367 protein-coding genes, 9 tRNA genes, 5 pseudogenes and 3 riboswitches (2 of these 384 only partly in view) are annotated in these 461,373 nt (G+C 60.8%); of the genes and pseudogenes, 137 read left to right on the top strand and 244 right to left on the bottom strand.

Annotated elements, in window-relative coordinates; translation table 11 throughout:
* From H3U89_RS07620 to lepA, 7 genes are all read right to left on the bottom strand, one after another.
* Window positions 1-1,552 carry the 5' portion of an ABC transporter ATP-binding protein gene (locus H3U89_RS07620; protein ID WP_198179708.1) on the bottom strand. The gene continues 212 nt to the left of window position 1, outside the view, so 1,552 of the gene's 1,764 nt are visible here — the first part of the coding sequence; the start codon lies at window positions 1,550-1,552; the stop codon falls past the left edge of the window.
* A 142-nt stretch (window positions 1,553-1,694) separates the two neighbouring features.
* Window positions 1,695-2,534 carry an ABC transporter ATP-binding protein gene (locus tag H3U89_RS07615; RefSeq protein ID WP_198179717.1) on the bottom strand — a complete coding sequence of 280 codons (840 nt, stop codon included), beginning with the start codon at window positions 2,532-2,534 and terminating at the stop codon, window positions 1,695-1,697.
* A 2-nt stretch (window positions 2,535-2,536) separates the two neighbouring features.
* Window positions 2,537-2,989 (bottom strand): tripartite tricarboxylate transporter TctB family protein, encoded by a 453-nt coding sequence (locus H3U89_RS07610; protein WP_198177753.1) that lies wholly within the window; start codon window positions 2,987-2,989, stop codon window positions 2,537-2,539.
* A gap of 45 nt (window positions 2,990-3,034) precedes the next feature.
* Window positions 3,035-4,582 (bottom strand): glutamate synthase subunit beta, encoded by a 1,548-nt coding sequence (locus H3U89_RS07605; protein WP_198179719.1) that lies wholly within the window; start codon window positions 4,580-4,582, stop codon window positions 3,035-3,037.
* Between the two features lies 1 nt (window position 4,583).
* Window positions 4,584-9,158 carry a glutamate synthase large subunit gene (gltB, locus tag H3U89_RS07600; RefSeq protein WP_198179721.1) on the bottom strand — a complete coding sequence of 1,525 codons (4,575 nt, stop codon included), beginning with the start codon at window positions 9,156-9,158 and terminating at the stop codon, window positions 4,584-4,586.
* 123 nt (window positions 9,159-9,281) lie between these two features.
* Complete coding sequence (hemW, locus tag H3U89_RS07595) at window positions 9,282-10,625, bottom strand: radical SAM family heme chaperone HemW (RefSeq protein ID WP_198179723.1); 1,344 nt, start codon at window positions 10,623-10,625, stop codon at window positions 9,282-9,284.
* A 4-nt stretch (window positions 10,626-10,629) separates the two neighbouring features.
* On the bottom strand, window positions 10,630-12,507 hold the full coding sequence (lepA, locus tag H3U89_RS07590; protein ID WP_198179725.1) for a translation elongation factor 4: 1,878 nt from the start codon (window positions 12,505-12,507) through the stop codon (window positions 10,630-10,632).
* Between the two features lie 145 nt (window positions 12,508-12,652).
* Here lepA and rpsT point away from each other — a divergent pair, with 145 nt between their 5' ends.
* Window positions 12,653-12,913, top strand: coding sequence for a 30S ribosomal protein S20 (rpsT, locus tag H3U89_RS07585; protein WP_015021872.1), 261 nt, complete (start codon window positions 12,653-12,655; stop codon window positions 12,911-12,913).
* A 40-nt stretch (window positions 12,914-12,953) separates the two neighbouring features.
* Here rpsT and H3U89_RS07580 read toward each other — a convergent pair whose 3' ends face one another.
* The 3 genes from H3U89_RS07580 to H3U89_RS07570 all read right to left on the bottom strand — a co-directional run bounded on the left by H3U89_RS07580 (window position 12,954) and on the right by H3U89_RS07570 (window position 15,858).
* Window positions 12,954-13,736, bottom strand: coding sequence for a trimeric intracellular cation channel family protein (locus H3U89_RS07580; RefSeq protein ID WP_198180550.1), 783 nt, complete (start codon window positions 13,734-13,736; stop codon window positions 12,954-12,956).
* A gap of 183 nt (window positions 13,737-13,919) precedes the next feature.
* Window positions 13,920-15,047, bottom strand: coding sequence for a branched-chain amino acid aminotransferase (locus tag H3U89_RS07575; RefSeq protein WP_198179727.1), 1,128 nt, complete (start codon window positions 15,045-15,047; stop codon window positions 13,920-13,922).
* Window positions 15,048-15,234: 187 nt separating this feature from the next.
* Entirely contained in the window at window positions 15,235-15,858 is a 624-nt protein-coding gene (locus H3U89_RS07570) for a 50S ribosomal protein L25/general stress protein Ctc (protein ID WP_198177747.1), read from the bottom strand.
* Window positions 15,859-16,093: 235 nt separating this feature from the next.
* On the opposite strand from H3U89_RS07570, the gene H3U89_RS07565 reads away from it, so the two are divergent.
* Window positions 16,094-18,115 carry an AMP-dependent synthetase/ligase gene (locus H3U89_RS07565; protein WP_198179729.1) on the top strand — a complete coding sequence of 674 codons (2,022 nt, stop codon included), beginning with the start codon at window positions 16,094-16,096 and terminating at the stop codon, window positions 18,113-18,115.
* 6 nt (window positions 18,116-18,121) lie between these two features.
* Here H3U89_RS07565 and era read toward each other — a convergent pair whose 3' ends face one another.
* The 6 genes from era to H3U89_RS07535 form a co-directional block, all read right to left on the bottom strand.
* Complete coding sequence (era, locus tag H3U89_RS07560; RefSeq protein ID WP_198179731.1) at window positions 18,122-19,075, bottom strand: GTPase Era; 954 nt, start codon at window positions 19,073-19,075, stop codon at window positions 18,122-18,124.
* Window positions 19,072-20,484: a hemolysin family protein gene (locus tag H3U89_RS07555; RefSeq protein ID WP_198177744.1), complete on the bottom strand. Its 1,413-nt coding sequence runs from the start codon at window positions 20,482-20,484 to the stop codon at window positions 19,072-19,074. The genes era and H3U89_RS07555 overlap by 4 nt, the downstream gene beginning before the upstream one ends.
* Window positions 20,477-21,031, bottom strand: a complete 555-nt coding sequence (ybeY, locus tag H3U89_RS07550; protein WP_198179733.1) for an rRNA maturation RNase YbeY — start codon at window positions 21,029-21,031, stop codon at window positions 20,477-20,479. Before ybeY ends, H3U89_RS07555 begins: the two co-directional genes overlap by 8 nt.
* The gene (locus H3U89_RS07545) at window positions 21,028-22,212 is read right to left on the bottom strand and encodes a PhoH family protein (RefSeq protein ID WP_198179735.1); all 1,185 of its coding nucleotides are present in this window, start codon (window positions 22,210-22,212) and stop codon (window positions 21,028-21,030) included. Before H3U89_RS07545 ends, ybeY begins: the two co-directional genes overlap by 4 nt.
* A gap of 40 nt (window positions 22,213-22,252) precedes the next feature.
* Window positions 22,253-22,600, bottom strand: a complete 348-nt coding sequence (locus tag H3U89_RS07540) for a histidine triad nucleotide-binding protein (RefSeq protein WP_198179737.1) — start codon at window positions 22,598-22,600, stop codon at window positions 22,253-22,255.
* Between the two features lie 89 nt (window positions 22,601-22,689).
* Window positions 22,690-23,490, bottom strand: a complete 801-nt coding sequence (locus H3U89_RS07535) for a 16S rRNA (uracil(1498)-N(3))-methyltransferase (RefSeq protein ID WP_198179739.1) — start codon at window positions 23,488-23,490, stop codon at window positions 22,690-22,692.
* A 118-nt stretch (window positions 23,491-23,608) separates the two neighbouring features.
* Here H3U89_RS07535 and H3U89_RS07530 point away from each other — a divergent pair.
* Together H3U89_RS07530 and H3U89_RS07525 are read left to right on the top strand one after the other, a co-directional pair.
* Window positions 23,609-23,697 (top strand) — tRNA-Leu (locus H3U89_RS07530).
* Window positions 23,698-23,862: 165 nt separating this feature from the next.
* Entirely contained in the window at window positions 23,863-24,738 is an 876-nt protein-coding gene (locus H3U89_RS07525; RefSeq protein WP_232345595.1) for a TrmH family RNA methyltransferase, read from the top strand.
* A gap of 230 nt (window positions 24,739-24,968) precedes the next feature.
* Here H3U89_RS07525 and H3U89_RS07520 read toward each other — a convergent pair whose 3' ends face one another.
* From H3U89_RS07520 to aroC, 12 genes are all read right to left on the bottom strand, one after another.
* On the bottom strand, window positions 24,969-26,285 hold the full coding sequence (locus H3U89_RS07520; RefSeq protein ID WP_198179741.1) for a uracil-xanthine permease family protein: 1,317 nt from the start codon (window positions 26,283-26,285) through the stop codon (window positions 24,969-24,971).
* A gap of 101 nt (window positions 26,286-26,386) precedes the next feature.
* Window positions 26,387-27,109 carry a metal-sulfur cluster assembly factor gene (locus H3U89_RS07515; protein WP_198179743.1) on the bottom strand — a complete coding sequence of 241 codons (723 nt, stop codon included), beginning with the start codon at window positions 27,107-27,109 and terminating at the stop codon, window positions 26,387-26,389.
* Complete coding sequence (gene sufU, locus H3U89_RS07510; RefSeq protein ID WP_198179745.1) at window positions 27,106-27,693, bottom strand: Fe-S cluster assembly sulfur transfer protein SufU; 588 nt, start codon at window positions 27,691-27,693, stop codon at window positions 27,106-27,108. Before sufU ends, H3U89_RS07515 begins: the two co-directional genes overlap by 4 nt.
* A 60-nt stretch (window positions 27,694-27,753) precedes the next feature.
* The gene (locus tag H3U89_RS07505; RefSeq protein ID WP_198179747.1) at window positions 27,754-29,028 is read right to left on the bottom strand and encodes a SufS family cysteine desulfurase; all 1,275 of its coding nucleotides are present in this window, start codon (window positions 29,026-29,028) and stop codon (window positions 27,754-27,756) included.
* A 21-nt stretch (window positions 29,029-29,049) separates the two neighbouring features.
* Window positions 29,050-29,829 (bottom strand): Fe-S cluster assembly ATPase SufC, encoded by a 780-nt coding sequence (gene sufC, locus H3U89_RS07500; protein WP_198177736.1) that lies wholly within the window; start codon window positions 29,827-29,829, stop codon window positions 29,050-29,052.
* 1 nt (window position 29,830) lies between these two features.
* Complete coding sequence (gene sufD / locus H3U89_RS07495) at window positions 29,831-31,057, bottom strand: Fe-S cluster assembly protein SufD (protein ID WP_198179749.1); 1,227 nt, start codon at window positions 31,055-31,057, stop codon at window positions 29,831-29,833.
* A complete protein-coding gene (sufB, locus tag H3U89_RS07490) occupies window positions 31,057-32,511 on the bottom strand; it encodes a Fe-S cluster assembly protein SufB (RefSeq protein WP_081581024.1) in 1,455 nt (484 codons plus the stop codon). Before sufB ends, sufD begins: the two co-directional genes overlap by 1 nt.
* A 259-nt stretch (window positions 32,512-32,770) precedes the next feature.
* Window positions 32,771-34,435: a CTP synthase gene (locus H3U89_RS07485; protein WP_198179751.1), complete on the bottom strand. Its 1,665-nt coding sequence runs from the start codon at window positions 34,433-34,435 to the stop codon at window positions 32,771-32,773.
* Window positions 34,436-34,500: 65 nt separating this feature from the next.
* The gene (locus H3U89_RS07480) at window positions 34,501-37,044 is read right to left on the bottom strand and encodes an excinuclease ABC subunit UvrA (protein ID WP_198179753.1); all 2,544 of its coding nucleotides are present in this window, start codon (window positions 37,042-37,044) and stop codon (window positions 34,501-34,503) included.
* On the bottom strand, window positions 37,041-37,511 hold the full coding sequence (gene aroQ, locus H3U89_RS07475) for a type II 3-dehydroquinate dehydratase (protein WP_198179755.1): 471 nt from the start codon (window positions 37,509-37,511) through the stop codon (window positions 37,041-37,043). Before aroQ ends, H3U89_RS07480 begins: the two co-directional genes overlap by 4 nt.
* Before the next feature lie 3 nt (window positions 37,512-37,514).
* The gene (locus H3U89_RS07470; protein ID WP_198179757.1) at window positions 37,515-39,146 is read right to left on the bottom strand and encodes a bifunctional shikimate kinase/3-dehydroquinate synthase; all 1,632 of its coding nucleotides are present in this window, start codon (window positions 39,144-39,146) and stop codon (window positions 37,515-37,517) included.
* Window positions 39,147-39,159: 13 nt separating this feature from the next.
* Window positions 39,160-40,353 carry a chorismate synthase gene (gene aroC, locus H3U89_RS07465; RefSeq protein ID WP_198179765.1) on the bottom strand — a complete coding sequence of 398 codons (1,194 nt, stop codon included), beginning with the start codon at window positions 40,351-40,353 and terminating at the stop codon, window positions 39,160-39,162.
* Window positions 40,354-40,415: 62 nt separating this feature from the next.
* Between aroC and H3U89_RS07460 the strand changes: the two genes are divergently transcribed.
* Complete coding sequence (locus tag H3U89_RS07460) at window positions 40,416-40,889, top strand: peptidase A24 (protein ID WP_198179767.1); 474 nt, start codon at window positions 40,416-40,418, stop codon at window positions 40,887-40,889.
* A 30-nt stretch (window positions 40,890-40,919) separates the two neighbouring features.
* On the opposite strand, the gene mltG is transcribed toward H3U89_RS07460, so the two are convergent.
* The 7 genes from mltG to rpsD form a co-directional block, all read right to left on the bottom strand.
* Window positions 40,920-42,116, bottom strand: coding sequence for an endolytic transglycosylase MltG (mltG, locus tag H3U89_RS07455; protein ID WP_198179769.1), 1,197 nt, complete (start codon window positions 42,114-42,116; stop codon window positions 40,920-40,922).
* The gene (ruvX, locus tag H3U89_RS07450; RefSeq protein ID WP_198179771.1) at window positions 42,117-42,599 is read right to left on the bottom strand and encodes a Holliday junction resolvase RuvX; all 483 of its coding nucleotides are present in this window, start codon (window positions 42,597-42,599) and stop codon (window positions 42,117-42,119) included.
* A gap of 8 nt (window positions 42,600-42,607) precedes the next feature.
* Complete coding sequence (gene alaS / locus H3U89_RS07445) at window positions 42,608-45,289, bottom strand: alanine--tRNA ligase (RefSeq protein ID WP_198179773.1); 2,682 nt, start codon at window positions 45,287-45,289, stop codon at window positions 42,608-42,610.
* A 166-nt stretch (window positions 45,290-45,455) separates the two neighbouring features.
* Complete coding sequence (locus H3U89_RS07440) at window positions 45,456-45,695, bottom strand: hypothetical protein (protein WP_024627396.1); 240 nt, start codon at window positions 45,693-45,695, stop codon at window positions 45,456-45,458.
* Window positions 45,695-46,126, bottom strand: a complete 432-nt coding sequence (locus H3U89_RS07435; protein WP_045924514.1) for a DUF948 domain-containing protein — start codon at window positions 46,124-46,126, stop codon at window positions 45,695-45,697. The genes H3U89_RS07440 and H3U89_RS07435 overlap by 1 nt, the downstream gene beginning before the upstream one ends.
* A gap of 92 nt (window positions 46,127-46,218) precedes the next feature.
* Complete coding sequence (locus H3U89_RS07430; RefSeq protein ID WP_198179775.1) at window positions 46,219-46,887, bottom strand: histidine phosphatase family protein; 669 nt, start codon at window positions 46,885-46,887, stop codon at window positions 46,219-46,221.
* A 105-nt stretch (window positions 46,888-46,992) separates the two neighbouring features.
* On the bottom strand, window positions 46,993-47,619 hold the full coding sequence (gene rpsD, locus H3U89_RS07425) for a 30S ribosomal protein S4 (protein ID WP_015021916.1): 627 nt from the start codon (window positions 47,617-47,619) through the stop codon (window positions 46,993-46,995).
* Window positions 47,620-47,937: 318 nt separating this feature from the next.
* Between rpsD and H3U89_RS07420 the strand changes: the two genes are divergently transcribed.
* Together H3U89_RS07420 and H3U89_RS07415 are read left to right on the top strand one after the other, a co-directional pair.
* Window positions 47,938-48,624: a TetR/AcrR family transcriptional regulator gene (locus H3U89_RS07420; RefSeq protein WP_198179777.1), complete on the top strand. Its 687-nt coding sequence runs from the start codon at window positions 47,938-47,940 to the stop codon at window positions 48,622-48,624.
* The gene (locus tag H3U89_RS07415) at window positions 48,621-49,898 is read left to right on the top strand and encodes an MFS transporter (RefSeq protein WP_198179779.1); all 1,278 of its coding nucleotides are present in this window, start codon (window positions 48,621-48,623) and stop codon (window positions 49,896-49,898) included. Before H3U89_RS07420 ends, H3U89_RS07415 begins: the two co-directional genes overlap by 4 nt.
* 114 nt (window positions 49,899-50,012) lie before the next feature.
* Here H3U89_RS07415 and H3U89_RS07410 read toward each other — a convergent pair whose 3' ends face one another.
* The 4 genes from H3U89_RS07410 to H3U89_RS07395 all read right to left on the bottom strand — a co-directional run bounded on the left by H3U89_RS07410 (window position 50,013) and on the right by H3U89_RS07395 (window position 54,221).
* A complete protein-coding gene (locus H3U89_RS07410) occupies window positions 50,013-50,585 on the bottom strand; it encodes an NAD(P)H-dependent oxidoreductase (RefSeq protein WP_198179781.1) in 573 nt (190 codons plus the stop codon).
* 121 nt (window positions 50,586-50,706) lie between these two features.
* Window positions 50,707-52,044 (bottom strand): ABC transporter permease, encoded by a 1,338-nt coding sequence (locus tag H3U89_RS07405; RefSeq protein ID WP_332460540.1) that lies wholly within the window; start codon window positions 52,042-52,044, stop codon window positions 50,707-50,709.
* Window positions 52,031-53,224: an ABC transporter permease gene (locus H3U89_RS07400; protein ID WP_198179785.1), complete on the bottom strand. Its 1,194-nt coding sequence runs from the start codon at window positions 53,222-53,224 to the stop codon at window positions 52,031-52,033. The genes H3U89_RS07405 and H3U89_RS07400 overlap by 14 nt, the downstream gene beginning before the upstream one ends.
* Before the next feature lie 40 nt (window positions 53,225-53,264).
* Window positions 53,265-54,221 carry an ABC transporter ATP-binding protein gene (locus tag H3U89_RS07395; RefSeq protein WP_198179787.1) on the bottom strand — a complete coding sequence of 319 codons (957 nt, stop codon included), beginning with the start codon at window positions 54,219-54,221 and terminating at the stop codon, window positions 53,265-53,267.
* Between the two features lie 179 nt (window positions 54,222-54,400).
* On the opposite strand from H3U89_RS07395, the gene H3U89_RS07390 reads away from it, so the two are divergent.
* Complete coding sequence (locus H3U89_RS07390; RefSeq protein ID WP_198179789.1) at window positions 54,401-55,663, top strand: sensor histidine kinase; 1,263 nt, start codon at window positions 54,401-54,403, stop codon at window positions 55,661-55,663.
* Entirely contained in the window at window positions 55,660-56,313 is a 654-nt protein-coding gene (locus tag H3U89_RS07385; RefSeq protein WP_198179791.1) for a response regulator transcription factor, read from the top strand. Before H3U89_RS07390 ends, H3U89_RS07385 begins: the two co-directional genes overlap by 4 nt.
* Window positions 56,314-56,364: 51 nt before the next feature.
* On the opposite strand, the gene H3U89_RS07380 is transcribed toward H3U89_RS07385, so the two are convergent.
* Together H3U89_RS07380 and H3U89_RS07375 are read right to left on the bottom strand one after the other, a co-directional pair.
* Window positions 56,365-58,869 (bottom strand): UvrD-helicase domain-containing protein, encoded by a 2,505-nt coding sequence (locus tag H3U89_RS07380; protein ID WP_198179793.1) that lies wholly within the window; start codon window positions 58,867-58,869, stop codon window positions 56,365-56,367.
* A 206-nt stretch (window positions 58,870-59,075) separates the two neighbouring features.
* Window positions 59,076-59,369 (bottom strand): hypothetical protein, encoded by a 294-nt coding sequence (locus H3U89_RS07375; RefSeq protein ID WP_198179795.1) that lies wholly within the window; start codon window positions 59,367-59,369, stop codon window positions 59,076-59,078.
* 247 nt (window positions 59,370-59,616) lie between these two features.
* On the opposite strand from H3U89_RS07375, the gene H3U89_RS07370 reads away from it, so the two are divergent.
* Complete coding sequence (locus H3U89_RS07370) at window positions 59,617-60,207, top strand: xanthine phosphoribosyltransferase (RefSeq protein ID WP_198179797.1); 591 nt, start codon at window positions 59,617-59,619, stop codon at window positions 60,205-60,207.
* A 39-nt stretch (window positions 60,208-60,246) separates the two neighbouring features.
* Here the strand turns inward: H3U89_RS07370 and H3U89_RS07365 are convergent, their stop codons facing one another.
* Window positions 60,247-61,239, bottom strand: a complete 993-nt coding sequence (locus H3U89_RS07365) for a D-2-hydroxyacid dehydrogenase (RefSeq protein WP_198179799.1) — start codon at window positions 61,237-61,239, stop codon at window positions 60,247-60,249.
* 82 nt (window positions 61,240-61,321) lie between these two features.
* The gene (locus H3U89_RS07360) at window positions 61,322-62,494 is read right to left on the bottom strand and encodes an aminotransferase class I/II-fold pyridoxal phosphate-dependent enzyme (RefSeq protein ID WP_198179801.1); all 1,173 of its coding nucleotides are present in this window, start codon (window positions 62,492-62,494) and stop codon (window positions 61,322-61,324) included.
* A gap of 740 nt (window positions 62,495-63,234) precedes the next feature.
* On the opposite strand from H3U89_RS07360, the gene H3U89_RS07355 reads away from it, so the two are divergent.
* The 3 genes from H3U89_RS07355 (at window position 63,235) to H3U89_RS07345 (ending at window position 70,716) form a co-directional block, all read left to right on the top strand.
* Window positions 63,235-64,059: an oxidoreductase gene (locus H3U89_RS07355; RefSeq protein WP_198179802.1), complete on the top strand. Its 825-nt coding sequence runs from the start codon at window positions 63,235-63,237 to the stop codon at window positions 64,057-64,059.
* A gap of 1,225 nt (window positions 64,060-65,284) precedes the next feature.
* Entirely contained in the window at window positions 65,285-67,387 is a 2,103-nt protein-coding gene (locus tag H3U89_RS07350; RefSeq protein WP_198179804.1) for an Eco57I restriction-modification methylase domain-containing protein, read from the top strand.
* Window positions 67,388-67,389: 2 nt separating this feature from the next.
* Entirely contained in the window at window positions 67,390-70,716 is a 3,327-nt protein-coding gene (locus H3U89_RS07345; RefSeq protein WP_198179806.1) for a DEAD/DEAH box helicase family protein, read from the top strand.
* A 137-nt stretch (window positions 70,717-70,853) separates the two neighbouring features.
* Here the strand turns inward: H3U89_RS07345 and H3U89_RS07340 are convergent, their stop codons facing one another.
* Window positions 70,854-71,882 (bottom strand): alpha-L-fucosidase, encoded by a 1,029-nt coding sequence (locus H3U89_RS07340; protein ID WP_198179808.1) that lies wholly within the window; start codon window positions 71,880-71,882, stop codon window positions 70,854-70,856.
* Window positions 71,883-72,837: 955 nt separating this feature from the next.
* Here H3U89_RS07340 and H3U89_RS07335 point away from each other — a divergent pair.
* From H3U89_RS07335 to H3U89_RS07320, 3 genes are all read left to right on the top strand, one after another.
* A complete protein-coding gene (locus H3U89_RS07335) occupies window positions 72,838-73,134 on the top strand; it encodes a hypothetical protein (RefSeq protein WP_198179810.1) in 297 nt (98 codons plus the stop codon).
* A gap of 1,277 nt (window positions 73,135-74,411) precedes the next feature.
* Complete coding sequence (locus H3U89_RS07325) at window positions 74,412-74,837, top strand: TetR/AcrR family transcriptional regulator (RefSeq protein WP_198179812.1); 426 nt, start codon at window positions 74,412-74,414, stop codon at window positions 74,835-74,837.
* The gene (locus H3U89_RS07320) at window positions 74,834-75,190 is read left to right on the top strand and encodes a hypothetical protein (protein ID WP_198179814.1); all 357 of its coding nucleotides are present in this window, start codon (window positions 74,834-74,836) and stop codon (window positions 75,188-75,190) included. Before H3U89_RS07325 ends, H3U89_RS07320 begins: the two co-directional genes overlap by 4 nt.
* A 135-nt stretch (window positions 75,191-75,325) precedes the next feature.
* On the opposite strand, the gene guaA is transcribed toward H3U89_RS07320, so the two are convergent.
* Entirely contained in the window at window positions 75,326-76,888 is a 1,563-nt protein-coding gene (guaA, locus tag H3U89_RS07315; RefSeq protein WP_198179816.1) for a glutamine-hydrolyzing GMP synthase, read from the bottom strand.
* Between the two features lie 339 nt (window positions 76,889-77,227).
* On the opposite strand from guaA, the gene H3U89_RS07310 reads away from it, so the two are divergent.
* From H3U89_RS07310 to H3U89_RS07300, 3 genes are all read left to right on the top strand, one after another.
* Complete coding sequence (locus tag H3U89_RS07310; protein WP_045935456.1) at window positions 77,228-79,702, top strand: phosphoketolase; 2,475 nt, start codon at window positions 77,228-77,230, stop codon at window positions 79,700-79,702.
* A gap of 126 nt (window positions 79,703-79,828) precedes the next feature.
* Complete coding sequence (gene pta / locus H3U89_RS07305) at window positions 79,829-81,517, top strand: phosphate acetyltransferase (protein WP_332460541.1); 1,689 nt, start codon at window positions 79,829-79,831, stop codon at window positions 81,515-81,517.
* Window positions 81,518-81,707: 190 nt separating this feature from the next.
* On the top strand, window positions 81,708-82,934 hold the full coding sequence (locus H3U89_RS07300; protein ID WP_046323002.1) for an acetate/propionate family kinase: 1,227 nt from the start codon (window positions 81,708-81,710) through the stop codon (window positions 82,932-82,934).
* A gap of 147 nt (window positions 82,935-83,081) precedes the next feature.
* Here the strand turns inward: H3U89_RS07300 and hisN are convergent, their stop codons facing one another.
* Both hisN and aroA read right to left on the bottom strand, forming a co-directional pair.
* On the bottom strand, window positions 83,082-83,882 hold the full coding sequence (gene hisN / locus H3U89_RS07295) for a histidinol-phosphatase (RefSeq protein ID WP_198179820.1): 801 nt from the start codon (window positions 83,880-83,882) through the stop codon (window positions 83,082-83,084).
* 32 nt (window positions 83,883-83,914) lie between these two features.
* A complete protein-coding gene (gene aroA / locus H3U89_RS07290) occupies window positions 83,915-85,273 on the bottom strand; it encodes a 3-phosphoshikimate 1-carboxyvinyltransferase (RefSeq protein ID WP_198179822.1) in 1,359 nt (452 codons plus the stop codon).
* 116 nt (window positions 85,274-85,389) lie between these two features.
* On the opposite strand from aroA, the gene H3U89_RS07285 reads away from it, so the two are divergent.
* Window positions 85,390-85,463 (top strand) — tRNA-Pro (locus H3U89_RS07285).
* Here H3U89_RS07285 and H3U89_RS07280 read toward each other — a convergent pair.
* The 9 genes from H3U89_RS07280 to H3U89_RS07240 form a co-directional block, all read right to left on the bottom strand.
* Entirely contained in the window at window positions 85,455-86,741 is a 1,287-nt protein-coding gene (locus tag H3U89_RS07280; protein ID WP_198179824.1) for an MFS transporter, read from the bottom strand. The two genes, H3U89_RS07285 and H3U89_RS07280, sit on opposite strands and share 9 nt — an antisense overlap.
* A gap of 13 nt (window positions 86,742-86,754) precedes the next feature.
* Complete coding sequence (locus H3U89_RS07275) at window positions 86,755-87,450, bottom strand: ABC transporter permease (protein ID WP_198179826.1); 696 nt, start codon at window positions 87,448-87,450, stop codon at window positions 86,755-86,757.
* A 1-nt stretch (window position 87,451) separates the two neighbouring features.
* Window positions 87,452-88,183, bottom strand: coding sequence for an ABC transporter ATP-binding protein (locus H3U89_RS07270; RefSeq protein WP_198179828.1), 732 nt, complete (start codon window positions 88,181-88,183; stop codon window positions 87,452-87,454).
* Between the two features lie 117 nt (window positions 88,184-88,300).
* Window positions 88,301-89,014, bottom strand: coding sequence for a TetR/AcrR family transcriptional regulator (locus tag H3U89_RS07265; protein ID WP_198179830.1), 714 nt, complete (start codon window positions 89,012-89,014; stop codon window positions 88,301-88,303).
* Window positions 89,015-89,142: 128 nt separating this feature from the next.
* On the bottom strand, window positions 89,143-89,826 hold the full coding sequence (locus H3U89_RS07260; RefSeq protein WP_198179832.1) for an NUDIX hydrolase: 684 nt from the start codon (window positions 89,824-89,826) through the stop codon (window positions 89,143-89,145).
* A gap of 35 nt (window positions 89,827-89,861) precedes the next feature.
* Complete coding sequence (locus tag H3U89_RS07255) at window positions 89,862-90,779, bottom strand: Nif3-like dinuclear metal center hexameric protein (protein ID WP_232345589.1); 918 nt, start codon at window positions 90,777-90,779, stop codon at window positions 89,862-89,864.
* A 48-nt stretch (window positions 90,780-90,827) separates the two neighbouring features.
* On the bottom strand, window positions 90,828-93,722 hold the full coding sequence (polA, locus tag H3U89_RS07250) for a DNA polymerase I (RefSeq protein WP_198179834.1): 2,895 nt from the start codon (window positions 93,720-93,722) through the stop codon (window positions 90,828-90,830).
* A 7-nt stretch (window positions 93,723-93,729) separates the two neighbouring features.
* A complete protein-coding gene (locus H3U89_RS07245) occupies window positions 93,730-94,377 on the bottom strand; it encodes an ANTAR domain-containing response regulator (protein WP_110413020.1) in 648 nt (215 codons plus the stop codon).
* Window positions 94,378-94,426: 49 nt separating this feature from the next.
* A tRNA-Leu gene (locus tag H3U89_RS07240) sits at window positions 94,427-94,500 on the bottom strand.
* Window positions 94,501-94,621: 121 nt separating this feature from the next.
* Between H3U89_RS07240 and H3U89_RS07235 the strand changes: the two genes are divergently transcribed.
* Window positions 94,622-95,215, top strand: coding sequence for an NUDIX domain-containing protein (locus H3U89_RS07235; RefSeq protein ID WP_154313024.1), 594 nt, complete (start codon window positions 94,622-94,624; stop codon window positions 95,213-95,215).
* A gap of 152 nt (window positions 95,216-95,367) precedes the next feature.
* On the opposite strand, the gene pyk is transcribed toward H3U89_RS07235, so the two are convergent.
* The 6 genes from pyk to H3U89_RS07205 form a co-directional block, all read right to left on the bottom strand.
* Window positions 95,368-96,810, bottom strand: a complete 1,443-nt coding sequence (gene pyk / locus H3U89_RS07230) for a pyruvate kinase (RefSeq protein ID WP_045935465.1) — start codon at window positions 96,808-96,810, stop codon at window positions 95,368-95,370.
* Between the two features lie 111 nt (window positions 96,811-96,921).
* A complete protein-coding gene (locus H3U89_RS07225; RefSeq protein WP_045935466.1) occupies window positions 96,922-97,923 on the bottom strand; it encodes a TerC family protein in 1,002 nt (333 codons plus the stop codon).
* Between the two features lie 174 nt (window positions 97,924-98,097).
* On the bottom strand, window positions 98,098-100,209 hold the full coding sequence (gene uvrB, locus H3U89_RS07220) for an excinuclease ABC subunit UvrB (protein WP_198179836.1): 2,112 nt from the start codon (window positions 100,207-100,209) through the stop codon (window positions 98,098-98,100).
* Window positions 100,210-100,247: 38 nt separating this feature from the next.
* On the bottom strand, window positions 100,248-100,895 hold the full coding sequence (gene coaE / locus H3U89_RS07215) for a dephospho-CoA kinase (protein ID WP_232345587.1): 648 nt from the start codon (window positions 100,893-100,895) through the stop codon (window positions 100,248-100,250).
* 71 nt (window positions 100,896-100,966) lie between these two features.
* A complete protein-coding gene (rpsA, locus tag H3U89_RS07210; RefSeq protein WP_198177695.1) occupies window positions 100,967-102,472 on the bottom strand; it encodes a 30S ribosomal protein S1 in 1,506 nt (501 codons plus the stop codon).
* A gap of 103 nt (window positions 102,473-102,575) precedes the next feature.
* A complete protein-coding gene (locus tag H3U89_RS07205) occupies window positions 102,576-103,496 on the bottom strand; it encodes a bifunctional methylenetetrahydrofolate dehydrogenase/methenyltetrahydrofolate cyclohydrolase (protein ID WP_198179838.1) in 921 nt (306 codons plus the stop codon).
* A 211-nt stretch (window positions 103,497-103,707) separates the two neighbouring features.
* Here H3U89_RS07205 and H3U89_RS07200 point away from each other — a divergent pair, with 211 nt between their 5' ends.
* On the top strand, window positions 103,708-104,583 hold the full coding sequence (locus tag H3U89_RS07200) for an ABC transporter ATP-binding protein (protein WP_198179840.1): 876 nt from the start codon (window positions 103,708-103,710) through the stop codon (window positions 104,581-104,583).
* The gene (locus tag H3U89_RS07195) at window positions 104,580-105,407 is read left to right on the top strand and encodes a metal ABC transporter permease (RefSeq protein ID WP_045924561.1); all 828 of its coding nucleotides are present in this window, start codon (window positions 104,580-104,582) and stop codon (window positions 105,405-105,407) included. Before H3U89_RS07200 ends, H3U89_RS07195 begins: the two co-directional genes overlap by 4 nt.
* Window positions 105,408-105,413: 6 nt before the next feature.
* Here H3U89_RS07195 and H3U89_RS07190 read toward each other — a convergent pair whose 3' ends face one another.
* Together H3U89_RS07190 and H3U89_RS07185 are read right to left on the bottom strand one after the other, a co-directional pair.
* Window positions 105,414-105,893, bottom strand: a complete 480-nt coding sequence (locus H3U89_RS07190; protein ID WP_198179842.1) for a 2-C-methyl-D-erythritol 2,4-cyclodiphosphate synthase — start codon at window positions 105,891-105,893, stop codon at window positions 105,414-105,416.
* A gap of 14 nt (window positions 105,894-105,907) precedes the next feature.
* Entirely contained in the window at window positions 105,908-106,528 is a 621-nt protein-coding gene (locus H3U89_RS07185; RefSeq protein ID WP_198177690.1) for a CarD family transcriptional regulator, read from the bottom strand.
* Between the two features lie 223 nt (window positions 106,529-106,751).
* On the opposite strand from H3U89_RS07185, the gene H3U89_RS07180 reads away from it, so the two are divergent.
* From H3U89_RS07180 to H3U89_RS07165, 4 genes are all read left to right on the top strand, one after another.
* Window positions 106,752-107,495, top strand: coding sequence for a response regulator transcription factor (locus H3U89_RS07180; protein WP_045935473.1), 744 nt, complete (start codon window positions 106,752-106,754; stop codon window positions 107,493-107,495).
* A gap of 9 nt (window positions 107,496-107,504) precedes the next feature.
* A complete protein-coding gene (locus H3U89_RS07175) occupies window positions 107,505-108,644 on the top strand; it encodes a sensor histidine kinase (RefSeq protein WP_415873558.1) in 1,140 nt (379 codons plus the stop codon).
* A gap of 70 nt (window positions 108,645-108,714) precedes the next feature.
* On the top strand, window positions 108,715-109,332 hold the full coding sequence (locus H3U89_RS07170) for a LexA family protein (RefSeq protein WP_198179846.1): 618 nt from the start codon (window positions 108,715-108,717) through the stop codon (window positions 109,330-109,332).
* On the top strand, window positions 109,329-110,681 hold the full coding sequence (locus H3U89_RS07165; RefSeq protein ID WP_198179848.1) for a Y-family DNA polymerase: 1,353 nt from the start codon (window positions 109,329-109,331) through the stop codon (window positions 110,679-110,681). Before H3U89_RS07170 ends, H3U89_RS07165 begins: the two co-directional genes overlap by 4 nt.
* On the opposite strand, the gene H3U89_RS07160 is transcribed toward H3U89_RS07165, so the two are convergent.
* Window positions 110,678-111,457 (bottom strand): ComF family protein, encoded by a 780-nt coding sequence (locus tag H3U89_RS07160; protein ID WP_198179850.1) that lies wholly within the window; start codon window positions 111,455-111,457, stop codon window positions 110,678-110,680. The two genes, H3U89_RS07165 and H3U89_RS07160, sit on opposite strands and share 4 nt — an antisense overlap.
* Window positions 111,458-111,554: 97 nt before the next feature.
* A complete protein-coding gene (locus tag H3U89_RS07155; protein WP_415873559.1) occupies window positions 111,555-112,394 on the bottom strand; it encodes an HAD-IIB family hydrolase in 840 nt (279 codons plus the stop codon).
* A 65-nt stretch (window positions 112,395-112,459) separates the two neighbouring features.
* Here H3U89_RS07155 and H3U89_RS07150 point away from each other — a divergent pair, with 65 nt between their 5' ends.
* Window positions 112,460-112,894 carry a metallopeptidase family protein gene (locus H3U89_RS07150; RefSeq protein WP_029678500.1) on the top strand — a complete coding sequence of 145 codons (435 nt, stop codon included), beginning with the start codon at window positions 112,460-112,462 and terminating at the stop codon, window positions 112,892-112,894.
* Window positions 112,895-112,904: 10 nt separating this feature from the next.
* Here the strand turns inward: H3U89_RS07150 and H3U89_RS07145 are convergent, their stop codons facing one another.
* From H3U89_RS07145 to H3U89_RS07135, 3 genes are read right to left on the bottom strand one after another with little or no spacing between them, the layout of a single operon-like run.
* A complete protein-coding gene (locus H3U89_RS07145) occupies window positions 112,905-114,428 on the bottom strand; it encodes a DUF5719 family protein (RefSeq protein WP_198179852.1) in 1,524 nt (507 codons plus the stop codon).
* On the bottom strand, window positions 114,425-117,565 hold the full coding sequence (locus tag H3U89_RS07140) for a glycosyltransferase (protein WP_198179854.1): 3,141 nt from the start codon (window positions 117,563-117,565) through the stop codon (window positions 114,425-114,427). The genes H3U89_RS07145 and H3U89_RS07140 overlap by 4 nt, the downstream gene beginning before the upstream one ends.
* 58 nt (window positions 117,566-117,623) lie before the next feature.
* Complete coding sequence (locus H3U89_RS07135; protein ID WP_029678496.1) at window positions 117,624-117,881, bottom strand: WhiB family transcriptional regulator; 258 nt, start codon at window positions 117,879-117,881, stop codon at window positions 117,624-117,626.
* 305 nt (window positions 117,882-118,186) lie between these two features.
* Here H3U89_RS07135 and H3U89_RS07130 point away from each other — a divergent pair, with 305 nt between their 5' ends.
* The 4 genes from H3U89_RS07130 to H3U89_RS07115 all read left to right on the top strand — a co-directional run bounded on the left by H3U89_RS07130 (window position 118,187) and on the right by H3U89_RS07115 (window position 123,415).
* Window positions 118,187-119,653, top strand: coding sequence for an LCP family protein (locus H3U89_RS07130; RefSeq protein WP_198179856.1), 1,467 nt, complete (start codon window positions 118,187-118,189; stop codon window positions 119,651-119,653).
* Window positions 119,654-119,726: 73 nt separating this feature from the next.
* On the top strand, window positions 119,727-121,007 hold the full coding sequence (locus H3U89_RS07125; protein ID WP_232345585.1) for an LCP family protein: 1,281 nt from the start codon (window positions 119,727-119,729) through the stop codon (window positions 121,005-121,007).
* Window positions 121,008-121,094: 87 nt separating this feature from the next.
* Window positions 121,095-123,059 carry an FtsK/SpoIIIE domain-containing protein gene (locus H3U89_RS07120; RefSeq protein WP_198179858.1) on the top strand — a complete coding sequence of 655 codons (1,965 nt, stop codon included), beginning with the start codon at window positions 121,095-121,097 and terminating at the stop codon, window positions 123,057-123,059.
* A 77-nt stretch (window positions 123,060-123,136) separates the two neighbouring features.
* Entirely contained in the window at window positions 123,137-123,415 is a 279-nt protein-coding gene (locus tag H3U89_RS07115; RefSeq protein WP_015021978.1) for a WhiB family transcriptional regulator, read from the top strand.
* Window positions 123,416-123,545: 130 nt separating this feature from the next.
* Here H3U89_RS07115 and H3U89_RS07110 read toward each other — a convergent pair whose 3' ends face one another.
* Window positions 123,546-125,033 carry a sensor histidine kinase gene (locus H3U89_RS07110; protein ID WP_198179860.1) on the bottom strand — a complete coding sequence of 496 codons (1,488 nt, stop codon included), beginning with the start codon at window positions 125,031-125,033 and terminating at the stop codon, window positions 123,546-123,548.
* A 168-nt stretch (window positions 125,034-125,201) separates the two neighbouring features.
* On the opposite strand from H3U89_RS07110, the gene trhA reads away from it, so the two are divergent.
* The gene (gene trhA / locus H3U89_RS07105) at window positions 125,202-126,122 is read left to right on the top strand and encodes a PAQR family membrane homeostasis protein TrhA (protein ID WP_154312421.1); all 921 of its coding nucleotides are present in this window, start codon (window positions 125,202-125,204) and stop codon (window positions 126,120-126,122) included.
* A 177-nt stretch (window positions 126,123-126,299) separates the two neighbouring features.
* Here the strand turns inward: trhA and H3U89_RS07100 are convergent, their stop codons facing one another.
* The 13 genes from H3U89_RS07100 to H3U89_RS07040 form a co-directional block, all read right to left on the bottom strand.
* Complete coding sequence (locus H3U89_RS07100) at window positions 126,300-126,779, bottom strand: GreA/GreB family elongation factor (RefSeq protein WP_024627331.1); 480 nt, start codon at window positions 126,777-126,779, stop codon at window positions 126,300-126,302.
* 105 nt (window positions 126,780-126,884) lie between these two features.
* Entirely contained in the window at window positions 126,885-127,292 is a 408-nt protein-coding gene (locus H3U89_RS07095; protein WP_024627330.1) for an FKBP-type peptidyl-prolyl cis-trans isomerase, read from the bottom strand.
* Between the two features lie 90 nt (window positions 127,293-127,382).
* Window positions 127,383-127,468, bottom strand: a tRNA-Leu gene (locus H3U89_RS07090).
* A gap of 24 nt (window positions 127,469-127,492) precedes the next feature.
* Entirely contained in the window at window positions 127,493-128,494 is a 1,002-nt protein-coding gene (locus H3U89_RS07085; protein ID WP_198179862.1) for a Ppx/GppA phosphatase family protein, read from the bottom strand.
* A gap of 11 nt (window positions 128,495-128,505) precedes the next feature.
* Window positions 128,506-129,096, bottom strand: a complete 591-nt coding sequence (locus tag H3U89_RS07080) for a DUF501 domain-containing protein (RefSeq protein WP_232345772.1) — start codon at window positions 129,094-129,096, stop codon at window positions 128,506-128,508.
* Window positions 129,097-129,298: 202 nt separating this feature from the next.
* Window positions 129,299-129,883, bottom strand: a complete 585-nt coding sequence (locus H3U89_RS07075) for an FtsB family cell division protein (protein ID WP_198179866.1) — start codon at window positions 129,881-129,883, stop codon at window positions 129,299-129,301.
* Window positions 129,884-129,978: 95 nt separating this feature from the next.
* Window positions 129,979-131,274, bottom strand: coding sequence for a phosphopyruvate hydratase (eno, locus tag H3U89_RS07070; RefSeq protein WP_024627326.1), 1,296 nt, complete (start codon window positions 131,272-131,274; stop codon window positions 129,979-129,981).
* Between the two features lie 43 nt (window positions 131,275-131,317).
* Window positions 131,318-134,920 carry a transcription-repair coupling factor gene (gene mfd / locus H3U89_RS07065; protein ID WP_198179868.1) on the bottom strand — a complete coding sequence of 1,201 codons (3,603 nt, stop codon included), beginning with the start codon at window positions 134,918-134,920 and terminating at the stop codon, window positions 131,318-131,320.
* On the bottom strand, window positions 134,910-135,509 hold the full coding sequence (pth, locus tag H3U89_RS07060) for an aminoacyl-tRNA hydrolase (RefSeq protein WP_198179870.1): 600 nt from the start codon (window positions 135,507-135,509) through the stop codon (window positions 134,910-134,912). Before pth ends, mfd begins: the two co-directional genes overlap by 11 nt.
* Window positions 135,510-135,549: 40 nt before the next feature.
* Complete coding sequence (locus H3U89_RS07055) at window positions 135,550-136,080, bottom strand: GNAT family N-acetyltransferase (protein ID WP_288804418.1); 531 nt, start codon at window positions 136,078-136,080, stop codon at window positions 135,550-135,552.
* The gene (locus H3U89_RS07050; RefSeq protein WP_198179872.1) at window positions 136,077-139,283 is read right to left on the bottom strand and encodes a UPF0182 family membrane protein; all 3,207 of its coding nucleotides are present in this window, start codon (window positions 139,281-139,283) and stop codon (window positions 136,077-136,079) included. Before H3U89_RS07050 ends, H3U89_RS07055 begins: the two co-directional genes overlap by 4 nt.
* A gap of 9 nt (window positions 139,284-139,292) precedes the next feature.
* The gene (locus H3U89_RS07045) at window positions 139,293-140,456 is read right to left on the bottom strand and encodes a glycosyltransferase family 4 protein (RefSeq protein ID WP_198179874.1); all 1,164 of its coding nucleotides are present in this window, start codon (window positions 140,454-140,456) and stop codon (window positions 139,293-139,295) included.
* Entirely contained in the window at window positions 140,453-141,085 is a 633-nt protein-coding gene (locus H3U89_RS07040) for an NAD(P)H-dependent oxidoreductase (protein ID WP_045935486.1), read from the bottom strand. Before H3U89_RS07040 ends, H3U89_RS07045 begins: the two co-directional genes overlap by 4 nt.
* A 133-nt stretch (window positions 141,086-141,218) precedes the next feature.
* Window positions 141,219-141,377: riboswitch (M-box (ykoK) riboswitch) on the top strand.
* 97 nt (window positions 141,378-141,474) lie between these two features.
* On the opposite strand from H3U89_RS07040, the gene H3U89_RS07035 reads away from it, so the two are divergent.
* The 4 genes from H3U89_RS07035 (at window position 141,475) to H3U89_RS07020 (ending at window position 145,610) form a co-directional block, all read left to right on the top strand.
* Window positions 141,475-143,214, top strand: coding sequence for an ABC transporter permease (locus H3U89_RS07035; RefSeq protein WP_198180561.1), 1,740 nt, complete (start codon window positions 141,475-141,477; stop codon window positions 143,212-143,214).
* Between the two features lie 20 nt (window positions 143,215-143,234).
* The gene (locus tag H3U89_RS07030) at window positions 143,235-144,587 is read left to right on the top strand and encodes an ABC transporter ATP-binding protein (protein WP_415873560.1); all 1,353 of its coding nucleotides are present in this window, start codon (window positions 143,235-143,237) and stop codon (window positions 144,585-144,587) included.
* 47 nt (window positions 144,588-144,634) lie between these two features.
* A riboswitch (Fluoride riboswitch) is annotated at window positions 144,635-144,707 on the top strand.
* Window positions 144,708-144,723: 16 nt separating this feature from the next.
* Window positions 144,724-145,233 (top strand): fluoride efflux transporter FluC, encoded by a 510-nt coding sequence (locus H3U89_RS07025; protein ID WP_198179878.1) that lies wholly within the window; start codon window positions 144,724-144,726, stop codon window positions 145,231-145,233.
* Window positions 145,230-145,610, top strand: coding sequence for a fluoride efflux transporter FluC (locus H3U89_RS07020; RefSeq protein ID WP_198179880.1), 381 nt, complete (start codon window positions 145,230-145,232; stop codon window positions 145,608-145,610). The genes H3U89_RS07025 and H3U89_RS07020 overlap by 4 nt, the downstream gene beginning before the upstream one ends.
* A 33-nt stretch (window positions 145,611-145,643) precedes the next feature.
* On the opposite strand, the gene H3U89_RS07015 is transcribed toward H3U89_RS07020, so the two are convergent.
* The 6 genes from H3U89_RS07015 to H3U89_RS06990 form a co-directional block, all read right to left on the bottom strand.
* Window positions 145,644-146,651 carry a bile acid:sodium symporter family protein gene (locus H3U89_RS07015; RefSeq protein WP_198179882.1) on the bottom strand — a complete coding sequence of 336 codons (1,008 nt, stop codon included), beginning with the start codon at window positions 146,649-146,651 and terminating at the stop codon, window positions 145,644-145,646.
* Between the two features lie 106 nt (window positions 146,652-146,757).
* Entirely contained in the window at window positions 146,758-147,561 is an 804-nt protein-coding gene (locus H3U89_RS07010) for a L,D-transpeptidase (protein WP_198179884.1), read from the bottom strand.
* Between the two features lie 54 nt (window positions 147,562-147,615).
* Window positions 147,616-148,416, bottom strand: a complete 801-nt coding sequence (locus H3U89_RS07005) for an alpha/beta fold hydrolase (protein WP_198179886.1) — start codon at window positions 148,414-148,416, stop codon at window positions 147,616-147,618.
* Complete coding sequence (ychF, locus tag H3U89_RS07000; protein WP_045924585.1) at window positions 148,413-149,519, bottom strand: redox-regulated ATPase YchF; 1,107 nt, start codon at window positions 149,517-149,519, stop codon at window positions 148,413-148,415. Before ychF ends, H3U89_RS07005 begins: the two co-directional genes overlap by 4 nt.
* Before the next feature lie 42 nt (window positions 149,520-149,561).
* A complete protein-coding gene (gene proC / locus H3U89_RS06995; RefSeq protein WP_198179888.1) occupies window positions 149,562-150,365 on the bottom strand; it encodes a pyrroline-5-carboxylate reductase in 804 nt (267 codons plus the stop codon).
* Between the two features lie 10 nt (window positions 150,366-150,375).
* Window positions 150,376-151,755, bottom strand: a complete 1,380-nt coding sequence (locus H3U89_RS06990) for an alpha/beta fold hydrolase (RefSeq protein ID WP_198179890.1) — start codon at window positions 151,753-151,755, stop codon at window positions 150,376-150,378.
* 625 nt (window positions 151,756-152,380) lie between these two features.
* Between H3U89_RS06990 and H3U89_RS06985 the strand changes: the two genes are divergently transcribed.
* The 5 genes from H3U89_RS06985 to H3U89_RS06965 all read left to right on the top strand — a co-directional run bounded on the left by H3U89_RS06985 (window position 152,381) and on the right by H3U89_RS06965 (window position 162,301).
* Window positions 152,381-155,305: an RCC1 domain-containing protein gene (locus H3U89_RS06985; protein ID WP_332467178.1), complete on the top strand. Its 2,925-nt coding sequence runs from the start codon at window positions 152,381-152,383 to the stop codon at window positions 155,303-155,305.
* Between the two features lie 479 nt (window positions 155,306-155,784).
* Window positions 155,785-156,819 (top strand): LacI family DNA-binding transcriptional regulator, encoded by a 1,035-nt coding sequence (locus H3U89_RS06980; protein WP_198179897.1) that lies wholly within the window; start codon window positions 155,785-155,787, stop codon window positions 156,817-156,819.
* Between the two features lie 54 nt (window positions 156,820-156,873).
* Window positions 156,874-157,857 carry a ribokinase gene (locus tag H3U89_RS06975; protein ID WP_373564659.1) on the top strand — a complete coding sequence of 328 codons (984 nt, stop codon included), beginning with the start codon at window positions 156,874-156,876 and terminating at the stop codon, window positions 157,855-157,857.
* Between the two features lie 666 nt (window positions 157,858-158,523).
* Window positions 158,524-161,286, top strand: coding sequence for a sensor histidine kinase (locus tag H3U89_RS06970; protein WP_198179899.1), 2,763 nt, complete (start codon window positions 158,524-158,526; stop codon window positions 161,284-161,286).
* Between the two features lie 325 nt (window positions 161,287-161,611).
* The gene (locus H3U89_RS06965) at window positions 161,612-162,301 is read left to right on the top strand and encodes a response regulator (RefSeq protein ID WP_198179901.1); all 690 of its coding nucleotides are present in this window, start codon (window positions 161,612-161,614) and stop codon (window positions 162,299-162,301) included.
* A gap of 19 nt (window positions 162,302-162,320) precedes the next feature.
* Here H3U89_RS06965 and H3U89_RS06960 read toward each other — a convergent pair whose 3' ends face one another.
* From H3U89_RS06960 to H3U89_RS06940, 5 genes are all read right to left on the bottom strand, one after another.
* Window positions 162,321-164,972 (bottom strand): ABC transporter permease, encoded by a 2,652-nt coding sequence (locus H3U89_RS06960; protein ID WP_198179903.1) that lies wholly within the window; start codon window positions 164,970-164,972, stop codon window positions 162,321-162,323.
* Between the two features lie 34 nt (window positions 164,973-165,006).
* Window positions 165,007-165,852, bottom strand: a complete 846-nt coding sequence (locus H3U89_RS06955) for an ABC transporter ATP-binding protein (protein ID WP_198180565.1) — start codon at window positions 165,850-165,852, stop codon at window positions 165,007-165,009.
* 443 nt (window positions 165,853-166,295) lie between these two features.
* Entirely contained in the window at window positions 166,296-168,989 is a 2,694-nt protein-coding gene (locus tag H3U89_RS06950) for an ABC transporter permease (RefSeq protein WP_198179905.1), read from the bottom strand.
* Between the two features lie 11 nt (window positions 168,990-169,000).
* The gene (locus H3U89_RS06945; RefSeq protein ID WP_232345580.1) at window positions 169,001-169,891 is read right to left on the bottom strand and encodes an ABC transporter ATP-binding protein; all 891 of its coding nucleotides are present in this window, start codon (window positions 169,889-169,891) and stop codon (window positions 169,001-169,003) included.
* A gap of 195 nt (window positions 169,892-170,086) precedes the next feature.
* On the bottom strand, window positions 170,087-171,406 hold the full coding sequence (locus tag H3U89_RS06940) for an O-acetylhomoserine aminocarboxypropyltransferase/cysteine synthase family protein (RefSeq protein ID WP_198179907.1): 1,320 nt from the start codon (window positions 171,404-171,406) through the stop codon (window positions 170,087-170,089).
* Window positions 171,407-171,672: 266 nt separating this feature from the next.
* Here H3U89_RS06940 and H3U89_RS06935 point away from each other — a divergent pair, with 266 nt between their 5' ends.
* The 4 genes from H3U89_RS06935 (at window position 171,673) to H3U89_RS06920 (ending at window position 177,072) form a co-directional block, all read left to right on the top strand.
* Window positions 171,673-172,569 (top strand): pyridoxamine kinase, encoded by an 897-nt coding sequence (locus H3U89_RS06935; RefSeq protein WP_198179909.1) that lies wholly within the window; start codon window positions 171,673-171,675, stop codon window positions 172,567-172,569.
* Window positions 172,570-173,175: 606 nt separating this feature from the next.
* Window positions 173,176-173,823, top strand: a complete 648-nt coding sequence (locus H3U89_RS06930; protein ID WP_232345578.1) for a YraN family protein — start codon at window positions 173,176-173,178, stop codon at window positions 173,821-173,823.
* Window positions 173,823-175,409 carry a YifB family Mg chelatase-like AAA ATPase gene (locus H3U89_RS06925; protein ID WP_198179911.1) on the top strand — a complete coding sequence of 529 codons (1,587 nt, stop codon included), beginning with the start codon at window positions 173,823-173,825 and terminating at the stop codon, window positions 175,407-175,409. The genes H3U89_RS06930 and H3U89_RS06925 overlap by 1 nt, the downstream gene beginning before the upstream one ends.
* A 49-nt stretch (window positions 175,410-175,458) precedes the next feature.
* Window positions 175,459-177,072 carry a DNA-processing protein DprA gene (locus H3U89_RS06920; protein ID WP_198179913.1) on the top strand — a complete coding sequence of 538 codons (1,614 nt, stop codon included), beginning with the start codon at window positions 175,459-175,461 and terminating at the stop codon, window positions 177,070-177,072.
* Here the strand turns inward: H3U89_RS06920 and H3U89_RS06915 are convergent.
* Window positions 176,988-177,332: an MGMT family protein gene (locus H3U89_RS06915; protein ID WP_198179915.1), complete on the bottom strand. Its 345-nt coding sequence runs from the start codon at window positions 177,330-177,332 to the stop codon at window positions 176,988-176,990. The genes H3U89_RS06920 and H3U89_RS06915 overlap by 85 nt on opposite strands.
* A gap of 78 nt (window positions 177,333-177,410) precedes the next feature.
* Here H3U89_RS06915 and H3U89_RS06910 point away from each other — a divergent pair, with 78 nt between their 5' ends.
* The 3 genes from H3U89_RS06910 (at window position 177,411) to H3U89_RS06900 (ending at window position 181,411) form a co-directional block, all read left to right on the top strand.
* Window positions 177,411-179,312 carry an FAD-dependent oxidoreductase gene (locus H3U89_RS06910; RefSeq protein ID WP_198179917.1) on the top strand — a complete coding sequence of 634 codons (1,902 nt, stop codon included), beginning with the start codon at window positions 177,411-177,413 and terminating at the stop codon, window positions 179,310-179,312.
* A gap of 208 nt (window positions 179,313-179,520) precedes the next feature.
* Window positions 179,521-180,660, top strand: a complete 1,140-nt coding sequence (locus H3U89_RS06905) for a succinate dehydrogenase/fumarate reductase iron-sulfur subunit (RefSeq protein ID WP_332460552.1) — start codon at window positions 179,521-179,523, stop codon at window positions 180,658-180,660.
* Between the two features lie 73 nt (window positions 180,661-180,733).
* Window positions 180,734-181,411, top strand: a complete 678-nt coding sequence (locus H3U89_RS06900) for an O-methyltransferase (protein ID WP_198179921.1) — start codon at window positions 180,734-180,736, stop codon at window positions 181,409-181,411.
* Between the two features lie 18 nt (window positions 181,412-181,429).
* On the opposite strand, the gene H3U89_RS06895 is transcribed toward H3U89_RS06900, so the two are convergent.
* The 6 genes from H3U89_RS06895 to H3U89_RS06870 all read right to left on the bottom strand — a co-directional run bounded on the left by H3U89_RS06895 (window position 181,430) and on the right by H3U89_RS06870 (window position 189,313).
* Window positions 181,430-182,197, bottom strand: a complete 768-nt coding sequence (locus H3U89_RS06895) for a TIGR00730 family Rossman fold protein (RefSeq protein ID WP_198179923.1) — start codon at window positions 182,195-182,197, stop codon at window positions 181,430-181,432.
* A gap of 600 nt (window positions 182,198-182,797) precedes the next feature.
* Window positions 182,798-183,463: an ABC transporter ATP-binding protein gene (locus H3U89_RS06890; protein WP_198179925.1), complete on the bottom strand. Its 666-nt coding sequence runs from the start codon at window positions 183,461-183,463 to the stop codon at window positions 182,798-182,800.
* Entirely contained in the window at window positions 183,463-184,686 is a 1,224-nt protein-coding gene (locus H3U89_RS06885; RefSeq protein ID WP_198179927.1) for an ABC transporter permease, read from the bottom strand. The genes H3U89_RS06890 and H3U89_RS06885 overlap by 1 nt, the downstream gene beginning before the upstream one ends.
* Window positions 184,683-185,225: a hypothetical protein gene (locus tag H3U89_RS06880; protein ID WP_198179929.1), complete on the bottom strand. Its 543-nt coding sequence runs from the start codon at window positions 185,223-185,225 to the stop codon at window positions 184,683-184,685. Before H3U89_RS06880 ends, H3U89_RS06885 begins: the two co-directional genes overlap by 4 nt.
* A gap of 311 nt (window positions 185,226-185,536) precedes the next feature.
* Window positions 185,537-187,294 (bottom strand): ABC transporter ATP-binding protein, encoded by a 1,758-nt coding sequence (locus H3U89_RS06875; protein WP_198179931.1) that lies wholly within the window; start codon window positions 187,292-187,294, stop codon window positions 185,537-185,539.
* On the bottom strand, window positions 187,295-189,313 hold the full coding sequence (locus H3U89_RS06870; protein ID WP_198179933.1) for an ABC transporter ATP-binding protein: 2,019 nt from the start codon (window positions 189,311-189,313) through the stop codon (window positions 187,295-187,297).
* Between the two features lie 176 nt (window positions 189,314-189,489).
* Here H3U89_RS06870 and H3U89_RS06865 point away from each other — a divergent pair, with 176 nt between their 5' ends.
* From H3U89_RS06865 to H3U89_RS06855, 4 genes are all read left to right on the top strand, one after another.
* Window positions 189,490-190,464, top strand: coding sequence for a helix-turn-helix domain-containing protein (locus H3U89_RS06865; RefSeq protein WP_198179935.1), 975 nt, complete (start codon window positions 189,490-189,492; stop codon window positions 190,462-190,464).
* A gap of 2,119 nt (window positions 190,465-192,583) precedes the next feature.
* The gene (locus tag H3U89_RS08420; RefSeq protein WP_232345576.1) at window positions 192,584-193,246 is read left to right on the top strand and encodes a cytosine permease; all 663 of its coding nucleotides are present in this window, start codon (window positions 192,584-192,586) and stop codon (window positions 193,244-193,246) included.
* 9 nt (window positions 193,247-193,255) lie between these two features.
* Window positions 193,256-194,047 (top strand): purine-cytosine permease family protein, encoded by a 792-nt coding sequence (locus H3U89_RS08415; protein ID WP_232345574.1) that lies wholly within the window; start codon window positions 193,256-193,258, stop codon window positions 194,045-194,047.
* Between the two features lie 58 nt (window positions 194,048-194,105).
* Window positions 194,106-194,681, top strand: a complete 576-nt coding sequence (locus tag H3U89_RS06855; protein ID WP_198179937.1) for a cysteine hydrolase — start codon at window positions 194,106-194,108, stop codon at window positions 194,679-194,681.
* 634 nt (window positions 194,682-195,315) lie between these two features.
* Here the strand turns inward: H3U89_RS06855 and H3U89_RS06850 are convergent.
* Complete coding sequence (locus tag H3U89_RS06850; RefSeq protein WP_269748839.1) at window positions 195,316-196,551, bottom strand: MFS transporter; 1,236 nt, start codon at window positions 196,549-196,551, stop codon at window positions 195,316-195,318.
* 1,463 nt (window positions 196,552-198,014) lie between these two features.
* Between H3U89_RS06850 and H3U89_RS06845 the strand changes: the two genes are divergently transcribed.
* The 4 genes from H3U89_RS06845 (at window position 198,015) to H3U89_RS06830 (ending at window position 203,850) form a co-directional block, all read left to right on the top strand.
* Window positions 198,015-199,154, top strand: coding sequence for an MFS transporter (locus H3U89_RS06845; RefSeq protein ID WP_198202420.1), 1,140 nt, complete (start codon window positions 198,015-198,017; stop codon window positions 199,152-199,154).
* 448 nt (window positions 199,155-199,602) lie between these two features.
* On the top strand, window positions 199,603-200,895 hold the full coding sequence (locus H3U89_RS06840; RefSeq protein ID WP_198179943.1) for an MFS transporter: 1,293 nt from the start codon (window positions 199,603-199,605) through the stop codon (window positions 200,893-200,895).
* Between the two features lie 882 nt (window positions 200,896-201,777).
* The gene (locus tag H3U89_RS06835; protein ID WP_198179945.1) at window positions 201,778-202,491 is read left to right on the top strand and encodes an Ltp family lipoprotein; all 714 of its coding nucleotides are present in this window, start codon (window positions 201,778-201,780) and stop codon (window positions 202,489-202,491) included.
* A gap of 492 nt (window positions 202,492-202,983) precedes the next feature.
* Window positions 202,984-203,850, top strand: coding sequence for an Ltp family lipoprotein (locus H3U89_RS06830; protein WP_198179947.1), 867 nt, complete (start codon window positions 202,984-202,986; stop codon window positions 203,848-203,850).
* 146 nt (window positions 203,851-203,996) lie between these two features.
* On the opposite strand, the gene H3U89_RS06825 is transcribed toward H3U89_RS06830, so the two are convergent.
* From H3U89_RS06825 to H3U89_RS06730, 20 genes are all read right to left on the bottom strand, one after another.
* Window positions 203,997-204,073 (bottom strand) — tRNA-Arg (locus tag H3U89_RS06825).
* A gap of 105 nt (window positions 204,074-204,178) precedes the next feature.
* A complete protein-coding gene (locus H3U89_RS06820) occupies window positions 204,179-204,988 on the bottom strand; it encodes a TlyA family RNA methyltransferase (protein WP_415873561.1) in 810 nt (269 codons plus the stop codon).
* Window positions 204,985-205,128: a hypothetical protein gene (locus H3U89_RS08410; RefSeq protein WP_232345572.1), complete on the bottom strand. Its 144-nt coding sequence runs from the start codon at window positions 205,126-205,128 to the stop codon at window positions 204,985-204,987. The genes H3U89_RS06820 and H3U89_RS08410 overlap by 4 nt, the downstream gene beginning before the upstream one ends.
* 182 nt (window positions 205,129-205,310) lie before the next feature.
* Window positions 205,311-206,375, bottom strand: a complete 1,065-nt coding sequence (locus H3U89_RS06810; protein ID WP_198179957.1) for an HAD-IIA family hydrolase — start codon at window positions 206,373-206,375, stop codon at window positions 205,311-205,313.
* On the bottom strand, window positions 206,375-208,498 hold the full coding sequence (locus tag H3U89_RS06805) for a helicase (RefSeq protein WP_198179960.1): 2,124 nt from the start codon (window positions 208,496-208,498) through the stop codon (window positions 206,375-206,377). Before H3U89_RS06805 ends, H3U89_RS06810 begins: the two co-directional genes overlap by 1 nt.
* A gap of 23 nt (window positions 208,499-208,521) precedes the next feature.
* Window positions 208,522-209,853, bottom strand: coding sequence for a tyrosine--tRNA ligase (tyrS, locus tag H3U89_RS06800; protein WP_198179962.1), 1,332 nt, complete (start codon window positions 209,851-209,853; stop codon window positions 208,522-208,524).
* A gap of 225 nt (window positions 209,854-210,078) precedes the next feature.
* On the bottom strand, window positions 210,079-210,810 hold the full coding sequence (locus H3U89_RS06795; protein WP_198179964.1) for an SGNH/GDSL hydrolase family protein: 732 nt from the start codon (window positions 210,808-210,810) through the stop codon (window positions 210,079-210,081).
* Window positions 210,811-210,903: 93 nt separating this feature from the next.
* Window positions 210,904-212,370, bottom strand: a complete 1,467-nt coding sequence (gene argH / locus H3U89_RS06790) for an argininosuccinate lyase (protein WP_198179966.1) — start codon at window positions 212,368-212,370, stop codon at window positions 210,904-210,906.
* Window positions 212,367-213,602, bottom strand: a complete 1,236-nt coding sequence (locus H3U89_RS06785) for an argininosuccinate synthase (protein ID WP_198179968.1) — start codon at window positions 213,600-213,602, stop codon at window positions 212,367-212,369. The genes argH and H3U89_RS06785 overlap by 4 nt, the downstream gene beginning before the upstream one ends.
* Window positions 213,603-213,661: 59 nt before the next feature.
* Window positions 213,662-214,198, bottom strand: coding sequence for an arginine repressor (locus H3U89_RS06780; protein ID WP_198177529.1), 537 nt, complete (start codon window positions 214,196-214,198; stop codon window positions 213,662-213,664).
* Window positions 214,198-215,172, bottom strand: coding sequence for an ornithine carbamoyltransferase (argF, locus tag H3U89_RS06775; RefSeq protein ID WP_198179970.1), 975 nt, complete (start codon window positions 215,170-215,172; stop codon window positions 214,198-214,200). The genes H3U89_RS06780 and argF overlap by 1 nt, the downstream gene beginning before the upstream one ends.
* A 48-nt stretch (window positions 215,173-215,220) precedes the next feature.
* A complete protein-coding gene (locus H3U89_RS06770; protein WP_198179972.1) occupies window positions 215,221-216,537 on the bottom strand; it encodes an acetylornithine transaminase in 1,317 nt (438 codons plus the stop codon).
* Window positions 216,524-217,471, bottom strand: a complete 948-nt coding sequence (gene argB / locus H3U89_RS06765) for an acetylglutamate kinase (RefSeq protein WP_045935516.1) — start codon at window positions 217,469-217,471, stop codon at window positions 216,524-216,526. The genes H3U89_RS06770 and argB overlap by 14 nt, the downstream gene beginning before the upstream one ends.
* A gap of 64 nt (window positions 217,472-217,535) precedes the next feature.
* A complete protein-coding gene (gene argJ / locus H3U89_RS06760; protein ID WP_198179974.1) occupies window positions 217,536-218,705 on the bottom strand; it encodes a bifunctional glutamate N-acetyltransferase/amino-acid acetyltransferase ArgJ in 1,170 nt (389 codons plus the stop codon).
* On the bottom strand, window positions 218,702-219,793 hold the full coding sequence (argC, locus tag H3U89_RS06755; RefSeq protein WP_198179976.1) for an N-acetyl-gamma-glutamyl-phosphate reductase: 1,092 nt from the start codon (window positions 219,791-219,793) through the stop codon (window positions 218,702-218,704). The genes argJ and argC overlap by 4 nt, the downstream gene beginning before the upstream one ends.
* A 74-nt stretch (window positions 219,794-219,867) precedes the next feature.
* Window positions 219,868-220,470, bottom strand: a complete 603-nt coding sequence (locus tag H3U89_RS06750) for a DJ-1/PfpI family protein (protein WP_232345570.1) — start codon at window positions 220,468-220,470, stop codon at window positions 219,868-219,870.
* A gap of 264 nt (window positions 220,471-220,734) precedes the next feature.
* Entirely contained in the window at window positions 220,735-221,346 is a 612-nt protein-coding gene (locus tag H3U89_RS06745; RefSeq protein ID WP_198179980.1) for a DUF4190 domain-containing protein, read from the bottom strand.
* Between the two features lie 25 nt (window positions 221,347-221,371).
* Entirely contained in the window at window positions 221,372-223,978 is a 2,607-nt protein-coding gene (pheT, locus tag H3U89_RS06740) for a phenylalanine--tRNA ligase subunit beta (RefSeq protein WP_198179982.1), read from the bottom strand.
* Window positions 223,979-223,985: 7 nt separating this feature from the next.
* Entirely contained in the window at window positions 223,986-225,053 is a 1,068-nt protein-coding gene (gene pheS / locus H3U89_RS06735; protein WP_045935521.1) for a phenylalanine--tRNA ligase subunit alpha, read from the bottom strand.
* Between the two features lie 69 nt (window positions 225,054-225,122).
* Window positions 225,123-226,043, bottom strand: a complete 921-nt coding sequence (locus tag H3U89_RS06730) for a TrmH family RNA methyltransferase (protein WP_198179984.1) — start codon at window positions 226,041-226,043, stop codon at window positions 225,123-225,125.
* Window positions 226,044-226,278: 235 nt separating this feature from the next.
* Here H3U89_RS06730 and H3U89_RS06725 point away from each other — a divergent pair, with 235 nt between their 5' ends.
* The gene (locus tag H3U89_RS06725; RefSeq protein WP_015022073.1) at window positions 226,279-226,899 is read left to right on the top strand and encodes a superoxide dismutase; all 621 of its coding nucleotides are present in this window, start codon (window positions 226,279-226,281) and stop codon (window positions 226,897-226,899) included.
* A gap of 112 nt (window positions 226,900-227,011) precedes the next feature.
* Here the strand turns inward: H3U89_RS06725 and H3U89_RS08570 are convergent.
* The 5 genes and pseudogenes from H3U89_RS08570 to H3U89_RS06710 all read right to left on the bottom strand — a co-directional run.
* Window positions 227,012-227,740: pseudogene (locus H3U89_RS08570) on the bottom strand (energy-coupling factor transporter transmembrane component T family protein); the annotation flags it as partial.
* A gap of 309 nt (window positions 227,741-228,049) precedes the next feature.
* Window positions 228,050-228,733, bottom strand: a pseudogene (locus H3U89_RS08565) (energy-coupling factor ABC transporter ATP-binding protein); the annotation flags it as partial.
* 213 nt (window positions 228,734-228,946) lie between these two features.
* Window positions 228,947-229,507 (bottom strand): annotated as a pseudogene (locus H3U89_RS08560) (energy-coupling factor ABC transporter ATP-binding protein); the annotation flags it as partial.
* Between the two features lie 10 nt (window positions 229,508-229,517).
* A complete protein-coding gene (locus H3U89_RS06715; RefSeq protein WP_198179994.1) occupies window positions 229,518-230,192 on the bottom strand; it encodes an ECF transporter S component in 675 nt (224 codons plus the stop codon).
* A gap of 168 nt (window positions 230,193-230,360) precedes the next feature.
* Complete coding sequence (locus tag H3U89_RS06710; RefSeq protein ID WP_198179996.1) at window positions 230,361-231,737, bottom strand: dipeptidase; 1,377 nt, start codon at window positions 231,735-231,737, stop codon at window positions 230,361-230,363.
* A 66-nt stretch (window positions 231,738-231,803) separates the two neighbouring features.
* Between H3U89_RS06710 and H3U89_RS06705 the strand changes: the two genes are divergently transcribed.
* From H3U89_RS06705 to H3U89_RS06685, 5 genes are all read left to right on the top strand, one after another.
* A complete protein-coding gene (locus H3U89_RS06705) occupies window positions 231,804-232,430 on the top strand; it encodes a DUF3043 domain-containing protein (protein ID WP_198177517.1) in 627 nt (208 codons plus the stop codon).
* Window positions 232,431-232,571: 141 nt separating this feature from the next.
* Window positions 232,572-234,059, top strand: coding sequence for a dihydrolipoyl dehydrogenase family protein (locus H3U89_RS06700; RefSeq protein WP_198179998.1), 1,488 nt, complete (start codon window positions 232,572-232,574; stop codon window positions 234,057-234,059).
* Window positions 234,060-234,107: 48 nt separating this feature from the next.
* The gene (locus H3U89_RS06695) at window positions 234,108-234,842 is read left to right on the top strand and encodes a DUF4191 domain-containing protein (protein WP_198180000.1); all 735 of its coding nucleotides are present in this window, start codon (window positions 234,108-234,110) and stop codon (window positions 234,840-234,842) included.
* Window positions 234,843-234,986: 144 nt separating this feature from the next.
* Window positions 234,987-236,423: a type I glutamate--ammonia ligase gene (gene glnA / locus H3U89_RS06690; protein WP_198180009.1), complete on the top strand. Its 1,437-nt coding sequence runs from the start codon at window positions 234,987-234,989 to the stop codon at window positions 236,421-236,423.
* A 200-nt stretch (window positions 236,424-236,623) separates the two neighbouring features.
* On the top strand, window positions 236,624-237,970 hold the full coding sequence (locus H3U89_RS06685; protein ID WP_198180011.1) for an MFS transporter: 1,347 nt from the start codon (window positions 236,624-236,626) through the stop codon (window positions 237,968-237,970).
* A 131-nt stretch (window positions 237,971-238,101) separates the two neighbouring features.
* On the opposite strand, the gene H3U89_RS06680 is transcribed toward H3U89_RS06685, so the two are convergent.
* The 3 genes from H3U89_RS06680 to H3U89_RS06670 form a co-directional block, all read right to left on the bottom strand.
* On the bottom strand, window positions 238,102-239,298 hold the full coding sequence (locus H3U89_RS06680) for an Mrp/NBP35 family ATP-binding protein (protein ID WP_198180013.1): 1,197 nt from the start codon (window positions 239,296-239,298) through the stop codon (window positions 238,102-238,104).
* A gap of 69 nt (window positions 239,299-239,367) precedes the next feature.
* Entirely contained in the window at window positions 239,368-241,932 is a 2,565-nt protein-coding gene (ligA, locus tag H3U89_RS06675) for an NAD-dependent DNA ligase LigA (protein ID WP_198180015.1), read from the bottom strand.
* Entirely contained in the window at window positions 241,925-245,329 is a 3,405-nt protein-coding gene (locus H3U89_RS06670; protein WP_232345568.1) for a tetratricopeptide repeat protein, read from the bottom strand. The genes ligA and H3U89_RS06670 overlap by 8 nt, the downstream gene beginning before the upstream one ends.
* A 50-nt stretch (window positions 245,330-245,379) precedes the next feature.
* On the opposite strand from H3U89_RS06670, the gene H3U89_RS06665 reads away from it, so the two are divergent.
* Window positions 245,380-247,638 carry a hypothetical protein gene (locus tag H3U89_RS06665; RefSeq protein WP_198180017.1) on the top strand — a complete coding sequence of 753 codons (2,259 nt, stop codon included), beginning with the start codon at window positions 245,380-245,382 and terminating at the stop codon, window positions 247,636-247,638.
* A gap of 18 nt (window positions 247,639-247,656) precedes the next feature.
* Here the strand turns inward: H3U89_RS06665 and H3U89_RS06660 are convergent, their stop codons facing one another.
* The 4 genes from H3U89_RS06660 to ppgK form a co-directional block, all read right to left on the bottom strand.
* Complete coding sequence (locus H3U89_RS06660; protein WP_198180019.1) at window positions 247,657-249,894, bottom strand: exo-alpha-(1->6)-L-arabinopyranosidase; 2,238 nt, start codon at window positions 249,892-249,894, stop codon at window positions 247,657-247,659.
* Between the two features lie 70 nt (window positions 249,895-249,964).
* Entirely contained in the window at window positions 249,965-251,341 is a 1,377-nt protein-coding gene (locus H3U89_RS06655) for an MFS transporter (protein WP_232345566.1), read from the bottom strand.
* A gap of 131 nt (window positions 251,342-251,472) precedes the next feature.
* Window positions 251,473-252,654: a pyridoxal phosphate-dependent aminotransferase gene (locus tag H3U89_RS06650; protein ID WP_198180021.1), complete on the bottom strand. Its 1,182-nt coding sequence runs from the start codon at window positions 252,652-252,654 to the stop codon at window positions 251,473-251,475.
* 75 nt (window positions 252,655-252,729) lie between these two features.
* The gene (gene ppgK / locus H3U89_RS06645; protein WP_024626544.1) at window positions 252,730-253,500 is read right to left on the bottom strand and encodes a polyphosphate--glucose phosphotransferase; all 771 of its coding nucleotides are present in this window, start codon (window positions 253,498-253,500) and stop codon (window positions 252,730-252,732) included.
* 173 nt (window positions 253,501-253,673) lie between these two features.
* On the opposite strand from ppgK, the gene H3U89_RS06640 reads away from it, so the two are divergent.
* From H3U89_RS06640 to H3U89_RS06625, 4 genes are all read left to right on the top strand, one after another.
* Window positions 253,674-254,453 carry a nitroreductase family protein gene (locus H3U89_RS06640; RefSeq protein WP_198177507.1) on the top strand — a complete coding sequence of 260 codons (780 nt, stop codon included), beginning with the start codon at window positions 253,674-253,676 and terminating at the stop codon, window positions 254,451-254,453.
* A 52-nt stretch (window positions 254,454-254,505) separates the two neighbouring features.
* Window positions 254,506-255,279 carry a histidine phosphatase family protein gene (locus H3U89_RS06635; protein WP_198180023.1) on the top strand — a complete coding sequence of 258 codons (774 nt, stop codon included), beginning with the start codon at window positions 254,506-254,508 and terminating at the stop codon, window positions 255,277-255,279.
* Between the two features lie 137 nt (window positions 255,280-255,416).
* Window positions 255,417-255,551: riboswitch (FMN riboswitch) on the top strand.
* Between the two features lie 5 nt (window positions 255,552-255,556).
* Window positions 255,557-256,162 (top strand): ECF transporter S component, encoded by a 606-nt coding sequence (locus H3U89_RS06630; protein ID WP_198180031.1) that lies wholly within the window; start codon window positions 255,557-255,559, stop codon window positions 256,160-256,162.
* Window positions 256,163-256,183: 21 nt separating this feature from the next.
* On the top strand, window positions 256,184-258,628 hold the full coding sequence (locus H3U89_RS06625) for an energy-coupling factor transporter ATPase (protein ID WP_232345564.1): 2,445 nt from the start codon (window positions 256,184-256,186) through the stop codon (window positions 258,626-258,628).
* Window positions 258,629-259,045: 417 nt separating this feature from the next.
* Here H3U89_RS06625 and H3U89_RS06620 read toward each other — a convergent pair whose 3' ends face one another.
* The 6 genes from H3U89_RS06620 to H3U89_RS06595 all read right to left on the bottom strand — a co-directional run bounded on the left by H3U89_RS06620 (window position 259,046) and on the right by H3U89_RS06595 (window position 266,661).
* On the bottom strand, window positions 259,046-261,694 hold the full coding sequence (locus H3U89_RS06620) for an ATP-dependent Clp protease ATP-binding subunit (protein ID WP_198180033.1): 2,649 nt from the start codon (window positions 261,692-261,694) through the stop codon (window positions 259,046-259,048).
* A gap of 102 nt (window positions 261,695-261,796) precedes the next feature.
* Window positions 261,797-262,810 carry a DUF3027 domain-containing protein gene (locus tag H3U89_RS06615; protein ID WP_198180035.1) on the bottom strand — a complete coding sequence of 338 codons (1,014 nt, stop codon included), beginning with the start codon at window positions 262,808-262,810 and terminating at the stop codon, window positions 261,797-261,799.
* A gap of 67 nt (window positions 262,811-262,877) precedes the next feature.
* Entirely contained in the window at window positions 262,878-263,267 is a 390-nt protein-coding gene (locus H3U89_RS06610; protein ID WP_015022102.1) for a cold-shock protein, read from the bottom strand.
* Window positions 263,268-263,389: 122 nt separating this feature from the next.
* Window positions 263,390-265,168, bottom strand: coding sequence for a sensor histidine kinase (locus H3U89_RS08465; protein ID WP_269748838.1), 1,779 nt, complete (start codon window positions 265,166-265,168; stop codon window positions 263,390-263,392).
* Between the two features lie 130 nt (window positions 265,169-265,298).
* Window positions 265,299-266,057: a response regulator transcription factor gene (locus tag H3U89_RS06600; protein ID WP_198177501.1), complete on the bottom strand. Its 759-nt coding sequence runs from the start codon at window positions 266,055-266,057 to the stop codon at window positions 265,299-265,301.
* A 4-nt stretch (window positions 266,058-266,061) separates the two neighbouring features.
* Window positions 266,062-266,661, bottom strand: coding sequence for a TPM domain-containing protein (locus H3U89_RS06595; RefSeq protein ID WP_198180044.1), 600 nt, complete (start codon window positions 266,659-266,661; stop codon window positions 266,062-266,064).
* 261 nt (window positions 266,662-266,922) lie between these two features.
* Between H3U89_RS06595 and H3U89_RS06590 the strand changes: the two genes are divergently transcribed.
* Window positions 266,923-267,216 (top strand): WXG100 family type VII secretion target, encoded by a 294-nt coding sequence (locus tag H3U89_RS06590; protein WP_015022106.1) that lies wholly within the window; start codon window positions 266,923-266,925, stop codon window positions 267,214-267,216.
* 198 nt (window positions 267,217-267,414) lie between these two features.
* On the opposite strand, the gene groL is transcribed toward H3U89_RS06590, so the two are convergent.
* From groL to H3U89_RS06575, 3 genes are all read right to left on the bottom strand, one after another.
* Window positions 267,415-269,034 (bottom strand): chaperonin GroEL, encoded by a 1,620-nt coding sequence (gene groL / locus H3U89_RS06585; protein WP_024626575.1) that lies wholly within the window; start codon window positions 269,032-269,034, stop codon window positions 267,415-267,417.
* Window positions 269,035-269,351: 317 nt separating this feature from the next.
* Entirely contained in the window at window positions 269,352-269,555 is a 204-nt protein-coding gene (locus tag H3U89_RS06580) for a cold-shock protein (protein ID WP_015022108.1), read from the bottom strand.
* A gap of 168 nt (window positions 269,556-269,723) precedes the next feature.
* Entirely contained in the window at window positions 269,724-270,368 is a 645-nt protein-coding gene (locus H3U89_RS06575; protein ID WP_198177499.1) for a LytR C-terminal domain-containing protein, read from the bottom strand.
* 150 nt (window positions 270,369-270,518) lie between these two features.
* On the opposite strand from H3U89_RS06575, the gene H3U89_RS06570 reads away from it, so the two are divergent.
* From H3U89_RS06570 to H3U89_RS06515, 12 genes are all read left to right on the top strand, one after another.
* Complete coding sequence (locus tag H3U89_RS06570; protein WP_232342454.1) at window positions 270,519-271,307, top strand: uracil-DNA glycosylase; 789 nt, start codon at window positions 270,519-270,521, stop codon at window positions 271,305-271,307.
* A gap of 45 nt (window positions 271,308-271,352) precedes the next feature.
* The gene (locus H3U89_RS06565; protein ID WP_373564665.1) at window positions 271,353-272,408 is read left to right on the top strand and encodes an AAA family ATPase; all 1,056 of its coding nucleotides are present in this window, start codon (window positions 271,353-271,355) and stop codon (window positions 272,406-272,408) included.
* Complete coding sequence (locus tag H3U89_RS06560; RefSeq protein WP_198180048.1) at window positions 272,405-273,337, top strand: DUF58 domain-containing protein; 933 nt, start codon at window positions 272,405-272,407, stop codon at window positions 273,335-273,337. The genes H3U89_RS06565 and H3U89_RS06560 overlap by 4 nt, the downstream gene beginning before the upstream one ends.
* Window positions 273,334-273,867: a hypothetical protein gene (locus tag H3U89_RS06555; protein WP_198180049.1), complete on the top strand. Its 534-nt coding sequence runs from the start codon at window positions 273,334-273,336 to the stop codon at window positions 273,865-273,867. The genes H3U89_RS06560 and H3U89_RS06555 overlap by 4 nt, the downstream gene beginning before the upstream one ends.
* Window positions 273,864-274,940, top strand: coding sequence for a vWA domain-containing protein (locus tag H3U89_RS06550; protein WP_198180051.1), 1,077 nt, complete (start codon window positions 273,864-273,866; stop codon window positions 274,938-274,940). Before H3U89_RS06555 ends, H3U89_RS06550 begins: the two co-directional genes overlap by 4 nt.
* Window positions 274,937-275,965, top strand: a complete 1,029-nt coding sequence (locus H3U89_RS06545) for a vWA domain-containing protein (protein WP_198180053.1) — start codon at window positions 274,937-274,939, stop codon at window positions 275,963-275,965. Before H3U89_RS06550 ends, H3U89_RS06545 begins: the two co-directional genes overlap by 4 nt.
* Window positions 275,962-276,513 carry a DUF6466 family protein gene (locus H3U89_RS06540; protein WP_198180055.1) on the top strand — a complete coding sequence of 184 codons (552 nt, stop codon included), beginning with the start codon at window positions 275,962-275,964 and terminating at the stop codon, window positions 276,511-276,513. The genes H3U89_RS06545 and H3U89_RS06540 overlap by 4 nt, the downstream gene beginning before the upstream one ends.
* A 202-nt stretch (window positions 276,514-276,715) precedes the next feature.
* On the top strand, window positions 276,716-277,042 hold the full coding sequence (locus H3U89_RS06535) for a hypothetical protein (protein ID WP_198180057.1): 327 nt from the start codon (window positions 276,716-276,718) through the stop codon (window positions 277,040-277,042).
* Window positions 277,039-278,466, top strand: coding sequence for a PGAP1-like alpha/beta domain-containing protein (locus H3U89_RS06530; protein ID WP_198180059.1), 1,428 nt, complete (start codon window positions 277,039-277,041; stop codon window positions 278,464-278,466). Before H3U89_RS06535 ends, H3U89_RS06530 begins: the two co-directional genes overlap by 4 nt.
* A gap of 72 nt (window positions 278,467-278,538) precedes the next feature.
* Complete coding sequence (purB, locus tag H3U89_RS06525; protein ID WP_198180061.1) at window positions 278,539-279,984, top strand: adenylosuccinate lyase; 1,446 nt, start codon at window positions 278,539-278,541, stop codon at window positions 279,982-279,984.
* Window positions 279,985-279,986: 2 nt separating this feature from the next.
* Window positions 279,987-282,458 carry a lysylphosphatidylglycerol synthase transmembrane domain-containing protein gene (locus H3U89_RS06520; RefSeq protein WP_198180063.1) on the top strand — a complete coding sequence of 824 codons (2,472 nt, stop codon included), beginning with the start codon at window positions 279,987-279,989 and terminating at the stop codon, window positions 282,456-282,458.
* A gap of 168 nt (window positions 282,459-282,626) precedes the next feature.
* Window positions 282,627-282,914 carry an HU family DNA-binding protein gene (locus tag H3U89_RS06515; RefSeq protein WP_015022121.1) on the top strand — a complete coding sequence of 96 codons (288 nt, stop codon included), beginning with the start codon at window positions 282,627-282,629 and terminating at the stop codon, window positions 282,912-282,914.
* Window positions 282,915-283,014: 100 nt separating this feature from the next.
* Here H3U89_RS06515 and H3U89_RS06510 read toward each other — a convergent pair whose 3' ends face one another.
* From H3U89_RS06510 to rpoZ, 10 genes are all read right to left on the bottom strand, one after another.
* Window positions 283,015-284,448, bottom strand: coding sequence for a proteasome accessory factor PafA2 family protein (locus tag H3U89_RS06510; protein ID WP_198180065.1), 1,434 nt, complete (start codon window positions 284,446-284,448; stop codon window positions 283,015-283,017).
* Window positions 284,449-284,451: 3 nt separating this feature from the next.
* Window positions 284,452-284,655 carry a ubiquitin-like protein Pup gene (locus tag H3U89_RS06505; RefSeq protein WP_198177487.1) on the bottom strand — a complete coding sequence of 68 codons (204 nt, stop codon included), beginning with the start codon at window positions 284,653-284,655 and terminating at the stop codon, window positions 284,452-284,454.
* 24 nt (window positions 284,656-284,679) lie between these two features.
* A complete protein-coding gene (locus H3U89_RS06500; protein WP_045935548.1) occupies window positions 284,680-285,516 on the bottom strand; it encodes an inositol monophosphatase family protein in 837 nt (278 codons plus the stop codon).
* Window positions 285,517-285,606: 90 nt separating this feature from the next.
* On the bottom strand, window positions 285,607-287,115 hold the full coding sequence (gene dop, locus H3U89_RS06495) for a depupylase/deamidase Dop (protein WP_198180075.1): 1,509 nt from the start codon (window positions 287,113-287,115) through the stop codon (window positions 285,607-285,609).
* A complete protein-coding gene (gene arc / locus H3U89_RS06490; protein WP_198180084.1) occupies window positions 287,112-288,674 on the bottom strand; it encodes a proteasome ATPase in 1,563 nt (520 codons plus the stop codon). The genes dop and arc overlap by 4 nt, the downstream gene beginning before the upstream one ends.
* 65 nt (window positions 288,675-288,739) lie before the next feature.
* Window positions 288,740-289,714 (bottom strand): methionyl-tRNA formyltransferase, encoded by a 975-nt coding sequence (gene fmt / locus H3U89_RS06485; protein WP_198180086.1) that lies wholly within the window; start codon window positions 289,712-289,714, stop codon window positions 288,740-288,742.
* A gap of 45 nt (window positions 289,715-289,759) precedes the next feature.
* A complete protein-coding gene (locus tag H3U89_RS06480; RefSeq protein WP_198180087.1) occupies window positions 289,760-290,464 on the bottom strand; it encodes an HAD family hydrolase in 705 nt (234 codons plus the stop codon).
* Window positions 290,465-290,565: 101 nt separating this feature from the next.
* On the bottom strand, window positions 290,566-292,869 hold the full coding sequence (locus H3U89_RS06475; protein WP_198180089.1) for a primosomal protein N': 2,304 nt from the start codon (window positions 292,867-292,869) through the stop codon (window positions 290,566-290,568).
* Window positions 292,870-292,961: 92 nt separating this feature from the next.
* The gene (metK, locus tag H3U89_RS06470; protein WP_198180091.1) at window positions 292,962-294,182 is read right to left on the bottom strand and encodes a methionine adenosyltransferase; all 1,221 of its coding nucleotides are present in this window, start codon (window positions 294,180-294,182) and stop codon (window positions 292,962-292,964) included.
* A 61-nt stretch (window positions 294,183-294,243) separates the two neighbouring features.
* Window positions 294,244-294,528: a DNA-directed RNA polymerase subunit omega gene (rpoZ, locus tag H3U89_RS06465; protein ID WP_015022131.1), complete on the bottom strand. Its 285-nt coding sequence runs from the start codon at window positions 294,526-294,528 to the stop codon at window positions 294,244-294,246.
* Window positions 294,529-294,706: 178 nt separating this feature from the next.
* On the opposite strand from rpoZ, the gene ilvD reads away from it, so the two are divergent.
* Entirely contained in the window at window positions 294,707-296,566 is a 1,860-nt protein-coding gene (gene ilvD / locus H3U89_RS06460) for a dihydroxy-acid dehydratase (protein WP_045935555.1), read from the top strand.
* Window positions 296,567-296,641: 75 nt separating this feature from the next.
* On the opposite strand, the gene gmk is transcribed toward ilvD, so the two are convergent.
* From gmk to H3U89_RS06410, 10 genes are all read right to left on the bottom strand, one after another.
* Window positions 296,642-297,265: a guanylate kinase gene (gmk, locus tag H3U89_RS06455; RefSeq protein ID WP_198180587.1), complete on the bottom strand. Its 624-nt coding sequence runs from the start codon at window positions 297,263-297,265 to the stop codon at window positions 296,642-296,644.
* Window positions 297,266-297,362: 97 nt separating this feature from the next.
* The gene (gene carB, locus H3U89_RS06450) at window positions 297,363-300,737 is read right to left on the bottom strand and encodes a carbamoyl-phosphate synthase large subunit (protein ID WP_198180101.1); all 3,375 of its coding nucleotides are present in this window, start codon (window positions 300,735-300,737) and stop codon (window positions 297,363-297,365) included.
* Window positions 300,730-301,959 (bottom strand): glutamine-hydrolyzing carbamoyl-phosphate synthase small subunit, encoded by a 1,230-nt coding sequence (gene carA, locus H3U89_RS06445; RefSeq protein ID WP_198180109.1) that lies wholly within the window; start codon window positions 301,957-301,959, stop codon window positions 300,730-300,732. Before carA ends, carB begins: the two co-directional genes overlap by 8 nt.
* Window positions 301,960-302,155: 196 nt before the next feature.
* The gene (nusB, locus tag H3U89_RS08555; RefSeq protein WP_198180111.1) at window positions 302,156-302,860 is read right to left on the bottom strand and encodes a transcription antitermination factor NusB; all 705 of its coding nucleotides are present in this window, start codon (window positions 302,858-302,860) and stop codon (window positions 302,156-302,158) included.
* Between the two features lie 22 nt (window positions 302,861-302,882).
* On the bottom strand, window positions 302,883-303,446 hold the full coding sequence (efp, locus tag H3U89_RS06435; protein WP_015022137.1) for an elongation factor P: 564 nt from the start codon (window positions 303,444-303,446) through the stop codon (window positions 302,883-302,885).
* Between the two features lie 236 nt (window positions 303,447-303,682).
* Complete coding sequence (gene tuf / locus H3U89_RS06430; protein WP_198180113.1) at window positions 303,683-304,882, bottom strand: elongation factor Tu; 1,200 nt, start codon at window positions 304,880-304,882, stop codon at window positions 303,683-303,685.
* Between the two features lie 195 nt (window positions 304,883-305,077).
* The gene (fusA, locus tag H3U89_RS06425; protein ID WP_198180115.1) at window positions 305,078-307,204 is read right to left on the bottom strand and encodes an elongation factor G; all 2,127 of its coding nucleotides are present in this window, start codon (window positions 307,202-307,204) and stop codon (window positions 305,078-305,080) included.
* A gap of 26 nt (window positions 307,205-307,230) precedes the next feature.
* Window positions 307,231-307,701 carry a 30S ribosomal protein S7 gene (gene rpsG, locus H3U89_RS06420; protein ID WP_015022140.1) on the bottom strand — a complete coding sequence of 157 codons (471 nt, stop codon included), beginning with the start codon at window positions 307,699-307,701 and terminating at the stop codon, window positions 307,231-307,233.
* A 3-nt stretch (window positions 307,702-307,704) separates the two neighbouring features.
* A complete protein-coding gene (gene rpsL / locus H3U89_RS06415) occupies window positions 307,705-308,076 on the bottom strand; it encodes a 30S ribosomal protein S12 (RefSeq protein ID WP_198177476.1) in 372 nt (123 codons plus the stop codon).
* Window positions 308,077-308,663: 587 nt separating this feature from the next.
* A complete protein-coding gene (locus H3U89_RS06410) occupies window positions 308,664-309,032 on the bottom strand; it encodes a DUF488 domain-containing protein (protein WP_198180117.1) in 369 nt (122 codons plus the stop codon).
* A 112-nt stretch (window positions 309,033-309,144) separates the two neighbouring features.
* Here H3U89_RS06410 and H3U89_RS06405 point away from each other — a divergent pair, with 112 nt between their 5' ends.
* From H3U89_RS06405 to H3U89_RS06380, 6 genes are all read left to right on the top strand, one after another.
* Window positions 309,145-310,143, top strand: coding sequence for a YwiC-like family protein (locus H3U89_RS06405; RefSeq protein WP_198180119.1), 999 nt, complete (start codon window positions 309,145-309,147; stop codon window positions 310,141-310,143).
* Entirely contained in the window at window positions 310,140-310,715 is a 576-nt protein-coding gene (locus H3U89_RS06400; RefSeq protein WP_198180121.1) for a DNA-deoxyinosine glycosylase, read from the top strand. The genes H3U89_RS06405 and H3U89_RS06400 overlap by 4 nt, the downstream gene beginning before the upstream one ends.
* Entirely contained in the window at window positions 310,705-311,163 is a 459-nt protein-coding gene (locus H3U89_RS06395) for an ASCH domain-containing protein (RefSeq protein ID WP_198180123.1), read from the top strand. Before H3U89_RS06400 ends, H3U89_RS06395 begins: the two co-directional genes overlap by 11 nt.
* Window positions 311,164-311,283: 120 nt before the next feature.
* Window positions 311,284-311,356, top strand: a tRNA-His gene (locus H3U89_RS06390).
* A 2,288-nt stretch (window positions 311,357-313,644) separates the two neighbouring features.
* Window positions 313,645-314,121, top strand: coding sequence for a hypothetical protein (locus tag H3U89_RS06385; protein WP_198180125.1), 477 nt, complete (start codon window positions 313,645-313,647; stop codon window positions 314,119-314,121).
* Window positions 314,122-315,061: 940 nt separating this feature from the next.
* Complete coding sequence (locus tag H3U89_RS06380) at window positions 315,062-315,718, top strand: DUF1643 domain-containing protein (RefSeq protein WP_198180127.1); 657 nt, start codon at window positions 315,062-315,064, stop codon at window positions 315,716-315,718.
* Window positions 315,719-315,904: 186 nt separating this feature from the next.
* Here H3U89_RS06380 and H3U89_RS06375 read toward each other — a convergent pair whose 3' ends face one another.
* Window positions 315,905-316,288 (bottom strand): VOC family protein, encoded by a 384-nt coding sequence (locus H3U89_RS06375; RefSeq protein WP_198180129.1) that lies wholly within the window; start codon window positions 316,286-316,288, stop codon window positions 315,905-315,907.
* 304 nt (window positions 316,289-316,592) lie between these two features.
* Between H3U89_RS06375 and H3U89_RS06370 the strand changes: the two genes are divergently transcribed.
* The 9 genes and pseudogenes from H3U89_RS06370 (at window position 316,593) to H3U89_RS06330 (ending at window position 325,515) form a co-directional block, all read left to right on the top strand.
* Entirely contained in the window at window positions 316,593-316,862 is a 270-nt protein-coding gene (locus H3U89_RS06370) for a carboxymuconolactone decarboxylase family protein (RefSeq protein WP_198180131.1), read from the top strand.
* A gap of 219 nt (window positions 316,863-317,081) precedes the next feature.
* Window positions 317,082-317,473, top strand: a pseudogene (locus H3U89_RS06365) (NAD(P)H-dependent oxidoreductase).
* A gap of 227 nt (window positions 317,474-317,700) precedes the next feature.
* Window positions 317,701-317,943, top strand: a complete 243-nt coding sequence (locus H3U89_RS06360) for a hypothetical protein (RefSeq protein WP_198180135.1) — start codon at window positions 317,701-317,703, stop codon at window positions 317,941-317,943.
* Between the two features lie 695 nt (window positions 317,944-318,638).
* Window positions 318,639-319,571: a hypothetical protein gene (locus H3U89_RS06355; protein WP_198180137.1), complete on the top strand. Its 933-nt coding sequence runs from the start codon at window positions 318,639-318,641 to the stop codon at window positions 319,569-319,571.
* 561 nt (window positions 319,572-320,132) lie between these two features.
* On the top strand, window positions 320,133-321,323 hold the full coding sequence (locus tag H3U89_RS06350; RefSeq protein ID WP_198180139.1) for an NAD(P) transhydrogenase subunit alpha: 1,191 nt from the start codon (window positions 320,133-320,135) through the stop codon (window positions 321,321-321,323).
* The gene (locus H3U89_RS06345; protein ID WP_198180141.1) at window positions 321,320-321,688 is read left to right on the top strand and encodes an NAD(P) transhydrogenase subunit alpha; all 369 of its coding nucleotides are present in this window, start codon (window positions 321,320-321,322) and stop codon (window positions 321,686-321,688) included. Before H3U89_RS06350 ends, H3U89_RS06345 begins: the two co-directional genes overlap by 4 nt.
* Window positions 321,685-323,094 (top strand): NAD(P)(+) transhydrogenase (Re/Si-specific) subunit beta, encoded by a 1,410-nt coding sequence (locus tag H3U89_RS06340; RefSeq protein ID WP_198180143.1) that lies wholly within the window; start codon window positions 321,685-321,687, stop codon window positions 323,092-323,094. Before H3U89_RS06345 ends, H3U89_RS06340 begins: the two co-directional genes overlap by 4 nt.
* Before the next feature lie 81 nt (window positions 323,095-323,175).
* The gene (locus H3U89_RS06335) at window positions 323,176-324,201 is read left to right on the top strand and encodes a threonine aldolase family protein (protein WP_198180152.1); all 1,026 of its coding nucleotides are present in this window, start codon (window positions 323,176-323,178) and stop codon (window positions 324,199-324,201) included.
* A gap of 264 nt (window positions 324,202-324,465) precedes the next feature.
* Window positions 324,466-325,515 carry an NAD(P)-dependent alcohol dehydrogenase gene (locus H3U89_RS06330; RefSeq protein ID WP_101432632.1) on the top strand — a complete coding sequence of 350 codons (1,050 nt, stop codon included), beginning with the start codon at window positions 324,466-324,468 and terminating at the stop codon, window positions 325,513-325,515.
* A 190-nt stretch (window positions 325,516-325,705) separates the two neighbouring features.
* On the opposite strand, the gene H3U89_RS06325 is transcribed toward H3U89_RS06330, so the two are convergent.
* Window positions 325,706-326,611 (bottom strand): sensor histidine kinase, encoded by a 906-nt coding sequence (locus H3U89_RS06325; protein ID WP_198180154.1) that lies wholly within the window; start codon window positions 326,609-326,611, stop codon window positions 325,706-325,708.
* Window positions 326,612-326,660: 49 nt separating this feature from the next.
* Window positions 326,661-327,353: a response regulator transcription factor gene (locus H3U89_RS06320; protein ID WP_198180156.1), complete on the bottom strand. Its 693-nt coding sequence runs from the start codon at window positions 327,351-327,353 to the stop codon at window positions 326,661-326,663.
* Window positions 327,354-327,510: 157 nt separating this feature from the next.
* Between H3U89_RS06320 and H3U89_RS06315 the strand changes: the two genes are divergently transcribed.
* A complete protein-coding gene (locus tag H3U89_RS06315; RefSeq protein ID WP_198180158.1) occupies window positions 327,511-328,443 on the top strand; it encodes an ABC transporter ATP-binding protein in 933 nt (310 codons plus the stop codon).
* The gene (locus H3U89_RS06310; protein ID WP_198180160.1) at window positions 328,440-329,216 is read left to right on the top strand and encodes an ABC transporter permease; all 777 of its coding nucleotides are present in this window, start codon (window positions 328,440-328,442) and stop codon (window positions 329,214-329,216) included. The genes H3U89_RS06315 and H3U89_RS06310 overlap by 4 nt, the downstream gene beginning before the upstream one ends.
* 12 nt (window positions 329,217-329,228) lie before the next feature.
* On the opposite strand, the gene H3U89_RS06305 is transcribed toward H3U89_RS06310, so the two are convergent.
* The 5 genes from H3U89_RS06305 to H3U89_RS06285 all read right to left on the bottom strand — a co-directional run bounded on the left by H3U89_RS06305 (window position 329,229) and on the right by H3U89_RS06285 (window position 334,009).
* A complete protein-coding gene (locus H3U89_RS06305; RefSeq protein WP_198180162.1) occupies window positions 329,229-330,401 on the bottom strand; it encodes a glycosyltransferase in 1,173 nt (390 codons plus the stop codon).
* A 77-nt stretch (window positions 330,402-330,478) separates the two neighbouring features.
* Window positions 330,479-331,342: a MetQ/NlpA family ABC transporter substrate-binding protein gene (locus tag H3U89_RS06300; RefSeq protein WP_198180164.1), complete on the bottom strand. Its 864-nt coding sequence runs from the start codon at window positions 331,340-331,342 to the stop codon at window positions 330,479-330,481.
* Window positions 331,343-331,375: 33 nt separating this feature from the next.
* Window positions 331,376-332,257 carry a MetQ/NlpA family ABC transporter substrate-binding protein gene (locus tag H3U89_RS06295; RefSeq protein WP_198180166.1) on the bottom strand — a complete coding sequence of 294 codons (882 nt, stop codon included), beginning with the start codon at window positions 332,255-332,257 and terminating at the stop codon, window positions 331,376-331,378.
* Between the two features lie 25 nt (window positions 332,258-332,282).
* Window positions 332,283-332,963, bottom strand: coding sequence for a methionine ABC transporter permease (locus H3U89_RS06290; RefSeq protein ID WP_198180168.1), 681 nt, complete (start codon window positions 332,961-332,963; stop codon window positions 332,283-332,285).
* Complete coding sequence (locus tag H3U89_RS06285) at window positions 332,960-334,009, bottom strand: methionine ABC transporter ATP-binding protein (RefSeq protein WP_198180176.1); 1,050 nt, start codon at window positions 334,007-334,009, stop codon at window positions 332,960-332,962. Before H3U89_RS06285 ends, H3U89_RS06290 begins: the two co-directional genes overlap by 4 nt.
* Window positions 334,010-334,150: 141 nt before the next feature.
* Between H3U89_RS06285 and purT the strand changes: the two genes are divergently transcribed.
* The 6 genes from purT to purD all read left to right on the top strand — a co-directional run bounded on the left by purT (window position 334,151) and on the right by purD (window position 344,049).
* The gene (gene purT, locus H3U89_RS06280) at window positions 334,151-335,452 is read left to right on the top strand and encodes a formate-dependent phosphoribosylglycinamide formyltransferase (protein ID WP_198180178.1); all 1,302 of its coding nucleotides are present in this window, start codon (window positions 334,151-334,153) and stop codon (window positions 335,450-335,452) included.
* A gap of 77 nt (window positions 335,453-335,529) precedes the next feature.
* On the top strand, window positions 335,530-336,282 hold the full coding sequence (purC, locus tag H3U89_RS06275; protein ID WP_198180180.1) for a phosphoribosylaminoimidazolesuccinocarboxamide synthase: 753 nt from the start codon (window positions 335,530-335,532) through the stop codon (window positions 336,280-336,282).
* A 79-nt stretch (window positions 336,283-336,361) separates the two neighbouring features.
* Window positions 336,362-340,141: a phosphoribosylformylglycinamidine synthase gene (locus H3U89_RS06270; protein ID WP_198180588.1), complete on the top strand. Its 3,780-nt coding sequence runs from the start codon at window positions 336,362-336,364 to the stop codon at window positions 340,139-340,141.
* A gap of 17 nt (window positions 340,142-340,158) precedes the next feature.
* The gene (gene purF / locus H3U89_RS06265) at window positions 340,159-341,664 is read left to right on the top strand and encodes an amidophosphoribosyltransferase (protein WP_198180182.1); all 1,506 of its coding nucleotides are present in this window, start codon (window positions 340,159-340,161) and stop codon (window positions 341,662-341,664) included.
* Between the two features lie 45 nt (window positions 341,665-341,709).
* Window positions 341,710-342,762, top strand: a complete 1,053-nt coding sequence (purM, locus tag H3U89_RS06260) for a phosphoribosylformylglycinamidine cyclo-ligase (protein ID WP_198177448.1) — start codon at window positions 341,710-341,712, stop codon at window positions 342,760-342,762.
* Between the two features lie 15 nt (window positions 342,763-342,777).
* The gene (gene purD / locus H3U89_RS06255; RefSeq protein ID WP_198180184.1) at window positions 342,778-344,049 is read left to right on the top strand and encodes a phosphoribosylamine--glycine ligase; all 1,272 of its coding nucleotides are present in this window, start codon (window positions 342,778-342,780) and stop codon (window positions 344,047-344,049) included.
* Here purD and H3U89_RS06250 read toward each other — a convergent pair.
* Window positions 344,046-346,193 (bottom strand): LTA synthase family protein, encoded by a 2,148-nt coding sequence (locus tag H3U89_RS06250; RefSeq protein ID WP_198180186.1) that lies wholly within the window; start codon window positions 346,191-346,193, stop codon window positions 344,046-344,048. The genes purD and H3U89_RS06250 overlap by 4 nt on opposite strands.
* A gap of 127 nt (window positions 346,194-346,320) precedes the next feature.
* Window positions 346,321-347,241, bottom strand: a complete 921-nt coding sequence (locus H3U89_RS06245; RefSeq protein WP_198180193.1) for a metal ABC transporter solute-binding protein, Zn/Mn family — start codon at window positions 347,239-347,241, stop codon at window positions 346,321-346,323.
* A gap of 190 nt (window positions 347,242-347,431) precedes the next feature.
* Between H3U89_RS06245 and H3U89_RS06240 the strand changes: the two genes are divergently transcribed.
* Both H3U89_RS06240 and H3U89_RS06235 read left to right on the top strand, forming a co-directional pair.
* Window positions 347,432-348,796: an alpha/beta hydrolase gene (locus H3U89_RS06240; protein ID WP_198180195.1), complete on the top strand. Its 1,365-nt coding sequence runs from the start codon at window positions 347,432-347,434 to the stop codon at window positions 348,794-348,796.
* Window positions 348,797-348,850: 54 nt separating this feature from the next.
* Complete coding sequence (locus H3U89_RS06235; protein ID WP_198180197.1) at window positions 348,851-351,436, top strand: bifunctional lysylphosphatidylglycerol flippase/synthetase MprF; 2,586 nt, start codon at window positions 348,851-348,853, stop codon at window positions 351,434-351,436.
* Here H3U89_RS06235 and H3U89_RS06230 read toward each other — a convergent pair.
* The 3 genes from H3U89_RS06230 to purE form a co-directional block, all read right to left on the bottom strand.
* The gene (locus H3U89_RS06230) at window positions 351,408-351,851 is read right to left on the bottom strand and encodes a Fur family transcriptional regulator (RefSeq protein WP_198177442.1); all 444 of its coding nucleotides are present in this window, start codon (window positions 351,849-351,851) and stop codon (window positions 351,408-351,410) included. The genes H3U89_RS06235 and H3U89_RS06230 overlap by 29 nt on opposite strands.
* 69 nt (window positions 351,852-351,920) lie before the next feature.
* Window positions 351,921-353,087 carry a 5-(carboxyamino)imidazole ribonucleotide synthase gene (gene purK / locus H3U89_RS06225; protein WP_198180199.1) on the bottom strand — a complete coding sequence of 389 codons (1,167 nt, stop codon included), beginning with the start codon at window positions 353,085-353,087 and terminating at the stop codon, window positions 351,921-351,923.
* Window positions 353,071-353,577 (bottom strand): 5-(carboxyamino)imidazole ribonucleotide mutase, encoded by a 507-nt coding sequence (gene purE, locus H3U89_RS06220; protein ID WP_024626635.1) that lies wholly within the window; start codon window positions 353,575-353,577, stop codon window positions 353,071-353,073. Before purE ends, purK begins: the two co-directional genes overlap by 17 nt.
* Window positions 353,578-353,756: 179 nt before the next feature.
* On the opposite strand from purE, the gene H3U89_RS06215 reads away from it, so the two are divergent.
* The gene (locus tag H3U89_RS06215; RefSeq protein WP_198180201.1) at window positions 353,757-355,640 is read left to right on the top strand and encodes a 1-deoxy-D-xylulose-5-phosphate synthase; all 1,884 of its coding nucleotides are present in this window, start codon (window positions 353,757-353,759) and stop codon (window positions 355,638-355,640) included.
* A 38-nt stretch (window positions 355,641-355,678) separates the two neighbouring features.
* Window positions 355,679-355,755, top strand: a tRNA-Arg gene (locus H3U89_RS06210).
* Between the two features lie 14 nt (window positions 355,756-355,769).
* Here the strand turns inward: H3U89_RS06210 and H3U89_RS06205 are convergent.
* Both H3U89_RS06205 and H3U89_RS06200 read right to left on the bottom strand, forming a co-directional pair.
* Window positions 355,770-356,255, bottom strand: coding sequence for an NUDIX hydrolase (locus tag H3U89_RS06205; protein ID WP_198180203.1), 486 nt, complete (start codon window positions 356,253-356,255; stop codon window positions 355,770-355,772).
* A 156-nt stretch (window positions 356,256-356,411) separates the two neighbouring features.
* Window positions 356,412-357,968, bottom strand: coding sequence for a hypothetical protein (locus H3U89_RS06200; RefSeq protein ID WP_198180205.1), 1,557 nt, complete (start codon window positions 357,966-357,968; stop codon window positions 356,412-356,414).
* 450 nt (window positions 357,969-358,418) lie between these two features.
* Between H3U89_RS06200 and H3U89_RS06195 the strand changes: the two genes are divergently transcribed.
* A complete protein-coding gene (locus tag H3U89_RS06195; RefSeq protein WP_198180207.1) occupies window positions 358,419-358,988 on the top strand; it encodes a TM2 domain-containing protein in 570 nt (189 codons plus the stop codon).
* Between the two features lie 25 nt (window positions 358,989-359,013).
* Here the strand turns inward: H3U89_RS06195 and H3U89_RS06190 are convergent, their stop codons facing one another.
* Window positions 359,014-361,668 (bottom strand): multicopper oxidase domain-containing protein, encoded by a 2,655-nt coding sequence (locus H3U89_RS06190; protein ID WP_198180215.1) that lies wholly within the window; start codon window positions 361,666-361,668, stop codon window positions 359,014-359,016.
* Window positions 361,669-361,726: 58 nt separating this feature from the next.
* Here H3U89_RS06190 and H3U89_RS06185 point away from each other — a divergent pair, with 58 nt between their 5' ends.
* From H3U89_RS06185 to H3U89_RS06175, 3 genes are read left to right on the top strand one after another with little or no spacing between them, the layout of a single operon-like run.
* Entirely contained in the window at window positions 361,727-362,479 is a 753-nt protein-coding gene (locus tag H3U89_RS06185) for a helix-turn-helix transcriptional regulator (protein ID WP_198180217.1), read from the top strand.
* Entirely contained in the window at window positions 362,476-362,862 is a 387-nt protein-coding gene (gene fdxA, locus H3U89_RS06180; RefSeq protein ID WP_198180219.1) for a ferredoxin, read from the top strand. The genes H3U89_RS06185 and fdxA overlap by 4 nt, the downstream gene beginning before the upstream one ends.
* On the top strand, window positions 362,859-363,464 hold the full coding sequence (locus H3U89_RS06175; RefSeq protein ID WP_198180221.1) for a DNA-3-methyladenine glycosylase: 606 nt from the start codon (window positions 362,859-362,861) through the stop codon (window positions 363,462-363,464). Before fdxA ends, H3U89_RS06175 begins: the two co-directional genes overlap by 4 nt.
* 45 nt (window positions 363,465-363,509) lie before the next feature.
* Here the strand turns inward: H3U89_RS06175 and H3U89_RS06170 are convergent, their stop codons facing one another.
* From H3U89_RS06170 to H3U89_RS06150, 5 genes are all read right to left on the bottom strand, one after another.
* A complete protein-coding gene (locus tag H3U89_RS06170; protein WP_198180223.1) occupies window positions 363,510-364,757 on the bottom strand; it encodes an MFS transporter in 1,248 nt (415 codons plus the stop codon).
* Window positions 364,758-364,811: 54 nt separating this feature from the next.
* Window positions 364,812-365,993 carry an SLC13 family permease gene (locus tag H3U89_RS06165; protein ID WP_198180225.1) on the bottom strand — a complete coding sequence of 394 codons (1,182 nt, stop codon included), beginning with the start codon at window positions 365,991-365,993 and terminating at the stop codon, window positions 364,812-364,814.
* Between the two features lie 249 nt (window positions 365,994-366,242).
* Window positions 366,243-367,691 (bottom strand): uridine transporter UriT, encoded by a 1,449-nt coding sequence (gene uriT / locus H3U89_RS06160; protein WP_442859368.1) that lies wholly within the window; start codon window positions 367,689-367,691, stop codon window positions 366,243-366,245.
* Window positions 367,692-367,696: 5 nt separating this feature from the next.
* The gene (gene uriH / locus H3U89_RS06155) at window positions 367,697-368,641 is read right to left on the bottom strand and encodes a uridine-preferring nucleoside hydrolase UriH (RefSeq protein WP_198180227.1); all 945 of its coding nucleotides are present in this window, start codon (window positions 368,639-368,641) and stop codon (window positions 367,697-367,699) included.
* Between the two features lie 105 nt (window positions 368,642-368,746).
* Window positions 368,747-370,900, bottom strand: a complete 2,154-nt coding sequence (locus tag H3U89_RS06150; protein WP_198180229.1) for a DUF2075 domain-containing protein — start codon at window positions 370,898-370,900, stop codon at window positions 368,747-368,749.
* A gap of 67 nt (window positions 370,901-370,967) precedes the next feature.
* On the opposite strand from H3U89_RS06150, the gene H3U89_RS06145 reads away from it, so the two are divergent.
* On the top strand, window positions 370,968-371,300 hold the full coding sequence (locus H3U89_RS06145; RefSeq protein WP_198180231.1) for a nucleotide pyrophosphohydrolase: 333 nt from the start codon (window positions 370,968-370,970) through the stop codon (window positions 371,298-371,300).
* A gap of 10 nt (window positions 371,301-371,310) precedes the next feature.
* Here H3U89_RS06145 and H3U89_RS06140 read toward each other — a convergent pair whose 3' ends face one another.
* Window positions 371,311-372,066 carry an HAD family hydrolase gene (locus H3U89_RS06140; protein WP_232342733.1) on the bottom strand — a complete coding sequence of 252 codons (756 nt, stop codon included), beginning with the start codon at window positions 372,064-372,066 and terminating at the stop codon, window positions 371,311-371,313.
* 66 nt (window positions 372,067-372,132) lie between these two features.
* A complete protein-coding gene (locus tag H3U89_RS06135) occupies window positions 372,133-372,357 on the bottom strand; it encodes a helix-turn-helix domain-containing protein (protein WP_269748672.1) in 225 nt (74 codons plus the stop codon).
* Between the two features lie 312 nt (window positions 372,358-372,669).
* On the opposite strand from H3U89_RS06135, the gene H3U89_RS06130 reads away from it, so the two are divergent.
* Window positions 372,670-372,921: a hypothetical protein gene (locus tag H3U89_RS06130; protein ID WP_198177428.1), complete on the top strand. Its 252-nt coding sequence runs from the start codon at window positions 372,670-372,672 to the stop codon at window positions 372,919-372,921.
* A gap of 93 nt (window positions 372,922-373,014) precedes the next feature.
* Here the strand turns inward: H3U89_RS06130 and dnaG are convergent, their stop codons facing one another.
* The 6 genes from dnaG to H3U89_RS06100 all read right to left on the bottom strand — a co-directional run bounded on the left by dnaG (window position 373,015) and on the right by H3U89_RS06100 (window position 380,232).
* Window positions 373,015-375,105, bottom strand: coding sequence for a DNA primase (gene dnaG / locus H3U89_RS06125; protein WP_198180235.1), 2,091 nt, complete (start codon window positions 375,103-375,105; stop codon window positions 373,015-373,017).
* Window positions 375,106-375,162: 57 nt separating this feature from the next.
* Window positions 375,163-376,446, bottom strand: coding sequence for a deoxyguanosinetriphosphate triphosphohydrolase (locus tag H3U89_RS06120; protein WP_045935605.1), 1,284 nt, complete (start codon window positions 376,444-376,446; stop codon window positions 375,163-375,165).
* 18 nt (window positions 376,447-376,464) lie between these two features.
* A complete protein-coding gene (locus H3U89_RS06115) occupies window positions 376,465-376,923 on the bottom strand; it encodes an Ohr family peroxiredoxin (protein ID WP_045935606.1) in 459 nt (152 codons plus the stop codon).
* A gap of 70 nt (window positions 376,924-376,993) precedes the next feature.
* Window positions 376,994-378,352 carry an alanine racemase gene (gene alr, locus H3U89_RS06110; RefSeq protein ID WP_198180237.1) on the bottom strand — a complete coding sequence of 453 codons (1,359 nt, stop codon included), beginning with the start codon at window positions 378,350-378,352 and terminating at the stop codon, window positions 376,994-376,996.
* 42 nt (window positions 378,353-378,394) lie between these two features.
* Window positions 378,395-379,045, bottom strand: coding sequence for an N-acetyltransferase (locus H3U89_RS06105; protein WP_415873562.1), 651 nt, complete (start codon window positions 379,043-379,045; stop codon window positions 378,395-378,397).
* Between the two features lie 131 nt (window positions 379,046-379,176).
* Window positions 379,177-380,232: a LacI family DNA-binding transcriptional regulator gene (locus H3U89_RS06100; protein ID WP_198180239.1), complete on the bottom strand. Its 1,056-nt coding sequence runs from the start codon at window positions 380,230-380,232 to the stop codon at window positions 379,177-379,179.
* Window positions 380,233-380,382: 150 nt separating this feature from the next.
* Here H3U89_RS06100 and H3U89_RS06095 point away from each other — a divergent pair, with 150 nt between their 5' ends.
* The 5 genes from H3U89_RS06095 (at window position 380,383) to H3U89_RS06075 (ending at window position 385,517) form a co-directional block, all read left to right on the top strand.
* Window positions 380,383-381,666: an enolase C-terminal domain-like protein gene (locus tag H3U89_RS06095; protein ID WP_045935610.1), complete on the top strand. Its 1,284-nt coding sequence runs from the start codon at window positions 380,383-380,385 to the stop codon at window positions 381,664-381,666.
* A gap of 81 nt (window positions 381,667-381,747) precedes the next feature.
* A complete protein-coding gene (locus tag H3U89_RS06090) occupies window positions 381,748-382,539 on the top strand; it encodes an SDR family oxidoreductase (RefSeq protein WP_045924701.1) in 792 nt (263 codons plus the stop codon).
* Between the two features lie 8 nt (window positions 382,540-382,547).
* The gene (locus tag H3U89_RS06085; protein ID WP_198180241.1) at window positions 382,548-383,816 is read left to right on the top strand and encodes an MFS transporter; all 1,269 of its coding nucleotides are present in this window, start codon (window positions 382,548-382,550) and stop codon (window positions 383,814-383,816) included.
* Between the two features lies 1 nt (window position 383,817).
* Window positions 383,818-384,615 (top strand): amidohydrolase family protein, encoded by a 798-nt coding sequence (locus H3U89_RS06080; RefSeq protein ID WP_198180243.1) that lies wholly within the window; start codon window positions 383,818-383,820, stop codon window positions 384,613-384,615.
* Window positions 384,616-384,617: 2 nt separating this feature from the next.
* Window positions 384,618-385,517 carry a dihydrodipicolinate synthase family protein gene (locus tag H3U89_RS06075; RefSeq protein ID WP_198180245.1) on the top strand — a complete coding sequence of 300 codons (900 nt, stop codon included), beginning with the start codon at window positions 384,618-384,620 and terminating at the stop codon, window positions 385,515-385,517.
* A 78-nt stretch (window positions 385,518-385,595) separates the two neighbouring features.
* Here the strand turns inward: H3U89_RS06075 and H3U89_RS06070 are convergent, their stop codons facing one another.
* From H3U89_RS06070 to H3U89_RS08390, 3 genes are all read right to left on the bottom strand, one after another.
* Window positions 385,596-386,078, bottom strand: coding sequence for an S-ribosylhomocysteine lyase (locus H3U89_RS06070; RefSeq protein ID WP_029678668.1), 483 nt, complete (start codon window positions 386,076-386,078; stop codon window positions 385,596-385,598).
* Between the two features lie 78 nt (window positions 386,079-386,156).
* The gene (locus H3U89_RS06065; RefSeq protein ID WP_198180247.1) at window positions 386,157-388,160 is read right to left on the bottom strand and encodes a RecQ family ATP-dependent DNA helicase; all 2,004 of its coding nucleotides are present in this window, start codon (window positions 388,158-388,160) and stop codon (window positions 386,157-386,159) included.
* A gap of 90 nt (window positions 388,161-388,250) precedes the next feature.
* Complete coding sequence (locus H3U89_RS08390) at window positions 388,251-388,625, bottom strand: hypothetical protein (RefSeq protein ID WP_232345562.1); 375 nt, start codon at window positions 388,623-388,625, stop codon at window positions 388,251-388,253.
* A gap of 190 nt (window positions 388,626-388,815) precedes the next feature.
* On the opposite strand from H3U89_RS08390, the gene H3U89_RS08385 reads away from it, so the two are divergent.
* Window positions 388,816-389,118 (top strand): hypothetical protein, encoded by a 303-nt coding sequence (locus tag H3U89_RS08385; RefSeq protein WP_232345560.1) that lies wholly within the window; start codon window positions 388,816-388,818, stop codon window positions 389,116-389,118.
* A 91-nt stretch (window positions 389,119-389,209) separates the two neighbouring features.
* Here H3U89_RS08385 and H3U89_RS06055 read toward each other — a convergent pair whose 3' ends face one another.
* The 7 genes from H3U89_RS06055 to H3U89_RS06025 form a co-directional block, all read right to left on the bottom strand.
* Window positions 389,210-390,070, bottom strand: coding sequence for an ATP-binding cassette domain-containing protein (locus H3U89_RS06055; RefSeq protein ID WP_198180251.1), 861 nt, complete (start codon window positions 390,068-390,070; stop codon window positions 389,210-389,212).
* Window positions 390,067-390,432 (bottom strand): GntR family transcriptional regulator, encoded by a 366-nt coding sequence (locus H3U89_RS06050; protein WP_045935617.1) that lies wholly within the window; start codon window positions 390,430-390,432, stop codon window positions 390,067-390,069. Before H3U89_RS06050 ends, H3U89_RS06055 begins: the two co-directional genes overlap by 4 nt.
* A gap of 247 nt (window positions 390,433-390,679) precedes the next feature.
* Window positions 390,680-391,528 carry an ABC transporter ATP-binding protein gene (locus H3U89_RS06045; protein WP_198180255.1) on the bottom strand — a complete coding sequence of 283 codons (849 nt, stop codon included), beginning with the start codon at window positions 391,526-391,528 and terminating at the stop codon, window positions 390,680-390,682.
* Window positions 391,515-392,309: an ABC transporter ATP-binding protein gene (locus tag H3U89_RS06040; RefSeq protein WP_198180256.1), complete on the bottom strand. Its 795-nt coding sequence runs from the start codon at window positions 392,307-392,309 to the stop codon at window positions 391,515-391,517. The genes H3U89_RS06045 and H3U89_RS06040 overlap by 14 nt, the downstream gene beginning before the upstream one ends.
* A complete protein-coding gene (locus H3U89_RS06035) occupies window positions 392,300-393,271 on the bottom strand; it encodes an ABC transporter permease (RefSeq protein WP_232345752.1) in 972 nt (323 codons plus the stop codon). Before H3U89_RS06035 ends, H3U89_RS06040 begins: the two co-directional genes overlap by 10 nt.
* 77 nt (window positions 393,272-393,348) lie before the next feature.
* Complete coding sequence (locus H3U89_RS06030; RefSeq protein WP_198180257.1) at window positions 393,349-394,326, bottom strand: ABC transporter permease; 978 nt, start codon at window positions 394,324-394,326, stop codon at window positions 393,349-393,351.
* A gap of 2 nt (window positions 394,327-394,328) precedes the next feature.
* A complete protein-coding gene (locus H3U89_RS06025; protein ID WP_232345558.1) occupies window positions 394,329-395,975 on the bottom strand; it encodes an ABC transporter substrate-binding protein in 1,647 nt (548 codons plus the stop codon).
* A gap of 145 nt (window positions 395,976-396,120) precedes the next feature.
* On the opposite strand from H3U89_RS06025, the gene H3U89_RS06020 reads away from it, so the two are divergent.
* On the top strand, window positions 396,121-396,918 hold the full coding sequence (locus H3U89_RS06020; protein ID WP_198180258.1) for a type III pantothenate kinase: 798 nt from the start codon (window positions 396,121-396,123) through the stop codon (window positions 396,916-396,918).
* Here H3U89_RS06020 and H3U89_RS06015 read toward each other — a convergent pair.
* From H3U89_RS06015 to ftsX, 9 genes are all read right to left on the bottom strand, one after another.
* On the bottom strand, window positions 396,875-398,977 hold the full coding sequence (locus H3U89_RS06015) for a beta-galactosidase (protein ID WP_198180259.1): 2,103 nt from the start codon (window positions 398,975-398,977) through the stop codon (window positions 396,875-396,877). The two genes, H3U89_RS06020 and H3U89_RS06015, sit on opposite strands and share 44 nt — an antisense overlap.
* Window positions 398,978-399,088: 111 nt before the next feature.
* A complete protein-coding gene (locus H3U89_RS06010) occupies window positions 399,089-399,841 on the bottom strand; it encodes a pseudouridine synthase (protein ID WP_198180260.1) in 753 nt (250 codons plus the stop codon).
* Between the two features lie 9 nt (window positions 399,842-399,850).
* Window positions 399,851-401,743, bottom strand: a complete 1,893-nt coding sequence (glmS, locus tag H3U89_RS06005) for a glutamine--fructose-6-phosphate transaminase (isomerizing) (RefSeq protein WP_198180595.1) — start codon at window positions 401,741-401,743, stop codon at window positions 399,851-399,853.
* Between the two features lie 87 nt (window positions 401,744-401,830).
* On the bottom strand, window positions 401,831-402,643 hold the full coding sequence (locus tag H3U89_RS06000) for an amino acid ABC transporter ATP-binding protein (protein ID WP_198180261.1): 813 nt from the start codon (window positions 402,641-402,643) through the stop codon (window positions 401,831-401,833).
* Between the two features lie 16 nt (window positions 402,644-402,659).
* The gene (locus H3U89_RS05995; RefSeq protein ID WP_198180262.1) at window positions 402,660-403,634 is read right to left on the bottom strand and encodes an amino acid ABC transporter permease; all 975 of its coding nucleotides are present in this window, start codon (window positions 403,632-403,634) and stop codon (window positions 402,660-402,662) included.
* A gap of 107 nt (window positions 403,635-403,741) precedes the next feature.
* On the bottom strand, window positions 403,742-404,680 hold the full coding sequence (locus H3U89_RS05990) for an ABC transporter substrate-binding protein (RefSeq protein WP_198180264.1): 939 nt from the start codon (window positions 404,678-404,680) through the stop codon (window positions 403,742-403,744).
* A gap of 286 nt (window positions 404,681-404,966) precedes the next feature.
* The gene (gene smpB / locus H3U89_RS05985) at window positions 404,967-405,443 is read right to left on the bottom strand and encodes an SsrA-binding protein SmpB (RefSeq protein ID WP_198180273.1); all 477 of its coding nucleotides are present in this window, start codon (window positions 405,441-405,443) and stop codon (window positions 404,967-404,969) included.
* Window positions 405,444-405,535: 92 nt separating this feature from the next.
* Window positions 405,536-406,960 (bottom strand): CHAP domain-containing protein, encoded by a 1,425-nt coding sequence (locus H3U89_RS05980; protein WP_198180281.1) that lies wholly within the window; start codon window positions 406,958-406,960, stop codon window positions 405,536-405,538.
* An 85-nt stretch (window positions 406,961-407,045) separates the two neighbouring features.
* On the bottom strand, window positions 407,046-407,969 hold the full coding sequence (gene ftsX, locus H3U89_RS05975; protein WP_154312669.1) for a permease-like cell division protein FtsX: 924 nt from the start codon (window positions 407,967-407,969) through the stop codon (window positions 407,046-407,048).
* A 15-nt stretch (window positions 407,970-407,984) separates the two neighbouring features.
* Between ftsX and H3U89_RS08550 the strand changes: the two genes are divergently transcribed.
* Entirely contained in the window at window positions 407,985-408,104 is a 120-nt protein-coding gene (locus H3U89_RS08550) for a twin-arginine translocation signal domain-containing protein (protein WP_155805034.1), read from the top strand.
* Window positions 408,105-408,739: 635 nt separating this feature from the next.
* Here H3U89_RS08550 and ftsE read toward each other — a convergent pair.
* The 3 genes and pseudogenes from ftsE to H3U89_RS08460 all read right to left on the bottom strand — a co-directional run.
* A pseudogene (gene ftsE / locus H3U89_RS05965) lies at window positions 408,740-409,771 on the bottom strand (cell division ATP-binding protein FtsE); the annotation flags it as partial.
* 97 nt (window positions 409,772-409,868) lie between these two features.
* A complete protein-coding gene (gene prfB / locus H3U89_RS05960) occupies window positions 409,869-411,002 on the bottom strand; it encodes a peptide chain release factor 2 (RefSeq protein WP_198180283.1) in 1,134 nt (377 codons plus the stop codon).
* A gap of 107 nt (window positions 411,003-411,109) precedes the next feature.
* Entirely contained in the window at window positions 411,110-411,241 is a 132-nt protein-coding gene (locus H3U89_RS08460) for a hypothetical protein (RefSeq protein ID WP_258326683.1), read from the bottom strand.
* A gap of 147 nt (window positions 411,242-411,388) precedes the next feature.
* On the opposite strand from H3U89_RS08460, the gene dapD reads away from it, so the two are divergent.
* Window positions 411,389-412,348: a 2,3,4,5-tetrahydropyridine-2,6-dicarboxylate N-succinyltransferase gene (gene dapD / locus H3U89_RS05955; protein WP_198180285.1), complete on the top strand. Its 960-nt coding sequence runs from the start codon at window positions 411,389-411,391 to the stop codon at window positions 412,346-412,348.
* An 18-nt stretch (window positions 412,349-412,366) separates the two neighbouring features.
* On the opposite strand, the gene H3U89_RS05950 is transcribed toward dapD, so the two are convergent.
* The 3 genes from H3U89_RS05950 to H3U89_RS05940 form a co-directional block, all read right to left on the bottom strand.
* Window positions 412,367-413,656, bottom strand: coding sequence for a citrate synthase (locus tag H3U89_RS05950; RefSeq protein WP_198180598.1), 1,290 nt, complete (start codon window positions 413,654-413,656; stop codon window positions 412,367-412,369).
* Between the two features lie 347 nt (window positions 413,657-414,003).
* Window positions 414,004-414,780, bottom strand: a complete 777-nt coding sequence (gene map, locus H3U89_RS05945; protein ID WP_029678693.1) for a type I methionyl aminopeptidase — start codon at window positions 414,778-414,780, stop codon at window positions 414,004-414,006.
* A 103-nt stretch (window positions 414,781-414,883) separates the two neighbouring features.
* Window positions 414,884-415,597: a DUF308 domain-containing protein gene (locus H3U89_RS05940; RefSeq protein WP_045935632.1), complete on the bottom strand. Its 714-nt coding sequence runs from the start codon at window positions 415,595-415,597 to the stop codon at window positions 414,884-414,886.
* A 175-nt stretch (window positions 415,598-415,772) separates the two neighbouring features.
* Here H3U89_RS05940 and H3U89_RS05935 point away from each other — a divergent pair, with 175 nt between their 5' ends.
* Complete coding sequence (locus H3U89_RS05935) at window positions 415,773-417,866, top strand: M13 family metallopeptidase (protein ID WP_198180287.1); 2,094 nt, start codon at window positions 415,773-415,775, stop codon at window positions 417,864-417,866.
* Window positions 417,867-417,985: 119 nt separating this feature from the next.
* On the opposite strand, the gene H3U89_RS05930 is transcribed toward H3U89_RS05935, so the two are convergent.
* Window positions 417,986-418,510, bottom strand: a complete 525-nt coding sequence (locus H3U89_RS05930) for a single-stranded DNA-binding protein (RefSeq protein ID WP_198180289.1) — start codon at window positions 418,508-418,510, stop codon at window positions 417,986-417,988.
* A gap of 368 nt (window positions 418,511-418,878) precedes the next feature.
* Here H3U89_RS05930 and H3U89_RS05925 point away from each other — a divergent pair, with 368 nt between their 5' ends.
* Window positions 418,879-419,733: an exodeoxyribonuclease III gene (locus tag H3U89_RS05925; RefSeq protein WP_198180291.1), complete on the top strand. Its 855-nt coding sequence runs from the start codon at window positions 418,879-418,881 to the stop codon at window positions 419,731-419,733.
* Between the two features lie 128 nt (window positions 419,734-419,861).
* Here H3U89_RS05925 and H3U89_RS05920 read toward each other — a convergent pair whose 3' ends face one another.
* On the bottom strand, window positions 419,862-421,676 hold the full coding sequence (locus H3U89_RS05920) for a proline--tRNA ligase (RefSeq protein WP_198180293.1): 1,815 nt from the start codon (window positions 421,674-421,676) through the stop codon (window positions 419,862-419,864).
* Between the two features lie 378 nt (window positions 421,677-422,054).
* Between H3U89_RS05920 and H3U89_RS05915 the strand changes: the two genes are divergently transcribed.
* From H3U89_RS05915 to H3U89_RS05895, 5 genes are all read left to right on the top strand, one after another.
* Window positions 422,055-422,390 (top strand): hypothetical protein, encoded by a 336-nt coding sequence (locus H3U89_RS05915; protein WP_198180295.1) that lies wholly within the window; start codon window positions 422,055-422,057, stop codon window positions 422,388-422,390.
* A gap of 66 nt (window positions 422,391-422,456) precedes the next feature.
* Entirely contained in the window at window positions 422,457-423,242 is a 786-nt protein-coding gene (locus H3U89_RS05910) for an ABC transporter ATP-binding protein (protein ID WP_198180304.1), read from the top strand.
* Window positions 423,242-424,741 carry a hypothetical protein gene (locus H3U89_RS05905; protein ID WP_198180306.1) on the top strand — a complete coding sequence of 500 codons (1,500 nt, stop codon included), beginning with the start codon at window positions 423,242-423,244 and terminating at the stop codon, window positions 424,739-424,741. The genes H3U89_RS05910 and H3U89_RS05905 overlap by 1 nt, the downstream gene beginning before the upstream one ends.
* A gap of 278 nt (window positions 424,742-425,019) precedes the next feature.
* Window positions 425,020-425,520, top strand: a complete 501-nt coding sequence (locus tag H3U89_RS05900; protein WP_198202418.1) for a hypothetical protein — start codon at window positions 425,020-425,022, stop codon at window positions 425,518-425,520.
* Window positions 425,521-425,772: 252 nt separating this feature from the next.
* On the top strand, window positions 425,773-426,243 hold the full coding sequence (locus tag H3U89_RS05895; protein WP_198180311.1) for a GNAT family N-acetyltransferase: 471 nt from the start codon (window positions 425,773-425,775) through the stop codon (window positions 426,241-426,243).
* A gap of 45 nt (window positions 426,244-426,288) precedes the next feature.
* Here the strand turns inward: H3U89_RS05895 and H3U89_RS05890 are convergent, their stop codons facing one another.
* The 8 genes from H3U89_RS05890 to rpmE form a co-directional block, all read right to left on the bottom strand.
* Complete coding sequence (locus H3U89_RS05890; RefSeq protein WP_198180313.1) at window positions 426,289-427,695, bottom strand: PIF1 family DEAD/DEAH box helicase; 1,407 nt, start codon at window positions 427,693-427,695, stop codon at window positions 426,289-426,291.
* Window positions 427,696-427,735: 40 nt separating this feature from the next.
* Complete coding sequence (orn, locus tag H3U89_RS05885) at window positions 427,736-428,437, bottom strand: oligoribonuclease (protein ID WP_198180315.1); 702 nt, start codon at window positions 428,435-428,437, stop codon at window positions 427,736-427,738.
* Between the two features lie 195 nt (window positions 428,438-428,632).
* A complete protein-coding gene (gene guaB / locus H3U89_RS05880) occupies window positions 428,633-430,180 on the bottom strand; it encodes an IMP dehydrogenase (RefSeq protein WP_029678705.1) in 1,548 nt (515 codons plus the stop codon).
* A 66-nt stretch (window positions 430,181-430,246) separates the two neighbouring features.
* Window positions 430,247-431,437, bottom strand: a complete 1,191-nt coding sequence (locus H3U89_RS05875; RefSeq protein ID WP_198180317.1) for an MraY family glycosyltransferase — start codon at window positions 431,435-431,437, stop codon at window positions 430,247-430,249.
* Entirely contained in the window at window positions 431,434-432,081 is a 648-nt protein-coding gene (locus tag H3U89_RS05870; protein ID WP_232345556.1) for an L-threonylcarbamoyladenylate synthase, read from the bottom strand. The genes H3U89_RS05875 and H3U89_RS05870 overlap by 4 nt, the downstream gene beginning before the upstream one ends.
* Before the next feature lie 64 nt (window positions 432,082-432,145).
* Window positions 432,146-433,063, bottom strand: coding sequence for a peptide chain release factor N(5)-glutamine methyltransferase (gene prmC / locus H3U89_RS05865; RefSeq protein WP_198180599.1), 918 nt, complete (start codon window positions 433,061-433,063; stop codon window positions 432,146-432,148).
* Between the two features lie 41 nt (window positions 433,064-433,104).
* Window positions 433,105-434,193 carry a peptide chain release factor 1 gene (gene prfA, locus H3U89_RS05860; protein WP_110413257.1) on the bottom strand — a complete coding sequence of 363 codons (1,089 nt, stop codon included), beginning with the start codon at window positions 434,191-434,193 and terminating at the stop codon, window positions 433,105-433,107.
* Between the two features lie 103 nt (window positions 434,194-434,296).
* Window positions 434,297-434,509 (bottom strand): 50S ribosomal protein L31, encoded by a 213-nt coding sequence (rpmE, locus tag H3U89_RS05855; protein WP_015022244.1) that lies wholly within the window; start codon window positions 434,507-434,509, stop codon window positions 434,297-434,299.
* Window positions 434,510-434,716: 207 nt separating this feature from the next.
* Between rpmE and H3U89_RS05850 the strand changes: the two genes are divergently transcribed.
* Complete coding sequence (locus tag H3U89_RS05850) at window positions 434,717-435,490, top strand: (S)-acetoin forming diacetyl reductase (protein WP_198180321.1); 774 nt, start codon at window positions 434,717-434,719, stop codon at window positions 435,488-435,490.
* Window positions 435,491-435,578: 88 nt separating this feature from the next.
* Here the strand turns inward: H3U89_RS05850 and H3U89_RS05845 are convergent, their stop codons facing one another.
* Window positions 435,579-436,790: a MalY/PatB family protein gene (locus H3U89_RS05845; protein ID WP_198180323.1), complete on the bottom strand. Its 1,212-nt coding sequence runs from the start codon at window positions 436,788-436,790 to the stop codon at window positions 435,579-435,581.
* A gap of 140 nt (window positions 436,791-436,930) precedes the next feature.
* On the opposite strand from H3U89_RS05845, the gene H3U89_RS05840 reads away from it, so the two are divergent.
* Entirely contained in the window at window positions 436,931-437,686 is a 756-nt protein-coding gene (locus tag H3U89_RS05840) for a helix-turn-helix transcriptional regulator (protein WP_198180325.1), read from the top strand.
* 634 nt (window positions 437,687-438,320) lie between these two features.
* Here the strand turns inward: H3U89_RS05840 and H3U89_RS05835 are convergent.
* From H3U89_RS05835 to H3U89_RS05825, 3 genes are all read right to left on the bottom strand, one after another.
* Window positions 438,321-438,394 (bottom strand) — tRNA-Ile (locus tag H3U89_RS05835).
* Between the two features lie 70 nt (window positions 438,395-438,464).
* Window positions 438,465-440,093 (bottom strand): peptide ABC transporter substrate-binding protein, encoded by a 1,629-nt coding sequence (locus H3U89_RS05830; protein ID WP_198180327.1) that lies wholly within the window; start codon window positions 440,091-440,093, stop codon window positions 438,465-438,467.
* A gap of 79 nt (window positions 440,094-440,172) precedes the next feature.
* A complete protein-coding gene (locus H3U89_RS05825; protein WP_045935647.1) occupies window positions 440,173-440,799 on the bottom strand; it encodes an ECF transporter S component in 627 nt (208 codons plus the stop codon).
* A gap of 304 nt (window positions 440,800-441,103) precedes the next feature.
* Here H3U89_RS05825 and ettA point away from each other — a divergent pair, with 304 nt between their 5' ends.
* Both ettA and H3U89_RS05815 read left to right on the top strand, forming a co-directional pair.
* Complete coding sequence (gene ettA / locus H3U89_RS05820; protein WP_198177384.1) at window positions 441,104-442,780, top strand: energy-dependent translational throttle protein EttA; 1,677 nt, start codon at window positions 441,104-441,106, stop codon at window positions 442,778-442,780.
* Window positions 442,781-442,819: 39 nt separating this feature from the next.
* The gene (locus tag H3U89_RS05815; protein ID WP_198180329.1) at window positions 442,820-443,734 is read left to right on the top strand and encodes an acyl-CoA thioesterase; all 915 of its coding nucleotides are present in this window, start codon (window positions 442,820-442,822) and stop codon (window positions 443,732-443,734) included.
* A gap of 101 nt (window positions 443,735-443,835) precedes the next feature.
* Here the strand turns inward: H3U89_RS05815 and H3U89_RS05810 are convergent, their stop codons facing one another.
* The 10 genes from H3U89_RS05810 to H3U89_RS05765 form a co-directional block, all read right to left on the bottom strand.
* A complete protein-coding gene (locus tag H3U89_RS05810; protein ID WP_198180331.1) occupies window positions 443,836-444,390 on the bottom strand; it encodes a DUF3180 domain-containing protein in 555 nt (184 codons plus the stop codon).
* Complete coding sequence (locus tag H3U89_RS05805; protein ID WP_198180333.1) at window positions 444,387-445,469, bottom strand: dihydroneopterin aldolase; 1,083 nt, start codon at window positions 445,467-445,469, stop codon at window positions 444,387-444,389. Before H3U89_RS05805 ends, H3U89_RS05810 begins: the two co-directional genes overlap by 4 nt.
* Before the next feature lie 79 nt (window positions 445,470-445,548).
* The gene (gene ftsH / locus H3U89_RS05800; RefSeq protein ID WP_198180335.1) at window positions 445,549-447,663 is read right to left on the bottom strand and encodes an ATP-dependent zinc metalloprotease FtsH; all 2,115 of its coding nucleotides are present in this window, start codon (window positions 447,661-447,663) and stop codon (window positions 445,549-445,551) included.
* Window positions 447,660-448,262: a hypoxanthine phosphoribosyltransferase gene (gene hpt / locus H3U89_RS05795; RefSeq protein WP_024626706.1), complete on the bottom strand. Its 603-nt coding sequence runs from the start codon at window positions 448,260-448,262 to the stop codon at window positions 447,660-447,662. The genes ftsH and hpt overlap by 4 nt, the downstream gene beginning before the upstream one ends.
* On the bottom strand, window positions 448,249-449,358 hold the full coding sequence (tilS, locus tag H3U89_RS05790; RefSeq protein WP_198180343.1) for a tRNA lysidine(34) synthetase TilS: 1,110 nt from the start codon (window positions 449,356-449,358) through the stop codon (window positions 448,249-448,251). The genes hpt and tilS overlap by 14 nt, the downstream gene beginning before the upstream one ends.
* Window positions 449,359-449,377: 19 nt before the next feature.
* Window positions 449,378-450,805, bottom strand: coding sequence for a D-alanyl-D-alanine carboxypeptidase/D-alanyl-D-alanine endopeptidase (gene dacB, locus H3U89_RS05785; protein ID WP_198180345.1), 1,428 nt, complete (start codon window positions 450,803-450,805; stop codon window positions 449,378-449,380).
* A 110-nt stretch (window positions 450,806-450,915) separates the two neighbouring features.
* Window positions 450,916-452,547, bottom strand: a complete 1,632-nt coding sequence (locus H3U89_RS05780) for a hypothetical protein (RefSeq protein ID WP_198180347.1) — start codon at window positions 452,545-452,547, stop codon at window positions 450,916-450,918.
* Complete coding sequence (locus tag H3U89_RS05775; RefSeq protein ID WP_198180349.1) at window positions 452,544-453,389, bottom strand: ABC transporter ATP-binding protein; 846 nt, start codon at window positions 453,387-453,389, stop codon at window positions 452,544-452,546. The genes H3U89_RS05780 and H3U89_RS05775 overlap by 4 nt, the downstream gene beginning before the upstream one ends.
* A gap of 52 nt (window positions 453,390-453,441) precedes the next feature.
* Window positions 453,442-454,668, bottom strand: coding sequence for a glycosyltransferase family 2 protein (locus H3U89_RS05770; protein WP_198180351.1), 1,227 nt, complete (start codon window positions 454,666-454,668; stop codon window positions 453,442-453,444).
* Entirely contained in the window at window positions 454,668-456,107 is a 1,440-nt protein-coding gene (locus tag H3U89_RS05765; protein ID WP_198180353.1) for an AI-2E family transporter, read from the bottom strand. Before H3U89_RS05765 ends, H3U89_RS05770 begins: the two co-directional genes overlap by 1 nt.
* Window positions 456,108-456,197: 90 nt before the next feature.
* Here H3U89_RS05765 and H3U89_RS05760 point away from each other — a divergent pair, with 90 nt between their 5' ends.
* Window positions 456,198-457,091, top strand: coding sequence for a glycosyltransferase (locus tag H3U89_RS05760; RefSeq protein ID WP_198180355.1), 894 nt, complete (start codon window positions 456,198-456,200; stop codon window positions 457,089-457,091).
* Between the two features lie 60 nt (window positions 457,092-457,151).
* Window positions 457,152-457,223: transfer RNA gene (locus H3U89_RS05755), tRNA-Glu, on the top strand.
* Between the two features lie 95 nt (window positions 457,224-457,318).
* On the opposite strand, the gene H3U89_RS05750 is transcribed toward H3U89_RS05755, so the two are convergent.
* The 3 genes from H3U89_RS05750 to H3U89_RS05740 form a co-directional block, all read right to left on the bottom strand.
* Complete coding sequence (locus H3U89_RS05750; RefSeq protein WP_415873563.1) at window positions 457,319-458,842, bottom strand: xylulokinase; 1,524 nt, start codon at window positions 458,840-458,842, stop codon at window positions 457,319-457,321.
* A gap of 66 nt (window positions 458,843-458,908) precedes the next feature.
* Window positions 458,909-459,295, bottom strand: coding sequence for a VOC family protein (locus H3U89_RS05745; RefSeq protein ID WP_198180359.1), 387 nt, complete (start codon window positions 459,293-459,295; stop codon window positions 458,909-458,911).
* A gap of 111 nt (window positions 459,296-459,406) precedes the next feature.
* Window positions 459,407-461,373: the 3' portion of an elongation factor G gene (locus H3U89_RS05740; protein ID WP_198180361.1), read on the bottom strand. Its footprint extends 55 nt past the window's final position; 1,967 of the gene's 2,022 nt are visible here — the last part of the coding sequence; its start codon lies beyond the right edge, outside the window — the gene reads right to left on this strand; it ends in the stop codon at window positions 459,407-459,409.

The raw sequence follows: 461,373 nt of genomic DNA, 5'->3' as shown, positions 1-461,373 counted from the left end.
GGGTGACCGGCACCAGGGCCGCATGCAGGGCGCGGTCGGTGGTCATGTCCAGTGCGGAGAAGGAGTCGTCGAAGGTGTAGATGCAGGGATTGCGCAGGATGGCCCTGGCCATGCAGAGCCGCTGCTTCTGCCCGCCGGAGAAGTTGGTGCCGCCCTCAGCCACGCGGGCATCCAGGCCCTCGGGAATCTCACGGACAAAGTCCTCGGCCTGGGCGATGCGCAGGGCTTGCCAGATGCGGTCGTCGTCAGCCTTGGGGTCCCCATAGTGCATGTTGTCGCGGATGGTGCCGGTGAAGAGGGTGGCCTTCTGCGGGACCGGCCCGAAAATCAGCGCCAGCTGGTCGGGGTCGTACTCGCGCACGTCGTGGCCATCCACCAGGACCTGACCGTCGGTGACGTCGAACATGCGGTTGGCCAGCCGGATAATGGTGGACTTGCCGGATCCCGTGGCCCCGATGATGGCCGTCGTGGTGCCCGGCCGGGCGGTGAAGGAAATGTCAGAAAGGACGGGATCCTGGGCACCCGGGTAGCTGAAGTCCACATGTCTGAACTCAAGCAATCCCTGGGGGTGCTCGTTGCGGTAGGGGTGCTCGGGAGCTGCGATCTCGCTGGTGGCCTCCAGGACCTCGTTGATCCTTCGGGCGGCCACAGCGGCCCTGGGCAGCATGACCGACATCATGGCGGCCATCATCAGGCCCGACAGGATGATCATCAGGTACTGGATGAAGGCCTGCAGGGCGCCGATCTGCATGGCACCGGAGTCGATGCGGCGTCCGCCGAACCACATGATGGCCACGTTGGACATGTTCAGCAGGAACCACATGAGCGGCACCATCATGCTCATCAGCCTACCGGTGGAGATCAGGACGCCGTAGACGTCGCGGTTGGCCTTGTCGAAGCGGGCTGCCTCGGTCTTCTCTCGGACGAAGGCACGGATGACCCGCACGCCGGAAATCTGTTCGCGGACCAGACGGTTGACCGAGTCCAGCATGTTCTGCAGGCGGGTGAACAGGGGTCCCATCCTGCCCATGAGCACCAGGGCCACCACCAGGATCAGGGGGACAATGACCGCCAGGGACCAGGTCAGGGGGCCGTCCTGGCGCAGGGCCAAAACCAGCCCGCCGATCAGCATGACCGGGGCCTGCAGGATGATCATCAGGGTCTGCATGGTGGTCATCTGCATCTGCTGGACGTCGTTGGTGGTGCGGGTGATCAGGGAACCGGCCGAGAAGCGCTCGATCTCGTTGAGGCTGAAGCCCTCCACTGAAGCGAACAGGTCCCTGCGCAGCTCGTAGCCCATCCTCATGGACAGCCGGGTGGCGCAGTAGACGGCGACCACGTTGGCCACAATCTGGATGGCGGTGATGCCCATCATCTGCCAGCCGATCCGATAGATGGCATCCTGGTCGCCTACGGCCACGCCCTTGTCGATGATGTCCGCCTGCAGGTTGGGCAGGTAGAGGTTCAAGGCCGTCTGCGCCACCTGAAAGAGCACCAGAACGGCCACCTGGAGCCAGTAAGGCCGCAGGTAGCGAGTCCATATTTTGATCACGTCAACATCCTTCACGCATACAGGTCTGCCGCGGTCCCCGGGCAGACAAACCACCACAGTCTATACCTGCGTCTGGGCTGATGAATTTGCTATTCCTTGAGCTGATACGGGCATGTCAGAACAGGTCCGCAGGCATTGGCGTTCAGACGGCGAAGGCACCCCAGCGGCCGTCGCGGTGGACCACGGTCAGGTCCAGGCCGAAGAGCTCGCTCAGTCGCGGACCGGTCAGTCCACCCTCCAGCGGCCCCTGGTAGACGATGGTGCCCGGATCCGGGTCGCCGGTGTCTGCAGTGTCGGCAGGACGCCGGCCCATCATCGCTATCCGATCGAACCCCAGAGGTATCTCCTCAAGCCGGTGGGTGACCAGGATGACCGTACGGTCCTTGTCTTCACGGCCGATGTCGCTCAGGGCCCTGAGCACCAGCTCCCGACCGCCCAGGTCCAGCCCGGTGGTCGGCTCGTCCAGGATGAGCAAATCGGGATCGGCCATCAGCGCCCGGCAAATCAGCACCCGGCCACGCTCCCCCTCGGAGAGCCGGTACATACGCTTGCCCTTGAGGTAGGCGATGCCGAACCGGTCCATCAGGGCCAGGGTGGCCTCCTCCTGTTCGGCAGTGAAGGTCTCCCTCCAGCGGCCGGTGGTGTCACTGAAGGCGGTCAGCACCACGTCGTAGGGATCCTCCTGGGGACTGATGGTCTTGGCCAGGCCGGCCGAGGCCAGACCTATCCGATGCCGGTAGGAGAAGACATTCACCTTACCCAGCCGGTTGCCCAGAATCTCCACGCTGCCGGTGCTGGGGAAACCCCGGGTGCTCATCATGGCCACCAGGGTTGATTTGCCCACGCCATTGGGCCCGAAGAGCACCCACTTCTGCCCCTGGCCCACCTCAAGGTTGACATCGTCCAGTATGACCCGGCCCTGACGGCGGAATCCCACGTGCTGCATGAGCACGGCCTGCTTTTCTGCCACGCTTTCGCTCATGGTCACAGGGCCGTTCCGTATGAGTCCAGACGGGGATTGTCCCGGTTGCCTCCCACCAGGAAGAGTCCCAGCACACCCAGGCAGAAGACCGCCGCGATGGCGATGGTGGCCCAGATGGGAACATGAGGCAGCCACATGCAGACCAGGAAGGCCAGGCCTGAGCAGATGATCAGGGCCCAGACCAGGATTCGCAGCCACTGACGCAGGCCGCTGGGAGCCTTCAACAGACGGGGGTTGCGGTCGTTGGGATCCACGGAGTCCTTCTGCACCAGGTCATCGGTGTGCCCGGTGGGCTTCCACTCGGCTCCCTGGCCAGCCTCCAGCCGACGGGAGCGCTCCTGCAAGGCCCGTTCGTCCATCACTCCGGCCCTGCCCTTGGCCGTCATCCTCCGGTCATCACTGCCGCCACGGCGGCTCCGCTTGGCCTGCGCCCTACGTTCAGCGCGGTTGGTCATATCCCACTGCCTCCATCCCTTCGATCGGCACCATTCCTTTTCATATTAGCGTGGGTACCGGTCGGCCGCTGGCAGGGTCATCGCGCGCTCATCGGCTCGAATGGGGGCGGGCAGTTCGGTGGCGCCTGTCAGATACCGATCCACGGCCGCAGCGCAGGAACGACCCTCGGCCAGGGCCCAGACCACCAGGGATTGGCCGCGTCCGGCATCACCGCAGACGAAGATACCGTCGCGGTCGGTGGCGTAGTCGGCATCCCGGGCCACGTTGCCGCGAGGGTCCAGGCCTATGCCGGTCTGTCCGGTCAGGGTAGCCGTCTCCGGATGGGCAAAGCCAATGCTGATCAGCACCAGGTCGGCGGGCAGGACCCGCTCGGTGTCGGGATGGGGAATGATTCGGTCCTGGTCGTCCCGGCTGACGTCCACCACGCGAACACCGCGCACCCGTCCCTCATGATCCCGATCGAAGCCGGTGGGGGCGCTGGTCTGATCCAGGTTGATCCGGTCATCGGAACCGTCGCCCAGGTACTCCAGGCTGTCCACCGCGTACTCGTAGCGGCCGCCTTCCTCCATGGAGGAGGTGGGATTGTAGAGCCGGGCGTAGGTCGGCCAGGGCCGGTTATCGGGCCTGGAAGAGGGCTCCCGGGGCCGGATTTGCAGGACGGTGACCGACTTGGCACCCTCTCGCAGGGCCGTGCCCAGGCAGTCCGACCCGGTGTCTCCACCGCCGATGATGATGACGTCCTTGCCGGCCGCATCGATGTTGTTGATGGGCTCGCGGCCCATGAGTTTGCGGGTGGGGTCGGGCAGGAAGTCCATGGCGTAGTGGATGCCCTTGAGCTCCCGTCCTGGCAGGTCGACCCGACGGGGCTCGGTGGAACCGATGGCCACCACCAGGGCGTCATAGCGGGCCCGCAGCTGATCCCAGCCCAGGTCTCGGCCGATTTCGACACCGGTACGGAATCGGGTCCCCTCGGCCTCCATCTGCTCCAGCCGGCGGTCCAGCAGGGACTTCTCCAGCTTGAAGGCGGGAATGCCGTAGCGCAGGAGCCCTCCAATGGCATCGGCGCGCTCGTAGACCACGACCGTGTGCCCTGCCCGGGTCAGCTGCTGGGCGCAGGCCAGCCCTGCGGGACCGGAACCGACCACGGCCACGGTCATGTCGGTCAGCCGCTGCGGAGGCCGGGGCTTGACCAGACCCAGGGACCAGGCCTGGTCGATGATGGTCTGTTCGTCCAGCTTGATGGTGGTGGCCGGCTGGTGGATGGAGAGCACGCAGGAGGACTCGCAGGGAGCCGGGCAGATCCGTCCGGTGAACTCCGGGAAGTTGTTGGTCAGGCTCAGCCGCTCGTAGGCCTCCTCCCAACGGCCTCGGGACAGCAGGTCATTGAACTCGGGGATCAGGTTGCCCAGGGGGCAGCCGGTCATGCAGAAGGGGGTGCCGCAGTCCATGCAACGGGCGGCCTGCTCGGCGGTCCAGGGCCCGGGGCCAGTGGTCTGGTGCACGTCCCGCCAGTCCTTCAGGCGTTCAGCGACCGGGCGCTCGGCGAGCTCGTGCCGGGTGCGTACCTTGAGGAATCCCTTGGGGTCGACCATATCAGTGCGCTCCTTCCATGACCTGGGCGTAGGTGGCGTCCCAGACACCGGGCGCGTTGAAGTCCACCTGCTCGCGTTCGGCCTCTTCCATGGCCTTCTTCATGGCCAGATAACGACGGGGAACCAGATGGGTGAACCGGGCCAGCGCGCTCGGCCAGTCCTCCAGCAGCCCGGCCGCAGCCTTTGACCCGGTCAGCCGGACATGCTCCCCTATGAGTTCCTTGAGCATGGCCGCCTGGTTCTGGTCGGGCTCCAGGGCCAGCAAGGAGCCGTCATTCCAGGCTTCAGGATTGAGCCGGGAGGTGTCCATGTCCAGCAGGTAGGCATCCCCTCCTGAGAAGCCGGCGCCGAAGTTGCGCCCTGTGGGACCCAGAACCACTACCAGGCCGCCGGTCATGTATTCGCAGCCGTGGTCGCCCAGGCCCTCGACCACGAAGCGGCCGCCCCCGTTGCGCACGGCAAAACGCTCCCCGGCCCGGCCCGCCACGAACATGTCGCCCGAGGTGGCGCCGAATCCGGCCACATTGCCGCAGATGACAGTCTGATGCGGATCGTAGCGGACGCCCTTGGCGGCGTGGAGGACCAGACGACCACCGGACAGACCCTTGCCTGCATAGTCGTTGGCCTCGCCGATCACCCGGATGGTCTCGCCCCTGGGGATGAATGCACCCAGGGATTGACCGGCCGAACCTGTCAGCGTGATGTCCACGGTGTTCGGAGGCAGGCCGGCCGCACCGTATTCGCGGGTGATCCTGTAGCCCAGCATGGTGCCCACGCTGCGATTGACATTGCGCACGGTTGTTTTGATGGCAACCGGCCGACCCTCGTCCAGGGCGTCGACAGCCTGGTTGATCAGGTCCACATCCAGGGACTTGTCCAGTTCGTGATCCTGGGCCTGGGTGTGGTGCAGCACCGTGCCCGGGGTGGGGCCCGGCTTGCGCAGGATGGCATCCAGGTCGATGCCCTGGCTCTTCCAGGTGCGCACGGAAGGGTCCCGGCGCAGGCACTCCACGTGGCCGACCGCCTCCTCCAGGCTGGCGAATCCCAGGGAGGCCAGGATCTCCCGCACCTGGCGTGCCATGAGCATGAAGAAGTTGATCAGATCCTCGGGCCGGCCGGTGAAGCGCGAGCGCAGCTCCGGATCCTGGGTGGCTATGCCCTGGGGACAGGTGTTCTTGTGGCAGGCCCGCATCATGACGCAACCCTCCACCTGCAGCGCCGTGGTGGCGAAGCCGAACTCCTCGGCCCCCAACAAGGCCGCTACGACCACGTCGCGGCCGGTCTTGAGCTCCCCGTCGCATTGGACCACAATCCGCGAGCGCAGATCGTTCATGACCAGGGTCTGCTGGGTCTCGGCCAGGCCCAGCTCCCAGGGGGTGCCCGCGTGCTTGATGGCGTTGAGCGGGGCCGCCCCTGTTCCGCCGTCCTGGCCGGAGATGAGGACCACGTCGGCATGACACTTGGCCACGCCTGCGGCCACGGTTCCCACCCCGTGCTCGGAGACCAGCTTGACGTGGATACGGGCCCTGGGGTTGGCCATCTTAAGGTCATGGATGAGCTGCTTCAAGTCCTCGATGGAGTAGATGTCGTGGTGGGGCGGAGGCGAGATGAGTTCAACCCCGGGTGTGGAACGCCTGACCTGGGCGATCCAGGGCGGAACCTTGGCGCCGGGAAGGTGGCCGCCCTCCCCCGGTTTGGCTCCCTGGGCCAGCTTGATCTGCAGATCGGTGGCCGAGACCAGGTAGTCGCTGGTCACCCCGAACCGTGCCGAGGCCACCTGCTTGATGCGGCTGGTCCGGGCCGGGTCTGCAATCCGGTCCGGGGATTCACCGCCCTCGCCCGAGTTGGACCTGGCCCCCAGCCGATTCATGGCCAGGGCCATGGTCTCATGGGCCTCCTGGGAGATGGACCCGTAGCTCATGGCGCCGGTGGAGAAGCGGGTGACGATGGACTCGGCGGGCTCAACCTGATCCAGCGGTATGGGTGCCCTGTCGGAGTGCAGCTCCATGAGGCCGCGCAGGGTCATACCGCGCTTGGCCGCCGCGTTCACATGGTCGGTGTAGGCCCTGAAGAGTCCATAATCCCCGCGCTTGGTGGACTGCTGGAGCAGGAAGATGGACTCCGGGTCGTTCAGGTGGTCCTCTCCGGTGCGACGCCAGTGGTAGTTGCCGCCTGTCTCCAGGTCATGTCCGGATCCGGCGGTCCACTCGATGGGGTAGGCCACCCGATGGCGCTGGGCCACCTCGGCGGCGATCTCGTCCAGGCCTATGCCGCCCACCAGGGAGGTGGTGCCGGTGAACCAGCGGTCGATGACCTCACGGCTCAACCCAACGGCCTCGAAGAGCTGGGATCCCCGGTAGGACATGATGGTGCTCACACCCATCTTGCTCATGATTTTCAGGACCCCGGTGCTCAGGGCCCGGACCAGGTTGGCGGAGGCCTTTTTGGCATCCACGTGCAGGTCCCCGCTGTTGGCCAGGTTCTCCACCGACTCCAGGGCCAGGTAGGGGTTGACGCAGGCGGCTCCGTAGGCAATCAGCAGTGCCACATGGTGGACCTCGCGCACATCGCCGGCCTCCACTGCCAGCGAGACCTGGGTGCGAGTGTGCCGACGGAGCAGGTGGTGCTGGACGGCCCCGGTCAGCAGCAGGGAGGGTATGGGCCCCCAGATGTGGTTGGAGTCCCGGTCGGACAGGACGAGTACATTGCAACCCTCTTCAATGGCCTGATCCACCTCCCCTTCGATGGCCTCCAGACGCTCCTCAAGGGCCTTGCCGCCCCCGGCCACCTGGTAGAGGCCGCGGATCAGACGGGGGCGGAAGCGGCCTTCCAGGACCGGTGCCCGGTCCAGGCGCTTGATCTGGGCCATCTGCACGGAATCCACCACAGGCAGGTCGATGTGGATCTTCCAGGCGTGCTCGGGGGTGTCCTCCAGAAGGTTGGGCTCGGGGCCGATGGCCGAGGCGATGCTGGTCACCAGCTCCTCGCGCTCCCAGTCCAGGGGCGGGTTGGTGACCTGGGCAAACTTCTGGGTGAAGTAGTCGAAAAGCATGCGGGACCGGCGTGAGAGTACGGCGATGGGTGCGTCATTGCCCATGGATCCGATGGGCTCGCCGCCGGTTTCGGCCATGGGCCCCAGCAGCATGGTCAGGTCCTCCCGGGTGTAGCCGAAGGCCTGCTGTCTGCGGTGGACCGAGATGCGCGAGTAGTTGACATGCTCGCGCTCGGGCAGGTCGTCCAGACGGACGGTCCGCTCCGAAACCCACTTCCGGTAGGGGTGCAGACCAGCCAGTTGGTGCTTGATCTCGCTGTCGGGCACTATCCGGCCCTCTTCGGTATCGGCCAGGAACATGCGTCCCGGCTCCAGCCTGCCCTTGGCGACAATGGACTCCTGGGGCGTATCCTCCAGGACGCCGGCCTCCGAGGCCAGGACCAGGTGGCCGTCCTCGGTCAGCTGCCAGCGACCCGGGCGCAGGCCGTTGCGGTCCAGCTGGGCGCCCACCAGGGTCCCGTCGGTGAAGACGATGGCCGCCGGGCCGTCCCAGGGCTCGATCAGGGCGTCGTTGTACTGGTAGAAGGCCTTCAGGTCCGGGTCCATGTCCGGATCCTGCTGCCAGGCCGGAGGCATCATCATGGAGACGGCGTGGGGCAGGGACCGCCCGGCCAGGTGGAGCAGCTCAAGGGTCTCGTCGAAGGTGCCCGAGTCCGAGGCTCCGGGGGTGTTGACCGGCAGCAGCGGGGCCATGTCGCCCAGCAGCTCCGAACTCAGCTTTCCCTCGCGGGCCGACATCCAGTTGCGGTTGCCCTGGATGGTGTTGATCTCCCCGTTGTGGGCGATCATCCGGAAGGGCTGGGCCAGAGGCCAGGAGGGGAAGGTGTTGGTGGAGAAGCGGGAGTGGACGATGGCCAGGCGGGCCTTCATGGCCGGATCGCTCAGGTCGGGGAAGAAGCCCTGCAGCTGCTTGGTGGTCAGCATGCCCTTGTAGGTGACGGTCCTGCAGGACAGGGAGGCAAAGTAGACGCCCAGCTCGTGCTCGGCCCGCTTGCGGACCCGGTAGCCCAGCCGCTCGAGGTCCAGTCCCCCTCGGCCTTGAGGCCCGGCGTCGCACATGATGGGCATGAGGAAGCGGGGCATGGAGGCCAAGGCCTGCAGACCCAGTCCGTCAGGATTGGTGGGCACCGCCCGCCAGGCCAGAACGCGCAGCCCCTCCTGGCCCGCAATCGAGGCGATGGCCTCCTCCTGGCTGGCAGCCTGTGCCGGATCCCTGTCCAGAAAGGCCATGCCCGCCAGATAATGGCCGGCTTCAGGCAGATCCCGGTAGACACGGGTGCGCATGAACTCGTCAGGCATGGAGAGCATGATGCCGGCACCATCGCCGGTGTTGGGCTCGGCACCCACGGCTCCTCTGTGGTCCAGGTTGACCAGGACGCGGATGCCCTGCTCGACGATCAGTCTTTCATCCCGTCGGTTGAGGGTGGCCACCATGCCGAAACCGCAGGCATCGTGTTCCGTATCAGGGTCATAGAGCCCTTGCGGGCCGTGAACGTGCAGATCGAGAGGGGCCGTGAATGACACCGCAATCACCTCATTCGTGGACGCGGGCGGGGCCGGCATGCTCCACCCATGAAGAGCCTGATCATTAGTGACTCAACAGGATAATGCATCCACAGGTGACATCCGTGTAACGTTCCGCGGTGTCTAACGAATTCCTACCGCCTCCAGGACCTGATCGATGACCAGATCGTTGAGCAGGCGGCCCCGACGGGTCACCTGGATTCTGTCACGCACGGGCAGTAGGAGGCCCTGGTCGACCAGATCCTCAAGGATCTTCGGGTCGGCCGGACGGCCCGCCTGTTTGGTCAGCCGGTCCAGCCCCAGGCCTTCGGGCAGTCGCAGGGCCAGCATGACCGTCTCCTCCAGGTCCTGCCTGAAGCCTAAAAGCTCGGCATCCTGCCAGGGCACGTGTCCGGCGTCCATGGCGGCGGCCCAGTCCCTGGGGTGGGCGATGTCCCAGGAGCGAATGGCCCGGGCGCGCCGCTCCCCCGGACCGGGCTCCGGCGAAAGCCACCAGTGTGCCCCGGAATCGGCCTCCTGCGCTGCCGCTGTTCCTGTGGCCCTGAACCCGGGCGAGACGGAGCGAACGGGCTCCTGCTCCCGGGCCTCTTCCACCGGTGCCATGCCCATATCCTGGCCTTCCACAGCACGATAGTGGGAGTGGGCGCCGGGCCCGATGCCGGCCCAGTCCACGTTGTGCCAGTAGCCCAGGTTGTGACGGCTCTCCTGGCCGGGGCGGGCCCAGTTGGAGATCTCGTACCAGTTGAGGCCTGCCTGGGAGAGCATGTCGTCGGCCATCTCGTACTTGGCCGCCTCGTCATCGTCATCGGGGGCGGGCAGCTGGCCCCGGCGCACGGCTCGGCCCATCTTGGTGGTCGGTTCCAGGGTCAGGGCATAGGCGGAGACATGGTCCACGCCCAGGTCCAGGGCCGCCTGCAGACTGGTCCGCCAATCCTCGAGCCGCTCCCCCGGCGTTCCGTAGATCAGGTCCACACTGGTCCTGAGCCCCAAATCCTGGGCGGCGGCCACATCAGTGGTCACATTGGCCGGAGTGTGGGTGCGGTCCAGGGTGGCCAGGACGCTGGGCACCGCCGACTGCATGCCGAAGGACACCCGGTTGATGCCGCCCTTGAGCAGCTGCTCCAGGTAGGCCCGATCCACGGTGTCGGGGTTGGCCTCGGTGGTGACCTCGGCCCCCGGGGACAGACCCCAGAGGTCGGCCACGGCCTCGACCATGCGCACCAGATCCCGGGCAGGCAGAATGGTGGGCGTGCCTCCGCCGAAGAAGATGGTGGACACGGGCGGCTCTATCAGACCTCGGGAGGTCTGCCAGTCGCGGACCATGCGCATCTCCTGGATGGCCAGGTCGGCGTAGTGCTCCCGGCTGGCGCCCCCGCCCAGGTCGCGGGCCGTGTAGGTGTTGAAGTCGCAGTAGCCGCAGCGGCGCATGCAGAAGGGCACATGGATGTAGACCTGGTAGGATCCCACCCGTTCAGCCCTCCTTCTTGGCGGCGGCCCGGATCTTGTCCTTGGTGTCCCGATCCTGGGTCTGGCCGGTGCTCAGGGCGGCGATGAAGGCTTCCTGGGGCACTTCGACGTGGCCCAGCATCTTCATGCGCTTCTTGCCGGCCTTCTGCTTCTCCAGCAGCTTGCGCTTGCGGGTGATGTCGCCCCCGTAGCACTTGGCCAGCACGTCCTTGCGCAGGGCGCTGATGGTCTCCCGGGCGATGATCCGCGACCCTATGGCGGCCTGGATGGGGATCTCGAACTGCTGGCGCGGGATCAGCTTGCGCAGCTTCTTGGTCATCATCACCCCGTAGGCGTAGGCCTTGTCCTTGTGGACGATGGCCGAGAAGGCGTCGATCTTCTCCCCCTGGATGAGGATGTCCACCTTGACCAGGTCTGCGGACTGGGTGCCGTCGGGCTGGTAGTCCAGGCTGGCGTAGCCCTTGGTCCGGCTCTTCAGCTGGTCGAAGAAGTCGAAGACAATCTCGGCCAGGGGCATCCGGTAGTGCATCTCGACGCGCTCTGGGCTCAGGTACTCCATGGTCCCCATCTGCCCGCGGTGGTCCTGGCAGAGCTCCATGACCGGCCCGATGAACTCCTTGGGGGTGATGATGTCGGCGCTGACCACGGGTTCCTGAATCCGGCGAACCTTCCCGTCGGGGAACTCGCTGGGATTGGTCACCGTGTGCTCGCTGCCGTCCTCCATGGTCACCTGGTAGGTGACGTTGGGGGCCGTGGCGATCAGGTCCATGCCGAACTCCCTGCTCAGGCGCTCGGTGACGATCTCCATGTGCAGCAGCCCCAGGAAGCCGCAGCGGAAGCCGAAGCCCAGGGCCACCGAGGTCTCCGGCTCGTAGACCAGGGCGGCATCGTTGAGCTTGAGCTTGTCCAGGGCGTCGCGCAGCTCGGGGAACTGGGCGTTGTCGATGGGGAAAAGCCCGGAATAGACCATGGGCTGGGGGTCCTGATAGCCGGGCAGGGGCTCCTTGGCCGGGTTGGCCTCGGTGGTGACGGTGTCGCCCACCTTGGATTGGCTGACGTCCTTGACGCCGGTGATCACGTAGCCGACTTCCCCGGCACCCAGGGCCTTGGTGGGGGTCATGTCCGGGCTGATCACCCCCAGCTCGATGGGGTCGTGCACGGTCGCCCGGCCCATCATGCGGATTTTCTGCCGCGCCTTGAGCTCGCCGTCCACCATTCTGATGTAGGTGACGATTCCCCGGTAGGAGTCGTAGACCGAGTCGAAGATCAGGGCGCGGGCCGGAGCCTTGGGGTCCCCCTTGGGGGCCGGCACCTGGTCCACGATGCGGTCCACCAGCTCCCGGATCCCCTGGCCGGTCTTGCCTGACACACGGAGCACCTCGTCCGTGGAGCAGCCTATCAGGTTGGCGATCTCCTCGGCATGCTTGTCCGGCTCGGCCGAGGGCAGGTCGATCTTGTTGAGGACAGGGATGATGGTCAGGTCATCCTCCAGGGCCATATACAGGTTGGAGAGGGTCTGAGCCTCGATGCCCTGGGTGGCGTCCACCAGCAGAACCGCGCCCTCACAAGCCTCCAGGGCCCGGGATACCTCGTAGGTGAAGTCCACATGGCCGGGGGTGTCAATCATACCCAGGGTGTATTCGACGCCGTCCTTGACCCAGGGCAGGCGAACGGCCTGGGACTTGATGGTGATGCCGCGCTCCTGCTCGATGTCCATCCTGTCCAGGAACCGGTCGTGCATCTCGCGCTTGGGCACGATCCCGCTCAGCTGCAGGATCCGGTCGGCCACTGTGGATTTGCCGTGATCGATGTGGGCGATGATGCAGAAGTTGCGGATCAGCGATTGGTCAGTGAATCCTGGTTGGTTCTTGGCTTCCTGCACCGGTCTGCTCTCCTCACGTATGTCTGGTCTAACGATTCTAGACGATGCCCTGGGCCGAAGCGCCCGCCCCTGGCGGATTCTTCTCCCGGTCGGGTGCTACTATGGTGGGTTGTCTGTACAGATACATTCATCGTTTGGAGCAACATTGGCAAACATCAAGTCGCAGAAGAAGCGGGTCATCACCAACGAAAAGGCGCACCTGCGCAACAAGGAGGTCAAGAGCGCAATCAAGACCTCCGTGCGTTCCGTGCGCAAGGCCGTGGATGCCGGTGACAAGGAGGCCGCTCAGGCTGCCTACCAGGTGGCCGCCCGCCGTCTGGACAAGGCCGCCGGCAAGGGTGTGATTCACCGCAACCAGGCCGCCAACCGCAAGTCCGGTCTGGCCAACGCCGTCAACGCCCTCTGAACCGGGTGCCCCACAAGGGCCGGTGATCCAAGCGCTTGGATCACCGGCCCTTTTTGGTATCCGTGTCCTCGTCGTCGTGCTTGATGGTGACGCTGATGTCGGACCGGCCACGCATCAGGTGACGAATGGCCCTGGCCAGCTGGGCGTCGTTGAGCGGCAGCCGGGCCGAGCGCCGGTCCATCGCCCCTGGCACGAGGATGTCGAATTTCACCGAGATGATGCGCAGGACTACCACCAGGGCCACGATGGCCAGGTCCAGGATCATGTCGACACGGGCCGGATAGAGTCCGTGCTGCTGGGCGCGCGTGGAGACCAGCGTCAGCAGGCATCCGATCAGGGAGGGCAGCGCGTACCAGTGCTGGTCCTGGATGACCGCAGGCACCTGGTTGAGGAGGATGTCTCGTAACAGGCCGCCGACCAGGGCCGTGGCCATGCCCATGAAGATGGCCGTCATGCCGCCGGTTCCGCACATCAGAGCCTTGGCGGTCCCGTTGACGGCGAAGGATCCCAGCGCCATGGCATCGGTGACCAGCATGGACCAGGTCATCCTGCTGATTTCGGGATGGGCGACGGCCACCACCAGGCCGGATGCCAGGGTGACGATGACCGAGCCCTTGTCGGTGATGCCGCTGGGCGGCACCTGGCCCAGCAGGACATCGCGGACCACCCCGCCTCCCAGTGCGCTGATCCAGGAGACCAGCAGGATGGCGATGATGTCGTAGCCCTTGCGCACGGCAGCCAGACCGCCCGAAAGCCCGCAGCTGAGGATGCCCAGGTATTCGATGACCATGAAGATCAGGTTCCCCTCCAAGGCCGTCTTCATCCCGCGCTTCTCCTCCCTGAATCGTCCCGCACTCAAGTCTGTCTACAGACTAGTCAAGCACCCAGCAGAACAGGCCGGTGATGTGCCCAAGACCACAAAGATGACAAAAGGCGGCCCGGGACGGAATGTCGCCCTGAAGCCGCCTTCCTTTCAAGACCTGTCAGGCAGGAATGGGGTGGGTACTCAGCAGACCTTCCACATCCAGTCGTGCGGATCCTCGATCTCGCCCAGCTGGATGCCCAGGAGCTCGTTGCGCAGGTCCATGGTGACCTTGCCTGAACCACCGTCGGCCACCTGGACGTCGAAGTTCTCGGACTTGAAGCGCCCGATCGGGGTGATGATGGCAGCGGTCCCGCAGGCGAACACTTCGGTGACCTCGCCGGAGCGGATGTCCTCCAGCAGGGTATCCAGACGGATCATGGTCTCCACCACGTCACGACCGTGGTCCTGGGCCAGGGCAATCAGGGAGTTGCGGGTGACGCCGGGAAGAATGGTCCCGGTCAGGCTGGGGGTCTCCAGGTGGCCGTCCTTATGGACGGTGAACATGTTCATGCCGCCCAGCTCCTCCAGGTAGGTCTTGGTGGCCGCGTCGACGAAACAGACCTGCTCGCAGCCATGCTCGGCACCTCGGTTCTCACCAAGCAGGGAGGCCGCGTAGTTGCCGCCGCACTTGGCGAAGCCGGTGCCGCCGGGGCCGGTGCGGAACCACTTGTCCTCCACCCAGATGCTGACCGGCTTGACACCGCCGGCGAAGTAGGGTCCCGAGGGCGAGGCGATGACGCAATAGTCCACCGCATGCGGGGCACGCACGCCCAGGAAGGGCTCGGAGGCGAACATATAGGGGCGCATATAGAGCGTGTACTCGCGCCGCCTGGGCACCCAGGCCGCGTCACGACGGACCAGGGCCGCCACCGATCCCAGGAAGTCATCGGGCTCAAGCGGGGGCAGGGCCAGACGCTTTGCTGAGTTGTAGAAGCGCTGGGCGTTGGCATCGGGCCGGAAGAGCCAGATGGAGCCGTCGTCGTGGTAGTAGGCCTTGAGCCCCTCGAAGGCCTCCTGGGCGTAGTGAAGCACCGAGGCCCCCGGATCCAGGCTCAGCGGTCCGTAGGGCTCAACCCTGCGATCCTTCCAGCCGTCATCCGAAGTCCATCCCATGTGGGTCATGTTGTCGGAGAAGAGCTGGCCGAAGGCGGGCTTGTCAATCAGCCGGGCACGTTCCTCGTCAGAGGCGGGATGATCGTTGGGAATGACCTTGAAAGCGTCCGCCAACTCATTGAGTGCCTTCGGGTCGTGATGTGATTGCTCTGCCATTGTCTACCACTTCTTCTTGCTACTGTACTTGGTTGCTCGGGTGCAATGCTTATGGCGATGCCCGGTACCCGAACTATCGCATAGGCAGGCGCCGACCTGTTCATCCCATTTCGCATAGTGACCGTCATACGCAAAAAGGCCACAGGATCCTGATGATCCCATGGCCTTGCACAACAAACCTCTAAGCTCACTCGCTCTGGGCGTCGGCCTCCGGAGCGGCTTCCGCATCGGCCTGCTCGGTCTCCTCGGTGGGGGTCTCCAGGCTCTCCTCCTTGGGGATCTCGACGGAGACGATGGATTCCTCCATATCGTCGATGACCAGCTCGGAGCCCTCGGGCAGCTTGATGTCCTTGGCCAGGATCTTATCGCCCTCGGCCAGGCCCTCCACGCTGATGTCGATGCGCTCGGGCAGGTTGGACACATCGGCCCGGACCTGCAGGTTCTGGGTGTCGATCAGGGCCACGGCAGCGCCCTTGGTCTCGCCGCTGACGAAGACAGGCACCTCCACGGTGACCTTCTCGCCGGCACGGACCTCATAGAAGTCGATGTGCTCCACCTGGCGCTTGACCGGGTTGCGCTGCACGTCCTTGACCACGGCGGTCTTGGTCTGCCCGCCGAAGCTGATGGAGAAAAGGGCGTTGGCGCGGCGCAGGGCCAGTGTGGTCTCGCGCATGGGCAGCTTGATGTAGTCGGGCTGGGCGCCGCCGGCGTAGATGGTGGCGGGAATCTGCTGGGCCACGCGCATGCGGCGTGCCGCCCCCTTGCCGAATTGGTCGCGGACTTCGCCCTCGAGCTTAATTGTGTTGGCCATGTTGGCTTCCTTCCTTGTCTGGTTCCTCAAGACCGACCTGGGCCGGTCCTGGCGCATCGCCGCGTCGGATTCCGGACCGCCCATAAGGAATGGCCGCCGATGATCCAGCCGAGTCGATAACGGAGGCCGTGAAGCCTCCCTCGCCAAAGCAACGTGCCTACTTTAGCACCGGGCCCGCCCTTCTCCAAGTAGGCGGCTATTCTGGACATATCCCGCGATTATTGAAGGAGACAACGTGTCGTTACTAGCATCGGTCAAATCTTTTGTGGCACACCAGGTGGGTCATGGGGAGGGACCGACTGGCGAGGAGAATGAGGATCCGTCGCAGGCTACCCCCCGGGCCGCCGAGGAGTCACTCGCCCTGCCCAACACGCATTTCTGGTCTGCCGATTACGCCACCACCACGCGCATGGATCCGGCCTCGGGACTGCTTTCGGCCACCACCGCCGGCATGGGACCGGTGCCAGACGACATGACCGTCTATGACATCTATGCCGACCGGGCCCGCCGCACACCCGACCAACCGGTGCTGCACTTCGTCGAAAACGGCAGCTGGACCTACCGGACCGGCCGGGAGATCCTGCACGACATCAGGACCACCGCCAAGGGCTTCCTGCACTACGGGCTGAAGAAGGGCGATGCCGTGGCCTTCATGTGCAGGACCAGTTACGAGTGGGACATCGTGGACGCCGCCGTCCTGTCCATCGGCGGGGTCATCGCCACCATCTACGACACCGATTCGGCCGAGCAGATCCGATTCATCGTCAACAACTCCGATGCCAGGCTGCTGGTGGTGCAGACCGCTGAGATGCGGGCCAAGGCCGAGGGTGCCGACAAGGAGTGCCCCACCCTTGAGCGGATCGCCTGCCTGGAGTCCGGGGCCCTGCAGGAGCTGCAAGCCTATGGGGAGTCGGTCAGCGATGCCGAGCTTGACGAGCGGATCAATTCCATCCATAAGACCGACCTATGCTCCATCGTCTACACCTCGGGTTCCACGGCGGCGCCCAAGGGCGTCGAGATGACCCATGAGCATTATTGCCAGCTGGCCAGGAACCTGAACGCCTTCATCCCCAATCTGACCCACGACCCGGATGGATCCATCCTGCTCTTCCTGCCCCAGGCACACACCTTCGCCCGGGCCATCAGCTACGGGGTCGTCTACGGAACCATGCACGTGTACATCTCCTCCGGACTGGCCACCCTGCTGTCCGACCTGCAGGAGTCCAAGCCCACGGTCATCATCGGCGTGCCCAGGGTTTTCGAGAAGGTCTACAACGCCGCCTCCCAGAAGGCCGGGCACGGCATCAAGGGCAGAATCTTCAACGGGGCTGCACGGGCGGCTCGCGCCTACATGGAGGACATCTCACGCCAGGGCTGGCCGACCAGGCGCAGCGCCCTGCGGCGTGCTCTCTACGACCCGCTGGTCTATTCTTCTTTGCGCCAGGTCCTGGGCGGACGGGCCAAGTGGATAGTCTCAGGAGGCGCTCCCCTGGACCCCGAGCTGCTGGGGTTCTTCCGCGGATCCAATGTCCCGGTCTATGAGGGCTACGGCCTGACCGAGACCACCGCACCCTGCGCCTTCAACCCCCTGGGCACCCCCTACCACAGGGGCTCGGTGGGCATCCCCTTCCCGGGATTCACCATCCGCATCGCCTCGGACGGCGAGGTGCAGATCAAGGGTGTCTGTGTATTCCACCGCTACCACAAGAATGAGGAGGCCACCCGCGATTCCTTCACCGAGGACGGCTGGTACGCCACTGGCGACCTGGGGCGGCTCTCCCGAGACGGGTTCCTCTTCCTGACCGGGCGCAAGAAGGACCTGATCATCACCGCCGGCGGCAAGAACGTCTCCCCCAGGCCCATCGAGGAGGTCATCGAGCGTTCCGAGATCGTCTCCCAGGCCCTGGTTCTGGGCGATAAGCGGCCCTTCATCTCGGCCCTGGTCACCCTGAACGAGTCCGCCCTGCGGCCCTGGCTGGCCTCCAAGGGACTGGATCGGAACATGTCCCTGCAGGAGGCGGCGCAGAACGCCGTGGTCCGGGCCGAAGTCCAAGGGTACGTGGACCGGGCCAATGAGGGCGTCTCCCGGGCCGAGTCGGTGCGCAAGTTCATCATCCTGCCCGAGGAGTTCACCCAGGACAACGGGCTGATGACACCTTCAATGAAGGTGATCCGGCCCAAGGTCATCGAGCGTTACGCCGACCTGCTGAACAGCCGGATGTACACGGCCAAGCGCACCCCGGCGCCCCGCCGCTGAACAGGATCAGAACCCCAGGCGCTCCAGCTGCTTGGGGTCGGTCTGCCAGTTGCGGGCCACCTTGACGTGCAGATCCAACCGGACCTTGCGGCCCATGGTCCGGTTTACGGCGGTGCGCAGCTTCTTCTTCACCCGCACCAGGTGCTCGGCCCCACGCCCGATGACGATGGGCTTCTGGGAGTCGCGCTCCACATAAATGCCTATATGGACCGTATCGCGCCCGCCATCCGGATCCGGCTCGATGGACTCCACGCGGACGGCCAGGGAGTGGGGCAGCTCGTCGTCAAGCTCCTCCAGGTAGGCTCCACGGACCAGCTCGGCGATCATGTCCTCGGGACGCTCCTCGGTCAGCTGGTCGTCAGGGTAGAGTTGAGGGCCCTCGGGCATGGCATCCATCAGCACCTGGGCCACCTCGTCCACGTTGTCAGCCTCCAGGGCGCTGACCGGAACGATCTGGGAGAAGTCGGCGAAGGCGCCGATCTCCAGGAGCTTGTCCACCAGTTGACCCTTGTCCAATTGGTCGATTTTGGTCACTACGGCAATCAGGGGCTTTCGCCAGATCCATTTGCCGTCCTTGTCCTTGCGGGCGAAGTCGGACCGTAGCCGGCTCAAAATGCGGCGGTCTCCGGGGCCGATGGCCTGGTCGGCGGGCAGCAGAAACGCAATGGCGTCCACGTCCGATAGGGAGGCCTCGACCACGTCGTTGAGCCGTTGGCCCAGCAGGGTGCGCGGACGGTGGATGCCCGGGGTATCCACCAGGACCACCTGGGCCTCAGGGCGGGTCATAATCCCCCGGATGGCCTTGCGGGTGGTCTCCGGCCGGGAGGAGGCGATGGCGATGGGCCTGCCAACCAGGGCGTTCATGAGGGTGGACTTGCCCACATTCGGCCGGCCCACTACTGCCACAAACCCCGATCGGTGGACCGGCACCTTGGCGTCGCTGTGTTCTTCCTTGGTCATGAATTCTCCTGACTGTCCTGCTCGGGTTGTTCCCCGTCGGTCTGTTGGTCTTCCTGCTCCACACCGTCCTCCAGGGCGATGCTGGATCCGTTGGCCGGCTCGACCACGATGGTGGCGATTTTCTTGCGGCGGCCAACCGCTTCGCCCGCAGTCAGCCTGATTCCCCGGGTCACCGCCGATGAGCCTGAGACCGGCACGGAACCCAGCAGCTTGGTCAGCAGGCCGTAGACCGTATCCACATCGTCCTCGTCGATGGTTATCTCGTAGAGCTCCTCCAGGTCGGCGATGGGCGTGCGGACCGGCAGCTGCCAGGTATGCGGGCCGATCTGCTTGGGCTCGTCGTGCTGGACCCGGTCATGCTCGTCCTCCAGCTCCCCCACGATCTGCTCGATGGCGTCCTCAATGGTAACCAGGCCTGCGATGCCCCCGTACTCGTCCACAACCACGGCCAGGTGGTGGCGGGAGCGCTGCATGTAGTGGAAGAGGTCGTCCACCGGCTTGGACTCAGGCACCAGAACGGGCCGACGGATGATGGAGGCGACCGATCTGTCGCCCTTATGGCTGAAGGCCAGGGCCCGGACCACATCCTTCAGGTAGACGATGCCGACCAGGTCATCCACGTCCTCCCCAATGGCGGGTATACGGGAAAATCCCGACCGGGAGAAGAGCTTCAGGGCCGAATCGAGACTGGCGTCCTTGGAGATGCAGATCATGTCGGTGCGAGGGACCATGATCTCTCGGGTCAGCGTGGTCGACAGGGTCAGCACGTTCTTCAGCATCTCGGAGATCTCCGGATCGAAGGCGCCGGCCTCCACCAGCTGGTCGACCATGGCACGACCCTGCTCGATCTGGATCTTCTCCAGCTCCTCGTCGTCGGAAAGATCACCGCGATGGTTTATGCGGGAACGGGCTTGTGCCTGCCGCCGACGCTTGAAAGGCGTCAGGAGGACAGCCAGCCCGACCAGACGGACGTGCTTGAGCAGTGCTTCCATGGGCTGGCGGGAGCGGCCATGAGGACCCAGGGTGACGGAAACGGCGGCCACCAGGATGGCCATGACCACTCCGCACAGCAGTTGCTCCCAGAAGGGCAGGCCGCCAAGAGCAGCCATGCAGGCCACCAGGACGCCGACCATGATGTCGCAAATGATGCGGAAAAAGGCACAGGCGCTTCCGGTCACCTGCCGTTGGGAAATCAGGCTCTGGGCCCGGTGGATGCGGTCAATCCGCTTCATCCTGGAGAACTGGCTGAGTTCCTGGTCGGTCTGCAGGCCCAGGATCAAATTGTTGAGACTGGATCGGGTCACCCGGTTGAGCGCCCCCTGGGCCTCGGCAAGCGCCAGGGAGAGCACGACCAGGGCGATGACGGCCAGAGCCATGACCACCAGGGCGGCGATGGTCCGCTCACTCATGGGATCTGCCTCTCCGGTGGGCATCACGGCCGTACCGCTCGTAGATTTCCAGCACATTGGTGGCCCCGGCCGGCAGCGCGGCATCCGCAATGGGCCCCTGGCGCAGCGCCAGGAAGGTCAGCAGGAGTTGGCGCTGCAGTCCGAACATCTGCGCCTCCTGCTCCCTGCTGGCGTGGTCGTATCCCAGCAGGTGCAGGGTGCCATGGATGGCCAGCAGCAGCATCTCCTCCATGGTGGAATGACCGGCAGCCAGAGCCTGCTGTGCCGCCACCCAGGGGCAGATGACGATGTCGCCCAGGATGCCCTCCTGCCGATGGTTCTCGTCCCCGGGGCGCAGCTCGTCCATGGGAAAGCTCATGACATCGGTTGGCCCGGCCAGGTTCATCCAGCGCTCGTGCAGCACCGCCATGGGCTCGGGATCATTGAAGATGATGGTCATGTCGGACTGGGTGCTCACCCGCATCTGGTCCAGCACCCACACACCCAGGTCGGAGAAGGTCTTGGCGTCGATCAGCCACTGGGTCTCGTTGGTCACCTCTACGCTCATGCCTGCTCCCGTCCCCGGCTGCGGGCCTGATCGGCGCGGTCGTAGGCCCGGACAATCTGCCCGACCAGCCGATTGCGCACCACGTCGGCCGCCTGCAGGTGTACGAAGGCGATATCGTCGATGCCGTGCAGAATCTGTTCGATGGTGGCCAGACCGGATGCGGGTCCGCCCAGATCCACCTGGGTGACGTCGCCGGTGATGACCATCTTGGTGTTGAAGCCCAGACGGGTCAGGAACATCTTCATCTGCCTGCGGGTGGTGTTCTGCGCCTCATCCAGGATGACGAAAGCATCGTTCAGGGTGCGTCCGCGCATGTAGGCCAGCGGAGCCACCTCAATGGTCTCATCGGCCAGAAGTCGGTGGAGCCGCGAGGTGCCCAGCATGTCAGCCAGGGCATCGTAGAGGGGCCGCAGATAGGGATCGACCTTCTCATTGAGGGTGCCGGGCAGGAAGCCCAGGCTCTCTCCCGCCTCCACGGCAGGCCTGGTCAGAATGATTCGCCCGATGCGCCCGGCCCGGAATTCCTGAACGGCCTTGGCCACCGCCAGATAGGTCTTGCCTGTGCCGGCCGGACCGATGCCGAAGGTGATGGTATGCGTTTCAATGGCCGCCACATAGGCGGACTGGCCAGCCGTCTTGGGCCTGATCGGACCCTTGGAGGCCTGGGTCAGGGGGCGGCGACGAACTGCAGCAGGAGCTGCCTGACCCGACTGGTCGGCGTCTTCCAGGGCGTTGGCCCTCGCCGGTTCTGCAATGGCTGTCCCCCGATAATTGCGGCCTACGGAAGTACTGTCTGTCGTATTGGGATCCTCGGATTTTCGACCTACGGAGGTTTGGTCTGCCTTATCGCTGTCTGTAATTTTCTGCTCTTCCGGGTGGGAGTAATCGTCTGCCTCGGCGGTCCCCAGGCGGCGATGGTCCAGTATCCGCCCCACCTGATCGGCATCCAGGGGAACCTGATCCGCGGTCTGCATGAGTTCATTCAGTAGATCCCGGATCTGGGCCGCCTGAACGTCGCTCTGCCGGTCCTGGGCCCGCAGCATGATCCGGTTGCCACGAACCAGGATGGACACAGCCGGGAAGGCGCGCTCAATCCTGTCGATGACTGCATCCTCCGGCCCCAGCACCTGAACCGGGTCGATCCCCTCCGGAATCTCCAGGGTTCGCGTAGTTACCGCCACGGGTTCCCTTCCTGCACGATGACGATGGTGAACATGGGCCTCACTCGGGCAATACCTGTCCGGTCAGGACATGGGCGTGGACGTGGAAGACCGATTGGCCGGCGTCCTCCCCCGTGTTGAAGATCAGTCGGTAGGCTCCATGGAATTCCTGGTCGGCGATCTGCTGCGCCACCTGGACGATGTGGGCCAGAGCCTCAGGATCAGCTTTGGCCAGTTCGGCCACCGACGCGTAGTGGCGGCGCGGGACGATCAGGACATGGACGGCGGCCTTGGGATTGGCATCCTTGAAAGCGTAGACGGTCTCATCCTCGTAGACCTTTTCGCTGGGAACCTCCCCTGCCACGATTCTGCAGAAGATGCAGTCCTCCTGTCGATCGTCATCGCTCATGACCACTCCTTACTGTTTGCCGACATTGTTGTTTTTGGTGTTTTCGCTGTTTTCCATCTTATTGTCGAGGTTGTATATTGTGCGCGACTTCATGCGCTGGGCTCAGGGGCTTCCGACTGCCAGCGGCCCAGCATGTCCGCCAACAGGGTCAGGGCCACAGGTCCGGCCAAAGCGGCCCGGAGGATGTTGCCGCCCAACCGGACCGGCAGAGCCCCCTGCCTCATCATGGTCTGAACCTCCTGGTCGGCAATCCCGCCTTCCGGGCCCACAACCACGGCAACAGGCGAGCTCGCTGGAAGCTTGTCTACGCGCTTGCGGACCGCATCCCACCCAAGGTCGGCATCCTGGTGAAGGACCAGGACCAGGCATCCCTGATCAGTCGCCTTCCGGCACCAGGAGGCAAGACCACGGCTGTCCACCTTGTCCAGCAGTCGAGGACGGTAGGCCCTCCGGCTCTGCTCAGTGGCTGCATCCAATGTGGCCTGCCAGTGCCGGTCGTTGCGGCCCGGCCTCCATTTGGCTATGGACCGATCAGCCTGCCAAGGCATGACCTGATCCACCCCGATCTGCGTGGCCATGTCGATGGCCTGCTCGTCCCTGCCGCCCTTGGCCAGGGCCTGAACAAGAATCAGTTCCTTCTCGGGAGGCGCCTGCCGCCCCACAGCGGTGACCTCCACCAGGCCGGTCGAGGCGTCCCTTACCAGGGCGCTGATGCGCAGTCCGCCCCCGTCAGAAAGATCCAGCTGGTCCCCATTCTTCAGCCTCATGGAGCCCAGGGCATGGCGACGAATGTGCTCGGGCAGGGTCAGGCGCCAGCCGGTATGGAGCTCGTCGCTGGCCAGTGGGGAATCATCGTGGTCGGGATCCAACAGGAAGAGGGGTGCGGTCATGGTGTTAGGCTACAGCCCGCCGCCGAAAAGCACTCACTGCGACGACACGCTCCCCTGATCGCCCAGTGCACGATGTCGCCTAAGATGCTATGATTGTCTCCGTTGCGATTACGCACCTGTCCGGGTGGCGGAATGGTAGACGCGCTAGCTTGAGGTGCTAGTGCCTATATATATACAGGCGTACGGGTTCAACTCCCGTTCCGGACACTCGATTCCACATCGTTGGGGGCTTCTACGATTCGTACCTTCCCTGCTTTCCGTATTTGATCAACACGGCTCTTTCTGACCTGTTATCCACGCTCTCCGTCGAAAATGACTCATGTTCGGTTTTCGGTTGCTTTGCCTATGCTGTTGACAGAACCAGAAGGAGGTATGGCAGACGTGCTCAAGGTGAGAATCGGCTCCATCGACGATGACAGGATCGAGGCCTACACCAGGCTGACCGAGCCGCAGCTGCGCAATCGTCTGGAGCCCGCCAGGGGCTTGTTCATCGCCGAGTCCCCCAAGGTCATCGCCCGCGCCCTTGATGCCGGGGTTGAGCCTATCTCCTTCCTGGTGGAAGAGCCCTGGCTGGAGGGGATGCGCTCCATGTTCGACCAGGTGGACGCAGCCTTCGGACCCAACATTCCCGTCTACGTGGCCAGCCCAGCACAGCTCAAGACCATCACCGGCTACCGGCTGCATCGAGGCGCACTGGCCGCCATGAGACGCTGGCCTCTGCCCACTGTGGAGCATATCTGCCGCTCGGCAAAACGGATAGCCGTCATGGAGAACATTGTCGACCACACCAACATCGGCGCGCTGATGCGTTCGGCGGCAGCCCTGCAGGTGGATGCGGTCCTGGTCACCCCTTCCTGTTCCGACCCCCTGTACCGCAGGGCCGCACGGGTCTCCATGGGCACGGTCTTTCAGGTTCCCTGGACAAGAATTGGCGGCGACGACGTCCACGCCTGGCCCGACCAGGGGATGAAGCAGCTGCATGATTTGGGTTTCACCACGGCGGCCATGGCCCTGAACCGGGATGCCATCAGCCTGGACGAGCTGTCTGAGCGTCTAGGACACGGGCCCGACCGGATCGATCGCCTGGCCCTGATATTCGGTACCGAAGGGGACGGACTGAGCCACAGGACCATCGCCCGGGCGGACCTGACCGTGCGGATCCCCATGAGCCATGACGTGGACAGCCTGAATGTGGCTGCCTCGAGCGCCGTGGCCTTCTACGCGACCAGACCTCAGCAAGCCGGCTGAGCCTCGCAAACTGAGCCCTCAACTATACAGCAAATTTCTGCTGCCCTCCGCTGCCTTACTTCATGGCTGAGTACCTAATATCGGGTTGGTGTCGGGTGACCCTGACATCCGGCAATCTTCCGCATCAGGCAAACCTTGGCAACGGGCAACCCTTGGCATCAGGCGATATCTGACCGCAGACAACGTTCGAGTATCGAGTAACTATCGCGGGTCGGGCGACTCTGGCGCAATCAGCTCTCCTGGGAGACGGCCTGCGAATGCTCATGGATGTAGTCGTCCGGGTCGATGGTTCCACGCCAGCGGCCGATGGCCTTGAGGCCGTGGTACATGACCAGCGTGGCCACAGAGCCGATGGCGATGCCGTTGAAGCTGACCCCGGCCACCGCGAAGGTGAAGTCCGCGATACCCACGATCATGACGACGGCGCCCACGGTCATGTTGACGGACTTGCCGAAGTCCACCTTGTTCTCCACCCAGATGCGGATACCCAGCATGCCGATCATGCCGTAGAGCATGGTGGTGACCCCGCCCAGAACGCCCGTGGGAATGGTGTTGATGATGGCCCCGAACTTGGGGCAGAGGGAGAGCAGGAAGGCGAAGATGGCGGCGCACCAGTAGGCGGCCGTGGAGTAGACCTTGGTGGCGGCCATGACACCGATGTTCTCCGCGTAGGTGGTGGTGCCCGAGCCTCCGCCCAGCCCAGCCAGCGTGGTGCCCAGTCCGTCGGCCATCAGGGCGGTGCCGATCTGATCGTCATAATCGCGTCCGGTCATCAGGGCCACGGACTTGACGTGACCAATGTTCTCGGCCACCAGGACCAGGACCACGGGGATGAACATGGCCAGGACGGACGGGTCGGCCTGCGGGGTGTGGAAGTGAGGCAGACCGAACCAGGCGGCCTTTTCCACCGCTGCGAAGTCGACCTGGCCCTGGGTGACCGCGAAGATATAGCCGACGATGACGCCCAAAAGGATGTTGAGTCGGCCGATCAGACCTTTGAAGAGCACGGCTATCAGCATGACGGCCACCAGGGTGACCAGGGCGGTCAGCGGGGCCGACTTGAAGTTCTTCCAGGCCGAGGGGGCCAGATTGAAGCCGATGATGGCCACGATGGCACCGTTGACCACCGGTGGCATGATCATATCAATCCATCGCGAACCGGCGAAGTGGACGATCAGGCCGATCAGGAAGAGCAGGGCGCCGGTGACCATGATCCCGAAGGAGGCCACGGCCAGACCCTTGTGGGCGGTGGTCACTGCCAGGACCGGGGCGATGAAGCCGAAGGAGCTGCCCAGGTAGGAGGGCAGACGGTTGCGGTTGATCAGCAGGAAGAGGGCCGTGGACATGGCCGTGAAGAAGAGGGTCGTAGAGGGATCGAATCCGGTCAGAATGGGGACCAGGAAGGTGGAGCCAAACATGGCTATGACATGCTGGGCACCTATGCCAGCCGTACGTGGCCATGTGAGTCGCTCATCGGGTTCCACCACTTCGCCCGGAGCCAATGTTTTCCCGTCGCCGTGCAGTTTCCAGCCCATGGACAATGCCATTTCACTGTGCTTTCTCTCGTGCGCCGTGCCGGTCACGGCGGACCGGAATCATCAGTATATTCGCATGGGAGGACCCGGGTTGGTCTACAGGGCGGATGGCCTCACTGATAGGTGGGCATGTTCTCGAAGTTGAAGCCGATGGCGGCCAGCTGCTCGCGACCCTCAGGAGTGATCATGTCCAGGGTCCAGCGCGGCGACCAGGTCCAGTCGATGCGGAACTCCTCGACCAGGCCCGCCAAAACACTGGCACACTGGTCCTCGATCAGGTCAGTCAGCGGGCAGGCCGGCGTGGTCAAGGTCATGGTGATGATGGCCCTTCCCAGTTCGTCGATTTCAATGCCATAGACCAGCCCCAGGTCGACCACATCGATGCCCAGCTCGGGGTCGATGACCTGGTGCAGGGCCTCCCTGACATCCTCCGCGGTGGCCCGGCCGATGTCGTCGACGGCCTTGAGAGGGATGGCCTCCTCAGCGGCAGCCTCAGCATCAGCGGCATTCTGGGCCGCGGTTTCCTCGCTATCTGCGACCGGCTCGCTGCCCGAGGTGTGGTCATTCGAACCCTGGTCCGCTGACAAACTTTCAGGGGTGACTTCAGGGGCATCTTGGTCGGCAGGCTGATCGTCAGACTTGGCCAAACCGGACTTCTTGTCCGCCTGGCCATCGACTTGGCGCATGGAACCGCCCTCTGCCGATTTCAGTACCGTTTCGGCGCCCAAGGGGTTGCTGGCCAGAGCCTGTGCCGTGCCAGGATCGCTGATGGCCCTGCCCACCGAGGCCAGGATGGAGTCCTGGGGCTCGGGCACCAAATTCGTATTGCCACTCATACCTGCTCCTCCTTCTCACCTTTGTCGCTCTCTCGCCCAGCTGACAGGGCCTGGGCCACCGAGGCCTTCATACCCTCCCAGCCCAGCAGGGCGCACTTGATTCGCATGGGATACTTGGACACGCCCTGGAAGACCATGGCATCACCAAGGGCGTCCTGCGCCTTCTCGTCCTCGATTCCAGCGCCGCGCGATTCCATAAGCTTGCGGAAGTCGGCAGCCAGATCCATGGCATGGTCAACGGTCTGCCCCTGGACCAGATCCACCATGATGGACAGACTGGCCTGGCTGATGGAGCAGCCTGAACCCTGCCAGACGATTCGCTGGATGAGGTCGGGACCTCCCTGCTCGCCAGGCGCCACCTCCACATGGATGGTGGCCTGATCCCCGCAGGTGGGATTGAACTGGTGGGACTCGGCAGCCAGGCAGGCCTCGTGCTCCACCCTGATGGTCACGCCGTCACCGTCAGAGTCTTCTCCCCCATCAGCCTGATCCCCTACACGCCCGTGAGGATCCCGGGCTGCGTCCAGGATCACCTCCTGGTACATCTGCTCCAGTTCCTCGTCATCCATCCCGAAATCCGCCATGTCCTTAAACCTACCAGTATGTCTTTGCCAAAACCGTCGATGCGCTGCCGGTGAAGACCCTTATGCCACCCGGAAGAACTTGCGGACTCCGGAGACGGCATCCAGCAAGGCATCCGCGTCGGCCACGGTATTGTACACGCCGGTCGAGGCCCGGTTGGAGGCCATCAGACCGAAGTGTCGATGGACCGGCTGAGCGCAGTGGTGTCCAACGCGGATGGCAATGCCGCGCGAATCCACATACTGGCCCACGTCATGGGGATGGACCCCCTGCACGTCGAAGGCGACCGTGCCGATCCGGCCCTCGGGAGTGGTCGGCCCGAGGATGCGTACCCCGTCCAACGCCCCCAGCCTCAACAGACCAGTGGTGATGGCTTTCTCGTGTTCGGCTACGTTCTCCATGCCCAGATCCATCAGCCAATCGGCGGCTGCGCCAGCACCTATCATCTGGGCCACCGGCTGGGTGCCGGCCTCGAACCGGGCCGGAGGATCCATATAGCTGGCCGGACGGTCCAGATAGGCCAGTTCCACCATGGATCCGCCGAACGATGCCGGAGGCAACGCCTCAAGAAGTTCTCGGCGGCCATAGAGGAAGCCCACGCCAGTGGGGCCATACATCTTGTGCGCACTCCAGGCGGCGAAGTCCACATCCATGGCGTGCAGATCGATAGGCAGGTGAGGCACCGACTGGCACACATCCAGCACCACCAGGGCACCCACCTGATGGGCACGGCGGACAATGGGCTTGATGTCAGTGATGGCACCGGTCACATTGCTGACGTGGGTGACGGCGACAACCTTGGTCCGTTCGGTGATGACCTGGTCGGCGGTATCGGCCAGAATACGGCCCTCCGGGTCCAGATCGAAGTACTTGAGGACTGCTCCGGTCCGGTAGCAGAGCTCCTGGAAGGGCAGGAGGACCGAGTGGTGCTCGGCCTTGCTGACCACCACTTCATCGCCAGGCTTCAGGGCGAACCGACCTGCCGCCTTGCCTCCGCGGCCCATGCTGGCGTTGCCGAAGGCGGTGGCCAGCAGGTTCAGAGCAGCCGTGGCCCCGGCTGTGACGACAATCTCCTCGCCGCCCTCCTGGCCCTCTGCGCCGACCAGGGCGGCCACGCGTGAGCGAGCATGCTCGAAGGCCACGGTGCTGCGGGCGGCCAGTTCGTGGGCGCCCCGGTGCACCCCTGCGTTGTCCTTCAGGTAGAAGTCCCGAACGGCATCGATGACCGCCAGTGGCTTCTGGGCAGTGGCAGCCGAATCCAGATATACCAGGGGGTGGCCATGCACCTGCTGGTCCAGAATCGGAAACTGCTGCCGAATGCTGTCATCGATGACCATTGCAGACCTCTTCCCTTATCCTCAGGCCAGGGCTGATTCCGAGTCGGCGCCCTCGGGCAGGTACTGGTCGTACCCGGTCTCCTCCAGGGTGTCGGCCAGCTCGGGACCGCCGGTCTTCACGAAGCGACCGTCGGCGAAGACATGGACGATGTCAGGCTTGATGTACTTGAGGATCCTGGTGTAGTGGGTGACCATGAGCACGCCCATGCCGGTGTTCTCCTTGGCCCTGTTGACCCCCTCGGAGACGATGCGCAGGGCGTCCACGTCCAGACCGGAGTCGGTTTCGTCCAGGACGGCGAACTTGGGCTTGAGCAGCTCCAGCTGCAGGACCTCGGCCCGCTTCTTCTCGCCGCCCGAGAAGCCCTCGTTGACTGAGCGCCGGGCGAACTTGGGATCCATGCGCAGCCGCTTCATGGCATCGTTCAGATCCTTGGTCCACTGGCGGATGGCCGGGGCCTTGCCGTCGACCTCGGTCTTGGCGGTACGCAGGAAGTTGGTCATGGACACGCCGGGCACCTCGACCGGGTACTGCATGGCCAGGAAGAGCCCGGCCTTGGCCCGCTCGTCCGGGGTCATCTTGAGCAGATCCTGCCCATCCAGCAGGGCCTGGCCCGAATCCACCTCATACTTGGGATGGCCGGCCAAGGTATAGGCCAGGGTGGACTTGCCGGACCCGTTGGGCCCCATGATGGCGTGGGTCTCGCCGGAGTGGACGGTCAGCGTGGCCCCCTTGAGGATCTGCTTGCGACCCTCCTTGGTCTCCACTGAGACGTGCAGATCCTTGATTTCCAATGTGGACATGTCAGTTCTCCTCCAAAACGTGCTGCATCTCTTGATCCTCGCCGGCCGCCAGCCTGCGGTCGATGACCCCCATCAGGTGCCCGGAGACGCTGGGGACGTCGATCTCCTCCACCAGTTCGCCGAAGAAGCCTCGGACCACCAGCTTGCGGGCCTCCTGCTCGGGGATGCCGCGGGACTGCAGGTAGAAGAGCTCCTCGTCGTCGAAGCGTCCGACCGAACTGGCATGGCCGGCCCCGATAATGTCGCCGTTCTCGATTTCCAGGTTGGGCTCGGAATCAGCGATGGCCCCAGGGGTCAACACCAGGTTCCGGTTGAGCTCGTAGGAGTCGGTTCCAGGCGCGGTGGGCTGAATGAGCGCGTTGCCCACCCAGGTGGTGTGCGCGCCGATGCCGTCCAAGGCCCCCTTGTATACCACACGGGACTTGCAGTTGGGATGGTTGTGCACCACCATGGTCCGGTGCTCCATGTGCTGGCCGGGATCGACGAAGTAGATGCCCAGCATGTTCAGGTCGCCCTGCTCGCCGCCGAAGTCCTGGTCCATGCGCAGCCGCACCACATCGCCGCCCAAGCTGACCACAGAGTGGCGCAGGGAGGCCTCGGCTCCCAGGTGAATGCGGTGGTTGCCTACATGCTTACTGCCCTTGTCCCACTCCTGGATGAAGGTGGTCGACATCCGCGAATTGTCACCGATGTCGATTTCAACGCCCTCGGCAAGACGCGCCTGACCCTGGTGCTCGACCACCATATCGGCCTTGGTGCCCGCCTCTGCCTTGATGACCAGGTGGAAGGCATCCAGCTCGGGGCCACCGCCGATGACGCGAACCAGCACGGGCTGATCCAGAGTGCCCTTGAGGTTGACCACGGTCGCCTGCTTGCCGCTGGCCCACTCCACAGCGGCTGCTCGGTCGCTGGGCTTGAGGACGGTGCCGCAGGGAGTCTGATCTATGGGAATCCGGCTGAAGCTGACCTGATCCGCGGGCGGTTCGGACCCGTCGATCATGGTGACTGAGACCTTGGTCAGACCGCTGGGATTGAAGACGGTGAAGAACTCCTCCATCCGGTCGATGGGGGTGAACCGCCAGTCATCCTGCTTGCGGGTGGGCATGGGGAAGTCGTCAGGATTGAAGGATCGGGGCTCCTTGTCGGCGCTGGACGGCATGGTGGCCGGGAAAGCATAGGGATCCTTGGGATCCGCATGCGGAATGGTTATTTCGCTCTTCTGTGACATCAGCCTACCGAACCCTCCATCTGCAATTCGACCAAGCGGTTGAGCTCCAAGGCGTACTCCATGGGCAGCTGCCGGGAGATGGGCTCCACGAACCCGCGCACGATCATGCCCATGGCCTCCTTCTCCTCAAGGCCGCGGCTCATCAGATAGAAGAGCTGGTCCTCGGAGACCTTGGAGACGGTGGCCTCGTGGGCCATGGAGACATCGTCCTCGCGAACATCCACATGCGGGTAGGTATCCGAGCGGGAGTAGTCGTCCACCAGCAGAGCGTCGCAGACCACCGAGGAGGAGGACTTCTCGGCGCCCTTGATGATCTTGACCAGGCCTCGGTATGCGGCCCTTCCCCCGTTGCGGGAGATGGACTTGGAGACGATGGTGGAGGAGGTGTGGGGTGCCAGGTGGATCATCTTGGCGCCCGTGTCCTGGTACTGGCCCTTGCCGGCGAAGCCCAGGGAGAGGGTCTCGGCCTTGGCGTAGGGCTCGGCCAGGATGCAGGCCGGGTACTTCATGGTGGCCTTGGACCCGATGTTGCCGTCCACCCACTCCATGGTGCCACCCTCACGTACATAGGCGCGCTGGGTGACCAGGTTGTAGACGTTGTTGGACCAGTTCTGGACCGTGGTGTAGCGCACACGGGCGTGAGGCTCGACCACGATCTCCACGTTGGCCGCATGCAGGGAGTCGGTGGAATAGATGGGTGCGGTGCAGCCCTCCACGTAATGGACGTAGGAACCCTCGTCGGCGATGATCAGCGTGCGCTCGAATTGGCCCATGTTGGGCGTGTTGATACGGAAGTAGGCCTGCAGGGGGATGTCCACATGGACCCCCTTGGGCACGTAGACGAAGGAGCCGCCCGACCAGGCCGCCGTGTTCAGGGCGGCGAACTTGTTGTCGTCCGGAGGGATGACCGTGGCGAAGTACTTGCGGAAGAGGTCCGGGTACTCCTTGAGGGCCGTATCCGTATCCAGGAAGATGACCCCTTGCTTGCGCAGGTCGTCGCGGATGGAGTTGTAGATGACCTCGGACTCGTACTGGGCGGCCACTCCGGAGACCAACCGCTTCTTCTCGGCCTCGGGGATGCCCAGCCGGTCATAGGTGGTGCGGATGTCGTCAGGCAGGTCCTTCCAGTCCTTGGCCTGCTCCTTCAAGGGCTTGACGTAGTACTTGAAGTCGTCGGCATCGAACCCGCTCAAATCCACGCCCCACTTGGGCATGGGCTTCTCCATGAAGGCCCGATAGCCCTTGAGACGCATCTGCAGCATCCAGTCAGGCTCGCCCTTGTCGGCCGAGATGGCCCGGACCACGTCCTCGTCGATGCCCTTGTGGGCGTTGCGCCCCGCATCGTCGGAGTCGTGCCAGCCATAGGTATAGTCGCCGAACTCGGAGATGATCTGGTCGTCTTTTTTGATTTTCTCTTCATTTACGCGGGAGCGGTCGGCCACATACTGGCTCATTTCCACATCCCGCGATGTGTCTGTCCGCTGCGAGGTGCTGTCCACGAGCTGAGACCTCCTAACACACGCACGGCCGCCATATGCGGCCGATCACACCATTACAGGATAACCGGGGCACTGGTGAACCGCCAGACCCGGGCTTACGCTCTCTAAGGAATCCGACCCCTCCTCTTGACAAAGCGCCGATATGGACAATCGCCCGCCTCCCTATGAGAGGGAAACGGGCGATCATAGCGAAAGAGTACGCAAGGAATCGACCTCAGGCCGCCTCCTGGCCTCCGTGCTCCAGGCTGGCCTTGACCAGGCCGGTGAAGAGGGGGTGCGGCTTGGTGGGCCGGGACTTGAACTCCGGGTGGGCCTGGGTGCCCACATAGAAGGGGTGCTGGTCCTGGGAGAGCTCCACGAACTCGGTCAGCTGCCCGTCCGGGCTGGTGCCCGAGATGTGCAGGCCGGCCTTGTCCAGCCGCTCCTTGTAGGCCACGTTGACCTCGTAGCGGTGGCGGTGACGCTCGGAGATCTCGGTGGAGCCGTAGAGCCGGGCCACCAGCGAATCGGGCTTGAGCACTGCCGGGTAGGCGCCCAGCCGCATGGTGTGGCCCATGTCGCCATGGCCGGCCACGATGTCCTTCTGCTCCTCCATGGTGGCGATGACCGGGTTCTCGCAGTCGGGCTCGAACTCCGAGGAGTTGGCATCCTCCAGCCCGAGGACGTGGCGTGCGAACTCGATGACCATGGACTGCAGTCCCAGGCAGAGACCCAGGGCGGGCAGGCCGGTCTCACGGGCGTAGCGCAGGGCGCCGATCTTGCCTTCGATGCCACGAATGCCGAAACCTCCGGGGACCACGATGCCGTCGACACCCTCCAGGGCCTTCCGGGCGCCATCCATGGTCTCGCAGGTGTCGGCCGCCACCAGCTTGACCTGGACCTGGGACCGGTTGGCGAAACCGCCGGCCTTCAGCGCCTCGATGACCGACAGGTAGGCGTCGGGCAGATCGATGTACTTGCCCACGATGGCGATGGCCACCTTGGTGCGGGGGTTGTGGACCCGGTCCAGCAGGTCCTCCCACTCGTTCCAGTCGACGTCGTGGAAGGGCAACCCCAGCTTGCGCACAACGTAGGTGTCCAGACCCTCCTTATAAAGGATCTTGGGCACGTCGTAGATGCTGGGCGCATCCACGCAGTTGACCACGCCCTCGGCATCCACGTCGCACATCAGGGAGATCTTGTCCTTGATGCCTTGGTTGAGCGGCCGGTCCGAACGCAGCACCAGGGCATCGGGGGCGATGCCCAGCTGGCGCAGGGCCATGACCGAGTGCTGGGTGGGCTTGGTCTTGAGCTCGTGGGCGGCGGCCACGTAGGGAACCAGGGAGACATGGACGAACATGCAGTTGTCCGGGCCGATGTCCCGACGCACCTCGCGGGCGGCCTCCATGAAGGGCTGGGACTCGATGTCTCCCACAGTCCCGCCGATCTCGGTGATGATTACATCCACGTCGTCGCTGGCCTGGGCCCGCATGCGGCTCTTGATCTCGTTGGTCACGTGAGGAATGACCTGGACACACTGGCCCAGGTACTCCCCCGCCCGCTCTTTGCGCAGCACGGACTGGTAGATCTGGCCGGTGGTCACGTTGGCCTTCTGGGAAAGGAAGACGTCGGTGAAACGCTCATAGTGGCCGATGTCCAAGTCGGTTTCGGCCCCATCCTCGGTCACGTAGACCTCGCCGTGTTGGAAGGGGTTCATGGTCCCCGGATCGACGTTGATGTAGGGATCCAGCTTCTGTTGAAGAACGCGGATTCCGCGGCTTCTCAGCAGTCGGCCCAGAGATGATGCGGTAAGTCCCTTGCCCAGTGAAGAGACCACGCCGCCGGTGACGAAAATGTGTTTGGTGATATGCCCTTGCGAATTTCCATGTTCTCTGACCATGGAACTTCAGCCTATCAGGCAGGAGCGACCAGAAACCGGCCAACACTCGAGAAGGAAGGTCGGATTCAGGGACGGCTCAGCTGCAGGTGGTCGGCCAGGTAGCGACCGGTCACCGAGCGCGGGTTGCGGGCCACGGATTCGGGGTCGCCCTGGGCCACGATTCCTCCACCTCGATCACCGCCGCCCGGGCCCATATCGACCACATGGTCGGCGTTGGCGATCATGTCCAGATCGTGCTCGATGAAGACCACGGTGGCCCCCTTGCTGACCAGGCGCTCCAGCACGCTGATCAGGACACGCACATCCAGGGGATGCAGGCCGGTGGTCGGCTCGTCCAGGACGAACATGGAGCCATTCTGCCTGCGGCCCAACTCATTGGACAGCTTCAGCCGCTGGGCCTCCCCGCCCGACAGGGAGGGGGTGTCCTCCCCCAGGGTCAGGTAGTCCAGGCCCAGGTCCTTCAAGGTCTGCAAGCCTCGGCGGATGGCTGTGTACTCTCGGCCCTGTGCGAAGACCTCCAGGGCCCGGCCCACCTCCATGGCCAGCAGATCCGGCAGGCTAAGCGGCTCAGGGTGGGCCGGGGTGGACAGACGGTAGTGCTCGGCCTCCGGACGGTACCGACGACCATGACAGCTGGGGCAGGTGATGGGGATGTCGGGCAGGAACTGCACATCCAGACTGATCTGGCCGGTTCCGTCGCACTGGGGGCAGCGCAGGGAGCCGGTGTTGTATGAGAATGCCGAGAGGCCCAGCTTGTCCCTTTTCGCCTGGTCAGTGGCCGCGAAGAGGCGGCGCAGCCGGTCCATGAGCCCTGAGTAGGTGGCCACTGTGGAGCGCACGTTGATACCTATGGGCGAGGAGTCCACCAGGCGTACCCTGTCAATGTCGGCCGGGTCCAGACTCTGCACGTGCTTGGGCATGGGGTCGCCCTGGATGCGGGCCTGCAGGGCCGGGACCAGCGACTCCAGGATCATGGTGGTCTTGCCGGAGCCGGATACGCCGGTCACAGCCGTCATGCATCCACGCGGAATGGCCAGGTCCAGGGGATGGACCGTGTGAATGGGTCCTGACTGCATGCGGATCCACTCATTCCCTGCAGGCATGGGATGCCGGTCCCGTACCAAAACGGACTCGCGGCCATCCAAAAAACCGGCGATGCGGGAATCCTGATCAGCGGCGATTTTTTCAGGGGTCCCCTGGGCAAGTATCCTGCCGCCGCGCTCCCCTGCTCCGGGACCCATTTCGATCAGATAGTCGGCTGATTGCAGGACCTTGACGTCGTGGTCGACGAAAACCACCGAATTGCCGTCGGCCAGCAGGTCGCGCATGACCCCTATCAGCCCCTCCAGGTTGGCAGGATGCAGGCCGGTCGAGGGCTCATCCAGCACATAGAGCACGCCGGTGGTCTCGTTACGCACGGCCCTGGCCAACTGGGCCCGCTGCCGCTCCCCTGTGGACAGGGAGGCGCTGGAGCGGTCCAGGGTCAGGTAGCTCAGTCCCAGCTGGATCAACCGCCTGCCCATCTCGTCCAGGGTCTTGCAGAGGGCCGAGGCCATGGGCCGCATGGGTTCGTGTAGCGTGGGCGGCAGCTTCCGACCCCAGTCCAGCACCTTATCCAGGGGCCATGAGGTGACCTCGGCCAGGTTGTCCCCGTTGATCTCGGGCAGACGCGCCCGCTGGTTGAGCCGGGTGCCCTTGCAGTCCGGGCAGGTCCGTTCGGTCAGGAACTTGGCGACCTTGGCCAGGCGCTTGTCATCGTTGGCCCTCTTGAGCTCCTCGGTCACTGTCAGCCGTGCGTTGCGGAAGGTGAAGTCCAGCTCGTGGACACCCTTAATCGAAGTGATGGTGATGTGCTTCTTCTCGGCCGGCCCCTCGAAGACGATCTTCCGCTCCCGATCGGTCAGATCCCGCCAGGGCACGTCGGTGCGGACTCCGAATTCGCGAACGATGTCGGGCTGTACGTTGAAGCCGAAGGTCCGCCAGGGCACCACGGCCCCCTGGTCGATGGTCAGGCTGTCGTCGGGAACCAGGGTGGCGTCGTCCACCTCGCGCACAGTCCCGGTCCCCTGGCAGGTGGGGCAGGCTCCCAGGGAGTTGAAGGCCAGCTCCTCGGCGCTGGGAGGCTCCACCGTAGCGCCGCAGATCGGGCAGGTGATGGGCATCTCGGCCGCCACAGCCAGGGTGGGCTCCTGGCGATGGCCATTGGGGCAGACGTGGCTGGCCAGCCGGGAGAACATCAGCCTGAGCACGTTGAGCAGCTCGGTGGCGGTGCCGAAGGTGGAGCGCATGCCGCCCACGCCCGGGCGTTGACGCAGGGCCAGTGCGGGGGGCAGGAAACGCACCGAGTCCACCTGTGGGCGCTGGGCCTGGGTCATCCGCCTCCTGGTGTAGGTGGACAGGGATTCCAGGTAGCGCCGGGAACCCTCGGCATAGAGGACCCCCAGAGCCAGGGAGGACTTGCCGGAGCCCGAGACACCGGCGATGCCCACCAGGTGGTTCAAAGGAATGTCGACATCCAGATTGCGCAGGTTGTGGACCCTGGCGCCGCGGACAAGGATGGCCTTGGGCGGTGCGGGGAGTTTCCTGCCGGTCTCCCCGCTCTCGCTCATGCGTTCTCCAGCAGGTGGGCCACAGCTTCCAGGGCCAGCCTGTAGCCGTAGAAACCCATGCCGGTGATGGTGCCGGTTGCCACCGGCGAGATGACGCTGCGTCGGCGGAAGGCCTCCCGGGATGAAGGATTGGAAATATGGACCTCCATCAGCGGCAGCCCTGCCTGGGTGACCTGGACGGCGGCATCGGCAAGTCCATAGCTGTAGTGGGTGAAGGCGGCGGGGTTGAGTACCACCGCGCTGCCCTGGTCCACGGCCTGATGCATCCAGCGGATGACCTGGCCCTCGTCGTCCGATTGCAGCACCTGGACATCCAGACCCAGCTGCCGACCCCAGTCTTCGCAATCCCTGGTCAGCGTCGCCAGATCCTGACGACCGTAGACATCGGGGTCGCGCACACCCAGCCGACCCAGGTTGGGTCCGTTGACCACCAGAACCTTCCGCCTGCCCTTGTCGGCATCCGCCATCTGTCATTCCTCCTTGCGTATGGCCTGGAAGGCCTCCTTGATCGCCGAGACCGGCGGGTCGTCCAGGTGGGTGGGTTTGCCCAAACCATCAAGAATGATAAACCGCAACTTGTTGCCACGGGCCTTTTTGTCCCGATGCATGAGGGCCAACACTTGATCGAAATCTCCCCCATTCCACCAGGTTCTCAGTCCCAGCGAAGACAGAAGCCTCCTGTGGTAGTCGACCGCCTCCTGATCCAGATGGCCGGTGATCCTGGCCAGCTCGGCTGCGAAGACCATGCCCACGGACACGGCCTGACCATGCCGCCAGGTGAAATGTTCGATCTTCTCGATGGCGTGGCCCAGGGTGTGCCCATAGTTGAGGAACTCCCGCAGGCCGGACTCCTTGAGGTCCACCGAAACGTGCCGGGCCTTGACCTCGACGGTGCGTTCGATCAGATCCTGGACCACCGTGCCCAGCCATTGGTCGGACTCCTGACCGTCAAAGGCGCGTAGGGATTCGGCCCGCTCCTCCAACTCGCGCAGGATGCCGCCGTCCATGATGAAACCGGACTTGGCCACCTCGCCCAGCCCCTCTACGAAGATCTCATTGGGCAGGGTCCGCAGGGTCCGCAGATCAGCCAGGACACCTGCTGGAGTGTAGAAGCTGCCGACCAGATTCTTGCCCTGCTCCAGGTTGATGCCGGTTTTGCCGCCGGTGGAGGCATCTACCATGGCCAGTAGGGAGGTGGGGCAGTTCACATAACGGATGCCCCGCATCCAGGTGGCGGCGATGAACCCGGCTTGGTCTGTGGCCGCTCCCCCGCCCAGTCCCACCACGGCGTCGGAACGGGTGAAGCCTTCGGTTGCCAGGCGCTCCCAGATACCCTGGCTGACCTGGATGGTCTTGCCGGCCTCCGCGTCGGGAATGGTCAGATCCACCACCTGATACCCGGCCTGGCGAAGTAGGGCCCGGGCATGGTCGGAATGGCGCTGGACAGGCTGGGTATGAATCAGGGCCACCCTCATGGTTTGGTCTCCAAGCAACTCATGCAGTCGCCCGGTCACCCCGGCGCCGATCCTCACATCGTAGGGGTCGGGACCGCTGACGTGAACCACCCGCTCAGTCAGGGCATCGGCCAGCCGTCTGGCCAGGGCCCGGGGGGTGGTGTTCCTGGATTTGAGGGTGATGGTGGCCAGCTCCTGATAGACGCTGCGGCGCTCGCGATAGAGAGCCATCCAGCGCTCCGATGCGCCGCCGCGAAGAAGGGGGCGATGATCCGACCGTGCCGCCCGGCTGACCCCCTCCTCCGGGTCGATCTGTAGGTAGACCACAGCACCGCCTGCCCGCCGATAGTCCTGCAGCGCCTGGAAGACCTCGGTGCTCATGGGAGCCCCTCCCCCCAGGGACAGGATGCCGCCGGGGAAATCCTTCAAAAGGTCCTGGATCGCCCGGGTCTCCATTTCACGGAAAGCCTGCTCGCCCTGAGTGTCGAAGATCTCGCTGACCGACCGACCTGCTTCTTGTTCGATGCACTGGTCGGTATCCCGGAAGGGCGCCTTGATCAGGGCGGCCGTCTCCCTGCCCAGCCGGGTCTTGCCCGCACCCGGCATGCCGATGACGACGGCCCTGGGCATACTGCTGCTTTCAATCATGCGATTCCGCCCCTCACCGCAGATGCTCGGGCCAGGACTTGAGGTAGGCCTGGGCGTTGCGCCGAACCTCCTCGAGCGAGTCACCGCCGAACTTCTCCAAGGCGAAGCGCGCCAGTGTCAGGTTCATCATGGCTTCGCCGATCACCGCGGCGGCAGGCACGGCGGTCACATCGGAACGCTGATGGATGGCCTGGGCAGGCTGGCCGGTGGCCACATCCACCGTGCGAAGGGCCCGGGGCACCGAGGAGATGGGCTTCATGGCGGCCCTGACCCTGATGGGCTGGCCATTGGATGTGCCACCCTCCAGACCGCCTGCATGGTTGCTGAGTCTGCGGATGGTACCGTCAGGACCGGGCTCCATCTCGTCATGGGCCTGTGATCCCGGGCGGTCAGCCTCCCTGAATCCATCGCCGATTTCCACGCCCTTGATGGCCTGAATGCCCATGAAGGCGCTGGCCAGGGCCGCATCCAGACGTCGGTCGTCCTCCACGTAGGTGCCCAGCCCCGCAGGCACACCATAGGCAATGACCTCGAAGACCCCACCGGCGGTGTCGCCGTCCTTCTTGATCTGGTCGATTCTGGCCATCATCCGCTTCTCGGCATCCTTGTCCAGGGTCCTGACCGGAGAGGCATCTAGGGCGGGTCCGTCCTCAGGGCCGGGCGTGACCTCATGCCCCTCCAGGCCGACCCCGGCTATGGAGATGACATGGGAAACGGTCCGTATCCCCAGGGCCTGCTGCAGGAAGTCGGCGGCCACCGATCCCAGTGCCACTCGGGATGCGGTCTCCCTGGCAGAGGAGCGCTCAAGGACCGGACGCGCATCCGTAAACCCGTACTTGCGCATGCCGGTCAGATCGGCGTGACCGGGCCTGGGCCTGGTCAGGGGGGCGTTGCGACCGGTCGCCGGGGGCTCCTGATCAGCAGGCAGCTCGTCCACGCTCATGATGCGCTCCCACTTGGGCCACTCCGTGTTGCCGATCTCGATGGCCACCGGTGAACCGAGCGTGCGTCCATGCCTGACTCCGGTCAGCAGACGCACCTTGTCCTGCTCAAAGCCCATCCTAGCCCCGCGACCATAGCCCAGCCGACGACGGGCCAGGGCCGATTCGATATCCTTGGTGGATACGGCGACCCCTGCGGGCAGACCCTCCATCATGGCCACTAGGGCCTCTCCGTGGGATTCCCCTGCCGTCTGCCAGCGCAACATATTCAAGCTCCTCGTTCGTTCCTCGTTTGCCAGGTTAGGGCTACCTATGATTATCTTAGAAGATGGTCTACCTCATCCCAGCGCCGGGACTGCTGACCGCCCTCCTCCTGGCCCTGATCGACATCCGCTTCCGGCGAGTCCCACGTCTTCTGGTGCTCTTGGGACTGGTGCTGCAGGCTGTGACCCTGCTGGGTTTCTCCCTGATCCAGGGTCGTCCTATGCTGCTGGCGCAGTGCCTGCTGCTGACTCTGGCATGTACAGGCCTTCAGCTCCTGCTGGCCCTGGTCCGACCCGGCGCCCTGGGACTGGGCGATGTGACGGCAACGGGTCTGGTGGCCCTGAGCCTGTCTGTTCTGGGATGGACGGCCATCCTGGTCTGGTGGCTGATGATGGGCCTGCTGGGGCTGGCTGCCCTGGCTCTGGTCTGGTTGGTTCGTCGTCGCGGGTCGGCCAGGACAGACAGCCCTCTCTCGCTGGCCTATGTCCCGGTCATCCTGGCCGCAGCGGTGGTGGCCCTGATCATCGAAGCCCTCTAGGACCGGCAACTGGGATCCAGGGACAAGGCGCTACCTGCCCTGCTCGTTGTGCTGGGACTCCCAGGCCTTGTACTCCTTGACGTCGCGGTTGAACTGATCCGGGTTGTCGCTGAACCTGGTCTCTCCCGTGTCCATGTTGACGGTCACGAAATAGAGCCAATCGCCTGACTCGGGGTGCATGACCGCCTGGATGGCCTCGTCTCCCGGGCTGCCGATGGGGCCTGGTGGCAGACCCTGATGGACCCTGGTGTTGTAGGGGTCGTTGGCATTCTTCAGCATGGCATCGGTCAGTTTCAAGGCAGAGACATTGTTGGAGTAGGCCACGGTGCTGTCCATGCCCAGGGGCATTCCCTTGGCCAATCGGTTATCGATGACCCGGGCCACCTTGCTGTAGTATTCCGACTTGTTGACCTCGGCCTCGGTGATGGAGGCCGTGTTGAGTATGGTCTGCCGCTCCTGGCCACCTGGCACGCCCAACTGGTCCAGGTGCTCGATCCGCTTGGAGACCAGGTTGCCCAGGATGGCCTTGGCCGAACCTGCCTTGCGTACGTCGTACTCGCCAGGCTGCAGCCAACCCTCGAAGTTGCCCTGCGCCTCCTGGGGCAGGATGTCCTCGCCCTTGGCCTGGATCAGGGCGTCGAATTCGCTCTGCGGAACCCCGGAGAGCTGGGCGGCCCGGGCGACCACATCGCGGACCCGCTCGCCGGCCCTCACCTGCAAAAACCCTCCGGCCTTGCTTCGGTCGGTCAGAATGGCCACCACGTCAGAGGCCTTCATCCGCAGACGCAGATCGAAGGTGCCGGGCAGGAGCCTGGATTCGGACTGTGTGCTGGTGATGGCGTGCAGGAAGGCAGCCGTGGATTTGACCACCCCGGCCTTGACCAGGTTGGCACCCACCTGATCAGCCCCCTGGCCACTCTCGACCGTGAACTCCAGGGGCTGTCCGCCCGGGCCTGGATAGTCGGGGGCGACCTCCTTGGTGGCTACGATCCGTGGGGCGCCATGGCGCAGTCCGCCCATCAGAATCACCACGCAGGAGGTGGCCAGCACAACAGCCAGGGTGACGATGACGATCATGATCTGCTTGCGATGTTTGCGTCTCTCCCGCCGACGGCGCATCTCACGACGTGAACGAGGAGGACGCGGCGGCATAGCGGAAACCGGGGCCTGCCCGTCGGCAACCCACTGGACCTTGTCCTGGAAGAAATCCTGCATGTCGTCGGCCAATTAGCACTCCTTGTCGGCACGTTGGTCGTCCAGGGCCGACTGCAACAGCACAACAGCGGACTGCTGATCGACCACGGGACGATGTCTTCGCCCGTCCACGCGGGCATCATACAGCTGACGATGGGCGCTGACGGTCGTCAGTCGTTCGTCTCGCAATACTACACTGGGCAGCTGCTCAGGGGCAACGCCAGCATCGTGTGCATCCTCCTGCAGACGACTGGTCAGGGCACGCACCCAACGGGCCGCCTTTTTGGCACTGCGACCAGCCTGGCCGCTCAGAAGCAGGGGGTGTCCGACCACGACTCGGGACACGCACTTGTCCATAATCAGGTCTTCCACCTGGTCCAGGGCCTGAAAGTAGTCGCCCTGAACCCTGATATTACCGGCGGGAAAGGCCAGGGTCAGCTCCGGGTCCGACAGGGCCAGACCCACCCTGGCTTCGCCAAGATCCACCCCCAGCCACACGGCTGTCTGTGATCCCACGGGAGAGCTCAGCCCTCTCGGACCTGATCACTCAGGTCTTTCAAGGCCCGATCGATGGCCGAAGCATCCTGGCCGCCGCCCTGGGCGAAGTCAGGCTTGCCGCCGCCTCCTCCTCCCAGGACCCTGGAGGCCGTCCTGACCAGGTCGCCAGCCCTGAGACCGCGGTCACGGGCCGCCTGGTTGGTGGCTACGAAGATGACTGGCTTCTCATCCTCGCTGACTCCGGCCAAGGCGACCACAACGGGATATTCATCGCCCATGCGGCCCCTCAGGTCTGTCACCGCCTTGCGCAGGGCATCGACCGAGCCGAAATGCCCCATATTCCGGGATGCGATCTTGACTTCGCCCGGAGCATGCAGGGCCTGGTTGGCCAACTCGGGCACAGCCTGGGCCATCTGCTGCTCATAGGTGGCCGCCAGTCGGCGGTCGGACTCCTTGAGCTTGGCCAGCAGGGCAGAGATCCTGGACTCAAGCTCGTCAGGGCGGGCGTTGAGCTTGTCGGAGAGCTGAGAGACCAGGGCGTGCTCACGGGCGTTGTATTCGTAGGCCCCCTGACCCACCACGGCATCGACACGACGGACGCCGGTGCCCACCGAGGCCTCGGACATGATGGAGACCGCGCCGATCTTGCCCACGTGGTCCACATGGGTTCCCCCGCAGAGCTCACGGCTCCAGCCGTCCTCGCCGATCGAGACCACACGGACCACGTCGCCGTACTTCTCCCCGAACAGGTGCATGGCGCCCAGGGCGATGGCGTCGTCGTATTTCATCTCCTGAGCGGTCACGGCCAGGTTGTCCCGCAGACGATCGTTGACACGGGCTTCCACAGCATCCATGGCCTGGCGGCTGGGGGCCTGCGACCACTGGAAGTCGAAACGCAGCCTGTTGGGTGCATCCTCGGAACCGCGCTGCGTGGCCTGGGGACCCAGTTCCTCTCGCAGGGCCTTGTGGACCATGTGCGTGGCGGTGTGCGAACGGGCGATGGCACCGCGCCGGTTCCGGTCGATGGTTGCCGTGACCTTGGCCTGCAGGGTCAGCGTTCCTTCGGTCAGTCGGCAGCGGTGGATGGTCAGCCCCTTGATGGGCCTCTGCACGTCGTCCACTTCCAGTACGGCCCCATCGTCGGTCAGTATCTCCCCCTGGTCGGCCAGCTGGCCGCCGGCCTCGGCGTAGAAGGGAGAGCGGTCCAGAATCACCTCAACCTGGGCGGGCGCCTTGACGGCCGGAACCGCTCCCTTGCCCTCCTGGATGATGCCCAGGACGGTCGAGCGGCTGGAGAAGTCGGTGTAACCCAGGAAGACCTGAGGCTCGTCAAGGTTCTTGCGCATATCGTCGTAGACGCTCAGATCCACGTTGTGCCGCTTCTTCATGGCATCGGCGCGGGCCCTGGACTTCTGCTCGTTCATGAGCTTCCGGAACTCGTCCTGATCCACCTTGACGCCCTGCTCGGAGGCCATCTCCAGGGTCAGTTCGATGGGGAAGCCGTAGGTGTCATGCAGGGTGAAGGCATCCTTGCCGGAGACCTCGGGTTCGCCCTTCCCGCTCTTGGCCTTGTTGACGGCCGTATCCAGAATGGTGGTTCCCTTGTCCAGGGTCCGACGGAAGGCCAGCTCCTCGCCATAGGCCGATTCGGCCACCTCGGAGAAGGTGTCGTTGAGCTCTGGGTAGCTGGGGGCCATCGCATCCTTGGAGACTGGGAAGAGTTGGGGCAGGACCTCCTGGTCCACGCCCAGCATCTTCATGGAGCGGATGGTCCGGCGCAGCAGACGGCGCAATACGTAACCACGGCCGACGTTGCTGGGGCGGACGCCGTCGCTCATGATCATCAGGGCCGAGCGGACATGGTCGGCCACCACACGGAAGCGCACGTCATCCTGGGCATCGTCGCCGTAGTGCCGACCAGACAGGCTCTCGGCAGCCTGGATGACGGGGTAGACCTCGTCGGTCTCGTAAATGTTCTGCTTGCCTTGAAGCAGATAGGCCAGGCGCTCCAGGCCGGCGCCGGTGTCGATGTTCTTGTGCTCTAGCTCGCCCACGATGTGCAGGTCGGTCTTGGAGCGTACGTTGTCGACCTCGTAGTTTTCGAAGACCAGATCCCAGATCTCGATGTACCGGTTCTCGTCGGCCGATGGGCCGCCCTCCTTGCCATAGGCAGGACCGCGGTCCACATAGATTTCGGAGCAGGGGCCGCCGGGGCCAGGGCCGCCGGTGGTCCAGAAGTTGTCCTCCATGCCCAGAATCTCCATGTGCTCGGGGTCGAAGCCCTCGTTCTTCCACAGGGAGCGGGCCTCATCATCGTCGGTGTAGGTGGTCACCCAGATCGTTTCGGGGTCGAAGCCGTAGCCGCCCTGGTCCTGGGGCTTGGTCAGCAGGTCCCAGGCATAGTGGATGGCCTCCTCTTTGAAGTAGTCCCCGAAGGAGAAGTTGCCCAGCATCTGGAAGAAGGTGCCGTGACGGGTGGTCTTGCCCACCTCGTCGATGTCCAGGGTGCGCACGCACTTCTGGTTGCTGGCCATACGGCTCCTGGGCGGGGTCTGCTCCCCCAGCAGGTAGGGGATGAAGGGGACCATGCCGGCGATGGTGAAGAGCGTGGTGGGATTGGGCGAGATCAGGGAGGCGGAGGGAACCACCAGATGATCCTTGTCCTGGAAATAATCGAGGAAACGCTTGGCGATTTCCGATGTGCGCATGCTGCTTCTGCTCCTTCAGACCCGGTGAACGCCGAGGGGATAACGGGTCGTCCAAATGACTCGGTTGTCCGGGGTGCGAACAGGTCGCCCGCACTCCGGACTCTTAGCTGAATATGGTGATTTTACACCGGCCAGGCGTATCTGTCCTGGCCTGTCCGCCCCAGGCTCAGCCCTGGAAACGGTCCAGATAGCGGCGGTCCAGCTCGTCCTGCCGCTGGTGCATGGTCTGGGTGAACTGGCGCACCAGGCCGGACAGGGTCCGTGAGGCCACCTGGTCCTGGTCCTCGCCCAGCACGAATTCCCTTGCACGCTTGGGGGTATTGGCCCTGACATAGGCCTCGGCCTTGGTCACCAGGACTACGCCTGCCGTGACGCCCAGGCCCATCCAGAAGATCCGTTTGAACATCAGCGGGTACTCCCCTCGTTCCCTTGGCCGTCATTGGCCTTTTTTGCTGTGGAGGACTTGGATTCGGCGCTGTTGCGGCCACCAGAAAGGAATGACGAGATCGTCTTGCGCAGGGCATAGAGGAAGGCTGCCACTTTGATGACCGGCTTGCCCAGCATGGATCCGTACAGGTCGGTCAGGGCGCCGACGTTGCCTGCCGTGGTCGAGGCCGCTGCGGAGATGCGATTGACGTCGGTCAGGGTCTGGTTGAGCTGGGTGACCGTGCTGGTGGACTCGTCCAGGGTGGGCACGACATGGTCGCCCGCCTGCTTGATGGTCTGTGCCAGCTGGTCGAAGAGCTTCCCCAGACGAATCAGGGGATAGATCAGAAACCCTGCCAGGATAGCGAAGGCAATGGCCGCTATCAGGCCGGCAATCTGTCCTACGTCCATCTGCTACCTCTCTTCCATTGGTACGATACTGGGGACAACGCTAGCACGCGCCGTCTATCAGACCAGGCCATGACCGGCCGGTTGAAGCCGGTTCAACGGTTGAAGGACCGAACCTGCAGGGCGCGCTCAAAGGGGGCCTCCGTATCGAAGTCGAATATGGTGACGCTTCCGTTGCTCGGGCGGCTGCTGGTGTCATAACGCCCGCCGCCGAATCGGTTGACCAGACTGAGCAGGGTGTTGCCGTGCGAGATCAGCAGGACACGGTCGCCATCTTTCAGATGCGGGTTGGCGGCAATCAGTGCGAATCCGCCGGCAATGCGCGTCCAGTACTCGCTGTCGGACTCCGCATCACCGAAGGGATCGGCCTCCTTGAGGAAGTCCCTGGTAGCCGCAAGGCCGAACTGATCCACAATCTGCTGGTAGGTGCCCGCCCCATGAGGCGCGCCTGCGGCCCACCAGGCCATGGCCATGTCCTGCCCCTCGAAGTAGCCGTAGAACTGCTCGCGGAAGTGGCTGTCGCTGACCGGCTCAGGCTTCTTCTCCGACTGGTTCTGGTCCAGGATTCTGCGGACTGTCTCCTGGGCGCGGGTGGTGTCCGAGCAGTAGGCGGCAGCAAAGTTCACCTTGCTCAATTTATGGCCCGCACGGTCGGCATCCTCCAGCCCCGATGCAGTCAGCGGCGAGTTGGACCAGCCTTGAAGACGGTTGTAGCGGTTGAAATAGGTCTGCCCATGGCGGACGGCATACAGATGGAGCAACATGCCCCCATTATCCCACCCATGTCCCAACAGGCTCGGCAGATCCTGACATGCAAAAGGCCCCGGACGGACCGGGGCCTCAAAGTTACTAGTGGAAGTTCCTAGTGGTCAGCGAGCGTAGAACTCGACCACGTACTGGATGTTGATCTGAACCGGGATCTCCTCCGGCTCGGGCTTGCGGACCAGGCTGGCCTTCAAGGAGGCCAGGTCCACGTCCAGGTAGCCGGGGACTGCGGGCAGCACATCCCGGTGGACGCCTTCAGCAGCGATCTGGAAGGGCACCATGGTCTGGCTCTTGGGCTTGACCTGGATGGTCTGGCCGGGCTTGACCCTGTAGGAGGGGCGATCCACGATGTTGCCGTCGACCAGGATGTGGCGGTGAACCACGTACTGGCGAGCCTGGGCGGTGGTGCGGGCGATGCCGGCGCGCAGGACCAGGTTGTCCAGGCGGCACTCCAGCTCGCGAAGCATGGCGGCACCGGTCTGGCCGGACTCATGGGTGCCCCGCTCATAGGCGGCACGCAGCTGCTTCTCGGAAACGCCGTACTGGGCGCGCAGTCTCTGCTTCTCACGCAGACGGACGGCGTAGTCGGACTCGGTGCGACGGCGGCTGCGGCCGTGCTCGCCGGGGCCATAGGGGCGCTTCTCGAACAGGCGCTGGGCCTTGGGAGTCAGGGCGATGCCCAGAGCGCGGGACAGGCGGACCTGGCGACGCGCACGCTGAATGTTAGTCATTGATGCAATCCTTACTTGCTTCTGTCGTTATCTGAACGAAGACGGCCGGAACCGTCGAGTCAGGCCTCTCCAATGCTTCACCGTGCCAAGCACGAACGACCTTGCGGCCGCCGACCCATTGATGGGCTGAGACTCCAGATAGGTTCGCGCACAAATGCGCAAACCAAGTGTTTATTAAACCACATGTGCCCGACCTGCGGGGACGAGTATGTTGTGATATATTCATACCAACGGTCGGAATGTTATTTAATCAAGGATGACCGACTTCCCCAACCGATCAGCGACGACTCGTTTCGGCAAACTGAAAGGAAGGCTAGCATGGCCCGCAATGCGCATCCCGAGTTGACGCAGGAGCGAATCATCAAAGCCGCGACCGAGCTCTTCACCAGCCAAGGTTACGACAAGACCAGCATGCAGGACATCATCGATGCAACCGGAGGCCTGAGCAAGGGGGCCGTCTACCACCATTTTCGATCCAAGGAAGACCTCTTCGATGCCGTGGCCGACAGGTTGATGAAGGCCATGAGCGAGACGACCGGCAAGAACCATGCCCGCTCGAAGCAAGGCACGGCTTTGGAGCAGCTGCAGTCGCTCTTCTCCCCCAAGCGAGCGCAAAAGAGGCTGGAGGCCGCGAATCTGATGTTCCGCAAATTCAACCCAAAGGCCAATCCCAAGATGATCGGCATGGAATTCACCGCCTTGGTGGACGAGCGGGACGACTTTGTCGACCTGATCACACAGGGCAATCAGGACGGATCAATGCATGTGAACCAGGTCGAACAAGCCGCGGAGATCCTCCGCCTGCTGGCCAACATGTGGCTGCTGCCCTTCTTTCGCCAAGGCACGCAAGCTGAGCTGCGCACCAGAGCCGCCTGTTTCTTCACGATCATGCAAAGCTTGGGCATCCCCCTGCAAGATCAGGGATTCTCGGACCTTCTGGCATCCTTCGGCACCGACGCCAAAAGCAACGACCATGAGAAGACTGAAAGCGAAGTCGCGATATGAACCCGCCCGCTCACGACCAAGCTCCAAGTAGAGACCGCTCCAAGGGCAGAGGGCTGCTGACACTGCCCTTCATTGCTCTTCTGACGACTGAGATTCTCTCCAATCTGGGGCAAACATGTTTGGTCTTCGCCCTTCCGCTTCACCTGCTCAACATCTCAGGATCGGCATCCCTCTATGGCATGGTCTCTGCTCTGGCGGTCCTTCCATCCATACTCCTGACCCCCCTGGGCGGAGCTCTGGCCGACCGGCTGCACAAGCAGTCCACCATGGCGGTGCTGGACATTCTGTCAGCATTGACCGCCTTCTTGTACATCCTGATAAGCCAGAAGATTGACCCGGTTTTTTTGACCGTGGCCTGCATGATGCTGGTCAATGCCTACAGGGCCTGTTACAGCCCAACCGTGCAAGCAGCCCTTCACTGCCTGGCGGACAGCAAAGACCTGACCCGCGCCTCAGCCCTGGTTTCCCAGGCGATCTCCCTGGTGGGAATGATCGGGCCAGTGTTGGCTGGCATGGTCATGGGCTTCTTCGGAATCATGCAAGTGGTCGGGGTTGCCGCTCTGGTCTGTCTTCTCTCTGCCGTCTGGATCAGAATTGCCGTCAGGATTCCTGAACCAGCACAGGACACCTCCCAAGGTCCGAGAGCACTGGTGGGCCATCTGGTCGCGGACACCAAAGCCGCTGCACAATTTCTGGTCAGGCACAGCAACCTCAAAGTGGTCATAGGACTCAGCCTGGCGGCCAACCTGATCTTTGCCTCGTACATCAACGTGGCCCTGCCATATATGATCACTCGGACACTGGGTCTGAGCAATGCCATGCAGGGGCTGGCCGAAGGGATACTGGCCTGCGGGAGCCTGCTTGGAGCCATCCTGGTGTCCATCCGCCCAACCTGGTTCTATCTGCAACGGATACCCATGCTGCTTTCCGGCAGCGCCCTGGTCCTCCTGCCCATTGCAGCAGGACTGCTTCTGCATTTGCCGACTTATGTCCTCTTCGCCCTGGTAACCGGATGCATGGCTCTGGCTGCGGGAATGGTGCAGACGGTCAACATCACTTCCATGTCCTACGAGCAGATTCATACCCCTGCAATGCTGATAGGCAAAGTAATAGGGCTGACCAACAGTCTATGCATGTGCGCGATTCCGCTGGGACAGGCCACCTTCGGCCCGCTGATCGACCACTGCCCCATGACCCTGATCATCACTGGGGTGGTCACGGTGACACTACTGACATGTCTGATTGCCAGACTGGCCATGAAGCCGGATGAATGATCAACGAAGTGAAGGCCTTTTGAATGCCGCGCCGGCGCTTTTTCGCCATTGACGACCAGGGATCCATCGCTTAGCGACATAGACACAAAAGCGTCTCAATAAGGCTGACAGGCCTTACTTTGCTGAGGGGACTGTCTCGCAAATCCTCCGAGTGAAGGCGTCGCGGCGTTCAGGTGTATCAATCTTCGAATCTATGCAGCCCAGAATGCTGGCCCCGGTGAATTTGATACCGCAGAATTTCAGGATGGAGTACTTCCATCGGGTCACGGTGGAGCCATACATCTTGGAGACGAAGGCCGGCCCATGGCTGCTACTGATAATTTGCGCCGTCTTGCCTCTGAGCAGCCCCTCCGACTTAAGGCTGCTCTCATATCTGTAGGCAAATTGGGGCGTGAGTACCCTATCCAGCCAGCCCTTGAGGATGGCCGGTTCGCCCGCCCACCAAATGGGGAAGACGAAGACCAGATGATCGGCTCGTGCAACCATGTTTTGATAACGCTTAGGTGCTGATTCGTCCTCCATGTGCTTGACATAGCCGTAGCGAAGCACTGGGTCAAAGTCTTCCTGGCTGAGGTCGATCATTTCGACCGTGTGGCCTTTACGCCGGGCAGCTTGTGCATAAGCCTGGGCGTTGGTGTGGCTGAAACTACCTCCATAGGGTGATCCTTGAATAACGAGTATGTTCATATCATTTACTTCTTCAGTTGTGCTGCATTCGGTTTTGGCTCTATTCTCCAAAATTATTTTATATTCGGTAGATTACCATAAGCAAAACCGTTGACAGAAAGATGATATGAATGCGGAAAAACTACCCGATCATGCTGGGGTCGGAACTGACAGGAGCGACCAGGGTGGCCCGCGTGCGCATCAGGCGGGAGACCATGAGACCGAGGCAGGCATAAGCCAGTGCAAACAGTGCGACCACGGTCAACGGAAGACCCCAGGAGGCCGGACCTGCTGCGCTGGAATCCATGATTGATTGGACTGCTGTGTTGTACCACCAGCCCGGCGTCAATTTGCCGATGGTCTGCATGACCGGAGGCAGGGGGCCTCCCGAACTTGACCCGGAGGTGAACATAACCACCAGGCCGAAGATGACCCCTACCGAGTTTATGAGAGAAGAGGAAGGATTGAACTGAGCAAGCATGAATCCAAAGGAGGCCGCCGACACAGCGAATATCAGCATGACGAAAAAGCTCAGCAGCACCCTCCCCCAGCCAAGCGAAACCAAGGACACCCCTGACGCCGCCATGCTGAAAGCGACGAGTGCCACGTAGTATAACCAGGAGAAGCCCGCCAGGATGAGGGCTGCTGTGAGCTCCTGTCCGTTCAGGCTGCTTGATCGCATTGGAGAGGCAAGCATGCGTCGATGTCGGTCGGGAGAACTGAAGGCTCCGAAAAGCGTAGCAACACAGACCGTCAGCGCTGTCATCAGGGGAAAGGCAGCCAGGCCGACGGTGGTGGCGAAGCCTTCCAAGAGGGCGCCATGGTCATCATCCTTTGGGCTGGCATGGATGCCCACATGTGGCTGGCTGCTGGCATAGTGCGATACTGCATAGGCAGCCGCATCCTCGATCGCTGCAGACGAATGCAGCTTCATGGGACCGTTTTGACCCAGATCTGGTAGCAGAGCAGTACGAAGAGCATCGAAATAACTGTCCACCTGCAGTTGTGCCAAACTGCCGCGGCTGGAATTATAGGAGGCAGCTGTTTCAACTTTAGGGAAATCAGTGGCTTTGCTACCGCTGTGAGCTTGGGCAGCAGTATCTTCAAGCGCATCAAGAAAGCGTTGGCCATATCCCGCTGGAATGATGACGGTCAAATCGCTTTTGCCGGATACATTGGCGTCCTGCAAGGCTTGAGGCTTATCTTCGACTGTCACCAGTTGGGCCGACTTGCCCAGGTACCGCTCCAGACCTTGGCCCAGCTCACAACCGACCTGGTTGCCACGGTCCCTGTTGATAACGACTATTTTCGCCTTCGCGGGTTCAAAGCGCCCAACCGAGCTTGAGGCATTGGCACGTACCGCGGCCTGCATGTTTGTGGAACCGATGACGATCATGATGAGGCTCATCCCCACCAGGTACAGGAGGAGGTAGAACTTATGCGCCCAGATGACGCGCAGTGCCGTTTTACAAGTATTCATAACGTTGTTTCCTTAGGAACAGACCACAGATGGCCAGGAAGACGGCGGCCATGATAGCCAGGATGCCGCAGGTCCGGGCGAAGGGTGCCAGGCTGTCGTAGTAGACGATGTCGTAGAAGAGGTTGGAGACCTGCTTGACGGGGTTGATCAAGTGAAGGATCGGAGCGTGCTCCTGGATGGCGTTGTTGAGGTCCATAGCCAGGCTGCCGTAGAGACCGATGAAGGCGCTCAGCGTGCAGTCGATGCCTATGACCAGGCCAACCTTCGTTTCGGTGGAAAGTTTGGGAATGGCGCCCATCATAGAACCGAAAGCAGTGGCCATGAAGGTGCCCACGGCAATGGCTATGAGGGCTATCGGGTCACGGCCGCCGGTTTGCACGCCGCAGACTGTGCGGACGAAGATGTAGGCGACCAGGAGGCTGACTGCGGAGAAGAGCCAGGAGGCCAGGAAAGCACCTGCTGCCTGCCGCCACTTGGGGCTGGGAGAACTGGCCCGTCGGGCTCCCAGGGCTGAAAGGTTGGGCTGGGTCCTGGCAATCATCTCTGCTGCGGTGCTGGCGCCGATAAGGCAGGCCATAGCGAGCACGGCAAAGAAGTAAGGTGCGGTCATCGAAGGATTGATATGGGTCAGACGGATTTGCTTAGTGTAGGTCTGCTGGCCGGATTGCAGCAGTATTTGAGTATTTGGCAAGGCCAAGGTTGAGCTTGCCGAGTTGGCCTGATTGAAGCTGACTAGCGAGGCGGAGAGAATAGAGACCGTTATGCCTTCTGAGGCAGTTGAGTCGGATTGGATGTTGGCGGCTTCACGATCGGACAGGACCATGTTGACCCGTCCGTCAGAACCCGCGTACAGGTAGCCGATGTCCTTCTGACTATCCAGACGCGCGTTCGCTTCATCCCTTGAAGCCACTGTCGTCGGGATAAGCAGCTGAGTCTCATCGGACCCTGCCTTGGGTTTCTTCGATAGTGATGAAACCAATTCGTCAGCGCCCAGGCTGGCTTTCCAGTTGGCGTCAGAGACTATGGCGAAATGTTGCGCCTCGGCAGAGTAACCGTCTTGCAGGTTGCCCATGATGCCCAGCATCAGAGCGGCCAATATGACTGGAAATGCCAGTACCCAGAAGAGGGAGGAGGTGTTGCGTATCGAGGTCTTGACGTTGATCAGGAATGAGTTCCACATGAATAGGTGCTCCTTACGGCAATTGAGTCTGGGACCGCGCTCAGTCGCGCAGTTCCTTGCCGGTCAGTTCCAGAAACACGTCGTTCAAGGATGGCGGACGGCTGGTCAGGTGGCCGTAGCTGGTCTGGGTGGACTCCAGGACCGTCAGCACATCCTGCAGGTTGTGCTCGCCCTGGCGGCAGTGGATGACCAGCTCCTTGCCGTCATAGTCGACGGACTGGGTCAGAGGCAGGGCGCGGATCTTGGCCAGGGTGGACTCCTGCAGGTCCAGGGTCTCGACGGTGACCTGCTCGCCGGCCTGGACCATGCCCTTGAGCTCCTCGGCAGTGCCTAGGGCGATCTGTCGGCCGTGGTCCATGATCATGATCCGCGTACAGATCTGCTCCACCTCCTCCATGTAATGGCTGGTGTAAACCACGGTGGCCCCCTGGGCGTTTAGCCGCTCGATGCCTTCCAGGATGGCGTTGCGGCTCTGGGGATCCACGGCGACGGTGGGCTCGTCGAAGAAGATGAGGTCGGGCTGATGGGCGATACCACAGGCGATGTTGAGCCTGCGCAACAGACCGCCCGACAGCTTGCCGGGACGGAACTTGCGGAAGTCGCCCAGCCCTACGAAGTCTATGGCCTGTTCCACCAGCTCCTTGCGATCGGCCTTCTTGGGCACATAGAGGGAGCAGAAATAGTCGATGTTCTCCTGCACGTTCAGTTCGTTGAAAACAGCCACATTCTGAGGAACCACGCCTATATGACTTTTGAGGTCATAGGAGGTCGGGGTCATCTCCTGCCCGAATATCCGAACCGTCCCCGATTCAAAGCTGAGCAGTGCCAATATGCAGTTGATGGCGGTTGACTTACCTGAACCATTGGGGCCGAGCAGTCCGAATACCTCACCTCTGCTGACTTCCATATCGAAGTGGTCCAAGGCCACCATGTCACCGTAGCGCTTCACCAATACGCTGACCTGCAAGGCCGGCTCCTGCTCACCTGAACTGTTCATGTTTCCATCATCCCAGCTACGGCTGGCCCAACACCGTGACAGCCGTCATCGATATTGTGGATGTTCGAATCAGACCTATGACATTTGTCATGGGTACTCCCGCATGCGGATAGGCGCAGGAAGGGGTAGCCCGCCAATTATTATTTGAGACAATAGGGCAACAGGGCGAGGAGACGTTCATGGGCAGGATAGCTGGTTGGCTGGTCCTGCTTGCTTTGGGGACCTTATGCGGATCATGGTATGGTTCAGGGGTTTCAGCAACCCTGATCGCCGGCCTCCTGGCCTCTCTAGCCGCAGGGGCCCTGTGTGAATGGCTGCTGCCGGCGCCAGGTTCCATGTGGGGCGGCGCTCTGGTGTCGCTTTTGGCAATGTTCATACCTGTCTGGCTTTTCTTCTTGCCGGCTCTGGCCTTCGAGGCAGGAGTCGGACTCGGAACCATGGTTCCAGCTACCGGATCAGCCGACATGGAAGACACCCAGGCCAAAGACTCTGTGCTGGCCTCCCTCAGGCAGCTCTTGGCCTTGCTGCCTGCATTCTTCTGGCTGATACCTGCCATCACTGACCTCATACTGTCCAGAGGCCTCACCCAAGGCTATGCGCTGCTTGCTTTGTTGACATCAGCACTGACGCAAGGCGGCGGACTGGCATGTGCGCACTTGGCCGTGGCTAAGGGTCGTGAATGGCGGATTGAGGACACCGAACGCTACCGGATTCGCCAACTGCGCGGCCGCATCAACGACCTGGACGAGGAGCGGGCCCAGGCGACCCGAATGGCGCACTTATCCGAGCGGACCCGGATCGCCCGAGATATTCATGACAATGTGGGCCACCTGCTCACCCGAGCAATCATGCAAATCCAGGCTGGCCGGGTGGTTGCGCAGAGCAGGGGCGATCAGAGTACCGAGCGGATACTGGATGATGTCGGCAAGACCCTGAATGAGGCCATGACCACAATCCGTCGTTCGGTGCATGACTTGGAGGATGAGGGCACCGACTTCGCATCCCAGATGGAGGATGCCAGCTCCGAGGCTTCTATGGGGCGGCTGAAGGTCGATCTGAACAACGGCATCGAGACAGCCCCTGCACCAGTGTGTCGTTGCCTGGCCACCATTGTTCGCGAGGCCCTTGCCAATACGGTCCGGCATTCTTCAGCCAGGTCGGCACAGGTCATTCTGCGCGACCTCCCGGCCTTCTGGCAGATGGTGGTGCAGGACGACGGCGGGTCTCAGCAATCGCAGCCTGACAGCTCGCGCCTAAAGAAGCCAGAGCTCCAGCGTGGCATGGGGCTGGCCGATATGGAGGCCAGGGCCAGAGCCTTGGGAGGCACGGCCAACAGCGGCCCCAACCGACAAGGATGGAAGGTTTTCGTATCCTTGCCCAAGGAACCCTGGTCCGACCAGAGCGCAGCTGAGCACGGAGAGGATAGGAAGGTTATGGCATGAAAGTCGCTATCGCTGATGACGATCCGATTGTCTGCTCGTCCCTGTCAACGATTCTGACGGCAACCGGTACTGCAGACGTGATCTGGACAGCCAATGACGGCCAGTCAGCCCTCAAGTGTTTCCAGGCGGCTGGCGGCAGGCCTGACGTGCTGCTGCTCGATGTACAGATGCCCGGCATGGACGGCCTGGAGGCGGCGGAGCGCATCATCGCTGTGGATCCGGCTGCTCGGGTGCTCTTTCTGACCACTTTTGCAGACAAGGAATATATTTCCCGCGCCCTGGCCCTGGGAGCCAAGGGGTATGTGATCAAGCAGGACGTGGCCTCGGTGGTGCCGGCCCTCCAGGCCGTCATGGCCGGGCAGACGGTTCTCGGAGCCGAGGCCGTGGCTAATCTGTCGCTTGGCAAGCAGGAGGAGCAGACGCGAAAGGCCCCGTCCAAGCCTGTTCCCCGGCGCTTCCAAACCTTGACCGACCGCGAACGTGAAATCGTCGCTCTGGTGGCCGATGGCCTCGATAACCAGGCCATCGCCAGGCGGCTCTGCCTCAGCGAAGGCACCGTCCGCAATCACATCTCCGCCATCCTGGCCAAGACCAACCTGGCCAACCGCACCCAGCTCGCCGTGGAATGGCTGTCCTCGCAAGAGTCATGAACGCATAGATTCTGTGGTCCCGTCCGTGGGTAGGCCCTGAGTCTCGATCGTTCAGAGCTTTTCGATCGGCGCCAAGCGCAGCATCAGCCGCTTGGTTCCCTCGGAACCGAAGTCCACGGTCAGGACCGAGTTGTGCCCCTTGTCCTGAATATCGACCACCTTGCCCAGGCCATACTGGTCGTGGGCCACCCTGTCACCCAGGGAGAAGTCCTGAATGGACAGTCCGTTCGACTTAGGCTGGGCCGAGGCCCTGCCAGCGTGTGAGGTTGACGACGGGTTTGTCGTGCTCCGCCTGGTCGTGACCCTTCCATTTCTGGAGGAGGAGCCGAACGACCGCTGCGAGGAGGTCCGCGAGCGCCCGTATCCATTGCGGGAAGAGCCAAAGCCGGAGCCGAAGCCGCCGAATGAACGATGGCCGAATGCACGGCCGTCGCTTTCATCCTCGAAGCCGCCGAATTCGTCCTCGTCGTCACCCAGGTCCCAGCCTGCACGCATCCGCTCGTTGCCGGCCTGCCTACGCTTCCAGTCGATCAGCTCGTCAGGGATGTCATCCAGGAACTGGCTGGGCAGCATCTCATTGACCTGCCCCCACTGGGAGCGGACGGCCGCCCGGGTCAGGTAAAGACGCCGCTTGGCACGGGTCACGCCCACATAGGCCAGCCGACGCTCCTCCTGCATCTCGTCGGCATCCTCCAGGCAGCGGGAGTGAGGGAAGGTTCCCTGCTCCATGCCGGTCAGGAAGACCACCGGATACTCCAGGCCCTTGGCCGTGTGCAGGGTCATCAGCGTCACCTTGCCCGAGTCGTCGCCCAGGCCCGGCAGCTGGTCCGAGTCGGCCACCAGTGCCGTGGTCTCCAGGAAGCCCGCCAGCGTGGCGTCGGGAGTCTTCTGCTCGAACTCGGCGGCCACTGACTGCAACTGACCGAGGTTCTCCAGCCTGGAGGCATCCTGCGGATCGACCGACCTGCGCAGCTCGTCCAGCATGCCGGAGTCCTCCAGCACCTTCTCAACAATCTGGGACGGCTTGGTATCGTGCTCTGCGGCAAAGCCGGTCAGGGAGGTGATCAGATCTCTGAAGGCCTTCATCCGCTTGACCATCAGCGTGGAGGCCCCGGGCACCTCCTCGATATGCTGCACCCCCAGCCAGAAGGAGACCTGATGCAGATCCGCATAGGAGGTTGCCGCCGCCTCGGCACGTGCGGCCAGGCCGCGCTTGGGCACGTTGAGTATCCGGCGCATGTTCACGTCGTCCTGGGGATTGGCGATGGCGTGCAGGTAGGCCAGGGCGTCCTTGATCTCCTTGCGCTCGTAGAAGCGGGTCCCGCCCACCAGCTGATACGGCAGGCCGGCGTTGATCAACCCCTCCTCCAGGGCGCGGGACTGGGCGTTGGCCCGGTACATGATGGCCATATCGGAATAGGGAATGCCCTCCTCGCTGCGCAACCGGGCGATCTCGGTGGCGATCCAGGCGGCCTCCTGCTGGGCATTGTCGGCTGCGTAGCCCACGATGGGCTCCCCCTTGCCCAGGGCGGTCCAGAGTTTCTTGGGCTTGCGGCCCTCGTTCTTGACGATGATGGCATTGGCCGCATCCAGAATGGTCTGGGTGGAACGGTAGTTCTGCTCCAGAAGGATGGTCCGGGCTCCGGGGAAGTCCTTCTCGAAGTCCCTGATGTTGCTGATGTCGGCCCCTCGGAAGGCATAGATGGATTGGTCCGAATCGCCCACCACGGTGATCCAGGCCTGGTCCTGCATGTCGGCATCGGCACCGGCCAGCTCGCGCATGAGCACATACTGGGCATGGTTGGTGTCCTGGTACTCGTCCACCAGCACGTAGCGGAAGCGGTGGTGGTAATACTGGGCCACCATTGGGGACTGCTGGAGCAGCTGGACCGTGCGCACGATCAGATCGTCGAAGTCGACGGCGTTGGCCTGAGCCAGCCGGTGCTCGTATTCGGCGTAGACCACGGAGTAGAGCTCCTCCTCGTTGCCGAAGCGGGCGGTGATCTGCTGGCCGCGCTGCCCGGGCCGGTAGTCGGGGGCGTACTCCTGCAGCTGTGTGCGCCAATCCTGCAGGTTGTTCTTGTAGTCGGAGATGTGGCTGAGAATGTTTCTGGGTGTGTAGCGCTTCAGATCGATGTTCAGATCCTTGCCGATCAGTTTGATCAGGCGTTCGGAATCGGCTGTGTCATAGATGGTGAAACCCGATCGTAGGCCGATTTCCTTGCCGTCCCGTCTCAGAATGCGCACGCAGGCCGAGTGGAAGGTGGACACCCACATGCGGTCGGCCACGGGCCCGATCAACCGGCGCAGGCGTTCGCGCATCTCGGATGCCGCCTTGTTGGTGAAGGTGATGGCCAGAATCTGGCTGGGCCAGGCGCCGAACTGACTGAGGATCCAGGCGATTCTGCGGGTCAGCACCCTGGTTTTGCCCGAGCCTGCGCCTGCTCCGATCAGCAGGGCCGGGCCCTGGTATTGAACCGCCTCGGCCTGCCGATCGTTGAGCCCCTTGAGCAGCTCCTTGGCGCTGCGCTGGATCAAGTCCGGTTCCTCGTTCACAAGCCACCTCTTGCCATCTGGTCTCGGTCACCGTCTCAGGCCGGATGGCGCACACCCGGCAAACAACCATTTCTACCACAAAGCGGTGTCATCGATCTTGGCTCATGGGTTAGCCAGCAAGCATACCAACAGAAATAAAAGACCCCGTCCGCCTTGAGAATAGGGAAAGCGAACGGGGTTTAGTCGGGGAAGTCGAGATGACCCGGTCAGTTGCGCACTTGGTCCTTGGCGTTGTTAACAGCCTCGGTGGCGCCCTGCTCAGCCTTGGCCTTGCCGACCTTGGCATCGGCCTTGGCCTGGTCCATCTTGTCGGAGGCGGCGTCCTTGGCGTCGCCCATCTTGTCCTGGGCAGCGTCCTTGACGTCGCCCATCTTGTCGGCAACGGCGTCCTTGGCATCGGATGCCTTGTCCATAACGGTGTCCTTTACATCGCCAGCGACATCGGAAATCTTCTCGCCGGCAGACTTCATGGCATCCTTTGCATCATCCAGAATCCCCATATGGTCCTCCTTAGGTCCTTGAACGCACCGTGACGATGCGTGACCATTGCGGTCAATTTTCACTGTAACAGTCAGGGCTTTGAATCCGCGGATTGACGGGCTGACACGCCAGGAAGACACTCCAATCCGCTGGAGGTGAAACCTGGCGGATCACGGCGGCCGGACAACAGTCCCAGAACCGGGTTATCTTGGTGTCTATCCGTCGGGACCATAGGGGCCCCGCATTCATGACGACAAGGACGATGACATGCAGGAACTTGAGGAGCGAATCCGCCGCCAGGGCACGGTCAAGCCTGGCAATGTACTCAAGGTGGACGCCTTCCTCAACCATCAGTGCGACGTGCGGCTCTTCGACCACATGGGCGCTGAATGGGCCCACCTGTTCGCTGGACACCAGATCGACAAGATTCTGACCATCGAGGCATCCGGCATCGGCATCGCCTGCCTGGCCGCCCGCCACTTCGGGGACGTGCCGGTGGTCTTCGCCAAGAAGACCCAGTCCATCAACCTTGACGGCGACCAGTACACGGCCCGCATCTACTCCTTCACCAAGCAGCGTGAGTACCCCGTCATCGTGGCCAAGCGCTTCCTCAAGGAGGGCGAGCATGTGCTGATCCTTGACGACTTCCTGGCCAAGGGCAACGCCCTGCACGGTCTGATCGACATCTGCCATGATGCCAAGGTCGTCATCGAGGGCATCGGCATCGCCGTGGAGAAGGGCTTCCAGGAGGGCGGCCGCACCCTGCGCAAAGAGGGCTACAACCTCAAGTCCCTGGCCATCGTGGAAAGCATGGACCCGGACCGGGGCACCATCACCTTTGCTCCCAATCCTGCCTGAGTAGGTCGGCACCCGGTCCGGGTCGCATAAACAATGGACTCAGTCCACCTGATGCTCGCTGGTGCCGCCCTCAAGAATGGTCTTCACGTCGTTCAGCGAGATGTTGACCATGGCGGTCACGGCGGCATCGGTGTAGAAGCCGATGTGGGGCGAGACCTCCACATTGGGCATGGCCTTGAGGGTCTCCAGGGCCTGGTTGTCGACCTTGGTTCCGCTCAGATCATTTTCGAAGATGCCGGCCTCCCCCTCGATGGTGTCGATGGCGGCACCGGCAATGGACTTGGTCTGCAGGGCCTTGATCAGGGCCGGGGTGTCCACAATGGGGCCACGGGCGGCGTTGATCAGGAAGGCCGAGGGCTTCATGGCTTCCAGGGCCTGCGCGTTGATCAGATGGTGTGTTGTCTCGTCAAGCGGCGTATGAACGGTGACGATGTCGGCCCGCTGCAAAAGGATGGGCAGGTCCACGTAATCCAGGGTGTCCGCCAGCTCGGGGCGGTGAACCGGATCGTTGGCGATGACGGTGGAGCCCAGGGCCCGGAAGATCCTGGCCACTGCCGATCCGATCTTGCCGGCTCCGATGATCCCCACGGTCAGATTGTGGATCTCGTGGGCCTGAAGCCCAGCCCAGGTATAGTCGTCCTTGGCCTCGCGAGCGCTGGCCTCCCCCAGATGCCGGACCAGACGCATGACCTGGGCCAGGACCAGTTCGGAGACCGACCGGGGCGAGTAGGCAGGCACGTTGGTGACGACAAGCCCGTTCTCCCGAGCGGCCTGCAGGTTGACGATGTCATAGCCGGTGATCCGCAGGGTCAGCTGCTTGATGCCATACTCCTTGAGCCGCTGGTAGAGCTCGGGCTCGGGCAGGGCCGCGTGCTGCTGGATGACGATGCCGTCGTATCCCTTGATCATGTCCACGGTCTTCATCCCCAGATCGTGGTCGGTGGTGTCCACCTGAATGTCATTGGCTTGCGCCCAGGCCTGAATGGCCTCCTGCTCGTCGGGGCGTACTGAATACATGAGAATGCTGGTCATTTTCTAGTCCTTGGTAACTGTCCTCGTTGATTTTGTTACTAGATGATGGTTGTGATGATCGCCGAGTGAATCGCCGGAGGGATCAGCCGCGATTTTGAGCGCGCATATAGTCGCCGATCCGCTCCACTGCGGTATGCAGATCCTCCATGGAGGCAGCATAGGAGATGCGGACGTAGCCTTCTCCCCCAGGCCCGAAGCTTGCTCCGGGGATTACCGCCACCTTGGCCTTTCGAGCCAGGTCGTAGACGAAGCTCCAGCTGTCGCGCATGCCCTCGGGCAGCCGGGCGAAGATGTAGAAGGCGCCCTTGGGATCGATGACGTCCAGACCGACCTCGGGCAGGGCCTTGACCAGATAGTCCCGCCGCTTGCGGTAGGCCTCGCGCATCGGATCCGTGTCATTCATGCCCTTGGTCAGAGCCTCCTGGGCCGCATACTGGGCATTGGTGGTCACCGAAGTGATGGTGAACTCGTTGACCTTGCTGATCTGATCAATGACGTCGGCCGGGCCAGCGGCGATGCCGACCCGCCATCCAGTCATGGCATGGGACTTGGAAACCCCGCCAAGAACGACCGTTTGTTCGGGCAGGATGGTGCCCATGGACACATGGGTGCCTTGGTAGGTCAGCTCGGCGTATATCTCATCGCTGAGCACGAAGAAGCCGTGCTTGCGCGCCACCTGGGCCAGAGCCTCCAGATCCTCACGGGCGTAGGTCACTCCGGTGGGATTGGTCGGATAGTTCAGCACCAGGGCCTTGACCGGACCATCGCTGTGTTCGATGGCGGCCTCCAGCTTGTCCGGCCTGAGAATGAAGCCGTCATCGGATGTGTCGACGAAGACGGTCTTGGCGCCGCTCAGCTGGGCGATGGGGATGTAGAGCGGGAAGATGGGCGTGGGCAGAATGACCGTGTCGCCCGGGTTGATCATGGCGGTAAGGCCCGAGAAGATGCCCCCGGTGGCCCCGGCCGTAATCACCATCTGCGTGTCAGGGTCGTAGTCCAGCCCGTACTTGGCGTGTAGATAGCCGGCCGCCGCCTTGCGCAGACTGGGCATGCCGCGACTCTCGGTGTAATGACTGTGGTTGTCCCGGATGGCCTGGATGCCCGCCTGCTTGACGTGCTCGGGGGTGAAGAAGTCCGGCTCCCCCAGGGTCAGCTTCACGATGCCGTCTATTCCGGCGATCTCCTTGTTGAACTCGAGAATGTCGCTCGGTGCCAGGGCTTTGACCCTGGCATTCATATGATCCGCCAATGTCATTGGCTTGTCCTTTCCCATGCGGTTACTACAACCATTGTCGCTGGTGCCGCCCTACCGACTATGCGGTGACGATGCACGGGAAATGCTGTCGACGACTGCAGGGCCGGTGGGTTCCGATCCATGCAACCGTTCCTACAAGGCACGCGGCGTCACAGATCGAATCCGTGCCACCAATAGGTAAATCGTGTGCCCTGCATGCTGAAACCTCCTACGGAATCTGCAATCAGCATTGTTAAGAAGCGTACAGCGAACTTTCGGCAATCCTATATACCCGACCATTATTTGACCATGCGCTTCCATTTTACGGACGCGACAAGCATCCAAAAATAAACGTGCTCATGGCAAGCGACCTGGTGCCAAGCCATATTAATCTTGAGTTTTCCGAGATCTAGCTTGATGTTTCCTGTAAGGTTTCCTCGGGTCACTCATTCACAAGGCTGGCCAACCGCAGCAGGCGAATCTTTTATAAGTAAATTGAAATTGCCGCCCTCCACACGCAATCTTTCATCTCATTCCGCCTCATCCCATCCTGGAGCATTGACCGCTCGTATCCTAAGTTCAACCCCTTCACTACGGTCGAAGTCATAATCAGCAAGAACGAGTTTCGGTAAAAAGGCATGCCAAAGTTGTACCGCACTCGCCAAAAGTTGCGTCCTTGCATTGAGATCTCTGTCATATACTTTGCTTCAAAGACAGGCAAGAGACAGGATTCTTGAATGTCGGTCAAAAGGGGTGAGGAAATGACCAATCGAGTAGCGCTGGTCACTGGAGCCACCAGCGGCATCGGGTATGAAACCGCCCGGATGCTGGCCGAACATGGATACCGGGTGTATGCGGCAGGACGACGCATTGAACGACTGAAGCCACTGGCCAACAAGGGGGTAACAGCCGTGCAGATGGACCTGACAGACTCTGCCTCCATCGAGAAGGCAGTCGGACGAATTCTGCAGAAGGAGAAGCGGGTCGATCTGCTGGTCAACAACGCCGGCTACGGGTCCTATGGCCCGGTAGAGCAGGTCTCCATTGACGAGGTCCGTCGACAATTCGAGGTCAACCTCTTCGGCCTTGCCCGATTGACCCAGCTGATACTGCCTGCCATGCGCCGAGTCAAACGCGGCCGAATCGTCAACACCTCATCCATGGCAGGACGAATGGTCACTTATATGGGTGCCTGGTATCATGCCACCAAATACGCCCTCGAAGCCTTCAGTGACGCCCTGCGTATGGAAATGCGTCCCTTCGGCATCGATGTGGTCCTGATCGAGCCCGGAGCCATTGCCACCAACTGGGGCTCAATCGCCGCCGATCATCTCCAAACGGTCACCCGCAAAAGCGTCTATCAAAAGTCAGGATCCCGTGCTGCTGCTGGGTTGCGCAAACTGTACTCCAGCAGGCATTTGACCCAACCATCAGCCATCGCCAAGGCCATCGTCCATGCCTCGACGGTACGCCATCCCCGCCCACGTTACCTTCTAGGCTTCGGCGCCAAACCTCTGGTTGCCCTTCATGCCCTGCTACCCACTCGTGCCTGGGATTACTTGATGGTCCATGCCAAGGACTTGTAAAACATTAAAATTCTTCAATTTAGCTTATAAGTTTATTGCGAACTACTGGCTTTACAGGCCAACTGCAACAACCAAACTTGGTCAATGATCTATCATTTCAAAAATATCTAGCGAAATGCAATATTCCGCTCCGAAATAGTATACTCTGAGGCTACAAACATGGATGCATGTTATATATTTTGAGAATTAAGTTGGAAACAACAATGCTAAGAGAGCAACTGAAGACTATTTTTAATTTTACTTACTAAGTATGCCGACCATAACAAGTTAAACGCTCCGTGCACTAGGATGAGACCTGCATAGTCTGATTAAATATAGTGGATACCTTCTAATAACGCCATAAAAGAGCAATTAATAACAATTGTTTTTATATTTTATATTATGTTTAGCATTGATAAATGTAGTTTCTTTCCTGTTAATAGATCAAATAACTACTAAAAAGCTTAAAAACGCTGGCAAATAAACATCAGCATCCTCAAATATTAAAGTAGGCCGACATTTTCCTTTAACGCCCGTGATGCTGTCGTAACTGGATTTAAGTAATTTTGGTAGCTTCCTTTTAGTTGTAATATAACTCAAACAAGAGATACTGGACTATAATGATTTGAGATATCAAACTAGTGAAAACTGAAGATCGTTTCGTTCAAGGTAGTCGTACTTGTGCCGGTTTCTAGACACAAGCTATATCTTTCAACTGCTACTCTAGATAACGTTACAACGATTACTGTCTCGAAGACAAAGCAAAAGCCTCTATGGGGTACATTATCAAATTGTGCATCGGCAGAGTTATTGTTCGATCTTTCTTAAGATAGAATACCATCATAACGATACTACGAATTTCGTTAAATCAGCAGATCAACTAGGAAACTACCAATTCGTATAAATTAAAATTTCTTTATTCATTAGATGAAATATACGCAAACGATAAAACCTGATAATAACAAATCTAGTATCGCCAACCTAGAGTGATAAAATAGCATTTAATGTACGGATATACGATTCTTATGGAGAATGTGTGATAATGATTTTTGCCCTCTTTGAGAATGATGTGAGAGCTGTTGCGGACCAGCACTTCCCCATTAAGAATAAGAATACTATCATGATTAGTGTCATATTTGGCTTAAGATTCTTTTGCAAGAAAGTGAACAACCACTCGACTGTAATCCTCACCGCCAATTTACATTTAAATCAATTTGCTGAGCTCACGAATAGAGGACTGTAGGAAATGGGGCTCGACAAACTAAATGTAGATGGTTTTGGCTTCATTGAGAGTTTTGATTCACGTTATCCGACACGAATATTGGAAACTCTCCTGAAAGATCGCTCCAACGATCGAAATATCATATGGGCAGATAACGAATATGAAGATCTCGGTCAGGGATATATGCGCGACGATTGGGTTACTGTTGATAAAATAACAGGTTTCTACTCAGGGGTTATTAAGCCTCGAATTGCAAAAGAAAATAGCCGCCGGTTCCACCGAACCAAGATACATGCTGAAGTGTTTACACCCTCCTGGTTATGTAATCAGATGAACAATGACATTGACGCCGACTGGTTCGGCACTAGGAGCGCCTTCAATGTCGAAAACAAGCAAACTTGGACAACTACTTCGAGTCCGGTATCCTTTCCAAAGAAAAAGGGTCATGGGTGGCACGCATATGTAGAAAGTCCTCGGATAGAAATCGCCTGCGGCGAGGGACCATTTGTATGCTCTCGCTATGATGCTGTTTCGGGTGAGCAATTGCCGGTAGGTAAACGCATCGGATTCCTTGATCGCAAACTGCGCATCGTAACTGAAAAGACGAAGACTCGCAAGGAATGGGTGAATTGGGCACTTACTGCGCTCAAAGCTTCATATGGCTTTGAGTATCAGGGAGACAATCTTCTACTGGCACGTATTAATGTTTTTGAGACATTCTGTGAACACCTGCAAAAGCGTTGGAATACTGCACCAACTACCGAGGAAATGATCGAAGCCGCATATGTCATATCGTGGAATTTCTGGCAGATGAATGGCATAACATGCGCTGCACCAGGCAACAAGATGGATCGGATAGTTCATTCAAAACTCTTCGACTACCGGGAACTCAAGCCTGACTTGATACAACCGCAGCTCTTCGGCTTCGTTGAAAAAACGCTATTCGATCAGAACGCGACTACCCCTAAAAGGTATGCTTCTCCGAAAAAGGTACCTCTGTGCGTTATTTATGATTGGCTAAATAACAAACCAATTGAATTCGCGTCTTTGAAAGGTGGAACTGGTTCCGTGAATAAAAAATTCTATGCTGTAATAGGCAATCCTCCATATCAGGAGGAGTTCAACGATGACGGCAACAGAACATATGCAAAGCCCGTTTACAACGACTTTATGGATGCAGCTGAAGATGTAGCAGACAGGGTCGAACTTATTACGCCGGCGCGATTCTTATTCAACGCTGGCAGTACGCCAAAAGCTTGGAATACTAAAAAGCTAACTGATCCTCACTTTAAAGTTCTTCAGTATGAGGCAGATGCATCCAAGGAATTTCCCAACACTGACATTAAGGGAGGTGTGGCAGTAACTCTCCGTGACCGAACAAAGCTATTTGGTCCAGTAGGGACTTTTATTCCTGATAATAACTTACGTTCTATTTATAAAAAAGTCACTCAAAGCGCCGATTTCGAGACATTAGAAAGAGATGTGCATAGCCGTACAGAATACAGACTCACGGATGCTATGCATAGAGATAATCCATTTGCTCAAGAACGACAGAGCAGCGGACATCTTTACGATATGTCAACAAACATAATTACATTATTACCTGAACTTTTTTCTGATAAAAAGCCCGAAGACAGTCACGAATATATCAAGATTCTAGGTCTTCTGAAGATGAAACGCGTTTATCGCTATATCAGACGTGATTACGTGAACGAACCGGATAGCCTCTTTAAGTGGAAAGTATTTCTTCCCAAATCAAATGGCTCTGGTGCTTTAGACGAAGTTCCTTCCACACCACTAATAGGTCAGCCCTTAATTGGTCAGCCTTCGACAGGCCATACGGAAACGTTTATTAGTATTGGCTGCTTTGAAACAGAACAAGAGGCTCAATCTCTACTCAAATACATCAAGACAAAGTTCGCTCGAGTATTACTCGGCATTCTAAAAACTACACAGGATAATCCTCCAGAAAAGTGGAAGTTCATACCTCTTCAGAACTTCACCATCACTTCTGACATCAATTGGCAACAACCCGTCAGCACGATCAATCAACAGCTTTATTCAAAGTACAAGTTTGATCAAGAGGAAATTAACTTCGTCGAGTCACATGTTAAGGAGATGGATTAGAAATGGCCATCACCGATATCAGCAATTTAGTCAAGTCAACTCGTCCTGCCCTGCCGCAGATATATGCCTACACTACGCCCGGAATCCCCTGCCACGACGGGTGGACCAAAATCGGTTACACCGAGCAGAATATCGAAACGCGAATTGCGCAACAAACGCATACTGCTGACATCGCCTACAGGCTCGAGTGGTATGGCAATGCTACATATGAGGGCACAGGAGAGACCTTCCATGACACAGACTTCCATAGCTATCTGCATAAACTCAAAATAACAAGAAAGTCAGGCACCGAGTGGTTTAAAATAGAACCTGTTCCAGCGCACCAACTTTTCTATGAATTCCGCGATAACCACGGAATCTTGGAAACCCCCACTCCTGTTGGTTATGACTTACGTAATGAGCAGACAAAGGCGTCAAAACAGACAGCTGAATATGCACGTGATCACGAAAATGGGGAGTTCCTTTGGAATGCCAAGCCTCGGTTTGGTAAGACACTTACCAGCTATGATTTATGTAAACGTCTGGGCGCGCAAAAGATACTTATAGTGACTAACCGGCCAGCAATAGCAAACTCCTGGTATGACGACTATGTCAAATTTTTTGGTGCTGAATCTGGATTGTTGTTTATCAGCTCTGTAGATGCTCTACAGGGTAAGCCATATTGCATCACTCGAAAGCAATATTTGGAGAAACTCAACAATGATGGCCCAATAGGTTGTATTGAATTCGTGAGCCTGCAAGATCTCAAGGGAGCTATTGACTTTGGAGGCAAATATGAGAAACTTGCCCATGTTGCCGAGCTCGAATGGGACATACTTATTATTGATGAGGCACATGAGGGTGTAGATACCTTCAAAACTGATGTGGCATTCGACCATATCAAGCGAAAGTTCACTTTGCATCTGTCTGGCACGCCGTTCAAAGCTATAGCTAACGAAAAGTTCCCAGAAGATGCAATATTTAATTGGACTTATGCCGACGAACAGAAAGCAAAGCATGAATGGAACGACGAGGAGCTGCCTAATCCTTATTCAGATCTACCTCGTCTTAATTTGTTCACCTATCAGATGTCCGACATCCTTCAGGATGAAGTGAGACAAGGCATCGAAATCGATGGTGGCACGGTTGACTATGCCTTCGACCTGAACGAATTCTTTGCCACGAAAAACAATGGCCAATTTATTCATGACGCTGAAGTGGACCGATTCCTTGATGCGCTTACTTCACAAAAGAAATTCCCGTTTTCAACGTCTGAACTTCGCGACGAGTTGCGCCATACGTTCTGGATGCTGAGCCGAGTAGACTCCGCTAAAGCTCTAGCAAGAAAGCTCCAAGCACATCCGGTTTTCAAAGACTATGAGATTATACTTGCTGCGGGCGATGGCAGAATCGACGACGAGGATGAGAACGAGAGAGCATTTGATAAGGTACGACAAGCAATAAAATCTAAGGAACGTACTATTACACTTTCAGTCGGGCAATTGACTACTGGGGTGACCATTCCAGAGTGGACTGCTGTCCTCATGCTCTCCAACATGAAAAGTCCTTCGCTATACATGCAGGCTGCCTTTCGAGCACAGAATCCTTGCCTCTTTAACATACACGGTAAGTTCCAACGCAAAAAGAATGCTTATGTCTTCGATTTTGATCCAGCACGAACACTTACCATCTTCGAGGAGTTCGCGAACGACCTGTACACTGACACTGCTTCGGGTGGAGGCACAATTGATGACCGAAAGCAGCGTGTTCGTACCCTTTTGAACTTTTTCCCTGTAATTGGTGAAGACAGCAATGGTGAGATGACTCAGCTCGACGCAGAGCAGGTGCTAACCATACCGCGAAAGATTCGCTCACGCGAGGTAGTGCGTAGAGGCTTCATGAGTGACTTTCTTTTTCAAAACATCAGCAATGTCTTCCATGCACCTGCGGAAGTGCTCGAGGTGCTGCAGAGTTTCGAGCCTTTCAAAGCCCCCAATAAACCGATCAGCATTCAAGAAGATACCGTCGATAGCCTTAATCTTGATGAGAACGGCGAAGTTCGTATTCCTCAGGAAAAAGTTATAGGCCTCGCCAACGACTTGTTTGGCGACAAGGTATACAGCCGTATAGAAGATCAATTAACCGACACAATTGAATCAATCGACATCGGTTCGACGAGTGATTCTGAAGAAGATAGATTCCTGAATCAGCTGCAGGAAGACTTCAAGAACCAGATAACAGAACCTCTTATAGAGGCTGCTAGCAAGAATTACGGTGACAAGTTCAGACCCTCCCAACAGAAGCAGGTAAAACGGCGGATCAAAGCGGATGTGGACATTACATTTAACCGCGAGGTGGGCAACTATACTATTGAAAAGAATCGGATAAATAGAGCTCGCAAAAAAGCTGTCGAGACGGCCCAATCACCGGCGGAGGCTGACCAAATAGATCGTAAGTACCAGGATCAACTCAATGGAATCCGTCAGAACCTTGTGAGCTGTCTCAAGGATTCTCGTGGGCAGTTGGTGAAAAGTGCCGGCGAGACTGTCGTACGGGAAGTTGAAACTTCTCAAAGAGAAGCAGAAAAGCAGAACATCGAGAGCGGTATCCGTGACCACCTGCGCGGTTTCTCACGAACCATTCCGTCATTCCTTATGGCATATGGTGACGAAAACACTTCACTGGCGACATTCGATAAGAACATACCGGCTGACGTCTTCAAAGAAGTAACTAGCGTTAGCATAGAGCAATTTCGAATGTTACGCGACGGCGGCGATGTAACTGACCCTGCAACAGGTAAATTGGTTCACTTCGATGGCCAACTCTTCGATCCAGTCGTCTTCGATGACTCTGTTCGCGAATTCATTAATCTTCGCACAAAGCTCGCCGATTACCTTGACGAGGAACAAGACGAGGATATTTTCGACTATGTGCCCCCACAAAAAACGAATCAGATTTTTACCCCACGCGAGGTTGTCGTGCGGATGGTCAATCAGTTCGAGGAGGAAAATCCCGGATGCTTTGACGATCCTGAACACACGTTTGCAGACCTTTATATGAAATCAGGACTCTACATTACAGAGATCATTAAACGACTTTATAACAGCAGGAAGATGAAAGAGCTCTTCCCCAACAATCGAAAACGGCTGGATCACATCCTTGAACGGCAAGTATTCGGCCTGGCGCCTACAAAAATCATTTATCAGATTGCGACGCATTACATTCTCGGATACAACGATGAGGTCGGTAAGGGTCACGGCGCAAACTTTATCAAGGCCGATGCAGCTGAATTATCCAAGAACGGGCAGCTTGCCGAGTTTGTTGAAAAACAATTTGGGAACAAACTATGAGAAACCTTTTGTGCGTCTCTGCATTTATATGCAAAGTCACGTATAAGACTGAATGGCAAGTCCGCAAAGGGCTTTGTCAGGAGTAAGTAACATTAATCCTATAAGGCCCTTTGGTTGATTCTCGAGGTTCCGAATTCTTAGACCTCCAAAGCTCGCGCTCCCAAGAGCACCTGCTCAGCCGCCATCGGAACGCGTCCCAGGCCATCCAGACCGACATTGAGCAGGTAATTGATGCCGTACTTGTTCAGATGGGCCTTGTAATCGTGAATGGTCTGCGGGCTCTTCCAGTTTTGGTCATGGTACGAGAATCCCCAGGAATCGTTGATGGTTCCGGCTGTCTCATAAAGGCCGAGCTTTGAGGGTTTGAATCCTTCGACGGAATTGTAATCGACATCTTCCACCGAGGTGGCCTTGGCGCTGGCATCCGAATCCTCAGGAATCTCGTTGTCCCCCAACGAGACATAGTCGTATCGTCCGTTACCCAGTCTGGAATTGATCAGACATTCGGGCTGCAGGTTCTTGACCGTCTCGTAGATGGTCTGGCTCTGCTCGTCGCTGAGAGTCATGGGCATGTCGAACCAGGCGACCGATATTTCCCCGTAGTTGCTCATGATCTCTTCGATCTGCGGCATGATCTTGTGCTTGAAGGCCCGATTGTAGTTCTTCTCCCCTGTGAAGTCCCAGCTATTGTCCCAAGTGGTGCCTGCCGTCTCGATATCATTTGACAGGTATCCGCCGCCATCAGGTTCATGCCAATCCAGATCCTGGGAATAGTAAATGCCAAATCGCAGACCAGCCTTGCGGCATGCCAGAGACAGCTCGCCAATTACATCCCTGTGGAATGGCGTCGCATCATAGACATTGTAGGGATCCACCAGTGACCTGTACATGGCGAACCCGTCATGATGCTTTGCGGTGACGACCAGATATTGCATGCCACAGCGCTTTGCCAGGTCGACTATGGCATCGGCATCAAAATAAATCGGGTTGAAAGCTTGGGCCAGGCGTTCGTACTCCTTGTTGGGGATCTGGAGCTTGGATTGGATCCACTCTGCATAATTGCTTGACGACTTCCCCTGGTACTCCCCTGCCAGGAGTGAATAGAGACCCCAGTGGATCATCATGCCGTACTTGGCCTGCTTGAACCATTCCACGGTATCGCTCATTATTATTTACCTCTGTTCTGCTGATTAACACGAAACGTCCGAGCCGGACCTCAATTGGTCAGCTTGCCCCTCCTGACAACGAAAATATCATCAAGGGTCAGGCGCACGTAGCAGACTGCTACACACGTGATCTTGAAGCCGGTTTTTCATGACGAGTATCCAAACCAAGACAAGGAGACAAGGCTGATCGGAACGATCAGGAGGAGGAATGTCAGGTAAGCGAAATTCCAGGAGATGTTGGAAAAGTGCCGCTTCATCAGTGTGGCGGTCGCTAAGACAGCATTGCCGACCGACACCAGAAATGATGTAGATGAGACGCCTGGCATCAAAATCGTGGACCGCCCTTCACTGTATCCCTTTTGACTTCATGAAGGTCCCTTCCTCGGGGCTGTCGTCGCTCTCCCTCCCATTCGCAATGGCGAATGATCGTTTCACTCATGTACTGCAAACAACTAGATTCCATGAACCATCTTGGTCCTCAGGTACTTCGACAGATGATATTTTGTTAGCAGTATATACATAATTAAGAATTGTACATGCCGAAGACGTTACGCCAGTCTGAGTTAACGGAATCTGCCATCCGGCGATCACCAAGTAAATTGTTGGGACCCAGACTTCAAGGCGAACTTACCGCATGTAAGCAAAAGTTGATGCCAGTCAAACTATTAAGAGCACCAATATGACATTAAGCAAAACAAGAAGTATCTCTAATAATTGTCACTGCCGGAAGGCTTGGGAGTTGACAGCTGCCAAGGCCGTGACAGTCTGCCAGCCGCAACGTGAAACCAATAGTGGAATGTTGTTATACAATTGCTGGACAATTGAGTCACAGGCGATTCATGGAAGCGTTGGGTTTCGGCGAGTTCTGTGAAGACGAATCTCTCGGTTGGATTCTTGAAGTGGTCAGCACTCCAGCGGCCAAAAACAAGCACCAGGAATTGTGAGAGGAAAAGCCATGAGCTTGACGAACGACAACAATCCGAGGGTTGAAGTCACAATGATATTTGCTGACTACGAAGACCCAATGGCTGCTGCAGTGGAATGGGCTCAAAGCATCGCTACATCTAGGCGAATAGATCCCCGCAAGAATCAAGTTGTGTTTATCCGTGAACTTAGGCGTGCAGAGCCGAGTCTAAGTCTGAAATCAGTCGTGTATCTTGCCCAGATGACAGCGCGAGATTACCGAACTGAAGGCAACACAGATGGAACAGGCATCAAGAGTCTGCTGGACACCGATCGCAATATTCCATGAGCCCCACCAGTCCCATTCAAGCGAACTGGGCATATGGGTATTCCTCGAAGTCATCTAAGACAATATATTCGGCTCACTGTGATTGAGACTCTTTTGTTTTGGCCTACCTTCTGTCCCAAGAGGATAATGCTCCTCGCCTTCTCCGCTGCTTTGTGGCAATGAGCCGCCTGCCCTCTGACCAGGTGTAACACCAGTATGGCCATACCGTGGTCTTGATGATTCTGATGGTGTTTGCCAGAACGCTTGCGTGGATTGCTGAAGATCTCGGTCCGACTTGGCTTAGAGCGCTTGCCAACCTTACCTACGCATTATTCGGAGCCAATGAAGCATTCCCCAATTGCGCTATACAAGACTTCGAATCATCTCGTGTCTTTCCTGCAGGATTGATCTCATCGGCAATTATGTCGATTTTTGTTTTGCCGCAGCTACTGTAGGTCTATGCCATTGGGCATTCATATAAACCAAAGAATATTGAAATGCGGTCAAAGAAAATACAAGCTGCTGGCCCCAGTACCAACAAGCGCGTCAGCGGCACTGATGTCGGTGTTACTAAAACGGCTAGCACCCCAGAACCCACTACAACTGCGCAGAAGCCAATAATTGAACAGGTTCCAACTAGAGAAGATGCCCCCAATGTACTGTTGGGAATAATTGGGATTTGACTGCCTAATACGGTGCTGCTTCAGCTGATTTATGCTCTGAACATTTGCAATTCTGGCAAGGACTGACATTAAAAACGTTGGCAGTCGCCAACTTTACGTGTAATTAAAGTGTATCGAATGGAACCAAGAAGAGACGCGGAGCGGTTTCGGCCTTCACTTATCGATATCTGGATTGGCAATATCATCCTTAACGGCGTTGAGGGGGTGATATTTACACTGATCTTTCTCGTTATAACCATTTTTTGAAAAACTACGCATATTAGTTCAACAAAGCTCATGACTACCCAGCTAGTACTCGTATTTCTGATCGGTTCCCTGGAAGCCCGAATATATTCATTCAATCAAAAAACAGAATATGGACAATCCTTTAGGGCCAGCGGTGTCATTGAGATTCGTAATTATTACACTGGTTATCACTCCCTCCTATCACAATCTTCATGCTCGGATGGGGGCCATTTTCATGGCTCTTAATTCTTGTGTTCATTACGGGTATCTTAGCCAGCGAATTACTATTCCCAGCACCGGCAGCTTCAAAAAAGAAGGAACGATGATTATGAGAATAACTACCATTTATTATTCTTGACTATTTAGTCAAATAATGCTATCTTGGCGTGCATGGGTCGCAAGAGAAGTTTCGATGATGATGAGGTACTTGCCCGTGCCCGCGAGGTTTTCCTGGAGCATGGCTATGAGGGCACGTCGATTGATGCTCTCGTCAAGGCCACGGGTCTGCTCCGGGGCAGTCTCTACGGTGCCTTCGGCAGCAAGCGTGGCATGTTCGTGGCTGCGCTCCGTGATGCAACGGATTCGGAGTCGCACGATTCAGGAGTGCTCAATCTGGTATTGGTGGCACTCATGGAGCTGTCGGATCATGATCTAGAGGTTCGCAGACTGGTCAGGGATTACCTTGTAAAGCTGTCCAGCTCAGGATCTGACGATACCAATGCTGTGACCGTTGATGTCGCCACGCTCCTTGGCGAGACGCTGCTGCAGCGTGCACATATTCGGTTTCAGTCTGATAATGAAAGAAGCAAGTCATGAACAACAAGGTGGCAATTGTCGGGCGGACGCTGGAAGTTGAACCGCAGGGCTTGGATAAGATGTGGTCGTTCAAGGGGAAACTGGTGGTGCCGCTCGAGCATGTTCTCGGTGCCAGCGAGGATCCGGGCATTCTTGATGATACCAAGGGGCTGCGTGCGCCCGGCCTTCATGTCCCCGGTAAATGGGCTGGCACATACATTGAGCATGGGGAAAAGACATTCTGGAATGTCACCAGACCTGAAATTCCCATTGTCATTCAACTCAAGGACGAGCACTATGACCGGCTTGTGCTCGGGGTGGAGCAACCCCGCGAGCTGGTCAACCGGATCAATTCGGCCATAACAAAGCAATAAACAATGAATTGCAGCAACTGAGTTCTTCTATCGACTATCGACATTCAATAGCCCAAGAACCAATAAATGCGACGACATGCCATATGACCGTACTGTCTTTGGACGTATGGCCATATGGCATGTCGGCCCGGATGCTCACTCCCACTCGATGGTTGCCGGAGGCTTGGAGGTGCAATCCAGGACCACGCGGTTGATGCCCGGGCACTCGTTGGTAATGCGCGTGGAGATGGTGGCCAGCACGTCGTAGGGCAGACGGGTCCAGTCGGCAGTCATGGCATCCTCGGAAGAGACCGGACGCAGCACGATCGGCGAACCATAGGTACGCTCGTCGCCCTGCACACCTACTGAATGCACATTGGCCAGCAGCACGACCGGGCACTGCCAGATCTGCCGATCCAGCCCGGCCTTGGACAACTCTTCGCGAGCGATGGCGTCGGCCTCACGCAGGGTCTCCAAACGTTCGCGGGTGATCTCCCCGATGATGCGGATGCCCAGACCGGGGCCCGGGAAGGGCTGACGCCAGACAATCTGGTCAGGCAGGCCCAGTTCGGTGCCGATGGCCCGGACCTCGTCCTTGAAGAGGGTGCGCAGGGGCTCGATCAGCTTGAACTTGACGTCCTTGGGCAGACCACCCACGTTGTGGTGGGACTTGATATTGGCCGCTCCGTCTCCGCCGCCCGACTCGACCACGTCGGGGTAGAGCGTGCCCTGCACCAGGAACTTGACCTCCTTGCCGGTCTTGCCGGCCTCCTCAATCACCTGACGCTGGGCCTTTTCAAAGGTGCGGATGAACTTCTCCCCGATGATCTTGCGCTTGCGCTCGGGCTCGGAAACGCCCTTGAGGGCGGTCAGGAAGTCCTGCGAGGCATCCACGGCGATCAGCTTGATGCCAGTGGCGGCAACAAAATCATGCTTGACCTGCTCGGCTTCCCCCTTGCGCAAGAGCCCATGATCCACGAAGACGCAGGTCAGCTGGTCGCCGACGGCCCTGTGGACCAGAGCAGCCGCCACAGCTGAATCGACGCCGCCCGACAGGCCGCAGATGACCTGGTCGTCACCCACCGTGCTACGGATCTTCTCCACCTGCTGCTCGATGATGCCCGAGGCGTTCCAGTCCGACGGCAGTCCGGCACACTGATGCAGGAAGCGGTCAATCATGTCCTGCCCCAGAGGGGTGTTGGTCACCTCAGGATGCCACTGGACCCCGTACAGTCCACGGGAAGGATCCTGCATGGCCGCCACCGGAGCACCCTCGGTATGCGCCAAAACCTCAAAGCCTTCGGGCGCACGGTTGACGGCGACGCCATGGCTCATCCATACATCCTGCCGCGCCGGCGAATCCTGCAGTATTCCCTTGGCGCTGTCGATGAAGGCCTCGGTCTTGCCGTACTCCCCCAGGGCCGCCTTGTCCACCTCGCCGCCCAGCTCATGGGCCATGACCTGGAAGCCGTAGCAGATGCCCAGCACGGGCACCCCCGCCTCGAAAATCCTCTTGTCGATGGTCGGCGCCCCGTCCACGTAGACGGAGGCCGGTCCGCCGGAGAGGATGACCGCCTTTGGATCCTTGGCCAGCATCTGATCCAGGCTCATCGAATGAGGCACCAGCTCGGAGTAGACCCCCGCCTCCCTGACTCGACGAGCGATCAGCTGGGCGTACTGCGCACCGAAATCGACCACCAGGACGGGACCCTGTGCCATAAGACTCCTTATATATATATGTATGCTGTATCTGCCACGGATGTCCGGGAGCGACGATTCAACGCTCGCGGACAAGTCCAGTATGGTTGCAGTTTTCGACAATGCTACCGTCATTGAGCCCTCATCGGCACCCCCGGCGGAAATTCATGTCTGCAAGCAGACAATTCTCTCGCATTTTCTCACAAGAGCGAACACACACTGCAAGAAAACGTTCAGAAAAGTCTGCTCGTTCACGTACCATGTAGGCATTGGGTACGAACCCGACGGATGCCTGAAATGACACCGTACGAGCCCGTAACCGAAGTAAATAAACAATCGCACTATAGTGCAGGAGTACACATGACGAATCCTGTTATCGGCACCCCTTGGGCGAAGCTGGAGACCCCAATCGCCGAGGAGACCCTCGAGGCCGTCGACAAGTATTGGCGGGCGGCCAACTATCTTTCCATCGGACAGATTTATCTTCGCAGCAACCCCCTGATGAAGGAGCCCTTCACCCGGGAGGATGTCAAGCATCGTCTGGTCGGCCACTGGGGCACCACCCCCGGCCTGAACTTCCTGCTGGGCCATATCAACCGTCTGATCGCCGACCATCAGCAGAACACCGTTATCATCATGGGCCCCGGCCACGGCGGCCCCGCCGGCACCTCGCAGTCCTACCTGGATGGCACGTACAGCGAGTACTACCCCAAGATCACCAACGATGAGGCCGGCCTGCAGAAGTTCTTCCGCCAGTTCTCCTACCCGGGCGGCATCCCCTCCCACTTCGCGCCTGAGACCCCCGGGTCCATCCACGAGGGCGGCGAGCTGGGCTATGCCCTCTCCCACGCCTACGGCGCCATCATGAACAACCCCAGCCTCTTCGTGCCCTGCATCGTGGGTGACGGCGAGGCCGAGACCGGCCCTCTGGCCACCGGCTGGCAGTCCAACAAGCTGGTCAACCCCCGCACCGACGGCATCGTCCTGCCCATTCTGCACCTGAACGGCTACAAGATCGCCAACCCGACCATCCTCTCGCGCATCTCCGACGAGGAGCTGCATGAGTACTTCCATGGCATGGGCTATGAGCCCTTCGAGTTCGTTGCAGGGTTCGACGACGAGGACCATCTGTCCATCCACCGCCGCTTCGCCGACATGCTGGAGACCGTCTTCGACAAGATCTGCGACATCAAGGCCCGGGCCGAAACCGACGACATGACCCGTCCCTTCTACCCCATGATCATCTTCCGCACCCCCAAGGGCTGGACCTGCCCCAAGTTCATCGACGGCAAGAAGACCGAGGGATCCTGGCGCGCCCACCAGGTGCCGCTGACCTCCGCCCGCGACACCGAGGCCCACTTCCAGATCCTCAAGAACTGGCTGGCCTCCTACAAGCCCGAGGAGCTCTTCGACGAGAAGGGCACCCTGCGTCCCGAGGTCACCAGCTTCATGCCCAAGGGCGACCTGCGCATCGGCGAGAACCCCAACGCCAACGGCGGGCGTCTGCTCAAGCCGCTGGAGCTGCCCGACATCCACGACTACGAGATCGACATCAAGAAGCACGGCCATGGCTGGGGCGCCACCGAGGCCACCCGCGTCCTGGGCTACTACACCCGCGACGTACTGGCTAAGAACCCCACCGACTTCCGCATCTTCGGACCTGACGAGACGGCCTCCAACCGTCTGGCCGCCGCCTATGAGGTGACCAACAAGCAGTGGGATGCCGACTACCTGTCGGAGCTGACCGACGAGCACATGGCCCACACCGGCCAGGTCATCGAACAGCTCTCCGAGCACCAGATGGAAGGCTTCCTGGAGGGCTACCTGCTGACCGGGCGCCACGGCATCTGGAGCTCCTACGAGTCCTTCGTGCACGTCATCGACTCCATGATCAACCAGCACGCCAAGTGGCTGGAGGCCACCGTCCGCGAGATCCCGTGGCGCAAGCCCATCGCCGGACTGAACCTCCTGGTCACCTCGCACGTCTGGCGTCAGGACCACAACGGGTTCTCCCACCAGGATCCCGGCTTCGTCGACATCCTGCTGAACAAGAACTTCAACAACGATCATGTGGTCAACATCTACTTCCCCGCCGATGCCAACATGCTGCTGAACGTGGGCGAGCGTTGCTACAAGTCGACCAACTGCATCAACGCCATCTTCGCCGGCAAGCAGCCCGCCGCCACCTACCAGAGCGTGGACGAGGCCGCCGCCGAGTTGGAGAAGGGGGCCGCCCGCTGGGATTGGGCCTCCAACGCCAAGAATGCCGAGGATGCTGATGTCGTCATCGCCACCGCAGGCGACATCCCCACCCAGGAGGCCCTGGCCGCCGACGACATGCTGCAGAAGCTGGGCGTGAAGGTCCAGTTCGTCAACGTGGTCGACCTGTTGAAGATCCAGGACACCGAGGAGAACGATCAGGCCCTGTCCGACGAGGAGTTCACCGAGCTCTTCAGCAAGGACAAGCCGGTCCTGTTCGCCTTCCACGCCTACCCCGGCTCCATCTACCGCCTGATCCACGGACGTCCCAACCACGACAACTTCTCCGTGCACGGCTACGAGGAGCAGGGCTCCACCACCACGCCGTTCGACATGGTGCGCGTCAACAACATGGATCGTTGGTGCCTGGCCGCCTCCGCCCTGAAGCTGGTGGATGCCGGCAAGTACGCCGACCAGATCGACAAGTGGACCAAGTTCCGCGACGAGGCCTTCCAGTTCGCCGTGGACAAGGGCTACGACCACCCCGATTACACCGATTGGGTCTGGCCCGATGCCAACCGCGCCGGACAGGAGACCATCTCCGCCACCGCCGCGACCGCCGGAGACAACGAGTGATACGCTGATCCGACCCTGAAACCGCCCGTCATGCGCAGCCCGCATGGCGGGCGGTTTCTGTATACTGGACAAGGTTGTGAACAAAGCAGTCATCAAGGCAACCAATTCCGGACAGGAGAAGACACAGTGAGTCTTGCAAGCATCACCATCATCAGCCCCGAAGCCGCCAACGGCCGCAACGTCGTGGCCTACGGCCTGACCAAGGCCTTGAGCGCCAAAGCCAAAACGGCCGTATTCAGACCAATCGCCTGCAGGAAGCACCCATTGACCCCGGAACTGGTTGCGGCCAGCTCTTTCCCCGATACAGATCCGGAAATCTGCCGCGGCAAGTGCCCCTGTCACGCTACTGAGGACCCCATGCAGACCCGGGCCGATGTCCTCAACGCCTATGACGAGCTGGTGGATGCCGCCCATCCCGAGCGTGTCCTGATTGTGGGCAGCGATGCCTCGAAACTCTTCGACCCCGGCCTGTTCGCTCTGAATGCACAGATCGCCGCCGACCTGAGGTCCCCGGTCATGCTGGCCGTCTGCACCATCGGCAGGGAACCCGGCCAGGTCATGAAGACCGTGGCCGCCTGCCGCAGGACCATCGAGGCCCAAGGAGCCGTGCTTGCCGGAGTCTTCATCACCGGATGCCAGCCTGAACAGAAGGCGCCTCTTACCCAGGCCTTCCAGGAGTATGATCTGCCGACCTGGACCGTCTCCAAGATGGACTTCGACACGGATCCGTCCGCCGAGCAGGCCCGCCAGGCCACCAGCCAGACATTCCAGCAGGAGGTGGACGTCGACCAGGTGCTGAAGGCCGCCGAAGCCGCCAGGCCCAAGGCCACCACGCCTGTGGCCTTCCAGAATGATCTGTTGGCCAAGGCCAAGGCCGACAAGAAGACCATCGTCCTGCCGGAGGGCGGTGAGGACCGCATCCTCAAGGCGGCCGACTACCTGCTGGCCCGCAACATCGTCGACCTGATCATCGTGGGCGACAAGGATTCCATTCTGGCGCGGGGCAAGGAGCTTGGCCTCAACCACCTGGACAAGGCCTCCTTCCAGCCCATGGACGACGAGCAGGTGCTGGCACCCATGGTCGATCGCCTCTGCCAGCTGCGTGCCAAGAAGGGCATGACCCCGGAGCAGGCGCGTAAGCAGCTGGCGGATCCTTCATACTTCGGCACCATGCTGGTCGTCCTGGGCAAGGCCGACGGCCTGGTGTCCGGCTCCATCAACTCCACAGCCAACACGGTCCGCCCAGCCCTGCAGGTGATCAAGACCAAGCCGGGCGCCTCGCTGGTCTCCGGAGCCTTCCTCATGTGCTTCCCCGACCATGTGGCGGTCTTCGCCGACTGCGCCATCAACCTCAACCCATCGTCCGAGCAGCTGGCCGACATCGCCATCCAGTCGGCCCAAACCGCTCGCTCCTTCGGCGTGGACCCGCGCGTGGGCATGCTCTCCTACTCCACCCTGGGATCAGGCAAGGGCCCGGATGTGGACCTGGTCGAAGAGGCCACCCGCCTGGCCAAGGAGAAGGCGCCGGACCTGCCCATCGTGGGCCCCATCCAGTTCGACGCGGCCTGGTCCCCCACTGTGGCAGCCACCAAGGCCAAGGGTGATCCGGTTGCCGGGAAGGTCAACGTCTTCGTCTTCCCCAGCCTGAGCGCCGGAAACATCGGCTACAAGGCCGTACAGCGAACCTCGGGCGCCCTGGCCATCGGACCGGTCCTGCAGGGTCTGAACAAGCCGGTCAACGACCTCTCCCGCGGCGCCCTGGTGGCCGACATCATCAACACCGTGGCCCTGACCGCCGTCGAGGCCCAGGACTGATCAGCGTCCCCGAAACGTCCCTATAAACCTCAGGGGCTGTTGCTGGTTCCTATCTGCAAAACGGATCCGGCAGCGGCCCCAAAACCATGTCGGCCCGGCAATATACCGCGCCTTGTAAGGGCCGACGAGTAATCTTGAAGACTGATTGAGGAGCGCAGGCTCTATACAAGCACATCAGGAGGATGCCCCAATGGCGAAAACCGTCCTAGTCATCAATTCGGGTTCAAGCTCGATCAAGTACCAGCTGGTCGATCTGGAGACCAGCCAGAGCTTGGCCTCGGGTCTGGTCGAGAAGATCGGCGAGCCCACCGACGGCCATTACAAGCACGAGGTCAACGGCGAGAAGCATGAGCTTGAGGAGCCCATCCACGATCATGAGGTCGGGCTCAAGCGTGTCCTGGGCTTCTTCAAGGAGTATGGCCCTGATCTGGACAAGGCCGGCATCATCGCCGTAGGCCACCGTGTCGTCCAGGGTGGAGCCATCTTCCCCAAGCCCGCCCTCCTGACCAAGAAGACCCTGAGCCAGGTCAAGGATCTGGCCGTGTTGGCCCCCCTGCACAATGGACCCGAGGCTGAGGGCGCCGAGGTCATGAGCCGGCTGATGCCGCAGACCCCCCAGGTCTTCGTCTTCGACTCCTCCTTCTTCTTCGAACTGCCCAAGAAGGCCTCCACCTACGCCCTCAACAAGGACATCGCCAAGCAGTACCACATCCGTCGCTACGGCGCCCACGGCACCAGCCATCAGTATGTGGGCCAGCTGGTTCCCGGCCTGCTGGGCAAGCCTGCGGAAGGTCTGCGGCAGATCGTCCTACACATCGGCAACGGGGCTTCCGCTTCGGCGCAGGTTTCCGGACATCCCGTCGAGACCTCCATGGGCCTGACCCCTCTGGAGGGCCTGGTCATGGGCGGCCGTACCGGCGACATCGACCCTGCCGTTGTCTTCCACCTGATCCGCAACGCCCACATGAGCGTGGATGAGCTGGACACCCTCTTCAACAAGCGTTCCGGCATGACCGGCCTGACCGGCCATGGCGACATGCGTGAGGTCCATAAGCTGATCGCCGAGGGCGATGAGGACGCCAAGCTGGCCCTGGACATCTACATCCACCGCATTGTCGGCTACATCGGCAATTACACGGCCCAGATGGGCGGCCTGGATGCCATCACCTTCACGGCCGGCGTGGGCGAGAACGATGAAATCGTGCGCCGCCGGGTCATCGAGCAGTTGGAGCCCTTCGGCGTGAAGCTGGACCAGGAGAAGAACGACCAGCGCTCCAAGGAGGCCCGGATCATTTCCACCCCCGACAGCACGGTCGCCGTCTGCGTCATCCCCACCAACGAGGAGCTCTCCATCGCGCGTCAGGCCGAGGTCGTCGCCAGCCAGGGCGACGCCTACGGCAACAAGTTCCAGGCCTGACCGCTGACCCGACCTCTTCTATCATCTCAATCCGATTGGTGGTTGAATGGTGGATGATTGAGATTCGGGTTTGGTCCTAAGGATTTGGCCTTAAGAACCAAATAGGCCGGTGACCACATACTGTGGTTGCCGGCCTTCTTCTATATGTCAGTCACCCAGGGCCTCCAAGGCCTCCTTGTGCAGAAGACCGTTGCTGGCAAGACCATTGCCTCCCCAGGGACCCGGGTTGCCTGCCAGATCGGTGAAGCTGCCCCCTGCCTCGGTCACTATGGGGACCAGGGCACCCATGTCGTAGAGGTCCAGCTCCGGCTCGGCCGCCAGATCGATGGCACCCTGGGCCAGGAGCATGTACTGCCAGAAGTCGCCGAATCCGCGCAGACGCCAGATCCGGTCAGTCAGGTCGAGAAGCCGATCCCGGCGGCCTATGGCCTTCCAACCGGTCAGCGATGACAAGGACATGGAGGCGTCCTCCATCCGGTCCACTCCTGATACGTGGATGGCCTTGGGAGCTTCACCCTGGCGCGCCATGTAGGCTCCCTGACCCTGAGCGGCGTACCAGCGGGTGCCCAGCATGGGGGCCGATACCGCACCGACCACCATCTGATGGTCTGCCTCCAAGCCGATCAGGGTCGCCCATACCGGGACCCCGCGCACATAGTTCTTGGTCCCGTCAATGGGATCGATGATCCACCGCCTGCCGTTGGACTCCTGCTTTCCCAGCTCCTCGGCGTAGATGGTATCGTTCGGCCTAGCCCGGGCCAGCACGCGACGGATCACCGCCTCCGCCTCCCTGTCAGCCTGGGTGACCGGAGTATTGTCCGCCTTGCGTTCCACGTGAAGATCCGGCGACTTGAAGTAGCCCATGGTGACCTGATCCGCCTGGTCGGTCATGGCGATGGCCAGGTCCAGATCCTCCTGCCAGTTCTGCCCTTCAGCCTCAATGCTCATAACTCGGCTCCTTTCGCTCGAATCGCTCTGGCTCAGCCTTGGCCCTCACCTGCCAGCATCCGCTTCCACATACCCGGGAAGTCGGGCATGGTCTTGGCCGTCGTGCCGATGTTGCGAACCCGGATGCCAGGTATCTTGAGCCCAACCATGGCTGCGAAAGTAGCCATTCGATGGTCGGCATAGGTCTCCATAACAGCCCCGTGCATACTCTGAACAGGCACAGGCTCGATGTCTAGACCATCATCCAGTTCACTGGCTCGGCCGCCTATCCTGGTGATTTCCATGGCTAGCGCCTTCAGCCGGTTGGTCTCATGACCACGCAGGTGGCCGATGCCGTGCAGGCGGCTGGGGCAGTCGGCAAAGACCAGGATGGCCGCAATAGAGGGCACGATCTCCCCTGCCGGGGACAGATCGAAGTCGCCGAGTCCATGGATGGCTTCCCCGCCGGTCACCCTGCAGGTGGCGCTGCCCTGCCCGTCGGGAACCATCTCCACCTTCGCGCCCGTAGTCTCCAGATACTTGGGCAACAAGCCGCCTGGCTGGGTGGTCCGGTCTGGCCAGTTGGGTACGCTGACTTGTCCGCCTCCTATCAGGGCCGCTCCTAGGAAGGGAGCAGCATTCGACAGGTCGGGCTCCACCTGGACCCGATCGGGCAGCTGCGTCCCAGCAGATCCCCTTCCTTTGACGCTCCACCTGCAGCGGTCGGGATTGGCCTGGACCTGGACTCCGGCCTGACGCAGGTCCTCAACGGTCATGGCAATGTGTGGAAGGCTGGGAAGATGTAGGCCAGAGTGGACGATGGTCATAGTGCCCTCAGATCTGGCAGCCAGGAGCAGGAGGCCGGAAATGAACTGCGAGGATGCCGAGGAGTCTATGGTCACTTCCCTGCCCACCAGGCAATCCGGCGGTGTGAGCACAAAGGGCAGGAAGCCCTCCTGGCCCAGGTACTCGATTCTGGCCCCAAGCTGGGTCAGGCCGTCCAACAAAGGCCTCATTGGGCGCCGATAGGCCTGCTGGTCTCCGTCGAAGTGGGTGGGACCATCAGCCAACATGGCCAGGCCCGGCACGAAGCGCATAACGGTTCCAGCCAGCCCGCAGTCCACCCGGGCACCGCCACGGAAACGCCCGCCCGCCGGTGGGATGACGGTCACATCCGTGGGGTTACCCGAATCAACCCGGCAGTCCACACCAAGGGCCTCCAAGGCTCCAATCATCAGATCGGTATCACGCGACCTGAGCAGACCGGTCAGCCTGACAGGGCAGCTTCCCAGGGCCGCCAAAATCAGATACCTGTTCGAGAGGGACTTGCTTCCCGGTATTGTCACCGTTGCATCCAAGGGCCCATCGGCCTGCGGTGCCGCCCATGTCTCTTCCGCTGTCATGGTAACCATGGTAACCGCAGGCGCAGAGCTGTTCCCACTCCCTGTTCACCCGCCAAGGGTCCAGCAGGGACCTGGCCCTGTGCTATATTGATACACTGTGCTCATACGTTGATGCTTATGAGCGCCGGGCTATAGCGCAGCTTGGTAGCGCGCCTGCTTTGGGTGCAGGATGTCGCCGGTTCAAATCCGGCTAGCCCGACTTTAGCCTTCGTCCCATTTCGGGAGTCGGATCCTTGGCGTTCATGCCCAGCAATCCCGTAATGAAAATCACGAGAGCCAGAAGGCCCGTCAAGCTCGCATAAATGGACATGGTGATGGCGATGCCGACCAGATTGCCCAGCGTCAGAAAGACCATCTGCCCCAGAGGCGCCCCTATCATCATGACAGTCTGTACCACTCCCATAGTTGCAGCCAGGTGGTCCTCACCCACTGTGCTGATGAGCATGGTCATGAACCGAGGGTTGATCTTGCCCAAAAGATAGTTCATGACCAGGAGCGGGAGGAACAGCAGGGTAGGCATGTGCAGCCATACCAGGTTGATCCCTACCATGGCGGCTGCGGCCATGACTCCGGTCAGCAGATGGGCTATGGGCAGCCGTCGGAGCGGATCTGCGGCAAGGAGTGCACCAAGGATGAGTCCCAGGGAGTAGATGCCGTTGACGACGGCTATGGTCGTGCCGTAGCTTCCCCACCAGACCCCGGGCATGGAAATCAGCCCCAGATTGAGCAGGGGCTGCAGAGCCGTCCCCAGAAGGTTGACCAGGCAGCCGAAGCCCACAATCAGAATCAGGAAGGTAGAGCTGTGGAACTCCCCCAAGGTCACGCGGAGACTGGATGCCAGGCCCGAAGGCTTGTCCGCCGGTGAACCATTGCTCGCAACCTCAACCCTCGTGAATTCCCGATAGCCGATGGCCACCAGAATCCCCGCCAGAAGGAAGGTGGCGGCGTTGATCAGCGCAAATACAGCGAATCTGTTGCCCAGGAGGGCAATCAACACTGCGCCTCCGCCTGCACTGATGACGGCCGCAACACTGGAGGCGGCCGAAGTGATCGAAGTAGCCTGGTGAAGCTGGCCAGGCAGGACCAGATGTTTGAGGACAGGCATCCACAGACTGCCTGCATACCCCTCCAGCATGGAGGATGCCATGTCCATGGCTACCAACAGCAGAAAGACAGGCAGGCTCTTGGACCTGCCAATCGTCATGGCCATGACAAGATAGACACATACCTGAATCAGCTTGATCACCAGCTGCATCCGCGTCTTGTGCACGGTCCTGTCGGCCAGGTATCCGGTCAGGATGGCCGTCAGGGCTGGAGCCACCCAGGCCATTGAGGCTATGGAGACAGCCAGTCCGGCGAAGGGCATGGTCTGGGCATAGACGATGAAGACGATGTTGAAGAGCTCGCCTCCGACCGTATTCAACAGACTGGCCAGAACCATGGTCACGAAAGGCTTGTTCTTCAGAAGCTCCTGCATGGTCAGCCGCCGATCAGGGCAGTTCGATCTTCATGAGGGTCCGATGAAGCAGCCACCATGCCGGCAGGGAGGCCAGAAAGATGATCAGAAGCAGCAGAGCAGACAGTAGCGGGGATTGGGAGAGCAAGTTGCCCACTACAGCGTCCAGCAGGAGCAGGACCGCGAACATGATGGGCAGCGAACGCTTCCAGAAGCCTATAGAGAGGGCGATGCCAACCAACCCCACCAGTCCGGCAAGGCTGGTAACCAGCATGAGGAGAACCTGTTCAAGCAGACTGCTTGGCGAGCCCGTTCCAAGCGAACCCACAAGACGGTCGATCAGTAGCATGACGGTCAGGGTGATGGCCGTCCCAGCCAAGTAGGAGAGCGCAGTGAAGAGGCCGACGAAGATCAACTTGGCCAGCAGGATTCGGCTCCGCGATATGGGCAATGAGAGGGTGAGCGCCAGGTTTCTCCCCGTATAGGGCTCAATGAAGACCAGGTTGCAGAGGGCAGCAGCCACCAGGGAAAAGCCCACCAGAAGGATGACCATGGCCATCTGCAGCACGAAGGCCAGGCTTGACAACCGAGGATCTGACCGTCCGCTAGTGTGGCCAATGGCCAGGAACATGCCTCCGATGGCCAAGGCTGCGGCCACTACTGCCAGTCCTCCGAAGATACAGGGCCATAGCCTGGTCTTTTTCAGTTCTAATTTCAGCAGCGTCTTCATATCAGCCCTCCATGGCCTTGACCAGGGTTCGCTCGGCGACCTCCTGGCCCTGATTGAGGAGCTCCGGCACGCTGGCCCGCAGGCTGACTCTGCCGTCCGCCACGACCATCACGTGGTCGGCCGTGCGCAACACTTCGGAGAGAATGTGGCTGGAAAAGAGGATTGCACTCCCCTGGGCTGCCAGGCTGCGCAGGCTATCTCGCAGCTGTCCGATGGCCACAGGGTCCAGTCCGTTGAGCGGCTCGTCCAGTAGGTAAAGGTCAGGATGATGGCCCATGCACCTGGCCAGGGCCAGCCTCTGCCTCATGCCCATGGAATACCTGCCGACAGGCGTGGCTGAATCGGCAGTCAATCCGACGTTCTCCAAGAGTTGGCTGATTCCGGCGAAATCAACGGCTCTATGCTCCCCGCTTGCCAACGAATGGTAGGACAGGTCGATCTCCAGGTTCTGCCTGGCACTGAGGGACTCATAAAATACGGGCTCGTTGATGGACACCCCCATCCTTGCCAAACTGCCCGGGTAGCCTTCGCTGAGAGGTTTCTCCAGAAAACGGACCTGTCCGCCGGCAGGTCTCTGCATTCCGGTCAGAATCTTCAACAGCGTGGACTTACCAACCCCGTTGGCACCTAGCAAGCCCAGAATCTCGCCCTGCCCCAGGGTCAAATCCAGTCCGGACAGCACCTCCCTGCCGTCAAACACTTGGACAATTCCGTCCGCCTTCAGCACCTGCATAAAACTCCTTTCAAAAATACCGATGGTATGTTTGGTGGAAACAAAAAACATTACTCGTTGAGTGCCCGAATCTTGCTAGTAGACTAAGCCCTCTTGGCCTTAAGATATCTATCGGCTCTAAGAGACCCCTTGATCCTGATTCTTGTCAGATTCCTCTTGCGTGGACTCCCCGCTGGTGGCAGTCAAAGGATTGCTCTTCAGATGTGCGTGCAAATGCACAGCCGCACGAATAACCCGATCATCGACGACAGGCGCCCCTATTCCCTTGAGCATATCGGCCAACAGAGTGAACTTGGAAACTACTTGGTCCCGGGTCATGGTCGAGAACCGGATCCCTATCCACATGTTGAGCAGGATATAGAGCACCTGGGCCAGATCCTCGGGATTGCAAGGGGCAATGGAGCCGTCCTCCACGCCTTCTCGAACGTAGGGGGTGATCACGTCCACAATCCTGTCCATGGATTTCAGGTACATCTCCCCGACCATACGGGGGCTCTTCAACAGGGTTCTGGCTGAAAAGGTGACATCGAGACGCGAGTATGCCGACAGGGAGGCGATAAGCTCATTTCGCAGCTTCTCCAACCCGGTCTCGCCAGGCCAGTCCCCCAGCCAGTCTCCCTGGGAGGAGGACGAGGCCATACGCTCGGTAACTGCGTGGAAAATAGCCGTCTTGGAGGGGAAATGGTAGTAGACCGCCCCCTTGGTCATGCCGCCCAGGCCGTCGACGATGTCCTGGATGCTGGTTCCGTCGTAGCCCTTTTCCAGGAAGAGCCGCTGGGCTACATCGAGGATCTGATTGCGATGTCCTTCGGGATCCTTCGGCGTGCCCATGCAGTGCTCCTCTTCCTGTCAGCGCAACAATGCCTGATCATTCTGACCTGACCATCTTTTCTGACAAGAACCTATCATACCACCGGTATGTTCTACTCGCCCAATCACAGGCGTTGATGCCAGGGACCTTAATCCTTCTGCAGGCGACGGATGGCCTCATGCTGAATGGCCACCACAGCCTTGGCATCTGCGACTCCAGCTGCACAAAGCTCCTGCCAGGAGACCCAGGCCGACTGGATATGCTCACCCGGGTCAAAGTCGGTGGGCCCCTGATGCCAGCGACGCAGATGCATGACCACGATGTGGCCGAGCTCGTCGCTCATCCCCAGAGAGGAGTAGACATCGGGAGCAGCATCGATCCAACCGTCCTCCGGATCCAGGTGGCTTTCTGAGCCCGGCGCACCCTCAGGCCCGGGCACCAGACCGGTCTCCTCACGCAGCTCGCGCAGGACGGCCTTGACCGGGCTCTCCCCCGGGTCGATGAAGCCGGCTGGCAGGCCGAATACGTAGGCCTGGGCGCCCACCCGGTACTCGCGGGTCAGCAGATAGGCATCGGAAGCGCAGTCGTGCACCAGCATGACCACACAGGGGGCGTGACGGATAAGCTGCCGGTCGATGGTTTCCTTGGAACCATCACGCCGGAACATGGCCACCTGCTGCTGGTCAATAACGAATATCGGACCCCGGAAGACCTCCCTGTCATCCACCAGCTCGGGGGCGCGGGTCATATCGATACCCTTGGGTCCCTGACCATCGCGGCCATCCAGTCTGGCGGCCAATCGTGCCTGCAGATCCTGCGCTTCGTCGCTCATGCAATCATTCCTCCTCAACCACCAACCCTCGGCAGTCAGCGCACCACCATGATCCAGGGATCGGTGACGATGGATGAGACCTCCACCTGTGGACGAACACCGGTAGCCGTCTCCAAGGCCCTGGCAATATCCCCCTTGGCGTAGCGGAACCAGAGACTCTCGATGGCGGAATGCGGGGTGTTGATCAGCATGGGTCTGGGCTGATTGGGCCGACCGGCCATCCTGGCCTCATAGAGGGCCTGTTGGTAGGCGTCCGTGGCAGGGTGATGGCGCAGATCGCTGGTGATGTAGACGTCGGCCCCCGTGGACCGGACCAGGTCGAATTCGGAGTCCCCTGAGCCGGGAAGCAGGGCGACTGTGGAGACCATGGCCTCGGACGGACCGACCGCCTGAACACCCAGAGCCGTCCTGGGCAGGAGGCCCGCCACAGTATGGACCAAATCCTCAAAAGGCGTGGGCTTGGGAAGCCTTCCCCAACGACCCAGGCCTACCTGAATCCCCTGATCGGCATGCAGGTCGCGCCTGGAGACCGGCTGAGGAGCCAACGGTCTCGCATCCTGCAGGTCCAGGGCATCGGCAGCCGCCTGGGCCACGCCACGGTAGGCGGCATCAGCGTTGGTATGCCCCACCCAGAGCCCGCAGTGGCCCTCGATCAGCCTGGTTATCATATCCCCGCGGAAGTCCAGGCCGGAGACCTGGTGGACTGACCTGAAGAAGAGCGGATGATGGGTGATCAGCAGGTCGGCCTTGTGATCCAGAGCCTCCTGAACCACATCGGGCCGAGGGTCCACAGCGCACCAGATCCGTCTGACCGGCCAGGACGGATCCCCCGCCACCAGACCCGGATGATCCCAGTCCTCCGCGTAGTCCAGAGGGTAGAGCCCCTCCAGCAGATCCACCACCTGGCCCAGGGGCACTGAACGCCCCTGAACCTCATCCTGTCGGTCAGACATGACGATCCCTCCTCGGATCCTGCTGGTCCCAGGCCACTCCATGTCAGGTCAGTGAGCAGCCAGCTCCCAGTCCTGGCCGATGCCGGTGGACACGTCCAGGGGCACGGCCAATTCAACGGCATGTTCCATGGAATCCTTGACCAGTTTGGTGGCCTTGTCGGTCTCTCCGGGAGCTATTTCCACCAGCAGTTCATCGTGGATCTGCAGGGAGATGCGGCTCTTCAGCCCCTGGTCGGACAAGGCACGGCTGGCCTTGATCATGGCGATCTTCATGATGTCCGCAGCCGATCCCTGGATGGGCGCGTTGAGGGCGGCCCTCTCGGCGGCCTCGCGGGTGGGACGACGCTTGGAGCGCAGCCCAGGGAAGTAGCGCCGCCGCCCGAACATGGTCTCGGTGTAGCCCTTCTCCCGGGCATCGGCCACCAGGGACTCCAGGTACTCATGGACCTTACCGAAGGTGGCGAAGTACTTGGCGCGCAGCACGTCAGCCGCAGCCGGGCTGATCTTGAGTTGCTGGGCCAAGCCGTAGGTGCTCAGACCATAGGCCAGGCCGTAGCTCATGGCCTTCACGTGGGAACGCTGGTCCCCGGTGACCTCCTCCATGGGGATGTCGTAGACCAGGCTGGCCACGTACCGATGGAAGTCGGCGCCCGACTTGAAGGCGTCGATCAGGGCCTGGTCCCCGGAAAGATGGGCCATGATCCGCAACTCCACCTGTGAGTAGTCCGAGGAGAGCAGCGCCTCATACCCGCTGCCGGGCACGAAGGCCGAACGAATCTCGCGGCCCCGGGCATCCCTGTTGGGGATGTTCTGCAGGTTGGGATCGACCGAGCTCAACCGGCCAGTGGCGGCCACGGTCTGCTCGTAGGTGGTGTGCAGCCGCCCATCCCGGGGGTTGACGGCCTCGCGCAGGGTCTGCACGATCTGCTTGAGCTTGTTGGTCTCCCTGTGTTTGAGCAGGGCGCCCAGGAAGTCGTTGGCACGCTCGTTGTTGACCGATTTGATGTAGAGGTCCTGCAGGACCGAGACGTTGGTCGAATAGGACCCGGTCTTGGTCCTGTGGGTGGGCACCAGGCCCATGTCATCGAAGAGCACCTTGCTCAGTTGCTTGGGGCTCTGCAAATTGACACGGCTGCCGGCCCTGTCCCAGGCGATTTCCTGAGCCTGGCGGGCCTCAGCGGCGAACCTGTCGTGCATCTCCTTGAGACGGGCATCATCCACCTTGGCGCCCTCGGTCTCCATCTGCGCCAGGACTGCGGAGGTGGGCAGCTCTATGGTGCGCAGCAGGCCGTACTGGTGGCGCTCGTCCATAAGCTCCTGCAGACGCTCGGAGACCATCATGACGTACTGGGCCTGGCGAAGAATCCGGGTCCCCCGCCGACGTTCGTCCTCATCCTCTCGCCCGTCCAGGGCCAGGGCCCCCTGTGTGGCCTCTGGCTCCTCCTCTACGGGGATGGCCAGGAAGTGGGCTACGGCCTGTTCCAGATTGTCGGCATGGAAATCAGGCTCAGCCAGATAGCCTGCCAGCTTGGTGTCGAACAGGGGCAGGGGCATGTGCAGCCCCTGGCTTTCCAGGAAGTGCAGATGCTCCTTGTAGCCATGGACCACACAGGTCCCGATCCGCTGGTCGATCAGCTCCTGGATGGCCGCACGCATGTCTTCGTCAATGTCTTCCGCCATGAAGACCAGACCGTGGCCATCCATGGAGAGAATGGCCAGCTCCTCCAGGCCATAGTCACCGTGCTTGGCCCAGCCGATGGCGTGGAGAACCCAGTGCTCCTTCATGGCCTCGCTGCAGCGCATGGCATTCTGGTCGGTATCGCCGATGTCCTTGACGTTATCCAGGGAATCGGCCATGGCCTTGACATGGTCCGCCGACTGTCGGCAAAGGGCCTTATCCGGCAGATGCTTCTCGCACCAGTCCCGCAGCTGGTCGGCCGACTCCGCCTTATCACGCTCGGGCTGGGTGAACTCCTCCTGCTTGTTGCTTACATCGACCAGTGCCGAGGCTGGAGAGTAATCGTAATCGGCTACCGTGTTGAATCCGCGCAGGATTTTCTTACGGGTCTGCGGGCCGAACTGCAGCTGCTCGAAGATGGGCAGGACCTGATCCGTGTGGATGGTGCCGAAACGCAGATCCTCCACCTTCACGCCCAGATCCAGGTCGCGCACCAGGGCGTTGACCTTCCGGTTGAGCCGGACCTGGTCGGCGTTCTCCGCCAGGGCCTGGCCCTTCTTGCCGCCGATCTCGTCGGCGTGCTCCAGAATGGAATCCAGCGATCCATACTTATTGATCCACTTGGCGGCATAACCGTCGCCCACGCCCGGTACACCAGGGATGTTGTCGGCTCCCTCGCCGCGCATGGCGGCCAGATCCGGGTACTGCTGCGGGGTCACCTTGTAGCGATCCATGATGGCCTGGGGCGTCATGTGCTTGAGGTTCTTGAAGTGGTGGCCGGGGTAGAGCACCGTGATGTCGTCGTCCACCAGCTGGAATGCATCCCTGTCCCCGGACAGGACCAGGGTCTTGAACCCAGCCTGCTCGCCCATGGTGGCCAGCGTCCCGATGATGTCATCACCCTCGTAGCCCGGCTTTTCGATATAGGTGATGCCCAGACCCTTGAGCAGGTCCTGGATCAGGGGCAGCTGGCTCAGCAGTTCCTTTGGCGCGGCCTCACGCGTGCCCTTGTACTGGGGCAGCATGGCGTTGCGGAAGGTGCCGCCTTTGACGTCAAAGGCCACGCCCATATGAGTGGGCTTCTCCTTGGCCATGACATCCGCCAACATGGTGGCAAAGCCCCATACTGCGTTGGTGGGCTGCCCTGTCGAGGTGGTGAAACTCTCGACGGGAAGGGCATAGAAGGCCCGGAAGGCCAGCGAATGTCCATCGACGACCAACAAGGTGCGGTCGTCCTTGTCCTGCTTCTTCGTCTGGTCTTCCATAGGCGGGCTAACGGTCGTTCTGGTTGGCCACGTTGTTGATGACCACGTCGGCCACCTCCTGCATGGTCAGCCTACGATCCATGGAGGTCTTCTGGATCCAGCGGAAGGCCTCGGACTCGGTCATCCCCATGTTCTCCATGAGCAGGCCCTTGGCTCGGTCCACCCGCTTGCGGGCCTCGAAACGGGCCTTCATGTCGGTGACCTCGTCCTTCAGGGCGTTGATCTGATCGAAGCGGGAAATGGCCACCTCAAGGGCCGGCAGCAGCTTTTCCGGAGCGAAGGGCTTGACCACGTAGGCCATGGCTCCTGCATCAGCCGCCTTCTCGACCAGGCTCTGCTGGGAGAACGCCGTCAGCATAACCACCGGAGCCAGATTCTCCTTGCCGATCTCAGTGGCGGCGGTAATGCCGTCGGTGCCGGGCATCTTCACATCCATAACGACTACATCGGGCCTCAGCTCGCGGGTCAGATCAATGGCCTCCTGGCCGCTGGCCGCCTGGCCGACCACGTCATAGCCGGCATCCTCGAGAGCTTCGACGGTATCGAGCCTGATCAAAGCCTCATCCTCCGCCACAACCACGGTCCGCCCCTCGGGTGAATCGCTGCGGTTCTTACTCTCTGAAGCCACTTTCAACCTCGTTTCCTGAAAGTCCATCCGATCCTCACCGAAAGCCGATGAGGGACGGATGGGGTTCGCTTTATCGTGCCCCCGGTGAGACTCGAACTCACACTGCACGGATTTTGAGGCCGTTTCCTCTGCCAATTGGGATACGGGGGCTTTTCATTACCACAGAGAATCTACCATACTTTGGCGACGACGCAAGGTTATTCGTGTTGAATCTGCCTTAGAATGAAGACAGTTATGTATACAGGCACATCAGCAGTCGAAGGAGAGCATGATGACCACTCAGATCTATCGGCGGTTCGATCCTTGGCGCACCTCCCCCGTCCAGGAGAAGGCCCGCAAGCAAATTATGGACAGCCACTACTTCAGCGTCGACAGGGTCACCTTTGAATCCAGCGACAGTCAGACCTTCGACCGCAGCATCGTCAGCGAGAAGCATGGGGATACCATCGCCGTCCTGGCCATCACCGACGACGGAAGGATACCCCTGGTCGAGCAGTACCGTCTGCCCACCCACCGTTGGACCCTTGAGCTGCCGGCCGGCCATCCGCTCAACGACAAGGAAGCCCCCATCGATGTAGCCACCAGACGACTGCGCGAGGAGGCCGGATACAAGGCCGCCTCCTTCAACCAGTTCGCCAGGTTCATCAACACCCCCAGCTTCTCCACGCAGCACACCACCCTCTTCTATGCCGAGGGCCTGACCCCGGTCCAGCCTGCCAGCCTGGCACCGGAGACCCCCCACCAGAATGTGCGACTCTTCACCGTGGACGAGGCCTACGACATGGTGATCGCAGGAACCATACTGGATGCAAAAACCACCATCGCCATCCTGCGGGCGAAAATCGGACTGTCGGACCTGCACTGATGCAGGAACCCCCGCACGACGAACCGGTGGCCTCTCCCCTACCTTGGCGGGCGGGGGAAAGACCACCGGTTTCTTGCTCTATCAGTACCGAATGAACCTGACGGCCACCCGCCTGGCTGACTCAGTCGACAGCCAGGCGGCATGCCGGAGAATCAGTCGTTGGCGCCAACCGTGTGCACGTAGATGCAGTCGGTGTTTCCTGGCTCATACTCGCCCTGGGCGCTGCTCAGCACCACCAGGCAGTCGCCGTCGGAGACCTTGCCCTGCTTCTTCAGGGTGGCGTCCACGAAGGCCATTAGGCCTGCACGGTTGAAGTCGTGGTAGTCCTGCTCGCACATGAAAGCCTCGGTGCCCCAGCTCAGGGCCAGCCAATGATAGGTGTGCTCATCGGTGGTCAGCGCATAGATGGGGGCGGCCGGACGCTCACGGGAGACGCGGTGCACGGTGTTGCCGGTCTGGGTAAAGGCCACGATGGCCTTGGCGTTGATCTTGTCGGCCAAATCCACAGCGGCGGAGGAGACGGCACCGGAGTTGGACATGTCCAGGTCGTGCATATCCGGGATGCGGTCGAACCCGTGGGTGGTGGCGTACTCGGAAATCCGGGCCATGGTGGAGACCGTGGTGTCGGGGTAGTCGCCCACGGCGGTCTCGTTGGAGGTCATGGTGGCATCGGCACCGTCCAGGACGGCGTTGGCGCAGTCGGAGGCCTCGGCGCGGCTGGGGATGGGCGAATGAACCATGGAGCCCAGGACCTCGGTGGCGACGATGACCGGCTTGGCATACTGACGGGCCAGTTCGATGCAGCGCTTGGTCACCAGGGGGACCTGCTCGAAGGGCATCTCCACGGCCATGTCACCACGGGCCACCATGATGCCGTCGAAGGCCTTCACAATCTCCTCCAGGTTCTCAACCGCCTGGGGCTTCTCGATCTTGGCCACGATGGGAATGCGGCGACCCTCCTCGTCCATGATCTCATGGGCGCGGTCGATGTCAGTGGCGAAGCGGACGAAGGACATGGCGATGATGTCGGCGCCGGTGCGGATGCCCCAGCGCAGGTCCTCCTCGTCCTTGGGGGTCAGTGCCGGCAGGCTCACGGCCACACCGGGCAGGTTGATGCCCTTGTGGGAGGAGACCGGGCCGGCCACGACCACCTTGGTGTGGACCTGGTTGCCCTCGACCTTGGTGACCTCCAGACGGACCTTGCCGTCATCGATCAGGATGGGATCGCCGGGGTGGCAGTCCCCGGGCAGGCCTTTGAAGGTGGTGGAGGTCATGTGCTCGTCACCCTCGACATCGTCGGTGGTGATGGTGAACTCCTGGCCCTCCTTGAGGATGACCTTGTCTTCGCCCTGCTCGTTCTTCTTGAACCAACCGCAACGAATCTTGGGACCCTGCAGATCGACCAGGGCCGCCACGTTGCGCCCAGTCTCCTTGCTGGCCTGACGCACGTTGTTGTAAACCTTGAGGTGATCTTCGGGGGTGCCGTGGGACCGGTTGAGCCTGGCCACATCCATGCCGGCCTTGACCAGCTTGGTGATGTTTTCCAGCGACTCCGAAGCCGGCCCGATGGTATCGACGATCTTGGCTTTGCGCATATGCTACCTGCCTGTTCTTTTTCTTACTTACCGTTCCATTGTACAGACTCAGGCCGCTGGGAACCAGTATTTACCGTTAGCGCTAACAACCCTTGTGCTTCAAGGCTTCCCTTATTGCTTTGCTCCCTGGGGAGCAGCTGCAGAGGACATATGGCGGCTCTTGAGCACTGAAGCCAGGGCCGCGATGCCCACGGCCAAAACGATGACCAGCAGAGATGCCCAGGTCGGTATTTCCGGCACTGCTTCCAGGGGCCGCCCGCCGTTGATGAAGGGCAGCGTGTTGCCGTGCAGAGCCTCCATGATCAGCTTGACCCCGATGAAGGCCAGGACCACGGCCAGCCCCAGGGGCAGATACTCCAGCTTGTCCAGCAGGGATCCCAGCAGGAAGTAGAGCTGCTGAAGGCCCAACAGGGCGAAGACGTTGGAGGTGAAGACGATGAAGGGATCCTTGGTCAGTCCGAAGATGGCCGGAATGGAGTCAAAGGCGAACATGACATCGGTGGTGCCGATGGCCAGAAAGACCACCAGCATGGGCGTGAAGTAGCGCTTGCCCTCGAAGGTGGTCCGCAGGCGCTCACCGTCGTAGTGGCTGGTGATGGGGATGACCCGGCGCAGGACCCTGATCAGCCCGTTCTCGTGGTACTCCTCCTGCTTGCCTCGGCTGGAGACCATGTTCCAGGCGGTATAGAGCAGGAAGAAGCCGAAGATGAAGAAGACCCAGGTGAAGCGGGTGATCAGCGCCGTTCCGGCCAGGATGAAGACCCCGCGCAGCAGCAGGGCGATGGTGATGCCGACGCTGAGCACATAGCGCTGAAGCCGCAGGGGCACGGCGAAATTGCCCATGATGATGACGAAGACAAAGAGGTTGTCGATGCTGAGCGAGTACTCGGTCAGCCAGCCCGAGTAGAACTCGATGGCCGGCTTAGATCCGGCCACCTTCCAGATCAGCGCCCCGAAAATCAGGGCCATGACCACAAAGAAGCCGATGTGCCTCACGCATTCGCCGGTCGAAGGGACGTGCGGCCGCCGCCCGATGACCAGAAGATCAACCACGAAGAAAACGGCCAGCACAACCAGGCTCACAACCATGAACGGCAGAGGTGTCTCGGACATATCACCTGACTTTAGCGGCAAGATATGACGTGCTCATCTGCCCCTCCGCATGTCAGAACATCCTCACAGAGAGCGGTCAGCGGATCGGGCCTGTGATGCTCTCGCCTGGCATCACAGGCCCTAAGCATAGCCGGGGCAGGCCACTGGTCAAGATCTCCGGACCAAGGAGCAAACTTACTTTTTGGCCTCGGTCATCTGTCTCAGTTCCTTCTTCAGATCCTTGATTTCGTCGCGCAGGCGGGCTGCGAGCTCGAACTGCAGCTGTTGCGCAGCCGTGTGCATCTGGTCGCTCAGCTGACGGATCAGGTCGGCGAGGTCCTGCGCCGGCAGACCGGCCTGGAGGATCTCCTGATGCCGCTTGTCGGCCTCCTCCTTGTCGTAGAGGGGCACGCCCAGGTGGGAGTTGCCGGCCTTGTTGGCGTTGCGGTAGCCGCCCGCCAGCAGGGTCTGTGTGTCCACATCCTCCTTGGCCAGCATGTCGTTGACGTCGCTGATCTTCTTGATCAACGGCTTGGGATCCACGCCGTGTTCCTTGTTGTAGGCGATCTGCTTGGCCCGGCGACGGTTGGTCTCGCTGATGGCCTTGTCCATGGAGTCGGTGACCTCGTCGGCATACATGATGACCTTGCCGGACACGTTCCTGGCGGCACGGCCGATGGTCTGGATCAGGGAACGGTAGGAACGCAGGAAGCCCTCCTTGTCCGCATCCAGTATGGCCACCAGGGAGACCTCGGGCAGGTCCAGCCCTTCACGCAGGAGGTTGATGCCCACGATGACGTCGATCTTGCCCTCGCGCAGCTCCCGCAGGAGCTCCACACGCCGCAGTGTGTCCACATCAGAGTGCAGGTACTCCACCTTGATGTCGCGCTCCAGCAGGTAGTCGGTCAGGTCCTCGGCCATCTTCTTGGTCAGCGTGGTCACCAGGACCCGCTCGTGACGGGCCACCCTGGCCTTGATCTCGTCCAGGAGGTCGTCCACCTGCCCCTTGACAGGCCTGACCTCCACCTCGGGATCCAGCAGACCGGTGGGGCGGATGACCTGTTCCACCACCCCGTCTGACAGACCCATCTCATAGTCGCCCGGCGTTGCCGACAGATAGACGGTCTGGCCCACCTTGTCCAGAAATTCGGGCCACTTCAGCGGACGGTTGTCCATGGCCGAGGGCAGACGGAAGCCGTGCTCGACCAGGGTCCGCTTGCGGCTGGCATCCCCCTCGTACATGGCTCCGATCTGGGGAACGGTCACATGGGACTCGTCGATGACCAGCAGGAAGTCGTCGGGGAAGAAATCCAGCAGGGTGTGGGGCGGCGTCCCGGGCTCGCGCCCGTCGAAGTGGCGGGAGTAGTTCTCCACTCCGGAGCAGGTGCCGATCTGGGTGAGCATCTCCAGGTCGTAGGTGGTGCGCATGGTCAGCCTCTGGGCCTCCAGCTCCTTGCCCTGCTTGCGCAGCTGGCCCACACGCCAGTCCAGCTCCTCCTTGATGGTCTTCAGGGCGCGCTCCATCCGCTCGGGACCGGCCACATAGTGGGAGGCGGGGAAAATATGCACTGAGGTTTCGTGGGCTATCTCGTCCCCGGTCAGCGGGTGCAGGGTGGAGATGCGGTCGATCTCGTCGCCGAAGAATTCGATGCGAACGGCCAGCTCCTCATAGACGGGGATGATCTCGACCGTGTCGCCGCGCACGCGGAAGGTGCCTCGGGTGAAGGCGATGTCGTTGCGCTTGTACTGCATGTCCACGAACTTGCGCAGCAGGTCGTCCCGGTTGATCCGGTCCCCCTCGTGCAGGAAGAGCATGCGCCCGGCGTACTCCTCGGGCGTGCCCAAGCCGTAGATGCAGGAGACGGTGGCCACCACCACGCAGTCGCGCCTGGTAAGCAGATTAGCCGTTGCGGCGTGACGGAGCCGCTCCACGTCGTCGTTGATGTTGGAGTCCTTCTCGATATAGGTATCCGTCTGGGGAATGTAGGCCTCAGGCTGGTAATAGTCGTAGTAGGAGACGAAGTAGGAGACCGCATTGTCGGGCATGAGCTCGCGGAACTCGGCGCAGAGCTGGGCGGCCAGGGTCTTGTTGGGCTCCAGAATCAGGGTGGGCCGCTGCAGGCGCTCGATCAGCCAGGCCGTGGTCGCGGTCTTGCCGGTGCCGGTGGCGCCCATGAGCACCACGTCGTTCTCGCCGTTCTCGATCCGCGTGGCCAATTCCTCGATGGCCTCTGGCTGGTCGCCGGAGGGCTTGTAGGGAGACTTGACCACGAAGGGCTTATTGGTCCGCTCAATGTTGAACCCCATGAAACTCCCTTCCAGGATGCGTCATTCACCAAGGCCCGTCAGTCGCTGCGCGAGGATCCCTTGGCCAAGGCCTTTAACTCTTCATATATTCTATCAACAGACTCGAACATTTGTTCGATAGGCTGGGACCCGTCCACCAGCAGATCGGCCTGGGCGCGTCGCGAACTGCTGCTGGTCTGGGAACCGATGCGCTCAACAGCCTGGCTTCCAGTCATATGCCGCTGATTCACCATACGCGCAATCCTCACCTGGCTGGGGGCCTCCACCACCAGGACCCTGTCGAAATGAAACGGTATGGCTGATCCCACCTCGGTCAGCAGAGGCACCTCATGGACCACCACATCGGAACCGTCCAGCCAGGGCTGCTCGGCCTTGGAAGCCAGGTCATAGACCAGCGGATGGATGATCTCGTCCAGGTCCCTGCGATCCCGGTCGGCCGTCGGCCCGCCGAAGACCCTTGCCGCCAAGGCTGACCTGTCCACACCACCATGACCGTCCCCGCAGTCCGAACCGAAGCGCTCCAGGACCGGTCCCACGCCGGGTCCGCCCGGGGCGATGACCTCATGGGAGAGCCGGTCGTAGTCGATGACCCTGGCCCCGTCCTGGGCCAGCCGAGCCGCCACCGTGCTCTTGCCAGCCGCTATTCCGCCGGTCAATCCCACACGTATCATCCCGACCTCCCGCATATACCTTATGGCAGCAGATACAAATGGAGGGGCCCGACCGAGGCCGGACCCCTCCATTCACCGCTTGATGCTCACTTCTTTTCCTTGAGCAGCTGCTCGCGCAGAGCGGCCAGCTGGTCGTCGGAGGCCAAAGTGCCCTCGGAGCTGGACTCCGAGCTGTAGTTGGTGGTCTCCTCGGAGCTCTGACGACGAGAGCGCGAACCGGAGGCGGGCGCCTGGGAGGACCGGCTGTCCTCGGCGGCCGAAGCCTCGGCGTTCTCCAGCTCCTTGGCCACGAAGGCCTTGTGCTGCTCCCAGAGGTCGTGGGCGGCCGCATACTGGGACTCCCACTCCTCCCGCTGCTTCTCGTAGCCGGCGATCCACTCGTTGCTCTCGGGGTCGAAGCCCTCGGGGTACTTGTAGTTGCCCTCCTCGTCGTACTCGGCGGGCATGCCGTAGATGGCCGGATCGAAGTCCTCGGAAGTCGGATCGACGGAGTCGTCGGCCTGCTTGAGGGACAGGGAGATACGGCGGCGATCCAGGTCGACGTCGATGACCTTGACGAAGATCTCCTCGCCCTGCTTGACCACGGTCTCGGGGTTCTCCACGTGGCGATTGGCCAGCTCGGAGATGTGGACCAGGCCCTCGATGCCGTCCTCGACGGAGACGAAGACGCCGAACTGCACGATCTTGGTGACCTTGCCCTTGACGATCTGTCCGGGCACGTGGGTCCGGGCGAAGCGCTGCCAGGGGTCTTCCTGGGTGGCCTTGAGGGACAGCGAGATGCGCTCGCGGTCCATATCGACATCCAGCACCTCGACGGTGACCTTGTCGCCCACCTTGACGACCTCGCTGGGGTGATCGATGTGCTTCCAGGAGAGCTCGGAGACGTGGATCAGGCCGTCCACACCGCCCAGGTCGACGAAGGCGCCGAAGTTGACGATGGAGCTGACCGTACCCTCGCGGATCTGGCCCTTCTTGAGCTGGGCCATGAAGGTCTCGCGCACCTCGGACTGGGTCTCCTCCAGGTACTGGCGGCGGGAGAGGACCACGTTGTTGCGGTTCTTGTCCAGCTCCAGGATCTTGGCCTTGATCTTCTGCCCGATGTAGGGAGACAGGTCGCGCACGCGGCGCATCTCGACCAGGGATGCGGGCAGGAAGCCACGCAGGCCGATGTCGACGATGAGTCCGCCCTTGACGGCCTCGATGACGGTGCCCTCAACGACGCCGTCAGCCTCCTTGATCTTCTCGATGTCGCCCCAGGCGCGCTCGTACTGGGCGCGCTTCTTGGACAGGATCAGACGGCCTTCCTTGTCCTCCTTGGTGACGACCAAGGCCTCGATGGTGTCACCGACCTGGACCACATCGTCGGGATCGACATCCTTCTTGATGGAAAGCTCGCGGGAGGGAATCACGCCCTCGGTCTTGTAGCCGATGTCCAGCAAAACCTCGTCATGGTCGATCTTAACGACCGTCCCCTCGACCAGATCCCCATCGTCGAAGTTCTTGATGGTGGAATCGACTGCCTTGATGAAGTCTTCCTCGGACCCGATGTCATTGACCGCGACCTGGGGGACTTCCTTCTTGTTCTCTGCCATTAATTGAATTGTTTCTTGTATAGTTGGTGGATATTTTTTCCGTATTGAGTTATGCGTTCCCGCCGGCAGGCGCGAACATTCTCCATGATAGGAGACACCACGGTCATTGTCGCCGGGAGACCTCGGGCGTGTCGCAGGCAGGGATTCCGGCGGCCCGCTCGGCGGATTCGACCACATTGACCAGGAGCATGGCCCGGGTCATGGGCCCCACCCCGCCGGGATTGGGCGTGTAGGCGGCTGCAGACAGCCTGGCGGCCGGATCGATGTCGCCCTTGATCCGCCAGCGCCCCTCCTGCTGATCCCAGATCCGGGAGACGCCTACATCCATCAGGACGGCACCCTGGCGAACCTGGTCCGGGCCAACCAGCCCGGCTCGTCCCACGGCTGCGATGATCATGTCAGCCCTGCGCAGATGGGCATCGATATCCCTGGTGTGGGTATGGCAGAGGGTCACGGTGGCATCCACCCCGCGGTTGGTCAGGAGCAGTCCGATGGTGCGGCCCACGGTCAATCCCCGGCCCAGCACGCAGACCTCCTTGCCGGCCAGGTCAATCCCGTAATGGTCCAGCAGATACAGGATCCCCCGTGGGGTGCAGGGCAGTGGGGTCCGCACCCGGCCGTCGGTATGCAGGACCAGCTGGCCCAGGTTGTATGGATGCATGCCATCGGCGTCCTTGGCCGGATCGATACGATCGATGATCTCAGTGGGATCCACGCCCTCGGGCAAGGGCAGCTGGACGATGTAACCGGTGCAGTCGGGATCCTGGTTGAGCTGATCCACTGCAGCGAGAATCCGCTCCTTGCCGGCATCGGCGGGCAGATCAATCCTGATCGACCGGATGCCCACCTGGCCGCAGTCCCGATGCTTGCCCTCCACATACTTGAGCGAGCCGGGGTCCTCCCCCACCAGGATGGTACCCAGGCCGGGAGTGCGTCCCATGGCCGTCAGCCTCGCCACGCGAGCGCGCAGGTCCTCTTTGAGTTCCGCAGCCGCCGCCTTGCCGTCCAGTTTCACTGCAGTCAATACATCTCCATCATTCAAGCGGGCGCAAACCCTTGTCGAAGTCGTCTGGGCCAGCCTAGCGCAGATTCCTCCCCGACCGGAAGCTCCGTCCAAGGGCCGGTACAGGAGGACTCGACTGCTGAAGTTGCGCGCTGTCCCCTCCCCAACAATAATGAGAATCATGCTCAATAAGAGCAGGTTCACCTTGTGAGCCCTTGCAGGAAAGGAAGCCATGGATACGGACACGGACAGCACATCCACGCAGGCCTGCATCGTCTTCGACCATGCCGCCATCCGCCGATCCGGGCGGCTGATCTGGTCGGAGGGGACCTTCACCATTCCTGCAGGGACCGTGACAGCCATCGTGGGCACCAACGGCACCGGCAAAACCAGTATGATGCAGGCAGAGCTTGGTCTACTCCCCCTGGATGCAGGAAGTCTGCAGGTCCTGGGGCAGCCGGCCGGCCAGGCCAACGACCGCATCGGCTACGTACCCCAGAGCTACACCTCTGACATCGACTCCAACCTGACGGCCGAGCAGTCCGTCCTGCTGGGGCTGACCGGCACCCGCTTCGGCATCCACCCCGTCACCCGGCAGGACCGCGAGCGCGCCGGAAAGGCCATGCGCTTCATCGGCATGGAGGACAGGGCCCACCTGCGCCTGTCCCAGCTCTCCGGTGGCCTACGACAGCGGGTGGCCATCGCCCAGGCCCTGGTCTGCGATCCTGACCTGCTCATGCTGGACGAGCCCCTGGCCAATCTGGACCTGGCCGGTCAGCGAGCCACCGTCCACCTGCTGGCACAGCTCAACAGCCGTCTGGGCATGACCATCCAGGTGGTGGCCCACGACCTGAACATGCTGCTGCCTGTGCTGACCGGGGCGGTCTACCTGCTGGACGGGCATCCGCACTACGCCCGCATGGACGACGTGCTGGACTCGGACCTGCTCACCCACCTCTACGGCACCAAGGTGGAGGTGGTCACCACTCCCCAGGGGGACATGTTCGTGGCCCCCGACATGGACGAGCCGATCGGCCCCGTCCACAATCGCTACCAACCCAGCCAGGTGGCCCGCCTGCACGGGGCGGACCGGGAAAGGACCTCATGACCACGCCAGTCTTCGACCCACATTGGACGGAGATCCTCGCCGCCCCCTTCATGCGCAACGCCATGGTGGCCGGATTGTGCATCGCCGTGGCCGCCGGAGCCATGGGCTACTTCACCATCGCCAGACACTCCACCTTCGCCGCCCATGCCCTGGCCCACATCGGCCTGCCCGGCGCCACGGGGGCCGTCCTGCTGGGGCTGCCGGTCTCTGCCGGCATGGGGCTGTTCGCCCTGGGCGGGGCGCTGGTCATCGGAGCCCTGGGCAAGCGTGCCTCCCAGAGGGAGATCGCCACGGGCACGGTCCTGGCCTTCGCCACCGGTCTGGGGCTCTTCTTCGCCAGGATGTCCAGCTCGGCCTCCCAGCAGATGCAGGCCATCCTCTTCGGATCCATCCTGACCATCACCCGGGGCCAGGTCGTCGGCTTCATAATCTTCGATGCAATCCTGCTGATCCTGCTGGCCCTGATCTACCGGCCCCTGCTTTTCAGCTCCCTGGATGAGCAGGTGGCCCAGGCCCGTGGCGTGCCCATCGGGCTGATGAACCTGACCTTCATGGCCATCATGGCCGGGGTCATCACCATCGCCGTGCCGGCAGTGGGAACCCTGCTCATCTTCGCCCTGGTCGTCACCCCGGCGGCCACTGCCAACATCCTGGTGGCCTCTCCCCTGCGGGCCATGCTCCTGTCGGGACTGATCTGCCTGGCTTCCATCTGGGGAGGCCTGGTGATTTCGGCCATGGTTCCCGCTCCTCCAAGCTTCGTCATCGTGACCCTGTCCACCCTCTTCTGGGCTCTGGCCAAGGGGTGGGCGGCCCTGCGCGCCTGATGCCGGTCAGTCCACCAGGGCGGTGGCCATGACGGCGATGCCCTCGTCGTGACCAGTGAAACCCATGCCATCGGTAGTGGTAGCGGTCAACCGAACCGGTGCACCAACAGCCTGGCTCATAGCCTGCTGGGCCAGGTGACGACGGGAGGAAATTCTGGGACGCTGTCCGACGATGACCAGGGAGGCGTTGAGCAGCCTACGACCGTGTTCATGCAGGCAGTCCATGGTCTTCTCCAGCATGTCCGCCCCATGCATGCCCGCTCCGGGGGACTGTGATCCCAGGCCGAACAAGGTGCCGATGTCGCCCAGGTCGGCGGCTGACAGGATGGCATCAATCAGGGCATGGGCGGCCGCATCGCCGTCAGAATCGCCCAGCAGGCCGGGGGTTCCGTCATTCCAGGACAGGCAGGCCAGCCAGAGGCGACGCCCGCCGGTCGGGTCGAAGCGATGGGCGTCAAAGCCCAGTCCGACGCTTGGATGGCACATGACCGGATCCGGCCTCAGCGCTTGGCCTTGGTCTTGCCCTTGGCCTTGTTCTTGGCGGCCTCCTGGGCCACCCGTGCCAGGGTCTTGGAAGCCGGCTCCTTGGGGGACTTGGTATGGTGCTTGTCGTCGCCGGGCATGGGCTCCGCATAGCCCAGGTTGACGTCCAGCAGACGCTGGGCCTCGTCCTCGTCCAGCTTCTCGGACAGGGCGATCTCGGAGGTCAGAATCTTGCGGGCCTTGATCAGCATCCGCTTCTCGCCCGCCGAAAGTCCATGCTCGTCCACGTCACGCTGGGAGAGGTCGCGCACGACCTCGGCGATCTTGTTGACCTCGCCGGTGGCGATCTTCTCCACGTTCAGCTTGTAGCGGCGGGACCAGTTCATCTCCTTCTCCTCGACCACCGGGGTGCGAAGGATCTCGAAGACCTTGGCCACCGCCTTGGCGTCGACGATGTCCCTGACGCCCACCTTGGCCGCGTTCTCGACGGGGACGTTGATGACCAGTCCGTCAGAGGAGAGCACGGACAGCTGCAGGTACTTGCGGGTGACGCCCTTGACGGTCCGTTCGGTGATGGCATCCACCCTGGCGGCCCCATGACGCGGATAGACGACCATGTCACCGACCTTGTAACCCATATGTCCTCCAGAACGAGTCGATAAAATACCATATAATAATGTCATTGCGCATGGACTTGCCGATGGGGCTCGGAGGCGACGCGATTCTCTGCGAGCACACTTCCCCTGGAGGCTCTGAAGACTATTCTGGAAGAAACGACGGTGGTGGAACGAATGCCGGCAAGGCTCCACCCCGCATGACGAGCATCGTTTTGCGGATCAGTGATCGAAGACAGAGGTAGGCATGATCAAAAACACAAGCCGCTACACTACACCCAGCACCATCCTGGTGGTTGAGGATGAACCCACCCTGGCCACCGCCATCGCCCAGCGCATCACCGCCGAAGGGTGGACGGCACGGGTGGCCTCGGACGGTGCCAGCGCCGTGCAGGCCGCATCCCAGATCAAACCTGACCTGGTCATCATGGACATCATGCTGCCCATCATGGACGGACTGGAGGCCACCAAGCGAATCGTGGCCGAGCGGCCGGTGCCGGTGCTGATTCTGACCGCCCGGGACGACGAGGCCGACAAGGTGACCGGTCTGGGCGCCGGGGCCGACGACTACATGACCAAGCCCTTCTCCATGCGCGAGCTGATCGCCCGCTGCAAGGCCCTCCTGCGCCGGGTGGAGCGGGCCAAGGTCATCGCCAAGAACTCCGAGAACGAGAAGGTGCTGGACTTCGGATCCCTGGTCATCGACCCGGCCCAGCGCATCGTGACCCTGCGCGGGGAGCAGATCCACCTGACCCCCACCGAATTCGACCTGCTGGCCACGCTGGCCCGTCGGCCCAAGTCCGTACTCACCCGCGAGAAGCTGCTGGAGGAGGTCTGGGACTGGGTGGATGCCTCGGGCACCAGGACGGTGGACTCCCACGTCAAGGCCCTGCGCCACAAGCTGGGTTCACAGATGATCCGCACCGTGCACGGAGTGGGCTACGCCTTCGAACCGCCCGAGGACCAGGAGCAGGAGAAAGATCAGCGGTAGCGACCGCGGATGTACGCCATGAACAAGGACGGCAAAAGCCGGCGCAAGGGGCCCGGTCTGAGTGCGCGGGTGGACCGCGAACGGCCCATCGGATCCTTCGCCTCACTGAAGGTGGAGCTGAGTGTCCTGATCATCATCTCCACAGCCATCGCCTTCGTCATGGCCTGGTTCCTGCTGAAGATGGGCTGGAGCGGCTGGATCGCCATGCCGCTGACCCTGGTGGTGGCCCTGGGGATCACCTACTTCTTTTCCCGAGGGCTCACCGCCCCCCTGCGGCAGATGCGGGATGCGGCCGAAGCCATGGCCGACGGGGACTACACGGTCCGGGTCCACGCCACCACGACCAGCCATGACGAGGTGGGGCTCCTGGCCCAGTCCTTCAACGAGATGGCCGAGGAGCTCCAGCATGCCGACCAGATGCGCCGGGACATGGTGGCCAATGTCAGCCACGAGCTGCGCACCCCCGTCTCGGCCCTACAGGCCATGGTGGAGAACATGGCGGACGGGGTGACCGAGCCCACGCCAGCCAACCTGGAGGGGATTCTGGAACAGACCCACCGGCTGTCCGACCTGATCGCCTTCCTGCTGGACCTGTCGAGGATGGAGGCCGGGGCCGCCAGCCTGCAGATCGAGGACTTCGACTTCGGGGACTTCATCGACGAGACCCTCCAGCCACTGGCCATAGCCGACGCCGGGCACGCCCACGACATCCAGGTGGATCTGGAGAAGGGCCTGAGAATGGAGGGCGACCAGGACCGACTGCGCCAGCTCTTCACCAATGTCATCAGCAACGCCCTGAAGCACTCGGCCGACGGAACCACGGTGCTGATCCAGGCCCACGAGGACCGGCAGCAGGAGGCCATAGTCACCAACGTGGTCAACTTCGGCTCGCAGATACCCCCCGAGGCCCGTACCGACATCTTCCGGCGCTTCGTCAAGGGCAAGGCCGGGCCTGGTACGGAGTCCGGCGGCACCGGGCTGGGGCTGTCCATCGCCCGCTGGGCGGCCCAGCTGCATGGAGGCCAGGTACAGGTGGTGGACGATCCGCGCGGAGCGGACTTCGAGATCACCCTGCCCAGATATCACCGCGAACCCGACGAGGACGAGGGGGACGGGAGCCGCTCCGGCGGGTCCGACGCGCCGCATTGACGGGGAGGCGCACTTCGGCTCATAATGAAATCGAACATTTGTTCGAATGCCATCGAGTTCGAGGTGTGCCATGGTCGCTACCATTCATGGGTCGCCGGATGCGGCCCCTGCTTCCCTGCCGGAGTGCCGGGTCGATGCCCTGAGCCTCTTCCGAGGACACCCCAGCCCTGTCCCCCAGGCCCTGGAGGCCGTCCACGCCGGTTTCCCCTCAGTGGCCCAGGACTACTTCAGCGGCGACTTCAGCTTCGACCAGAACGTCATCGTCCACCCCGACTCCACTTTCATCATCCATGTGGCCGGTGATTCCATGACCGGCGCCGGCATCTTCGATGGGGACCTGCTGGTGGTCGACCGTTCCCTGGAGCCGCGCGAAGGGGACATCGTCATCGCCATTCTGGACGACGAGCTGCTGGTCAAGCGTCTGGCCAGGCGCAAGGGAAGGACCATGCTGCGGGCCGAAAACCCCGCCTACCCCGACTTCATGCCCCAGGAGGGCGAGGAACTGGTCATCTGGGGGGTGGTCATCGGCAACTACCACTGGCAGCGGGTGGATACCAAGGGCGAATCCCGGAGCGGCTCTCCCCTGCCTCAGGTCACCTATCCCGGACGCAACCCGCACGGACATGGGCGCACGGGAAGTCAAGGCCGGAAACCCGTCTATCCTTCCACGGGCTGGGGGTCGGCATGAGCGCGCAGAGACCGACCGATCCTGCTGCCGGGACCGCTCTGACAGGCCAGGTGGTCCTGGCCGACGCCAATTCTTTCTTCGCATCCTGCGAGGCCGTCTTCGACCCCTCCCTGGCTGACCGCCCGGTGGTCGTGCTATCCAACAACGACGGCTGCGTGGTGGCCCGCAACCGCCCGGCCAAGGCCCTGGGCATCACCAACGGCACACCCTGGTTCACCATTCGTGAACGGGCCCTGCAGGACGGAGTGGTGGCCCGTAGCTCCAACTATGAGCTCTACGCCAGCCTCTCCAGGCGCATGATGGCCATCATGGCCCATTTCCTGCCCAACCAGGAGGTCTACTCCATCGACGAGTGCTTCATGGACAGCATCTGGAACGACAAGCGCACCATTGAAATCTGCCGGGATCTGCGCGCCGCGGTCCTGCAATCCACCGGCATTCCCGTCAGCGTGGGGGTGGCGCCCACCAAAACCCTGGCCAAGGTGGCCAACCACTGGGCCAAGGACCATCCCTCGACCGAGGGGATCACCCTCTGGAGCCAGGTGGAGGCCCAGTATGGCGACCAGGCTCTGGCATCGGTGCCCGTCGACCAGGTCTGGGGGGTGGGCCGACGGCTGACCGGCAGGCTCATGGGCATGGGCATCACCACTGCCCTGGATCTGCGCGATGCCGATCCCTCGCTGATCCGTCACCGGTTCTCCGTCATGTTGCAACGCACCGTCCTGGAATTGAGAGGACGGCCCTGCATCGAGCCCGAGACGGATGCCGCCAGAGGCGTGCGCACCGATCAGATTCTATGCTCGCGCATGTTCTCCCATCCCGTCGAGGGCTACACCACCCTGGCCCAGGCCTTGAGCATCTACGCCCAGAAGGCCTGCCGCCGGCTGCGTCGGCAGCACGGCCTCTGCGGCAAAGTGCGGGTCTTCTGCTCCACCAGCCCCTATGCCCCCCAGCAGTTCTGCGCAGCCGGCCGGACTGTCGTCCTGGAGGATCCCAGCGACGATCCCCTGGTCATCGCCGGCGCAGCCAGCCGGGCGCTCAAGGGCCGGGTGGATCCGCACGCCCGCTGGATCCGGGCCGGGGTGGTTCTGCTGGACCTGACCGATGCCGACCACTTCCACACACTGGAGGGCCTGGACGCAGCCCGGGACACCCATGGCCTGGGGGATGTCCTGGAGGATGCCACCCGTCGTTTCGGCCCCTTCCGGGTGGGCGTAGGCTACGGAGGCATCCGCGGCCAGGGCCGCGGCGACGAGGACACGGGAGCCGACTGGGCCATGAACCGGGGCATGCTCTCCCCCAGGTCCACCACCCGCTGGGACGAGATGGCCGTGGCCCAGGCCCGTTAGAGGTCCTCATGGCCTGGAGGAACGGCCGCCAGAGCCAAGGCAGCCACCGGCAGGGCGCCTGCGGCCTCCAGAGCACGGGCGCACTGACGGATGGTGGATCCCGTGGTGATGATGTCGTCCACCACCAGAACAGGATGACCGGCCAGCTGTGAGGGATCCGCAACCGCGATCCGGCCTGCCAACCGACGAGAACGATTCCGGCGGCCGCCCGCCTGGACCGACTTGGTTCTCACGGAGTTCATGATCAGCGCTGGTTCCACCCGGGCGTCCAAACCCTGCCGCTGCAGAGCCTGGACCAGGGACAGAAGGATCGGCTGCAGATGAACCCTCCCCCGCCTGCGCAGGGAGGCAGCCGAGGAGGGGGCGGGAACCACCAGAATCGCCTTCGCAGGCTTGGACCGGAGCAGAGGATCAATCAGCCTGGACAGGGTCGGGGCCAGACCGGCCATGGCTTGGCCCAAGGGTCCATCCAAAGGCCTGTTGTCATGGTCCTTCCATGCCAGAATGATCCGCCGGACGGGTCCGCGATATGGAGCGCAGGCCAGGGCCAGACCAAGGGCATAGGCGGGCGCAGGTACCCACAGGGGTCGGAAGAGCAGGGATCTGCAACTGAGGCAGAGCAAGCAATCAGGACGGCCACAGCCGGCGCAGGCCCGAGGAGCCAGCAAATCCATGACCGAGCCGGCCAAGGCCGAGACGACAGCGTAAGCGGCTTGTCGGAGCCGGCCGTATGCCGATGAAAGGTTGCGCATATGGCCCAGCCAACCTTCAAACATTGAGGATAGGCAAGCAGGGGAAGGCCATGTGCATGAACAGGCTAGCTGTTCACGGAATCACTGTTCACAGGCTCGTCCGTGGACAGGTTCAGCAGGTTCAGGCCAGGTCAGCCTCCAAGGCCCGGATCAGGTCCAGTGCATCAGCGGGATTATGCACACGCAGAGCCATGGCCCCGGCCTCAGCGGCCGGATAGTCGTTGCCGTCCGGATCCATCCGGTCGCCCACGAAGGCGATCTGGCCGACGTCCACGCCCAGTATCTTGGCCAGGGAGGTCATGGCATAGGCCTTGTCGATGCCCTTGGCTGAGATGTCCACGCTGGTGGAGCCGCCGGAGCGCACCTGCAGATGGGGCAGGTCAGCAGCCACGGCCCGGGCCAGGGCATCCTTGCGGCTGTTGTCGGGATCCCAGGCTTCCTTGGCATCGACAGGAGCCTGCTGACCCAGGGCTGAGAAGGTTATCTGGCTGCCGCGATCCTCGATGCGCGGCCCCCAGACCTGCTCCTCCCAGTCGCCCAGCTGCTTGGCCCTGCGCTCAAGGCTGGCCTCGGCGGCCTGCCGGTCCTGGGCACTCAGGTCGTGGGCGTAGACGCAATTCCAGCTTCCGTCCTGCCAGCGGTAGTAGCGGGTGCCGCTGGTGGGCATCAGATGCAGCTGGTCGAAACGGGTGTCGTCGGGCAGGGCGTCCAGCACCTGGTCGCGGAACTGGCTGAACCGTCCGCCTGAGACGATGGCCACCGGCCGAAGCCGAGTCAGGGCGGCGAAATGGACGGCCATGGTCTGGTCCATGCGGGTCTTGGACAGCGCCAAGGTATTGTCCAGATCGAAGGCCAACACCCGTGCCCGTGCGCAGATGAACCTTATGTCTTGGCTACCCCACCAGGCCACATTCACCGCACCGTCCTCCGCCATGATTGCTCCCATCCGCTTGTCGATCATCGCTCCATGCTACAAGACACCCTGAATCGAAACTGCCACAGACCTGAGGGGTTATGGTGAGTGTCATGATCAACGATCAGCCGCCTTGGGCCCGCACCGTTTACCGGGACAGTCATGGCCGTGGAATCCGTCGGCCCACCTTCGGCACCCGCCTACCCCGCTATCGCACCAGATGCGGAATCTTCGACGATCTGACCGCGGCCCAGATCCGGCGGCTGGGCGCCGGCTGGCCTCAACTGGTCAAGCCCGTCCAATTCGCGGTCGAGGATGTGCCGCCCTCCGACCCGACCCCCTGGGAGGACCGGTCCGACCTCTTCTCACGCAGTTTTCCGGCGGGCCGCGGCATCCCCGCAAGAATCGTCCTCTACCGGATGCCCATCCAGAGCAAGACCCGGGACCGCACGGAGCTGGAGCTGATCATCCGTGACGAGCTGGTCCTGCAGCTGGCTGACCTTTACGGGCGCGACCCCGAGGAGATCGACCCCATGTGGGGACGCTGAGGGCCGAATCTCAGGGCAGGACGGTGGAGTCCGGTCCGGAACGGATCACGGTGGTGGTGGGCATGAGCCCGTCAGGAGCCATGACCGCCAGACCCGCCAGGCCAGCCTGGTTGACCGCGTCCACGCTAAGACGGGCATTCCAGATCAGCCGGGATGAACCATGCCCGGAGTCCTCGTTCAGCCGCACGGCGGCCACCTGATCGCCCAAATCGTGAGTCGAAAGCTCATTGGCTCGGCCTGCCTCGACAGTCAGCGAGCGCTCGCCCAGCTTGTTGCCCTTGTCATCGAATCCAACCAGTTCGGCCTTGACCGGATCCGCCGATGGGTTGACCAGGGTCAGCGCGGCCTGGGCAGGCTGGGATATGGTCAGGGCCGAGGAGGCGGCGGCAGTTCCCGCAGGAATCAGAGCCAGGTCGGACTGCGACTGGTCCTGACTGCCCTGGGCGGTCACCTGCAGGACTGCATGGACAGACCGGTCGGCATGCAGCTGTAGAGCCAGCTTGCCATCCGGCACACCGCCAAGGTCCACCGCCGTGGCCTGAGAACCCTGCAGATCCACCCGCCGCAGGGATTGCTGACCGCCTTCATCCACCCAGGACAGGTCCACCGCCGTGGCATGGGAGGCCTGCAGAAGGAGGGTGGCCTGGTCTGCACCTCGCAGGCCGGGAATGACCAGATCACGGCCGGGAGCCGCCAGGGCAGTCACCTGGTCCGACCCACGCGGATCAAGTCCCGACATGACATTGACCGAGACCGACATGGCCACCGGGGCCTGGGAGCTGCGAGCCCGGACGTAGATGGCCTGCTGGCCAGGAGCCGCCGCAGACAGGTCATATGAGGCGTGGCCGCCAGGAGCCACGGTCATGGTCTTTCCGGTCTCCAGGGACAGGTGGCCCGAGGAGTGCGAACCCTGGACCTCAAGGCTGATCACCGTGGCCTTGGATGAGGGGTTGTAGACCACCAGCCGCTGGGTGGTCCCTCTACTGGTGGCAGGCAGCAGGAAGTCCGCATTCATGAAGGCCCGGGGGCAGGCCAGCGCCTGGATTCCTCTAAGATCGCCCTCGGTGGCCCAGGAGACCATGCCGACAGCAGCCCCCGTGCCCGGCTGGGACTTGAGCATCCGTGAATCGAGGGCAGTGGCCGAAGCGCCAGGGTCGAGCGATGCGGCCATGGCCTTCTGCCCGTCCAAGAGATCAGGATCAGTCACCGTGGTGCGTTGCCCACCCCCCATTGGAATCAGGCTGGAGCCGCCGATGGATCCGAAGGCGGCGGCGGTGACACGGGAGCTCAGATCGCCCTCTGATGCCTTGAACTGGTCATCGCCGACCTTGTCCTCGTCCGCTACCGCCAGGCGGGCCGGACAGTAGGCCGCCACCTCCCGCTGGCTGACCCGGCTGGCTACGACAGTCGAGCCCTTGGCCCCATCAGCCAGGGAGGCAGGAGGCGTCCAGAGCAGCAGCGCTGCAATCAAAACCGCCACCAGGGGTGCCGTGACCAGAGCGGCCACCAGGGATCCCTTGCTTCGTCCACTCATAGTTGCTCCCCTCCGAAATAGCCCGGACGCGGCAGCGCCACCAGGCAGTATCCCAGCAGGATCAGACCCAGGGTCCACAGCCAGACCCTCCTCCAGGTACTGGCCTCTGCTTGATCGACCCCGGCCATATCAACGCCCACATCCTTGCCGGACTGCGAGCTCAAACGGAAATAGGTTCCCTGGGTGTTGGCCACCACCAGCTGCGCGCCATCGCTGGCAGTGATGTTGGATACCAGGTCATCGTTGGGCGCGGACCCCAAGCCCGCTGCCCCGGAACGGTCGACGGGCACGTAGATTCCGCCGAAGCCCAGGTCGGTCACCGCGGCTACGGCCTTGGAGTCGGCATTGGCCATCAGAGACGCCGCCGAATGCGAGAGGACATCCTCGCCGATCATCCGCCCGCCGTTCACCCGCTGGGCACGCAGGGCAGGCGAGGCATCGATCAGATCCCCTCGTGAAGTGTGCAGACCAGTGTAGGCCACGCGGCCATGGGAGGGCGAAGTCAGCACCAGCACCCGATGGGATGGATCCTTGTCAAGGTAGTCCACCGCAACTGCCGGAAGCTGTCGGCCCTCAGCCGACAGGGGCCCGCCGGCAGGCGCAGCCAGACCGGCCACCGCCACGCCTGCAGTGACCAGGGTCAGGAGCAGGCCCAGGAGGAGCCTTAAAACCCTTCCGCCACCACCGACTGCAACCGCTGACGTCGGGGATGACTGCGCAGGAGGCAGGGGCGGACGATAGACATCGTTGTCGGGGGCCTGGTCATGCCCGGGAGCAAGGGGCGAGAAGGGACGGACGGCCCTGCCTGCCAGGAGGCCCAGACAGGTCAGCAGCCCCATGAAGGCCATCATCACGCCGGGCAGGACCGAACCAGCCACTGGACCTGTTTCATCCAGACCTGTGCAGACCGCCTGCGAGACCAGCGCCAGGACCAGACCCAGCAGTACCGTGATCCACAGAATCCTGGCCGCCTTGAGCGCCCGAGGCACAACCAGGGCAACAAAGGCCAGCAGGGCAACCGCCAGCAGACAGCAGACCAGCGTGGCCGGACGCCAGAGTTCAGCCCGCCACCTGATAGGCCACAGGGCCGAAGTATCCAGGCCCAGCAGGCGGGCCAGCATCTCCCCCAGGCTCCCGGTTCGAGGCTGGCCAGTCAGGTCTGCCGAAGGAACCATCAGGTCTGCGAAAAGCTGCCTCCAAAGCCCATCCTTGGCATGATGCAGGGAGTTGACCAGGGTGGGCGCCAGGGCCAGCACCGAAGGCAGGGGCATCAGCAGCAACATGATCCGATGGGAGGGCACCAGGCAGATCGCCATGATGAAGAGCGGAATCATGGCCAGTATGAGCTGAGGTTCGGCTGCCAGGACCGGCAGAAAGCAGATGGAGGCCAGAGCCGCCTGCTGCACCGAAGCCTTGGGGTGCACGGGAGCCTCGGTCTGATACAGCCCCACGGCCTTGAAAACGAAGGCAAAGGCAGCGGGCATGAAGGCCATGACCGTCAGCATGGGCAGCTGCAGACCATCCACCATGCCCAGGGCGAATGCCAGGCTAGCCCAGAGCAGCCCCAGCAGGACGCGGATGGGATTGGACCTGGTGACCACGCCGACCAGCGCCCAGAAAGACAGAGCGGCCAGTCCCGTCTCTGCCAGGAGCATCAGGGCCATGGCCTGGGCCACATGACCGCCGGTGAGCAGAGCGAAGGGCAGAAGGACCAGAAGGAAGGGGGCAGGAACTGCGGGCTGTCCCACGCCCCCGGCCCAGGACCAGGAGGTGGTTGCCGCCTCCAGCAGGCGGGACCAGTCGGCTCCCGACGAGGGCAGGGAGGGCGCATGGATGGCCCCTCCTGAGAAGATGGCACGACACAGGGGCCAGTGGGTGGCCACCAGGGCCACCAAGACCGCCAGGGTCATGCCTGTCGCCCAGGCCAGGCGACGCAGAAACTGCTGGCGCAGATGGGCCAGGGCCAGGTGGCTGAGCATGGGGTGCTCCTGCTGGTCGCGGAAGGCCTGCCTGCGCTGCCGCCACTGCCGGATCTGCTGACCGTTGGCCTGAAGAACGTCCAATCGACGGGGACCGCCATGGCAGGCGGAAGTCAGACGACGACGCATGGTCAGCAAGGCCGCGGGACGAGCCAGAATCCGCCAGGGCGCGCACAGACGGCAGATGGCCCTGTAGGGCCGCTTGCCGATAAGATCAACGGCCATGAACCACAGTGCCGCCAGAACCCGCCAGAGCCAGACCAACGGCCACCAAGGCAGGGCAAAATCGGTCAGCAGGTAGCGTTCCCGAGCCAGTACGGGACCCATGGAGGCATCCAATCGGTGGTCAGGCGGCACCGGCCGTCCATTCCGGTCACGCAATCCGCTTATCCGGGCGCTGGCATGGGCCATGCGAACGCTGGGCACCACCACCACCCGTCCTCCCGACAGGCAGATGCGACGGCAGAGGTCGTCGGCCTGGCCGAAAGTGCCAGCCCAGGCGCCTGGTCCACCCAGGTCATTCATGGTCTGCATGGGCACCAGAGCGCCAGCCAGGCTCACCGCGAAGACATCCTGACGCGCGTCATACTGCTCCTGGTCGGGCTCGCTGTCCACTACCAGGCTCACCGTCCGGTGGTGGTAGGCATACCGACCCACGTCACGCAGTCCCTCGCCCTGCCAGTCATACTGCTTGGCGCCCAGCAGGGAGGCAGTGGGATTGCTGTGCCAGGTGTCCACCAGCTTGTCCAGGCAATGGTTATCCAATGGACGGCAGTCGTCGTGCAGAAGCCAAAGAGCGCGGATCCGACCAGGCAGACGGGCATAGCCAAGCGCCTTGTCCACGGCATCGCCGAAGGAGGAGGCGCCTCGGGCGCGAACCACCTGCACCTCCACCCGCGCGGGTCCGTCCACCGGGAACTGCGCATAGAGAGGCTCCACAGTGGCCCCCGAGCAGTCGGCGATTACCAAGACCCTGGGCAAGAGGCTCTGTCGCAAGAGGGCACGCAGGGTATCCGGCAGGTAGGTCAGGTCATGCTCGACCGTGATCACCGCAGCCACCGCATCCTCAACATGAGGGCTGGCGGCAGGCGAACATTCGTTCATGACTGCAGAGAGGACCTGCCGGACATCCTGGGCTTGAGACGCGACGAAACTCATGCGTTCCAGTCTACGCAATCCAGGTCACCGGATGCCCTGCTCGGGCACCTGCGGCGATTCAGACCTGACGCTGTGCGCGCATCCTCTTCTTGTAACGGCGGCGCTCCCGTTCACTCATGCCGCCCCAGATGCCAAAGCGCTCGTCGTGCTCGACCGCCCAGTCCAGGCACTGCTTTCGGACGGTGCAGTCGGCGCAGACCCGTTTGGCCTCCTGGGTGGAGCCTCCCTTGCCCGGGAAGAATGCTTCCGGGTCGGTCTGTGCACAGAGCGCCTCGCTCCGCCAGGATGGTCCGATGTTGACCTCGAACCATTGCATCAGCGGCGTCAGCCTGTTTTTAGTTGTATTGCTGTATCGAGTGTCTACAAAACCACTCATAGCGACCCCCCAGTCCCTAGTGTGTTTACACACTTTTATTACAGACACTGCCGGGGTCTTCTGTCAACCCCTAAATGCCTGCAAGCGCAACTTAACAACACTTTGGGGGATCCGTATCGCCCGAAGAGGAGCTGAGGATGGGGGGTCAGACTATACTGTGACTGGTTCAAGCACGCGCCAGGGCCATCCCGGTTCTTCCCGCCGGAATGGCCCCTACAGCGACAGCCGATGAGGAAGGCATACCATTGACGTCCCCAACCAGAAAGATGGGTCTGCCCAACATCAAGGCGGGCAGGAACGGCAAGCCCCAGCACAGCGATGGGTTCCGCAGCAGCCACTCCCTGCGCACTGGCATCTGTCTGGCCCTCACCTTCGTTCTTTGCTTCCTGGCCTCGACGGTGGCAGCCTTCTGGACAGACATCAATGGGCATATGCACGTGCTCGAGCCCATCAACCTGACCCAAGCCCACAAGGCCCCTGAAGACATCTACAAGGGCAAAACCCTGAACGTCCTGGTGCTGGGCCAGGACACCCGCGACGGCAAGGGCAATTCGGAAGTGGGCGGCAGCGGGGATGGCCTGGAGGAGAACCACCAGTCCGACACGGCCATGGTGGTCCAGATCGCCGCCGACCGCTCCTATGTGAACGTGGTCTCCATCCCCAGGGACTCCATCGTGAACGCCCCGGCCTGCGTCACCAGCAAGGGCGAGACCATCCCGGCCCGCCGCCAGGTCATGTTCAACTCCATCTTCGCTGAGGGCTACAACCAGGGCGGCGATGCGAATTCGGCCGCCAGCTGCTCCCTGGCTGCGGTCCGCTCCCTGACCGGCCTGGACATCCAGCAGTTCGTGGTGGCCGACTTCAATGGATTCAAATCCATCATCGATGCCCTGGGCGGGGTCGACGTATGCATCCCCAAGGACACCAAGGACAGCTACACCGGCATTGATCTGAAGCGGGGACTGCACCATCTGGACGGGACCCAGGCCACCGAATACGCCCGCATGCGCCACGGAACCGGAGCCGACGGATCGGACATCATGCGCACCACCCGCCAGCAGTACCTGATCAAGAGCCTGGTCAACGAGGCCAAGAACGTCGATATCTATTCAGACCTTCCCAAGGCCTACCGTCTGGCCACCACCTCCATGTCGACCCTGCAGCTGAGCGAGGGCCTGGGCAGCTTCCAGACCCTGCTGGGCCTGGGCAACTCACTCAAACATATCGACACCGCCCACATCTACGCCCGGACCATTCCGGTCAAGGAATGGTCCCAGGACCGGTATCGGGTGGTATGGACCGAGCAGGCCGAAACCATCTGGCGCCTGCTTCGCCAGGGCAAGCCCTTGACCCAGGCCAATGAGGAGGCCGCGGAGGCCTCCCTGCCAAGCACCTCCTCGTCAGCCGCCTCCTCGCCTGATAATCAGACCCAAGGCACCCAAAGGGAGCAGGGCAGGACTCAAAACCGGAGCAGGAGCTCTGAAACCCGGTCCTCCACCCAGACCCCCTCTGCCTCCGCCACTGCCCTGCCCGATCCGGATCCGCGCACAGGACTGATTACCATGCCCAATAAGACCCTGATTGATCCGAGCACAGGCGGAATCGTCGATCCGAACGACGGGACCATCAAGGACGCGAACACCGGACAGTACATCGGCATGGCCGACCGCTATCTGTTCGCCACGGTCTGTGCGGTTCCGGCGCAGAGATAGCCGTTCAGATCCCTCGGGTCGTTCAGGCATGCTATTGCTTGCCTAGTCGGTCAAAGCTATGGAGGTTGAAGGCATGCGGACTGGTTCAGACCAAGGCGGACAAGAGCAGGAGCCACCCAGCTTCATGCCCTCCAGACATCGTCGTCCCGAAACCGCTGCCAGCGCTCCCGCCGCCCCGGCCAGGCACAGCCGCAGACAGCAGGAACCTCCCAGCTTCTCGCCCTCCTCAAGGGGCGCACAGCCGGCGCAAGTCGGCAGGCCCCGAGCAGCCAGACGCACCAGCGGCTCCTCGCGGACCACGCCCATGCCAGCCGCCCAGGCAGCTCCCAGCGGGAATGGCTGGGGCAATGGCGGCAACCGAGGCCATCGGGTCAACCGTGGTCTGCGGTCCGGCAATGCCCTGGTACGCAAGCATCCAGTGCGCAGGTTCATAGGCATACTGCTCCTGGTCATCCTGATGGCCTTGGTCGTACTGGCAGGAGGCGGATGGTTCTGGATCAATGCCAGGCTCAACCGCGAGCAAATGCTGACGGACGCCCCAGGCTCCGGGGCCACCACCTGGCTGCTGCTGGGGTCGGACCAGCGTGACGGCTCCCCCGGGGCCGGCCAGGACACCAGCATCACCGGTTTCCGGACCGACACCATACTGGTGCTGACCAAGCCCCGGCACGGAGCTGCTTCACTGATTTCAGTCCCCCGCGACTCCCTGGTCAAAGAGGACGGGAGATACATGAAAATCAACGCCGTGGCCTACACCTCGGGCTACCGGTCCCTGACCAGCCAGATCGAAGACATCACGGGCCATAAGGTCGACCATGTGGCTCTGATCCGCTTCGGAGGCCTGAGCAAGGTGGTCGATGCCATGGGTGGCGTCAATCTCTGCTATGATGCCGATGTCAACGATCCCAGATCAGGCATGGTATGGTCCAAGGGCTGTCATCAGGCCGATGGCGGCATGGCCCTGGCCTTCACCCGCATGCGCTACTCGGATCCCAAGGGTGACTTCGGGCGGGCCGAGCGGCAGCGTCAAGCCATCTCGGCTATCACCTCCAAGGCCCTGCAGCCTTCGGTCCTGCTCAATCCCGTCACGGCCGGCAAGGTCCTTTCGGCAGGTCTGGATTCCCTGGTGGTGGATGAGCGGGCCAACGCCATAGATCTGGTGCACATGGTCCTGGCCTTCCGCAGCGCCAGCGGCCCAAAGGGCGTCACCGGAAGCCTGTATTGGACCAACCCCAACTACTTCCCCAACAGGCGCGTCGGCTCCACCGTTCTGTTGGATCAGGCCCGCAACACCGAGCTGTTCGACCAGTTGGTCCAGGGCAGTCACGAGCCGGGCACCGTCGGGGGCGTCTGACCGCCCAATTCGGCAGGCGCCATCCACATTCGACCACATGCCAGGTTCGCCCTGGCATTAAGGCACCGGTCCTTTCATGCTGGAAGCATGACCAAGGCCCATTCGATAGCAACTGCGCCCCCCTCATCGGGGGCGGTCGGCCCCGAGCCTTCGACCGAGACCGAGGATGGCAATCCACGCTCTGCCAACACGGGTAGGTTCCAGGTCATTCTGACCCTGGTTGCCCAGACGGCTCCGGCCCTAGCCCAGGCGGGCATGATCTGGTACGTGGTCGGCCAGGGCCGTTGGATGCTGCTCCTCCTGCTGCTGCCCAGCCTGACCGGCACCCTGGCCATGGTGCTTTTGAGCCTGCTGCGAGCGCATCGCCAGCCATTGACTGCACCTTCTGCCCGCGCGCAATTGGGATACGGCGCAGCATCGGATCGCGCATCCCTATCTACGACCACAGAGGACCGGACCCGGCAGGACTTGACGGAGCTGGCTGCTGACCCAGGCCCTCGGCTTGAGTCCCGGCTGTCAGGATCAGGGGCCTCGGGAGCACATGGTCAGCTCTGGCAGGGCATCGTCCATGCCTGGCTTTCAACATCAGGTTCTGCAGCCCCGGCAGTCATTGGTATCCGTCCTGATCACGGTCCGCTGACCATCGATCTGCCACGCGACGGACCCCACGCCCTGGTGGCAGGCACCACCGGATCAGGCAAATCGGTTTTTCTGCAGACCTGGTGTCTGGCCCTGGCCGCCAGCCAGCCGCCGGACCGGCTCAACCTGGTCCTGCTGGACTTCAAGGGTGGTGCCGGTTTCGGCCTGCTGGCCCGACTACCGCACACCGTGGGCTGCGTGACCAATCTGGATCTGGACCGGGCCGTGCGCGCGCTGAACGGCCTTCAGAGGGAGCTGGAACGCCGCCAGCGCCTGGTTGCCAGGGCAGGGGTCGAGGACGCTGCCCTGATGGCCGACCCACCAGCGCGCCTGGTGGTGGTCATCGACGAATTCCAGGCCCTGCGCCAACTCCTGCCCGACTATCTGGACAGGCTGACCTCGCTGGCCTCCCAGGGCAGGTCCCTGGGTATGAACCTGGTGGCCTGCACCCAGCAGACCATGGGGCAGGTCAGCGCCCAGATGCGGGCCAACATGAACCTGGGAATCTGCCTGCGGGTACGTGACCCCCTGCAGTCCAGGGAGCTGCTTGGGTCCTCCTACGCCACGGCGATCGACCCGGCCTGTCCAGGTTTGGGCTTCCTGGAGCAGGGCCGGGGCCCCCAGGCCTTCCGTACCTGCCCAGCGGCTGATCCGCAGGCCCTGGTGGAACAGATCATCAAAGCCGGTCGCTTCTGCGGCTGCCGTCCACCGGCACCACTCTTCTCCCCTCCCCTGTCCGAGCACGATCCGGCCTGTGGAAAGATCCTCTGGCGGTCAGGACGGCCCCTGATACCCCTGGGGCATATGGATGACGGGGTCCTGCTCCACCTCTATCGCCTGCCGCTCAAAGGACATACGGCCCTGATCGGACCACCAGGACGAGGCAAGAGCACCCTACTGGCCCTGCTGGCTCGTTCCCTGCTCCCCCTAATGCAGCCGGGGGCCCGACCAGAGCCCTGCTTCGACCTGCGTATCACGCGTCGGACAGGCCATGGCTACAGCAGCCGGGACTTCCCAGGTCCGGTGCCGGCACCGCCTCATGACCGTCAAAATAGCAACCTTGGCAACCGTAGGCTGGTCTGGATCCTTGACGATGCCCAGGATCTGCTGGATCCGCTCTGCCGAGATCCTCTGGCCCCGCTTCTGCAGGAGGCTCTGGGGCAGGAGGGAACCACCGTGGTCCTGGCTGTGGATACGGCCAATGCCCTGCGCAGACCGGAGCGTTTCAGCCGCCGTCTGGTGTTCCCCTGTGGCGAACGGGGGGCCGACCTGGCAGCTGGCATCCCCGCCGATCAGCTGGCCACCCTATCCACCCGGGTCAGCGCCATTCCTGGACGGTGTCTGATCCTGGAGGCAGGTCTCGCCATTCCGCTACAGGTGTTCTCTTTAGCCGTAAAACGAATGAACCCTTGAAAAAAGTCACTCATCGTGCTTATCTTGCATAGGGTAGTGATAAAGCACCGATAAAAACTTCTTGGAGGCTTAGGTAGATGAGTAATGCGTTCGATTGGCGCGCCAAGGCTGCTTGCCGAGACAAGGACCCTGAGCTGTTCTTCCCCGTCGGCAACACAGGTGCAGCCTATCAGCAGATCGAGGAGGCCAAGGCTGTCTGCCGGACCTGCAAGGTCATCGACGCCTGTCTGAAGTGCGCGCTGGACACCAATCAGGATTACGGCGTCTGGGGCGGACTGAGCGAGGACGAACGCAGGGCTCTGAAGCGCCGGGCCATGCGTGCACGCAGGTCCCAGGCCATGCAGATGCAGTCCTGAATCTTCTTGATTGCGCCAAACAGCAGAGGGGCGATGGCTCGATGCCATCGCCCCCTTCTTTTTTTCCGAAAAGCACTCCTCGCAAAAGGAGTCCGGACTGTAAGGTGTACGGGTTGCAAGATGCCCGGTATCACACGTCCTGGGCAACGCGCAGCTTGATGTTGATGACCACCCGGGTGCCGCCATCCCGACGGGGCTCCCACTTGACCGTGCCGCCGAAGTCGTTGGTGACGAAAGTGTTGATGATCTGTGTCCCCAGACCGGACCCGGTGGAACGAGCCTGGCCCTGATCCGACTCGGTGCTGTAACCGTTGCCGTCATCCTCGACCACCACGTTGAGGTTGTTGCCGCCACGGCCCACCGATATGGTGATATGCCCCTCGTCACGGCCCTCAAAACCATGCTCGACCGCGTTGTTGACCAGCTCGGTCAGCACCAGGGACAGAGGTGTGGCATCCTGGGCAGGCATCATCCCGAACTTGCCCACGTAGGAGATGGTGATGTGCTGGTCGCTGGTGGTGGCCAGGTCCACGCTCATCTTCAGCAGGTTGGCGATCACTTTGTCGAAGTCCACAATCTCGTCGGCGGTCTGGCTGAGCCCCTCGTGAACCACGGCGATGGTCTGGACGCGGCGCTGGGCCTCCTCCAGCTCCTTGCGGACCTCCTCGGATTTGGTGCGCCTGGCCTGCAGTCGCAGCAGGGCCGACACGGCCTGGAGGTTGTTCTTGACCCGGTGGTGGATCTCGGAGATGGTGGCATCCTTGGTCCGCAGCTCCTTCTCCCGGCGGCGCAGCTCGGTCACGTCCCGGCAGAGCACGATGGCGCCCGTCCTTCCCTGCTTGCCGTACAGGGGCAGGGAACGCATGGAGACGGCCGACCCGTTGGCGTCCAGTTCCGAATCAACAGCCGCCTTGCCCGACAGGACTAGCGGCAGGGAGTCGGGCACCGGATCGTTCTCCTTGAGCAGGGAGGTTCCGATCTCGCTCAGGTACTGGCCGATCATGGTCTCCACCGAGCCCAGTCTGCGGAAGCAACTGATGGCGTTTGGAGAGGCGTAGCGCACCACGCCGCTTGCCGTCAGCACAAAGAAACCGTCGGCCACCCTGGCGTTGTGCCGCTGGTTGAGCACCGAATCCGCGTAGGGGAACTCGCCGCGGGTGATCATCTCGAAGAGCTCCTTACCCGCGTTGATGCTCTCGCTCTCGTAACGGCCGTTGGACTCGCGGGTGGCCATATTGGTCTCGCGGACCACCAGGCCCAGGGTTTTGCCCTGGTGTCGGATGGGAGCGTAGACATCGCAGACCGTGGCGCGGCCGATGGTGCGCAGCTTGTTGGACCGCAACACCCCCTTGGACCGCATGGCAGCCTCCAGCTCCTCACGTTGATCCGCCGGGAAGTGCTCCCCCACCACATCCTCGGTCCGCAGGGACATGACCGTAGAGGGCCGGCACTGCTCGGCCACGGTGAACTCCCCCTCGCCGGTGCGCAGCAGGAGCAGCAGGTCGGCAAAGCTCAGATCGGCGATGACCTGCCAGTCGGCCACCAGGTGGTGGAGCCACTCGCGGTCCTCCTCATTGCAGTCGTCGCAGGATGCCAGAATCTCGGAAAAATCAGCCATGCCCTCCATCATACAAAGGGCCTTCGGAAGCAGACAGGCGGGTCATGCCCAGGGCGATGATGACATGCGCGTCCAATACACAGGTCTGGGGTAGGGTGGTTCACGGACGTTTCGCCCCGGCGGCCGGACCCGACAGGCCCGGACCAGCCAAGGGGCCAAGGGAGGGCCATGGCAACCAGGACCAGCGAGGACGGCAGACCGCCCGAAGACCAGGAGGTCGATCCCGATCTCGAACGCCGACGCCAGCAGCGCCGCCAGGAGCTGACCTACCTGCGCCGGGACGCAGAGGTGGCCCACGAGGCCCATCTGCAGGCCAGGGCCGACGCGGTGCGCGCCAAGGCCAGGGCCAAGGCTGCACGGATCATGGCCAAGGCCGAGATCAAGGCCTCACGGATCGAAGGCATCCCCGACATGGAGATCGAGCGCAAGGTCCGCCTGGATGTACACGGCCGTCCCAAGCCCCTCCTGCGCGGGTGGATCCACGCTGTGGCCGCCCCGCTGGCCCTGGCCGCCGGCATCGTGCTGATCTGCCTGGCTCACGGCACTGGCCTGAAACTTGCCTGCGCGGTCTTCATGGTCGCCTCACTGGCCCTCTTCGGCAACTCGGCCCTCTACCACCTGGGCGACTGGACCCCGGGGACCACAGATGTGCTGCGCCGCCTGGACCATGTCAACATCTTCCTGCTCATCGCCGGCACCTACACGCCGATCTCCTTCGCGCTGGACCCCTTCTGGCGGCGGATCATCATCCTGGGCATGTGGGGGGCCAGCCTGGTGGCCATGATCGTCCACGTCTTCTGGATCGATGCTCCCCGCTGGCTCTACACCCTGGTCTACGTGGTCTTCGGAGTCTCGGGCGTGGGCTTCCTGAAACTCTTCTGGGACTCCCCCATGGCCGGTCCGCCGGTGGTGTGGCTGATCGTGGCCGGTGGCCTGGCCTACATCCTTGGGGCGATTGTCTACGGTCTGCGCCGGCCGGACCCCTGGCCCCGGGTATTCGGCTTCCACGAGATCTTCCACTGCGGCACGGTCATCGGCTACGCCTGCCATATCGTGGCCATCTACCTGGTGGTCTGCAATCTGCGCTGAACAAATGGCCAGCCTGGCGGTCTATTCATCAAGCTCCGCCCAACAAAGACCATCGGTCTGCCTTACGAATCAAGCGGTCGCCCATAGAGCGGTCTCTTATAGAAGAAGCCGCCTCCGTCGACCATGGCGGGGAGCGGCTTCATTCAGGCCGGGCTGGGATGGTGAGGGGTCGTCCCGCTACTTGAGGGGCTGGGCATCCTTGACGGTGACCGAGATGTCCTTGCCATTGGGAGCCTTGTAGGTCACGGTCTGGCCCTTCTTGGCGCCCATCAGGGCCGCGCCGATGGGCGACTCGGGGCTGATGACATCGTAGTCGGTGGCCACCGTCAGATCCCTGGAGCCCAGCACATAGACCATTTCGTTGCCGGCCATGGTCAGGGTGACCAGGGAGCCATTGCCCACCGTGCCCGCCTTGGGGGCCTTGAGGATCTTGGCGTTGCGAAGCTTGACGATCAGCTCGTTGATCCGCCCCTCGTTCTTGCCCTGCTCCTCGCGGGCAGCCTGATAGCCGCCGTTCTCGCTCAGATCGCCCTCGGCCCGAGCCGCCGCGATGCGTTCGGTGATCTCGTCGCGGTACTCGCCCTGACGGTGGTCAAGCTCCTCCTTCAGCTTGTCGTAAGCGGCCTGTGTCAGCAGAATCGTCTTTTCCTCAGCCATGTGATTCCTCCTTGTTTGATGCACTTGTCTCGTGGCCCGACCTGAACTGCAAAGTCAAGGGTATGAAAAAGGCGCCGGCCCTCACCGGCGCCTGGAGACCTTTGTCTACCGTGTCGATATGATGTCAATCACGAAAACCAGGGTATCGTCGCCGCCGATGCCCGCCTGGGGCATCCCCTGACGACCATATCCGTACTCCGGCGGAATGGAGACCACCAACCTGGACCCCACGTTGTGACCGGGCACCGTCTGGTCCCAGCCGCGAATGACCTGCCCCACGCCGATGCCGAAGCTGGCCGGCTGATGACGCTGGAAGCTGGAGTCGAAGACCTGGTCCGAACCCCAAACGACGCCGTGATAGTTGACGGTGACGGTATCGCCCTTGCGGACGACAGGCCCGTCCCCCTCGACCAGCTCCACGGCGCGCAGCCCGCTGGGTGCCGGACCATGGAAGGTTATGGTCGGCGTGGCGCCGAATTCGGCGTTCACCTCGGGCATGGATTGGTCACTCATGACAACTCCTTTGGTTTTCTTGCGTACCAGAGTATCGGTTCGTCGGCCGGGTGACAAGTTGCGACACTGCCGTCCAAGCCGATGAGGCCTTGGTGCCCCGGGTGGGAATCGAACCCACAAGCCGGTGAAGGCGGCGGATTTTAAGTCCGATGCGTATACCATTTCGCCACCGGGGCCGTAACCCATAACGCCTTAGTATATCATTCGCGCAGGAGGGTCCGACCGTAGTCCAGGACCAGGCCGTCCAGGAGGCCGTGCTCGCTGGCCACATAGGTTCCCGAAGCCAGCGCACTGGGACTGGCCCGACCGAGACGCTCCAGCAGACGGCTCCAGATCAGGGCACCGCCGCCGATCACATCCACACGCCCGGGATGGATGGCCTTGAGCTCCCTACGTTCCTGCCGGCTCATGTTCAGCACCTGGTCGTCAACCCGGCGGGCCGCATCGACCGGAATGGACCGGCCATCGACAGCATGGCGATCGTAGACCTTGCATCCCAGGGCCAGTGCGCTCATGGTGGTGACCGTGCCGGAGACCCCGATCAGACTGCCTACACCGGCTACAGGGACCTGGTCGAAGGCCCGGTCGATCCAGCCGTCAACATCCTCAAGCGCCTGGTCGATCTGCTCCTGGGTAGGCGGATCGTCCAGCAGATGGCGCTCGGTCATCCGCACGGAGCCGATGTTCATGGAGTAGGAGGCCTTGACCTTGTCGACAGGCAGATCACTCCCGTCCCCGCCCAGGACCAACTCGGTGGAGCCGCCACCCAGGTCGACCACCAGGTAGGGCGCAGGTGGCATGTCGTCGCTGCCGCGCTGCTCAAGCACGCTGACCGCGCCCAGAAAACTCAGGGAGGCCTCCTGAGAGCCACTGATGACCTCGGGCGTGACCCCCAGGATGGAGCGCACACCCTCTTCGAAACTTTCTCGGTTGTCGGCATCCCTGGTGGCCGAGGTGGCCACAAAGCGCAGACCATCCACAGGGTGCTCCTGCAGCTGCCGGGCGAAGAGCCGACAGGCCTCAAAGGCGCGCTCAAGGGCCTGGTCGGAAAAGCGGTGGTTGCGGTCCACGCCCTCCCCCAGCCTGATGACCCGCATCAGCCTGGGCGCCACCGGATGGAGCCCCTGTCGGTCCACCCGGGCTATCAGCAGACGTATGGAGTTGGTGCCGCAGTCCACGCCCGCCACCGTCACCTGATCCATGGAAACCCCCTTCATAGCTTCTCTTGTCGATCCTCTTGCCGGGATGCCTCACTCCAGGGCTGGGCACACCTGCAGACCTGCGGATCGAACACCTGACGCACCAGACCCAGAACCCGGTCACCCAGGGGATTGACCCCGGGGCCCATAACCAGGGACTGGGCGGTCAGAGCGTGCAGACACTTGACCCGCTTGGGCATGCCCCCGGCCGAGATTCCCGCGATGTGCCCCTCGTCGTCGCCCAGCCGCTGGGCCAGGGCAGAGCGGAAGGCTAGATAGAGCTCGTGGGCCCTGCGGTAGGCGCTGGCCAGGTTCGCATCCGAACCCAATTCGGTGTTCCAGTCGGCCATGATGCCGTCGGCCTCAAGTCGTGAGACGGCCTTGACGGCCTCGGGGCTGGTCAGATAGCAGGTGGTCGGAAAGGGCGTGCCATCCTCCAGCCGGGGCCGGGTGACCACAGCCAGGGGGTTGCCACAGACACAGCGGGCGCCGACGGCCACCATGCCCCGCGGATAGCGGCCAAGCTGCCGGTTCACGACGGCTATCTGATCCGGTGTGGCCGGAGTCGCCAGAAGCTCCTGGACTCTTCCTCTTACCGCGGCCAGATCCCGGTCAGCAACCTGGCCGGAAATTTCGACCTTGTCCTGCCCAACCTGTGGCTCGACCCGGGCCTTGTCGCCGGCTTGAGGTTCCACTGCTGCCTGGGGCCTTCCCTGGGCCTTGATCACGCTGTCCTCGTCTTTCCTGATTGTTTGCCGATGATGGCTTCATTGACTGTTGACGCAACGGAATCCGAACCTTCGGAGTTCACTGCGCTCCCCCGCCCTTGGATGGAGAGGGACTGTCAGAGCCACCTGGACTGTTGGAACCAACTGGACCAGCAGATCCGCTCGGACTGGCTCCGTCACCAGGTTGCTGACCTGCGCTCCCCTTGCTCCTATTGCCCACCGGGTCCTGGTCGGCCTTGGCGAAGGAGTAGGCCATCTCCTGATACCAGGGCAGGGAGTTCCTCCTGGGGGCCCGAACCCCCTTGCTCCCGGCCTGGTCCTTGTCCATGCTGCCCGTGACCGCCTCCGGATGCAGGACCCGGATGGCCTCCTCGTCGGGGAAGACGAATCCCAGACGGTCCCGGGCCTGGGCGGTCACATAGGCCTTGTCGTCCCAGCGGCGGATCTGGTTCTCCAGGTCACGCTTGTGCTCTACAAGCTGGGCCTGCTGGTTGCGCAGGCCGTTGAGCTGGGAAAGATTGATGGCGTAGGCGTGGAAGGTGGAGACCAGCTGGATCAGCCCCAGGGCCACGACGATGACCGCCACAAAGAAGGTGATGGGTCCCGACGACCGCCTGCTTGTCCGCCGGTCGGCGCCGTCACGTTTGTTCTTGGCCATACCCATAAAAATACCCGCGGCAGCCGACGCGGACCGCCACGGGTGAAAGACTTCACGGTCGGGTCAAAACCTGCAGAGGCTCCGACCCGACCGACAGGACCTTACTTGGTGTACTTCTTGCAAGCCTTGAAGGCGCTGTAGCCGGCGTACTCGGCGGTGGAGCCCAGCTCCTCCTCAATCTCCAGCAGACGGTTGTACTTGGCGATGCGCTCGCCACGGGCCGGGGCACCGGTCTTGATCTGGCGGGTGTTCTTGGCCACAGCCAGGTCGGCGATGGTGGTGTCGGAGGTCTCGCCGGAACGGTGGGAAACCATGGAGGTGAATCCGTTGGCGGTGGCCAGCTCGATGGCGTCCAGGGTCTCGGTCACGGTGCCGATCTGGTTGAGCTTGACCAGCAGGGAGTTGGCGGCCTTCAGGTCGATGCCCTTCTGCAGCCTCTTGGGGTTGGTCACCAGCAGATCGTCGCCCACGAACTGCAGGCGGTCGCCCATGGCGGCGGTGATCTTCTGCCAGGCGCCCCAGTCCTCCTCAGCGAAGGGATCCTCGATGGAGACCAGCGGATAGCGCTCGACCAGACCCTGGTAGTAGTCCAGCATGTAGTCGGCGTCGCGGTCCTCGCCGTCGAAGTGGTACTTGTCGGTGTCCTTGTTGTAGAACTCTGAGGAGGCCACGTCCAGGCACAGGCCGATCTGCTTGCCGGGCTCGTAGCCGGCGGCTTCAATGGCATCGACGATGTACTTCAGGGAGTCCTCGTTGGACTTCATCTTGGGGGCAAAGCCGCCCTCGTCGCCTAGGCCGGTCTCGTGGCCGTCCTTCTTGAGGATGCCCTTGAGGGTGTGGTAGACCTCGACGCCGGCGCGCAGGGCCTCCCGGTAGGAGTCGAAGCCGTAGGGGGAGATCATGTACTCCTGGATGTCGGTGGCGAAGTCAGCATGGGCGCCGCCGTTCATGATGTTCATGTTGGGCACAGGCAGGATGTGGCCGTTGGTGCCGCCCAGGTAACGGTAGAGAGGCAGTTCGGCGGACTCGGCAGCCGCATAGAGCGCAGCCAGGGAGACGCCCAGGATGGCGTTGGCGCCCAGCTTGCCCTTGTTGGGGGTTCCGTCCAGGTCAATCATGGTCTCGTCCAGGGCGCGCTGATCGGTGGCGTCCATGCCGATGACATTGGGAGCGATAGTCTCATTGACCGCCTTGACGGCGTCCAGCACACCCTTGCCCTGATAGCGCTTCTTGTCGCCATCCCTACGTTCCCAGGCCTCGGCCTCGCCGGTGGAGGCACCGGAGGGAACCAGACCACGCCCCTCGGCGCCGTCCTCGGTCTGCAGAACGACCTCGACGGTCGGGTTGCCACGGGAATCAAGAATTTCGCGCGCGAACACGCTTTCAATTGCTGCCACAACTGCTCCTTCAATAAGTTGTTGTGATGTCTCTTACAGGATACTAGTTTTGTTGGACGGGCGCGGGACCCGCTGGCGTGCCATCATCGGAGGACTTGGGCAGCCCCCAGGCCAGGTCGTCCAGCAGGGTGTCCACCCAGGCGGTCATAGCCGCCGAATCCATGGGTCCCGAACCCAGGGAGCCCGCGAAGGGCGCCGGGATCAGCAGGGTCTGCATCACCGGGCGGTACTGGCTGCCCTTGTAGATGCGTGCAATCCTGGCCTGGAGGGAGTCGGGCATGGTCACGGGCCTGATCCGCACCCTGGAGCCCTGGGAGGCGATCTCCGCAATGCCCAGGGAACGAGCCTTGGCCCGGAGCCTGGCCACTGCGAAGAGGGTGTCGAACTGGGCCGGCGGACGACCGTAGCGGTCGGTCAGCTCCTCGTGCAGGTCGCGCAGGTCCTGCTCGTTGCGGGCCGAGGCCAGCTTGCGGTAGGCCTCCAGACGCAGCTTGTCCGAGTCGATGTAGTCCACCGGAATGGAGGCCTCCAGGGGCAGGTCGATGCTGACGGTGACCGGCTCTGTCCGCCCGGGCTCCTTGTACTCTTCCACCGCCTCGGAGACCATGCGCACATAGAGGTCGAAGCCTACCCCCTCGATGTGTCCGGACTGCTCGTCGCCCAACAGGTTGCCTGTGCCGCGCAGCTCCAGGTCCTTCATGGCCACGTCGTAGCCGGACCCCAGGGCCGTGTTCTGGGCGATGGTTGCCAGCCTGTCGTGTGCGGTCTGGGTCATGGGCTTGCTGGGGTCATAGAGGAAGTAGGCGTAGGCGCGCTCCCGGCCACGTCCCACCCGGCCGCGCAGCTGGTGGAGCTGGGAGAGCCCGAAGCGGTCGGCCCGGTCCACGATCAGCGTGTTGGCGTTGGGTATATCCAGGCCGGTCTCGACGATGGTCGTGCAGACCAGCACATCGATGTCCCGGTGCCAAAAGTCGCGGATGACCCCGTCCAGCTGCTTCTCCCCCATCTTGCCGTGGGCCACGCCCACCTTGGCCTCGGGGACCAGGGTCTGGACCTTGGCCGAGACCTTGCCGATGTCCTCCACCCGGTTGTGGATGTAGAAGATTTGCCCCCCGCGCAGGAGCTCGCGGCGAATGGCCGCAGTCACCTGGGCGTCCTCGTAGGCGCCCACATAGGTCAGCACAGGCAGGCGGTCCTCGGGGGGCGTGGCCAGGGTGGACATCTCCCGGATGCCGGTCACCGCCATCTCCAGGGTGCGGGGAATGGGCGTGGCCGACAGGGACAGGACGTCCACGTTGGTCCGCAGGGCCTTGAGGGTCTCCTTGGCCTCCACGCCGAAGCGCTGCTCCTCGTCCACGATCATCAGGCCCAGATCCTTGAAGCGGATGCGCGGGTTGAGCAGCTTATGGGTACCGATGACCACATCCACGGCCCCGCTGGCCAGGCCCTCCATGGTGGCCTGGTTCTCCTTGGCGGTCTGGAAGCGGCTCATGGCGGCCACATCCACCGGGAAACCCTCGAAGCGCTCGGTGAAGGTCTGGTAGTGCTGCTGGACCAGCAGGGTCGTGGGTACCAGGACCACCACCTGCTTGCCGTCCTGGACGGCCTTGAAGGCGGCACGGATGGCTATTTCGGTCTTGCCGAAGCCCACGTCCCCGCAGATCAAACGGTCCATGGGCACCGGCTTCTCCATATCAGCCTTGACCTCGTCGATGGCGGTCAGCTGGTCGGGGGTCTCCTGGTAGGGGAAGGCGTCCTCCAGCTCCTTCTGCCAGGGTGTGTCTGGGCTGAAGGCGAAGCCCTTGGTGCGCTGCCGGGCCGAGTAGAGCTTGACCAGGCCCTGGGCGATCTTGTGGACGTGCTTGCGGGCCTTGGCCTTGGTGGCCGACCAATCGGATCCGCCCAGCTTGTTGAGCCTGGGGATCTCGGCACCGATGTAGCGGCTGACCTGGTCCAGCTGGTCAGCCGGCACGAAGAGCTTGTCAGGCGGGGCATTGCGCTTGGAGGGGGCGTACTCCAAAACCAGATACTCCCGGCTGCCCTTACTGGGACCCACGCCCACGCTGCGCTGGCGCATGCCCAGGAAGCGGCCGATGCCGTGCTGGTCGTGGACCACGTAGTCGCCGGGCTTGAGCTCGTCCAGGTCGATGGCCTTGCGCCGGCGGTTGGAGGTCTTGCTGCCTGCGGCCACGCTGGTGCGCCCGGTCAGATCCCGTTCGGTCAGCAGGGCCAGATGGGCGGACTGGTCCACGAAGCCGTCCACAGCCAGGGAGCGGTGGTACTCCACCCCGACAACACCGGTGGTCTGCACGGCCCGACGCAGACGGCTGAGCGTCCCCTGGGCCGGAGCGGTCACCACAACCCGGTCGCCGCGCTCCAGCAGGGAGGCGATGCCCGAGGCGGCCCGGTCCTCGTCGCCGCGGTACTGGTCAGGTGCCAGGGCATCCAGACGCTCGGCGCCCTCCCGGTCCGGATCCACCGACAGATCGGTCAGCTTCCAGACCTCCCCCTTGCGGTACTCCAGGGATGAGATGACCTCGTCGTAGTCCAGGAAGCTGGCCCTGTCGAAGCTGATGGGTGCGCCCGAGCCCTGCCCGGAGGCGGCCACATGCCAGCTGGCGGCCAGGAACTCGTTGGCGGTCTTGACCAGGTCCTGGGCGGACCGGGCCAGCAGCTGCGGTTCCGACAGCAGAATCAGAGCGTCCTCGGGCAGCATGGACCCCACCGGCACCAGGTCGTCGACCAGGGCAGGCAGGAGGGACTCCATGCCCTCCACCGGAATGGCCTGGGCGATGGACTCCAGCATGTCGTCGGCGTTGGGGATGCTCCCGATCAGGGAGCGGGCACGGGCGCGGACCTGGTCGGTCAGCTGCAGCTCGCGGCAGGGCGGCGCCCAAATCCGGTCCAGGTCGTTGCCGTAGGTGCGCTGGTCGGAGGCATGGAAGCTGCGGATGGTGTCCACCTCGTCGCCAAAGAACTCGATGCGCACCGGGTGGGCCATGGTGGGGACGAAGACATCCAGGATGCCGCCTCGGACGGCGAACTGGCCGCGCTCCATGACCAGGTCCACCCGGGTGTAGGCATTGCGGACCAGGGCTTGGACCGCCTGGTCCAGGGGCAGCTCCTGGCCGCGCAGGAAGACCAGGGGCTCCACATCCTGCAGACCCTTGACCACCGGCTGCAGCAGGGAGCGCACGGGCATGACCAGGATGCGGATGGGTCCGAAGTCAGGGTCGTCCTGGACCGGATGGGCCAGCCGCCTGAAGACGGCCATCCGGGAGGCCACGGTGTCTGCCCGGGGCGAGAGCCGCTCGTGAGGCAGGGTCTCCCAGGATCGCAGCAGGGCTACGTCACCCGGGTCGCCCTCATACCAGGAGCGGATGGCACCGGTCATCTCCTGGGCGTCACGTTCGGAGGGGACCACCAGGACGACCGGTGCCCGTCCGGCTGCTGCGGCGGCCAGGGCTGGCCTGATGCCCTGGGGAGCCTGGACCATAAGGGAGGTGTCGGTGTCAGCCGCAGGTTCGGAGTCCCCCTGGACCAACCTCTTGAAGGCAGCATCCGCCTGCAGGTCGTCCAACAGAGGACGCAGGGACCCGTTCAACGATTCCTTGGGCTCCGACTTCTGGGTATCCTCATCGACCATTGAACTGCTCCTGAGCCTGGCTGAGGCCCTTGGTTATCACGGTTTCTGCGGCATCCGCACCGTCGGCCAGAAATTCGGGCAGACGCTTGCGCTGATCGCCGACAAAGGTGCCCAGGACCCAGTCCACAGTGCGGCGGTGGGCCTCCGGGCCTCTCCGGGCATGCCCCACGCCCATGCGAACCCGGGCGTATGCGTTGCTGCCCAGGGAACGGTCGATGGAACGGATGCCGTTGTGCCCGCCCGAGGACCCACCGGCCTTGACCTTGATTCGGCCGAACTCCAGGTCCATGTCGTCATGGATGACCACGACCCGGCCAACCGGTATGTGGTAGTAGGAGCAGATGGAGGCCAGGGCGTCGCCGGAGTCGTTCATGAAGGTCAGCGGCTTGGCCAGGAAGAAAGGTATGCGCCGTCCGTCAAGGTCCAGGGTGCCACGGCCCAGTTGGGCCAGACCCTTGTGGTCACGCAGGTTGACCGACCATCGTTCGGCCAGCAGATCGGCGCACATGAAGCCCATGTTGTGCCTGGTGCCCTCATACTCGTCACCCGGGTTGCCCAGTCCGGCTATCAGCCAGAAATCGGATGCCATGTAGGTGATACCTCCTGCTCTCAAACGGGACGGTGAGATTCTACACAGGCTCCCCGACCCCGTTTCGCTCAAGGGACAGGCTCCAGTAGGAGACAGCATGCAGGGCGAACCGGTCCCAGGCGGCCTGGGGCAGGAGGCCGAAGCGGCTGAACCCGAACCGCTGCAGCAGGGCCTTGGAGGCCGAGTTGTCATCGAAGATGATGGCCACGGCCAGACGCATGCCCTCCTGCTGGGCGCACTCCAGCAGGGAATGGACCATCAGGGCCCCCAGGCCCCGGCCACGGCTGTCGCGGTCCACGTAGTAGCCCAGCTCGCAGGTCTCCTGGTAGCCGGGCCGGTCGTAGTAGGCCGACAGGGAGCCGAAGGCCAGCACCTTGCCCTCCTGCTCCAGGACCAGGACCGGATGGCCCTGGTCCGGCTCGTGGCCCAGCCACCACTGCAGGCGCTGGTCCAGGCTGACCGGGGCCGTATCCGCTGTGGAACCACCGTCCATGACCGCCTGGTTGTAGATGGCGGTGACCGCCTCCAGGTCCCCGCGACGGCAGAGCCGGATGCGCGGGGTGGCGCTCACTTGTTGCCGCCCTCCTGGTCGGAGGCCTCCTTGAGGGCTTCGCGCAGGCGGTTCTGCGCCTCGCCGTAAGCGCTGAAGTCGCCCTTCTTCAGGGCGGCATCGCCGTCGCTCATGGCCTGGTTGGCCTTGTCCAGGGCCTGTTTCATGGCCTGCCCTCCTGTCGCCGATGCCCCGCCGGACCCGGTGGTCTTGTCAGGGGCCTTACCGGATTGCCCGCTCTGGTCAGCGTCGGCATTGGTGCGCCCGGTGTTGTCGGCATCGCCTGCCGATGCACCCGAGTTGCCCTGGAAGGTCTTGTCAAGGGCCGCATCCAGGGTGGCCGAGGAAGACACCTTGTCGCCGAAAGCCACCAAAACCCGCTTGAGCAGGGGGAAGCTGGTGGCACCGCTGGACTGCACATAGACCGGCTGGATGTAGATCAGTCCGCCGCCTATGGGCAGGGTCAGCAGGTTGCCTCGTTTGACCTTGGTTGACCCGGACTGGAGCAGGTTGAGCTCGGTGGAGACCGCAGCATCCGAGTTGAAGTTGTTCTGCGCCTGCCCAGGGCCTGGCACATTGGAATTCTTGGGCAGCTCCATCAGCCGGATGGTCCCGTAGTCCGGGCCTATCACCCCCTTGGTCGATCCGGCGTCGGAATCCACGGACAGGAACCCGGTCAGGATCTCCCTGGTGGAGGTGCCGGCAGGAATGAAGGTGGAGGTCAGCGAGAAGGCGGGCTTGTCGGTCCCCGGGGTCTGCAGGGTCAGATAGTAGGGAGGTTGCTTGATCCCCGCTGTCTGCTCCTTGCTGGTCCCGGTCGGATCCACAGGGGTCTGCCAGAAGTCCTCGCCGGAGAAGAACTGGCTGGCCGAGTTGACGTGGTACTGGGACAGGAGCTGGCGCTGCACCTTGAACAGGCTCTCCGGGTAGCGCATGTGGCTCATCAGGTCGCCCGAGATGGACGAGAGCGGCTTGAACTGGCCGGGGAAGACCTTCTGCCAGGCCTTGAGCACCGGATCCTTTGCATCCCAGGCATACAGGTCCACCGAACCGTCGTAGGCATCGACCGTAGCCTTGACGGAGTTGCGGATGTAGTTGGCCTTCTGGGAGCCCAAGCCCTTGACGGCCTCCGAGCTCAGGGTGGTCGTGTCCTGGGTGATGGGACCCAGGTCCACCTTCTGGGAGTAGGGGTAGGCGTCTGAGGTGGTGTAGCCGTCGACGATCCACTTGACACGTCCGTCAACCACAGCCGGGTAGACGCGCCCGTCCAGGGTCAGATAGGGGGCGATCTGGGCCACACGCTCCTTGGGTGAGCGGTTGTAGAGGATCTGCGAATCGGGGGTGACGCGGTCCGAGAAGAGGATCTGGTCGGATCCGAAGCGGATGGCGTAGAGGACCCGGGCCAGGAAGTTGCCCACCGAGGGACCGCCGTTGCCCTTGAAGGTGTTGGTGGCTCCCTTGGAGCCGGTGGGATAGTCGAACTCCCAGCCCGACGAGCCCTGTGGCGCGCCGACGATGGAATACTCGGGCGCGTTGGGCGAGAAGTAGATTCGCGGCTCGTAGTGCTGGCTGTCGGTCAGCTTGCCCTTGGTGGGGATGTCCTGCTCGAAGAACTCGGGCTGCCCGTCCGGGGTGACCTTGTTGCCGTAGGCGGCCACGATGCCGTAGCCGTGGGTGAAGACCGTGTGGTCGTTGACCCAGTTGCGGTTGTCGTTGCCCTCCAGGTCCAGCTCGCGAGCGCCGATGACCGTGTCCTGGCTGACTCCGTCGATGTCGTACTTGTCGACGGCCAGGGTGTCCTCGAAGGTGTAGTACTGCTTGGACTGCTGCAGCTGGCGGAAAGTGGGGGAAACCACCTGGGGATCCAGCAGACGAATCTGGGCGGTGGTCTCCGCATCACGGGAGAGGGCGCCCGACTGGACCTCGGTGGTGGCGTCATAGGCCTCGGTCTTGAGCTTGTCCAGACCATAGGCCTTGGTGGTGGCGGCGATGTTGCGCTGGATGTAGGCGGACTCCATCTCCTGGGCGTTCGGGTTGACCCGGAAACGCTGGACCAGTGCCGGCCAGAAGACGGTCAGCAGCAGGGACAGGACGATGGTGACGGCCACGGCCAGGACGGGCACCCGCCATTGCTTGACGGCCGAACCCAGCGACCCTGCATGGACACGGCCGGGTTCAAGGGTGTGTGAGCACAGAATCCAGACAGCCAGGATGATGCCCAGCAGGGCCATGACCACGGCCATGATGAGGGTTACGGGGATGGCCGCCTTGACCGAGGTGTAGGAGGCGCCGGTGATCCGATCGCCTTCCTCGGTCAGCCTGCCGAAGACGCCCAGGGCGGTATCACCGGCCCAGACCAGCATGAACAGGACCAGCCAGACGGCCACCTGACGACGGGCGGGACGGGTCATCTCAAGAATGCCGCGTCCATGCACGGGCATGGTCAGCCGAATGCCGCCCATAAGGAAGTTGGTGACCAGGCTGAAGACCGTGGCCGCCAGCAGCATCATCAGCAGGGAGGAGACCAGCAGCTGCAGGCCGGGCAGGATGAAGACATAGAAGCCGTTGTCCAGGCCGAACTGGGGGTCGCGCACCCCGAAGGACTGGGCGTTGAAGAGCAGGAGCACCTGCTTCCAGTCCGCGTTGAACTGGAAGCCGAAGAAGACGCCGACGACCAGGGAGACCACCACGGCCCCCTTGAGCGCCGTGCGCGAGGAGACCCCCTTGCCTACCTCAATCAGATCGCCCTTGACCCTGATGGTGGACCCGTCAGGCGAATCGGGACGGCTGCGAATGGCCAGGATGGCCGAGAGCAGGGTCACCGCGGCCAGCAGCAGGGCATATGCCAACCATAGGCCCACCTTGATGCCCAGCTGGGTCCAGACGATCCGGGCCGCCCCCAGCTGGGAGAACCACATGACATCGGTGATGAAGCGGCTGAGCGCGAACAGGAGCAGGAAGACGACCAGGACGACTGCCACAACCACGGCAAGGATCCGCGAACCCCGCGAGGGCCCGTCATTGCCCTTTCTGCGGGAAGTCAGCCGTGGGTCACCTGGTCCGGGGAAGCGAAAACGGGATGTGCCGCCGCCCCCCTGGCCGGGACCCTCCCCATCGGTTTGCACGTGCAGGATGACCGGGTCGTCTTCATTGCGACGCCGGCCTGGTCCTCCTGGACCGCCCTCAGGGTCGAACATGGAACCGAAGAAATCAAAGAATGACATGTACCTAGCCTACATGAGACGGCGGTCTTGAATGGCTTGCCGGTAGACCTCCTCCACCTGATCGGCCACGGTGGTCACGTCGTAGCGGTCCAGGAGCGCGAGCTGGTCATGGTGCACCTTCCGCCTCCAGGAGGGGTCCCCCAGAGCCTGGGCAACTCGCCGGGCCAGCAGTTCGGGGGTGTTGGGCGAGTCGACGGGCACCAGAGCCCGCTCATCGCCCATCAGGGTGGACCGGTAGCCGGGATTGTCCCCGGCCAGCACAGGAGCCGTGCCCGAGGCGATGGCCTCCAGCAGGACGATGCCGAAGGACTCGCCCCCGGTGGAGGGAAAGACGGTCAGGTCGGAGGAGGCCAGCAGGGCGGGCTTGTCCTTCTCGTCCACAAAACCGGGGAAGGCCACCGGGGTGTGCAGGGCGGCGGCCTGTCGACGGCAGTCCTCCAGCAGCGGACCCTTGCCGGCCATGGTCACATGCAGGCCTTCGGGCAGGATGCCGGCCCGCTCCCCCGCCCGGAGGGCCGAGAGCAGGATCCCTGCCCCCTTGCGTGCCACAAATCGTCCCAGAAAGACCAGATGCGGCCCCTGGCCGTGCAGGCGCGCCACCTCCTGGTCGCCGGCGGCCTGACGGGCCTGGCGCAGGGCGGCCACGTCCACGGGGTTGGCCACCACCCTGCTGGGCACGCGGGCAGTCTGCTTTGCATAGCCGGCCGCCACAGGTGAGACCGCGATGACCCTGTCGATGCGTCTATGGGTCCGGCGGTTGATTATCCCCAGCAGCCGTCCGCCCAAGAGCTGCAGGTCTCCCGTGGGGGCGATGTGATAGGTGGCCACCAGGGCCGTTGCCGGGTCTGCGGCGCGGATGACCCGCCCGGCCAGGAATGGACTGTAGGGTGCCTGGACGTGCAGCAGGTCGAAGTGCCCGGCCTCCAGGGCCCGGCGGATAGGCGCCTTGGGCGCAGGCAGCGGTATGCGCATCCTGTTGCCGTTGAAGGAGACCATGACGTTACGGGATAGGGAGTGAACCCCGTCAACCGGCGGATGGGCGGTCTGCCCGACCAGGTACTGGACCCTATGGCCCCGCCTGCCCAGCTCCCGTCCCAGGGTCAGAATGTGCTGCTGAACCCCGTCAAACACATCCAGGGTGTCATCGAAGACGAACCCGATGTTGAGCGTCACTGAGCGTCCTGGCCTGCTCCGGGCTCGGTCCCTGCAGCCAGCTGACGACCCTTCAAGGCCAAGGCCACCAGGTGCCGGTCGGCGGCCTCCCGCGCCTGCTGCTCGTCGTTGCCCGAGTCCAGCTTGTCCACATAGATGGTCTCCACCTGGGCGACCTGGCAGTACTTGAGGAAGGTCTGTCTGCGCAGCTGGTTGTCCAGGGCCTCACCGACGCCGCTGGACTGGTACCATTCCTTTTCCCCGCCGGTCAGCATGATCAGCTCCACCCGGCGCCCGGCCAAGGCCCCCGGGGTTCCGTCAGCGTGGTAGGCGAAGCCCCGGCAGATGACCCGGTCGATGAAGCCCTTCATGATGGCCGGCATGCTGTACCAGTAGACGGGGAAGACCAGGGCCAGCACGTCCGCATCCTTGATGCGCTCCTGCATGGCCTGGGCATCCTCGGGCATGGGTCCCTGGCCCAGGTAGTGGGTCCTGTCCTCCATGCCGAAGACGGGATTGAACCCCTCGGCGCAAAGGTCGATCAACTCGGTGCGAGCCCCGCCCTCGGCCGCCCCGTCCAGCAGGGCATTGCCCGCCGCATCGGTCAGGCTCTTGGGTTCGGGGTTGGCCGTGACTGCCACGATCTTCATGGGGATTCGCTCCTTACATTCCATTTCGCGCCTGCACCGACTGCGTGCAGACCCCTGTCATTGTCAGTCCTGGCAAGGACGGCAACACTGGTTCGGCAAATGCTTGACACTGCTCCTGGGCCCATCTATGTTATTGGGTGGTCGGTAGGTGAAGCTACCGCATGGACAAGGCATGCTGCCGCAAAGTGGTGGAGACACCCCGCGCAGGTCAACAGTCCCCGTCGGATCAAGGCAGGGACTAATGCAGGGCCAAATACCATGCGAAGCCGAAGCTTGAACGATGACAATGATCGGCGCATGGCCGATCGCCACGCCGTCTTCGAGGCTGCCGACAGGGATGTTCCGCACCTTGGAGGGAGGCCATCGTGAATACTGTCGCACTGCCAGGAATGCTCCGTTCTCCATTGAACGACGACCGCAGCCAGGCATCGCGCTCAACCCGTATATGGACGGGTCTGGCCGTAGCCATAGGCGCTCTGGTCCTATTGGGGGCCCTGGCCTATCTGCTGCCGGCCCTGGGCGCGCCCATCGGCCCGGCCGGGGTACCCTCGCACGTCTCCACCGACCCGGCCAATCTGCCCTATTACGCGCTTCGCTCCCTCTTCCGCATGTTCACGGCCCTGATCATCTCCCTGGTCTTCGCCTTCCTCTACGGACTGGCCGCCGCACGCTCCCGCCGCCTGGGCTCCGTACTCATCCCCCTGCTGGACATCCTGCAATCGGTGCCCGTCCTGGGCTTCCTGTCGGCCACCATCTCCATCTGGCTGGTCCTCTTCCCCGGGTCCATCATGGGCGTGGAGGCGGCCTCCATCTTCGCCATCTTCACCAGCCAGGCCTGGAACATGGCCTTTTCCTTCTACAACTCCCTGACCAACGAGCCCTCCGACCTGGACGAGGCGGTGAGGCTGATGCGCCTGACCCGTTGGCAGCGCTTCTGGAAGCTGGACGTGCCCAACTCCATGATCCCCCTGCTCTGGAACTGCATGATGAGCATGGGCGGCGGCTGGTTCTTCCTGACCGCCTCCGAGATGATCTCGGTCAACAACAGGACCCTGGCCCTGCCCGGCATCGGCTCCTTCGTGGAGGAGGCCACCGCCGAGCAGGACCTGGGCAAGGTAGGCCTGGCCATCCTGACCATGATCGTGGTGGTCCTGTTGATCGACTTCCTGCTCTGGAAGCCGCTGACCGCCTGGGCCGAGAAGTTCCGCTACACCAGCAGCCAGTCCACCGAGCCCCGGCGCAGCCTGGTGCTGACGGTCATCCGCCTGTCCGGGGTCAAGGACCTCCTGGGCCTGGTGGGCCATCCCCTGGCCGACCTGCTGGACCGGATCACCCGCCCCATGGGCCGCACCGGGGCACGCTGGAGCCGTGGCGGCGGACACAGGCGGACAGGCGACCTGATCTGGTGGGCCTGCCTGGCCCTGATCGGCCTGTGGGGACTCTGGCAGCTGGACCGCCTGGTCATCCGCCCGCTGGGCCTGGGCGAGGTCGGCCACGTCTTCCAGCTGGGTCTGCTGACCTTCCTGCGGGTGCTGATCCTGATGGTGGTCTGCACCATCGTCTGGGTGCCCATCGGCGCCCTGATCGGCATGAACCCGCGCATCTCCCGCTACCTGCAGCCCCTGGTGCAGATCCTGGCCTCCTTCCCGGCCAACTTCATCTTCCCCTTCGTCACCATGGTCTTCATCGTCTGGCGAATCGACATCAACTGGGGCAGCATCCTACTCATGGCCCTGGGCACCCAGTGGTACATCCTCTTCAACGTCATCGCCGGGGCCTCGGCCATCCCCGACGACTTGCTGGAGATGTCGCGCAGCCTGGGCCAGAACCGCTGGCAACGATGGAAGACCCTGATCCTGCCGGCCCTGTTCGGCTCCTGGTGCACCGGCGGCATCACAGCGGCCGGCGGAGCCTGGAACGCCTCCATCGTCTCCGAGGTCGTCTCCTACGGGAAGACCGAACTGACGGCCAAGGGCCTGGGTGCCTACATCGCCCAGGTGACCGCCACCGGCGACACCCCACGCATCATCCTGGGGGTGGCCGTCATGAGCATCTTCGTGGTCCTGGCCGACCGGTTCTTCTGGTCCCCCCTGCAATCACTGGCACAACGGCGCTATTCCCTGACATGAGAAGTCTGAGAGGTTCGACAATGACCAAGATCAATTCCAACGGGATCATCACGGCCGAGCACGTGACCAAGACCTACCAATCCGACAAGGGCGCGGAGCTGACCGTCCTGGACAACATCGACTTCACCCTGCACGAGGGCGAGGTGGTGGCCATCCTGGGCCGCTCAGGCGCCGGCAAGTCCACCCTGCTGCGCATCCTGGCCGGCCTGGTCCCGGCCAGCGAGGGCAGCGTCGAATACCGGGGCAAGCAGCTGGACGGGCCCAACCCCGGCGTGGCACTGGTCTTCCAGAGCTTCGCCCTGATGCCCTGGCTGACCGTCAAGGACAACGTGGAACTGGGCCTGCAGGCCCGGGGCGTGCCCAAGAAGGAGCGCGAAAAACTCTCCCTTGCCGCCATCGACGCCATCGGCCTTGACGGTTTCGAGAGCGCCTACCCCAAGGAACTCTCCGGCGGCATGCGCCAGCGCGTGGGCATCGCCCGGGCCCTGGTCCTTAAGCCGGACGCCCTCTTCATGGACGAGCCTTTCTCGGCCCTGGACGTGCTGACCGCCGAAAACCTTCGCCAGGAGGTCCTCAAGGTCTGGTCCGAGGAGGCGGGCAGCGTCAAGTCGGTCCTGATCGTCACCCACAACATCGAGGAGGCCGTGGAGATGGCCGACCGGGTCCTGGTCCTGGACTCGCATCCCGGCCGGGTCATCGCCAACGTGCCCATCAACCTGGACAGGCCTCGGGACAAGCAGTCCGACCTCTTCCAGTCCTGCGTGGACTACCTCTACTCCATCCTGACCGGCCAGCGTGACAGCGAGGACATCCGCCGCCGTCTGCAGACCAAGGTGCGCAACCGTCAGGCCGTGCGGGACTCGGTGCGGGACGAGGACACCGCCGAGCGCAACCTGCCCGACGCCACCCCCGGCGGCCTGGCCGGTCTGGCCGATGTCATGGTCAACCAGCCCAACGGCATGGACCTGGCCGACCTGGCAGCCAAGCTCTCCTTCGAGGTGGATGACCTCTTCCCTCTGATCGACGCCGGGCTCATGCTGGGCATCTTCCAGGCGGACAATGGGCACGTCAGGTTGACCGACCAGGGCCGGGCCTGGCACGACGCGGACATCCTGGAGAGCAAGGAGATGTTCTCGCGGATGCTGATGGATCACGTCCCGCTGATCCGCATCATCGACCGGGCTCTGAAGAACAGCGACGACAAGAGTCTGCATGGCTCCTTGATTCTGGACCTGCTGCGGGCCCACCACTCGGACAAGGAGGCCGTCCAGCAGTTCGACACCGCCATCACCTGGGGCCGCTACGGCGAGCTCTTCGACTACGATGCCGACGACGACCGGCTGACCCTGGACCCGGAGAACCACACCGAGTGAACAACTGCAGCAAGTACGGAAATCACGGTCCTCTGGCGCCCCTAGAATGAGCCTCGGGCGATGGAACCCGCCCGGGGCTTGAGCCCCGAACCGCAAACTGCTGATAGTTCCTGCACCATGATTCGACGACCCGTCTGTGGGCCAGGTGCAGGCACATGCCATCCAGCCCGACCCTGCGGATGCTGATCCGTCGGGAACCGAGACCTCAATGACCAAACCTCCTACCGGACCTGACATGGCCACAGCCCTGGTGGTGATGCTGGGTGGAACCCTGGGCACCGGCTGCCGGTACGCCTTGAGCCTGCTGCCGGGCCAGAGCGGCCCACTGCATCCGGGAACCCTCCTGGCCAACCTGATCGCCTGCGCAGGCTACGCCCTGCTGACCGCTTTCCTGGCCGGGCTGCCAAAAAGCGCACACGCGCGCCGAAGGCAACTGAGCAACAGGGGCCTGGGCATGGGCCTGTGCGGAGGGCTGTCGACCATGTCCACGCTCTCGCTGGAACTGGTCCAAGGACTGTCGGGCGGCCAAGTCCGGGCAACCCTTGCCTACCTGCTGATCTCCTTTGCCGGAGGCCTGATGGTCTCCTGGGCCATGGCCGCGCTGGGAGCACGTCTGGCCGCACACATCCAGGCAGGTGCGCAATGACCATTGCATTTACCGGGCTGATCTGCCTGTGCGGCGGCCTGGGTGCCGGACTTCGCTACCTGTTGGATACCCTGGTCAAGGCCCGCTGGCAGGTGGACCTGCCCCTGTCGACCATGATCATCAACCTGCTGGCCGGATTTGCTGCAGGACTGGTGGCCGCCCTGGCCGCCTTCCACGGACTGCCCGCCTGGGGACGGCTGCTGCTGGCCACAGGACTGCTGGGCGGCTTCTCCACCTTCTCGACAGCGGTCAACGAAGTGTTGGCCCTGACCCGGCAGAGACGGCATCTGGCGGCTCTTGGCTATCTGGCAGCCTCAATGCTCCTGCCGCCCCTGCTGACGGCCCTGGGTTTCCTGCTGGCAGGACCGGGCATGTAGCAGATCCAGCCAGCAATCAAGGAGCTGCGGAACCTAGGCGCGAGCCGGTTCCGGACGACCCTGGGCGGAGTCGGCGGCAATCCCCAGACGGTCGTCATGCCGACGCCACCAGGCGGACAGCACCGAGCCGGAGATGTTGTGCCAGACGCTGAAGAAGGTGGAGGGTATGGCCACAATCGGATCGGCGGCGAAGGCCTGCAGGGCCAGGGTCGCGCCCAGTCCGGAATCCTGCATGCCCACCTCGAAGGTGATGGCCTTCTGCTGGGCGTAGCGGAACCCCTTGGGGTAGATGCGGTACATGAGCCGGCTGAAGAGGAAGCCCAGCCCGTACCCGCACAGGTTGTGGAGCATGACCACCGGCAGGACCAGGGCGGTGGCGGCGGTGAAGAGCTTGGCATGGTTGACCGAGACCACCACGCCGATGATGACCAGGATGGCAATCTGCGAGACGGCCGGCAGGGCCACGGTCACCTTCTGCACCTTCTCCTTGAAGAAGGCGTGGACGGCCAGGCCCAGGGCGATGGGGATCAGCACCACCTCAAGGGCGGTCAGGAAGAGCTGCTTGGTGGGGATGGCCACATACTGGCTGGCCAGCAGGTTCATCAGCATGGGGATCATGAAGGGCGCGCAAAGCGTGGAAAGCAGGCCTATGGACACGTCCAGGGCCACATCGCCACGCGACAGGTAGGACATGACGTTGGAGGAGGTCCCCGAGGGGCAGCAGCCCACCAGGATGACTCCCACGGCGATCATGCCGTCCAGCCGGAAGATGCGGCAGAGCAGCACGGCCAGCAGGGGCATGATCAGGTAATGGGCTATGGTGCCGACGATGACCATGAGCGGCATTTTGACGATTCGCTTGAAGTCGTCCAGGCTCAGGGTCAGTCCCATGCCGAAGAGAATAATGCTCAGGAAGTAGTTGGTGTAGCTGCGGGCCCAAATGCTAATCTGCGGGACAAAGAAGTTGATGGCGGCCCAAACTAGGACCACCAGAATGAACCACTTAGTCAACCAGTCACTGAACCGCTGCACCTTTTGCATGATTCCTGACCACTTCCTCTCGATAGTTCTCTCTGTTGTAGGGGCAAAATTAGGAAACCCAAGTCGAGAGCGCAGGTGAATGGTCACATTTTGGACGTGCTGAAATTCACTTGACCAGGACGGGTGTGCCGGCGGGCACGGACTGCATGATCCATAGGGCGTCGGGCGCGGTCAGTCGGATGCAACCGTGGGAGCTAGGGCGGACACCCAGCAAGTCAGCCTCCTCCTTGATGTAGCTGCCGCTGGAATCAGTGGGGACCGAGTGGAAGAGGAAGACCCCGTGGTTCAGAAAGCTGGTGTAGTAACGGGCGCCCATCCCCTCCCTGGGGTTGTAGAAGTGGTCGCCGCGCTCAGACTGGATGCGGAAGCTGCCCTTGGGCGTGGAATCGTCCATGCCCGTCGAGGCGTACATGGTGTAGAGCAGTTGAGACCCGTCGCGCACATAGACCCGCTGATCCTGAAGGCTGACCTCCAGGGAGAGGCCAGGATGGACCGCAGGATCCGGGTAATCGACCTGCTGCGAAGGCTTGAGCCAATCGACAGGCTGAGCAGATGCGCCAGCAGGCTCGGTCTTCTGAACCTTTGTCCGCTCCCCTGCTTGTTCTTTTTTCGCTGATGAAGCGGAGGACTCGGATTTACCGGAATGATGCGCCTTGGGAAATTGTCTCGCCGAAACGGTGGCTGTGCTGGAAGCGCTCGCACCTGCTGAACGTTCCGCATGGGCCGCATCCGCCGGCTGGATCAGGTTGACGATCAGGACTGTCAGCAGCAACGTCAGCAGGGCGGTTATCACTACTACAGGCGTGCGGCGGACAGGGTCCAGCAACCAAAGGAGCATGGCAAGCACACGCCGCTTGAGGCGTTTGCTATCCAATCCCCAGACAGCCATGTCCTTCCCCTTCGTTGCCATCGAACGAACCTATATGCACAGTTCATTTTAGCGGCAGAAGGAAATAGGGAGGACTCAACCTTTCAGCACTTGCCTGGCCCAATCCTCCAGCAGGTCGCACACCAGGGCCGTCTGCTCGATCTGCACATTGTGGCCGGCCTGGTCCAACACCGAGTAGGAGGCTCGAGGGAAGCGGCAGGCCAGGTCGAACTGGTCCAGGTAGCCCACACGGTCGTCCTGGCGGCCGCAGACGAAGAGCACAGGGGCTATGAACCCGGACCAGACCTGGTCGAAGTCCATATCCAGCCGGTAGTGCCCCTCCATTCGAGCCACCGTGTCGGCATTGGCCGAACGAATGCCGGGCATGATGGTGCGTTGGTAGGCCTCAAGATGCTCCCGGGACTCGACCACAGCCATCTGCCGGTAAGCATGCCTGGTGAACTCGTCCACATCGGCCAGTCCCTGGTCGTCCCGGACCAGCACCTGACGCGGGGGCAGGCGCCTGTGGGCGGTCACCGGGTCGACCACCGAAGAGAGCAGGGCCATCCCCCGGCAGCGGTCCAACCGGCCGGCGGCAGCATGGCGACTGAGCAGCCCGCCCAGGGAGTTACCCACCAGGGCGAAGGGGCCGCCACCGCTGAAAATGTCCACCTGGTCATCCAGCCACCGGGCCAGACCGTCCAGATCGAGGATGGATGAATCGGGCGGTGTGCGGCCGAAGCCGGGCTGGTCCAGGTAGATTCGCTCAAAGCCACCCACCCGCTCGAAGGCGGGGTCCAGGTCGTCGAAGATGTGGTGGTCCACGCCGGACCCATGCACGAAGATCAGCGGCATCCCATGACCCCGACGAATGGCGAACCCGGGCCTGGCGCTCACTTCTTGGAACCGGAGGGAATGCCGGTCTTGAACTCCACGATGTCGCCGTCCTGCATGACGTAGTCCTTGCCCTCAAGGCGCATCTTGCCCTCTTCGCGCACCTTGGCGTAGGACCCGTCGGCGGCCACGAAGTCGTCGTAGGAGACCACCTCGGCCTTGATGAAGCCCTTCTCGAAGTCGGTGTGTATGACACCGGCGGCCTGGGGGGCGGTCCAGCCCTTGTGAATCTGCCAGGCGCGCACCTCCTTGACCCCGGCGGTCAGGAAGGTCTGCAGGCCAAGGATGTCGAAGCCCACCCGGGCCAGCTGGTCCAGGCCGGACTCCTTGAGCCCGGCATCGGTCAGCATCTCGCGGGCGTCGGCCTCGTCCAGCTCGGTCAGCTCGGACTCGAATTGGGCATTGAGGAAGATGGCGGGCGCAGGAGCCACGGAGTCGGCCAGCTGCTTCTTCAAGTCCTCGTTCTGCAGCTCGTCGTCGTCCACGTTGAAGACGTAGATGAAAGGCTTGGCGGTCATCAGATGCAGGTCGTAGAGCTCATCCTTGTCGATGTCCCCGGCCTGGGCCGCCTGGTCGATGGTCCGCCCCTGGCCCAGAATCTCCTTGGCCTTGCGGACGGTGTCCAGGTAGGCGGGCTTGATCTTGCCGCCGCGCTGGTCCTTTTCCAGCTTGGGCAGGGCCTTGTCGATGGTCTGCATGTCGGCCAGGATCAGCTCGGTGTTGATGGTGTCGATGTCGTCGGCCGGATCCACCTTGCCGTTGACGTGGACGATGTCGTCGTCATTGAAGGCGCGGACCACCTCGCAGATGGCGTCGGCCTCACGGATGTTGGCCAGGAACTGGTTGCCCAGCCCCTCCCCCTCCGAGGCCCCCTTGACGATGCCGGCGATGTCCACGAAGGTGACCGTGGCGGGCACGATCTTGTCTGTGTGGACCAGCTTGGCCAGGACAGGCAGCCGGTCGTCGGGCAGGGGGACGATGCCGGTATTGGGCTCGATGGTGGCGAAGGGGTAGTTCTCCGCCAGAACGTTGTTGCGGGTGAGGGCGTTGAAGAGAGTGGACTTGCCAACGTTGGGCAGCCCGACGATTCCTATGGTTAACGACATATGCACCAGTCTATTGCCCGGACTGCCCCGGCGTGGCTCCCCCTAGTCGCCGCGCTCCACCGCATCGATGGCCTCGATGACCGCTCCACGGAAGCCGTGCTTCTCCAGGGAGGCGACCCCCTTTATGGTGGTTCCGCCCGGCGAGCAGACCGCGTCCTTCATGGCCCCGGGGTTGGTGCCGGTGGCCAGGTAGAGGGCTCCGGTCCCCTGAACCATGCGAGCCGCCAGCCGGTAGGACGCCTGCCTGGACAGCCCGTGCTCCACCCCGGCGTCGGCCAGGGCCTCCATGTACATGGCCGTGTAGGCGGGCGCGCATCCGGCGATGGTCGTGCCCACCGAGACCAGCTCCCGGGGCAGCCGTTCGATCATGGCCACCGGGTCGAAGACCTGGGTGAAGAGCTTCCGCTGCTGGTCGGTCAGGGTGTCGTCCTCCTGGGTGACCAGAATCCCCTGCCCTACCGAAATGGGGGTGTTGGGGATGGCGCAGATCAGGTGGGTGCCCTCCTCCAGGATGTCGGCATAGTCCTCAAGGGTCATGCCGCCCACCACCGAGAGGACCATGCGGTCCGGGTCAGCCAGCTCGTGGCGGATGGGCTCGCAGACCTGGGCCACCTGCCCAGGCTTGACGGCCAGAATCACCAGGTCGGCGGCCGCAGCCACCTCGGTGCCGGAGTGCATGGGCCGCACCCCCAGCTGGGCCGTCCGCTCCACCAGCCGGTCGTAGTGGGCTGCACAGGCCACAATCCGGCCGCCGGGCAACACGCCTGCGTCGACCAGGCCCTGGGCAATGGCCTGGGCCATGTTGCCGTATCCGATGAATCCGAGAGTCAATGAGTCCGTGTTCATGCCCTCAAGTCTAGCCGCGCGCCGGGAAGAGCCCCTCCAGATCGCCGCGCTCCAAGGCCAGCCGGTAGAGGTGGGCGAAGACCCTGTCCCCGTGCAGCCCGTCGTGCTCGAACTCGTTGGTCACCCAGGCATGGGCGTGGCCCACGCGCGAGAGGGTGTCCAGCTGAAGCTCGGAGGGCACGTAGAGGTCGTCGGCATAGACCGCGGCCTGCAGGGGAACCTGATTGCCGGCCAGGCGCTCGGGATCGTACAGGTGGCCCCAGGAGCCCTCCTCCATGAGCAGGCTGACCGCCGGGCCGAAGGGGCGCAGGGCCGCCTCCTGCTCGAACATCCAGGGGAAGATCGCCTCCCCGGTGAACATGAGCGGACGGGCAGCAGTGTTGAATTCAGGACGGACATCGCGTACCCGCTGTGCAGCCCAGCGCAGGGGTTCGCGGTCCCCATCGGCGTAGATGAACTCCTGCAGGGGCCAGTAGAGCGGTGTGACGGCAGTGGCCGACCGCACCCCCTCCAGGAAGGCCTGCGAGAGGGTGGCCCGGGAGCTGCTAGCGCCGGAAGCGGGCAGGCTGCCGTCGCCGTTCAGGAAGGCCGTGTCCAACAGCCAGTGGAGACGCTCGAACCCGCCGCTCTTGCCCAGGTCGGCGCCAAGGGTCTGCAGCCGCTCCACGCTCAGGGGGTCGCCTCCGGGCAGGACCACATCGCCCTGGGACAGCCGGTCGGCAATGGCCGCCACACGGTCTTGATCCCCCGGATAGCGCTGATAGAAGGCCTGGGACCGCTGGGCCATCTTGGTAAAGGTGTGGGAGAAGAGCTCGTATGCATCAGTGGGGATGTGGGGCACGCCCCCGGCAGTGAAGGCCGCAGCCAACCCTTCTGGAAAGTTCGACAGGTAGGCCAGGGTCAGATAACCGCCAAAGCTCTGCCCCAGGGCGACCCAGGGATGGCCGGCGAAGACCGTGCGACGCAGGTGCTCGAAGTCCCGGATGATGGAGTCGGCCAGAAAATGCTTCAGATAGTCGGCCTGGGCCCGAGGCTCGCCCAGGGAGGCCATGGTGGAGCCGTCGATGGCGCTGGACCGGCCCGTACCCCGCTGGTCGGGCAGGACAATGCGGAAGTGGCGCAGGGCCTCGGTCATCCACCCGTCGGCAGTGGCGTTCAGCGGCCGTGGGGCGCCCGAGCCGGGTCCGCCCTGCAGGTAGACCAGCAGCGGCAGGTCATCGTGGATGTGCTCGGGGGCGCAGACCACGCGGTAGAAACAGCGAATGACCGCCTGGTCCGAATGATCTTCGGCTCGCCAGACGCCAGGTTCACTGCCCGCCCAGTCCAAGGGAACGGGGATGGATCCCTCCCGAACGTAGAGTCCCGGCAGATAGTATCCCTGGTTGGTCATACGCCGGCTCCTTTCTTTGAGATCAGTCGGGTTCATTGTCTCCGGGCGGTTGGACCGGCTTGTGTGTTGTTTTCTGACCGGGTGGTAGGGTGAGAAGCGGGGGATGTCGAGAAGACGGCTGATTCGGCTATGGCTACTGTAATCCGATGCAGGGCTGGCATTGACAGGCAGCACGGCTTTCCGACAGGAAGAACTTTATTAGGCAAGCGGTTTTTATCCCGCTTGGTGTTTGGTGAAGGGGTTTTGGTTTCATGCATCTGGTTTCCCGTCTGCATCGCATCATGGCGATGATGACCGTCCTGATCAGCCTGCTGGCAGGCCTGGGCGTCGCGTCCGCCCAGGCGGACGCTCCCATACTCCCCGGGGGGGGGGGGGTCGTCAGACCCCTCGCGTAGCTAACCAAAACCCCGGCACCCTCCTCAGCAACGCAACCAGCACACCACTACCCACACCCTCACCGATACAAACCACCACACCATTAAGCCCTACTTCGGGCACCCTGTCATCGACGACGGGAACACCTGACAGCGCAGACTCCGCTCCGGCCAAATCAATAGAGAAGACGGACGATCAAGCCACACATGTAGTGCGCTTCGACCCAGCCGACGGCAGCACATCCACACCGGTGAGCGTGAAAACCGGCACCCTCGCCACTCCCCCGCAGCACAATCCGCAGCGTGATGGCTTCCGGTTCGACGGGTGGACACTCGACAACCAGCCTTTCGACTTCCAGACCCCCGTCCTCCAGAACACGACCCTGAAAGCCAAGTGGTCGAAGACCACGGACTGGACGCTGAGCCCGGACCACGGGCCCGCCACCGGCGCCAGGCTGACCATCAACCCACCCAACAAGAAGGAACCTCGATTCGCCAGTGTTCATGCCGCTGAAGACCAGGCAGTCGGCCTGACCGGCGACGGCCATATCTACACATGGACGCAGGATGGAACAACCGTGCGGGTGCCCTCCCCTGCCCAGGCTCCCGACGGGTTCCACTACCTGCAGGCCGCAGCCGGCAGCCGACGGCAAGCCGCACTCGGATCCGACCAGCACATCTACACCTGGAACAGCCAACAAACCACACCCACCATCGTCGACACCGGTCGGAACGCCGAGTTCACTAGCATCAACATAAGCGGCGACCGGCTCCTGGCCGTGGACCGGCAGGGACAGGTCAACACCTATCAGGCCAGTCAGAACCCGAACCCGAAACTGATAGAGCAGGCCGCAACCAGCCTGCCCGGAGAGGCGCAGGCCGTCACCGCCATCGCCTCCGGCAGCCGAATCCTCTCTTTGGACTCGGACGGACAAGCCTGGACCTGGGACACGGGCAAGACTGGCAACATCAAGCCCACACGCATAAAACAAGACACAAAAACCCGCATCATCCAAGCCCAAGCCCTCAACCAGGGATTCCTCCTTTTAGATGCGGACGGTCACGCCTATCATCTGGCCGACAGCATGACCAGTCTTACAGCCATCAACCTGCCGGAAAGCATGAAAGCCAGTTCGGCCACCACCAACAAGAACCAGGCCATGATCACCGGCAAGGACGGCCACATCTGGGCCTGGAAACCCGGCGAAGCGCCCACGCGCGCGGACAACGGGAGCAAGCAATACACGCAGGCCGCCGAAGCCGACGGCAGAATCACCGCCATCAACAGGCAGGGAGACATATACAGGTGGAGCCTGGACGGGCAGGGCCAGCCCGGCAAGCCAGCCGGACTCGACACCGTCTCCGAGCCGACACTGGATACAGTCAGCATGGACGGCCAGCCGCTGACAATCATTAAGAAGAACGATACCTGGCAGGCGGATGCTTCAGCCCACAAGCCGGGACCAGCCGCCATCACACTCGCCGGCAGGCAGGACGGCCAGCCCTTCACCAGGAGCCTCAACTACACGGTCGACCAGCGGCTGACCAGAGACGACCAGCAGGGCACCACCCACACCGTCACCTTCAATGCGTACGGAGGAAGCCCCAGACCCGCCGACCAGAACATCTCAGACCCCTACGGCAGAGTGAAGCGGCCCACCCCAGACCCGACGCGTGAAGGCTACCAGTTCGACGGATGGTTCATAGGCGAAGTCGCCTACGACTTCAGCAAGCCCGTCACCAAGGACCTGACCCTTACCGCCAAGTGGACTGAAAGCGGGAACAACAAGTGGAGCATCAGCCCCGACAAGGGCAGCCAGCTGGGCAGGGAATCCACCACCATCACCCCGCCGAACACCAGCCGGGGCATCAGGTTCAGCCAACTCAGCGGATCAAGAAAAGAGCCTGGTGTAGGCGATAGTTTTTCTTTGGCTGTGGGCAGCGACGGGAATGCCTACGCATGGGGACAGAACTGGTATGGCCAGCTCGGCGACGGGACGAAAACCAACCGGAACACACCGGTCATGGTCAAGACGCCTGACCGCAAGACGTATCCTGACCTGCCGGCGGATTTCACCTACGTGCAGGTCAGTGCCGGATACCATCATTCGCTGGCCGTGGGCAGCGACGGCAACGCCTACGCCTGGGGAAACAGCCAGACTACGACGGTCATGGTGAGCAAGCCTGAAGGCGCGCCCGCGGATTTCACGTACATGCAGGTCAGCGCCGGATACGATTATTCGCTGGCCGTGGGCAGCGACGGGAACGCCTACGCCTGGGGAAACAACGAGCATGGCCAGCTCGGCGACGGGACGACCATCAACCGGTATGCCCCGGTTAAAGTGGGGAAGCCCGCGGATTTCACGTACGTGCAGGTCAGCGCAGGAACCTATCATTCGCTGGCCTTGGGCAGCGACGGGAACGTTTACACCTGGGGAAACAGCCAGACTACGCCGGTCATGGTGGAGAAGCCTGATCGCAAGATGTATCCGGACCTGCCTAGGGATTTCACCTACGTGCAGGTCAGCGCCGGAAGCTCTCATTCGCTGGCCCTGGGCAGCGACGGATACGCCTACGCATGGGGATGGAACTTCGAGGGCGAGCTCGGCAACAACAGCAGCAGTAATTCGTCTGTTCCTGTGCGTGCGCGCGATTCCACCAAGCCGAACGATACGAGCAAAGGACTGCAAGCCGTACAGATCGGCGCCGGAGCCTATCATTCGCTGGCTGTGGGCAGCGACGGATACACCTACGCATGGGGATGGAACTGCACTGGACAGCTCGGCAACGGCAACTACGACGGCAGCTACCATGATTATCCTGTTCCTGCGCCAGTGGTGTTCAACCTGATGCCTGTGATTACAGGCGTCAGGTTCGACCAGACCGCCGTATCAGGACTGACACGCGGCGACGGCAGCAGCGTGACCGTGCTCACGCCCGCACACCAGCCGGGCACGGTCACGGTCAGCGTGGACTACATGATGGGCGGTACCGGAAGCACTCTTACGGACAAATCCCTCGCCTATACGTACCTGCCCGCAGGCGTCCTCCCCAAGGCCGGAGGGGAGGGCATTCTGCTCGCCCTGGCCACAGGCATGACCGGCATAGGCGGGGTCCTCGCCTCACGCCGCCACCGGAAAGAACAACACAGGTTGCTTCACGCTTCGCTCGAGTAAGAGCGGCCGGGCGGCGTATCAATCCCCCCGCCCCCGGCCCACACAGGGGGAGCAGGGAGGAACGTGTCACTTTAAGACTCAAACCCCAAGAGAGCCCGACACATCCTCCCGCGCCCCCACCACACTTCTGCAGGCGGAAGCCGAGGGCAGGCATGCACGCCCCCGCCCCCGCCCGGGAGAGGAGGAAACACGGCCAGGCCGGCCAGGAGGCTCAACAGCCCCCAGCCAGCCCGGCCGCTGTTCATCTCCTTATCCCAGCATAATCGAGCAAACAGCAGCTTTATCACCTAGCATTTAGCCGCACGCGCCTTCACTCATAGCCAAGCCTCGGCGGGCCATGCTGTGAAAGTTGCGGTATCGTTACCGCACTGATATAACTGAAGGCTGTCAGAACTGTCCGCCTACCCATGGCGGCGATCAGGCAACCGCCGAGGTCGGCAGTCCGGCCCGGCGGCCGACCACTTCGACGAAAGGCCAGGATGGCGTACGCGACGATCAGGGATGTGGCCCAACGGGCCGGTGTCTCCGTATCGACGGTCTCCCGAGCCCTCAACGACTCCGGGCGCATCTCCCCCGCCACACGACAGCGCATCAACCAGGTCATCCACGACCTGCACTATGTGCCGGACTCCCGGGCCCGATCCATGCACTCCGCCCACTCGCGCACCATCGGCCTGCTCATCCCCGACATCCGCAACTCCTACTTCGCGGACCTGGCCTATCTGATCCAAGGCCAGCTGCTCAACCACGGCTTCCAGACCCTGATCTGCACCTCCACCCAGGGGGACCCCGGCGAGGACCGGGCGCAGGTGCGCAACCTGCTGGGCCAGCACATCGACGGAGCCATCATCGTGCCCGGGCCGCGTTCCTCGCACACCCTGGAGGAGCTGACCAGACGCGGGCTGCCCCTGGTCTGCGTGGACCGTGCGGCCGAGGGCGCCGCCGGACGCGGCGGGCGGGCCATCCCCTGTGTGGACGCCGACCCTGAGCCCGGCCTGCGGCAGGCCCTTGAGGATCTGCACGCCCAGGGCCACCGACGCATCACCCTGGTGCCCGGGCCCCTCAGGGAATCGGCCACCTTCCGGGAACGCCTGGATGTCTACCGGAACCTGCTGGCCGGCATCGAGGGCATGGACGACCCCCTGGCCGACCAGGTGGAGCCCGGCACCTTCGACCCCGACATGATTGACCTCTGGGCCCGGCGGGGCATCACCGGCGTGCTCTTCGGATCCTCCCTGGATGCCATACGCGCCATCAAAACGGCACAGTCGCGAGCAATCAGCATCGGCGAGGACCTGTCCATGATCACCTTCGACGACCTGCCCGTCTTCCGCATCCTGACCCCGGCCGTATCGACCATCTCCCAGCAGATCGACACCATGGGGACCCGCTGCGTGGACATGCTCCTGGCTCTGATGGCAGGCTCGCCCGTGCGGTCGGTCCGGCTGCAGACCAGCTACCGCCACTGCGCCTCGGTGGGTCGCCCGCCCGCGCACACCGGCCAGGATCCCTGAACCTGTCACAGCGTGATCATCAAGGCGGACAAGCTCATCAAGGAACGGAGAAACATGATTCAAGATATGGCGGCGGCACCCGACCAGGTGCTCAAGGGACTGGATACCATCACAGGGTCCATCTCGGTGGTCGGATCCATGAATGCGGACTACACCGTCAACACCGACCGGCTGCCCAAGCCCGGCGAGACCATCAACGGCGGTCCCCTGCAGGTGCTGCCCGGGGGCAAGTCGGCCAACCAGGCGGCGACCGCGGCCCGCATCGGCGCCCAGGTCAGGCTCTTCGGGGCCGTGGGATCCGACTCCAACGCCGACTTCCTGCTGGGGCAGCTGGGCAATGCCGGGGTGGACGTCTCCCATGTGATGACCGTGCCGGGAGCCAGCGGAACCACAGTCATCACCGTGGATGCGCGCGGCGAGAACACCATCGTCTACTCCCCCGGCTCCAACGGCAAGGTGGATGTGGACTACGCCCACCGCTCCCGCCAGGCCCTGACCTCGGCCAAGGTGCTGGGCCTGTGCCTGGAGAGCCCCATCGAGACGGTCACCGAGGCCGCGCGCATGGGCCACGAGGCCGGCATGACCGTGCTGCTCAACGACTCCCCCTTCCGCGCCGACCTGCCTGCCGACCTGATCGCCAACTCGGATCTGATCCTGGTCAACGAGCATGAGATGGCTCAGCTGCTGGGCATCGACGAGCCCGAGGACGGCGACTGGCTGGGGGCCGACTGGGACCGGATCAACCAGACCATGCAGGACTTCGGCTTCCACCGGGCCATCGTCACCTTGGGCGGCGAGGGATCCATGGTGCTGGACCAGGGCCAGACCTACCGGATTCACGCCGTGCATGTGGACGCCGTGGACACCACCGGCTGCGGGGACGCCTTCATGGGCACCGTGCTGGCCGGCCTTGCCTCCGACATGACCCTTGTGCAGGCCGCCCAGCTGGCCTCCTACGTCTCCGCCTACGCCGCCACCGGGCAGGGGGCGCAGGCCTCCTACGGCACGGCCGAGCAGATTAGGCTGCGTTTCTCCTGAGTTTGGACGTTCGGGGCCGGAGCCATCAAGGTCGAGCCATCGGAATCCTGACCACCGGGATCTTGTAACCAGGGTCCGCTGGTCAGGGTCCACCGATTATACAAGTAGAGCGCTGCTGACCCCCTCCCTACGTTGTCAGGCCGATGAACCGTTGCGGAATGCACCACGATTCGTCGGCCTGACTGGTATCTGTGCGATACAGGCTGGATGGATGGATACTGGATGCATACTTGTTGCCAGTTGAGTGCGAATATGGAATCCATACCCATTACCAACTAAGGACAAGTCCGATATCCGCTTTTATTGCCGTCTGAATCCAAGCACTGAATCTGTTCTTATCGCCAGTGTTAAATACATCTATGGGTCGCGACGTGCATTGGAGAGTACGCGTGTGTCTTGGCCGTGCAAGCTATGCAGAGAATCATTCGATGCGAGAATGCGTGAGCAGCACCACGGCAAGGAGCGGCAACAAGTCTGTCCAAGTGTCAGACAGCTGATCACCAATCGTCATATGCAAGGCCGCCATCTTTTGACTCACTACTAAGCGCCCGTTCCCGATTACAACTACTCTGGCTCATCCGCCTTGCGACAGCCTGGGACCGCGTTTGACCTCATCATCCCTCGGACTGATGGCACCTCCCGCTGTCCCCGAATATTGTTGATTCCATGAACACAGTCAGTCAAACAGCGCAGCGACCAATCACCAGGTCCAATAATCGAATGCTACTGACTGACGCTCTCTTCGCCATCCTTCTGTTTCTGCTGGTGAGCGGCTCCAGCGCCAATCTACGAGATGGGGCCCTGATCCCCTTGCAGGAAAACCTGATCCTGATGTGGACTGTCCTGCTCATAGCCCCTGTGGTTATCCGTCGCCGATTCCCGGATTTAGCAGCCGGGCTCTTCGTCGCTGTGGCTCTGGCTCAGCTCCTGTTGGGGCCTGCCATCATGCTCACCGATGCAGTCTGCCTGGTGATGGTCTATTCCTGTCTGCTCTACGGACGTCCATCCTGGCGCCGACTCTATCTGACTGTGGCTTGGGTCATGACGCCCCTATCCTGCCTTATCTTTACATTGGTCGATCTGGGGTTTCTGCCTCCGGGCAAGACGTGGCCGGACCACATCTCAATGTTGCCGACCTCATTCAAAGATCTGGCAGTCACCTTCCTATCGAATTTACTGATCGAGGGGCTTCTGCTGCTCATAGCCATCGTTGCAGCCTACTGGACGCGGACCAGAAGGGATGCCATTGATGAGGCCCGGCGACGCAACCACGCCTTGGCCCTGCAGGCAGAACAAAGCGCGGCCCTGTCTGCCAGCGCTGAGCGGGCCCGCATAGCACGTGACATGCACGATGTCGTCGCCCACACTCTGTCCATCGTCATCGTGCAGGCAGATGCCGGCAGATACGCAGCCACAGCCGATACGAACCTTGCTCTCAAGATCATGCGCACCATTGATCAAGAGAGCCGCCGCGCCCTACGTGAGCTGAGCTCGCTTTTCGGCAAACTCAAGACTCCAACCAACCCGGCACCCGAAACCAGCCAAAAGACAGCGGATTCTCCTCCAGGCCAACACTCTTCTTCCCCACCACCAACGGACCCAGCCCATATCCAGCCGCTTGACCAATCTCAAACAACTGCCCAAACGAATTCCGCTAGTCAATCCGGGAACGCTCATAATCTGAATCCAGCCGGAACAGATTGCACTCAGCCGAGCCAAGCCAGCGGCCATCTTCACATAATCAAAGAGAGTCCAGCCACCAACACTGCCAAGGCCAACGTTGATACGGCCGACAATGCGCGTATCTGGCCTTCGGTTGCCACCTCTTCAAACAATCCGCCGACCAGCTATAAATCATGGTCAGACCTGATAGATGCCGCCCGACTTGCTCAGCCAGAATCCCAATTCAGCCGACGCATTGAAGGCCGACCCTGCCCAGAAAAGCTGGATCGCAGCCGCACCATAACTGCTTACCGGGTGCTGCAAGAAGCATTGACCAATGTTCGCAAGCATGCCGCTCCGGCTTCGGCTGTGCTAGTTGAAGAACAGTGGCTCACGGACGGTTTGTGTCTAACCATTGACGACCGCCCATTTGACCATGCCTCTACCAATTCAGATTCTCCGCCACAGATGGACCGACCTACGCATTCAGGTTTCGGTCTTATAGGGATGCGCGAACGACTGACTTCTCTTGGAGGCAACCTTCAAACTGGTCCCGAAACAGAAGGCGGGTACCACCTCCAAGCGTGGATTCCTTTTGCCACTCCGCCAAAGTCCGACCCTGAAGCGGGGATACGTGCCAATCGACAAGCTCAATGGTCCCTGCGCTCGATTGTCTCCACGCTCTTCGTCTGGTTTCAACGCCATCCATTGACGGCCGACCTGGGTTTGGTAATCGGACTCGTATTGGTAGAGAATCCAGGTCACGCTCTTGCTATAGCACCTGTCATGCGACAATATGATCCGGGCCGACCAGTAAAGGTCATCGCCACGCTAGGTATCGCTTTGCCTCTGATTGTGCGCAGGGTCCGTCCCGGCATTTGCGCCGCCATAGTGTCTGCAGTTGCCGCCCTGCTGCTGCTCTTCTCGCCCTGGCTGCCAGAAGCTGCAGTCTTATCCCCAGTCGCTGTATATTCAGCAATGGTTTACGGTAAATACACCACCCGACGGTGGGTTCCGTTGGCGGTCATCACGGATACGGTTTTATGGGCTGTCAGATGTGTAGCCAATAACCAAGGGTGTCCAACCATTCTGGCCTACATGACAGAAGGCCCGGCAAAATCATCTTTCTCTGTATCCCATTTAACACTTTTCATAGTGATGGCCGCACCGGCCTTGATCTGTCTGCTGACCATTCTGATTGCCTCACGCCGACGTACTCGTGGTTCGGTCCTGCTCCTCCAGCAGGAACGCGAGCGCGCGCTAAACCAGACCCTGCAGGAAAGCCAGGCTCTGGCAGCCAATCAAGAGCGCGAACTCATTGGCTCTACCATGCAGGTAGAAGTGGCTGCAACCCTGAATACAGTCATTGCATCCACTACCAAAGCCATCTCCGAGTTGAACCATTATCAAGTCAAGGGGGTGAACCCTTCCCCAGAGCAGGTAGCGCAAGCCTTCGGCGACATTGCAACTCAAGGACGCCAGGCCCTAGCTCGCATGCGACAACTGCTCACTATCCTGCGTCACAGTTCCAGAACCGATTTGCGTTCAAACATTGACACCGCCGATTCCCAAGACACGAGCCTCGATTCATGCAGGAACCAGATGGTCGAACCCACACACAAGACCATACCTTTGCCGGCTCTTCATCCAGCCAAACCCCTGCCAGTAGATCTCGATGATCAGCTCGACAACCATTCGCAACAATCACAACAGGATAAGGAGCCAGAGCATGCCCAATCGGACCAATCAGAGCAATCGAACTCCTGACATAGGCGTTCCTGATGAGGAGCACCTCCTAAGACGAACATACAGAAAAATGAGCACTCTATAAGTCATACACCCGAAGATTAGCCCACTACAGGCAACGATAGCTGACGAGCGCCACTCCACAATTTAACAGTCGCTCCGACGACAGTTGTTCAGTCAACATTTCAGTCAACTTTTACTCAGTCAACAATCAACCAGGCAGCGATTACATTGATTAGAAATTGAAACCGGTCGTAATTCCCAGTCATAATTCCCAGCAACACTCAACTCAGATAAAATCGGATGGTGGCGCTGGCCATCATCTAGCGGAAAGAAGCAGGCTCTCATGGAACGGACCGAACCCATCAGCGTTGCCGTCGTGGACGACCAGGATCTGGTCCGAGCCGGTTTTGCCATGGTCATCGGCTCCCAGGATGACATGACCGTGGTTGGCCAAGGCGCGGACGGCGAGCAAGCAGTGGATCTGGCCTCACGCCTGCGTCCTGACGTGATCCTCATGGATGTCCGCATGCCCGGCATGGATGGTTTGACAGCCACCCGCCTGATCACTGCTTTGTCACCCGACCGTCCGGAGCCCAGGGTCATTGTGCTGACCACCTTTGATCTTGACGAATACGTCATGGCTGCCATAAAAGCCGGTGCATCAGGATTTCTGCTCAAGGATACCGAGCCTGAAACCCTCCTGTCCTCCATCCGTACAGTTCACCGGGGCAATGCGATCATCGCTCCTTCGGCTACAAAACGCCTGATCGAACACATGGCCCATGACGTGCCTGCGGCCGGGTCCATGCCATCGGGATCGACCTACCGCGATCCCGAAGTGGACCTGCTCACTGATCGCGAGCTGCAGGTCCTGATTCACATAGCCCAAGGTCTGAGCAACCAGGAGATAGCCGACAATCTGGGGATCTCACTGCCCACAGTGAAAACTCATGTCACTCACATTCTCCAGAAGATCAATGCCCGGGACCGCGTCCAGGCGGTGGTCTTCGCTTACGAAAACCATCTGGTATGAACCTGGACGTCATGCAGCATCAATCGTCACTAAGAGCCTCAATGGGTGAAACCTTGACTGCCTCCCTGGCTGGCAGCACACTGGCTGCCACCGCAGCCAGCAAGGCCACTGGCAGTATCAGCGCAAAAGTCGACCATGGCACGGTGAAAGTCACGGACCCTAAGGGCACAAAGACCTGGTAGGCTCCTATCCATCCGAAGAGCGTTCCTAGAACGATTCCAGCCAGACTGGCTCCCAGGGCTATCATGCAGGCCTCGACTCCCAAGGATCGACGAACCTGGACGCTGCTCATGCCGATTGCCCTGAGCGTGGCAGTCTCACGACGGCGTTCCAGCACCGACATCATCAAAGTGTTGGAAACCCCTATCAGGGCGATAATCACAGCAACGCCCAGCAATGCAACCATGATTGCCAACAAGGAATCGATTCTTTCGCTCCATGTCCTCATTTGCGTCAGCCCTCCGCTCATAGCCATGTCGTCATGCTCTCCTACAGCCTGACGTATGTCATCCAAGAGCAGTGCGGTATCGCGATCTCCCTGCGTCCTAATCCAGATTTCATGCGTCTTGGTGTCAATCCCAGCGACATTCCGGGAGTCCGTGATCGCATAGACGCCACTGTTATCCAGCCCGCCGAATCCGGCAAAGACCCCAGTCAATGTTCTTCTTGCATCTGCTTCCTTTTCACGTTCATCGTCCGCCTGAGGATCAGCTATCGACAACTTCAGCTGACTTCCATCCCGGTAACCGGAATGCTTGGAAATCGTTCTGGTCGACACCAGCAGCGCATCCGACCTTTGCATACCTGGACCCAGATCGGCATGAAGCACTCGCCTGATTCGTGAAGCATCCAAGGCATAGACAGTCATGGAAGCTTGTGAGGGGCCTCCTGACTCGACCTTGGCGTTAAATCGCTGCACCAGCTCTGCATCTGCAACACCTTCGACACGCTCAATGGCCCGCACATTTCTCTTGTTCAGCCCCTGACCAGATATTTCAATATCCACGGAATAACGCTGATCAATATCCTTGAACAAAGTACGTTTAGCGGTTACCGCACCTGTAGCCAGAGTGGAGACCAGAGTTACACCAATCAGCAGAGCAACACCTGTGGCAGCGACTCGTGAGGGATTTCGAGCAATATTCGCCACTCCAACCCTGCAAGATGGTCCAATCTTGGACACAGGTTTACCCAAACAACGCAGAAGACCCGGAATCCATCGCCGAGCCCCTATCAGCGCACTCAGAAAGATCAGCAAAACACCCAATACTGCGAGACCCAGCAATCGTTCCTGCTGATTACTGGTCTGGACTGTATCGCCAGAGTTTGTCCGGACCAACTCCCCGACGCGCCAAGATGACCAGGTCACCAACGCCAGACCAATGACAGCCAGCAGGATACTGATTCGTAAACCGGTCCGATTCCTGCTGCCCTGCTCCTGATAATCCGCTGGCTGCAGGGCTTCAAGCGGTCTGACTCTGATAGCCCTATGACTAGAACCAAAGGCAGCCACCAGGGTTGCCAATACACCGAGCACAAACGGAACCAGGAGGGAGGCGGGTGTAAGCAGGAGTTCAAACTTCATGGTGCCCGAATGCAGACCAAGGCAACCGGCAAGGCCCATCAAGACCATGGCCAGCAGGATGCCGATCAGGGACGATATGACACCGAGAAGCAGGGCCTGCTGCAGCACGCCTACCCTGATTTGCCGTCGATCAGCACCAATGATCCTCAGCAGGGCCAGATACCTGCGCTGTCTGGCCACCATGATCTGAAAGGTGTTGGCAATCACCAAGGCAGCCACCACCATGGCCAGCAAACCAAAAGTCATGAGGAAAAGAGTTGTGATGTCCACACCATCGCCGGTCTGCTCTCTGAGCAGCCTGTCCTCCATGGTACGACGATCCTCCAGCTGGTATCCCTTGGGAACGTATCGCCTGATATTTTGCAGAGTGTTCTGAAGCTCCTTGCCTTGGCCATCAACCTGCAGATAGACATTATTCACAGGAGGAGACTCCGGTCCAACTATTCCCGCCATACTCAGCAGACGCTCAATCCGAGAATCCCTCAGCACCACAGCTCCACCGAAGGCATCGTACTGTCGACCACGGCTCTTGCTGATGCCTGAGATGGTCAAGTCCACGGTTCCTTGGTCAACAAGGCGTTCTTTGCTTGCAGAATCCTGAGCACTATCGCTATCACTACCTGGCAGCATCGAGGTGGACAGATGGAGGCGCACCTTATCACCCAGGCCCGCCTGGAGCCTGTCGGAGACGGGCTGCGGCAGCACAACCTGATCATCTGAATCCGGCCATTGCCCCCGAACCAGATCGATAGGCATAAGCTCCTGCCTGGCACCTACTATGGCCAGGATCTCCTTGCTGGACTGACCGTTTGCTTCTGCATCCACCAAGAGGCTGACATCAGGGCGCAGACCACGAACCCCCTGCAAGTTCGACAGTCCTTTGCTGTCAAACTCGTCGAACAGGATTGGCTTGTCCTGATCCTCTCTGGAGGCCACAACATAGTTGGCTCGACCAGCATCCACGCTCATCTCGCGACGCATGGAGGCATTCGCCACGTTGCCAAAAAGGAGCGTCAGGCACATAAAGAGGGTGCCGATAACAATGGCCAGACCAGCCGGCATCATCATACGTGCATCGCGCTTCATCATCGTACGGGTTATCCGCCACACAGTGCACCCCCTAGTCCTGTACCTGGGAATCGCCAGCAGTGCCAGCCGAGGCTTGTTCAGCCAGAAGGTCATTCATGGCCTTCACTGTCGGATTCTGTCGGTCCGCGACTATCCGTCCGTCGGCAAAGACCAGCGCACGATCGGCGTAGGATGCGGCATAGGCATCATGAGTGACCATGATGACGGTCTGCCCCAGCTCGCGGACCGAATCCCGAAGGAAGCCGAGCACCTCGGTCGATGAGGCCGTGTCCAGGTTTCCCGTAGGCTCGTCCGCAAAGACAATCGAAGGCTTGGTGATGAGGGCCCTGGCGATTGCCACACGCTGCTGCTGGCCACCAGAAAGCTCACTGGGCCGATGGTCCAGCCTCTCCGACAATCCCAGAGTCTCTACCAGCTGCTCCATCCATGAGGTGTCGGGCCGAACATCGTCGAGTACCAGCGGCATGAGGATGTTCTGTTTGGCAGTGAACATAGGCAATAGGTTGAAGCTCTGGAAGATGAATCCCAGATGCCGTCTCCTGATAAGGGTCAGCTGACGGTCGTCCAGTCGTGTCAGGTCGACTCGGCCGGCCTGGTCAATCGACGGATGGTGACGATCTCCGCTCTTCGGATGCAGAAGATCAGCGGCCATATAGACATGGCCTGAGGTGACAGTATCCAGACCAGCCAGAACGTGCATGAGCGTTGACTTGCCCGAACCTGAAGGACCCATGATGGCCGTGAACCGGCCACGCTCGAAATTCACGTCGATTCCACGCAGGGCATGGACGGCGTTCGATCCTTGCCCATAATCCTTGGTCAGCTGCCTGGCGCTGACGGCCGGCTGTCCCACGACGCCTGGACCTGCTCTGTTGATCAACCCTTGTGAAGACGAAGTATCCGCTTTGTTCTGCATGGTGCTCCTTATCCGCGAGGAAACCTTTCTCCCGTCAGCTTCCGACCCTATGCGGCTATTAGCTGCCGCGATATGCTCCCTGGGAGCGATGAAGATAATCATCCTTACGGATGAGTGCGCTGAAGAAGTCCTCCTGTTAGGCTGACACCATCCAACTCAACGCGGGGCTGCGGGAATGGACATTTGCGGAGATGAAGCAAATCATGTCAAGCATCTTGCTCAACACAAAAGACACGAGTCACAAGACATGCAACCATAGGACCAAGGGATTGAAACAGTTGCCTGGATTCCCGTGATTGACTACAGGAACACCCAAGCAGCGTCAAGGAAAACATCACCTGGCAGAATGAGTCATTCATTCCCGGCGCCGACCAAGGCATGCCAGAATGAAGGTTGGCTTGCCGTCATTCCTCTGCAAGAGCCACGACCGGCGGAGTCCGGTTGACGCGTCTTGCAGGCAGAACGCTTGCCAAGATCGCGGCTACGAGCGCCACCAGCAGAATCACCAGACCAGTGGACCAGGGAATGGGGAAAGCCACCGTACCCAGCGAGGAGAAGATCTCATAGGCTGCAGCCCAGCCGAAAAGCAGGCCCAGGACCATGCCAGACAAGGACGACACCAGAGCTATCAACGCTGACTCCACAGCCAGGGACCGCCTGATCTGCTTCCGGGTCATCCCGATGGCCCGCAGGGTGGCGGACTCCCGTCTGCGTTCCAGTACCGAGAGGGAAAGCGTGTTGGCCACGCCAATCAGGGCGATGGCCACTGCAACCGCCAAGAGAGCCAGGATGATCGTGAGCAGGCTGTCGATGGTCCGATCCCACTGCTGCTTTTCAGCCAGACCACCCTTGACGGAAACAGCCGAATAACCGGAAAGCGCGTCTTTCACCTTGTCAATGAATGCCGGGACTGTTGGTGAACCATCGACCTTGGCCCAGATCTGCACGGTCTGAGGCTGAACGCCATTTAGCGAGGATGAGTCAGTCAGACCATAGAAATTACTGGCATCAATCCCCTGGAAGGGCGCATAGACACTGGTCACGAAGAGTCTTTGAGCCACCGATGCGGATCCCCCATGAGCGTCGCCTTGAATCGGGTTGAGAATATTGAGCCCCAGATTCCCTCCGTCATGAAAATCCTTCTGTTTGTCCATGCGGCTTTCTGGAAGCAGAAGGGCATCCTGTCCAGAAAGATCCTTGCCGACCTTGGCGTTCAGGAGACAATCGATCTTCTGCGAGTCAAGGGCGAAAATAGTCATTCCCGCACCGTTCTCGCCGCCTGATTTGACCATGGCAGCATACTGGGGCACCAGCTCGGCCTGAGCGACCCCGTCGATTCGCCGAATGGCATTCAGAGCCTTGTCATCCAGGCCATCGGCGCTGATCTGCAGATCGACGGAGTAGTGCTCGTCCAGCATGTCGGCCATGGTCTGCTTGGCACTGGCGGCGCCCGTGGCCAGGGTGGCGACCAGTGTCACGCCAATCAGGAGGGCGGTACCCGTAGCCGCCACACGGGAATGATTCCGTGCGATGTTAGCCACGGCGATTGTGGACGAGGGCCCGATCCGAGAAACCAGGGACCCGACTCCCCTGAGCATGAAAGGAATCCAACGATTAGCACTGAACAAAATGCCCAGGAATGCAAGAACAATGCCGATGACGGCCATGGCAGCAACAATGTTCGGCCCGTCTCCGGATGTCTTGCTGGCCTTGTCTGCCGTGACACTGAGCCTGACCTGCCAGAGGGACCAGACCGTCATGGTGATGCCCAGCAGAATCATGACCACGCTGACAAACAGACGCATCCTGCTCGTCCGCTTGTTCTCCAGAAGATCGGCAGGCCTCAGCGCCTCCAAAGGACTGACCCTGGTGGCGGCCCACGAGGAGCCCAGGGAGGCCAGGACCGTGACAATGATGCCGAAAACAAGAGGCACCAGGAAGACTGCCGGAGTCAGCTTCAATTGGAAGTAGAGGGAACTCGTATGAGCCTTGGCTGCACCCAGAACAGCCATGATGCCGATGGCGACGCCAACCCCGATCAGGGATGCCACAGCGCCCAGGATGATTGAACGCATCAGAACACTGGCCCTGACCTGGCTCTTATTGGCGCCTATCGTCCTCAGGAGGGCCAAATAGCGACGTTGCCGAGCGACCATGACCTGGAAGGTGTTGGCGATGACGGTGGCAGCCACGAACATGGCCAGTGTGCCAAAGACCAGAAGGAAGGTGGTCACGGGGTTTTGGGAACCGCCGAGCGCGGTCTTGACCAGCCGGTCCTCCATAGTGTGACGGTCCTCAAGGGAATAGCCCGAAGGCATGAGCTTGCGCAGAGAGGCCAGAGCCCCATCGAGGTCGCTGCCCTGCCCGGCAACATTCAAGTATGCATTTTGTGCATACAGATTACCCATGTTGCCAAGGCCTGCTGTAGCCATAAAAGCATCTATGGTCTTGGGGGTCAGCACGATTGCGCCGCCCGACTCGCCAAACTCGCCGCCCTCGTTGCCCTGGTTCGAACTGACGCCCGACAAGGTCAGGGGCTTCGATATGAACCTGCCCGCCACCTGGTCGGCACTGGCCTGCCCTTTCGACCCAGGGCCCTCGGATATGTACAGCATGTTAGGCGACAGGTTCAGATTCACCTTGTCACCCAGGGAGAGCTTGAGCCTGGACACAGTCGGCCCGGGTAGGACCACTTGGTCATCGGCGCTGGGCCAGGATCCCTCGTCAAGACCGACCGGCATCAGCGATGAATCCGCCATAGGAATGGCTATCACGCTCTCGCTCTTGATCTTGCCGGCGCGGACATCCGCCATGAGCTGGGTGTCTGATCTGACTGCATGAACGCCTGGGACTTTTGCCAGCTCCTCGGTTTTGAAATCCTTCACCCTCTTCTGATCGGGATGGCTGCCCTCCGCGGGGATGATGGCGTAGTTGGCCTGTGCAGCATCGGATGAGACCATCCTCCGCATGGAGACGTCCATGGTGTTGGCGAAGAGGAAGGTCATGGCAATAAACAGTGTTCCGACGACAATGGCGATGCCGGCGGGAACCATCATGCCCAGGTCATGCCGCATCATTTTTCTGGCGACGAACCACATGAGCATTCCCCTCAGCGATGGGCCGCTGAGCCAGCTGTAGCTGCGGATGCCATGACTTCCTCGGAGAGCAGGGAGTTCATGGAATCCACAGTGGGTCTGTCCTGGTCTGCCACGATCCGCCCATCCGCAAATACCAAAGCCCGGTCGGCAAATGAGGCCGCAAAGACATCATGAGTGACCATGATGATGGTCTGCCCGAGCTCGCGGACCGAATCCCGCAGGAAGCTGAGCACTTCGGTCGATGAGGCCGTGTCCAGGTTTCCCGTAGGCTCGTCCGCAAAGACGATTGAAGGCTTGGTGATGAGGGCCCTGGCGATGGCCACACGCTGCTGCTGACCACCCGATAGCTCACTGGGCCGGTGGCTCAGCCTCTCCTCCAGGCCCAGGGTCTTGGCCAGAACCTCCAGCCAGGCTGTGTCTGGCTTGACCCCATCCAGAATCAAGGGCATAAGGATATTCTGCTTGGCCGTAAACATGGGCAGGAGGTTGAAGCTCTGGAAAATAAAGCCCAGACTCTGGCGCCTCAAGAGGGTCAGCTGATTGTCGTTGAGCTTGGTCAGGTCGACCACTCCCCTCCGCCCTCCACGACGGCTGGTCCGCTTGCCCTTCACCCCGGCGGCATCGGTCCCGTTCAGGTAGACATGTCCGGAGGTAACAGTGTCCAAGCCGGCCAAGGTATGCATGAGGGTGGATTTGCCCGATCCGGAGGGACCCATGATGACCGTGAACCTGCCCCGTTCGAATTCGACATCCACACCCCGCAGGGCATGTACCAGGTTCTCCCCACTCCCATAGTCCTTGGTCAATCCCTTGGCCCTGATGGCCACTTGGGTGATCTGCCTCGGTTTCCCCACACCGGACGACGAACCGGAAGACGACCTCGTCTTTGCTCCATGTTTCATGCCTCCATCTTACCCACCGCAACATTTCCGCCTGACTGGTCAGGTGCTGTCTGCGACTGGAAAGGGGTGAAGAGAGGGCACATACAAAGGCGCCCATCGAAACGCAATGAGGTTTCGACAGGCACCTTGTATTTCTTCGCCTTCTCGGTCATATATCACGCATATACGGGACCAAGAAGGAAGTGTGATTGCCGGCTACTTGGCCAGACCGGACTCCTTCAATGCCTGGAAGGCACCCTTGAGATCATCCAGAATATCCTCGATGTTCTCCGTGCCGATGGAGAGCCTGATGGTACCGGGATGGATGGCCTGATCCTCCAGCTCATCCGGCGTCTCCTGGGAGTGGGTGGTCGATGCCGGATGGATGGCCAGGGACTTCACGTCAGCCACGTTGGCCAGAAGGGAGAAGAGGTGCAGATTGTTGATGAAGACCCTGGCCGCGTCCTTGCCGCCCTTCAGATCGAAAGTGAAGATGGAGCCGGCGCCGTTGGGGAAGTAGCGCTTGTAGAGTTCGTGGTCGGGGCGGCCCTCGATGGCCGGATGGCTGACCGACTCCACCTCCGGCACGGTCTGCAGGTAGTCCACCACCTTCAGGGCGTTCTCGACATGACGCTCAACCCTCAGCGAGAGCGTCTCGGTCCCCTGCAGGAGGAGGAAGGCTGCAAAGGGCGAGATGACGGCGCCGGTGTCACGCAGGAGGATGGCGCGGATACGGGTGACGAAGGCCGCAGCCCCCAGATCCTGGTAGAAGCGCAGACCGTGGTAGCTGGGATCGGGTTCTGTCAAGGTGGGGAACTTGCCGGGCACTGCCGCCCAGTCGAACTTGCCGCCTTCCACGACGACCCCGCCCAGGGTGGTGCCATGGCCGCCGATGAACTTGGTCGCCGATTCCACGACGATGTCAGCACCGTGCTCCAGCGGACGGAACAGGTAAGGAGTGGCAAAAGTGTTGTCGACGATTACCGGCAGGTTGTGGTCATGGGCGATCTTTGAAATGGCCTCGAAGTCGGGCAGGTCGGCGTTGGGGTTGCCGAAGGTCTCGAAGAAGACCAGCTTGGTGTTCTCCTGGATGGCCGACTCGAAGTTGGCCGGGTCCGAAGGATCCACGAAGGTGGTCTCGACACCATCACGGGGCAGGGTGTGCTTGAGCAGGTTGAAGGTGCCGCCGTAGATGTTCTTGGAGGACACAATATGGTCCCCGGTCTGGGTGATGTTCCGGAAGGCATACTCCACGGCTGCGGCTCCCGAGGCCACGGCCAAACCGGCGGTGCCGTTCTCCAGGGCGGCGATCCTGTCCTCGAAGACCCCCTGGGTGGAGTTGGTCAGACGGCCGTAGATGTTGCCCGGATCCTTCAAGGCGAATCGGGCCTCGGCGTGATCGAAGTCGTGGAAGACGTAGCTGGTGGTGGCGTAGATGGGCACGGCCCGGGAATCAGTGGCGGGGTCGGCCTGCTCCTGGCCTACATGGAGCTGAAGCGTCTCGAAATGGTACTTGTGCGGGTTCTGGTCGGTCATGTCGATTCCTATCTGTTGGTGACGTACGTCATCGGTCAAGTTCTTGATGTGACCATAAGCGGCCCAAGCCCACCTGTTCAAGCCGGAAAGGACTTTTCGGTATCGTCCTTTTTTATAACAGCTTCCAAAAGGTTGAAAGCGGGCCTTTTCCGTCTCGACATTGCACACGCGGAGGTACCCGTTTAACCCCTTCGCTGTAGAGTCGGGTAAGCAACGGAGAAGGCTCCGCTGCGAACAGCCTCAGCAGGCATGAAGGAGTTCAAAAGATGGCCGGACAGACGGACGATCAGAACAGGCTCTACCAGCGCGACAGCAAGTACATCCCCCGAGTCGCCGCTGTGCATGACATGTGCGGGTATGGCAAGTGCTCGCTGACGGCCGCCATCCCCATCCTTTCGGCAGCAGGATGCGACGTTTGCCCGGTGCCCACGGCCCTGTTCAGCGCACACACCATGTTCAAGGACTACACCTTCCACGACACCACCGAGATGCTGCCGGGATACCTGGATGCCTGGCAGAAGGAGGGCGTCGAGCTGGACGGGATCTACAGCGGGTTCCTGGGCAGCGCCGAGCAGGTCGACATCATCCAGCGCATGTATCGGGAATACCCCAAGGCCCTGCGGCTGGTCGACCCGGTCATGGGCGACGGCGGATCCATGTACCCCACCTACACCGAGGAGATGTGCCGGGCCGTGACCAATCTGGTCGATGGAGCCGACCTGCTCATGCCCAACCTGACCGAGGTCAGTCTGCTGACCGGCATCGACTACGAAGGCCAGGACCTTGACGATGCCCAGGTTGGCGAGCGTCTGGGCCGTCTGCTGGACATGGGCGCGAAAAACGTCATCATCAAGGGCATTGACCGGAAGGACGGCAAGCTGCGCAACTTCGTGGCCTCAGCGGATCATGGCGGTGTCAGCGAGCGCACTGAGCTGGTCCACGACAAGCTGCCCTTCATGATTCACGGAACCGGCGATGCCTTCGCCTCCAGCCTCTGTGGGGCGCTCTTTGCGGGACGAGGCCTGGCCGATGCCGCCCGGATCGCCGGCGAGTTCGTCCGCTCGGCCATGCAACACACACGCAATCAGCCCGATTATCAGCAGCGCGGGGTCAGCTTCGAGCTGGATCTGGGGCAAATGACCGCTCTGATGCAGGAGCGGTGAGCCCAAGCCCGGTGAAAGCGGCATAGGCGTCCAGGCATGTGTCAAGAGTGGGAGGCCAAGGTGGATGAATGGAATCCAGACCGCATAAATCACTGCATTTTGCCAGCCAAAGACCCGGTCGACAGGGTGACAAATCAGTCATAAAGATAAGTTGCTGACCACAGCAGATCGGAAGGCATTGCCAACGAATTCGCCGGCGGTGCCTTCCGGTCTCTGTTATCTCTTTGTTTCTGGTTCATTTAGCTGCCTACTGTCATGCCCTCCCTTGCTTCCTTGGTTTCTGTTCCCCTAGTTCGGCTTTACCTGGTCCTTTTTGCCCGGTTTCTACTTTACTTGGCACTGCTTTCTTCCGTCTCAGTTCTTCTTGCCTCTGCGGCCGCTGCCTGATACAGAAATGAATAGAATCGATACAGCGTCAGCATCGTCAATCCACTCGTTCATCCACTTTCGTGCGTGCAAAGGTTCATTCGACCACATGCCTGGTTCGACTAGTCGCCGACCTCCTTCCAGTGGTCTCCTAGAAACATGGACACACAAGCACTGACTAGACCAACCAATCTCCGCGCATTCATCAATGACAAAGACGACAGAACCGATGCTGACGCTATGATCGCAGACCCATCGGTCACACAGCCCATAAGCGCTCTGCCCGATTCCATAAGGTCCGTCGACAATCCAGAAACCATGCGCCCTGGGAGGACAAGGTTAGGCACAAGCAACGATGAATCCTTCGACATAGAGCTGGCGGATCTTGAACGACAGATCGGAGCCAGTGGCATAAACAGCCGAGAGCTGGGACACTTGGGCGAAGACTATGCCTGCCAGTGGCTGCGGCAACGAAATTGGAGAATCCTGGCCCGGAATTGGAGAAGCCGGTTCGGCGAGCTGGACATCATCGCCCTGGATCCTGAGGCGATACTGGTCTTCGTAGAGGTCAAAACCAGACGCACCGGTCGGTTCGGATCCCCAGAGCAGGCCGTCGGCCCGCGCAAACAGACCCATCTTCGTCGCGCAGCAGTCCAATGGCTGATCAGTCACGACCGGGATCCCAGCGCACGGCATCGCGGCACCCGTTTCGATGTCATCAGCCTGTCAGTCAAGTCCGACCCTGGTAGGAGCATGCATTCCGAGAGCCCTTATCCCCTGGCTTCCTGCCAGACATCCACCGAGGCTGCCAGGGAAACCAACTGTCCGGGCAGGGGCGGATGGAATCCGGGATCAGTCTTCCTCAGACACACCGAGGAGGCCTTCTGATGCGTCTCGGATCCGCTGAATCCGTGGGACTGATAGGCCTCAAGGCCTTTCTCATCCACGTGCAGTCTTTCATCTCCCCAGGGCTGCCCTACTTCTCCATCATCGGTCTGCCGGATGCCTCCTTGTCGGAGTCACGGGAACGGGTCAAATCCGCCTGCTCGGCCTGCGGATTCCGGTGGCCGCAAACCAGGGTCACCGTCAACATGTCCCCTGCTTCAAAACCCAAACATGGCTCCTCGCATGATCTGGCCATAGCGACCAGCGTTCTGGAAGCTGGAGGAGCACTGCCGACGGAAGGCCTGGAGCATACGGTCATCCTGGGCGAACTCAACCTGGACGGCACGATTCTACCCATCAACGGTCTGCTGCCCATTCTGACCCAGGCCAGAGCTCAGGGAATCACTCGGGCTTTCGTCCCGGCAGACAACCTTGCCGAGGCCCGTCTGGTTCCCGATATCGAGGTCGTGGGACTGCGCCACCTGGGCCAGCTCATCCAAGCCTTGGGCGGGCGAAGCAGAGTCGCCATCCTCGAAGCAGACACTCGCCAGACTTCTGACAAGCCGGCCACCATAGTGCGTGCACATCCCAGAACCGGCCAGCATGAAGACAACTCCCCCGCCAATGTCGATCCAACTCCGCCCAAGCCGGACATGGCTGACGTGATCGGCCAGGAGGAGACCAAGTGGGCGATGATGGTGGCTGCAGCCGGCGGCCATCACATGCTCATGGTCGGTCCCCCGGGAGCCGGCAAGAGTATGCTTGCGGAACGGCTTCCCAGCATCATGCCCGCCCTGGACGCTGTCCAACAGCTGGAGGTGGCTTCCATCCGATCCCTGTGTGGCACGCTGAGCCAGTATGGGATCACCGATGTGCCGCCTTTCGAGGCTCCTCATCATACGATCTCCATGGCGGCCATGGTCGGGGGCGGCGCAGGACTGGCCACGCCTGGCGCCATCACCCGTGCCCATCGCGGAGTCCTCTTCATGGATGAGGCTCCGGAGTTCTCTCCAAGGGTGATCCAATCCCTGCGCGAGCCCCTGGAAATCGGGCGAATCTTCCTGTCCCGCGCCAAGGGCAGCACCACCTTCCCGGCTCGTTTCCAACTGGTCATGGCCGCCAACCCCTGCCCCTGCGGATACGGATACGGCACAGGCGAGCGCTGCACCTGCACGCCCCGCGAGCGACTCCGCTACTGGAACAGGCTGTCAGGACCCATCATGGACCGCATCGACATCCAGACCACAGTCCCCCCGGTGACCGACCCGGGATTCGACGACCACCGTCCACGCCAGCACAGCGCCCAGATCCGCAAGCGTGTGACCCGCGCCCGTCAGACAGCAAAAGAACGCTTCCGCAAGCAGGGCTGGACCTGCAATGCCCAGATCAGCGGCGAATGGCTGCGCCAGAACACATCAGCCAAGGCACGTTCGGTCGTGGATCAGGCCCTGCACAAGCAACGTATCAGTCTGCGCGGAGCCGACCGAACCATGCGCCTGGCATGGACTCTGGCGGACCTGGATGGACGGACCAGCCCCGATGCCGACGATGTGACCACCGGCATCCTGCTCAGAACGAGGGCTGTCTGAGATGTCCCGACCCTTGATGAAGACCATACCCGACAGCCAACCGCGACCAATGACCACGGTTGAAAGCGACTGGCTTGCCAGAGCTATCCTGACCATGGCGGCAGATGGCCCCGATGCCTTCATGATCGCCTGCCTGCTGGGCTCGGATCAGGCAGCCGACCTGTGCCGAAACCTGATCGAGTTGGGAGCGCCGAACCAGCCGGAGGGCGACAGCCCCCATGATGCTGCTCGCACCAGCCTGGACGAACGCTTTCTTAAGGGGACGGCTCGATGGGGACGGCAAACGAGCCCTGAGGATCTCACCCGGTTCCACAAGACCAGCGACACCTGGCGAAGACGCCTGACTCCCTTGCTGGTCATGGACACTGGCCAAGTACGGACCATGATGACTGGTGGAGGCCAATTCTGGGTGATGACCCCAGGTGACTCCTGCTGGCCAGGCCAGATGGATGACCTGGCACGCCGATCCGACTGGGCTCCTCCCCTCTGTCTATGGGGACGTGGCGATCCTGAAGCATTGATCTGCTGTGACCGCCCCTTGGCCGTGGTCGGGTCCAGGGCCTGCGACGAGTATGGCCGGTCCATCGCCCACCAGATTGCCAGACAGGCCGCCAGCCAAGGCCACCTGGTCGTCTCCGGCGGAGCCATGGGCACGGACGCCGCAGCCCACTGGGGAGCCCTGGCCGCCGGCGGCGGACGCACAGTAGCCGTTTTTGCCGGAGGCTTGCGACATATGGGGCCCAAACGCAACAGCCGTCTGTTCGAGAACATTGAGGCAGATGGCGGCGCACTGATCAGCGAGCTACCCCCTGACACCATCCCTGAGGCGCGTCGGTTCCTGCTGCGTAACCGAATCATTGCAGCCTTGGCCTTCGATATCGTGGTAGCACAGGCACGGCACCGATCAGGCGCACTGAACACAGCCAACTGGGGCGTGGAATTGGGCCGTCGCGTACTGGCTGCGCCCGGCAGAATCGACCAGCCGGAAAACACCGGCTGCAACCGCCTCATCCATGAGGGCAAGGCGGAGTTGCTCCTGTCGGCATCCGACATCCAAAACATCTGCCATCCCGCCCATGCATCTATCCACCCTGGAAGGTCTGTTCAACAAGGAACCAGCGGCTTAGTCAAAACCACAGAAGATCATGAGCATCAAGGAAGTATGCAGCCCACGCAGCGCATAAGACCGCTTGACTCCGATCATCCGATCCAAACCACTCACGGCAATCAGCCGCTCCAGATCACACTCAAACAATCCGGCACTAATGGAGGTAGGCTTCCGACCCACTCTCAGCACAAAAAGCATCCTTCAACCCCGCCATCGAATCCAGGTAGGGACTGTGAATGTGAAAAAACTGACGACTTGCCTTTAACCAAGGAAGAGGCAACCGTGCTGGCGGCTATCCGTACCTGCCAGTGCCGGGGCGGTCCGCCCATGATGGGACAGCTTCGCGCTGAGCTGGCCAATCAGGGACATGAGCTCTCAGTCAGGCATCTGATGCAGCTGCTGGGTTCCCTGGATATTTGTGGTCTGATCAGCCTGCAGAATGGATGCGTGGTAGCTGAAGACCAGAAGAATCAAGCCTTCCAGCGACAGCGATCCAAATCCACCACCCAGCCGTCCGCACCAGCCGATTCATCGCTGCGGGGAGGAACAAAATGAACGCCTTCATCCTCCAGCAGCTGACGCTGACGTTCAGGCCCGCCAAAAGCGAATCCCGGTGCCAGAGAACCATCGCGGAAGACCACGCGATGACAGGGAATCACCCCAGGTTCAGGATTGTCATGAAGCGCATAACCCACGAACCTGGCGTTGCGCGGATGGCCAGTCAGAGAGGCGACCTGACCGTAGGTGGCCACCTTGCCGCGAGGGATCCGCCTGACGACCTGATACACCTGCTGGGAGAAGGAAAGTTTGGTCATGAGACCCATTCTGCCCGCGCAAGCAGACATGGGCCGGAGGAGCCGCCGCTATCAATAGGTCGTGACAGTATCAATGGTATGAATCCGCAGAAGGTCAGAAACCGCTATGATGCCGTCATCGTCGGAGCCGGAGCGGCCGGGTTGTCGACGGCTCTGGGACTCTACAGAGCTCTGGAGAGCGACGGAAACAGGAACGGCTCGTCGCCAAAGGTCCTGGTCGTCTCCAAGCTGCAGCCCCTGCGATCCCACACCGGCTCAGCAGAGGGCGGCATTGCGGCCAGTCTGGGCAACCAGGAGAAGGACGACTGGCATTGGCACTACTACGACACCATCAAGGGCAGCGACTGGCTGGCTGACCAGGATGCCGTGCGGATTCTGGCCGAGCAGGCCCCGGGCATCGTCATCCAGCTGGAGCATGACGGAGTGGCCTTCTCAAGAACTGAAGACGGGCACATCGCCCAGCGGAAATTCGGCGGCCATACCGCTGATTATGGCGGCCACCCAGTCAGGAGAGCAGCCTATGCAGCCGACCGTATCGGCCATCAGATCCTCCACGCCCTTTGGCAGCAGTGCCTGCGTCAGGGAGTCGAGTTCGCCGAGGAGTGGTATGTGACCGATCTGGTCGTGGATCCGCCCGCTGATGAGGAATCCGGCGGCCAGGCCCGAGGACTGATCGTTTTGGACACTCACGCCGGCAAGCTGCAGGCCATCCAAGCCGACAATATCGTCCTGTGCACGGGCGGGGCCGGCCGCCTCTTCCATACGACCTCCAACTCCTGGGATCTGACCGGCGATGGCATGGCGCTCGCCCTGCAGGCCGGCCTGCAGCTGGAGGATGTGGAGTTTATCCAATTCCATCCCACGGGCCTGGGCCACACGGGCATCCTGCTGTCGGAGGCCTCACGCGCAGAAGGCGGCGTGCTCAGGAACAGTCAGGGACGGGCCTTCATGCAGGACTACGCTCCGGGACACGGCGACCTGGCCGCCAGGGATGTGGTCAGCCGTTCCATCATGGCCGAGATTGATGCAGGCCGGGGAGTGGCCGATCCATCGGACCCTGACGGACCTCATGATTGCGTCTGGCTGGATATGACCGGCATTGACGGCCAGCGCATGACCACCCTGCTCCCCCAGGTCACCGAGACCATCCATCGCTACGCACATCTGGATCCCTCTGTGGACAAGGTTCCGGTCAAACCTACCGCCCACTACACCATGGGAGGCATTCCCATCACCGATCGTGGCCGTGTCTATCGTTGGCAGGATAGTCGCCGTCGAATCGTCGAAGGACTGTTCGCCGCCGGGGAGTGCTCCTGTGTCAGCGTTCACGGAGCCAACAGACTGGGCGGCAACTCCCTGCTGGATGCCTGCCTATTCGGTACCCGAGCCGGACAGACCATCGCCGCCACCATGGCCAAAGCTGATAAGCCAAACGACATGACCGACATATCTACACTCACACAGGCCCTGCAAAGGCGCCAGGCCTTTCTGGATGAGTTGCTTGCTGGCGCAAGCAACGCCGGGCCCTCGGAACCAGCATTGGCCGACAACCAAGGCGAAGAACCCGACACCGATGACGATGCCAGCCTGAACAACCCTTACGCACTGATGGGCCGACTGGGACGGCTGATGGAGGAGGCCGTTGCCGTCCGATGCGATCAAAGCAGCATTGAAAAGGGTTTGCGCGACCTGGATCACCTGGATGCTGATGCCAGACAGCTGCGTGCGCACAGTGGGACAGCAGTGCTCAACCAGGAGGTGACCGCCATCATGGAGGTGGACAACCTGCTGACCCTGGCCCGGGCCGTCCTGAACGCCAGCCTGCAGCGTCGGGAGTCCCGCGGCGCCCTGTACCGGAGCGATTATCCGCAGCGCGATGACGAACACTACCTGGCTCACACCATGATCGATGCCGAGGAAAACGTCTCCTGGCAGCCCGTTCATATCGTCGACATGCCTCCCAAGGGTCGCAACTACTGATGGACCCTGATTATGGAATCTGGGCCCAATCTGTTCAGTCAGGCACCTGTTCAGCACCTTCCCAGGTCAGTCAGGGATTAGGATGGAATTCGCGCATATCAGTGGGCATCGGACCGTTTCACGAACAAGGACAGGAGCAACCGTGACATCACAGTCCACGGAATCAGAAGGATCCAAGGATTCCTCACCGGACCGCGATCCCCGCCCGGTGACCTTCCGAATAGCCCGGTTTACCCCACGACCTCAATCAGAGCGTCCGGCGCGAACCAACCCATTCGCCAAAAGCAATCCTTTCGCCACGGCCGGTAACCGACGGGCCCGCGGCCGTCGTTGGACGCAGGAGTACACGATTCGTATCGCCCCACAGCGCACCGTTCTGGATGCCCTTCTGCAGATCAAACGAGAGGTGGATCCCACACTGAACTTCCGGTACTCCTGTGGCCATGGCATGTGCGGATCGGATGCCGTGCTCATCAACGGCCGTCCGGATCTGCTCTGCACAGCCACCATCGCCGACTGCCTGTCTGCGTCCAAATCCATACCAAACGCATTTGCCTCACCCGGTGTAGCTGCTGGAAATCCACAGGTCCAACAGCCTCCAGCTTTCCGTCGTACCGGTGCGGCGGCCACAGCAACGACCGCGCCCCAACCGACACCGCATTCGGATTCGGTCTCAGACTCTACGGCCACAGATCTTGCAGGAACCCCAGTGCCTGCAGACCCTACAGAAGCTAGACGCCTTACAGACACCCCACATCCCCCAGAAACATCGGGTCATGCAGAATCTTTCATAATAGAGATTCGCCCGCTTCCCGGCTTCACCCCGCTCAGGGACCTGATAGTGGACACCAATGCCATGTTCGAGCAGATTCGGCGCTTCAAGCCTTATCTGCTCCATGATGACTCCTCTGCCGATAGCGGCCAAACTCATAAAGAATCTGAGCAACGGCAAACCCATGATTCTCGGCCGGACCCCTTAGCCAAGAACACCAGCCCAGCAGCCCGGGCGAAGGCAGCCAACACAGAACCAGCGTCAGAATACAAGCAAACGCCGGAAGAGCTGGCCCGGTATGAACTGCTCAGCACCTGTATCGCCTGCGGACTCTGCCAGGGCGCCTGTCCTATTTATGCGGGCGGTGAGGCCTTTGCCGGTCCGGCAGCCATGATCGCAGCGGCTCGATTCATCAACGATTCCCGCGACGGCCATCGGCAGGAACGTCTTGAGGCCATTGACCAGGTGGACGGAATCCAGGCATGCCAGTCCATACGGGCCTGCACCCGACCCTGCCCCAGAGGCATCGACGTGGGTGAAGAGATGTGGAAGCTGGTCGAAGCAGTCAAGGAATAGCCAGACTCATGCGCACACGGGTCAGCAAGAGCTGACGACAGGCTTGTGCCCTCTAGTCGTTACCATGGTTAGCATGGACAAAACCTCGTACAACAACATCGCCAGAGGATGGGAATTCGCCGAGGCAAGCGCTCTGAACGTCGAATCCGACAAGTTGCAGGCCTTGCGAGACAAGGCTTCAGAGGCCGGATTCGCCCAGTGTTCCCGGTCTCAAGGCGCCTTTCTGCAGTTTTTGGCAGGCCGAAACGCTCCGGCATCCATCATCCTGGTCGGCAACGGCTCCGTGGTCGAAGCCCTGCGCCTGATGACAGGCCTACACGGCCATGGCCAGTTCACCGCCGTCGACTCCACAGCCCAAGGCACCTCCCTGGTCAAAAAAATATTCGCGGGCATGGAGAAAGCCCACCCAGGCATGAGGCTGCGGGCGGTCAACGCTGCTGCCCGAACCTACTTCCCCAGGCTCAACCCCAGCGACTACGACCTTATCGTCGTCTCGGGCAATGGGGACAACTACCAACAGGTTATGGACCAGGCTCCACGCCTGCTCAAGGACCGAGGACAGCTGATCTTTACCGATGCCTTCGATCTGCTGGACGAGCCTGACAAGGGCGGCGTGCTCAACCCGGCCAATAGATCCGAGAAAACGACCACCTTACGCACCATCATGGAAGACATAAGCAAAGACAATGCCTGGGAATCCTGCCTGCTGCCCATCGGCACGGGCATGATCATGGCCACCCGCGCCCGCTGACTGCCGCTCGCCCAATTTTCAGGCACGGTGACGCAGGATAGCCTGGACAGCCTCATCGGGATCATCAGTGCGGATAACCAGATCGGGGTCCAGATCAGAAATCATGCCCCGCTGCTTCACCGTGTCTGAGATCCAATCGAAGAGCCCCTGCCAGTAGGCCCTGTCGAAGAGGACGATGGGCATGCTGGGCGCCTTATGGGTTTGGACCAGGGTCAGCACCTCGAACATCTCATCCAGGGTGCCGAACCCACCAGGGCAGACGATGATGCCCGAGGAGTATTTCATGAACATCATCTTGCGCACGAAGAAGTAGCGGAAGGTGATGCCCAGATTCACCCAGCGGTTCAGTCCCTGCTCCATGGGCAATTCGATGCCCAGGCCGACGGACTTGCCACCGACCTCAGCAGCGCCCTTGTTGGCCGCCTCCATGATGCCAGGCCCTCCCCCCGTGATGACCGCCATACCGGCCTTGGCCAGGTCGCCGCCCATCTTGCGCGCAGCCGCATAGATGGAATCATCCCTGCCGGTCCGGGCTGACCCAAAGATAGCGGCTGCGGGCCCCAGCTCCGCCAGTGCACCGAACCCGTCGACGAACTCGGCCTGGATGCGCAGCACACGCCAAGGATCCATATGCAGCCAGTCCGTGTCACCGCCCGACGAGAGCAACCCAGCATTGGCATCCGCCTCGGGAATCATGGGCCCGCGCATGATGACCGGACCACTGTGGTAGGTCCTGCCCAGGTCCGGGCCTTCATCGTCATTGTGATTGTCAACCATATCCGCCATGTACGCATTCCTTCATCGGGCCCCAATCCGAAGGACCCGCTCGATCCTGTTCCGGCTCTCATGATAGCGGCCCCCGCCGCCTGGCTGATGGCAAGGCCAGATTCATATCTGAAGAAATCGCCCCAAGCGATGAGTGTAGCGTGGACGACTCGAATCAGATCAACGGAGTATGGTGTTGCAGTCTCAGACATGGACAAATAACTAAGAGAAAAACCTAGTTCGGCCCTCTAACCGTCTTATGGCTGGCGGCATAGATAACTTACGACTCACTTTGACAGTTCAACTGTTATACATGCTTAATAAAGGAACATGACCAGGCCCAATAAGAACAGGACAAAAACTAGACCAACATCCCTGAACGAAAGCAGATTGGGCAATGCTGATGCGCCTACTATGACAAGGATCTGTACGGTCGCCAAATGTGAGTCTTATTGTTTCACCAGGTGCTCATATGGCAAGCCAAACGGCGAATGCCAGGCATGCTACGCCCAATATGCACAGCGCAAACCAGCGCTTGTCATTCTTGCCCCGAACGACTCCCAGAATTAGAAGCACCAGCCCGAGCAAAGCCTCGAATACCATAATCCAGAAACCCATGCTCTAGTCCTTTCGTTGAAGTTTGATGATTCGATCATGTTGGTCAGCCAGTGAGGCATCATGGGTAACGGTGACAATTGTGGATCCCGAATCGCGGTTCAAGCCAAAGAGCAGGGCGATGATCCTGGACCGGTTCTCCGAATCGAGTGAGGCAGTGGGCTCATCGGCAAGAACAACCTCGGGGTTCATAATGACGGCCCGCGCGAAGACTGCTCTTGATTTTTCCCCTCCGGAGCATTCAAGCGGTTTTTTGCTCAGTATCGACCCGATGCCTAAAGAGTCCACCACCTGGTCGAATCTTCGAGAATCCCCCTTGCGCGGTGTCCGCGCGTAAAGCAGGGGCAACCTGATGTTGTCCTCTATGCTCAAGGAACTGATGAGCGCTGATTCCTGCAGGACGAACCCGATTTTCTGGTTCCTCCATGCGGCCGATTCGAGGTCGGACAGCGTGCGCGCGGATCTGCCCAGCAGCCTGTAAGAGCCTTCATAGCGCGTATCGAGCAGACCGAGGATGTTCAGCAATGTGCTCTTGCCAACGCCGGACTCTCCAACGATTGCGACCTTCTCGCCCTCGGTGACTGTCAGCGAGAAATGTTCAAGAAGAGTGACTGAAGATGAGCCCTTCCTGTATGTTTTATGATCCAGGTTGAGATCGATGACCTTGTCCATTATTGCAGCACCCCCAATGAGATAGGAACACGCCTGAGCCTCCAGGTGATCAATTGAGCGAGCATAGCAACCAGAAGAAAATCGAACAGCGACGCGACAAGTAAGGCCAGCCAGTCCATCCTGATCATTCCCCACAAGCCATAGGTCATTAAGAATGCATCCTTCCTTCGCCAGTAGCTATGTCGCGAATAAGCTGCCATGGCGAAAACGGCAAGCAATGCAATTAAGGAAGAACCCGCATAATATGCGTAGAAAAGCCGACGAAGTCTGCCATAGCTCAGCCCCACCATGAGGTTGATCGTGAAATCACGCATCATTACCCGCACACTGATCAGTGCACTCCAGACAGACAGCAAAACGATGAGAATAAGCAGTACACCGGAAGCCACGGTCAGAAAACGCAAAGAAGAGAACAAATATTCGTTGTAATAGTCTATGTTGTCCTGATAACTGTAAAGGTTGAACTTGGCCCCAATCGTCTTGTCGATGTAATCGCCCAATTCGGACACGTCCGCACGATCGGTATCAGATAGAACGAGATCGTTGAGCGCGTTGATATTAAAACTGACATCAGCCTGTTTGATGAAAGCCGTGGTGACGGGCACAACTACTGAAAAATTGTAGTACTTCTTCGAATTAAGCGCGTAGAAGTTGGAATGCACCGAATTCTCGGCGATGACACCGACGACCTTCACCCTTACTTCTCGCAGCAAGGCAGGGTCATGCATCTTGAATTGCGTGCCAAGCGGATAGTCGTCGGCCAGTCCCTCGCCCACCAACACGGGAATGGCATCGTTCCGCACCAGGCTGTAATCAAACGTCAACCCGCTTCCTTGAGCAATGGGAAACCCATCCAGGTCGTTATATCGCTGATTCATATAACTCACTGGAACCTTAACCCCGCAACCATTAGCCAGATTGGTCATCATTCCGTCCGTATAGAGCGCGTAGTGATATCGGCTGTCCAGACGATCGTAGACTTTCTGAATCGATGCTTTTGAGATGTCCTTGTTACCAAAATCTGAATTCGGATCCAGGTTCGCTACGAATGTTCCCTCCTTGTCAAAATGCGCCATTTGCTGGTATCCCTCACGCGTGGACAAAACACTATGAGCTGTCAGGAATGCCATGTAGTTGGCCATCAAGAACAAGACCAGCGCACCTATGGCAAAGATTGGTTTGCTGAGAAATACACGAGTCAGAAAGAAGCGGAAAACCTTCATCTTGCCCCCAAGAACGCAGCGCTCAACAGTACGTATGCGGCCAGGGCCAAGAGCACATAGAAGCTATCAACTATCTCGAAGCCCAACAGCAGATGGACCACAGTCGAAAGCAAGAAAGAAATGCCGAGCAATATCAGGCATTCGACAAGATACCTGAGTTTTATCTGCCTCAACGTATCTCCCACCAGTACCCGGCATCTGACCTCAGTTCTGGCTTTTGTCACCAATTGATAAAGAAACACCAACACAAACGCAGAAAACCCCAGCACGAAAGCGCGCCGTTTTTCGATCATGAATTTGATGTAACTCATCAACACTTCCGAATCATCCGCCTGGTGTTTCAAATACACGAAAAACCCAGACAATAGAAAGCAGCCCAAATACAGAAAGACCAACTCCAGGCGATTGTTGAGCCTCAGTATCGATCTATCCATAAAGCGTCTCACCGTGCCACCTTTCGCAGACGCCACCAGGCTAATTTCGACATGTCCGAGCTGCTTGATTATCCAGTGATACTTACCTTTGATGATGCTGATCAAATTTCATGACTTGTTTCGAGCGGCAGAAGAGGCTCAATCAAATCCAATTCTCTCTGTAAAGCCACCTCCTTGTGAAGCATGTGAGCTTACTTATAAATTAAAACTTTATACTACGCGTTGATAAAAGTCAGCAATATAAATGCAAACAGTTCAAGCTTACTCGGAACAGTCTTTGGAACAATCAATTTGGGAATGAAATCTCGCATTCAGCCACTCGTTCCTCAGTTTGTTCGGAAATAATCTGACTGCCTGTGATGTAGTGCTGCCCTTCTCTGCCGTTTGGCGATACCAAGAGTCGATCCAAGCCCCCTCTACAAGGACCAGTCTGCGCTCTCTGCCTGCAAACGAACCATCCGCGCAAATTCACCATCTGCGGCCATGAGCCCCTGCGGGGAACCTTGCTCGACCACGCGCCCATGGCCCAGAACCACAATCTTGTCAGCCTGCTCGACGGTGCGCATCCGGTGGGCGATGACCATGACGGTCTTCCCCACCAGCAGTTGTGACAGGGCTTCCTGCACCTGCGTCTCGTTCTCCACATCCAGGGAGGAGGTAGCCTCGTCAAGCAAGACAATCGGTGCATTCTTGAGGATGGCTCTGGCAATGGAGATTCGTTGCCGCTCGCCCCCGGAAAGTCTGGAGCCGTTTTCACCAATCTTCGTCTGGTACCCCTGTGGCAGGCACGAGACGAACTGGTCGCAGTTGGCGGCCCTGGCTGCAGCCAACACCTCCTCATCAGTTGCACCGTTCCGACCCATCCGAATATTGCCCATGACCGTGTCATCAAAGAGCATCACGTCCTGGAAAACCACGGCATAGTCGCGCAGAAGAACCTCCGGATCCACTTGGCTCACATCCACTCCTCCTACGGTGATGGAGCCTGCAGCAGCTTCCCAGAAGCGAGCCGCCAGCCGAGCACAGGTCGATTTCCCGGAACCCGAAGGGCCGACCAGGGCCGTGACCTCCCCCTCCCGGGCGGTGAAACTCACATCTTCGAGAACCGGCTCGCCTACCGCCTTACCCGCAAGCGCGGGATAGGAAAAGGCAACGTGGTCGAAGACGATATCGTGCCCATCGGGGTGGAATTCCTCACTCCCCTCAGCTACAGGTTCCTCGTTGATGGAGCGAATCCGCCGGGCCGAGCCCTGGGATTGGAAAAGTTCCGAAACCAGCATCAGCGCCTGATCAAAGGGCGAGTAAATCCGTGAGACCATCAGGAGGAATAGGAACATGACCATGAAGTCGATCCTGCCCTGGATGATCAATCCGGCAGCCACCAGGAAGGTCGTTGCCACACCCAACCTCAAAACCACCATGGCGGAGTTCAATATAAGGCCATTGGTCATCTCGGTTCGGACCGTAGTGGCTTCGGTGTCATCGATGGTCGAGGAAAGCCTTTCCAGATACCTCTTTTCCTGGTTGGTGGCGTGAATCTCCCGAACGCAGTCAAGCGCCTCCTGAATGCCGTCACTGACCCGAATCTGGGCCTGCCTCGTACGCCGTGACGAAGCTTCTACGAATCGTCGAGTGGCAAAGATGATAGTGAAAGCCACCGGCACGCTCCAGAATGCAGCCAAATCAAGTGCCCAATTGATGGGCAGAAGCGACAGGAATATCAGGACGGATGAAACGACTGCGCCATAGAGCTGGCTCAGCGCATGGGCGTAGGCATGTTCCATGGTGGCCACGTCACCCAGAATTGTATCGGTCAGATCAGCCAGGTCACGCCGCCCGAAAAAGGAAAGTGGGAGTTTGCGCAGTCTCTCGGCCAGGTCGATCCGCTGCGTTCCGGTCTGGCTGAAGACCGCGCCATAGGAATAACTGTACTGGAACCAGGAGGTGCCGAAGAGAAGCAAGGCAAAAGCCAGGAGACCAGCCAGGTAGGGCAAGATCCCCGGCAGGGGCGCCCCTGCCGTCAGGTGCTCGACAAAAACCTTCATGACCAGCAGAAGGGAGGCCGTTCCCGCCATGATGATCAGATTGGTCAGTGTGGTCCACAGCGTTCCCAGAACTACGATCTTCATGCCTTGGTCGGACAGGGCATACTTCTTCTTGAATGAGGCGAACACTTATGCCTCACCTCCTTCCCTCTGGATGTCGGAATCATCGGTAGACAAGTCCGCAACGAATGGCCCTGTACCCGGAACGGTGTGCTCCTCATCCGCAGTGGAGTCTGCGGGATTTCGCCCCGCTTCACCGGCAGTCTTCGGAGAGTTGTCGACCTTCCAGGAGACCGCACGCTCGTAATCAGACCAGAGACGGGCATAGGTACCCTGCGCATCAAGAAGCTGGCGATGAGTGCCCTGCTCAACCAGGCGGCCCCCATCCAGCACCAGAATTTGATCGGCATGCGCCACAGTCGACAGACGGTGGGCAATCATAAGAACGGTTCGCCGCCGACCCCCTTCATCCTGAGTCAGCTTGGTCAGCGCATTCTGTATCAGGACTTCGTTCTCGGGATCGGCAAAAGCGGTCGCCTCATCCAGGACCACAATGGGAGACTCCTTGAGGATCGCCCTGGCCAGGGCCACACGCTGGACCTCTCCCCCGGAAAGGTAGATTCCACCTGAACCGAGCATGGTGTCAAGCCCATCGGGAAGCTTGTCAACGATGTCCATGCATTGGGCCGCTCTCAACGCGCCCATAACCTGCTCAGGAGCGGCGTCCGGTCTGGCTGCGCGAACGTTCTCCAGGAGGGTGGTCGAAAAGAGCCTGTTGGTCTGGAAGACAAAGGCGACCTGCCCCATCAGATCATGTGTATCGATGGATCTGACATCAATGCCACCCACAGCGACCCTGCCCGAATCCACATCCCAAAAACGTGGCAACAGACTGGCACAGGTCGATTTGCCGCCTCCCGAGGGACCGACCAGAGCGACCATTCCACCCTCCGGCACCTTGAAGTCAATCCGATCCAGTGCCGGGAGATCAGCACCTGGATAGGTATATGACGCATGTTCCAGGGAAGCATCTGCCGACTTCGGGCGTTCCGGTTCGTCAGCTACCGTCAGAGGATCACTGCTGAGCACGCCGGCAATCCTGTCCAAGGCATCGTCGGCCTTGCTGAAGGACTCACTGGAGAACTGCAGACGAATCATGGCCGTGGGGACCATGCCCGAGAAGACGGCGTAGAAGGCGAAATCGGCCACAAAAGAGGTGAAGTCACTCTGCCCCGAAGCCAGCAGGATGGCCACAGGAATCAGGAAGATCACGGTCCCGTTCAGGGCCGTCATCTGAATGGTCTGGGGCAGGTGGCAGATTTCCATGGCATAGTTCCTGGCTATTCGGCTGTAATGCTCGATGGCCTCATGGAACGCCTTGAAGGAGTACACCGTCTGTTGGAAGACCTTGACGACCGGAATACCACGGACATATTCTGTCCCGGTCTTCGACATCCGCACCAGCGCATCCTGGTATTCCGTCATAAAGGACTGTCCCTGATCGTTCATCATCACGCGGATACAGACCAGGGCTATCAGAATAGGGAAAAGGCAGGCCAGGCCCATACGCCAGTCGAAGACCAGCATCAGTATCGGCATGCCTAAAATCATGGCGAAGGATCCAGCCGCGTCGGGGAGGATATGGGCGAGCAGATTCTCGGTATCGCCCGCCGAGCCATCAATGGTGCGACGCAGCTCGCCGGAGGCATGGAGGTCGAAATACCCCAAGGGAAGGCTCAGCAGGTGGCCTATGGCCGCTTTGCGCATGTTGGATGCGCTCCGGAAAGCCGCCAGATGCGTCATCAGCAGCCCTGCACAGTACAGAATGACGGAAGCCGCCGCAAACCCGAATCCCAGCCATCCATAAATGGCGATTTCCGTAGCCTGAGACCACTCCGGAGCAACGGCGAGGAGATCTTTTACCGCCAGCCATATGCAGATGTAGGGTCCCAGGCCAGCAATCGTGGAGAGGGCGGACAGACCACAGCCGAGATAGGAGAACACCTTACGAGGGCCGGCGAAATCAAGCAGCCGCCTGAGGGAACTACGCCCATGCGACCTCTCACGATTAGGCGCATCTCCCCCGCCCTGTGCTTTACCTTCTGCAGGATCCGGTTTGCTTCCCGAATCCGCCTGATCTGTGAACATCTCTTTCCTCCAGGTTCATCCAAAACTCTTGTCGTTCGCTGCCATCGAACGTAATCTGAGAAGTCAATGCCCGGAAGACCGTCACAGAGCGCCGAATGAATCCGTAAAAGGTGCGAACGAAAACGAAAGTCCGCCGAGATTGCTGTGAAAGCCGGCAGGATGAAAGCAGGTGAGCCATGACAGACCACACGATACGTTCCGAGTCCCGCGAGATACAGACCCTGTATCGCCCCCAGGTGGAGCAACTCGGCATGGAACTCCATCACCGATCGGGAGGATTGGAAGGGCAGGTCGATGGCGACATCTGCCAAGGAAGATTCCAAGCCAATCCAGCGGGTCCTTATTGCCTGGTCATATGGCACGACATCACCTTCCTGCGCGAGATGGATTTCAGCGAGTACGCCATGACCGACTACGCTTGCCTGACCTTGGATGAAAGCCCGGCATCCAATCCCGTTTTTTACGGTGTGCCACCATGTACGATGCAGGAGGGCAACATGGTCTCCTTGGTCCAGCAGGCAGGCTCGGTCACCAACCGCATACCGGCAGGCTCCCGCTCGCGAACTCGGAGCATCTGCATCCTGCCCGACTATTTCATGGAGTTGGAAAACCAATGGCCTGTCCAGGTCAAGGGACTCTTTGACGCTTTCCGCCAACCCTGGCCATCCGATATTGCCCTGGCCGCTTTAACCGCCATGTCAAAGTTGTCCCCCGGAAGGCCGGGACAGACGGAGTTCCTCATCAAAGCACACATCGACCTCCTCATGGCAATGTTGGCCCAGGTTTCCTCCGCGCCCGAACAGAGCCACGAATCATCACACGACCACGACCTGGTCCAGCAGGTCAAAACCCACATCCAATCCCATCTGGGCGGCGACCTCTCCATCGATCAGATAGCCCAATCCCTGTATGTGGGACGCACACGTTTATGCCTCGCCTTCAGACGTCAGACCGGCACAAGTCTGGCCAGGTACATCAGAGAGCAAAGAATGGACCAGGCCCGCCTCCTTCTCTCGTCAACCACGGAAGACATTGCCCGGATTGGCAGGCGGGTCGGATATACGCGTCCCAGTTCATTCAGCGCGGCTTTCACCAGAGAAACCGGGATCCCTCCAATCTCTTGGAGGGAACAGCACAACCGTGTTCGTTAGTCTCGCCGCAATCGAAGCTTCCCAGTTGCGAAAGTCAAGTAGACGGTCACAGACCCGAGGAATATGACTTTATGAACGCTCCCCTAGCTGAGACCCTTGTCCGATTTTGACGTCCAGGCACAGGATCTGTATGGAGCGATGGTGATGTTCCCGTCCTGGCAGAGGGGAACCAGCTCACGTTCCTCCTCACATATAGATCAGGCCCATATGGCTCTGCATCGAAACTGAGGAGCCCATCCGCGGCTTGTCGCTACGAATCGTTATTTCCAGAATTTCAGGCGTACATGGCGCTTGCTCCCAGGTAACGTACTTTTCCCGCTTTCACCAGATTGTGCAGAGTACACACATTCTCTTCGATGATATGAGGTATTCCCAGCGTTGACTGATGTAGAACTACGTAGTCTATTCCCAAAACAATCCAGGCTATGGTCGATTTGCTGCATGATAGGCTAACGGGAAGCACACGCTAGTTGGAGTGATTCAACGGGGAGAAAGAAGACTTTGGTGGCAACGGCGATCCCGTCCTACTTCCCTACTTCTTCAGGCCCTGGACCAGGTATCGTTCAGAATTCCTATGCGGATAAACATTGGCAATGTCAAAGAAACTAGATGGGTCTTCGAGTAACAAGATATGCTTCTCAACCTTTATTCTCGATAACCGAACGCAGCCCCTGCCAGGCTTTCGCCCTTTTCAAAATGAGTACACGACCGGAGAAACTTGACCAAAATCTGGTCCGCTCCACTTCATCGACAGTGGTTCCCTGGGTTGAAGGATCGTCGCAGCAGCAGACTTCACCTTCTGTGCTAGACGCCCGAGTGCCACGAAATACGACCAAGTGGCCGCAAGTTGCAAAATACAGAGACTATAGGAGCAACTTGGACTACGGGTAGACCTTCCAGAAAACCGATTGGGGCTTCAGGGAAAACCTCACCATCCAAGCCATAGGAGCACCCCAATTCAAGAAGCCCCCTCAATATCCACCCTTTGGCGACATCGTAGGATCCGCTCTCAATCCCCTCAGCCAGCAAGGTGTCGAGAGTCGGTACAGGAAGTCCTTCGGCATCCAGAATCGCCTGGACACATGCCGGACCGCAACAGTTCTCCTCCCACTCCACCTGCGGCAAGGTTGTTCCATCGGGCAAGACGAGGTCCTGGAGCAAAGCACGTTGCGGATATCGATGAGACTCTATAAAGGTACCGGGCATGGTCACTTCGCACTCCTTCGTTGAGTTTCATCTTTTCCATACAGTATTTACAGAGAATGTGGCGCGCCAGCCTCAGACAACAACGAGCACACTTTCCAGAAGTCCCTCTTCACTAAACCGGAACCAACATGCAAATAAACCTGTACAATACTGAAGACATGACATGGATGTCCAAACCGGTCGATAGTGGTCGCCGATTCCAATCTCAGAGCGTGGCGGGCCATTTCGCCAAGCGAATCGAAGCAGGTGAACCGCTGAACGGTGATCGACCCTCCTTGAAACACCAACTTGCCCAAAAGTCGGGCATAGCACGAGGCACCATTTGGTGCACCGTAGTGCCCAGGCGTTGCTCAGATCCCTTAGGTCTCATCCGAACCCAAGACAGCTCACAACGATTTTCGATGCCTTACCCGTGCTCAGTCAGGCTGAGGATACGGCTCTGCAGACCCCGGTGGTCTAATCCCACATCTGGTCTTCCAGCCATGGTGAAGTACCGATCATCGCGTAGAAAGTTGGTATGGAATAACCGGCTGGTACAGGCCAAACAAAAGATGGCGGCACAGTTGCCTTCCGCAACTATGCCAAACCCTTGACTCGACTCTGATCGTGTAGATTGGTCCATACAGTTCCTGGCTCTGTCAGGACAGCCAGGTCCGAGACATCCTTGGATTCCCCTCCTCATCCCTCTGGATACCAAAAGGCAGGCGACTGCCATAGGTGCTCTGCACTAAACCATCCAAGTGGTGCCCCGCCCCGAAACAAACCCCTCGCCAAATCTGGCCACAGCCTTGTCTGCGACAAAAGCCGATCCGGTCCCTGCTCCACACCACAGGAAATCCAAGACTTTCCCAACTCCAACATGGCGTCCGTCCGGCAATCCGTCAACGAACACCACAAGATATAAGGAATCAACATGAATGAGCACAGTGCATCCAAAGAAGGAACCGGCAAAGGCTCAGCCCTGAGCGTTGAGGCCCAAGGCATCGACACCATTGCCGAGTCTGAGCGTAAGGGCAAGCCATCAAGTCTCTTCTGGCCATGGTTCTCCGCCAACATCTCAGTGCTGGCCATGTCCTATGGCGCCTGGGCACTAGGATTCGGCATCTCCTTCTGGCAGGCTACATTTACCACCATCGCAGGTGTCGTCATCTCATTCCTGCTTGTTGGCATCATCTCCATCGCAGGCAAGCGCGGCAACGCCCCAACCATGGTCCTCACCCGGGCAATTTTCGGCGTGGAGGGCGCCAAAGTACCGGCCGCCATGTCTTGGATAGCCACACTAGGGTGGGAGATATCCCTAACGACCACGGCCGTACTGGCAGCGTCTTCGACCATCGAAAAACTCGGCTGGGGATTAGGCGCAAGCCCGAAAATAATCTCTACCTTGGTAATCATCGGGCTGGTTGTGGTTGCCGGCATTTACGGCTACGACCTGATCATGCGCCTCCAACAGATCATCACCATCGTCACCGCGATTGTAATTGCAGGCTTCTTCATCATCGGTTGGGGCAATATCGACTTCTCCGCCATCTCATCCGCCCACTCCGGTTCCTTGCCAGCCATGCTGGGCTGCTGATTCTTCGTGATGACAGGCTTTGGCCTGGGATGGGTCAACATCGCAGCGGACTACTTGCGATACCTGCCCCACAGCGCCTCCAACACCGGAATCGTTGTCTGGACCACCTTCAGCGCCTCCATCGCCAATATCTTCCTTATCGTCTACGGCCTGCTCCTGGCCGTCTCCAACAAAGGCCTGGCCGAAAACGTGGGCAACGACCCCATCGGAGCCATGGCTAGCATATTGCCGACCTGGTATCTGGTTCCATTCACCATCGTTGCGGTGCTGGGGTTGATAGCTGGGGCCATCATGGACAACTACTCCAATGGTCTGGCCCTGCTCTCCTTCGGCATCAAGCTCCCGCGGACACTCGCAGCAGCCATCACCGCCGTGCTGACCGTAATCGGAGTAGTCTATGTAACCTTCTTCTCCTCCACATTCATCGGCCCCTTCCAAGGCTTCCTGATTACGCTCGGCGTACCCATGGCCGCCTGGGCGGGCATGTTCGTAGCCGACATCCTGCTTCGCCGGAAGGACTATGACACCACCGACCTCTATCAATCCGAGGGACGATATGGTTCCTGGAACATCACCGCTTTCGCCATCCTTGCCATCGCCACCTTCCTTGGCTGGGGACTGGTGGTGAACTCCTCCGCCAACTGGCTCAGCTGGCAGGGATACCTACTGGGCCCCATCGGAGGTAAGGACGGGACCTGGGCAGCAGCAAACCTGGGTGTCATCGTAGCCCTGGCTGTCGGATTCCTCGGAACGCTCCTCTTCCAGAAGGGCGATATCCGTCGTCAGGAGAGCACCGACTGAAATCACAAGGGGCGCAGAAGGATGCGCTCCATACTCCACTACAGGAAAGGAAATTGTTATGATCAACGATGATGAATGGCTGGTGGTGATTGACCGCCAGGAGGTATTCGCCCACAACGAGTGGTCCCGTTGGGCCTGCTCCGACGGCACCTACTATCAGACCAACAAGAACTACATCCGTCTCGCCAAGGCATACGGCGACCGCGTTGCTTACACCAGATACATTGCGCCGCAGCCGCTAAAAGGCGTATGGGTGGAATATATGAACGAATGGCCGGAATTCCAGGTCCCCTCCGACGATCCCATGTATGACCTCACACCAGAGACCGCCGAGCTCGCCAAGGGGCATCCAATTGTCTCGCTCAGCACCTTCGGCAAGTGGGGGCCGGAATTGCAAGCGGCAATAAAAGGTTCCCAGAAGATAGCCCTGTGCGGTGTCGCCACCGATGCCTGTGTGTTGCAGACCGCCTTGGCGGCTGCAGACCAAGGTATCGCCGTTCGATTGGCAGCAGATGCCTGCGCCGGATCCACACCGGAACACCACAAGCTGGCAATCGATACGATGGCCCTGTTCACACCGCTCATCACCATCACTGACACCGATTCACTGCTAGAGAGCCACAAAGCAGACTAGTCATCATATTTCAATATATTTTTAACTGGAAGGTGGTTCTTCTCTTACAAACCGAAGAACCACCTACAGCATAAATCAATGATACATTGAGTACTTTGAGCGTCTGCTGATCACCTGATTACACGTTACCTATAGTATTTAACTGCCACATGTATCGTTAGGTGAATTGCCGATCAACCAAATGACAGAAGGTAAAATACAACAGACCCCCAGCGAAGTGCGCCCGTTAGTGCATAAATAACATACACAGACATCAAAAGAATATATGAAAAATATAAGAGCTATACGAGGTGTACACACGGTAATACAACGCGTCAAAAGCAATGGCTTAATCACTGCTCCACTGGCATACATAAGAAGCTAACGAACCCCGAATCCATGCGCCAAAATTGCACTCAAGAAGCTGGCTATCAATGAAGTCCCAGTCAAAGCAGTAGTCAACGACGCACGCAAAGCAGCCCCTGAGCTGCATTTGTTTTAGAAAACTGTCGCTTTGTAGGTCGATGCACTATAGCATGCTCTGAAAACTCCGCGGAAATTGGATCGATAGCTTTATCAAAGCATCCCGCCCCTATCTCAGATATAACTATTCTCTTTAACGATAAAGTCCTCATGGATATCTTTCACGGTGAAACTAATCGTTATGCACCCTCACAAAAGTCATCAACAGTATACCTACTATTGAGACTACGAAAAGTTCAACCGCTGATATTCCGATTCCTAATCTTGAACCTATCTTATTGGCAACAAATCCGCCAAGTAAATAGCCTATAGAATTCACACCGATTAGAACTGCCTTGTATATACTCGTGACCCTACCAAGATATTCTTGCCCAACTTCATTCTGTCGATTCGTGATTATACTGATATTGAGAATCGACTCATTAATCGCAATGCATGCAATAGAAGAAACTAAAATTACTAAATTCGTGCTTAATGCAAATACTGTCCGAAATAGAGATCCAGCAATAATCGACAGTACCAAAAGTTTACCAAACTCGATTTTTTTATTTAACCAATTTACTACGACTGTTCCAATTAGGGCACTGACTGCTGCGATGGACAAAATCAAACCAATTTGGTCAGAAGAAAGACCTATTTGTTGACGTAAGACGATCAGACTATCGTTCTGAAAGTTAGCCGATGCTATATTAACCAAGGCGGCAAGCACAAGAGGGTACAGAACAGCGCGAATTTTAGCAGTGTATCGCACCCCATCCTTTATATCTGTGAATACTACATTTATACTGTACTTAACAGAGGATAACCTTGCAGAAGGGTCGCTCTGGGATACCAGAATTATATTATTCACCAGCAATAGGCTAATTAAATAGAAAACCGCGCAAATTGCAGTCAGCAAACTGTTAGGAAAATATTTATACAGCACTCCCCCTAGTATGGGTAAAGCGAAATTGACACCATACTGTATTCCGTAAACCGTACTGTTTAATTTCGAAAAATCCTCCTTTTTGACTAAAAATGAAACAAAAGTAATTTCCGACACTGTACTTAAAATATTCATAACACTTACTGCAAGCGAAACTATGTAAATGACAAAAATCATAAATGCTAACGGTATTTTCAACGCCAATGCGAGAGCAAGAACCGAATAACTCAGCAACCTGATCAAATCACTAAAGACAATGATCTTCTTTACATCTAATCTATCTATTATCGCACCTATCGGAAGACCCAAGATAAGGAACGGTATTGTTTCGATTGCAGAGATAAATGACAGATGTATTCCGCTACCTGTTATATCCAGTACCATGAGAGGTAACGCAAACATCATTAAAGAACTCCCAAAGTTATCCGTAACTACTGAGGAAAGATATAATCTGTTGTTCCTATTCTTTAATAAATTGTCCATGAAAATATCCGAGGCCTTTATCTCCGATTAGTATTACTTTATATGAGTGAACGTCTCGTTCTAGAGCGACAGCATCCATACAAATTACGACTATTTAATCTAAATCTACTAGTTTCTCCACCATTAGCTCGTCTATAGTGTTATTCGATACAGTCAAATAGTAGCAATTGTATATGTCATAATCTATTTAAAATCTTGATCAACCACGGGAGATAAACGGATATAAATGACTAACAAAATCATTATTACCCTCTTGTATCGAACCAATTCTGCAAGTAGGGCATGACCGGGGAATGAGTGAGGGTTCCCCGTCAGTTGCTGCCCCCCCCCCCGCAAGCGTGGTACCGGGCGACAGGGGGGGGGGGTGGCATTTTTGCTCAAAAGAATTGATGGTTTGGGTCTGCCGAACATGTTTTGTATAGAATTCCAAGGTGTCACCTAAAGTTGATAGATTAATTGAGTCTCTGGGTTGAGATTTGGATAGTTGCTCCAAATGATCAACTTACGTTAACGATTTTTTACCTCAGATTAGAGACAATCGTCATATACTGTCTATCGGTAATCCTTACCTGCTTCAAAAAAAAATTAAACTGTCTGTTTACCCGAGCAACGCAAAAGTCTCTCTCGTTCTCCTGGATTTTGCACAAACGAACAGCTGACGTATGAAGAAGTAAAATTATTAAAATACTATAGTTCAACAACCACTAATCTATAGTTTTGAATTTGCAGCAATAATAGGACCACTTCGGAGCACAAAGGTAACGGCCTTATCAGAAAAATGATAAATAATTGCATATCATTTTTCGAAGATTGCAGACATCAAACTTTTATCCAATACAGGATGGTTATTAACAATCTCACGGTCAATCCCTTGACCGTACCAGGCTGACCCTGCTGCCGCAGGTCTGTGACCTTGCTGAAAAGCCTTCAGGAATATCGGAGATCCGCGCATCGGTTCGAACATATTCGGTTCTCAACTCCTATGAACATCTCATCGTCTGCGTGCCATCGTTCAGAGAGCATCAATCCGACAAACCATTAAGAACCATCACGAACACTTACAGTGAAGACCAAATCCATTCAATGACATGCTTCATCCGGCTTCAGATAAGAAGAACAATGATCAAGATTCCGGAGAACATCACGTCGAACCGGAACCCGCTTAAGGTCTCAAATACAAAAGTCTTAGCCAGCTACGATCCTGCCATATCTGCATTATGCCCTGCTTCGAATATTGCCTCAGCATTAGTGAACCACCTATTCCTATGACGCATCCCAAGCGTAGCTCTTTGTCACTAGAGCTTGAAGCCATCTTGATGCGAATCAACTGGATTGAACGACATTGTATTAGGCGAAGGATCAACGCTCCGTATTTACCACACAGTGTAGGGTTTATACGAAGGCGAATATAGAAAACCTGATTGAAATTGCAGACTCATTCGTAGGTCCAACCGTGAGCGTTTTTGGATACACTCACGATACGGAAAAGTGACCGGATAAATTATATTCTCCATCAGCCCAAGAAAGAGAATTATAATAAAATAAGAATGAGTTCAACTGCAAGATTGGCAGTGAAAGGGTCTAAAGGTCTTTCCACGATAGCATGTGGCCAAATTGCTTCTGCCCTTACTTTTTATACTCCTGTAAGTGCTGTCCTTCTTACTTCCAGAGGCCTAGACGACTCAGAGATTTTCACACTGAAAAGCGTGCTTCTCCTCTCAATATTGTTAGTCGAGATGCCCTCTGGTGTTTGGCGGATAAAGTTGATAGAAAGCGCCGATTATATTAGGTTTGCGCTTAGTGCTGTTTCAAATATAGTCTATGCTCTAGGCCAGGGCTTTGCTTGGTATGTGGTGTTCTACGACATGAGTGGTTTCAGCATTGCGCTAATCTCAAGCATATTAGAAGCATATGTTTACGAATCTCTTAATAAGGATGCAGACAAGCTTGCGATAGGGGTCTTCGGCTTCTGTAAATCACTGGAACTCATAAGTGGCGTGCTTGCCTCATTGTGCGGATCCTACCTCGCTCACCTAAATATCTCGTTTCCCGCACATGCAACCGCTATTGTCCCGTTCATCGGGTTCTTATTCATGCTTAGACTGCCTTCTATCCCTGTGAGCAATTGCAAACACAGTACAAGCAAGAGGTCATTTCTGCAGGATTTGATGAAGGGAGCAAACGTATTGATAAGAAGGCCTGTTCTCGCTTTCGTTAGCATCACATCTAACGCTTCGTTCGTGCTTTTCAACGCTGTTTATGCGTTAAATCAACCCTTATATGAACATACGAATTTGCCTATGTCATACTGGTGCTTGCTGTCATCCACTGCTCTTATTTTAGCCGCAGTTTATAGCTACCTTTCTGACAAGCTTGAGGTATACCTGGGAAGATCAAAAGCTCTCTTTTTAGCCTTTACTATAGGGGCAGCTGGTTTCGCGCTCATGGCAGTTCCTTCACCAATCGTTGTAGCGATCGGATTCCTGCTTGTCGTAATGGGTATGAATGGAAGGGGACCCATAACTTCGGCAGTTGCGAATAGTCTGATTCCGTCTGATCAGCGCTCCACTGTTCTTAATATTCCGAGCTCGCTAGGTGCTTGATTGGCAAGGTCTGTAACTCAATCATAGGTTGGAGTGCGGATCTAAATACCACAATCACTACTATTGGAATCGCCGGGATTTTAGTTCTGATTGCGAACAAATATATGAAGAATACCTAATGGCTGTACGCATATCGAGCAGTAGAACCAACATGGGAAATCTGATATATAAATGCCGCAAAGATGCAGCATATCGTTTTCAAGAAGACAAGATTTGATTAAGAAGTCCCCGAAGCACCTGAACCTAAACTCGTGGAGCATAAAATACGGTACTGAGCCGAAGCGCGGATTTTACTAGACCCAAATCGGCCATTTTGAAATCAGAGATAAACAAATCATGGAAGGCATAATATTATTTATTAAGGAATTTGAATTCAACACGATGAAATCCTTGAAGGTTAACAACATTCTGCTGACTGAGCCATAAGTAGACGAAGGATGTATGCCACATGTTAAGCAAAGCAGCGACAACATTCGTAGTCCTCAAAGACGTTTTGAGACACAAACCATTGGTTACATTATCGCTTGGTGCTTTCTTTACCAGTCTTGTCGGTGGAATCGTCAATCTCTTACTGACCATTCATGTATACGATATTTCGGGATCGTCGCCACTAGCGGTCAGTGCCCTTTTTTTAGTTACCTTTATGCCAAATTTAATTGTAGCTCCGCTATTTTCTGGTATAGCTGACAAATATAATCGCAGAATTGTTTTAGCAGTGGGTGGAACGCTACGAGCTCTTTGTTGTTTGTTGCTCGCATTTAACCATAACATTGCTGTTTCATTTATTCTTGCTTTTGTTATAACAAGTATAGCTGCGGTTATGAAGCCAGCGCGATATGCAAAAGCTGCTGAACTAGTTTCAGATTCAAAACTGTCAGTTCTCAATTCTGTTTTATCTTTCATGATCAATGCTGCAGGTATCGCCTCAGGCGCCCTTGACGGTTTGCTCACCAATTTCAACAGTATCGCTGTATTTGCGGTTGCTGCTTTTGGTAGCTTAATTGCTGCTTCACTTGACGGTTGCTATTCACATGAGGAGCATAATTCGAAGCGAGCTGTCGATTCACACAATGGTTTTCGCGAAAGTCATAGTATTTCCTTCTGGGTTAAGTCAAAAGGGATAATTTCTTCAACCACCATTCGATTAAAAAATGTTTTAGACCTTATCAAAAAGGAACGACTTCTTGCTGCCCTGTCCATTGTTGTTCTTGCACTTTGGTTCGGCCTCGGACTACAAGAAACTCTACTCGTTGTTTTCACCCGTACGGTGTTACATGCTCCAAACTCTGTTTACGGGTATTTGAACACGATTGGATCCATTGGGGCACTTATCGGAGCAGCACTAGCTGCACCTTTTTCCTCAAATACCCGATCAGCAATAAAAAGTTTGCCAATGTCCCTCATCGCTTCTGGAATAGCCTTCTGCGCGTTTGCATTGAGCGGTCAATCTCTGATTTTCGCTTTCTGCAGCTTTTTTGTATTTTCTTTATTCTATACAATTGCCAATGTAATTGAAGAATTACTTGAGCAAGTTCTCTCCCCAAATGAATATAGAGCTTCTGTAATGTCCACTATAGGCGCGGTAGGTACGGTCGGATATCTTATCGGAGGATCTCTAACCGGCTGGTTATCAGACTTAGTCGGTCCTACGAATACCGCAATTCTAGCGGCAGTTAGTCTAATAGGCGCAGGAATCTTTGCGGGATTGACCATGCTTCGATATCGAGTAGAAAAGGTTTAGTTCAATTTTGTCCAACAAGAAAAAGTAATTAGTTGATAATCATAATTCAATATTTAAAGTAAGGCATCAATAAGATGTCCGCGGATATACATGCATCCATTTAGAGCTGTATTGACCTTCCTCGTGGTTCTTTGCGTGATATAGCTGTGCTTCTAAGTATGACTAACCGGAAGGGTTGATGACGCATCGGTCAGCCTACCGCAATGGATTCAGTTACTGCTCACCAGAAATGCAGGTTAGTGCTTGCATGACCAGTACTGTTCACAACAGAGCGATGTTGTACGGAAATACATTGATTTAGGGTTGAGAGTTCCACGCCTCACACGGATACAGCCAAGGCAAGGTGGCAGACGCCCTGGGCCATGCAAGATCCGCAATGTCGGACTGGCTAAATGCAAAGCCTCCGATAGACATAGCCGTTGCCAATGAGATCTGCGACTATATCGTGTCGGACATCAGGGTGGTCATCCGCAGGGCCGAGCAACGTATGACGGAAAGCCTAGCCCCTATCCTCTCTGACTGTGGATTCCCTTCGACTCTCAGAGGATAAGAAGGCGCCTTATGTGCTTGGACACGGTCAAGACGGGCGACCATCCACTGGCAGCACACCGATGCTACTAGAACAGGCGTTACGGTCTGCGTCTGGAACGCCGTACAAGGCGCGAAACCGCGCTGAAGCTCGCCAACCCCTCGAATATCGGATCGTCTGCGAACCCGACGCCACCCTCCAAATCAACCAGGGCTACCAGCCCATACCGGATTCGAACCAGACGGGCTGCAAAGCACGAACCGGCCCCCCCCCCCCCCCCCCCAGGCACGACCATCGTACAGAATAAATGGTAGCCTGCTGGTAGTCATAGAGGATGAAGGGAGAGGTAAGTCATGTCCAACGCTGAACAGACCCCACAGACTCCGAAGACCCCACAGACACCCGTGCCCCCATGGATGCAGCCACCCGAGGAAAAGCCGATTTACAAGAGGGTCTGGTTCTGGATCGTCATCGCAGTCGTTGCCATTCTTGCTTTTGCCGCAACCGCAGGATCAAACATCAAGCTGCCAATCAGCGTCCCTAAGATCGAGACAGCCGGCATATCACAGCAACTGAACAAGATGAAGAAAACCCCAAAGGACCCTGAAACCCCTGCCAACCCTAACCCTGACGATCGCCAGGCGGCTCTGGCTCAGGCGCAAGACTACTCTGAGGTTCTGCACAAGAGTAAGCAGGGCATCTACGATAGGCTCACCAGCGAGGATAAGTTCACGCCCGAGGCCGCCCAGTACGCCGTAGACCACCTCAAAGCCGACGACAAGGCCAATGCCCTCGCCGCAGCCCAAGATGACGAGAGAATACTGCACTTGAGCAAGCAGGGCGTCTACGACAATCTCACCAGGGATGAGAAATACACGCCTGAGGACGCCCAGTACGCCGTAGATAACCTCAAAGCCGACTACAAGGCCAATGCTCTCGCCGCAGCCAAATATTTCCAGAAAATGCACATGAGCCCGGCAGAAATCCAGAAGCAACTCACCAGCCAGTACGGAGAGAAGTTTACCCCTGAAGAAGCGGCCTACGCCATGCAGCACCTCAAACAGTAACCAGATTCCAACGGACCAGCCCGCTCCGGCCGGGCTTTTCCTTTGCGAAGACTTTGTCGCTTAAATGTCGCACAAAATCGTGTTTCAGACGAATCATCAAAGCAAGAGACAAGCCTCCACAACCTATGCGTCTGTGGGGGGGGGGGGGGATTGACTCTGTGCCGCCACAGGGTTCAAGCCACTGACATGCTGATTAAGAGGCAGCTTCTTTTTTGCGACTTGTACCACTGTATCCTCCCCACCCGAGATGACAAAACGCTGCATCAGCTGGTGTTATTGACTTTTCGACTCATTAAGCAATCTCCGACAAGCGCCACAATTGCTTGTGCCAAACGATTGTCGGATATGTCGTAAGTCGTCGTATTCCACATATTTGTTACCCCTCGTGTTCGCCACACCTGAAAATTCAGGAACCTTCCAGCTGACTAAGCAGTTCTGGACTTGCTGGTAGCCTGCTGGTAGTCATAGAGGATGAAGAAAGAGGGATAAGTCATGTCCAACGCTGAACAGACCCCACAGACCCCACAGACTCCAAAGACCCCACAGACACCAGTACCCCCGTGGATGCAGCCGCCGGAGGAAAAGCCGATTTATAAGAAGGTCTGGTTCTGGGTCGTCATCGCCGTCGTTGCCATTCTTGTTTTTTCCGCAACCGCAGGATCAAACATCAAGTTGCCAATCAGCGTCCCCAAGATCGAGACAGCCGCCATATCACAGCAACTGAACAAGATGAAGAAAACTATAAAAGCTCATAAAAAACCTGCTAACCCTGACTCTGACAATCACCAGGCGGCTCTGGCTCAGGCGCAAGACTACTCTGAGCTCCTGTACATGAGCAAGCAGGGCATCTACGATAGGCTCACCAGCGTGGATAAATTCACGCCCGAGGCCGCCCAGTACGCCGTAGACCATCTCAAAGCCGACTACAACGCCAATGCCCTTGCCGAAGCCAACCACTACCAGAAAAGAATGCACATGAGCAAGCGGGGCATCTATGATGAGCTCACCAGAGAGGATAAATTCACGCCCGAGGCCGCCCAGTACGCCGTAGATAACCTCAAAGCCGACGACAGGGCCAATGTCCTCGCCGCAGCCAAAGATGACGAGAGAATACTGCACTCGAGCAAGCAGGGCATCTACGATGAGCTCACCAGAGATGAGAAATACACGCCTGAGGACGCCCAGTACGCCGTGGACAACCTCAAAGCCGACTACAAGGCCAATGCCCTCGCCACAGCCAAAGACTACCAGAAAATGCACATGAGCTCGGCAGAAATCCAGAAGCAACTCACCAGCCAGTACGGAGAGAAGTTTACCCCTGAAGAAGCGGCATACGCTATGCAGCACCTCAAACAGTAACCAGATTCCAACGGACTGGCCCGCTCCGGCGGGGCTTTCCCTTTGCGAGACCTTTGTCACACAGATGTCACACAAAATCGGGTTTTGGGGAAACTCCGCAAGCAATGGAAAAGCCCCGCAGCCATTGCGGCTGTATGGCTTTCGCGTGGTGCGCCAGACAGGATTCGAACCTGCAACCTGCTGATCCGTAGTCAGCTGCTCTAATCCGTTGGGCTACTGGCGCATGTCATCTCGACGAGGACCTCGTTTTGACAACTCATTTATATTACCGCAACTGTAGATTCTGTCCAGTCTGGTGTGTCGTGCGGGAAGCGGAAAGCCACAGGCTTTAAGCCGACTGTGGCCAAGACAGCCAGAGTAGATATTCCATGTTGCCATGGACACCGGTTATGGGCGACGGCATGGTAGCACGGACAATAAATCCATGCTCACGCGCACAGGCCAAGACCCGCTCCAAAGCCTCTTGCCTGCTGTCCTCGTCCGTCACAATGCCATGATGACCCAGCAGACTACGTCCGACCTCAAACTGGGGCTTGACCAGCAGCAGGCAGTTGGCAACAGGCGCCAGCAAGGCAGGCAGGACTGGAATGACATAAGTCAGCGAGATAAAAGACACATCCGAGACCACGTATTCCGGACGATAAGGCAGGTCCCCCGGCTGAACTTCGCGTATGTTGACACCGCTCATGTCAATCACCCTAGGATCAGCGGCAATCCGTTCAAGCAACTGTCCGTGGCCCACATCAAGGGCGATAACTCGTCGTGCACCATGCCTGAGCAGGACGTCTGTGAAGCCGCCCGTGGAGGCCCCGATATCGAGGCAGAGCCTGTCCCGCGGACCAGCCATCCCCTGCGCCGCAAAAGTCGTCAGGGCGCCTTCCAGCTTCAGCGCTCCCCGAGAGGCATAGCCATCGCCCGGGTCCAGCAGGATCACATCGCCTGGCTGAACACTCTGAGCAGGTCGTGAAGCCAGATGATCGTTAACCGTAACCCGTCCCTGACGAATCAGAGCCTGGGCTCTGGCACGCGAATCCGTCAACCCCTGTGCGGGCAGGATGCGGTCAAGCCGGTCGTGGGCAAGAGCCACGGTTCTTCGCCGACCGTCCCCAGCGCTGACGACCGTATCCTCATTGTTCACTTGCCCTCCCGCTCCAGGTCCTGCTTGAGACCGGTCAGCACTTTCCCGAGCAGCTCGACCTGTTGGGCATCATCCAGATTATCCAAGTCAGCCAAATCAGGGAAACGCTCCAAAAGAGGAGCCATGGCTTGCTTATCCATGGGCTCTTCAGATGCTGACGCAGTCGTATCCTCATCAACTGCTCGTGAAGACCACTCAGAACGCTCGGACTCTACAGGCTGCTCGGTCTGATCAGACTGCCCATGTAGCCCGTAGTGATTGGATTCCTGGGATGATTCGCTCGCTTCAGGCTGTCCGGACTTGACCTCTTCAGACATGTCCGCTATGCCCCTACGACAAAGGCGGGCAGATCCAGCGAGTCCATGTCTCCACCACGATCCTGGTACTCCCAGAGCGCACAGGCACAGGCTCGCACAGCATCCAAATCAGACAGGGGATCGCCACCTGCCTCAAGAGCGCGCAGGGTGACATGCCCGTCATCGTCCACCCTTGCGGTTTGGCCGCCGCAGTGCCAGGTTTGGTCTGCCTCCTTACTGGGCTGGGGCTGTGGCGCAGTCAGGCCGCGCAGGTCTTCAGCCAGATAGGTCGGCCGCAACTTGGCCGGTGCAGTTAGAATGGCGGGGGTTCGGGCCACGCCTGTCAGGACGACCATGGAGTCGTACCCGCCCCGGTTGGCTGCCTCGATGTCGGTGTCCAGACGATCGCCCACGGGAAGGCATCGGTCAACGTCGAAAATCTTCTCTTGGCTATCCGCTAACAGCTGCCGAGCCTCGTCGTACATGGCCGATTCCGGCTTACCGGCCGAATCCTCCGGCTGCTTTCCGGTAGCCAGAATCACCGGTTGGAGCATAGCTCCATTGCCGGGCGCCATGCCACCTTCACGGGGCAGGGTCTGATCCTTGTTGGTAGTGAAGTAACGTGCACCATTTTCAATGGCAAAGGCGGCCTGGGCCAGGTCCTGCCAGCTCAGCTCGGGATACCAGGCCTGAATGACGGCCTCTGGCTTATCTGCGGCCTTGCTTACCGGCACCATTCCGTTGAGGCGGATCTGATCACGTAGATGATCGGATCCTATGACCAGCACCCTGGCGCCCTCCTGCAGGTGTCGGCGCAGCATTCGTGCGGCGACAACGGCCGAGGTGATGACCTGGCCATCGTCCAGGGTTAGACCGAACCCGCGCAGCTGATCGGCCACTACATGGGGAAACCGGGATGCATTGTTGGTGGTGTAGGCCATGCGCATGCCGAGCGTCTGAGCGCGGTCGATGCCCTCGGCCGCATGCTCGACAGGGTCAGCACCCCGGTAGACCACCCCATCCAGGTCAAGCAGTGCCAGATGATAGGTCTTTGCCGGAGCGTCGTCAGTTCCTTTGAGGAATACGGTCACTATTCAGTCCTAGCTTCATCAGGCGTATCGGACTCATTGACCTGCTCATCCTTGGCCTGTTCAGGTTCATGATCGATAGCGCCTGCCTCGGATCCTGCAGCCTGGACAGTCGCGTCACCGTTGTCAGCAGCAGATTTATCGGCGACAGCCACGTCAGCTTCGCTACCGTTCTGGTCACTTTGAGACCCATCGTCCGAAGTTTCTGCATCAAGGCGAGAGGACTCCCCCCCGGGTTGCTTCACAGTATCTGACGATTCCGGCACTTCAGATTCCGACACTTCAGATGAACCAGTTGAGTCGGACGAACCAGTCGAATCAACTGCGTCGGATGTATCAGTCGAATCAGATGAGTCACCAGTGTCAGTTGAGTCCGCTGAATCGTCCGAAGCAACTGATTCTGGAGATTCCTCAACCAGGCTGTCATCGGCACCCTGATCGGATGCATCGGTGACATCAGACTCGGCGGCCTCAGTCTCAGCTTCAGCCTCATCCGAATCATCCTCGCCGCCATCCGGGTCGATGGAGAGATCCTCCATCATGGCCGAATCCAGGTGCTCCAGGTCGTAGTCAATCAGGATCTCCTCGGACTGCCCGTCCTTCTGATCGTCCTCATCCTCATCGGCATACTCTGCTTCCAGCCGGTCCAGCAAGGGTTCCAGTTCCAGAGCCTCCTGGCTGCGACCAGCCTGTTCGAGGAAGTTCTGCTCGGCCTGCACGGCACGCATCCGGTAGTCGCCGCTGAGCCCCCGGGCCTTGACCAGGGCCTGAACGGTCTCGATGGCCTTGTCCCACAGGCCCAGATCGCCCAAGGCTCCGGCATAAACCAGGAACATCTCCGCCTTGGACTCGCCCTGCAGCTGACTGCCTTCCTCGGAGGTGGCCTCCTCAATGGCCTTGCGGGGATTGCCCAGACCACGCTCACAGTCGGCGATGAAGGGTAGGTAATCAGAATAGCCGTTCATGCGGTGTGCGGTGCGGAACTCCTTCAAGGCCAGCTTGTAGTCGCCCTGACGGTAAGCCACCAGGGCCAGCGTCTCCCGGGCAAGATCGATCCGGGAGGCCTGTCGTGCAGCCCACTTGGCATGAGCCAAGGCTCCCTGAGGGTCTGTCTCCTCTAGCGCGTAGGCGGCCAGGATGTGCAGTCCGATGTTCTCCGCATGCTCCTTGCTCAGCCCGCGCAGGCGCAGGCGATCATCCTTGGAGAGCATGGACCATTCCAGGCCTTTGGGCATCTTGGGCTCGCCAGGCCGGCGATCCGTGTAGGGATTCTGCGAGGGGTAGGAGATGGTTCCGTCAGAGTTGCGACGACCGCGGTCATAGCCATTCTGGCGGTCACGCTGATAGGCCCCGCGTCGGTCGTCGTGACCATGCTGGCCCTGATACCTGTTGCCATGGGAACGGTCGCCCCGATAGCCGCCTTGACGGTGGTCGTCATGAGAACGGTCACCATAAGAACGCTTGCCATAGGGACGGTCCCCACGTGAACGGTCCTGACGTGGACGGTCATCCCGGGAGCGGTTGTTCCATGGACGATCACCGCCAGAGCGTTCATCCTGTCGACGACCAAACCTACGGTCGTCACCCCGACGACGGTCTCCGTGGAAGCCCTGACCACGATCACGGTCACGATCATGCCGCTGGTAGCCATACCCCGACCGACCGCCGTCGTTGTCATGATCGCGATGCCTGTAGCCGCCGTTCCTGTTGGCGTGGAAGTCGCGACGTGGACGGTCGCCATCCTGCCGACGGCCGTGGCGGTCGTCACGCTTGTCGAAATGCCGGTCCCGATCGGAATCCCTGCGGAAGCCGCCGTGACCATCCTGACGGTCATGCCTGTATCCGCGATTGTCACGGTCGAACCGGTCGTGTCCTCGCCCGCGGAAGGGCCGCTGGCCATTCCTGTTCTCGGAACGACGCTCTTCGCCGCCTTCGCCGTCATGGTTGTGGAAGTTGCCGGAACGGTGACCTCCTGAACGATATCCTCCGGAGCGGTACCCGCCCGAGTGAGAACCGCCCTTGTGGAAGCCCGAAGAGCGACGGCCGCCCGACCGGAAGCCGCCTGGGCGCGAACCGCCCCGGTCCCGTCCGCGATCGCTCCGGGAATGATTGTGTTCTTCTGCCATCAGTGTCCTTAATTCCTGCGTTCCTACTTGCCGGCCCGACGCTCAAGTGCGCCCAGGGCCTTCTTTCCTCTGCGAACCAGGGCGAAGCGCCCGTGCAGAAAGTCCTTGTTGCCCAATACCTGATCCGGATCCTCGACACGCTGGTTATTCAGGTAGAAACCGCCCGAGGCCACAGTCTTCCGAGCCTCGGAGACCGAACGGAAGAGTCCGGCCGCAACTCCGGCCTCCACCAGACGCTGACCCTCGCTGGCCGCAGGCAGGGCTCGTCCGCCTTGACCATCATCGACCTTGAGGCCGTCCAGTGCAGAATCCAGCACATCCTCGTCCAGCTCCTCCAGGGTCTTGCCACGACCGAAGAGGGCACTCGAGGCATCGATGGCCCCCTGGGCGGCATGCTCACCGTGCACATAGGAGGTCACCTGCCAGGCCAGGACCTTCTGGGCCTCGCGGGCACCAGGATCCCGGGCGGTCCGCTCCCCCAGACGCTCGATCTCGGCCTTGGGCAGGAAGGTGAAGGTCTTCAGCAACTTGACCACCTGGTCGTCAGGCTGGTTGAACCAGAACTGGTAGAAGCGGTAGGGGCTGAACATGGTGGGATCCAGCCAGACCGCGTTGCCCTCGGACTTGCCGAACTTCTTGCCCTGGGAGTCCGTAATCAACGGGCTGGTCATAACGTTGACAGAGGCATTGCGAACCTTGCGGATCAGGTCCAGACCGCTGGTCAGGTTCCCCCACTGGTCGCTGCCGCCAAGCTGCAGACTGCACCCGTAGCGGTCGAAGAGCTCCAGGAAGTCGTTGCCCTGGAGCACCTGGTAGCTGAACTCGGTAAAGGAGATGCCCTCGTCGGAATCCAGACGGCGGGCCACCGTGTCCTTGGCCAGCATGGTGCCCATGCGGAAGTTCTTGCCCACATCACGCAGGAAGTCGATGGTGCTCATGGACCCGGTCCACTCATAATTATTGACGAACCGGACGGGGTTGTCTCCCTCGGTATCCAGGAAGCGCCCGATCTGTCCACGCAGGCGCTCGGTCCATTCGGCCACGGTCTGCTTGGGATTCAGGGTGCGCTCCCCAGACTGCCGAGGGTCGCCGATAAGTCCGGTGGCTCCGCCCACAACGGCGATGGGATGCAGACCCGCGGCCTGCAGGTGGCGCATGTTGAGCAGCTGGACCAGATTGCCCACGTGCAGTGAGGGAGCTGTGGGGTCAAATCCGCAATAATAGGTCACCGAGGGGTCGGCCAGCACCTTCCTGAGCTCGGACTCGTCCGTGCACTGGGCAATGAGACCGCGCCACTTGAGTTCGTCGAAAAGCGAGTCGAAACCCGCCTGCCTGAAATCGGTGACCTGCGACATGAGAGGCTACTCCCTATCGAATATTTGATGAATGTATGCTAAACCCTACTATTCTTGCAACAGATACCGACACGGCAGGGCCCCGGACCGCCGCAGACAAGGCCGCATCAAGCCGGAGTCACCAAGACATGAAGCCGGGCTGATCATTCATTGCGGATCAGCCGCTGTCGATTGACTATTGACCGCTAACTGTTTCGCTAAGGCAGGGCGACTGCAGCGTGGAATTCATGAATGCGCGGTCACGGACAACTGATCGATCAGGTCTTGGGGAATGTGGTCGACCACGCAGGAGGCCATGCGCCGGTAACCCTCGACCCCCGGATGGAAGTGGTCAATGCCCCAGAAGTCGGGTCGGTCGGTGCCAACGTCGTCGCGGGTGGCATCCACGAAGGGCACCGAGGCCTCTTGACAGACCTGACGGCTGGTCTGCGTCTGGCGGGCTATCCGACGCTCCACCTCGGCCCTGAGCGCCCGGCCCAGGGCAGGATCCCGATAAAGTTGACCGGAGCTCAGGACCAGCACCCGACGGCCCTTGCCCTTGGCCAGCTCGATGCTGGCAGCCAGGTCATCCCGCCACTGCTCGTCGGTGCGGTTGGCCATGATGTCGTTGGATCCTGCACACAGAACCAGTAGATCAGGATGATCCTGCAGGGCGGGCAGGAAACGGTAGCGCACCCTGCGGATGGTGGCCCCCAGCCGACCCTGGGTCGACCAGGATACCGGACGTCCCAGTCGGGCGGACAGGCAGGCGGCTATATCAGGGACGAAGCCCTGGCTCTGGTTTTTTACCCCGCAACCGACCGCCATGGAGTCGCCCACCACCAGCATGGTCAATGGCTCCAGGTCGCGGCCTTGGTCCGGAGGCAAGCACAACCCCTGGCGGGAACCAGGCGGCTCCTTGGCCAGAGTGATGTGCTGCTTGGCCCACCAAGCCTGGACCAGTGCCACCGGATTCATGTTCGCCGCCGCCTTTCACCGTTTACTCTTCCTGTTGAGGAATTGCCGTTGGGCATTCTAGCGCGGCCACCGGTCCGGCGAATATCAGAAACTTCACCTGGGGGGACGGTAGGCAGGCCCATCAGACTGCGAGTCGGCGAAGGTCTTCAGTTCCTCCAGCGCACGTGCAGCCTGGTCCATCTGCTCCTTGACCCTCTCCGGTGCAGTGCCTCCCTGGCCCCGGCGAGCGCGCACGGCTCCCCCGGCGGTCAGGACCGAGCGAACCTCCGGAGCCCGATCTGCGGGCACCCAGTCAGCAAAAACCTTGACGAAATCGTCGTCATCCAGGTCGGCCAGCTCACAACCACGACCCTCGGCCAGCTTGACGCAGGCCCCGGAGAGTTCGTGGGCATGCCGGAAGGGCACACCCTGCCTGACCAGCCACTCGGCCAGGTCGGTGGCCAGGGCGAATCCTGTGGGGGCCTGCTCCTCCAGGCGGTCCTTGTTGAAGGTCAAGGTGGCGACCATGCCGGCAAAGGCGGGCAACAGGACCTCCAGGGTGTCCACCTGGTCGAAGACCGCCTCCTTATCCTCCTGCAGATCGCGTGCATAGGCTGTCGGCAGCCCCTTGAGAGTGGTCAGCAGGCCTGCCAGATCCCCGACCAGTCGACCGGCCTTGCCTCGGGCCAGCTCGGCAACGTCCGGATTCTTCTTCTGGGGCATGATGGAGGAACCGGTCGAGTAGCCGTCATCCAGGCGTACAAAAGCGAACTCCTGGGTGTTCCAGATGATGATCTCCTCGGCCAGCCTGGACAGATCCACGCCGATCATGGCGGCGACGAAGGCGAATTCGGCCACCACATCCCTGGCGGCTGTCCCGTCGATGGAATTGGCGCAAACCCGGCTAAAGCCCAGATCCCGGGCCACTGGCAGGGGATCCAGACCAAGGGTGGTGCCAGCGAGCGCGCCAGATCCATATGGGCTGGCATCGGCACGCTTATCCCAGTCCCTCAGGCGTTGCAGGTCACGGACAAGAGGCCAGACATGCGCCATGAGCTGGTGGGCCAGGAGGACAGGCTGGGCATGCTGCATGTGGGTGCGGCCAGGCATGACCGTGGTACCCGCCGCACGGGCCTGATCCATCAGAGCCTGGGCCGTGCTTAGCAGGTCCTTGGCCAGCACCCGGGCGTGACGACGCAGCCAGATTCGAATCAGGGTGGCGATCTGATCGTTGCGCGAGCGTCCGGCCCGCAGCTTGCCGCCCAGCTGGTCCCCCGCTATGTCAATGAGGCCGCGCTCCAGGGCCGTGGCCTCGTCCTCATCGCCAGGCTCAGGGGCGAAGGCGCCGGAATCCACCTGATCCTGAAGCTCATCCAGGGCCTGCTCCATGCGTGCCAGCTCGCCATCATCCAGCAGTCCAGCACGGTTGAGGGCCCGTGCGTGGGCTCGGGAACCAGCCAGGTCGTCGTCGGCCAGCCGCCAGTCGAACTGGGTGGATCGGCTGAGCTCGACCAGGGCCGGCGAGGGCCCACTGCTGAAACGCCCGCCCCAGAGGGCCATGGGCTTGTCGCCGCTGCTCACCGCTCTTGTCCGTCCTGTGCGATGCCGTTGCCGAAGCGCATGTCACGGGCGGCGGCCACCTTGTCTGCCAGGCCGTAGATGGCGATGAACCCGTTGGAGGCGTTCTGGTCGAAGCTATCGCCGGACTCATAGGTGGCCAGGCTGTAGTCGTAGAGGGAGCTGTCGGAGTGCCGACCGGTGACCACGGCCCGCCCCCCGTGCATAACCATACGGATGCGGCCGGAGACGTAGCGCTGGGTCTCCTCAATGAAAGCGTTCAGAGAGCGGACTGCCGGCGAGTACCACTGGGCGTCGTAGACCAGCTCGCCCCAGCGCTTGTCGATGTCGCGCTTGATCCGGTGCTGTTCGCGCTCCAGGCAGCAGTTCTCCAGCTCCTGGTGGGCGGTGATCAGGGCCACGGCCCCGGGTGCCTCATAGAGCTCACGGGACTTGATGCCCACCAGCCGGTCCTCGATCAGATCCACGCGTCCGATCCCCTGGGCTCCGGCCCGGCGGTTCATCTCCTCGATGGCCTCCAGGGGGGTGACGGCCCTGCCGTCGATGCGCACAGGGATGCCCTGCTCGAAGTCGATGGTCACCTCATCCTCGACCGGCGGGAAAGCCGGGTCGTCGGTGTAGGAATAGACGTCCTTGGTGGGCCCGTTCCAGGGATCCTCCAGGTAGCCGGTCTCGATGGCCCGTCCCCAGACATTCTGGTCGATGGAATAGGGGCTCTCCTCGGTCTGCTCGATGGGCAGGTGGTGCTCCTTGGCGTAGGCGATCTCCACATCCCTCATCAATCCCAGGTCGCGGATGGGGCTGATGGCCTTCAGCGAGGGGTCGATGGACATGATGGAGACCTCGAAACGGACTTGGTCGTTGCCCTTGCCGGTGCAGCCGTGGGCAATGGTGTCGGCACCGTACTGGTGGGCCGCCTGGACCAGATGCTTGGTGATCAGCGGCCTGGAGATGGCCGATACCAGCGGGTAGACGCCCTCGTACATGGCATTGGCCTTGAGTGTCAGCATGCAGTAATCCCTGGCGAACTCGTCCCGGGCATCCACCACGACGGATTCGACGGCCCCGCAGTCCAGGGCCCGCTGGCGGATGGTCTGCAGACGCTCGCCGCCCTGGCCCACATCCAGGGAGACGGCCACCACATCCTTGCCGGTGCGCTCCTTGAGGTAGGGAATGGACACCGAGGTGTCCAGGCCGCCCGAGTAGGCCAGCACGATGCGATTGTTTTCGGTCATGGCGATCCTCTTTCCTTCTAATTTCACACTTGCAGATATTCAGTTCGCGCTTTCACCGATCATCGGGCCCGGGAGTCCTCCTGGCCGGAGACGATGGTCATGAGCCAGTCGGCCCGGGATGATGCCGCTTCATCGTCGGCTGCGATGATCAGAATCGTGTCGTCCCCGGCTATGGTGCCCAGGATGCCCTTGATGGGCTGACGGTCCAGGGCGGAAGCCGCATACTGGGCGGCGCCGGCCGGGGTTCTTACCACCAACAGGTTGCGGGCCCGGGCCACCGAGGTGATCAGCCCGGTCAGGATCTTGGCCAGGTAGGCGTCGGTCTTGTTCTCCCCCTCGACCTCGGGCCCTTCGGCGGCAGCGGCCTCCATGGCCTGCTGATCGGTGGTGGCGGGAATCCAGTAGGCCATGCTCCCGTCTGCATACCGCAGCTTGGTGGCATGCAGGTCGTCCAGGTCCCGGCTCAGGGTGGCCTGGGTCACCTCGATGCCCTGCTCAGCCAGGAGGGAGGACAGCTGCTGCTGGGAGTTGACCCGATGTCGGTTCAGGGCCTGGCGGATGGCATCCAACCGGGCCACCTTGGTCGTCGGACGCATCAGCACACCCCCTGCAGGAGGGATTCGTCACCCCGGGAGCGTGCCACCAACCAGGTCATCAGTGCCTTCTGGGCATGCAACCGGTTTTCAGCCTCGTCCCAGACCACGGACTGGGGGCCGTCGATGACCTCGGCCGTCACCTCCCGGCCCCTGTAGGCGGGCAGGCAGTGCTGGAAGAGGGCATCCGGGCGGGCATGGGCCATAAGTCGGGCGTTGACCTGATAGGGCAGGAAGGGATGGGAGCGAACGTCGTACTGGTCCTCCTCGCCCATGGAGACCCAGGTGTCGGTGAAGATGCAGTCGGCGTCCTCGACGGCCTGGACCGGATCCGTGGTGACCAGAATGGATCCTCCGTTTTCAGCGGCCAGGGTCCGCGCCTGGTCAACCAGGCTCGGATCTGGCAGGAAGCCGTGGGGGCCGGCAATCCGCACGTTCATGCCGGCCACCGCCCCGCCCAGCAGATAGGAGTTGGCCATGTTGTTGGCTGCGTCGCCCAGGTAGGCTATGGTCATGCCAGCCAGGGCGTCGACCCCGCCCCGGTGCTGGGCCAGGGTCAGGAAGTCGGCCAGGACCTGGCAGGGGTGGAAGGAGTCTGTCAGCGCGTTGATGACGGGCACATTGGCATGGGCGGCCATGGTCTCCACCCGATCCTGTCCGAAGGTGCGCCAGACTATGGCGGATGTCATCCGCGTCAGCACGTTGGCGGTGTCCGCCACGGGCTCGCCACGGCCCAGCTGCGAACCAGGACTGTCGATGACCATGGGGTAGCCGCCCAGTTGGGCCACGCCTACGCAGAAACTGGTTCTGGTGCGCGTGCTGGGCTTGTCAAAGATTATCGCCACGGCTTGAGGACCCTGGAACGGCCTGGACAAATAGGGATTGGCCCTGAAGGCCATGCCCAACCGAAGCACCTCCAGCTGCTCCTCGTGGTTGAGGTCGTCGTCACGAAGCATGTGCCGCAAACCGCTGTTCATCTCTGCCTCCCTTACGGTGTCGTCACGATTGTCTCTGAATGCTGTAAATCACCGATCACCCTGCGGCGAATCCACGTCCCCGAGACGGATCGGGATCTTGGAGAGAATGTCAACGGCCAGGTCGATCTGATCGGCCTGGATGATCAGCGGCGGCGCCAGACGCAGGGCATCAGGGGCCACGGGATTGACTATCAGCCCGTGGTCCAGGCACCAGGCGGCCACCTTGCTGGCACAGGGGGACCTCAGCTGGATGGCATCCAGCAGACCCCTGCCTCTGACCGAAGTGAAGAGGGGGTTGCCGCAGGCGGCTATGCCATCGCGCAGCCTCTTCCCCATCCGCTCTGCCCGTTCCAGCAGACCCTCCCGCTGGATGGTCTCCAGGGTGGTCAGCGCCAGGGCCGATCCCAGGGGGTTGCCACCGAAGGTGGAACCGTGCGTGCCAGGGGTCAGCAGACCGGAAGGCCCGGAGCCGAAGGTGATCATCCCGCCCATGGGGAAGCCGCCGGCCACCCCCTTGGCGAAGGTGAGCACATCAGGGCAGGCACCGCCGGACAGGCTTTGATCCTGGAAGGCGAACCAGTGGCCGGTTCTGCCCATGCCGGTCTGCACCTCGTCAAGAATCATCAATGCACCATGCCGACTGCAGAGCTCACGCACTTTTTCCACATAGTCGGGCTCCAGCGGCAGCACGCCAGCCTCACCCTGGATGAGCTCCAGTATGACAGCGGCCACTGGCTGGTCGGAAGCCTCTTCTCCTGTGAAGGCCTCCTCCAGGGCTTTGGGGTCGCCGGAGGGCAGGAAGCCCATCCCCGGCACCAGGGGCTGGAAGGGCACACGGATGGCAGGCTTCCAGGTCAGGCTCAGGGAGCCCATGCTGCGACCGTGAAAACTATGCGTCAGAGCCAGGATCCGCCCGGGATGGCCGCCCATGCGAGTGCCATGCAGCCGGGCCAGCTTGATGGCCGCCTCATTGGCCTCGGTTCCGGAGTTGCAGAAGAAGACGCGTGAACCATCCGGGGCCTGGGCCAGCTCCAGCAGCCGCTCGGCCAGTTCAATCTGAGGCCGGGAGGCGAAAAAGTTGCTGATATGGGCCATCTTGCCGGCCTGCTCGGCCAGGGCCTTGTTCCAGGCAGGATGGGCGTAGCCCAGGGCATTGACCGCGATCCCGGCCAACATGTCCAGATAACGATTGCCGTCGATGTCCCATATCCATGCGCCTTGGCCGTGGTCCATGACCCTGCCCGGCCTTCCGAAGACCTGCATGTGGACATGGTCATAGCGATCGGCCCATTGGCGACTCCGGGGACCCTCAACCGTTTCGGCTGGCTCCGCGACGTTGGCGCAATCTTGATCAGCCTTGTTCATGGCTCCTCCTCATGACCATTTCATGACCCGGCACAACCACGGTGCCGATCCCGTTTTGGGTGAAGATTTCGGTGAGCATGGAGTGCGGCTGCCGCCCGTCAATGATGTGGGCCTGACTGACCCCGGCACGCACAGCCTGCAGGCAGGCCTCCATCTTGGGACGCATCCCCGCCTTCATGTCTCCAAGCAGACCATCCAAACGATCCACTCCAATGCTGGAAATCAGGGAATCGGTCTGAGGCCAGTTGGCATAGAGTCCCTCCACATCGGTGAGAATGACCAGCTTTCTGGCGCCCAAGGCCGCAGCCAGGGCAGAGGCGGCGGCGTCGGCATTCACGTTGAGCACCTGGGTGGCGTCCTGCTCGTCCGGAGCCACCGAAGAAACCACAGGAATCCGCCCGGCATCAATCAGATCCTCCACGGCCGAAGCATCCACAGCCACGACTTCGCCCACCAGGCCCAAGTCCACCGGGTGACCGTCCACCATAGCGGTACGACGGGCAGCGCTGAACAGACCGGCATCTTCTCCAGACAGACCGACGGCCATGGGACCATGGGCATTGATGGCACCGACCAAATCCCTGCCCACCTGACCGGTCAGGACCATGCGGACCACCTTCATGATTTCCGGCGTGGTCACCCGAAGACCACCGCGGAACACCGAGGGGATGCCCAGGGCCTGAAGCATGGCAGAGATCTGGGGGCCTCCCCCATGGACAACCACCGGGTGCATGCCGACCTGCCGCAGGAAGACCATGTCCTGGGCAAAGCACCGGCGCAGGTGGTCATCAACCATGGCATGGCCGCCGTACTTGACCACGATCCGCTGACCTGCAAACTCCTCCAGCCAGGGTAGGGCCTCAATCAGCACCTGGGCCTTGCTGACATCGTCCAGGGCCCGTTCGGCTTCTGCCTCCTGCTCGCCATCTGCCATCCTTTTCCCTTTCCTCATTGCCGCTTCTGCCTCCGGTGCCTCACGCTCGTGCGCATGTGCCGGATCAGGTGTGGTAGTCGGCGTTGATGGTCACATATTCGTGGGTCAGATCGTCAGTCCAAACCGTGGCCTGGCTGTCGCCCTGCCCGAGATCGATATCGATATGGACCTCGGGCACGTGCATGTCGACCAGGGAGGGATCCTGTCCGGGGCGGCCCCCTTGGCAGACTTTGACTCCATTGAAGCTGACATCCACATGGTCCGGATCATAGGCCGCCGTCGAAACCGGCACGGTGCCCAGGGAGGCCACTACGCGACCCCAGTTGGGATCCTCACCAGCCACGGCGCACTTGAGCAGGGTGGAGCCGGAGACAGCGCGGGCACAGGCCAGGGCCGCGTCCTCACTTTCGGCCCCTTCCACCTGGATGCGGATACGGTGGCGGCTGCCCTCACCATCGGCCACAATGCGGCGGGACAGCTCACCGCAGGCCTGGCTGAGCAACTCCTGGAACTGATCGGGGTCAGGACGAACGCCGGAAGCGCCGGAGGCCATGAGCAGGACCGTGTCATTGGTGGACATGCAACCGTCCACATCGATCCGGTTGAAGCTGAGCCGGCAGGCCTCGGACAGAGCGCGGCGGGCCTGATCAGGCTCCACAATGGCATCAGTGGTGATCAGGCAGATCATGGTGGCCAGCTGCGGGGCGATCATCCCCGAGCCCTTGACCATGCCGCCCAGCCGCCAGCCGGAGCCGTCCAGGGCCACGGTCTTGGTGCAGGTGTCGGTGGTCAATATGGCCTTGGCTGCCGCCTCGCCGGCCTCCTGGCTGGTCGACAGCTCCTGGGCCGCCTGGTCGATGCCGGCCAGTATGGGGTCCAGGTGCAGCAGGTGGCCGATGATCCCTGTGGAACAGACGGCAACCCGCTCGGCTGGCAGGCCCAGATTCCTGCCTGTCCGCTCAGCCATGGCCTTGGCCTGGTCCAGACCCTCTGAACCCGTGCAGGCGTTGGCATTGCCCGAGTTGATGACCACGGCTCCTGCCCGACCCTCTTCCAGAATCCTGCTGGTCCAGATGACCGGAGCGGCCCGGAAGCGGTTGGGAGTGAAGACGCCAACGGCAGTGTCCATGGGCCCCTTGTTGACAACCAGGGCCAGGTTGCGGCGGCGTGAGCCTCCCGGGCGGTGGGCGATGGCGGTGCCTGTCTGGAAGCCCGCGGCGTAGGTGATGCTCATGGTGCCACTCCTATGGTTGTCAGACCGGTTTCCTCGGGCAGACCCAGGGCCAGGTTGACGGCCTGAAGGGCCTGGCCGGCGGTGCCCCGGGTCAGGTTGTCGATGGCTGCGAAAGCATAGAGACGGTCGGCGCGTTCGTCTGCAAGGACCTGAACCTGCGCCAGGTTCGAACCGTACACGTCGGCCGTGGAGGGGAGTCTGCCTTGGGGCAGCAAATCAACGAACGGCTCCTTGGCATAGACCTTTTCCCATACAGCGCGAATGCCCTCCGCCCCCAATGCACGTCCACGCGCGTTCAGCCTGGCCGAAACCACGGCCAGGATTCCACGTGACATGGGCACCAGGATGGGGGTCAGCCCCAAGCGAATCGGCTGACGATCTCCACCGAGGTCCGGATCGGCAGATTCTGCCTTGCGCAGGTTCTGCAGGATTTCAGGGATGTGCCTGTGGGTGCCGCCGACCGAATAGGGATGGGCTGAGTTGATGGCCTCGGCCGCGAGCAGATCCATCCTGCTGCTGGAGCGACCGGCACCCGAGTAAGCCACGGCAAGATCGGCCACCAGGTCGTCGGCCTGCACCAATCCGGCAGCCAGGGCCGGTTGGAAAGCCAGGGTGACTGCGGTTACGTTACAACCCGGACCTGCTATCCGGCGGGCGTGTTTGAGCAGTTCACGCTGACGGACGCCCTTTGCCGTCAATAGCTCCGGCATCCCGTAGGTCCAGGGAGAGAAAAAGTGGCCGCCGTAGTAGTCCTGCCAATCGACCGGATCCTCCAACCGATGGTCGGCACCCAGATCGACCAGCAAGGATTGTGGATCCAGCTGCTCTGCCAGGGGACCGGAGGCACCATGGGGCAGGGCCAGCACCACCAGATCATGGCCAGCCAGGACCTTCGGATCCGTGGTCTGAATCTGTAGCGAGGCCAGTGAATTGGGAAGATTGGGCGAGAACTCCCCCAGCTGTCGACCCGCTGAATCGCGCCCAGTGACCGTGCATACCCGGAATGCGGGGTGAGCGGCCATGAGCCGGATCATTTCAGAACCGGCATACCCGGAGGCTCCCACCACGGCCACTGTATATTGGTGCATGAACGCTCCTTTCACCGGGCACCATCATAAATAGTCATGCGACAAAATGCATAATTATGCAATCTGGCGTGTCGTTACGCTTTCGTCCGTGCAAAAGGGTCATAACCGGACTCACGGTTGCGGATGTATTCCATCTGGGTGCTGGCCTTGTCCGCAGCCTCGGGCCCGCAAGTATCTTCAACATAATCCAAGGCCATATCGATGCCAGCCGAGATGCCCGAGGAGGTGCGGAACTTTCCATCGACCACCCAACGGGCCTCTTTGATCCAATCCACCCTCTCACCCGTGCTGACCACCCAGTCAAAGGCCAGATCGTTGGAGGTGGCCCGCCGACCATCCAGAGCACCGGCAGCAGCCAGCAGAGCCGAACCCGTGCAGACAGTCAGCACCTGCGAAGACTGCGCAACCAGGCTCCGCAGATTGTTTAGCCAGCGGTCATCGTCAACCAGGGCGCGCGTGCCCGACCCGCCCGGTATAAGCAGAATCCCCCTGGGATCGATCTCCTCTGGTCCCAGGGCCTCGACCCTGGCACCGCCCTCGCTGACTTTCACGCCAGGACCATCCAAGGAGAATATCCGCACGCAGGCGCCATCTGTGTTGATGAAAACCTCAAAGGGCCCGAAGACATCCAGGGGTTCGAATCCGTCGAATACGACAATATTGACATCCGGCACCATTCGAATGAACCTCTCCCCACTGGCAGACCTGCAACTCATCAGTCTCAAGGCTGACATCAGTCGCACAGGCATGAATACTCATTGGCGCCAATGCTCACTTCCGGGAAGTGACATCACCGCCTCAATCGATGGTACCGCCAGGCCCATAACTGCCAGGTCCTTCCTGGCACTCTTTCACAGCTTCTTGCTCTCAGCCCACGGGGTATGAGCTTGCACAGGTGCGCAAACTTCTGCTGACACTGGCGGCACCTGTACCTTGAGAGTTCAGGCGCTGACGCCATCCCCGCCAGAGCCGCCGCCACCCGTTGAGGGCGACGGCATCATCTGCTGGTAGAAGTCGTTCAGGGAAATGCCGTTGGCCAGCAGCCAGAGCCAAGCCAGAGTGAAGAGCAGGTTGATGATCAGGGCAGCCATGGCCAGCCCGTAGCCCTTCATATGCAGGTGACGTGTCCGATACATGGAAATGCCGCCGAGCAGAGCTGGAACCACAGGTATTGGAAGAAAGAGGGCCATGAAAAAGGCGATGATGGCACAGGGATCCCAGTGACCGTAGACAGGATTTTGGGAGGGATCGTTCAAATTGGGCATGCCCTGGGGAGGCCATCCCGGAGTGCCAGGACGGGCTGTTTGGGGATTGCCAGGATTCCCGCCGCCACCGGGGCCCGGCTGCCCCGCCATGGGCATGGGCCGGTTGGTGGGGCTACCCTGGGACGAGTCGGATTCCTTGGCCTTGGGTTCGGGATCCGGGCGACCGTATATGTACGGATTCCATCCTGGATAACGATCGGCGCGCGCGCCGTACAAGGGCTGGTCGCCCCCATCATGATCCTGGCGGTCAGGTCCTCCAGCTGTGCCCTGTTCTTGAGAATCCGTCATGTCCCTCGGTCCCCTTGATGCCCGGTCAGGCGCGCAATACGGCACCCAGACCCGCAGTCTTGTCAACGATGGCCTGGCGCAGGAATTCGCTGTCCTCGGACGTCAATGTACGGTCCGGGGCGCGGAAAGTGACTGCGAAGGCCAGCGATTTTGCATGCTCACCGATCTGATCGCCAGTGAAAACGTCGAACAGCTCGATGGATTCAAGACTAGACCCAGCCGCTTCTCTGATGGCGGAAGTCAGGTCCGCTGCCGAGACCGTGTCCGGCACGGTGAAAGCCAGATCCTGGCGGACCGGCGGGAAGGTCGAGACCGGCTTGGCCTGCAGGGGCGTGTAGTCCAGGTGGTCCAGCACCGTGTCCAGACTCAGCTCGAAGGCGGCCGAATGGGCAGGAAGGCCCAGAGCCTGATCAACCCGGGGATGCAGCTCGCCCACCATACCGGCAAGCGTGCCATCATCGAGGAGCAGTCTGGCGGTACGGCCCGGATGCCACTGATCGGGCACCTGCTCGGCCGAGGGCTGCTCCAACCGATAGCGTGCACCCAGCCTGTCCAGGACCCGACGAGACGATTCGACTGCATCGGTCCAGTCCACATCCCTGCTGTCCTTGAGCCAGCCGTCCTCCTGGGCGCGGCCGGTCAGCAAGGCCGCCACATGCAGCCGCTGCTCCGGCAGACCCTGGTCCAGGCGGGCCAGATCCTCATCACTGGGCCGCACGCCGCCCGGAAGGGTGGGTACCGCAGGAGCCTTGGGATCGCGACGGAAGACATAGCCGATCTCGAAGAGGCGCACATCCGTGTTGCCACGTCGCAGGTTGCGCTCCACGGTGTTGGCCAGCGGCAGCAGCAGGCTCTGCCGCAGGTAGGGCCTGTCAGCGGCCATGGGGTTGGCCAGCTCCACGCTGTTGACATGGACCTCGTCAGGATCCATGCCGAAGGCCTTGAAATCATTGTCACCGACGAACGGGTAGTCCAGGACCTCGGTCAGCCCATACTCGGCCAGGGTGTCAGCCACCCAACGGCGACGCTGCTGGCGATCGGTCAGACCAACCGCACCGGACACCTTGGGTGATGGCACGGTGACGGGGATGCGGTCATAGCCCACCAGGCGGGCCACCTCCTCGACCAGGTCGCAACCCTCGCCCAGGTCGGGCCTCCAGGTTGGCGGGGTCACCGACAGCCGGTCCTGAGGATCACCCTGGACCGTGCAGCCGATGTCACGCAGGATGGCCACGATGCGCTGGGGCTCCACCTCCAGTCCGGTCAGACGTGCCACCTCGCTGACCGCGAAGTCGATGACCGGCATGGGCTTGGTCTGGTCCATATCCAGCGGGGCATCCAGGTCCTTACCACCGGCAAGGCGATGCAGCAGGTCGGCGGCCATGGCCGCGGCGGCCGGCTGCATCTGCGGGTCGACCCCGCGCTCAAAACGCTTGGAGGCCTCCGAGGGCAGCTTGTGGCGACGGGCGGTCCGGGCGATGGTCACCTGGTCGAAGTGGGCGGACTCGATCAGGATGTTCTTCGTCTGATCGGTCACCTCCCCATACAGACCGCCCATGACCCCGGCCAGACCCAGGATGCGGGAGCCCTCTTGTCCCTCGGGTGAGTCGGTGATGAGCAGATCTTCGGTGCTGAGCTCGCGATCCTTGCCGTCAAGGGTGGTCAGGTGCTCGCCCTGCCTGGCCCTGCGGACGACGATGGGCCCGCTGAGCTTGTCCAGATCATAGGCGTGCAGGGGCTGACCCAGGTCCAACATGACGTAGTTGGTTATGTCCACCGGCAGGCTGATGGAGCGCATGCCGGCCCGAACCAGCCGACGACGCATCCAGCTGGGAGTGGCGGCCTTGGGGTCGCACCCGGTCAAGGCACGCAGGTAGTACCGATCACAACCTGGCTGACCGTGAATAGGGTTCTCATCCTGAACGCGCACGGCCAGCGGAGCCTGATCCTCCTGAGCTGCCGAGACCGGCACCGTCTTGTTCAGCTCAATCACCGGATCCGTGTACTCGGCGCCCGTGGAGTGGTGGTATTCGCGGGCAACCCCTCGGTAGGAGAAGGCGTAACCACGGTCGGGGGTGATGTTGATTTCAAGGACGGGCCTGTTCATATGCAACAGGGCCATGGCATCGTCCCCCGGTTTGAGCTGCTCGTACTGCTCGGGGGTGAATCCGTAGTTGCGCAGCAGGATGATGCCCTGATGGTCCGAACCCAGCCCCAGCTCACGCTCGGAGGCGCACATGCCGTCCGAGATGTGGCCATAGGTCTTGCGCGGTTCGATGCGGAAGTCACCAGGCAGGACGGCCCCCGGCAGGGTCACCACCACCTTCTCGCCCGCAGCCATGTTCGGGGCCCCGCAGACGATGCCCCTGGGCACCTTGCGGCCCTGGTCGTCCACAGCGCTGTACTGCTCGCCCACATCCACATGGCACCAGTTGATGGTCTTGCCGTTCTTCTGAGGCTCAGGCTCGGCATCCACCACATAGCCGACCACGATGGGGCCGGTCACCGTGGACTGGTGAATGTCCTCTTCCTCCAGACCGACCCGGACCAGGTCCTTGGCCAGCTGTTCATAGGTCAGATCCTCGGGGACCTGCACATGCTCCTTGAGCCAGTCGATATCTACCATTGGCATCTGACGGTCACTCCCCCATCTCGAACTGCTGGCTGAACCGCACGTCGCCCTCGACCAGGTCGTGCATGTCGTTGATGTCGTGGCGCAGGAGCAGGGTCCGTTCCATGCCCACGCCGAAGGCGAAGCCTGAGTACCGCTGCGGGTCCACGCCGGCCGACCTCAGAACGTTGGGGTTGACCATGCCGCAGCCTCCCCATTCGATCCATCCGGGACCGCCCTTCTTGTCGGGGAACCAGAGGTCCATCTCGGCGCTGGGCTCGGTGAAGGGGAAGTATGAGGGCCGCAGTCTGGTCCGGGCCTCGGGACCGAACATGGCTACGGCGAGCTTGTCCAGGGTGCCCTTGAGGTCGGCCATGGTCAGGTGCTCATCGACGGCGATGGCCTCGCACTGGTGGAATACAGGGGTGTGGGTGGCATCCAGCTCGTCGGTGCGGAAGACCCTTCCCGTGCAGGCCACGTAGAGCGGCACACCACGGGTTATCAGGGAACGGGCCTGGTCGGGTGAGGTATGGGTGCGCATGACCATGTTGGACCCGACGAAGCCGGCGGCGTCCCTGGCCTGACTGCCCTTGACGTAGAAGGTGTCCTGCATCTGGCGGGCAGGATGGTCAGGGCCGAAGTTGAGGGCATCGAAGTTGTACCACTCGGCTTCCAGCTCGGGGCCCTGCGCGATGCTCCAACCCATGGAGACGAAGAAATCCTCCACATCCTCCATGAGTTTGGACAACGGGTGGCGGGCGCCCTGGGGGCGGCGGTTGACCGGCAGGGTCATATCCACCTGTTCGGCGGCCAGGCGGCGGGACTCCTCCTCCTGGCGCAGCTGCCGCTCCTTGAGCCCGTAGGCACGGCCGAAATCAGCCTTGAGCTTGCCTGCCAGACGCCCGGCGGTCTTCTTCTGATCCGCTGGCAGCCGTCCGATGATCCGGCCTGATCCGGCCAGGGCTGAACCTGTCCCTGCATACTTGGCCTTGATCGCCTTGAGTTCTTCCAGATCGGAGGCTTCGCGAATCCTGCCGATGCCCTCGTTGACCTCGTCGGTCATCGCCGCGGGGTCGAATTCTTCCTGTGCCACCATGGACCTTTCCACTGTTGCCAATGCCGTGTCCGGGCCGCGAATCAGCGGAAATCCCGGTCGTTGACGCCTTCACATTCTTTCAATACGACTCGACATGGCCATGGCGTAGAGCAGCACCGCCGCCGAGGTGGCCAAGTTGAGTGATTCAGCCCGCCCGTATATGGGTATGCGGACGATCTGATCCATGGACTGCAACAGGTCATTGGGCAGTCCACGTGCCTCATTGCCGAAGAGCAGGGCCATGGGCTGACCGGCCGAGTCTGGCTTGGCCAAGGCAGCGCCCGCCATCCATTCAGTCAGAGAGCGGACCGGTTTGTCCGGCGTGCCATAGACATCGGCCGCCACCATGATCCGTCCCTGCCGTCTGCACAGGGCCAGGAAGTCCTCGGTGCCCATAGTTATCAGGGGTATATGAAAGGCCGATCCAGCTGTGGAGCGAATGACCTTGGGATTGGCGGGTTCCACGCACTGGTCCACAAGGATGACCGCCCTGCAACCGGCAGCGTCGGCGGTGCGAATGACGGTTCCGGCGTTGCCTGGATCACGAATCTGCCAGAAGGCTGCCACCAGGTCGGACCCCTCCCCCGTCAGGCTCCGGGAATCGTCAAGGTCCGTAGGCTGGGCCAGGAATCCGTGCGTGCGCGCCTGAGCCAGAATCCCCTGGGCATTGCCGCTGATGGCACGCATGACCCGGGCGGAGACAAAGTGCCCATAGCAGTCAGGAAGCTCCCGAGCCTGCTCCATGATGGCGCCTACAGTCTCGTTGAGCGGGCGCAGATGGCTTCCCTGGGCTGCAGGAGAGGACTCATCCGCCTGAATATAAAGGTCAGTCAGCAGGTCGGGACGCCAGCGGACCGCCTCGCGCACGCTCTGCGGCCCCTCTATCAGGAAGCGGCCATGACGCTGCCGGGCCCGCCGATCCTGTAGTTCAGCCAAGCGATGAACGCGTTGGGCACGGGGATTGTCAAGAAGGGTGTCATCAAAGGGCATGGGCACCACTCTAGCCCCGCCAGTCGAGAGCCCCGCAGTCCAGAAGCCTGCGGCTTCACCTCGGTGAATCTACATCTGTGGGAAAGTTCACTGAAAGAAAGGTCTGCGCCCCTTGTGCTTGGCGAACAAGGGGCTAGTGTGAAAGAACCGGTCGGGTCGACCACGTCCGTCGTTGGTATGGCGCAGACCGACCATCACTCATCTGGCTTGGCCAGAATCATTGTGAGGAGACGATATGCCCGTATACACACTTCCCGATCTGCCCTACGACTACTCGGCGCTGGAGCCGTACGTGTCCGGCAAGATCATGGAGCTGCACCATGACAAGCACCATCAGGCTTATGTGAACGGTGCCAACAAGGCCCTGGAGCAGATCCACGACGCGGCCGAGTCCGGCAACGTGGCTCAGTCCAACCTGCTGGAGAAGAACCTGGCCTTCAACCTGGCCGGGCACAAGAACCACTCCATCTTCTGGAAGAACATGGCCCCGGCCATCGGCCAGGAGCCCACTGGCGAGCTCAAGGCCGCCATCGAGGACCAGTTCGGGTCCTTCCAGGGCTTCCAGACCTACTTTGAGTCCATGTGCGCAGGCATCCAGGGCTCCGGCTGGGCCGTCCTTGCCTGGGATACCCTGGGCGAGCGCCTGGTCACCCTGCAGATGTACGACCACCAGGGCAACCTGCCCGTCACCATCTTCCCGCTGGTTCTGCTGGACCTCTGGGAGCACGCCTACTACCTGGAGTACCTGAACGACCGGGCCAGCTACGTCAAGGCCTGGTGGCACATCGTCAACTGGGAGGATGCCTCCAAGCGCTTTGACGAGGTGCGCAACATCAACACCACACTGGCCAGGTAAAAGACCAGCGCTTCCACCCACAGGCGGACCCCGGTCCTTTCCCCTCTCTGCGGGAGGCGGAAAGGACCGGGGTCCCTCCATATCCGGAGTCTGCTGCAGAAATCCCCGACAGTCAGTTGCCGAAGAAGGCGATGGAGCCGGTCAGCGCAGCCACGGTTAGGGAAATCGCGGGCACGGCCAGGCATATGAGCAGGAAGCCCGCATCACGTGGTCTGATCTGGGAGACCCGGGCATGGGTGCGCGGTGTGCTGCCGCCGAAGCCCCTGGCCTCCATGGCCGTGGCCAAGGTCGTCGAACGCCTGATGGACAGGACCAACAGGGCGAAGGCCTGTGGCATAAAGGCCTTGAAACGGTTCTCATCGCCCAGTCCACGACTGCGGCGCGAGGCGGTCAGGGCCGACCAATCGTCCTTGAGAACTGTAAAGAGCCGCATGCCGGCCAGCCCCCCGTAGACGAAGCGATCAGGCAGGTGGAGCACCTGGCTGAAGGCATCGGCCAGGTCGGTGGCGTCTATTCCCAGTACGGTGATGATGGCGGGGATCCCGATGGCCAGGATTCGCAAGGCAGTGGCCAGGGCCAGATCCAGCGAGCGCTGGGTGATGTGGATCATTCCCCACTGCCAGAAGGTGGCGCCGCCGCTCTTGCCATAGAGGATGATCGCCAGGGCCGAACCTGGCGCCCCCAGGAAGATGGGCCAGGTGGATCTGACCACGCGCAGGGGCGTGAAGCCTGCCGCGCCCAATAGCAGGAACTCCAGGATCAGGGCCGTCGTGGCCGAGACCGGGTCCAAGCTGATCAGCAGGGGCAGCGCGGCCAGAAAGGCCCCGATCAGACGGAAGGCCGGATTGATGGAGGCTATGTATGGCGACCGGCTGGCCGGCTTGACCGGCTCGTACCGCTGGTCCATTGGTGTGACGGTCAGCCTGGCGGCAACGGTCTTCTGAAGAGTGTGCAAATCTGACCCGGCTGCAGGCCAGACGGTCTTCTGGGCTCCCGGAGGCGTCATTTCCACCAGGCGGGCATCCAGGGCCTGCACCAGCTCCCGGTCGTGGGTGACCAGGATGATGCAGGCTCCCTGGTCGCGCAGGTCTGCAATCAGCCGGGCCATGCTGACCCAGGTGTTCCTGTCCTGGCCGAAGGTGGGCTCGTCAAGAATCAGCACCTGGGGTGCAGCAGCCAGAGCCGAGGCCACGGTGAGCCGCCTCTTTTCGCCGCCCGAGAGCGTGTAAGGGTTGGCGCGGGCATACTGCCTCAGCCTGAAGCGGCCCAACAGTTCCTGGGCGCGAACCTGGGCCTGCTCCTCGCTCATGCCGGTGCGGATAGGGGCCAGTTTGACCTCATCCAGGACCGTACCCCGGGCGAACTGATGCTCAGGATTCTGAAAGACGTAGGCGATGCGCGCGGCCAGCTGGGATGAGGTCCACCGGATGGGCTCGGACTCCGCAGGCATCTGCCCCTGGGGTCCCCGAAGCAGGCGATCCCGGGCAAGGACCGAACCGGTCACCGGCTCCAGCAGACCAGCCAGGGTCATGGCCAAAGTGGACTTGCCGGCCCCGTTGGCCCCCACCAGGGCGGTGACCTGACCGGCCCTGAATTCCAGATTGATGTGCTCGGCCACTGCCTTGCCCTGACGACCCACCGCCAGATCCTGAGCAGCCAGCAGGACGGGATGATCATCCTGGCCGGAGCAGGATTGCCTTGACCTGGCCTGGACCCGTCCAAGCTCAGGGAGCGAATCCCCGGCGCTCCTGTAGGCTTCTGGAACCCAGACACCCAGGGATGCCAGGTCCAACCCGGAATCAGTGAAGACCTCCTGGGGGCTGCCGTCGGCCATGATCACAGTCTTGCGATAGGCCACAGCACCCGGACCGCCGGTGCCATCTTCAACCTCGCCCAGCCCAAGCACGATGACCCGGTCGATCATGTCCATCCAAGGCCCTGCCCGGTGCTCGACCAGAACCATGGTGGAGCCTTGCCGGTCCAGGACCTTCCTGACGGCATCGACTATCTGCTCGACGCCGACCGGGTCCAGGTTGGCCGTAGGCTCGTCCAATAAGAGCAGCCCAGGCTGCATGGCCAGGGCACCGGCCAGGGCCAGACGCTGCATCTGCCCTCCGCTCAGGTGCATGGTGGACCGGGTCAGTTGCAGGTCAGCCAAACCCACCTCGGCCATGGCCTTCCGCACCCGTGGCCAAATCTCCTGGCGGGGCAGCCCCATGTTCTCGGGCCCGAAGGCCACATTGTCACCCAACCGTTGAAAGATGGCCTGAGCATCCGGATCCTGCAGGACCAGGCCCACACGCCCCCGGCTGGAGACAGCGGGATTGCCGTCAATCAGGACCTGGCCCTGTGTCACCCCGCCCTCGTCATCCTCTACCTGGTCCTGGCTGCTCTGCGGGGCATGATCGCCCAGCAACCCGGCCACACCCTCAAGGATTGTCGATTTGCCAATGCCGGAAGCTCCCAGCAGAAGCACCCGCTGACCTGCAGGAATGCTCAGGGACAGATCCCTGACGGCGAAGTGGTTCCGATAGGCATGCCGATAACCCCAGCCGCGCAGTTCCAAGGCCGCTGGTCGGTAGGGGTTGTCCTGGATGCTCTGGTCCACGCCCGGGCCTCTACTTCCCGGCCGTACGAATATCGCGGCCGGAGGCGAAGCGGTCCAGAGCCCCGGTCGCGGCGATGGCCTTGTAGAGGTACCAAACCAGCACTCCGGCGATCAGAGCACCCGAAATCAGGGTGGCTATCAGATAGATCACCCCATAGGGACCGGTCAGGTTGATGGCCTGCAGATGCGTGCAGAAGGAATACAGCCAGCAGCCGAATCCAGCGGCAGCGCCCGACAGTGCCACCGTGGACATGTTCCAGCGCCGGTAACGCAGCAGTATGAAGACCAGCTCGGCCATGAAGCCCTGAAGCAGACCGATCAGTATGGTCTCCACAGGCACCCAGAGGCTGCCCAGCAGCGACTCCAGGATGGCTGCGACCAACTCGGCATAGACGGCGGCCCCCGGCTTGCGCACGATGACCAGGGCCAAGGGCCCGGCAAATAGGTAGAGACCGTTGAGGATACCTCCCAGACCGGGCACAACCCCGTCCAGGAAGGACCAGGGAATGGTGGTCACCATGGCGACCACCCAGTAGATGACGGCGGAAGCCACCCCGATGACCGAGGCGACGGCGATGTCCACCACCCTCCACCGTCGGGAGGGGGTCCTGACCTGGGAGGGAGTCCCCCCGGACTCCGGCTCTGATCCGGAAGCAGTGTTGTTTATGAAATGACCGTCGGTCATGATCTTGTGCCTTTCCTCGGGGCGCTCCCTATGAGCGCCATCCCGTTCAGGCACGGGTCCAGTGACATCCGTGCGCCGGCATTGCCCGGTAAACGTTCGTCCGGTTGAGGCTGAGCCTCCTCTCAGCCGCACGCCCTCAGGCATACGGCCCCCGTGTCACCTGCCATCCTAGAACATACGATGGTCAAGGGAATCCAGCAGGAGGGCCTCGGTGATGATGTTGTCGACCAGGCCCTGCAGGGAGATGGACTCGTTCGGACTGTGGGCATTGGACTGGGGATCCTCGGGACCGGTCACCAGGACCTGGGCCTCGGGGAAGAGCCGCTTGAGTTCGGGAATGAAGGGGATGGATCCGCCCTCGCCCTTGTTGACCGGGTCGCGTCCGAAGGCCTGCCGCATGGCCTCCTCGGCCTGCCGGACCACCGGACTGCCGGCGTCCATGGCCCATCCCATGCCCATGTCGCCGGGCGTGACCTCCACCCTGGCCCCACGAGGGGCATGGGCAATCAGGAAATCGGCCAGTGCCTGCGCGGCCTGCTCGGGCCGCTGGGTGGGGGCGGTGCGCAGGGAAATGCGGAAGCGGGTCTTATCGGCCAGCACGTTGAAGGACCCCTCCACCGGGTGGGCATCGAAGCCGATCACCGCCGCCGCAGGTTTGGTCCAGAGCCGGGAGGCCAGGGAGTCGGTTCCGGCCAGCCGGTAGGAGTCCACCACCCCGGCATCGGCACGCAGCTGGGCCTGGTCCAGGTCACGCTGCAGGCCGCCGATGGGTTGGCCGCCCTCCAGGCCGGGCACGGCAAGCTGGCCCTGGTCGTCATACATGGAGGCGATCAGCATGGCGGCCAGGGTGTTGGCATCCAGGATGGGCCCGCCGAACTGCCCGGAATGGACCGGGTGCTCCAGGGCTGTGACCGTGACATCCAGGTCAGCATTCCCTCGTAGGGAGGTGGTCAGGCTTGGGGTATCCGCCGACCAGTTGCCCGAGTCGGCCACGATGATCAGGTCCGATGCGAAGTCGTCCCGATGAGCCTGGAGGAAGGGGATGAAGCTGCGCGAGCCCATCTCCTCCTCCCCCTCGATGAAGACCTTGACGTTGACGCGCAGGTCCTTGTCCAAGGCGTGCAGGGCCCCCGAGTGGATGGCGATGCCGCCGCCGTCGTCGGCCGATCCGCGTCCGTAGAGCCGTCCATCCTTCTCGACACCGGTAAAGGGATCAGTGGACCACTGGGAGGAATCGGGCACCGGCTGCACATCGTGATGGGCATAGAGAAGGACAGTCGGGGCATCGGGATCCACCTGCCGGGATCCGATCACCTCGAAGGCGCCCGGGGTGCCGTCAGGATTGGTGGCCTGGACCACCCGGGCATCCACGCCCACCTGTCTAAGCTGCCCGGCCACATAGTCGGCCGAGCGGCGCATGTGATCCCCGGTGATCCCCTTGGCCGAGACCGAGGCCAGGGCGATCTTGTCCTTGAGCAGATCGACGATCCGGCTCCTATCGTCCTGCACACGGGTGCGGATCGTCTCCAGGCCCAGTCCCGCCATCGCTACCTCCTATAATTGCTTGCGTATCAATGCTTGCGAGTCTAGGCGTCACCGTAACCTGTTCGCATGACATGGAACCCCTTCTCACGCAAGGATCGACGGGACAAAGAGGCGGAGGCGGACCAGAAGGCCTCCACTGAAGAGGCACGAGGCAAGGGACGCCCCACCCCTAAGCGCAAGCAGGCCGAGGCCCGGAACCTGCGCCCTCTGGTCCCCAAGGACCGCAAGGCCTCACGCAAGGCCGCCAAGGCCAGGATCCGAGCCCGTGAGGATGCCCAGTACGAGGCCATGAGGACCGGCGACATCGACCACATGCCCAAGTCGGAGCGCCTGCCCTGGAGGATCTACATCCGCGACTATGTGGATGCCCGCTTCAACCTGCTGGAATGGATCTTCCCGGCCATCATCCTCATGTTCGTGGCCACCCTGATGGGTATGTTCGTGGGTCCGCAGCATTATGCCACCTTCACCATGGTGGTGACCATCCTTCTCTATGGCTACCTGATCGTGGCCCTGATCGACACCTGGCTGATGTGGCGCAAGCTCAAGCGGCTGCTGATCGACAAGTTCGGCGAGCGCTCGGTGGCCAAGGGTTCCCGCTCGGCCTCCTACGCCTGGCAACGGGCCATGATGGTCCGGCGCTGGCGGGTCCCCAAGCCCAGCCAGAGCAAGCGTGGGCACTGGCCCAAATGACAGCCGGTTGTCCTGACTTACCGACCCATCGATTAGCCGCGCCGCCCGGTTCCATTTGAGGTTCCGGGCGTTCTTCGTATTCACTCCACATTCTGCTGATGGTCTTCATTCTCCCAGCCTCTACGGCTAGCATGGATTGCTATGCAGCAATCGATCAACCAACCCGGCACAGAGTCTCTTGACCCCTGGGATGCCGACAGCCGCCAGTACGACACCATCATCATCGGATCCGGTCCGGGCGGCTATGCCACGGCCCTGCGCACGGCAGAGCTGGGCGGACGCGTAGCCCTGGTCGAGCAGGACCCTGTGGTCGGCGGCGTCTGCCTGAACCGCGGATGCATCCCCACCAAGGCCCTGCTGACCGCCACCCAGGTTCTCGAACAGGCTGACCTTGGGGCCGCCATGGGCATTAATATCGAGTCGGCCGACATCGACTACCAGAAGCTCCAGGATTATCAGGACCGAATGGTGGACGCCATGACCGGCGGCCTGTCGAGCCTGCTGAAGCAACGCGGCATCACCGTGGTGCACGGCCACGGCACCATCGTCGGTGACGGCCTGGTGGAGGTGACCGACGATGACAGCAATCGAACCCGCCTGACAACCTGCGACACCATCCTGGCCACCGGTTCTCATGCCAGGGCCCTGGAAGAACTCCCCTTCGATGATCTGGTCATCGACACCGACCGGGCCCTGACCCTCAAGCCTTTCCCCCACCGGGCTCTGATTATCGGATCAGGGGCTGTGGCCCTGGAATTCGCCACCATTTGGAATCAAGCCGGTTGCCAGGTGACCCTGATGGTCAGACGGGACCGAGTGCTCTCCCACTGGGGTCGGCGGACCGGTCAGATTCTGACCCGGGAGTTGGAGCGTCAGGGAATTCAAATCATTACCCATGCCCGCTGTTCGGGCGGACACCGTCTACCCGCTGATGGAGGCATTCAGGTCGACTACCAGCCAACGGACGACAAGGGCCAGGCGGGAACGATCGAGACTGATCTGGTCCTGGTGGCCATCGGCAGGGACCCCAATACCGATCCCGAGCACATGAAGGAGCTGGGCATCGATCTGGACGACCATGGCCAGGTCCTGACCGACTCCCAGGGGCGCACCAGCCGTGACCGGGTCTGGGCCCTGGGCGACATCACCCCGGGTCACCATCTGGCCCACAGGGCCTTCCAGCAGGGCATCACCCTGGCCGATGCCGCCTCCGGCCTGGACCCCGAGCCGGTCAACGAGGCCACCATCCCCCGCGTGGTCTTCTCCTCCCCCCAGGCCGCAGCTGTGGGCTTCAGCCGTCAGGAGGCCGAGGACGATCCATCGCTGAACCAGGTCAAGGAGACCATCTACCCCATGATGTCCAACTCGCGCATGCGCATGAGCGGCATGCAGGGCACCCTCAGTCTGATCACCGCCTGCCCGGCCACCGACATGGAGAAGCAGATGGTTGTCGGTCTGGAGATGGTATCCCCCCAGGCCTCCGAGAACATCGCCGAGGCCCAGCAGCTGGTTGGCAACCAGATCCCCCTGCACCGGGCGGCCGGGCTCATCCACCCCCATCCCACCTTCTCGGAAGCCATTGGAGAGGCCCTGCTCAAGGCTGACGGCAGACCCCTGAACATGCGATAGGCATGCGGTAGACTGGTCAACCAGTGAACGTTTCCGAGTGAGGATGGCATGGCTACAGAGGACACCAAGGGCAAAAAAGCAAAAAAGAAGACCAGCACGATCAGCCAGATCGTCAAGATCTATCAATTCACTTACGCAGAGGACAAAGCCCTTCCCTGGCTGCTGGCCGCGGCCATTCTGGTACCCACACTGATAGCGGTGGTGATCTGCCTGCTGGCCCACTTCGGCTGGCTGTCCTGGATTCTGACCGTGCTTCTGGGCATCATGGTCGGCCTGCTCCTGGCCACCATGACCCTGACCAGACGTTCCGACCGGGTCGGCTACGCCAAGATGGAGGGTCGTCCAGGCGCTGCCGCCGCCGTGCTGAGCAGCATCTCCAAGGCAGGCTTCTCCTTCCCCCAGGAACCCGTCTGGATCGACGCCAAGACCAAGGATGCCGTCTGGAGGGGCACCGGTCGCACCGGGGTCTACCTGATAGCCGAGGGCGATTACAACCGCGTCAACAAGGCCATGAACCGCGAGGAGGAGAAAATCCGCCGCATCACCCGCGGGTCTGCCATACCCATATACCGGATCAGCGTGGGCCACGGTCCCGACCAGGTTCCGCTGAACAAGCTCCAGCGCACCGTGGTCAAAAAGAAGATCAAGCTGACCGCCACCGAGCTGGAGACCCTGAACGACCGGCTGGTCACCCTGCAAAAGCGGCAGAGCGCCCTGGGAATGCCCAAGGGCATCGATCCGACCAAGATACACGTCAGCCGCAAGGCCATGCGCGGGCGCTGATGTTTTGAAGGTCCCGGCATCTTCCAGCAGGGAGGCGCCGGGACCTTCGCATGAAACACCCCCGTAACCTCAGTGGCGAATTGCCGAAAAAACCGGTCCCCTAGACTGGGTGACCGTTACGGTTTCCACGAAAGGAGCAGTTCAGTGAGCGAACTTAAGTCAAAGGCCGATTGCGAAGCTCTGATAAACCAGGAGGGCGTGGAATATGTCTCAGTCAGGTTCACGGACCTGATTGGGGTCCAGCAGCACTTCACCGTCCCCGCCAGCGAATTCCTCAAAGAGGCTTTCACGGACGGCATGGCCTTCGACGGCTCCTCCGTCCAAGGCTTCCAAGCCATCAACGAGTCCGACATGAAGCTGATTCCGGATCCTGAAACAGCCTATCTGGATCCCTTCCGCCGCCACCGCACTTTGAATGTAGCCTTCTCCATCGTGGACCCGGTGACCGACGAGCCCTACTCCCGCGACCCCCGGCAGATCGCCTCCAAGGCCGAGGCCTACCTGCGCTCCACCGGCATCGCCGACACGGCTTCCTTCGCTCCTGAGGCTGAGTTCTTCATCTTCGACAAGGTCCGCTTCGAGAACAGCATGCAACGCTCCTTCTACGAGGTGGACTCCATCGAGGCCCCCTGGAACTCGGGCGTGGATGTCGAGGAGGACGGCTCCGACAACATAGGTTTCAAGAACCGGGTCAAGAAGGGCTACTTCCCAGTACCGCCAATTGACCACTATCAGGATCTGCGCGACGACATGGTGGCCAACCTGCAGAAGGTGGGCCTGATTCTGGAGCGCTCCCATCACGAGGTGGGCGGCGCCGGCCAGCAGGAGATCAACTACCGCTACAACACCCTGCTGCACGCTGGCGACGACCTGATGAAGTACAAGTACGTGGTCCACGAGACCGCTGCCCTGGCCGGCAAGGCGGCCACCTTCATGCCCAAGCCCATCGCCGGGGACAACGGAACCGGCATGCACTGCCACCAGTCCCTCTGGAAGGATGGCAAACCCCTCTTCTACGACGAGAATGGCTACGGCGGGCTCTCCGACATCGCCCGCTGGTATGTGGGCGGCCTGATCGAGCATGCCTCGTCCGTCCTGGCCTTCACCAACCCCTCCACCAACTCCTACAAGCGGTTGGTGCCCGGGTATGAGGCCCCGGTCAACCTGGTCTACTCTGCCCGGAACCGTTCGGCGGCCATCCGCATCCCCCTGGCCGGAACCTCACCGGCTGCCAAGCGGATCGAGTTCCGCGCCCCCGACCCCTCCTGCAACCCCTTCCTGGCCTTCTCGGCCCAGCTTATGGCAGGACTGGACGGCATCCTCAACCACACCGAGCCTCCGGCCCCCATCGACAAGGACCTCTACGAGCTGCCTCCGGAGGAGCACGCCCAGATCAAGCAGGTGCCCGGCTCCCTGGAGGAGGCCCTGAACGCCCTGGAGGAGGACCATGATTTCCTCAGCGAGGGCGACGTCTTCACCGACGACCTGATCCAGACCTGGCTGGATTTGAAACGCGGCGAGCTGGACCAGACCCGCCTGGCCCCCACCCCCCTGGAGTACGAGCTCTACTTCCACATCTGAGTTCGCATGACGACCGAGGCCGGCTGATCAGCCAGGTCGCATAGGGTCCGATCCTTCCTGCTGAAGGGTCGGGCCTTTTACATTGTCACGGCCGTCGGCATCCGCCCATTGATGGCAACACGCCAGCCCCGGCATCCCGGCAGGCGGTCAGGCCAGAATGAGGAAAGGCACAAAACCGGATTTGATGGAGGTGGAGATCGATGCGCTGGCTGCGTGAGTTCATGGAGTTGCCCGTATATCTGCGAGCCATGCTCATCGTGGACCTCATGTGCAACTTCGGCATCGGCCTGGTCATGCCCATCGAGCTGCTCTTCGCCACCCATTCCCTGGGTGCCACCATGAGCGAGGCCGCCCTTCTGGTGACCATCAGCTCGGTGGGGTCCCTGATCTCCAACCCCATCATCGGATGGGTCTCGGACCGTCGATCCTCCTGGCTGGCCATGCATACGGCCATGATCTTTTCGGTCATCGGCCCCCTGATCTTCACCGTGGCCCACGATTATCGGGCAGCAGTGGCGGGAGCCTTCGTCTCGGGCCTGGGGATGGGCATGCAGACCTCCTGGGCCAGCATTCTGACGCAGATCTCCACCAGGGAGCAACACCGGATCGTCTATGGAATCAACCAGGCCGAGCTCAACCTGGGCATCGGCCTTGGGGCGGCCGTTGGCGGACTGCTGGCCGCGGGCGGTCAGGACTTCCTCTATCGCATCGGCTTCGGCGGCAGGGCCCTGGGATTCGCCCTGCTCAGCCTGTCCCTGCTGGTCATCGAACGCCACTGGAGGCTGCGTCGATTGACGGCTGAGCTCAAGGCCAAGGCGGAGCGGGAGGCCATCAAAGAATCCGCCGGGGCAACCCACCCTCTTCAGACCAGCCAGCCCAACAGCAAGAAAAACACAACCATCAACGGCACCTTCGGAGGGCGGACCAGCTCACTGACCAGGGTGCTGGCATCCATGGCCCTGCTGACCCTGGGCACCTTCTTCATGGACCTGTTCGGCTACTCCCAGTTCGACGCCGGTCTGGTCACCACCTTGATTTCGGATCCGCACATCCCCCGCTGGTCCCTGTCGGTGGTGGACGTGGTCAACACCTTCTCGGTGGTCATCATGAACATCGTGCTGCTGCCCCGCCTCAAGGATGCCAACCATGTGCGAATGCTGCGCACCGTGCCGATCTTCTGGGCTGCGGCCTGGGTGATTATCGTCCTGGGCCTGCGCCTGGATTCCACCCCTGGTGCCCTGAGCGTGGCCTCCCTGGGCATCACCATCTTCGGGTTGGGCGAGGTCATGATGGGCATCTCCCAGCCGGTGGTGGCCGCCGAGCTGGCGGGACCCTCGTTCAGCGGTCGCATGTTCGGGCTGCTCAACACGGCCGCCTCCCTGGGCTATATCGTGGGACCCATGTTCGCCTCCTACATCCTGGCCGGGCATGAGGTCATTCCCTTCCTGGCCATGTGCGCCATCGGTCTGGTCGTGCTGGCCGTCCCCTGGTTCCTGGCCATTCCCTCGCGGCAGATCACCAGCCAGAAGAGCCCGGCTGCCATCTAGTCTGGGACAAGGCTTGGCACCGAATTAAAGACTTCGAGGTTAGCTAATCCAAAGGATGACCAAGAAGACATACCTATAGTGGCCAGTGCAGCATACTGAGTTGTCTCTTTGGCGGCAGTTCTCTTGTAAAGTCAGTCCTCGCCGGCTGCCCGACGGGCATCACCAGGCTCAGAACCCGCCATCAGGGTCTTGGCCAGGTCCACAAACCGTCTGGTCAGCGGCGAATCATCCAGGGAGCCGTCTGGTCTGAGTACAGCCGGACGTCCGGACTCCCCCGACTCGCGCAGATCGGTCTGCAGGGGCAGCTGCTCCAGCAGGGGCACCTGATACCCCAGATCCCGGGTCAGCTGGTCGGCCACACGCTGGCCGCCTCCCTGACCAAAGATGCGCAGCCGCTCACCATTGTGCTCGTACCAGGACATGTTTTCGATCACACCCTGGACCTTGGTGGGCAGCTGGAGGGCCACCAGCCCTGAACGCACGGCAACCTGCGAGGCCGAAGGTTGGGGGGTCGTGACCACGATCAGTCGGCTGTTGGGCAGGGCCTGGGCCACGGACAGGGCCATGTCTCCGGTGCCTGGGGCCAGATCCAGCAGGAGCACGTCGGGGTCGCCCCACCAGACATCGGAGAGGAACTGCTCCAGCGAGCGCTGCAGGCGCGGACCCCTCCAGAGGATGGCCCGGTCCGAACCGGCGAACATGCCGATGGAGATCAGCTTGACCCCCCAGGCAGTGACCGGCATCAGCATGCCGTGCAGATTGGTGGGCCTGCTGTGCACGCCGAAGAGCCCAGGCAGGGAGAATCCGTAGATGTCAGCGTCGATGGCGGCCGTGTCGTAGCCCAGTGCTGCCAGCGTGGCCGCTAGATTGACGGTCACCGAGGACTTGCCCACGCCTCCCTTGCCCGAGGCGATGGCGAAGATGCGGGTGCCCACGCCAGGCTTGGAGAAAGGATTGCTGCGCCGGGCCGCCTTGAGGTCGGCCACCAGGTTGTCCAGCTTCTCCCGACTCATGGAGGAGACATCGATATGCGGGCGCAGCCGGGCTCGCGGGTAGGAGGTCACGGTCCCGTTGATCTGGTTGGTGATGGTGGTCGACAGCGGACATCCCTTGATGGTCAGCTCCACCCGCACGGTCACCTCATAATCGGCCTGGGCATCCCTGGCTGGCTCGACAATGATGTCGGTGATCATGCCCAGATCGGTGATGGACCGCCCCAGTTCCGGATCGATGACCCGGCTGAGCCGCTCATAGACCTCCCCCTTGATTCTTCGAGGCAGCTCCTCCAGATCCCGGGTCCCTTCCTTGCGATGCTCTACTTGTTCCATGCCGTCACCATATCGCGCCCAGCCATCGGCTGCCAGGGCGCGGCTGGTCGGATATTGCGAATGTCACAATCAGCCTTGGGCCGGTTTGGGGTCGCCGGTGTCAAGCAGGCGGTGGAAGCCCGCCTCGTCCAGGATGGGCAGGCCCAGGCTCTCAGCCTTGTCGGCCTTGGATCCCGGGTTGGCGCCGACCACCACATAGGTGGTCTTTTTGCTGACGGACCCCGAGGCCTTGCCGCCGCGCTCCACGATGGCCTCCTTGGCGGAGTCCCTGGAGAAGTCCTCCAGACTGCCGGTGACCACAACGGTCATGCCCTTCAGCGTCTGCGGCTTGGTGCTGCGTTCGACGTGAGCACCCACCCCGGCGGCCTGCCAGGCATCCAGGATGCGCCCGCGCCAGTCGCCGGGCTGTCGCGCACCCTGGAACCAATCATGAATGGAGTGCGCGATTTCCGGGCCCACCCCGTCCAGCTCGGACAGGTCCGCCACGCTGGCCTCCTCCACGGCCTTGAGCGACGGGAAACGGGTGGCTATGGCCCGGGCCGAGGTCGGTCCCAGGTGCCGGATGGACAGGGCCACCAGGACCCTCCACAGGTCGGCATGCCTGGCCTTGTCGATCTCTTCGAGCATCTGCAGGGTGTTCCTGGAGGGTTGGGCATCGGCAGTGCCCAGGGCGGCCTCCTGGGCCTGGGTCTCATGACTGTTCATGGCCCGTTCGCCCTGGTTATAGAAGGCAGGCACCCGGTACCAAAGACCGCTGCCGCCAGTCCGACGCTTGGTCGTGGTGCGACCCTGCCGACCTTCCACCTCCACCTGCTCCATCAGGGGAACCTCACGCCAGACATAGACTTGACGCAGGTCCTCAACCTTCAGGTCGAACAGGCCGGCCTCGCTGGTCAGGACCGGATCCTGACGCGGGGGAAGCTTCAGATCCGGGTCCGGCTGGTAGGCAGCAGCCTGGCCGCCCTGGTCAACCAGGACCTCACGCAGGCCGGGGGCATAGACTTCAACAGAATCAGGCCGGTTCTCATCCGGATTGGTCAGGGCTATGGCGCTCTGCTCCCCCAGATGCTCGATGTCCAGGGCCTTCCGCGAGGCCATGTGGATGATCCGCTCGGTCAGCTGGGCCGGGCAGGACTCCACATTGGGGCAGCGGATGTCCACGTCGCCCTCCTTGGCCGGAGCCAGCCGAGCGCCGCAGCTGGGGCAGGTATCGGGCATGACGAAGGGTCTCAGGTCCTTCTCGCGCCCCTTCCTAGCTTCGACGACCGGTCCGACCAGCTCGGGGATCACATCGCCCGCCTTGCGGACCACCACCGTGTCCCCGATCAGAATGCCCTTGCGCTTGACCTCGGAGGCGTTGTGAAGAGTGGTCCTGGAGACCGTGGACCCGGCCACGGTGACCGGGGTGAGAACCGCCACCGGGGTGATCCGCCCGGTCCGGCCCACCTGGACGGTGATGTCCAGAAGCCGGGTATTGACCTCCTCCGGAGGGTACTTGTAGGCCACGGCCCAGCGGGGGGCACGGGAGGTGGCACCCAGCCTGCGCTGAAGATCCCGGTCCTGAAGCTTGACCACGATGCCGTCCAGGGCGTGCTCGATGTCATTGCGGTGCTGGCCGTAATAGTCGATCATGTCCAGAATCTGGTCGAAGGAGGTGACGACCCGGTTGTGGGGTGAGACCGGAATCCCCCACTGCTTGTAGAGGTCGTAGGCCTGGGACTGGTCGATGACCTCGTCATGGGTCCCCTTGGGATGGGCCGGGCCCCACCTCAGGGAGCCCAGGCCATGGGCGTAGAAGCTCAGACGACGGCTGGCCGTGATGCGTGGATCCTTCTGCCTCAGGGATCCGGCTGCGGCGTTGCGGGGGTTGGCGAAGGGCGCCTTGCCCTCCTGCTCCTGCTGCCCGTTCAAGGCGTTGAAGTCATCGAACCGCATGAAGACCTCGCCGCGGACCTCCACGAATTCGGGGATGTCGCGGGCCGGGCCCGACAGGTTCTGGGGAATGCTTGGAATGGTCCTGACGTTGAGGGTGATGTCCTCGCCGGTCACCCCGTCCCCCCTGGTCAGGCCCTGCTCCAGGACCCCGTTGCGGTAGAGGAGGTTGAGGGCCAGGCCGTCTATCTTGACCTCGCTGGTCATGGGCAGGGCCTTGTCCTGCGGCCAATCGAGCTCGTTGCGAAGCCCGTCATACCATTGGCGCAGCTCGGCGACACTGAAAACGTCATCCAGGCTGAGCATCCGGGAGGGGTGACGAACGGAGGCGAAGTCGTTGGAGAAGGTCCCCCCGACCCGGTGCGTCGGCGACTGGGGGGTATCCAGGCTGGGGAAGCGGGACTCCAGCTCCTGCAGGCAACGCATCCTGGCGTCATAGGCCGCGTCGGAGGAGACCGGCGCATCGTCTATATAGTAGGCGACCTGGTCGGACTCGACCCAGGCGGCCAGCCTGGACCAGAGGCGCTGGGCCTGTTGGGCTCCCAAGGAGTCAAGGTCAAGCTCCCCCAGTCGCATGGCATCAGAATCGTCGGGCTGGAGGGAGGCTATCCATCGGTCAGTGCCCGGCCTGGGCCTGGATTCGGCATTCCCGCCCTCATCACTGGTTTGCCGATTATCTTCCTGAGCTGTTTTGTCATGCATTGAGCGACCTCATGAACTGTGCCTGTACCACATCAACACCTTCATTATCGTCGTCGTTCATCCTGGCGGCCGCCATTGACAGTGTTCGGGCGGGGACAAAGAGCCCGCCGTCCACACAGATGCGCGCGGCCTGGCGCACTATGGAGGCCACCTCGGTGTGAGGCCAGACCGGCAGGCCATGTTCGGCCAGCACCCGACGGGCCTGCCGGTGGTCTTCGGGCAGGACCACGCACTGGGAGCGGGCCCTGGCCTGCAGCTCGGCCAGCTCACTCTTAAGGGCCGGTATCCGGTCGGGACTGATGTGCTCGCTCATCAAATAAGCCGCTGCAGCCACGTCGAACTCATCGCGCATCCATGAGGCATAGGCCAGACGGTAGTAAGCGAAGGAGGCATCGTCACGGTCCAGGGCCACCCGCAGGGCGTTCAGAGTGGCAGCCCGGGCCGAATCCCAGTCCTCCCGGTTGGCCAGCATGACCGCCAGCTTCAGGTGGGAGAGCGGGTAGGCGGGCGCATAGGCCACCATGGCGTTCAGATGCTTGAGGGCAGCCTGATCCTCCTTGAGCTGGGCCAGCAGGTCGGCAATTTCCAGGTGGGCGTAGAAGAGGTTGTCAGGAATGAGCAGGGTCCGCTCCCCCGGTGTGGCGAAGAGGCGGTTATAGACCACACGCTCGGCGTATGAATTGAAGTAGCGGGGCACCTGGCCCTCAGCCGCAAAGACGGCATCCAGATGGGCAATGGCGTCTTGCTCCACCTGTATGCCCTGGGCCGCTCCGCCGGAAAAGAGCAGATCGCGGGCCCTGACACGCTCCTTCTCCAGTTGGGAGGATAGGGAGAAGTCAAAGTCTGGAACAGAGCTGCCGTCGATCATGGCGCTGGCAACCTGCGGGGCCAACTGTTCCAGCTCCGGGTCGCCGATGCTTTCGATGATGCTTGTAGCCTCCTGGGCTTTGGCTGCTGAAGTCATGGTCCGGTCCGAGGCCAGTTGGTGGAAACCTCCTACAGCCCTCTGAAGCAGGTCGGCCCGTTGGATGGAAAGGTCCACGGCCTTATGTGCGCCCAGGGCCTTGGCAGACTTGTCGGCAAAGGTCACCTCGGAAAACTCGGGCTCCTCCTGGCTGCCGTGGGGGCTGAAGCGGTCATCACGCATGTCGAACACGGCCTCAGTGGGCTTGAGCCCACCCTGGGAATCCACCTGCATGGCCGCATCGAAGAAGCGGTATATGCCACGTGGTTCTTTCAGACCCTGCGAACGGATGCGGGAGAGGAAGAGTTCCCTGCTGAAGACCACCGAGACCAGGGTGCGGATGGTCGGATTGCTCTGCAAGGCGCTGAGCGGATTCCGGGATGCATCGTCGCCAGTCTGATCCGCAGAGACATCCTCATCCGAAGCATCCTCCTTGGATGCATCATCATTGGCTGACGACGGCGGCGCAAAGGCGGCAGAGTCAAGGTCCACACCCTGCATGAGATCCTTGAACTCTCTGTCCACGGATTCCTTTTCACCCTGATTCTCGGCCCTGTCCTCCTCATTGCCCTCTTGCTGCTCAGGAGCCATACGGGAGGCGATGGGCTTGGTGGGATCGCCATGCACGTCGCCATCCTTGGGATCAGCCTTGGACCCAGTGGGGGCCACCTCGCCGGAACGCATGCGCTCAAAGGCCTCCAGGGCCTGTCCCATCATGGTCCTGATGGCCGAGTTCTGCTGGTCGACAGCCTCCTCCAGACCGATGGAGTCGATCTGCAGGCTGACCTCGCGCACGGCCGGATCCACCCCGAATGCCAGGGCAGCCATCATCAGTCCGACGCGCAGGTTGTAGTCAGCGCTCATGGCGGAACGCTCGCCGTCGTCCAGGTCCCGCCAGGCCCGTGACTGATCCTCATAGCGGCTGGAGGGCATCATGGTGCGTCCTGCCGCAGTGAAGGCCAGGGCCACCTTCCCCTGGGCGAGGTCGGATCTGAACTCCACATCGAAACGGAAGGGCAGCCGAAGGGATCGCATGAGCATGGACAGCGTCTGCCGGTAGACCCACTCAGAACGCACCGGCTCCTGACCCTGGCCGTCCGCTCGCACCGGCAGAGCCTGGGGAGCCTGTTGACGGACCATGACGGCGGTAGCCGCAGCCTTGTCAACCATAGCGTTGATGGCAGTCCGCCTGTCGTCCTCCAGGGGATCGAAGCGAATCGGATAGTCCCCCGGGCGCATCAGGGCGACAATGGCAGGATCGTCCAACAGAGCCTGGTCCAGCCGGGTTGCCTGGACGCGGTTGATCGAGTCCTCGGTGGGCAGCGTCCCCAGGCGGGCATTGCGCTCCAGCCAGGCGCTGACTGCGGCGAACCTATTGAGATTGCCCTCGATACGCAGGGCCGCAAGGGCGGCGGTGAACTCCAGTCCGTTGTCCCAGCTCAGGAAGTAGGCGCCGGAATACGAGGAAGCATACAGATGCAGGGGCTCGGCCCCGTGAACAGCCTCAAGACCGGAGACGGGCGATAAGGCCCCGGCCTCGCGCATCAGGTCGGCGAACAGATCCTCCAAGCCGGAGACCCGTTGTCCGTGGGAGCGCGCCTGGATCATGTCGCCCACACTGCGTCGGATGGCACCCATTGGCGCCTCCCGGTTGAGCCGGTAGAAGATGTTGCCCGAGCCGAACCCGGTGAAGGTTCCCTGGATGCGCGGCAGCAGGTAGGCGGCGAAAAAGGCGATGGCCACGGCATCCCGGTACTCCAGGTCCAGGCGCATCTCCGGAGGCAGGAGTGGACGCAACTGCTCCAGGGAATAGCGGCCATCGGCTCGCAGCCAGGAGGCCAACCAACGCATATGGCCGGCATCGTCACGGCCAGCCACAGCACCCTGCAAGGCACGGACCGGTCCCGAATCCTGACCCGGATCGCGGCCCAGCCGACGACCGTCGGCCAGGGTCACCTCCTCCTCCCGGCCCAGCAAGAAGGCAGGCTCCATGTTCTGCAGGTCCATCCGACTCTGCTCGCCGATGAAGACCCTGCCATGGTCGTCGGCCAGAGCGATCTGAGCAAAGTGACGACGATCGGTGAAGATCCCCAGCGCGAAGCCGCGGCCGGGCGCATCAGGCCACTGAACCCAGCCCAGCGTCAGCCCCTCGGGCACGCCCTGCAGGCGGGGAAAAAGCCGGCGCTTGACGGCGACACCCAGAATACGGCTGTGGGAGGCCAGAAATTCGTGCATCTGCCGATCATCAGGATGGCGCCCCGTGCGGTTGATCAGATCGACCATGTCGGCCACCGAAGAATCCAGGGGACGATCCCCGCGACCCCCTGTGGTCGGCCGAGAGGAGCCTACCAGTCCTTCCAGTGCGGAAAGAATGGAACGGCCCAGGCCGGACAGATTCCCGAACCCCCGGGACTTCTTCGCGTTCTTGGACATACCTTTGATTGTCCCAATCCAGCCCGACATGTCGCCGTTAGAATAAAACCGTGATGACTCTGCCAGCCCTGCGACGCCCCACCCCGGCCAGGGGCACGACCATCCGACTGCTGGTAGCACTTATTGTTGTGCTTATCCTCGAACTGGGGGTATTCAACCTGGCTCATTGGCAGTCGCTGGCGGGTTCCGCCTCGGGCTCTTCGGCAGGGACTGCGGGCAGTATCCAGCCCCGACCGGACAGGCTGGGCCCAGGGCTGTCCCCGCTGCACGGCGGAGGATTAAAGATCACCGATCCGGCTGGTGCCTGGGTGGATGTCCCCGTCGCAGATGGAAAGGCATCCTTCGTCCAGGCCCACTTTGCAGAGGACATCGAGGGTTCATTCCTGTCGCAGATCCATGTACGTCTGGATCTGCGCTTGGCCGGCGACAAGGGCTGGACCCAGGGCACCCGAGGACTGATCTGCCCCGGTCAGTCCCGCAGCCACTACCTGCGCATCAGAGGCAAACCCAGCGGAGCCCGGATCCAGGCCATGCGACTGTGGATACAGGAGCCCATCGGAGCCCGGATGCAGCTGACCGGAATGACCCCGGCAAAGGTGGTCCCCCTGGACCTCAACCCGGCGCGGATACTGATGCTGGCCTGTCTGGTGGCGCTGATCCTGGGCTACCTGCCCGGCTCGGTCCTCTGGCGGACCCAGCTGGACACCGGCTCGGTGAGCCAGCGTCTGGCCCTGGCACTGATTCTGGCTCCGCTGGCAGCCTGGTCCTGCTGGAACATCCAGCACGATCTGTCCACCTTCACTCCCATGGCCTACCACCAGCCGCATGCCTATGTCTACGACTTCAACCAGTACGATCATGTGGCCCAGGCCCTGCTGCATGGACGTCCCTGGCTGGACCTTGGCCAGGCACCGGGTCTGGCCAAGGCAGCCAACCCCTTCGACATAGCCACCCGCAACGCGCTGCTGGCCCAGGACCAGCAACCCATATATTGGGACTACGTCTACCGGAACGGCCACTGGTACTCCTACTTCGGTGTCCTGCCGGTGCTGCTGCTCTTCCTGCCCTACCGAGTGATAACCAGCCTGGTGCATCCGGGCGGCTATGCCCTGCCCACCAGCTCGGCCGCAGCCCTGCTGGTTGCGGCGGCCACCATCATGACCGTCCTGGCCACCATCCGCCTGCTGGCCCGCTGGTTCCCCCGGGTCAACCTGGCCGTTGTCGGCATGGCCCTTATAACCATGCTGGGAGGATCCGGCATGGCTTACCTCTGGTGCCGCCGCAACTTCTATACGATTCCCTTCGATGCCTCCCTGCTGGCGGTCATGACAGGACTCTGGCTCTGGATGGGGGCCAGACGGGTCCAGCGACATTCTGCGGACGCCAGTGAGCATTCGGGTCGTGGATCAACACGGATGTGGACCGTGGAGGATGAGAACCGACCCTGGCATCTGTCCGGATCACGGCTCTTCCTGGGATCGCTGTCAGTGGCTGCCACCCTGGGCTGCCGACCAACCTTCCTGGCTGCCGGACTGCTGGCGCTGCCCCTGTTTGCCAAGGAGATAAGGGCAGTCATCAACGCCCTGTTCACGCGCGGGAACCAGCCGGCCAACCTGTCTCGGAGGCGGGCGCTGTCCCTGCTGGTCTGCGGCCTCTTGCCGGTCCTCCTGGTCGCCGCCCCCCTGCTCTGGTACAACCGCTGGCGCTTCGGATCCCTGCTGGACTTCGGCAACCGGTATCAGATGACCGTCCTGGACCTGACCAACTATCATCCTGGCACCCAGGGCCTGCTGCAGATCTTTGGCTACTACCTGCTGCAGCCCCTGACCGCCCTGCCGGTCTTCCCCTACCTGCAATTCTCCCCCGCTCCCATGCGGGTCTGGCACTTCACCGAACCCGGCCTGGGCGGGCTTCTGGTCACCACCCCGGTACTTGTACTGGCCCTTGCTCTTCTTGCTCTGCCTCGGGTGCGAAAAGAACTGCATCGTCGGGGATGGATGCCCGCCTTGATCATGGCCCTGGCCCTGGCAGTCCTGGTCATGGTTGCAGACTCATATCTGGGTGGATTCTCGGTACGCTACACCATCGATTTCGCCTGGCTGATCTGCCTGGCAGCTGTTGTGGTTATGGCCACCGCATCCTCAACATATGAAGACGGCCGCTCCGCAGCGGGAGCGGCCGTCTTGAGCCTGCTAACACTGGCCTGTCTGGCTGGGCTGGTCCTGACATTTATCAACGCCATGGTCCTGCTGGAGCACTTCGACCTCAGTCAGGCCATGAACGTAGCCGTCTGGTTTATAGCACCCTGAGCCCAGCCGACAGTGATGTCAGGAATCCAGACCCTGTTGCTTGAGGGCCTGGTGATATCGGTCGACCATGTCAGCCACAATGCCATTGCCATCGCCACCCGACAAGGTGATGACCGAGGCCAGTGGCATGGTGTCGAAAAGCTGAGCTGTGTTGGGATCGTCGGGCAGCGGTATGCCATCCTGATCGATACGATCGCGCAGGATAGGTCCGCCAATCGAATTCTCGCGCCACTCAGCCATGGTCGATTCGGCATTCAGTGGAATGAACCGGCCGTCGCCATCCACCTGCAGGTTCTCTTCTGCAACCAGATCGCGGCTGGAAGTACCCACCTGGATGCGGTAGGTGCCCGCCTCTACATGCCAGGCATCCATGGCCGTCGACCAGTAAGCGAAGTCGCGCTCGGTCAGGTCCATGCTCACCCGGCTGGACTGTCCCGCCTTCAGGAAGACCTTGGTGAAGGCCTTGAGCTCATGGCTGGGCCGATTCACCCGGCTGGCGCAGGGGGCCACATAGACCTGCACGGTCTGAGCGCCATCCACCTGCGAGGTGTTGGTCACGGTCACCTCCACCCGAGCCGAGTTGGCTCCGGTCTTGGTCACCACGACCTGATCCAAGTCGAAGTCGGCATAGGACAGGCCGAATCCGAAGGGGAAGGCCACCGGACGCTGGAAGGTGTCGTAGTAGCGGTAGCCCACGTAGACGCCCTCACCGTAACGGGAGTGACCCTCCTCGCCGGGGAAGGAGGTGATGGTGGGGTTGTCCTCCAACCGAACAGGAATGGTTTCAGGCAGATGGCCCGAGGGGTTTGCGGCACCGGTCAGCACATCCACCACGGCACGTCCTCCCTCCTGGCCCAGCAGCCAGGTCTCCAGTAGACCCCTGGTCTTCTCCATCCAGTCGGCAACAGTCACCACGGCTCCATTGGAGAGGACGGCGACCACCCGGTCATTGACCTCGGACACGGCCTTGAGCAAAGCCACCTGCTTGTCGGGAAGATCCATGCTGGTGCGGTCGAAACCCTCGGACTCGGCGTATTCAGGCAGACCCAGGAAGAGCACCACGGTGTCGGCTCCACGCGCAACATCAAGCGCCTGCTGGGTCAGGGCGGGATCCTGCTCCTTCTCGTCCAGTGTGAACCCGGGAGCGAAGTCCACATTCATGCCAGCCTCTTTGAAGCCATCCAAGGCCGAGGAGACCTCAGTGGGCGTGATGTGCGAAGAACCGCCACCTTGGTAGCGGGGAGTCCGGGCGAATTCGCCGATGACGGCGACTTTCCGCTTCGGATCAAGAGGCAGGATCCGGTCCTCGTTGCGCAAGAGGACGATGGACTCCTGGGCCGCGCGACGGGCCATGTTGTTGTGTTCCTGGACGTCGTAGCGATAACCCTGCTGGGACATAGCCGGACGGGCCTTGTCGATCAGGTCCAGGATCCCCTGGGCCATCCGGTCCAGCTGTTCCTTGTCCAGCTTGCCAGCCTGTACAGCCTGGACCACCTGGTCGTCAGTGCGGGAGGGCGGCATCTCCAGGTTGAGCCCGGCCTGCAGGGCATGGACCCTGTTGTGGACGGCACCCCAGTCGGACATGACCATGCCCTGGTAGCCCCACTCCCCGCGCAGAACGTCTGTCAGCAGCCAGCGGTTTTCCGAGCTGAAGACCCCGTTGATCTTGTTGTAGGCGCACATGATGGTCCAGGGCTTGGCATTCCTGACCACATATTCGAAGGCCGGCAGGTAGATCTCGCGCAGGGTGCGCGCGTCCACGTCAGAGCTGACCCTGAGCCGGTCGGTCTCCTGATTGTTGGCTGCAAAGTGCTTCAGAGAGGTGCCCACCCCCTTGGACTGAACCCCCTCGACCAGACCTGCAGCTTCATGCCCGGCCAGTACAGGATCCTCCGAGTAAAACTCGAAGTTTCGGCCGCCCAGCGGGCTACGCTTGATGTTGATGCCGGGGCCCAGAATGACGGCCACCTTCTCCTGGATGCACTCCTCGCCCATGGCCTGGCCCACCTGGTAGGTCAGATCTGGGTTCCATGAAGAGGCCAGTCCAGCGGTCGGGGGGAAGCAGGTAGCCGGGACCGAGCCATAGACATCGGAGCCAGTGGCCTTGCGCAGTCCGTAGGGGCCGTCGGTGATCATATAGCCTTCATAGCCCTTGTCGGGCAGCCCCTGCAGGTGCCAGGAGTCGGATCCCGAGGTCAGCGAGGCCTCCTCTTGCAGATTCAGATCCTTGGCTTTGGTATGCGATTCTTCTGTCATGTCTTTTTCCTTTCGGGTTCGATTAGCCGGGCCACTGCTCAGCACAGGTCCGGATTACAGGTTTTCAGACTCACTTGACCTTGCGAATCATCATGATGAAGACGGTTCCCACCAGCAGGCAGGCGATGGCGACTGGGAAGATCATCCTGTAGCCGCCGAAGAGGCCAATAACCAGCGTGGTGCACCCGGGGGCGATCACCTGGCCGATCGTATTGGCCAGGTTGAGGATGCCCAGGTCCTTGCCGGCCTCCTTGGCGTTCGGCAGCACATCGACGTTCAGCGCCTGGTCGACTGACATGTAGCAGCCGTTGCCGATTCCGGCCAGGGCGGCATAGAAGTACATGCCCGTGGCGGTTGGCATCAGGAAGGGGAAGAGTATGCCGACGGCGAGAATCAGACAGCTAGTGGCTACGATCACCTTCCGCCTGTGCAGGAAGTCCGAGAGGGGACCCGAGACCACGGACGCCAGGATGGTTGTCACCACCGAAATCAAGGCCATGACCTTGAGTGTGGATGCGGCCTGGGCATCGCTCAGGTGGCAGTACTTCTGCAGTATGTAAAGCTGGTAGCCCTGAATCATGAAGCAGCCGACGACGAACGTGAACCTGCCCAGAAGCGCCAGGTAGAAGTCGCGGCAGTGTTTGGTGGGCGGTATGAAGGACCGGCCGACATCCGCCCAGGTTCGTTCCACGACCGTGTTGGCAGCCGATTTCTCCCGGGGCCAGATCAACACGGTGAGAATACCAGAAAAGAGGAAGATGATCATGGCGACCACCAGGCCTGTGTGGATGTTGGCCATGAACGAGCTGCCGATGATGGTTCCCAGTTGCTGGCCGATGACCTGGCTGGCCCCATAGAGTGCCGAATAGGTTCCCCTGGTCGACTCGGGAATCCTGTCGGAGAGGACCGCCACGGCCGGGGCTATCAGGCAGTTGATGCCCACCTGAACAATGCACCAGCCGAAGATGATCATGGGAAGTGTATGGGACTGAATGACCAGCAGGAAGCCAAGGGCGCCGATGATGCCGCCCAGCACGATCCAGGGGGTGCGCTTGCCGACCCGGAACCTGGACATATCCGAGAGAGCACCGAAAACAACATTGGCCACCAGGGCGAACACACAGCCAATCGAATTCATTGTCCCCAGAGCCGCTTCAGCGCTGACTCCATGCAGGGAATTGAAAATCTGAGGCAGGAGGACCCCGGACCCCATGGTAAAGGGCGCGGCCCAGAGCAGGGATACCAGGACGAAGCCAATGGCAAAGCGGACCTTCTCCACATTGTTGAGCCTTTTGCCCGTATCCGGAGCCAGGCTTGGATCCACGCCTTGATTCGCCACAGCACCTCCGGTCTCATCTACAGAGGCCATGGTCTTGATGTCTTCCCCGACTCGAGCACCAACCCCCTCGGCTGGATTTCCCCTTCGATCCTTATTCTCGTCTATCATCGTTATCACTCCTTCGTGTGCAGCCTTGCAATCAGTGGCTCATCATTGAGCCGTGCCAATCTCCCCCTTCCATAACCGACAATTGTTCAGAACTTATTATCGGAGCAAACCAGGCAAGAGGAGGGTTATAATCACAATATTTTTTCTATAGCTGAGACAACTGAGTTCACATTTCGGCGGAATTCCGAGGATTCCGGCAGGAGCGACAGGGCCAGATATCCGTTGCCTGGCATGTCGAAAAAGTATCCCGGCTGGCCGGTCAACCCGTATGACCCAATCAGGCGAAGGACCAGATCCTCCTCGTCGATGACCTCGGGAAAACGCAGCAGAACGTTCCAGCCGCCCTCAGGCCTGAGCAGGGAGACGCAGGACTGCTTTTGGTCCAGTGTCTGTCTGAGGATTTCGAGATTGCCCCTGACACGCTCCCCCACCCGACTGGTCTGGCCAGGGATATCCGAGAGCATGGCTTCCATATCCTTGGTGATCAGAAGGCTCATGGGCAGGTAATCGTCGGCTATCAGGTCAAGATGGCGCTTGGCGGCGGCAACCTGGTTGGCCGGCCCGGAAACCTGGATCCAGCCCACCTTGGCGTGAGGAGCTGCCAGGCTCTTCGAGAACCCGTCCAGGGCAAAAGTCAGCACCCGATCCTCACCAGCCAACCGGGCACGACCCGGCAGAGGATCCAGAGGGTAATCGAAAAAGACCTCATCCGCTATGATGGCCACCCCCTGCCGTCGACAGAGTTCCATCAGTGACTGGCGTTCTTCCGGATGAATGTAGGAACCGGTAGGGTTGTTGGGGTTGATAAGGACCAGAGCACGGATGCGATCGCCTCCGGGTCCCTCCAGGGCCTGCCTGACCGTGGCCAGGTCAAGGACCCAGGACCCGTCGTAGGCCAGGCGGTATGGGATTGTTCGGACGCATTCCAGGCCGGCAATGGATTCGATCAAGGGATATCCGGGCCTGGGCTCCAGAATGGCGTCATCCGGGTCGCAGAGGAGCTTCATCAGCCATGAATAAGCCTGTGATGTGGATGAGAGCAGGTAGAGGTCATCAGGATCGACCGCCGCACCGTCCTCGCTCTGGCTCAATTCCTGACGCCCGGTCAGAAACTCGGCTAGGGCCTGTCGGGCCTTACGAGGTCCTCTCGGTTCCGCCTCATATACCTGGGACAGGAATGAGGGGGCCAGCCCGAAGTGCGTGGGGTTGGAATCATTCAACCTGCCCAGCTTGAGACCCTGGGAACGTGCCTCCGACTCGGCCAGAGCAATGCGATTGGGGTGGTCGGACCCGGTACGGTGAGAAAAATGCACGATTCTTCAGCTCCTCCTCCGATCCGGCAGTCGCCAGAACGCCCAATACAGGACAGTCGCAGAAAAAGCCCTGCCTCACCCCAGATGCTTTTGCCGTAGATCAGCAAGATAGGCGGCGCCAACGATGCCGGCCTGATTGCGCAACTTGGCAGCAACGATGGGAGTCTTGATGTCGATGTGAGGCAGGAACTTCTCGCTCATCCGACTGACACCGCCGCCGACGACGAAGAAATCGGGATTGAAGTAGTGCTCAAGCAGTCGGTAGTACTTGGTCAGACGGTTGGCCCACTTCTTATAACTCAGCTTCTTGCGGTCGCGCACCGAAGAGGCTGCGTACTTTTCCGCATCCTTGCCGTCCAGCGTCAGGTGGCCCAGCTCACTGTTGGGAATCAGCACGCCGTTGTATATCAGAGCCGTGCCGATGCCGGTGCCCAGTGTCGTGGCGATGACCAGACCCTTCTGTCCCTTGGCCGCCCCATACTGCACCTCGGCCAGACCAGCTGCGTCCGCGTCGTTGACGACACTGACGGGCCTGCCGCAGGCCTTGGAAAGGACCTCCTGAACATTGGTACCCACCCAGGCCTGGTCCAGGTTGGCCATGAAATCGAGCGGCTTGTCAGGCTTGACAGGAGCCGGGAAAGCGATGCCTACAGGCACATCCGAGGAAACCTCGAATCGATCCAAGAGCTCCTTGACCACAACCCCCACAGCCTCTGGCGTGGAGTGCTCGGGAGTCAGAATTTTCTTGCGAGGCTCTGCAAAATCGCCGATCGTCAGGTCAACAGGGGCAGCCTTGATACCGGATCCACCGATATCCACTCCGAAAGCCTGCGCTGTTTCAATCATTGCTGCTCCTTAGCTGATCAAAGATGAGGGTCCGAACCGGCACGGTAGCGATTGTACCCCAAGCCATGCCTCTGCGACCCCTGGCAGCGGCACAAACCGGACCAGGCGTGGACTCTTCCGCCGGCCTTGTGCCACCACCTGCAGGAAGCGGAATTGGGTGGGATAATGAGGTTATGACCGAACATACACAGCTTATTGACGCAGTCAACGTGCGCATCACCACCAGAGAATACGACCCCAAACCCATCGATCCCGACCTGGCCAGACAGCTGGGCAGCACCCTGAACGCCCTGAATACGCTGAGTGGCCTGGACATGCAGCTGGTCCTGGGCAAACCCGACGCCTTTGCGGCCGACAACGCTTCCGGTCACCTGGCCAATGCGGCCAACTACCTGGCCCTGGTCGGACCCAAAGATGAAGGGGAAAGCCTGGAAAAAGCCGGCTTCTATGGCGAGCGCATGGTTCTGGCCGCCACCCTGTACGGACTGGGGACAGGATGGGTGTCGGGCAGCTGGGATCGTAAGGCGGCCGAGCGCCACTGTCGGATAACCCCCAGCCAGTCGCTCTATCTGGTGGTCACCATCGGCTATCCGGCTGACCAGATCGGCTACGGCAACCAGGACTTCGACAAGCTTTGCCAACGACAGAGCGAGCATCGACCCTCCAAGAGCTATGAGGAGTTGACCTCAGCCATGAGCGCGCAGGACCGCCGGGATGCTCCGGAATGGTTCAAGGCCGGCGTGGCTGCCGCCGCCAAGGCTCCTTCGGCCATGAACGGACAGCCGGTGGTTTTCGCCTTGGACAAGGATTCAGGCGATGCGATCGCCACCCTGGACCCCTCGGTCTCCTACGGGTCCGCAGTCGACCTGGGCATAGCCAAAATGAACTTCCAGATCGGAGCCGGCGGCGGCACCTGGACCTGGGGCGACGGGGGCCGTTTCATCAGGTCCTGACCATAGCTGTACCCCGGTGACCCGGCAAGGGGGCCGTGTAGGGTGATGAACTATGAACAATGGAGCATCTTCATCACAATCCGTCGCCGAACCGGGCGCTGAAGCAGGTTCGACAACCCTTTACCTGACCCGGCACGGCAGGACGACGGCCAACGTCATGCATCTGATGCAGGGCTGGTCCGATTTCCCCCTGACCAGGCGAGGTCGTGAGGATGTATGCCAGTTCGGCCGGGGACTGCGCCCCATTCGTTTCCGTGCGGCCTGGAGCGGCAATCTGAGCCGACAGTATGAAACGGCCCGCCTGGCCCTTGACATGTCCGGCAATGGAGATCTGCGTGTGGGCGTGGACCCTGACCTGCGCGAGGACAACTTCGGCAGTTTCGAGGGCCGGGACGAGCGCACCACTCTGGACCAGGTCTGCGCCGCCATGGGGTTCAAGGACTTCGCCGCAGCCAAGGCAACCTACGGCAGGGACATTCCCGTCCATATGCAGGATACCTTCCATCGGCTGGATGCCCAGGACGTCCTGTCCGCAGGACTGGAGGAAGAGGATCGGGCTGAGACCACGGCCCAGGTCCGTAGCAGAATGATCGGCGCACTGACGCGCATCGCCCAGTCTGCCCTCGAAGAGGGCGGCGGGCCCGTCCTGGTGGTCTCCTCGGGCATGTGCCTGCAACAGTTCCTGGTGGCCATCGATGACCACTGTCCCATCCCTGACATGGACAACACCGCAGTCACCAAGGTGATTTATGGGGATGACGGCTTCCGCTTGGCGGGCCCGGTCAGCTCGATGGAGTATTTCCAGGCAGGGAGTCAGGACAAGTAGCGGGCGGAACTTTCAAGCGCGCTGCACTTCTTCGGCCATTAGATTTTTAATGGTTTTACTTTCTTCCTGGCGTGTCTGCAAATGCACCGGCAGCAAGAGAGAATTGACCATTCCAAGGAGCGCAGCTATATTGAAAGCGTCAGTTTCAGGGAAGGTGAAAGTCCTTACTGGCGGTATCCGGCTGAATGCCGGGAGCCCGCGACCCGCGCAAGCGGTGGATATCGGTCAAAGTCCGAAGCCAACGGTTACAGTCCGGATGGAAGAAACGAGGCCCTCTATGAGCATGCCAAATTCTCATTCACACACCACTGCAAACAAGGACACGCGCTTCAACGATGTCCACTCCACAGGTGCAGGCGGTTCAGGACGCTGGTCGACCAAGCGAATCGCGGTCTACGCGCTTTTCGTAGCCCTGGCCATGGTTCTGAGCTTCTTCTCCTTCCCGATCTTCCCTGCCGCCCCTTGGCTCAAATACGACCCCTCAGGCATCGTCGTGCTGGTTTGCGGCTTCGCCTTCGGACCGGCGGCTGCAGCCATCATCTCCATCCTGGGATTCGTACCGCACCTGTTCACCAACCCCTTCGGTGCTCTGATCTCGATGATCGTGGCCCTGGCCCTGAGTGTGCCGGCAGCCTTGGTCTACCGCAGGATGCACAGCCGCAAGGGAGCGGTCATCGGAATCCTCACCGGCGCCATTCTGGGCGTGATCGCAGCCATCCTGTGCAACGTGGTGATCACCCCCTTCTATGCGCACATGTCCATGGCCAAGGTGGTCGCCATGATCGTGCCCATCCTCCTGCCCTTCAACCTGATGAAGTTCGCCATCCACGGCGTGGTCACCTTCCTGATCTACAAGCCCATCTCCACGCTGATCAACAAGTAAGCCTCGGCGGTTCGGAACGTCATGGCAGCATCCATGACCCAATCCGCAGGCTCGGATTCTGCGGTTTCGAAGACAACGGTCGCCCGCCTGAATCAGGTCTCCTTCTCCTATGACGGAGGCCAGACCTGGGCCTTGGACAACTTGACCATGGAGGTGCATGCAGGCGAGCACCTGTGCATCCTGGGAGCAAATGGTTCCGGCAAATCCACCCTGGGAAGCATACTCTCGGGTGCGACGGCACCTGACCGAGGCCAGGTCGAGCTTATGGGCCGGGTGGTCTGCTCCGATACCTCGGACCAGGGCCGCCGGATCGACACTGAAGCCTACCGGCAGGCGCGACGGAGCATCGGCATGGTCTTTCAGAACCCCGAGGACCAAATCGTGACCACTGTCGTCCAGGACGACGTGGCCTTCGGACCCGAGAATCTGGGACTGCCCCGTCAGAGAATGCTCTCCTGCGTACCAGCGGCCCTGAAGCAGGTGGATCTGCAGACGCGGATGAATGATGATCCCACCCGCATGTCCGGCGGACAGCAGCAACGACTGGCCCTGGCCGGCAGCCTGGCCATGAATCCAGGCATGATGGTGCTGGACGAACCTGGTGCCATGCTCGATGCGGCCGGCCGACAGGAGATCCAATCAATCCTCTGCCGGCTGACAGCCCAGGGCACGACTGTCGTCCATATCACCCACCTGCTCGAGCAGGCCAGACAGGCCGATCGGGTCCTCGTACTTGACCATGGACGCATCGTGGCCTCCGGAAGACCTGATCAGATCCTGAACAGTCAGGATCTACCTGCCCTTGTTGGCGAACCTGACCAAAATCCACTGACACAAAGCAGGACATCAGATACGGACGCCAAAACCGCAGTCGGCAACCACGCTAGTCCCATGGTCAAGTTGTCGGATGTCTCTTACAGTTTTCCGGATGCTGGAAGCAAAGCCCTCAGCCAGGTGAATCTGGAGCTGGCGGCAGGACAGACCCTGGCCATCATCGGGCGCAACGGATCCGGCAAGTCCACACTGGCCAGGCTCATCTGTGCCCTGGCCGCCCCCGACAGCGGATCCATCCAGGTGGCCGGCCTCCCACTGGCCGGGCCCGACCGGCCCAAGGCCAAGCATCTGCGGCGCCAGAACCTGAGGCTTCTGCGCCAAAGGGTCGGCTATGTCATGCAATACCCGGAACATCAGCTTTTTGCGGATACCGTTGCCCAGGACATCGCCTATGGTCCGCACAACCTGGGCTATGGGCCCGAGCAGGTGCAACAACGGGTGGATGAGGCCATGAAGCTGCTGGACATCAGTGATCTGGCTGATCGCTCCCCCTTCGACCTGTCAGGGGGTCAGCGGCGGCTGGTGGCCATCGCCGGAGTCGTGGCCTGCAGCCCGCAACTGCTCGTTTTGGACGAGACCACCGCCAGCCTCGACCCCCAGGCCTGCGCACGCATCATGAGGCTGCTTCGTGTGCTCCATCAGCGCGGCGTCACCATCGTCATGAGCACCCACGCCGATCGCGAGGCCCTGGATCTTGCCGATCAGACGCTACTCCTGGAGCATGGGGAAACGCTGGACTATGGGCCGACTGCCGAAGTCGTGGAACGTTACCACCAGCTGCTCGCCACAGACGCAGCGGAGAAGGAGGCCGCTGGCAAAGAAACTTCAGGCAGGAAAGCGGATCGCACCCAAGCCGACCAGAAACCCTTATCCTTGCTGGCAAGGCTGGACCCGCGAGCCAAGCTGGTGACCTTCCTCCTAGCCATGTTCACCGCTTTCGCCATTTCCACGCCTGCGCAGCTTGTTCTGGCGCTGGTGGTTACTATCGGCCTCTTTACCGCCGCCCGAGCCCCACTTCGTTCCATTATGAAATCAGTCAAGGGCTTTCTGATCCTCATGCTTCTACTGGCCGTATTCAATCTACTGGTCACCCAGACCGGCCGTAGACTGGCTGCCTGGGGTCCATTCGTGCTGACCACCGGTGGCATCTGGGTGGCTGTGCTCTATGCCTGCCGCTTCATGCTGATCATCTTTCTGGGCGCGCTCCTGGTGGAGACCACCACCCCAACGCAGATGACCGATGCCTGTGAATCGCTGCTGAGTCCACTGTCCAGGCTGGGCATCCACACCAATGAGATAGCCCTGGTCCTCTCACTGGCTCTGCGCTTCATCCCCACACTGGGACGTGAGGTTCAGGCCATCGTGGAAGCCCAGTCAGCCCGTGGCGGATCCATCGAGTCCGGCTCACTCTCGCAACGCCTGCATGCGGCCATAGCCATCACGGTTCCCGTCTTCGCCGGAGCTCTGCGCCACGCTGACAATCTGAGCCGGGCCTTGGATGCCCGATGCTACGAGGGCAGCCGTCAACAGCGCACCCACTACCGATTGCTGCAACTGGGCAGGATGGACATCCTGTTCATTGCTCTCATGGCCCTTTATCTGTTGGCCCTGCTGCTGCATCCCCTGTTCTGAGGGGTCCGGCTACGTCAAGCATTTAGGTTCCTTGTTCCTTCAAGGTCAACAAGGCCTTCTTCCACGCCTGGCCTGAGTTCTTCACCACGCAACTGCCTGAGTCGCCGGCCGTTTGGGGTAAACGAACCGTTATGCATGGAATGCTGACCTGGCAAACACTGATGTCAATTACCTGCCAATTCCATCGCTGCCTTAAGCCTGATATAAGAGAATGATCGAACCATTCGATGGACTCGCAAGCAAAAGCAAATGCCGAGCTCACACTGCCAATAGAAGCCATGGATACCAAGTGACGTTTCAGAAACTGCAGTACAGAGATCGACGCAAATCCCCGGCAGTACAGAAGAAGAGGGGTTGGAGCACTGTAATGTGCTCCAACCCCTCTTCAGTCAGCTGCGTCAGGCCTCAACCCTTATCTCAGTCACTGGCAGGCGAACTCTGAGCGGACTGCTCAGAACCTTGACCATCCTGGCTCTGGCTGTCGGCCTCGCCTGCTGGCGGAACATCAGCGTCGGAAGAGCTCACCGAAGCTCCGACCAGTTCAGACTTCTGGTCCTGTTTATCAGCGGAGCTGGCCGCATGCCGGGGTCCCTCGAAGGGCTTTCCAGTGAAGGTGAACTCACCCAGGATGCCCTCGCCTTCGGCATCGACCTGGACGGACTCATTGTCCGTAAGGTCGCCCATGAGGATCTTCTCGGAGACGGCATCCTCGATATCCCGCTGGATGACACGGCGCAGGGGCCGGGCACCCAGGAGCGGATCGAAGCCCTTCTCGGCCAGCAGATCCTTGGCCTTGTCGGTCAGATCCAGGGACATGTGGCGCTCGAAGAGACGGTCGTTGAGCTGAGCGATGTCCAGATCGACGATCTGCCGGACCTGGGGCTCGGTCAGCTGCTGGAAGACGATGATGTCATCCAGGCGGTTCAGGAACTCGGGCCTGAACTGCTGCTTGAGCTCACTGGTCACCTGGTCCTTCATCCGCTGATAGGAGGTTTCGGTGTTGCCGCTCACGTTGAAGCCGGTGTTGGCCGCCTTGGCGATGTCACGGGTTCCCAGGTTGGTTGTCAGGATGATGATGGTGTTCTTGAAGTCCACCATGCGACCCTGCCCATCGGTCAGGTGGCCGTCGTCCAGCACCTGCAGAAGGGTGTTGAAGATGTCCGGATGAGCCTTCTCGATCTCATCGAAAAGGACCACGGAGAACGGCTTGCGCCTGACCTTCTCGGTGAGCTCGCCGCCCTCTTCGTATCCCACGTACCCCGGAGGGGCACCGAAGAGACGAGAGGTGGAGTACTTTTCCGAGAACTCGGACATATCCACCCGAATCAGGGCATTCTCGTCGTCAAAGAGGAACTGGGCCAGAGCCTTGGCCAGCTCGGTCTTGCCCACGCCGGTGGGACCGGCGAAGATGAATGAACCTGCGGGACGCTTGGGATCCTTGAGGCCCACACGGGTACGGCGGATGGAGCGGGACAGGGCGGAGACAGCCTCATCCTGGCCGATGATCCGCTTGTGCAGCTCCTTCTCCATGCCCAGGAGCTTCTTGGACTCGGCCTGGGTCAGCTTGAAGACCGGGATTCCGGTGGTCGAAGAGACCACCTCGGCGATCACATCCTCGTCGACAACCATCTTGACGTCGGATTCGCCCTCGTGCCAGGCCTGTTCCTTCTCCTTGCGCTCGGCCTCCAGCTTCTCCTGGCTGTCGCGCAGCTGAGCGGCCTTCTCGAAGTCCTGGTCCTTGATGGCCTGGTCCTTCTGGGCGGAGATGCGATCCACCTTGGCATCCAGCTCCTTGAGCTCCGGCGGGGCGGTCAGCCGCTTGATGCGCAGACGTGCGCCGGCCTCATCAATCAGGTCGATAGCCTTATCAGGCAGGTTCCTGTCCTGAATGTAACGCGCAGAGAGCTCGGCCGCCGACTGCAGGGCCTTGTCGGTGATCGTGACGTGGTGGTGATGCTCGTAGCGGCCGCGCAGACCCTTGAGGATCTCGATGGTCTGGGCGATGGTGGGCTCGGAGACCTGGATGGGCTGGAAGCGCCGCTCCAGGGCTGCGTCCTTCTCGATGTACTTGCGGTACTCGTCGGTGGTGGTCGCTCCGATGGTCTGCAGTTCGCCACGGGCCAGCAGAGGCTTGAGCATGTCAGAGGCTCCCAAGGCCCCGTCGGCAGAACCTGCGCCCACAATGGTGTGGATCTCGTCGATGAAGAGGATGATGTCGCCCCGGGTCTTGATCTCCTTGAGCACCTTCTTCAGACGCTCCTCGAAGTCGCCCCGGTAGCGTGAACCGGCCACCATGGAGCCCAGATCCAGCGAGTAGACCTGCTTGCCCTTGAGGGTCTCGGGCACGTCGCCTTCGTGGATCTTCTGCGCCAGGCCCTCGACCACGGCGGTCTTGCCTACACCGGGCTCGCCGATCAACACCGGGTTGTTCTTGGTCCTCCTGGACAGGACGACCATAACCCGCTCGATCTCGTTGGCCCGACCGATGACGGGGTCCAGCTTGCCTTCAGCAGCTTCCTGGGTCAGGTTCCTGCCGAACTGGTCCAGAATGGCCGAACCGGTCTGTCCGCCCTTGTTGGAAACGCCACCGGCATTGGCCAAATCACCCTTGCCAGCATCGCCCCCCTCGTGGTTGCCGCGAATCATGTCAATAGTGGCGGTCCGCAGATCGCCCAGATCCACGCCCATCTTGATCAGCACCTGGGTGCCAACGCCTTCACCCTCGCGGATGAGTCCCAGCAGAATGTGCTCAGTGCCAATGTAAGAGTGGCCCAGCTGAAGCGCCTCGCGCAGCGACAGCTCCAGGACCTGACGGGCGTGCGGCGTAAATGGGATGTGCCCATTGGGAACCGCATTGCCCTTACCGATCATCTCCTCGACCTGTTTGCGGGTGGCATCCAGTTCCACGCCCTTGGAGGCCAGGGCCTTGGCGGCGACACCGTCACCTTCCCTGATCAGGCCCAGGAGGAGGTGCTCGGTGCCGATGTAATTGTGCTGCAGAGTGCGGGCCTCTTCCTGCGCCAGCACAATCACCCGCCGCGCACGGTCGGTAAACCGTTCGAACATACTTGTCCTTCCCTTTGATCCGTAATTCACTCTACAGATTTACGGTGACGTTTATTCTCGGCCCACCGGGGATTGCGCTCTGAACGCAACAGGGCCTTGGAATCAGTCCTCTGAGCCGTCTTCCGACTGCATCTGCTCCATGAGTTCCACCTCAGGGCGCTCCTCGCGGGGCTTCTGCCTGACCACATCGATATGAAGATCGTCATAGGCCGGCTGCGACTGGACCCAGAGATGTGACTCCTCCTGGGGCTCGATCTCGGAATGCTCACCGCAGCCATGATCCAGGGAGACCACACGCCCGTCGTCAGGGCTCCAACGATTGGCACAGACACCGAACATGGTCCCCAGATCACCTGCCAGGGGAATCATGAAGCCGCAGGTCTCGCAGGCCTTGCCCTTGGCCGTCCGGGTCGACAGGGACTTGGGGCCGTGCTGCCCCTCGTACCAGCGCTTGGCAGTGGCGGACCTGGCCTCGGCAGTCATCAGGTGCCGACGAGTCAGTGCGAAGCGGTCGACGGCCTCATCCAGATCGTCGGACGAGGTCTGGGCACCGAAGGAGACCTGTTCGTTCGATTCCTGCCCGTGAACGTCTTTTTCGTCACCTGAGCGGTCCACCAGTCGGAAGATCGCACCGTCGGTCTCCGCATCAGTGCCATCAGTACCGTCAGCATCAACCGAGGCTGATGCTTTCCGGCCCTCTTCATTGTCCTCCGGGGTCTGCTGTACTTCAGGATTCCTAGGCTCAGCCTGCGCAGGCCTGTATCCGGCCGTCAGCCTGGGGTCGTCGGGGTCGGTGCCCATGGCATCGGTCACGCTCAGATCCGAGGGCAGCAGGCGATCCTTCCAGGGAACCCATGCCGGGGGTTGCAGGGCCGCATCGGTGGGCACCAGAGACGATTCATCCACAGTCCAGGTATCGGCATCCTCATCACGGTAGAGGGTGACCGACCACTGCCAGCCCTCGTAGCCCTTGATGGCCGAGGCAAACCGGTAGTCCCAGACTCCATCCCCGATCAGGGTGCGGCCCACCAGCGCACCGACCTCATCGCTGTCGGCAGCCACGCTCAGAGCCACCTGCCTGGCCAGTTCCTCAGGATCCAGGTCCTCTTGAACCATCTATCACACCTTCATCATCAATGGGACCGGATCAACCGATCCACGTCGGATTCTTCTCGCCGTCCATTCAGTCCGGCACGTCAAAGTCATCGGCCACAGCCCTCAGGAGGGTGGCCAGCTTGGCGGATTCGGCCCGCCCCGGATAGTGGTGCCGACGCAGGCCATTGCCAGCCGAATCCAACAGCTTGATCAGATCCTCCACGATGGCGGCCATATCGTCCGGATCGGGTCGCTTGGCACGCAGAATGGAGGGGGTCGGCCCCACCAGCTTCAGATCAAGGGCCTGGGGGCCCTTGCGGCCCTCAGCCACCGAGAACTCCACCCGGGATCCCTTGCGTATGGTGGATACCCCGGCAGGCAGGGCTGATGAGGGCAGGAAGACATCCCCACCTTGTTCATCCGTGATGAACCCGAACCCCCGCTTGGCGTCGTACCACCGTACTCTCCCGCTGGGCATGCTCTGCCACTTCCTTACGTTGCTTCTTGAACAGGTATATCCGAAATCAGTTTACCTGAACAGGACGGGCAGGACGACCCATCTTGTCATAGGCGTACGGAGCGGTTGGTGGCAGGATTGGCCTAACCCTCAGCTCCCCCCTGATCCCGCCTGACGCCCTGGGGTATGACGATGGTGAAGGTCAAACCGCCTCCCGGGGTCTGCGAGGCGCAGATGAACCCCTGATGAGCCTTGACAATGGACTGGACGATAGCTAAGCCCAGCCCCGTGCCGCCCTTCTCCCGAGCCCTGGACGGGTCGGCCGTATAGAAGCGCTCGAAGAGCCTGGACCTGGACTCCTCCGGGACGCCTGGCCCGTGGTCGACCACCCGGATGATGGCGTAGTCGGTGCCCACATGGCTGTTCTCAGCCACCTGGATCGCCTCGGTCAGGTGTCCCAGAGAGGATTCGGTGGCCTCCAGCCTGGTCAGATCCGCTGGAGCAATGGTCGCCTTGACCAGGCCCAATCCCACCTGAACCGGCGAATCAGACGGAGTGTAGCGGTGGATATTGCCCACGATATTGGTGATCACCTGACGCAGGCGGCTGGGGTCGCCAGTCACCTGTACCGGGGGCAGGGGGCCCTCCTGAATGTCCAGGCTGACGGATGGACCCAGGTGCCCGCCTACCGTGATTTTCTCCTTGCTGCGTGCCTTGAGGCCCGGCAGACCCTTGTTGGCTGCGACCGGGACCTCCTGGGGGGCTGGCTGATCCTCGGTGTCCAGGCAAACCTTTCCTGTAGCCACATCCCTTCCCGGATCCAGGGCATGCAAGTCGTCCACCCCGTCACCCACCAGTCCGGTCAGATCGACCGGCAGGGTCGTGTCGATTCCCCTGCCCTCATCCAGGCGTGCAAGCGAGAGCAGATCCGTGACCAAGGCCGTCATCCTGGTGGAAGAGTCCTCGATGTGCTGAATGGATTTGTCGGCCCGCTCCAGAGCCCCTGGATAGTCGCGCTGCATCCTGTAGAGCTCTGCATAGCCATGGATGGCGGCCAGCGGTGTGCGCAGCTCATGACTGGCATCCGAAACGAACTGTTTCATCTTCTCGGTGGTCTGGCGCTGCTCTTCGAAGGAATGCTCGATTCGCGTCAGCATGGCATTCAGGGATGCTGCCAGGGAACCCACCTCGGTATTCTCCGGGAAGCTGGGAATGCGTTGGGAAAGGTCGCCGGCCGCTATCTTTGCAGCAGTCTTCTCGATGCGTTTGAGTGGAACCAGGGTGGACTGGATCAGCAGGACCGAGATGACTCCTCCCAGAAGGACCACCACGACGGAGATAATCATGCAGAAAGCCGTCAGATCATGCACAGCCTCGTCCTGATCGCTCATGGACAGGCCGATGAAGAGTACGCCGCTGATTTCGGAATCGTCCAGCTCGTTGCGCAGCTTCCACTGCATGGCCACCACCCGCCAGGAGGCCCGGGCCCGCTTCATGGTGTCGCGATCGGGCGAGGCCTGCTTGGAGATGCGCACGTAGGCTGGTACCGTGGTCGGCTGGCCCAGGGGTATCGATCCCAGGCTGCCATCGGCGGGCAGGCGCGGGCGGGAGATGACCCCGTTGACCTGCATGGGATTCAGATCGTCCGAAATGATGTGCAGGTCGTTGTCGCGGATCTGCAGGAAGTAATCGGTTGGACCCAGGCCGTTCTTGCTCAGGTCCTCCTGGCGAAGAAGGGTGGCGTTGCGAATTCCCAGGTTGGCCTGGCGGATTAATTGCGTGTCCGTGCGCTTCATCAGATAGTCGTCGGCCATCTGGCAGATGGCTACAGAGACGCCCACCGTGCCCACGATGAGCAGGATGAGCATGCTGGCCACAAGTTTGGTGCTTAGGGGGATGGCAGCCAGAGGCGACCTAGGCATAGAGCGACCCCTCGGCTTACCGGAGCCGGCTGTCTTGCCGGAGTCCGATCCCATGAAGAACCTGGACCCGTCAGCCGCCCTCGGGTCGGGAGCGGCCGACGGCTCCGTCTTGGGGGCCGGACCCTGGGGACTAGTCGCCATCGCCGCCATCCGATGCGTTCTGCCTGGGAGCCCTGATCATGTAGCCGATGCCCCGCTTGGTCTCGATCAGCGGGGTGACCTTGCGCTCCCCACCGTGTCCGTCGCTGACGGTGATGCCATCCACCTTCTTGCGCAGGTAGGAGATGTAGGATTCCACAATGGCCGCATCGCCGCCCCAGTCGTACTGCCAGACGTGGTCCAGGATCTGGGCTTTGCTGAGCACGCGACCCTCATTGTCCATCAGGTAGCGCAGCAGCTTGTATTCGGTCGGGCTCAGGTCGATGGGTCGGCCGGCCCTGGTGACGTCATGGGAATCCTCGTTGATCTCCAGATCGCCCACGCGGATGATCGGGTCATCCTCCTGGTGCTCGCGGGTCCTGCGCAGTATGGCCTTGATTCTGGCCACGACCTCTTCCAGGCTGAAGGGCTTGGTCACATAATCGTCGCCGCCCACAGTCAGCCCCATGACCTTGTCCTGGGTATCATCCCTGGCCGTCAGGAAGAGCACCGGCGCATCGATTCCCTCCTGACGGATGCGGGAGGTGACCGTGAACCCATCGATGTCAGGCAACATGACATCCAAGACAATCAGATCCGGCTGGATGCGTTCGATGACCTGAATGGCCTCGGAGCCGGATGCCGCAGTCTCGACAGCAAAGCCCGCGAAGTGCAGGGAGGCCACCAGCAGATCCCTGATGGACGGTTCGTCGTCGACCACGACCAGTTGTGCTTGCGTCGGTTTGCTCATGGCTTCAGCTTGCCGCCTCTTTCTGGGTATTGTCTGAAAGTTCGCTGACCGTCTCTGTCTGCTTTGGTTCCTTCTTCGCTGCGCTGGACTTGCGATGATGAGCCCCTGTTCGGCTGCTGCGACGCCACCAGATCGCCACGACCACGACCAGAATGACCAGGACCACAACCGTCACCGAAAGAGCGACAATCATGATCCGATGATGTCGCTGGTTTTGTTTCAGGGTCTCCACTTGGGCCATCATGGCCCTGGCCGAGCCCACCCAGTCGGGATTGCGGCCCTTGGTGACCGGCTCCAGAGCGGCCTGCGAGAGCTGATCCACGCTGGACTGGTCCTTGAGCCAGGACTGCGAGTTGCTGGAGACCGCCACAACCAATTTGCCGTCCTGAGAGGCCACGGCCAGCATGACCGTGTCGTGGGCGGGCTTCATCGATTCGAGCACCCGGGATGCCCAGGTCTCCGGCTTGACGCCCTCATAGAAATGCGGCAGGTAGAGCAGTCGGACCGATACTCCGGTTTGCTCTGCAGTCTCCTTGATTGCATCCTTGACGGAGCCCACATCAGAACCCAGCAGATTCTGCGGATCGGTGATCGTATCTGTCATGGTTCCTGCCCCGTTTTGAGGTTCATCGGCAAAAGCCCTGGTCGATCCAAGGCCGCTGATCGCCAAAACCATCAAGAGCAGGAGAGCCAGAACCCGCTGCATGGCAGGAAAGCTGAACCGACTCGTCCTGTGGAGGGGAACTCGTTCGACCACATGGGTCCGCGGACGGGGCAACTGCGTGAACACTGTCATAGTGTCCACAGTAGCGGTTGACGGCATCGGACTCCCCCACCATCACCGCCATTCACGGAAAGGACAACCATGACAAGGTTCCAAGTTGATTCGGATCAGATACAGACGGCCTCCGGCGCGGTCAGCGGCTCGATAGGGGCCATCAGAGATGCCGTGGCGGGGATGTACACCAACCTGGACAATCTCCAAAGCGTCTGGCAGGGCTCGGCAGCCAGCCAATTCGCCACGGTGGCCCAGCAGTGGCGCGCTTCGCAGGCCCAGATGGAGCAGGCGCTTGAAGGCATCCAGGCAGCCCTGACCCAGGCCTCGGCTCTCTACGCGGACACCGAGGCCCAGGCCACCCGCCTCTTCGCCGGAGCCTGAACGCCTGGCTGATACATGCAGGCAGCTCGAATCCGTTCGACCAAGGCATGTCCATTGCTTATCGGATCCAGACCTGACAGGCATATGGAAAGACCGAACATAACAAAGGCAGGGGCCTGCGCACCATTGTCCGATGCGCAGGCCCCCGCCTTTGGCGATCACCCGGTTCAGCCGAGAATGCGGCCGAACCTCAAGGGATCAGTAGCCCATGTCGCCCTGAGGCTGAGCTGCGGCAGGTGCCGGCGGCTCGGGCTTGTTGGCCACGACGGCCTCGGTGGTCAGGAAGAGCCCGGCGATGGAGGCAGCGTTCTGCAGGGCGGAACGGGTCACCTTGACGGGGTCGGCCACGCCGGCCTCCAGCAGGTCCTGGTACTCGTTGTTGGCGGCGTTGAAGCCCTGGCCGGCAGGCAGCGAACGGACCTTGTTGATGACCACGTCACCGGAGACGCCGCTGTTCTCGGCGATCTGCTTGATGGGGGCCTCGATGGCGCGGAAGACAATGGAGGCACCGGTGGACTCGTCGCCATCCAGCTTGACATCCTTCTCGGCCTTGGCAGCGGCCTGAACCAGGGCCACGCCGCCTCCGGGCAGCAGACCCTCCTCAATGGCGGCCTTGGCGTTACGGACAGCATCCTCGATACGGTGCTTGCGCTCCTTGGCCTCGACCTCGGTGGCTGCGCCGACCTTGATGACGGCCACGCCACCGGCCAGCTTGGCCAGCCGCTCCTGCAGCTTCTCGCGGTCGTAGTCGGAGTCGGTGTTCTCGATCTCGGTGCGGATCTGGCCCACGCGGGCGGAGACCTCATCCTTGGAACCGCCACCGGAGACGATGGTGGTCTCATCCTTGGAGACGATGACCTTCTTGGCGGTGCCCAGCACGCTCATGTCGATGGAGTCCAGCTTGAGACCGAGCTCATCGGAGACCACCTGTGCACCGGTCAGAATGGCCATATCCTGCAGCATGGCCTTGCGGCGGTCACCAAAGCCAGGAGCCTTGACGGCGCAGGAGTTGAAGGTGCCGCGGATCTTGTTGAGGATCAGGGTGGGCAGCGCCTCGCCGTCCACATCCTCGGCCACGATCAGCAGGGGCTTGCCGGTCTTCATGACCAGTTCGGCGATGTGGACCACGTCCTGCTGGCTGGAGACCTTGCCCGAGGTCAGCAGAATGTAAGGATCATCCAGAACCGCGGTCTGGTCATCATTGTTGGTGACGAAGTAGGGAGCGATGTAGCCCTTGTCGAAGCGCATGCCCTCGGTGAACTCCAGGTCCAGTCCGAAGCGGTTGTTGTCCTCGACGGTGACCACACCGTCCTGGCCGACCTTGTCCAGAGCCTCGGCGATCTCATTGCCGATCTCGGGGTCGCCTGCAGAAATGGTGGCGGTGGCTGCGATCTGATCCTTGGTCTCGACTTCCTTGGACTGGGCCACAAGCTCCTTGACGATGGCGTCAGCAGCCTTCTCGATGCCGCGGCGCAGGGCGATGGGGTTGGAACCGGCGGCCACGTTCTTCAGTCCCTCATGCACCAGGGACTGGGCCAGCACGGTGGCGGTGGTGGTGCCGTCTCCGGCGACGTCGTCAGTCTTCTTGGCGACTTCCTTGACCAGCTCGGCGCCAATGCGCTCGTAGGGATCCTCCAGATCGATCTCCTTGGCGATGGAGACGCCGTCGTTGGTGATGGTCGGTGCGCCGTAGGACTTGTCCAGCACGACATTGCGACCCTTGGGGCCCAGCGTGACCTTGACTGTGTCGGCCAGCTTGTCCAGGCCGGCAAGCATGCCCTGACGAGCTTCCTCGTCATACTCGATGATTTTTGCCATTGTTGCTTCCTCCGTCATGGCTTGAGGTTTCATGACCCACCGTCGGCGTGGAACGGAACCCGACCGTCAGCTGTCGTGTTATCACTCCCGCACCTCGAGTGCTAATTCAGCAGATTAGCACTCGATGGGGCCGAGTGCCAACCCGAAGGGAAAATACGCTGCAGGCTGTATGTCATGTTTGCCCTGACATGTCGGTAGCGGCGACGGATAATCCGCACACTGCACAGTCCTGGCTCAGGATCCGGATGTAGGCAAGGTGCCATAAAAAAGGACCCCGGAATGACCGGGGCCCCCATGACGAATACAGAAGATGACAATCAGAGCTTGGTGACCTTGGTTGCCTGCAGACCCTTGGGGCCCTGCTCCACCTGATATTCGACCTTATCTCCCTCATCAAGGGTCTTGAAGCCATCTGACTGAATGGCCGAGTAGTGCACGAACACGTCCTCGCCGCCATCGTCGGGATTGATGAATCCGTAACCCTTGCCAGCGCTGAAGAATTTCACAGTGCCTTGTGCCATAACTAACTTCCTTAACATAGGTGCCGCGTCACAACAGATACGAGACTGACCGCATCTGCCTGGTCGGCAAGGTCAGTTTAGGCCCATTTATGGGGCAATTGCAAAACGCCGAGCCGAAACTCTGAATGTTTTGCCGTCGTTTTCTTCCGCTGACAGGTTGGCCGAGCCTCACTGCATGAGGATGGCTTCCACCGGAGTGGAGGCCACAGAGGATTGCTCCACCTGTGCGATGCCCAGCACGTTGGCCACCTCTTGGGCAGTGGCCTTATCCGCCTCGTCACGGTAGCGGACCATGCTCACGCCAGGCAGGGCACCTTGCGGGTTGGATGCCGTGACCGCAGTGTAACCGGCATTGACCAGAACCTGGCGCTTCTTGCCGGCATACCCGGTGACCCTGGTTCCGTTGATGACGGTGACCCGCGTGCCCCGGTTGACCACCGGAGCCGGGCTGCTGCTGGAGGCACTGGCCGAAGGCGACTGGGTGGACGGCTCAGAAGTTTGTTCCTGGGAGGCTTGATCGGTAGCGGTCGCGCTACTTGAAGCCGAAGAGGAGGCTGAACGCTTGGGCAGATGGCTGCTGATGACCCGGGAGGCTTCAGTGTGCGTCTGCTGCCAGGGCAGGGAGCCGCTGACCGCAGCCCATACGCCCAGACCGCACAGCACCGCCAAGACAACCACCAGCAGGTAGGGCAGGACCCTGACCGACAGGGAACGCGGCCCGCGATGCACGCCGACCGGGCCCTTGGGAGGGTTATCGAACGCATCATGAACCTGAGGGCGCGCCTGCGTCCCATTGTCGCGCGTGCTAGCCATGAACTCTCCTCTGCTCCACCGGATCCTGAACCATTATAAGTAATGCGTCGCCGGGTCAACATTCAACTGACCATTCGACGTCCTCCGCCAACCCTGGAATGGCCGAGGCAGTCCTGACCGGCCCATATTGCCAAGCGATATAGTGACCTTATGAACAGCAGCCAGCCAATTGCCGCAACCCCCCCTGAGCCGACGAACCGAACCGGTACCAACCCTCCGACCATAGCAGGAGGCCAGGGCCGAACCCAGCGCAAACCTTTGAGCGCTTTGGTGGACCCCGGCTGGGCCCGCGCTCTGGCACCCGTCGAGCCCAACATTCATCGGATGGGCGACTTCCTCAGATCCGAGCTGGCACAGGGTCACCGCTACCTGCCTGCCAGCAAGAACATTCTGCGCGCCTTTACCATCCCCTTCGACTCCATCAAGGTCCTGATCGTGGGCCAGGATCCCTACCCGACGCCCGGCCATCCGGTGGGCCTGAGCTTCTGCGTAGACCCTGCAGTCAGCCCCATTCCCGGCTCCCTGCGCAATATCTATGCCGAGCTGAACTCCGACCTGGGCCTGCCCACACCTTCCAACGGCGATCTGACACCTTGGACCAGGCGAGGGGTCATGCTGCTCAACCGCTGCCTGACTGTGCGGGTGGGCAAACCGGCCAGCCACCGGAACAAGGGCTGGGAGGAGATCACCGACGCCGCCATCCGAGCTCTGAACGACAGACGCGACCAGGAGGGCAAGGTCCGGCCCCTGGTGGCAATTCTTTGGGGAAGGCAGGCCCAGAGCCTTGAGCCCCTCTTGACCAACGCGGCCATCATCAAATCCCCGCATCCCAGCCCCTTGTCGGCCCGGTACGGCTTCTTCGGCTCCCATCCGTTCTCCAAGGCCAACCAAGCGCTGGAGGCCATGGGCGCCGAACCGGTGGACTGGTCACTGACCTGAGTCCTGCCGGCTGAGTCGTCAGGAAATGCCGTTACCATGTCTGCTATGGCATTATTCCCACCTCGACCCAGTCAGTCCCCATCTGTTCAGCCCGGTCAGGACCGCCAGGTTCCGCCAATCAGCCAGGACGACCTGCAACGTTGCCGCCAGTTGGCCGACCGGATCCGGACCCGCTTTTCGAGGACTCTGGTAGGCCAGGAGAACCTGCGGGAGGCCCTGATCCTGACTTTGGTGGCCTCAGGACACATCCTGATCGAATCCGTGCCCGGCCTGGCCAAGACCACGGCCGCCCAGACCCTGGCCACCTCGGTCTCCGGCAGCTTCAAGCGGATCCAGTGCACTCCCGACCTGATGCCCTCGGATCTGGTAGGCACCCAGGTCTATGACTTCTCCACACAGCGCTTCTCCACACAGCTGGGCCCCATCCACGCCAACTTCGTCCTTCTGGACGAGATCAACCGATCCAACGCCAAAACCCAGTCAGCCATGCTGGAGGCCATGGCCGAGGGTGCCACCACAATCGGCGGCGAGCGTATAGCCCTGCCCCGGCCCTTCATGGTGATCGCCACCCAGAACCCCATCGAGGAGGAGGGCACCTACAACCTGCCCGAGGCCCAGATGGACCGGTTCATGCTCAAGGCCGTCATGACCTATCCCAATGCCGACCAGGAGACACGGATGTTGCAGATGCTGACCAGCCGAGGCACCGATATGCCCGGCAAGGACGATCGGGATGCGCTGACCATCGCCGATGTGGACTTCCTCAGGCAGAAGGCCCGGCAGGTCCACGTAGCACAGCCCATCATGCGATATGCGGTCGATCTGGCAGCCACCAGCAGGGGGGCTGGATCGCGACCCATCCAAGGGCTTGCAGAGCAGGTGAGGCTGGGGGCCAGCCCGCGCGCCTCCATCGCCCTGGTTCGCATCGGCCAGGCCAGAGCCCTGCTGACAGGCAGGGATTACGTCATTCCCGAGGATTTGAAGGACTGGGCCCATTCGGTGCTCCGCCACCGGATTCTGCTGACCTTCGAGGCCCAGGCCGACGGTGTCAGCAGCGACGACATCATCGACCAGATCGTCGACACGGTACCGGTGCCATGAGCCGTCGACGTCCGGATCATGACCCGGTCCGCAGGCGGATCGAGTCCTTGGACACCAGCCTGCGCCTTCCCACGGTGCGCAGGGCCCTGGGCCTGCTGGAGGGCGAGCACTCCTCCGGCCGTCGTGGCGGCGGGGACGAACGAGCCGACCTGCGCGCATACGAGTTCGGGGACGAAACCCGCATGATCGACTGGCACGCCAGCGCCCGGATGGGTCGGCCCATGGTGGTGGAGCGCGAGCGCCTGGTCACCAGTAGGGTCTGGCTGCTGCTGGATGTCGGCCGCGAGATGTCAGGAACATGCCCTGACGGGGAACAGGCCATCCAGGTGGCTGCCAACGCCCTGTGCATGTTCGCCTCCCTCTGCCTGCGCCGCAGCGATGAGGTGGATCTGGTCCTGGTCGATTCGTCCGCCATCCGACGCGTACCCTGCCAGGGCGGTTTCGCTCGATTCGAGCAGACCCTGGACCGGGCTCTGGAGTCACGGCTGGATCAGCCGCGCAACCTTGAGGCCCTGCTGGGCTACGCCGCAGGCATCCAGGACCGGCAGGCCATGCTGGTCATCGCCACCGACCAGTCGGCATTGAAGGTCGACCTGATTCCGACCATCAGACGGTTGGCCACCACCCACCCCCTGAACCTCATCGGAGTGGAGACCATGAATCCCCTGCGCCTGCAGCCTGCTACGGGCTCGGTAACGGATGCGCCCAGCGGACGCAAGATCCCGGCCTTCCTGCGCACTGTGAACGGGACGCGGGCGGTGGATCTGCACAGACGCTATCAGATAGAGGCCTTCAGCCGAGAACTGTCCAGAATCGGAGCCTCGCTGATCCGGGCCGACTCCAGCACAGCCATGTTCAACAGGTTCATCCACCTGCTTTCAGCCGGAAGACCAGGCATCCCCATGCGACGGACGGTGATGGCGGCATGAGTGCTGTCGTCCTGATTCGTCTGGCATCCGGTCATGGCCGAATCAAGGTCATGCCCACCATGACCCAGCCCATCTGGCTACTGGCTCTGACGACGGCCGCCATCATACTGACCCTGGCCCTGGCTGCCGCGGCCCTTCTTTTGCCCAGGTTCCGCCGTCACCAGGAAGAGCGTCCGATCCAAGCGAGCTCCGACACCCGCGATGCGTGGCGTCAGCAAATCGATAAGGTGGTGGCCCGGTACGACAAGGGCCAGCTGGACCGCGACCAGGCCATGACGGCACTGGCCACCATAGCGCGTGGATTTGCCTCCCGCTCCTGGAACAGCGACATGAAGTCCAAGACTTTGGCCGAAATCCAGGCCCAGCCCCGTACGCCCAGTACACGGAAGGGCCTGGACCTGCTTCGGCAGACCATAGATGCTTTATACCCGCCTGAATTCGCCCTTCCCCGGGACAGCGCAGGAACCGACGCCACAGTGGATCAGGCTGCCGACTGGGTACGGGATTTGATTGAACGGTGGCCGCAATGAGCATAGGCAATCTGTCCTGGAGGTGGCCCTGGCTGCCGGTTCTGGCCTTGGTCCTGGCCCTGGCGTTCGGCCTGCTGGCCTACCGTATGGCACGTCGCGGCAAGCTGGATCAGGAACCGGGAGCACGGGTCTGGACCTTGGACAGCGACATGGACACCGAGGAGGGCCATGAGGCGCTGCGGCACTGGCGGCGACTGAACCGCTGCGCCGCAATCCTGCTCGCTCTGGCCCTGCTGATGGTTTTGAGCCTGGCGGCAAGGCCCGCCCGGGTCGATCGGACATTGGAGCAGGGCCATAACCGCGATATTGTCCTATGCCTGGATGTGTCCGGCTCCACCCTGCCCTACGACCGGCAGGTGATCGCCTCCTACCTCGATCTTGTCCACAACTTCCGGGGCGAACGCATGGCCCTGAGCATATTCAACTCCACCTCGCGCACCGTCTTCCCCCTGACCGACGACTACGAGATGATCACCGCGGAATTGGGCAAGGCACGACGGATCCTGGACGGGGTGCAGTCCCAGGACCGCATCGATGCCATGAGCGGACGACAGTACCAGGACATCAGCGACTGGCTGGAGGGCACGCAGAACCGCCGGGACACCACCTCGCTGATCGGCGACGGGCTGGTGGGCTGCGCTGCACTCCTCCCACAATTCGCCCCCAAGGACCAGAGCGGATCGGCAAAGGCCGACCAACGGTCCAGCTCACTGGTCCTGGCCACCGATAACGTCGTCTCCGGCAAACCCACATACACCCTGGAGGAGGCACTCAAGCTGACCTCGGCCGCAGGAATCGCGGTGGACGGGCTCTATTCGGGACCGGACCAGGGCAGCGAGGATGAGACCACCCGGCAGATGAAGAGACTGATCGAAGCCCGTGGCGGTATTTTCCTGCGACGTCAGGATGGAAACTCCATCAACGCCTTGGTCCGCCGGATAGAGCATCGACACGGAGCCGACCCCCACCAGCAGGAGCAGTCCAGCCTGGTGGATGCACCCGGCTGGTGGACCCTGGCCCTGACCCTGGCGCTGTCGGGATATCTGCTCCTGGCCTGGAGGCTGAAGCGATGAACATACTCAAGTCCGTGACCTTTGAGCCTTTCCTGGGCTGGTTGGCCGGCGGCCTACTGGCGGGTCTGCTGCTGCTCCTGGCCATTGCGTTGGTCATCCATGGACTGCGCGAGGGTCGGGATACGGATGCCGACCGCTGGGCCCTGACCCGACGCACTGCCATGGTCCTGATCCTGGCCCTCATGGTCATGACCCCCAGCACGGTCAGCAAGACCACCAATAAAGCCGTCAACGCCACCGATGTCTTCATTGCGGTTGACGTGACCGGATCCATGGCGGTCAAGGATGCCGGATATGGCGACCAGGAAGGAATCAGCCGACTGGAGGCGGCCCGGACGGCCGTCCACGATCTGACACGCATCTACCCCGATGCCTCCTTCTCGGCCTTGAGCTTCGGCGCCTCGGCCAGCGTCGATCTGCCCCTGACCCCCGACGTGCGGGCTGTGGACAACTGGGCCAGGGGGCTGGTTACAGAGCCCACCTCCCAATCCTCCGGCTCCAGCCTGGATGCTCCACTGGATCGCCTGAGCCTGGTCTTGAAACAGACCAAGGACCGGCATCCCGACGACCGAATCCTGCTCTACCTGATCAGCGACGGCGAACAGACCGGACCCGATGAACGACGATCCTTCAGCGTTCTCAGGGAGGGATTAGACGATGCCTTTGTGCTGGGAACCGGCTCGGCCAAGGGCGGTATGGTGCCCTTGAGCTCCGATGTCGGCGGAAGCGACGGCGACGGTTGGGTGACGGACCCCAAGACCGGGCAGCCGGGCATCTCCGCCATGGACCCGAAAACCCTCAAGGCCATTGCGGACGAGATGAGCGGCCACTACCAGTCCCTGGCCAAGGGAACCGCGGTAGATGAAGGAGCCACGGCTGCGGCTTCCAAGCGCTACCGGGTGACCAAGGTCGACCAGGTCCGCCAACATGTCACCCCGCTGGTCTGGCCGCTGGCCCTGGTGGAGCTGGTCCTGATCCTGATTGAGGCGGGGCTCTGGATCCGCACTTCGAGGAGACTGCTATGAATAGGAAGTCCCGGCAAGGAGCAAGAGACGCAGGCCGCCTGCGAGTGCGCCTGATTTTGGCTGGCTTGGCCTTGATTGCAGCCCTGACCGGGGCCTGGGGCCTGATCAACGTCAAAGCCATCGCCACCTATAACGAAGGCACGCACACGTTGAGCACCAACGTTCGACAGGCCCAAAACCCCCAGGCCGATCCAGCATCCATCAAGGCCCTGCAGGACCAGGCCGAACATCTCTTCGCCCAAGTCGAACGGCCGGGACCCCTGATTCTGCCACAGACCAGACAGGCTGCCCAGGCCAACCGTGCTGCCAACGCTGCGCTGACCAGCCGCACGGAGCGTCTGCTCAAGAAGCAGAAGGCCGATAAGGCCCAGGACGGAAAGAACGAATCCGGAAAAGGGTCCTCTTCAGGACTGACCAAGCAGCAGAAGGCCGAGGTGGAGGACCTGCTCAAGCGCAACCAGCAGCAGAGCGAACCGTCCGCCTCCCCCACGCCGACAGGCAAGCCGGACGACAACAAGAGTCAGGGGAAGAATGTCAAGCCTTGGTGACCGACCGCGCACAACCTTTCGCGTGAGTCATTCCACCACCCTCTTTCCCAACAAATCGATTCCCATGCAGACGAACGTCCCATGACTATCAGACCGACAGAATTAGCGGTAAATCCGTCCACAGCCAGATGAACCGGACCTCATTCGACCACATGGCCCTACGGGGATCATTTCAAGATGATTGCAATGTTGTAGTAGAGACATGTATAGGTCATCCTCGTCACTACCCACCCTGGGTCCCTTCCTCGAACAGCAATCCTTCCTGACTGATCCGGAAGAGGCCCAAACCTGCCCCTGTCATGCGAGAGCGGCCCGCTGCCGGGCCATGCTGTTCGATATGGCACGGCAGTCGCGAACCACTCTGGTCCATCTGAGTGAATTAGCCGACCAAGCTCTGAGGGTCGACTGGGAAGGCCGGGCTGCTGAGGCCTATAAGGCCCAGGTGCGGGCCATGGATGCCGTCTGCCAGGATCAGCGCATCCAGGCAGGCCGCACCCTGAACCTGATCGATCAAGAGATCCGGCCATGAAGCGAACCATCACCGCCGCCCCCGACGCCAACGGCTATACGCGCACCGAGCTGGACCACCTGACCGGCATGGCGGACAGGCTCAACCAAGCATGTGGTGCCTTGGCCACCATGCAGTCCCAGTGGGTTCTGACTAATCAGGCCATCTGCAGAATCATGCCGGGGCTGCCTGCCCTCCCCTGCACCCAGGCTGCCGTGCCGCCGCCGGGTCATGCCCATCTGCCAATGGATCGGATGGTGTCCTTCTGCAGTGACCAGGCCCAGGCATGCGAAGATCTGCGCACCCGGCTCCAGTCTGTGGCCGACCGACTGACCAAGGCCTATGGGCTCTACTCGCAAGCTGAATCGTTCATGGACCGGCTGATGAGCTCCCTGACCTCCAAGGCCCTGACCGTCTTTCAGCCTATTGCCCCGTTCATGCTGGGATCCATCGGTTTGGGCCTGGGAGTAGCCAAACTGACCGGCCACCTGGATGCATCGCAATTCCAGGAAATTCTGGAAACCACGGCCAGCATCCAACAGCCCCTGCTGACCGCGGTCGCATCTGGCCCGTCCTCGGACCGTCATGATCCCATTGGCGGATTGGTCACCGGCCCCGGCCTGCTGATGCCATTGATACTCGCTCATTTCCAGGGTGACCGAATAGCTATGGAGCCCGTTCATCCGCAAGGCGAAGGATTGGGCGAGGCCCATAACATCGCCGGTGCTCTGCACAACCTGGAGACCCTGGGATCCTGTCGGGACGGCATTCCCTACGCCACAGTCGCCGTACAGCGTTATCGGGAGGTCGACGGCAAAGACCACTGGCTGGTCTACATACCCGGCACCAGCTCCCATCTGGACTCCCCGATCGGTTGGGCCCAGAACATCCAGCTCATGAGTGACAAGGCATCAGTGCGCGACAGGGCGGCCTCCCTGCGTCTAGTGGACCAGGCCATGCAGGATGCAGGGGTGCGCCCGGACGATCCGGTCAGCCTGGTGGGCCATTCCCAGGGTGGGATTGTGGCCGCCACCATGGCTTCGGATCTTTCGGACCGCTACAGCTTCGATCACATCGTGACCGTCGGCTCGCCCATCGCCCATCGCAAAATAAAGTCCGACACCTGGGTGACCAGCGTGGAGATGCGCGAAGAGCTGGTCTCCAGCCTTGATGGGGCTGACAACCCCTCCCGACCCAATCAGCTGACAGTCAGGGGACGAGCGGGCGGGCCTCCTCCTCCAGGCGGGACACAGACCGGTCGGACAGTGACCACTGCCGGACCCGGCAAGGAATCCACCCACGGCATGGCCTACCAGCAGGCGGCCTGGGCTGATGCCCGAGATCAGAACTCACCAGCAGTACGACGTCAGGACGACCACTTCGCCCATGCCATCGAGGGCGATCTGCAGGAGACCCGCTACTACCGTGGCAGGCTACGACGGTGAGCGGGACACGCGGCCCCCCAGGAGCACCCATGCCGCTTCCTGCTGGTTGACCCGGTCGTCTAGGCTGGAAGCATGAACCTGAGCCGAATCACCCCAGTCATCCCCCTCAATCCCCTGGACGGACGTTACCGCAGACAGACCGCCGATCTGGTGGATTATCTGAGCGAGCCTGCCCTGAACCGCGAGCGCATGCTGGTCGAGGTCGAGTGGATGATCATGCTGGCCAACGGCTACCAGGGCAACGGCCAGCAACCGGTCCTGCCGGGCGTAGAGCCTCTGACCGAGGCAGAACAGGCCTACCTGCGCGCCATACCCGAGGATTTCGACGCCGACGGCATCACCGAACTGGCAGGCATCGAAGCCCAGACCCACCACGATGTCAAAGCTGTGGAATATTACATCGACCGCCGCCTGGAGGCTGCAGCCACAGCCCTTGGCCCCGAGTCCCAACTCCCTAGGCTGACACCCCTGGTCCACTTCGCCTGTACCAGCGAGGACATCAACAACCTGGCCTATGCCCGCTGCATCCGAGGCGGGGTCGAGCAGGTCTGGCTCCCCAAGGCCACCCGGATCGAGAAGCATCTGGCAACCATGGCGGAGCAGTACCGGGATCTGCCCATGCTCGCTCTGACCCACGGCCAGCCGGCCACACCCACCACCCTGGGCAAGGAGATGGCGGTCTACGTCCATCGGCTGCACCGGCAGCTGGACCGAATCCACAATCAGGACTACATGGGCAAGATGAATGGCGCCACCGGAACCTTTGGCGCCCATCTTGCCGCCCTGCCGCAGGTGGATTGGATTGATCTGACGCGGACCTTCATCGTGGAGCGGATGGGTCTGGTCTGGAACCCGCTGACGACCCAGATCGAGTCGCACGACTGGCAGGCCGAGCTCTTCAGCAACATCGCCCACCTGGGCCGGATCCTGCACAACCTGTCCGTGGATGTCTGGATGTACATATCCCGCGGCGTCTTTGCCCAGGAACCCGTCAAAGGCGCGACAGGATCCAGCACCATGCCCCACAAGGTCAACCCCATACGATTCGAGAACGCCGAAGCCAATCTGGAGATCTCAGGAGCCCTGCTGGACACCCTGGCCACCACCCTGACCGAAACCCGTTGGCAGCGGGACCTGACCGACTCCACCACCCAGCGCAACATCGGTTCGGCCCTGGGATACAGCCTGCTGGCTCTGGACAACCTGGACGGTGGACTGCAGACCATCCACCCGGACAAGGCACTGATGGCCCGCGAGCTGGACAGCAACTGGGAGGTCCTGGGCGAGCCTATACAGACGGCCATGCGGGCCGCTGGACTGGCGGGACGTTCAGGCATGGATCATCCCTATGAGCAGGTCAAGGAGCTGATGCGGGGCAAGAGAATCGGACGGGAGGATGTCGAGCACTTCATCGATGGCTTGGATTTGGACCGGGACACGGCCAGTCGGCTCAAGGCCTTGACGCCGGCAACCTACACAGGCGCAGCCGGAACCTTGGTGGACTTCGATCGCGACTGACCATGACCCCGTCCCAGTCGACCATAACCCCCGAGGACACCGATTCCGCCGATCCCGTCAAGGCGGATCAGGTCGTCATCCGGGACACCCCGCCCCAACGGGTCCACGATGCCGAGGATCTGCTGCGAGCCCTGGCTGCTCTGATCCTGGGAATCCTGGTCACCCTGGCGGCTGTCTATCTGAAGGGCATAGCGGCCGGGGTCGAATCGGACATGCGCCAGGCCGGCAATGCCATGGACTGGCTCATGGACGTACCTACCGCCTTCCTCCAGCAGGCAGTGACCGTGACCGTGGTCCTGACCGTGATTGTCCACCTGCTGGTCAACAGGGAATGGATCCAGGCCATCACCGCCCCCCTGGCCATGTTCCTAGGGTTCGGGCTGGTCATGCTGACCTCCAACCTGATCCTGAAGGCGGGCAACCCGACCTTGATTGCCTCATTCAGCTCCCAGAACGCCATAGGGTCACCCGTCCTGCTTCCCGACTTCTATGCCGGTCTGGCTGCCTTCCTGAGCGCAGCAGGACCCCGTCGCTTGCGCAGCTCGGTCAAGTGGGGATGGAACGCCCTATATATTGTGGCCGTCATCATGGTCGCCATATCCTCCAACTCGGCCAGCGGGGTTCTGGTTTCGCTGATTCTGGGACGGATCATGGGCATGGTCGTCCGATACCTGGCGGGCACGCAGAACAAGGGTGCCTGGGGACAGGGAGTGGTACAGGCCATAGCATCCATCGGCATCCAAACCGCCAGTCTGGAACGTCAGGATCCAAGTCTGGATGCCGATGGCCAGCCCCTGCCTGCCCTCGCCGACGACCTTATCGAGGCCTCCCGCATCTACAGAGCCCAGGACAGGGATGGCCACACCTACACGGTGTCGGTCATGGACGGCCAGTTGCACACCATGGGCTATCTGATGCAGCTCTGGCAGTGGATCAAACTGTCCGGAGTCTCCATGCGCCGGGACCGGTCGGTCAGAAACTCCATGCAGCACCACATGGCCATGCTGACTGAACTGCGGGACCTGGGGCTGACCTCCCTGCACCCCTATGGCCTGGCGGAGAGCGCGGAATCCTCAATTCTGGTCCTGGAGGATGACGTCCACCTTCGGCTCCTGGAGCCTGGAAGCCTGGACACGGACAGGGCCAAGCAGCTGATGGACTACCTCCGCCGGGCCAACGATCGCGGCTTTACACACCGCCGCATCCGCCCGGAGACTCTGGCCATGGACCAGTCGGGCTCCATGGTCATCGCCGGCTGGGAGAACGGCGACAGCGCCAGCTCCCAAGCCAACATCGCCCTGGACCGCATCCAGCTTCTGGCCCTGGTTGCCACGATGATCGGCGTGGACCAAGCCATCGAGGCCGCCCGTGCCTCCTGGGGGGTCAAGACCCTGGCCGGACTGTCGCCCTTCTGCCAGATGGTGGCCATTCCCTCACAGACCCAGTCCCTGCCCGGCTGGGATCGGCAGATTCTGACAGACCTTCGCAAACAGCTGCGGGCCCTGGCTCCACCTGAGTCGGTGGCGGAGACCGGCCAGGTGACCCTTTCCCGCTTCAGCCTGCGTAGCTTCGTGGCACTGGCCCTCTTGGTGGTGGCTGTGGCGGTCATCATCACCCAGTTCAACCTGCCCCAGGTCATCAGCGCCGTCCGCAACGCCAACCCTTGGATGGCCGGACTCTCCTTCCTGCTGGGGTCACTGTCCTGGGTGGGCTGCGCCATCACCCTGGGAGTCTTCATCGACCCGGCCAAACGCGACTTCAAGGGCATCTTCCTGTCCCAGGTCGCCTCCTCGTTCACCTCGGTCTCCATGCCCGCCGGGGTGGGGCCGGCCTTCGTCAACCTGCAGTTCCTGCGGCGGGACGGTTACGACAACACCATGGCCACGGCCATCATGAGCGCCGTGGTGGCGGTCCAGTTCGCAACCACCTTCTGTCTGCTGATCGTCATCGGGCTGTTCACAGGGCGCAACACCCTATCCGGGATGATCCCCACCAACACCCTGGTCATCGTCATCGGGACGGTGGCCATCATCGCGGCCCTGATCATGGCCATCCCATACACGCGGCGGCTGGTCATGGAACGGCTGATGCCCATCGTGGCCTCCTACGCCCGCCACCTTGTGGAGATTCTGACCCAGCCCAGGCAGCTGGTGGTGGCCGTGCTTGGGGCCGTGCTGCAGTCAGCCGCCCTGGGCATGAGTTTCTGGGCCGCCCTGATGGCCTTCGGATGCAGGACCAACGTGTTCGAGACCACCTTCGTCTTCCTCCTGGCCAACACGCTAGGCTCGGCCGTCCCCACCCCCGGCGGTCTGGGGGCCATAGAGGCAGTGCTCTTCTCCGCCTTCCGCCTGGCAGGTGTTCCCTCGGGCGTGGCCATATCGGCCACTCTGGTCTTCCGGGTGGCCACCTACTGGCTACGCATCCCCCTGGGAGCCCTGGCCATGCGTTGGCTGAGCAGCCATAATCGCATCTGAGGAACCTTCGGGCAGTCCCAATCCCGACGGCCTCAAAAAACGCGTGGTGAAATGTCGAAAACCCCCGGAAAATGCGGTGTTTGGGCCTAATCTGCGCTAATATCAGTCATTGACCGTTGGGCTTTCCCCAAATCAAGCAGTGGGAGGCCCCCGAAAGAAGGATGTTCTATGGCATACAACAAGTCTGATCTCGTTTCGAAGATTGCACAGAAGTCCAACCTGACCAAGGCTCAGGCGGAAGCTGCTGTCAACGCCTTCCAGGATGTCTTCGTCGAGGCCATGAAGTCCGGTGAGGGTCTGAAGCTGACCGGTCTGTTCTCGGCCGAGCGTGTCAAGCGTGCCGCCCGTACCGGACGCAACCCCCGCACCGGTGAGACCATCAAGATTCCGGCCAGCTATGGCGTGCGCATCTCTGCCGGCTCGCTGCTGAAGAAGGCCGTCACCAACAAGAAGTGAAACCAGCCTTTCTGCAAGGGCCCCGGCATCCATCCAAGGATGTCGGGGCCCTTCCTTTTACAGTAAGATCTGACGGATGATCAGCAGTGCAAACCGGACCCTAGGCACTCGGCTTTCCGGCACCCCTCAGGAAGTCCATCAGGGAGTGGTATCGGGGTGGCCCCAGATGGTCGAAGGGATCGGGCAAGGCCACCTCGACTCGGTGAGAACCGCCCAGGACCAGGTGGCTCCAATCACATGACCATGCGCGCGTTCCCCGGTCCGCCATACGGACGAAGTCGCCACGCAGACGGGCCCGGGTATCCTCCGGAGGCTGGTCCATGGCGCGCTGCACCTCGGAGTCGTCGACCGGCGAGCGCATGAGCCCATACCTGACCAGGCCGGGGAAGGACCTTCCCGCGCTCAGATCGTGATAGTCCAGGTCCAGCGCCTCTTCCAGAACCCTTCCGGCGCCTCGTCGACTCAGGCCCTGGAGAAGGCGCAGCTTGGCAGCCCAGTCCACCCAGTCAGCCAGATCCTGCCAACGTCCCTCGTCCAGCGCATCCAAGGCCGACCTCCAAAGTCGCAGGGCACGCAGAGCCTGGGACCGGTCGATACCTATATCCTCCTGTTGGTCGACCAAGGCCTTGCAGGCCGACCAATAGGCCTCTTGCAGACCCAGAGCACTGATGCCACCGGTCTTTGTGGAATCCTGCAGTTCCAGAGTGACCCGGCCGGTCCGATCCCGACTGACGACTCGGACGGCTGCACCGGGGTCAGCCAGGGCGCAGTCGACCAGGTCTGGCCGTCTGCCCCGACGGCAGGCTTGCTCGATCAGATTGAGGACAAGGTGGGTGCTAGCCATCTTGAACCAAGTGGCCAGCGGCGACCGGTTGGTATCCCCTACGATCACATGCAGACGACGCCATCGCTCGGGATCAGCCAGAGGCTCGTCACGGGTGTTGACCATGGGACGGGCACGGGTGGTGGCCGAGGAGACCGCCTCATCCAGAAAGTCGGCCCGCTGGCTGAGCTGGAACCCATCGGGACTCAGACGACCCGCCCCGGTGATCAGCTGCCGGGTGACCAAGAAAGGGACCAGGCAGGCTCCGACCATGTCCAAGGGGACTCGCCGGTCCAGCAGGTAATTCTCATGGCAGCCGAAGGCATGGCCTTGGGCATCCACATTGTTGGCGAAGACGTGAACCTTGACGGGCCTGCGCAGGTCCTCCGCCAGACGATTCCGGGCGCGATCTGCAAGGTCGGCCATGATCCGCTCCCCGGCCAGCACCTGGGTCAGGGCTGTCAGCGGATCACGGGCCTCCGCTGTGGCATACTCCGGGTGGGAGCCCACGTCCAGGTAGAGCCGGGCACCATTGGGTAGATAGATGTTGGTTGATCCGTGCTTATCAATGAGAGGGCGGAACATGGCCATAGCCACCCTGCCGGCGGCGTAGGGGGCACTGGCACCGGTCAGGCTCAGTCCATACTCGGTCTCGATGCCGAATATCCTGTGAAAGTCCGAGTCAGTCCCCTGCCCCTGCCCTTCCGCCATGGATCACTGACCGCCCTTCTGGACGAAGCCCTGCACATACTCCTTGGCGTTGGTCTCCAGGGTGGTCTCGATGTCATCCAGGACGGCATCCAGGTCGGATCCAGCCGTCTGGCCCTGTTCCTGTGCACCGGTCTGCGGCAGATCCTCTTCCTGCTCCTGCTGCTGCCCGGCTGCCATGCGCCGCCCCTGCTGGGATGCCTCAGCCATGGTCACTCTCCTTCCCGGCGCGTATCAGCGCCCGCTCAGATACGTGTTCAAATCCTCCGCGATGAGTCCGTTGGTGGCCACCACGTCGTTGCTGCCCTCCCAGCGCACATGTCCGCCGTCCCAGCGCCAGAGAGTGCCCTTGGCCTCCCGGACCACGACAGCCGCCGCAGAGACAGCAGGGATGTCCCAGGAGTGCAGGGCCGGCTCGAAATAGGCGTCGTAGCTTCCGTCCGCCACCCGGCACAGATCCAGCGAGACAGGACCGACGCGCTTGATGTCGGCAGGCTTGCCGGCCATGCGCGAGACGATCTGCAGGACCTTTTCGGACTCGTTGGGGAAGTACGACATGCCGAAGCTGATCACTGATCCGGTCAGGGTGGTCATAGTGGAGGGGATGATCTTCTCCCGCTTGTCGCCCACGATGGTTCGTCGGATCCTGATGGCGCCCTGGCCCTTGGCTGCCAGATAGGTCAGGCCCAGGACCGGGGCATGCACGATACCCAGGACCGGTGAGGCGTGGCCCTTCTCATCCACGGCGAACAGGGAGATGGTCAGCGTCCATTCGGCCATGTTGCGTACGTAGTTGACCGGACCGTCGATGTGGCCCAGGCACCAGTAGCGGCCGCCCGGACGGCGGTTGCCGGCCTCCTCCTCCCAGAAGCCATCCATGGGGTCCAGGGCGGCGATCTTGGTCCGGCAGTAACGGATCAGACGCGTGTCAATGCCCGGAGAGAACTGGGTGCCCTGGCCAATGGCTGATGTGGAGCGGGGATCGTGGGGATTGATCTGGTCCTGGAGGGCATGACGGCCGGCCTCCACAGCGATGGTGGCGGCCTGCATGGCCAAATCGCGCAATTCCATACTTCTCTTCTCTTTCAAACGGGTGGTCGAGGCATTGCCGACCGTGGTCCACCGGTGGTCGTCCGGTCTGATATCGGACTATTTTCTGCGCTATGAGCAGTATATGTCGCGGCCATCCCGGCAGGAAGACCGTGTGTGACCCAACGGATCGGACAGGTCCACGACCCTGGTCCTAGACTCCCCCTCCGGTCCCTGCTCGTCAAGAATGACACGACTCCAGGAGACTGCCCTGACCACATCAGGGCAACGGTGGAGCAGCTGGGAACGGCACCAGGCCCGGGTCTGCTCCGGACCCTGGTCCATGGCCCTGGTGATCTGGTCGCGATTGGCCAGTTGCAGAACGGATCCTCTGAGTCGCCAGGGCAGGTCACGGCCGGGATCCACCCGTGCCCAGGCCAGATCCAGGGCCGCCAGATGGGGATCCGACCAGTCGGATAGGGACCGACGGCGACGCAGACGCTCCAAGAGCTGCCACTTGAGCAGCCATTCCAACCTGCCTGCCTGGTCATGCATGGCCAGACGGCCCTCGTCGTCGCACGAACGAACCAGAGCCAGATCCTCGAGCGCCTGGCCCCAGAGGTTCAGAACCCGGTCGTCGGCACAACCTGGCCGGTCGGCATCCCTTCTGACCTGTCGGACCGCATCCAGCAAGGCCCCTTGAATGGTCAGCGCATCGGCGAATCCTCCGTTTGCCAAGGCCAAAGGCTTGGTCAGGGTGACATCACGGGAAACCGTGTGCAGGGCCGACACCGGATCATCCAGCGTCCAGCGATCCAGCAGTTCATCGACCAGACGGGTCGAATCTCCCTCGGACTCCAGGAGCGCCAGCAGCAGATCGGTGGTCCCCAGCTTGAGGACAAGGGGCGCATCCAGCCGGTTGGCATCGCCCACAATCACATGGAGACGGCGGCTGCCCGGCCCCGCATGGGACTCGTCCCGGGTATTGATGATCGGTCGTCCGAAGGTGGTCTGCAGTCCAATCCGGCTGGTCAGATAGTCGGCGCGCTGGCTGAGCTGGAAGCCAGCCCCCTCGCTCCTGGGCCCCAGGCCCACCCTGCCCGAACCGGTGTAGATCTGTCGGGTGACGAAATGAATAGTCATCAGGGCCGCCACCCTGGCGAAGGGCACCGCCCTATCCATCAGGTAGTTCTCATGCGATCCCCAGGCGGCACCCTTGCCGTCCACATTGTTCTTATAAAGAGCCAGGCCTCCGGCCCTTTCTGCGGCCAGGGCCATCATCCGGTCCCCCGCGCGGTCCTGGACCAGCGCATCGAAGGCATTCACCGTTTCCGCCGAGGCATACTCGGGATGGGCATGATCCACATAAATCCGAGCGCCATTGGGAGCTGCCACATCGATCAGCCGGGCACCAGGCGCATCGGTGAGCATGCTCGGAGCGGCAGCTGAACGTGGTAGCCGACCTCCCCTGGCATCATTGACCGGATCCTCATTCCCGTAGTCCCAGCGGATGTGCGCCAAGTCCGGCTGGGCAGCGGCCCTTACCAGACGCAGGGCCAAAGTACGCGGATCAGCGCCGGGATCCTGGGGGTCGGCAATGGCATACTCCGTTTCGGTGCCCATAACCCGCCCGGCATTCATGACCGCTCTCCTGGCCCGTCGACTGGGCGAACCTCCTGGACCTGTCCCGGGCGCAGTCCGGCCAGATCAGCCCAACGGTCCGGATCCTGGCCACGCAGCTCCTCAAGAGTGTCCTCATACTGCCCGCGGACCGCCCTCGTGCAGAACCCACGGTCAAGACCCACCTGTCGACCCTGCTCGATGGAGGCCTTGACCGCCATGGTCTTGACCCGATCAACCAGGTTGTGCAGCATGGCGCCGGAGACCGCAGACTCCAGGTAGAGGGGCTGCCAGCGGCCGGTGGCATCCATGACCTTGCCCAGCAGATGGTCACCATCCCGTGCGAAGAGTCCATCGACCAATACTTGGATCAGCTCCTCCGGACTGGCATCATCCTCCATGGGCATATCGGAACCCAGATATTTGCCCAGAATGGCGGCGGACCTGGTCCTGTCGGGCCGGTCGATGCGGATCTTGACATCCAGCCGTCCTGGGCGCAGAACCGCCGGGTCGATCATGTCGATGCGGTTGGAGGCACCGATGACCATGACCTGGTCCAGGGACTCGACACCGTCAAGCTCGGTCAGGAACTGGGGGACGATAGTGGTCTCAACATCCGACGAGATGCCCGATCCCCGGGTTCGCAGCAGGGCATCCATCTCGTCGATGAAGACCACCACCGGTCCACCCTGGCCTGCCAGGCTGCGGGCCCTGGCGAACAGGCGGCGGACCAGCCGTTCCGACTCCCCCACGAACTTGTTGAGCACCTCGGGGCCCTTTACCGACAGGAAGATCCCGTGGCCGTCGCTCTCCTGGGCCAGGGCACGAGCCAGGGCCTTGGCGATCATGGTCTTGCCGTTGCCGGGCGGCCCGTAGAGCAGGACACCCTTGGGGGCCTGAAGCCCATAACGACGCATCAGATCGGCATGTTGGAAGGGCAGCTGGACCGCATCACGAATCCGCTCAATCTGCCTGTCCAGACCCCCAATATCCGAGAAGTCCATGTCGGGAGCCTCCTCCAGCAGCATGTCGGACCGATCCGACTCAGGCAGAACAGCCAGGGCCATCGAACAGCTTTCGTCCATGAGCAAGGCGCTGCCCGCCTCAATGGGCTGGTCCTGCAGAGAGCCCGCACGAGCAGCGACGCGGGTCTGCCCGGAGGGGTCTTCCACCAGCAAGGCTCCGGATTCCAAGGTCTCCCGCAGCGTGCGAACCTGCCCGGTCACCGGCTGATCGTCCACACGCACCACCACCATATCGGCATTGAGCAGAACCTCCTGGCCGGCCCTGATCCGCTCGGCGTGGATATCGGGCGCCAGGGGCACCACCATCCGTCTGGATCCGTTCAGGATCAGCAGGCGGGCCTGCTGCACCCCCTGGCTGTCATAGGCGACGGAATCCACGCCCAGGGCAAGGGCGACCGTCAAGGGCGGTTGGCCCAGCTGGGCCAACTGGCTCTTGGCCTTGGACAGTTCCTTGGCAGCCCTGGTCAGCGCCGCAGCCAGGGCCCGGTTGCGCCGATCAGCGGCCTGGTCCTGGTCATTGGCAGATTCAGCCTGCTCAACATCATCGGACTGCATGACTTCCCTCCTTCGTCCGCCCTGGGAGCCCCGCTCGGCCTGGACAGCCAGCCGGGCGGGAAGACTCAGCTGCAGCGGGCTCCGTCTTCCAAACGAGCTCCACGGGCCCAGTCCATGGCCTTCATGGCGCGCTTGCCGGCAGCCTTGACAATCTGAAGTTCCAGGGGCAGGGTCTTGGTGCCTACCCAGAGGTGACGACGGTCCATGGCCAGCCGACCCGGCTCCAGATGCAAGGGAAGACCGGGCTCATCCCCTCGGGCCGGTGCCGCCCTGAGCACGGTCAGCCCTGTCTGCCTGTCCTGCGGGTCATCGCCTTGCCGATACAGACACCAGGCTCCCGGTTCCGGGCTGCAGGCCCGGACCTGTCGGTCCAGGGCGAAGACGGGCACATCGAAACGCATGTGGGCATCCTGGTGGGTGATTTTGGCAGCCACCTGGTAAGCACCTTGGGTCTGCTTCTTGGGTTGAATCCGACCTTCCGCAAGGGCCTCCAGGCTTGCAGCCAGCAGGTGGGATCCGTCCTCAGACAGGCGGTCCAGCAGCTCGCCCGAGGTCTCGTGCGGCCCGATCTCCACGGTGGATTGGGCCAGGATTGGCCCTTCATCCATACCGGCCGTCAGCCGAAAGACCGTGGCGCCGGTAATGGCATCCCCGGCCCAGATGGCCCGCTGTACCGGAGCCGCCCCCCGCCACTGCGGCAGCAGGGAAAAGTGCAGGTTGTACCAGCCCCCCTCAAAGGCATCCAGGACCGGCTGACGCAGGATCCGCCCGTAGGCCACGACGGCTGCACAGCTGGCACCAGTATCCTGCAGCCGTGCCGGAAAATCCGGATCGGATGGGTTGTTTTCAAGAACGGGAATCCCCAGCTTCAGTGCCTCAGCCTTGACCGGACTGGGATGCAGATGCCTTCCACGCCCCTGGGGAGCGTCGGGTCTGGTGAGCACGGCAGCAACCCGGAAATGCTCCTGATCGGCCGCCAACAATCTCAGAGATGGCAAGGCGACCTGAGGCGTGCCCGCGAACAGCAATGTCATGACCATATAGGCAATCTCCTTTTCATCCGACGACTTCGGACCTCCGCGCCTTCACCGAACCTGAGGAATGTTCACCCCTGCCTCGATCAGAGCGGTGCGCAGTCCATAGGGGTCACTGAATCGCAGGCTGCGGATGCCGGCCTTGTTGGCACCGACTACATTCATACCCTTGTCATCCACAAAGAGGGTCCTGTCAGCCTGGATTCCGAACTGATCCAGGGCATAGCGGTAAATGGCCGGGTCGGGTTTGCGCATGTGGATGGGCCCGGAGACCACCACCCCGTCCAGCCTATGCAGGAAGGAGTCGCCGTCCCAGGCGTAATGGAAGAGCTCTGTGCCCCAGTTGGTCAACCCCCATACACCCAAGCCTGCCGCCTTCAGATCATCCACCAGCATGCGGGCACCGGGCACCGGGCCGGTCAGCGAATCGACGAAGTGGTCACAGTAGTAGGCGAACATGTCATCCCAGGGTGACCCGCATTCGGCGGCCACCCAGTCACGGGCCTGGGCGCAGGTGGCTCCGCCGTCCATCATGTTGTTGGCCCGGTAGAAGCCGGAACGGTTGTCGTCCAGCAGGGCTTCGATGCTCCCGCGCCCGTATCGGGCCACCATGGCCATCTCGGGCTGCCAACGAATCAGGACGTTGCCGAAGTCGAAGATGACCTGCTCAATGGGCTGACCCTGGGCCTGAGCTGCTTCCTGCCCAGCCTGGATCACATCTGCCTCAACCCGGATCTCGCCCGGCCATCCCTTCATGGCTCTCCGCCTTTCCTGAGTTCGTTCTTATACACCTTTGACTGCGTTCCCTCATGAAACCACGTCGCATAGACCCCCTGCATATCCGCCTGGAGCCCCAATCAGGTCAGATCCTTGGGATCCATCCGGAAGCGCAGCTCTCCTCGCCCACGGCCGGCCACGTACTTGGCCTGAGCCTGCTTGAGATCATCAGCCAGCTTGTCCCGGCGGCTGGTGGGCACCCGAACCAGGGCTCGGACCCTGTCCTGGGTTCCCTCCAGATAGCCGGCTTTCAGCGTGGATGGTGCCGGTATGGGCACAGGCCCAAGCAGGGCAGGAACAGGCTCAGGACCAGCATCCGTCACAGCCTCCTGACCTGGCGCAATCCCGACGGCGTCCAACATCCAGACGACGGCCTCCCTTTCGCCCCAGATTGCAGCCATGCCGACCGCAGGGGGCATGGCGGTCAGCCGACGGTCCTCCAAATCGGCGGCGGCCAACACCGGCCCCTGCCAGGTCATCAGCGCCTGGGCCAGCTGAGGATCGCACTCCCCCAGCAGGAGCACCTGACCTCCCTGTGCCCGGGAGCGGCAGAAGGAGGCCACGCGCATCCAGGCTCCCAGGGTGTCCATACGAGCATCGACGCCAGGGGCATACAGGCTGGTCCAAGCGTCAAGAATGGCCACGGCACGGTATCCTCGCGACAACCGAGGCAGATGCGAATCGCCAGTGTCTGTATTGTTGCCATCGACGCCCGAACCAACCACCCTGGGCTCGGCGCCCGGGGTGGCGATGACCAGACAGGGACGATCCTGTACACGCTCGACCACCCCACGGGGTTGGCTGGGCGAAGAGATGACGATGGGCACGTTTCTGAAGAGCATGCGCAGCTCCTGGGCCGTCCCGGCGGCACCTACCCTGACCACCCGAAGCCGTGAGCTCCCGCAATCCGGGCAGGACCAGTCCGTAGCCGCAGCCCCGCACCAGGCGCATCGCGGCGCGCCAGGCCGCCTGGCCCGCAGGGGTCCGGTGCAACGCGGGCAACGAGCCTGATGATGGCAGCGAGCGCAACTCAGGCTCTCGAAAATGCCGTCCTGAGGAATGGACAGCAAAACCGGGCCACGCTCCAAGGCTTTGTTGATAACAGCGACAGCGGTATGAGGAACCCGGGCGCCCATGGTCGGGTCGGCCAGATGGCTCAGTTCCTCCCGGTTCAGCCAGCGAATCCAAGGCTGTAGGGTCGTCACCGCAGGCCGGTCAAGCGTCAAAGCGGTGCCTGGACCGGTCACGCCAGAGTCTGCTTCGGCAGCCTCGGGCAGACTCTCCCAGTGGGAACGCACACTTCTGGCACGGGCCATGGCCAGGAAGACGCCGCCATGGGCACGCGCCCGCAGCCTCAACACCCCACGGGCGTTGGCGTATGGCATCATCCCGTCGGCATACTGGTAGCTGGCATCGTCCATCAGAGCGAAGAGGGCTGGACCCTCCACCGGGGCGTACATCGTAGCCCGCAGCCCGATGGCGCAGCGGACCTGACCGGAAGCCAGGGCAAGGTAGGCCCTGTAGCGCTCGGCAGGAGCCATGCCGCTGTCCAGAATGGCGAAATCCCCGGACCAGCCGCGCGCCTCCTGTTGGCCAGGACCTGCGGTGACAGAAGGGCCAAAGGGGCGCAACCCAAGTTGCTGGAGGACTGCAGACAGGTGGACCACCTGACGGGTGCCCGGCAACACCATAACCGCCGATCGGCCGGCCAGCAGGGCGGCTATCAGCACCCTGGCAGCCAGCAGGGCGGCCTGGTCCATGCCAGGCAGAATGTCAGCCAAAAAGGCGGCGAAGACATCATCCTCCAGTGATTGATCCAGATGCTCCAGCCCCTGATAGCCCGGATCAATCCGCTGTTTCATATCCTTGTGTCGCTGGGCCAGCCCGGCCACCCAGGCGGGGTCGGACGCCAATCGGGGCTGACCGGGAACCAGCTGCTGCTCCTTGTCGATACGCGCCACACGAGGGGGAAGGGCCAGCCGCAGAATGTTGGCCTCGGTGCCCCCATAGGCTCTGGCGATGGCAGTGATGTCCGCGCGCAGGGAAGGTGAGATCAGGCTGCGATCCAGCACCACCCGCTCCAGGAAACGCAGGGAGGCGCGGGGAACCTGGCTGTCTGCCACGCGTTCCCAGATGATGCCGTTGACCCTGCGCGCTCCGAACCGGACGCGAACCAGGCATCCTGGCTGTGCATGATCGTCCTGGTCGGCATCCACCAGATAATCGAAGGTCCCGCCCAGATGAGTGGCCTGCACGTCCAGCACCACCCGTGCCACAGGAAGTTCATCGGCCGGGCGGCGGGGAGGCTTCCTTCGACTGCTGCTCGAACGACGGCGTGGGGCAAGACCATCCAGGGCGGGCTGACTGACGGCCTGCGAATCCATGGCTGCTCCCCTCGCTTTCACAATTAAGAGAACCACGGCGGATTCCCCGGTCGACGACCTGGAAACCCACCGTGGCTCTTGACGAACAGCTACTACCTGGTCATGCCGATGGCGGCCTTGAGCTCGCCCACCTTGTCCACCTGCTCCCAGGTGAAGTCGGGGTCCTCCCGGCCGAAGTGCCCATAGGCTGCAGTCTTGGCATAGATGGGTCTCAACAGATTCAGCTCGTCGATGATGGCAGCAGGCCGCAGGTCGAAGACCTCGCGTACAGCCTCCTGGATCCGCTCCCGGCTGACCCCCTGCTCGGTGCCATAGGTCTCCACGTTGACGCTGACCGGATCGGCTACGCCAATGGCATAGGCCACCTGGACCTCGACCCTGTGCGCCAGTCCAGCGGCCACGATGTTCTTGGCCACCCAACGCGCGGCGTAGGCAGCGGACCGGTCGACCTTGCTGGGATCCTTGCCGGAGAAAGCGCCGCCTCCATGATGGGCCGCACCGCCATAGGTGTCCACGATGATCTTGCGACCGGTCAGTCCTGCGTCAGCCGCAGGGCCGCCCAGAATAAAGGAACCGGTCGGATTGACCAGCACCCGGTAGCCCTGGTGCTCGACGGCCTTGCCGCAGACGCGATCCAGCACGGGCGTGATGACATGCTCCATCAACTGCTCCTGCAGCCAGTCATGACCCACCTCGGGATCGTGCTGAGTGGAGATGAGGACCGTGTCCACCCGGCGGGGACGGTCATCCTGATCGTATTCGATGGTGACCTGGGTCTTGCCGTCGGGCCGCAGATGGGGGATGATCCCCTCCTTGCGAACCTGTGCCAGCCGGAAGGCCAGCTGATGGGCCAGATAGATGGGCAGGGGCATGAGCGTGTCGGTCTCATCACAGGCGTACCCGAACATGACGCCCTGGTCGCCGGCCCCCTGGGACTGGTAACGTTCCTCACGGGTGGCAGCACTTTCCTGACTGGCCGACAGCCGTTCCACACCCTGGTTGATTTCCTTGCTCTGCTCGCTCAGAGCCACGGTCACGCCGCAGGAATCCGCGTCCAGACCAATTTCCGACGATGTGTAGCCGATCCTGCGCAGCACCGACCGGACCTGGGACTGAATGTCCGTATAGCCCTGGGATGAGACCTCTCCGAAGACGAAGAAGAGGCCCGTGGCCGCCGAGGTCTCCACAGCCACATGCGAGTGCGGATCCTGGGCGATCAGATCGTCCAGGATGGCATCGGAAATCTGGTCGCAGACCTTGTCTGGATGGCCCTCGGTCACTGATTCAGCCGAAATCAGCCGTCGCTCTGTCATTTCATTCACCTTTGTCTAGAAACCGTCACCGCCCGAGAACCCCGCACTGAGAGTCGAAGGTTCAGTTGCCTTCGCTCAGATCGTCCTCGCCCAGGGTCTCCTCAAGCAGTCCCTCGTTGATTTCGCGGAAGGCGATGGACAGGGGCTTCTCCTGGTTCTGGTACTCGACCAGTGGGCCGACGTTCTGCAGCAGGCCCTCGTTGAGCTGTGTGAAATAGGAATTGATCTGACGGGCCCGCTTGGCCGCGAAGATAGAGAGCGCATACTTCGAATCGGCGTGCTTCATGAGATCGTCGATGGGAGGATTCGCAAATCCCTGCGGATGGGGCTCGGTACCGAATGCCATAAGATGTTTCTCCAATTCAACTGGATGAACCATTCATTCAATCTGAATGATTTTACCGCCCGGGCTCGATTTTAGCCTCGGATGCTTCTCTGCCGGAAAAAGCAGGGTGAAAAGACCGAAAGTTCCAACATGTGGTCATGATCAACCCGTTGATGCCCACGATCACTTGAATAAAACTATGCAGATGCGATCAGCCAAGTTGATGAAGGAACGAGAGTTCGCGGGCGCCCGTGCTCTCTATCGTGCCGCTGGCGTCAAGGGTGAGGACTTCGGCAAGCCCATCGTGGCCATCGCCAATTCCTTCTCCGAATTCGTGCCCGGCCACGTCCACCTGAACAAGGTGGGGCGTCTGGTCTCCAAAGCCGTCAAGGAAGCGGGAGGCATCCCCCGCGAGTTCAACACCATCGCCGTGGACGACGGCATCGCCATGGGTCATACCGGCATGCTCTACTCTCTGCCCAGCCGTGACCTGATAGCTGATGCCGTGGAGTACTCGGTCAACGCCCACTGCGCCGATGCCCTGATCTGCATTTCCAACTGTGACAAGATCACCCCCGGCATGCTCATGGCCGCTCTGCGTCTGAACATCCCCACGGTCTTCGTCTCCGGCGGCCCCATGGAGGCCGGACGTACCGTCATGCCCGACGGGACGGTTCAAGAGAGCACCGATCTGATCGACGTCATGTACGCCTCGGCGGATGACAGCATCGATGATGCGGGTCTGCTGGCCCTGGAGAAGACGGTCTGCCCAACCTGTGGTTCCTGCGCTGGCATGTTCACCGCCAATTCCATGAACTGCCTGACCGAGGCCATGGGTCTGGCCCTGCCCGGAAACGGCACCACCCTGGCCTCGCACACAGCGCGGAAGATGCTCTTCGAGCGGGCCGGCAAGCTGGTTGTCGAGATCGCCAACCGGTACTACCAGGATGACGACGACTCGGTCCTGCCACGTTCCATCGCCACCAAGAAGGCCTTCGAAAACGCCATGACCATGGATGTGGCCATGGGCGGATCGACCAACACCGTCCTGCACATCCTGGCCGCCGCACAGTCGGCGGATGTGGACTTCACCCTGGACGACATCGAGCGCATCTCCCACACGGTCCCCTGCATCTGCAAGGCTTCTCCCTCCGGAGACTGGGAGATATCCGACGTCCACCGGGCCGGCGGCATCTGCGGCATCCTGGGCGAGCTGGACCGTGGCGGGGTCCTTCACCAGGACACGCATTCCATCGACTACCCGGACCTGGAGTCCAAGCTCAACGACTGGGACATCATGCGACCCACCTGCCTGGACGAAGCTAAGGAACTCTATCACGCAGCTCCTGGACACATCACCTCCCCCGAGCCCTTCAACCAGTCCAAGGAGTGGGAGGACCTGGACACCGACCGTGTCAACGGCGCCATTCACGACCTGGATCACCCGGCCGTCTCCGAAGGCGGCCTGGCCATACTGCGAGGCAATCTGGCCCCCGATGGCTGCGTGGTCAAGACCGCAGGCGTGCCCAAGGAAATCTGGAACTTCCGCGGACCGGCCCTGGTGGTCGAATCGCAGGAACAGGCCGTGGAGGTCATACTCAACGGCACCCTGCACAAGGGTCAGGCCCTGGTCATCCGTTACGAGGGACCCAAGGGCGGACCAGGCATGCAGGAGATGCTCTACCCCACTTCATTCGTCAAGGGCAAGGGCATCGGCAAGGACGTGGCCCTGCTGACCGACGGCCGCTACTCCGGCGGCTCATCTGGTCTGGCCATCGGCCATATCGCTCCCGAAGCAGCCAACAAGGGCCCAATCGCCCTGATCCGCAACGGCGACATGATCCGCATCGATATCCCCAACCGGCGTGTAGACGTCGAGCTGAGCGATGAGGAACTCGCCCAGCGCCGCGCAGAGCTGGAGGCCGGTGAAGGTTATGTGGCCCACAGGGACCGCAAGGTCTCCCTGGCGCTGAAGGCCTACGCCGCCTTCGCCCGCTCGGCAGACAAGGGCGCAACCCGCGACCCGGATCTGATCAACCAACTTTCGGGTCTGGACTGATAGACCAAAATCCCCCAATCGGGCTCTCACTCGATTGGGGGATTTTTTGCCTCTTCTGAAATAAAGGCCAGGTGCTCAGAGACCGTATTCCTTGGCGATTACCTCCCAGAGCGCCTGGGCTGCCTTATCCACGCTGTCGTTGACTATGACCTGGTCGAACTGATCCTCTGAGGCCAGTTCCACCTTGGCGGTCTCCAGCCTGCGGGCCCGCTGCTCCTCATTTTCGGTTCCCCGCATGTTCAGCCTGGTGACCAGGTCCTGGAATGATGGCGGTGCCAGGAAGACGTAGAACACTTCCAGGCCCAGCTCCCCCGCCCGTTGGCGGACACGATGCGCCCCCTGCAGATCAATCTCCAGAATCGTGGGCACCCCTGCCGCCAAATGATTCAGAACCGGCTGCAGCGGGGTGCCGTAGTGGGACATGCCGTGGACCAGGGCAGTCTCCAGAAAGTCTCCGGCGGCCTCCCTGCGGGCAAACTCCTGCTCATCCATGAACCAGTAGGTGATGCCGTCCTTTTCGCCCGGACGCGGTGCCCGAGTGGTGGCCGAGACGGAGACCCAGACCTCCGGATGGGCATGGCGCAGGGCCGCCTCCACAGTGCCCTTGCCTACGGCCGTGGGCCCCGTCAGCACGATCAGCCGGCCGCCCGCCTTCCCTGGATCTCCGGTCTGTTCCTCCGAAGAGTCCTGACTCGACATGTCGGCACCGTTGATCGCTGACACGGCCACTTCCTTTCCTAAAGGTCATCCTCCGGCATATCCGGACCGGAATATGGGTCAATCATATAGCCAGTACCTACCTGGCCTTCTCCAGCTCCAGCAGTCGGGCCGCGTGTTCCTGGATGCTCATGACCTCGTAGTCGTCCTTTTTGACCACGTCAATGGCCATCAGGGCGGCTGAGAATTCGGTGATGGTGGTGAACTGCGGCAGATCAGCGGCTATGGCGGCCACCCGGATCAGATAGCCATCGGAGCGCGAACCCCTGGAGCTGGGTGTGTTGAGGATCATGTCGATGGCCCCTTCCTCAATAAGCTGGACAGGATTGCGGCCCATGTGTTTGACCCCGTCCGAATCCGTGAAAGCCCGACCCTGCTCTTCGCCATCGCTGATCTTGTCTACAACGGCCACGTCGAAGCCGTACCGACGCAGGACAGAGGCCGTGCCACTGGTGGCGCAGATGCTGAAGCCCTGCTCCAGCAGACGGGCGGCTAGCATGGGCAGCTGGCGCTTGTCCGTGTCATTGACCGACAGGAAAGCGACCCCACCGGTGGGCAATCCTCCCTGGTAGGCGGCCAGCTGGCTCTTGGCGAAGGCGTGCGGAAAGTCCCGATCGAAGCCCATGACCTCTCCGGTGGAGCGCATCTCCGGGCCCAACAGGATATCCACGGTCCGACCAACCGGTGTGCGGAAGCGCTTGAAGGGCAGAACCGACTCCTTGACCGCCACAGGCTGGCCGACGCGGACCATGCCACCGTCGCCGACAGGCAGGAGCAGACCATTGGCTCGTTGTTGGGCGATGGACTCCCCCACCATGATCCGTGCCGCGGCCTTGGCCAGTGCCGTACCCGTGGCCTTGGAGGCGAAGGGGACGGTCCGGGATGCGCGGGGATTGGCCTCGATCACATAGAGGGTGTTGGCCATGAAGGCATACTGAACATTGATCAGTCCCTGGACCCCGCAGCCTTGGGCTATAGCCAGGGTGGCCTGCCGCAGCCGATTGATCTGGTCGTCGGAGAGGGTCGAAGGCGGCAGGGTGCAGGCCGCATCACCGGAGTGGACCCCGGCCTCCTCCACATGCTCCATGATTCCGCCGATGTAGAGCTCCTGCCCGTCATAGAGGGCATCCACGTCTATTTCGATGGCGTCCTGGAGGAACTTGTCAATCAGCAGGGGCGAGGGCAGGCGGCCAGAGACCACCGTATCAGCCTTGGCCTCATCCAGGGCGCGATCCACGTAGGTGGCCAGCTGCTGGTCGTCGTAGACGATCTCCATACCTCGTCCGCCAAGCACGTAGGAGGGCCTGACCAGAACCGGGTAACCGATGGCATGGGCTGCCTTCTTGGCCTCATCCAGAGAAAGGGCGGTGCCGTACCGTGGAGCGTTCAAGTGCTCCTTGCTGAGCACCTGACCGAAGAGCTCGCGGTTCTCGGCCAGGTCGATGGACTCGGGACTGGTGCCAAGGATGGGCACCCCGGCCGCCTTAAGCCTGGCCGCTAGGGACAGGGGCGTCTGACCGCCCAGCTGAACAATGACCCCCTTGACCGGTCCCATGGCCTTTTCGGCCCGGTAGATCTCCAGAACGTCCTCGAAGGTCAGCGGCTCGAAATAGAGCCTGTCCGACATGTCATAGTCGGTGGAGACCGTCTCGGGATTGCAGTTGACCATGATGGTGTCATAGTCCTTGCCCAGCTCCTGGACGGCGTGCACGCAGGTGTAATCGAACTCGACCCCCTGGCCGATCCGGTTGGGGCCCGAGCCCAGGATGATGACCGCCTCGCGTTGACGGGGTCGTAGCTCGGACTCGTCGGCGTAGCAGGAGTAGTAGTAGGGCGTTACTGCATCAAACTCGGCTGCGCAGGTGTCCACAGTCTTGTAGACAGGATGAAGACCGAAGGCCCAGCGCAGCTCCCTGACGACCGCCTCACCCTGGTCGCCCATACCGCGCAGGTGAGCGATTTGCAGATCGCTTAGTCCCGATTGCTTGGCCCGGCGCAGCAGGTCCTCGTCCAGGACCTCGGACTGGCGCACCTGAAGGGCCAACTCGTTGATCATGCTGATCTGCTCCAGGAACCAGGGGTCGATCCTGGTGGACTGATGGACCTGCTCCACGGTGGCTCCGCCCCAGAAGGCCCGCTGGATCTGCAGGTAGCGGTGCTCGGTGGGAGTGTGCATGGCCTCCAGCAGCTGGTTCGTCTCGGCCTGGTCGGGCCGGGGGCCATCCCAGGAGAAGGTCATGTGCCGCTTGTCGATGGAGCGCATGGCCTTGCCCAGGGACTCGCGGAAGTTGCCGGCCAGGGCCATGGCCTCGCCTACGGACTTCATCGAGGTGGTCAGGGTCGGGTCGGCCCCGGGGAACTTTTCGAAGGTGAAGCGCGGGATCTTGGTGACCACGTAATCGATGGTCGGTTCGAAGGAGGCAGGGGTTGAGCGGGTGATGTCGTTCTCAATCTCATCCAGGGTGTATCCCAGGGCCAGCTTGACCGCAATCTTGGCAATGGGGAAACCGGTGGCCTTGGAAGCCAGAGCCGAGGAGCGCGAAACACGCGGGTTCATTTCGATGACGATGATCCGGCCGTTCTTGGGATTGACGGCGAACTGGATGTTGCAGCCGCCCGTATCCACCCCCACACCGCGGATGATGGCGATGCCGATGTCGCGCATGCGCTGATACTCCCGGTCGGTCAGGGTGAAGACCGGGGCCACGGTGATGGAGTCGCCGGTGTGCACGCCGACCGGGTCTACATTCTCAATGGGGCAGACCACGACCACATTGTCCAGGCGGTCGCGCATGAGCTCAAGCTCATACTCCTTCCACCCCTCGATGCCTTCCTCCAGGAGGATCTCATCGGTGGGCGAATAATGGATGCCGGCGCCGGCGATCCGCCTCAGCTCCTCGCGATCATGGGCGATGCCCGAGCCCAAGCCGCCCATGGTGAAGGAGGGACGAACAACCAGGGGGTAGCCCAGTTCGGCGGCTACTGCTTCGGCCTCATCCAGGCTGTGGGCAATGCGGGACTTGGCCGACTCGGCGCCGGCCTGGTCCACCACCTGCTTGAAGAGCTCGCGGTCCTCTCCCCTGTCGATGGCCTCCAGCGAAGCGCCGATCAGCTCAACCCCGTAGCGCTCCAGCACGCCAGCCTTGCCCAGCTCCACGGCAGCGTTCAGAGCGGTCTGGCCGCCCAGGGTAGGCAGCAGCGCATCAGGCCGCTCCTTGGCAATGATCCGCTCCAGGAAGGGCAGGGCGATGGGTTCTATGTAGGTGGCATCAGCCATCTCGGGGTCCGTCATGATGGTGGCGGGATTGGAATTGACCAGGATGACACGAATCCCCTCTTCGCGCAACACCCGGCAGGCCTGGGTCCCCGAATAGTCGAACTCGGCCGCTTGCCCGATGACGATGGGCCCCGAGCCGATAACCATGACCGAATGGATGTCCTGCCGCTTAGGCATGTGCCTTCCCTTCCCTGGCGTCCTGCATCAAAGTGACGAACCTGTCAAACAGATAGGAGGCATCATGCGGACCAGCCGCCGCCTCCGGATGGTATTGAACGGAAAAGGCCGGAATGTCCAGACACTCCAGACCCTCGACCACGCCGTCGTTGAGATCGACATGGGAGACTCGGACACGGCCATATCGGCCTTCACCATAGGGCGAGGGCACTGGGTCTCCCTTGGGTGCCTTGACTGCGAATCCGTGATTATGGGCGGTGATCTCAACCTTGCCAGTGCTGAGATCCATGACCGGCTGATTGATGCCGCGATGACCGAATTTCAGCTTGTAGGTCTCGAAGCCCAGGGCACGGCCCAGAAGCTGGTTGCCCAGGCAGATGCCGAAGAATGGCAGTCCGGCATCCAGAACCTGCCTGAGGAGCGACACCTCCTCGTCTGCAGTCGATGGGTCGCCTGGACCGTTGGAGAAGAAAACCCCGTCAGGCCGCAGGGCCTGTATCTGCTCGATGGTGGTGTCGACGGGAAGTACGTGGACCCTGCACCCGCGCTCAGCCAGCCTGTGAGGGGTCATGGACTTGATTCCCAAATCCACCGCCGCCACCGTGCAGACAGGCTCTTTCGCCTGACGGTCTCCGACTGGTTCGACGATATAGGACCTGTGCGTGCTGACCTCGCCGGTCAGATGGGATCCGCTCATCTTGGGGGCCGAACGGACCTGGTCAAGGAGTTCCTGCATGGTCCTGGGCCTGCCGCCGTCGTTGAGCATTGGGTCCGGGCCTGAAAAAATACCGGCCCGCATGACACCTGCAGAACGCAAGTGTCGCACGAGCCGGCGGGTGTCTATGTGACTGATACCGACGATGCCCTGATCGACCAGCTGGTCATGGAGACTGCCCCGGGCCCGCCAGTTGCTGACGTTGGGGCTGGGTTCCCGGACTACATACCCTGCCACCCAGATCCTGTCTGACTCCCCGTCCTGGTCATTGACGCCGGTATTACCGATGTGGGGGAAGGTCTGCACAACGATCTGCCGAGCATAGCTAGGATCCGTCAGGGTTTCTTGATACCCAGTCATTCCGGTCGAGAAAACAATTTCACCTATGGTAGTGCCCACCGCTCCGAAGGCTCTCCCCACATACACTTCCCCATCCTCAAGGATGAGCAAGGCACGATTGGAGAAACGGCTATCGGAGGTGATGGTGTTGGTGTCTTTCAGGTTCACCGAACCCCCTTGATTACCGCGGATATTCGCACCCATATTAATGACCCCCATGGATTATGCCGGCAGACCCAGCCAAAAAATGGTTGGTCAAATCTTCCTGGATAGACTGCAGGTCAACCAGTCCGAATAGGGCAAAAGGCCGACCTGATGCCCTAATAGTTAGCGGGCATCGGTCGGCCTTTATCCGAATCATTGCTCAGTTGCCTGAAGGACGATCTACATCGGAGGTCAGTTCCTCCGGCAGGGTCAGTTTCAGCTGGTCCAAGCTGGGGGCCGACTGATCAACAGTATGGTCAGGAACCTGACCGGATTCCCCTCCTTCAGATCCACTCGCTGCCGATTCCGCCTCGCTGTCAGCATGGGCGTCCTCGGAGGAAACGGGCTCGGAGGTTACGACCTCTCCTTTTGCTTTATCCGATTCATCATCTGAAACATCTGCATCGGCCTCGGCATCAGCCAGGGCAGCGATCCGATCGGCTTGCTCACGACGAGCCTGATGCTCATCCTTCTCCTGCTCCAGGGCGCTGAGAACGCCGTGGATGAAGGAGGGAGCATCGGCATCCGAAAGTGTCTTGGCCAAGGACAGGGCCTCATCGATGGCCACCTTGTCAGGAACCTCAGGGTTGTAGAGCATCTCCCAGGCAGCGATACGCAGAATGTTGCGGTCAATGGCATGCATCCGGCTCAGCGGCCATCGGGTGGAATGGGTTTGCAAAGCCTCATCGATATCTCGACGATGCTCTGCCACACCCTCGACGATGGTCACCGCATAAGCAGGCAGAGGTGTCTGAGCCCCAGGCCGAACCTTGCGCTCTTCCAACAGGGAAAGGAAATCCTGGCTCTTCTCATCGGCCTCATACAGGGTATTCAAGGCCCGCTTGCGGGCTGTGGAACGTGCCATGGATGTGTGGTTTCCGCCTGACTCAGTTCTCGCGGCCCAGGTAAGAGCCGTCGCGGGTGTCCACCTTGACCTTCTCGCCCTCGCCTACGAAGAGGGGCACCTGAATCTCGGCCCCGGTCTCCACAGTCGCAGGCTTGGTGCCGGCGTTGGAGCGGTTGCCCTGCACGCCAGGCTCGGTTGCAGTCACGGTCAGCACCACGGATGCAGGCAGCTCCACGGACAGTGGGTTGCCGTCATGGAAGCTGATGATGCAATCTGTGCCCTCAAGCAGGAAGCGCTCCTGGTCGCCGACCAGGGCCTCGGGGATGTTGACCTGCTCGTAGGTGTTCATGTCCATGAAGACGAAGGAGTCGCCGTCACGGTAGGAGTACTGCATGGTCCGGTTGTCGACGGTCTCGAAGTCCATCTTCATGCCCGCATTGAAGGTGCGGTCCACGATCTTGCCTGAAAGGACGTCCTTGATAGTCGTGCGCACAAAGGCCGGCCCCTTGCCCGGCTTGACGTGCTGGAACTTGATGACGGTCCAAAGCTTGCCGTCCAGGTTGATGACCGATCCGTTCTTGATGTCGTTGGAAGTCTGTGCCACCTTGATACCACCTCATTCTGATGAACGTTCCTTCGGAGGGCTCCTGGCCATCTGCCGAAAGCACCGGGCCACACAGGATCCGGCCCGCTCGCGATAAATCCTTGCCTATTATGCCACGGCGCATGAACACCGGGGCTGGTCCGGCGGCGAAGCCTGCCGGATATGGGCGGGGCCCGGAATCACAGAAAGGATTCCGGGCCCCGTCATTGGATCGTGTCGACAAGCGACAGGCAATCCTACTCGATGATCTTGGTGACTCGACCTGAGCCGACCGTGTGGCCGCCTTCACGAACAGCGAAGGTCAGGCCCTCCTCCATGGCGACGGGCTGAATCAGCTCGACGGAGAAGGTGGCGTGATCGCCGGGCTGAACCATCTCCACGCCCTCGGGCAGGGTGATGACGCCGGTAACGTCGGTGGTCCGGAAGTAGAACTGCGGACGGTAGTTGGAGAAGAACGGCGAGTGGCGTCCACCCTCGTCTTTGGTCAGCACGTAGACCTCGCCCTCGAACTTGTGGTGAGGGGTCACGGTGCCGGGAGCGGCCACGACCTGGCCACGCTCGACGTCCTCACGGCCGATACCGCGCAGCAGCAGACCGGTGTTGTCGCCAGCCTCGGCCTCGTCCATCTGCTTGTGGAAGGTCTCGATGGAGGTGACGGTGGTGGACTGGGTGTCCCGCAGGCCGATAATCTCCACATTGGTGTTCACGGGCAGCTTGCCACGCTCGACACGACCGGTCACCACAGTGCCACGACCGGAGATGGTGAAGACATCCTCGATGGGCATCAGGAAGGGCTTGTCCAGGTCGTGGACAGGGGTGGGGATGTAGTCGTCGACGGCATCCATGAGGTCCTTGATGGTCTGAACCCACTTGTCGTGGTCAGGGGCATCGTCATGCAGGGCGCCATAGGCGGAGGTGCGAATGACGGGGCAGTCGCGGTCGAAGCCGTTCTCGTCCAGCAGATCGCGGACTTCCTCCTCGACCAGCTCGATCAGCTCTTCATCGTCGACCATGTCGCACTTGTTCAGGGCGACCAGGATCTTCGGCACGCCGACCTGGCGGGCCAGCAGCACGTGCTCACGAGTCTGGGCCATGGGGCCGTCAGTGGCGGCGACCACCAGGATGGCGCCATCCATCTGAGCAGCGCCGGTAATCATGTTCTTGACGAAGTCGGCGTGCCCGGGGCAGTCCACGTGGGCGTAATGGCGCTTGGCGGTCTGGTACTCGATGTGCGCGATGTTGATGGTGATGCCGCGCTCCTTCTCCTCAGGAGCAGCATCGATCTGAGCGAAATCGTACTCGGGGTTGACGTCCGGGTACTCCTCATGCAGCACCTTGGAGATGGCCGCGGTCAGGGTGGTCTTGCCGTGATCGACGTGGCCGATGGTGCCAATGTTAACGTGCGGCTTGGTCCGCTCGTACTTTTCCTTTGCCATTGTGTTTTGTCCTCCTGGACGTCTCGTAGGTTGCCTGCGCGAACCACGCACAGAGCACTCGCTACATATTACTGGGTTATCGGGTTCTTTGCCACTTTTGCCCTCCGCCCAGTCAGCGCTACAAGAGTGTAACGCCGACTTGTGACAGAAGAGCCTTTTTGCAGGGGCCCGCCGTGGCGGCGGGCCGAACCAGCCTTACTCGCCTCGCTGGGCCTTGATGATCTCGTCGCTGACGGTCTTGGGAACCTCAGCGTAGGAGTCCATCTGCATGGTGAACATGGCGCGTCCCTGGGTCTTGGACCTGAGGTCGCCAATGTAGCCGAACATCTCCGACAGGGGCACCTTGGCGTCGATGACCTTGACGCCGGTGGCGTCTGTCATTGACTGGATGGAGCCACGACGGGAGTTGATGTCACCCATGACGTCGCCCATGTACTCCTCGGGAGTACGGACCTCGACAGCCATGATGGGCTCGAGGATGACGGGCTTGGCCTTGGGAGCAGCCTCCTTGAAGCACATGGAGCCGGCGATCTTGAAGGCCATCTCCGAAGAGTCGACCTCGTGGATCTGGCCATCGGTCAGGGTCGCCTTGACACCCACGACCGGGAAGCCTGCCAGCACACCGGACTCCATGGCCTCCTGCACACCAGCATCGACCGAGGGAATGAACTCCTTGGTGATGTGGCCGCCGGTGACCTTGTTCTCGAAGATGTAGGATTCGCCCTCGGAAGTGTCCAAGGGCTCGAAGTTCATGAGCACCTTGGCGAACTGGCCGGAACCACCAGTCTGCTTCTTGTGGGTGTACTCCTGGTTCATGACGGGCTTACGGATGGTCTCGCGGTAAGCCACCTGGGGCTTGCCCACGTTGCACTCCACATGGAACTCGCGGCGCATGCGGTCCACCAGGATGTCCAGCTGGAGCTCGCCCATGCCGGAGATCAGGGTCTGGCCGGACTCCTCGTCCGTCTTGACCTGGAAGGTGGGATCCTCCTCGGAGAGCTTCTGCAGGGCGATGCCCATCTTCTCCTGGTCGGCCTTGGTCTTGGGCTCCACGGCCACCTCGATCACAGGATCGGGGAAGGTCATGGATTCCAGCACCAGCGGCGCCTTCTCGTCGCACAGGGTGTCACCGGTGGTGACGTTCTTGAGTCCGACGAAGGCGTATATGTTGCCTGCGATGGCCTCGTCGACCGGATTCTCCTTGTTGGAGTGCATCTGGAAGAGCTTGCCTACGCGCTCCTTCTTGTCCTTGGTGGAGTCCAGGACGGTATCGCCCTGGGCCACCTTGCCGGAGTAGACACGCACATAGATCAGCTTGCCATAGAAGGGGTGGGTGGCCACCTTGAAGGCCAGGGCCGAGAAGGGCTCGTCCACGGTGGGCTTGCGATCGATTTCGACGGACTCGTCGCCGATCTTGTAACCCTTGATGGCCGGCACGTCCTCGGGGCTGGGCAGGTAGTCCACGACCGCATCCAGCATGGGCTGCACGCCCTTGTCCTTGAAGGCGGATCCGCAGAAGACCGGGAAGGCCGACTGCTCGATGGTCATCTTGCGCACAGCGGTGCGAATCTCCTGCTGGGAGATCTCCTCGCCGCCCAGGTACTTCTCCAACAGGTCCTCGTCCGACTCGGCCACGGCTTCGAGCAGCTCGGTGTGGTACTGCTCGGCCTTGTCCTTGAGGTCGTCGGGGATCTCGATGGTGTCGTACTTGGCGCCCAGGTCGGCTTCGTCCTTCCAGTAGTAGGCCACCATGCGCACCAGGTCGACCACGCCGTGGAAGTCGCTCTCAGCGCCGATAGGCAGCTGCATGACCAGCGGCTTGACGCCCAGCTTGTCCTTGATGGTGTCCACCGAATAGTAGAAGTCGGCGCCCAGCTTGTCCATCTTGTTGATGAAGCAGATACGGGGCACGCCATACTTGTCGGCCTGACGCCAGACGGTCTCGGACTGGGGCTCCACGCCCTCCTTGCCGTCGAACACCGCCACAGCGCCATCGAGCACACGCAGGGAGCGCTCCACCTCGGCGGTGAAGTCCACGTGGCCGGGGGTGTCGATGATGTTGATCTGGTAGCGGTCCTCAGGATCGTGGGACTGGCGGTTCCAGAAGGCTGTAATGGCGGCGGAGGTGATCGTGATACCACGTTCCTTCTCCTGGTCCATCCAGTCCATGGTGGAGGCGCCATCGTGGGTCTCGCCGATCTTGTAGTTGACGCCGGTGTAGTAGAGGATACGCTCGGTCGTCGTTGTCTTGCCGGCATCGATGTGGGCCATGATGCCGATGTTGCGGACCTTGGTCAGGTCCGTGAGCACGTCTTGTGCCATAATTCCTTGTTCTCGCTCTCTTGGGATTACCAGCGATAGTGGGCGAACGCCTTGTTGGCCTCGGCCATCTTGTGGGTGTCCTCGCGGCGCTTGACCGCTGCACCCAGGCCGTTGGAGGCATCAAGGATCTCGTTGGCCAGCCGCTCCGACATGGTCTTCTCACGACGGGCGCGGCTGTAATCGGTCAGCCACCGCAAAGAGAGCGTATTGGCGCGGTTAGGCTTGACCTCGACAGGGACCTGGTAGGTGGCACCGCCGACACGACGGCTGCGGACCTCCAGGCTGGGACGAATGTTGTCCAGGGCGCGCTTGAGCACGGCCACGGGCTCCTGGTCGGTCTTCTCCTTGACCTGCTCCAGAGCGGTGTAGACGATGTTCTCAGCGATGGACTTCTTGCCGTCCAGCAGGATCTTGTTGATCAGCTGGGCCACCACGGTGGAACCGTAGATGGGATCGGGCAGGAGCTGGTGCTTTTTAGCTGGTCCTTTGCGTGACATGTGTTACTTGGCCTTCTTTGCTCCATACAGGGAACGGCCCTGCTTGCGATCCTTGACTCCCTGGGTATCCAGTGCACCGCGCACGATGTGGTAGCGCACGCCGGGCAGATCCTTGACACGTCCGCCGCGTACCAGCACGATGGAGTGCTCCTGCAGGTTGTGGCCCTCGCCGGGGATGTAGGCTGAAACCTCAATGCCGGAGCTCAGACGGACACGGGCAACCTTCCGCAGAGCCGAATTCGGCTTCCTGGGGGTGGTGGTGTAGACACGGGTGCACACACCGCGACGCAGCGGGCTGCCCTTGAGTGCCAAAGTCTTCGACTTGCGAGGCTTGGCCTTGCGCCCTTTGCGGACGAGCTGTTCAATTGTTGGCAACTGACTCTCTCCGATTCCTTCGATGAACTTGTCTTCGTTTGCACTGCGAGACCGCCGCACCGCAGCCGCAGTCGCTCCAACGAGGAGAGATCAGCCACTGTCCACCGGCCCGATGGCCCCTAATCCTCCTGCCGGGCATTGCTGCCTGCACTCTTCGGATTCGGGGATATCCCGACAAGCTCACCTGTGACATAAGGCGTGCTGTCGGCACACACGATGAAAAGTATATCACCCGGACGGACATGGCCACGTTTTGCACTCGGAAGTATGCTCTGGGCTTTGCTCACTGTGGTACCGCACCGGAACCGTCAATAGGAAAGGCTTGGAAGAGATCTGTAACAAATCCTTACGCATACCCGTATTCATGGAGTTGCATACTTGTATCCATAGATTAATAATCGGGTATCCGCCTATAACAGCTCCCTAATATATAGGTGTCTATATAGGTGTCGGAAAATGCATAACTCAATCAGTAAATATCGATGCCGGAAACATAGCTGCCGGTGTCCGGGGACGTAAGTGTCGGCATCCGGTGACACAAATGTCATTGTCCGGTTGTGATCTGGAATTTGTGGATGGCCAGCCGTCTACCTGTCTTCCTTCTCAAGAGCCTGCCGAATGTAGTCGCGCAGAATCAGGGCATGGTTGACGGCTGGATCCTTGGCCGCATAGACCAGTGTCGTCCGGTCGTGTTCGCGCACAATGCTCAACAGATCCTCCAAGGCAGGATTGTCATCCAGCTCAGTACGGTACCGGCGGGCGAAGTCCTCGAAGCGCTCAGGATCATGGTGCCACCAGCGTCGCAGGTCCGGACTGGGTGCGACATCCTTGAGCCAGCCGGACAGGGCTGCCCGCTCCTTGCTGACGCCACGTGGCCAAAGCCTGTCGACCAGGATGCGGACCCCGTCCTCGTCGGCGGCCTGCTCGTATACGCGCTTGATATCCACCTGACCCATCATCTGCCTCCTGAAACCAGGAACCCGAGTGATTCATATCTCCTTGGACCATGATATTGACCGAATCGGCATTACGGAAGAGGCAGTGACAGCCATACCGGGGCGTAGGCTGATGAGTATGCTTACAGACGCAGACAAGGGCAAGGCCGCCGGGTCGAACGGCAGCAGACCAAACCCTCAAGCCCGCAGATCGGCAGAATCGACCGGATCAGGATCCAAGGGACGACAGTGGCGGCGGCTATGGATACCCGACCAGATAGGCGGCTGGGCCATGGCCTTGATGCCGGGCCTAGCCGGTCTGCTGATCGGAGGCCCGACCTGGAGGGGTCTGCTGCTCATGGTCGCCTGGGCCTTCTGCTACTGCTTTGAGTTCACCGGCTCGCGATGGATGGTCTCGCACCGGGCTGCCAGATTCGCACCACCAGCTCTGGGTTACGCCCTGCTCACGGCCGTGACCGGACTGATCCTATTGGTCGGCACCCCTGGGCTTCTGCGATGGGCCCCGCTCTACCTGGTGCTGGGCGTGCTGAACTTTGCCGCCGCCTGGATGCGTGCAGAGCGCTCCTGGTGGAACGATACGGTAGTCGTGATTGCGGCCTGCACGCTCTGTCTGATCGCTGTCTCCCTGGGGTCACGATTCCAGAAGCCCGGACCAGGACTGGAAGGTGCCAACGCCGGCTACTTCGGGTGCCAGCCGAATCCTGCTGTGGACTGCTTCGCCAGCGGATTCCTGCCAAGCGCCGCCCTGCCATCGATCGGAGTCGTCAGTGCAGCTGTATTCGCTGTGACCCAGTTCGGTTCGGTCATCTTCGTCAAGACCATGATCCGCGAGCGCGGCAAGACCTGGTGCTACCTGCTTTCGCTGGCTTGGAACCTGGCACTCTGCCTGATCGGGGTCGCCATGGTGCACACCGCAGGATGGTGGCCTCTGTTGACCGCTCTGGTTCTGTTGGTGCGCGCGGCCCTGCTGCCTACCATCTCCCGTCGGCGCCGCATTCCCATTTTGTATGTGGGCCTGGTTGAATGCGCAACCAGCCTCCTGGTCTTCATTCTGGTAATTGCACAGGCTGACGTGATGACCGCGTCTCTGACAGGCCTGCTTGGCGCATGACTGCAGGTTCCGTCACACACGTCACCCACGAGTTCGGGCCCATCTGGGATGACCGGTCTCGTGTGCTGATCCTAGGATCCATTCCCAGCCCGAGTTCGCGCGAAGCTGGCTTCTACTACATGTTTCCGCGCAACCGCTTCTGGCCCGTGCTGGCTGCACTCTTCCACCAGCCTGTTCCAGGGCCTGATCCGGCTGTCCGCGCTAGGTTTGCCCTCAATCATTGCATAGCACTCTGGGATGTCATCCAGGAATGTGACATCCACGGTGCCTCCGACGCTTCAATAACCAATGTCGTGCCGACTGACATCGCCGGCTTGCTGGACCGTGCGCCCATAGAAACCATATTCACTACAGGACGCAAAGCCGGTCAGCTTTACCGTCGCTACTGCCTGCCGAATCTGGAGAAGAATGGGTATCGACCGACGATGATCAATCTGCCATCCACCAGTCCCGCCAACGCCGCTATGAGCCTGGCCGATCTGATCAAGGCCTACCAACCCATAAGAAAAGTGCTCGACGACAAAAAGCCTAAGCTTGATAGGCAAGACAACCACAACGACTATGACAAATAGGCAAATACCAACGGTCAAAGCCCAAGATGTTGCGAACCTTCCCAAGGATGAATTCGCCTTCCCCGGTCCAGAACGTGATTGCCTGGTGGAAGCGATCCTGGAGGGGCGCAAAACTACAACGACCAGCCTGATGGCAGAGTTCATTCATAATCATGAGCCACTCCCCGCCGCCGGCCGACGAACGCTTCTGTTGAACTCAGATGACCAGCCAGTTGCCGTCCTCAGATATGCCTCGGTGAGCGTGACCCGACTCGGCCTGGTCAAGCCGCAGCATGTTCTGAATGAAGGAGAAGACTATAAAAGCCTTCCTGAGTGGCGCCAGGCTCATAAGTCCTTCTGGACCTCAGAGAACATGCGACAGGCCCTGGATAATCCGAACTTCACCGTCAACGACCAGACCCTGGTGGTGCTGGAGACTTTTTATGTAGAGGCCATGGTCGTGAACTGAAGGTCCAAAGACAAAGCACTGTCTTTAGGCATGGGTCATATTTCACCGGCGTGCCATGTCATGCCATCGTGTATAGTTTCATCTGTTGCATTGATCCGTGATACGGGTTGATTCACCATGGTGGCTATAGCTCAGTCGGTAGAGCACCTGATTGTGGTTCAGGAGGTCGCGCGTTCGAGCCGCGTTAGCCACCCCGATGTAAAACCCATTATTCATCAATAAGCTATTGTTCCTCGTTTCCTAGATCACAAACCAAAAATAAAATGCGTCTTTTCGCACGTGTCTACCCATACTTCGCAAAGCCAAATCAGCAAGAGCGTCTTCCATTCAAAGATCTTTTTTTTAAAAAAAAATGTGAGTTCTCAGACAAAACTCGGAAGAATCCGTAAACGTTGCGAAGCAACAAGTGTTGATGATCTTACCCTTTGGCCTCCTACCACCTTCAATCCGCAGCATCCTCCTAAAAACAAGGAACATTGTCTAGATAATGCAAAAAATAAGGCAATGTACATGAGCTCAAATAACAATATTACGTACAAGCATGTATTGGTAGGGCACAAGACAAAATCAATTAAAGTCGCTTGTATACGGCAAATCAAATACTGGTAGATATGCCGCTAGCAGGTATTTTCCAAATGACAGTTTTAGCGTTCTTGTACCAGATGAATGCACGAAGGCTAAGATAAGGAACTTTGTACAATCCAGATACACAGGCGCCTCACATACCGATAAAGCGGTAAGCATCATCCACAACCCACATACTGGATTCACATAGATTATCAATCGGCAGTGTCTTAATATAACGCTACCGAAACACTCACCAGGAAAGATAAAGCAAGCCTCTAATCTCATCCTGCCCAAAGATCATGCCAAAACAGCATTGGAGCAAGGAAACGGATAGAAAAACTAAATAGCAAATAACTCGATGCCACCCTCTAAATGCTCACAAACTCCCAAAACCTAGTACGCTTCCCTCACCCATGGCAAGCGCAGGCACTTTACAAGAAAATAATTTTTGGAAAGGAAACCATAAAGAATATACCAACATTCAACTGCTACGTTGCTGACGAAGAGACGGACAAATAGTGCAAAAGGTATTCTCCAACATGAGTAATTCTGAGTTTGTGTTTACTTTGCTCACAATAGGGAAACGCCTATGAATAATTATGAATAATGGGCTGATCGCACCCTATAGTAACCTGCTATTATAGACTATTGGCTATAGGAGAAGACGGTAAAAAGCACCCAATCGCAATAACCAACTTACGTTGCTAACAGGAATCTCTGTCTGCTGACAAACATCAAAGTCTGTGGCATCCATCAAGAATCATTAAACTCAGTACCAAGAAAACCGGCAACACAATATAAACCTGTACCAGGTGTGGGCGATCGTGCGGGAGACAAAGGTATAAAATGAATTTAATAAGTGCTAGCGAACAGTCAATCATCAACTACATCACTTGTGGCCATGGATTCAGCAACAATGCATATGCTCCTATACAACCTGAACCGAATAGCAAATATTTGGTAGCGTAAGTTGACATTACTAATACTGAGCAAACGCCTATAAACATTACTTGCATTGATCTAGTTGAAATTAAAATCATTAATTCAAAGAATCAACAATATATGTTTATTGAAATTTTCTATCAGAATAAGGTAATCCAGTATTCAAGACACAAATACAAACTGGAATGTTTAGACCAGCAAACTCACCACACTTCATGGTTCTTTCCACCAATCAGATGATTTGTCTCGTTTGGAAAGGCATGGTGTTACAGAACTTTAAGTAAACCAACCCTAGCCGTTTTGCCACAGATCCAACTTTTCAAATCAAAGAAGACGAGTAACTATACAGCAACCGCCTTCAATATCAATACGCGAAGTAAACTAAATTCAATATCTTCGCCACTTTATAAAAATTCACTCGTTGGACTAGCTAGTTGTGCAAGTCAAACTACCCGAGCGAAACCGCAATTAAATAAACGCGCTCTAAAGAGTAGACAGCAAATATATTATTCATTAACCGTGGACGGAAAACCGACCACTCGTGAAAGTGCTAGAGCTTTCACACTAGAGACAACGGGAAATAATACTACAGTACATGAGCTACTCAAGATCGTATTTAAAGTACTGATCTTGCGGAAATCCAGAAGGGAGATTGCGGAGACACCTAGGACTCAGACAGGAGCTCAGGATTTTATTCAAGTGACAAACGGATTCTATAAAACTCGCCTCTAACTGCCAATCTGGCCTTACCCGTCTGGACGATTTCTTTTTAAACATTAACAATGCACAAAACGACTAGCCCGATACCACGGATTGCATCTGCTGATACGTCCAACATTTACTATTTGTGGCAGTGATCGACCCTTTTTTATTTTTCTTCATATTTCATATTTTGGAATCAATGTGTTAATGTTTTTATAACAATTTGATACAGTCCCACTATCAGTATTCGCAAGAAGAAGCATGTTTAACATGTCATGTTCTAAGAGTCGTTCAAAGAAAGCAAAACACAAAAAAAGGATACACAAGCACACAGAAGGATGGCTACCTGGTCACTCTGATTTAGATATGCCTTTCGCACTAGCTATAGTTCTAGTATTTCTGGCCACAATAATCGTACTCAGCTACTTGCCAGCCACGCAGCTCTTAAAGTTGTCTAATGTAGGCCCTCATCCCTCCTATGCTGATATTGTAAAAGCCACAGTGTTCCCAACGCTACTTCTGATGTTCTCTATCATGTCTTTAAGTGCTATGCCCAATCAAATAAAAACATTCTTTTTCGATGAAATGCCAACAGACGAGCAACATCCGATTATGTATTATATCAATAGATGGTCAGCCTTTATTCAATTATTAGCCGAAACCGTCGTTGTTTCCGTAGCCTTGTTTACGCTTTTCCACACTCATGATATTTTCATACTCTTTCAGACGCTTACTGGTCAACTGTGAATATGAATAATACATACTGGTCGCACGATCTGTGTACTCGGTTTTATTCATGTAATTTCACAGATATTTGATATTGAGTGCTGGGTCTAGATTAAACATCGCTTGCTCGCACTAGTCGAGCCCGGCAGTCGATAAGTCCATGGTCCCAGCCTTACTGGCGTGGTTAACACTTTTGGACGCGAGAAGGATGACAGCAAAGTAACATATGTCTCTTGCCAAAGTGTAGGCTTCGGAATATAGGCTAGCTTGACACATAAGATCACGAAAGTCATCGGCATCATTCTTCGTGATAAATGTGGCTTCAAATCTAGGGGAATGGGACCACAGCATCTAGATATGTTTAGGGTTCTTTGTGCTGGCATAGGGCTTCCAATCATGGTGGTTCTATAGAGAAAGACGATGTCGTTGACCAAGCTTGGGTCGAATGAGCGCCATGGAGCAGCAACTATTTTTTTATTCTTTTCAGAATCTCTTCCGTATAGTGCTTATCATTGCTCAGGAAAGGGTAAATAGCCAATCGATTTCACTTAGCAATGTCTCAAAACATGATCAGCATTGCGATAGCCTCATTTGTGGTTCATACAAGTTAGCACATCTGGCTTCTATTAATATCGATCAATCCCAGAAGCCATTGAGATTGTCTGTGCAATGTCTTTTTTAATGTCACTCTTACAGGCCAAAGAGAGCAATCGAATTATGGGCTAAATAACCAAAAGCGTTGCTCCAGCTGGATTCCTAACTACACATGCGTAATGAGCAAAACACAGCCCATACCTAACAGCCAGCTTGAGAGGAACCTATTTGGAACACTACCATAACTAAGAGATTTTCAAATTTTTTGACTGTTCATTCTTCATTTCATTAAGCTGAACTACTATACAATTAAGCCAGAGAGGGAACTTTAATAACGCAAGTTCTCAGCACAAGGAGAGATATGATCATGGACGTTGAAGACTACAATGGTTTAGAGGTATTAAAGACCATAGATCGTGCGGTATTCAGTACAAAACCAAATAGCTCAGTATTAAATAGTAAAGCTGAAGATAAAGAAAATGAAACATATAAATATAGGTATGAATTCACAAGGATTTGGGGACGAAACAATAACCTACTATGTTTTATTATGTTTAATCCATCAATTACCGACAATGTAATTATCGATAAAACAACAAATCAATGCAGTACCATAGCGAAAAACTGGGGCTATGACGGAATCGCACTTTACAATCTTTATGCCTTCCGTACTTCTCAGGCAAGTTTTGTAGAAGGTCAGCTCCAAACTAACGACAAACACAAAATAGCCGAGATGGTCGGACCTAAGAATCAAATCACACTTGATAGAATGATTCAATCCGACAAATATGACAAGATAATATGCGCGTGGGGCAATCATCCTCAAAAGAATCATTCTCATATAGATGATTTTGACAAGAGGTCTCTCAACACCATACAGAGAATCAGTAAGGAGAAACTGCTTGTTCTTGGTGTTACAAATCGGCAGCAGCCTAATCATCCGCGGAGAGTTCCAAAATCAATTACCAAAAATGATGCAGAGAAATTAACGCAACATTATATAGAAGAAATAAAGAAATCGTAAAATTATTTCATTAAGATGTTGCATGTGAAACGATGCCCAGTCTGTGACATACGTAAAACCCAATAGTATTGGTTTTGATCAGCAAGCTAATTTTTCAATTGATAGCCATCATTATCATACCTCATTTCTAGCTTTATGCTGGTCACGCCATACTGTCCATTATTTATTTTCGGCTTATTTTCACAATCAGACCTGGTCGTATCTGGAAAGCTCGATCAGGTTCCTATCGGGGTCCCTGAGGTACACCGAGGCGATGGCCCCATGAGCGCCAGTCCGATTGACCGGACCCATATAGTCGACATGATGCTCATGAAGCGCGGAAACCACATCATCCAGCGAATCCTCCACGAGCAGACACAAGTCAGCCGAACCGGGCGTAGGCCTATCTGCCTTGGGATCAATCTCATGGCCGACCTGATGAATGTTGATCTTCTGCTGGCCGAATTTCAACGCCAACCGCCCATCGCCGAACGTCTGTACATGCATGCCCAGCACATCATGGTAAAACGCGCAGGTCGCATCGACATCCCGCACTGTGATGACCAGATGATCCAAACCAGTGATTCTCATGAGCTCAGCTCCCATCGCCTAGTAACCCAAAAGACAGCCTAAGCGGACGCATTCGAAAAACTGGCATTGGGACCAGCAGAGAAGGCGACCCATAGTCACAACAGACAAGACTCCTGCCAGAGTCAAGAAAAAACCAATGGGATGAAAGCTCGACAATATAGCAACGTAAAAACCGGATACCAACATATTAGCAATCGACATTATACAAACCGTTTAGAGGGCCATAAACTGTTGCCGTTCATATCCAAGACAGCAGCGAACCTGCGTCTTAGGCGATCATACAGTCAGCAAGAAAGGGAGCATCATGGCCACAAAGCAAACAGCAGGAAGAGAGCAGTTGGAAAAATTTGCGCCTCAGTTCGAAGCTCTGAATGACGATGTTCTATTCGGCGAAGTCTGGGCTGATGAACAAGCACTGTCTGCGCACGACAGAAGCATGATCACCATAGCCGCATTGATGGCCATGGGTAGCACAGAACAGCTCGACGCTCATCTGAACATCGGAAAAAAGAACGGCATCACCAAGGACGAGATAGCAGCGGAAATTACCCATCTGGCCTTCTACGCAGGCTGACCGAAAGCCTGGTCGGCTTTCAACCTCGCCAAGCGAATCTGGCAAAATGACGATTAAAGGAGAATAGGAAATGAAACCAAGCGCGAAGACGGCAGTCCTAGTCTTCTACGCCCATATGGAAGCCTCACGGATTAACACCCGCCTGATGCGGGAAGCCATAGTGCTGAGGACGAGGACATCCTGGTCCGGGAGGAATATGCTGCCTAGCGCTAAGGCCACATCGACATTCCCGACGAGCAAGCTTTCGTCAAAGGCTGTGACTGTCTGGTATGGCTGTTTCCCATGTATTGGTACAGCTGCCCTCCGCTGCTAAAGGACTGGAGGACCTGGTGCTTACCTACGGATGGATCTACGGTACCCACGGTGATGCCCTGAAAAGCAAGGAACTCATGCCTCCCGTTTCGGTCGTCTCTGCCCGAGAGAACTATCACCATGAAAGTGAATTCGGCTATACGCTGGACGAGCTCCTGCCTCCGTTCAAAGCTACCAGCAATCTCATCGGAACAACCTATCGGAAGCCCTTTACTCTCACGGGCGTTAGCTCAGGCATGAGCAATCAGAGCCTGAAAAAGGCAGCCAAAGATTACTTGAACTGCCTGCAAGGCGACTGACCAGCACAATAAGCTAGTCGAGGCGCAGGTGCATAAAAGCCTCAGCGGCAATCCCTGATATTAAGACGATGGCGTCCACAATGGAATCTTTATGTGCAAACGCTCTCGTCTTATCGACTCAGCGGACCTCAGTCACTGTACATAAGATATCCCATGCGAATGTGTAGTCTCCTCAGGCGTATCCACATCAAGAATGAGCGGCCCTCCCGTATCATGACCCTGATGTCATGCATATCATCAAAACTGAAATCTGCAATATTGTGGATTTCGGGAATCCGATCCTCATGCACGGGTTTCGGGATTGCACATATCCCTTGCTGGGTCAGCCAGCGCAATACTATCTGGGCTGGGTTCTTGCCATAACGCTGGATAATACGCCTGAGCATAGGATTGCGGAAAATACTCAGACAGCTTTCAGCCAGCGGCGCCCAACCGTGGATGCAACCCCCTGCTCGACCATGACCCTTTGAAGTGCAATCTGCTGGGTGAAAGAATGCAGCCCAATCTGATTGGCCATGGCGCAATTCGGATGGAAAGAATCAAATCGATCAGCCGGTCAGGCAGGAAATTACAGACTCTGATGGCACGAATTCGGCCTTGGTCATACAGGTCTTCCATAGCTCTCAACGACCCCTGATAATTCCCCAAAAGGCATATGGATTAGATACATATCGAGGTTTCGACCCACAACTCGGATTATAACCTCCTCAAGCCGGTGACTTCCTTGCGGACTTGGATACCCTCGACAAGTCTGAGTATACAATCATCTGATTGACCTACAGCAACACAGCGGCACACGATACATCTTCTGCATAAAGAATGAGCAGAGGAATGAAAGTCCGTGAGAGCACACAAGCAGCATTGTCCAAGAGTTGAAAGTTCAGATCATGACCGCTAATGCTGCCCATGAATACACAAACACCTTTCGTCGTCAAATATGTTGCAACGAATTCAGCGTTTTTACAGGCCCTTCCTCCCAACTAAATCTTTGAGCTTCACCTGCACTTGGTCAATACCGAAATGATGCCGACCTGGCGCTGGTCAATGCCACCTTCACGAGAAAATGGCACATACACTGGCCTCAACGGAGGTTGCTTCCTGAAAATGAGCAGGCCGCCAGGTGACCTGCCAGAAGTTACGGGGAAGAACAAGCTTGGAGGGTCAGATGAGTAACAATCGAAACGAACGAGCAAATAAGAACCAAGGCAGGCATGAGGAACCGCGAGTGCCCGACAACCAGCAGAAGCGGCATGAGGGCAACTCCTCACAGAGCAACAACACCCAGGAAAGTTCCCAGCAAGCAGCGATGAATGAAAAGAGCCGCATGCCGAAGCCAGTGGAGAATGCGAACAGCGGAAAAGAGGGCAAAGCAGAAAGTGCCCCCAAGCCGAACCCAGCACCTGAACAAACAGGCGAGAAGGAAGGCAGGGATTCATCCAACAAGGACGCTGCTGACCATGGTAGATCTGAAACGCAAAATAAGCAGGAACAAGCTCTAAGAGCCAGCCATACGCAGGTCGACCGCCCAGAGAAAGAGCATGAATCCTCCCCCGACGACAAGCCGAACCAGGCCAGTAAGCCTGCAACAAAGGCTGCGCCCGCGCCTGTCGACAAACCATCTCAACCGAGCGTCGCCAGTGTGCCCAAACCGCGGAAGGCGAAAAACCATGATTCCTTCTATCTAGGTCTGGCTTCGGCAGTCCTGGTCGCAGCTCTGGGCCTCAGCCTGAGCACCATGCCGATCTTCTTCTCCCTGCCTCTTGCCGCCGTCCTCTTTGGAATCGGTATCTGGCTCCTCTCCTATGCCAGCTTCAAGTCGCCCGGCAAACCGGAGGGAGAGGGAACGGAAACGGACAGGCATACCAGGACCGTAGTTGTGGCGACGGTCCTTCTGGTGCTGCAGACCTTCATCATGGATGTCTTCATCTTCACCCGAATGGGAACAGTCGGCAAACACCAGAACGCCATCGTCATCGCCTGGATTATCGCCAGCATGATCGAGACCCTGGCTGCTTTCGCTCTTATCTACCATCACAATCCTCTGCAGTCCAAGCCCAAGGATCCTGCGGCGAACGATAAGCACGAGGGGAAGGAATAAGGAACTGCAGCGCATATAAATCCGAAACGACACACAAGTCCACAAAGGCGGACGGGTCATCTACGTGAAATGCTAGAAGGAGACGAATAAATTGGTTCGCGGAACGTTCTGCTCGCCTATGTCTTGTGTTCGCCCAGGTCTTGCATCTCAAGGTGTCGCTCATCCTTCTTCTTGAAGACGCGCGGCACCTTTACACAATCATCCCCCTCTGCTGTAGCTGGTCGTAGATAGTAAGTGTCAGCTGAACACGGGCTACGATGCCACGCACTAAGCCGGCCGGCTTCCGAAAGATTCGGTGTCAAAACCGTCAATCCGCTCCTCGGGCCTTACGGCTCTTCAGACATCACATAAGCCGGACGGGTGCGACTACGCGAGCGCGGCTTTCGCTCTTTTCTCGTCCACCTTCTGAAGATACCTTGAGCTTGATAGCTTCTCGAATCGACTGATACTTATAAAACACAATCACGCACAGGCTTCATTTAACCTCCCAACAGCAACGTGCAGCAACTACAATCATTGATGAAATTGCTCACACATAGTTGTGCTTGAAGAAGGAAAGACATGAGTGGACCAGAAAAATCCCGCGTAACCTTCGGGGTCCTCAAAGAGACAGACGATGAGGAGTACCGTGTTGCCCTGACGCCCGATATCGTGACCCGGCTGACCAGACAAGGCATTACCTGCCTATTGGAGTCCGGAGCCGGGGCTCGAGCCGGCTTCCTGGATGAGGACTACCAGCAGAAGGGAGCCACAGTCACCGATAGGGATGCTGTCCTATCGAAGTCGACAGTCCTGGGTTTCGTCGGCAGACCGGATAGCTCCTTGCTGAAGCGGATTCCAGCCGGCACATGGATCATCGGCATGCTGGGGTCATTGAGCGACAAGGATTACATCAAGTCCCTAGAGGCGTCAGGGCTTACCGGAATCGCCATGGAGCGACTCCCCCGACAGCTCAGCTCGGCCCAGTCCATGGATGAGATGACCTCGCAGAACTCGGTCATGGGATACAAGGCGGCTCTGGTGGCTGCCGATGCCTATGGATCCTTCTTTCCGATGATGACCACTGCGGCAGGAACCATCCGGCCAGCCAAGGTCCTGGTTCTGGGCGCTGGCATCGCAGGCTTGCAGGCCATCGGGACTGCAAAACGTTTGGGAGCCGTGGTCACCGCCTACGATGTCAGACCCGCTTCCAGACAGGAGGTGGAATCCTTGGGAGCCAAGTTCCTCGACCTGGGACTGGACTTCTCCAAGGGACAGGGCCAGGGCGGCTATGCGCGCCAGCTGACCGATCAGGAACAGGCCCAGCAGCAGGCTGCGGTGGATGCGAAAGCGGCTGGCTTCGATGTGGTCATCACCACAGCCAAGGTTCCAGGCGGAAAGCCTCCCCGCCTCCTTAGCGCCAAAGGTGTGGCCAACCTGCATCCCGGAGCTGTGGTCGTGGACTGCGCTGCCAGCGAGCTGGGCGGCAACGTCGAGGGGTCACAGGTGGGAACCAAAACCACCGATAACGGAGTCACTATGATCGGGGCTCCGTACCTGGCCAGCGGCGTAGCCACGACGGCCTCCAACCTGCTGTCCAGAAATGTGGCGGACGTGCTGGTGCATTTCCTTCGTGATGGCGCGCTCAGCATCAAAGCGGACGACGAGATTGATCAAGCATTGGTTGTATCAGGAGCAGGCGAATCCGGCACGCATGGAAGCACAGAAGCTCCAGATGCCGAAGAGACCGAAGAGAAAGGTCAGGAGCAATGAATTCTGTGGTCATAGCAATTACGCTCTTCATTCTGGCCCTGCTGATCGGCGTGGAGGTGATCGGCAAGGTTCCGGCCACGCTGCACACACCGCTCATGTCTGGCGCCAACTCCATTCATGGCATTGTGATTGTCGGGGTAGTCATCATCGCGGCGGAGGCCCACTCCCCGCTTTCCTACGTACTCATATTCCTGGCTGCCGTCCTTGGCGCCATGAATGTCGTTGGCGGCTACGTGGTGACCGACAGGATGCTGGAGATGTTCAAGTCCTCCAAACCCGACAAGAGTAAGGAAAAGGCCAGCCGGGAGGAACAGGCTTCGACCGTCACGACCGATACCGCTAAAGACGAGGGGGCCGACAAGTGAACACCCTCGACATCATTACCTGGTTCGTCTATCTCCTTTCCTCAGTCATGTTCGTCATGGGTCTGCACTACATGAACTCACCCAAAACGGCCCGTACGGGCAATCGGATTTCAGCAGCAGGCATGGTCATCGCCGTGGCCATGGCCTTCATCCATCTGTTCGCCACCGGTTTCACCTCCTCCCTGGCCATCATTCTGCTCGTGCTCGGCGTCCTGATCGGGTCCGCAGCAGGGGTCTACTCGGCCAGGAAGGTCAAAATGACGGACATGCCTCAGCTGGTTTCCGTCTTCAACACGGTCGGCGGCGGGGCTGCGGCCCTGGTCGCCCTGAACGACATATTGACTTCCGAGGGCACCCCGACTCTGGTGGTGCTGATCACCGCCGGCCTGGGCGTGGTCATCGGTTCCATCACCTTCACCGGCTCCCTGATAGCTGCCGGCAAGCTCCAGGGCATCAGCCTGGTTAAAAACCTGAAGCTGCCGGCCAAGGCCGTCTGGAATGTGCTCTTCGCCCTGCTGACGGTCCTCAGCTTGGTCATGCTCTGCCTGAATCCTGGCAATCGGACCCTATGGGCCATTCTCACGGCCATATTCGCCCTGGGCTACGGACTGGTGTTCGTCATCCCCATCGGCGGCGCCGACATGCCCGTGGTCATCTCCGTCTTGAACGCCTGCACCGGCACAGCTGTGGCCATGAATGGCCTGGCCATCGACAACGTCGCTCTGATCGTGGCAGGCGCTTTGGTAGGCGCAGCAGGTGCCACTCTATCCGTCCTGATGGCCCAGGCCATGAACAGGCCGCTCCTGAGCGTTCTGGCCGGCGGGTTCGGCAGCTCCTCTGTCAGCTCCAGCGAGGATCAGGGTGCCCAGGGGACCATGAAGGAGACCACATCCGACGATGTGGCCGTCCAGCTGGTCTACGCCGACAAGGTCATCTTCGTCCCCGGCTTCGGTCTGGCGCAGGCCCAGGCCCAGCGCGAACTGGCCGACCTGGGCGAACTGCTCAAGGGCCGTGGCGTGGATGTATCCTATGCCATCCATCCGGTGGCCGGCCGTATGCCCGGACACATGAATGTCCTCTTGGCCGAGGCCAACGTCCCCTATGAGGAATTGATCGACCTAGACGACATCAATCCCCAGTTCCCATCAGCCAACGTCGCCTTGGTGGTCGGCGCCAATGACGTGACCAACCCCGCAGCCCGCCGGCCAGGTACCGCGGTATCCGGCATGCCCATACTGAACGTTGACAAGGCCCAGCATGTTGTCGTCCTCAAACGAGGCAGAGGCAAGGGATATGCAGGCATCGAGAACGAGCTCTACTTCAACCCGAACACGCAAATGCTCTTCAACGACGCCAAAGTCAGCCTGCAAGCGATCATTGCATCCGTCAAGGAACTCATCGCCTGAGCATATGCTGTAATAAGAGTCATGGCTCCGGATCGGCTTTGCTAGTCCGGAGCCAATCATCATCGAACAGGAAGGACCCACATGCTGTCATTCGTCAACGACTATTCCGAGGGCGCCCACCCCGAAGTCCTGCAGCGGCTGATCGACACCAACATGGAGCACCTTCCCGGCTATGGCAAGGATCAGTACTGCTCCTCCGCCGCTCGGAAGATCACCCAAGCCTGTGGCTGCCCGCAAGCGCAGGTCTATTTCCTGGCAGGTGGGACCCAGACCAACCAGGTCGTCACCTCCTGCCTGCTGAAGTCCTACCAGGGAGTTGTCGCCGCGGACACGGGCCACGTCAACGTTCACGAGGCCGGCGCCATCGAAGCCGTTGGCCACAAGGTCCTGACCATCCCCGGCGAACAGGGCAAGATTCGTGCAGAAGATCTCAACACCTTCATTGATGGCTTCTACGCCGACGGAAACCATGAGCAAATGGTCTTCCCAGGTATGGTCTACATTTCCCACCCCACCGAGTATGGAACCCTCTACACCCGCCAGGAGCTGGAGGACCTCTCACAAATCTGTCGGGAACACAAGATTCCGCTCTACCTGGATGGGGCCAGGCTCGGGTACGGACTGGTGGCCCCCGGAACCGACGTCGGCCTGACGGACATAGCCCGTCTTTGCGACGTCTTCTACATCGGCGGGACCAAGGTCGGCGCACTCTGTGGGGAAGCGGTGGTCTTCCCCAGGGGGAATGCCCCCGAGCATTTCAGCACCATGATCAAAAGAAGGGGAGCACTCCTGGCCAAGGGAAGACTCTTGGGCGTGCAGTTCGACGCTCTTTTCACCGATGACCTCTATTCACGAATCAGCCGAAACGCCATCCAGACAGCAGCGATGATCAAGAAGGCCCTGCATGAGAAGGGGTATCAGATTGTCATGGACTCCCCCACCAATCAGACCTTCGTCCGCCTGGACAATGAGCGCATGGAGGAACTGTCCAAGCAGGTCGCCTTCGACTTCTGGGAACGCAGCGATGCCACCCACACTGTTATACGGCTGGCCACCTCATGGGCAACGACAGTCGAGGACACCCAGGCTCTAATAAGTCTGCTGTAAAAGTCGCTCACGCTTAATCAAGACAAGACCAAAGTCATCCTGCCACCCCTCCTCTGCCGGTCATCCTTAGGGGAGGGGCATTTATGTATATGAACATTTCACCCGCCCCGTGAACACTGCCAATCCCACATTGTCGGACATATCACACCCTTTCAAGGTGAGTACATACTTATCTTTCGTTAAGATTTTTATTGCACCGATGTAGATGCGGATACCACGCCCTGAGCACAAGGGCAGGAATGTTTCAACGATGAAAGGAAGCTTATGAAAGCCGTTGTTTTCGAACAATTCAATACCTTCCCCACCCTCAAGGAAGTGCCGGAGCCGACTCCCGGGAGCGGCGAGGTGCTGCTCAAGGTGGCCGGAGCAGGTTGCTGCCATTCCGACGTCTCCGTCTTCCAGGACTACACCCCAGAAACCGGGAGCCACACCAAGCCGCCATTCATTCTGGGGCATGAGACCACTGGCTGGGTGGAAGAGGTAGGACCCGATGTCACGGGCTTCAAGAAGGGTGATGCCTACATCGTCTACGGGCCCACCGGATGCGGTCACTGCCCTCACTGCGTGGCCGGCCAGGAGAACTACTGCTCCAGCGCCGCGACCAATAAGTCACTGGCCCTGGGTTTGGGTCGCGACGGCGGCATGGCTGAGTACATGACTGTCCCAGCCCGCAATCTGGTGCCGCTGGGCGATGCGGATCCAATCGGCGCAGCACCCCTGGCTGATGCGGCTCTGACTCCCTACCACGCCATCCGGGCTGCCATGCCCCACCTGAACGGCGGCGGAAAGTACGCTCTGGTCATTGGCCTGGGCGGGCTGGGCCAGATTGCCATTCAGATTCTGCACGCTCTGACCGGCGCCACCGTGATCGCCACTGACACCAAGCCGGAGGCTCTGGCTAAGGCTGAGGCCAAGGGTGCCATTCCCGTTATGAGCGACGAGCACCAGGTGGAGAACATCAGGAAGATCACCCATGGCGAGGGCGTGGATGCCGCCTTCGATTTCGTGGGTGTGGCCCCGACCATTGCTGCCGCACAGGCCTCGGGCGGCCCGGGATCCCGGGTGACCGTGGTCGGCATCGCCGGCGGCAAGGCGGAATACGACTGGTATTCCAAGCCCTGGGAGCAGGAGCTGCTGGGCGTGTACTGGGGCTCCATTCCTGAGCTCTACGATGTGGCCAACATGTATCGCCACGGCCAGATCCAGACCGAGATTGAAACCTACTCGCTGGACAATGCTCTGGATGCCTACCACAAGCTGGTCGACAACAAGCTCTCAGCCAGGGCCGTCATAGTCCCCCACACCAAGGCTTGATTTTCCCTTGATCCTAGACGGAGAAGCAGCTCATCTATCGATTGGGGTTAAGCACAATCGGATTTGAGCACAATCAGATCGATGAGCTGATACCATTCTTCGTCTACATACACTGTGGCCTGTCACGGCCTTGTCATGAAGGCCGTGACAGGCCACAGCATCTCACCAAGGGATCTTGAACCCACAGTATTTATCCTTCACTCGATTGGGGAGCATCGCTCAGCAGCAAGTGGACCAAGAAAATACCGTTGGCGGATTCCAGCCGCATGGAGCCGCCCAGCGAATCCACCAGGGAATCGACAATACTGAGACCCAGGCCTGTGCTTCTGATCTTGGTCCGTGATTGGTCATCGGTCTGGAACCGTTCCATGAGCCTGTCCACATCGACTGCTTCGCCCGTAGTTTTGTTGCCGAAGTCCAAATGAATTCGTCCATCTTCACTCTTGTGCAGGTCCACCCAGGCTGATTCCTCCGCATACTTGAGCCAGTTGCCAATCAGGTTCTGAATTATTCGACTCATCATGATCTGATCCGTCGTAATTTCCACACCAGTTTGAATTCTGGGCTCCACCGTGACGGACCGCGCGGTCAGAGAATCGAAGGCATTGAAGAGCTCCTGCTGAACCAATGCCGATAGGTTCACCCTGGTCAGATCCAGGCTCACGCTCTTCTCCTGTATCAGATTGAAATCCATCAGGTAATGCAGATAGTGATCCACCGATTGCAGGTTGTTGAGGATCTTACCCAATTGCTCCTGATCAGCCGATCCCTCCTTGAGCAGCTGGGCGTATCCCCTGGCCACGGTCAGCGGGGTCTTGATGTCATGGGTTAGGTTGGTCAGCATCTGCCGGACTTGCTTGTTCTGCTCAGCCTGGGTGATCTGCAGCCGTCTGGTCTTGTTCAGAACGGCGTTGATCCTATCCGCCAGAGTGCGAATGAGCCCGATATTGGACCCAGTGGTTACCAAGGCATTAGTGTCGGCATGGTTGATGAAGTCCAGATCATCACTGATCCGTTTGAAGTCGGTAATCAGCATCATCAGGCCAATCGCCAGGGCGAGGGCGACAAGACCCAAAACAAGTGCGGCCACCTTCACGGATTCACCTCCGACGACCCTTATTCATCGTTCTTTCTTCCATCCGAATTCAGACCAGGCGAACGCCGATGCCCCAGACCGACACGATGTAGCGCTGACTGCCGGCGTATCTGTTCAGACTGGTCCGCAAGGTGCTCAGGTGCACATTGAGAGTATTCTCGGCATTGATGTATGGCTGGTTCCAAACCTGCCGATAGAGATCCTCCTTCTCGAAGACCCGATGTGGATGGTCCATCAGAAGCTCAAGGATGGCGAATTCCTTGCGTGCCAGTTCGACCCTGTGCCCATCAACGCTGACCGTGTGCTCCATCCGGTCCAGCTCGATCCCCTGAAAACAAATCTTGGCGTCGGATTCACCTGCTGCATCCGCATCGGCTTTCAGTGCCCCGGATTGGCGCAGCTGGACCTGGACACGAGCGCGGAGCTCGTCAATGTCGAAAGGCTTGGTCACATAATCATTGGCGCCCTGCTCCAGGAGGCTGACGGTCCTGGTCTTGTCCTGGACGGCCGTGAGGATGATGACTGGCACTGACGACATATGCCGAATGGACTTGAGAACGCTGTCCCCGGTGACTACGGGGAGCATCAGATCCAGAAGAATCAGGTCGGGTTCCTCCTGCTGGAAGCGGGCCAAGGCCTGGGCGCCAGTCGTCGCTTGGATGATTCGGTAGGTCCCTCCCAACACATCCTTGAGCAAGGACTGGATGTCCTCCTGATCCTCCACGACCAGAATCGTCGGCATACTGTCTTCCTTTCGCAGGTCACTCTCATGTTACTGAAGCCGCCTAACGATGCCGATCTCGCCCAATCGGATTTATGCAATTCTTAATGATTTCTTAGCCAAGCACTTAAGAAAGGCACTTTAGATTTTAAGGTAGCGACACAGGGAAAGGAATTCCATGGACGATACCATTCTGGATATTAACCATGTCAGCAAACGGTTCGGCCGCTTCCAGGCACTGGACGATCTCAGCCTCTCCATAAACAAGGGCGAGATCTACGGGCTGATCGGCGAGAACGGCGCTGGCAAAACCACCCTGATGCGTCTGATCACCGGACTGTCCCCCATACAGAAGGGAACCATAAGGCTGATGGGGCACACAATTGGCAAGGACAGCCGGATACTGAGCAGAATAGGCTCGGTCATTGAGGCACCAGCCGCCTTCAAAAAACTGACCGTCAGCCAGAATATGAAGCTGACAGCCATCCAGCACGGGCTGGCCGACGACAAGGCCATCAATCAGACCATCGACTTCGTCGGCCTGAGCGAAAAGGCCAAGACTCGGGCCGGTCACCTCTCTCTGGGCCAGCGTCAGCGCCTGGGGTTGGCCATGGCCATCCTCACCCGACCCGATTTCCTGATTCTGGACGAACCCATCAACGGCCTGGACCCGGCAGGAATCATGGAATTCAGAACACTCCTGGACAAGCTCAACAAGGAGCGCCAGACGACCATTCTCATCTCCAGTCACATTCTGAGCGAACTCTACCTGGTCTCCTCCCGGTTCGGATTCATCAGCCACGGTCGCCTGATCAAGGAGGTAGACAAGGATGAACTGGATCGGATCAATCAGAATGGACTGTTGATCGACGTGGACCAGAGCTCCAAGGCCGCTATGCTCCTGGATCGCAAGGGAATCGGCCCCTTCCAAGTCCTTGACGACCATCAGATTCTGATCAAGCAAGGGAATCTGGAACCGGGACCCATCAACAGTCTTCTGGTTCAGGAAGGCATCCTGGTCAATCAGATCGGCCAGCAGAAGGGATCGCTGGAGGAATATTTCGCGGATCTGCTGAACAAGGACCCTCAAGAGCTTAGGAGACAACAATGATTAACCAGATCAGGGCCGACTTTTACAGGCAGCGGCGATCCATCGGCATGCTGATTCTGCTGATTGCCACTGTGGCACTCGGCATAGTGACCACATGGGGCAAGACGACCATAGGAATGAGCACTGGGGGCGAAGAATACGCTCATAAACTGTCGGAAATCGAAGGGCAAAGCTGGACCATTAGGACAGGCCTGCAAGCAGGTGTCGCCTCCGCCTCGTCTCTAATCTACTTTTACATCGCGGTCTTCGTTATCATCATTGGCGCAGAATACAGCCAGCACACTCTGAAGAACACACTGACATCGGGCATCTCGCGCATACAGTTCATCCTGGGCAAGTATGTGACCATCCTGACTGACATCATCCTTTTGACCCTGTGCTACTACATCACCATCCTGCTGACCGGACTTGCTTTGGGAAGGAAACCCGGAGCCAGTTGGGGCATTTTGTGCAAGGATGTGGCCGTCATGACCTTAACGGTCGGCTTCTGTATCTCCGTCATCATCAGTCTGGGCATTATCCTCTTGATCATTACCAAATCCCTGGTCATTCCAGCGGTGGTGATCGTGATATGGCCTATTCTGATCTCCCTCGTGGAGTATGCCTTTAAGTTGAACTGGCTGAAATACTTCGACTTTGTCGGGTTCGGCGACCAGATGATCCTTGGCACTTTGCAGGCCAATCAGGTCTGGGTCTATGCCGGAGTATCCGTGGGCGTGGTCCTGGTGGCCATCATCGGGTCGGCTCTGATCATATCCAAGCAGGAGATCTAAGCCCGGTCAGGGCTATGCCTGGCCCGACTCTTGATCGCTGACGGCCTGGACGGCCATATGGGCAAAGGCCCTGACGGAGGCATCCAGTGAGTAATGTTCCTTGGCATGTTCGGCGTAGCGTCTGGACCAGACTGCAAGGGCATCGGGATGGTCTACCCACCAGTCGATTTGCTCAGCCAGGAACCGAGCCTTGCCGACCGGGAAGAGCGAGTGCTGTGTCAGGGCGAAATGGCCGGCGGCACTCAGCTCGGATCGGGCGATGATCGGGACTGCGCCGCAGGCCATCCCCTCCAGAACGCTGACCGATTCCAAATCCGCGATTGAGGGGTGAATAAGTAGATCGGCCCGCCTGAGCAGGTCGGGCATGGTCGCATTCTGATGGAATCCAATCGAGACTGGCATGCCGTCCAGCTGCCTGGCGACTTCCGCCCTCAGTCGGCGCTCCATGGGCCCTGTGCCTGCTATGGTCAAGCGGATTCTGTATTTGTTCCTGCACAAGGCCAGGGCACGGATCAAAGTCAGATGGTCCTTTTCCCGGGCCAACCTGCCGGAGGCCACCACTTGGATCAGCCGGCCGGATCGCTGCTGCTCGTGTCGGTCCAGCTCATATCGGCTACCGGGATTGAATCTGGGCTGGTACCCGTTGGATATGACATGCAGGTGGGCCTTGTACCCATGCGAGCGCAGCAGGTCGGCCGTCAGCTGGGTGGGGACGTGGATGTGCCCGACATGATCGTAAAGCCAGAACCGAAAGAGCCGGTAGATAGCCGCGTCCACCCCGGGCCACCAGCGCAATGGACCTGCGGAATAAGTGATGTTCTCAGGCTGGATGTGAAACCCTGCGGTCACCGGTATACCCATGGACCTGGCCTGGGCCAAGGCGGCGCGCCCGAAGGCGAAGGGTTCGTAGATATGGACCAGGTCCACACCGGCAAAGGCCCGTCGGAAGAGTTCCGGATCGGGACGAGCGAAGCTCATCTGCTGCCTGGCCGCCACACGGGAGACCAGAGGGATTCGATGCACCCGTGCCGGATAGCCTGTCGAGCCCACCCCCACCAGACGGACCCTGTGCCCCAGCGCCTCCAGACCCTGGGCGTATTGGATGGCGGAGTTTGAAGTCCCATTACCCCTGTTGCCGAAGGAGTCCAGGACCAGGGCCAGCGTCAGGCGATCATGATCCCTCATCAACGTTCCCTCCGCTGTTCAACAGTTGCAGACTTGGGCCAGGCCAGGACAAGGCGACCACCCGATTGCACCCACTATTAGTAGGAGAAGGCCGGGACGGCCGCACCGCGGTAGTAGCGGTTGATGGCATCAGCCACATAGCGGCTGTGGTAGGCGGAGACCAGGGCCGTATAGGCGGGGTCGTTTTTGTCGGCCTGCCTGGCCACGATGATGTTGACATAGGGGTGATTGGCTGGCGATTTGAGATCGCCGGGCACCTGGTAGATGGCATCCTGGATCTTCATGCCGGCATCCAGGATGAAATTGGTGTTGGTGATGCCGGCCGCATAGTCGGGCAGGACCTTGACGATTCCCGGCGGATCGACCTGGTCCAGGATCAGCCCGCGCGGATTGTCGACGATGTCTTCAGGAACCGGCGTGGTGGCCTTGGGGTCGCGCAACCCGATCAGCCCGGCGCTGGCAAGCACCTTCAGGGAGCGGCCCAGATCGATGGGATCACTGGGTATGGCCAGACGCTCGCCATAGCCAATCTGGTCAACGCTCCGGTACTTCTTTGAGTAGAGGTTGAGGGGTGAGATGTAGGTGTCGCCGATGGCTGCGAACCGGTACCCGTGCTGCTTGGACTCCTGCTCCAGAAAGGCGTAGTGCTGGAAGGCATTCAGGTCGATCTCCCCATTGGCCAGCGCCTGATTGGCGTAACGCCCATATTGGAAGGACCGGAGCTTGATTTTTATGCCGGCCCGGCGCTGGTCCAGTTCGTGCTGAACGGCCTTCCAGATTTCCTCATCGGCATCGCCTACCAGGCCGATGCTGATCTCCCGCTGGCCGCGTTCGGGCTGGTTGACCTTGACATAGGCCACTCCCATCAGGACGGCTACCACCAGGATGACGACCGAGACAGCCGCCAGCTCTCGTTTGGCCTTGGTTCTTCTGGTGCTCATATCCGTCCTCCTTCATTGCTGGAACCTATCGCATCAGGAAACCTTGAAGGCCGGCAGGCAGGCGCCCTTGTAGACACGGACGATGGTGTCGGCCACGGGCTTGGAATGGTAGGCGCGCACCACCGCGGCGTAGGTGGGGTTGTCCCGCTGATCCCTGGTGGTGACGATGATGTTGATGTAAGGCTTGTTGGCCGGGTTCTGCAGATCGTAGGGAACCTCGTGGATGGCATCGTGCACGCTGCGACCTGCGTCGACCACGAAGTTGGCATTGGTGACCCCTCCCGCATAGTCGGGCAGCAGGTTGAGGATGCCGGCCGGATCCACCTGCTCGATGTGCAGATGCTTGGGGTTATCCACCACATCCTCGGGCAGCGGATTGGTGGCCTTGGGGTCGCGCAGCCCGATCAGCTCGGCATCGGCCAGGACCTTCAAGGCCCGGCCCATATTGGTGGCGTTGTTGGGGATGGCCACCCGGTCGCCGTCCTGGAACTGCGAGGGCTTGGCATAGCGCTGTGAATAGAGGTTCATGGGCGAGATATAGGTATTGCCAAGCACTGCCAGCTGATAGTGGTTGGTTTTCACATCGTCCTGCAGGTAGGCGTAATGCTGGGCGGCGTTGAAGTCCACCTCGCGGTTGGCCGTGGCCTGGTTGACATAGATGGCGTCCTGGAATGGCTTGAGCTCAATCCTGATGTTTTCGCCCCGCCTATCCAGCTCTGCCTGGACAGCCTTCCAGATCTGATCGTCCGAACTGCCGATGACGCCGACCCTGACGACCTTGACATCGGCACCCACCTGGTTCAGACGGACATCGGTACCTACCACCAGCGCCAGCAGGAGGACGATGACCAGGCTGAGCGCCGCCAGCTGGACCTTGGCTCTGTTCTTTTTGCCAACGCGACTACGACCGACCACGATAATCTGACCTTTCCCGGGGTGCTCAGTGTTCGACGACCTCGGCCAGAAGCCGGCCGAACAGTTCGATCAGGGCGATGAAGATTACCAGAACGATGATGGTGGCGATGGTCACGTCATTCATGGACCGCTGGTAGCCCAGACGGATGGCGAAGTCACCCAGCCCGCCGCCGCCCACGATGCCCACGGTGGCGGTCTCGCCCACCAGGCTGACGATGGTGATGGTGGTCACCCGGATGATGGAGGGGATGCCTTCACGCAGGTAGACATGCCAGATGATCTGCCAAGTGGTCATGCCCATGGACTCCGCCGCCTCGACGTACCCAGGATCCAGACCGGCAAGAGCCGACTCGATCTGCCGGGAGAAGAAGGGGGTAATGCCCACGACCAGCGGAAAGATCGCCCCCTTGGGCCCGATGGCCGTGCCCATGAGCATCCTGGTCACCGGCACCAGGGCCGCCGCCAGAATGATGAAAGGGATGGAGCGGAAGAGGTCGATCAGCTTGTCCAGGACGGTGAAGACCAGGCCGTTGCGACGGATGCCGTCGTGTCGGCTGATGATCAGTCCCACCCCGATGACCAGAGCTAGCAGGAAGGAGATCACCCCGGAGACGCCGACCATGACCAGGGTCTGAACCATACTGCTGAAGAACTCCGGCAGCCGGCTCATGACGTTGGGGAACCAGGTGGTAAGCAGGGACGTCATGACTTGAGAACCTCGATTCCGATGTTGCGCGAGCGCAGGTATTCCATGGCCTGGCGGATATTTTCAGCGTCGCCGCCCATCCTGACCACCAGTCCACCCAGGGGCGCCCCCTCCACCACATCGATGTCGCCGAAGATGATGTTGACGTCCAGGTTGTAGCGACGGCTGATGGTGGAGACCAGGGCCTCGGAGACCTCCTTGGAGACATAGGACATGCGCATGAGGATCTGCCCAGGGTCCAGGGCCACCAGGGGCGAATCGGCGGCCATCAGATCCTTGACCTTGTCCAGGTTGGAGGTTGTGGCCACGAAGGATTTGGTCAGCCGGGCCTTGGGGTCCGCAAAGACGTCGAAGACCCTGCCCTGCTCCACGATGACGCCCTTATCGATGACCGCCACCCGGTTGCAGATCTGCCTGATGACCGACATCTCATGGGTGATCATGACCACGGTGATGCCCAGCTGGTCGTGCAGATCACGCAGAAGTTGAAGAATGGAGCGCGTGGTGGTCGGATCCAGCGCACTGGTGGCCTCATCGCTGAGCAGGATATCAGGTTCGTTGGCAAGGGCTCGGGCGATGGCCACGCGCTGCTGCTGGCCGCCGGAGAGCTCGGCTGGGTAGTGATCGGCCAGCTCGGTCAGCCCTACCAGTTCCAGAAGCTCCGCCACCCGGGCCCGTCGGGATGCACGGTCGCGGCCGCCCCCCCGCAGGGGAAGACCCACATTGTCGGCCACCGTCCTGGAGGGCATCAGGTTGAAGTGCTGGAAGATCATACCCGTACGACGTCTCAGGTCCCTCAACTCGGCCGGAGCCAGATCCTTGACCTCGCGGCCGCGGACCTTGACGCTGCCCGAGTCATAATCCTCCAGCCCGTTGATGCAGCGGACCAAGGTGGACTTGCCCGCTCCGCTCAGACCGATGATGCCAAAAATATCCCCAGCCTCGACGGTCAGATCGATGTCGGCCAGTGCCGTCTTGTCTTCGTCGTCGCTGTGATAGGTCTTGGTCAGGTGCTCCATCCGCACCGCCGGTGTCCGCTCGCTCACGTTCCCGCCTTCCCTGGTCGACTGCATGACATGGTAATCGTCCCGGCGGCCAGTGGACAAGAAGGCCTCTATAGATGTCGTTTATAGGCATGTATCGATACTTGGCCTGCTTGGTCTACGGGTCGGTGGCAGAATGTGGGTATGAGCGCATCCGGTCAGCAGCGGATTATCAACACCATCAATCCCGGGGAGCGACCGTTCGGCTCTCCTCTGGGGCCAAGACCTACACGAGTCCTTCTCCTGGGAGCCGGCGAACTCGGCCGCGAGATTGCCATCAGCCTGATGCGACTGGGTGCCTGGGTAGGTGCGGCGGACTCCTACCCTGGCGCACCGGCCACCCAGGTGGCCCATGCCGGCTACCAGGTGAAGATGAGTGACCCCCAGGCTCTTGAGGACCTGATCGACAAGGTCCAGCCTGATTTGATCGTGCCTGAAGTGGAGGCCATCGCCACAGACCGCCTGGTCGGCGCCGCGGCCCTGGGCATCCAGGTGGTGCCTGCCGCCCCACTGGCGGCCATGTGTATGGACCGCCGGGCCCTGCGCGTCTTCGCCCACGAGCAGGTGGGCCTGCCCACCACCCCCTACCGATTCGCCGACTCCCCCGAAGAGCTGGCCAGCGCGGCGGACCAGGTGGGCTACCCCTGCATGGTCAAACCCCTGATGAGCTCCTCCGGCCATGGACAGACCCTGGTAGGGAGCAAGGAGGGCTTGTCGCAAGCCTGGAATTCGGCACTGACCCAGGGCCGGGCAGCCACCAGGCACCAGGGCAAGGCCGAGGTCATCGTGGAAGCCCTGGCCCCCCTGGCCCATGAGCTGACTGTTCTGACCGTGGCCTCCTCTGCCGGCGTGGCCACCTGCACACCCATCGGCCAGCGTCAGGAGGACGGGGACTATCGGCTCTCCTGGCAACCGGCGGAGCTCAATCCCGACATCTTACAGCAGGCCCGGAGTATGGCCACCCGGCTGGTTGGTGCCATGACCTCCCTGGCCCGCCAGAGTGGCGAGACTGGTTGGGGGATCTACGGTGTGGAGATCTTCGTCCTACGCGACGGGTCGCTCCTCTTCAACGAGGTGGCCCCCCGCCCGCATGACACCGGCATGGTGACCATGATCTCCCAGCGGCTGAGCGAGTTCGACCTTCATGCCCGGGCCATCCTTGGCATTCCCGTCCACCAGGAGGATCTTGCCCTGAATCTGCCGGAAGGCACATGCGCGGTCAGCCGGCCGATCCTGATCAGGGGCCAGGGACCGGTCAGCTTCCAAGGCCTGCCGCATGCCCTGGACCACCCAGGCACTGATCTGCGCATCTTCTCCAAACCCGAAGTGCATGGCCTGCGCCGCATGGGCGTGGCCCTTGCCCTGGGACCCGACCTGCAGACTGCCACCGAACGTGCCGAAGCCGTGGTCCGCGATCTGAAACCCCGGGTGGGAACGGGGATGTAACCCGGGCTTGCTATGGTGGTCGTGTCCCAAGCAGTGCAGAAGTTTCCAATTCGCAACAAACTCGAGGAAGGCGAACAGTGGAAAAGTTGGGAATGCGCTATCAAGGCAAGGCCAAGAAACTGTACGAGACGGATGACCCGGACATACTCTGGGTCGAGTACACAGACCAGGCCACCGCGGGGAACGGGGCCAAGAAGGCCAATATCGAAGGCAAGGCCAGACTGAACAACAGGATCACCACGGTGATATTCTCCCTGCTGGCCCGCCGGGGCATCCCCAGCCACTTCGTACGCAGCATCTCGGATACCGAACAGCTCAACCGTCGGCTGGACATGTTCCCCCTGGAGATCGTCATGCGCAACCGGGCTGCAGGCTCCTTCGCCCAACGGTACGGGGTTGCGGAGGGCACCACCCTGAAGCAGCCGGTGCTGGAATTCTTCTACAAGTCCGACCCCCTGGATGATCCGTTTATCAACCGGGATGACATTCTGGCCCTGGGACTGGCCACCGAGCAGGATCTGGACATCATCGCCGCCAAGACCCGGGAGATCAACGGGGCGCTGACCGGCATCTTCCGCGCCATCAACGTGGAGCTGGTGGATTTCAAGATCGAAATGGGCAAGACCGGATCGGGCATCATCCTTCTCGGCGACGAAATCACCCCCGACACCTGTCGGCTCTGGGCGATTGGCAACAATAATGACGGCCAGGTCACCCACTTGGACAAGGACATCTTCCGCAGGGATCTGGGCAGCATCATTCCGGCTTATCAAACCATTCTGGATGGGCTGACCGAATTGGAGGAACGCGAAAGCCAATCGAACAGCTGAATCGGTGGACCCGGAAGCGAGCATATCGCCTCCGGGTTTTTCATTGGTCCCCAACCAGTCCATCGCGAAAGGATCCATTGTGCTCTTCCGTGTCTATACCGAGAAAAAGCAGGGCTTCGACCAGGCCGCCGAAAGGCTTGCCGAACAGCTCCGCACCCTGCCTGGCGTGCAAGGGCTGACCGGCTTGCGCATGATCAACCGCTACGATCTGGAAGGAATCGACGAAGACCTCTTCGAACGTTGCCTGCCCACGGTCTTCGCCCAGCCCCAGACCGACCTGGTGGCCACCCAGCTGGAGCAGGCCCTGCGCATGAAGGGCGATGAGGATCTGCCACCGCTGGACTCCCCCATGCTCTTCGCCGTGGCCCCCCTGCCCGGTCAGTTCGATCAGCGAGCCGACTCCGCAGCCCAGTGCGTCCAGCTGATCGGTCAGGGCGCCCGCCCCTTGGTGGCCACGGCCACCGTCTATCTGCTCCAGGGCGACCTGAATGCCGGGCAGATCGAGGCCATCCGCAATTACCTGGTCAATCCGGTCGACTCACGGGTGGTAGGGCTGGAGCAGCCCAAGACCCTGGCCTTGCCTGATGACGAACCGAATCCAGTGCCGGTGTTGGACGGGTTCCGCGATCTGGATGATTCTGGACTGGAAGCGCTGATCGACAAGCTGGACCTGGCCATGGATCTGCCGGATGTCCGATTCTGCCGTGACCACTACCGTCAGGAGAAGCGCGACCCCACCCTGACCGAGCTCAAGGTGATCGACACCTACTGGTCCGACCACTGTCGGCACACCACCTTCAACACCAGGCTAGAGCGGATCGATGCGGACAACCCCCAGGCCCGTGACACGCTGGAACGGTATCGGACCATCCGCGAAGAGCTGGGCCGCCAGGACCGGCCGGAATGCCTGATGGACATGGCCACCATCGGAGCCAAGTACCTGCAGAAGCGCGGCATCCTGAACGATGTGGACCAGTCCGAGGAAGTCAACGCCTGCACTATCCGAACCAAGGTCGACGTGGATGGCCAGGATCAGGACTGGCTCTTCCTCTTCAAAAACGAAACCCATAACCATCCCACCGAGATCGAACCCTTCGGCGGTGCCGCCACCTGCATCGGTGGAGCCATCCGCGATCCTCTGTCCGGAAGAGGCTACGTCTACCAGGCCATGAGGGTCAGCGGGGCAGCAGACCCCCGCCAGCCCCTGGATCAGACCCTGCCCGGCAAGCTGCCCCAGCGCCGGATCGTCCGTCAGGCGGCCGATGGCTACTCCTCCTATGGCAACCAGATCGGGTTGGCCACCGGTCAGGTTCGGGAGATCTACCACCCCGGCTATGCGGCCAAGCGGATGGAAGTGGGCGCTGTGGTGGCCGCCACCCCGGCCGACCACGTGATTCGTCGCCGACCCGCCCCCGGTGATCTGATTATCCTGGTCGGCGGGAGGACCGGCCGCGATGGAATCGGCGGCGCCACAGGGGCTTCCAAGTCCCAGGACGAGCAGAGTCTGGAACGTTGCGGGGCCGAGGTGCAGAAGGGCGACGCGCCTGAGGAGCGCAAGCTCCAGCGCCTCTTCCGCCGCCCGGAGGCAGCCAGGCTGATTGAGCGCTGCAACGATTTCGGAGCCGGCGGCGTTGCCGTGGCCGTAGGCGAGCTGGCGGACGGACTGAGCGTGGACCTGGACCGGGTGCCACTCAAGTACCGGGGGCTGGACGGGACCGAAATCGCCATTTCCGAGAGCCAGGAGCGCATGGCCGTGGCCCTGGCTGCCGAAGACGCACCCACCTTCATCGAATACGCCCGGCAGGAGGACCTCGAGGCCACCGTCATCGCCGAAGTGACGGCAGAACCCCGACTGCGGATGACCTGGCGGTCTGAGACCATCGTGGACATCCCCCGATCATTCCTGGCCTCCAATGGCGCACCTCATAAGGCCGATGCCCAGGTGGCCGTTCCCGCTCCCTACCATGCCCCCTTTGAGGTCCAAAGCAGTCTGGATGCGCGCATGAGGGCCCTGCTTACGGACATCAACGTCTGCTCCCAGCAGGGTCTGGCCGAACAGTTCGACTCCACCATCGGCGCAGGCACCGTCCTCATGCCTTTCGGCGGAGCCCGACAGCTGACTCCGGCCCAGGCCATGGTGGCCAAGCTGCCGGTGGATGGGCACACCACCTCCGCTTCGGCCATGGCCTGGGGATTCAACCCCTGGATCAGCAGCCAGGACCCTTACACAGGCGCCTACCTGGCCGTGGTCGAGAGCCTGGCCAAGCTGGTGGCCTCTGGCTTCAGCCGTTCCCGGGCCCACCTGAGCCTGCAGGAGTACTACCCCAAGCCCGGTGATGACCCCCGGCGCTGGGGGCTGCCTGTGGCCGGCGTCCTGGGAGCCCTCCAGGCCCAGCTGGATCTTTCCGTGGGTGCCATAGGCGGCAAGGACTCCATGTCCGGCAGCTTCGAGGACCTGGATGTGCCGCCCACCCTGATCAGCTTTGCTGTGGCCCTGGGACGGGCCAAGGAGGCAGTCTCCCCAGAATTCAAGGCAGCCGACCGCCAGGTCTACCTCTTGACCCCCGAATACCGGGAGGACGGATTGCTGCCCGATCCGGAGAGCCTGCGGACCGTCATGGACCAGGTGGAGGCGCTGATCAGCCAGGGCCTGGTGGATGCTGCAGCCACTCCGGGCTACGGATGCATCGCCCAGTCCCTGATGGAGATGTGCCTGGGCAACAGAATCGGGCTGGATCTGGCATCAGACACTGCTGTATCGGCGCTCTTCCGCCCCGCCTATGGAAGCTTCATCCTGGAGGCCTCGGGTCCGGAGTCCCTGTTCATTCAGGATTCCGGCCTGCATTTGCGCCTGCTAGGGCACACTCGCGAGGATTATCACCTTCGCTGCGGCAGCGAGGATCTGGACCTGGCCGAGCTCGAGGAAATCCGTGCCGAAGGTCTGGAATCCATCTTCCCGTACCGGGGCCAAGGCGACCCGGTGCCGACCATCGGCCGCACCGACCGTGAGCCCCGCAGGCCTGCCGCGCGCAGAGCCGAAGGGACTTCCAAGACCGCCCGACCCAGGGTGGTCATGCCCGTCTTCCCCGGCACCAATTGCGAATTCGACTCCGCACGGGCCTTCCGGGACGCTGGAGCCCAGGTGGATACCGTGGTCATCCGCAACCTGAATGCCGAGGACGTGACCGAGAGTTCCCGCCGCCTGGCCAGGGCCATCCGCAACAGCCAGATACTGATGCTGCCCGGAGGCTTCTCCGGCGGCGATGAACCCGACGGTTCGGCCAAACTGGTGGCATCCTTCCTGCGTTCGAACCAGGTTGCCGATGCCCTTCAGGAGCTTTTACAGGACCGGGACGGGCTGGTTCTGGGCGTCTGCAACGGCTTCCAGGCGTTGATCAAGCTGGGTCTGGTTCCCTATGGCAAAATCGTCACCGGCTCGCCCGAGGATCCCACCTTGGCCGTCAATACCATCGGTCGCCACCAGAGCCGTCTGGTCCATACCCGGATCAGCTCCACCCGCTCCCCTTGGCTGAGCGCCTGCCGGGTGGGTGACATACACACCATGCCCATCAGCCATGGCGAGGGGCGGTTCGTGGCGCAGCCTGGCCTCCTGCGTACCCTGATCGACCGAGGCCAGGTGGCTGCCCAGTATGTAGATGAGCAGGGTCGTCCCTCCATGGATCCGCTGGTCAACCCCAATGGATCCGACATGGCCGTCGAGGCCATCACCAGCCCGGACGGCCGGGTGCTGGGCAAGATGGGCCACACGGAACGCAGCGGTCACGACCTGTATCTCAACGTTCCCGGAAACCGCATGCAGCCGCTCTTCCAGTCTGGAGTGGATTACTTTGCCGCCTAGGGGAAAGGACATAAACCATGTCGTTGGAGCTTGAAGGCATCCACGAGGAGTGTGGGATCTTCGGGGTCTGGGGACATCCCGACGCCGCCCGGCTGACCTACTTCGGCCTGCACGCCCTGCAGCACCGCGGCCAGGAGGGTGCCGGCATCGTTTCCAACGACCAAGGGCAGCTGATCGGAAGGCGCGGTCTGGGTCTGCTCACTCAGGTCTTCCCGGACGAGTCCAGCCTGACACCGCTGACCGGGGACCGCGCCATCGGCCATGTGCGCTACGCCACGACCGGATCGGGGTCCATCGAGAACATCCAGCCCTTCGTCTTCCGCTTCCACGACGGGGATATAGCCCTGGCACACAATGGCAACCTGACCAACTGCAACAGCCTCAAGGCACAGCTGGAGGATCAGGGAGCCATCTTCCACTCCAACTCCGACACCGAGGTGCTCATGCACCTGATCCGCCGCAGCCCCGAAAAGGACTTCATGGCGGCGCTCAAACAGGCCCTGCGCCAGGTCCATGGCGGCTTCGCCTACCTGCTCATGACGGAGGACGCCATGATCGGAGCCATGGACCCCAACGGCTTCCGTCCCCTCTCGCTGGGTCGGCTGCCAGGTGGGGCCTATGTCCTGGCCTCCGAGACCTGCGCCTTGGACCTGGTCGGCGCCACGCTGGTGCGTGACATCGGCCCCGGCGAAATCGTCCGTGTGGATGACTCGGGTTACAGCATCGAGCGCTATACCGATCAGACCTGCCTATCCATCTGCTCCATGGAATTCATCTACTTCGCCAGGCCCGATTCCAATATTTACGGGGTCAACGTCCACTCGGCCCGCAAGAGGATGGGAGCCAGGCTGGCCCGCGAGGCCCCGGTGGACGCCGACATGGTCATCGGGGTGCCCAACTCCTCCCTTTCCGCAGCCTCAGGCTATGCCGAGGCGGCCGGGCTGCCCAACGAGATGGGACTGATCAAGAACCAGTATGTGGCACGCACCTTCATCCAACCCAGCCAGGCCATGCGCGAACAGGGAGTCAGGATGAAACTGGCAGCAGTGCACGGTGTCGTGGCCGGCAAGCGGGTGGTGGTCATCGACGATTCCATCGTCCGAGGCACCACCTCGCGTAGAATCGTCCGTCTGCTGCGGGAGGCCGGGGCGAGCGAAGTGCACATGCGCATCGCCTCCCCGCCCCTGCGCTACCCCTGCTACTACGGCATCGACATTCAACGGACATCCGAACTGATCGCCGCCAAGAAGTCCGTGGAGCAGATCAGGGAAGCCATCGAGGCCGATTCCCTGGCCTACCTGAGTCTGGACGGTCTGGTGGAATCCATCGGTCTGGGCCGTGATGCACCCTACCAAGGGCTCTGCGTGGCCTATTTCAACGGAGACTACCCAACGCGGCTTGACGACTACGAGCAGGGTTTCCTGGCCTCGCTGACTCCGGAGGACCGGGCCCGGCTGGAAGCCTCCAAGGGATCCTATGGGCTTGACATGCCTGCAGGGTCGAGCCGGAGAACAGACCAATGAGCACCAGCGAAGAGCAGGACAGACAGGGCAGAGAAAGGGGCAACCATGCCGAAGGCATATGAACAGGCTGGGGTATCGGTGGAGGCCGGATACGAACTGATCGACAGGATCCGCTCCCACACGGCCAGAACCCATAGGCCGGGCGCCGGTGACATCGGCGGCTTCGGCGGCGACTTCGACCTGTCTGCACTCAACTACCGCCACCCGGTCCTGGTCTCAGGCACCGACGGCGTAGGCACCAAGTTGATGGTGGCCCGGGAGGCCGGCCGCCATGACACCATCGGCCAGGACTGCGTGGCCATGTGCGTCAATGACATCATCGCCCAGGGGGCCGAGCCACTGATCTTCCTGGACTACATCGCCTGCGGGCACAACGACCCGGCTCTGCTGGAGCAGGTGGTCAAGGGCGTCGCCGACGGCTGCGTCCAGGCCGGGGCCGCCCTGGTAGGCGGGGAGACCGCCGAGATGCCCGACATGTACCAGCCCGACGAGTACGACCTGGCCGGATTCACCGTGGGCGTGGTCGAACGGGAGTCCCTGGTGGATGGTTCGGCCATCACAGAAGGCGACCAGCTGATCGGCCTGCCCTCCTCGGGAGTCCACTCCAACGGATTCTCCCTGATTCGTCAGGTCCTGCTTGACCAGGGGGGCATGAAGCTGGAGGACCGGCCCTACCAGCTTGGCGGACGGACCCTGGGTGAGGAACTGCTGACGCCCACCCGCATCTACGTCAAGGCGCTGCGCCCGCTCTTCGCCTCTGGCCTGCTCAGGGGTGCGGCGCACATCACCGGGGGCGGCTTCGTGGAGAAGGTACCCCGGATTCTGCCCGAGGGTCTGGCTGCCAGCTTCGACCTCGATTCCTGGAAGGTGCCGCCCATCTTCACGATGATCGAGGAGATGGGCAGGGTCGACCATCTGGAGATGTACAACATCTTCAACATGGGCATTGGGATGGTCCTGGTCGTCTCCCCTGACCGGCTGGACCAGACCCGCGCAGTCCTGGATGAGGAGCAGGAGCCCTACGCCCTGATCGGTCGGGTGACAGGTGCCCAAAACGGCCAGCAGGTCATTCTTAACGAAGACGGTCGTCAGCAATAGCGAGAGGAGCCCATCATGGCGGACAAGGTACTGGTCATCGGATCGGGAGCCAGGGAGCACGTTATCGCCACCACCCTGCTGTCCGGGCCAGGAGTGGATCGGGTCTGGTGCGCCCCGGGCAACCCGGGCATGGAATCGGACGGCATCAGCCTGCTTCGAGAGGATCCCACACAACCCGAAAAATTGATCGCTGCCATACGCGAGTTGGGAATCGACTGGGTCTTCGTCGGGCCCGAGGCTCCTTTGACGGCTGGATTGGTCGACGAACTGCAGGCTGCCGGCATCCCCGCCTTTGGGCCCAGCAAGGCTGCGGCCCGCATAGAGGGATCCAAGGGCTTTGCCAAGGACCTGATGCGCAGGCATGGAATCCCGACCGCCGACTATGCGGTCTTTCATGACTTGGACGGTGCCAAGTCCTATGTGCGCTCGCACGGAGCACCAGTGGTCATCAAGGCTGACGGGCTGGCTGCGGGCAAGGGTGTGACGGTGGCCACCGACCTTGACCAGGCCATGCAGACCCTGGATGCCATCTTCATCGATCATAAGTTCGGGCAGGCCGGAGCCCAGGTGGTCATCGAGGATCAGCTGGTGGGCCAGGAGTGCTCGCTCATGTGCTTCGTCCGGGGTGAGCAGTTCTGGCCCATGCCACTGTCGCAGGACCACAAGCCAGCCTATGACGGGGACCGGGGTCCCAACACCGGCGGCATGGGGGCCTACTCCCCTCTTCCGCAGTTCGGCCCGGAACTGACCCAAAAGGCCCTGGACACCATCGTCGCACCCACCGTCCGTGCCCTGGCCCGGGAAGGCAGTCCCTTCACCGGGGTCCTGTACACGGGGTTGATGGTCACCGATCAAGGCCCTCAGGTCATCGAATTCAATGCGCGATTGGGTGACCCGGAGACCGAGGTGGTGCTGCCTGCACTGACCAGCGACTTGGGCACGGCCATCCGCACACTGATGGAGGGCGGAGAGCCGCAATTCACCTGGGACGACTCCCACAGCCGCCTTGGAGTGGTCCTGGCAGCACAGGGCTATCCCGGCAACCCCAAGACCGGGGTGCCCGTGCCCTTGATTGCTCCGGAGCAGGACCTCAGAGCCTACTACGCCGGAGTGTCCGGCTCGGCTTCAACCGGTCTGACATCGTCCTCGGGCAGGACCGCCCTGGTGGTGGCCCAAGGCGACGACCTGGCCCAGGCAGCCCACCGGGTCTATGCCCGGCTGGACGGCTTGTCGATGCCCGGCCTGTTCTATCGGCACGACATCGGCCACCGCGGCCTGGAAGCCTAATTGGCCGAGCTGGTCGAGTCCCCGCTGTCCTTATCCTGGCTTTGCTCCTCCTGGCGGGCTTGTTCCTTGGCCTTCTGCCGGGCGGCATCCGAATGGCGGGTGGGCGTGGTGTTGAAGCCGGTCCCCTGAAGGTAGTGCTTGCCGGCCATGATGTCGTACTGGATCAGCTTGTAGTCGTTCAGGAGCTGCCGGGTGGCCGGATCGAAGTCACGGGCGTTCATGGGCTGACCCTGGGCATCCAGATAGTTGGTCTGCCCTGCAGGGATCCTGTTCCAGTCCTGGATCTGGTTGGCCACCGGGGGCTCGATGGCACTGATCTTGTCGTGCAGCTCGGTCAGGAAGGCCGTGAAGGGAGAGACCTTGGTATCCATGTGTTCGGCCACCTGGGCCTGGAAGAAGTTGGGAGAGGAATAGGCGCTGTTGCTGACCTGTGTCCCCGATGCATCCGAGGCCTTGTTTGACCAGATGAAGTAGTCGGTCAGATGCAGGGCCAGGGAGTTGCGCTGGTCCGAACCGGCCGTGCCATAGATGCCGGGCAGATGATCCCCGTAGAAGACCACGGTGACCGGTTTGCTCTGGGAGTCCAGGCTGTTCAGGAAATCGGCAGTGGCCTGATCGGTCAGACTGACCCCCTTGGCGTAGGTGCGGATGGATTGCATCTCATCGTCGCCCAGGGGCATGTTGGGGTCAGATGAGCTGACCGAGAAGTTGTTGTCGTCATACCAGTCGTTGTAGGGCATGTGGTTCTGCATGGTGATGACCTCGACGAACTGGTTGCCCTTGTCGTCGCCCATCTGCTCCAGGGCGGAATCGTAGGCGGACCGGTCCCCCACATACTGGCTGCGGTCGATACGGTCCTGGTGGGCTATCTGGTCGGGGCCCGTCAGCGAGTAGAAGTGCGAGAAGCCGAACTTCTTGTAGTTCTCGGCCCTGGAGTACATGGAGGACTCATAGGGGTGGAAGGCCAGGGACCTGGATGGGGACCCCCAGGCCTGATTGACCGTGGGTATCCAGCTCAGGTGAGGGATGACCTGCTGATAGGGAGAGGTCAGCGAGGGATCGAAGTTGGCCATGGACAGGCCGGTCATGGCCTGGAACTCCAGATTGGCCGTACCCCCGCCATAGCCGGAGGAGAGCATGAGCCCGCTGGTGGTGCCCTCCTTGATGGATCTGATATGGGGCATGGGGTCCTGGTTGAGTGCGATGCCCGGCACCCGTGTGGGGTCCGAGAAGGACTCGGAGAGGATATAGACCAGGCTCGACTCATTCATATATGACTTGCGGTCACGGTTGATGCGGTCCGCCGAAAGCTGGTAGCGGTGGGCCAGAGACTGCATGGTGGCACGGCTGTATCCTGAGGGCTGGTCCATGACCTTGGGCCGCAGCTGCCGGGAGAAGGACACGAAGACCCCGTTGCGCTGGGCATCATAGACCGAGTCCCACATGGAGGGTATGTCGCCCATGAACTGCGAGAAGCGGTAGGCGGGGCTGCCGTAGGTGCCCACAGTGGACATGAAGAGTGCCACCACCAGGACAGGGACCAGGACCCCTGCCGTACGCAGCCCGGCGCCCAGGGGTTTGTTGCCGGTGGACACCGGACGACCGCGACGGGAATCCATCCGTGTCACCACCCAGCAGAGCAATCCGAGAATAATCAAAGCTACAACTCCCAGCCCGATCATGATCAGGGACCGGGCCGGCAGGAAGGAGACCAGGTTGGCCGCATCGGCATGGAGAAAGTCCAAATCGGAGGGCAGGACGGCCTCATACCGTGCACGCACCTTGAAACGCTCGATGATCGCAATGACCGCACAGATGGCCAGAATCAGGCCCGATGCCGCCCAGAAGCGATTGGTCAGGTAGGCCAGGGCCAGGTAAACCAGGCCTATAGCCAGCATGTTGAGCACCAGGACGAACCGACGCTGGGTCCACATGGCCGAGATGAAGCCCCAGAAGCCGATCAGCGGGTTGGACAGCTCTACGCGGGAACTGTTCAGGGAGACCCCCCACTGAAGGATGCCTACCGACAGGAAGTCAATCAGGATGAAGGCGAGCAGGTAGACCCACCCACGCACCCGAAGACGTCCGGTCATGTTCTGCATCCAGGATGTCCACCGGCCGGGCTGACGCTTACGATCCTTCACCGCTTACTCCTGACTTTGGTGACTGGGCCCCATAGGCCTTTTACCGATACCTGTGCCATTGTTCCCATTAAGGACGACAAGCCCCATGAAAACACCCCTTAGCGAACATGAAGAGCGAGCGGACCCATCAGGCCTTGGCGCCCGGCACCCGCTGGACCAGGGCGCTGATCCAATCCTCCAGGTTCCGGTACTTGTTGGGGCGCTGCTCGCTGACCTCGAAGACCGGCACATGGGCCTTGCGCGCCTCAATGGCCAGATCCTTGGAGGTTCGATTGACCTCCTGAACGTTGAGCACCAGCATGTCCAATTGCCCGGATGCCAGCAGATGACGGAAGGCCACCAGGTCCTCGGGCGAAGGCTCGCTCTCGTTGGCGGCCGCCCGCAGGTACCCCTCGGGGGTCAGGTCCTCCATGCCCAGGTCATGACAGAGATAATAGGCAGCCGATTCCGTGGCCGCATAGTGACGTCCCTGGGTCTGCCTGCGCACATCGGCTATCAGATTGTCCAGCCGGGTCTGTCGAACCTGCCAGTCCTGGTAGGCCTTGTCAAAATCGGCCTCGCGGCCTGGACGCAGCTGCCGATAGGCCTCATGCACGGCCTTGGCAGCCGCGCTCCTGCCCTGGGAAGAGAACCAGAGATGGGGGTTGTCGCCGGCCTTGCGCCCCGATGCCTTGGATATGTCCACCAACTTGGCCTGCCCGGTTTCAGCGGCCTTGGCAGCCCAGTCGTCGATGCCGGCCCCGTTGACTATGACCAGATCGGCACGGCTGATTCGGGCGATGTCGGCCGTCGTCGGCTCGTAGTCATGGGCATCAGTCGAAGTGTTGCTCAGAATGGTGTCCACCTGGGCCTGGTCGCCGCCCAGGTCCTCGGCCAGGGATTGCCACTGATTGATGCTGGCCACCACCTGCAAAGGGCCGGACCCGGTGGGCGACGAGGACGCTTCGCTATTCCCACAGCCTGTCAGACTGGTTAGCAGGGTCAGTCCGGCCAGAAGGGCGGCGACCAAGGTGCGGGTCCGGCGAAGGCGTGGGCTGCTGGCATGCATGGATATGGGTTCCTTCCTGGCAACAACGTGGGGGTCATTTGACAAACCCTACGAGCGTTACTGAGATTGATTATCAATAAATCTACCATAGAACAACCAATGGCCAGAAAGGTTGCCCAGGCAAATGGCAATCATCCGCCTGAACACTCCCTATACTGAACTGCGGATACGTTTTGCTGGAAGGAACTGCATGGGTACATGGCTGGCAAAGGTCCATCTGACCCAGGGATGGCTGCCCACGACGCTGTTCACCCTGACGGCCCTGGCCCTGGCCCTGCTGGTGTTGACCGGACTGACCCATGGACGCTGGCGGACCCTGTTGAGGCAGGTCGCCATCGCCGTAGGCATAGGAGCCCTGGGACTGCTGGCCACCTGGCTGGTCTCCGACGTCTTCATGCTCTTCGGAGTCTCCCTGGGTTGGATGGTCATCATCACCGTGGCCTTGGGCTTCCTAGCTGTGGGGTTCGCCGTATGCATCCTCGTTACTGCACATGGATGGCGAAGGCTCCTGGCAGCCCTGAGCGTCCTGCTCTGTCTGCTGTCCACCGGGCTGCGGGTGGATATCATCTATGGGGAGTTCACCACACTGGGATCCCTTTTCAGCGTCACCCTCTATCCTGACTATGGGAGTCATCAGGCGGCCAGACCGGCCATGAGCGTGGCCCAGTGGCGCGCCAGGGCCTCCCGGGGCGACCTGCCGGCCCATCCCCGCACCGGTCGCTCCTACAGCGTGCACATCCCCAATGACAGCTCCCGTTTCCTGGCCCGACCGGCCGATATTTACCTGCCTCCCGCTGCGTTGAGCAAGAAGCCTCCGGCCCTGCCCGTCTTCGTCCTACTGGCCGGTCAGCCCGGCAGCCCCGACCGGCTCTTCACCGCCGGATCCATCCCCGCCATGATGGATGCTTACGCCGCCGAACACGATGGACTGGCTCCGGTGGTGGTCTCCCCCGACCAGAACGGTTCTTCCTTCCACAACAGCCTGTGCGTAGACTCCCCCGTCTATGGAAAGGCTGAAACCTATTTGAGCCGTGACGTGCCTAGGTGGATCCGGGCCAACCTGCCGGTCGACAGCAAACCCCAGCTCTGGGCCATCGGAGGATTCTCCCAGGGAGGGACCTGCTCCACACAGCTGGGTGCACGGCATCCCGACGTCTACGGGAACATGCTCCCCGCCGATGGGGAGCTGGAACCGACCCAGGGTCGACAGGACCGGATGATCCACGACTACTTCGGCGGCGACCGGAAACGCTTCCTGGCCCAGGTTCCTGCCAAAGCCATCGCTGATCGGGCGCCATCGAGCCAACGGTTATTCACTGCCGCTGGTTCCAACGACAAGGAGTCCCAACACAATATGATGGTCATCGCCAAGGCCGCAGACCAGGCAGGCATGAGCGTGGAGGCCGTCATAACCCAGGGCTCGGGCCATGACTGGCACACGGTCAAGACCGCCTGGAAGCCCGGACTGGAATGGCTTGGCGAAGCCATGGGTCTTGGGCCAATATCCCAACCAGTCCAGGACTTTCCGGATATTGTTGAGATGAACATCAGCTGAAGCGCCGATACAGCAGATCAATAGAGATCATCAGCAGAAAGAGCCGCCGCAATCATGCAGACAACGAATAAGCGATCCAGACTGATGGAGCCTTCAGCCAAGAGTGTCTTGCTGACAGACCTGGCACGATGGGTCAGACGCCACGCCCTTGCACTGGCCTTCAGCCTCGGACTGATCCTGCTCAACCTGATCAGCTGGCTGCTGATCTGGCTGCTGCGCATCCCCGGCAGAAACCGGCTGGGCATGCCCCTGTCCGATTTGATCATTCGTCGGGCCTCCCGGCCCTTCCATGGACAGGGTCGCCCCCCGCTCTTGGTCCAGTTTGCACGCCTACTGGTGTCCTTGGTCATCACCCCCGGTCCCCTGCCGCTGGCTATCGACGTTGCCCTGGTGCTGGTAATGCTATGCATCGCCGAAACCAGGCTGGGGCGCAGGCGCACCGTGCTGGCAGCGGTCATCAGCGCTATAGGCGGCGCGGCGGTCGGTCTGATCATCTGCTGGCTGATCAACGCCCTCCAGAATCATTGGGCCTGGTTCATCAGAGTGCCCATGTCGCTCAGCCCCATCATCCTGGTGGTCGGTTCCCTGATGGCATCCATTCCCTTCAGCGACTTCCTCTGGCGACGCAGGATCGCCACCATCGGTTACACAGCCTTGATCCTTATGGTGCTCTACACCGGTAATCCGGGCTCCTACTGCGCCCTGGCGGCCGCGCTGATCGGGCACCTGACCGGGCACCTCTGGCACGGGCCAGTCCAGGATGCCAACCCGCATGGCCATAGCGGATCCTACGAGACCCGCCACCTGCTGGGAGCGGTCGCCACGGTTCTCGCTCTCGGCCCCCTGGTCACCGTTTCCTCCCGCATTCGCGCCGGCTTCCTGACTCCCTTGGGTACATTCATGGGCTCCAATACAGGCGGAAGCGCTGCACTGTCTCGCTGCCTTGAGGAAAACAACCAGGTCAGCTGCTACGCCCACTACGGCCTGGTCGCCGGCCATGCCCCCACTGGCATCTCCGCCCTGGTCATGCCCACCCTCGTTATGCTGGTTGCGGCTTGGGGCATCTACCATGGCCGACGGGTCGCCGCTGTCACCGGTGTGGTCCTCAACGCTTTGACCGTCGTCATGGCCCTGCTCTATTTCCTGGTATTCCCACTGACCATCGGCGAAGGCCTGAACCAGGCCATCCGTCACGGCGCCATGCCCTCCCTGCTGATCATCACCCTGCCTCCGCTGATTCTCAGCTGGTTCCTGGTGCGCAACCTGGGCATCTTCCTGGTCCGGACCAAGACCTCACGTCTGCAACTGGGCTGGGCGGCCATCGTCCTGGCCTTCCTGGCCACCGCCATGGGCTACATGGCCTTCACCGCCATTAGTCCGGGCTCCTTCAATCCACGGCCCACCACTAGCAGGGCACTCTCCCAGCTGCCCGGGCTCTATCTGCCCAATGGAGTGGCTTCACGTTTCCTTCCGACACTGGTGCCGCGCACTCCCACAGGCAGACTAGTCAGCCACGGTATAGGACTGATCTTCTGGCTGGTGGTCCTGGTGGTCCTACTCTCCTGGATGCGCAGCTCGGTCATCCAGAACGGCAGCGAACGCCAGGAGGCCGACAAGCTGGTCGAATACGGCGGTGAAAGCATGTCCTTCATGACCACCTGGGAGGGCAACAGCTACTGGTTCTCCCCCAGCGGCCACTCCGGCATAGCCTACCGGCTTTTGCACGGCATAGCCCTGACCACCACTGGCCCATTCGGCGACCCTGATGAATATGCGGACGACCTGGACGAATTCACGCGCTTCTGCACCGCCCACTCCTGGTCACCGGTCTTCTACAGCGTCCACAAGCCCCAACGCGATCTGCTGGCCGCAGGCGGCTGGTCCACCCTGACGGTCGGCACGGAGATGGTTGTCACCCCCAGCCTCTGGCAGACCAAGGGCAAAAAGTGGCAGGACATTCGCACAGCCATCAACAAGGCCAAGCGTGACAACATCACCGACGTGCTGACCACCTTCAACGACGCGTCTTGGGACGTCCAGTCGCAGATCGTGGACATCTCCGAGCAGTGGGCCGAACTCAAGGCGCTGCCTGAGATGAAGTTCACCCTGGGCGGCCTGGATGAGCTGAGGGACCCGCGCATGGCCATCCTCTACGCCGTGGACGACCAGGGCAAGGTGCTGGCCGTGACCAGCTGGATGCCCACCTACCGCCAGGGCCAGGTGATCGGCTGGACCCTGGACTTCATGAGGCACAGGACCGACAGCCCCAATGGGATCATGGAGTTCCTGATAGCACGCATGGCTGAGCGGCTGCGCGACCAGGGCACGGCGGAATTCATGAGCCTGTCGGCCGCTCCCTTGGCCGGCATGGACGGCGGCGAGGATCGGACCGCCTTCCTGCAGCATGCCCTGCATCTGGTGGCCGACCTGATGGAACCGGCCTACGGCTTCCGTTCCCTCTTCTTCTTCAAGAAGAAGTTCCAGCCCAGTGAGCACCCGGTCTATATCTGCTACCCCGACCCGGCCCAGCTGGCCCAGATCGGACTGGCCGTGGTCCAGGCCTACCTGCCCAATCTCAAGGCTTCGCAGGCCTGGGATGCCATCAAGACCATCATGCCCAAGGGCCGGGAGGATCGCTGACGTCTGTCTGACCGGAGCGGCCCCGACAACTGCTGCACAGGCCGTAGACCTCCAAGGTGTGCGAGGAGACCGTAAAACCATGTTCAGCCGCCACGTCCTTCAGCCAGCCATCGTCCGGCGGGCTGATCTCCACAGTCCTGCCGCAGCGTTCACAGACCAGATGATGGTGGTGCCTCCGCTGGGCCAGGCAGACCCTGTACAGGCGAATGCCTCCATGCTCAATGCAGTCCAGGCTGCCGGACATATGCAGGGACCCCAGCTGACGATAGACCGTGGCCAAGCCGATTCGCTGGCCTGAATCGCGAAGGAGCCTGTGCAGCTCCTTGGCTGAGACGAAGTCGTTCTGGGCCTGAAGAACCCTCCAGATGGCGTTCTTCTGCCGCGTCCGGCGACCGACGGATGAGCCAGCGTTCATGATTAGACACACTCCTTGGGCTCCACCAAGCCTACATCCGGATTGCCGTAACAGATGTGAGGATTCGGTTCAGTCCAGGTCGGACCAGCAGCCTGTGGCCTCCAGATCCTTGGCTGTCTGCTCGAGATCGTCGGTCAGCACGGTCAGATGCCCCATCTTGCGGTCGGTGCGCACTTCAGCCTTGCCGTAATCATGCAGGAACCATTCGGGATGCTCACCAAGCAACCTTCTGACCGGTGCCACATGCTGGCCCAGAACATTGACCATGACCGCGGGGCTGAGCAGGCGGGGATTGGGCAGGGGCCACCCGGCGATGCCCCGGACATGGGCATCGAACTGGTCCATGGAACAGGCCTCGATGGTGTAGTGACCGGAGTTATGGGGGCGTGGGGCCAACTCGTTGACCACCAGACCGCCATCGGGCATGACAAAGAGCTCAAGGGCCAAGGTCCCGGCCAGTTTGAAGCCGTCAGCCAGGGTCAGGGCCATGTCACGCGCCCGGTCGGCCATCCCAGGCTCGACCTGGGCCGGCGCCAGAGTCATGTGCAGGATGTTGTGACGGTGCTCGTTGCGCACCATGGGGAAGGTGACATAGTCCTTCCCGTTGCCTGAGACCAGTATGGAGGCCTCGAAGGCGAAGTCCACGAACCCTTCCAGCACGGAGGGCGGGAGGTCCCGGCCCTTCATCCGCGCCTGCAGGGCCTGAAGATCCTCCTTCGTGCGCAGGACCGCCTGACCGTGGCCGTCATAGCCGCCGGTTCGCGTCTTGAGCACAGCGGGCATTCCCAGCTCTTTCAGGGCTGAGCCAAGCTGTTCAAGACTGTCAACCTGCCTCCAAGGGGCGGTATCGATGCCATGGCGGTTGATAAAGGTCTTCTCGTGGACCCGGTCCTGGGTTACCCTGAGCAGATCGGTCCCCTGGGGAATGGCCACACGGTCCCTCACCTGATCCAGAGCGTCGGCATCCACATTTTCGAATTCGTAGGTGAGCACATCGCTGCGGTCGGCAAGCCTTTTGATAGCGTCGAGGTCGTCATAGTCGGCCGTCTCCTGGAAGTCGGCCACCTGGGCCGCGGGAGCATCGGGTGTGGGGTCCAGCACACCGATACGGAATCCGTGGTAGCGGGCGCTCAGGGCCATCATCCGTCCCAGCTGGCCGCCACCCACGATACCGATGACGGACCCCGGCTCCAGGTGGTCGATTCTTCCCCTGGTCTCCTCAGACAAGCTTGGCATTGGAAGCCTCCACGGATCGGGCCAGCTCGGCACGGTAGTCATCCAGGGCCTGAGCCAGCCTCGGATCATTGATGGAGAGAATCGAAGCCGCCAGCAGACCGGCGTTGGTAGCCCCGGATGCTCCTATGGCCGTGGTCGCCACAGGAATACCGGCAGGCATCTGCACAATGGACAGGAGTGAATCAACCCCGCTCAAGGCGTGGGACTTCACGGGCACCCCGATGACCGGCAGCGTGGTCTGGGCCGCCACCATGCCCGGCAGATGGGCTGCCCCACCGGCCCCGGCAATGATGACCCCTATGCCCTGGCTCCGGGCCTGATGCGCGAACTCCGCCATGCGCCCGGGTGTGCGATGGGCGGAGATGACCTCCTTGGTGTAGACGATAGCGAACCGGTCCAGCATCCGACAGGCTTCCTTCATCGTCTCCCAGTCGCTCGATGATCCCATGATCACTGCGACGCGTGCCCCTTCATGTGTATTGTCAGCCATTGGCCCTCCAATGTTCATGCACATTCGATACTACGCAAGACCGGGGAGAAGCCAGCCAATCGTGACGGTCCTATGGATGTAAGGGCCGGGCCTGGTGAACATCGAGCTTTCAGCGGTTCCAAACCCCTGTACCAGACCTAGAATCATTGGATTGCATTACAGAAACCGACAGGAGGGTTATGGGCAAGCTTCTGGACAGCATCGACTCCCCACAGGATCTGAAGGTTCTCTCTTCGGAAGAGCTGACTCGACTGGCCGGCGAGATCCGTCAGCTGCTGATCCGCTTCTGTCGACGTCACGGCGGCCACCTGGGCTCCAACCTTGCCACCATCGAGCCCATCATCGCCCTGCACTACGTCTTCGATATGCCTCATGATCATCTGATCTTCGACGTCTCCCATCAGGCCTACACCCACAAGATCCTGACCGGTCGGCGCCGGGCCTATACGGACCCTGGGTCACAGGAGGATCTGTCTGGATTCACCTCGCCCAAGGAGAGCCCCTACGACGACTTCATGCTGGGGCACACCGGCACCTCCATCGGCCTGGCCTGCGGAATGGCCGCCCAGCGGGATGCAACCGGCGGCAAGGCCAACATCATCGCCTTCATCGGTGACGGCTCCCTAAGCAGCGGGCCGGCCTTCGAGGGGCTGGACTGGGCTGCAGAACAGGGGGGCAACCTGATTATCGTGGTCAATGACAACGAAATGTCCATCGCCGAGAACCACGGAGGACTCTACAGGAGCCTGGCGGCCCTGCGTGCCAGTGGGGGACGCAGTTCAGACAATCCCTTCCGCGCCCTTGGATTGGACTACCGCTACGTGGAGGAGGGCAACCGCATTAAGGACCTGATCGAGGCCTTCCGTCAGGTCAAGGACACCGATCATCCGGTGGTGGTCCATATCCACACCCGCAAGGGCCTGGGGCTTGGGCAGGGCAGTCAGGGGCAGATCGGCCCGATTTCCATGGCCCAGGGCGATGGGCAAACAGCCCATATGACTTCCCTGCCGGATTTGCCCGCCGAAGGTCCGGTGGAGGCCAACCACTGGCAGGACGGCTTGGACTCTCTGGGTCGCCTGCCCAACTCACGAAAGACTTACGGAAGAATGGCCATGCAGGCCCTGGAGGCCAGGTTCCCACAAGAGCCGGGCCTGATAGTCATCTCCCCCGCCACGCCTCTGTCCAACGGTATCGATCCCGACTTCCGCCAGCGGGCCGGGAACCATTACCGGGACGTGGGTATCGCCGAATCTCACGCGATAGCCTATGCCGCGGGCATCGCCAAGGCCGGAGGCACGCCCGTGGTCGCCACTTCGGCCACCTTTTTCCAGAGGGCCTACGACCAGATCGAGCAGGAGATGGCCTTGAACGGCAGCGCGGTGACCCTGTTGGTTTTCTCAACCGGCGTTGCCAAAACCGATGCCACGCATTCAGGCACGGCCGACATGGTCATGATGCGAGGCATCCCCGGACTGATCTGCCTGGCTCCGACCAGCGGGGCCGAATTCCTAGACATGCTGGCCTGGGCCACGGGTCCGGCCCGGCAGCCCGTGGTCATCAGGGTGCCCGGCGAGCGCACGCTGGCAACGGAACGCGCAGGCAAGCCAATAGCGCCGGCAACCTCCGATCCCACGACCGGAGGCGAGCCTTGGGATCGTTACCGCATCCTGCAACAAGGCAGGACAGTGGCTCTGCTGGCTCTCGGCGATGCCCTGCCCCTGGGTCGTGACCTGGCTGATTCCTTGAAGTCGTCCCTGGGGCTGAAACCCACACTGGTGGATCCCCATCGCTATGACCGCTTGGATGAGCAGACCCTGGAGGCCCTGGCCAGCACCCACTCCCTGGTGGTCACCATCGAGGACGGCCAGCTGGACGGCGGCTGGGGTCAAGCCGTGGCTGCATACTACGGACCTAGTCAGGTTCACACCCTGGCCTTCGGAGCGGCCAAGGAGTTCAACGACCGTGTCCCCAAGACCACCCTGCTGGAAAGGTATGGCATGACCGTTCCGGCAATGACTCGAGCCATATCGGATGCCCTTACCGACCAGGCTTCATGGATCTGACCCGCCGGTGGACCCAGGCGGGTACAATGAAAGGGTTTGGCCCCGTAGCTCAGCTGGATAGAGCAACTGACTTCTAATCTGTAGGTCGAGAGTTCGAATCTCTCCGGGGTCACCAATTGCACTACGAACTCACTGCCTGTGCTTATTAATCTCTCGTATTGAGAATGCGGCAATGGTAGGCCCATCAATCAGTCGTCCATCACGGATCATATTGGTAATATCAGCTGACCGCAGCCATTGCAGATCCTCCAATTCCCAATCACCGCCTTGTTTGACGCTATCGAGTACAGGAATGGATGAAACGTCATCAAGCCGTATTTCCATCACCCGCACGTCGTCTTGAAGCACTCCGGCATCGGCATGAAGCCTGTGCAACTGACGGACGGCGTCAGGCTGAGCCCGCAATCCGGTTTCTTCGTGCAATTCACGGATGGCTGTGGTCTGAGGATTCTCGCCTTGCTCCCCCATGCCTCGCGGAAATTCCCACAGCCAGTCTTCTACAGCGACCCGCCAGTGGCGCGCTATCAGATAGAAGTCCTCCCCCCCTCGTTCTACGACCGTCACACAGATCACACCCGGTCGACCCTGTTTGACAGATGCCACGTGCAAGGTCATGTTTGCACCTGTGTCCCTCACCTTGACGTCCACAGCAGTCACGGTAAAGTCGGCTCCCCCGGCTTCCTCGAAGACTTTCCTACGCCTTATTTCCTGCAGAGGAACCCTAGGCCTCAACTCATCAGCGTTTTTCACAGTCACCTTCCTGGTCGATGATTACCGTTGAGCGAATACCATGGTTTGTGTTGCCGTATGCTGGTCGTGCATCCATTCCATCATTGTCAGCAACTCGGGAAATACTTCAATGAACCAGGCCGCAACCAATATCAGGACAATGGACATTGAGCCTGAAAAAATAATCTTGTCACAGATAACAGATATGGATGCGAGAATCAGTGTCGCAATGAACTGCTTGATGATTTTTGAGTTATCCAGCTTTCGATCAAGCTGCGATGCAAACTTCTGAACGCAATAGGCAATGTTACGAATATGCCGCTGCTGGTCAGAGTCAGGGGCGTTCGGTCGACAATTACGCCACTGCTGTATCGCATCTCTTGACTGATAACAGAACTGCACGAAACAGCCGGAAGGCATCTGCCCCAACAATTCTGTGACCTTGCCCGACAGCATCAATGAACGTCCACCTGCCCGGCCTGCATAGCGCTCATACGAATTCGGTTTGCTTTGCACGGCCATAAGGCAGCAGCCCAGGTAATCCGCCATTGCCAAGCGGTAGACGAACTGATACCAGTCCACCAGCGTTTGCTGGTCGCATTCCATGGTCCTATTGCAATCAGTCGTGCCCAAGGGCAAAGTAGAATGCCTGATAAGCGCAAAGGCCTTGGACCGCCGCGGCTCACGACATATCTTGTCCAAGACATCCCGAAATGCGGTCTTTTCTGCCTCGTCCGCCTTGGATGCGGAACACCAGGAACGCAGGCAATCGGCGTTTTCGCTGACAACAGGAAGAAAGGCATCATTAAAGCTACGGACGATGCCGGAATTCGACTCGGTTTGAGAACGTTGTTGCTCATACCTGATGAGACCCTTCCGTTCGGCATCTATCCATTCCTGCCAGCGCTGAGCCAGCAATTGGCAGGTACCCTCAGACGGATCCTGCTGGCAGTATGCAGCGTACAAGTATGCAATTCTTCGAGCTATCGACCAGTGATCGCCTGCATGCTCATTCAAGACAGCCTTGGCTTGTAGAGCAAATCGTTGACTTTCTTCAGAGGTGATGGTCTTCTGTAAAACCTGATATTCAAGCGGACGCAGCGTGCCTATATCCAGCAGGTTAACCGTCTCTTCTTCAGTCGAAGGTTGATGCTGATTATCAGGTGGCACTGTAGTGAAGCGCAGCAAGCACTGTTCCAAGGTCGGCTCTCTGCCGGATACGGTGAGGAAAGGCTTTTCATAACCATTCTGCCCGAGAAGATCAAGAACGACATCAGGACCAAACGCCAGAAAATAGACGCCATCCAAGAGCTCAGCATCAGTGACAAGAACTTGGGGACTATAGAGGAATGCCGTTCTGAGAATGCCTGCAAATCGTTCGAGAAACTGCGGATGCTGCTGAATGGTTCTCTCGCAGATGCTCACGCCGTCAGTACCATCTGACCAGAAGTCCGAATTCACCTCTGGAATGCGCTCTTGATCGCACTTTTGCTTATCCTGGTTGTTGCATAGAAGCCTGACCTGATTCCAATCGTTCAGCTGTTCCTCTGAATCGAAATTGGTCAGCATGATGGCATATGGGCATACGCTCTGACTCATGTCTTTATGCTAGACCTCGTGTTTGTCTGCTCGTTCAGGACATTCCCCCTTTAAAGCAGTACTAGCAACTAGTCATGAAAGAAAATGTCAAAAGGACCGATTGCGTTGGTCATTGAGACCCGGAATATTCTACGCCGCTGTTGCCGCTTCCCTTGGAGGTTATATGCACATGAGCGGAAACTTGAATATGCCCGTACCTATAAACGAGAACCTTGCTCACTGACCCTCTTTGCTGTCTGCAAGCTCACGCTCTGCTCTTGCAAGTCCTATTCGAGACACAGAACAAGCCGCCGGCAACGGCGTAGAGCGCATATCCATGGCCAAATAATCCTTAGCTCTATTTTCTAAGACTTGTCTGAGCAGTTTTCGCCAGGCCCCCCTCCCCTTAATCAAGCCCTCCCGGAGATATAATGGAACATTCCCACGATGGCATCCACAGGAAAGGCAACCATGAACGATTGGCATAAACCAACAGATCAGCAAGCAGGCGACAACCAAGACCCGGCTCAGGAAAACCATTATGACTCTGGCCACAAGGAATACAGTCAGGAGCCTGCCAACAACAACTACGAGTCCGCTTCCCAACAAGGGAATCCTTCGACAGCTGCCGATGGCTACCCTGATGCGGATCAGTCCTGGCAGGCTTCAAACGCCCAGGGAGGGCCGCAGAATCCCTATGGCCAAACCGCATATACGCCTCAATCCAACAGCACCAGCGGACCGGCCCAAATTCAACCTTGGCAGCTTCAGGCCCAATATATCAGCGGGCCGGGCATGTCGAACAAGTCGAAGGTCACGGCGGCCATCCTGGCTTTCTTCCTGGGCGGCTTCGGCATACACAACTTCTATCTGGGCAAGACCGGGCGCGGGGTAGCTCAGCTGCTGATCACCATCTTCGTCCTCTTCATCGGCCCTCTCATCTCATCAATCTGGGCCATCGTCGAAGGTGCGCAGATTCTTGGCTCACATCCAGGCTCGCCTTACCACATGGACGGCAAGGGACTCCAGCTGCAGGATTGAAGGCGACGGACGCCGCTTGATAGCATCACGACACCCGCAGGATGCCATGCGCACCCTTCTCGGCCAGGCTCATGACATGGTTGACTATGGAATAATCGCCTGGCTGATCGACCTTGAGCTCGATAAATCCGCCTTGGGCCGGCAGCAGGGGCAGGACCTGCGCTCCGGCCGATGAAGCGCCGGCAGAATTCACGCCTGCACCTCCGCCTATCAGATAGCGGCCCTCGGTCCAGACCGTATCGAACTGGGTGCCCACAATATGGAAGGACAGCGGCTGGTTGGGACCCGCATCCAGAACCCAAATGCGGACCCTTTGCCCCTTCCCCAGCTTGAGGGGGTGGGCGTCATATTGAAAGGCCCGTCCGTTGAAGGTCATGATATCCGGGTTCATGCCCGCCACCTTTTCAGCATCGGCGGTCCCTCCATTGGACCCCAGATAAATTTCGGACTGGACCAGAACATACTCCGCATTTACCGGCGGCAGGGTGCCGTCATCGACGACCACGGCCCCGTACATACCGTTGGCTATATGGTTAGACATGGGTTCGCTGCTGCAGTGGTACATCCAAATGCCTGCCCGATCAGCAGTGAAGGTGTACAGGAGCTCCTTGCCTGGCTCTATGTTGCGCATCATGGTCTGGGGGACGGCCGGTCCGGCATGAAAATCAATGGAATGACTCATGCTGCCCTTGTTTCTGATGGTGACTTCAAAGGTGTCCCCCACCCGACCTCTGAGCACCGGACCTTGAGCCAGGGGCCGCGACCCCTTATCCCGTGGATCGCCCGCATCGTCGAAGCTCCAGACCGTGCGATCAAACCCTGCTGCCACCTGCTCCTTGCGCTCTTTGACGTCCAGCGTGTATTTTCTGGTTCCAGCATTCCCATGATTGTCCAGTGGCGGAAGGGCGGCCTTGGCGGGGTCGCTCTTCTCAGCCTGCGACTTGAGCTTGGCGGCTGATGGGACATGGCTTTGCACTGCCTTCCCTGCAGAGGACCGACTTTGCTCGGCCACGGTTCCCCCCTTTGCCCTGATCTTGAGCTCCATGCCCATCTGACGATGCCCTGCCAAGGAGCACCAGCCCAGTGTGTCGCCCCCCAGGATTCCTACGTCAACCGAGACGCTCTGGCCTACCGGAACTGACCCCGTGCTCTTGCCATTGGCGAAAACCAGGTCATGCCGCTGATCTCCGGTGTTCTGAAAATTTACAACCAGCCGGTCGCCTGCCTCGATGGTAATGGTATCCGGCACAAAGGCCATCCCCTTTACTCTGATTGAAGCTCGGCTGATGTGACCCGTCGGCTGGACGCTCTTCGATGAAGCCTCCTGGACGCCCCCGGTGGGCGCAGCCCCGACCGAGACGGCCAGCGTCGGCCGCAGGGCCATCAAAACAACGGCGGCCACCAGGACCAGCACTGTAGCCGAGGTGGCAATCAGGTCCATCCGCAGGGCCAGGGTCCCAACATGTTCGGCTTGTGAACCCTCTGGCTGGCGCCGACGGTAGCGCTTGGATGCCAGGACCTGCTTGCCACGAGCAGCCAGGTAGACCACGGTCAGCATCATGGAGAGGATTCCCAGGACATTCAGCAGGTTCCCCGCCTTCCACAAGGGCGTGTAGAGCCGGATGGCTCCGAGGAGTCTGATCAGCAAACCGACCTGCATAAGCGCCCAGGCACCCCAAAGGAGCGGATGAAATGGCAGAGGCCTGCGAATGACGGAGGGGACGATCATGCAGACATGGGCAATGACCATGGTCATGATGAATCCCACAGCCAAGGCATGCAGTGCCATGTCGCCCCAGTAGGTGCTGGAATCCAGAGGTGCCGCCATCCAGATGAGGGCAGCCAGGAGCCCCCAGGCGTAGGCCGACAGCATGCAGGTGCCCATGAATCCTGGCAGGCCTCCATGACGGAAGGTGCCCTTGGCCACATCATGACTGGCCATGACCAGGAGGAGCAGTCCCAGGGACAGCCCCAGAAGCGGATAGCCGACCGAAGGCGCCATGGCTTGGACCGGCAGCATCAGGACCGCCAGGAGGCTGAGCCCCAGAATCCCCGATTCAAGACGGACATCCGAAAAGACCGCCCTGGCCAGTTCCACCCGTTCCCCCACGATGGTCAGAATCAGAAAGAAGAGCCAGGTTGGAGCCAGAACCGAGGCGTCCAATCCTGCAACCCATGCAGCAGCCCCGACCAGACCCACCAGGGATCCGAGGACCTGTATGAGCACCTCCGCAGAAGGCTGCCGACGCCAGATGGCCAAGTACATGGCTGTCAGGACCAACATGGACAAAGTCCACGGAATGCCGCCAAAAAACTCCACTCTGACCCATGCCGGGGCAGCAGCGGGGCTCGAAACCATCAGCGACAGCAGGCAGAGCAAAGACCCCAGCAGACCCAAGGCAGGAGCGAGAAATCCCCATGTAGGTTTGCTGGATCCCCCGCTGCGGTAGGCCACTGCCCTTTCAAGACCAATGGCAGCGCCCAAAAACCCATAGACCATGAGCCCGCCGTGCAGATCAGCCAGGGGTACCTTGCCTGAGGGATGGATCAGATCCGCGCGGATCAGCGCAGCAACAAGGCCAAGCATCGCAGCCAGGCCTGCGCCGATGAGGAGGACCATCCTGGACCTGGGCAAGGCCGTCCTGCCGCCGGACTTGCGCATCTTCGGGTCATTGTGCATGGGTCTGTCCGCCTTGTCCTGGTTTGATAATAAATTTGATAGTTATACAATTTAATCGATGAGTCAGGAAATTCAAGCCCGTAAACAACTGGTCCAAGCCCACGGCAAGCGCAGAAGCGGTGAGGAGATCCGCTCCGCAATCTTGGATTATCTGCATATGGCGGCCGAACAGACCGGCACAGGTCTGACCGCACAGCAGATCGGAGCTGCCTTTGGCATCCATCCGACGACCGCTCGTTTCCATCTTGAACATCTGGTCGAACAGGGCGAAGCAGTCCGCCGGAGAAACGACAGCGATGGTCAATCAGCCGGACGGGGCAGACCGCCTGTCATCTACTCCCCCACATCCACAAACCACACCCAGGAGGATATGATCTCCTCGCTCTGCATGGCTCTGGAAACCGCCTGCCCCGATACTGGCAGTAGGGATAGGGCTGCACTGAAAGCAGGTCAGGCCTGGGGCCGTGCCCTGGCCAGACAAAGCAGGGGGAATGCAAAAAAGGGTGTGTCATCGAGCATGAAGCAGACACTGTTGAACACTTTGGCCACCCTGGGGTTTGCTCCGGTTACGGCAGAACCGGATTCAGCGAGTCTGTATCTGACCTCATGCCCCTTCTTGGACAGCGTCAACGCCCATCCCATTATCTGCACAATCCATCTGGGTATGGTCCAAGGAATCGTGGAGGGCAGCAGCAAGGCGGCCAAGGATCAAAAGGCCCGTGTATTGCTGAAACCCCTGTCATCGCCAAAAGGATGCTTCTTGAAAGTAGCGAAAGTGGACAACAAACCAAGGAGGAAAGTAAAGCAATGACCTACGTGATTGCCCAGCCCTGCGTGGACGTCAAGGACAAGGCCTGCGTGGACGAATGCCCGGTGGATTGCATCTACGAGGGCCCCAGGAATCTATACATCAACCCCAACGAATGCATCGACTGCGGCGCCTGTGAGCCGGTCTGCCCCGTGGAGGCGATCTTCTATGAAGAGGACCTGCCAGAGGAATGGACCTGGTTCAAGGATGCCTCCGAAGACTTCTTTGCCCAGGTCGGTGATGCCGGCGGCGCCCAGGCCCGGGGACCCTATGATCACGACCATCCACAGGTCGCCGCCCTGCCCCACCAGGATAACTTCGTCTGCATCCAGGCGGAATCACGCGGCCAGCGCGCGGTCTGGGTACGCAAGGACCAAACGGAATGAAGGCCGGTTCAAGCCAGGACGGTCACCTGGTCTTCCCTGACTTTTTGGACCGCCCTGTGGATCAGGCCGCCCGGATGCTTCTGGGCTGCCTGATCATCCGGGACTACGAGTCGGAAGGTGAACAGGCCAGGGTTCGGATCGTGGAAACCGAGGCCTACGATCAGAATGATCCGGCCAGCCATGCCTATCGCGGGCGATCGGCCCGCAACGATGCCCTTTTCGGCCCCAGCGGACACATGTACGTCTACTTTACCTATGGAATGCACTACTGCATGAACGTCTCCTGTCAGGAGGACGGATTCGGCGCCGGGGTACTGATTCGAGCCTGCCAGCCAGTGCAGGGTCTGGATCTTCTACGCAGCCACAGGCACGGCAGTCACCCGGATCGGGAACTAACCAACGGCCCCGCCAAGCTCTGCCAGGCATTGGACATAGACAAGCGTAACTACGGCCATGACCTCAGGAAACCGCCCATACGCCTGGCAGCCGCAGGGCTGAATCAGGACGAGACCATCACGGCAACCCCGCGAATAGGCATCTCCCATGCCAAAGAGACCCTACGACGGTTCGTCATCACCGGTAACCGCTACCTGTCGCGATGAAAGGACGGAATCCTATACTTCTGATTTCTACAGCCTAAAAGGTGGCTATTGCTCAATGTAGCGGGATTCAACACAGCTCTGGAAGCGGACAAGCGAGAGAATGACAGCAGCCAGCAGAGCGATGATCAGCATGCCTATGAAACTGCCTGTTACCGGATCCAGACCAAACACTGATGAAAAAGCCTTGAAGGCCCAGGTGGATGCCGTAAAACCGAGGCTGGTGGTGGCCGAAAAGATTCCCATTACCAGTGGATAGCGCTTGCGTGGAGTCAGATTGGACAGGAGGAAGGGGCAGGTAGCCATATTGATGGCACTGCCCGAACCAACCAAAAAGGCCGATAAACAAACCAGCGGGAAGGAGCGGGTGGTCAGGAAGAGCAGGGCACCCAGGGCCATCAGAAGGAAGGCGACCGGAATGGTCCATTGTCGACAAATCCGCTTGATGGCGTTGATGCTAAGCCCGATGACGACCGAGGAACCCGTGTTGAACATCAGGGCCACCCCGGCTGCGCTGGTGCCGCCCAGACCGTACTTGGCTATGTAGACCGCGAGCTTGTTGTACAGGACCGCGACCAGGAAAATGCTCAGAAACCCGATGAGAATACAGGAAATTGTAGCCCACCAGCATTGTCCTCTTTTCTGGGAGCACGATGCCTTAGAACCTACGGCCTTTTCCGACTCCTCCTCGACGGCACCGACACCGGGGACCATGAAGATGACCAAGACCAGGGCAGGCAAGGCCAGGAAATAGAGCCAATAGTTGTGCAGCCATCCTCCCTTGGCCAGAACACCACCCAGAGCAAGAACCAGCATGGAAGAGCCATCCTGAACAGCCAAGACCAGCCCCATCAGCGCCGCCAACTTCTTCCCGCGGAAGAACCTGGCCGACAGACTGGGGAGAACAGTAGTGGCGATACCTACGCCGAACCCGACGACCAGAGCGAACAGGAGCAGCTGGCTTACGCTGCTGTGCACGAAAAGGGGCATCAAGCCACCCAGTGCGACACACAGGCAGCTGATGCAGCCGGCGGTTCTGAAACTCATTCTGGTCAAGAGCTGACCGAATAAAAGGGCGGAAACTATGGCAGCCGAAGAGCCGATGGAAACCACCGACTCAACGGTGGAAGGATCAGCATGAGGAAAGGATGCCTGAATGGCCGCTACGGAAGGGGAGATAATGGAGTCAAACCGCGACATGACGGCCAAGGCCATGATTCCGACCAGAACCCCAAGATTCCGTCTGGCCAATACCCCTGTGTCCTTGGACTTAGACGTGCCTTGGGCCGGTTCCATCGTTCTTGCCTCCTTCTCAATATCAGCGGCACCATTTGGTTGATGGAGGGCAGTCTACTCCAGCAGCAGAGCCATGCCAACCAAAACAACCAGGAAAAGCATATTAAGTGATGTATAGATCTTCAGATAATCGCCCTTCCTGTCAGGATACTGCTTGACTACAGCCTTGTAGGAGATCAGCGAGGCCATTGAAGCGACCAGGGTTCCGAGCCCGCCCAGGTTGGTGCCCAGAATGATCGAGCGCCAGGCTGTCGAAAAACCTGAGACCAGGAGGGCTGTGGGCACATTGCTGATGACCTGGCTGCACAGGACCGAGGTAATCAGAGGGCGGATATTGACCAGACCACTGACCAGATTATAAAACTGGGGAATCCTTCTGGCATTGCCGATGAAAATGAAGAAAGCCACGAAGGTCAGCAGCAGTCCCCAATCCACATGAAGATAGACCCGCCTGTCGCAGATCAGAAAGGTCACCGCTACCACCAGGACCATGGCCCACTGGGGAATCAGCTTGGCCACACCCAGCAGGCAAACAAGGAAAAGGAATAGATAGAGGGTGATGCGCCATCCGCTGGACCGCTGCATCTCCTTCACCTGAGGCTGTATCCCCTCCTCCCTGGGTGCTAGTATGCTGCGGCGAATCTGCTGCGGATCCATCCCCTCGAACTTGTTCAGATGCTGATTCCTGAAGGCGAACCAGCAGCACAGGAAGAGCATCAGGGCTGCAGCCAGAGCGTAAGGGGCCATGAGGAGCAGGAATTCACCAGTAGGCATCTCGGAGCGGGCCTTGAGATATAAGTTGTGAGCGTTGCCGATGGGGGTCAGCATGCTGCCTACATTGGCACCCAGGGTCATCAGGGTGACGATCAGCAGGGCATGGTTTTCCAGACCAGCCATGATGAGAACAGCGATGGCAAAAGGCACGAAAGTAACCAGGGCCACATCATTCGTGATGAACATACTGGAGAAGAAAGGCAGAGAAACCAGGACCAAGGCCAGGCCCCGCACCGAGCGGACTCGACTCAACAGGCCGGCGCCAATGGCATGGAAGACCCCGATGCGCTGAAATCCGCAGACCACCATCATTAGGGATCCCAGCTGGGTGAGGGTATTGACGTGGATGTAGCCCAGATACTGCCGGTCTGGAGGAATGAGGATGCAGGATACGAGAGCGATGACTGCCGCGACGACCAGGACGGTCTCGTTTTTCAACAGTCCGATCACCCGATGTTGCATGGTCACCTCCGGCGAACGAATTCCTCACTTAGTTTACGCGCCCGCCCCCGGCTTACAGGACCTTGCCAGGCGCTATTTTCCGCTTCTGAGCCTATGGTCGGGACACTCGGCACTTACTGGCTGTTAGCCTATCTTGCCCCGACTTTCGGCCCTTGTCGAATGTTCATAGAGTCGGATACCGGCCGGCTGAAGCATGGAAAGGGGTCCTGCGAATCAGCGCGTTCGCAGAACCCCTATTAGATCGCAATATTACTTGTCATCCATTCGTTCCGGATCGGGAATCAGGTAGGACAGGGCCAGGGCAATCAGCACCAGTACTCCGCCGCCGATCATGGCGGCAACATAGCCGGTGCGGGCTCCCCCGGACGCCGCCAGGCCGCTCATGAATGCGTAGAGGACCGCATAGCTCAGACCTGAGCCCAGGTTGAAGGCTCCGGCGTTGAGTCCCGGCAGATAACCAGTGTTGTCCGCAGGAGACAGGACCACACCCAGCCCGTTGAGCATGATGTTGGCCGTCCCCGCATAGGAGACGCCCAGGATCAGGGAGAGGGCCACCAGACTCCAGATGCTGGGCACCAGGCATACGTAGATGCCGAAGACCAGTCCCAACACGCTCACCAGCTGACCGACTCTCAGAACCTTGAGGTAGCCGAAGCGCGATGCCAGCGTCCCGGCAACCGGGCCGAAGACCAGACCGACCAGGGCATAGGGGGTCAGTGTGGCAAAGGAGACGATGCTGGCCTTCAAACCGACGCCGACCTCGCCGTCCTGGGCCAGGGCCGGAACAATCCCGTTCATGATGGCGAAGACACCGACCATGGTGGTGAGAGTCGTCAGCAGAAGCCCCCAGGTGCGCCGCTGCTTGAGGTAGGTGGTGGTGACCATGGGTGCCGACGTGGTGCTCTCGACTTTCCAGAAAATCATGAAGAAGACCGCAGCCACCAGGATCTCGATGATCACCAGGATCCAGCGCGCCTGTGCCAACTTCTCGACCTCATTGATGGCCAAGTAGGCCGCCAGGAAGGCGATGCAGAGGAAGACCACACCGGCCCAGTCCATGCGGGGACGATCGTCTGCATAGCTCTCACGGGCGAAGAGGGCCACCAGGAGTACGGCGATCACGGCGATGGCCACCATGAACCAGAAGACCGAGCGGAAGCCAAAGGTGCCGGCCAGCCAACCGCCCAGGATGGCATCCACGCCGCCGATGCCGCCGTTGACCGCCGTCAAAATGGCCATAAGCTTGGCGTATCGGGCCTCATCGGTCACCTCGGCGTGCAGCATGATCAGGGTCATGGGTACGACCGGACCGGCCACCCCCTGAATGACGCGACCAATCATGAGCATCGTCACATTGGGAGCCAGAGCGGAGACCACACATCCCAGCGCAGTGAGGCTCAGCATGCCCAACAGCACCTTCTTGCGGCCGGCCAGATCGCCCAGCCGAGGCAGGAAGAGGGAGAAGACCGCACAGGAGGTGAAGAACACCGTCTGGGTCAGACCGATGCTGGAGCTGCTGGCATTGAGCTCGGTCCCCATGGTCGTCAGGGCCGGCGACAGCATGGAGGCGTTGAGCTGGAAGGCGAAGACGGCAGCCATCAGGGCCGTCATCAAGGCGACGATGGAAGAGCCTGAGCCGCCACCGGTCGTGGCAGCGGGCTTGTCGGTCTTGGAAGCGGTTGTGTTCGAAGCCTTCATCGATCTCATCCAATCGCGGTGATGGCCTTGACCACCAGGTCCCAGAATCCCTGGAAGTCCAGCTTGACGGCCACCTGGGTGTGGCAGTCCTCGGCAGAGGGCTCCGGGCCGCGCAGATCGGCCACGGTCATCCCGCAGGTCAGGTCCCCGCGCAGCTCCACATCGACCGGACAACGACGGGTGCTCACAACAGAGGGGTCGATCAGGTAGGCCACAGTGCAGGGATCATGCACCGGCGGATCCACGAAGTCCTGGTTGTCCTGGTAGGACTTGCGGAAGAAGTCCATCAGTCCGCTGACGAAATGGGCCAGATCGGTGCCGATGCCCTCGATGCGCTGCTGGACCTCCGGGGTGCACAGGGCCTGATGGGTCAGATCCAGCCCAACCATGGTGACTGGCCAGGGCTCGTTGAAGACGATATGCGCGGCCTCGGGATCCACCTTTATATTGAATTCGGCGACAGCACTCCAGTTGCCAACATGGTAGCCGCCACCCATGAGCACGACCTCGCGGACGCGGTCGACAATGCGGGGCTCCTTGCGGACAGCCATGGCGATGTTGGTCAGGGGCCCGGTGGGGACCAGGGTCACTGTGCCGGGCTCCTCGCGCATGATGGTTTCGATGATCCAATCGACTGCATGGCCGGGATCCAGGGGCCGGGTAGGCTCAGGCAGCTCGACACCGTCCAGGCCGGTCTGGCCATGGATGGAGGCGGCCACCTCCTGAGGACGCACCAACGGCCTATCACATCCGGCATGGACCGGCACCTGGCGCGCGCGAGCCTTTTCCAACACAGCTCTCGCGTTGTAGGTAACCTTGTCCAGACTTTGGTTGCCGCCAACCGTAGTCACTCCGATCAGGTCGATCCGCGGATCGCCCACCGCCAGAAGGATAGCCACCGCATCGTCATGACCTGGATCACAGTCCAGGATGATCTTGCGCGTCGTCATATACTCGCCTACACCTTTCTCATGAATATGTCCTGGGCCATGGATTATGGCCCAGGACATGATACCGCTGATCGGCATTCAATCGATGTAGGCGCGTTAGGCTGGTCAGTCCCGGACCTGGGCGAACCCACCCACTGCCCAGGCCAGTCGGTTCCGAAGCTCGGGATCGACCGCGAATAGCCCCAATCCGTGTACCCCTCGTTTGAGCAGCACATTGAACTCGTGCCGAAGATTATCCACAGGATTCATCTCCGGCTCCGACCGCTGATTGGTCGCCAATGTGTTGCAACTGAGCTTCGGTTCGAATTCGACCTTTCCATTCCTGTAAGTGACCGAGGGCCCGATGATGACGCCCGCATAGTTGAGGTCAAAACCTTGGATGGTGAAGATGGAGCCCACCTCATCAATAGTGAAGGGCAACTCGGCCCAGGCAATCCGGTGATTCGCAGCAGAGTTTCCCTGCGCCTCATACAGTTCGTAATTCCAGGGCATGGCGAATACACCATCGCCGTCCCGACCCTCTTCGGCCCACACCCACCGGCCTGAATCCTCTTGGCGCAGTACAACCTGCCAGTGTCTGGAGGGATTCTGTGGATCCGGGTGATTCCTGCTGCTGTAAGGCCAGTCATAGGTGGCCAGAAGTCGGCAGAGGCCCAAGGAGCCCTCGCCCCTTTGCTCCTGGTCCTTTTGACGAATGAACTTCCTCAAATCCTTAGGCGAATCAAAGACCTTGATCTCGTAAGTATGCGCCCAGTGATCCGGACGCAGTGGACCGATGACGCCATCCTTGGCTGTCATCCGATCCAGCCAGGCGCATGTTGCGGGATCAGCCTGAATGCGCATCTGTTGATCCAAGCGAACATGACTGACTTGGAAGGTATCCTCGCGTGCATGCTGACCGTCCCTTGATTCTTCGCGGATGAGCATGGGTTGCGAGAAGGTCTTGTCATGTTCGGAACCCGTCAATCCCAGAAGCCGACTTTCCTGGGCATCCACGAACTGGGATCCGCGCAAGACCTGTTCCGGGTCGAAGACCACAATGGCTACTTTTGCCCGCCGCAGAATGTCATAGAGCTGGTTGCCTCCGGAGTAGCTCTGCGACCCTTGCGTCAGCAGCAGGTGCGCCTCGTCAATCAGCACCACATCCGCCTGAGCGTCGACGCTGTTCATGGGGTCCGTCGCCCTGCCTGTGGACCGACCATTTCGATTGGTGTGCTTGCTGAACCGGTTGATGAACTGGACAGCGCCAACCACGCACTGGCCGCGTTGCTTTTGCAGTCCCAGCTTCAAAGCCATTTGATTGTATACATTAGCCTGCTCGGCCTGGTTGACAATGATGTAGGAACGCTGCCTGGCGTTTGCCGAACGGTTATCGTCCTTACCATTCAAATTCCCGTAGATGCCATATCTGGCACATATCTGATAGAAGAGATGGCTGAGCAAAACAGTCTTGCCCGTCCCTGACATGCCTTGGACGACAATGACCTGGGTACGTGCCTTGTCATTGATTCGAACCGGGCCTATCGATTCCGTCATCGAGTGGAAACCCTCGTCACGGTTTTGAATAATGACCGACTCCAGCACATGCAGAACAGCCTCTTCAGCCCGCCGTTGTTCGTCGGTGAGTTTGCGGAAGGGCGAGGCCTTGAACAGGGCAGAGTCCAGGATGGCCTTCTCTTCCGGGAACAGATCGGGCTCCATCTCGTGCAGGGTCTGCCAGGCCTTGGAAAAGATGCTGTCGAACTCATCGCTGGTGTAATACATATCCTGAGCGTTGGTTCTACGGTTCATAACCAGCTTGACCGCGTCTACGCTCTGCATATACCCCATCAACCGATTTTCCATATCCAGGGTCAGGGACTTATTGAAGTGGCGATCACCGATGATGTACTGGCAGACCCTGTCCTGATGATTGCGCATGAATCGAACCAGGCGTTCCCAATCCGTTCGTGTACGCGGATCCAGCTCGATGTGCTGCCTGGTTCGAGAACGGATGTCGTTGGTTTCCCCGACGTAAACCACATAAGGGGGCCCACCACCATGCTTTTTGCTGCTGTCCCTTTCGTCGGCAGAGACAATATATACAGTGGGATAGCGTAGGAACAGCTCCTCAAGCAACCTCCCCTCCAACTTACTGCCCTTACTGCCAACAGCTTTCGCCTGCTTGTACTCAGCGATGGCCTTGGAAAAATCCTCATCTCTGAAATCGCCATAAGGCAGCGTCATCACCACAGGCTGCGGCGCGCTTGATGAATCCATGGTTTTCACTATGCCACGAACCCACACCAATCTGATGGCAGGAGGGCCGACTGATAGGCTCGAAATCATGATCAGCAAGGAAACGGAAACAGCGGTGATGGATTTTGTGCACGAGCGCGACTGGGATCAATTCCACACGCCCGCCAACCTGGCCAAATCAATCTGCATCGAAGCCGCCGAGCTCTTGGAATACTATCAGTGGGGGGATGATCCCAGGGACGGAGATGAAGGCCACGTTACCGACGAACTGGCTGACGTGCTCACCTATTGCATCCAGCTGGCGGACCGGCTGAATCTGGACATGGATCGAATCATCTTGGACAAACTGCAAAGGACGGCCGACAGATATCCGGTGGCAACCTCGCGTGGCTCCAGCCGAAAATACCGACCGCTGCAGTAGGCGGATCGATTCAGCAAGTCTGCGCAGCCGGCAACCCCGATTGCCCGAGTCGCTTGGCGATCAGTGCGGACAGATCATCCAAGGTGACACCAACATAGCTATCTATGGAAGCGAACTGAGGGCCTGATGAGGTGTCGACCGGGTTGGTGCCGGTATAGGCTACAGTGGTAGCTCCTGATGCCACAGCCGAGGTGATACCGGTCAAGGTATCTTCGAAAGCCAGGCAGGATGCCATCAAATCAGGGCTGTTGATGCCCACCAGACCGGCCGCATGCAGATAGGGGGCAGGATCGGGCTTCTGGGCCAGCCCATCATCCCCGCAAACATAGTCTGCAAAAGCCCCCTTGGGCGCCTTGGCGACCACAGCCTGAGCCATGCGGCGTGGCGAAGTAGTGACCAGAATCGAGGGGATGCCAGCCTCAACCAGGTCTGTCAGGATGGCACGAACCCCTTCAATCCATGGCATGTGACGCTCCTCCATGGCGATTACTCCATCGATCAACAAATCCGGAATCTGATCCTCAGGAAGGTCAAGACCACGATCGCGCATCACCCTTGCCACTTTGGTCAGGGGTCTGCCGGAAACCTGCCAACCCATGTCGGCATTCCAGTCTCCCCCATGCTCGCGCACCAGATCGACCTCCGCCTGATGCCAGTAGGGCTCTGAATCGATCAGGGTTCCGTCCATGTCCCAAAAGACCGCGAGCGGTCGGCGACTCACAGCAGACCGGGCTTTGTCAGTCGACCCGGCACGACTTTCCTCCATTTGATGCTCCATGTTCATGCATTCACCCTATCGGCAGGGCTTGTCTTGACAATGGTGCCACCCAAATTACTTGGCATGAAGATCAGGCCACGGATCAGGCAACAGCTCATCCAGACTCACATTAAGCACTTGGGCAACTGCCATGATGTTGATCAAACTGGGATTGGCCGGACTCCCGGGTCGCGACTGGCCATGCTCCAACTGTTGGTATGCGAACCGGGAAAGGTTGGCAGTGTAGGCGACGAACTCTTGGCTGTAGTGCAGAGCCATCCTTCTGCGTTGTATGTTCATGCCCATTATTACGGCGTATTCCGCCCATCCACTCGGTACTTGAGAATGTGCCACAGAGCCAAGATAGAAACCAGAGACAAATTGTCATGCCTTACCGGTAATACTATATCAGTAAGGCATTACTGGTTATTTAAACGAGAGACGAATACCGTGCTCTGTCTTACACCAAAATTGGGTCTGACGTAGTTCAAGCTACTGCCCTTCTTCCTTGTAGCCTACGGAACCACATCGGTCTTCATCAATAGTCTGAATTACTCCACCTCATTCGGGAGGAACTCAACAGCCAACATAGGTCTGCTGGCATTCTTCAACATGCTGCCGGCCCTGCTTATAGCTGTAGTTGGATACGGGTATTTCTTCGTCACTGGAGTCAACGGCCTGTTCGGTAACAACACACAGATACCGGACTGGATGCTGACACCCTTGGTCCCGCTGGCCGTCATGCCTATGGTGACCCGGGCAATCTACCGTCACACCAGAAATCCCTATTTGGGTGGCATCATTACCGCAATCATCGTCACCGTGATGACCTGCATCAACTCCCAGATCTCCTTCCCCGCCTGAGGGGGAACCTCACCTAGCCCAAGTCCTCCCCGTCCCTGGCTACAAGCAAAACTTCGACAAGAACAGGGAGGATCAACTTATTCGACAACCAGTTCACTCGGCGTTGCCGAAGACCTGGTTGCGCAATTCGTTGCGCTGGGTCTCGTACTGGGTGAGCTGGCCAAGAAGGTCGAACTTCTCCTGACCGTCGGGCAACTGATTCATCCGGTGCTTGGCCGAGGCAATCAGCCGCATGTATGTGGCGTCCAGCAGTCTTGCAAGCAGCTCGGAGGCATACTGACGCTCCTCCGGGCTAGGCTGCTTCAGCTGAACATCCGCGTCCTCGGAGCCCGCACCCTGATTGTCCCCGTTGTCACTTTTCTCGGAGCCCGGTCCTGTGCCCCTCTGCCTATCCTCCTGCTTATCCAAATTCAGCGGCAAGGGCATAACGGCCAGCTCGTTGATGGCCGACTCCAGCATGGGGCCGCCTGCCTTGGTCAAATTATGCATCCACAGTCCCTGGGGCGTCTTCCTGTCGGGCAGCCCTCCGGCGGCCTGCACAGCCCGATAGAGCGAGCGGAAGATCGGAACCTCGAAACTGTCCGGACTCAGCTGGCCGAAGGCATCCGACCCGACCGCTCTGGGAATCTGTATAAGCACGCCCATGAACTGCTGCTCGCAGATGAAGACAGAATCATCGATGTGATGATAGCCCTGTCGGAGGGCATCCTCACGCTGTACCCTGCGGCGTCGCATGGCATCGTCACTGCCATGGCCCGCGCGACCCTCCGATTCGCCCGCACCGCGGTGAGGAGTGCGGACCGCATAAGCATCCTGGTCCTTCACATGCAGCTTGCGACGGGCCCTGTTGACCTCCTGGCGCAGCAGATCCAGATCCACGCCGATTTTTCTGGCGGTCTTGCGGGTATAGGCCCCCACCAGGGAGCGATCCCTGATCTGGGCCAAAATGGGTGCAACGGCCTTGACCGCACCCATCTGTCCGGTGGTGTACTGGGTATCGAACATGGCCACGGCGGTGTCGATGACGAAGTCGTACAGCGGTCGGGCATGCTCCACCAGGGATCGCACGGCCTCATCGCCATATTGGATGCGCAGATCACAGGGATCCAGATTCTCCCGGGCCACCGCCACGAAGGTCTGCGTCAGAAAGCTCCCGTCAAGGCCGAAGGCGTGCAGGGCGGCCTTCTGTCCGGCTGCATCCCCGTCGAAGGTGAAGACCACCCGGGAGCCTTGGACCGGCCCCACCAGCTGGATGGCGCCAAGGGCGTCGTCGGAGATGAGCCGGCGGACGATCTTGGCATGGTCCTCGCCGAATGCGGTACCGCAGGTGGCTACAGCCGTGTCGACGCCGGCAAGGTGACAGGCCATGACGTCGGTGTAACCCTCAACGATGACAACCTGCCGCTTTTTGACGATGGCGTCCTTGGCCAGATCGATGCCGTAGAGCACCTGGTTCTTGCGGTAGAGCTGGGTGTCAGGCGTGTTGATGTACTTGGCGTTGATTCCGTCGTCCTCGTAGAGCTTGCGAGCGCCGAAGCCCAGGGTCCGGCCCGTGGAATCCCTGATGGGCCAGGTAACCCTGCCCCGAAAGTAGTCGTAGACTCCCCGCTGCCCCTGCCTGGCCAGCCCGGCATCCAGCATCTCCTGCTGGGTGAAACCCTTGGTGGACAGGTGGCGAACCAGGTTGTCCCATCCGCGTGGGGCGTATCCGCAGCCGAAATGGGCGCTGTCAGCCTGGGAGAAGGTCCTGCCCGCCAAGAGCTTTCGCGCGGCCAGCGCCTCCTTGCTCATGATCTGCGAGACGAAAAACCGCTGGGCCTCCTCGTTGGCCTCCAGCAACCGGGAACGTTTGGACCCGCGACGCTTGTCCTGACGGGAGTTTTCGTAATGCAGCTCGATCTGGTACTTGTCAGCCAGGATCTCGACGGCATCGCCGAACTCGACGTTCTCCTCCTGCTCAACATAGGTGAAGACATCGCCGCCCAGACCGCAACCGAAGCAGTGCCAGACCCCCATGGAAGGACGCACCGAGAAGGAGGGCGACTTTTCGTCATGGAAAGGGCACAGGCCCATGTAAGTGCCGGAACCGGAGGGCTTCAGAGTCACGCTTTCAGATACGATCTCATACAGATCGGCCTTGGCTCTGACCTTCTCGATGTCTTCCTTCTTGATCATTCCGGACATGACACCCAGCCTACCGGTTCAGGGCGATGTGTTGCGCCCGGCATAAATACCGCAGGCCTAGGGGCAGACCAGGGAATGCAGGGCCAGCGCCGAACCGTCGGTCAGGGAGGCCACCTGGTCGATGGCCACCCTCAGGCGTTCACCATCCGAACCCGCCTGGCGCCAATCCTCCAGGAAGACATCCTCCAGAGCATCCGAGGGGGCTGGCGAGTCGGCCATCATAACCTCAACCAGGTCGGTCACGATTTTCAGCTGCTCTGCGTGGAAGGGCTCCTTCTCACGGGGAGCCATGACGAAGTAGACGGCAATCCCCTTCAAGGCCACAATCTCGTAGGAGGTCCGGGCAGGAATGACCAGCCCCGCCGAATACCTGGTCAGCGGGCCTTGGCCGTGGCGGCTTCGGGTGGCCGCCTCCACGGAGTCGGCAAAGCGTCCGATCAGGTAACTGGTGGTGTTTTTCAACGTAGCCAGGGCCCGGCGTGAACCGTCGAAGCCCGTCGGCAGCATGCCACGGACGGCCTCCAAGGCTCGGACCAACTGGTCGGCATCCCATCGGTCCCCATACCAGGATCGGGCGGCCCGGACCACGCCATCGATGATCCGGGGCTCAGCCAGCCGTTCAGGCACGAAGGAACCGACCACAATGGCGTCCTCCACGTCATGGACGCTGTAGGCGATGTCGTCAGCCAGGTCCATGACCTGGCACTCCATAGGTGTGCTGGCCTGCGGCGCCCCCTGCTTAAGCCAATGGAAGACCTCCTGGTCGTCCGGATAGACGCAGAACTTGGCGGTCCTCTCCCCCTTGGGATGAGCCGAGGCCTCGGCCAGGGTCCAGGGATACTTGACCGCAGCGTCCAGGGCAGCCCTGGTCAGGTTGACCCCTGCTGAACGTCCGTCCGGGTGGAAGACCTTGGGCTCCAGCCTGGTCAGTAGTCGAAGGGTCTGCGCGTTGCCCTCGAATCCCCCTATATCCGAGGCCAGCGAGGACAGGGCACGTTCGCCGTTGTGGCCGAAGGGCGGATGACCCAGGTCATGGGCCAGGCAGGCACAGTCCACCACATCGGGGTCGCAGCCCAGCATGGTCCCGATCTGCCGTCCAATCTGGGCCACTTCAAGAGTGTGGGTCAGCCGTGTGCGGGCAAAGTCGTCAGTGCCGGCGACCAGGATCTGCGTCTTGGCCCCCAACCGACGCAGCGCCGAAGAATGGACCAGGCGCGCCCGATCACGTTCGAAAGGAGTCCTGCCGCTGGTCTTTGGAGGCTCTGGAGCCCACCTTTCCTGATCCCGGGCGGAATAGCCCTCGGCCAGCAGGCGGGAACCGCCCTCCTCGTCAGTGCCCATCAGGCGTGTCCGCTCTGTTCAGTCCAGATTGTCCACGACCACCACTTCAGTGGGCACATTGCCCGCCGTGGCCTTGGAATAGGGGCAGAGCTCCTGGGTGCGCTCCACCAGACGGGTGGCCAGATCACGATCGACACCAGGCAGGCAGACCTCGATCAGAGCCTTGATGCCGAAGGACTCGCCCTGGTCACCGAGGGAGATATGGGTGCGCACCCTGCTCTGGGCCAGCTTGGTGGCCGGCACGCGCAACTCCTTGCCGGCCAGTCCCATGGCTCCCTGGAAGCAGGCGCCCCAGCCGATTGCGAAAAGCTGCTCGGGGTTGGTACCCTGGCCCTTGCCCCCCATGGCCTTGGGTGTGTCCAGGTCCAGGGAGAGGTCGGGCTCATGGCTGTCCGCATGGCCCTCGCGACCACCGGTGATGTCAGCTACGGCTGTGTATGAGATATTGCTTGGTTCATTTCCTGTATATGTAGTCATAACCTCATCTCACCACTTATATTGCCTCTTGACAAGGCCCCGACCCCAGGTTCTACCTGTGATAGTGGTCTCAAAGAATTGATTCAGGGGCGATCAGGTGCAGGTCGGAGGGGTCGACCACCTCATGCACACCCATGTAGAGCCGTGGAATCCTGCTACGCAGGCAGGTGAAGATCTCATAACTTATGGTATCGGCGGCCCGGGCCCAGTCATCGGCGGTTGGCTCAGCCTGATCCTCCCCCTTGCCCGGCCCGAAGAGAACCACGGTATCGCCCTCGCTCACTCCCAAATCCGAAGCCATACCCTTGAGATCCAGTACGCACTGGTCCATACAGACCCTTCCAGCGACACGAACCAGCCTGGGCCCTTGGCGAGTCATCAGACGGACGGGACCGCCCAGGTGCTCGCGGCCCATGGCACCCTCGCGGTCGAAGCCCGAGGCTGACCGATGGATACCATCAGCGTAGCCCAGCGGCATGATGGCCGTGCTTGTGGGATTCTCAGTCAGATAGGTACGCCCGTAAGAGATGCCATGACCGGCGGGCATATCCTTGACGGTGCCCAACTGGGCCTGGAGGGTCATTGCCGGACGCAGACCATAATCGGCCGAAACCCCCATGGAGGGATCGGGCTCGTAACCGTACAGGCCGACGCCAGGACGGGTCAGGTCATAACGTATCCCAGGACGGGTGAGCGTGGCTGCGGTATTGGCCAGATGCCGGATTTCAGGCTTCATGCCTGCGGCGGTCATCCTATCGGAGAACTCCTCGAAGAGGGCGATTTGCTCGTCAGTGGACGACACGAACTCGTCAACGTCAGGCATGTCGGCCACTGCCAGGTGGCTGAAGAGCCCCACAGGTTCCAACAGACCCTGGGCGGCCAGGCGGGAGAGCTCACGCAGGGCATCCTCGAAGGTTTCAGGAGTGAAGCCGTTGCGTCCAAAGCCGGTGTCCACCTTGATATGGACTCGGGCAGGCCTGCCGACCTGGTCTGCCGCCTGCGCCGCCATGTCCATGGTCTTCAGGGAACCAACACCCAGGTCAATGTCAGACTGAATCAGCTGGTCGAAGGGCGCGCGGTCCCCATTGAACATCCAGGACAGAATCCGGCAACGGTCGGGGCCGATGCCTGCTCGGCGCAGACGAAGGGCCTCACTGGACTGGGCCGTGCCAAGCCAGGTGGCCCCGCCGGACAAGGCCGCCAGAGCGGCGGGGATGAGCCCGTGTCCGTAGGCATCGGCCTTAACCACACCCATGACTGCAGCAGCGGGGTTCGTAGAATGAACCATATTCACCAGGGTGGCCATATTGGCCTTCAAGGTCCGCAAGTCCACGATGATCTGTCCAGGATAGGCCCGAAGAGCTTGCTCGTAATGCTGCTGGCCCTCGGGCCCGGAAAACCGCCATGCCGGTGCTGCACTCAATGTCATGGCTCCATTGTGCGACGCCGCTGCGACGGTCGGCACCCGCCCTCAGACGGCGATCAGTCGCTTGGCGGCCCTTTCGCGCTCAGCCAGGTCAAGGGGCCGATCGTGCCGCTGGTAAGCCACCCGCACGTTCTCGATCTCCTTGTTCTCAGGCATGATGATGTTGCCGCAGCGGGTGAACCCATGAGTCTCCAGGATGTGCTGCATGGCGTAGTTCTTCAGTCCCGTATCGGCACGGATGTTCTCGTATCGGCGCATGCTCCAGTCAAGCAGGTCCCCGGCCGCGTGACGCCCCAGCCCCGAGGCGGCCACCCGATGGATGGTGGTATAGGGCCGATCGTCCAGCCAGCTGCCATCAATGACCTTATAATCTGGTTCCGGGTCATGGAAGAGGGCGAAAACACCGATGATGCGCTCGTGGCTACCCTTATGCTCGTCCAACTCAGGTTCAGGGTAGACGGGATCCTCAGGGATTTGATCCATACCAGCTGCATCGTCAACCAAGAGCATGGTGTGGCCCCCGGCAATGTCCTCGCGGATGCGCTCAGGCAGAGGGTACTTGTCCCCCCACTGACGGGGGTTGCCGGTCTCGGCCATCCGCTTTCTGGCGTAGGCGTAGACAGGCATGATCGCCTCAAAGTCGTCCATGGTGGCATGACGGATCCAACGTGCGGTCTCCATCGCGTACCTGCTCACTGTGGCTACCTCTTTCTCGACCGGTGCGGCAGGGACGAGACCCGCCCCCGCGATTGCCGAAGTACGAGTGTATCCATCAGCAGGCAGTCACGAAGTGAGTACGCATTGAGCGAATCGGGGAATAGTTTGGGCTATTGTGCACTCTCCTGAACCCGATCTTCCGAGCGCAAACGACGAGCACGGGTCAGGTTGACCACGCTGTGTCGGCTGACCAGACGGGTTGGCATGACCACATGCCGCTGGAACTCCTTGCCCTGGCGTGCATCAAGAATCATTCCCACCGCCATCCTGGCCATCAAATCAAATGGCTGGTCCACCGTGGTAAGAGCGGGCATCAGATAAGAGGATGGATATACGTTGTCGAATCCGACCACAGACAGGTCCTGCCCGGGCTCCAGCCCACGTTCGCGCGCCGCTCTGTAGATATTGACGGCTGTCAAGTCGTTGCAGGCCAGAATCGCTGTTGGACGATGCGCGCGGTCCAGCAGATCACAGGCGGCTTGGTACCCTCTGTCAGGCAAATAGTCTCCCTGCTGAACCATATTTGACGGCAGACTGGCACCAATGGCCGCCAATGCTGCTCGGTATCCAGCCAGTCTGGCCTGCGCGGATTGCACATTCGCCGGTCCAGCGATAACGCCAATGCACCGGTGCCCGGCATCAAGAAGGCATTTGGCCGCTTGGTATCCTCCGGTCCAATTGTCTAGCGTTATGCTCATGTCCTCATCGCTTACCAAGTCCACCGGATCGACCGCCACTAGGGGAATGCCCCTTGCCTTGAGCACATTCTTGCCCTCCTGGTCTATGGAGGACATCTGGGTGATCACACCCAGCGGGTTGCGATCAATTATCCCCCTCAGGCATTCCTCGGCACGCCGCTGGTGATCGGTCTGTGTCACCGTCAGAGCCAAACCGGCATCCAAAGCCCACTTTGAGGCATAACGTATCATCTCAATAGTGCCATTGTTGGCAATATAATCCACAACCAGCTCAATAGTCTGAGCAATTTTCGTGCTGACAAGCGGATGCGCATAGCCCTCGTCTGCCAAAGCTTTTTCGACCCTTCGACGGGTTTTTGCTGCCACGCCCGGTCGACCGTTGATCACCTTGGAGACGGTCGAAGCAGAGATGCCGAGCTGCTCGGCTATGGCGCCAACGTGCGGATTGCCTGGTTCCTGTCTGGCCATGTGCGTCCTTTCCATTACCAACCAATCGTAACCAAGGAAGCAGCGAAAGCATCCACGTCGGATTTAGAATTTTTACATTTCTAAGTTTCAAATTTCTATTTCTACGCCTATACTGGGGTATACGTTCACAAGATTGGCAAAGGAGCCACGATGAGTACTATCACTGCGGTGAAAACGTATGACTTTCGTTTTCCCACTTCTCTGACCCTCTCAGGGTCGGATGCCATGAACAAAGACCCAGACTATTCGGCTGCCTATGTGGAAATACACACCTCGGCTGACGACGGCATCAAAGGTTGTGGTCTGGTCTTCACCATCGGACGAGGCAACGATGTTGTTTGCAGAGCCATAGATTCCATAGGAGAGACTCTGCGTGGCCTAGAGGTTGAACGTCTGCTGGACAGCATGGGTCTGGCCTGGGACCTATTGGTCCATGACTCACAGCTGCGCTGGCTGGGGCCCGAAAAGGGAGTCGAGCACATGGCCATTGGCGCACTGCTGAGCGCCCTTTGGGACATGAAAGCCAAAAGGGCGAGAAAACCCTTGTGGTTGCTGCTGGCTGAAATGGATCCTGAGGATCTTGTCAGCACATTGGACTTTCGATATCTGTCTGACGCCCTGCGCCCCGAGGAGGCCATAGACATCCTCAAGGATGGGCAATCCGGCAAGCAGGAGCGCATCGAGGACATTCGTCAGCACGGGTACCCCGGTTATTCGACAGCACCAGGTTGGCTTGGCTATAGCGACGAAAAAATGGTGGAGATCGCTAAACGGGAGACGCAGGAAAAGGGCTTTAAGCAGATCAAGCTCAAGGTAGGCCAGAACCTCGATGATGACATACGCCGCCTGGGACTGGCCAGGGATGCCATCGGTCCCGACGTCCGCCTGGCCGTCGACGCTAATCAGGTCTGGGATGTCCCGCAAGCCATTGATTGGATCAACCATTTCCATGACTTCGACCTGGCATGGGTCGAAGAGCCCACCAGCCCCGACGACATCATCGGCCACGCAACCATTGCCAGGGCCATCAATCCCATCCCCGTGGCAACCGGCGAACAGATGCAGAACCGCATCATGTTCAAGCAATTCCTGCAGGCTAACGCCTTCGGCATCATGCAGATCGACGCCACCAGAGTGGCAGGCCCCCAGGAGATAGTTCTGGAATACCTGCTGGCTCGCAAGTTCCACAAGATAGTCTGCCCCCACGCCGGCGGGGTCGGATTGTGCGAGATGGTCTGCCACTTCGCCATGTTCGACTACGCAGCCGTCTCCTGCACCACACAGGGCCGAATGATCGAATACGTAGACAACCAGCACGAATATTTCGTGAACCCCGTGCGTATCAGCCAAGGCATGTATCAGGCACCGACCGCTCCCGGCAATGGGGCTGAAATGACCGTGGAGACTGCACAGCGCTACCTCCATCAGAAGTGACCTAGGGCCACCTCAATCAAAATCCGGTCCAATCACTGGACCTCTAACAAATCATCCATCCATATAGACAAAGGAGTTCTCATGGATTTGCATCTCAAGAACAAGGTATTCATCATCACCGGTGGCTTCAAGGGCATCGGCAGGGGCATAACCCTACAACTGGCCCAGGAGGGCGCCATAACCGCAGTCATAGACCGTGACGAGTCAGCCAGGGACCAGTTCTGCAAAGACATCGAGGCCTATACCGATACCTACCGGACCTTCATTTTGGATCTGAATGACACCGACGGCATAGCCCCCATTGTGGAGCAGGTACACAAGGAATTCGGCCATATCGATGGCATAGTCAACAACGCTGGAGTCAACGACAACAAAGCTTTGGAAACCACTGACTGGCGGGAGTTCGAGCGTTCCGTACACGGCAATCTCACCCACTACTACGAGCTCATGCATGCCTCTTGTGCCTACCTCAAGGAAAGCCACGGATCCGTCATCAACATCACCTCCAAAACCGCCGTGACCGGTCAGGGCAAGACCAGCGCCTACGCGGCAGCCAAGGGCGGAGTTCTGGGCCTGACCAGAGAATGGGCTGCGGCCTTGGTGCACGATGACGTACGAGTGAACGCCATCGTGGTCTCGGAATGCTGGACCCCGCTCTATGCCGACTGGATCAAGACCTTTGGCGATGAAAAGGCCCAGCAGGCCCGTCTCTCAGTCATCACAGACAAGATTCCTCTGGAACATCGCATGACCACACCCGAGGAGATCGGGAACACCGCCACTTTCCTGCTCTCTGATCGCGCATCACACACCACCGGCCAATGGGTGTTCGTCGATGGCGGATACGTCCACCTGGACCGGGCACTGAATTGAGCTCTGCCATGGAAAATACAAATACACGAAACAAGGGCGGGTCCAAGGCCACTGTCGCCATAACCCTGGTCATCGGACTCTTCTTCATCTGGGGATTGACCATGAATCTGGTCAACGCCCTCAACAGCCCATTCAGCAACTACATGGAGCTGAACAGCACCCAGGCATCGCTACTGCAGGTGGCCTACTACGGAGCCTACTTCGTCATGGCCATCCCCGCAGGAATCATCTCCAAGCGCTTCGGCTACAAGGGCGGGGTCATTTCCGGACTGATACTGTTCGCGGTTGGAGCATTCATCGTGGTGCCAGCCACAAATATGGCCAGCTACGGACTCTTCTTATTCGCCATGTTCGTGGTAGCGCTGGGAGCCTCCTCGCTGGAGACCAACTGCAACCCTTATGTCACCAAGCTGGGCGACGAAAAAGGCGAATCCTTCAGACTCAATCTGGCACAGAGCTTCAACGGCGTCGGCAACGTGGTAGGGCCTCTGATTTTGGGCAGAGTCCTGTCCAAAACCCTGACCCCAAAAGAGCCGGGCTTTGAGCAAGCCAAGGTCAAGTTCCTGTCAGATACCAGAATGATCTATATCGTCATCGGCATCGTCCTGCTGCTGGTGTTAGCTGTCTTCATCGTCTTCAAACTGCCAACACCGCCCGGCGATGACGAGCAGGAGGGGGAAACTGGCACCGGTTCCGGCACCTCAAGTCTGTTGAAACGCCCTTACTTCGTACTGGGCGTGATTGCCGAGTTCATTTTTATCGGCTTGCAGGTGGCAGGCATGGCCATGTTCTCCGCTTATGCCCTCAAACACTGGGGCGCCGGCATCACCGCCGGTATGGCTGCCACACTGTTGGCCTTGCTGTCGCTACTGTTCACCCTTGGGCGGTTCCTGACCACTCCGTTAATGACCAAATTCGATGCCGGCAAGATACTGGGCATCTACATGTGCATCACAGCCGTGCTGATGGTTCTGGTATTCCTAGGTCTGGGACGATTCTCGGTCATTTGCTTCCTGGTTGCCTATCTGTTCATATCAATCGGATACCCCACCATCTTCTCGCTGACGCTCAAGGGCATCAGGGGCAACGATGCCAAGACCGGCTCTTCGGCGCTGGTCATGAGTATCGTCGGAGCAGCCCTGATCCCGCTGCTGCTGGGTGCCATTCAGGATGCCATGGGCATCGAAATCGCCATGCTGGTGACCGTGCCCGGATTCCTCTACATCGCCTGGTATGCCTTCCGTGGGTGCCGCATAGGTCTTAAGCAGGGAGCCTGACATGACACGACAACTACAGGTCATCGATGCTCACTTCCATATGTGGAATCTTGAGCGGCAGCATCTGCCTTGGCTGGACGGAATGCCCTCACTGAACCGAAGCTTTCCCCTTCATGAGCTCGAAAACGAGTACGAGCAGCTGGGAGCGGAATTTCTGGGCGGAGTCTATGTGGAAGTAGACTCGGATGACCCCCTGTTAGAGGACCGCTTGGTCTATGAGAACAATGACCCCAAAATCCTTGCCCGAATGCTCCGAGCCCAGGTAGGGCCCTATATGAGAGTGCCCATCAACGCTACGGGCATCAGAGAGCCACTGCATACTGACTCTGCCCCTCGCGGCCGTTGCATGGAACCCTCCTTCATCGCTGGGCTCCACGCCATGGCTGATAAGGGCCTGCCCTTTGAGCTATGCAACCGGGGGGTAGAACTGCCGGACATGGCTCAGGCTTTCTCTCAGGTTCCTTCCCTGACTGTCATCATGGACCATCTGGGCAACATGCCCGACTTGTCGCCGGCCTGCAGAAAGGCCATGCAGGCCATGGCGGCCCTGCCGCATTGCTATATCAAGGTGTCAGGCGACTTGCCGGTCGATCGCGATATCGTCGCCTTCGTCAGAGACACATTTCCCCCGGATAGGATCCTCTATGCCTCCAACTGGCCGGTCGTCACCGTGCACTCCTCACTCAGGGAACACTGGCAACTGATGCTGGACATCTTTGGCCCTGATGAGGACTTCTTCAAGCACAATGCCATGAGGGCCTATGGGATCGATGCCGATATGCTTACTGTGAAAGGGTGAACATGAGCACATCATCAGCCAAATTCGAGGGAATATTCTGCCCATCGATAACCGTCAGCGACGATCAAGGAGTCATCGACACCGACCTGTGGGGACGACATCTGGACCATCTGATCCAGGCTGGCATTAATGGGGTGCTCCTGTTCGGAAGCATCGGCGAGTTCTATGCCTATGATCTCCAAGAGAAGCGCTCAGCCCTGCAATTCGCCGTCGACCATATACGGGGGCGCATGAAAGTATTCGTCGGAGTAGGCGACACTGACATGGACCGGGTTATGGATCTGACCAAGTTTGCTGGACAAATTGGCGCCGATGCCGTGGTGGCTATCAGTCCCTATTATTTCGGTCCTTCGGAACCGACCGCTTACCGATATTTCACCAGCATCGCCCAGGCCTCGGCTGTACCGGTGATCCTCTACAACTTCCCTGCTCGTACAGGTAACGACTGCTCACCGGAGTTGGTCGCGAGACTGGCTCAGGAATGTACAAACATCGTTGGCATCAAAGACACGGTGGACACAATCAGCCACACACGTCGGGTCGTATCAGCAGTCAGACGTGTCAGCCCTGAGTTCTCGGTGTTCTCTGGATTCGACGAATACTATATGGTCAACCGCATTTGCGGAGGCAACGGTGTTTTATCGGGCCTGACCAACGTGGAGCCGGAAACCTTCGTTGCCATGCATCGGGCCTATCAAGAGGGCGATTACCGGACTGCGCTAGACAAGGCCCGACGCATCAACCACTTGATGGCAATTTACGACACTGCGGATTTGTTCGTATCGGCCATCAAGGGAGCCGTGCGACTGCAGGGTCTGCCCATCAGCACACGCATCCGCGAACCTGCCATGCAGATTGATGATGACCAGATGAAACAGATCGGAACCATACTGCGTAGTTGAGCTTTCGTCTCTTCGTTGAACCGGGCTTAAGGAAGGGAACCCGCCCTTCCTCAGGCCCGGTTGTTTGTCTGTCAGCGCTCAGACCAGCTTGCGCTCGTAAGGATCGGAGCTGATGCCGGCAGCGACGATGTCACGGCTCCACTGCTTGGCCGAGAAGAGCGAATGGTCGCGGTAGTTGCCGCATGAGGTGATCTCGGTGCCGGGTACGTCGTCCCAGGTGGCCTTTTCGGCGATGAACTCCAGCGACTCCTTCAGTGCCTTGGCCACATCCTCGGTTGAATGACGGCCCCAGGCGAGCAGGTGGAAGCCCGTCCGGCAACCGAAGGGAGAGCAGTCGATGTAGCCGGGGATGCGCTCGCGCAGGAGCACGGCGATGGTGTGCTCGATGGTGTGCAGGCCTGCAGTTGGGATGGCGTTCTGGTTGGGCTGGACCAAGCGCAGATCATAGTTGGAGATGATGTCTCCCTGGGGGCCCTTCTCCTCGTCGATCAGACGAACGTAGGGCGCCTTGACCTTGGTGTGATCCAGCTGGAAGCTCTCCACAATAGGTTTGTCAGCCATTGTTATTTCCTTTCCTGTCGGGCGCCCGGTATGAAAGGCAACCTTGATGAAGTCATGTACATCTCATGGTAGGCCGACCTACCTATCAGATCCGGCGGCACCCATGACCACATTCACTGCTTTTCTGGCCGAGAACTCTGAGATGACCCCCATGAACTGGGGCCCATACTGCTCCAGCTTGTGCTGCCCCACTCCGTTGACAGCCAGGAAGGTCGCATCATCGACGGGCCGAAGGCGACACATATCTCGCAGTGCCTTGTCGGAGAAGACGATGTAGGGAGGCTTGCCGATCTTGCGGGCTATGCTGGTCCGCAGATCGCGCAGCTTCTGGAAAAGTTCCTCATCCTCTGGGCTGGCATCGCTTGCACCGGCCTGGTCGAGACCATCATCGTCGAGTGTCGAAGAAGACCCGCCACCGAAGACCTTGCCTGAAGCACTCGGGCGTTCCGTCCGTTTGATCTCATAATGAAAGTCCGGACTGACCGTCTGCGCGGCCTTGGGCCCGAAATGGACCATGGGCAGCCGTCCTTCGGTGATGTACAGATACCCGTCCGAGGCCATCTGGTTGAGCACGTCGCGAATCCGCGCCTCTGGAACCTGGGCCAGAGCGCCATAGCTGGGGCACCTATCCAGCCCGCGCCGAAGAAGGTCCTGCGAGCGCGAACCCCGAAGGATCTGGGCGATCTTGCCGGAGCCGAACCCCTGGTTCACATCATGCACACACCTGCTGATGGCACGGGCCACGTCGCTGACGTCGATGGTCGTGAAGGTGCTCAGACAGTTGGAACAGTTCTGACAGCCGCCGCTGCCCGTGTCGGGATGCCCGACCGGGACTGATTTGCCCTTGTCTGCCTCGGCAGGCGAAAGACCCGCGGCAGCCTGGTCCACCTCCTCGCCGAAGTAACGCAGCATATACTGGTGAAGGCAGCCAGTGGTTCGACAGTAGCCGATCATGACATTGAGCAAACGCCGGTGTTCGGCCCTGACGGCTTCAGCCTGCTCGCCAGTCAGTCTGTCGTTGCCGTTGTCCATGTCCAGCAGGCGCCTGCGGGTGACGATGTCGCTCTCGTTCCATAGCAGGGAGCAACGAGCCGGCTCGCCGTCGCGTCCCGCCCTGCCTGCCTCCTGGTAGTAGGCCTCGATACTCTCAGGCATGTTGTGATGAATGACATAGCGCACATTGGACTTGTCGATGCCCATACCGAAGGCGTTGGTGGCCACGACCACCTGCACCTTGTCGTTGACGAAGTCCCGTTGCGCCTGCTCCCTGTCCTGGGTATCCATGCCAGCGTGATAGCTGACAGCGCTGACACCGGCCTTGGTCAGATCATCCGCCAGGGCTTCGGTCTCCTTGCGGGTGGCGCAGTAAACGATACCTGAGTCATCGCCATGCTTCAGGGCGTACCGGACCACCCAGCGATTCTTGTATTTGCTCTCCAACTTGATCACGTCGAAGAAGAGGTTGGGTCTGTCGAATCCCGTCACCGCCACGTAGGGGTCGTCCAAGCCCAGCATGTATACGATGTCGCGCCGAACCTTCTCGGTCGCCGTAGCGGTGAAGGCCGCCACCGTGGGCCGGTTAGGCAGGGATCCGATGAAGTCGCCGATGCCCAAGTAGGCAGGGCGGAAGTCCTGACCCCACTGGGATACGCAGTGGGCTTCATCCACCGCCAGCAGGGAGATTTTCGTATGCTGGGCGAAATCTCTGAACCTGGGGGCATCCAGCCGCTCGGGGGCCACGTAGAGGATCTTGCTGCGTCCCTGGGCAGCCTGAGCCAGGGCCAGGGACTGCTCATCCATATCCTGGGTGGAATTGACGAAGGAAGCCGGGATGCCGGCATCCTCTAGCCCGTCCACCTGGTCCTTCATCAGGGAGACCAAGGGAGAGATGACGATGGTCAGACCGTCCAGGAGGGTGGCAGGAATCTGATAGCAGATGGACTTGCCGGCCCCGGTCGGCATAACACCCAGGCAGTCCCGCCCATTCAGGATGGCCTTGACCAGATCCTCCTGACCCGGGCGAAAGGACTCATATCCGAAATACCGCTTCAGCGCCTGCCCTGCATCCTGGATGTCCACCATGATTCCCCAGTCTATTGCCCCGGCAGGAGTCAAGCAGTGGGCGAACGACCATGTGGTCAATTGTCGCCGGAATGCATGGCTATCCTGGCACTAACCCAGAATGCTGAACCCTTGGATGGCCGATAGCTGCCGACGGCTGGTGAGCCAGTAGCTGAATAGGACGCATATGGCGGAGAAGACCAGGGTGAAGACCACCTGGGGCCAGAGCACATACACGGTGAAGTATCCCCAGAGGTCCGTATTCATGAAGGGGCTCAAGGTCTTGTACATCCAATGACCGCGCGCCAGGTTGAGCATCTGAACCGCCGTTTGCGGCCATCCCCAGAAATTCCAACCGGAAATCGAATGCCAGAAACCAACACAGATCAACAGCCCTGCCAGCAGCAGGCATCTGCCTTTTCGGTCAAGACGGGCGGCCAGGTCACCCAGCACCTGGCCAAGCAGAATGAAGGCTACCTGCACCATAAAGACATGCAGCGCCAGAGCCAGCCAACGGGACGGTTGCTGGGCATACGACCGGTTAAAGCATGACACACTCCAGGGATCAAGAGTCAGTCTCCAAGGCGAACAGCCCTGTACAAGAAACCTTTGGTAACTTTCCGTAAAGGGCATCCATCCGATTTGGCCTAGGCTGCTGATAATCGCGACCACGATCATGAAAGTGCTTGTCGCCAGGGCCATGACCACATTGGAGATGATCTGGGTCCATGCGATTGTGGAGCGGGTCACAGCATTGGAGATCAAGGGCCGGAAAGTCGTCAGTGAGCAGACAAAGGCGGTGGCCATAAGCACCATCTCGGTAAACAGACCGGTGAATCCAGAACTCAAGGGGATAAACCCCATAACCCCCAGAGCGAGGACGAGGGCCCAAATCAAAAAGACGATCAGCCTCGGCATCACCTGTACGCGCAGGGCCATACGGGTCTGCACCGCAGGCAACAGGAAGCGCTTGATTTGAGCCCAGCCTTCAGCAGGTCCGGCACCTAGGTCGGGGCTGTCTGACCCCGGCTTGGTCTTCGTCCCTACCGTCTCTGCAACTTGCGTGTTACTCATTGTGCCACACCTTCCGTAATCTGGACGAAGTAGGTCTGCAAGTCCATGGGGGCGACAATAAGCCCCTTGGGCTGCTCGTCGGTCACCGGACCCTCGAAGCTGACGCGTAGCAGGTCGCCGATGCGCTGCCTGCCCAGCAGCTTCGGGTCGCCCTGTGCAAGGTAGCCCTCCACGTCACGCGGACGGCCAGTGACAGTGGTCCCCAGACCTGACAGATCATCCACGCTGAAAGATCGCAGGACCCGCCCCTGGTCGATGATCGTGGCGCGGGAGATGAGCTGGCTGACCTCGTTGATGATATGGGTAGCGATGATCATGGTCGGTCCGCGGCGCTGATAGGACTCCAGAAGGAAGAAGTAGATCCTCTCCCTGGCTGCCGCATCCATTCCTGTCGTCGGTTCATCCAGAATGAGGTATTCCACAGGCAGGCAGAGTCCGATGACGTCCTTGACCACCTGACGCTGCCCCGTAGAAAGGGAGGCAAAAGTGTCAGTCAGCCTCAATGCGAAGCTCTTAAGAATACTCTCAGCCAAGTGCCAGTCGAAACCGCCGTAAAACCCCTCGGCCATGGCAAATGCCTGTCTAATGCGCCGTCGGGATGGATAGGGCCAGGTTTCGTTGACCAAAGCCACTCGGCGAACGATTCTTGAATCGCTGACCAGATCGCTTCCATCCAGGTGGATCAGCCCCTGGTCAGGAAGTGCCCTGCCCGCCATCAGATTGCACAGGGTGGACTTGCCGGCCCCGTTCCGCCCGAAGAGTCCGTATATATTGCCGGGCTCAAAGCAGAGTGAGATCTCATCCAGGGCCTTAAGCTTTCCGTACGATTTGTCCACATTGGAAACTGTCAGACTCATTGGTAGACCCTTTCTATGATGGCGTCCAGGTCCTCACGAGATACGTCCAGAGACTTGGCTTCTTTGACCAGATCCTGGAACCTTCCGTTCAGGAGCTCGTTCCTCCGACGCTCACGAACACTCCGGCCCGCACCGGCAGTGACAAACATGCCCAGCCCCCGCCGTTTCTCCAGAAGGCCCCGGTCGACCAACAGGTTCATCCCCTTGAGGACGGTGGCCGGGTTGATCTGGTAGGCGGTCGAGATTTCCGTGGTGCTGGGAATCCTCTCACCATCGGCGACCAGACCCTCGGCTATGGCTTCGGTCAGCCGGTCCGCCACCTTCATGAAAACGGGCCGACCATCCGGTATTTCGATCGCCATCGTTTGACCGCCTTGTCTGCCTTGATTCGGAGTGCCGAATTAGGACCTTTACAACTGTTTATTACTTAGTTACTTGAGTGACTAACCAACAGTCTACGATTTGTTTTTCCAACCGTCAAATCAAATGCAGTCGTAATCCGCCCGGTTGCTCTGCGCAGATACTTCCGCTGCCCTACTTCATCCCAGCAAGAACGGACATGCCCTCATGTAATTCTGCTTAGCCAGGATGCCGTATAAGCGCGGACGCCTACAGGGTCGCAGCTGCCAGCAGCTGACGGGTATAGGACTGACTGGGGTGATCGAGGATGGTCTGCACCGGCCCCTCCTCCACCACCCTCCCCTGGCTGAGCACCATGACCCTGTCCGCGATGTGCTGGACCACGCCCAGATCATGGGAGATGATGATCATGGACATGCCATTGGAAGGATTGGCCTGCTGCCTGGACTGGGCCATGATGGATTGAAGGGTATGGAGGATCCCGACGCGTGCTGATACATCGATGGCGCTCATGGGCTCATCGGCCAGGAGTATCCGGGGCTTGACGACCAGGGCCCGGGCTATGGCCGCCCGCTGGGCCTGGCCTCCGGACAGATCCGACGGATAAGCCGTCATGAACCTGTCTGGGTTAAGCTGAACCTCTGACAAGACCTTGGCCACCCGATCAGCAAGGTCTGTCCCATCTTGACGACGATGCCATAGGTGTCCGCTCCTCCTACGCCCGGCAGCTAGAAGGGGTTCGGCGACTGACCGGCCGATGGTCCACCGGGGATCCAAGGAGGCAAAGGGGTTCTGGAAGACCAGGGCGGAATCTCGGGCAAGCGACCTGGCGGCCGCAGAACCACGCAGAACAGGACTGCCCTGATACGCCACCTGCCCGGCATCAGGCCTCAACTGACCCAGGAGCAGACGGGAAAGCGTGGTTTTCCCCGAACCCGACTCCCCTATAATCGCCAAGCACTCCCCCGGCATGAGCGAGACATCGATTCCGTCAACCGCAGCCTTTCGAGCCACGTCGCTGCCGTTTGAGGCATAGATCTTGGTCAGGCCCTTCCCGATCAGGATCGGATCGGCATGTGCAACGTCAGTAGTCCCCATGCTTGCCTCCATCTGCGCGCAGCGTCAGCTCTCTGGCCGCCCCCACCAGGGTCCTGCCCTGTGGACTGGATGGGCTGTGCAGAATGCTCTGCGTCTTCCCGCTTTCCACCACTCGCCCTGCATCAAGGATGTAGCAGTAATCGGCAACCCTGGCGAGGACCGAGAAATCATGGGTGATGAACAGCAGGGAGGCCCCGCTCTGGTCGACCAGGGAAACCAGCAGATCCACGATCTGCCGCTGGGTGACGGCATCCAGGGCGGTGGTCGGCTCGTCTGCCAGAATCAGTCTGGGCTTGGTGACCAGGGCTGTGGCTATGGCCGCCCGCTGCTGCTGGCCCCCGGACAGTTCATGTGGGTAGGAGCCGGCCAGATCCGCATCCAACCCGACCTGGGCCAATATCTCCATGACCCGCCTGTGCCTTTCCTGGGTGCTCAAACGATAGTGGCGACGGAGAGGAAGCTCAACCTGGCTGTAGACCTTCTTGACCGGGTTCAGGGCCGTGGAAGGATTCTGAAAGATCATGCCCATCCGGGAACCGCGCAGGTCCGCCAGGGACCGGTCATCGGAGCCGAGAATCTGAAGCCCGTCCACCAGAATGGAACCGGACAGGGAGGCCGTCAGCGGTGCGGTGCCCAGGACGCTGCGGGCGATCATCGACTTTCCGGAGCCTGAGGAGCCGATCAGGCCGACCCGTTGTCCATCCGCCACCCTGAGGTTCACCCGATCAAGAATGGTGCGGCCATTGATGGACAGACTCAGGCCGTCAATATTCAGCGACATGATTGGTCTCCCTCACCTGTACGGATCGCATTCTCGACATGATGACCAGAGTCATCTGATTGCGCAGACGTTTCCTGGCGCTCCCCAGACCGGAGAGCCGACCGTCCGGCGGCAGCCACGGCGGCCCTGAGCCCGGGGTTGGTGACCGGATCGATGGCATCACGCAGGGCATCACCGAACAGGTTCAGCGCCACCACCACCATGGTGACCACCAGGCCGGGCCAGAGCACGGTCAGTGGAAAGACGTTGATGAACTTGACCGAGGTGGTCAGCGAGTGCCCCCAGGAGGGCAGGCCGGAGGGGACGCCAACCCCAAGGTAGGTCAACCCAGCTTCAGCCAGAACGGAGGTCCCCGCCGACATGGAAAGCTGCACGCACAGGACTGGAATGACATTGGGCACCAGGTGCGTGCAGAAAATTCTGAAGGACCCGACCCCGCTGTGCCGGGCGGATTGCACATAGTCCGATTCCGCCGCCAGGAGCGCCTGGGGCCTTACAATCCGGGCCAGGTTGAGTCCGTAGCCGAATCCGCAGGCCACGACGACCACGACGATGCTCGGCCCCAGGGGGACAGCCAGAATCAGGGCCAGCAGAACCGTAGGCAGGGAAATCAGGGCATCTACCAGGACCACGACCGTCTGCGATACTCCGGAACGGCGCGAGACCATGGCCATGACCAGAAGGAGGCCCAATAGGCCCGACAGGAGAACCGCCAGAAGACTGATGGCCAGGTTGGTTGCCGACCCCGCCATCAGCCAGGAGAGGATGTCTGCCCCGGTGCCGTCCGTTCCCAGAAGGTGGTCGCGGCTGGGGGCCTGCCAGATCCGGTATCCGTCGATGGTCCAGATAGGGACCGGGGTCCAGAACCTGGAGACCAGGGAGAACAGGATCCACATGGCCAGAACAATCAGCGAGTATCGCCCCGAAGCCTTGCGCCACATGCTGGCCAGCACCACCCGCATCCGTCCGAGGAATCCCAGTCGGCCGGGGAAGGCGACCCGCGATCCCAGGCGAGGCCTGTCAGTATGCTCCCAACTCATCAGTCAGCCACCTCCTGCCTTGCCGCACCTCGAAAACGCGGATCGATCAATCTATGGATAACGTCCACCAGCAGTCCCAGGAAGAGGAAGAAGGCCGCCAGAAGAAGCAGCTCGGACTGAACGGCCGGAAGATCCCGGTTGCCCACGTCTGTGATCAGCATGGAGCCCAGTCCCGGCAGGGCGAACAGGTTCTCGCTGACCATGACCCCGGTGATCATCTCGGCCATGGTCAGCCCGACCACCGAGACCAGCTGGGGGGAAGCCAGCCGCAGACCGATGCGCAGGGCGGCCTGGGTCCGGGTCATCCCGCAGGCCATGCCCATGTCCACATACCCGGAAGAGAGCATGTCGCCCAAAAGGGAACGGGTGTATCGCATGATGCCGGCGCCCACAATGATGCCGGTGGACACAGCAGGCAGGATCAAAGCCGCCAGGGCCTGGCCCGGCTGAGCCCAGCCGAGAGCAGGAAAGCCCTGGGAGGGCAGCAGACCAATCAGCCCACTGCCCTTGGCGAAGAGCATGATCAGCAGCAGTCCTGACCAGAGGGCCGGTACGGATCCGCCCACGATGGCTGCCATGTGGCTGAAGGACTGCATCCGAGGCGAGCGCGCCAGAGCTGCCGCACAACCCAGGGGTATGCCCAGCAGCAGGGCCACGCCCAGTCCCAAAAGAATCAAAGGGAAGGTGATCTGGGCCCGGATGCCCACCTGGGAGGCGATGGAACGGTTGGTCAGAATGGACCTGCCCAGGTCTCCTTTGAGGAAATCGCTGATCCAATCCAGATACTGCCGGGGATAGGAGCGGTCCAGGCCCATCTGCCGACGTAGCCGGTAGACACGCTCAGGAGGGGCATCCAGCCCGGCCATGACGGCGGCCACGTCACCGGGCAGGATGCGCAGTGCCAGGAAGATCAGCAGGGAGATGCCCATCAGTGCCAAGATGAAGAGCACCAGACGGCGCATCAGGAATCTGGCCATGGTCACCCCCGTCTGTAGGTCACGTCGGACAAGGGCATGAGGGACTGATTCAGGTCGACCGGGAAGCCCTCCAGCCCCGTCCGCCAGGCCGTGGTCACCCGGTAGTTGAAGAGCCAGTCCGCCGCCGCATCGCTGCTGACAATCCGTGCGGCCTGGGCCAGGAGCCTGTCGGAGTCATCGGCGGAGGTCGTGGCCATGGCCTTCTGGTAGAGCTCCTGGACCTGACGATTGTCATAGTTGTAGTAGTAGCCGGGGTTGGCCCACTGATGGAAGTCGTGGCTCTCGCCATGATCCACCAGAGACAGGTCGTAGTCCTTGTTGGCATGCACGTCCTGGAGCCAGACCGAGAACTCCACCACCCGGACATCCAGGTCGATGCCCACTTGACGCAGCTGCGAGCGCAACTGATCGCCCAACTCGCTGCCATAGGTATTGGCGTAGGTCAGCCGAAGCTTGAGCCGGTGCTCGGGACCGTACCCGGCCTGGGCCAGAAGCCTCCGTGCCTGCTCCGGATCGTGGGGGTAGAGCCCGGTCAGATCCTGATAACCGGGATCCAGGGAGGGTATCGGGCCGCCCAGGGCCCTGTCCGATCCGCCCCGGGAGGCGATCAGCTGCCGATGGTCGATGGCATGGCGGATGGCCTTCCGCACCCGTGGGTCGGATGTGGCGGCGCCCCTGCCGTTCATGGCCAGGACGTACTTGTCGGTGTCGTCGCCCGCCTTGACCTGGAAATCGGGACTGTTCCGGAAGGGGCTGGCCAGATTCTCAGTGACCGGAGCCAGCACCTGCACATCCCCGCTGCGCAGGGCGTTGACGGCAGCATTGTCGTCATTGAGGTAACGGATGACGATGGTTGGCGTCTTAGGCTTGTCGCTCCCCCAGTAGTGCGGATCGGCCTTGAGCGTGACCGAGTCGTTTGGGCGGAAGCTTTCCAGCAGATATGGGCCGGAACCCACGGCCTGGGTCTTCATGTCGTAATGGGCCCGCCGGTCAAAGACCAGGCCAGCCCGGCCGCTCAGCTGCCAGAGCAGGTCCTGGTAGGGTCTGGAAAGCGTCAGGCGCACCGTCAGCGGATCCAAGGCCTGAACGCCCTGGAAGCCCTCCAGCATCTCGCTGCCCTGATAGTGGCCTTCCATGAGCCCACGAATGGAGTCAACCACGTCCTGGGCCCGAAGAGCATGACCGTTGGAGAAACGGATGCCCTCATGCAGGTGGAAGGTGTAGACCAGGCCGTCCTCGGAGACATTCCAGGTCCTGGCCAGGCCCGGACGCACCCGGTTCCGAGAATCCCGTGACACCAGGCCCTGATAGACGTTGCCGATCAGAAGCTGATCCAGCGCTGTGCCCGACTGGTTGCGGATGTCCAGATTGGTGGGAGCCAGCTTGAGCCCCACCGTGACCGTATCCGCCACAGTTCCGCCCTCGGCCTGGCCAGTAGTACCACGATGCCCTGTCCACAGGGAGAATGCCAAGGCCAGTGCCAGCATGAGACTGAGCAGCTTCCAGGGCAGGGTGTTGCCACCCGACCTCATGGGCCTGATCCTGGCGTTGAGTTCGGGGTCAGTGCTGGGGCCTGGCTCCTGGGCCGCCTCTGTATCTGCTGCGGTCACGCTGCCATGGGCATGCGTGCCGTGTCGATCTGCATTCATTGACGAATCCTTATGCTGTGGTTGACCGCCATTCTGGTCGATCACCGCCCACAAGCATACTCCCCGAAGCCATCACCCAGGCTTATGCGCCTAGGATGGATTCGAAAAGCGCCACGCGCCCGGACGACGGCAGGGAGGAAGAGACATGCTGCTGGCCATCGACATCGGCAACACCAACATCGAGGTCGGATTCATGGAGGGCGACCGGGTCGCCGCCTCCTACAGACTGACCACAAGAATCGACCACACGGCCGATGAGTTCGGGCTTCTGCTGAGGCAGCTCATGGCCCTGGCCGGCTACAGGACTGCGGATGTGCAGGATGCCATCATCTCATCGGTGGCTCCCGCGGTCATGCACGCCTTGAGGTCCTGCCTGATCCGCTTCTTTTCCATCGACCCCATGGTGGTGGGCCCCGGCGTGAAGACAGGCATGAACATCCGGCTGGACGACCCGCGCTCCCTGGGCGCCGACTGCCTGGCCGACTGCGTGGGCGCCTTCCACCGCTACGGAGGGCCGGTCCTGGTCATCGACTTCGGCACGGCCACCACCTTCAACTATGTGGATGCCAAGGGTGCCATCCGCTCCGGCCTGATCGTGCCGGGCATCCGCTCGGGGGCGCAGGCCCTTGCCGGCCAGACCGCCCAGCTGCCCCAGGTCGAGATCACCCGTCCGCAGACCATCATGGCCACGGGTACCAGGACGGCCATGCAGGCCGGGCTCTACTACAACTTCCTCGGCGGCCTGGAGCGGATCATCCGCCAGTACCGCAGCGAGATAGGCCGGGACTTCCACGTGGTGGCCACGGGCGGCATGGGTCGCACCTTCTCACAGGACACCGACCTGATCGAGGTCTACGACCCCGAGCTGATCTTCGCCGGCATGCACAGGATTCACCAGCTCAATGCCGATGGCCGACCACACGCTGCACCAGCGCACCGTTGACCTGCAGACTGGCCTGCTTGCCATCCCCGCCAACGCTGGCCAGTGAACCCACCAGGACCCGGCCCTCCACCTGAACCTGCACCGGATGCCTGGTTCTGTTGAACAGAAAGACGAAACGCGTCCGGTCATCCTGACTGACCCGCTCAACTCTCAACAGATCGGGGTCGCCCTGGGCCGACCTCATATCGGCGACATCCATGGCCTCCAAAAGGGCAGGAAGGACCTTGGCCAGACCTTGGGCGTCCAGACGGCAACCCAGATAGGCGGCCTTGCCGTGACCCCAGTCGTGAACGGTCATGGCCGGCATGCCATCCATCCCCGTCCAGGGATCCGCCCGGTAACTTGCCAGAACCTTGGTGCCCTTGTCCAGGTGGCCGATGACATCGGCCCAATCGTGGGCCGTAACCCCGTCGGTCAGGTCCAGATGGTCCAGCAGACCGGGAGTGCCGGGAGCCATGGGCGCGAACTCCTCGACCGACAGCCCCAGCAGGTCCCGAAGCGGCCCCGGATACCCGCCGGTCCAGACGCGGTCCTGCTCGTCGGCGATACCGCTGCCCCAGGTGACGATCAGCCGCCCTCCACCATGTACATACTTGTGCAGCCGTTTGGAAAGATCGGCGTCAATCAGGTAGAGGGCTGGCAGGACCACGAGCGGATACTCCTCCCAGGTGGCCCTGACCGGCAGGACATCAGGTCGGATGGCGTTGTCAAGAAAGGCCCGGTACCAGACCGGCGGCTCCTGGCCGTGCTCGACCCGATCGCTGGGCGAAGCTGCGTGGGAACTGGCCCACTGGCTTGCGTAGTCGAAGACCAGGGCCACCGGGGCCTTGGCCAGCGTGGTGCCGGCCAAACCAGCCTGCGAGAGCCCCTGTAGGTCCCCTCCCAGCTGGCAGACATCACGGAAAACAGCCGTGTCCTCGCCGGCATGAGGCAGCATGGCCGAGTGGAACTTTTCCGCGCCAGCCCGGGACTGCCTCCACTGGAAGTAGCAGATGGCATCAGCACCGAGTGCCAGGTGAGCCAGGGAGTCGCGCTCCAGCTGTCCCGGCTCCTTGCGGGGGTTGACCGGCCGCCAGTTGACCGCCGATGTGGACTGCTCCATAAGCCACCAGGGACGCCGGCGGGCGATGGCGTCCACCAGGCTGGAGGAATAGGCCAGCTCCTCAAGATGATCCCTGCCCGGCGTCGCGTAGTGGTCATTGGCCACAAAGTCCACCTGGTCGCCCCAGTCGTCGTAGTCCAGGGCGAATCCGCCGGCGCTGACCATGAAGTTGGTGGTCAAAGGTATATCCGGGGTGATCTCAGCCAGGGTGTCCCGCTCGGCCATATAGAAATCCTTGAGGGCGTCGGAGCTGAACCGCTCGAAGTCCAGCATGCGGCCTGGATTCTGGAAATTCCCCTGGCCGATGAAACGCGGAGGCAGAATCTGCGAGAAGTCACTCAGCCTCTGCGACCAGAAATCCGTGCCCCAGGCGCGGTTGACGGCGTCGATGTCCTTGTAGCGGCGGCGGCACCAGCGTTGGAAGGCCCTCATGGCATCGTCGGAATAGTCGAAGCGATTGTGACAGCCATACTCATTGCCCACATGCCAGGCCACCAGATAGGGGTTGTCCCGGTAGTGCTCGGCCATGGCCCGACAGAGCTTCAAGGCATAGGAGCGAAAGACCGGCGAGGTGGGCCGCCAGTGCTGCCGGGCTCCGGGCCAGACAGTATCGCCTCGCTCGTCCCTGAGCAAAACTTCGGGATGGGCCTGGGTCAGCCAGAGCGGCGGCGTGGCCGTGGCCGAGGCCAGGTTGACCCCGATGCCTGCCCGGCCGAGCTTGTCGATGATCCGATCCAGCCAATCGAAGTCGAAAACACCCTGGCTGGGCTCAATACGCGACCAGGAGAAGACCGCCAGGGCCACCACGTTGACCCCAGCCTTGGTCATCAGCCTGATGTCCTCATCCCAGACATCCTCGGGCCACTGGTCGGGGTTGTAGTCGCATCCGTACCAGAGCGACTGCTGACCCTTGAGATGCTTGGGCCATCGATAGGCCCGCCTTGTCGGTTTGCTCATGGGTAGAACCTCCTGGTCCGTCTGGATTCTCGGACGGGGATGCCTACCGCGTCCACGTCGTCCCGCGGCTCCGGGATCCCCCTGACCATTATGTCCCACCAGGCTGACTGTTCAGGCTTCTCCTTGAGGATCCAAGGGAACAGAGGAGGTGAAGGTGCGCTTGACCCCGGTGTAGGGGTCGGTGAATTCCAGGCGACGGGCCACCAATTGCAGCGGCCGGGAGAAGTCGTCATAGGACCGGGTCCGGATTCTGGGGTAAAGGTCGTCGCCCACTATGGGCAGGCCCAAGGAGTTCATATGCACCCGAAGCTGATGGGTCTTGCCCGTCTGCGGATAGAGGGTGTAGGTGGCCAGGCATCCCCGGCCCGCCGTCAGCTCGACCCTGGTGATGGCATTGACGGGCCCACGCTCCTCCCAGGCCTGGAGAATCCCCCGACGTTTGATCACCCTGGAGCGACGCTCCAGCGGGAAGACCCGGGGCGGATCCAGGTGTCGCACGGTGCCGGTCCGCGGACGAACCATGGGTCGCACTGGCGCCAGGCACTGGTAGACCTTGCTCACGCGATGCTCCTGGAAGAGCATCTGGTAGGCCCGTCTGGCAGCCGGGTCGCGCACCAGGACCAGCACGCCGGCAGTGGCCCTGTCAAGCCTGTGGGCGGGTATGATGTCGGGCTCCCCGTACAGCTGGCACATTCGAATCAGCACAGTGCCCGCGTACCACATCCCCCTGGGCATGGTGGCCAGGAAGTGGGGCTTGTCGACCACGATGATGCGTTGATCCTCGTAGATGACCCTGGGCTCGAAAGGGATCGGCGGTTCCTCCAGAACGATCCGATGCCCCCGCTGCCCGGACCCGACGATCATGGGCCGCCCTTATTCCACCGTGACCGACTTGGCCAGGTTGCGGGGCTTGTCCACGTCCAGGCCCTTGAGCCGGGCCATGTCCAGGGCGAACAGCTGCAAGGGGACCACATCCACCAGGGGGCTGAGCAGGGTCGGGCAGGGCGGCCGCCAAAAGACCACGTCAGCATAGCGGCCTGCATCCGGGTCGCCCTCCTCCGCCACGACGATGGTGAAGGCGCCGCGGGCCTTGACCTCCTCGATGGCCGAGATGACCTTGTCGTGCAGCACATTGCGGCCCCGGGCACTGGGGACGATGACCACCACGGGCTCCCCCGGCTCCACCAGGGCGATCGGGCCGTGCTTGAGCTCGCCGGCGGCGAATCCTTCCGTGAAGATGTAGGCGATCTCCTTGAGCTTGAGCGCCCCCTCCAGTGCCACGGGATAGCCCACATGCCGCCCCAGGAAGAGGAAGGAACGGGCCTTGGACGTGCGCTGAGCCGTCTGGCTGATGACCTCGGCCTGGCTGTCCAGCACCTTCTGGATCTTGGCAGGCATGGCCTTGAGGTTGTCGATGGTCTGATGGATCTCGTCCCGGTACATGGTCCCCTTGACCTGGGCCAGGTAGAGCCCCAGCAGGTAGGCCGCCACGATCTGGGCCAGGAAGGCCTTGGTGGAGGCCACAGCCACCTCGGGGCCGGCGTGCGTGTAGAGTACAGCGTCGGACTCCCTGGGGATGGTCGACCCCTGGGTGTTGCAGATGGCCAGAACCCGTGAACCCTGCTCTCGCGCATGCCGGAGCGCCATCAACGTGTCCATGGTCTCCCCGGACTGGGAAATGGCCACGACCAGGGTGCGCGGGGTCAGAATGGGATCACGGTAGCGGAACTCATGGGCCAGCTCGACCTCCACCGGGATGCGGACCCAGTGCTCGATGGCGTACTTGGCCACCAGACCCGCATAGGAGGCCGTTCCGCAGGCCACGACAATGATCTTGTCGATCTGGCGGAAGACCTCCTCATCGATGTGGACCTCGTCCAGATCCAGGTCGCCCGACTCGTCGTACCGGCCCAGCAGGGTGTTGGAGACCGCCGCAGGGTCCTCGTGGATCTCCTTGTCCATGAAGGAGTCCCATCCGCCCTTTTCGGCGGCTGAGGCATCCCAGTCGATGGTGTAGCGTCGGGGATGCTCCACAGGATGCCCCTGGAAGTCGGTGACCAGGACCTGGTCCGCGCTGATGCAGACGGCCTGGTCCTGCCCCAGCTCCATGGCCTGGCGGGTATAGGCCACGAAGGCCGCTACATCGGAGCCCAGGTAGTTCTCTCCGTCCCCCAGGCCGACCACCAGGGGTGAATCATGTCTGATTCCCACCACCAGATCGGGCTGCCTCGAGTCCACTGCCAGTATGGTGAAGGCCCCTTTGAGCATGCGGGCCAGCCGCCTGATGGCCTCGAAGATGTCGGGCTGGCCGGTGGCATCGATAATCTCCTGGGCGATCTTGCCCAAAAGCTTGGCGGCCACCTCGGTGTCCGTGGAGGATACGAAGGTGAACCCCTCGGTCTCCAGGTCCAGCCTCAGCCTGGATGCGTTCTCGATGATCCCGTTGTGGATCAGCGCGACCTTGCCGTCACGGCTGACGTGGGGATGGGCATTGACGTCGGTGGGTTCGCCATTGGTGGCCCAACGGGTGTGGCCGATGCCCACAGTGGCCTCGGGCATGGGCTTGGCCTTCAGATCTGCAATCAGATTGCCCAGGCGCCCGGCCTTCTTGCGCACGGCCACCCGCGCCATCCCAGGGGCAGCCAGGGCCACTCCGGCCGAGTCATAGCCCCGGTACTCCAAGCGTTCCAGACCCTTGAGGCAGACCTCCAGGGGCCTGCCGCAAGCCGTCCGTACTGATCCCGCATAACCGACGATTCCGCACATGGGCCCCAGTCTAGCCACGGGAATTCCGCCGCCGACCATCCGGAAGGCTTCTTGCCGGAATTTCTACAACCTGAACCGCACCTGCTTCTAGAGCACGGTATGCAGGAACCCAGCGAACCTCTCGGTATGAGGATGGTCGATGATGTCAGGGCCACCCTGCTCCACCACGACACCCTGGTCCATGAAGACGATCTGCTCGGCCACCTCGCGGGCGAAGCCCATCTCATGGGTGACCACCACCATGGTCATGCCCTGTTGAGCCACCTGCCTCATGACCCCCAGGACCTCCCCCACCAGCTCCGGATCCAGGGCCGAGGTGGGCTCGTCGAAGAGCATGATGTCAGGGTGCATGGCCAGTGCTCGTGCGATGGCCACACGCTGCTGCTGTCCGCCGGAGAGCTGGGCTGGATAGTAGTCCATCCTGTCCTCCAGCCCTACACGTTCCAGCTGGGCCTGTGCCTCCTTGCGGGCATCGCTTTTAGGAATCCGGCCCACATGGACCGGCGCCTCCATGACGTTCTCCACTGCGGTCATATGAGGAAAGAGGTTGAAACGCTGGAAGACCATACCGATCTTGGATCGCTGCCTGGCAATGGCCTCGTCGTCCAGGGTCTCAAGCACAGGACCCTTGCCGGTATCGATCTTCCGGTATCCGGTCAGCTCACCATCCACATAGATCTCACCTGCTGTGCGGGTCTCCAGCTGGTTGATCAACCGCAACAGCGTTGATTTGCCTGAACCGGAAGGCCCCAGGACGGCCGTCACCGTGCCGGGCATGACCTCCAGGTTGATTCCCCGCAGCACATGCTGATCGCCGAATACCTTGTGCACATTCCTGATGACGATGGCCGGATCCTTGCCGCCTTGACCGTCCTTCTTGATCTGCCTGTCCTCGTCCATGATTCTCCTCCTGCGCTCAGGCGTTCAGCCCGGCCATCATGACCTTGTTGACCTTGTCAGTCTCCTGACGGGTCTGCGGGTCCTCGCCATCCTTGCCGTCCTTGGTCCCCGACCCGGCCAGGGGCCGCGAGTCGAAGCCCTTGCCATAGTGCTTTTCCAGCTGGGCCTGGATGACCATGAGAACGGAGGTGATGACCAGGTACCAGATGCAGGCCACAATCAGCAGCGGGATGGTCTTGTAGATGCGGTTGGCGATGGCGTTGGTGGCGAACTGAAGTTCCAGGGTGAAGGGCACGGCAAGAGCCAGGGATGTGGTCTTGAGCATGCCGATGGTCTCATTGCCGGTGGGCGGCACGATGATGCGCATGGCCTGAGGCAGGACGATCCGCCGCATGATCATGGACGGCGGCATGCCCAGTGCCTTGGCTGCCTCCTCCTGGCCGGGGTCCACAGCCTCGATGCCGGCACGCACGATTTCGGAAAGATAGGCGGCCTCGTTGAGTCCCAGGCCCAGCACCGTGGCCACGGTGGCGTTCAGCACGGTCTTGGTATCGATGCTCCAGAATTCGGGACCGAAGGGGATCCCGATGGCCAGCTTGGGAATCAGCACGGAAAGCAGGCCCCAGAAGACCAGCTGGGTATATACAGGAGTACCGCGGAAGAACCAGATGAAGAACCAGCTGACCCAGCGCAGGACCGGATTGGACGATTTGCGCATGACCGCCAGGATGATGGCCAGGATTGTGGCCAGGACCATGGCGTAGACGGTCAGCAGAAGGGTCCACTTGATGCCGTCCAGGACGTGCTCGTTGAACAGGTACTTCCAGACCGTGGGCCAATCGAAGTTGGGATTGGTCACCATACCGTGGATCAGCATGGCCACGAAGATGGCCACGATGACGGCAGCAACGATCGGCCCCGGCTTGCGCACCGGCCTGGCATGTATTCTGCCGGGGATCTGAATCTGGTCCGTCCCCTTCTTGGTATGCATCTCCTGCTTCCTTCCGCACCGCTGTACTTGTTCAGGCCCGATCCATTGGCCGAACCACCTGCTGAGGCGCGGGTCGCCCGGTGTGACGACCCGCGCCTGGCCTTGCCTCAGTCAGAGACCGCAGGGTTGATCTCAGCCTTTTCGACCGCACCGCTCTGGACGCCCCAATTCTTGAGGATCTTGGCGTAGACGCCGTCGTCAATCAGCTTCTGAAGAGCCGCCTGGGTGGCCTCGGCCATGCCACTGCCTTTCTTGAGGGCGGCACCTTGCAGAACGATGTCGGTGTCCTTGCCCAGCTTCTCCAGCTGGCCGTCGGTCTGCTTGATGGCATACCCGGTCACCTGAGAGTCGGCATAGAAGACGTCGATCTTGCCGTTGACCACTGCCGTGGCGGCATCGGTCTGCTGCTTGTAGGACTGCACGTCCACCGGCTTCTTGCCCTTGGCCTTGCACTCGGCCGAGATCTTGTCGGTTGCCTGCTGCTCTTCGATGGTCCCGGTCTGCACGCCAACCTTGACGCCGCAGATGTCGTCAGGGTTGATCTTGGAGGGATTGCCCTTCTTGACGGCAAAGGCCGTACCCGCTTTGAAGGTGGTGACGAAGTCGACCGACTGCATCCGCTCCTTGGTGATGGTGAAGCTGGAGATGCCCGCGTCATACTTGCTGCCGATGGCCGGGATGATGGTATCGAAGGAGGCGCTGACCATCTGCCCATCGAGCCCCATGACCTTGGCAATGGCGTTCGACAGGTCCACGTCAAAACCAATCGGGGTCTTTCCATCCTCACTCATGAACTCGCCAGGCGCATATGAGGTCTCCATACCCACGGTCAGCTTGCCGTCCTTGGAAACCGACTCGGGCACCTTGGCCGCGATGGCCGGATCCTTCTTGATACCGCTGACGTCAAAAGCCGCTGGGTGGGAGCTGGTGGTGGCCTTGCCCGATGCACTGCTGGTGTCCGCCTCGTCTGTGGTTCCGCAGGCTCCGATGGAGGCCAGCAGGGTGATGCTCAGAGCCGTCGCCAACACCGCCTTGATCTTGCCCATGTCTTCTCCTCTTCCGGACCGCCCCGAAGCGACCCCTGATTGCTCTTGATTGACATGCACTATTATGCACACATTTGTATTTTTATGCATACAGATGAAGGTTAACTAGATATTGCAGATCGCTTATCCTGGTGTTTTTGGCTCTATAGCAGGCCAAAGGCGCTATTCGAAACTGTCGATCGCCATCAGCTCCGGGCGTGTCGAATCTGTATAGAACAGGAAGACCTTTGTGTGCGACTGTGGGTCGTTATGAGACTCAGGAAATTCGGTAGGTTTATCCGAGAGCTCAGCCCCGCCGGTTGCGGTAGCGCATGGCCCTCTGGGCCTCACGGCGATCCTGCTCCTCCCGCAGGGATTGGCGCTTGTCATACTCGCGCTTTCCTCGGGCCACGGCAATCTCCACCTTGACCTTGCCGTCCTTGAAATACAGACTCAAAGGGACGATCGTATAGCCCTTGGCCTGAATCTGCCGCTCCAAGCGAAGGATCTGCTTGGCATGGAGGAGCAACTTGCGCTTACGCTTGGGGGCGTGGTTGTTCCAGGTGCCATTGAGGTATTCAGGGATATTGGCGTTCTCCAGCCAGACCTCGTGCCGCCGGTCAATGCTGACGAATGACTCGGCCAGGGAGGCACGCCCCTCTCGCAGAGACTTGACCTCGGTCCCGGTCAGCGCGATGCCGGCCTCGTACCGATCCTCAATCTGGTAGTCATGACGGGCCCTGCGGTTCTGAGCGATCATCGACGTGCCGGTTTCCTTAGCCATAATATCCTCCTCCTGATCGCGCCAAGGAGGCTACCTGGCACTCCGGACAGCGATAATATCGTTCCAAGTGGCGGACCTGGCCCGCATCGGCATCAGTAATGAATGTATTGGTAGTTGCCTGCCCCATAGACCGTTTCATAGGTGGGGAAGGCGGCGAAGCCGGTGCCCCCTTCGGAGATGAGCACCGATCCATCCGCATTGACCCGCTCGACCACAGCCACGTGGCCATAGGTCCAGTTGGCGTTCCAACTAGTGACCCGCTGGCCACGGGCGAAGACCATGACGGCACCGACATGGGGGGTGTTGTTGACAAAATAGCCCAGGCTACGAGCCTTACCGGCCCACTCAGCCCCATTGCCCAGATATGAGCCCACAGGCAGAGCCAGCTGCGAACGGCGTATATAGGCCCAAAGTGTGCACTGCCGTGCGGGGTAGGCGCTGCCACCCACTGTATTACCGGTGCTATGGCCATAGCAGAATCCGGAACCTGATGGGCAGCTGCCCGGCACTGCATAATTCATGCCGGAGGCGCCGCCACCGCCACCGTTGCCTCTACCGCTATTACCACCGCCGCCATTGTTACTGGGCGGGGCAGGCCGTGGATTCCGTGCCGGACGGGATCCGCCGCCATTGCTGATCTGCTGGGCTCCTCCGGCATGCGGGTCGGCGCTGCCGCCCGGATTGCCGGTGTTCAGCGAGTCGATCATGGATTCGGTGGCCACGATATCTGCGGCTTCACGTGCCGACTGTGTGGTCAGGGCAGCCTTTTGACTCTCCAGCTGCTTGCGGGCTGCGGTCCCCTGGTCACGCAGGGCCTGCAGGTGGTCCTGCTTGGCCTGGGCCGCCGCTACAGCCTGCTGGGCTACCGCCTGCTGTTGGTCAGCCTTGGCCTTCAGCGTGCTGATCTGCTCCTCGATGGCCTCCAGACGCTGCTTACGGTTCATGGAGGAGTTGAGGGTGTTGGCCGCATCATTGGCCGTATTGGCTTCGGACCTGGTCACAGCCGCATCGGACTGCATCTTGTCTACAAAGTCCTGGGTGCTTGAAGACTTGGTCACCACGTCCATGATCTGAGAAGTCTCGGACCCGTGGAAACTCTTTCTGGCCATCTGAGCCACGCCAGCCTTGGCATCGTCATAATCGAGGCCGGTCTGACGTATCTTGGCCTCCAGATCTGCGCGATCCTTGCGGGCCGCCTCCAGGCGATCGTTGGTGGCCTGGACCAGGCTGTCGGCCTGCTCGGCCTTCTGCTGGGCATCGATGGCACTCTGCTGCGCAGCCGGAATCTGATTGGAGGTCAGATCATCGAGACTCAGTATCTGGTTGGCAAGTTGGGCGCTGACACCAGCCAGCTTGCTCTTCAGGGCCGCGTGGTTCTGGACTTTCTGCTGGTAGCTGCTCCAGTCGGCACGCGCCGGTTCAGGCGCTACGGACAGTCCGAGGATTCCGCCGCCCAGCATCATGGCCAACGATCCGACGAGGCCGCAGATAGCCTCCCACCGTTTGGTACGATTCATGGTCAAGTCCCTCACTATCACTATCCATGCTAGTCATCATTATGACAGAGATTGCGTCCCAAATCGATTGGCCGGTCGCCACAAATCAGGTCCGCAAATACCGTCGCAGGGAGATGGAGGAGGCCAGTGCGGACAAGAGCATGGCCCCCAGAATCAAGGCTGGGGCTATGAGCAGGACCGTGGACTGGTCCACGTAGGGCATCCATTGGACCGTGCGAGCCAGCCAGTCGGTAATGAAGAGCTTGACGATGGCGCTCAGGGCTCCGACAGCCAGAAGCGAACCCAGCAGGGAGGCCACCACGCCCTCCAGGATGAAGGGCAGCCGGATGGTCCAGTTGGAGGCTCCCACCAGTCTCATGATCTCCGTCTCGTTCCGACGTGCAGCAGCGCTCATTCTTATGGTGGTACCGGTCAGCAGAATGGCTACAATCACCATGACCACGGCCAGGACCAAGGTAACCGCCGTGGCCCTGTTGAGGATTTTGAAGACGGGGTCGAATATCTGACGCTGGTCGGAGACCTCCTCCACCCCATCGCGTCCGGACAGCACCTCGGAAACCACCTGGTACTTGGTCGGGTCCTTGAGCTTGAGCCGCAGGGAGCCCTGCATGTCCGCCGCGGTCATGGTCCTTCCCTCGTAGGTACCGTCAGGGTACTGCTTGAGGAAGGTGTTCTTGAAGAAGTCCTCACGGCTCTGATAGGTGATCTTGGCCACGGAGTCGCTCAGCTCGGTATTGATGGTGTTCTCCAGCTTGACGATCTCGTCATTGGTGGGCGCCTTGCCGGTCGCGCACGAGGCCGCCTGGCTGGTGCCGTCCGGGCAGAGCCAGACCACCACCTCCACCTGGTCGTACCAGTCTCCCTTGGCCTTGCTGATTTGAGCCTGCATGAGGCCCGAGGCACCTATGAACAGAAAGGAGATGAAGGTGACCAGCATGACCGAGAGGATCATGGACCCGTTGCGGCGCAGGTTGTCCCAGGTGCTGGAAAGGATGAACCGCAGTCTCATCGTGCCGCCTTCTTCTTGTCATCATGCTCATCCCGAACCTGTGCTTCGTTCTCTCGACGGGACTTCCTGGCCGCCTTGGGGGCTTCAGGCGGAGCAGGAGGAGCCGGCGGGGCCCCCATGGGCTCAGCATCATGATGATTTTCGCTCATTGAGACCTTTTTATCGGCCCTGGCCTTGTTGGAGGACTGTTTTGAGGGTTTGGGGACGTCCTGCTTCTTCCGGCCTGCAGTCTGATCTGATTTGCCGGTCGGCTCTGCCGGGCTGGAGCCATCGGACTCCGAAGACTGATCGGGCCTCTTGAACCGTTGTCCACTATCAGAGGTCTTGGCAGAAGAACCTTTCATCGATCGTCGGTCATTGGCCTTGTCGTCCTTCTTGGGCGCTCTTTGACCTCGATCACGATTGCGTTCGTCATGCGCGAGACCCTTGCTGTCATCGCCGCGTTTCCCGTCCCGCTGCCTGCTCCCCGATTCTTCGGTCTGCCGATCCTGGGGCCTGCCTTCAGCGGTCGCCTTGGGCTGAACAGCATCCGAACCACGGGCAGGATTGGGGGATTTTCTGGAAGCTGTACGTTCTGTATGGGCATGTCCTGCCTTGTCGTGGTCCCTGTCCCTGGAACCGTCACTCGATTGACCTGACCGACCCTGGCTGCCCTGGGCCGCAGGCCTGCGGAACCGCTCATCCGAGTCAGAGCCTTTGCTCCGATCGGGCTGCCCTACACCGGCGTCTTCGTGCTGACCGGAATCTTCCTGGGCGGACTCAAGGCTGCCCAGACCCTTGCCCCAGGTCAGGGTGTCCTCCACCGAGGTAAAGACCTGTCCATAACGCCCGGTTCTGCCCGAATGCATGGACTTGGCCAGACGCGCGATCCCCTCGTCGCCATACTGACCCTGGTTGACGGCCTGTGCAACCGCTTGGACCACCTGCTTGGCCCCCTTGGTCCCATCCGCGATGGGCTCGGTGGCCGAGCTGTTCCCATCCTGCACAACGACCTGCACCGGACGGCGCCCTGCAACTCCAGCCTTACGCACACGATCCAGGGCATCGCCATCAGCGGGATCCCCGATGGCATGATGGGAGCGTGCAGCCACTTCTGCATCGGGGAAGAAGCGGGAAGAATCATAGGAGCCGTGGGCCTCATCACGCATGATCCGACCTGTATGCAGCTCCACCACACGCTTGCGCATGGAGTTGACGATCTCCTCGTTGTGGGTGGCCATGACCACAGTGGTGCCGGTCCTGTTGATGGCGTCCAGGACCTCCATGATGCCCAGGGAGGTGGTGGGATCAAGATTGCCGGTGGGCTCATCCGCCAGCAGAATTTCCGGGTTGTTGACGTAGGCCCTGGCCAGAGCCACGCGCTGGGCCTCGCCGCCGGAAAGCTCGTGGGGGTAGTTGTGCTCCTTGCCGGTCAGCCCCACTGTCTTGAGCACCTGAGGCACCAGGGTCTTGATGGTGGACCGACGGGCACCGATGACCTCCAGCGTGAAGGCCACGTTCTGCCATACGGTCTTGTTGTTGAGCAGCTTGTAATCCTGGAATACGAAACCGATGGAACGCCGATACCCTGGGATCTCGCGGTTGCGCAGACGTCGCAGGTCGTTGCCGGCCACGCGGATCTCCCCCTCGGTGGCCTCCTCCTCGCGTAGGAGCAGACGCAGCAGAGTGGTCTTGCCCGACCCGCTGGCGCCCACCAGAAAAACGAAATCCCCGCGATTGACATCCAGGCTGATGTTATCCAAGGCCGGACGGGACCCCTTGGGGTAAATCTTGGTCACGCCCTTGAGCGAAATCAACGCCATTTACACTCCGTTCCTCGGTATTCCCATACAGAGGCTATCAAGAAGACCGACACTACTCACCCATGAAACACCGACCGGACCTGAGCCGGACGAAGCTCTACTTGTTGGCTTCCTCCTCTCGAGCCTGGACCCGCTGCTGATGCCGCCAGCGGATGCCGGCCTCGATGAAGGCGTCAATGTCACCGTCGAAGACCCCCTGGGTATCTGAGGTCTCGTATCCGGTGCGCAGGTCCTTGACCATCTGGTAGGGATGCAGCACATAGGAGCGCATCTGGTCGCCCCAGCTGGCCTTGATGTCGCCGGCCAGCTCCTTCTTCTTCTTGGCCTCCTCCTCGTGCCGCAGAACCAGCAGCCGGGACTGAAGAACAGCCATGGCAGCCGCGCGGTTCTGGATCTGGCTGCGCTCATCCTGCATGGTGACCACGATGTTGGTCGGCAGGTGGGTGATGCGCACGGCCGAATAGGTGGTGTTGACACCCTGGCCGCCTGGGCCGGAGGAGCAGTAGGTGTCCACTCGGATGTCCGAGTCGGGGATGTCGATGTGGTCGGTGGGCTCCACCAGGGGGATGACCTCAACGGCGGCGAAAGAGGTCTGCCGCCTGCCCTGGTTGTCGAAGGGCGAGATCCGCACCAGACGATGGGTGCCGCCCTCCACTGACAGCCGCCCATACGCATAGGGGGCATCCACCTGGAAGGTGGCCGACTTGATGCCGGCCTCCTCCGCGTAAGAGGTGTCCATGACCTTGGTGGAGAAGCCATGCCGCTCAGCCCAACGCATGTACATGCGCAGGAGCATCTGCGCCCAGTCGGCCGCGTCCACCCCGCCGGCGCCCGAGCGGATGGTGACCACGGCAGCGCGCTCGTCGTACTCCCCGTCCAGCAGGGTCTGAATCTCCATGTCATCCAGGTCGGATCTCAAAGAGTCGATCTCCTTGCGGGCCTCCACCAGGGTGTCCTGATCATGCTCCTCCTGGCCCAGCTCCTCCAAGGCCTGCACATCATCCAGCCGGGAGGATGCGGACTCCAGGTGCTTGAGCTGGGATTGCAGGGCCGAGAGCCTGCTGGTCACCTTCTGAGCATTTTCCTGGTCGTCCCAGAGTCCGGGCGCGCTGGCCTGACGCTCCAGATCCGCAATCCGCGAGCGCAGACCATCCGGGTCCAGCGCCTTGGAAATCATCTCGTACTTGGCCTTGGCCTGCTCCAATGCTTGAGCAAAATCCATCTCTGCCATACCGTCTCACCGCTTTCCGGACCGGCTCCGCACGAGCCGACCACCGTCTTCATTCCTGTGTGCCTTTGCCTGTGACGGCCGGATTCCCGCCGACCGGACGGACCGGGTCAAAGGCCGCTGAAGATGGCCGGGATGACAAGACTGGCCAGCAGAGCCACGGCGATGACCAGGCAGACCACCCTGGCCGTATTGCGGCGCCGACGCTCCCGGCGCTCCCGCTCATGACTGTAGGCACTCATAGTCGGTAATTTTACCTATCGGCTGGGACCTGGCTGGTGTCGATCCGGACCCGACTGCCGGACGGACCGCCTGTATTTGAGCGTCGAGCGGTTTATCCTGTAAGACAACTTGATGTCAACACGACTGCACCGCCTGAAGGAGGAACGATGAGCACAGCACGCACCGCATGGGGTTGGGGCCTGGCCAGCCAGGACGAGCAGGGCCGGACCCTGGACGTCTGGTACCCCAAGGCCGAGATCTCCACACCGCCGACCCCGGCGGACCGCCCCAACCACGACTTCGGCGACCAGGTACACAACCAGCCCGACGCCCGCGGCATCCGAAGGGTGCCGGTCTTCACCGTGGCTGATCTGGATGGCCCGATAGCCGATGCCGCCGACGCCTATCTGCGGCTTCACCTGCTCAGCATGCGCCTGACCCCGCCCAACAGCATGAACCTGGACGGGATCTTCGAACAACTGACCACGGTGGTCTGGACCAACTACGGACCCTTCGCCGTGGAGGACTTCGCCCTGCGCCGGTCACAGGTCATGGCTGCAGCCAGCCGGTCCATGCCGGGCATCCCGGTGACGCAGGTAACGGTGCTGAGCGTGGACAAGTTCCCCCGCATGGTGGATTACGTGGTTCCCGAGGGAGTCCGCATCGGCAACGCCGACCGGATTCGGCTCGGCGCCCATCTTGCACCGGGAACGACGGTCATGCATGAGGGCTTCGTCAACTTCAACGCCGGAACCCTGGGCCATTCCATGGTCGAAGGCCGGATCTCACAGGGGGTCGTGGTCGGCGACGGTTCGGACATCGGCGGAGGAGCCTCCATCATGGGCACCCTGTCCGGCGGAGGCCGCCATCGGGTCTCCATCGGTCAGCACTCCCTGCTGGGGGCCAACGCCGGCATCGGTATCTCACTGGGCGACGACTGCGTTGTCGAAGCCGGGCTCTACGTCACCGCCGGCACCAAGATCGGCCTGGGCGATCAGGTGGTCAAGGGGGCGGAGCTCAGCGGACGGGATCATCTGCTCTTCATCCGCGACTCCCGCACTGGCCAGGTCAAAGCCCTGCCCCGCAAGAAGGGCATCGAGCTGAACGAGCGGCTGCACGCCAACTGAGCCCGGCGGTCATGGGGCTCAGCGCTGCTCCATGGGCAGGTAGTCGCGTGGGCCCTGACCGGTATAAACCTGCCTGGGACGACCGATTTTCGTGTCGGGATCGTCCAGCATCTCCCGGTACTGGGCGATCCATCCGGGGATGCGTCCCAATGCGAAGAGCGTGGTGAACATCTCCGGGTCGAAGCCGATGGCGCGGTAGATGAGCCCGGTGTAGAAGTCCACGTTGGGATAGAGGTGGCGTTCGACGAAGTAGTCGTCGTGCAGTGCCAGGTCCTCCAGCTCAAGAGCCACGTCGAAGAGCTCCGCATCCTCGGCATTCCTGTCCTGGTCGGGTTCGTCCATGAGCTTGTAGAGCCACTGCTTGGCAATGGCCGCGCGCGGGTCATAGGACTTATAGACCCGGTGGCCAAGACCCGCTATTTTCCGCCCCTCGCTCTTGGCCTGCTCCACATAGCCCCGCACACCAAGACCGGAATCACGTATGCTCTTCAACTGACGCAGCACGGCCTCGTTGGCGCCGCCGTGCAGGGGACCTGACAGGGTATTGATGCCGGCAGCCACTGCCGAATACAGGTTGGCCCGGGCCGATCCGGCAATCCGGACCACTGAGGTGGAGCAGTTCTGTTCATGGTCTGCATGGATGATCAGAAGCTTGTCCAGGGCCTGCACCTTGAGAGGGTCGGCTTGATAGGGCTGGTAGGGCATGGCGAAGCTCATCCGCAGGAAGTCCTCCACATAGCCCCAGGTCCTGTCCGGGTAGAGCAGCGGCTGGTCACGGCGACGACGGTGGATCAGGGAGACGATGGTGCGCACCTTGGCCATGATGATGGCACTGGCCTCATCCAGCTGGTCGGAATCGTCAACATTGCAGGTGTCCGGGTGGAAGCCAGCCAGGGCATTGACCGCCGCAGCCAGCACACTCATGGGATGAGCCTGGCGCGGGAAGGACGAGAGCAGATGGCGGAAGTCCTCCCCTACGACCGTGTAACCCAGGACATGGCTGCGGAACCGCTGGTACTGCTCGGCATCAGGCAGCTCACCGTGGGACAGCAGCCAGGCCACTTCGAGGAAATTGGATTGGGCGCACAGATCCTCTATGGCATAGCCCCTGTAGCGCAGTATGGACCGCTTGCCGTCAATGAAGGTGATTCCCGAGACGCACTGGGCCGTGGTCTGGAAGCCGGGATCCAGCGTGACCCAGCCGTCGTTGCGCAGGGAGGAGACCAGAATGCCGTCGGGCCCTTCGGTGGCGCGAACCAGGGGAAGATCAACCTGTTCGGAATCGATGGACAACCGTGCTGTAGACACCACGCACCTCCTGTTGATCAACCAGTGAGGTGCCAGTGAGAGTCGACGGCCAGGCCGGATCAGGCTACCGGCACCTGTACCGGCGTGGAATTGCCGACATGCTAGCAGAAACAACCACGGCTTCGATTACCGGCTTGTAACCACAAGCATGAATCCGTCACCTCCACCAACGACGCGCAGGTCCAAGCCAGTGCCGTCTTCGTCCCCGCATCAGCGTGCCGGCACAGGGCAGGGAAGAAAGTGCAGGTATCAAACAGGGCCGGCATCAAAGAGGGACCCGGGAGCATCCACATTGTGGACATTCCTGGGTCCCTATAGTCTGATTTCGGCCTCGGACGGCCTTCGACTCAGTCCCTGGTCGTCAGGATGACAGGTCCCTGCTCGGTGATGGCGATGGTGTGCTCGCTGTGGGCGCCCCGCGATCCGTCTGCAGAACGCAGGGTCCACCCGTCCTTGGGATCCTGGTAAATCTGATCTGTGGTCGCCAGGAACCAAGGCTCAATGGCGATGACCAGGCCCGGGCGCAGCTTGTAGCCGTGATGAGGAGTGCCATCGTTGGGCACGTGGGGATCGCCATGCATGATTCGCCCTACCCCGTGTCCACCGAATTCCAGGTTGACGCTGTATCCGTTTTCATGGGCAACTTCACCGACTGCAGCGGAGATGTCGCCCAGGCGGTTACCTGGCTGAGCCTGGGCGATGCCCGCCTTCAGGGCCTCTTCAGTGGTCCGAATCAGCCGCAGATCCTCTGGATCGGCATGCTCACCCACCACGAAGCTGATGGCCGAGTCGCCCACCCAGCCGTCCACATTGATGGCCAGATCCAGGGAGAGCAGGTCGCCGTCCTTGAGGTTGTAGTCATAGGGCACCCCGTGCAGGACGGCATCGTTGACGGACAGGCAAATGTAGTGGGCGAAGGGGCCTGTGCCGAAATCGGGTGCGTAGTCCACGTAGCAGGAGGTGGCTCCCTTACGGGAGTTGATCCTGTCCTTGACGTAGTCATCCAGCTCCAGCAGGTTGACCCCGGGTTTGCTCATGGCTTTGAGCTCCTTGAGGATGCTGCCGACAAACCTGCCCGCCGGCTTCATCTGTTCGATCTCCTGCTTGGTTTTGAGCTCGATCATCCTCTGCGTCCTTTCATAATTGGTGCCCGCGGGTGCCGCCCCTCAGGATCCTGCCCAAGTACTACCTCTCAGTATTATCGGGTCAGTCGGACGAGTCCGGCTCTCAGTTCCGGCCGAAGGTGAAGGCCCTGATGATGGAGACGACTCCCAGCACCAGAAGTGCACACCCGCTGAAGATGACCAGGAAGATGACGGAGCTCAGCGGGTAGATCATGACGATGATCCCGGCGATGATGGATACGATGCCCGAGAAGATGGCCCAGCCTGAATGCGGGAGCCCCCAGGAGGCTGCCAGACTCATCACGCCCTCCATGATCCAGCTGATGCCCACAATAATGGTGACCAGTAGGGTCAGCGCAGAAGCGGACAGGGCCGTGTTCCTGACGATGACAATACCGCCGACGGCGATCAGGGCGCCAAAGAGGACACCCAACACACGCCAGCCGCCGGGAAGCCCCTTGGACACGATGGAGGTGGCCAGACGGACCACGCCGGAGATGATGAAGTAGATACCCAGCACCACGGTCACGGCGATCAGGGTCTTGTCCGGCCTGAGCAGCAGGGCCAGGCCCAGGATGACCCCAATCACGCCCATGACGCCCATGATGGTGCGGATGGCCCTCAGGGTTTTGAATCCCAGATCCTCGGCGATCATGGAGAATGGATCCATCCGTGGCGGGCGCCCCTGGTAGCCGGGGTATTGCCCATATTGACCATAATTATTCTGGCCATAATTATTCTGGTATTGGCCGTTATTCTGCGAAGAATCCTGACCACCGTACTGATTGGGCTGACCGCCCTGCATGGGATCCGTCATACCGTCCTCTTTCACTCGCTCAGGGCGACCGGGCGGCCGTCCTGTCACCGCCTTCCAAGTTTAAATCACCACGGGGGCAATCGCGGCTTTTCCCTTAGGCGGATGATTCTCCGGTCCGCTGATCCCCGCCGACCCCGGGGCATGGCATGTCACCAAAGATGGCTAGGCTTGTGGCATGGCACAATCTACTGAATCCAAGACCTCCTCCGGACTTGATCCGGCCTCCTTCTCTTCGGTCATCAGGCCCCAGGACGACCTCTTTCGTTTTGTCAACGGTCCCTGGATCGACACCTACAGTCTGCCCGAGGACCGCTCCCGGTTCGGCTCCTTCGACAAGCTCGCCGAGGATGCCGAGGCACAGATCCGCGAAATCCTCGAAGACCCGGAATCCCCGGCTGTCAAGTCAGCCCTGCTCTACCGCAGTTTCCTGGACACCGAGGCCATCGAGGCTGCAGGAATGGAACCCATCCGCCCCGACCTGCAGGCCATTGATGCCGTGCCCGATAAGAAGGCATTGACCAGCCTGCTGGGCCGGCTCAATCCCACTGGCGGCCCCGATCTGTTCGGCATTGCCATCTATGGCGATCCGGGCAACGCCGGCGTCAACGTGGCTCATATGGAACAGGCCGGGCTTGGGCTTCCCGACGAGGCCTACTACCGGGAGAAGAGTTACGCTCCGGTCCGTCAGGCCTACACCGACATGGTCGCCTCCCTGCTCAGGCTCTCCGGCTACGCCGACGACCAGGAGGATGCCCACAGGCAGGCGGGGTCCTTCCTCGAGTTCGAGACACGCATAGCGGCACGCCACTGGGACAACGTGTCCACCAGAGATGAGGATCGTACCTACAACCCCACTACGCTAACTGACCTGGAGTCGGCGCTCGCCGATTTCGATCTGCACACCTGGATCGAGTCCTGGCAGAAGGCATATGCAGCCAGCCCCGTCGCCAATCTGCAACCGGTCGATCTGAGCTCGGCCCTGTCCAGGACCATCGTGCACGAACCCTCCTTCCTGCAGGGTTTGAACGAACTCTGGAAGACCAGCGACCTGGAGGATCTGAAACTCTGGGCCCGCGTACACACCCTGATCGAGTGGGCAGGTCTGCTCAGCAGCGACTTCGATCAGGCCAGGTTCGACTTCTATGGCAAGGTCCTTTCAGGCACGACCAAGATGCGTGACCGCTGGAAGCGAGCCGTATCCCTGGTCAACGGCATTTGCGGCGAGGATGTCGGACGCGAATATGTGCGTCGGCACTTCCCCGCCTCCAGCAAGGCCCGTATGGAGGCCCTGGTCTCAGACCTGATCGACGCCTACCGGGTCTCCATCACCTCCAGCGACTGGCTGGGCGAACAGACCAAGGTCAAGGCTCTTGCCAAGCTGGACAAATTCTCGCCCAAGATCGGGTACACCGAACACTGGCGCGACTATACGGCCCTGGCTGTGGACGAAAAGCTGGGTCTGGTCGACAATGTGCGACGGGCCAACCTCTACGAGTCCGGCTACCAGTTCGGCAAGGCCGGTCAGCCTGTGGACAAGGAAGAGTGGCTGATGAACCCTCAGACGGTCAACGCCTACTACGAGCCCACCCTGAACGTCATCGTCTTCCCCGCAGCCATCCTGCAGCCGCCATTCTTCGACCCGGAAGCCGACGACGCCGTCAACTACGGAGGCATCGGATCGGTCATCGGCCACGAGATCGGCCACGGATTCGACGACCAGGGCTCCAAGTACGACGGTGACGGACGTCTGCAGGACTGGTGGACCCCGCAGGACCGTAAAAACTTCGAACAACGGACCAAGGCACTCATTGAGCAGTACAACGGGTTCGTCCCCCAGCAACTTGCCGAGAAGTACGCCGACAAGCCCGAGCAGGCACCTCATGTCAATGGGGCACTGACCATTGGCGAGAACATCGGGGACCTGGGAGGCGTCAACATCGCCATCAAGGCCTATGCACTCTCCCTACAGAAGAAGGAGGGCGGCACAGCCGGGACTGACGATGCGGCCATGGACCAGGCACTGGCCTCGGCTCCGGTCATGGACGGCTACACCGGTCTGCAACGGTTCTTCCTGTCCTATGCCTCCATCTGGAGGACCAAGAACAGGGATCAGCTGGCCGAACAGTATCTGCAGATCGATCCCCACTCCCCTGCTGAATTCCGTACCAACGGCATCGTCAGGAATGTGGATCGCTTCTATCAGGCCTTCGGAGTCACCGCCGAGGACGGTATGTGGCTGGAGCCCGAAGCACGGGTCAAGATTTGGTAAACCTGTTCTGATCGAAATCGTTGGTTCACGGCTTCAAGTAGCGTGCTGATCAAGGCGGGAGGCAGACGGGAATCAGTCGGCCTCCCGCCTTCGTCTTGCTCGGCCGGAACAACCTTTGCTCATCCAGCATTGGAAGCCACCACCGATGTCCGCTCGGCTGCAGACGAAGCAGAGGATGCACAGACAGAGGCGGTTTCGGACGGTGAGGATGGTAGCGGCGTGGTCCAAGGGTCCGGGCCCACCGCCCCCTCATCGGTGGGCGCAACAGGCGCAGCACCCGATTGGTTCCTGGTGAAGGTGTCCTGTCCCCGGGCCAGGTCGTGACCGATGCCATCCGCCACCAAGACCAGACTGCTGTGCGGCTGACCATCGCTGGTCCATTCCTCCGTCACCAAGGATCCGGAAACCATCACCGGATCACCCTTGTGCAGACAGGCCAGGGCATTAACCGCCAGAGTTCTGAAGGCCTTGACCGTCAGCCAGGTGGTGGATTTTCGTTTCCACACCCCAGCCGCAGCATCGTAATAGGCCGGCGTGGAACCCAGCCTGAAGGAGCAGACAGGTGTAGACCCAGGCTGTCCCAGACGAGTTGGCTGGGCCCCCATGAAGCCGAAGACGGTCGTTTTTATTTCGTTGATGGACATACCGGAACCTCTCTGTCGATGTTATGAATCCGACGCTGTAAATCCGCCGGTCGATTCCTGATCTTGCAGCGGTGAGGCCATTCGACGGAGGATCCCGACCGGAGCGCGGATAATCGGAGCGGGGGAAGGTACTGGCCCCGGCCAGGAACCCTCCGACGAACGGTGAATCCATCCTGCCTCCGCCCACGTCCCCGCACCTGACCCGCAGACCAATGTGGTCGAACGGGCTCGGCCTGGTTCCCGTGGTGGACAAGCCGCCCCATGGCTGGGTTCCGAATGCCCCTCCACTGTCCAGGACCATCGAGCATTGGTCCTGGGCTAAACTGTGAGAGCAGATACATCGGTACGGTTTGGAAGGACCCGCAGTCATGGTTCACACGCTGGTCAGTTGGAATATCGATTCGCTCAACGCCGCCCTGCTGGGCAAGAGCAGCCGCAGCGCTCTCTCCCTGAATGTGGTGGAGACCATCCGGGATCTGGACCCTGATGTCGTAGCCATCCAGGAGACCAAACTCAACGGTGACCAGAAGAAATCCGTAGGCATCCTTAAGGCGCTCATGCATTACTTCCCCGATTACCAGGAGGTGGACCGCCGCTCCGAGGCCCCGGCCCGCACAGGCTACGCAGGCACGCTCATTCTCTACCGCAAGAGCCTGCCGGAGCCTACCGTGACCCGCCCCCGCATCGGCGCTCCGGACACCATGGACGACGAGGGCCGCATGCTCACTCTGGAGTTCCCGGACTGCTTCGTCACCACGGTCTACACCCCCAATTCCGGATCGGGACTGGTCAGGCTCAAGCCGCGCGGGGTCTGGGACGATTGCTACCGTCACTACCTGCAGGAGCTGGATGCCCGCAAGCCGGTCCTGGCCTGCGGCGACTTCAACGTGGCCCACGAGGAGATCGACATCGCCAACCCGGCATCCAACCACCATTCCGCCGGCTTCACCGACCAGGAGCGCGAGAAGTTCGGCCTTCTGCTGGACGCAGGCTTCACCGACACCTTCCGAAAGATCCATGGCGATGCCGCTGGATTCTACGATGACCACCGCAGCATCTACACCTGGTTCGCCCAGCGTGCCCCGAAGAGCAAGATCAACAACTCCGGCTGGCGCATCGACTACTGGCTGACCTCCAACCGGATCGCTGACCAGGTCAGCACCAGTGAACCCGTGGACACCGGCGAGCGCCAGGACCATCTGCCCATTCTGCTGCGCATCTGACCGGATAGATCCCTGAACCCAAACCGATACGACCAAAAGGGTGGGGCCTTGGTCACGCCATGATGTACGTGACCAGGGCCCCACCCCTCTATATTGGTTGCGATAAGCAACCATGGGTGTGGCATGCCCTACTGCAGGGCTACGATCCGATCAAGAATCACCTGAGCGGCCTGATCAGCAGGAACAGCTTGCACATCCGAACCGTCGCGGTTGCGAATCTCGATGGTGCCGTTGGCGATGGTGTCGCGTCCGGCAATGGCGACCAGGGGCACCCCGATCAGCTCGGCATCCTTGAACTTGACCCCGGGGGATACCTTGGGCCGGTCATCGTAGAGGACCTCCACGCCACGGTCCTCCAAATCGGCGACCAGCTTCTCAGCGGCATCGAAGGCCTCCTGCCTCTTGCCGGTGGCCACCACATGAACCGCGGCAGGAGCGACAGCCTTGGGCCAGGCCAGACCCTTGTCATCGTGATGCATCTCCGCGATGCAGGCCAGCACGCGGGAAATGCCGATGCCATAGCAACCCATCCAGACCGGCACCGCCTTGCCGTTGCGGTCCAGAACCTTCAGACCCAATGCGTCAGAGTATTTCAGTCCAAGCTGGAAGACCTGCCCGATCTCCACTCCACGTTCGAAGCTGAGCGGTCCTGATCCGTCAGGGCTCATATCCCCGTGACGGACCTCGGCGGCCTCGACCACTCCGTCGGCTTGGAAGTCACGCCCGTAGACCGCATTGGCCAGGTGCACGCCTTCGGCATCGGCACCGGTCACCCAGGCTGAGCCGGGCGCCACATGGGCGTCGAGGAAGTAGCGGATATGAGCGGCGGACTCACTGTCCGAACGCTGAGGGCCCAGCACGCGAGGACCAATGTACCCCTTGACCAGCTCGGGATGGGCCGCAAGGTCAGTCTCACTGGCCTCCTCGATCTCGGCCGGGGCGAACTGGGCCTCCAGCCGCTTCATGTCCACCTGACGGTCGCCCGGCAGGCCGACGCCCACCAGCTCCCGCCAGCCCTCTGGATGGTCATCGTCAGCAGGGTGCTTGACGGCTACAATCAGGTTCTTCAAAGTATCGGCAGCGGTCCAGTCCCGGCCGTCCTGGCGGGGATGCAGCTGATTGAACCGCTCCACCAGAGTGTCGATGGTTGTCGAGTCGGGGGTATCCAGCTCCTGCATGGCCGGGGTCTCGGAATAGTCGACGGACTCGGGGTGCGGGGTGGTCAGCGCCTCCACGTTCCACGCCTTCCCCGAGGGAGCCAGGGCAAAGGTGTCCTCACCTATGGGCAGCGGAGCCAGGAATTCCTCGGACTCGGATCCCCCCATGGGTCCGGAGACCGCATGGACGATTACGTAATTGACACCCAGACGCTTGAAGATTCGTTCATAGGCGCCGCGCTCATCCTGGTAGGCCTTCTTCAGCCCCTCCTCATCCACAGTGAAGGAGTAAGCGTCCTTCATAATGAACTCGCGACCCCTGATCAGCCCGGCGCGGGGACGGAACTCGTCGCGGTACTTGGTCTGGATCTGGTAAAGAACCACCGGCAGGTCCTTGTAGGAGGAGTACATGTCCTTGACCAAAAGGGTGAACATCTCCTCATGGGTGGGAGCCAGCAGGTAATCAGCGCCGTGCCTGTCCTGGAGGCGGAAGAGATTCTCGCCGTACTCCTCCCATCGGTGGGTGGCCTCGTAGGGCTCGCGAGGCAGCAGGGCCGGGAAGTGGACCTCCTGGGCGCCAATGCCGTTAATCTCCTCACGGACCACGGCCTGGACCTTGTCAAGGACTTTCAGACCCAGTGGCAGCCAGGTGAAGATGCCAGGGGCCACCTTGCGGACGTATCCGGCACGCTGAAGGAGTTTGGCCGAGTCTACATCGGCATCGGCCGGATCCTCCCTGAGGGTCCGCAGAAAGAGGGTTGACATGCGCATGGCTTTGGTTCTCATACCTCCCAAAGATATGCGCGCAAAGGGACAAGCAGCCATAAAAGATGACCTGTGACAATTTGCTGCAGGAGAGCCTGAAATCTGCGATTATGGACGCTCTTGCAGAGAAACCCGCTCTCGTTACATACGACTACCCAACAATGTTGAAAGAAAATTATCCTGGTAGACAACGCTTGCCCGGACACGATTGATAACTCCAATTGCACTTAGCCATGGTGGCCATAACCCAGAGGGACAATCAAGGCCGATCATGACGACCGCGAATCTGGGAAGAAGCGCAGGGAAAGCTGGATTTGACTCTTATAATAATTTATTATAAACTATGTGTTGAGGGTAATACCTCTAATAGAGAATGGACTCTATAAGTAAGGGGGAACAATGAAGCTCTTCAAAATCATGAGACAACTTCTCGTTGCTATTGCTGCGCTTGGTATGTTTGCAGCAGTTCCAGCAGCAGTATACGCCGATGAGGCGGTGACGTTCTCGGGGACGAGGGTATCTGTCCCGTGCAAAGCTACTCGGCATAATAATCAAGCCAAAATTACTTGCAAAAATTCGCCTCGATATGCCAGGGCAAAGATTGCCTGTAGATTATGGCCCGATCAAGCCACCGGTTGGATAAAGAACGGCACCAGCTATTCTGGTGGGTGTCCATTTGGTGTTAACGATGTTCCAAGCGGCAACCCTGTGAGTTTGGAAGTAGGAAACCCGTAAGACTACTAGGTTGGTCAAGCGGTTCTTTGTAAAGAAGAGCCGCTTCTCTTTTTATGGTTTGGTTCAATGGTGACTTATAAAGTAGACGTTTCTCTCTCGCACGTGTCTTTCTCATACGGCCGCAAACAGGCGCTGTCAGATGTGTCCTTGAACTTCGGCAATGGCGTATTCGGGCTCTTGGGGCCCAATGGTGCCGGCAAGACGACGCTGATGAATATTGTGACCACCTTGTCGCGTCCTTCGTCGGGCAGTGTCAGGATAGCCGGCGCGAATGTGCTGACCAACTCCGGACGACGTCGGGCCAGGAGTCGGATTGGCTATTTGCCACAATCGTTCGAGCTGATGAATGCTTCCAGTCTTTTGCGCAACGTGCGGTACGCCGCATGGGCGCGCGGTCTGTCCTGGAAAGCTTCCTGTGATGCAGCGGTGTGGGCATTGGAACAGGTGGGCTTGTCCGAGGAATCCCGGCATCAGGTGCGCAGCCTGTCCGGTGGCATGCGTCAACGAGCGGGCATCGCTTGCGCGATTGTCGCCCGTCCCGACGTGCTTGTCTTGGACGAGCCAACCGTTGGCCTCGATCCGGTGCAGCGCATTGAGGTGCGTAAATTCCTCGATGCCTATGCCGACAGCCACACAGTGCTTGTAAGTACGCATTTGGTCGAGGACCTGGCCGCAATTGCCGACCGTGTACTGGTGCTCAACCACGGGCGTCTGCTCCTGGACGGACACATGGATGATCTCGCCTCCCTGGCCGATCCTGAGGACTCAATGGCATCGCCTTGGGAATCCGGTTATCGACAGCTTCTGACGCGGACTGAACACCTGCCATCCAACCAGAATGAGGTCTCATAATGGCCCGGCTGCTCAATCCCTTGTCACCAGTGAGCTCGTTGGTGTTCTTCCTGTCAATGATGGTATATCCGGCCGCATTATCTGTGCGCAACTACGGAGTCGGCCGATCAGACGCGTCCCCGTGGGTACTGACAGATGCGGCCTTGCAGCTTGACCTGACTTGGATGCATCTAATGACGGATGTGATTGCCTGCATATTTGGTGCGTGGAGTGCCTGGAAGGCATGCTCCCCGCAGTCCATGGTCGCGCCGCCCTGGATCGGAGGCTCGGCTGTCCGCAGGTACGGCGTGCCTGTCCTCAAGGGCGCTGCATTGTGCTCGCTGGCCTATGCGACAGGCTGTCTTCCCGCCATTGTCCAAACTCTGCAATCCACGGGCGGATTGGCTCCCTTGGGAGCCTTGCTCATGGGTATGGCAGTGCCGGCGGCAATGTTCGCCCTCGGTTATGCACTCGGGGCCATCATGGGCAGCCGCTGGTCCCTGGTACCGGCCACGCTTTTGCCTGCCGCCCTGTGTTGGGGCAGCGTATTCCTGCTGATGCCACGCACTCCCAAGGGTGACGTGTTCCCACGAGCGTGGGGGTCGCCACTGGCCGTGGCAATGCCGGTGATGGACACGGGCATCGGTGCCGAGCCGGGACTCAGCATTAACCCTTCAGCGGTGACAGTGCGCTGGGTACTAGTCGCTGTAGTGCTGACCGCGTCCACAGCGGCCTGCATTCTGACCGCGCACTGGTGGCGGCCCGGCCTATCATGGATAGTCGCCCCATTGGCGGTGCTTCTGCTTGTTCCGACTGCTGCCGGGGGCCTGGTCGCCATGTCCGGTCCGGCAGAATGGCGCCGGTCCGCTCCGTTCACCCCTGTCTGCAAAAGCATAGACGGTGTGCCACTGTCGGTGTGCGCCCACCCGGATGATGGTGCCCAGCTGAGACGCTACATACGGTATATGCATTCGGTCGCCTCATGGTTCCCCAAGGACAGTGTGGAAGGCAGCTCGGGTCTTGTGCTTTTGCTGGGCAACGCCTTTACGCCTACATCCCACGGCCAGGCATGGAATCTCACCGACCGGGGCCTGACCGAATTGCAGCACCTGGGCGGCAAGAAGATACAGGTAATGACCGACACAGTCACTGAACGCACTGGACAATTCAGCGACCTAGCTGATATCACAGAGACCATCGTGAAAGAATTCATTCATGCAGACTGCTCGGCTATGGCACTTAAAAACGTGTACAAACAACGAACACTAGATGACGGTGCCAGCGTGTCCGCCTTTGTGCTGGAACAGCTGCCCCAGCGCATGAGAGAGACCGCCTACGAGGCGTTGGGCGGAGGAAACGGGAGCTCTGGGATGGGAAGCGCCAGAGGCCCTGCCGCCGATCTACTTAATGACGCCACTAATGAAGAGTTTCATGCCTACGTGCGTCGCAACCTCTCTGAGATCGAACGCTGCGCCGTCACGCCGTCCGATGTCATCGATGATCTGGGGAAGAACCACTGATGGGCGGTCGGCATCGACGTGGTTCCATGAAAGGCGGAATCTCAGTCGGATGGTTGGCTGGGCGCCACTCATGGGCGGCCTTGGCATTCATCGCGCTGGCTGCGGCCGTGCCCTTCCTGCTCGCCTCCGTCTCCGCTTCCGCTACCGGCGGAGAGATCTATGCTCGACCAGCATATTACGGGTACGTCTGCCTTCCTGATCCACATGCGGTTGTATTCAGCGACGCTGTGCACACCCAATGCCCACAAGGCAAAAGCGCCGTGCCAAGTATCGTGCCCATGGCCGAGCTGGCCTACGCGGCGTTCAGCGCATGTGCCTTGGTCATGCTTGCCCCGCTTATGCCCACCTGGGAGCGCCTGAACCTGGCGCGCGTCCGTTGGCGAGCTTTAGCCGCCGGAACAGGAGTGCTGATGCTGCCGTTCCTTCTCAGCCTCCTCCTTACCAAACCGAGCTCCCACGGCGACCCGACAACCGCGCAGTCGCTACTTAGGCTGGCTTCCTGCAACGGCCTGGTCGACGCATCCTTGGTCATGCTCGGCATCGCATTACTGGGTCGTTTCTACGGGCTTGGGCTGGGCGTAGGGCTGGCGGTGATCAATATCGCCAGCCAAGGTATGCAGGTAGGCATGGGGCTGACGCTTCGTCTATACCCCGAGGACATCAAACCGCCAGTTCCTGGACAGGGGATCTGGCCGGCGATTGCCACAGTCTTGACGGTCTTCGCCGTCATACTCTGGACGGTCACCGGAGGCCGGGGAATGATCATGGACAAGAAATAAAAGCCAGCATAGCTGCTTGTGAGAGGTGTTAGACCCTGCCGGCCTTAGCAGCGCAGGAGTTTGTCCGAGTCCACCTGGCCGTCAACCGAACCCAAACCAAACGGCGCATACCGGAAAAGGTCGGCAAATCCTCAACCTAACATCCTGACATCCAGCATCTCTCCAGTATTACCCTCTCCTATAAAGAGGGCCAAGATATGATGGTTGTATATCAAACAGGTTTTCTGATTTACAAGGACAAGGTGGGCACCTATGTCATCAGAGCCGGGTCTGACCATCCAGACCTTCACCGACCTCGATGCAGAGCACATGACGCTTCTCCTGGAGGCTGATCCTTCGGAACGGATAATCCATGACGTTTTCACCAATTCCCGCGCCTATGAAATCCGAGTGGGACAAGCTCTGGCCGGTGCCATGCTGCTTATCAGACCGGTTACGGACGCCTTGGAAATCGCCGATATCAGCGTGAACCGCGCTTTTCGCAGACAGGGACTTGGAAGCAAATTAATAGAACGAGCCAAGATGGAAACTGTCGGGCTGGGTCTGAGCAGACTGGAAGTAGGCACCGGATCCACCAGTTTTGGAGCCCTTTGCTTCTACCAGACATGCGGATTTCGCATGGACCGCATTGTGCGGGATTATTTTGTAGACCGCTACCAGCAGCCCATTGTCGAGAACGGAATCACCCTTAAAGACATGGTCCGTCTGTCATGGTGTCTCTAGCGACCCGAATGACCGTACCGGGCCAAGACAAGTAAGGCCGACCCTTCAGAACAGCTCGTCCTGGCTGAATTCGTCTTCTGGTTCCTGACCGACGGCGCGCTTGGTGAAGGATTCAGGACCTTCATCCTTCAGACGAGCGCAGGCCGCCTTGGACTCGGCCCTCAAACCCGCATCCAGAATAACGGCATCGGGAGAGACCAGGAAGGCGTGCTCATTGATGCCCGTCAGGTAGAGGCCGTCCAGGTTTTCCACACGAGAGAGGGCCACGTAGCCCATCCCCGGCGCGAAGGTCCGTCTCAGGTCCATGACCGCCCTGTCCAGAGTCATCCCCTGGGACTTGTGGATGGTGATCCCCCAGGCACAGCGAAGAGGTACCTGGTTGACGGCGGCCAAGACCGTGTCCCCGTCCATGGTCTCCCAGGCGGTCGGCTTCATGGTGACCACGTTGCCGTTCTGGAAGGAGACGATCGGCCATCCCCCCTTGGCCGAGCTGGTGAATCCGCTGACTGTACCTATAGAGCCGTTGACATATTGATGATCCTGGTCGTTGCGCAGGGCCATGACCGCGGCCCCGGTCTTCAGGGCCAGATCCTCGGGGGCCAGCATGTTCTTCTTCAGCCGTTCCACCAGCCTGGCCTCACCTCGGGATGTGGCCTGGTAATGGTGGGCCTCTTCGTCGATGGAGGCCAGGCGCTGGTCGTTGAGCGTGTCGGCCTGCTTGTTGACCGGAAAGAGGTGAACCGCCACCTGGCCGGGGGCGGGCACTGCGCCGACACGGGCAGCCAGGACCTCATGGTCCTCCTGGGTGACGCCACCCTCTCTGATGTCAGTCAGGACGGTCAACAGCTGGCCATCGTCCTGGCGGTGCTGCTCGGTCAGGTAACAGATGACCGGGTCCAGGTCCTGCCAGACCAGTGATTCTGTTACGAACCCATCCGGGTCCTTGCCGGCCTGGGCATAGCGTTCCCGGGCAGCCTGCAATTCAGGGCTGGGCAGTATTCCTGCAGCTCGGTTGGATCGCGTCACCGGCGGCAGCTGGAAGAAGTCCCCGGAAAGGACCACCTGGATCCCTCCGAAGGGTTCAGGGCTGTGGCGAACGGCCCGGCAGGCCTGGTCCACCATGTCGAAGAGCCAGGCGTGCATCATGGAAACCTCGTCGATGACCAGGATGTCGGTGCCCTCGATCTGTCTGCGACGGCGGGTCTTGATCCGCTTCAAGAGCGATTCGGTCATGCAGGTAGCGATGCCTACTCCGCTCCAGGAATGGATGGTCTGGCCATTGATGTGCGTGGCGGCGATGCCGGTCGAGGCGGTCACCGCCACCACCGCCCCAGCCTGACGGGCCTGGGCGACGAACTCGTTGAGCACAAAGGTCTTGCCTGACCCGGGGGCGCCCGTGATGAAGGCATTGGCCCCCGCACTCAATATGGTCAAGGCTTCGGATTGCTGCATGCCTCCATGGTGCCACGTCAGAGGTACATGGCCATGCCTGTCAGTAGTCGGTCTTCTCAGGCTTGTTGGCGTCCTCGACCGGATTGCCGGACTCTTCGTAATGACGCAGCAGGCTGGTCTGCTCGATCTGTTCCGCCCCGGCCTTGGACTGCGCCTGGTCAGGTCCGGGAGCCGGAAGGAAGAACATGGAGCGGTAGTAGCGCAGTTCGTCCATGGACTCGATGATATCGGCCAGGGCCCTGTGGCCGCCATGCTTGGCCGGCTTGTTCTTGTAGACGTCCGGGTACCAGCGGCGGGACAGCTCCTTGAGGGTGCTCACGTCGATGACCCGGTAGTGCAGAAGATCCATCAGTTCAGGCATGTACCTGTCGAGGAACTTCTTGTCGGAGCCCACCGAGTTGCCTGCCAGATGGGCCTTGCCGTTCTCGGGCAGGAAGGGCTTGACGTACTCGATCACCTGACGCTGGGCCTCCTCAAGGTCCAGGCCGGTTTTCATCTCTTCGATCAGACCGGAGGAGGTGTGCATCTTCCTGACGAAGTCCCCCATATGGTCCAGGGCCGCCTGGGAGGGCTTGATGACCAGATCGATGCCCTTGTCCAGGACCTTCATGTTGAAGTCGGTGGGCACCACGGAGACCTCGCACAGCTCATCATGGAAGATATCCAGACCGGTCATCTCGCAGTCTATCCAGATCATGCGGGATTCCTCCGCCGAGAAAGTCAGATCATTCTTATCGCTCATCTGTACGCCTTTCAGATCCGGGTTGCCTCCCGGATCGCTCCTTCCGCCGCCTTGGACGGAACATTACAAGATACCGCCAGCACGTGACCGGCGGAGGGGTCCTCAGCCCGGCCGACCGGACCGTAACTGACATGAGATATGCAATCGGCGCAGGTCCGGATGAGATCCTGCGCCGATCACCTGCCTATGTAGGGCTCAGTTGTGGAAGCCTGAGTAGTTGGGGGCCTCCTTGGTCATGACGATGTCATGGGGATGCGATTCACGCAGACCGGCATCGGTGATCCGAATGAACCGGCCCTTGCGCTGCAGCTCGGGGATGGTGCGGGCACCGGTGTAGAACATGGTCTGGTGCAGGCCGCCGACCAGCTCGTAGAGCACGTAATTGAGCGGACCGCGGTAGGGCACCTCGCCCTCGACGCCCTCGGGCACCACCTTGTCGGAACTGGTCACGTCGGCTTGGAAGTAGCGATCCTTGGAGTAGCTCTTCTTGCCGCGCGGAGCCATGGCACCAAGCGAGCCCATGCCCCGATAGACCTTGTACTGCTTGCCGTGCAGGAGGACCTTCTCACCAGGGGCCTCCTCAGTACCCGCCAGCAGACCGCCCAGCATGACCGAATCGGCTCCGGCCACGATGGCCTTGGCTATGTCACCCGAGTAATGAATTCCACCGTCGGCCACCAGAGGAATACCGGCAGGGCGGCAGGCCAGGGCGGCATCGTAGACGGCGGTCAGCTGGGGCACGCCCACGCCAGCCACCACGCGGGTGGTGCAGATGGAGCCGGGGCCCACGCCGACCTTGACCGCGTCAACGCCGGCATCGATCAGCGCCTGGGCACCCTCGCGGGTGGCCACGTTGCCGCCGATCACATCCACATGGTCGAAGGCGTGATCAGCCTTGATCCTGCGAATCATGTCCAGCATGAGCTTGGCATGGCCATGGGCGGTGTCCACTACCAAAATGTCTACCCCGGCATCGGCCAGGGCGGTGATGCGCTGCCAGGCGTCACCGAAGAATCCGACGGCGGCGGCCACGCGCAGACGGCCGCGCTCATCCTTGGTGGCTTCGGGGTACTGCTCGGTCTTGACGAAGTCCTTGACGGTGATCAGCCCGGTCAGCTTGCCCTCGTCATCGACCAGGGGAAGCTTCTCCACCTTGTACTTGGCCAGAAGCTGGTGGGCATCCTCCTTGGTGATGTTGGACGGACCGGTGATCAGGTGATCCTTGGTCATGATGTCGCTGACCTTGAGCCGGTCGAAGTCGGCGGGATTGACGAAGCGCATGTCACGGTTGGTGATGATGCCCACCAGCCGCTGCCGACGATCCACCACAGGCAGACCGGAGACCTTGTAGGTGGAGCAGAGCTTGTCCAGGTCGGTCAGCGTGGCATCCGGGGTGACGGTCAGGGGGTCGGAGATCATGCCGGACTCGGAGCGCTTGACGATGTCGACCTGATTGGCCTGATCTTCGATGCTGAGATTGCGGTGGAGGACGCCGATGCCGCCGTTACGGGCCATGGCCACAGCCATGGTGGCCTCGGTGACCGTGTCCATGGCGGCCGAAAGAACCGGGGACTTCATGGTGATGTTCCGAGTAAGCCGGGTGGTGGTGTCTACCTCGGAGGGGATGACATCGGATTCGTTGGGCAGCAGAAGGACGTCGTCATAGGCCAGACCGATTTTCTGGAAGGCGTCGGGCAGTTGAGTGTAGGAGGAGGGTTCGCTTTGTGGGTTTTCCATAGCCATAGCACCATGCTACAAGTGCTTCTTGACCGTTAAGAGTATCGTGTCCGTACTGTTTCATCCAGCGAATCAGCTGTCCTCATTGTTATCGTGGCGGCTCCTGCGATGCCAAGGCGGTCTGGCAGCGTGCTGCGAGCCCTGGGCGGCGAGAAGGGCGTTCTCGCGTCTGATTTCGGGAAGACGACGGCGGTAGTAGGGGTAGAGGGTGGCGAAGGTCAGCAGTACGGCGGCCAGAGCCAGACCAATCAAGACATATCTCAGACGGAAGAAAAGAATAAAGAGCGAGCCGAAGGCGATCAAGGCGGCCCAGCCCCAGAGAATAAGGACAGCGGAACGAACCGTGTGGCCTATGCGCAGCATTCGGTGGTGTAGGTGCATGCGGTCGGGGTGCATGGGTGACTGCCCGTGGCTGAGCCGCCGGACGATGGCCAGGCACATGTCCAGAACAGGCAGGAAAAGCACCAGGATGGGCAGAAGAATGGGCATGAAGGCCGGCAGATAGATACTGGCATGAATAGTGGCCGGATCCAATCGGCCGGTGACCACAATGGATGCGCAGGTGATCAGGTAGCCCAGCAGCATGGACCCTGAGTCGCCCATGAAGAGCTTCGCCGGATGCCAGTTGTGCAGGAGGAATCCCACGCAAATGCCCACCATGGCCACGTCAATCAAAGTGGCCAGGGAGGCGTAGTCGGGTGAGATGCGGGCGATGATATAGGAGTAGATGGCGAAGGCGATGCCCCCGATAGCCACGATGCCTGCAGCCAGGCCGTCCAGTCCGTCCACAAAGTTGACCGCGTTGATGGAGGCCACGATCAAAAACGCTGTGATGGCCATGGACAGGCTGGGCGAGGCCGCCACAAGGGATCCCAGCGGCAGGGAGATGATCTGGATACCACCCCAGGAGACGAAGACCGAAATCAGCAGCTGGCCGGCCAGCTTGAGCATCCAATCCAGGTCCCAGAGGTCGTCGGCTATGCCCAGCAGGCAGATGGCCACGGCCCCGGCCAGGATGACCCAGGCCTGATGGCCGGACTGGAAAAGACCTGTAATAAAAGGAATGCGGGAGGCGAAGCACATGGCCACGGCAAAACCGATCAGCATGCCCAGACCACCCATCCGAGGGGTGGGCACCTTATGTACGTCGCGAGCGCGGACCACACCTACTGCACCAACCCGGATGGCGAGATGACGGACCATGGGCATGACCAGCCAGGTGGCCCCGCCAGCGATGGCAGCGATGAACAGGTATACCCTCACTGACCCTCCCCTCCGCTGGAGCGGCTAGACAGAAGGGCACGGACCCGGGCCTCGCCGATTACACCCTGCCGCAGCACATGTATTCCGTCAGGATCAGTCTTGTCGGCTTCCACCACCGTGCTGGCCACTGAACCCGGGGTCGCCCCCCCGTCCAGGTAAAGGTCGACGCTGTCACCCAGTTCGGCTCTGGCCTGTTGGACGGTCTCCACGCTGGGATTGCCCGATCGGTTGGCGCTGGAAGCGGCCAAAGGCCCGGTCACCTGCAGGAGCGCCCGACAGATGGGCGAGTCAGGAACTCTGACGGCCTGGGTGGGACCATCGGGCTCCATCCGAGGGGTGCGCAGGGGGCAGGACCTCCCCACAAGGGCTATAGGCGAAAAGGGACCCGGCAACAGGGCGTCGGCCAGGCGATCCAGAGGCGCAGGCAGGCTAAGATCCAGCCGGTCCATGGCCTCGACCCCCTCCAGCAGCACCTGGATGGACTTGGTCCTGGGACGATGCTTGGCCTGGAAGAGCCTATCGATGGCCGCATCATTGCATGGATCACAGACGATGCCATAGACCGTGTCGGTAGGAATGACTGCCAATCCTCCGGCAACCACCACCTGGGCCAGCAATTGCGGCGAGCGACTGTCATAGGTCATCACCCGGCTCATACCCTACATCACGACCTTTCGGCTCGACATGTTCATGCGACCAGCTACCAATCTATCCCAGGACCATGGCAGGCCGCCAGGCCGTCAGATAGCGGTCGCGGCCAGCCAGATCCTGATGAGTACGTGCCCGAACATACCCCCGCTCCAGTGCAGCAGCAACCATGGCCGGCCCCTGGGAGGCATCATGTTCCATGACCAGCAGACCGCCGGGAGCCAGCAGCACCATGGCCCTGTCCAGAATGCGGCAGGGCAAGAGACACCCGTCAGGCGAACCGCCATAGAGGGCCAGGTCCGGATCCCAGTCACGCACCTCAGGCTGGCTGGGAATCGCATCCATGGGAACGTAGGGAGGGTTGCTGATGACCAGATCCACCCGGCCATCCAGATCAGACAGGGTGGTGGCATTTGCGGCATCGGCCAGCATCAGCTGATAATCGGATCCAACCTTCCGGATGGCAGCCTCCTGAGCGGCGGCATTCAAGGCGCCCCACCGATACGCCTGCTCGTCTACCTCCACGGCCCTGACCCGCGCTCCTGGAACCTCGGTGGCCAAGGACAGGCCGATGGCCCCGCTGCCTGAGCACAGGTCCACAGCCAGCGGATGATTCACTCCGGTCAAGGCGTCCACTCCCGCCTGGACCACCGTTTCGGTCTCAGGACGGGGAATAAAGACCCCCGGCCCCAGGCGGAGATCCAAATAACGGAAGTAGGCATGGCCAAGAATGTACTGCAAGGGTTCGCGTCCGGTTCGCCTCTGCAGATGGGACCGATAACGTTCCAGGGCCGCCGACTGAAAGCCACCAGCCTGTCTGCGACCACCTTCATTCGTCAACAGTTCCTCAGCTGTCCGGTCCAAGAGCAGAGCCTGATCCAGCTGATGCAGATCGCACCCAAGGGCATCGGCAAGCAGCAGCCTGGCGTCATTGAGCGGAGTAGGCACACCGGCCTGGGCCAGCAAGTGATGACCCATGTCAACCAGCTCGGCCAGACTGGTCCCATGCTCCTGCTGATTCACCCCTGTGAAGCCATTCTGCGGGCCTCATCGGCCTGGATATCGGAGTCGATGACGGCTTGCAGGTCGCCATCCAGCACCTGTTCCAAGTTGTAGGCCTTGTAGCCGGTGCGGTGGTCCACAATCCTGCTCTCGGGGAAGTTGTAGGTCCTGATGCGCTCGGACCGGTCCAGGGAACGGACCTGGGAATGACGCATGTCGGCGGCCTGGGCGGCCTCCTCCTCGTGCTTCATGGCCAGCAGACGCGACTTGAGCACCCGCAGGGCAGCCTGACGATTCTGTATCTGGGATTTCTCATCCTGCATGGAGACCACGATGCCGGTGGGAATGTGGGTCATGCGCACAGCGGAGTATGTGGTATTGACGGACTGTCCTCCCGGGCCGGAGCTCATGAAGATGTCGACCTTGAGGTCCTTGGGGTCGATCTCGATCTCGTCGTCGTCCTCGTCGGCCTCTGGAAAGACGATGACTCCGGCAGCTGAAGTTTGAATGCGGCCCTGGGACTCGGTGACGGGAATGCGTTGGACCCGATGGACACCACCCTCGTACTTAAGGGAAGCCCAGACACCGTCGGCCGGTGCCACCTGGCCGCGAGCGCGAATGGCCAGCTGAGCATCCTTGACCCCGCCCAGCTGAGTGCGGTTCTCACTCATGATCTCGGTGGTCCAACCACGTTTTTCGGCATAACGCACATACATGCGCATCAGATCGCCAGCGAAGAGGGCCGCCTCCTCGCCGCCACTGCCGGCCTTGATCTCCATGATCGTGTCGCGGCCATCATCTGGGTCGCGCGGGATAAGCGCGGTACGCAGGGTCTGCTCCAGGTCCGGTATCCGGTCAGCCACGGCCTTGGCCTCTTGCGCGAAGTCAGGATCCTCCCGTGCCATCTGTTCGGCCGCCTGGCTGTCCTCCAAGGCGCTTTGATAGGCCTTATAGGCTTCAACGATGGGAGCGAGCTCAGCATGTCTGCGGCCCAGCTTGCGGATCTGCGCCGGATCTGAAGCCGTTTCGGGCTGACTCATCTGCTTTTCCAGGCGACCGTACTCCTCGACGGCAGCCACCGCCGCCGGAAACTGCTCCTCGCTCATCTACACCCTTCCCGTCCGCTCATCCGCATGGTTCAAGTCATAAAAAACGCCAGTCCCCACCGGGCATAGCAGAGCGACCCGGAAGGGACTGGCGTTGGAAGTGCTACTTGGTCCTCTTGCCGTAACGGGCTTCGAACCGAGCCACGCGACCACCGGTGTCCAGAATCTTCTGCTTGCCGGTGTAGAAGGGGTGGCAGTGCGAGCAGACATCAACCGTCATATGATCGCCGGGAGCGGTCGAACGGGTGATGAAGGTATTGCCGCACGAGCACGTGACCTCAACGGGATGATAATCGGGATGAATTCCCTGCTTCATGGTTACTCCTAGATTCAAGGGCCCCGGGTCGACCGCCCCTGTGGCGGACGTGAACCGGCAACCGCGTAATAGTCTAGCGCAACCCGGAGAGAATACGGCACCCTTGCGCCACACGCCGAATCAATCAACCAAGGTGGCTGGTCGAGCGTCCTTTAGAATCGAACAGTCGGGCCGACCGGCCCGGCGAGGCGACAAAGGAGGGCAGCAATGCAGCAGGAAGTGGCGTTCGTTACAGGGGCGGCTCAGGGGATCGGCGAGGCCATAGCCCGCCGTCTGGCCAAGGACGGGTTCGCCGTGGCCGTAGCGGACATGAATACAGACAAGGCCCAGACAGTGGCCGACTCCATCAAGCAATCAGGCGGACAGGCCATGGCCGTCACCCTGGACGTGACCGACCGTGTCCAGGTGCGCTCGGCGGTAGAGAAGACTGCCACCAAACTGGGCGACTTCAATGTGATCGTCAACAACGCCGGCCTGGGACCGACCACCCCCATCGATTCCATCACCCCGGAGCTGTTCGACAAGGTCTACCACGTCAACGTCGCAGGAACCATCTGGGGCATGCAGGCCGCCGTCCAGGCCTTCCGTGATCGGGGCCACGGGGGCAAGATCATCAACGCCACCAGCCAGGCAGGGGTGGTGGGCAATCCCAATTTGATGCTCTATTCCTCCACCAAGTTCGCCATCCGCGGCCTGACCCAGGTGGCTGCACGCGATCTGGCCAAGGAGAGCATCACCGCCAACGCCTACGCCCCCGGCATCGTCAAGACGCCCATGATGATGGACATCGCACATCAGGTCGGGGCCAACGCCGGCAAGGATGACGAGTGGGGCATGTCCACCTTCTCGGACGGCATCGCCCTGGGGCGGCTTTCCGAGCCCGAGGATGTGGCCAATGCCGTAGCCTTCCTGGCTGGGCACGACTCTGACTACATCACCGGCCAGACCCTGATTGTGGACGGCGGCATGCAGTTCCAGTGAGTTTTTAGCACGGATTCGCCCGCATATGATGGACCCTCGCCGATCGGCTCTGTCCGACAGCGAGGGTCCACGATCGTTCAGGGATTGTTCAGGCGTTGAAGACGTACTTGTCCAGACGGTCCATGGCCTCCTGGACACGGCTCAAAGGCAGAGCCAGGTTCATGCGGATGGCGCAGGGAGCCTTGAACTGCCGCCCGTCCTGGACGGCCACACCCACATCCCAGGCACGCTTGAGCAGCTGGTCCAGGCCCAGATCATGGTCCTTGCACCACTGCGTGCAATCAAGGAAGAGCATGTAGGTGCCCTGGGGCTTGGAAAGCTCGACTCCCTCGAAATGCTGCCGGATGTAATCGTAGGCGTAGTCCACATTCCCGGTCAAAACCTGCCGGAGTTCATCCACCCACTCCTGGCCTTGGGGCTTGTAGGCCCCGATCAGGGCATGCATGGACAGCACGTTCATGTCGTTGTAGTGGGCCTTGGACCCCTTGGCCACAATCCTGTCGCGCAGATACTTGTTGTAGATGATGTGGTAGGAGCCGACCAGCCCGGCCAGGTTGAAGGTCTTGCTGGGTGCATAGAAGGCAGCCGTCCTGTTGCGGGCATCCTCGCTGACCGATTGGGTGGGGATGTGCCTGTGGCCCGACAGGATCAGATCCGACCAGATCTCGTCGGAGATGACCACGCAGTCGTTCTCCTTATATACTTCCATGGCCTTCTCGATCTCCCACTTCTCCCAGACACGGCCGCAGGGGTTGTGCGGGCTGCAGAAGACCGCCACATGGATGTTGTTCTCCTTGAGCTTGCGGTCCATGTCCTCGAAGTCCATGCGCCAGACGCCCTGCTCGTCCTTCTTCAAGGGGCTGTGCACGATGTGGTAGCCATTGTTCTCGATGCAGGAGGTGAAGCCGACGTAGGTCGGGCTGTGGAGCAAAACCGCGTCGCCGGGAGCCGCGAAGGCAGTCAAAGTCGAGACAACCCCGCCCAGGACCCCGTTCTCATAGCCGATGTCCCCGGCCGTCAGGCCCTCCACACCATTGCGGGTGCGCTGCCAGTTGATGATGGCATCGTAGTACTCGTCAGTGGGATTGAAATAGCCGAAGGCCGGATGCTTGGCACGCTCGATGATGGCCTCGGGTATGGTCGGCACCGTGGGGAAATTCATATCGGCCACCCACATGGGGATGACATCGAAGCCCTCCTTGGGAGGGTCGGGGGCGAATCCAGGCTCGGCGCCCAGGCCGTCAACCGCGATTGCGTCCTTACCGTGCCTATCCATGATGCTGGTGAAATCGTATGTCATAGTCAACCTCTCATCCCGTGCAGATGCGCTCGCAGCGACCTTCCGCCAGTCTACAGCCGTGGGCTCCGTCCGAGTGTCTGCGTCCAATACGAAAGCAGCGATGCTACTATCTGGCTTTAGTCAGTGGATGGGGTGACAGAATGAAAGCATCAAAGCCCGTTTCATCTTCTCTGCAGCTTTTCGTCCCGCTAGTGGACTTCCTGGGTAAAATCCTCGGACCCAAGACGGAAGTGGTGCTTCAGAACGTCAAGGATTTCTCGCATTCGGTGGTTGCCATCGCCAACGGCAATTTGAGCGGACGCACCATAGGCAGCCCCGCCACCGACCTGGTCCGGCACATCTGGCAAAACCACGAATACGACCAGCACAACTATCTGACCCATTACGCTGGCTACACCATTCAGGGGCATCCCGTGGTCTCCTCCACCCTGTTCGTGCGGAATTCCAGAGGCCGGGTGATCGGCTTTCTCTGCATCAATTTTGACAATTCCGCCTTTCGACAGGCCAGCCAAGAGCTCAGGCGGGCAAGCGCTTATCTGGACGCTCTGGGACTGGCCGATCCCACTGCCGAAATGAAAGACAATGAGGCCACGCCAGAAGAACCGGAGGCCGAGACCGGAACCGACCAATCGATCCATGAAGTCCTCTCCGTCAACGCAGACGAAGTGGTTACGCATAATATCGCCAAGTTCGCCACAGAGCTTGGTATTTCTCCGGCAAGGATGAACCTGCAGGAGCGAATGCAGCTTATTACACGACTGGATAGGTCAGGGGTCTTTCTGGTCAAGGGCTCAGTGGACACGGTTGCCCGGGCTCTAGGGATCTCCTCCCCCAGCGTCTACCGCTATTTGCATACGATACGCAATGCCGCTGTAGGCCCTGATCAGAGCACCTAGGCTCGCCCTGCTCAGCTTTGACACACCCCCTCCAGGGTGTATGATTGAAAACAGATATACGGGGGACGTATACACGATGGACCTACAGGGGCTGAATTATTTTCAGTCTCAGAGGAGATGTACATGCGTATAGTTTCCCGGCATATGCCGACGGCTCCGACTCGAGCTCGTCCCGTATTCTTTTCCCTGATAAATTCTCATACTTAGCGCTTCTGCGGAAACGCTTCCGGATTATTGCGACATGCGCAGATCTTATGGCTGTCTACGTATGCACGCTTGGGGCACCGAAAAGTGGATATACACCGAAGGTGTCCTGTGATCCGACATAAAAAACGCGCCTAGCTCTTTTCCCCCGGCTTACATGTGAAGCCATACATATTGCATCGGTGAATCATGGATGCTAGAGCTAGGCGGCGAGAGGATGGCCCCGACAATAGCCGGGGCTGTCCTTCTACTAAGACTATCAAGAAAGTTCGGGGCACAAAACCCTGACAAGCCCACTGGCAGTCATTGAAGACGTGAACCAGCATCGGGCTAAGTTACCCAATTGACTTTGAGATGAGACATCTTGGTCTCCCCGATTCAATCTATCAATAAAGCCCCGGAACTTTCAGGGTTCCGAGGCTTGCTTGTGTGGGGCCTCAGGGGCTTGAACCCTGGACCGAACGATTATGAGTCGTTTGCTCTAACCGACTGAGCTAAGGCCCCGCGCCGATCGTACCGGCCAGAGTCATGGTATCAAAACGACTCGTCATCAGCCAGGTCCGGGTCGTCGGACCTACTTGGTGACCTGATTGTAGACAGGCAGACCCATGTATCCGAAAGGAGCCTGGCGAACCTGCTTGCCGGCCACTGCCGAGACCTTCCTGTACCAGAGCGGCAGCACCGGAAGATCCTTGAAGAGCACGGCCTCGGCCTGGCGGTAATCCTGCATGGCTTCGTCCTGGTCGGTCTTGGAGGCGGCACGGGAAAGGATGGCATCATATTCCGCGCTCTTGTAGTCCCCATTGTTCAGTCCCTTGCCATCGGCCTGGCTGGAGGCATACCCCTGAACCAGGTAGCCTTCGGGGTGGGGATAGTCCGAGGTGATGCCCGAATTGAAAATACTGTTGACCTGACGGTTGTGAACCGCCGTATTGAATTCCTTGCCCGTCGGGAAGATATTCGGTGCCGTCTTGATGCCTAGAACCTGGGCGTACTCATGTAGAACCGCATCAACCCAGTCCTTGTCTGCCCCGTCGGCGCTGTAAGCGATGCGAAGCGTGCCCTCCCAGGGAGAGATGGCGTCAGCCTGCTTCCAAAGTTTACGGGCCTGGTCCGGATCGTGGTTCAGTACCTCCCGGCCTTTGATGTCGGAGGCATGCCCCCCGATGGTCGGGGCAAGGAAATCAGTGGCAGGCGTAACCGAACCAGCGAAGACCTTGTCTGCTATTTTCGCACGATCCAGGGCATATGACAGGGCCGCCCGGCGAAGGGCGCCTTCCTGCCCCTGGAAATGTTGCAGGCCTTGCGGGATGGTCAGGGAGCGGAAGGCCGGACCCGGCTTAATCAAAGGCTGCAGGCCCGAATCGGTGTGGAAGGTTTTCAGGCGGGAGACCGGAACCGTATCGAGCACATCCAGGTGACCGGCTTGGATATCGGCATAGGCGGCATCGAGGCTCTGGTAGTCCCTGAACTCCAGGCTTCCGTTCCGAGCCTTGCGAGGTCCCTTGTATGCAGGATCCTTCTCCAGCTTGATCCCCTGATTGGGCACCCATGATTTGAAGCGGTAGGGCCCGTTCCCGATCGGCTTCTTGCCGAAGGCCTTGATGTCCTTGTAGGCGGATGCCGGCAGCGGCAGGAAGGCCACATCTCCCACCTTGTAGGGGAAGGAGGAATCCGGCTTGTCCATGGTCACCTCCAGGGTCAGGTCGTCAACCACCCGGAGACCAGACAGAGAAGCCTTGGGGTCGCCATGCTCATCCTGCACCTGCTCGTACCCGGCGATGGTCGAAAACGCCGAGGCCCCCAGCTGTCCATTGGCCGCATTCGCCGCGAAGGACCAGGAATCCGCATAGGTCTTGGCTGTGATCTTCTCCCCATCGCTGAAGGTGAGTCCCGGTTTGAGGACAATCGTGTACCGGCTGGCATCCTCATTGGGAGTAATCGAGTCGGCCTGAAGCAGGGTCATCCCGCCCTTGGCATCGAAGGTGACCAAACCATCGAAGAGCTGGGTCACCACCTTCCAGCCTGCGGTGTCATTGGTGCTGGAGGGAATCAGGGGAGCCGTAGGCTCGGCATTGTTGACACTGATGGCGGCCTGTGGATCGATCCGGTCTTCTTGGGAAGCCTGGGAGGTGCCGCAGGCGCCCGCTGCCAGGACGAGCGGAAGCAACACTGCTGCGATGTAGGAACGAAGCTTGGTCATGATAGGACCCTTCCTGCCCGGTATGGGCCTTGTCACGAAAGATATAGTCAATCAGTCGATTGGGCGAGGATGCCGATATTCAGACCTGCCTGACATCCTGCCCGGATGCCAGCCGATCCAGGGCACCGGTGCTGCCGATGGCCCGGAAGAGGAACCAGCTGACCAGTCCAGCAAGAACCACTCCACTGATCAGCTCGCAGATGGTGCCGATGATCCCCCTCGGGCTGAGGAGGGAGACCCCCTGATAGTAGAAGGCCAGGAGAAAAGCGTTATAGACCAAGGCTATCAGGATACCCCCCAGAACGGTCGTTCCCAGGGTCCAGCGGCGGTAGCGGAATATTCCGAAGGCCAGTTCCGCGCAGAGGGCCTCGACGATGGCCTCCACCATAATCATCGGCACGTTATAGGCGTTGCCAGGCAGAATCTCGACCAGGACGCTGATGATGCCGACGTAGACGGCCGCGCCGGGCTTGCGCAGTATCAACAGGGACAGGGTACAGGGAAAGTAGAAGACCCCATGCAAAAGGGCCGCCGCCCCGGGAAGAAGGGCCGTCATCAGCGGGAATATCCACGAGGCGAGCAGGCTGGCCAACCAGTAAATCAACCCCGACACCGCGCCCAGGCCGGCGCCGACCGCAATGTCAAGCGGCCTCCAGCGCAACCGATGAGATGCGGAAATCCGACCCTGTTGCTGTTTCACCGTCATTGATACTCCCTTACGACCGCCATAGAACAGACGGTCCGTTCCTCATGCGCACAGCGATAGGAAGGAACCCACCCAAGCCGGCAAAGGCCCGTCCGGCGTTCCTTGACCTGCGCATGCCGGGCGGGAACGCCGACTCAAGGCTACCCCGACCAAGGCGGCAGGACCAGGGTCTGGTCATAGGTCTTGTTTATAGGCGGCCATCCGCCTGACTGACCTTGCTTATCAGCCCGGCGCATAAGTCAGAAGTTCCCACTACGATGAATGCAGTTTGCACTGTCTTTCTATGGTTCTGTGAGGTAGCTTCTTGGCCGAATTCATTTATCAGATGATCAAGGCGCGCAAGTCCTTCGGCGACCGCGTCATCCTGGACGATGTGACCCTGAGTTTCCTGCCCGGCGCCAAGATCGGCGTGGTGGGCCCCAACGGCATGGGCAAGTCCACCCTGCTGCGGATCATGGCCGGCCTGGACACGGTCAGCAACGGCGAGGCACAGCTCACCCCCGGCTATACGGTGGGCATCCTCCAGCAGGAGCCGCCGCTGGACGAGGACAAGACCGTGGGCGAGAACATCCGCATGGCCTTCGGCGACATCATGAGCAAGGTCGACCGCTTCAACCAAATCGGCGAGCAGATGGCCGATCCCAATGCCGATTACGATGCCCTGATGACCGAGATGGGCCAGCTTCAGGAGCAGATCGATGCCGCCAATGGCTGGGACCTTGACTCCCAGCTTGACCAGGCCATGGATGCCCTGCAGTGCCCCGACCCGGACACCCCGGTCTCGGTCATCTCGGGAGGCGAGCGCCGCCGGGTGGCCCTATGCCGTCTACTGCTGGAGGCACCCGACCTGCTGCTCCTGGACGAGCCCACCAACCACCTGGACGCCGAGTCCATCCTCTGGCTGGAGCAGTACCTGCACACCTACAAGGGTGCGGTCCTGGCCGTGACCCACGACCGGTACTTCCTGGACAACGTGGCCGAATGGATCTGCGAGGTGGACCGTGGCCACCTCTACCCCTACCAGGGCAACTACTCCACATACCTGGAGACCAAGGCCAAGCGTCTTGAGGTCCAGGGCCAGAAGGATGCCAAGCTGGCCAAGCGTCTCAACAACGAACTGGAATGGGTCCGCTCCTCCCCCAAGGCCCGGCAGGCCAAGAACAAGGCCCGCCTGGAGCGCTACGAACAGATGGAGAACGAGGCTCGGAACAACAAGAAGCTGGACTTTTCCGAGATCCAGATTCCGCCGGGACCCCGCCTGGGCTCCAAGGTGCTGGAGGCCGAGCACATCCACAAGGCCTTCGGCGACCGCGTTCTGATCGACGACCTGAGCTTCACCCTGCCTCGAAACGGCATTGTGGGCGTCATCGGACCCAATGGTGTGGGCAAGTCCACGCTCTTCAAAACCATTGTGGGCCTGGAGCCCCTGACCTCGGGCACCCTGGAGGTCGGTGACACGGTCAAGATCTCCTACGTGGATCAGAACCGCGAGGGCATCGACCCCGATAAGAACCTCTGGGAGGTGGTCTCCGGAGGGCTGGACTTCATCGAGGTCGGCGGCGTCGAGGTGCCCACCCGCGCCTACGTGGCATCCTTCGGCTTCAAGGGCTCGGACCAGCAGAAGCCGGCCGGCGTCCTTTCCGGAGGCGAGCGCAACAGGCTGAACCTGGCACTCACCCTCAAGCAGGGCGGCAACCTCCTCCTCTTGGACGAGCCCACCAACGATCTGGACGTGGAGACCCTGGAAAGTCTGGAGAATGCCCTTCTGGCCTTCCCCGGCTGCGCTGTGGTCATCTCCCACGACCGCTGGTTCCTGGACCGTATCGCCACCCATATCCTGGCCTGGGAGGGCACGGACGAAAATCCGGCCTCCTGGTACTGGTTCGAAGGCAACTTCCAGGCCTACCAGGAGAACAAGGTCAAGCGTCTGGGCGAGGAGGCCTCCAGGCCCCACCGCATCCATCGCAAGCTGACCCGCTGAACAAAGTAGATCACAAGGGATCGAGGGCCAAGGAGAAGCATGAGCGTCGAGGATGAATCACTGGCCCAGGCCATCGCCGGGCTGAACCTGCAGGTGCAGCAGTCTGCCGATGGCCGTTCCCGTTTCCTGGGCAAATCGCTGGACTTCCCCACCGGCCGCCTCTACGGGGGCCAGATGTTGGGCCAGGCCATCATGGCCGGTGGGCGGACCGTGCCCGAAGGCCGACTACCCCACTCGATGCACGCCTATTACCTGCGCACTGGACTGCTTGATCAGAACGTTCAGGCGGATGTGGAGACCATCCGTGACGGGCGTTCCTTCTCCTCCAGACGGGTTGATCTGCACCAGGGGGAACGGACCATCCTGAACGCCCTGCTCTCCTATCAGCAGGTCGGCCAGGAGGGCGTCCGCTATGCCGACCCCATGCCGACCGGGCTGCCCGATCCGGAGGACCTGCCTGGCTCCCGAGAGCTGATGGAACCCTATGCCGACAAGTCCCCCTTTGCTGACTACTACGCCCATCAGAGTCCCTTCGATATGCGTCATGTCGGCGGCACGGTACTGCTGGACGATGCAGATGATGCAGAACATGGGGATTCCAAGGATGACAGCAGGAGTCGCCAGGCCGTTTGGAGCCGCACCCAGGGAAGAGCCGAACTGGACCCGCTGATGCGCCGGGCCCTGCTGGCCATGGAATGCGATCAGATCATGATGGAGCCCGCCCTGCGCCGTGCCGGGCTGAGCATGACTACCCCGGGGATCTCCTTCGCCTCCATCGACCATGCCATGTGGTGGTATCAGGATCTGGACCCCTGCGACTGGCACTGCTTCATCCAGGAGTCCCCTGTAGCCGATCACGGCCGCAACCTGTGCATGGCCAAGGTCTATAACCGCCAGGGTGACCTAGCCGCCTACATGGTTCAGGAGGCCATGATCAGGGTGCCCAAAGACTGAGCGGCACCAGGTCATCGCGTTTCCCAAGCAAAGGGACAGCAGCCTGGTCTACAGCAGCCGACCGGACTCAGGAATTTCTCAGCGACGGCCTTGAACGCCGATCAGCCATGTCTTTCACTGGAATCGGCCTTTGTCTCCGCCCTGTCAGCGGTGTCGGCCGCATCGGCCATGGGTCTTTGTGAGGACTTGCGCCGGTCGGGGTTTTCAGGTCCGTCATCCGGGGGCAGTTGACAGAGCCACTCCCCCACGGCACCCGCCACCACATCGATCAAACAGACCAGTGATGCGACCAGGCACTCCTGCATGACCCGCATGTAATAGGGAGCGCCTGCATGGCCCATGCTGATCAGGGCCTGACTGCCGTACCAGCCCAACAGGGCGGCGCAGGCAATGCCCAAGGCCTTACTCATGATCAGCACGTTGACCGCGAAGCGCAAATCCATCTGCTTGCGGTCCCCCTTGGCGTAGCGATGCACCTGGAAGGCCATGATCAGGATGGCCAACCCCAGCAGAAAGAGCAATACGCTGACCAGCCAGGGAACCCCCATGAGGTCCGTCCTGGTTGACATGCCCAGTTCCGAGATGCCGGCGCCTCCCATCAGGCCCAGAACCAGGGCGACCAGATAGTGCGCGAGCGGGGTGCGGCGGGCCCTCATGACAGACCGTCCAGAATCCAGTCCTCCGAGACCAGGCTGATTCGGTCTCGGTCAGGTGCACGGTTGGCCAGGCTGGCCAGACAGGATCCGCCAGCCCCAGGCAGGCAGTGTTCAGGCTCCAAATAGGCCCAGGGAATCAGAATGCGCGATGGAGCATCGGCGGTCAGCAAAGGGGGGCGGTCCCGGGAAGACAGAACCGAACCGTCCGAGGTCTCCACCTCAACGACATCGGCATCCAGTCCGCCCATCTGTCTGATAGGAGCGGCCACCATGTCCAGGGCCGACCGCAGCTCACCAAGATTCAGCGGCGTCTGCAGAATAACCACAGCCGATAGACGCTGATTCCCCTGATCATCCCGGTAGGCATATAGGGGCGAGATGCCGACCAGCTGACTGCCAGGGATTCCATCAAGGGCTGCAAGAGCACGGAGCATGGTCAACCGATCGGTTCCCGATGCTCCCTCCAGCGCAATCACATCACGCATCAGAAGGCCCTGTGGCTTGGCTCCCTCAGCAGTCGGCCGACTGGACGCATCAGTATCATTCTCCGGATCCGAGGACAGACCGTTCTGCGTGGAGGAGGTTACGGGGTGACGCAGCCGGGCCTGCGCCGCATGGCCAGAATCAGCCTGACCAGACAGCAGGAAGGAGGGATGTCCTAAAGAAGCATTCCCGCCGCTGCTAACCCGCCCGGATTCCATGCTGGCAGGGTTGCCTTCCACCTGATCGTCGGCTGCACGCTCAAGGGTCACGCCCACCTGAAAATCGACCCCTGTTCCCTGGTCAGCACCCAGACGGGTGACCGTGACCCGTGTGCGGCGAATCTGGTGGGAGAGCAGGATGGCATCAGCCACCTTGGCAGTCAGGGATTCCAGAATCTCATCAGCCGGCTCGTTCTGGATCAGGTTGACGATCCGACGGACAATCTGCACATAGTCCACGGTCTGAGTGCCGTCGTTGAGCCTGCCTGCCTCACTCAAATCCAGGTAGAGGACGGCATCGACCTGGTATCTGAACCCTGGCTTCTGCTGGCCATGCAGGGGTGCGACCTTGATGGAACTCAGACGGATGGAATCCATGATGTACGCTCCTCCTCGCCTTGGAACATTCACTGCCGCACGGCCCGGGAACGTGTATTTCACCGAGCCGATGCGGAATTCAGTGCTGTTCCGTTGCGGACGACCCGTTCACGCTGCGCCTGAGCTCCTCAGGAATCTCCACCGGAGGCTGCTCGGAGTCCGGCCGATCCGGTGCAGACAGCCAGAGCCGACGTTCGGGAGCCTTGCGCAAGCCGGCGAAGACCGCAGCCAACTCGTCCTTGTTCAGGGTCTCTTTGACCAGCAGCTGTCGAACGAGCTCGTCCAGTACGTCACGGTTCTGGGTGATGATCCGCCAGGCCTCTTGGTGGGCCGTCTCGATAAGATTGTGGACTTCCTCATCGATGGCCTCGGCGGTCTTCTCCGAATAGTTGTGGGGCTTGAGGGCATCGAGTCCGGCATCCTGGTCGTTCTCATCTGCCCACTTGATGGCTCCCAGCTTGGATGAGAAGCCGTACTGCAGGACCATCTGCCGGGCGATGCTGGTGGCCTTCTCGATATCGTTGGAGGCGCCGGTGGTCGGATCGTGGAAGACCACCTCTTCCGCCACCCGGCCACCCATGGCGTAGGCCATCTGGTCCAGCAGCTCGTTGCGGGACTGCGAGTACCGGTCTGTGGTAGGCATGACCGCGGTGTAACCCAGGGCCCGCCCACGCGGCAGAATGGTCACCTTGGTGACCGGGTCGGTGTGGTGCAGGGCCGCAGCAACCATGGCGTGGCCGCCCTCGTGGTAGGCGGTGTTGCGCATCTCAGCCAGGGCCATGCCCTTGGTCCGCCGCCGAGGTCCGCTCAGCACACGGTCGATGGCCTCGTCGATGGCACGGTTGTCGATCAGCTGGGCATCGGAGCGAGCGGTCAGCAGGGCCGCCTCGTTGAGCACGTTGGCCAGGTCGGCGCCGGTGAAGCCGGGCGTGCGCACGGCCACAGTGTGCAGGTCCACATCCGGCACGAAGGGTTTGCCCTTGGCGTGAACCTTCAGGATGGCCTCGCGACCTTCCAGGTCTGGGGCCTCCACGGCCACCTGACGGTCGAACCGGCCGGGCCTGAGCAGGGCCGGATCCAGAATGTCCGGACGATTGGTGGCTGCAATGATGATCAGGTTGGTGTCGTTGTCGAAGCCGTCCATCTCGACCAGCAGCTGGTTCAGGGTCTGCTCGCGTTCATCGTGACCGCCACTCATACCGGAGCCGCGCTTGCCACCCACTGCATCGATCTCGTCGATGAAAATGATGGCCGGCGCATTTTTCTTGGCCTCGTCGAACAGGTCACGCACCCGGGAAGCGCCCAGACCGACGAACATCTCGACGAAGTCGGAGCCTGCCATGGAGTAGAAGGGCACGCTGGCCTCACCGGCGATGGCCCGGGCCAGCAGGGTCTTGCCCGTTCCGGGGGGACCATAGAGCAGGACGCCACGGGGTATGCGGGCGCCCAGGGCCTTGTACTTGGAGGGATCTTTGAGGAACTCCTTGATCTCCTCCACCTCCTGGACTGCGGCCTCCTCGCCGGCCACGTCCGAGAACTTGGTCTTGGGGGTCTGCCCGTCACTGAGCTTGGCGGAGTTCTTTTTGCCCCCCATGCCGAACATGCCGCCGCCGGCCGCCGAGGACATGCGCGAGAGCAGGAACCAGAAGACCCCCAGAATGATCAGCATGGGCAGGATGGAGGAGATCAGGTAGCTCATCATGCTGGTCTGCGGCACCACCGAGTTGTACCCCTCGGAGGGCTTGGCCTTTTCGACGGCCTTGACGACCTGCTCCCCCTGGGCCTCCACGTAGTAGAACTGCACATCCTTGCCGAAGTTCTTGGAGGTGCGGTTGCCGCGGAAGCCGGGTACATCCTTGACGAAGTCGCTATTGAGCTTGAGCTCGACGACCTGCATCTTCTCGGTGATCTCGGCCTTCTTGACCATGCTGCTGCGGTCGTTCAGCAGCTCCAGGCCATCCTGGGTATTGATGGTCTGAGCGCCGTTCTGGCTGCTGAAGAAGCCGAAGATTGACAGGATGATGACCACGGCCAGAATCCCCCAGAGCCAGGGGGAACGCCAGAAGGAGCGGTTGCCCCCGTTGGGGCCGGAGCCGTTGTTGCCAAGGTTGAAGTTGAAGGGGTTGTTGCCCTTGTCCCCGTTGTCCCTGCCTCCATTGGGCGGACCCTGCTGCGGTCCCTGCGAGTAGCTCATGACTGCTCCCCCTGATCCTGATGATCCTGTTCCTGGGTCGGGTCCATGTATTCCTCGGACCTGAGTACGGCTATCGAGTCAAGATTACGATACTGCTCGTCGTAATCCAGCCCGAAGCCCACAACGAATTCGTCGGGTATGGCGAACCCCGGATACTTGACATCCACCTCGACCTCGTGCCGCGAGGTCTTGTCCAGCAGGGTGAAAATCTCCACCGATGCAGCTCCTCGCTCCTTGAGATGCTCAACCAACCAGTGCAAGGTGTAGCCGGAATCGATAATATCCTCAACGATCAGAATATGCCGTCCGCGCACATCGCAGTCCAGATCCATCCTGATGTCCAGGTCCCCCTTGGAAACGCTGGTTTTGCCGGCCGGATAGCTGGAGATGCTCATGAACTCGATCTGCACCGGTATGGTGACGGCCTGTGAGAGGGCGGCGAGCGTGTTGAAAGCCCCCTTGAGCACGGCCAGCATGATCGGGTTCTTACCCCGGTAATCCCGGCTGACCTGCTCGGCCGTCCGGTTGATCAGCTCTTCTATCCGTTCCTTGGACACCAGTTCATGGTCGATATGGGATTGAATATCAGCGATGCGCATGGTCTCCATCATTGCATATGAGAATGACTTGACCCTTACGGATTGCTGTATGGGAGCTGGGAAAGCGTGGCCCTTGCTGACCGTGCCATCGGCAGACCAAATCATCCAGGGCCCTGACCTGCACGGCCGTGAACCGTATGCCCAGCCTGGTCAGCACCTGGGCCAGCAGGCGGGTGCGCAGGGCCGGGTGGCAGTCGGCCAATCCGAGGGCGTCCAGGCGGGCCAGCACCCCCTCGGCTCTCTGGTCCGAGTCAGGGCGGGCGACCAGCCGCTGGAACAACCCATCCACCTGGGTGTCCAGATAATCCTGATCCAGACGGGCCATATCCGCGCCCAGGGCCAGACGGCGGACCATGTCCCGGCCAGCAAAGCGATTCAAGGCGGGCAGCAGGTCGTGGCGGATCCGCGAGCGCAACGGCAGCGTCTCGGGAAGCGTGGAACCGGCCGGCTGATCGTCGCCGTTGGTGGGGTCGTCCCACCACTGAATCCCCTGCTGGCGGCAAATGGCCGTGGTGTCCTTCCGGTCCAGGTCAAGGAATGGGCGCAGGTAGCGCATTCCTCCGCGTTCCACACGCCGGGCCATGCCGGTGATGGCCTCCAGCCCCTGGGAGCGGATCAGGCCGATCAGCACCGTTTCAGCCTGATCGTCACGGGTGTGCGCCAGGAGGACGACCCTGGCGCCAAGCTTGAGGGCCTGCTCGGAGAGGGCCTGATAACGGGCCGCACGGGCGTCAGCCTCAGGGCCGGCCGAAGTAACGGGTACATCCACTCTGGTGACGCGGACAGGATCCAATCCCAGCCCCCTGCAGGTTCCAGCCGCACGTTCGGCGATCCGATCCGAATCCGGCACCAGGCCATGATCGATTAGCAGGGCCCCACACCGCAACCCGGTCATATCGGCCACCAGGTGGGCCACGCAGGCCAGGGCCAGGGAGTCCCGCCCTCCCGAGCATGCCACCAGAATCAGTGGGGCATCCGGATCGGGCCGGTGCACCCCGTGATGGGCGAACCGCTTATCCTGCAAGCCTAGGCCCTCCCGGTCCAGGGTCGAACGCAGGAGCCCCACCGCCTTTTTCATCTCTGCCGAATAGACCATGGTCCAGGCCGCTTCCTACTTAGAGCCGATCCAGGGATCCGACCAGGGTGTCCACAGCGTGCCGGGCAGCAGCCACATCCTCGGGATCGTTGACGACTACGGCAAAGACCAGAACACCGCCTGAGCGCCGAATCACATTGCCCGCCAGTGAAGTCACATGGTCCAAGGTGCCGGTCTTGACCCGGATCAGCCCATCAGCCTGATTGTCTATTTTCCGCCTGGCTGCTGTGCCGGTCAGCCCCACCACCGACAGACCCTTGACCAGGGGGGTGAGCCCCTTCTCGGACAGGGCCAGCTGCTGGACGTCCGCCAAGGTGCCCACCTTGAGGCTGGAGCCAGGGGTCAGCCCCGAGCAGTCGGCCATGTTGAGGCCCGTGGTATCTACGCCCAGCTTGTTCAGCGTGCTGGTCACGGCTTTCACAGCCCCGGCAGGGCTGTTGGGCGTGTTCAGGGCCAAGGCGGTCAGACGGCCGAAGAGCTCGGCCAGGCTGTTGTCGGAGTTGCGCAGCATCAGCGACATGATCTCGCTGAGCCGTGCCGAGCGGATACGGGCCACAACCTTGCCCTGGGCATGGTCGGTCCGATCAGGACCCTGGGCATTGTCCACCTGGATCCCGGAATCCTTCAGGCGACTGGCAAAGACTGCTGCAGCAGCCCCTGCGGGGTTTTGGACCCTGGGCAGGTAGACCCCGCCCGCGTCCGGATAGGCAAAAGGCTCGGCCCGTCCCTGCCTGGCCTCATCCACGGCCATAGCGACAGGTTCCTGGAAGTAGATTCCATCAGCATTGTTTGCTTCGATTCCCTTCGGCGACCGATCGTCGCCGAAGAGCGTGTCCTGGTAGGCCAGGGTCACTCGGCTGATCCCCTGCTGGTGCAGGGCCTGGGCCGTCTTCTCGGCCAGAGTCCCCAGGCCGGCCCGGCCATTGACGTGCAGGGGATCGTCCTTGCCGACCCCCAGCAGCATATCGCCGTGACCGCGTAGGGTCAGCGTCGCCTGCGAGGAGGAAGAGGAATTCAGAACCGCCTCAGTATCCAGTTGTGAGGACATATCCAGAACGGATGCGGCGGCGGCTGCTGTCAAGGTCTTCATGGTGGAGGCCGGCTGGCGCGCCTGATCGGCGTTCTTCTGAGCAAGCACGCGCCCATCAGCCTGCCGGACGACCAGCGAGTATGCATTGCCCAGGCCCGGCGTGCCGGCGAAAGTGTTAACCAACTGCTGAACCTGACCGGCATCCACTGCGGATCCAGGCTTGTCTGCGACCAGGGTCGGCGGCTCGCCCATCAAGACAGCAGGGGGGACCGAAGAATGACTGGTCTTTGCCAAGGTCAGAGGTCCGGGTACCAGATCGGCCAAGTCCATGCACGCATAGCCGACGACAAGCACGACAGCCACAAGCATGGCCAAGGCCACCCGCCAGCGTCGCTTGATCCGACGACGGCGTGTCATGCGCAGCTGAAGTCTGTCACCCAATTGCTCACTCCCGGACTTGCCTTCGCCAACCGGGTTCGGCTCGGTCGGCATCATCCAACTAGCCTAGTACTGGTCCTGTCACTGTCTCAGGACTGCAGAGAGGCATATCGATCCAGAGTCAGCAGTATGGCCGACTGACGACGATCGAAGATTCGAGACCCTATAGCGACACCAACGGCAAGCACAATCAGACCGTTCGCCAGTGCGACGGGCATGGGCAGCCAGAGCGGAAGAATCCCGACCGTGGTCATGGCCAGTAATGCCACCAGGAAGGTGGGCAGCATGATCACCAGGCTAGCCAGCAACTGCAGCAAGGGCAGGAAGCCTTGGGCAACGGCTCGTCCCTGTGGTGAGGCGAAAGGTTGGTCCATGGAGGGTACCGGATAGATCAGCAGGGCCGAGAAGACCTGGGCAACTCCCAGCCCAGACAGGAGCAATCCTACGGTCACAGCCAGCATATTCAGGGAGATGACCAGATCTCGTCCCCCTTTCATCGCCCCGGAAAGCGCCAAAGTCACCAGTCCAAGCAGGAGTATGCAGGGCATGGCCACGCTCAGATGGCTCCGGACACGCGAGAGCCGGTCCTCGCGACCCTTCACTCCCGCCGCTATCTCCATGCGCAGGGCAAGCCCATCGTAGGCCAATGCGTTGCCCTCGGGGACCTCCAGCACCCAGGCGCCCACAACCGGCCCCAACCATAGCATCATGGGCATCTGGCGGAAGATTACCGCGTATAGAATCACCACAACAAGTAGAAGCGGATAGCTAACAAGCCTGCGGGGGTCCTGACGAAGATAGATCAGCAATCGCGCGGCCATGGCATCCACAGCGTCCCGGGACCGGCCCAGCATCCCCAGCCCCTTGGGGGCAACCGACCGTTCAGCACTCGCCCCGGCATGCAAACGGTCATGACGCAGGCACAGCATGCCGATCAGGAAGCAGAGAGCCAGGGTGGCCAGCTCCATACACAGTCGTCCGACCAGAGCCCACCATGATCCGGAAATGAAGTCCTCCGGCAGACGGACAGCAGCGCCCAGTGGCGTCCAGGCCAATGTGTCGGCCAAGGACTTGAGGGATTCAGTGTCGACTGCAATGCCATCCATGATCCCGCTGTCCAGCAGAGAGGGCAACATGCACAAAAGCATGATCACCATGGTGACCAGCAGGTAGAGCCCGGATCGAGTGCGCTTGGAGACCACCAGGGTACCGACCAGGTCCAAAACAGCCCGGGACAAGGCCAGCATTACCAGGACAGCCAGCAGGGCTGCGATCAAAGCCACGGTCGCAGCTCCGACACCCATGCGGGCATAGATGGCCGTCAGGGCCAGGAAGCAGACAAGACCCGTCAATCCCGCAGGCCCGGTCAGCCCAGCCAGGTAGAGCCCCACCTGCAGCTGGCTGTCAGGAATCCCGTACAGAACGAATCGCGAAGGGCTCAGGTTCGACCCCTGGCCCAGAAAGGCCAGTTGAATCAGGATCACTCCCAGAGTCAACCCGACCAGGAACAGGACCAATATGGCTCCCATACGCTGCCGGTCGCCCGGACCGGCACCGGGCAGCCAGCTCCCCAGTGTCAGCGCACCCTGCCATGAGGCCAGGCAGATGCCTATGGCCATGAGCAGGCTGATGATGGCGCCGACCATCTGCCAGGAGGAGCGCTTGGTGGTTCCCCAGGTAATGGACCAACGCATGGCGATGATGGTGGATGTCGCGCTCATTGCGTCTCCTGGTCTTCCTCGGACCCGGAGCCGTTCAACCAGGCGATTCGCTTAGCCTGGTGACGGCCGCCGACAAGCTCCAGGAAGCGATCCTCCAGATCCTCGCCGGAAGCGACCTGGGCCACCGTACCATCAGCCCGAACCAGACCATGGTCGATGATGGCCACATGGGTGCACATCCGCTCCACCAGGGCCATAACATGCGAGGAGATGACCACTGTTCCTCCGGTATCGACATACTCGGCCAGGATGTCCTTGAGATTGGCGCTGGAGACCGGGTCAACCGATTCGAAGGGCTCATCCAGCACCAAAAGTCTGGGGGAATGAATCATGGCTGTGGCCAGGCAGATCTTCTTGGTCATGCCCGATGAATAATCACAGACCCGCTTGCCGCCGGCATCAGTCAGGTCGAAGGCCTCCAGCAGGTCCTTGGCCCGGCCCAGCGCCTCACTGCGCGGCATCCGTCGAAGCATGCCCGAGTAAACCAGCAGTTGCAGACCTGTCAACCTGTCGAATATCTGATCGCTCTGGGGCATGACGCCGATGACCCGCTTGGCTGTATCCACGTCCGACCATACGTCCCTGCCCAGGATCATGACATTGCCGGAGTCGGGCACCAGGAGACCGGTCATCATGTTCAGCGTGGTGGTCTTCCCCGCGCCATTGGGGCCGACTATCCCGTAAAAGGACCCCCTGGGAATGTCCAGAGAGAGGGCATTGACAGCGGGCCGACCCTGATAACACTTGACCAGGGCGCGGATGGAAACCGCTGCATGCGGATCTGGCGGAGGGACCGCTGCCGTCTGGGCGGTCATGCTGGTTGCTTGCGCTTCATCGGACATGGCCTTAATTCTAGCGTATCCCTATCTCGCTGCCGATTAAGGGACGACTGCCTTAATGCCCTGAGTGCTCGATGGGCTTCCATCCTGGATTGGCGAAAATGGCCTGGAAGGAGATGGGCACGTAGCTGAGCATGAAGATGGGGAAGCTCAGGCAGTAGGCAAAAAGCTCCTTGTTGGATGCGCCGATCTTGTCCCGCTCGGCCAGCACGGTCAGGGCAGCCAGGCCCATCATGGCCAGGAGGCCCAGAATCCCAGCTGCAATGCCATCGATCAGGGTGGTCACCTGGCTGGTCCAGGTCACAAAACCCAGAGCCGGGAAGAGCAGGCCGAAGAAGCAGCGGACCAGGCCCAAGACGGTCAAGGGACAGATCAGGATGGTCAGGTCCACGGCTGAGAAGTCGCGTTCACGGAAGGCCCGGGAGATCAGGGCAGGCCCGTAGTAGCGGAAGACCTGGAGGAAGCCCTTGCTCCAACGCAGCCGCTGTCGCCAGCTCTGCTTGAAGGTGACCGGCTGCTCGTCATAGAGGATGGCGGTGCCGCAATAGCCGATGCGCTCGCCATGCAGAACCGAGTCCATGGTGAACTCCAGGTCCTCGGTCAGCAGATGGAACTTCCAGCCGTTGTTGCGCTCCATAACCTCCCTGGAGAACATGAAGCCGGTGCCACCCACATGGCAACTGGAGCCGATGACCATCCTTGATGTGTTGAGGAACCGGGATTCGCGGATGAACCATAGGGCCGAGCCTGAGGAGACCCAGTTGTCCGAGAAGTTGACCGAGTTCCGGTAGCTGGTCAGTATGCGGAAGCCGGACTGGAAGGCCTTGTTCATCTCTTCGATGTAATGACGGTCCAGGATGTTGTCCGCGTCGAAGACGAAGTAGGCATCATAACGGGAGTCAAGACCCCGATCGAGTATCTGCTCCAGCAGGAAGGTCAGAGCGTAGCCCTTGCCCACCCGGTCCGGGTCCTGCCGCTCGACCACATGGCAGCCCAGGGATCTGGCCAGCCCAGCGGTGTCGTCGGTGCAGTTGTCGGCCACCAGCCATATGTCGACCATGGAGAATGGATAGGTCTGCTCCTTGATGGAGTTGATCAGATGACCAACCACCTGCTCCTCGTTGCGGGCGGAAATAAGGACGGCGAACCGCTTGTCGAAGGGGGCCTCTGGAAAGACCACCGGCTTGGAGACGAAGGAGATGACGATGCAGATGGCCTGGTAGACGATGCCCACCCCGCCCAGCAGCATCATCAGAACGTCCAATACTTTGAGCAGGGCCATCAGCGCCACTCCTTGCGGGGGTTGTCCTCCCCCTCGGAGGTCTCGTCCCCGGTCTCGGTACCCTTGAGCGTTCTGTGCTTTACCGGGGCCGAGGCGGACTTGGGTATGGGCACCGTGGCCGACTCGTCCAGGTCCTTGGCCGTCGGTGAGGATGTCGGGTAGAGCTGGCTGGCAATGGTCATGACAGGGTCCTCCACTCGAACCCTGGCACTGGTTCCCTTTGCGGACCGGCTGCCCACATGGCTGGCCACCGGCTGGACCACGTGCTCGTTGAAGGCCTCGACGCCCTCGACCACCTTGGACTTGCCGACAGGCTTGGGATCCTGCATGAGCGGGGAGTCAATCAGCTCATAATGCTTGACCGAAGCCGAGAAGATGGCCTGGAAGCTGGCCGCCAGGGGCAGGGCCAGGAAGGCACCAAGGGCGCCGAAGACCGCGCCCAGTGCCAGTACGGAGAGGAAGGCGATGGCCGGGTTGAGGTCCATGGTCCGCTGGGAGATCTTGGGGGCCAGGATCATGTTTTCGATCTGCTGGTAGATGATGATGTAGACCAGCACAATCACAGCCATCAGCAGTCCGCGGCTCCCCCAGGCCACCACGATGGGAACGGCCCCGCCTATGTATGTGCCGATCGTGGGCACGAACTGGGACACCAGCCCGCAGAAGAGGGCCAGCGGCAGCCAGTAGGGCACCTTGAGGATGACCAGGAAGACCGACATGCAGGCCGCGGAGATGAGCGCCAGGATGGTCCTGCTGAACAGGAAGCTGGAGATCTGGTCCTGGGCGATGGTCCAGACGAAGAGGAAGCGGCGCTGGCTCCTGGGGGCCAGCCACTGGCAGAGGCTGCGGCGCAGCTTGGGGCCTGCGGCGGAGATGTAGTAGATCACCAGCAGAACTGTCATGATATTGATGAAGGACCCTGCCAGCCCCACGGTGGTGTTCAAGGCCTGCCCGGCGAAGTCAGTCACCCAGGATGTCTGGATGTTCTTGACGATCTCCCCGCCCAGATCCTGCATGGCCGGCAGGTGCCAGGGGGTGCGGCTGGCGATGAATTCCGCCACCTGCTCATAGAGGGCCGGCAAGCCGTTGGCCATGCCGATGACCTGCTGGACCAGCAGATTGCCGAACATGCCCAGGAGGACAATCACGATAATGATCAGGCCTATCAGGGTGACCGCCGAGGCCGCTCCCCGCCGCCAGCCGTGCTTGACCAGCCTGAGCACCAGGGGCTCCATGGCCAGGGCGACGAAGATGGCGATCACCACGTCCAGAACCAGGAATTCGATCTTCCACCAGGAGGAGTAGGCGAACCAGGCCAGGAAGACGGCTATGACCACGTAGAGGAGGCCGCGGCCGAACCATTCCGGAGGTCGGCGCGGGTCCCCCTTGGGCGGGAAGACCGTCGCGAAATCGAAGCGCTGCTTTTGCTCGTTGGCCATATGTTCCATTATCCCAAGATGGCTGACATGGCGGGCTATTGGGCGCAGGTTGAGCCGACGGTGTATCCGGGCACACGTATCCTGAGAGGTATGTTGACCGTTTCCATAGTCATACCCGCCTGGAATGAGGAAGAACGCATTGAAGACTGCCTCCTGAACGCTACCAGGCAGAGCCAGGCACCCAAGGAGGTACTGGTAGTCGATAACCACTCCACGGACGCAACGGCCTCCATCGTCGAAAAATTCATCGATCAGCACCCTGACCAGCATGTCAAGCTCCTCCATCAGGACAGTGAGCAGGGGTTGATCCCCACCCGCAATTACGGACTTGACCGGGCCACCGGCGACGTGTTGGGCCGGATCGACGCGGACTGCATGCTTCGTCCCAACTGGGTCGAAGTGGTCTCCGGCATCTTCACCCGGGACCCAAAGGCCATGGGCGCCACCGGGCCAGTGGCCTACTACGACATGCCGGGCAAGCGGATCGGACTCAAGGGCGACAACACCATTCGCCGGGCCATCTACCGGGCGGACGACGGGCAATACCTACTCTATGGCTCCAACATGGCCCTGCGCGCCACAGCCTGGCGAGCCATACGCAACCAGGTCTGCAGGGACAAGGAGGACATCATGCACGAGGATGTCGATATCTCCCTGCACCTGATCGACCAGGGGTTCAAGACGGTCTACTGCAAGGACATGAACGTGGGTATCAGCGCCCGCCGGATGGACACCTCCTTTACGTCCTTCCGCCACTACATGCAGCGTTTCAAGAACACCTTCGACGCCCACCCGCAACACACCAGGGAGCAGAAGCCCGAGCACACCCTCTACGCCATCTACCCCATCCTGCGAGCCTTCTATCCCGTCTACCAGAAGTACCTGGAATCCGCCGACATCAACCCTGCGGAACGTGTCTGGATTCGCGAACAGATGGAGCTCTTCCACCGGCGCGACCAGGAGCTGGACCAGGAGGACCACTGACCAGCGGACGGCACACCAGGCTTGCCTGGTCCATAGGGGGCGGGTATCATGGGCACGTTCGCCCCCGTCGTCTAACGGTTAGGACACCAGACTTTCAATCTGACAGCGAGAGTTCGACTCTCTCCGGGGGTACAAATCACTGCGAAAGCAATCAAACCTGCTGCCATCATTAGGCCAGCCTGAATCGTCCTCGCCAGCCACGAGTGACAACTGCATCTGATGGGCACCTACCGGAGGGAATCCAAAGCCGGATACAGCCGCCGGAACCGGTCGTAACCGGCATCGTACACATGGCGGTTTGCGTCGTCAGGTGAATAGACCCGTCCAACAAGATTCGCTTCCAACAGCTCTTCCAAGGCCTGCAGATCGGGCCGGGAAGACGAACCTGTCAGTTTGCCAACGGAGACCAGCTCTGCCAGGGCCGCTGCAGGCATGAGATGGGCATCCTCAAGCACCTGAACGGGCGCGTCAAGGATATCCGCCAGCATCTGGCACCATTGGGTCTCACGGGTGCCACCACCAATCAGGGTGACGCGTTCGATGGGCGTGCCCAGCAGGTCGAGCCCCTGGCGAATCGAATAGGACACGCCTTCCAGCGCCGCTCGAGCAAGGTCGCTTGCCGTGGTCTGAAAAGAAATACCGACATAGGCTCCACGGATCGAAGGATTCATCATCGGGAAGCGCTCCCCAACCAGATAGGGCAGGCATATCACACCGCGCGCTCCCGCCGGGCTGGATTCCAACAAGTGCCCCATGCGTCGATAGGGATCGCCGTCGCCCTCGGCCGGACCGCCCCCCGCAAAGACTCCGGTGGCCCAAGCATGCACGTTGCCTGCATTGAGGAATGGCACCGTGTTGATGATGCTGCCTGTACCCAGATAGGCCAGATTGACCATACCAGGGCGGTCAGTTACAGCCCGGTCCGTCACTGTGGCAATCCACCCGGATGTTCCCAAATTGATATTGAACTGACCAGGATGGAACACCCCGCCGGCCAAGGTGGATGCCCCGGCATCCCCCATTCCCGCGAAGACCGTGGTTCCCGGAGCAAACCCCGTGGCAGCGGATGCGCCCGGCGTGCTGGTGCCAACGCCTTCCCATGGCCAATGGAGTTCCGGGAAGATCGCGGCATCCACGCCTGCTGCTTCCAGGATGTCCCTTCTCCACGTCCGCGAGCGCAGATCCATGGCACCTGCCGTCGAACAGGCCGTCACATCGCCGCCATAGACACCGGTCAGCCACCAAATCAGATAATCCTTGGCATCGATGAGCACATGGCGAACCTGGGCATACCGGTCCGGCTGATGTCTGGACATCCACATCAGCTTGGATACAGGCAGGGACCCATCGCACGGGTTGCCCACGTGGGCGCGGAAGGATTCAGCCCCATAGGTTTCAGTCAGCTCAGCAGACTCTTCTTGAGCCCTGCCGTCCGCATACAGGATCGTCGGCCCGACTGGCTGCCCCTGCGCATCCAGGGCGATCAGATCCTGCATCTGCCCACTCATGATGATGCCGGTGACCTGGTCGCTCCTGAAGTGCTTGATGCTCCGCCCGGCCCTGGCCAAAAGGTCACGGGACACCTCGATGAAGGCCTGCAACCAATCCTCGGGATTCTGTTCGATACGCCCGTCACCTGTGTCAATCGGCAGGAGACCGCTGGATGCACACACCCTGACAGAACCCTGGTCATCCACAAGAACGGCCTTGACCTGCGTGGTCCCCACGTCAAATGCGGCTGTATAGGTCATAGCGGCCATCTTAGGCTTTCCCGACTTTCCGAAGGCTGGCGTGATCCCGTATGTGGACTGACGCAGTTACCCCTGGGCTCCTGACCAGTCCACCACTGCTTCGACATTGTTCCCGTCCGGATCCAAGACGAAAGCCGAATAGTACCCGGGATGATAATCGCGCAGCCCCGGAGCACCATTGTCACGGCCTCCGGCAGCGAGCGCCTCCCTGTGGAAGGCATCCACCGTTGCAGCATCGGCGGCCCTGAAGGCTATGTGGGTCACCGGTGAGCCGGCCCCGTCCTCGCTCGGCGTCAGGTAGAAGTCCGAATGGGCCCCATCATCCTCTGCACCGAACCCGATGGTGGGCTCATGGTGGGCCTTGGCCACGTACCCCAATGGTGCCAGAGCTTTGCTATAGAAATCGATGGAGGCCTGGATGTCCCGAACCTTCAGCGTCAGATGATCGATCATGTCCGTAATTCTAGGTGGATCATCAACCGATAATGGCAGACCGCCCAGAATGCTCTTTCCCCGTACCGCTCGATGCAGGGGATAACCAAACTCAAACCTTAAGGCTGTGCTTCAGATGTACCGGCCGCCGGGCAGGTGCATGAAGTCCTCCACCTTGTTCCATTTGACCGGGTACCCTGCTCCGTGGGCGCAGAAGACCGAGTCAGGGGTGTTCTCCAGGTCGGACTCGGGGTCATAACCGATGGAATCCACAAGAGCATCCTGGTCCTGGCAGGGACGATACCCATTGAAGAAACAGGTCAGATGTCCACGGCCGTGAGTGTAGGTGCTGACCTCGATGGCATAATCACGCATCTGTGATACCGGCGCATCCCCCTCCAGCTCGACAACATCCCCGTCTGCCTGCGGCTCCGAGAAACCGCCCTTCATCCGGTAGATGTCCGACATGGCCCTGCCCAAATTCCCCTGGGGAACGGTGAGTCTGAAATGGTACCAGGGCTCCAGCAGTATATTGCGGGCCTTCATCAGCCCCTGCCGGACGGCCCGGTATGTGGCCTGGCGAAAGTCCCCGCCTTCGGTGTGCTTGATATGCCCGCGGCCGTCCAGCAGGGTGATGCGCATATCGGTAATGGGCGACCCCGTCAGAACGCCCAGATGCTCCTTCTCCGCCAGATGGGTCATGATGAGCCGCTGCCAGTTCCCTTCCAGACGATCCAGACTGCATGTCGACGCAAAACTGAGACCGCTGCCCGGCTCCGTAGGTTCCAGGAGCAGGTGGACTTCGGCGTAGTGGCGGAGGGGCTCGAAATGTCCGACTCCTTCGACGGGGGCAGCAATGGTCTCCCTATAGAGAATCCCGCCCTGGCTGAAGGAGACCTGCATGCCGAATCGCCGCTCCAACTGAACCTGAATCACCTCCAACTGAACCTGGCCCATGATACGTAGGTGGATCTCCTGGAGCCGTTCCTGCCAGAGCACATGCAGGAGGGGATCCTCATCCTCCAGGATGCGCAAGGCGCTCAACAAGTGGTGCGGGTCCACCCCTTCGGCAGCCACTGCATAGGACAGCACCGGCTCCAGTACAGGAATCAGGTCCTTCCGCTCGCACCCAAGTCCCTGCCCCGGACGTGTCAGGTCAAGGCCGGTCGCCGCCACGATGCTTCCGGCCTGGGCGCAGTCCGTCAACGTATAGGAAGCTCCCGAATAGACACGAAGCTGATCAACCGTCTCCCTGGTCTCAACGTGTCCGTTCCTCCCCATATCTCCGGCTGTCCCGTACGCCTCCGCAACAGAACCCGACGCTTTGCCGGCGCCATCTCCATGACGCAGTCCGGTGGTCAAAGAGGATTTGACCGGCAGGTCGCCACCGGTCACCTTGAGCCAGGTCAACCTGGCACCCTTGTCATCATGCGACACCTTAAACACTCTTGCGCCGAACTGTTTGTTGTACACAGGCGAAAGGGTGTACCGCCCCAGCCCCTCCAGGAGGGCGTCGATCCCGTCCAGGCGCAGGGCAGACCCAAGGAAACATGGGAAGAGACGGCGACCTACGACCAGCCTTGCCAGACTCTCATCCGATATATCCTCGGTCTTGAGGTACTCGTCCATGACATCCTCGTCGAGCAGGGCCACATCCTCCATATCGCCATGTTCAAGTCCACGGCTCAAATCGAAGCAGCCTGGAGACCACCGCTGCTTGCAGCTTTCAAGAATACGGGAGGCATCAGCTCCAGGGGCATCCAACTTATTGACGAAAATGAAGGTGGGTACCCCGTAGCGTGCCAGAAGTCGCCAGAGCGTGTCGACATACCCCTCCAATCCAGCTGTGGCATCGACGACCAGAAGGGCATAATCCAAGACCGACAGGACCCGCTCCATCTCGGCCGAGAAATCCACATGGCCGGGTGTATCGATGAGGGTCAGGTCGACATCGTGATAGGTCAGCCGGGCTGGCTTGGAGAAGATGGTGATGCCCCGCTGCCGCTCCAGATCGTTGGTGTCCAGATAGGCATCGCCATGGTCCACCCTGCCCAGACGGCGAATTTCCCCTCCCCGGTAGAGCATGGCCTCCAAGAGCG

The organism is Bifidobacterium sp. W8104 (genome assembly GCF_016100735.1).
GTDB lineage: Bacteria > Actinomycetota > Actinomycetes > Actinomycetales > Bifidobacteriaceae > Bombiscardovia > Bombiscardovia choladohabitans.
Note: the sequence above shows the minus strand (reverse complement) of the source record. Positions and strands in the feature narration are given on the sequence as shown.

Coding starts and splice junctions, on each gene's coding strand:
- H3U89_RS05920 (WP_198180293.1), bottom strand. CDS start 421,676: ATGAGAACCAAAGCCATGCGCATGTCAACCCTCTTTCTGCGGACCCTC.
- fusA (WP_198180115.1), bottom strand. CDS start 307,204: ATGGCACAAGACGTGCTCACGGACCTGACCAAGGTCCGCAACATCGGC.
- H3U89_RS06190 (WP_198180215.1), bottom strand. CDS start 361,668: ATGCACAATGACCCGAAGATGCGCAAGTCCGGCGGCAGGACGGCCTTG.
- H3U89_RS07615 (WP_198179717.1), bottom strand. CDS start 2,534: ATGAGCGAAAGCGTGGCAGAAAAGCAGGCCGTGCTCATGCAGCACGTG.
- H3U89_RS07200 (WP_198179840.1), top strand. CDS start 103,708: ATGGATACGGACACGGACAGCACATCCACGCAGGCCTGCATCGTCTTC.
- H3U89_RS06925 (WP_198179911.1), top strand. CDS start 173,823: ATGCGTCTCGGATCCGCTGAATCCGTGGGACTGATAGGCCTCAAGGCC.
- H3U89_RS06885 (WP_198179927.1), bottom strand. CDS start 184,686: ATGAAGGTTTTCCGCTTCTTTCTGACTCGTGTATTTCTCAGCAAACCA.
- H3U89_RS06970 (WP_198179899.1), top strand. CDS start 158,524: ATGAACACAGTCAGTCAAACAGCGCAGCGACCAATCACCAGGTCCAAT.
- H3U89_RS06045 (WP_198180255.1), bottom strand. CDS start 391,528: ATGGGGACTACTGACGTTGCACATGCCGATCCGATCCTGATCGGGAAG.
- H3U89_RS06175 (WP_198180221.1), top strand. CDS start 362,859: ATGAAGGCCGGTTCAAGCCAGGACGGTCACCTGGTCTTCCCTGACTTT.
- H3U89_RS06680 (WP_198180013.1), bottom strand. CDS start 239,298: ATGGAACAAGTAGAGCATCGCAAGGAAGGGACCCGGGATCTGGAGGAG.
- tyrS (WP_198179962.1), bottom strand. CDS start 209,853: ATGTCGCAGGTCACCGATTTCAGGCAGGCGGGTTTCGACTCGCTTTTC.
- H3U89_RS06345 (WP_198180141.1), top strand. CDS start 321,320: ATGAATTCTGTGGTCATAGCAATTACGCTCTTCATTCTGGCCCTGCTG.
- H3U89_RS08465 (WP_269748838.1), bottom strand. CDS start 265,168: ATGCCTAGGTCGCCTCTGGCTGCCATCCCCCTAAGCACCAAACTTGTG.
- H3U89_RS06320 (WP_198180156.1), bottom strand. CDS start 327,353: ATGCCGACGATTCTGGTCGTGGAGGATCAGGAGGACATCCAGTCCTTG.
- H3U89_RS06070 (WP_029678668.1), bottom strand. CDS start 386,078: ATGGCTGACAAACCTATTGTGGAGAGCTTCCAGCTGGATCACACCAAG.
- H3U89_RS06950 (WP_198179905.1), bottom strand. CDS start 168,989: ATGTGGTTCGTCGCCAGAAAAATGATGCGGCATGACCTGGGCATGATG.
- H3U89_RS07605 (WP_198179719.1), bottom strand. CDS start 4,582: ATGGTCGACCCCAAGGGATTCCTCAAGGTACGCACCCGGCACGAGCTC.
- rpmE (WP_015022244.1), bottom strand. CDS start 434,509: ATGAAGCAGGGAATTCATCCCGATTATCATCCCGTTGAGGTCACGTGC.
- H3U89_RS05900 (WP_198202418.1), top strand. CDS start 425,020: ATGGCCGAGCTGGCCTACGCGGCGTTCAGCGCATGTGCCTTGGTCATG.
- H3U89_RS06610 (WP_015022102.1), bottom strand. CDS start 263,267: ATGCCCAGCGGGAGAGTACGGTGGTACGACGCCAAGCGGGGGTTCGGG.
- H3U89_RS06135 (WP_269748672.1), bottom strand. CDS start 372,357: ATGAACATACAACGCAGAAGGATGGCTCTGCACTACAGCCAAGAGTTC.
- H3U89_RS06515 (WP_015022121.1), top strand. CDS start 282,627: ATGGCATACAACAAGTCTGATCTCGTTTCGAAGATTGCACAGAAGTCC.
- H3U89_RS07515 (WP_198179743.1), bottom strand. CDS start 27,109: ATGAGTGGCAATACGAATTTGGTGCCCGAGCCCCAGGACTCCATCCTG.
- purB (WP_198180061.1), top strand. CDS start 278,539: ATGAACCTGAGCCGAATCACCCCAGTCATCCCCCTCAATCCCCTGGAC.
- H3U89_RS08385 (WP_232345560.1), top strand. CDS start 388,816: ATGAAAGTGCTTGTCGCCAGGGCCATGACCACATTGGAGATGATCTGG.
- ftsH (WP_198180335.1), bottom strand. CDS start 447,663: ATGAGCTACTCGCAGGGACCGCAGCAGGGTCCGCCCAATGGAGGCAGG.
- pheS (WP_045935521.1), bottom strand. CDS start 225,053: ATGGTGGCACAGGAAGAATTCGACCCCGCGGCGATGACCGACGAGGTC.
- H3U89_RS07610 (WP_198177753.1), bottom strand. CDS start 2,989: ATGACCAACCGCGCTGAACGTAGGGCGCAGGCCAAGCGGAGCCGCCGT.
- H3U89_RS06080 (WP_198180243.1), top strand. CDS start 383,818: ATGACACGACAACTACAGGTCATCGATGCTCACTTCCATATGTGGAAT.
- H3U89_RS07115 (WP_015021978.1), top strand. CDS start 123,137: ATGAGTAATGCGTTCGATTGGCGCGCCAAGGCTGCTTGCCGAGACAAG.
- H3U89_RS05990 (WP_198180264.1), bottom strand. CDS start 404,680: ATGGGCAAGATCAAGGCGGTGTTGGCGACGGCTCTGAGCATCACCCTG.
- H3U89_RS05805 (WP_198180333.1), bottom strand. CDS start 445,469: ATGGATTCCATCCGTCTGAGTTCCATCAAGGTCGCACCCCTGCATGGC.
- H3U89_RS06185 (WP_198180217.1), top strand. CDS start 361,727: ATGAGTCAGGAAATTCAAGCCCGTAAACAACTGGTCCAAGCCCACGGC.
- H3U89_RS06380 (WP_198180127.1), top strand. CDS start 315,062: ATGGACGTTGAAGACTACAATGGTTTAGAGGTATTAAAGACCATAGAT.
- H3U89_RS07460 (WP_198179767.1), top strand. CDS start 40,416: ATGGTCTACCTCATCCCAGCGCCGGGACTGCTGACCGCCCTCCTCCTG.
- argF (WP_198179970.1), bottom strand. CDS start 215,172: ATGAACAGCGGTTTGCGGCACATGCTTCGTGACGACGACCTCAACCAC.
- H3U89_RS05810 (WP_198180331.1), bottom strand. CDS start 444,390: ATGAGGGCCCGCCGCACCCCGCTCGCGCACTATCTGGTCGCCCTGGTT.
- H3U89_RS07160 (WP_198179850.1), bottom strand. CDS start 111,457: ATGTTTGAAGGTTGGCTGGGCCATATGCGCAACCTTTCATCGGCATAC.
- H3U89_RS06590 (WP_015022106.1), top strand. CDS start 266,923: ATGACAAGGTTCCAAGTTGATTCGGATCAGATACAGACGGCCTCCGGC.
- H3U89_RS07310 (WP_045935456.1), top strand. CDS start 77,228: ATGACGAATCCTGTTATCGGCACCCCTTGGGCGAAGCTGGAGACCCCA.
- H3U89_RS07355 (WP_198179802.1), top strand. CDS start 63,235: ATGACCAATCGAGTAGCGCTGGTCACTGGAGCCACCAGCGGCATCGGG.
- H3U89_RS05770 (WP_198180351.1), bottom strand. CDS start 454,668: ATGGCCCTGCTCAAAGTATTGGACGTTCTGATGATGCTGCTGGGCGGG.
- H3U89_RS06990 (WP_198179890.1), bottom strand. CDS start 151,755: ATGACCAACCAGGGATACTATCTGCCGGGACTCTACGTTCGGGAGGGA.
- H3U89_RS06305 (WP_198180162.1), bottom strand. CDS start 330,401: ATGAGGGATCATGATCGCCTGACGCTGGCCCTGGTCCTGGACTCCTTC.
- H3U89_RS06570 (WP_232342454.1), top strand. CDS start 270,519: ATGAACAGCAGCCAGCCAATTGCCGCAACCCCCCCTGAGCCGACGAAC.
- rpsA (WP_198177695.1), bottom strand. CDS start 102,472: ATGGCAGAGAACAAGAAGGAAGTCCCCCAGGTCGCGGTCAATGACATC.
- H3U89_RS07480 (WP_198179753.1), bottom strand. CDS start 37,044: ATGAGCGAGAGCGGGGAGACCGGCAGGAAACTCCCCGCACCGCCCAAG.
- H3U89_RS06975 (WP_373564659.1), top strand. CDS start 156,874: ATGATTCAAGATATGGCGGCGGCACCCGACCAGGTGCTCAAGGGACTG.
- H3U89_RS07015 (WP_198179882.1), bottom strand. CDS start 146,651: ATGCAAAAGGTGCAGCGGTTCAGTGACTGGTTGACTAAGTGGTTCATT.
- H3U89_RS05930 (WP_198180289.1), bottom strand. CDS start 418,510: ATGTCCATCAACGAAATAAAAACGACCGTCTTCGGCTTCATGGGGGCC.
- hpt (WP_024626706.1), bottom strand. CDS start 448,262: ATGCGCATCGCTGATATTCAATCCCATATCGACCATGAACTGGTGTCC.
- H3U89_RS05840 (WP_198180325.1), top strand. CDS start 436,931: ATGAAAGCATCAAAGCCCGTTTCATCTTCTCTGCAGCTTTTCGTCCCG.
- H3U89_RS06165 (WP_198180225.1), bottom strand. CDS start 365,993: ATGCAACATCGGGTGATCGGACTGTTGAAAAACGAGACCGTCCTGGTC.
- ligA (WP_198180015.1), bottom strand. CDS start 241,932: ATGCATGACAAAACAGCTCAGGAAGATAATCGGCAAACCAGTGATGAG.
- H3U89_RS07165 (WP_198179848.1), top strand. CDS start 109,329: ATGAGCGCGCAGAGACCGACCGATCCTGCTGCCGGGACCGCTCTGACA.
- H3U89_RS06240 (WP_198180195.1), top strand. CDS start 347,432: ATGGGTACATGGCTGGCAAAGGTCCATCTGACCCAGGGATGGCTGCCC.
- H3U89_RS06620 (WP_198180033.1), bottom strand. CDS start 261,694: ATGTTCGAACGGTTTACCGACCGTGCGCGGCGGGTGATTGTGCTGGCG.
- H3U89_RS05935 (WP_198180287.1), top strand. CDS start 415,773: ATGGCACAATCTACTGAATCCAAGACCTCCTCCGGACTTGATCCGGCC.
- H3U89_RS06940 (WP_198179907.1), bottom strand. CDS start 171,406: ATGACCGACCAGAACCCGCACAAGTACCATTTCGAGACGCTTCAGCTC.
- H3U89_RS07340 (WP_198179808.1), bottom strand. CDS start 71,882: ATGAGCGATACCGTGGAATGGTTCAAGCAGGCCAAGTACGGCATGATG.
- H3U89_RS05895 (WP_198180311.1), top strand. CDS start 425,773: ATGTCATCAGAGCCGGGTCTGACCATCCAGACCTTCACCGACCTCGAT.
- H3U89_RS08420 (WP_232345576.1), top strand. CDS start 192,584: ATGAATGAGCACAGTGCATCCAAAGAAGGAACCGGCAAAGGCTCAGCC.
- H3U89_RS06145 (WP_198180231.1), top strand. CDS start 370,968: ATGATCAGCAAGGAAACGGAAACAGCGGTGATGGATTTTGTGCACGAG.
- H3U89_RS06640 (WP_198177507.1), top strand. CDS start 253,674: ATGACCGAACATACACAGCTTATTGACGCAGTCAACGTGCGCATCACC.
- H3U89_RS07335 (WP_198179810.1), top strand. CDS start 72,838: ATGAGCTTGACGAACGACAACAATCCGAGGGTTGAAGTCACAATGATA.
- glmS (WP_198180595.1), bottom strand. CDS start 401,743: ATGTGCGGAATCGTCGGTTATGCGGGATCAGTACGGACGGCTTGCGGC.
- H3U89_RS07280 (WP_198179824.1), bottom strand. CDS start 86,741: ATGCAGGAGCTTCTGAAGAACAAGCCTTTCGTGACCATGGTTCTGGCC.
- dop (WP_198180075.1), bottom strand. CDS start 287,115: ATGAATGCCGGGCGGGTTATGGGCACCGAAACGGAGTATGCCATTGCC.
- ftsX (WP_154312669.1), bottom strand. CDS start 407,969: ATGAGACTGCGGTTCATCCTTTCCAGCACCTGGGACAACCTGCGCCGC.
- sufC (WP_198177736.1), bottom strand. CDS start 29,829: ATGTCCACATTGGAAATCAAGGATCTGCACGTCTCAGTGGAGACCAAG.
- H3U89_RS07275 (WP_198179826.1), bottom strand. CDS start 87,450: ATGAAGACGCTGCTGAAATTAGAACTGAAAAAGACCAGGCTATGGCCC.
- H3U89_RS06245 (WP_198180193.1), bottom strand. CDS start 347,241: ATGCATGCCAGCAGCCCACGCCTTCGCCGGACCCGCACCTTGGTCGCC.
- H3U89_RS07180 (WP_045935473.1), top strand. CDS start 106,752: ATGATCAAAAACACAAGCCGCTACACTACACCCAGCACCATCCTGGTG.
- argC (WP_198179976.1), bottom strand. CDS start 219,793: ATGCACCAATATACAGTGGCCGTGGTGGGAGCCTCCGGGTATGCCGGT.
- trhA (WP_154312421.1), top strand. CDS start 125,202: ATGGCAACCAGGACCAGCGAGGACGGCAGACCGCCCGAAGACCAGGAG.
- H3U89_RS07260 (WP_198179832.1), bottom strand. CDS start 89,826: ATGAGCGACGAAGCGCAGGATCTGCAGGCACGATTGGCCGCCAGACTG.
- rpsG (WP_015022140.1), bottom strand. CDS start 307,701: ATGTCACGCAAAGGACCAGCTAAAAAGCACCAGCTCCTGCCCGATCCC.
- prfA (WP_110413257.1), bottom strand. CDS start 434,193: ATGAGCGAGGAGCAGTTTCCGGCGGCGGTGGCTGCCGTCGAGGAGTAC.
- purE (WP_024626635.1), bottom strand. CDS start 353,577: ATGGCTGACAATACACATGAAGGGGCACGCGTCGCAGTGATCATGGGA.
- H3U89_RS06215 (WP_198180201.1), top strand. CDS start 353,757: ATGGGCAAGCTTCTGGACAGCATCGACTCCCCACAGGATCTGAAGGTT.
- H3U89_RS06230 (WP_198177442.1), bottom strand. CDS start 351,851: ATGAACGCTGGCTCATCCGTCGGTCGCCGGACGCGGCAGAAGAACGCC.
- H3U89_RS05915 (WP_198180295.1), top strand. CDS start 422,055: ATGAAGCTCTTCAAAATCATGAGACAACTTCTCGTTGCTATTGCTGCG.
- H3U89_RS06960 (WP_198179903.1), bottom strand. CDS start 164,972: ATGAAGCGCGATGCACGTATGATGATGCCGGCTGGTCTGGCCATTGTT.
- metK (WP_198180091.1), bottom strand. CDS start 294,182: ATGACAGAGCGACGGCTGATTTCGGCTGAATCAGTGACCGAGGGCCAT.
- uriH (WP_198180227.1), bottom strand. CDS start 368,641: ATGACGACGCGCAAGATCATCCTGGACTGTGATCCAGGTCATGACGAT.
- H3U89_RS07440 (WP_024627396.1), bottom strand. CDS start 45,695: ATGTTCAAACGGATCTTCTGGATGGGCCTGGGCGTCACGGCAGGCGTA.
- sufB (WP_081581024.1), bottom strand. CDS start 32,511: ATGAGCCAGTATGTGGCCGACCGCTCCCGCGTAAATGAAGAGAAAATC.
- fdxA (WP_198180219.1), top strand. CDS start 362,476: ATGACCTACGTGATTGCCCAGCCCTGCGTGGACGTCAAGGACAAGGCC.
- H3U89_RS06700 (WP_198179998.1), top strand. CDS start 232,572: ATGCAGCAATCGATCAACCAACCCGGCACAGAGTCTCTTGACCCCTGG.
- H3U89_RS07195 (WP_045924561.1), top strand. CDS start 104,580: ATGACCACGCCAGTCTTCGACCCACATTGGACGGAGATCCTCGCCGCC.
- argB (WP_045935516.1), bottom strand. CDS start 217,471: ATGGCAGATGGCGAGCAGGAGGCAGAAGCCGAACGGGCCCTGGACGAT.
- H3U89_RS06510 (WP_198180065.1), bottom strand. CDS start 284,448: ATGGCGGAAGGGCAGGGGCAGGGGACTGACTCGGACTTTCACAGGATA.
- H3U89_RS05750 (WP_415873563.1), bottom strand. CDS start 458,842: ATGACCTATACAGCCGCATTTGACGTGGGGACCACGCAGGTCAAGGCC.
- H3U89_RS06530 (WP_198180059.1), top strand. CDS start 277,039: ATGAAGCGAACCATCACCGCCGCCCCCGACGCCAACGGCTATACGCGC.
- H3U89_RS06410 (WP_198180117.1), bottom strand. CDS start 309,032: ATGGGTCAGGTGGATATCAAGCGCGTATACGAGCAGGCCGCCGACGAG.
- H3U89_RS06170 (WP_198180223.1), bottom strand. CDS start 364,757: ATGGAACCGGCCCAAGGCACGTCTAAGTCCAAGGACACAGGGGTATTG.
- carB (WP_198180101.1), bottom strand. CDS start 300,737: ATGCCTAAGCGGCAGGACATCCATTCGGTCATGGTTATCGGCTCGGGG.
- H3U89_RS06310 (WP_198180160.1), top strand. CDS start 328,440: ATGATTAACCAGATCAGGGCCGACTTTTACAGGCAGCGGCGATCCATC.
- H3U89_RS06770 (WP_198179972.1), bottom strand. CDS start 216,537: ATGAACAAGGCTGATCAAGATTGCGCCAACGTCGCGGAGCCAGCCGAA.
- smpB (WP_198180273.1), bottom strand. CDS start 405,443: ATGGCTAAGGAAACCGGCACGTCGATGATCGCTCAGAACCGCAGGGCC.
- H3U89_RS07395 (WP_198179787.1), bottom strand. CDS start 54,221: ATGAACAGTTCAGGTGAGCAGGAGCCGGCCTTGCAGGTCAGCGTATTG.
- H3U89_RS06385 (WP_198180125.1), top strand. CDS start 313,645: ATGTCATGTTCTAAGAGTCGTTCAAAGAAAGCAAAACACAAAAAAAGG.
- alaS (WP_198179773.1), bottom strand. CDS start 45,289: ATGCGCACATCGGAAATCGCCAAGCGTTTCCTCGATTATTTCCAGGAC.
- H3U89_RS07075 (WP_198179866.1), bottom strand. CDS start 129,883: ATGGGTATGGCCAAGAACAAACGTGACGGCGCCGACCGGCGGACAAGC.
- H3U89_RS08460 (WP_258326683.1), bottom strand. CDS start 411,241: ATGAGTGCCTACAGTCATGAGCGGGAGCGCCGGGAGCGTCGGCGCCGC.
- purM (WP_198177448.1), top strand. CDS start 341,710: ATGCCGAAGGCATATGAACAGGCTGGGGTATCGGTGGAGGCCGGATAC.
- H3U89_RS07235 (WP_154313024.1), top strand. CDS start 94,622: ATGACCACTCAGATCTATCGGCGGTTCGATCCTTGGCGCACCTCCCCC.
- H3U89_RS06660 (WP_198180019.1), bottom strand. CDS start 249,894: ATGACAGAAGAATCGCATACCAAAGCCAAGGATCTGAATCTGCAAGAG.
- H3U89_RS07405 (WP_332460540.1), bottom strand. CDS start 52,044: ATGAATACTTGTAAAACGGCACTGCGCGTCATCTGGGCGCATAAGTTC.
- H3U89_RS06795 (WP_198179964.1), bottom strand. CDS start 210,810: ATGAATCCGGTGGCACTGGTCCAGGCTTGGTGGGCCAAGCAGCACATC.
- H3U89_RS07360 (WP_198179801.1), bottom strand. CDS start 62,494: ATGACATTGGCGGATCATATGAATGCCAGGGTCAAAGCCCTGGCACCG.
- H3U89_RS06965 (WP_198179901.1), top strand. CDS start 161,612: ATGGAACGGACCGAACCCATCAGCGTTGCCGTCGTGGACGACCAGGAT.
- H3U89_RS07535 (WP_198179739.1), bottom strand. CDS start 23,490: ATGACCGCACCCCTCTTCCTGTTGGATCCCGACCACGATGATTCCCCA.
- H3U89_RS07110 (WP_198179860.1), bottom strand. CDS start 125,033: ATGGCTGATTTTTCCGAGATTCTGGCATCCTGCGACGACTGCAATGAG.
- H3U89_RS07135 (WP_029678496.1), bottom strand. CDS start 117,881: ATGCAATGGTTCGAGGTCAACATCGGACCATCCTGGCGGAGCGAGGCG.
- H3U89_RS07185 (WP_198177690.1), bottom strand. CDS start 106,528: ATGGGTTACAAGGTCGGTGACATGGTCGTCTATCCGCGTCATGGGGCC.
- H3U89_RS06050 (WP_045935617.1), bottom strand. CDS start 390,432: ATGGCGATCGAAATACCGGATGGTCGGCCCGTTTTCATGAAGGTGGCG.
- H3U89_RS07470 (WP_198179757.1), bottom strand. CDS start 39,146: ATGATTGAAAGCAGCAGTATGCCCAGGGCCGTCGTCATCGGCATGCCG.
- H3U89_RS07225 (WP_045935466.1), bottom strand. CDS start 97,923: ATGTCCGAGACACCTCTGCCGTTCATGGTTGTGAGCCTGGTTGTGCTG.
- H3U89_RS07190 (WP_198179842.1), bottom strand. CDS start 105,893: ATGTGCCATCCAAGCGTCGGACTGGGCTTTGACGCCCATCGCTTCGAC.
- H3U89_RS06195 (WP_198180207.1), top strand. CDS start 358,419: ATGAACGATTGGCATAAACCAACAGATCAGCAAGCAGGCGACAACCAA.
- H3U89_RS06670 (WP_232345568.1), bottom strand. CDS start 245,329: ATGTCCAAGAACGCGAAGAAGTCCCGGGGGTTCGGGAATCTGTCCGGC.
- H3U89_RS05830 (WP_198180327.1), bottom strand. CDS start 440,093: ATGACCAAGCTTCGTTCCTACATCGCAGCAGTGTTGCTTCCGCTCGTC.
- H3U89_RS07385 (WP_198179791.1), top strand. CDS start 55,660: ATGAAAGTCGCTATCGCTGATGACGATCCGATTGTCTGCTCGTCCCTG.
- H3U89_RS06375 (WP_198180129.1), bottom strand. CDS start 316,288: ATGAGAATCACTGGTTTGGATCATCTGGTCATCACAGTGCGGGATGTC.
- H3U89_RS07410 (WP_198179781.1), bottom strand. CDS start 50,585: ATGAACATACTCGTTATTCAAGGATCACCCTATGGAGGTAGTTTCAGC.
- H3U89_RS06865 (WP_198179935.1), top strand. CDS start 189,490: ATGACAGACCACACGATACGTTCCGAGTCCCGCGAGATACAGACCCTG.
- pth (WP_198179870.1), bottom strand. CDS start 135,509: ATGGCATCCGATTTCTGGCTGATAGCCGGACTGGGCAACCCGGGTGAC.
- groL (WP_024626575.1), bottom strand. CDS start 269,034: ATGGCAAAAATCATCGAGTATGACGAGGAAGCTCGTCAGGGCATGCTT.
- H3U89_RS05870 (WP_232345556.1), bottom strand. CDS start 432,081: ATGACCTATGACAGTCGCTCGCCGCAATTGCTGGCCCAGGTGGTGGTT.
- H3U89_RS06040 (WP_198180256.1), bottom strand. CDS start 392,309: ATGTCGCTGAATATTGACGGCCTGAGTCTGTCCATCAATGGCCGCACC.
- guaA (WP_198179816.1), bottom strand. CDS start 76,888: ATGGCACAGGGTCCCGTCCTGGTGGTCGATTTCGGTGCGCAGTACGCC.
- sufD (WP_198179749.1), bottom strand. CDS start 31,057: ATGTCACAGAAGAGCGAAATAACCATTCCGCATGCGGATCCCAAGGAT.
- map (WP_029678693.1), bottom strand. CDS start 414,780: ATGATCGAGCTCAAAACCAAGCAGGAGATCGAACAGATGAAGCCGGCG.
- H3U89_RS07320 (WP_198179814.1), top strand. CDS start 74,834: ATGAACAACAAGGTGGCAATTGTCGGGCGGACGCTGGAAGTTGAACCG.
- arc (WP_198180084.1), bottom strand. CDS start 288,674: ATGCAGTCCGATGATGTTGAGCAGGCTGAATCTGCCAATGACCAGGAC.
- H3U89_RS06000 (WP_198180261.1), bottom strand. CDS start 402,643: ATGGACGAGGACAGGCAGATCAAGAAGGACGGTCAAGGCGGCAAGGAT.
- H3U89_RS06935 (WP_198179909.1), top strand. CDS start 171,673: ATGGCCGGACAGACGGACGATCAGAACAGGCTCTACCAGCGCGACAGC.
- H3U89_RS06780 (WP_198177529.1), bottom strand. CDS start 214,198: ATGCGTCCGACGACCAAGGTGGCCCGGTTGGATGCCATCCGCCAGGCC.
- purT (WP_198180178.1), top strand. CDS start 334,151: ATGAGCGCATCCGGTCAGCAGCGGATTATCAACACCATCAATCCCGGG.
- H3U89_RS07035 (WP_198180561.1), top strand. CDS start 141,475: ATGCTCCGTTCTCCATTGAACGACGACCGCAGCCAGGCATCGCGCTCA.
- mfd (WP_198179868.1), bottom strand. CDS start 134,920: ATGGTCGATGAGGATACCCAGAAGTCGGAGCCCAAGGAATCGTTGAAC.
- H3U89_RS06855 (WP_198179937.1), top strand. CDS start 194,106: ATGATCAACGATGATGAATGGCTGGTGGTGATTGACCGCCAGGAGGTA.
- H3U89_RS06565 (WP_373564665.1), top strand. CDS start 271,353: ATGGCATTATTCCCACCTCGACCCAGTCAGTCCCCATCTGTTCAGCCC.
- aroC (WP_198179765.1), bottom strand. CDS start 40,353: ATGTTGCGCTGGCAGACGGCAGGGGAATCCCACGGAGAGGCCCTAGTG.
- H3U89_RS07040 (WP_045935486.1), bottom strand. CDS start 141,085: ATGAAGATCGTGGCAGTCACGGCCAACCCCGAACCCAAGAGCCTGACC.
- proC (WP_198179888.1), bottom strand. CDS start 150,365: ATGAACACGGACTCATTGACTCTCGGATTCATCGGATACGGCAACATG.
- H3U89_RS07030 (WP_415873560.1), top strand. CDS start 143,235: ATGACCAAGATCAATTCCAACGGGATCATCACGGCCGAGCACGTGACC.
- dacB (WP_198180345.1), bottom strand. CDS start 450,805: ATGACACGCCGTCGTCGGATCAAGCGACGCTGGCGGGTGGCCTTGGCC.
- H3U89_RS06360 (WP_198180135.1), top strand. CDS start 317,701: ATGCATATCATCAAAACTGAAATCTGCAATATTGTGGATTTCGGGAAT.
- H3U89_RS06920 (WP_198179913.1), top strand. CDS start 175,459: ATGACCACGGTTGAAAGCGACTGGCTTGCCAGAGCTATCCTGACCATG.
- H3U89_RS06850 (WP_269748839.1), bottom strand. CDS start 196,551: ATGGACAATTTATTAAAGAATAGGAACAACAGATTATATCTTTCCTCA.
- H3U89_RS06870 (WP_198179933.1), bottom strand. CDS start 189,313: ATGTTCACAGATCAGGCGGATTCGGGAAGCAAACCGGATCCTGCAGAA.
- H3U89_RS06725 (WP_015022073.1), top strand. CDS start 226,279: ATGCCCGTATACACACTTCCCGATCTGCCCTACGACTACTCGGCGCTG.
- H3U89_RS05815 (WP_198180329.1), top strand. CDS start 442,820: ATGAGCGTCGAGGATGAATCACTGGCCCAGGCCATCGCCGGGCTGAAC.
- H3U89_RS06915 (WP_198179915.1), bottom strand. CDS start 177,332: ATGACCAAACTTTCCTTCTCCCAGCAGGTGTATCAGGTCGTCAGGCGG.
- H3U89_RS06555 (WP_198180049.1), top strand. CDS start 273,334: ATGAGTGCTGTCGTCCTGATTCGTCTGGCATCCGGTCATGGCCGAATC.
- H3U89_RS07350 (WP_198179804.1), top strand. CDS start 65,285: ATGGGGCTCGACAAACTAAATGTAGATGGTTTTGGCTTCATTGAGAGT.
- H3U89_RS07120 (WP_198179858.1), top strand. CDS start 121,095: ATGACCAAGGCCCATTCGATAGCAACTGCGCCCCCCTCATCGGGGGCG.
- sufU (WP_198179745.1), bottom strand. CDS start 27,693: ATGGCGGATTTCGGGATGGATGACGAGGAACTGGAGCAGATGTACCAG.
- H3U89_RS06500 (WP_045935548.1), bottom strand. CDS start 285,516: ATGGAATTGCGCGATTTGGCCATGCAGGCCGCCACCATCGCTGTGGAG.
- H3U89_RS06655 (WP_232345566.1), bottom strand. CDS start 251,341: ATGATAGACGAGAATAAGGATCGAAGGGGAAATCCAGCCGAGGGGGTT.
- H3U89_RS06140 (WP_232342733.1), bottom strand. CDS start 372,066: ATGGAGGAAAGTCGTGCCGGGTCGACTGACAAAGCCCGGTCTGCTGTG.
- H3U89_RS06895 (WP_198179923.1), bottom strand. CDS start 182,197: ATGGCGGATATGGTTGACAATCACAATGACGATGAAGGCCCGGACCTG.
- H3U89_RS07525 (WP_232345595.1), top strand. CDS start 23,863: ATGGCAGACGTGCTCAAGGTGAGAATCGGCTCCATCGACGATGACAGG.
- H3U89_RS07050 (WP_198179872.1), bottom strand. CDS start 139,283: ATGTCATTCTTTGATTTCTTCGGTTCCATGTTCGACCCTGAGGGCGGT.
- H3U89_RS06715 (WP_198179994.1), bottom strand. CDS start 230,192: ATGACCGACGGTCATTTCATAAACAACACTGCTTCCGGATCAGAGCCG.
- gmk (WP_198180587.1), bottom strand. CDS start 297,265: ATGTCGAGTCAGGACTCTTCGGAGGAACAGACCGGAGATCCAGGGAAG.
- H3U89_RS08410 (WP_232345572.1), bottom strand. CDS start 205,128: ATGGATAAGCAAGCCATGGCTCCTCTTTTGGAGCGTTTCCCTGATTTG.
- H3U89_RS05825 (WP_045935647.1), bottom strand. CDS start 440,799: ATGACGGTGAAACAGCAACAGGGTCGGATTTCCGCATCTCATCGGTTG.
- H3U89_RS06025 (WP_232345558.1), bottom strand. CDS start 395,975: ATGAATGCAGATCGACACGGCACGCATGCCCATGGCAGCGTGACCGCA.
- H3U89_RS06890 (WP_198179925.1), bottom strand. CDS start 183,463: ATGGACAAGGTCATCGATCTCAACCTGGATCATAAAACATACAGGAAG.
- H3U89_RS06535 (WP_198180057.1), top strand. CDS start 276,716: ATGTATAGGTCATCCTCGTCACTACCCACCCTGGGTCCCTTCCTCGAA.
- ybeY (WP_198179733.1), bottom strand. CDS start 21,031: ATGAGCGTAGAGGTGACCAACGAGACCCAGTGGCTGATCGACGCCAAG.
- H3U89_RS06575 (WP_198177499.1), bottom strand. CDS start 270,368: ATGGCTAGCACGCGCGACAATGGGACGCAGGCGCGCCCTCAGGTTCAT.
- H3U89_RS05745 (WP_198180359.1), bottom strand. CDS start 459,295: ATGATCGATCATCTGACGCTGAAGGTTCGGGACATCCAGGCCTCCATC.
- tilS (WP_198180343.1), bottom strand. CDS start 449,358: ATGGTCTATTCGGCAGAGATGAAAAAGGCGGTGGGGCTCCTGCGTTCG.
- H3U89_RS07010 (WP_198179884.1), bottom strand. CDS start 147,561: ATGGCAACGAAGGGGAAGGACATGGCTGTCTGGGGATTGGATAGCAAA.
- H3U89_RS06235 (WP_198180197.1), top strand. CDS start 348,851: ATGCAGACAACGAATAAGCGATCCAGACTGATGGAGCCTTCAGCCAAG.
- H3U89_RS07430 (WP_198179775.1), bottom strand. CDS start 46,887: ATGTTGCTCCATCTGTATGCCGTCCGCCATGGGCAGACCTATTTCAAC.
- H3U89_RS06355 (WP_198180137.1), top strand. CDS start 318,639: ATGAGTAACAATCGAAACGAACGAGCAAATAAGAACCAAGGCAGGCAT.
- H3U89_RS06290 (WP_198180168.1), bottom strand. CDS start 332,963: ATGACGTCCCTGCTTACCACCTGGTTCCCCAACGTCATGAGCCGGCTG.
- H3U89_RS06075 (WP_198180245.1), top strand. CDS start 384,618: ATGAGCACATCATCAGCCAAATTCGAGGGAATATTCTGCCCATCGATA.
- H3U89_RS07520 (WP_198179741.1), bottom strand. CDS start 26,285: ATGGCATTGTCCATGGGCTGGAAACTGCACGGCGACGGGAAAACATTG.
- H3U89_RS07245 (WP_110413020.1), bottom strand. CDS start 94,377: ATGGACTTTCAGGAAACGAGGTTGAAAGTGGCTTCAGAGAGTAAGAAC.
- H3U89_RS07555 (WP_198177744.1), bottom strand. CDS start 20,484: ATGAGTGAGCGGACCATCGCCGCCCTGGTGGTCATGGCTCTGGCCGTC.
- H3U89_RS05995 (WP_198180262.1), bottom strand. CDS start 403,634: ATGCATACCAAGAAGGGGACGGACCAGATTCAGATCCCCGGCAGAATA.
- H3U89_RS07575 (WP_198179727.1), bottom strand. CDS start 15,047: ATGGCAGAGCAATCACATCACGACCCGAAGGCACTCAATGAGTTGGCG.
- H3U89_RS06710 (WP_198179996.1), bottom strand. CDS start 231,737: ATGGCGGGACTGGGCCTGGAGACGATCCGCACCCGTGTGCAGGACGAT.
- uvrB (WP_198179836.1), bottom strand. CDS start 100,209: ATGGGGTTCAACATTGAGCGGACCAATAAGCCCTTCGTGGTCAAGTCT.
- ilvD (WP_045935555.1), top strand. CDS start 294,707: ATGCAGATGCGATCAGCCAAGTTGATGAAGGAACGAGAGTTCGCGGGC.
- H3U89_RS07100 (WP_024627331.1), bottom strand. CDS start 126,779: ATGGCTGAGGAAAAGACGATTCTGCTGACACAGGCCGCTTACGACAAG.
- H3U89_RS07485 (WP_198179751.1), bottom strand. CDS start 34,435: ATGGTCAGAGAACATGGAAATTCGCAAGGGCATATCACCAAACACATT.
- H3U89_RS06635 (WP_198180023.1), top strand. CDS start 254,506: ATGAACAATGGAGCATCTTCATCACAATCCGTCGCCGAACCGGGCGCT.
- H3U89_RS06335 (WP_198180152.1), top strand. CDS start 323,176: ATGCTGTCATTCGTCAACGACTATTCCGAGGGCGCCCACCCCGAAGTC.
- H3U89_RS06065 (WP_198180247.1), bottom strand. CDS start 388,160: ATGGTGGACATCCAGGATGCAGGGCAGGCGCTGAAGCGGTATTTCGGA.
- H3U89_RS06520 (WP_198180063.1), top strand. CDS start 279,987: ATGACCCCGTCCCAGTCGACCATAACCCCCGAGGACACCGATTCCGCC.
- H3U89_RS07125 (WP_232345585.1), top strand. CDS start 119,727: ATGCGGACTGGTTCAGACCAAGGCGGACAAGAGCAGGAGCCACCCAGC.
- H3U89_RS06615 (WP_198180035.1), bottom strand. CDS start 262,810: ATGGTTCAAGAGGACCTGGATCCTGAGGAACTGGCCAGGCAGGTGGCT.
- H3U89_RS06055 (WP_198180251.1), bottom strand. CDS start 390,070: ATGAGTCTGACAGTTTCCAATGTGGACAAATCGTACGGAAAGCTTAAG.
- H3U89_RS06685 (WP_198180011.1), top strand. CDS start 236,624: ATGCGCTGGCTGCGTGAGTTCATGGAGTTGCCCGTATATCTGCGAGCC.
- H3U89_RS06020 (WP_198180258.1), top strand. CDS start 396,121: ATGCTGCTGGCCATCGACATCGGCAACACCAACATCGAGGTCGGATTC.
- prfB (WP_198180283.1), bottom strand. CDS start 411,002: ATGGCAGAGATGGATTTTGCTCAAGCATTGGAGCAGGCCAAGGCCAAG.
- H3U89_RS05775 (WP_198180349.1), bottom strand. CDS start 453,389: ATGTCCGATGAAGCGCAAGCAACCAGCATGACCGCCCAGACGGCAGCG.
- dnaG (WP_198180235.1), bottom strand. CDS start 375,105: ATGTCCGGAATGATCAAGAAGGAAGACATCGAGAAGGTCAGAGCCAAG.
- H3U89_RS05910 (WP_198180304.1), top strand. CDS start 422,457: ATGGTGACTTATAAAGTAGACGTTTCTCTCTCGCACGTGTCTTTCTCA.
- H3U89_RS05850 (WP_198180321.1), top strand. CDS start 434,717: ATGCAGCAGGAAGTGGCGTTCGTTACAGGGGCGGCTCAGGGGATCGGC.
- H3U89_RS07370 (WP_198179797.1), top strand. CDS start 59,617: ATGCAGGAACTTGAGGAGCGAATCCGCCGCCAGGGCACGGTCAAGCCT.
- H3U89_RS06695 (WP_198180000.1), top strand. CDS start 234,108: ATGGCTACAGAGGACACCAAGGGCAAAAAAGCAAAAAAGAAGACCAGC.
- hisN (WP_198179820.1), bottom strand. CDS start 83,882: ATGAGCATTGAGGCTGAAGGGCAGAACTGGCAGGAGGATCTGGACCTG.
- H3U89_RS07390 (WP_198179789.1), top strand. CDS start 54,401: ATGGGCAGGATAGCTGGTTGGCTGGTCCTGCTTGCTTTGGGGACCTTA.
- polA (WP_198179834.1), bottom strand. CDS start 93,722: ATGGAAGACCAGACGAAGAAGCAGGACAAGGACGACCGCACCTTGTTG.
- fmt (WP_198180086.1), bottom strand. CDS start 289,714: ATGGTCATGACATTGCTGTTCGCGGGCACGCCTCAGGTCGCCTTGCCA.
- H3U89_RS07325 (WP_198179812.1), top strand. CDS start 74,412: ATGGGTCGCAAGAGAAGTTTCGATGATGATGAGGTACTTGCCCGTGCC.
- H3U89_RS06150 (WP_198180229.1), bottom strand. CDS start 370,900: ATGGATTCATCAAGCGCGCCGCAGCCTGTGGTGATGACGCTGCCTTAT.
- H3U89_RS06630 (WP_198180031.1), top strand. CDS start 255,557: ATGAGCATGCCAAATTCTCATTCACACACCACTGCAAACAAGGACACG.
- H3U89_RS06830 (WP_198179947.1), top strand. CDS start 202,984: ATGTCCAACGCTGAACAGACCCCACAGACCCCACAGACTCCAAAGACC.
- H3U89_RS06130 (WP_198177428.1), top strand. CDS start 372,670: ATGCTGCCGGCCCTGCTTATAGCTGTAGTTGGATACGGGTATTTCTTC.
- H3U89_RS06945 (WP_232345580.1), bottom strand. CDS start 169,891: ATGAAACATGGAGCAAAGACGAGGTCGTCTTCCGGTTCGTCGTCCGGT.
- H3U89_RS06930 (WP_232345578.1), top strand. CDS start 173,176: ATGATCGCAGACCCATCGGTCACACAGCCCATAAGCGCTCTGCCCGAT.
- H3U89_RS07580 (WP_198180550.1), bottom strand. CDS start 13,736: ATGAAGACGGCCTTGGAGGGGAACCTGATCTTCATGGTCATCGAATAC.
- H3U89_RS07415 (WP_198179779.1), top strand. CDS start 48,621: ATGAACCCGCCCGCTCACGACCAAGCTCCAAGTAGAGACCGCTCCAAG.
- H3U89_RS07365 (WP_198179799.1), bottom strand. CDS start 61,239: ATGACCAGCATTCTCATGTATTCAGTACGCCCCGACGAGCAGGAGGCC.
- H3U89_RS07140 (WP_198179854.1), bottom strand. CDS start 117,565: ATGAGTTTCGTCGCGTCTCAAGCCCAGGATGTCCGGCAGGTCCTCTCT.
- H3U89_RS05980 (WP_198180281.1), bottom strand. CDS start 406,960: ATGAATCGTACCAAACGGTGGGAGGCTATCTGCGGCCTCGTCGGATCG.
- H3U89_RS06745 (WP_198179980.1), bottom strand. CDS start 221,346: ATGACGGATTCTCAAGAACAGGGCACAGCTGGAGGACCTGACCGCCAG.
- dapD (WP_198180285.1), top strand. CDS start 411,389: ATGAGCACAGCACGCACCGCATGGGGTTGGGGCCTGGCCAGCCAGGAC.
- H3U89_RS06785 (WP_198179968.1), bottom strand. CDS start 213,602: ATGACCGAAAACAATCGCATCGTGCTGGCCTACTCGGGCGGCCTGGAC.
- ppgK (WP_024626544.1), bottom strand. CDS start 253,500: ATGATTGAAACAGCGCAGGCTTTCGGAGTGGATATCGGTGGATCCGGT.
- H3U89_RS07145 (WP_198179852.1), bottom strand. CDS start 114,428: ATGAGTGGACGAAGCAAGGGATCCCTGGTGGCCGCTCTGGTCACGGCA.
- H3U89_RS07435 (WP_045924514.1), bottom strand. CDS start 46,126: ATGGACGTAGGACAGATTGCCGGCCTGATAGCGGCCATTGCCTTCGCT.
- H3U89_RS06480 (WP_198180087.1), bottom strand. CDS start 290,464: ATGAAGGGATGGCCGGGCGAGATCCGGGTTGAGGCAGATGTGATCCAG.
- H3U89_RS05765 (WP_198180353.1), bottom strand. CDS start 456,107: ATGGCCAACGAGCAAAAGCAGCGCTTCGATTTCGCGACGGTCTTCCCG.
- H3U89_RS06835 (WP_198179945.1), top strand. CDS start 201,778: ATGTCCAACGCTGAACAGACCCCACAGACTCCGAAGACCCCACAGACA.
- H3U89_RS06540 (WP_198180055.1), top strand. CDS start 275,962: ATGAATAGGAAGTCCCGGCAAGGAGCAAGAGACGCAGGCCGCCTGCGA.
- purD (WP_198180184.1), top strand. CDS start 342,778: ATGGCGGACAAGGTACTGGTCATCGGATCGGGAGCCAGGGAGCACGTT.
- H3U89_RS05940 (WP_045935632.1), bottom strand. CDS start 415,597: ATGACGGATCCCATGCAGGGCGGTCAGCCCAATCAGTACGGTGGTCAG.
- H3U89_RS07150 (WP_029678500.1), top strand. CDS start 112,460: ATGATCAACGATCAGCCGCCTTGGGCCCGCACCGTTTACCGGGACAGT.
- H3U89_RS06090 (WP_045924701.1), top strand. CDS start 381,748: ATGGATTTGCATCTCAAGAACAAGGTATTCATCATCACCGGTGGCTTC.
- H3U89_RS07300 (WP_046323002.1), top strand. CDS start 81,708: ATGGCGAAAACCGTCCTAGTCATCAATTCGGGTTCAAGCTCGATCAAG.
- alr (WP_198180237.1), bottom strand. CDS start 378,352: ATGACATTGAGTGCAGCACCGGCATGGCGGTTTTCCGGGCCCGAGGGC.
- H3U89_RS06625 (WP_232345564.1), top strand. CDS start 256,184: ATGGCAGCATCCATGACCCAATCCGCAGGCTCGGATTCTGCGGTTTCG.
- H3U89_RS06580 (WP_015022108.1), bottom strand. CDS start 269,555: ATGGCACAAGGCACTGTGAAATTCTTCAGCGCTGGCAAGGGTTACGGA.
- H3U89_RS07265 (WP_198179830.1), bottom strand. CDS start 89,014: ATGGGCACGCCGAAGGATCCCGAAGGACATCGCAATCAGATCCTCGAT.
- H3U89_RS06730 (WP_198179984.1), bottom strand. CDS start 226,043: ATGCCCTTTGATGACACCCTTCTTGACAATCCCCGTGCCCAACGCGTT.
- H3U89_RS07400 (WP_198179785.1), bottom strand. CDS start 53,224: ATGTGGAACTCATTCCTGATCAACGTCAAGACCTCGATACGCAACACC.
- H3U89_RS07505 (WP_198179747.1), bottom strand. CDS start 29,028: ATGGTCATCGATGACAGCATTCGGCAGCAGTTTCCGATTCTGGACCAG.
- H3U89_RS06395 (WP_198180123.1), top strand. CDS start 310,705: ATGACAAATAGGCAAATACCAACGGTCAAAGCCCAAGATGTTGCGAAC.
- H3U89_RS06545 (WP_198180053.1), top strand. CDS start 274,937: ATGAACATACTCAAGTCCGTGACCTTTGAGCCTTTCCTGGGCTGGTTG.
- rpoZ (WP_015022131.1), bottom strand. CDS start 294,528: ATGGCATTCGGTACCGAGCCCCATCCGCAGGGATTTGCGAATCCTCCC.
- H3U89_RS05780 (WP_198180347.1), bottom strand. CDS start 452,547: ATGAGCGCGACATCCACCATCATCGCCATGCGTTGGTCCATTACCTGG.
- H3U89_RS07085 (WP_198179862.1), bottom strand. CDS start 128,494: ATGGATCAGGTGACGGTGGCGGGCGTGGACTGCGGCACCAACTCCATA.
- H3U89_RS06595 (WP_198180044.1), bottom strand. CDS start 266,661: ATGACAGATACGATCACCGATCCGCAGAATCTGCTGGGTTCTGATGTG.
- nusB (WP_198180111.1), bottom strand. CDS start 302,860: ATGGCACGTTCCACAGCCCGCAAGCGGGCCTTGAATACCCTGTATGAG.
- H3U89_RS06035 (WP_232345752.1), bottom strand. CDS start 393,271: ATGCGGGTGGTGCTGGCCAGCATGTGGCGCAAGGCTTCGGGGCGATAC.
- H3U89_RS07345 (WP_198179806.1), top strand. CDS start 67,390: ATGGCCATCACCGATATCAGCAATTTAGTCAAGTCAACTCGTCCTGCC.
- argJ (WP_198179974.1), bottom strand. CDS start 218,705: ATGAGCATCACCTACGCCGCGGGCTTCCAGACAGGCACCGCCATCGCC.
- pheT (WP_198179982.1), bottom strand. CDS start 223,978: ATGCCAATGGTAGATATCGACTGGCTCAAGGAGCATGTGCAGGTCCCC.
- H3U89_RS06600 (WP_198177501.1), bottom strand. CDS start 266,057: ATGAGCAAACCGACGCAAGCACAACTGGTCGTGGTCGACGACGAACCG.
- ychF (WP_045924585.1), bottom strand. CDS start 149,519: ATGTCGTTAACCATAGGAATCGTCGGGCTGCCCAACGTTGGCAAGTCC.
- guaB (WP_029678705.1), bottom strand. CDS start 430,180: ATGGCTATGGAAAACCCACAAAGCGAACCCTCCTCCTACACTCAACTG.
- aroQ (WP_198179755.1), bottom strand. CDS start 37,511: ATGGCGGATGCCGACAAGGGCAGGCGGAAGGTTCTGGTGGTCAACGGA.
- H3U89_RS06560 (WP_198180048.1), top strand. CDS start 272,405: ATGAGCCGTCGACGTCCGGATCATGACCCGGTCCGCAGGCGGATCGAG.
- H3U89_RS07170 (WP_198179846.1), top strand. CDS start 108,715: ATGGTCGCTACCATTCATGGGTCGCCGGATGCGGCCCCTGCTTCCCTG.
- H3U89_RS05905 (WP_198180306.1), top strand. CDS start 423,242: ATGGCCCGGCTGCTCAATCCCTTGTCACCAGTGAGCTCGTTGGTGTTC.
- H3U89_RS07175 (WP_415873558.1), top strand. CDS start 107,505: ATGTACGCCATGAACAAGGACGGCAAAAGCCGGCGCAAGGGGCCCGGT.
- rpsD (WP_015021916.1), bottom strand. CDS start 47,619: ATGACTAACATTCAGCGTGCGCGTCGCCAGGTCCGCCTGTCCCGCGCT.
- H3U89_RS08415 (WP_232345574.1), top strand. CDS start 193,256: ATGACAGGCTTTGGCCTGGGATGGGTCAACATCGCAGCGGACTACTTG.
- H3U89_RS06015 (WP_198180259.1), bottom strand. CDS start 398,977: ATGAGCAAACCGACAAGGCGGGCCTATCGATGGCCCAAGCATCTCAAG.
- H3U89_RS06805 (WP_198179960.1), bottom strand. CDS start 208,498: ATGGCAGAAGAACACAATCATTCCCGGAGCGATCGCGGACGGGACCGG.
- H3U89_RS06705 (WP_198177517.1), top strand. CDS start 231,804: ATGACATGGAACCCCTTCTCACGCAAGGATCGACGGGACAAAGAGGCG.
- H3U89_RS06010 (WP_198180260.1), bottom strand. CDS start 399,841: ATGATCGTCGGGTCCGGGCAGCGGGGGCATCGGATCGTTCTGGAGGAA.
- H3U89_RS06085 (WP_198180241.1), top strand. CDS start 382,548: ATGGAAAATACAAATACACGAAACAAGGGCGGGTCCAAGGCCACTGTC.
- H3U89_RS08390 (WP_232345562.1), bottom strand. CDS start 388,625: ATGGTGCAGGTAGCCTTCATTCTGCTTGGCCAGGTGCTGGGTGACCTG.
- aroA (WP_198179822.1), bottom strand. CDS start 85,273: ATGGTTACCATGACAGCGGAAGAGACATGGGCGGCACCGCAGGCCGAT.
- H3U89_RS06910 (WP_198179917.1), top strand. CDS start 177,411: ATGAATCCGCAGAAGGTCAGAAACCGCTATGATGCCGTCATCGTCGGA.
- prmC (WP_198180599.1), bottom strand. CDS start 433,063: ATGGGTCATCACTTGCTGGCCCAGGCCGGTGTGCCTACTCCGCTCAAT.
- purK (WP_198180199.1), bottom strand. CDS start 353,087: ATGCCAAGCTTGTCTGAGGAGACCAGGGGAAGAATCGACCACCTGGAG.
- H3U89_RS07570 (WP_198177747.1), bottom strand. CDS start 15,858: ATGGCCAACACAATTAAGCTCGAGGGCGAAGTCCGCGACCAATTCGGC.
- H3U89_RS07020 (WP_198179880.1), top strand. CDS start 145,230: ATGACCATTGCATTTACCGGGCTGATCTGCCTGTGCGGCGGCCTGGGT.
- H3U89_RS06370 (WP_198180131.1), top strand. CDS start 316,593: ATGGCCACAAAGCAAACAGCAGGAAGAGAGCAGTTGGAAAAATTTGCG.
- tuf (WP_198180113.1), bottom strand. CDS start 304,882: ATGGCAAAGGAAAAGTACGAGCGGACCAAGCCGCACGTTAACATTGGC.
- H3U89_RS05845 (WP_198180323.1), bottom strand. CDS start 436,790: ATGACATACGATTTCACCAGCATCATGGATAGGCACGGTAAGGACGCA.
- H3U89_RS06330 (WP_101432632.1), top strand. CDS start 324,466: ATGAAAGCCGTTGTTTTCGAACAATTCAATACCTTCCCCACCCTCAAG.
- H3U89_RS06100 (WP_198180239.1), bottom strand. CDS start 380,232: ATGGCCAGACAGGAACCAGGCAATCCGCACGTTGGCGCCATAGCCGAG.
- H3U89_RS07255 (WP_232345589.1), bottom strand. CDS start 90,779: ATGTCTGACCGACAGGATGAGGTTCAGGGGCGTTCAGTGCCCCTGGGC.
- H3U89_RS06300 (WP_198180164.1), bottom strand. CDS start 331,342: ATGAGCACCAGAAGAACCAAGGCCAAACGAGAGCTGGCGGCTGTCTCG.
- H3U89_RS06350 (WP_198180139.1), top strand. CDS start 320,133: ATGAGTGGACCAGAAAAATCCCGCGTAACCTTCGGGGTCCTCAAAGAG.
- H3U89_RS07155 (WP_415873559.1), bottom strand. CDS start 112,394: ATGATCGACAAGCGGATGGGAGCAATCATGGCGGAGGACGGTGCGGTG.
- H3U89_RS06840 (WP_198179943.1), top strand. CDS start 199,603: ATGTTAAGCAAAGCAGCGACAACATTCGTAGTCCTCAAAGACGTTTTG.
- orn (WP_198180315.1), bottom strand. CDS start 428,437: ATGAGCGATAAGAATGATCTGACTTTCTCGGCGGAGGAATCCCGCATG.
- uriT (WP_442859368.1), bottom strand. CDS start 367,691: ATGAAGGCTTCGAACACAACCGCTTCCAAGACCGACAAGCCCGCTGCC.
- H3U89_RS07095 (WP_024627330.1), bottom strand. CDS start 127,292: ATGAGTGACCAATCCATGCCCGAGGTGAACGCCGAATTCGGCGCCACG.
- H3U89_RS06400 (WP_198180121.1), top strand. CDS start 310,140: ATGACTGCAGGTTCCGTCACACACGTCACCCACGAGTTCGGGCCCATC.
- H3U89_RS06505 (WP_198177487.1), bottom strand. CDS start 284,655: ATGGCTGAGGCATCCCAGCAGGGGCGGCGCATGGCAGCCGGGCAGCAG.
- H3U89_RS07270 (WP_198179828.1), bottom strand. CDS start 88,183: ATGCAGGTGCTGAAGGCGGACGGAATTGTCCAAGTGTTTGACGGCAGG.
- H3U89_RS06550 (WP_198180051.1), top strand. CDS start 273,864: ATGAGCATAGGCAATCTGTCCTGGAGGTGGCCCTGGCTGCCGGTTCTG.
- H3U89_RS06205 (WP_198180203.1), bottom strand. CDS start 356,255: ATGACCTTGCACGTGGCATCTGTCAAACAGGGTCGACCGGGTGTGATC.
- H3U89_RS06030 (WP_198180257.1), bottom strand. CDS start 394,326: ATGGCCAGATTCCTGATGCGCCGTCTGGTGCTCTTCATCTTGGCACTG.
- H3U89_RS06750 (WP_232345570.1), bottom strand. CDS start 220,470: ATGGTGCCGGATGTCAATATTGTCGTATTCGACGGATTCGAACCCCTG.
- H3U89_RS05760 (WP_198180355.1), top strand. CDS start 456,198: ATGTTGACCGTTTCCATAGTCATACCCGCCTGGAATGAGGAAGAACGC.
- H3U89_RS05890 (WP_198180313.1), bottom strand. CDS start 427,695: ATGCAGCAATCCGAAGCCTTGACCATATTGAGTGCGGGGGCCAATGCC.
- pyk (WP_045935465.1), bottom strand. CDS start 96,810: ATGCGCAAAGCCAAGATCGTCGATACCATCGGGCCGGCTTCGGAGTCG.
- H3U89_RS06315 (WP_198180158.1), top strand. CDS start 327,511: ATGGACGATACCATTCTGGATATTAACCATGTCAGCAAACGGTTCGGC.
- H3U89_RS06200 (WP_198180205.1), bottom strand. CDS start 357,968: ATGAGTCAGAGCGTATGCCCATATGCCATCATGCTGACCAATTTCGAT.
- H3U89_RS06115 (WP_045935606.1), bottom strand. CDS start 376,923: ATGACTACATATACAGGAAATGAACCAAGCAATATCTCATACACAGCC.
- coaE (WP_232345587.1), bottom strand. CDS start 100,895: ATGCGGGAGGTCGGGATGATACGTGTGGGATTGACCGGCGGAATAGCG.
- H3U89_RS06475 (WP_198180089.1), bottom strand. CDS start 292,869: ATGGATTCGCAGGCCGTCAGTCAGCCCGCCCTGGATGGTCTTGCCCCA.
- H3U89_RS07420 (WP_198179777.1), top strand. CDS start 47,938: ATGGCCCGCAATGCGCATCCCGAGTTGACGCAGGAGCGAATCATCAAA.
- H3U89_RS05925 (WP_198180291.1), top strand. CDS start 418,879: ATGGTTCACACGCTGGTCAGTTGGAATATCGATTCGCTCAACGCCGCC.
- era (WP_198179731.1), bottom strand. CDS start 19,075: ATGACCAAGGAAGAACACAGCGACGCCAAGGTGCCGGTCCACCGATCG.
- H3U89_RS06980 (WP_198179897.1), top strand. CDS start 155,785: ATGGCGTACGCGACGATCAGGGATGTGGCCCAACGGGCCGGTGTCTCC.
- purF (WP_198180182.1), top strand. CDS start 340,159: ATGTCGTTGGAGCTTGAAGGCATCCACGAGGAGTGTGGGATCTTCGGG.
- H3U89_RS06900 (WP_198179921.1), top strand. CDS start 180,734: ATGGACAAAACCTCGTACAACAACATCGCCAGAGGATGGGAATTCGCC.
- H3U89_RS07375 (WP_198179795.1), bottom strand. CDS start 59,369: ATGGGGATTCTGGATGATGCAAAGGATGCCATGAAGTCTGCCGGCGAG.
- H3U89_RS06095 (WP_045935610.1), top strand. CDS start 380,383: ATGAGTACTATCACTGCGGTGAAAACGTATGACTTTCGTTTTCCCACT.
- H3U89_RS06405 (WP_198180119.1), top strand. CDS start 309,145: ATGAGTATGCTTACAGACGCAGACAAGGGCAAGGCCGCCGGGTCGAAC.
- H3U89_RS07540 (WP_198179737.1), bottom strand. CDS start 22,600: ATGAGCGATGACGATCGACAGGAGGACTGCATCTTCTGCAGAATCGTG.
- H3U89_RS06120 (WP_045935605.1), bottom strand. CDS start 376,446: ATGGGCACTGACGAGGAGGGCGGTTCCCGCCTGCTGGCCGAGGGCTAT.